The following is a 461,373-nucleotide window of genomic DNA, read 5'->3' on the forward strand; positions in this document are numbered from 1 at the left end:
GAGGAAGGCGCGCATTCCTTGGAGCTGATGAGGCATAATAGGCCTCAACAGAATTACTCCTCAAAACTCCAAAGTCACTCCGGTGTAAAGCGCACGGCCATCACCCGGGGAATGTAGGGATGCCTGGGCACCGTCCGGGTCATACCAAACGTATTCATAATAGCGGTTGGTGAGGTTTTTCAACTGTAGATCGACGCTCACTGACTCGGTCACTTTGTAGGTCGCGCCGAGGTTCATCAGAGCGTATCCGCCATAAGTCCCTTTGGTGTTTTCTCGCTCCAGGTAGTAGTTAGTCTGGCCATTCATCCAGGCCGTCAGCAGTAGCGCAGGTGTCGCTTCATAGCTGATCCCGGCGTTGTAAAGGTGATGGGGGATATGGTCGATTTCCTGACCTTTGCTGTTGGGCAAAGTGGCGCTTGGCTGGAGTATTTTCGAATACTGCCAAGAGTAGGCCATCCATATTTCCGTGCGTTTGTTTGGGTGTAGGTTCATCTGCAAGTCATAACCCCACCGTCGCGTTTCACCGACGTTGTCCGACTCGCCGCTCGGGTCGTTGAGGCGGCGACTGACTTCACCCGAGGCTTCTTGCTGCCAGTATGCGACGCGACCATCAATCCAGTCCGCCGGGGTGAACTTGATGCCTGTTTCCCAGCCTTCATTGATTGAAGGTGCCAGATCGGTATCTCTTGGCGGGATTTTGTAGGCTGCCGCGCCGGTGCCAACTTGGAAGGTACGGCCCCAGTTGGCATAGAAACTGGCTACGTCCCAGGGCGAATAGACCACGCTAAGCTTAGGTTGTTTGATCAGGCCATAATCGTTGATATCGTAATCCAGGCCGGTCATTTCGTTGGTGAAATCCCCCTGGATTTTATCGACCCGATACGCCGGTACGATCTTCAGCGACTCGAAAGGTTTGATCTCAGCCTGGACGTAGGCGCCGTAGGTGTCGAAGTCGAACTGCTGATCTCGGGTAGTTGCCAGACGAGCACGGTCTTTGGTGCGATAGCGCTCACTCTTGTTTTGCTGCTGCTGTACGTCTGCACCACCTTCCAAGGCGAAGTCATACAGCCAGCTGACCTCCGGTCGCCATGTCAGAGATGTGAGAGCGCCATATTGAGTTTCATAGGCATCACGCTCCTGTTGGGAGCTAGTGCGCCAATATTGCGTCCAGCGTCGATCATCGAAGGTGTTGACGTAGGTCTTCGCCGACCATGCGAGGTTCTCAGCCAAGTCTGTATCGAAATGCAGGCTGACCTGATTCATACGCCGAGTGCCCTTGTCGGTGGCGTTGAAACTGTTGGTCATGGTCGGATGATGGCGGGCATCATCTTCGGTCAAATAGCCAGGCTCCTGAGCCTCTGCTTCGTAGTGACGGGCGATCAAACCGATTCGGTAGCTGTCGTCATCCGGTGTATAAAACCACTTACCCGACATAGAAAACCGGTCTGCTTGGGAATGATCCCTGTAGCCATCGGATTTTTGATAGGCAAAGAAGTAGTTCTGAGTCCAGTTGCTGCTTTCGATGCCCTTGGCGAGCTGGGTTTCCTGAGTGTTGAAACTGCCGTAACGAATCCGCGCCTTGGCGTAGTCACCACCGGTGCGGGTCAGCATGTTGACGTTACCCGCGATGTTGTTCAAACCATAACGCGCATCACTGGTGCCTCGGACAACCTCGATGCTGTCCAGCTCCATGGGGAAAATCATGTCCATGAACGGCATATTGCCGTCGTTGCTGTTGCTCGGAATGCCATCGATCAAAAGCTTTACGGCATTCACTTCGCCTTCACCGTTAAAGCCACGGAAGGAAATTTTCCCTGAGGTCGTGCCTTGGTTGAACTCGGTGAGCATGACACCCGGTGCGCGAGTGAACAGTTCCCAGCTGTAATTTACTGGCATTTTTTCGAGGATGTCTCCTCCGAGAATATCCACCGAGCTGAGAACGTTTCTGGTACTCAAAGGGCCGCTTGCCGAGCCCTGAATGCTGACCGCACCCAGGGTCAGGGTGGAATTTTCGATTCTGCTGGCTTCAGCTAATGCCACTGGCAGTGGGCTCAATGCGAGCACCCCTATTGAAAGCAGGGGCCAGAGGGGGCGGAATACAGACAATGCCTTTGCATGGCACAAAGTGGTTGAAGCAGGCATAGCACGCACTTCCTGATGATCAAGAAACTTTAAGGGCGTTCAGCGTCCATCGCAGGCCGCTGAAATGATTTAAAGAGAGCAGCACCGTACGAGGTCAGCGGTGTTGTGATCAGGCGAAAGGGGATGCCCGTGGACTTAGGCTTGGCCAACGAATTCTCGGATGTAGCGTGGGCAACTCAGGATTTTCGAGGACGGTATTGGAGGGGTACGGCGGTAGGTAGTGCCGGTAGTAGTTGGACGGTAACGCTGCAAGTCCCGCATGACCACAACAGCAGTCGCCGTGCTGCATGACAGGTTTCGATTGCGGCAGCTGCAGGGCATCAATTACTTTGCCGAGGTCTGCAGGAAGGGCGCTCAAGTTCCCACCTGAACAAAAACCACCCCAAAGCATCAGGCGCACGTCTGGCGCCTGCATCGCACGACTCATCGGCATAGCGAACAGATTGAGCAGAACAGCCAGACAGGCAATCCAGGGACGGATACGTTTCAACGGGCTCATAAATGAAATCGCCGCGAAGGGGCAGCTATTTAGCCCGCTTTAAAGAGTGAAGTAAATTTTTCCTGGGTGCGCTATTTCGCCACAGGTCATATTGGATCGTAGGGAAGATGTCTGCGTCCAAACAAGACGCCTGCACCAGCTGGTAAGCTCGCTCATCAACTTGTTGGATGATGGCTATGTCTCTACGCGCACTTCGAACACTGCTTGCTATTGCCCAACACGGTTCTTTCGTCAGAGCAGCGGACGCCGTTCATCTCACCCAGTCAGCGGTCAGCCTTCATGTTCGGTCGTTGGAGGAGGATTTCAACGCGCTCCTGTTTGACCGTTCACGACGGTTGCCGGTACTGACGGATGCGGGCCATATCGCCGTGGAGCGCGCGAGAGAAATTCTAGCTTTGTACGACGGCATCTCCTCTGAGCTTGGCGGCGACAGCGAGTTACGGGGCAGGCTTAGAATCGGCGCCATCCAAACAGCACTGGCAAGCGTTTTGCCCCTCGCACTGTCTGCATTGCGCGCCCAGCATCCGCACCTGCGCATCACTGTTGCGTCGGGCATGTCTGCTGAGTTGGCCACGCGCGTAGAAGCGGGCGAACTAGATGTTGCGATCACCACAGAGCCGGTGAAACCACACCCTTATGGCCTGGTGAGCACGGTGCTTTACGAGGAAGGTTTCTGGATCATCGCGCCTGTGTCACTCGCGCATGAGGACTTGCAGCTTCTTCTCAAAAATCAGCCGTTTATTCGCTTTGATCGTCGTGCCTGGGCGGGTCGAACCATTGAGCGGGAGCTTCGCACTATGCGGATGCGGGTGCAGACCAGCATGGAGCTTGATAGTCAAGATGCGATTATCCAGATGGTTTCAAGCGGACTTGGAGTATCCATCATTCCTCTCGCCCAGCAACAAGTCGAAAGCCTGACCACACTCGCCTTTGAGCCGTTCGGCACGCCTCAAAAAACCAGGCGCGTTGTATTACTGGAGCGCGAAGACCGTCCGCTTAGGCGATTGGCTTCAGCCCTGGCGAACGCCGTGAAAGCTTATTCTCCGCACACCGACCCATGAGTGATACTTGTTGTTTGCTGAATTTTAAATCGTTTTTATTTTAGAGTCCGACTTCTTATCGTGGTGCCCATCCAGACGCATTCTTGAGGGCTACATGAGCACTCCACCTACCGCAGACAATATCCTGCAGTCTCCTATCCTGATCATGGCAAAGCGAGCGGCGTTGATGCGAGCGCAGGGCAGGGATGTCATCGACCTGACATTGGGCGAGCCAGACTTCAGCGCGCCGCCACACGTTCTTGAAGCTGCGCACGCTGCGCTCAGCGGTCGCCTGACCTACTCACCGTCTAACGGTATTGAACCACTTCGTCGCGCGATCCGAATGCGCATGAAAGAAATTCGAAAACTCGATTACGCCGATGATCAAGTGGCCGTCGGCTGTGGCGCCAAACAAATCATCTACAACGCTTTTCAAGCGACCCTCAAAAGTGGCGACGAGGTGATCGTGCCCGCGCCCTATTGGGCGAGTTATCCCGCCATGATCAAGATGTGCGGCGCGCGACCGCTGATTGTTTCGACTACAAGAGAACAAGGTTTTCGCCTCACTGCAGAGCATTTGGAGGCAGCGCTTAGCCTGGCAACGTCGCCCAAGTGGATCGTCTTGAATGCGCCGGGCAACCCGTCAGGAGCGCTTTACTCACGTGAGCAACTGTTGGCTATCGCCGAAGTGCTGCGTCGATACCCACGGGTGATGGTGCTATCAGATGACATTTATTCAGAAATTCGTTACACGGATGATCCCTACCAAACGTTGGCGACGGTGGCGCCTGATTTGAGAGACCGTATCCTGATCGTGGATGGCGTATCTAAAGTTTACGCAATGACCGGCTGGCGAGTGGGGTGGGGGTGTGGGCCAACGCCATTGATCACGACGATCAGCTCGGTTCAATCACAGAACTGTACTCAGACCAGCACCCTGAGCCAGTTGGCGGCGGTTTCCGCATTGACTGGGCCTCAAGCGTTGGTGGGCGAGCGAAATGCAATTTATCGACAGCGACGTGATGCCGCGCTCCAAATCTTGCGGGCCTGCGAAGCTATTGATGTCGCATGTCCAGAAGGCGCGTTTTACCTTATTCCTAGGATCAAAACGATCAACGATGATCAGGCCTTCGCGCTCGAGCTACTTGAGGCGGGCATAGCAACTGTTCCAGGTAGCGCTTTTGGGATGCCAGGACATCTCAGGCTTTCCTTTGCTACCGATGAGTCCATCCTGACTGCGGGCTGTGAACGTTTGGTGCAAAAAATCAAGGCGGGCGCATGACCCTTTCTTTGTTGATTGCCTTGTTACCCATCGCTTTTTTGATCGCGCTGGGCGCATGCCTCAAGCATCGTCAATTTCTAGCGGATACCTTCTGGGCGCAGGCAGAGCGCTTGGCATATTACGTATTGCTTCCTTCTCTTTTCTTCCACGGACTGGCGACCGCCAAGCTTGATGGAGTGCCCATTCAGAGCATGGTCTCGGTGCTTATATTGTCGACTGTCGTCGTGTCGCTAATGCTATTGGGAGCAAGAGTGCTGATCACTCGGGACAATGCGGCATTCACGTCAGTTTTTCAGGGTGGCATACGCTTCAACAATTACGTTGGCGTTTCTGCAGCGGCGGGTTTGTTTGGTGTGCAAGGCGTAGCGCTGGCAGCCGTCGCGAACGCTGCGATAGTGCCTACAGTTAACATCCTGTGCGTACTTGTTTTCGCAAGGTTCGGATCTAGCGGCAGAATGACATTTAGCAAAGTGCTCAAGCAGTTGGCACTGAACCCGCTTGTACTCGCTTGCTTCGCCGGCGGGTTGATCCAGGTCTTTGGCTGGGGGCTACCAGTTGGTATCGAGCCGATGCTCAAAGCCTTGGGTCAAGCGTCACTGCCGCTCGGTTTAATCTGCGTGGGTGCCGCGCTTGAGTTCGGGAGCATTAAGCAATGGCTACGCCCGGTCGGCTATTCGTCTCTGGTGAAGTTCTTAGTCATGCCGCTCGTCACGCTTGGAGCTTGCCATCTGTTCAGGCTTGAAGGGAAAGCTGCCATTGCAGCACTCCTGTTCCAGGCGCTGCCGACCGCTTCATCCTCCTACATCATGGCTCGTCAGTTGGGCGGAGATGCGCCACTAATGGCTGGGATCATCGCTTGCCAAACCCTTCTCGCAGGCGTCGCTCTTCCCATTGTCATAGTGGTAATGACCCAATGGATTGCCTTTTAGGCATTTACGAAAAGCGTTCAACGATGCCGTCCTGATGCGGGATGTTTCGCGCACCACTTTTGAGCCGTATCCGTTTTTTTCTTCTATTACGCCGGGATTGTGGCAGTAGTACGAATTCAGATTCTATCTCGAGATTGGAGTCATCCGGGTCGCCGAGGAGGCTTCAGGATCATGTCCGCGTTAGGTCGATGCTGATCCGCCTCCTACATCCGACCGCCTACACCATCTCCCGAACCAGCCACATGGCGCATATCGAGATTAAAGAGGTTGACTGTCCTCCTTAGGTCTAGAGAAAAAAACACCGAGACCCCTATTTACAGGCAATTTTAGCGTCGTCTAAATTCCCAGAAAGGAATCGATCAGATCAAAGGACGATTGATTGGCTATGCCTGTCTGTACAAGTATGTATTTGCGCGCTAGAGTCGACCATGTGTCTCGACACGTTTGTCCGTAACCTGGAGGCTGTGTGTTCAGCGTAACGCCACACGCGCTCCATAACTGTACTCGTGCGCCCAAGCGCTTCTGTTGGTTATTAGGAATAAAAACAATGAAAAAATCTATTTTGACCTTATCAGTATTGGCTCTGTGCGCGGCGGCTGGTACTGCCGTGGCCAAGGAGTACAAAGAGTTGCGCTTTGGAGTCGACCCATCCTATGCACCCTTCGAATCCAAGGCAGCCGACGGCAGCCTTGTGGGCTTTGATATTGATCTGGGTAACGCGATTTGCGCTGAACTGAAGGTCAAGTGCAAATGGGTAGAAAGTGATTTCGACGGGATGATTCCCGGCCTCAGGGCCAATAAATTCGACGGCGTGATTTCTGCCATGACCGTGACTTCTTCGCGGGAAAAAGTCATTGATTTCTCCAACGAATTGTTCTCGGTGCCAACATCCTTTGTCTTTAAGAAAGGCTCGGCCTTGAGCGAAGACATCACGACGCTGGCTGGCAAAACCGTTGGCTATGAACAAGGCACCACCGAGGAGGCCTACGCCAAGGCCGTGCTGAACAAGGCCGGGGTAAAAACCCAGGCCTACGCCAACCAGGATCAGGTTTATGCTGACCTGGTCACGGGTCGCCTCGATGCCTCGATTCAGAACATGCTGCAAGCTGAAATGGGTTTCCTGAAGTCCCCGCAAGGCGCTGACTTTGAAGTGAGCAAGCCAGTCCATCACGAACTGCTGCCAGCAAAAACGGCGATCGGTCTGCTCAAAGGCAATACCGAGCTTAAAGCCTTAGTGAACAAAGGCATACAGGCGCTCCACGACGACGGCACCTACGTGGCCATCCAAAAGAAACACTTCGGTGATCAGAATATTTACAGCGGCAAATAACGACGCTGCGCCCATTCACGGATGGGCGTTTTCCTGATTGACGAAGGACTTCCCCATGTTAGAAAACCTATTGCAGATGCTGGGGCTGTCGGGCTTCAGCCTCAAGGGCTTTGGCCCACTGTTGCTGCAAGGCACCTGGATGACGGTCAAGTTATCCTTCCTTTGCTTGCTGCTAAGCGTGGTTTTGGGCCTGATAGGTGCCAGTGCCAAGCTTTCAACGTCGGCGCTGTTTCGCGTCCCTGCACAGGCCTACACCACGCTGATTCGTGGAGTGCCGGATCTGGTTCTGATGCTGCTGATCTTCTACAGCTTACAGACCTGGCTCACCCAGCTGACCTCAGCCTTAGGGTGGGATTACATCGAGATCAATCCATTCAGTGCCGGCGTGATCACCCTGGGCTTTATCTATGGTGCGTATTTCACTGAGACTTTCCGAGGCGCCATCCTTGCCGTGCCGCGTGGCCAGATGGAAGCGGCCACTGCTTACGGCCTTACCCGCGCGCAGCGTTTCCGCTTCGTACTGTTCCCGCAGATGATGCGTTTTGCCTTACCGGGTATCGGCAATAACTGGATGGTCATCCTCAAAGCCACCGCGTTGGTCTCGATTATTGGGCTGGCTGACCTGGTGAAAGTGGCTCAGGACGCCGGCAAGACCACCTATCAGCTGTTCTTTTTCCTGGTGCTGGCGGCCTTGATCTATCTGGTCATCACCACTGCATCGAACTACGTCTTGCGCCGGCTGGAAATCCTCTATGCCGCAGGCACCCGGGAGGCCGTGCGATGATCGAACTTCTGCAGGAATACTGGAAGCCTTTCCTCTACAGCGATGGCTATCACATCACCGGGTTGGCGATGACCCTGTGGCTGCTAAGTGCTTCGCTTTTCCTGGGCTTTTTGATGGCACTCCCGCTGTCGATTGCCAGGGTCTCAAGCAACGTATGGGTGCGCTGGCCGGTACAGTTCTACACCTATCTGTTTCGCGGTACGCCACTGTATATACAGCTACTGATCTGCTACACCGGTATCTACAGCCTTGCAGCGGTGCGCGCGCAACCCATGCTCGACGCATTCTTCCGCGATGCAATCAACTGCACCATTCTTGCCTTCGCTTTGAGCACTTGCGCCTACACCACGGAAATTTTCGCCGGAGCGATCCGTAACATGAATCACGGCGAGGTCGAAGCGGCCAAGGCATTCGGACTGCGCGGCTGGAAGTTGTATGCCTACATCATCATGCCATCTGCGCTGCGCCGATCGCTGCCGAACTACAGCAACGAAGTCATACTGATGCTGCACTCGACCACAGTCGCGTTCACTGCGACTGTGCCGGACATTCTCAAGGTCGCCCGGGATGCCAATTCGGCAACGTTCCTGACATTCCAGTCGTTCGGTATCGCCGCCGCGATTTACCTCGCAGTCACTTTCTCTCTGGTTGGCCTGTTCCGTCTGGCTGAACGCCGCTGGCTGTCTTTCCTCGGCCCGGCTCATTAATTCAGGGTGTTTGAACATGTACAAATTGACCGTTGAAAACCTGCATAAAAGCTATGGCAGCCACGAAGTACTTAAAGGCGTTTCCCTAAACGCCAAGACCGGCGATGTGATTAGCCTTATTGGCGCCAGTGGGTCGGGCAAGAGCACCTTCTTACGTTGTATCAACTTTTTGGAAACGCCCAACGATGGCGCCATGGGCTTGGATAACCAGCCGATTCGCATGATGCATGATCGCCACGGCATGCATGTGGCCGACGCTTCTGAACTGCAGCGGCTGCGCACACGGCTTGCGATGGTGTTCCAGCACTTCAACCTCTGGAGCCATATGACCGTGCTCGACAACATCACGATGGCTCCACGCCGCGTCCTGGGTATCAGCAAGAAAGATGCTGAGGAGCGTGCTCGGCGGTATCTGGACAAGGTAGGTTTGCCGTCTCGCGTTGCCGACCAGTATCCAGCTTTTCTCTCTGGCGGGCAGCAGCAGCGGGTCGCTATTGCTCGGGCTTTGGCCATGGAGCCCGAGATCATGTTGTTCGACGAGCCGACTTCGGCGCTTGATCCAGAATTGGTGGGCGAGGTGCTCAAGGTGATCCAGGGTCTGGCCGAAGAAGGTCGAACCATGATCATGGTGACTCATGAGATGAGCTTCGCGCGTAAGGTGTCGAGTCAGGTGTTGTTCCTCCACCAAGGACTCGTGGAAGAGCAGGGCTTACCTGAGGATGTCTTGGGAAACCCCAAGAGCGAGCGCCTGCAGCAGTTCCTTAGCGGCAACCTCAAGTAACCGCGATGCCTTCGAGCGACTCTTCGATCGCTCATTAGCTCCATAGTACTTCGCCCTTCGTGAGTGACCATGTTCAAGTGAAATTCGCTTGATTGTGGTTGTATATACATGATTATATTTATGCGTGACCTGTATGATTAAATCAATAAATAGGCTGAGAAAGTCATTTCGAGAGGATTACCGGTGAGCAAGCCATCCCATTTCCGTAATGTCGAAATCCGCGCCGCGCGTGGTAACACGCTGACCGCCAAAAGCTGGCTGACCGAAGCGCCACTGCGCATGTTAATGAACAACCTCGACCCGGAAGTGGCCGAGAACCCAAAAGAACTGGTGGTGTATGGTGGCATTGGCCGTGCGGCGCGCAATTGGGAATGCTACGACCAGATCGTCGAGAGCCTCACCAACCTGAACGACGACGAAACCCTGCTGGTGCAATCGGGCAAACCGGTCGGCGTGTTCAAGACCCATAGCAATGCGCCCCGTGTGCTGATCGCCAACTCCAACCTGGTGCCGCACTGGGCCACCTGGGAACACTTTAACGAATTGGATGCTAAGGGCCTGGCCATGTACGGCCAGATGACCGCCGGCAGTTGGATATACATCGGCAGCCAGGGCATCGTCCAGGGCACCTACGAAACCTTCGTCGAAGCTAGCCGCCAGCATTACAACAGCGATTTGACCGGTCGCTGGGTGCTCACCGCCGGTCTCGGCGGCATGGGCGGGGCCCAGCCGCTGGCGGCAACCCTGGCCGGCGCTTGCTCGCTGAACATCGAATGCCAGCAGGTCAGCATAGATTTCCGCCTGAGCAGCCGCTATGTCGACGAGCAAGCTACCGACCTCGACGACGCCCTGGCACGCATTGGCAAGTACACCAAGGAAGGCAAGGCCATCTCCATCGCCTTGCTGGGTAACGCCGCCGAAATCCTGCCGGAGCTGGTCAAGCGCGGCGTACGCCCGGACATGGTCACCGACCAGACCAGCGCCCACGACCCGCTAAACGGTTACCTCCCTGCCGGCTGGACTTGGGAAGAGTATCGCGCTCGTGCCAAGACCGAGCCTGCCGCTGTAGTGAAAGCCGCCAAGCAATCGATGGCCGTACACGTCAAAGCGATGCTTGAATTCCAGAAAATGGGCATTCCAACTTTCGACTACGGCAACAACATCCGTCAGATGGCTCAGGAAGAAGGCGTGGAAAACGCATTCGACTTCCCGGGCTTCGTACCGGCCTACATCCGTCCGCTGTTCTGCCGTGGCATCGGCCCGTTCCGCTGGGCTGCGCTGTCGGGTAACGCTGAAGACATCTACAAAACTGATGCCAAGGTCAAAGAGCTGATCCCGGACGATGCGCACCTGCATAACTGGCTGGACATGGCGCGCGAGCGCATCAGCTTCCAGGGCTTGCCGGCCCGAATCTGCTGGGTAGGGCTGGGTCTGCGCGCCAAGCTGGGCCTGGCATTCAACGAAATGGTGCGTAGCGGGGAATTGTCGGCGCCGATCGTCATCGGTCGCGACCATTTGGACTCCGGCTCCGTGGCCAGCCCAAATCGCGAAACCGAATCAATGCAGGACGGTTCCGACGCCGTGTCCGACTGGCCACTGCTCAACGCACTGCTGAACACCGCGAGCGGCGCGACCTGGGTTTCCCTGCACCACGGCGGCGGCGTCGGCATGGGCTTCTCTCAGCACTCGGGCATGGTGATTGTCTGCGACGGTACCGACGAAGCGGCTGAGCGCATTGCACGCGTGCTGCACAACGACCCGGCGACCGGCGTGATGCGTCACGCCGATGCGGGTTACCAGATCGCAATAGATTGTGCCAAAGAACAAGGCTTAAACCTGCCAATGATCACCTCTGTTAAAGGAGCAAAAGCATGAACACACTCAACATCATCCCTGGCCAACTGAGCCTTGCCCAACTGCGCGACGTCTACCAGCATCCGGTCAACATCTCCCTCGATGACAGTGCTTCGGCCCAGATTGAAGCCAGCGTTGCTTGCGTGGAACAAATTCTCGCCGAGAACCGCACCGCCTATGGGATCAATACCGGTTTCGGCCTACTGGCCTCGACCCGCATCGCTACTGAAGACCTGGAGAACCTCCAGCGCTCACTGGTTCTGTCTCACGCTGCCGGTGTTGGCGAACCGATCAGTGACGCGCTGGTCAGGCTGGTCATGGTGCTCAAGGTCAATAGCTTGAGCCGTGGTTTCTCCGGAATTCGCCGCACCGTCATCGAAGCACTGATCGCTTTGATCAACGCCGAGGTTTATCCGCACATTCCGTTGAAAGGTTCGGTCGGTGCATCCGGCGACCTCGCACCCTTGGCCCACATGTCGCTGGCGCTGTTGGGTGAAGGCAAGGCTCGTTACAAGGGCGAATGGCTGGAAGCAACCGAGGCGCTGAAAATCGCCGGCCTGACGCCACTGACACTGGCTGCCAAGGAAGGGCTGGCGTTGCTCAACGGCACGCAGGTATCCACCGCTTATGCACTGCGTGGTTTGTTCGAGGGCGAAGATCTGTTCGCTGGCGCACTGGCGATCGGTGCTCTGACTGTTGAAGCGGTTTTGGGCTCGCGCTCGCCGTTCGACGCACGCATCCACGCCGCGCGTGGCCAGAAAGGCCAGATCGACAGTGCTACCGCCTACCGAGACTTGCTCGGGGAGCGCAGTGAAGTCTCCGACTCCCACCAGAACTGCGGCAAGGTTCAGGATCCGTACTCCCTGCGTTGCCAGCCGCAAGTCATGGGCGCGTGCCTGACCCAGTTCCGTCAAGCTGCGGAGGTATTGGTCGTCGAAGCTAATGCCGTCTCCGATAACCCATTGGTCTTCGCTGTCGAAGGCGATGTGATCTCCGGTGGCAACTTCCACGCCGAGCCTGTGGCCATGGCTGCTGACAACATGGCATTGGCGATAGCGGAAATCGGCTCGCTAAGCGAGCGGCGTATTTCCCTGATGATGGACAAGCACATGTCGCAATTGCCGCCATTCCTGGTGGCCAACGGCGGTGTGAACTCCGGCTTCATGATTTCCCAAGTTACCGCAGCGGCGCTGGCCAGTGAGAACAAGGCACTGGCGCATCCACATTCGGTGGATAGCCTGCCAACTTCCGCGAATCAGGAAGACCACGTGTCGATGGCTCCTGCAGCGGGCAAGCGTTTATGGGAAATGGCTGAAAACACTCGCGGCGTCCTCGCTGTTGAGTGGCTCGCTGCGTGTCAGGGCCTTGACTTGCGCGAAGGCTTGAAGACCTCGACGAAGCTGGAGCTTGCCCGCACCAGCCTGCGCAGCAAAGTGGCTTACTACGACAAAGATCGCTTCTTTGCGCCGGATATCAACGCAGCAAGCGAGTTGTTGGCTTCCCGGTGCTTGAACGAACTGGTGTTGCCAAAGTTGCTGCCTAGCCTGTAATCGGGGGGAAGGGGCGTTTGGCTCCTGTGTGAGCAAGCTGAATTGCCCGAGTCATCCCGCACGAGCGCTACAGTGTTTATGCAGTTTTTTTGCTCTACAGCTATCGGCGACAGGCAGTTGTCGTAGCTGTGGAGCTTTTTTACTTTTGTAGTACAGGAAACTCACTGGTGAAATTCTGCGTCAAGAGGTTGTCCGGAAAGTAGAAGCAGCAATGACATTTCGATCCCGGTTTATGATGGATCAGTTCATCAGATGCCTTCAGGCATCAACTGTCTCTATGCGCCCCGTTTACGGGCAGGCGACTGCCGAGTCGATAGCGTGAGGAGGGGTGAACCAAGCGCACGTAAGTCACAATTTTGCTTTGGCTCCAAGTGCGACGGATAAGCGCTAAGCAAGGTTCGTTGGCGTCGATCTGCATATGTCTGCTTTCGTCAATGCTTGGGTGACAGGCTTCGACGATATGCTCCATTTCATCAGGTTTGACGACGCGCAACAGGTATTTGGCAGGTTGCAAGTGTTCCCCAAAGTCTTGTTGCAGGAACTCTGGCACCAGCTCTGGATTGACGTAACGATCCTCCAGTTGTACGGGCACGCCTTCTTCGCTGTGAACACAGACCAGATGAAAAACTGAAGAGCCGGTGGTCAGACCCAAAGCGGACGCCACCGGCATCGAGGCCGATTCACGCCCCAGGTGCAGGACACGGCAGGTGTAGCTGTGGCCTCGGGCCAGGATCTCGTCGGCAATGTTGGTGATGCGCAGCAAGTTTGATTGCGGCTTGCTTTCGGCTACGAACGTGCCGACACCTGAAATCCTGACCAGATGACCCTCTTCGGTTAGTTCGCGCAAAGCCCGATTGACGGTCATGCGCGAAATGCCCAGTTCTTGCACCAGCTGGTTTTCTGAAGAAATCAGGTCACCAGGTTTCCAAACGCCCGCCCGAAGTTGGTCTTGCACATAATCCTTTGCACGCCGGTAGAGCGCTTGTGGTGCATTTTTGGTCATTAGTCAGTCCGTGTCTCGAGTGTGGCAAAGACGCTTGCCAGTGCTGTGAGGAAAAGGTCGTTATCCTCACAGCTTCCGACAGAGACGCGCAAGTACTCAGTGTAACCAACTTCGCGCCACGGTTTGATGATCACCCCTTCGCGCAGTAGCGCTTGATTGATGACTTCGGCCGGAAAAGGCGTGCTGAAAAACAAGAAGTTGGCAAGGGAGGGCGCGGTTGTAATGCCTTGCTCGTGCAGTGTCGCCTCCATTCGCCGACGTTCGCTAGCGACATGGGACAGGCAGGCGTTCAGATGCTCATCGTCAGCCAGTGCGGCAATCGCTGCGGCCTGGGCTACGTGGTTGACGTTGAAGGGAGTACGCAGACGGTTAATAAGATCGGCCAACATCGGATCGCTCACCACCCCGTAGCCTATGCGCAAACCCGCCAGGGAATAAGCCTTGGAGAACGTCCTCAGTAGGATGAACGGTCTGCCGCTGCCTTGAATCAGAGCAAGACAGTCCGGGTATTCGGCTTCCCATTGTGCATATTCGTAGTAGGCCTCGTCGAACACCAACAAACATTGCGGTGGCAATGCGTCGAGCAGTTGTTGCAGCTCGTCGGCGCTAAGGGCGCAGCCAACCGGGTTGGATGGGCAGGAAAACATCAACACATGCGTGTGGGGCGTGAGTGCTGCGACCATCGCCGGCACATCGAATGTGCCTTGCTGGGTCATTGGCACACCAATCACCTTGGCGCCGGCTGCCAGTGGATAGATGAAGTGCAGACCGAACGAAGGCACTACGGTCACGACTTCGTCGTCGTGATCCAGAAACACTCGACTGATGACGCTCAGCAAATCCTCCGAGCCGTTGCCGAACACCAACTGGTTTTCCGGCACACCCAGCTTTTCAGAAAGCGCAGTACGCAATGCTTGGCAGCCGGCATCGGGATACAGCGCAATTTCGCTGCAAGCTCGAGCCGTTGCGGCGCTAACGGCGGGTGCTGTGCCCATTGGGTTTTCGTTGCTCCCAAGTTTGGCTACGCGTGTAAGGCCGAATCGTTTGCGCACGGCATCCGAAGCCAGGCCAGCATTATAGCTGGCCAATTCGCGAACTTCTGCGCGGGCAAGCAGGTTCAAGTCATTGGCATTCATACAGGGCTAACCTCAATTAGTGTTTTGCGGGAAAGCATTTCGATTCAGTCGGTTCTGCAGGAGCTGCTGCAGACGCTACTACTCGGCGTCATGTCTGAACTCGGCTGGCTGATAGCTGGATGGATCTGAGCAGTACCATTGGATTCATGATGTGACGTCCTTAGCGAACAGCGTAACGTGGCGAATGATCTGTATGATCCTGTATATACCAGAAAGGCAAGATGCAGGCCAAAACCTTCGTGCGGTAATAGAGCCGCGGTTAAGGCCTGTTTTCAGAGAAGTGGATCAGATGCTTGTTCATGCAGGATTTTCAATGTGTAACCTATGGTTCCGCGGGGGGTGTTACCCTCACTTCGTGGCGTATTTAAACGAAACATTGATTGCCGTACGCATTTAATGAGCTAACCATAAATGGACAGCTACTGACTTTGCCTTAGGCATCTGGCGTGTTTTTTTGCGAGCGGCATTGAAAATGCTTGGCCCTGTATATACACGTCGAGCTTTTTAAGCTAAAACCTAGTTCAGCCCTTGCTGTCACGACTGACCAGTGAGTCAACATGATTTCGGAATGCTGTTCGCTCTGTAAGCATGGCCAGCGCCCGTAAGGGGGCAGATGCTCAAGCGCATTTACGACTTGTTGCCTAGCCGTGAGCACAGATGGACTGCAAGCGATGATTCACAATCGGTGCTCGCTGATGAGCGAATCTTTGAATACCCAAGAGAGAGAACTGCCATGACCGTAAAAAATCTGCCCTTTTCCAAAGTCCGCCACAGCCAAGGCCTGGTTTTTTTGTCTGGCGAATTGCCGTTTAGTGAGGACGGCAGCTTTCCTGAAGGTATCGAAGCGCAAACGCGTTTGACCCTGACGCGTATTGCCCAGACGCTGGAAGCCGAATCGCTGTCGCTGGACGATGTTGTCAGCGTCACCGTATACCTGACCGACCGGAGTGATTTCGCCGAATTCAATCGCGCTTATGCATCATTCTTCACGACCAACCTGCCAGTGCGCGCGACCGTCTGCGCCGGCCTTGTGGTCGATGCATTGATAGAGATCAGTGTCATCGCGCAACAGCGTGCTTGATTCGGAGGCGGCGTGAGCGAAAAACAAGTGGTGGTATTGGGAGCCGGTATTGTCGGCGTCTGCACGGCGTTGCATTTGCAGCGCCGTGGCTGCGCAGTGACGCTGGTAGACAAAGGGTTGCCAGGGCGCGAAACATCGTTCGGTAACGCAGGTATTATTCAGCGCGAGGCCATTGAGCCTTACGCGTTTCCAAGGGATCTTGCCAGTTTGATAAACGTGGCAACCAAGCGTGACATCGGCGTTAATTACCATATACGCGCGATGCCTGAATACGTGCCTGCCTTGGTCAGGTATTGGGCCAACTCCGCGCCGAAGCATTACCAGGCCATTGCGGATGCCTTTCGCACGTTGATTGAGCATTCGATTAGTGAGCACTCGGAGCTGATTGAGCAAAGCGGTTCGAAGAACCTTATCGCGCGCAAAGGCTGGATTCAGGCGTTCCGTAGCCCACAGCAATTCGATGAGGCGGTGGAGCGTGCGGTACGCGTGAGTGCACACGGCGTATTGTCCGAGCATTTGGACGGTGTCGCGCTAAGACTGGCGGAACCCGCCCTGAGCGAGGCATTGGTGGGGGGCATTCATTGGCTGCAACCCTGGACTTGTATTGAGCCTGGAGAGCTAGTGCAGCGTTATGCCGATCTGTTCGTGAGTGAAGGTGGGCAAATTTTGCGCGGCGATGCGCGATCGTTGCGTCAGTTGGGAGCCGGCTGGAGCGTCGATACCGATTCCGGATCGGTCGGCGCATCCGAGGTGGTAGTGGCGCTGGGGCCTTGGGCTCATGAGCTGCTGTTTGAGTTGGGCTACCGCATACCGTTGTTCGTCAAACGGGGTTACCACGCTCACTTTGCCGATGGAGCAATGTTGACCCGCCCGGTGCTGGATACCGAACAAGGCTACATGCTGGCGCCGATGAAACGCGGTATCCGCCTATCGACAGGGGCAGAGTTCGCCAGTCTAAGTGCACCTCCGACACCGGTGCAGTTAGGCAAGGCCGAGAGTGCTGCACGGCAACTATTGGCGTTAGGCCCCCAAGTTGAGCGCATGCCATGGAAGGGCGCCCGACCCTGTACGGTAGACATGAAACCGGTAATCGGCGCAGCGCCCTTGCATAAAGGGCTCTGGTTCAACTTCGGCCATGCCCATCAGGGGTTTACGCTGGGCCCGGTCAGCGGTCGACTGCTCGCAGAATTGATGATGGGCGAGACGCCTATAGTCGATCCAGCACCCTTTGCTCCAGGCCGTTTTTGAGCTGAGCTGAGCTGCAGTACATGAACCTTCCGCCCGTCTCCGTTGGAGTAGCGGGCGAGAACCTGGCCTGTCATGAAAATTAACACTGATATTTATCTACGGACGCTGCCCCTGCAGATTTCGCGTCAGTCGTCGTGGGCGCTGTTTTGATTCCAATGGGTGTATCCGTTCCATCGGCCCGCCCTAAATAATTATAAGTACCCGTTGGAGAGGTCATGAATATCAAACAGAAGCTGACATGGGTATTTGCTGCCATCGCCTGTCTTCCAGTGGTTATGGTCGCGGTGCTCGTCGTATTGAACTTGCGGAGCGCGGCGCAAGCCAATTTCCTGGATAGCAGCGGTCGTGAAATTCGCCAGATTGATAACGGCATGAAGCAGTTCTTTGAAAGCATCCGCCAAAACGTCGAATACCTTGCCAAGGATCCTCGGATCGCCAGCGTCAAGGGATTGAAAAACTATACCGCTGCCAATGCTGAGCAAACGCCTGTCAGCGAAGCCGATCAGCGGCTCCAGATTATTTTCGATCGATTTGCCGAGACCCACCCGACCACCGCGTCCATTTCACTGGGGCTCAACGACGGCGGATTTGCCGGCTGGCCCGACGATCCCAAAATGGCCAGCTACGACCCCCGGGTGCGTCCCTGGTACAAAACCGCCATGGCCGCCGCATCAGGCTTAACCGTGCGCACGGGCGCCTACTACTGGGCGCCGGATGACATGGTGCTGGTCAGCACGGTTCGCGCTTTCGCCGACGCAAGCGGCAACCCGGTAGGCGTCGTCGGTGTAGACGTCTCGCTAAAGCAACTAACGGAACTGGTTAAAACCATCAAGCTGGGCGACAGCGGATACCTGATGATGGTCGAAGCCAACGGCAACGTTTTAGTCGATCCCGCCAATCCCCAAAACAGCTTCAAACCCTTGGCCGATTTGGGCCCTGGCTACTCCGATCTGGCAAAGACTGGCGATGGCGTCACCAGGATCGAAATCGATGGCGTGCCCTATATGGTCAATGTGGTGAGTTCCGAAAGCCTAGGCTGGCGCTTCATCGGTCTAATTAAGCGTGACGAAGTCATGGCTCAGGCCACCAGTCTCACATGGCTTATTGCGATGATTGCCGCCGTGTTGGCGATTGTATTCGCCATCGTAGGCGCGAGCTTCGCCGGCGTAATCGTTAGACCAATTCGCAGCGTTGCCAATGGCTTGCAGGAAATTGCCGAAGGGGAAGGCGACCTGACACGCGAACTCGAAGTGCGGGGCAAGGACGAAACCGCCACTTTGGCTGGTTGGTTCAACCAGTTCCTTGGGATGATCGCGCAACTGATGAGGCGCATCCGCAGCGCTTCCTCCGATTTGCAAGAGGTCGCTGCGGATACAAGTCAAGTGGCCAGCAACATGAACAACGCAGCAGTGCGGCAGCGCGAAGCAGTTGAATTAGTAAGCACGGCTTTCAACGAGATGGTCGCTACCTCTAACGAAGTGGCTCGCTCATGTAGTCGCGCGGCTTCCAGCGCGGACGTTGGTTATCGAGAGGTGCACGACGGGCAACGGCACATTGGTGAGGCCACGGGCAGCGTTCTTAAATTGAGTGAAGACCTGCAGCAGTCGGCATGTACCATGCAGATGCTCGAGCAGGACAGTAAGAACATCAACACGATCCTCGATACTATTCGTTCGATCGCTGAGCAGACCAATCTGTTGGCACTCAATGCCGCCATCGAAGCGGCGCGCGCCGGCGACCAGGGGCGTGGATTCGCGGTCGTGGCTGACGAAGTTCGCGCCTTAGCGCGTCGTACTGCCGACTCAACTGGCGAGATCGACAGCCTGCTCGGCAACTTCGCGCGGCGAACCGAGGAGGTCACCCAGCAGATGCAACGCAGCTTGGAGGCGTCGCAGATCAGCGTGGAGTGTATCCAGCAGGCGAGTGACAGTTTCGAAAAGATCCGCGACTCAGTGGACTCAATTCGCGACCAAAATGCTCAAATATCTACGGCTGCAGAGGAACAGCATCAGGTGGCCGAGGATATCAACCAACACATTGCGCAAATTCACGCCGATGCCCTCCTAGTTGAAGAGTTTGCGCACTCATCCCATTCCGGGTCGGGGCGTCTGACAGAAATTTCCGGCGAGATGGAGAAACTCGTGGGGCGCTTCAGGCTATAACAATTGTAATATGAGACAAGTACAGACGGTAAATATGGTGGAGTGAGTCTTCAGAGTCTAAGACTCGCAAAAACAACTTCCTTGGGAGCGCCTGCGTAGAAACGTCAGGACAATTGGTTAAAGTCATAAAAGAAACCAGCCGGCTCTGATCGTTTTATCAAATATACACTGGCACGCATGAACCAGGTACACACAGGAGGGGAGGGTGTGAAGGTATTTTTGGACTGCGAATTCACTCAGCTTAATCGCGACACCAAGTTGATTTCGCTGGCACTCGTTTCCGAAGCCGGCCACGAATACTACGTCGAGCTCACAGACACATATCTAGTGGGAGACTGCAGCGACTTCGTGATTCAAAACGTCTTGCCGCAGTTGGATTCAAACCGTCATGGCAGGTCACTCGCTTCCGCCCAAGCTGCTATGAAGTCTTACCTCGACAGTTTTGAGGAAGAACTCGAGATTTGCTCGGATGCGCCAGATTGGGACTGGAGGTTTTTCTGCCAACTGGCCGGTTCGGCTGATGAATGGCCAAGCAATGTGGCCAACGAGCCCACGAATCTGATTCATCTGTTTCGCCACCTAGAAGGCAATGACCTCGGTGAGGTCGACCTCCCGGAGCTACCGCACCATGCATTACTCGACGCCAGGCTTCTTGCTGACCTATATCAGCAACTGAGAGCTAACCCGGCATGAGCTGTGAATGCCCCGATCCGTTGCTATGACTCGGCGCGCTTGCTCGTCGGTACCGTTACCCTTCCTCAAAGCAGTGCTTGTGCCCGCTGGTGTGATTTGAAGAAGTGGGGTATGTATCTCTGATCTCACAATGGCAGGAGGCCGACATGAGGTTGCAGAGTGATATCGATGCGCTAGCGGCGATCGAGGAAGACGCAAAGGCGATGCTAAAACGGATAGGGCTGCCCGACGAGGCACACAAGCTTGAGGTGGTGATTGTTCTTCGACAGATCGTCGACCTGGCCACTTACATGGAGTCGGCTGATCGATTCATTGAGACGCCGATCAATGCGTGATGAGGTATCGCGGCAGACCACAGATGGTTAGCAACGATTCGTTTACGGCTGTTCCGTCTGTAGGTTCGTATGTGGGAAGGCATCCTCGGGCACAAGGCCCGGCAAATCAGAGGGCCACCATTTCCTTTAAGATCGACGCTTCATTTCACATGTCTATCCGTCGGAAGTAGGTAACCAGCTATGTAGTCGCGACGGATTAGCTACGATCATTTGCTCTTCAATCGCTGGAAAGTGATCCCTATGGAAGGCTCAGCTAACGCTCAGAACTCAGCGGGTGATATGTCGGATGAAGTGGTGACGAGAGAATCGCTTTTCGATCTGGCTTGGTCGACTCCAATGACCAAAATTAGCTCGCGATTCGGAGTGTCCTCCAGCTATCTCACTAAGGTTTACATCAGCCTGAATATTCCTAGGCCGCCTGTAGGCTATTGGCCGCAAGTCGCGGTAGGAAAGGCTAAGGCTCGCCCAGTCTTGCCTGGTGCTCAACCTGGTGAACCCACGGTGTGGAACCGAAATGAAGCACCGGTTCAGGTTCAGCGATCGTCAGCGATAAAGCGAAAGAGGGTGAGCCGTACGCCGCCGCTCAATTCTGACGCGCAACTTCGAAGGCACCCACTTTTACTGAGCATTGAAGATCACTTCAAAAAAGTTCGGGAAAGCGAGAACGGCTACGATAGGCCTACCAAACGTGCAATGGCGGATTTGATAGCGAGCCGCAGTGGGCTCGCTCATGCGGTCGACTTCGCAAACCAGTTGTTCCTAGCGTTTATGAAAAAAGGTCTCACCGTTACCTTTACCGATCCTGCCGAGCGCATTAGCCGCGAACCAGTTGATCATAGGGACATCCCCTCATCGAGATATGTCTATCCCTCGCTTTGGCAGCCTCAACGTCCAACTGTGGTTCATGTTGGAAGCGTCGTTTTTGGTTTGTCCATTTACGAAATCAGCGAATACGTTGAAGTCAAAAGCCTAGACAAAAGGTTAGTCCGGCTGGGTTCACGTCCAGAGAGAAAACGCGTTCCCCCGTATCGAAACGAATGGGTAATGCGTGCCGACATGCCCAGCGGTCGACTGTGCCTTCAGGTTTACTCTCCTTACTACCGGGCGGAGTGGGTTCAGCGCTGGAAGGAAGACAAGCCTGGCGATCTGATCAATAAAATCCCAAGCATCGTGAAGCTTCTGATCGCTGAGGCTCAAGGGCTTGCCGAGAAAGTGAAGCTCGAACGGGAGAAAGCCGAGCTCGAATGGCAAAAGCAACAGCTGCAATTAGCTGAATGGAAAAGAAAGGAGGAGGAAAAGCGGCACCTCAAGGCCATTCAGGACAGCCGTGAGCAACTCGAATCCGTAATCCAGAGGTGGGCAAAGGTGAACAGTGTTCGCGCATTCTTCGCCGATATCGAAAAATCAGCGCAGTGCCTCGATGGTGTGGCGAGAGAGGCTGTCATTGAGCGGCTGGCAAACGCGAAGGAACTAATCGGCGACCTTGATGCGTTAAAGCACTTCGCTGACTGGAAACCACCACTGCTCCAGGGCGGCGAGTAGAACGTCCAGCTTTCACAGTAGGTGAGTGCGCGTGTAGTTAAAATGTGAGCGCGTAAGAATGCAATTGGGCTCAGATCGTGACGCTTGGATTTGCTAGCAGCACTTTTCCTCCCTAATCCATTCGGTTCCCAAGGCTTCTAGCGGGGACGTTTAGCTTTGGCGCCTAGCCAGCTGTTGACATCCCAGCGCATCCAGCATGTCCGTGTGACTGATTATGCGCACGAGCCTTTGGCAAGCGGAGCGCGCAGGCGTGCGGGTTGGGCGTCCGTGCGCTCCGCGTGCCAAAGGCTCGGTTTACGAAAGCCCCTCCCGAAGTGGTACGGCCTAATGCTGGTGGTGGGTACAAAGGCCAACACCATACTGCGAGGGTTTTTTGATGGGAATGACAGACGAGACGGCACCGTCTACTGCGACGTTCAGATGCCCTTAGCGTAGGGCCGCGAACTGCTACATTTGGTGAGCACATTAGGAGAGTCAAAAGCGCATCCGAATATAGAGCGGGTTTTCAATCGCATGCAGCACGAGCTCAGCAGTTCGATTGATATCGTCGAAAATCCAGCGACCATAGACCCTTGGGGCCGATGCACCACTTAGCACTGGCACCGTTCTCCATCCAGACTAGCGGCTACCCTCCCTGAAGGTTTGCGTACGCAGCCACGCTTCGACTTTTTGCCATCGTCCAACTTTGGGAAGCTGTGACGTTGCTGTATCTAGAATCTCAAGCAGTCGCTGTCTTCCGGCTAGTGAGTGAAACCAATCATCAAGCACGACGCTGCAATGAATGGACTCGCTAAGCGCGCATCTCACGACCATATCCACAGCAGCCCTGTAGTGATCCGCCATGTACAGACGCCGCTCTTCAACAGACCAGCCGCGCTCCGCTAGCTCATTGGTCACGTCAATGATGCCAAGTTCACCAAAGTAGGCGGTGGTATCTGGATAGTGGATGCCTGCCAAAGCCACTTTCGCTATACCCGAATCCCGGTCGAAGTAGGACAGGAAATGCCACCCACCTGTAGTGCTTCCAGCGTGCGGGTAGTTGATCCCAGCCTTGCCACTGACCTAGTGCGTGCGGGAAACGCGTTTGAGATCAAAATCAAAAAGCGGCTGGGTCATGGGAGCTTTTTAAGCCGGGCTAAACCCTGCTTGATGTGCCCGGCGTTCTCACCAATGGCCCACAAAGCACCTCGGACGTTATCCCCGATTTCAGCACTCCCCTGAGCTTCGACATGGAGCGTTAACTCCATCAACGCCGCTTCTAGGGCGAGCTGATTCTGATACATCCTTTCCAGCACGTCGGACAACGAGTATTCGCCTGCCATTTTCCTTCCTCTCTCCTTGGATTCTTCTGAGAATATCTGCTCTGGAACAACCTAGGGTATCAAGCGCATCTGGCGTAGTTTGTCGAATACGTCGAAGAATGCCTGATCGCTCGCCTGGTAAGCAGTGAAGCCCATGGCACGGCTTTTCGACATATCAGTGACAACTTCGATTGGCCGACCGAGATCTGCATCAGTGTGCCATGGGGATATCAATCGACCGATATCCGGTTCTTTCAAACCGTGTTCCGCAACCATGTTCGTCCATACGGCTTGATCGTCAGCCATCTGCTTCTCTAGACGGGCGGGGGACGCAGGATAATCGGCAGCAGGCAAGTCGAAGTAGTCGGCAATGCGGCTCCACATCCATTTCCAACGAAATACATCGCCATTGGTGACGTTGAATGCCTGGTTAGCTGCAGCCGGCGTGGTGGCCGCCCACAGTTGTTGTCTCGCCAACTGCCGGGCATCCGTCATATCGGTAAGGCTGTCCCACTGCACTCTTGATCCTGGAAACACAAAAGGGCGATTGGTTTGTTTGCAAATGGACGCATAGACGGCGAGGGTGGTTGCCATGTTCATCGCGTTACCTACAGCAACCCCGGTGACGGTATGCGGGCGATGAACGCTCCAAGTGAAGCCGTCCTTTTCAGCAGCGGCGAAGAGCTCATCCTCTTGGGCATAATAGAAATTCTCGACATCCAGGCGACCCTGCTCTTCGCGGAACGGTGTTTGCGGAAGGCTGCCTTTTCCGTACGCTTCGAACGGGCCGAGGTAGTGTTTCAGGCCAGTGACCAACGCTACATGCACAACGCTCTTGGCTGGGCGAATGGCGGCGAGCACGTTACGTACCATGGCGGCATTAACGCTAATGTTCTCGGCCTCCGTTGCTTGCCGTGACCATGTGGTAATGAACACGTGAGTGGGTTTCAAATCCGCCAGCGCCTGTTCCAGCGACGCGGGATCCTGAAGGTCTGCCGCGACAGGTATCACGCCTTGCACTTGCGACGGGTGCCTCGACAGTGCGGCGACCTGCCACTCGTTGTCTATTAGTAACTGTGTGATGGCGCTGCCAACGATACCGCTGGCGCCCACGACCAAAGCTGTCTGGGTCATACGTTTCTCCTGGATTTAGGTTTGGGAGTTCCTATAAGCAACGGAGGTTCAACCTAAACCAGATCCGCATGGATTTCTTACCCCTTGTGCAAATGTCGATTACGTGTTGAAGAATAGAGCTGGGAATTTACCGAAAGAAACTGGTCATGGAGCATGGTTATGGCGGAGATTCAGCAACCATCGGTGAGCACTTTGAGCGGGGAGGAAGTGGTGGAGCCAACCTTCATCACTCTCAAGCGCCCTTCGGGGAGCGGCTTCTGTGTCGATCTATACCTTCAGATTTTTGATCGGGTCGGCCCCGATACATGGCTCTCTCTGCCCGAAGATCAATGGCATCGACTGGCGACGATTGAGGCAGGATGGATCACCATGTATCCCATCTACACCAATCCGCACACGCAGCGCTATCGAGACCCTAAGCACGGCAATGTGCGATGCATCTTGTATGAGACGAAAACGAGCCGCACGTTACCTGACACTCCTGATGACGCAATGCTTTTCATCGACTTGAGCCTTCCTCGCAAACTCTTCAACTCATGCTATGAAGGGCTGGGTCTCGTTAAGCAACTCACCCCGTTATGGCGAGGCTTACGGCTTGCCCCTCATGTACAAGCTATAGCCATCTCGTCTGAAATTGACGCCCCTGAAATAGACGGCACGGTTTTCTTAAGAGAAGCACTCGTTGATGAATGCCGCAGAGCCTGCATGAGGATCACTCGCGCGCGGCGAAAAAGTGAGAATTCAGCACAGCTACATTGGGTAATGAGCAAGGTGTTTCCGACGCTCCTTCCCAACGTAGTCTTCCAAGGCAATCTACCTGTCTTGGCGAGTTGTGCGATGGGTACCAAGACCAGCAACGTGGTGGCCCAGGCTGCGGCCCGAGAACGTCGTCACCAACTCAAGGAGGTCAAGACGGGCATCGAAATGCTGGCGAAGGAAGCGCCTCGCGAGTTGTTCGAACTGCGCGCAGAGATTGAAAGAGTGACTATGGCGGCGATGATCGATAAATTTGAGAATATGCTCGATCAGCAACTGACCGAGGGGCACTGGCAACAGTTCTTCGAAGCCAACGCCTTTGTCTTGGCCATGGTGTTCGCTCGTCCCATTGCACTCCTGCATGCTCAGTTCCATGCCCGGGGGTCAATGATGGATGGAGCGGGCGCTCACATTGGTGACCTCCTTTTTGCGTATGGCCGAGAACTGGCCATCGTCGAAATTAAGAAGCCTTCGACACCGCTGATGCAGTCTAGACCTTATCGCAATCAGGATGTCTACGGCCCAAACCTGCAACTCAGTGGCGCGATCACTCAGGTGTTGCATCAGCAAAGCCTGCTACGCACGAACTGGCTATACCATGCGCAGCATCAGTCGATGCGAGACCGACATCCAGATACAGCCAGATGTATTGTCATTGCCGGCATCACCCCAGCCGAAGAACGCCAGCGACGCAGCTTTGAGCTGTTTCGAAATGCATGCAAAGATGTGGAGGTGATCACCTTCGATGAGCTTCTTGGCAAACTGCATTTGCTTGCAAAGCATTTGGCACCTGCGGATCCTGTCCCTACCTCCGACGTCTTTTGAGTCCGATATGGTTGCCAAATTCCGTGGGCTGCGGCCAGTCACTTGTCTCGGGAGGCGAGCTTTACAGTGAGATCACGCAGGAAGGCTCGAACCTCGGTGGAATGCAGGTGGCTGTAGGCAGTCTCGCAGTTCACGTCGCTGTGCTCAATTTCGATATAACTCTCAGATTCAGTGGGCATAGCGAATATCGCGGTTTTGTCTGCTTTATTTCCTAGAGTCGCTTCGTCACGAATCCTTTTCTGAAATGCTTCAAGTAGATCTTTTCTTTCTTGACTTGCGCCTCCTGCAGGGCTGAGCGCACGAAACAGTGCAGAGACGTAACTCAAATAGATCTCCGAGTGTCCGTTTACGAAAATTGAATCCGGCCTTTCGCCCCACCGAGTATTCTCGAATGCATGACCCACGAACTCACCGTAAGAGTGGAGTTGCCCGTTTTTGGAATAGACATGGGCATAACTGTCGCCCAGGGCATGAATCAAAAATCCGGTCTGCCAATCAGGTTGGCTGGAGACGAATGATTGGTGTACGAGTGCCTCAAGCATTTTCCGTCGATCTGCCACAGCCTGAGCGTTACCTCCATGCAATGAGTGCAGGCTGTTGACGATGTCGTGCCTATACCCGGTGTACAGAGGCAATCCCCAGACACCAACGGCTGGTGCTGAATAACGGAGAGCGAGGTCATCCGGAGCCTGGCTGTAGCAAGACAAGTTACCAATCCTTTCCTTACGCAAACCTAGCATTTGTGCAATGTACCCTGATGTCGCGATATGCCCGTCTTTCTCATATAGGGGAATAAGCTTTTGCGAGAGTCGCGCACTTAGAAAGGTCTGGTGCTCCGAATGACCGGGGCTCGGCACCTGTTTGGCCAATGCGACGCCTGTGAAATCGTGCTGGGAAACACAGCCCGCAAGCCCGAGAAGAAGGGCGTTCACATAAAGAAAGTGCCAGATAGGTAGATTGGAATCCATGCTTGAGTCCCTTTTTGACTGAGGAACGAGACCATCAGAAAAGCATGCACAATGACATTCGTGTGTCAGGTCTACTCAGCTCTCGGCGCTTGCGATCCACCTGCTTGCTGAAGGTTAACGCCCGGGATCACATACAGACGGACTAAATCACTGCGTCTGTCCGATAGGTCGTTAATCCTATTTTTGATGCGGACAGTCTCCGCTGCATCAGGCACGATCGCTTTGTCACTGAGCCTGTTCTTTTCATGGGTGATAGCTTCGTCGACAACTTTCAGTAACCCAGCAAGATCCACAGTTGATTCTGATGACCTTGTATTGGCCCGGGCCAGAATACTTGAGACTGCGATTGGGATCGAACATAGCTCGTGATATGAAATGGCGTCCGCAAGCGCAGCGGTTGCACCATAGTCCTCCACAGGCTGTTTTTGCATCTGGATGATCTGGGCAAGTTCGGCCTTGCGCATTGAGATGATCTCTTTTGCTACGGTCGGAACGAGCTCACCACCATACATTTCATTGTTAATCGATCCGCGCATTTCGTTAGTTACCGCAGAGGTGCCTGCCAAATTTTGAGCCGCACGGCCACCCACGATAGCCGCCGCCGCTGCGGTCGCCGTTGTGATGGTGCTATACCAGACATTAGTAGTGGCTCGGCGCCCGTAAATCGACGAAATGAAATCCCCGCAGTAGATATCAGATTGGGCCAGCAGCCTGAATTGAGCGGCATTTCTCTTCTGCTTGTTAATACCGCCATCCTCAAGTGACTTGATGATCGCGTCGGTCGATTCCAATTTGATTCCGGAAACCTCAAGAATTGGATCTGCCCTATTCGGCGGAGTTAAGTGGATAGGTCTGTCGGAGCAAGCCGTTCCCATAAGCAAAGCTGACAAGGATAGTCCTAATTTCCAGATAGAAGTTCTTGTCTCACGCTTGCTTTCCATCCTTCCTGCATGCCCCTTCATACCTTTCTCCAAGCGACTAGAGATCCATGAAATTGGGGTATAGCAGCAAATGGCCATAAAGCTAGCCTAGTGCCAGGTTTGCCTAGGCCCGGTTTCGATCGTGGATAGCCTGTAGGGCGCGCGCTCATGCTCGTTCATAGCAAGCAGAGCGTTGCTGGGAGGGCTGCGAGATGAGGTGGGGCGACTATTTGCATGATGATGAAGCTTTCGGCAGAGCAAGTTCCGAAGTGGATAGGGAGACTACGGGTCAGCACAGCTTCGTTTAGCACTCGCGCGAAGCAGTTCCGTGCCGCCTAGCATGGCAAGTAGAAGTGAGGCATGTCATACCGGAAGAGGCCGACCTGAGGTTGCAGACCGAAAATGATGCGCGGGCGGCGATCAAAGAGGGCGCAAGGGCAATGCTAAAACGGGTAGGGCTGCCCGACGACGAACAGCAACTTGAGGTCGTCGTTTTCCTTCGACAGATCATCGATCTGGCAACCTACAATGGAGTCGGCTGATCGATTCATCGAGGCGCCAATTATCGCTTGAGTGGCTCTGTTTGAATCAGGAATGGTTTGTCTCGTGTGCGTGACTATGCAGATGAGATGAAAGCGCGTTGCTCAGATCGAGCAGTGCCTCGCGCAGTCGCCGATCTTCACGAGCATCGCCCGAATCCGGTTCGAATGTTTGCGCATGTCGAAGCAAAGCCTCGGCGTCGTTTGTGTTGAGATCAAAGGTGATCATGTCGATCCTCGACGAAGGGGAGCACTAACAGGCGAACCCATGACTGAGCCTATCGAGTTCTGCTTTCACGACTTCATATCCCCCTCGACTGTGAGCCAGTTGCAACCGCGAGCAATCACCGGTTTCAACTGTCGGCTGGCTCAGCCAATGATCGGCTTTTTCTTTGTTGCCAAAAATTTGTTCGGCTTGGCGTTGGATCTGCTCGACGTTGTTCACTTTTACTCCAGGCACTCTATTGCGACTGGTTCATCTCATTTGGCGGTAGAGGCGGAAGCAGGGGTCTTGGCGCAATATTCACGGAACGCCTTGATGCCGCGCGTGATGATCAATATTGGCTTAACCATGTAGCGATAGCTGACGAACAAATTCAGCGCGATCCAGGCTAGCTGGTAGGACGAACCGTGAAAGCTTCGGTGGTTGGCGCTGTTTGTCCAGAAACCGTAGGCAACAAAAATAGTAAATATGGCGACCGTTAACGGAAAGATGCCGAGCCTCCCTAGGGAGACGCCAATGAAGGGAATATTAACCACCGAGCGAACAGGGTCTCCTGCCACTTGCATTGCCCAGATTCTGTAGACCTTGTCCTTACCCAGTTGTGCTGTCACCCGGACACGATCCCCTGCCTTGACGTGAGCGTCCAGCACATCTGGGATTTCGATCGGTTCGAGTTTTTTGCCGTCAATTTTCCAAAAATGGTAGCTCACCATGTCGCCGCCGAAGCCGCGCGATTTCTCGTCGAGCCGGCCGTCTACGATCTGCATTTCCTTCATCTTGAGTCCCTGTCCTTGCGTCGCTGAGTGATGGCAAAAGGATATTTCTTCCAAATACTAAGGAATACTTAGTATGCGGTCAAAGCAAATCTAAGAATCTCTTAGCCTTTCGGCGATGAGAAAATGGGTACGTTCGGCAAGCGTTTGAAAGAGGCGCGCAAGCTAAGGGGCTTTTCACAAGAGCGCTTGGGGATTGAGGCTGGCATCGATCCGGCCACGGCCTCTGCGCGGATGTCTCAATACGAAAAGGGCGTTCACCAGCCTGCTGAAAGCATCGTGAAGCAGATCGCTGCAGTCATGAATCTGCCGGTGCCGTATTTTTACTGCGAGGACGATGAGACGGCGCATTTGCTGCAGTGTTTTCATTGCTTGAAAAAAGGTGAGCGAAGGCAGGTGGTCGATTTGGTTGAAAGTCTTGCTCTGCGGAACTGATGTTCACGATCAGAAATTATTTGATGAGTAGCTTCTCGGCACTGTGTTGCGGCCATAAGTTTCTTGGATATCGATCACTCTCATAGGCCATATGCGCGACTTGAGTTACGCTAAATCGTAATCAGCCAGGTTTCTTTCGCATTAACCGCAACCAGAATCCCCGTACGCCTAGGCACCATTGAAAAACCGATGGACTTGGGGAGTCGTGTGCTCTTGTCCGCTACATTCCGACTCCAGCAACTTTAGCGATTCTGAAGTTGAAGTGATGCAGGATGCGATCGCTGAGATTTGATCCCATTGTTAGCGATGAAAACGCTGAATCAGGGCTGACAAAGGATTGTTTTCCTGAAGCGTGAATCCTCCGCATGGGCTGCTCCTGCTCTGAGTGAAAAAAAACATATCAACGTAGCCGGGCCAACTACGCTTTAGCGTGAATTGAATTCGCAAGACAGGGATTGTCATCACGTGAAGCGACTACTTCTTTTGAGCGGCCCGATGGCCAGTGGCAAGACGTCAGTTTCTGTCTCGCTACAAGAACACCATGGGTTTGTTCCGATCAGTAGTGGCTCCTTTCTGCGGGCTCAGTTGGCTTCCCGGAATGAGCTACTTGATCGTCATAGCCTGCAAGAACTCGGTGACTCTCTCGACAGGGCAACTGACTTTTCTTGGCTCATAGAGTCTGTCGCAAGTCCGGCCATCGAAGCCCGGCCAGATGTTGATAACTGGCTCCTGGATGCAGTCCGAAAACCACGGCAAGTGGAGTTGTTGAAGCTCCGTTTCGGGGATGTGGTGAGGCACGTGCACATCGTCGCGCCAGAGTCTGTTCTGGCGCAGAGATACGCTGCGCGGGGCACAAGTCTTCTCGAAGAGTATCGGGTGAGCGTACTGCACCCTAACGAGCAGAGTGCTCGTTCGCTTGCAGGTTTTGCGGACAAAGTTCTAGACACTCAACAGCACACCTCATCGGAAATTGCGGATCAGATAATGGGCATCTGGGAGAAGTAGCGCATGGAAACTCGGCAGATTGTAGTGATCAGTGGCAAGACCTGTAGCGGCAAGAGTGGATTAGCCAGTTTGTTGGAAAAGCAGTTTGGCTTCGCCGTGGTTTGTGATCGTCGAGCCATTGAAGATGCCGAGTGGCGCCTTCGAATGGATCAGCCGGACATTCTTGATCGGCGACGTGATTTGGATACGGCAGCGCACGAGCAGTGGATGCTTCTGGAAACTCAGGCGATGTGCGCGAGTGAGAACGATGACAGACCATTAGTCGTCGATCACTTGGATACGCTGGCACAGGTGCTGCAGTTTCGACAGGCTTTCGGTGCCAACTTGGTACATGTGCACCTCTACGCTAGCGATCCAACGCTTCAGGGACGTTACGCGAAGCGCGTTGAAGGACTCACCAGCCCTCCTGTCTATGAGGATGTGAATCAACTCATGGATCCGGATGAGATCGAAGCGCTCAAGCAGGATGCAGACGTTCGCATCTACACCGAACGCTCAGATTCCGAGGACACATTGGTGCGGGTCGCCGCTCGCTTGCACCTCTTCACACCGCCTGAAATTCGATGTGTGGATGTTCTTATTGGCGGGCAGTACGGAAGCGAGGGCAAAGGCAATATTGTTGCTTACCTGGCTCGCGAGTACGATGTCATGGTTCGCGTGGGTGGCCCCAACGCTGGACACACCGTGGCGAGTGCCGTCGGTACGTTTACCTATCATCATCTTCCCTCAGGGTCGCGTGAAGTGACTGCACGGCTACTCCTTGGCCCTGGCATGACTATCAGGTTGCCGGGCCTTTTGAAGGAGATTGAAGCTTGCGGTATCGGGGCAGACCGGTTGTTCATCGATCCTCAAGCAACCATTATTGAAGATGAAGACATCGAGACGGAGAAGGAGGGGCATCTGGTGTCGACCATCGCTTCTACTGGAAGCGGAAGTGGGGCAGCGGCTGCGCGGCGTATTCTGAATAGAGGTAAAGCGATAAGGCTCGCGCGGGATGTTGATGAGCTTCGCCCTTACGTGGGGATTCCTGGAAAATATCACGGATGCACATCAGACAGACTGGAGGAGGCCTACCGCAACGGTAACTCCATTCTGCTGGAAGGAACCCAGGGGAGCGGGCTGAGTATTTTCCACGGTGACTATCCCCATGTGACGTCCAGGGACACGAATGTTGCAGGATGCCTCGCTGAAGCGGGGATATCACCCAGCAGGATCCGCAAGATCCTTATGGTGATTCGACCTATGCCTATCCGCGTTGGCGATCCGGATGGGGATCAGGGACACACTTCCGGGATGCTCAAGCATCCGACGACTTTCGATGAGATTGCAAAGTTTGCAGATCTCGAAGCGGACGCTTTGAACGCTGCCGAGAAAACCTCCACCACGCACCGTGACCGTAAAGTTGGCTGGTTTGAATGGGATCAGTTTCGCAAAGCCTGCGCGCTGAATGCCCCGACCGACATCGTCCTGACTTTTGCAGATTACCTCCAGTCGACGAATCGTAATGCTCGCCGGTTCGAACAGCTTGATTCTGACACGATCAAATTCGTGGAGGAACTTGAGCGGGTGTCTCAAGCGCCTGTCTCGCTGATTAACACTCGCTTTACCAGAGACCCGGATCCCAGCGATTTACGTTCGCTGATCGATCGGCGCAACTGGACGGCGCGCTCTGGCAGGAGATAACAGATGGATCTGAACAAGCTGATCGAGCTTTATCCCCGGGTTTACCATATGGCTGAGAGCGGAGCTTGGGACAGTATTCGTACCCATGGGCTTATGAGCGCAACGGCAGTCCTTGATCATCTCGCCATCGAAGGGGGCGACCGCGCCCGGTTCGAGAGCGAGCACCGCAATCAGAAAATGGATGTGAGGGCAGGGCACCCTTCCAACATTGTGCTTCGTGATCAGAAGCCCATGCCTGAGAGCAGATTGATACAGGCCCTCACGGACGGCACAACACCACGCCAGTGGTATGAGTTGATCAACCACAAAGTCTTCTTTTGGGCTGAGGAACAAAGGCTGCATCGTCTGCTCGGCGCTCGCGATTACCGCAGGCTCGAACACGATGTTCTGACGCTGGATTCGGCGACTTTCATTCCGGCGTATGCCGAAGCCATATGGTTGTGTCATATGAACTCGGGCAATACCTGGCCTATGCCGCATCGTCGCGGTACAGAGATCTTCCGTAGAATTCCAGATTATCCTGTGAAGCGTTCAGGCAAACCGATCAAGACGGTGGTCGAACTGGTTGTTGATTACTCCGTCCCCAACATTGCTGAATATGTGGTGGACGTTCGGCGAATGCGGGGTAGTGAGGTATTAGAGGTCATTGGTTAGCGCAGATACAACGGGGGACTCATGCCGCGACACCGTTTAGCCTCTCGCATATTGTTGATTAGCCCGGCTCATCGATTGCTGCTTTTCAAGATCGATTACAAGACCGGCGCTTTGGCAGAGATGAGCTACTGGGCGACACCTGGCGGACAACTCAGACGCGATGAGTCTTTTGAGGAGGCGGCAGTGCGCGAGCTCCGGGAAGAGACCGGTGTTGGTGTCCAATCCGTTGGCCCATGCATCGCACGCAGAGAGTTCTTATGGCAAATGCCCGATGGGGAGTCTGTGCTCGCGGTCGAGAACTACTACGTGGTGCATGCCGGCGCCGAGAAGTGCTCCTCTGCCGCATGGAGTGATCAGGAGCGCAGGGTCGTGTGTGAGGTGAGGTGGTGGTCGCAAACCGAACTGTCGAGGTGTGACGAGGATATTTACCCGCCGGATCTGACAAGTCTGTTCGCCGAGGCATTGCTCACCGGCGGCGGGTGAACCCAGCGAATCACCTCGGTCAGTCGATTTGCCTCAGGTTACCGGCCTGCGCTCGTAAAGCGTTGCAGCAGATCGCGGCATCCTCAACCTACCGCTAGCCTACTTTTATTGTGAGGATGACGAGACGGCTCATCTGCTCCAGTGTTTTCACTGCCTGAAAAAAGATGATCGAAAACAGGTGGTCGATTTGGCTGAGAGTCTTGCTTTCAATCACTGATGTCTGGATCGGATAGAAGTTTTGTAGTCACTTTACCCCCACGCTGGTGGGGCAAGCAGATCACCCTGCTTTCGGTCTGCCATTGTAGGAAATAACGCTGCCGCCGGCCTGATCTATGATCTGCACCTAACCGCTGACTGGAGTAACCCTGTTGAGTCGCAAAAAGGCGGTGTCACTGGGAGCGTGAGGGGCTTCAATCGGTGGTTGATAACGCAAGAAAGCATGCCGAAGCAGGTTGTCCAGACTTTACGGAGAGTGATCCTGCTACCTTCGACGCGGACTTTGTTATCAATAAAAAGCGAGAGGGACTGAGTGTCGCGCAGGCGCTTGAGGCACTGGTCGCATTCAAGCGCAGTCCCAGGTCATAAGCTCACTCGCTACTAGCTGTAGGCGCAGGTTGCCATGACATCCATTCTGAAGCCCAACGTGAACATTTACGAGCAACACACCATTCAATAACGCCCATGCGCGCAATGTGTCCAGCAACTGAGTCAAGTTATCTGTCGGCAGAATAGCTCCTTTGAACTTGGTCGAAATTTGACAGGGTAACGGAAGCGTTTTAGAGGTGGGATCCAATATTTTCTGGTTTTTCTGGAGCGCTGTGCTGACTGTCGATAGAATGATGGCTGTTTGATCTCAAAAAGACAGCTCCCTGGCTAACCATACAGCCATTTTTCGCGTACGCAGCAATCCCATGTACGCGCACCTTAAAATGCGTTAGCAAAAGGTAATCTCGTTCAAAATGGTTGATAAAAACGAAGTGCAACACAGCATCAAGGAAATTTTTCTGGTTATGCAGGGTGGCGGCGCCAAAGGTGTTGCCCATGCAGGTGGGCTCATCGCAATCGAAGAAGAGATGCTGAGTATTAAGGGGATCGCTGGCACATCTGCAGGCTCCATTGCAGCAGCGCTAGTGGCAGCAGGGTACACAGGAAAGGAACTCGCAGATCCGAAGGCTCAGAAGCACCTGTTTCTGCGTCCGCCCTTTGGAACAGAGGAGGGGAGTTTGCCCTACAGCAAGCCTACCCAGCTTTTCACTCCACTAGGATGGTTCGTCCTCAGAATTCTCAAAACTATTCCTGGTGTGCCCAATCGGATTTTATCTCCGTTTTCGAACAGGTGGGCGTTGTACTGCTGGTGGATTTTAATATTCGTGGTGTCTGCTGGTGCATTAGGTTGGATGACGCTTTACGAACCAAAAGCCCTACGAGCTCTTCCGGCAATCATCTGGCAAAGTCTAAAGTTCGCCGCACCTTGGCTTTTGCTCGGGCTGGTTTTTCTTTTCGTGTGGGGGTTATGGGGCATCACGTCGGTTAGAAATGTCCGCAAGATAATCGATCGGGTGATTGCAAAAAAGCTGTCGGATCGGCTTAAGCTCGCCGGAATCAATAAAGACTGCAACATTACCTTTGCAGACATGGATCTAGTTGGATGTCCGCCACTCAAAATCATTGCCACCAACACCGCTACGGAGAGTTTGGAGCTATTTTGTGCTGAGCGCACGCCTGATGTGGCGGTTGCGGATGCCGTGGCAGCGTCTATATGTCTTCCGATCATCTTCAAGCCCAAGAGACTAATTTTTACTCGTAGAACACCGTTTGCTGACTTGAAGATGAAGGGCAAATTTCTTGATGGTGGGCTTGTTTCGAATCTTCCCGCGTGGGCGCTGGATGAGGAACGGTTGCTGCATCCTGGTGTTCCGACGATCGCTTTGAGTCTGTCGCCGCCTGCGCCGGTCAATAACAAATTCTGGTTCGCAGCGCTTACGGGCACTGTGGTCAATGGTTCGAGCGAGGTACATACTCGCACGCCAAACAAAATTCTTACCGTTGCGCTGGAAACCAATGCGACCTTGCTGGATTTCGACATGCCGGCGACTTCAGTTTACGCAGAGGTGGCTGCAGCTCAAGCGAGGGTCACGAAAGAGCTTTCCGTAGCTCTTCGTGGCCCGGTGGTGTTGCAGCAGGCTGTCAGTGAGCTGCATAAAGAGCTCCAAGCTATTCTCGACGCTTTCAGAAATCATTTGTACTACCCCAATCCTGGGAAAGATCGAATCCGCATTGGTATTAGTGTTCAGCGGGGGAACTCGATGAAGACGCTTTCTACGGCATTCACGGCTGGCTATCGTAAGGCTGATCCTGATGGGGAGCTAACTGTGTTACTAAAGGATAGTCATGCAGGAGCGGCGTGGGCAGATGGCGCGGTTATCGTGGATGACTTTGGCAGCGGCACGGCTCCACGCTTCCCTGTCTAACCGCGAGCATGGTCTGCAAAAACCTGGTTGCTTTGTTTACCAGTGACTGGCGCGACGAAACCTGAGCAGAAGGCGCGCCCCATTGTCATCACGATAGATAGCAATGTTGCGTTCAATCGCGCTTCTCCTAATTTCAATCAGCACTATCGTGAATTTTGTACTTTCATTACGGCATTGGTAGAGGGCTATACTGAAAGCATGGATCTGGCGCAATACGCCCAGGGGGCAAACACATGGCTTTGAAAATAAGTTTTTCGGACGGGGTTATCAAAGAGGTCTCCGATGCGGAACTCGCTCGCATCGGTGAACAACTCAAAGGAGTTGTGTCAGAGAATTTTGGTAAAAGTCGGGTTCGAGACATGATCAGTGATGGGCTTGAGCTCCGTCGCTTAGGCGATGTGCTTGAATCGGATATTGGGGGGGATGAACGTAGAAGGCTTGAGGTAACGTTCTACTCCTTAGCCGATAAGATCCGGCGAGAAAGCCAAGAACTCGCTGACAGACAAGAACGCGAGAGTCGGCCTCAGTGGGTCATCAATGGCTCATACAAGGGGGCTGAGGTTATGAAGCCAGAGCAGCACAGAACTGCTGATGGCTCTGTTTGTTGGGTCATTGATAGCCCTAAATCGACTCGATTCCAAGGCGCGACCGCTTATAGAGACGAGTCGGGTAGGCTATTGGGCGGTGGCCATGTGAAGGTCAAGCAGGGACGTTTGAAGCCCGACCCTGATTCATTGGCCATGGATCGTTAACTCCAGATCGAGCACAGCGTCCAGTTAGACTCCAACATCTTCTGAATAAGGGCCTTAGGTTATACCTGAGGCTCTTTTTTTCTGATGGAGCATCAGGTCGTGACCAGTTGCTCGAAAATATTCAAGGCCAGGAAATCATCACATCCATCACGGATGCAATTGGGCAGGATTTTTTCATTCCATCCTTCGGCATCGATTACATCTATCGACGTGCCTCGGCGGAGGCTGCTGGGCACGTGCAGGGCCGCCTAGGATTGCTGGTGATCATTTCAATAAACTCCAGTATCTCCCTCACTACTGGTGAGGTGCTGCGCCCCGGCATTCTCTGTTTCAATTCGATTCGAAGACCGTCGTGGTTTTTGAGGTTAAACGAGCTAGTGAGACTGAGCGACAGACCTTTACCGAGCTTGTAGGTTGCACTCTTTCAACCTCCCAGCCTGTCATTTCGTCTGGTGTCAATCACCGCGCCACCTACGCACAAGCGTCTGCCGAAGACTGCTACCGTTCGACCAAGTCACCCTCAAGATTGCCAGAGCAAGATAGATGGTCTACCCATATACCGGTGGAAACCACGGTTCCTATGGTTTTTATTGGGCGATATTTTGCTTGGACGCATACCGTCATGGGGCTAACTACCGAGACGTCTGCCGTCAGTAAACACCTTCTGCCAGATCGAGCAGCTTGCTCAATGGGGCGGTTTTTACACTCTGCATGACATCGAAGCTGTCCATGACCCCGCCACCCAGCAATTCGAGCAGGTGCTCAAACAGCTTGTAGTGGTGGTGCTTCTGATCAAGGTTTTGCCAATCGCTAAGGGCGTCTTGGGGAAGTACAGCACTTGCAGATACAGATTGGGGGATGAAGAAGGGGCAGAACATGTCTGAGGTTACGTCAAAGCCATCAGCGCGCGCCGTACTGGCGAAATCCATGCTCATGAAGGATGGGCGGTGCAGAAGCTGCACCGGGGCATGGAATACATTGCTGTCGATGAAAGCCTTGAGAGACCAGTTATCCATGCTGCTGCTGAACTCGCCAGGTACTACGTAGATCGCGGGCCGGAACTGTCCCAGAAAACCTGTAGGATTCACCTGAAGCCGGTCTTCAGATTTTTCCGGGGTAAAGAATGAATCACGAGCGACGCCGTTGCTCACGTCCACGATTACTATTTCGCCAGCAACTGGCTTGTAGGCCAAAATCTCATCCAGACTGAGTTCAGGGCAATTAATGCGGAGTGCTTCCAGTCGATTTTTGGTCGTTCTACCGGCTCGAACAGATAGAGGGTAATCCGCATAGATGTAAGTGCTTTTCAAGCGTAGGGATTTCGCGATGACGGCGAGGTTCCTTGACACTGTGGTCTTGCCTACTCCGCCTTTCAAATTGCTCACCGCAATGACTAGCCCTTCGCTGGGGAGCCGCACCCTGACATCATCCTGAGTCATCAGCTTTGAGCGCACCAGCTCGGCGAGCCATCCCATCAAGAAAGGGTCAACCGGCCTCGTTCCACTGAGCCAACGACTGATCGTTTCGGGGGCCGTTCGTTTGCCGTCTTCCCGAAGCCCGCTGACCTTCTCGGCTAACGCAACGCCGCTGAGATCGAGATATTTCATGGCTCGCTTGAGCAACACCGCATTCATCATGAATGATCCTTGGTCATTTTTATGATTTAAAAGAATGACCATAGGTCAACATTTCAAATGCTGCCAGTCGATGATGGCTCCGTGCGGAATTAAGAGGATGCCGGCGAGGGGGGGGGAGTGTGATTGCGGATTTTATGGCGGATTTGGGGGAAGCTTGGAGTCCATCAATGAATACCATCAGAGAGCACCACGTCGGCAAATTCGGTTAGGCTCCTGTAGCTGTTCAGCTTTACCGGCGATGCTGTGGGTGTTAACCCTCTCCGGGATTTCACGGATCAGAGATTCATCGGCGTATGAATGCCCTGTGAGGATGTGGCCGTTGCGGAAAGCCCATCAGGGCTTAGAAGGCGGGAAGCGGACTGGTGGCCTCTTGCGCAGGTTGGACAGGGTGACATCCACTTTCAGCGACGTGGTACGCGTGGACTTTACTTGGACTTTGCCTCCAATGATGGGCTTATGAAGTGTAATCAGGGTAAGCGTGCCGGTTTCCTGTTCGACCTCGACGAAGACGTCCCAACCATGCTTATCAGCACTGCTTTTATTGGCGGTCACTCCATCGACGGAGCAGAAGCCCATAAAAAATCTGATCACCCGCTCCTATATCACCGATAAAATCCTCTGGCTTTCCGTCTTTACCAATCTGCTTTCCTCATCTGAATCGCTGGCTGAGGGCTTCCTGCTATCCCAATCGCGTAATCCCATCGGAGCTATACAGTTCCTTTCGCTCTTGATCCTGTTTTCTGCGTAGTTGCGGATGAAAGACATAGTCCGATGGCAAGGGTTTAAGAATCGTGAAGGTCAGAAGGGGGACAGAAATGAGGGCTAAACACAGGTAAAATGGCTCTTGATATCCCTTGGTGAGCCACAGGATCAGCGTCTCAGTGCCAGACACATAGCCTGTCAAAATATTCGTTGTGGTCAACAGCAGCAATCCGATGATGAGAGTCGAAGCTTGTCGTTGATCGTTCAGTCTGCGGATCCAGAGGGCCTTCTTTTCACGATAGATCGCCATCAAGAAGTCATCGCTTGTGCGTAATGCTTCCGTGTGCAAATAGCCGATTGATACTTGGCTGGGCCCGGCGTCGGGTTCGCTAAAAGCGCTCAAAAGGAAATCAGGCGAAAATTCGAATATAAATTTCCTCAGAAGCTCATAAAACAGTGGGATGACGAACGACACGGTGAGGCCGAATCCTGCCACTGCCAAGAGGAGGGCGCCTATCGATTCCCATATTTGTGTGCTGCCCGTCGTAACCGACAGCAAATTCTTGTGAAGAATCCAAGCTAGCACCGCATCGGCATACAGGGCGATGTAGATCAACTGGATACCCCATTTGAACTCCCAGGCCTTTTCTATCAAGCCAATGGAGAAAGCTTGACCGGCATCGACCTTGCTTTTGCCTTGAGCTTCTTCTGTCATTCCAATCTCCTTTAGATATATACATGTTGATGGGTGGTTCATCAGGAACCCGCTGTGAGCGACGTGCTCGCTGGCGTTGGCGTCGTTTAGGGGCGAAGTGTAATCACTCCAAGCAATGGGGATTTCTCTGAAAGTAGGTGGTTGGGCGCTTCAATCGACCCATTTTATTATGCGGACAGAGGCGCGCAGGAAGAACGGTGTGAGCGCCAAAATCCCCACATGTTCTTCTTCGCTGCTGCGACGTTGATCTCTACAGCGTCTACGATCGCTGCAGTTGGATGGCAGCTGTCGGCCTCTAGCTGCGACAGAGTCCGCTTTAAAATTTTTCAGGCCATCGCAAACCTCTCTTAACTTGAGCCCAAAGCATTTTCACGAAGTCGTTTAGCGGCGCTACCGAGCGATAGCTTAGCGCATCGTAATTTGCTGCTCGAAAGCACATCATCTTGCCAGTGTTTGTAAAAATGAATGGCTGCCAGCATGCGACTCACTTCTAAGTTGCTATAACGTTAGCCCTTACTGCCATCGTGATCAGAGTTAATCGGTGCTCTTACAATCCACCAGCTCCTAGTCGGTGTCGAGCCGACACGAGTAGGATTTTCTCACTGACATTGAGAAATCGTGCACTCCACAATGGCCGCCCCGCAGATTTCAGTTTTGAACTCAACCGGAACTCTCCTTCGGAAAAATAGCCGGATGATGGGTCGTACCCGATAAATGTCCGGAATTATCTACGCATTCCTTCTCACCCAATTCTTCGTTAGGCTCGTTTGCGCTGCTTGACCTTAAGGCGAATGCCTAGATGGTTTTTGTCAATAGGAGGGCGCTTCATCTGTTCGCATGGCCATTGCAAGTATAGGCTTGGTAGAAATCTAGAGGGGCAAAGCAATGAGTGATGTGATTAAGCCAGAAGAATTAAAGGCACTGAGATTGTCGAGAGGTTTATCGATCAAAGATGCAGCAGATTCAGTGGGACGAGACTATCGAACTTGGCAGGGATATGAGGCGTCGAGTGATTCAGAATCTAGGATAAAAATAAAACCTGAAGTCCTTGGTAAGTTTTTCCGGGCTCACAAAATATTTTGGCCCTGCGCGAAAGTTATCAGTGTTACGGCATATAAGGGAGGTGTGGGGAAAACGCCGATTACGGTTGTTGTGGCTGCAGCATTTGCATCAAAGGGCTTTAAGGTAGCTGTCGTCACCAATGATCCAGTATTCCGTAGCTCCAGCGAGAGCGAAAAGGCACACATGAAGGCTTCTGGTAAAGTCGCAGGTTCAGTCGACTTCTACGATGAGGCTGATATCGTCATGTATCAAGGTGAAACGCAATCAATCAGAGCGGTGGTGGAAAAAAATCAGCAAGACCAATATCGCTCGGTTTTCAGCGATGATATTGAAAGGCTGGCTCGCAAGGAAGTTTCTGATATCGAGTTTGATAATCTGAAGAAAAACTATGATCTTGTTTTTCTGGATATTAATCATAGTCTTCCTCAGACTCTGATAAATTCCGACATAATCGCTTTGTTAGTCGATGCTGCCTGTCCTTTTTCTTGCGCGAGCTCAAAAAGATACTGCAACAAAATTAGAGAGTTGAATAACGGGTCGTTAGGGGGCGTGCATGTCTTGCTGACAAATTTCACCCCTATACCTAAGCTGTGCGGTCTAACCGATAAAGAAACTCCAGAGCTAGAAGAGATGTTGGGATTGCTGGTGTGGCGTTCAGAGTTTGCCGTGAAAAACTATAAAAGACTGAAGGGGTTGGAAGTACCATTTTTGCGTTCAAAATTCTCTTCTGAACATGAATACCATATCGATCAGTATGACGAAGGCCGATCTTTCGATGATTCGTTTGGTTATTTTGATACCGTTTTGGATATTGCTCCTGACTCACTCGCTGCGATCGAAGTTCATGATGTCGCTGAAGAGCTTGAGGGGCTTTTATGGTTGCAAGGCTGAATGTTTTTTTGCGCCAAACAGAAGTGAAAGTAGCAAGCCAGGTTTAAGTTTCCAAGGTGCGGTGCTGAATCACATCGACCCTGTGATGATTTGAATGTTCTGTCTTGAAGGGAAATGCAAATTTAGTTGCCTGCTGCGCGAGTGACCTAATCAAAAAATTAAGTCTTCAATCCCGCCTGCTCGGTTAGGACATTTTAGTCAGGTGAATCCCAATGCTGGCATTTCTTGTAAAAAGCTCAAATCCTTCAATGTGATCTGGAAGCCTGACGGTTTGCCGCTTGGCCCCCCCAACAGGATATGCGCAGGAAGATCATGAAGGCATGACTTGATTAGTAGTAAAAAATCGCTCATCTTGTGTCCGTCGAGCGATTTACCCCTATATATGGGGCTTGGCACCGTTCCCCATTAGGGTAGGTAAAATTCAGCGAGTGATCACGCAACGTCGCCAAACATACTGTTACCACTCGCTCTCGAAGCCAAACGGTTGAACAACCTGACTTCAGTGCGCGCATTACATCGAACTGCGTGCTGTCGCGTCAAATTAATGTGACACGCGGTTCGATGCGCGTATTTGGTCAGGCCATTAATCTCAAATATAAAGGTATGACCATGAGCATCAACGCTAAACAAACAAGCTCGTCTATTGCTTCCCTGGCCTCCGCCGTTCTGCGCGAGCCTACAGCTTCCGAGGCGGCTCTTGAGCTAGCTGGTTCGGCGCTCTCTCAAGCATCTCCTGATAAACAAACTGGTGAGCGTATGCAGGAACTCGCTGGTCAGATCCTGAGTGAGGAGGGTCACAGTGAAACCGTCTTGAGCTTGGCAGGTTCTGTTCTTTCTCAATCGTAATCCTGCGTGGTTTTAATCGCCCCGTCTTGTGCGGGGCGTTTTGTTTTCATTTTCTTCAATCGACCACGGGTGAAAGAGCGACTTAGATCTCTGACCCTAAAGCACCAAAGCGCGGCTGAGACCTCTGATCCCAAAACAGCAAGGCCCGGATGCAGAGTTCCGAGGAAAACCAAGAGACAAGAGGCAACACCTTTTCACAAGAGCACCATCCGGCAGAATTCGAATCCAAGTTTTTAGGATTTGCCAAAACCCTCTTCATCATCAATTTCGCCGCAGACTTTGGCTTCAGGGCGCCTGACAGGTTATCTCCGCTCTCAAGGGCGTTGCCGTCAACATCAGTACCTCCTTCTATTCGCCTACATGTTCAGTGCTCGCACGCCTGCGATTTCGAAGGGGTAATTTCTTCACGAAGTCGCGAAACATCATGTTGAACGAATCGAAACCAGGCCAATAATTTTTATTTTCCTCGTCGTCATAGTCATAACCGAGTGCAAGTGCTTGGTCTTGATAGCCCAATAGCGGCCAAATAAGGTTGAAACGCTCCCGCCAAGTTTCAGCTCGCACAAGAGCACAGGCAGTCTTCCAGTCCAATGACGCCAGATTTATCAACGCATCGGAAACGTTGCTTTCATGGATAATTTCGTCCCACTCATCTACGAGCGCTCGCATTTTGTCGAACACACATAATATCCATCCGATCGTTTGGAATTTACACTCGCGCACTGACTGCGGAACCTCACCTAAGTCATTAAAAACCACAAAAGCCATTTTGATATTTTCTGAATGTTCAACGTGAATGGAATAAGACTCCATTGCACAACTCCTTTTTTATTGTTGTATGAACAAACTAACAGGGTAGATTTTTACTTTGCAAGATACTTTCGCTTGACAATCATCAAATGTTATATATAAAAGTAAATACTTGAATCCTGCGCGTTAGCGATAGGCTGCTTGAATGACACAGATTGACTTAACCCTGATAAACCTGTTTTTTAGTTGAGTGATAAGAATGCCCTATGACCTGGAAAACCGTTTGGTAATAGGCGTGGCTTCCAGCGCCGTTTTCGACTTGGTGGCATCGGATGCCGTGTTTCAGAGTCAAGGAGAGGAGGAGTACCGCAAATTTCAGCAAGAAAACCTTCACATCCCCCTTCCAAAAGGGATAGCTTTTCCCTTCATTAAGCGTTTGCTGTCGGTGAATGACTTGAGCGTTGATCCAGAGGATCCGCTAGTAGAGGTCATTCTTCTTTCGCGAAATGATCCTGACACCGGGCTGCGCGTACTGAAGACAATCGAGCACTACGGGCTTGGGATGACTAGGGCGATTTTCATGCAAGGAAAATCCCCTTACGAGTACATACCGGCACTGAATATCGCTCTGTTTTTGTCTGGTGACAAAAAAGACGTGGAGGCTGCTATTAAGGCGGGTTATCCCGCAGGGCAGGTGCTCGACTCAAAGTTCGAAGACGACGACGCTGACAAAACCCTGCGTATCGCATTCGACTTTGACGGCGTACTAGCCGGCGATGAATCCGAAACGATCATGCAGGCCTCTGGCCTGTCAGTGTTTCATGCCCATGAAGTGAAGAACGTCATGGAGCCGCATAACCCTGGGCCGTTGAAGGAGTTCATGGTGCGGATTTCCAAGATCCAATCGGTCGAGGAGAGGCATAAAAAGCAAAACCCGAAGTACGAAAACCGTATTCGCGTTTCGATCGTCACGGCGCGAAATGCGCCGTCTCATGAGCGTGCGATGAATACCCTCAAGAGTTGGGGCGTCATGGCCAACGACGCTTTCTTTCTGGGTGGCATCGAGAAAGGCAAAATTCTGGCCGTGTTGAAACCGCACATTTTCTTCGATGACCAATCCGGGCATCTTAAATCGACCAGCGCGGTTGCTCCGTCTGTACACGTTCCTTTCGGCATTACCAACAATGTTACAACAGAGGATGTGATCGCGACTGAGGCTGATCAGGCAGTGGTGTAAGGCAACGACCTGAGGTTTATTGCGACTCCTCTGACGGGGGCTGCCCGCAGCGTCTGTGATTGCGACTCGGATTTACCGATGAGGTAGGGAGACTTCTGAATGTTCTGGTTGGGGCCGTTTGAGTACAAATCCAAAAAAGAGCTGCTGGATCGACTCAAAGACTACCTGCATAGCGCACCAACAGGCGTAATCACCAACAAGCTCGCAGTCAAAAAAATGCACCTACTCATAGCAATGCATTCTGAGGCGAGCAGAAAAATTGGTGTCGGCATTGACCACTTCAAGATCGTGAGAAGTGTTTTGGGAGCGGGTAGGGGGATCAAACTCGTTCGCACCGATGGCAGTGAAGAAGGCTTCTCCTATAAACGCTGCATTACCGGTGTCGTCCAATCGCCACATGGCAAGGTGTGTGAGGCATTGAGGTTTGTTGTGCGCTCTCAATTGATCGCGTTTCGTGACGCGCTCGGAATTCCGGTGATGTGCTCGGTGAAAGGGGCGATCATCACAGATCGAAAGAATTTACACATCGATCACAAGGAACCGTTCTGGATTCTGCTGGAGCGATTTTGTCACGATCGCCAGGTCGATCTGACCACTCTTGAAACGTACGCAAATGGAGAGAATTTGGCGTTGGTCAATCAGAAGGTGTCTTCAGAGTTTGAGGAGTACCATCGTCTGCATGCTGCGCTTCAGCCATTTTTGAAGGCAGCCAATGTAGGAGGGCGGAGTGGGGGCAATATGGGAGCAAGGGTGTAGCTGATACAGAAGCCAAGTTTAGATCTACACTCAAGAGCGACAAACTCCCAAATTATCTGTCAGCTCACGGCAAGCGAAGTAGATCCTTGGAGAAAAACATATGAAACTTTATTCAATGGTAATTGATCACTCACCTATCGACATCGTGCCTGCTGACCAGAACTCTGGATCCCAGCCATACTTGACGGTCATAACTGATCAATTAAGCGGGACTATTGTTTACGTAAGTATTACTTCACCCAAGACTCCGGCAGAGGGAAACGATAGCGATCCCGACCTATAGTATTTGCTACACCCGCGACAAGGACGGGGATCTCCAGCGCCCGCGCGCCACTGTACTCAGGCTTTTCAGCGCTCCTGGGTTAGATGAGCAGATAACTCTAAAGCCGGGTTACCTGGCCCCTGCCAAGCTGACATGGAACTGCCCAGGGTAGGTGTGTCGCGCGGGGCATGATTTGGTAGTCTCGATCTTCTCTAGAGATATCACGTGAAGCAACCGCGCGGCCGAAACTGGTGGCCAGCTGCTGCGCGTCAGATATCACGCCGCTCAAGCGATAGAACGACACCCTCGATCAATTACTCGACCATCGAAGTGTTCGCGCCTTCACTGACCAGCCGCTGCCTGAAGGCACGATCGAGACGCTCGTCGCATCCGCGCAGTCGGCTTCTACCTCCTCGAATCTGCAAGTTTTGGGTGTCGTGGGCTGTTCAGGCTGGCGAGCGCAAGAATCGGTTATCGGCCCTTGCAGGTAATCAGGCCTGCATTCGCCACGCGCCGCTGTTCGTCGTGTGGCTTGCTGACCTCTCCACGGTTTCAAGAATTGCCTTCCTTACCTGGAAAGCCTGTTGATGGAGACGATTGCCGCAGCCCTGGCCGCCCAGAATGCCGTGGTAGCACTTGAATCGCTCGGCCTCGGTAGTGTGTACATCGGTGTAATCCGCAGCGACATCGAGGGCATGCCAAAGAGCTGGAATTGCTCCCCAGGCCTATCCAGTTTTCGGGCTATGCGCTTGGTAACCGACCGAATAAACGGCCGGCAAAGGTGAAGTCGAGATTGCCACAGAGCGCTGTTCTTCATCACGAAACCTACTCGGCCGCCGGCGAGGAGGGCGCGCTCGCTGAATGCGATGAGCGCCTGAGTGCGTTCTATCAGCGTGATGGCAGGGGTCGAGGAGGGGACTTATCCGGTCATCCACTACCGATGGACGTCTTGCACGACTCTTTTAGCTATCCTGCAGACCTAGTCCATCAGACCAGAAAAAATATTAAGCTTGACCGATTCAATCACCAATAACGAATTATAAACGTTATAGCACCAGTCCATGATTCGGCCTGCCCGAATACCACTTTCTTTATCGCCGCCAGAGATTCGGAACGGAGTCCAATCCGGATTTGGCAGTACGCCCGGATCTCCGACGCCCAGCCTTGTCTGCGGATAGTTACCAGTCCAGCTCGAAGGCGGTGCGAGACAAAACTCGTAAAACTCCCGAGCATCAAGCGGGGTCAACGAGTAGAAGCTTTTGTGTTTGACACACACTGACCACAGTAGCAGTTTCTCAAGCGCTATCAGTTTTAACCGATCCGCACTACATGATCGGTATGCCCGAAGTATCTCTAAAGATTCCAGTGCTATCTTGCAGCAATTAGCTGGAAAACACCTTGATACATACGCTTGCCCCTGAGTCGTTGAAAAAAGGAGCACTTCTCTTTGTTGCATACCAAATAATGGAGGCGGGCGCTCCTGAGTATGATAACCCGTGTCCAGATCCGCAGAATCTTGGTGATGGACGGCCCTACGTGATTTCGAAACCTGCTTACGCTCCCAACTCAATCGGTACTGGCGCGAGCTTTCGCTTCCGGAGGGAGCGGGGGCAGGTGCAGGTGCAGGTGTATCAAGCTGACTGATACGAAAACCCACTGCTCGATCAAGTAGTTCGCTAGGAGAGCGTCCCACTCCCGGCATTTTGGGCAGTCTCCACATTAGTTTGTCGAGTAAGGCTTCCGTGAGTATTGGATCGCCATCGTCCAAGGAAGGTATGGAGCTCAAGCCCAGACCATTCCTGTATCTGATTATCGAGTCTATGAGGGCCTGGGGTATCGCGATGTTGTAGTCTCGCATATCACCTCGCATGGTGAAGTGCGGATCGCTAGAACCCATCGATGAAAAGCACGCCATTGAAAAGTGACTGCGCTCTGAGCGCCACTCTTTAAAGCTGAGGCGAAGGTGATAGCAGACCGAAAACACGAACAAACTACGCTCAGAAACCTTGCTGGCTGGCGTCAGGTTTGCGAGGTATTGAAGGTACTGTTGGGCTTGGGAGTCATCCTGGCCACTGAACGGCGCTCGCGGTGCTTTATAAAACTCGGAGCTCGATAGCCTGGGCTGTACACCCAAGTCCGAGCTTAAATACTTGAAGAATCGGTTAGTCACGTATCCACGTGCCGGATCTGCTATCGACTGTAAGAATGGCTTCCAGTCCTCGTTATGGCGTTCGGTACCTTTATCGATGACAAACCTTTCATTCCGGCCGCCAATCCAAGCCACCGGTGGCCGCGCGCAGAAGGCGCTGAATGCCCTTAGATCCGGTGCGGAAAATTCGCTCAGTGGCTTCCTTGCGATGCAAATCGCCCAGAGGACGAATTTTTCTAGGAAAACCACGATGCGAGATTTACTGCGTATAGAGGAAGGAAGGCTATCGGCATAGCGGCAAAAATGCTCGTAGGTTTCGACTGCGCCTGTTTCGGCTGGGAACAAGGCCAGGTAGCCCAAGATCAGGGTCGCTTGGGATGTGGAGCGCTCATCGGCTTCGGCACGATGTGCGGTTTCACCACGGTTTGTGAGGATTGATCTCGGGAACACCTTTACGTCCTTGAAGGGGGGCCGTTTGGAACGATGCACCGGCACCAATGTAGCTAAGTCAGCAGATTTGGCAATCCGGGAGGACGAACACATCGCGAGGCGCAATATTTTTCCGTTTTGGCTCCGACAGAGACGCCCAGACGCAGAAAATGCGCTTTTAAGAAAAGTAGGAATTTTAGTGGGTTAGGTGTGACAGAGATTGGAGTCGGAATATTTTTCCGTTTTAGTTTCGACATTTCAGAACGGGAAAAAACGAGGGATTTCGTCGGCCGAGCCTCTAAACGTTCCGTTTTGATACCGACAGTGGCCAGCCCGCATCTCTGGTATCAGATGAGCTGTCGGGAGCAACACGTTGAAGAGGGAGCGTTTCCGGTGATGCGACAGAACTCCGCTTTTGTTTCAACGTTTACAACTTGAGTGAGAGTCGCGTCTGCAAAGCGGGGTTTTGGTTTTAGGCAATTGCCGCTCTGCAAGGGCGCATAGCGTAATACATGATTTAACATAATATACATTACACGTAACAAGATGTTGCGAGATCAGCCCGGTTGCACAGTGGATTTCAGCCTACAGAATCGACCTGAATCCGATCCACTGCTTTTCCTTGAATTCGACGGCGCTCAACCCTCATCACGCGTCAGCTTTTCAATCAGCGTTCGATGCTGTGGAAATTGTTGCGTGAGTTTCTGCCGATCACCCATTTCCATATCGGCAAAATCAAATCCTGGCGAAACGGCTTCGCTGATCAGCCCAAATCCGTTTTCGCCTTCGAGCAACCGCGAAGCTTTCCATAGTCCACCCGGTACGCGTAATTGCAAAAGCTGTCCTGCCAGAATGTCGGCGCCCATCACCAATGTCTGCAACGAGCCGTCAGCATGAATCAGGCTGTACTCAATGGCGTCGCCCAGGTGGAAATAATGCAGGATGTCGGATCGATTGAAATGAAACTGGCCCACCGGTGATTGCTGATCCAGCAGATAGTAAATCGAGGTCATCAGATACCGTGGACCGCTGGGGGTTTCGAGTGGGACGCGATGATCGGCCTGATAGGTTCTACGGAAATAGCCACCTTCGAGGTGAGGCTGCAGATCCAACGTTTTAATAATGTCTTCAGCTTTGGCTTCACACATGATCATGGGCTCTTCTCCGTCAAATATGCCGCCAATTTACGTTAACTCGACTAAACGACCATTTAGTGTAGTTAAACGTGAACCGTAAGGTCTGCGTCGAACTCATCCCTTTTCATCACTTTCCTCCATTTAAAAAGCCAGCCCGCCCAGCGCGCAAATCTCTTTCGAACTGGCCTGTTACGGCGCAGGCCGGGGGCTTAGCTCGATTGGCGCGGTTTCAATCAAGCGCTTCGATACAATCATCGACTGGGTTGTGGCAGCGTACTTTTTGAAGTGCGGCGATTCGATATGGCTTCGGTATGCCGAATCGCTGGCGTAGATTTCGAAGAAATGAAACCAGTTCGGGCGGTCGACTTCGGCGACGGCGTAGATTGATATGACGCCCGGCTCTGTTCGAGTCGACTCTGTGATCTCTTCCTTGACTGCGGCTTGATAGGCCGCAACCTGTGCAGGATCGATTTCGAGTTGCGCGATGCGCACCACCAAGCCATTTTCCTCGGCGGCCAGCGCTTGTCCTGCCAGTAATCCAGCCAATGCCACCACTCCTAATAAACTGGCGAGAAAGTAGACAAAGTCTGCGACGTTGGCGCGGCTTACATTCATGAGGCCTCACAACTTGAAACCGGGATGGAAGCCGGACGAGCGACCACGTCAGATGATTCTACGGATCACGTAAGCGTATTTTGATGAGTTTCCCTCATTAAACTGTCGCATCCGACTCATCAGTTAAATTCCATGATCGGGAACGAAGGCCGGAAATCTTCTTCGTATCGCTATTTGCCACCGAGACTCCCTCCCCCATCGACGCTGATCACCTGGCCGGTAACGAAGGATGCTCCCTCGCTCAGCAGGAAGGTAATCAGCGAGGCCACTTCTGATGGCGTGCCCAGTCTTTGCATCGGAATGGTGGAGAGTATCTGACGCTCACCCTCACTTCCCACGGGACGGTTTTTTCGGAAAAGCTCGGTGTCTATGGGGCCCGGTGCGACTGCATTGACCGTAATGCCAATGGGCGCCAACTCAAGTGCCCACGTACGCGTGACCCCCACCAATGCACTTTTTGCGGCAGCGTAAGCGGTTCTGTCCCGGGCTCCAAAAATGGCACGGCTGCAGACATTCACGATGCGTCCCGCAGACGATCGCTTCAGAGACGGCAGGCAAGCCTGGGTGATTTGTACCGAGGCTCTGACATTCAGGTCAAAAACGTTTTGGAGTGTTTCGAGTTCAAGCGTTTCCAGGCTTTGCGCAGACGCAACACCTGCGTTATTGACGACGGCATCAATAGAGGTCCGTTCCAGGAGTTTCTCAAGCATTTTCCTCGTTTGCTGAGCATCGATTAAATCACAGAGCAACAGCTTCCCGGGAAAATCATCAACCGGATGCCTGGCGATGCCGACCACATTCCAGCCTGCCTGATTCAACTGAGTACTGAGTGCAAAACCGATCCCTTTGGTTGCTCCAGTGACCAGTGCAGTTCGGCTGTTGTTCATGGTTACCCCTCTCATCAACGATCACCTGCGACGCCAGAAGCAGACGTTCCAGATAACTCACTCCAAGAAATATGCCCGCCCTTCAGTATCGGTGAATTTCAATCCGTATCCCCTCATTCGTATCTGGAGCACGAAAGTAGCTCGTTATCAAATCGAACTCAGCGTCGCTTGCTGTAAACTCATGCTCGGCGCGGCCATTGCGCCGATGTAGCCTGCCCCGACAGGTCTCATCATCCACTTCGATGTAGTGGAAACAGTGGGGAATTTCGGCAGCGTCAGCCAGACCGCGTAACCACAGCCGATCCTCTGGCGTGTTGGCCGGGAAATCCAGAACCACAGTCACGCCAGCCTTCAGCACATCGATGACAAGCGGGCCCACCAGTGCCCGAATCTGACGCGCAAGCCTCACGTAATCGGCCACTGATTGGATCTGATCAGGGTAAAGCCTTGAGAGCCAATGATCCTCACTCATCAAAATAGCCGACCGTTCAAACGCCAAGGACTTGGCCAACGTCGATTTACCGGATGCAATCTTGCCTGACATCAAATGAAGCATTGGTTTGGTCATGGGGGACTCCTCCTTGTCGAGTTCTGATGATGTTCATTGAAAAGCATCGAAGCAACCGCATACCCTCCACTGTCAGCTTTAGACTGGGCCCGGTTTTTCCAGCCAGAACTTCAGCCTTTCTTGCTTTTCTCTTCATCGTATTCTTCTTGGACCGCACGTAATAAGGATCCGAAATAGCCTCACTCGGTCGAAGGGACGGAAGCTTTGCTGCCCAAGCGTATGAGCTCATTGGAGAAACACAGGCCGACTATGATCAGCACCGCTCCCGCGTAGAGGCTTTCGCGCGGTACTTCATTGAGCGCCACAAACGCCAGCAGCGCGGCAAACAGTGGCTCGGTCAATTCCAGCGCTTGTACTTGGGATGGCTTGAGATACTCGATGGCCTTGGTTGTGCAGAAGAAGCCCAGGATTGTCGGCAGCGTGGCCAACGCCAGCAACGCGGCGATCGCCATCGGCGACAACTCGCCTATTACAAAACCATCGGCGGCAGCCGGCATCAGCAAGTACAGGCTGCCAAAGAACAGCAATTGGCGGGTGAAGTGCAGTCCTCCCGACACCCCCATACGCTTCATAGCCACCGAAAAGGCTCCATAGCCGGAACCGGCCACGGCGGCGAGCGCAGCACCTTGCAGTGTAAAGCCCTGCTGCAGGTCGCCGCCGAAGATTACCGAGATTCCGGCGATAGCCAGTGTGGCGCCAACAGTAGCGTTCGCGGTGATCGCGTCCTTGAGGAAAATGCGCCCCAGAATGATCGAGGAAATTGACGCGCTGGCCATCAGCACCACCACAACACCTGCCGCAGCGTAGTGTCGATAGGCGGACGTTTCGAAATGGAACAGCACAAAGATGCCAAGAAACGCGCAGATAGCCGCCTGCGTCCATTTGGTCGATGTCGCCGGGCGCTTGAGGAAAAACAACAGAATCGAGAGAAGCACGCAACCCAGTACGGTCTTGATGACAGCAACACTGGTAGAGGTGAAACCATTACTCATGAGTATTTTGCTGAGTACCCCGATCGTTGCGTTCAGTGCCGCAGCGGAGAGTGCAAATATGACGCCTTTCCTGAAAGTCGATTGCATGGATGACGATCCCTGTCGCTGAATGGTCGTTCGATAGAAAGCCGCCCTGTATCGACGGCGCAAAGTTTGAGGACACGAACAGCCGACTAATACCGATAGAGTGCTATTCGCCGTCATGTCGCCAACGGTCAGAGGGCCTGGCCTTTGGCGATGCAATACGAGTTGACGAACATGGCAGTGTGCTGCAGAGACTGACGTATATCCGGTTTGGCTATTCCATGTCTGTTGGCAAATTGCTCAACCGCCGCCGTATTAAAACGAGTGGTCTGGATAAAATCCAGGGCTTCGGGTTTTGAATTCAAGAACCTCGCTACGGGAGGAATACTCAGTAGCAGCTTCAGTAATCGAATTGAAATGTGATGCTTGGGAGACTTTAATCCCAACGGTTGTGCAGCCTGTGCCAGGAGCTCTCGCAGGTTTGGCGTCTGGTCATCAAGCGCCAGCAGTTCCTGACCCACCATGGCAGGATCAAACGCACAAACTGCCACCAGTTCAGCCAGGTAATCGACGGTGACCAGTGGCAGCCAGTGCCTGGCGGTGCCGGGCACCGCAGTCAACTTGCCCTGCACAAGGTTGCGTATCAGCTCCACCAGCGGCTGACCGTCAAGGATATGCCCCGTGCGGCTGTGGCCACAGACCGTCGCAGGGTGGACAACTGTAATCTGCCCGCCCTTGGCTGACATGACCTCCAGGGTCGCAAAATGCGCCTCCAGCTTGCTTCCCTCGTAACCACCGACACGCCGGTAGACGGCAGGCCAATTCGTCCGTTCCGGATAGCGAGGGTCAATTCCGATGCGTTGTAGATGTTCATGATTTTTCAGCATGTAGCCGCCGATCATCACTAAACGGCTTTTTTGCTCAGCCGCCAACAGCGCCACGCGCTTCGCCCCTTCTACGTTCACCGCACGAGAGTGCTCCACTGAAAGCCCCCATGCGAAGTGCGCGCCCAAGTGGAACATGACGCTGGCGCGCCTCAGCACTTCTCGGTCAGCGGCGCTCAGCCCGAGGTTGTCTTGTTCCAGATCGCCAGCGACGGCGAATACCCGGGTTGCGCACCCGCCCAAATGATCGACTTGCTCGCGCAAGGCCGCCAGTCGCTCCGGGCGACGCATCAACACCCGAACGGTGTGACCTTTTGCACTCAGGTTCGCCACTAAATGTTGACCGACGAAACCCGTCCCGCCTGTGACAAAGCACTCCACGCTCATTTCCCTGTTCCTTGTTGAAGGTGAGAAATCAAGCGTAAAGTATCGACCCCACTCTACAGTCAAGCGGTGTTTCCATGAAAATCGGCGAACTCGAAGCGCGCAGCGGCGCCAGCCGTCATACGTTGCGCTACTACGAGCAAATAGGCCTGATCTCCCCCCTACGGCAAACCAACAACTATCGCGTTTACAACGAGCAAACTCTGCAGGATCTGGACTTTATCCAGCGCGCGCAAAGCATGGGATTTTCTCTGGGGGAAATAGGCGAGATTCTGGATGCTCAGCGGAACAAGCTGATCGATTGTGCTGAAGGCGCGAAGCTGATTGAAAAGAAGATGGCCGACATCAAACAGAAAATCGCCAACCTCCAAAGCGTTTATCGGTATCTGGATGAAGAGCGCGCCACTCTGGAAGCCAGTGCCGCCAGGCAACTTGAGCTTCAGCAACAGAGCAACGCTTCCAATCATTAAACCAGCCCGTTTTCCAGGCGCATCATGGTGATCATTCCTGGCCGGTTTCTTTCAGTCACGATGGGCGGAATTCAGGCGTTCGGCTAGACGTGTACACCCCTGCACAGCAGATATCAGCAGTCCGGCAACTCGCACCGCGCAGCAGCTTTCAACGCCAATTCCACGCTGCGGTCTGCCGCGACTCACTCCTCACTCGGGTCGTAACTGTTCACATTGGGTACTTGCAGATGCAGGCGCCCAAGCAAGTCAATCAACGTATCAACCTCAGCCGGCGTCAATCCGCTGAGCAGACGCGCTTCTCGCTCAAGTGCGACTTTGAGCACGCGGTCATGCAGTTCTTTACCGCTGGCCGTCAATCGCACGGTGTAACGCCGCGCATCCTTGGGATCCAGCTGACTGGTGATCCGCCCCGCTGCTTCCAGTGTCTGCAATGAACGACTGACAGCGCTCTTGTCGAGACCGATCGCCTGGCAGATTCGATTGGCGGTGATGTCGGATTCAACCGCCAGCATCGACAGCATCCGCCATTCAACCACGCCGATTCCGAAGTGTTTGCGGTAGCACTGGGAAGCCCCGGTTGCGAGTTTGTTCGCCAGGAAAGTCACCAGACCAGGTACATAACGCGACAGGTTCAGTTGTGTATCGGTAGCCATCGAGAAAACACCGTAGATCGAAGATCTTGCAATTTGGTTGACACCGCAACTAAATTATCTGAGGATTCACTCAGCCTGGCATTGCGGACGATGCGCCGCATGATACGCCGTAGCACAACCTCAAAAAAATAATTAACAGGTCTTGCTTATGAACGCTCCTCACCCGTGCCCTTTCTTGGCGCCCATGATTCCCCAACCTTTCTACGTCTTCTTGCCCGGCTGATTCGTCACCCGCTCGCCCCCTTTTTTGCCGTTCGTTTTTCAGCAGCCACTTCAATGTGGAGGGAGAAGTCATGCTTCAAGTCAACGTCACCCGCAAGGTCGTCGAGGCCGAGGGCATCTGCAGTTTCGAGCTGTGCGCAGCGGACGATCAGCCGTTGCCACCGTTCAATGCCGGTGCCCATATCGACATCCACATTGCCGGCGGCCTCACCCGGCAATACTCGCTGTGCAATGACTCAAAAGAACGTCATCGCTACGTAATCAGTGTGCTGAAGGATCCCGCCTCACGCGGCGGTTCCACTGCGATGCACGACACCATCAGCCAAGGCCAGACACTCAGCATCAGCGAACCACGCAACCTCTTTCCACTCGCGGACTCAGCCAACCGTCACCTGCTGTTTGGCGGTGGTATTGGCATTACGCCGATGCTGGCAATGGCGCATGAGCTTCATCATCAAGGCGCGGATTTCGAGCTGCATTACAGCTTCCGATCCAACGAACGCGCCGCGTTTATCCAGTACCTGCGACAAGCGCCGTTCGCCAGCCACGTGCACTTGCATGACGACAGCGGATCGCCCGAACAGAAACTCGATGCAACCGCCCTCCTCGCCGCGCCAGATACCACGACTCACCTTTACGTGTGCGGCCCCGCCGGTTTCATGAATTTTATCCTCGACACCGCGCAGGCCGCTGGCTGGTCGGAAGATCGCGTGCACAGAGAGTTCTTCGCCGCCGCACCTGTCGATGCAAGCGCTGATTCGCCTTTCGAAGTTCAGTTGGCGAGCACAGGACAGATTTTTTACATCCCCGCCGATCGCACCGTTTTCGAAGTGCTCGATGAGGCTGGGATTGCCATCGAATCATCGTGCGAGCAAGGGGTCTGCGGCACTTGTGTCACGGGCCTGCTCGAAGGCATTGGCGATCACCGTGACCAGTTCATGACCGCCGCCGAACACGCTGCCAACGACCGTTTCACGCCGTGCTGCTCACGTGCCAAATCGCCCCGCCTGGTATTGGATCTTTGACCTGAACCGAGCATCGACCGCTCGCCGGAGAACATCATGACTACCGCTGCCCAACCCCTCGCCCATGAAATTGCCCCGGCCACTGCGCCGAGCTTCCCCCTCGATCAATGGTACGTCGCAGCCTTGAGCCGCGAGCTGAAAGACCAGCCCCTTGGCCGTACGTTGCTGAACAAACCGGTGGTGCTTTTTCGCACGGCAGATAACCAGGTTGCCGCGCTGGAAGACCGCTGCTGCCATCGCGCACTGCCCCTGTCCGGCGGCACGGTGGAGGAACGCGGTTTGCGCTGCGGCTATCACGGTCTGCTATTTAATGAAGGCGGCAAATGCATCGAAATTCCGGGCCAGGACAAGATCCCGAGCAAAGCCAAAGTGCCTGCCTACCCGGTCCGGGAGCAGGATCAGATCATCTGGATCTGGTTTGGCAGCGCCGAGCATCCAGAGCCGACATTCGCGCCACCGGTCTATGACGTGCACAGCAGCGGCAAATACCTGTTCGACGGTGATGTCTATCACTACGACGCACCCTATCAACTCATCCACGACAACCTCATGGACCTCAGCCACTTGGGCTACGTCCATTTGCACACCATTGGCGGCAACGCCAGCATTCACATGAACGCGCAGATGAGCGTGGACGGGGATGACTCGATGGTTCGCGTGGTTCGCCACATGCCCGATTCCGTTCCGCCGCCGACCTACACCGCGGCCTACCCGTTCAAAGGCAACATCGACCGCTGGCAGGAGATCGAATTTCACTTCAATCACCTGCGCATCTGGACCGGCGCGATAGACGCGGGCACAGACGACCTGAACAACCCGGATCGAGGCGGTTTTCATATGCGAGGTTTTCACGGTGTGACGCCGGAAACAGACACCACAAGCCACTATTTCTGGACCATGGCCACCAACCCTGAACATGATCCCGAGGCCGTCACAGCCAAAGTTCTGCATCAGACGCGTTTGACGTTCGACGAAGACAAAGTGGTGATCGAAGCGCAGTACCAGAACATGTGCCGGTTCGGTACACGTCCGATGATTGATATTCATGTCGACGTCGGAGCCAATCGTGCCCGCAGAATCATCGAGCGACTGCGCAATCCGACGGGTTGATGGCCGCAAAACAGTGGCGGCGAGAAACGCCGTCCACTGTGTTCAAAGCCTCTGCCGTGCTAGCGCGGCGGAAACGCTACGCCGACCCGCTCGGCATGCTTGAGCCACGCGGCCTTGAGCCGTTCGACCGTCTGCGGCTGAGCAGCCGCGAGGTCATGGGTTTCACCACGATCCTGAGCGACATCGAACAACTGCCATTGCGGCGGCTGCGCATGGTCGCCGAACCCCGCTTGCGGGCGCATGCCCAACAATTTGAGGTTGCCCTCGCGATAATAAGCATTGCCGAACAACTCTCCGGCAAGATTCTCAGCGTCGTGAGGGCTGCCCTTGCCTTCGAGCATTGGCAGGATGGATCGGCCGGTGATCGGGTGTTTATCCGCTTCCTTCGGTAAGGAAATGCCCGCCAACTCAAGGAATGTCGGCGCCAGATCATCCACCCGCGCTACGCCTCTTTCTACGCCCTGACGACGCAGTGTCTTGGGCAGTTGAATGATCGCCGGTACACTGATTCCGCCTTCGGCCGTGGTGCCCTTGAACAAATGAAAAGGCGCGGCACTGACTTCCGCCCAGCGCAAACCATAGTCGATCTGCGAGCCCGGCTGGCCCAGATTGGCCAAGCTGTTATCGGTGTTCGCGCCGGGTGGATAGAACTGCGCGTGGTTTTCCGCCGCCGCGCCGTTGTCGGACATGAACACGATCACCGTGTTGTCGTACTGGCCGCTTTGGCGCAGGTAGTCGATAACCCGGCCAATGTTGTGATCGAGGTTGTCGACCATTGCCGCGTAGATCTCCATTTTCCGCGCTTCGACTTTCTGCTGCTCAGCCGTAAGTTGCTGCCAACCGGGCAGCCGTGGGTTAACGGGCAACGGTTGCGCCGGCTGAAAGTCCTTGTCCAGCAAGCCGAGTTTTTTCAGCCGCTCAATGCGCGACGAACGCACGGTGTCGTAGCCTTGATCGAAGCGGCCGCGGTATTTGTCCAGGTATTCCTTGGGCGCTTGCAACGGCCAGTGCGGTGACGTGTAGGCGGCATAGGCAAAAAACGGTTTGCCTTGGCGTTGGCTGTTTTGCAGGTAGCCAATCAGCTTGTCGGTGTAAAAGTCGGTGGAGTAGAACGTGTCGGGCACCTCTACCGGCTGACCGTTTTCACGGTAACGCACTTGCTCCAACGGCGTCGGTGCAACGCTGGCGAGTTTGAAGTGCGTCGCCCCGCCTTCCAGCAAGGTGAACGACTGCTGGAAACCGCGCCGGTCAGGGCCTTGATCGGTTTCCAGACCCAAGTGCCATTTGCCGACCATCAGCGTGTTGTAGCCGCCCGCTTTGAGCAACTCGGCAACCGAGTAGGCGCGCCCGTTCAGGTACCCCTCATACCCCGGTTTACCCTGTTGAAACGGTTGCAAGGCTTCGGCCATGGTGCCCAGTCCGACCAAGTGATTGTCCGTACCGGACAGCAACATCGATCGAGTGATGGAACAGGTCGGCGCCGCGTACATGCTGGTGAATTGCACGCCCTGTTGCGCCAGTTCATCCAGCCTGGGGGTGTGAATCTCGCCGCCATAGCTGCCCAGATCCGAGTACCCGAGATCGTCCGCCACAATCAGCAGAATATTCGGTTGGCTGGCCGCCATGGCCACGCCGCCGCCCATTGTCAGGGCGCAAAAAAGTGCCGTCAGCGGTAATCGCAATAGAGCCATCGGTTTTCTCTTATTGTCGTTAAAGGAATGCCTCAAACAGCCCGATCACTCTTCGAAAATAGCCACCGCACGCACAAAACCTGCAGACGCATGGCGGATCTTGTAAGGAAAACACGACACCGTGAAGCCGCTCGCTGGCAGGGATTCGAGGTTGGCCAGTTTTTCCATTTGCCCGTAGCCGATATCGCGCCCGGCCTTGTGCCCTTCCCAGATGATCGAGGCATCGCCGCTGGCGGCAAAACGTTCACGGGTGTATTTGAACGGCGCGTCCCAGCTCCAGGCGTCAGTGCCGACCACGCGCACGCCGCGTTCCAGCAGATACATCGTCGCTTCGCGTCCCATGCCAATGCCGGCATCGAGGTAACCTGGCTGGCCAAACAACGCCCCGGCGCGTGTGTTGACCAGCACGATATCCAGCGGTTGCAGCACGTGCTCGATACGCGCCAGTTCCGCTTCGACCTCTTCTGCCGTGACCACGTGACCGTCGGGCAAATGGCGAAAATCCAGTTTGACCCCCGGCTGCAAGCACCAGTCCAGCGGCAGCTCATCAATGCCAAACGCCGGCTCGCCGCCATCGGTGGTCGAGGCGTAATGCCAAGGCGCGTCCATGTGGGTGCCGCTGTGGGTGGTGATCTGCAAGCGCTCGGCGGCCCACGACTCATTGCCGGGCATCTGCTCAAGCTGCAACCCCGGGAACATCGCCGCCATCTCCGGCCAGCCTTGCTGGTGATCCATGTAATCGATTTTCGGCAACAGCGGTGGCGGGTCTGTGTACGGGTTGTTATCGAGGGTCACCGAAAGGTCGACCAGACGACGTTTACGCTGGATGGGCTGTGACATGAGGCGTATCTCCGTTCAACGGCAGAGGCCGATAAGGGGCTGGATTGAGGGCGTTGCGAATAAGCGTGGCGACGCTGCCGTCATGGCTGAAGCCAGCAGCGCGGGCCTGCGGGGTTTTCAAGGGCGGCATGCGCCCGAACAAGGTTTCGAGGTCACGGTCCGCGGCGAAACTGATCAGCCCACGGCGTTGCTCGCCGTAAGTTGCCGCCAGTGCATCGATGACCTGGGCGATGGACAAATGCAGCACCGGCAGTTGCCAGACCCGCTGTTGCGCGGCGGCGTCATCCAGTTCGGCGGCGTGGATCAGGTTGTTTACGCAACAGCGCGCCGACATCCACCACGCTGTTGCTTGCGGTGATACCGGGCAGCAATACTCAGCGCCCTCGGCGAAGGCACGCATCAAGTCGCTCATGAAGGCCGAGCGCAAGCCGTTGGGTTCGCGTGGGCGCGCGACAATCCCCGGCAGGCGCACCGCGCGGCCATCGACTTCACCGCGTCGCCCCAGATCGATCAGCGCACGCTCGACCATCATCTTGTGTGTGCCGTACGACAGTTGCGGGTGCAGTTCAGCCTGCTCGTTCATCTTCGCCGGCAGATCAGCGCCATACACCGCAACGCTGCTGGCATACACCAGCACCGGAGGTCGCGCCTTGTTGCGCAGTTGATCAAGCAGTTCGAGGCTGGCCAGCAGGTTGACCTGATAACCCAATTCGTAATGCGCCTCCGCTGCTCCGCCGGGAATGCTGACCAGGTGAAACACCACATCAATGCCATCGGCCAGGACACGACGCATCAACGCTGCATCCGTCACGCTGCCGCTGTGCCGGCGCAGACGCGGATCGTCCGGCAGGCCTTGGACATCGGTGTCCAGCACCAGCAGCGAACGAATGACTTGCCCGCGCAGACTGCCGCGCGCGAGCAGACAACGCAGCAGTTCGCGGCCGACAAAGCCATTGGCTCCGGTAATCAGTACACGCATGGGCGTTCCTTAGCCGTGGGCCTTGACGACGCGTTGATCGATCGCACCGAACAGTGACCGGCCATCGCTGCCGGTGACGTCCATGCGCACGCGATCACCAAAACGCATGAAGCCTGTCACCGGCGCGCCCTGCTCAATCATCTCAATGGCCCGACGTTCGGCGATGCACGCCGAGCCGACGTTGCGCTCGGCGTTCGACACCGTGCCGGAACCGATCAGGGTGCCGGCGCGCAAGCGCCGGGTTAAGGCCGCGTGGGCGATCAGTTGGCCAAAATGAAAGTTCATCTGCGCGCCGTGCGGCTGGCCAAACCACTCGCCGTTCCACTGCACTTGCAGGGGCAAATTGACGCGGCCGTCTCGCCAGGCTTCGCCGAGTTCATCCGGGGTAATCGCCAGTGGGGCAAAACTGGAGGACGGTTTGGCTTGCAGAAAACCGAACCCGGTGCGCATTTCCCGCGGTGCCAGCGCACGCAGGCTGACATCGTTGATCTGCAGGATCAGTTTGATGTGCTGCAACGCGTTTTCCGCCGAACAGCCCATCGGCACATCATCGACCAGCACGACAAATTCGCCTTCGAAATCGATGCCTTGGCTTTCGCTCGGCAGTTCGATGTCATCGTGTGCGCCGATGAAGTCATCACCGGCGCCCTGGTACATCAACGGCGTGCGGTCAGCGCCTTCGATCGGGTCGAGGTTGAACGCTTTCTGCATCAGTGCGCCGTGACTGAGAAACGCCGAGCCATCGCACCATTGGTAAGCACGCGGCAACGGTGCCATCGCCTGCGCGGGGTCGAAGGCAAAGGCCTCGCGGCAATCGTGGTTTTCAAGCTCACGCGCCAGGGCCTGCAAACGCGGCTCGGCATCAGCCCAGTTTTCGATGGCTTGCTGCAAGGTCGGCGCCACCGAACGAGCATCCAGCGCCCGGGCCATGTCGCGCGAAACCACCACTAATTGGCCGTCACGGGTACCGTTTTTCAGGGTTGCGAGCTTCATGCTTTTTCTCCCGTGCAGTCTTGCAGTTCAGCGGCGAAACGCCCGTCCAGCAGGATAAACACCATGCGCGCCATGGCCTCGGTACGGTTGCTCCACGCGTGATTGGTGCCGCGCTGAACCACCACGTCGCCGCGTTTGAGGTGGATCTCTTCATCGTCGAGCACCAGCCAGACTTCGCCTTCGGTGACGATGCCGTAATCGAGGGTTTCGGTGCGGTGCATCAGTTTGTGCCGCGAGTTCGCCTGACCGGTACCGGCATGCGCCTGACCAATTTCGGCAAATGCGGCCGCAGCAGCGGCATCACTGACCTGGTTCTGCACGCTGTCCGGCGGAATATCGACGACGCGAATCACACTGCCCAGCGGGCCGGGGCTCAGCTGTAAAGGTTTGCTGGTTGGATCATCGGCATTGTCGAGCAGTGCCGGACTGCCGCTGCTGTTCCATATCTCATGAAACACCGTGCCAGGCACCGCTTGCAGTGCGAAGACGTTGGCCGTTGCTCCAAGACTGGCGACGACCGCACGGCCCTGGGCATCATGCCCGGTGACCACGCGTTTGAAAGGGGGAAGCACTTGCATGGAAGATCCTCGTTCAATGGCCGTTGCCGATGGAGTCGTGACCGCCGACATGGCTGCGGATCAACAGACCACCGAGCCTCGGCACGGACAGACAAAACAGCGCCACGACCAGTTGCAGCCAACCGATCATGGTCAACGCTTGCGGCAACGCCGTGGAAACCCCGGAGGTGATGGCGAGCACCACCAGCGGACTGATGAACTCGCCAGCGAAAATCGCGGCGGTGAAACACCCCGCCGCTCGCCCACGCTGAGCAAAACCGACCTGCGCCATGATCCAGGTGATCAACGTCGGCAACATCAGGCCGATGCCCAGACCGTTGATCAAGACCGCGACCACCACTTGCGCGTGGCTGCCGGCAGCGGCCATCAACAGGCCGCCGATGCCGGCCAGGCCATAGGCAATCAGCAACAGATGCTGGCTGCGCAGACCGCTCAACAAACGGAAACTCAAGGCGCCGACGAGCACACCGAGTTGATTGGCGCCCATGGTCATGCCGATCTGCTGCGGCGCATCCACGTGCAACAAGTTGAGCAAGTAGCCGGCCTGCACCGGCACGATGAACAGGCTCAGCCCCGCGAGCAGCGACAACGCATACAGGGGTGTCAGTGCGCGCCACGGAAACAGGCGCTGGACTGGCACCGGCAGCGTTGCTGCCGGTTGCACGCGGGGTTGCGGTTCCCAGAGTTTCCACGCCATCAGCGGCAGGAAAATCAGCCCGACCGCGTACAGCGCAAACGGCGTGCGCCAGTCTTCCTGACCGAGAAAACCACCCAGCGCGATAAACACCGCAGCGGACAGCGACGTCGCGACCATTTGCAGTGCAAACAGGCGTTCACGGCGTGCGCCGCTGTAGTAGTCGCCCATCAGCGTCGTGCAGCAGGTCATGATCCCCGCCTCTGCCAGACCGATCCCGGCGCGGCTGGCGACAATGGCCGGCAGCGAATCCAGCCACAGCGGCAACACACCGCAGAGCGTGTACAGGGCCATGCTCGCCAACAACAGCGGTTTGCGCCCGAGCCGGTCGGCGATGACCCCGGCAAACGGCGCCAGTACTGCAATCATCAATGCCGGTAAGGTCAGCACGATCGGCACCAGCACGGTGCTGCCCGCGACCTCGGCAAAATGGGCCTGCATGCGCGGCAATACCGGTGCGAGCAATACCGCGCCGAGCACGGGCAGACAGCTGCCGAGCAGCAACAGCAACGACTGCGTCAAACCGGCGCGACGGCCGCTGTTTTCAATTGAAGACTCAACGGCCATGACAGGTCTCCCGATGACGCGCTTGATGAATATCTACCGCCACGGCTCGCGAAGGCTGGCTCAGATTGATCGCCTCCGCCGGCGTTTCTGCGTCGGTGTTCGTCCGCCGTGCAGGCAACAGGAAGTACGCCAGCGCTGGCAACAGCAGCAGCGCGCCGACCATGTTCCAGACGAACATGAACGCCAGCAGCACGCCCATGTCAGCCTGGAATTTGATCGGCGAGAAGATCCACGTGGCCACGCCAATGGCGAGCGTGATGCCGGTGAGCATCACCACTTTGCCCGTGGACACCAGTGCGCGGTAATAGGCTTCTGAAAGGCTTGCGCCCTGGCGCAGATGGCCGAGCAAGATGCTCATCACGTACAACGCGTAGTCGACGCCAATGCCGACACCCAACGCGATGACCGGCAACGTCGCGACCTTCACGCCGATGTTCAGCCAGACCATCAATGCTTCGCAGAGGATCGAGGTGACCATCAGCGGAATTACCGCGCACAGCGTGGCGCGCCACGAGCGGAAGGTGATCAGGCACAGGACGATCACCGCGCCGTAGACCCAGAACAGCATCTCGCGGTTGGCCTGCTTGACCACGATATTGGTCGCCGCTTCGATGCCGGCATTGCCCGCTGCCAGCAGGAACTGCACGTCCTGGTCGTTATTGGCGGCGGCGAATTGCTCGACGTGCTCGACCAGCCGCGTCAGCGTTTCAGCCTTGTGGTCGGTGAGGTAGGCGTACAGCGTGAGCAGGCTGCAATCTTCGTTGTACAAGCCGCGTGGCGCACTGGCGGTGATCATGTTGAGCATCGCCTGATTGTTCTGCAACTCGTACCACTTGGCGCTGCCTTCGCTGAGGCCAACCAGCATGCGCCGGTTGAGCAAGGCCAGCGAGTTGGTCGAATCCACCCCCGGCAGCGCACGCAGTTGCCAGTCCAGCGCATCGACCTTGGCAAGGATGTCGTAACGCGCACATTGTCCGGCCGGGGTCTTGACCATCACCGCGAACAAATCACTGCTGGCGCCGTAATGCCGGGTCAGAAACGCATCGTCCTGGTTGTAGCGTGAGTCGGCCCGCAGCTCCGGTGCACCGGCATCCAGATCACCGATCTTCAATTGCAGGCTGACCACAAAGCCCAATGCCGCCAACGCCAGGCTGATGGCAATGCACAGGCTGGCCCAGCGACGGCGGGTAAACAGATCGAGAAAACGCCAGAAGCCATGACGCCGCGCGCCGGCCTGATCGTTCTGCTCGCTCTTCAGGCTCAATTGCGCCGCACGTGGCGTTACGCCGACGTAGGACAGCAACACCGGCAGCAGAATCAGGTTGGTGAAAATCAGCACCGCCACACCGATACTGGCGATCACGGCCAGATCCTGAATCACCTGGATCTTGATCAGCATCAGCACGGCGAAACCCACTGCATCGCAGAGCAATGCCGTGAGCCCGGCCAGAAACAGCCGTCGAAAGGTGAAGCGCGCCGCCACCACCCGGTGCATGCCGCGACCGATGTCCTGCATGATGCCGTTCATCTTCTGCGCACCGTGGCTCATGCCGATGGCGAACACCAAAAACGGGACCAGCACCGAATACGGATCCAGCTGATAGTCGAGCAACGGCAACAGACCCAGCTGCCAGACCACCGCCACCAGCGAACAGAACACCACCAGCACCGTGCTACGCAGGCAGCGTGTGTACCAGAACAGCACGGCGGTGGTGATCAGGATTGCGACGGCGAAGAACAACAGGATCTGCTTGAGCCCGGCAATCAGGTCGCCGACCTTTTTCGCGAAACCGGTGATGTGAATGTCGATCCTGTCGTTCTGGTACTCGCTGCGCAACGCCTCCAGTTGCTCCGACAGCACCGAGTAATTCAGCGCCTGGCCGTCGGCAGTCGTCGCCAGTAAAGGCACGTAAATGATGCTCGAGGTTTGATCGAACGCGACCAGTTGGCCGAGCTCGTTGGAGCGCTGCACGTTGCGGCGCAAGGCCTCGAGACTGGCCGGGGTGCCCGCGTAATCGTCCGGAATCACCGGACCGCCATCCAGTCCGTCTTCCGTCACTGCGACCCAACGCGTTGCCGGGGTCCACAGCGACTTCATGTAGGCACGGTCGACGCCGGGCAGCAGGTAAAGCTTGTCGCTCAAGGCCTGCAAGGTTTTCAGATACTCAGCGTCGTAGATATCGCCCTGGCGATTGGCGACAACGATGCGCAAGGAGTTGCCCAGACCGCTGAGCTGCTTTTGATGTTGCAGATAATTGGCGATGTAGGGTTGTTGCGTGGGAATCATCTTTTCGAAACTGGCGTTCAGCTCGACACGCGTGGCCTGATAGCCCAAGAAAAGCGTGGTCACCAGGCACACCAGCAACACCCACAACCGGTGATTGAACAAAGTGCGTTCCACGACCGAGCCGGAGCGCGGGTCGAAACTCGCCAGGCTGGCCGTGGCGTTGTCGAATGGTTTCATAACCTCACTCCGAAGCTGTAGCAGTGGGCGACGCCAGGCGCGTCACCCCGGTGAAACCGGCCAGCACCAGGCTGCCATCGGCGGCCTGCACGACACTGGAAATCGGTTTGCCCAGCGGTTTGCCGAAAGGCTGCAGGGTGGGTGCGTCGCCCGTGGTGCGAAACATTGCGCCCGCCTGATTGACCAACAACAGCTGGCCGTCAGCGCTGCGAATCGCTTCACTGAAGGACACGGGCATCGGTACGGGCGCGGGCACGAAGCTGTTGCCGTCGTCGGTGGAAATGAACGCGTTGCCTTTCAGGCCTGCCGCCAGCAGCGTGCCGTCATCGCGTACTTGCAGGGCGAAAAAGCTGCCGCTGTACGGGCTGTCGAGCGCGACGAAGGATCGTCCGCCGTCCTCGGAACGCGCCACATAGCCTTGCTCGCCGGCGATGAACCAACGCTCGTCGTGTTGCGCGACGGCATACAGGTGCGCGCCCATCGGATTGTCGATATGGCCCATCAGCGACTGCCAGCTCACGCCGCCGTCCTCGGTGGTAAACGCGAGGCCGTAGGCGCCGACGATCAGGCCGTGACGCGCATCGGTGAACTTGAGGCTCAGAAACGGTTTGTCCGCGCCTTCGCTGACCATCCGTTCGGCAGTTTGCACACGTGCCGCCGCTGCGTCGGGGTCAGTCGCTGTCGGCAATTGCTCGCGTGCGCCCTGCAATTCCAGTTGCGCAGCGCGATCGCCGTCCAGTTGCAACGCCCAGTTTTCACCGCCGTCGTGGGAGACCAGCACCGCACCGGCATGGCCGACCGCCCAGCCCGTGTTCGCATCGACAAACTGCACCGCCGTAAGGCTGACGGAGACCGGCACCTGCGCCTGCCGCCAATTGATACCGTTGTCATCGGAGAGCAAGACGATGCCGCGTTCGCCGACCGCCACCAACCGCGCACCTGCCCGCGCCAGATCAAGCAAGACGGCTTGCCGGGCCTGCGGCGCGCGCATTGCCGGGGTGTGCAATACATCACCGACAACAGCAGCCTGAGCCTGGCTTACGGGTAATACGCAAGGCAGCGCCAGCAGCGCTAACAACCGCCCGAGCACCTGACAGATTCTGTTCATACCGACCTCGAAACCACCTGTGAAACCGGATCGCCACAGCGTGTCGCGATCCGGCCCGATTCAACGAACCCCGGCACCCGCCATCGCCGCCGGCGAGAATTCAGACGCCTTGTAGCGATCGACCACGCCGTATTGCTCAGGCAGACCGGTGTAGACGTTCTGGATAAACCAGGCGCCGGAGGTCAGGTCGTAGAAACCCGAAGATAGCTGCGCTTGCGCTGGCAGATCCGGCAGCACGGCCGGTAGCGACCACAAGGTTTTGGCGAGTTGGCCGTTGGCGTCCCAGCGATCGCCGAGCATCGCTTGCCAAGTGTCTTCGTCGAGGTAGTAGCGGCCCTTCGGCAACTGGTGACGCTTGCCCGGCGCGAGTTCGGCGTCTACCACCCACACGCGATGCAATTCCCAGCGCACGTAATCAGGATTCATGTGATGGGCCAGAAACAGGTCTTCCGGTTTGCCGGCGGTCAGGACTTTGTTGGTGTTGTAAGGGATATACATTTCCTGCTTGCCGACCAGTTTCCAGTCGAAGCGATCGATGCGCCCCTGGAACACGCTCAACTCATCGAACGACATCACCCCGGCGGTGGCCGGCGTCGGTGTGTCGCAGCAGGCATTCGGCAATTTGCGCACGCGGCGCTGGCCGGTCAGATAGACGTGAGCCTGGGACTTGTCGCCGTTGATATTGGTGCGCCCCATGATTTGCTCACCGGCACGCAATGGCGGGCCGACATTAAGCAGGCGGAACAGCCAGTAATCACCGGCGAAACTTTCCGGCGTGCCGTCCTGGTAGTAATACGGCATGTCCTGGATCGCCTGGCCGTCGGTGGTCATCACCTGTTTGCCGTCTGCAGTCATCAGGTAATGGCGAAAGTGCATGGCCAGTGACGTGCCGCGCCAGTTGAGGATGTGGTTCCACATGGCTTCGGCGCCGTTATGCGGAATCGGGAATGGAATCCCACCAAACGCACCTTCGGGCACAGGTCCGGCGCTGCTGTCGACCAGCTTGGCGCGGGTCGCGTTTTTTAGGGTGTTGTCGTACACCCATTGCGGCGCAGCGGCCGAGCGACGGGTCGGATAGACATCGATGCGATAGGTCTCGGGAAAACGCTTGAACATCTCCTTGGTGCCATCGCTGAGCTTGGCGGCGTATTGCGCCAGGTTCTTCGAGGTGATGCTGAACAGCGGCTTGTCGGCCGCAAACGGATCGCTACGTTTGCCGCCCGGTTTGTACGCCGGGTCAACCTTGGTGTAACCGCCCTGCCAGGCCGGAATGCTGCCGTCGGCATTGCCAGCGCGCTCGGCACCCATTGGCGTGAGACTGCTCGACAGCTTGGCGGCTTCTTCTGCGGTGGCCGCAGTTGCAACCTGGCTCAGGACGGTCAGCGTTCCGAGCAAGGCAAAGCACAGGGCCGTAAGGCGCGGGACACGATTGTGGTGGTGAGAAGTCATGCGCAAGTCCTCTTAAAACGTGGTCTTGACGGAGAAGGCGAGGTAATCCCGATCCTTCAGCGATTGCTTGTAATTGAACTGGCTGAGGCCGTTGAGGTTGGTGTCCTCGGCGCCGTAGTAATGCGTGTAGGTCAGGCCGGCCGTGACGCGATCGAGGTAAGTGGCGGTGATGCCGATGTTGATGTCGCCACCGTTGTCCGGGCCGAACGAACTGACCACCGCTGATTTGCCCAGCGGGAAATAACTGACGCCAACCGGAATGCTGATATCGATGCCGGAGAAGAACTGTCGGTACGTCGGCGTGTAGACGACTTTGAAACCGAGGCCATCATCGGTGGCGTTCGGGTCCAGCGCGGCGCGATTTTTGGTGACGCTAAGCAGGCGGTTCCACGCCACTTCACCAACCAGTCCGGACTCGCGGGCGATGAAGTTGGGGCCAAACGATGCCAACACGTTCAAGTTGACGTGAGCGGTGCGCCCGACCGCGTAGAGCGCGTCATCATCGTTGTCGGCAATGACGCCGGGCAGCACGGTCTGACCGTTCGAGACCAGCGGCATGTTCCAGCGCATCGACGCTTCACCGGCGAAGCTGTATTCGTCCACGGTGGTGGAAAAACTCGCGCCCAGCGCGCGAATATCTTCGGGGTAAACCCAGTAGTACTCGCCGATCTGGCCGGTGCTGAAGTTCGGCGCCGCCGTCGACGGTTTCAGATACAGCTTCGGCGTCTTGTCGTGGTACTGAATGGCGTAGAGGCCGTACTCGACGGTCTCAGCGCTGTATTTCAGTTGCAGACCGCCCTGCCCCGAACTGCGCGCTTCCTTGTCATTACCGTGGAAAAACGCGGCGGGACTGGCCGGGTTGCCGCCGAGGAATGCCGGAAACGGTGCCCCGACGATCAAACGCTCATTGCCTTCGCCAATGGTGTCGCTGGTGGAGAAATAGCTGCCGGCGGCGGGCAGTCGGGTTTCTTCCCACTCGAGTTGGTAGTAAGCGCCGAGCGATACGTCGTCAGTCAGTTGGAAGGTGCCAGACAGTTGATTGACCGGACGGGTGATTTCCTTGAACTGCGTATTAGGCACCGACTGCGCCTTGACCACGTCAACCGGGGCCATGCCACCGGCAATGCCGTTGGCGCCGAAGAACAGGCTCTCGCCCCAGATCAGGCCATGACGGCCGGCGCGCACCGACGTTGCGCGGTCGGCCAGTTCACCGTTCCAGTAGACGAACGCGTCGAGAATTTCGCCGTCACCACCGTGCAAATGACGGGTGTCATCGGTGAACTCGTCGTAGCCCACGGAACGTGCGTTGGCGCGGGACGGATCGTTATTGTCGTTGTTGCCCTGGTACTCGCTGTCGTACCACGCTGCACCGCTCAAACGTGCGCCGAAGTCCTTAAATGACAGATCCAGCTCCGAGAGGATGTCGGTGCGATTGGAGATCAGGCCCTTTTTAAAGGCACGATCACCATCGTCCTGATTGAGCGCTACCTGACCCTCGGTCAATTTGCTGCTCGGATTCTGCGTGCGCCAGGCAGCGCTGTACTTGATCGTGTTGTCCCAGCGCAACTTGAAATCCGGGTTGCCGGTATCAATGTCGAAAGCGAAGGCGGTCTGGCTGCACAGCACCAGCAGCGCAGCAACGCTCAAACCAAAGGGTGCAGACGAGCAGACCGGGCGACGCGCGAGCGCCGCAGTCGTAGAACTAACCATCGCGTTAACCTCTTGTTTTTATAGTGGTAACTGCTGTGGATGCGTCGCAGGTGGGGCTTAGATTGGCTCGGCAGTGCGCGCGAGCATTTGCTTGACCAGGCCAATGCGATCGAAGGCGCGGTCGTGTTGCATTTCCTTGTCGCCGGCCAGCACCGAGCTTTCGCTGATGTATTTGCAACGCTCGAAACGCCGCGCCATGAAACGCTGCAGCTGCTGTTCGACGCTGGTGGCGGCGGACTGCTCGCGAGTGAGTTCTTCGCTGAGCACAATCGCGTCTTCGATGGCCATGCCGGCGCCTTGACCGAGGTGCGGCGTGGTGGCGTGGGCCGCATCGCCAATCAGCAGGACGCGGCCGCGATGCCACGGTTCATCGACAAACACCACTTCCATCGGCTTGTAGACGACCTGACTGTTGTCAGTGATTTGCTCGCGCAGTTCGCCGATCAGACCGGTAAAACCTTGCAGGCGCTGGCGCATCTGCGCAGCCAGATCGGCAGGATCCATCCACGGATTGGACGGCTCGTGGGACGTCAGAAACAGGTACATCAAGTCGCCGGCCAGCGGCACCAGCCCGGCGTTGCCGTCAGCGCTTTGATAGTTGGCCAGATGATCGATCTGTGCCGCGCGGGGAAAGTTGTAGCGCCACACCGACTGACCAGTGAAACGCGGGGTGTAGGCATCGCCGAAGACCAGGCTGCGCACTTTCGAAAACAGTCCGTCGGCACCGACCACCAGGTCGTAGTGGCCGCGATTGCCGTCGGTAAACAACACGTCGACCTCTGTGCCGTTGTCGTCCAGCGCTTCCACACTCAGGCCCAAACGCACGTTGGCACCGAGTTGCAGCGCGGTTTCGCTGAGGACTTTGTGCAAAGCCAAACGGGAAATCCCGACGTTGGCGGGGTACTGCGGACCGGCCAGTCGCTGACCCGGAATGCGCGCCAGTTGTTGCCCGCCCGGGCCGTAGATGGCGACGTCTTCGAAGGCATAAGCGGCATCGAGATAACCGTCGAGAACGCCCAGCTTGGCCATTTCACGGACGACGTTGCTCTGTTGAATAATCCCGACGCCATAGACTGTCCATTCGGACTTGAGCTCGATCAGGTCGACCTCGATACCTTTACGCCGCAAGGCGATGGCCGCACACAAGCCGCCGATACCACCGCCCACGATCAGAACGTTGTTCACTGCACTCATGGTGTTCTCTCTTTTTATTCTTGTGATCGATGCTGCGTCGGGCACGGCATCGTTGGATGAAGCTTCCCGGCAAAGCAGGGATTTGACTAATCGCGAGTAAGGATGCGATGTATCGCCGTACGCGATACCTCGATTTATCCCGGCTGCGGCAACTCTTCAGGCATTCGCACCAGCAGCCAGCCATCCTTCTCGCAGAACGGCAGCGCCTCCAGCGTCTGGCCCAGGCACGGGCCGTAGATGCACTCGCCGGTCGCCGGCAGAAATTGCGCGCCATGGGCGTAGCAGACGATCAGTTGGCCATCGGCGGACAGGAAGCGGTCCTTGCGATACTCCAGGCGCACGTCCAGATGCGGACAACGGTTGCGATAGACCCGCACCTGATTGTCGTGACGCAGGGCAAACACGCTGTCGCGTCCCTGCGCCAACGGATCGAATCCGCGCGCCCGGCCCTCCTCCAGTTCGTCCAGCCGACACAATGGCTGCGCAATAGCGCTCATGATCAGCGCCGGCCTCAACCGAGTTTTGGCGGTGGTCCGCCCGGGGCCCATTTTTCTTTGGCGCTGAACAGGAACAGCTGCGAGTTATCCGCCGACAACGGCGCGCGACGGGCCTCCCAGGCGTCATCGTGTTTGTCCATGTCGGCGTCGTATTCGATGTGGCAGCCCAGCGGACTGTTGAAGTACCAGAACCAGTTGGAGCCAAACAGGTGACGGCCCGGCCCCCAGAAACTGGTCCAGCCCTTTTGCTCGAATCGCGTCCCGGCCAGCAGCACTTCGGTGCCACTGCCCATGTGGAAGGTGAAGTGTTCGCAGCCTTTCATGTGCGGCGGGGTCTGGATCATGAACAGGCAATGGTGATCGTCAGAGCCGGCCGGGCGCATGAACGGCCCGGCGCCAATGAAAGTGTCGGTGGTGCGAAAACCCAAACGCTCGGCGTAAAAAGCTTCAGCTTTCGCTGCATCGGGTACGAAATACACCACGTGGGACAAAGTGCGCGGAGCAGCGCCCATATCGAGGGTAATGCCCGGCTGGTTAAGCGGCCGCTGTGGCGCATGGCCGGCGGCGTTGGTCAGGTCATCCGGTGCGCTGTAAGGCTTGCGTACAGTGACCTGAAAAGCGATGGCGAAACCCATGTCGTCAACGCTGTGCAGCACGCCGTGTTGATCGCGACGGACACTACGATCACGGGCCAGCTCATCTTCGATGGCATCCAGATCGCTGATCGCAGCGACCCCGTAGACCGTCTCGCGAATCGACGGCGCCGGGCCGATCGCCGCTGGCAAATCAGGATCGTCGGCTCGACGGATAATCACGGCAGTGCCGTCCAGTGCTTCGAAACGCCCGCCGTTGCTGCCAACGCCGACCGGCGCAAGGCCGTAGTCGCGCAGGCAATCAGTGCAGGCTTGAATGTCATCGACGCCAAAAATCAGGGCATCAAGGCCAATGATGTTCATGGCTTACCACTCCATTGAAATTATGATCCGGTGACTGTCGCCATGGACGCCTTGCAGCGCGCCAGGCCTGACTGGAAACCGGTGGTGGTGTCGGCAGCAGGGCCGACTGCGGCGAAGATTGGCGCAAGGGCTGACAGCTGACTAATCGCGAGTCGGGATGCGACCTATCGGCAAACGCGATACCTGCGACGAAGGTTGACGTGTCGATGGATTCGTTCGAATGTATTGCGAAAATAAATACAAAAACGGACCTGCCCATGCGTTTCAACCATCTGGATCTGAACCTGCTGGTCGCGCTCGATGTGTTGCTCGAAGAGCAGAACATCACCCGCGCTGCCGAACGCCTGCACATGACCCAATCCGCCACCAGCGGTGTGCTCGCGCGTTTGCGCACCTACTTTGAGGATGAGTTGCTGGTGCAGGTGGGACGCAAGATGCAGCCCACGCCCTATGCCACGGAACTGGCCAAACCGGTGCGTGAAGTCCTGCTGACGATCCAGTCATCAATCACCGCCAAACCGGTGTTCGACCCGGCCACCAGCAAGCGTCATTTTCGCTTGGTGACCTCGGACTATCTGATCAGCGTGCTGTTCGCCCAAGTGATCCAGAACATTCATCAGCAAGCGCCCAACATCACTTTCGAAATGCTTGGGCCCAGCGACAATTCCGGCGAGTTGCTGGTGCGTGGCGAGGTCGATCTGATGATTGTTCCCGAGCGCTACATCATCGAAGGCCACCCTTCACGCCTGCTGTTCGAGGAAGAACACGTGTGCGTGGTGTGGCAAGGCAATACGCAAGTCGGCGACACCCTGACCCTTGAGCAGTACATGGAGATGGGCCATGTCTCGGTGGGCTTCGGCCGTACCCGGCACATGAGCATCGAAGAATGGTTCATGAATCAATACGGCTTCAATCGGCGCATTGAAGTGATCACCAGCGACTTCAATACCCTGCCGCAACTGATTGTCGGCACGCAGCGCATCGCCACGATGCACCAACGTCTGGCGAACCTCTACGCGCACTATCTGCCGCTGCGCATCCTGCCGCCGCCGGTGAAGATTCCGGTCATGCGCGAGTACATGTTGTGGCACCGCAGCGTTGACGGTGACCCGATGCACCGCTGGCTGCGCGAACGCATCAGCGAATCCATCCAGCATCTGCAACACGTGCCCATCGTATCTCGCGATACCTCGTATCCGCCGTCACGATTGGCCAATTAGTCGGGTGATCCTTAACGTGCCTTGGGAATGCCAAGGCAACCATAAGGACAACAATAATCATGTTTCGCTATTTCCCGACCAACTACGTTTGGAATCTCTCTGTCGACCTGGCCATCGAAATGGGCGCCCGCATGGGCGAAATCGAAGAGATGTGCGCCCCGCTGCAAGAGGCAGCCAAGCAGCCGGACGCGGCCGGCACCCGCGCCTTTCGCGAGACCTGGGCGAAAATGGCTGACAAGCTTTGCGGTCTGGCTGAGGAAGACGAAGGCAATGGCCGGATGCTCTCGGCTGGCGAAAAATACAACCGCGCCGCCACTTATTATTTGACCTGCGAGCGTCTGCAAGCTCATGGTGCGCCAGGCCGTACCGAGCTGTATCAGCGTTTTCTGCAGACCTTCAAGCGCGGCATCGAATTGTCGCGGGAAAACTGTGAACGGGTGGAAATCCCTTACGAGGGCAAACATCTTTCCGGCTTGCTCGTGCGTGCCGAAGGCGTCGAGGGGCCGGCGCCGATTCTGGTGCAGGTCAATGGTCTGGACTCGACCAAAGAAATGAAATACCGCGTGGGCTTGCCCGCCTGGCTGGCGAAACGCGGCATCTCTTCGCTGATCATCGACCAGCCCGGCACCGGCGAAGCGCTGCGCCTGCATGGCCTGACCGCACGATTCGACAGTGAACACTGGGCCAGTCCTGTGGTGGATTGGCTGGAAACCCGAAGCGACATCGATGCCAAACGTATCGGGCTCGAAGGTGTCTCCCTTGGAGGGTATTACTGCCCGCGCGCGGTTGCATTCGAACCACGCTTCGCCTGCGGCGTAGTCTGGGGCGCCAACCATGACTGGCGTGATGTGCAAAAGCGTCGACTGGAAAAGGAAGGCAGCTTCCCGGTGCCGCACTACTGGGCGCATGTCTGCTGGGTGTGGGGCGCGAAGGACGTCGAAGAGTTCATGACCATCGCCGAAGACGTCCACCTCGATGGCGTGCTCGACCGGATCAAGGTGCCCTTCCTCGTCACCCACGGTGAGCAGGATTCGCAGATTCCGTTGAAGTGGGCGCATCGCACCTACGAACAACTGGTCAACAGTCCAAAATGTGAATTGAAAATCTTCACCGAACGTGAAGGTGGTGTGCAGCATTCGAGCTTCGACAACAGCATCAATGCCGGGCAATACATTGCCGACTGGGTTGCCGAAACCCTCGGCGGTCGCACCGCTTGATCCACTGAAAAACACGCCATAAAAAACGCCGGACAATCTTTCGATTGTCCGGCGTTTTGCATTAACGGATTCAAGCGCTGGCGCAGCTATTGATGCCGTCAATGCGCAGCCATCGATGCAATCTGCTGGTCGTCCCCTCGCCTGCTCTCTAGCCTCTCTTTGCATAACAATCACATAGCGAAGACGCCATGACTGCCCTGCACCTGAAATGCCAGACCCTGTTTGACGGCACCGGACTGCAAACCCGCCAACAACAGACATTGATCGTCGAAAACGGCCTGCTCAGTTACGTTGGGCCCACCGCGTTGGCACCCGCTCCCCAGCCAGGCGATACACAGGTGGATGCGGGGGATAATTTCGTGATACCGGGGCTGGTGGACGTGCACACGCATCTGGCCTTCGGCAACGCTCAAAGCGAAGAAGACATTGATCTATGGACCAGTGACGAATTTCGCGCATTGCGCGGGATGTTCTTCGCGCAACACGTACTGGCCGCCGGCGTCACCAGCATGGTCTGCCCCGGCGACAGCGGCCAGCTCAGCATCGCCGTGCGCAATGCCGTCACCGCTGGTTTATTTGAAGGGCCGAGGATCGCGGCCAGCAGCCGCGTCATCACCAACCGCCAGAGTCTCAATGACTGGTTCCCGAGTCGGGTCGGCGCCCCGGAATACTTCACCGCCCAACTGGTCACCAGCCGTAGCGACGCCCTCGCGGAGATCCGCAAGCAGGCCAAGGATGGCGTCGACCTGATCAAGATCGCCATGGACGGTACGCACCGCCGCCCCAACGGCGAAATCATTGCGGCCTTCACCGCTGACGAAACCTTCGAAATGGTTGAGGAAGCGCATCGTCTGGGCTGCAAGGTCGCCACCCATGCCTATGGACGCGAAGCCGTGATGTACGCGGCGCGCGCAGGCGTTGATCTGGTTTTCCATGCCTTTTACATGGACGACGCGTGCATCGAAGCGCTGCTTGAGGCCGGCAGCATCCTTGCCCCGACCATGACGTTCCCGCAAAACACCGTGGATTTCTGTCAGCCCCATGACCCTGCCATCAGCACTGGTTATGCCGGTTATTGTGCTCGCACATTGGAGGTCGGTTCGGCGGTACTCAAACGCGCCAAAGCGGCCGGCGTACCGTTCGCCTGCGGGAGTGACAGCGGTTTTGCGGTGACGCCTTACGGAGAGTGGCATGCTCGTGAGCTGGAGTTGCTGGTGACTCGGCTTGGATTCACACCGGCCGAAGCGTTATACGCCGCAACCGCTGTCGGTGCGCGCTGCATGCCGCGCGGTGAAACCCTCGGCACGCTGCAAGTGGGCAAACAGGCCGACTTCCTCGTGCTTGATGGCTCACCACTGGATGACATCCGCATCCTCCAGGATCGTTCGCGCCTGAAGGCCGTTTACAAGGCCGGACAACCGGTGCGCATGGATCGCAGCCCCTACAACCCCAAGCAAGTGTCCGATTTCAACTCGCTGAAATGGACCGATCTTTACACCCGCGACCGCGTGGCCCAACTGGGCAAGTGGGCCGTATGAGGACAGATGCCATGCAACGACTGGATCTGCTGACTGCGACGAACATGGCCAGCGATGCCATTCGCATTGCTCGGGAAACCGGGATCAAACCTCTGGGCGTCGCCGTACTGGATGCCGCCGCCCATCCCTTGGCGGTTTTGCGCGACGAAGACGCCACTTTCCTGCGCCCGCAAATCGCCACCGGCAAGGCACGCGGTTGCCTGGGCATGGGTTTTGGCGGACGCGAACTGGCGCGGCGCGCGCAGGCCATGCCGGCGTTTTTCGACGCGATCAAAAGTTTGACCGGCGGCGAGGTGATTCCCGTGGCGGGAGGTGTATTGATCCGTAATGCCGAGGGCGTGGTGCTCGGGGCCATCGGCATCAGTGGCGATACCTCGGACAACGACGAGCGCTGCGCATTGCTGGCCATCGCCAAGGCCGGATTGGTCGCCGACAGCGGCGATCAGACAGAGGGTTGATCGAGCAACGCGGCCTGTTCCAGCAGCAGGCCGCGAAACCATTGCATGGCCGGGTCATGTTCTTGATAGGGATGCCATTGCAAAACTTGAACGGCCTCGGGAAAAGCCAGCGGTGCCGGGTGAATGCGCAACGGATAACGCTGGGCGAAGCGTTGCGCCTGCCGTTGAAACACCGTGGCAATGCGTGCGGTACCGACAATGAATTGCGGCATCAGCACAAAGCTTTCAACGGTCACCGCCACTCGCCGCTCAATGCCGAGTTCATGCAGGTGCATGGCATCCATCGCCAGGTTGTGCCCATCGGAAAACTCGCGCACCACATGCGCCGCGGCGCAATAGTCGGCCATGCTCAGTTGCTCGCTAAACTCTGGCTGCTGGGCGCAGACGATACAACAGAGCTGGTCCGTCATGAGCGGCACATGGGGATAGGCCGGATTCAGCCGTCGTTGCGGCACGACCACACAATCGCTGCGCCGATAATCCAGCGCTTCGCTGACGACATCACCGTCGCGTGGCACCGGCATGTCGCGCAGGCTCAAGCGAATATTCGGAGCGATACGCGCCAATACACGGCTGACAGCCGGAAGCAGCACGTCGGCGACGTAATCGGAGGCTACGAGGGTGATGTGCCGTTCGCAGTTCGCCGGGTCAAAACTTAGTGGCGCGTCGACGACTTCCCGTGTCAGTGCCAACGCTGCACGTACCTTTGGCAGCAACTCCAGGCCCAGCGCCGTGGGTTCCAGGCGGCGCCCGACTTGCACCAGTAACGGGTCGTTGAAATGTTCACGCAAGCGGCCCAATGCCGAGCTGGCAGCTGACTGCCCCAGGCACAAACGCTCGGCCGCTCTGCTGACGCTGCATTCGCTCAGTAAGGCGTCCAGCGCAACCAAGAGATTAAGGTCGAGGCGTCGATATCGCATGTGGGTTCCGCTGAAGGTGATGGTGACGTTTTTGCTCCCGGTTTGCGGGCAGGATCAAAAACGAATCATGACCTTAGCGAGCTGTGTACCCATGCGCCAATCGCATGCGTCGTTGGGAGGTATCGCAAACGAAGATACCAAGCGCCAATGCGCGTAATTAGTTACTCATGGGAAGCCACTAATAGAAAGGTCAACGCGCACCATCGAGGATCCAGCAGGTAAGCAAAAGCCCTGCGATCACTTTTGATCAAGAGTAACTTACAGGTTGTTCGAAAATTGATGCTCGTGGATGACGGTAATCGGCCAATAGCTGACCATCAGCATACTCCCCTCAAAGAACTCCTGATCTATAGTCACTGAAGAGTCCATGGGCGCGGTAAAATTCAACTCGCAGGGAGCGTATGAATGACTCGTTTGCAAACACTCAAGTTGATTCAGATAGCCATTGCCCTTCCAGCCTATACCGTACCTTCAAGCACTACATTCGTCTTCACTCTTTGGTTCACCATCACCTCGACGATCAACCTGTTCACCTCACAATCCTTTTCAGGTTGGGGGGTGATCATGTTGTGGCTTCTGCTGTCGCTGTTCTCGCAATGGGCATGTTGGAGCATTTTTTCCGACTCGCTGGAGGACAGCCCCTCTTTGCAACACCTGCCACTACTTGTACTTGGGGTGTTGTTAACACTGATTTTAGGTTTGAGTGCCTGGGTCCTTTTTCACATAGGCCTAATCTGGCTTATGTGCGGTACACAAGGCATTGCAGCCGGTGTGCTTTTGACGATCAGTTGTGTGAGAAAAAGACGTCAAACTGGCGACATGCTCAGTGAATGAGTTCATCAGGGTGTCGGCCCTTTGCTGAGAGTGGAGGCGTAAAGCAGATGTTCTCTATCAGCCCATGCAACCGTTCGGGTGCGGCAGCGCCCGGTCAAAACACGCCACTCCCGAGCGGCTGCTTCTGGCCTTTAGCTGTCGCTCCTGACCGTCAGCTTCCGGCCAGGAGCGGTCATAGGGCGTCTCCAAAAAACGGGGCGAGCCCCCCGCCTCACCGCGCGCACAAAATTGGCCAGCCGAAGTGCAAGCGCCACATCGTTTCTAGCCGCTCCGCAAGAGACAAATACTGAATGCTCTCCTTGTGTTCAATTTCTGACCATAAGACATATGAGTAACGCCACTTGGTGAGATCGTTCAACGACGTGTCGCAGATTGCCAGTGAACCCGTTCCATTCCCGCCTCGGAACTCTTGAAGAATTCGCTCTCTAAGCCCGCCATGCCCCTTGAGACCGATACCGCCTATGCCGTTATAGACGACCCGGAAGTCACCCACCCTGCGATCGCAGATCATTCCTAAGTTCTCACGATGTGCAGCAAGAATATTGATAGCCACTGAGCCCCTCTTCTGGCTTGGAGAGGCTGACCGGATCTCCGCATCCGAATAGCTGGTATAAAGCCAGTACAAACCATTCGATTTCGAAGGTGGCCCACCCCCCAGCTGGAGTCGATTGGAGGCCTTCGTGACGCAGCTGAGGCGGCGCTCCTGCAGGAGGTTCAGTGCTTCCAGTGTAAGGTGAAACATATCTCTTCTGTGTCCTAGCGTCGATATTGAGACCGATTTTGGCCGATCTCAGCCTTCGCGAACAGCTACTTCCAATTCAGCACATTGAAAATATCTGGGCGCGCTACCAATGCCTTCTTATAGGCATGAGAGCCGACTGCTTACTGATCAGATTCATCTCGATACCAGCTTCGCGCATCCTGAACCTGATACTTTGGCTGAGCGCGACGTGATGCCGGTCAAATTCAGCAGCAGTGAGAGGAAGATAAACGACGATGAGTGAAAACGTGGCAAAGCGGCGCATGCAAACGTAATTGTGCTTTGTGCAGCCACGAGAATACTATCGGCATACCAATTGGCTACTACTTAAGGAAAGCGCAATGTCAAAGGAAACACTATTCAAGGTTGGGGATCTGGTGAAGATTAAATCTGGTGGCCCAGTAATGACAGTCCGAGGCAACTATGGTAGCGACATTAAAAATTTCGAGTGCCAGTGGTTCGCGGGCAAGAAACTTGAAATGGGCCGTTTCCCCGGCGACTCGCTGGTGCCGGTCGAGGACGAGCCAAAGTGACTACTGATGCCAAGTCGGTTTCCGACTGGATGTTGGCGCAGATCGAAAAGGACGGGTGCCTTTACCAGGACGACGTTGTGGACCACATCGTCAGTGCCAAGAGCGAGGTACTGCTGCGCGAAAATACCGAAGGCAACCTCGTGCTGGGCACCACTGTGCTGAACGCCTTTAAGAAACTGACACCTGACTCTGTCGTATGGGTCGGACCAGACAAGTATTGGCGGTGGCGGGTTACTGAGGATGAGCCAGGGCGCAACGCACGCGGCTGAGTCCATAAATGGGCACCGATCATGGCGCCCATTGTCCACTTCACCAAGTTTCTTTCGTTTCATGCCGCAGCTATCATCGCTGACCATGTGTCGCGGATTGAAGCTTAGAGGTTGTGATGGCGGAACTGTGGAAACCAGTGGGCGGTGTGTTCTGGCGCGTGCCACCGCCTGTAGTAGTGCCAGATGAAGGATGGCCGCTCTCAACGACCATCATTGCGGGGATGGTATCGGCGCTTGTGGCTACCGTTGTGCTGAATTACTTCTCGCAAAAAGTCAGACCGCAGGGCTGGGGACTGCGCAAGCACCTGGGTGCGATCGGCGTTGCGATGACTTTGGCATATCTGGCTTTCATCCTGCCGATAATAGGCGGGCGAGCAGACACGCTACTGACTATGCCCCTCAACGAAGTAGGTGACTTCCTTGCGGGTGCGATTGGCACTGTAAGTTTGTTCTGGCTGGTCCTCGGTTTCATGCAGCAGGGTGAGGGGTTGAGACTGAGTACGGAGGCACTGAAGATTCAGGCAACCGAATTACAGCAGAGCACCGCGGCGCTGAAGCTTCAGGCTCAGGAGTTGAAAAATTCAGTAGATCAGCAAAAAATCATGGCGACAGTGGCCACGAAGCAAATCGAGGCACAACTTCGGGCTTTGGAGTTGGCAATGGAAGAGCGCGATAAGTCATATTTGGCAGAGTTCTCGTTCACCTCAGATCCTCTTCCAACGGAAACCGAGGAAGAGGTGATGGTTCATCGATGTACTCTCATTAATCATGGCAAGGACGCCTACCTCGTCAGAGTTGAATACGATCCAGCGTTGATGGGCACAACAGAGCAGACTTTTGGAACCATAAAGTCAAACACATCCAAGAGCTACACCCTAAGATTTCCGATATCGGGAAGCGGTGTGTCAGGACAGTTCAGGGTTGTCTATGAAGATAGCCAAGGAACTATTCGATCCCAAAGCTTTGGATACTCTTGCCGTGAACCAGAATATAGAGTTTTCGCGGAAAAGCTCAGGACTCCACATCTCTATCCTGCGTGCTCGATAACCGCAGAATGCGTCGAACCATGAAGGCCGGGAATTCTCGTTCAAATAAAAAATGTGGCCGGATTTATTTTCCAGCGAATTATTGGGATCGACCAATGAAATGGTGAATAACTTTGCTGCCACGCTGGAGTCCGCACATCGCAAAACTGCGATTGGGATTGCCCAGTTGGTAATGTGGAATGAGCTGGCTCTGAATTAAGCGTTGAATCATGTTGAGGTTAAGAGCTAACCCCTGCCCTCTGTTGCGACCGGATAGTACGCACCGACAGAGGAAATGAGCGTTGGCTGTAGCTGCTTTGGTAAATGGCAGCTATTGGCCAAGAAGAGACAGTGGACATTACCTACGCCAAGGCGCTAGCGTCAGCCCCTTCAATGTGAGGGCTACAGCATGAACGCTATTGCCGACTACTCAAATGAACACCATCGCCGCTGCGTCTTGGAACTCTGGGAAACCGTTTTCGGATACGAAACCGCGCACAACACTCCCAGCCTCGCCATCGACAAAAAACTTGCCACAGCGGATGGCCTTTTCTTTGTTGCCCTGTCAGGAAATGAGGTCGTTGGCACCGTTCTCGCCGGATACGACGGCCATCGTGGATTGTTGTATTCGGTGGCGGTGCACCCGCCGCACCGCAGAAAAGGCATAGGGATGAACCTGGTCCGTTATGCAGAGGGAGCTTTGACGGCGCGAAAGTGCATGTAAATCAATCTGCAAATCGTCAACTCAAATGAAAGTGTCAAAGCCTTTTATGAATCTCTGGGCTATTCGACCAAACCTCGCATCAGCATGGGGAAGAAGATTGAGTCGAATATAGTGGTGCCTGAAGAGAAGCCCTTTTTCAGTATGGGGTAATAAAAGAAGACTGATTAATTTCAGGAAAATAAATCAGTCCCCTTTTTGATAAAACCTATGACGGTCAATAATCCCACCATGCATTGTAGTGGCTACCTGTCACGGGATTCGAAGCAGATTTTTTAAGATTGCACTTTTTGCATAGCAGTTGATAGTTTGACGGATCATTTGTCCCATATCTGGCAAGAGGAACTATATGGTCATAATGCAACGTTCTATCAGTTGCGTGGAGTCCACTCAAATCAACCCTGCACAAGACACAGCGCCCTCCATCTCGAAAAAAAACACCCTTTTTAAGCCAGCTAGGAACTTGAGGGTATCGGGCGATACTATTCGAATCCGTCTTAATTGTTTTTATAAAAACCGAAAAATTATCCTCAACGAATTCCGCAAGCGATTCACTGAAGCGTATCAGGAACCCCCTATTAGCAAACATAATATGAAAAACCTCATCAGCTATTTTTTCCCAATAAGAATTAAATGCTTCCTCGTTTAGGAGAAACCACTCGTAGAAGCGCTCACATCCTGGAAAGTCTACACCATTGCATTTTTCCAAGAATGTCGAATAATCTATAAATTTTACACCATAAACTTCAAAGCAACGTTCCACCCCCTCAATTTCTTCAAATTCATAGCAATCAGAATTCTTTCTGTACTCACGCCGCAACCACGTCGATATCATTGCATAAATATATCTATTTAGAATACCAAGCCTTGTAGGTCGATACAAAGATATAGCTATAGAAGGTTCATCCAATAACCACACCTCTAAAAATGTTTGGGAGTTATCGACACACTGCTCCACCATTGCGGCATAGTCGTACACATTAAAAAGCATGAACTCTTTGGAATTCTCAATCATGGGGCAGACATCTCTCCTGAATGCGGAAGTAAGATTTTTAATCTATAACTATTGATGTTTTTGACGGCCATTCAGCTATAGTTTGGCCGACTTCTACTAGGTCTGACGGCAACTCGAAAAAAAGGGGACTGATTTATTTCTGGAACGCTGACATATAAAATAAATCAGTCCCCTTTTCTAAAGATTGAATGACCGCGTCTTGCCGAATTATGTTGTTGGCGAACGGCGGCTTTGGGCCGATTGCAGCCCTTCACGACAGACTGCATTCGGCCAAAAGGGGACACTAGAGAATATAGAGCCGTCCCCTTTCTGGTTACTAGGAGTCAAGCGTTTTATGGGCGGGGCCGGGTTTTGTGGAAGCCCCAGGCGCCGAGCCAGCCGAGACAGATCTGATGCACCCGCTCGACTTCTCTTAGCCTCTCTATCTACCGGATCAAGAGACCTGTCAGCAGGTGAAGGTGCTCCTCATCATCCCACGACACTGCAATCACACCTGAGCGCGAGAGCTCAATCTGAACAGGCCTTGAGTCGTACGTGTAGACGATTTTGATCTTGTCGATCGGGGCCGCGCGGCCACCCGTGATCTCCAACAACTTCGTCATCGCGTTCCCCGTCGAGGCAATATCGACCCGGTAGCTGCTTTCGATGTCGAACGTCACCGCTCCAGAAACGATCCGCTTGGCCATGACTCTCGTGAAGCGCTTGTCAGCCTTGAGCTGCTGATAAACCGAAGAGATGTCCGGCTTCACAATCTCCAGCGCGAAGTTCGTCCCGGTTGCCGCTCGCATGAGCTCCACGAACGGCTTCAAATCCTTCGGTGGCGAACCCATGCAGATCGAATACCGATCCGGCCCAAGTTTTTCGAAAACCATGTCGAAGCTGATGAACGTCGAGTAACTCGATTCGACGGTTTCGCCCAGAGGGTTCGTGAACGACTGGGTGATATCCCGCTGCTCGTGGTACCGAAAGGTTGCCTTGTCATCCAGGATCTCGATAGCCTCGACACCAACGCGAGTCTGGTCGTTAAACTGCTGTTGTCGAAGTCCATGCACAAGGGTCTGAAAGTCAATGCGAGCGGTCAGAACCCAGAGTTTCAGCCGCTTTGACTTCATGTCGTCAGACTCCTTTCGATGTCATTCAGAGTCTTCTGCGCCGCCTCCTCCAAGCGGATCTTGAGCTTCTGCTCGAACACCGGCTCGGCACGTACCAGGTTTTTGGCGTATTTCCCGTTGTTGTAGTTGTAGACACCTTTGACGATGTAGGAGAAATCGCAGTACTTAGCCTGGTTACCAAACTGAGCCTCAAACAGGACTAGCTCAGACCCAACGAGCTTCTCACGAGCTTTCCATCGAATTTTCCACATATAGAACCCGTGGCCTTCAAGCTCAAGCAACTGCTTCGACTCCAAGACACCCTTACCCTTCAGGGACGCCTTGTCGATGCGGATGACCTTGTGAATCCTGGCTTCTGGCTGCGGCCTGGTCAGTTCGGCTTCAGGGTTGCCATCTTCCCCCTCCTCACCCTCATCTTCTGACTCAACCTCAATCGAATCCTCGATCACCAACGCATCGTCACTGAGATCCAGGTCATCATCTTCTTGGTCTTTAGGGTTGAACGTGGAGACGTCGACCACATCGACCACCTCCATGTCCTTGAGATTGCGGATCAAGCTGCGAAGGAAATTCGTCCTGATGCCCGCATCAGGAATCGCCTCCAAGGAAATGGTTCGGGTCGCCACGTCCTGATCAGTGACTATCTCGATCTGGGAATACAATTGATCTGTGATGTCCTTGAACTTGTCGTTCATGGGGCCAGTGATCTTCCAGCCACTGCCCTGCTTCTCAAGGATCACCTCCGCCGTCTTCTCAACCACCTGGCGGAACTCTGCCTGACTCAAATCGAGCTTTTGGTATTTGACGGTGAGCTTGAGCTGATCACCATGGACGGCCACCTCAGCCTGCTCGTGCTGGTCATCCACCAGCCACTCCTTGACGGAGGTGAGAGCGTCGGTCAGTTGGTCTTTAGTGACAGCTGTCGTGACGACCACATTGGTGGTTTTCTCACGACTGTCACGCCCACCCACCAGAAGGGACAGGTTCCGATAGTCGTAGTAGTCATGGAACAGGGCACTGAATCGATTGGCTAGGAATTTTTTGTCCGATTCATTGGAAATCACGATCCCTCTGGAGAGGAAGACCTTCCTGAGCTCAGCGCTCGTCAGGCTTCGCTGCGTGAGCGCATCGTAGATCGCTTTGTCGGATGCAAAGTACAAACTACCCATTCTCATGTCAGTCTCGCTCCCATCCGATTACTTCGGGCTTATAGTTCGGAATCGCGTGATTTACCACTTCTAGTTCGATCGCCTGCAGTTTCCGCTTGCGGTTTTCGTCTTCGCCCCACTCGGTCACATAGCTGTTAATGGCAGCATTGAAGTTGCTGATGATGCTGCTGTGATGGTGGCGATTGGCAACCCTGATTCGGATCTTCAAGTCCTTGTTGGCGTTAAGGATCTGGAACCTGGAAAGCGCGTCAAAGAGGTACCTGAACTCGATCTCAGTGCTGCCATCGCGACGATAATAGATCAGATAGCCTTCGCTATAAGTCTCAGTCACGTCTTGGGCCTTCTCGCAGTACGACTTCACCTCTTTGTGGTGAATGATCATATATGGCGAGGCGATGAGTTCTGCGGTGGCCGCACGATCCCAGTATTCACCACTGGCCTTGTGCAAGACGAGGTCAGGGTAATAGAAGGTGTAATTGTCTCTCGGGAATTTCCCTTCCGCCCTCAGGGTGTTTACATCGAGCTGCAAGGTCTTCAGGTAATTGATCAATGAAGGTTCGACGATATGAACCTGTTGAGAATCTTTGATGTGCAGATTCTCACCTTTGTAATTCTTGAAGTGATCGTAGAAATTCTTGTCGTAATCGTCATCGTGGTTATAGACGAACAGCATCCCACGGATTTCATACTTCTCACGCTTAGCCAAATGATAGCGAGTCCGCCATTCCGGCGAAGCACGAGCACAGTCGATGGTCTTGCCCAAAGACTTCAAGGCCTTCTTGATCGAGTCCAGAGTGATGGAGCCAACCGCATAACTCTTCAAATCGGTATGAAGGTAGATGGCTTTGTTCAGGTAAGGATCTGCGTACTTGAACACCACGTCAGCCGGGTGTGTGTGCTCGGACTTCTTCAACGGGGCGTGAGTTTCCCTCTTCACACAGACGAAGTTGAGGTTGGGTGGCCCCTCTTTCTTCCACCTGAAAAAGCTGAAGATGTCGTTGGAAACGAGCTCCGCGAGTCTCGCAATGTTATCGGTTTCGCCGCCTGACATGGTCGTTCCTGTCACGAAATGAATGCGCAGGAACGGTACCGGCTAGGGGACATTGGCCCGTGCCGTGGAGGTGCGTCCTGCCTTGAATATGGCCTCATGCCAGTACAAAGTACCGTAAAAAATTGTGTCCGGCCACCAGTGGATGGGAGATTACCCGCGCGTCACGTGTTGAGATAGAGAGGATCCCCGGAAGGGGCATCCAACCCAAGTAGAACGCAAATCTTTGAACCCAGTGAATCAGGGTTGGGGATTAGGGATTCCATTCGCTCAGGAGGCCATTAACGCCCATTTTACTTCGACAAAATGGACACGCTATGCGTGCCAGCAGGACGGCTGTCCGCTTCTGGCCGATTGCTGCCGGTCACCAACGCTGCAATCGCCCCATAGCTGCCGGTGAGGAACGGTAGATTCTGGCCACAACCGGACACTTGCCCCCCCCCGAAACTTTGTTGAGTCCGTCTGATCGTCTACGAAAGAAGCGCTCGCAACGGAGCTGGAATGGGTACAACTTCCTTACTTTCCGGTGAGACACAAACGTGTGTGACATTCGCGGTAAATGCCAGCACGCCTTCGCCTATAAACCCCTCAACCAAAAAAGTAAAAGAGTGCTTCCCCAACCTGGCCACGCTAACTTTAATAGTCATTTCGTCATCCCACGTCAGCGGAGCCAGCAACTCGATCGACATCGCACGCACCGGCGGCAATATATTAAAACTCATCACCGCTCTAAGCCCCGGACCCCCTACCCATCTGTCGAGTGCTACACCAATGGCCTCTACAGCAAAATATGAGAATCGCGGGGTGTAAACCACCCCTGCCGGATCACAATCTCCGAACAAAATAGTTCTGCTTACAAAAACCGCATCAGGCATTAACTCCCCCCTACTCGCCAGCGTCAGGCCGATATCGACGAGTTCTTCTCGCTCGGCCATCAAGGGCTTCTGCCTTTGATGGCGGCGATTGTCCCCACATCGGCGACTCAAAGATCTTCGCTTGGAACCTAAGCACTCAGCTGCTTGAACCAGTCAAGACTCTCAACGGTAGTTCCAGAAGGACGGTACTCACACCCAATCCATCCCGCGTACCCGCGCTGCTCCAGCGCCGCGAACAACGCAGCAAAGTCGATACTCCCCGTTCCCGGCTCGTGACGACCCGGGCAATCGGCGATTTGCACATGGACGGTTCTGTCATAAAACCGCGCCAGCACATCGGCTGCGTCTCCGGTCAAAAGCTGGGCATGGTAAAGATCAAGAATCAGCCCGACACTCGGGAAGGTCTCCAGTACCTGTTGCGCCTTGCTGAAGTCAGACATGTAATAGCCCGGCATCGCCTCCGCGCTGATCACTTCGATCAGCGGCCGCAGCCCCTGGTCTTCCAAGTACTTGACCGCATATTCCAGGTTGCCCGCGTAGGTTCGCTCAGCGTCATTCTGCGTGGTAACGCCCGACATGATGTGGACATCCGCACACGCCAAGGTCTTTGCGTAGCGGGCGGCCTGGAGCAACCCGTCACGAAACTCCTCGCCCCTGCCCTGTAACGCGGCGATGCCTTTGGTCACGCCAGCCGGGGCGGCGAACTGAATCAACGGCAAACTGTATTGGGCTAGATGGTCGGCAAGCAGACTGGCGTCGAATTCATACGGCGACGGGAATTCAACTGCCCGGAAACCGGCGGCTGCGGCGGCTTCGATGCGTTGCAGAAAAGGCAATTCATTGAATTGAAAACCGAGATGAGCATTGAACTTGAGCATTGGTAATTATCCATCCTGGGAAGAAACGACATCATCAGCCTGGAGCATCCTTCGCCGCTCCAGCACTGCACTATCGCAAGTACGTTCAACGATTAAAACCAGGTTTCCATCTGTATGCCGTATTGCCACACCCCTCCCGCCTGGAAGTCGGACATGCCAAAGGCGTCTGTAGTACTGAACCTGTCCAGATCCGAAGACCAGTTCATGTAGCTGGCGAACACTCGCAACTCTGGACGCGTGAGTAGATCACCAACGTCAAGTTTGAATGTCGGGGCGACAGTGAACTTCCAGAAGTTACCATCGACCGCATTTCGTTGTAGATAGCCTTTGGGGTCGAGGTTCATGGTTTGCCAGCTCATTTCGTAGGCCATTTCGAAGTTGCTGTTGATTTTGTTGGCCAGTCGCACGTTCAGGGTCAGCCAGCGGTAGTCGTCACCTTTTACGTATCGATCCTTGCTCTGTTCGGCCAGCAAACTAGGCCCGATGCGCCAGTCAGAGGTCAGCGGGGTCTCACCGTAAAGCGCCAGACGCAGCGCGCGGGCGTCGTCGATCAACTCACCATCCGAGCCAACGTTCTTGACCTCTGCCCCCAGACCTTGCCCATAGAGCAGCGCCGTTTTGAAGAAGCCTTCCCTGCCGAAAAAGGTTTTCTGGTGATTGGCCAGCATGCTGTGCAAACCCGAATCCGCAGGCGTCAAACCGGCTTTGTTGGTGCGGGTGCCGACATCGTTTTTCTTTGCGCCGATGGCGTTGTACATCCACTGCCACTGGCCATCCGCAAAGAACTGGTTGGAGGTCAGGATGTAGCTTTCCACATCGGCATTGATACCGCCTTGACTGAAATCCCCGTAGCTACGCCCAATCAACGAGTAATTCGAGCGCCAATGCTGGTTCATCTGCACATCGTAAATTCCACCGCCGGTGCCGGCCAGGTAAACGACGTCGGAGTCCAGCCAGTGGATATCGAAATTATCTCTATCGAAGCGCTTGCCCGCCCACAGCGTAGCGTTCTCGAAGACTGAATTGCCTTTGAACGCAGCGACATGGTCGAGCGTTGTGAATACCTGGCGTACGTTGAGTTTGCTTTCGTCGGCCGTCCAGTCATTGGAGCTTTCCACACCGTCGGCGATAGAGACCGTGAACTTGGAACGGGTGCCGTTTTGCGCATAGAGCTCTTTCGACAGGTCGATGCGCATGTAGGTGTCGTCTTCGTTACCGAGTCGCCCGACTGCACCACCCACCGAGCCGGCCGGCGTTGTGTAAGGGCCGCCACGCCCGCCACCCAGCCCCTCGTCGACCAACAATCCGGAGCGCGCATAGCCGTTGAAGCTGAATCCATCGGTGAGGTTCCCGGTACTGCCCTCCTTGTCCAGGCTTTGCTGACGGGCTTCGAGTTTTGCCAGTCGGGTGTCCAGAGCCGGTGCGGAAATGGCTGTTGCGTTAGATGCGACGGGTTGCAAGGGCGGCGTCGCGCGTTTGACCTGCTGCAATTCCCGGGCAAGTGCCTGGGTCTGCTGCTCGGCCGTGGCCGCACGCTTTTCCGCTGCGCTGGCACGCGCTTCAAGTGCGGCCATGCGCTCTTCCAGCGTCGCGGCCTGAGAGGTCGCCGCAGAGGTGCCGAGCACACCTGCCAATAGCCAGCCTGTTGCTTTGTGCATATGAAATCCCTGTTTTGTTTTTATTGTTGGTTGACGCAAACGGCCGTTTTTTGCGTGCGTTGCGAGTTGCCGCAATCGACGAAAAAAAGGATGCCTCCTCGCAAATACGCTGCTACATTTGGCGATGTTAACGTTAACTTTTCTAAAAACAAAAATAAAGGACGCTCGATGAAACACCTGAAATCGCTCCTGCCAGTCGCATTGATCACCCTGTCTGCCGCACTTCCATCCGTGTCGAACGCAACCGATCTGACGATCTCCTGCGGTGCGGTGGGTGCGGAGTTGCAACTGTGCAAAGAGGCCGTCGAGACATGGTCGAAACAGACTGGCAACAACGTCGAGGTGGTCTCCACGCCTAACTCGGCAACCGAGAGGTTGTCGTTCTACCAGCAGATCCTCAGTGCGCAGTCCACCGACATCGACATCATTCAAATCGATATGGTGTGGCCGGGGATGCTGGCCAAACACCTGATGGATCTGCGTGAAGTGCTTCCCGCCAACGCGACCCAAGGCTACTTCCCGGCACAGGTCGATAACGCCACGGTCAACGGACGGCTGGTGACGATGCCGTGGTTCACCGACTCGGGGCTGCTGTATTACCGCAAAGACTTGCTTGAGAAATACAACAAGCCGGTTCCCCATACGTGGGAGGAAATGACCGCTACCGCCAGGGACGTGCAACAGGCTGAGCGCAGCGCTGGCAACGCAAATCTGTGGGGTTATATCTTTCAGGGACGTGCCTACGAGGGGCTGACGTGTAATGCGCTGGAGTGGATCAGCAGCCAGCCGCAAGGCGGACTGATCAATCAACGCGGCGACATCGTGGTCAACAGTCAGGCCTCGAGAGCGGCGTTGACCCTGGCGAAAAGCTGGGTCGGCGACATCTCCCCGCGTGGCGTGCTCAATTACACCGAGGAAGAAGGACGTGGCGTATTCCAGTCGGGCAATGCGCTGTTCATGCGTAACTGGCCTTATGTCTGGGCTCTGGTGCAAAGCCAGGACAGCGCCGTAAAAGACCAGGTCGGCGTCGCTCCCCTGCCCCGCGGCGGCGAAACCGGCGAGCATGCCTCCACCCTCGGTGGCTGGGGCCTGGCGGTCTCGCGTTATAGCGCCCATCCCAAACTTGCCGCCGAACTGGTGAGCTACCTGAGCAGTGCCCAAGAGCAAAAACGTCGAGCGCTGAAAGGCGCCTACAACCCGGTAATCGAGTCGCTGTATCAAGATCCCGAGTTGCTCGCGGCCATGCCTTATTACGCTCAGCTGCACAGCATTCTCAACGCTGGGGTCATGCGCCCCGCCGCCATCACCGCCGATCGCTATCCACGGGTCTCCAATGCCTTCTTCGATCGGGTGCATGGCGTGCTGGCGGGCGAGTTGCCCGTCGATCAGGCACTCGCCGAACTGGAAAGCGAACTCACGCGCATCAAACGCCGGAACTGGTAAGCCACAAGGAAGGAAATCACCATGTCTGTCTCTACGACCCATGCCCCCTTTGACGAGCTGCTGCTCACGAGGGAAACGCCTGTACAACGTCGCCGGGTGCGCGCTGCCTGGCTGTTTCTGACGCCAATGCTGGTCTGCCTGGCCCTGGTGGCTGCGTGGCCGCTGCTGCGCACATTCTGGTTCAGCCTGACCGACGCCAGCCTGGCGGACACCGGTGGCGCAACCTTCATTGGCCTGAGCAATTATCTGGTGTTCAGCGGTTCCGGCTGGTCGGGCATCCTCGTCGATCCACAGTGGTGGAATACGGTGCGCAACACGTTGTATTTCACGGTGGTCTCGGTGGGACTGGAAGTCGTCCTGGGGCTGTTGGTGGCGTTGCTGCTGAACATCAAGTTCACCGGCCGTTCGCTGGTGCGTGCGTTGATTCTGATTCCGTGGGCGATTCCGACGATTGTCTCGGCGAAGATCTGGTCATGGATGCTCAACGACCAGTTCGGCATCATCAATCACCTGATGCTCAGCCTCGGCCTGATTGACGCCCCGTTGGCGTGGACGGCAGATGCGGACCTGTCGATGTGGGCGGTGATCATCGTTGACGTCTGGAAGACCGTGCCCTTTGTCACGCTGCTGATGCTGGCGGCCTTGCAGATGTTGCCGAGCGATTGCTACGAAGCGGCCAGGGTCGATGGCATTCACCCGCTGAACGTGTTCTGGCGTGTCACGCTGCCACTGTTGATGCCTGCACTGCTGGTGGCGGCGATCTTCCGCATCCTCGATTCCCTGCGGGTCTTCGACGTCATCTATGTGCTGACCTCGAACTCGTCGAGCACCATGAGCATGTCGGTGTATGCCCGCCAGCACCTGGTGGAGTTCCAGGACGTCGGTTACGGCAGCGCCGCTTCGACGCTGTTGTTTCTGGTGGTCGCGGTGATCGCCATGCTTTATCTCTACCTCGGACGCCGTCAACTGGAGGTCCGCGCATGAGCCCGCGCCTGCTGAAAAAAGCGCTGTTGCGCCTCGGCTTCTGGAGCCTGATCGGGGTGTTGCTGCTGTATGCGGTTTTCCCGTTCTACTACGCCATCGTGACCTCGCTGAAGCCCTCCAGCGCGTTGTTCGAGGTGAGCTACTGGATCGAACATCCCGACTTTTCCAATTACGCGGCGATCCTTCACCAGGCTTCATTCCTGCGAGCGATCGGTAATTCGCTGGTGGTTGCGCTGTGCGTGGTGACGCTGGCGCTGTTCCTCAGCCTGACCGCTGCCTATGCCTTGGGCCGGGTGAAATTCCGTGGGCGTGGCACGGTGTTGATGATGGTGCTTGGCGTGTCGATGTTTCCTCAGGTCGCGGTGCTGTCGGGACTGTTCGAAGTGATCCGCGCCCTGGGTCTGTACAACACGTCGTGGGCGTTGATCCTCAGCTACACGATTTTCACCCTGCCCTTCACCGTCTGGGTGCTGACCACCTTCATGGGGCAACTCCCCCATGAGCTGGAGGAAGCGGCAATCATGGATGGTGCGTCACCCTGGGTGACGCTGACCCGCGTGCTGTTGCCGCTGCTCTGGCCAGCCCTCGTCACCACTGGTTTGCTGGCCTTCATCGCCGCGTGGAACGAGTTTCTGTTTGCCCTGACGTTCACCCTCACCGACAGCCAACGCACGGTGCCGGTTGCCATCGCCTTGATTTCCGGCGGCAGCCCTCATGAGTTGCCTTGGGGCTTGTTGATGGCTGCCTCGGTGCTGGTCACCGTCCCACTGGTGATTCTGGTGCTGATCTTCCAGCGCCGAATCGTTTCCGGTCTCACTGCCGGCGCGTTAAAGGGTTGATGCCCAACAAAGACAAGGAACAGCATCGTGATCAAATTGAAACTGGACAACGTGAACAAACAATTGGGCGGCGCGCGGATTCTTCGCGACATCAACCTGGAGATCGCTGCGGGTGAATTCGTGGTGTTCGTCGGCCCTTCTGGCTGCGGAAAGTCGACGCTGCTGCGCCTGATCGCCGGGCTCGACTCGATCTGCGCCGGTGATCTGCTGATCGACGGGCGCCGGGTCAACGACCTGGAACCGCGCGAGCGTGGCGTCGGCATGGTGTTTCAGTCCTATGCGCTGTACCCGCACATGAGCGTCTACGAGAACATCAGTTTCGGTCTCAAACTGGCCAGGACGGAAAAGAGCAGCCTGCGCGAGCGGGTGCTGAAAACCGCGCAAATCCTGCAATTGGACAAACTGCTGCAACGCAAACCAAAAGAACTGTCGGGCGGGCAGCGTCAACGTGTGGCCATGGGCAGGGCCATGGCGCGGGAGCCGGACATTCTGTTGTTCGATGAGCCGCTGTCCAACCTGGATGCCTCCTTGCGGGTGCAGATGCGCAACGAAATCGCCCGGCTGCATGCCCGACTGCGCTCAACCATGATCTACGTCACCCACGATCAGGTCGAAGCGATGACCCTGGCCGACAAAATTGTCGTGCTCAATGGCGGCCATATCGAGCAGGTCGGCTCACCGCGCGAACTCTATGAGCGCCCGGCCAGCCGCTTTGTCGCCGCTTTTCTCGGTTCGCCGAAAATGAATTTCCTGCCGGCACGCCTGCATGCGCCGGGCGAAACCAGCCTGGTCGATACTCCGGTTTTGGGGTTGACCACCCTGCCCTTCGACAGCTCGAACCTGGCGGCAGACGCGTCGCTGAGCCTGGGCGTTCGCCCGGAACACCTGTCGCTCAAAGCGGCGCCGGGAGCGGCTGGCGTCGTCGTGACCGGGGTCGAATACCTCGGCAGCGAAACCTATGTGCACCTCGATACCGGGCAGGACGAGCCACTGATCTGTCGTTGTGAAGTCAACGCCGGATGGCAAGCAGGCGATCGGGTCGAATTGCAACTGGACATCGACAAGATCCACCTGTTCGACACCGACGGCACGGCATTGAAGCGCCACCCGCACGCCATTGAATCCGCGCAGGATGACCTCTCTTTGCGCTCAGTCCGAGCACACGCCCTATGACCTTTTTGAATACCCAGAGCGATCCAATGCCTTCGACCCTTGACCTTGCGCAGCGCGCACTGGCTGACAGCCAGTCTCGCGTCATCGAGGATTATCGACCCGGTTACCATATTGCCCCGCCGGCAGGCTGGATGAACGACCCGAACGGGGTCGTGTACTTCCGTGGCGAATATCACGTGTTCTATCAGCATCACCCCTTCGACGCGAAATGGGGCCCGATGTATTGGGGCCACGCCAAGAGTGCCGATCTGGTGCACTGGCAGCACCTGCCCATTGCACTGGCACCCGGCGATGACTGCGACCGCGACGGCTGTTTTTCCGGTAGCGCCGTGGTCTGTGGCGATACCCTGGCGCTGATCTACACCGGGCACACCTGGCTGGGGGAAGTGGGTGACGAGCGCTTGATCAAACAGGGCCAGTGCCTGGCCACCAGCAACGACGGCATCCGCTTCATCAAGCATGGCGCTGTCATCGACAGCGCGCCGCAAGACACCATCATGCACTTCCGTGACCCCAAGGTCTGGCAGGCGGATGGCTATTGGTACCTGATTGCAGGCGCACGTCTGGGCGACAGACCGCTACTGCCGCTGTACCGCTCCACGGATCTGCACGTCTGGGAATTCCTCGATTATGTGTCCGCCGGCAGCGAGGGTGATGGTTATATGTGGGAATGCCCGGACCTGTTTCGACTGAATGGACGCGATGTGCTGCTGTACTCACCACAAGGCATGCAAGCCGAGGGTTATGACCGGCTCAACAAGTACCAGACCGGTTATCGAGTGGGCCAGCTCGACAACCAGTGGCACTTCACCGGCGGGCCTTTTATCGAGCTGGATAACGGCCACGATTTCTATGCGGCGCAGACGCTGTTGGCCGCCGATGGTCGGCGCCTCGTCTGGGCGTGGCTGGACATGTGGGAAAGCCCGATGCCGAGCCAGGCCCATCACTGGTGCGGCATGCTCGGATTGCCACGCGAACTTGAACTGTGCGCCGAGCGCCTTTGCGTGTATCCGGCACGGGAGCTCAGCGCGCTACGAATGACGCAATTGCCGGGGGCGCCGTGGTGGGAAGCGTCGGGAACCCGCCGGGTGCCGGAGGTAAACGGCGACATGCTGGAAATCCATGTGCATCTCGATTTGCTTGGCTGCACTGACGGCCACCTGGGAGTCGCCCTCCGTTGCAGCGACGATGGCCGTGAAGAAACCCTGCTCTATTACGATGCGTCACTGCAGCGTCTGGTGCTTGACCGCAGCCGCTCGGGTGCGCAAGTCACCGGCCAGCGCAGCGTCTCGATAGACCCGACACAAGAGCGACTGGAACTGCGCGTGTTTCTTGATCGCTCGTCCATTGAGGTGTTCGACGAAAACGGCCGCTTCAGCCTCAGCAGTCGCCTCTATCCGCGCTCCGACAGTCTGGGTGTGAAGCTGATGGCCAGCGGGAGTGGCGGGCGCGTCTCGATTGCCAAGGCATGGATTCTCGGTTCTGCATGGTCATGAGCGGCGTCATTCGGGTCGCGAGAAGCCCGGGCCCTGTGTCATGATTCTGCGTCAACCTGACCGGCCGCACTTCGCATGACTTCAGTGAAAGACGTTGCACAACTGGCCGGCGTGTCCCTGATGACGGTGTCTCGAGCGCTCAATTCTCCGGAAAAACTGAGCCCCGAAACCCTCCTACGGGTGCGTCGTGCCATTGATGAACTGCAATTCGTACCCAGCCTGTCAGCGCGCAAGATGCGCGGTGACAACCTCCAGTCGCGCACCATCGGTGTGTTCGCGCTGGACACTGCGACCACGCCCTTCGCGGTCGAGTTGCTGCTGTCCATTGAGCAGACCGCGCAACAGGCCGGCTGGAATGTCTTTATCCTCAACCTGCTAAGCAACCCGCCCACCGACCAGAACATCGACCTGATGCTGTCGCACCGTCCGGACGGTCTGATCTTCAGCGCCATGGGGTTTCGCCAGGTCAGCATTCCCGAGCGCTTGAAGAGCAAGCCTCTGGTGCTCGCCAATTGTCTGGCAGATGACAGCCGCCTCGTCAGCTATGTACCCGACGACGAAATGGGCCAGTATCGCGCCGTACACCACGCGTTGAGCCTCGGCTACAAGCGTCCTCTGTGTATCAATCTGCCGAAACAGAGTCTGGCATGGGGGCTGCGACAGAAAGGCCTGCAGCGTGCCTGTAAGGCATTCGGCCTGGCGCCTGACACGCTCCTGCAATACGACCTTTCCGATCATGATGCCTACAGTGAAACAGCCGCTATCCTCGACCGGCATGTCATTGATGGTCGTCCCCGATTCGATATTCTGATCTGTGGCAACGACCGCATTGCCTTTTGTGCCTATCAGTTGTTATTGGGGCGTGGCCTGAAAATTCCCGACGATGTCGCCGTCCTCGGCTACGACAACATGATCGGCATTGCCGAGTTGTTCATCCCGCCACTGACCACCGTGCAACTGCCGTACTACGAGATTGGGCGCCAGGCTGCACGGCATCTGATCGAGACGCTGGAGCTATCGGGAACTCAGCGCGTTGACTGTCCATTGGTGGTCAGGACATCACTCTGAGAGTGAGTCAGCTCGCTGGTAGCACTCCCGATGGCTTTGGATTTGCCGAGTGAAATCAGAAGTCCACTGTCGCTGAAAGTAGATAGGTTCTCGGTGTCGACAACGTCAACCCCGGCTCACTGTCATCCGAAGCGCCTGCCGAACTCCAGTAGCGTTTATCCAGCACGTTCTCGACATTGGCGCGCAGGGTGATGGTTTTCTCATCGACCTTGAAGGCGTACCGCGTGCCTATGTCGAAGCGCTCCCAAGAGTCGATTTCCTTGTCGTTCGACTGATCCAGATACTGCGAACTCGAATAGATGCCCCGCGTCGTCAGCGTCAGCCCCTGCACCGTCGGCACGTCCCACTCTGCGCCCAGGTTGACGTTGTATTTCGGCGTCGCCGGTGCGCGATTGCCGTCGAAGGTGCCATTGGTGGTCTTGGTCAATTCGCTGTCGATGTACATCACGCCGCCGAGCAAGCGGAAGCCTTTGAGCGGTTCGCCGAACACGCTCAGCTCCACGCCATTGTTCTCGCGCTTGCCATTGGGCCCGAAGACTCGCGTGGTGGCGTTGGTTTCGTACGCCGGTTGCTTGATGCGAAACACCGCAGCGGTCAACGCGTAGGCGCCGGCGTCGTATTTGGCCCCCACTTCAACCTGACGGCTGATAAACGGCGGGAAGATTTCGTCTTCGTTTATGGACGTCGACGGCGCGATTTTGCCTTGGCTCAAGCCTTCCATGTAGTTGGCGTACAACGACAGCTTGTCAGTTGCCTTGAACAGAATCCCACCCGAGGGCGAAACCTTTTCCTCGTCGTAAGCGGTGTCGCCTTTGACGTCATCGCTCCAGTCGTCGACTTTCACCCGTTGCCAGCGAGCGCCGAGGGTCAGCAGCAATCGATCGTCGAAAAAGCCCAGGGTGTCGGACAACGCTACGCCGCTGAAGCGGTTTTCCGTGTAGACCTTGGCGTCATTACGTGTCGGCGTACCGGGTTTGGCGGTTTCCACCGGGTCATACAGGTTGCTGCGCCCTGCCGCGTAACGCGCGCCGCCGTTCTCGAAATCCATGTAGAAGTAGCTGGCCGCGAGGTTGACCTCATGGCTCACTGGCCCGGTGTGGAACCAGTTACGTACACCGGCCGTGGCCGTGCGCACGTTTTCGTCGCGGGTGAAGTCGCGCGGCAGTACGCTGAAATCACCGGCATCGTTGGTGACAGAAACGGCGTGGCGCAAGAAGTCATGATTACTTTTGCGCGCGCCGACGCCGCCGTACAGCATCACCGAATCATTGACGTCGAACTCAGCGTTGAGCGTGCCGAAGGTGTCCTCGGTTTTCGCCTGAGTCCACGGTTGCGCGTAGTTGCGATGCACCTTATTGGCGCTCGGAACCTTGACATTGGCCGCGACCTGCACGCGCTCCTGCGGCGCGTCGGTGTCGCGTTCGGTGTGGCCGATATCGGTCGAAAGTCGCAAGCGCTCACCGCGAAAATCCAGGCCGAGCACGGCCATGTCACGGTCGACGCTCTGGTGATCCCATTCCGTGTCACCGGATTGCTTCACGCCGTTGAAACGCAGGCCGAACTGATTGTCCTCACCGAACCGCCGGCCGACATCCACCGCGCCGCCGACCTGATTGTTCGACGCATAATTGGCCGTCAGCGAGGTGATCGGTTTGTCGGTGGCACGCTTGGGCACCACGTTGATCCCCCCGCCCACACTGCCCCGCGGCGAAATGCCGTTGATGAGCTGGCTCGGGCCTTTGATGATATCCACACGATCGGCCATTTCCATATCAATGGTGTACGTCGGCAGCACGCCATAGAGCCCGTTGTACGCCACGTCGCTGTTGAACAGGCTGAAACCACGGATGGTGAACTGCTCGTAGCGACCACCGGCCGGGTTGGTCGCGCGAACCGACGGGTCGCTGGAAATCAGATCGCCCAAGGTGCGCGCCTGCTGATTCTTCACCGCCTCGCTGGTGTACGTGGTCATGCTGAACGGGGTTTCCATGAAGTCTTTCGACCCCAGCAAACCCTGCGAACCGCGCCGCGCAACCTGGCCGCCGGCAAACACATCGGCGTCACTAGAACCGGTGGCACCAAGAATCGACGTCGGCGCCAGTTGCAGGCTGCTGCCCTCGGCGGCTGGAATCAGTGTGTAGGCCTGCTCGCCCAGCGGTTGCAGTTGCAGGCCGGAACCCAGCAACAAGCGAGCGAACCCCTCCTCCACAGCGAATTCGCCGGACAAACCATTACTGTTGCGGCCACCCACCAGCGCCGGATCGACCGACAGATTGACCCCGGCCAATCCGGCAAACCGCGTCAACGCTGCACTCAGGCTGCCGGCCGGCACCTGATAACTGCGCCGGGCGTCTTCGGCCCAGCTCGACTGGATCAACACAGGGCTGGCACTCAGGCTCAGCAGGAGGCTCAACTGCAACAACGGACGCAAACGACTTGGGAATACTGCGGGCATTGGAAGAAGCTCTCGATTTTGTTCACTTACCTGCAATGACCGGTGAGGCGAAAAAAAGGGACAGGCTTCAGACGATATTTTTTCGCGGCGCCAGCGTTACCCAGAAACGCGTGCGCGAATGGACCTCCAATGGCAGGCTCGCCGCCAGCAGCGCCAGCACTTTATCGGTGTCGTCGAGACGGAAACTGCCGGTGACACGCAGACTTTCAAGTGCTGGCTCCCAGCGCAGAAGCCCCGAGCGATAACGGCTCAACTCGCGCAGGAAATCCCCCAACGGCTGGTTTTGCGCCATCAACACACCGTCACGCCAACCCGGCAGTTGGGCGTCGAACAGCGCGATCGGTCCGGCGCCGGAGGCCTGCAAATTGACCTGTTGCCCGGCGTTCAACTGCAGCGCCGGCCCGTGCAACGGCTGCAATTGCACCGAGCCGCTGACCACCGACACGTTGCAGTCACGCTCGTTGAGGCGCACGCAGACTTCGCTGCGGCTGACAATGATCCGACCGTACGGCGCGTTGACCGTCAATGCCGTGCTACCCGGAACGTTGAGCGCCATTTCGCCACGCACCAACGTCAACTGACGGCTGGCCAGATCGACGTTTACCGCACTGGCAGTGTTCAGTAGCAAGGTGCTGCCGTCGGCCAGCCGTGTTCGCGTGTGCTCGCCGGTGGAAGTCTGCAAATCCGCGCGCCAGACGTCGAGTGGCAACTGGCGACTGATCAACCACGCCGCAGGCACCAAAGCCGCCAGACCCAGCGCCCTTTTCAGAGCTACACGCCGCGCCAGATCCGGGCGATCGAGTGTGGCCATGGCCAATTCTGTCGGCAGACTGGAAAAGCGCTGGCGCAGTAATTGAATCTTCTGCCAAGCGTTTTCATGGCGGCTATCGCTGTCGCGCCAGGTCTTCAGTCGCACGTGATCGGCTTCACTGGCTTCGCCGGATTCGAGCAATGCCAACCACTGTGCGGCGGCACGCGCCACTTCACGCGCTTCGGTGTTGGGTGCGACGCGCATCATAGATCCAGCATCAAACAATGCTCGTAAGCCATTGCCATGTAACGTTTTATACTGCGCTGCGAAACCTGCAAACGTTCGGCGATTTCACGGTAACCGAGGCCTTCGAGCTGACTCAGGAGAAAGGCCCGACGCACCGCTCGCGGCAAACCATCGAGCAGCTCATCCAACGCTTGCAGGGTTTCCAACAGCAGCCAACGTTGCTCCGGCGACGGCACGCATTCTTCGGGCAATTGCGCCAGGGCTTCGAGATAGGCCTTTTCCAGACTGCGGCGGGTGTAGAAATTGCTCAGCAGGCGTTTGCCCACGGTCAGCAGATAAGCGCGCGGCTCACGCATGTCGGCAATCGGCTGAGCGCTGCACAGCACGCGCAGGAAGGTGTCCTGGCTCAGATCCGCCGCATCCCAGGCATTGCCCATGCGCCGCCGCAGCCAGGTTTCCAGCCAGCCGCGATGATCCCGGTACAACTCGTGCAGGCTCTGCTCCGATGGCGCCGTTGCTTCAGTCATCTCAAGAGGCCCTGCGCGAAGTAAGAATTCAAATGAGACTGATTCTATTTAACTCGCTCGTTCAAGCCAAATCCTTTTCTGAATAAACGTTACCAGCAGCGCCAAAGCTGAGGATCCAAAGGGTAAATTCAAGAAAAAACATATGACCAAAGAGTAATGGCATTGCGCCATTTCGCGCGATAGACTCGTTGATTGTGAAATAGGTTTGATATTTCACAAGCCAGTAGGAGCCATCCCAGAACGATGGCTTTTTACCACAGAGAAAACTCAAAACCCAAATTTCAAGGATCGATATGCTTTCCCTCAAACATCCTGAGCTTAATCAAATTCTTTCCAGCCTTCCTGTGGGACTGCTTACAGCGAGAACTGATGAGAACAAACTGATACTGATTTTGAAGCTATCCAAGGAAATGATACTCGCTGCGAAAATAACAAGAGGCTTCAGGATTTCTTTCGTACCATATAGCGTTAACGAAAAAAACCACCATGCATTGCTCGTACTGTTCCCGGACAATTTTGAAGAGCCTCTGTCGTTAGTGCATTCGTTCTATGAGAACCTCAAATCAAGAGAGCTATTGGAACTGTTTAGCCAAGATACATTCCAATCGTATTTTTTTGATGAGCACAATAGAGAGTTACTTGCCTGCAATTCTTTTTTGCCCAACCTGGAGCAATTTCGAAATCTTGCTACGGAATTGAATCCTGGTCAAGAATCAGATCACCCAACCAGCATGACATTTGAGGAAGTGAACGAATGGTACAGTGATGCGCCTGACAATAATGCATCCAATACATTCGAAGTCACTTTCAGTTCGGATGTATACCCTGCGATTACTCACTTCATCGATAGTACTCAAGCTTTTTCTCCAATGCCAGGCGATTTGAGCTTCGTGCATTACTCGCTAGAGCGTACAGAGCCTGGAGATCAGCAAGAACTCGATATCCTCTTACTTTTGAAAAAAATAATACCTGATGCGGATTTTTATTTGAATCCTGTCCGTACCGACACTAAGAAAGAGTTCGTGGATGTTTTGGCTGCCAATGACTCGCATGTACTTTTTGTACAAGCTAAAGATAGCCCAAACACAGAGAGTTTGCTGAGAACATCCATCCCCAGAAAAGCAAGCAAGACATTGGCGCATTTAAAAAAAGCAGTTGAACAAATGAAAGGTGCCTTCAATCATCACAAGAAAAATCCCGTGCTTAAGTTTTCAGGCGAGCAGAAGGAGTGCGTAGTCGATGTCGGCGAGCGCGAAGTACTAGGGCTTATAGTAGTGAAGGAACTATTTGCAGAAGACGCAGAAAAATACTGGAAAGCAATAGAGTCGATATTCGCTATAACTGGCATGCGCTGCTTGATTGTAGACTATACCGAACTTCATCTTTATTCCAATGAGACGAACGCGGATAGCTTTTTTCCAACGCTGGAATTCTTACACACCAACATGATGGAAAAGAAGCAATTCATTCGAGCTAGATTCAACTAAAAGTTTTAGTTTGAACATATTGTGCACAGCTCTTGTCTCGCGGGCCAAAACGCAAGCTTTGGCCCGTCAATGGGTAACCCTCATCTTATGAGTTAAGTATGTTGGATACTTACCTTCCTACTCGTTTCAAGGTCTCGCTCGGCAACTCCTTGAACAACGCCCGGTAACTGCTGGAAAACCTTCCCAAATGCCAGAACGACCACTGCATCGCCACCTCGGCCACAGTGGTTTCCGTGGGCCGGCGCTTAAGCAATTCACGGTGTGCGCTGTTCAACCGGCGCAGGCGCAGCCAGTGACTCGGGGTCATCCCGGTGTAAGCCTTGAACGCCTGCTGCAATTGCCGCAACGGCACCCCGGCCACTTGCGAAAGCTCCAGCAGATTGACCGTGTCTTCCGGCGAATCGGCCGCCCACTCTCCAACCCGTTTCATGATCATCCGTTCTTCGCTACGTTTCTGTAACCCGCCGCGATCAAGGCTGGCATGAGCGTTGTCGAGAATGAACAAACAGTCTTCGAGCAGTTGCTTTGTCAGCGCATCTTTATCAAGCAGATCAACAGCTTGCGACACCTTCGTGAGAGTCGAGCTTAACCAGCGACTGAACAAAGCGTTCTGCCCGCAATTGAGTTGGGTCATGAACAAGCCTTCGAGTTTCGCCACATTCAGACCGTGCTGACGGACAAACTCCGGACCGAACACCACGGCGATTTCCTGGTAGTTCTCCGGGGTGATCCAGATATTGCGGCTCTCTTCATTGAGCAAATAAAGCGCGTTGTCGCTGCGATCAAAACAGAACGCCAGAGCACCCGATGGCGCGCTGAAATTCTGCTCGACGCGGGTGTTCATCTGCTCTTCATAGACCTCGACACCCTGCAGATCCAGATAGCGGATCTGCCCGGTGAAGTGCCCCGGCGACATCTGTTGGTAATGCTGGACCCAGCCCGGTGTGGCGCGGACTTGTTCGGCGACATCGGCGGTGTTGAACGCTTGGACTTGTAGCGGATTGCACGTCGTCATGGGGTGACCTTGCGCACTCTTTTGGTGCGCTTTGGTGCTGCTTAAAGTGGATAGATGGAACTGCAAGGCTCGCCCAAGATAGTCGTCAACGCGCCACAGGGGAAGGGGCGGAAGATGAAACCCGCCCTCCCCGGCGTCTATAAAACCAATAACGAGGTCTTTATGAATGCCCCTTTCGATCAGCTGTTCACGTGGCTGAAAGATCACAAGATTACCGAAGTCGAATGTGTGGTCAGCGACCTGACCGGCATTGCCCGCGGCAAGATCGCACCGACCAACAAGTTCCTGCATGAGCGAGGCATGCGCCTGCCGGAAAGTGTGCTGCTGCAAACGGTAACCGGGGATTTTGTCGACGACGACATCTACTACGACCTGCTCGATCCTGCCGATATCGACATGGTCTGCAAGCCCGTGGCTGACGCGGTCTACGTGATTCCATGGGCGATCGAGCCGACCGCCATCGTCATCCACGACACCTTTGACAAGTTCGGCAACCCGATCGAACTGTCGCCGCGCAATGTGCTGAAGAAAGTCTTGCAGCTCTACACCGACAAAGGCTGGAAGCCGATTGTGGCGCCGGAAATGGAGTTCTACCTGACCCAGCGCTGCGAAGACCCGGACTTGCCGCTGAAAGCACCGCTAGGCCGCTCGGGCCGTGCTGAAAGCGGCCGGCAGTCGTTCTCCATCGATGCTGCCAACGAATTCGATCCGTTGTTTGAAGACGTCTACGACTGGTGCGAACTGCAAGGTCTGGACCTCGACACGCTGATCCACGAAGACGGCCCGGCGCAGATGGAAATCAACTTCCGCCACGGCGACGCCCTCGATCTGGCTGACCAGATCACTGTGTTCAAGCGCACCATGCGTGAGGCCGCACTCAAGCACAACGTCGCCGCAACCTTCATGGCCAAGCCGATCGGCGATGAGCCGGGCAGCGCCATGCACATTCACCAGAGCGTGGTCGAAATCGCCACCGGCAAGCCGATCTTCGCCAATGAAGACGGGCAGATGAGCGAGCTGTTCCTGCATTACATCGGCGGTTTGCAGAAGTACATCCCGAAAGTGCTGCCGATGTTCGCGCCGAACGTCAACTCGTTCCGCCGCTTCCTGCCGGACACCTCGGCGCCGGTCAACGTCGAATGGGGCGAAGAAAACCGCACCGTCGGCCTGCGTGTACCGACGTCCAGCCCGGAAGCCATGCGCGTGGAAAACCGCCTGCCGGGCGCCGATGCCAACCCGTACCTGGCGATTGCCGCGAGTCTGCTCTGCGGTTACATCGGCATGGTCGAAGCCATCGCGCCGAGCGCTGCGGTACAAGGCCGCGCTTACGAGCGCCGCAACCTGCGCCTGCCGATCACCATCGAGGAAGCGCTGACGCAGATGGAAGAATGCGAAACCGTCGCGCAATACCTCGGCGACAAGTTCGTCCGTGGCTATGTCGCGGTGAAGCGTGCCGAGCATGAAAACTTCAAGCGCGTGATCAGCTCGTGGGAGCGTGAGTTCCTGATGCTCAGCGTTTAACCCAAATCTGCACAAATCCCTGTGGGAGCGAGCCTGCTCCGGGCGGCGTTCCGACGAAGGCGTCAGCACAGTCACCATTGATGTTGCCTGACCCACCGCTTTCGCGAGCAGGCTCGCTCCCACAAGGGATTAGCGAACCACCTGAGAAATCCAATAAATTTAAGAGGTGTCGAAATGCGTCTGTTGAAAACCATGGTTCCCGCCGCTCTGGCCCTGATGTGCAGCATCGGAGCCCAAGCCCAGCCACAAGTCAGCGTCTACAACTGGACCGACTACATCGGCGAAACCACCCTCGCCGACTTCCAGAGCCAAAGCGGGATCAAGGTGATCTACGACGTTTTCGATTCCAACGAAACCCTCGAAGGCAAACTGCTCGCCGGTCGCACCGGGTATGACGTGGTGGTGCCGTCCAACCACTTCCTCGCCCGTCAGGTGAAGGCCGGCGCGTTCCTCAAACTTGATCGCTCGCAATTGCCGAACTTCAAGAACCTCGACCCGAAACTGCTCGAACTGCTGGAGAAAAACGACCCGGGCAACGAGCACTCGGTGCCGTACCTGTGGGGCACTAACGGCATCGGCTACAACGTCGACAAGGTCAAGCAAGTGCTGGGCGTCAACCACATCGATTCCTGGGCCGTGCTGTTCGAGCCTGAGAACCTGAAAAAACTCAGCCAGTGCGGCGTGTCGATGATGGACTCCGCTGACGAGGTGTTCCCTGCCGTGCTCAACTACATGGGCATGGACCCGCGCAGCGAAAATCCGGAAGACTTCAAAAAGGCCGAAGCCAAACTGCTGAGTATTCGCCCGTACATCACCTATTTCCATTCCTCGAAATACGTGTCCGACCTGGCCAACGGTGATATTTGCGTAGCCTTCGGTTATTCCGGCGACGTGTTCCAGGCCGCCAACCGCGCCAAGGAAGCCAAGAACGGCGTGAACATCGCTTACGCCATTCCGAAAGAAGGCGCCAACCTCTGGTTCGACCTGCTGGCGATCCCGGCCGACGCCAGCAACACCAAAGAAGCCCATGCCTTCATTAATTACCTGCTCGATCCGCAAGTAATCGCCAAGGTCAGCGCGTCGGTCGGTTACGCCAACCCGAACCCGGCGGCCAAGCAATACATGGATCAGGAGCTGGTCAACAATCCAGAGGTTTACCCACCTCAAGCAGTCCTCGACAAACTCTATATTTCTACCACCCCGCCCCAAGCGATCATGCGTCTGATGACCCGTTCCTGGAGCAAAGTGAAGTCGAACAAATGAATCAGTACACCCAGGAGCACGCCCGCTCCTATTACGCCGCTTCGGCGCGGGCGACCACACCTTATCCAGTACTGGACGGTGACCTGACGGCCGATGTCTGCGTGATCGGCGCCGGGTTCACCGGCGTCAACACCGCCATCGAACTGGCTCAGCGCGGATTGTCGGTGGTGTTGATCGAAGCCCGGCGCATCGGCTGGGGCGCCAGCGGGCGCAACGGCGGTCAGTTGATTCGCGGGATCGGTCATGAGGTTGAAGGCTTCGCCAAGTATGTCGGCCAGGAAGGCGTGCGCTATTTGCAGCGCGCCGGCATCGATTCGGTAGAGCTGGTGCGGCAGCGCATCGGCGACAACGGCATCGAGTGTGACCTGCGCTGGGGCTTCTGCGATCTGGCCAACACCCCTGCGCAGTTCGACGCCTTCAAGGACGAATTGGTCGACCTCGCTGAACTCGGCTATGCCCACGAAACCCGCCTGATCGGCCCGGAGCAGATCCGCCAGCAAGTGGTCAACTCCGACATTTATGCCGGTGGGCTGGTGGACATGGGTTCCGGCCACCTGCACCCGCTGGATCTGGTGCAAGGCGAAGCGCGGCTGGCAGCGTCACTTGGCGTGCGGATTTTCGAGCAGAGCGAAGTGCTGGAAATCATCCACGGCCCGACCGTACAGGTGCGTTGCGCAAACGGTACGGTGCGGGCTGGCAGTCTGGTGCTCGGCTGCAATGCGCATCTGGACGAACTCGAACAGCAACTCAGTGGCAAAGTGCTGCCGGCCGGCAGCTACATCATCGCCACCGAACCGTTGTCTGAGGCGCGCGCCGCGCAACTGATCCCGCACAATCTGGCGGTGTGCGACCAGAAAGTCGGCCTCGATTACTACCGGCTCTCGGCGGACCGGCGCTTGTTGTTCGGCGGTGCCTGCCACTATTCCGGCCGCGATCCGGCGGACATCGCCGCTTATATGAGACCGAAGATGCTCAAAGTCTTCCCGCAACTGGCGGACGTGCGCATCGATTACCAGTGGGGCGGCAAGATCGGCATCACCGCCAACCGCTTTCCGCAGGTCGGCCGGCTCAAGCAGCACCCGAACGTGTTCTACGCGCAGGGCTATTCCGGTCACGGCCTGAACGTCACGCACTGGTGCGCGAAACTGCTCGGCGAGGCAATTCATGCCGGTCACAGTCAGGGCATGGACGTGTTCAGCGGCGTGCCGCACATGACCTTCCCCGGCGGCCCGGCCCTGCGCTCGCCACTGCTGGCACTGGGCATGTTCTGGTATCGCCTGCGGGAAATGCTCGGTTGACAGCACAAGCAGCGCTGTCGCGATCTGATCGTTCCCGGCTTTGATCGTTCCCACGCTCTGCGTGGGAATGCCTCAAGGGACGCTCTGCGTCCAGTGACGCGGAGCGTCACGGGCTGCATTCCCACGCAGAGCGCGGGAACGATCATCAAGCACAGGTGAGCTATACACATTTGCTCTATCGCCAAGCACTTCTATATTGATGAGGTGCTTTTGCGTTCCTGACGCTCAGTGCCCAATCAATCGAGGAGGACATGGATGAAGTCGTCAGCCACCGACGAGCCGCGAGCACCAGGCCAAGCCCCAGTCAAAACCCGCCGTTTCGGCATTTCGCTCGTCTGGATTGTGCCGATCGTGGCGGTGCTCGTGGGCATCTCGCTGGTGGTGCACAACGTGATGCAGGAAGGGCCGACGATCATCGTCAACTTCAAGACCGGCAGCGGCCTGACGGCGAACAAGACCGAGGTCAAATACCGCAACGTGGTCATCGGTCAGGTGACGGACGTCGAATTGAGTGGCGACCAGAAAAGCGTCGACGCCACCATCAAACTGTCCAAACAGGCGGAAACCTTCACGCGCGAAGATTCACAGTTCTGGGTGGTGCGCCCGCGCATTGGCGCCGGCGGCGTTTCGGGCATCGACACCCTGCTTTCCGGTGACTACATCGGCGCCGACGTCGGCCAGTCCGATAGCCGCGCAAAGAACTTCAAGGGTCTGGAAAATCCGCCGCCGATCACCTATGGCGAACCCGGTAAACGCTTCATGCTGCATGCGCCGGATCTCGGTTCACTGGACATCGGTTCACCGGTTTATTACCGCAAGATTCCGGTCGGCCAGGTCGTCACTTACGCCCTTAACCCGGAAGGCAAAGGGGTCGATATCGAGGTGTTCATTCACGCGCCGAACGACGCGTTCGTCACCGAAAACACCCGCTTCTGGAATGCCAGCGGCATCGACATCAATGTCGGTGCCAATGGCTTTGCCGTGAAGACCGAATCGCTGTCAACCATGCTGGTGGGCGGCATTGCGTTCCGTGCTCCGGATTACAGTCCGAACGATGTGGCCGCCGCCGACGACAAGGATTTCGAACTGTTCGCCGACCAGCAGAGCGCCCTCGCCCCGCCGAACGGCAAGGCGCAATACATGGTGCTGCGTTTCGAGCAGTCACTGCGCGGACTCAAGGTCGATGCGCCGGTCGAGTTCCTCGGTATGGAGATCGGCCGGGTCGTGGGCATCAACCTGGATTTCGATGCGAAAAAACGCACCTTCCCGCTGAACGTCGGCATCGTCATTTACCCGCAGCGTCTCGGTCAGGCCTACAAAAAGATGCTCACCGAATTCAAGCACGACCCCAACGACGAAGCGGCCGGCATCCGCCTGCTGGGCACCTTCGTCGATAATGGCCTGCGTGCTCAGGCGCGCAGTGGCAACCTGCTGACCGGCCAGTTGTACGTCGCATTGGACTTCTTCCCGAAAGCGGAGAAAGTCGCGTTCGACCCGAGCGCTCGCCCGGTCGTTCTACCGACCGTTCCGGGCAGCCTCGAACAGCTGCAGGAGAAACTCGAAGCCGTGGTCGACAAACTCAACAAGCTGCCGGTCGATCGCATCGCCAACAACCTCGACAGCAATCTGATCGAGCTGCGCAAAGGCCTGACCCAGTTCAACGCCAAGACCCTGCCGGGCGTGCAGAGCACCCTCGCCGACGTCAGCAAGACCTTGCAGTCCGCCAGTTCAACGCTCGCCGAAGACTCGCCGCAGCGCGAGAAACTCACGGAAACCCTCGACGAACTCGGACGCATGTCGCGTTCGCTGCGTGAGCTGTCGGATTACCTCGGCCGGCATCCGGAATCGCTGATCCGTGGTCGCCCCGATAACGCCGCGCCTATCGATCTGAAAGGTCCGCCACGCAACTGAGCACAGGAGCTGAACCATGGCTGTACCGCTGAAAATCACCGTGCTCGCTGCGCTTCTGCTGCTGGGCGCCTGTCGCAGCGACCCGATCAGCTTTCACACCCTGACGCCGGTGCAGATCGCCAACACCCGCACCGGCGCGCAGATTCCGATTGAAGCGCTGAGCGTGCCGCCGCAGGTCGACCGTGCGCAAATCGTTATCCGCCAGGGCAACAGCGGCCTGGCGATTCTGGAAACCGATTGGTGGGGGGCGACACTGGCGGATGAGTTGCGCGGTGCGTTGGCCGATCAATTGAGCAATACCAGTGGGCAAGGCAATGTTTCGGTGCGCATCGAAGTGCAACGCTTCGACTCGATCCCCGGTCAGTACGGCCTGATCGACGCCAAATGGCGCTTGCGTCCCGTCGGCGCCACTGACAATGGCTCGCTGACCTGCCGTTCGACCCTGCAAACACCGTCCGGCCCGACCATCGATGATCTGGTGGGCGCCCAGCAGCACAACGTCAAACGGCTGGCCGAGCAGATCAGTCGGGCGGCAACCGGCAACGCGCGCACCTGCCCTTCCCCGTCCTGACAGGCCTACAGATCGAAGCGATCCACCGCACGCCGCCGCTCGTTGTCATCACGCACATCGTAGTTGGCGGTGGTCTGGATGTTGCTGTGGTGCGCGAGCTTCTGCGCGATCGACAGATCATGCTCCTCGATGACCCGCGTAATAAACGAGCGGCGGAAGTCGTGAGGCATGATCTTCACCCCGACCTGGGTGCCACGCTGACGGGCGATGTAATAGATCGCGTGTTTGGTGATGCGCTCGCGGGTGATGTGGCTGCCGCGACGGATACGATTGAACAGAAAGGCATCGTCGCTCTCGCCTTCCTTGAGTTGCGAGCGGCGCAACTCCAGCCACGCATCGAGTTTGGCGAATGCCCAGGCCGGCGCGTACTTGATCAGTTGTTTGTTGCCCTTACCGGTGACGGTCAGGCTGCGCTCAGTGAAGTCGACCTGATTCAAATCCAGGTCCACCGACTCCGATTTACGCATGCCGGTGCCGTACAACAGCGCAATCACTGCCGCGTCGCGCAGGCCTTGTGGGCGTGGATCGGCGGCGCAAACTTCCATCAGTTCGTGAATCAAGGTGGGCTTCAAGTTGCGGCCCTGCGATAAACGCGTGCCGGCAATGCCTTTGACCGAACGCATCTTCAGCAGATGATCCTGACTGATCAGACTCATGCGCCAGGCTTCATTCATCACCCCGCGCACTGCATTCACATACAGCGACGAGGTATTCGGCGCATAACCGTCGGCGCGCAACGCGGCGACCAGCGCCACGACGTCTTCCGGTTGCAGCCCGTGCCAGGGGATTTCTTCGATATCCACGTCTTCGAAACCCAGGCGGTCCGCAGCATCCTGCAAGACATAGCGCATGGTCAGTTGGCTGGAAGGCGCCAGTCGCGCCAGATAAAGCGTCAGCGGATTAGTGTTGGACGGGGTGGATTCAGTACTCGACAAGTCAATCAAACGAAACGGCCTTGAATAGAAAACAGTTCAACAAAACAACTTAAAAGTGCAAACAAACTTATATAAAGAGCGACTCTTCCGTAAGAGTTTTCGACTAAAACAGCCGATGAACGGAAGAAGTCTGAACGGCGGCTGTATGGCTTACAGATAGACGAATCGCCGACCGTTTTTTCATGTTCCTTTGACAAAAACGCGCATAACCTTAGTTACAACAGGTTGCCCCGAAAGGCCTGCAACCCTGCCGGCCGCGGACTGGAAAGTCAATCAGGTATTCCCCGACCGGTAACTCAACCCTTTGAAATTCCGTGTTTTTCAGACAATCGGCTGAAGGATGGCTGTCGCCCCGAGGTTCTTATGAGTCAAGCGTTTCTGCCGTTTTCCCGGCCGAGTATCGGCGAAGAAGAAATAGCCGCCGTCGAACAAGTATTACGTTCGGGCTGGATTACTACCGGCCCTAAAAACCAGGCACTGGAAGAACAGTTCGCACACTATGTCGGTTGCAAACACGCCGTGGCACTTTCCTCGGCCACCGGTGGCATGCACATCACCTTGTTGGCTTTGGGCATCGGCCCGGGCGACGAAGTCATCACCCCGTCGCAGACCTGGGTCTCGACCGCCAACATGATCTCGCTGCTCGGCGCCACACCGGTATTCGTCGACGTTGACCGCGACACCCTGATGACCGACGCCGCGCGCATCGAAGCGGCAATCACCCCACGCACCAAAGCAATCATCCCGGTGCATTACGCCGGCGCCGCGTTTGATCTCGATCCGCTGTACGCGTTGGCCGACAAACACGGCATCGCCGTCATCGAAGACGCCGCCCACGCCGCTGGCACCCGTTACAAGCGCCGCCACGTCGGCTCGCAGGGCACGGCGATTTTCTCCTTCCATGCGATCAAGAACATGACCTGTGCCGAAGGCGCGATGTTCGTCACCGACGACGAAGCGCTGGCCAGCCGCGTGCGCATGCTCAAGTTCCATGGTCTGGGCGTTGACGCCTACGATCGCCTGACGGGTGGCCGCAAGCCGCAGGCCCAGGTGATGGAACCGGGATTCAAATACAACCTCGCCGACATCAACGCCGCGATTGCGTTGGTGCAGCTTGAGCGTCTGGACGCGATCAACGCCCGTCGCTCTGAATTGGCCGCCGCCTACCGGCAAAAACTCGAAGGCCTGCCGGTGCAACCGCTGGCCCTGCCCGCCTACGCACAAACCCACGCCTGGCACCTGTTCATCCTGCGCATCGACAGCGAGCGCTGCGGCATGGACCGCGAAGCCTTTATGAAAGGTTTGCAGGACCAAGGCATCGGCACCGGTATCCATTTCATCGCCACCCACCTGCACACCTGGTATCGCCAGCGTGACCCCGACCTCTACCTGCCCGACACCGAATGGAACTCGGCGCGGCTGTGTTCGATTCCGCTGTTCCCCGACATGAGCGATCAGGACCTTGATCGCGTGGTCGGCGCCATCGCCACCCTTATGGACAAACGCCCGTGAAAACCTATCCGATCCGCTGTGTGTCGATCGTCATCCCGGTCTACAACGAACAGGACAGCCTGCCGGAACTGCTGCGCCGTACCGAAGCTGCCTGCCGGATGCTGCGTCACGACTATGAAATCGTCCTCGTTGACGACGGCAGCCGTGACGAGTCTGCCAACCTTCTGGAAGAGGCCGCGAGCCGTGAAGACAGCCCGTTCGTAGCGGTCATCCTCAACCGCAACTACGGCCAGCACGCGGCAATCATGGCCGGTTTCGAACAATGCAAAGGCGATGTGGTGATCACCCTCGACGCCGACCTGCAGAACCCGCCGGAAGAAATCCCCCGGCTGGTCGCAGAAGCGGAAAAGGGTTACGACGTCGTCGGCACGGTGCGCGGCAACCGCCAGGATTCGGCGCTGCGCCGCTATCCGTCGAAGCTGATCAACCTCGCTGTGCAGCGCTCCACCGGCGTCGCCATGAGCGATTACGGCTGCATGCTCCGCGCTTACCGCCGAACGATCATCGACGCGATGCTCGCTTGCCGTGAACGCAGCACCTTCATTCCGATTCTGGCCAACAGCTTCGCCCGTCACACCACCGAGATTGTCGTCGCCCACGCCGAGCGTGAACACGGCGATTCGAAGTACAGCCCGATGCGTTTGATCAACCTGATGTTCGACCTGATCACCTGCATGACCACCACGCCTTTGCGCCTGCTGAGCATCGTCGGTTTCGCCATGGCCGGCCTCGGCGTGCTGTTTGCCGCCGCACTGATCGTGTTGCGCCTGGTGTTCGGTGCCGGCTGGGCCGGTGACGGCATGTTCGTGCTGTTCGCGGTGTTGTTCGTGTTCACCGGTGGCCAGTTCATCGGCATGGGCCTGCTCGGCGAATACCTGGGGCGCATGTACAGCGACGTGCGCGCCCGCCCGCGTTTCTTCGTGGAAAAAGTCTTGCGCGGCCAACCCGCCATGCCGCCGCGCGCCATCACCGTCGACGGTCTCTCTTCCTCCAATGATCAGGTTCTCTCATGAGCGCAAAAACGGTTGTCTTCGCTTATCACGATATCGGCTGCGCCGGCATTCAAGCCCTGCTGGACAGCGGCTATGACATCGCGGCGGTGTTCACTCACGCCGATGACCCGAAAGAGAACGCCTTCTACGCCTCGGTCGCGCAATTGTGCGCACGCAAAGGCATTCCGGTGCACGCCCCGGAAGACGTCAACCACCCCCTGTGGATCGAGCGGATTGCCAAACTCGATCCGGACTACGTGTTCTCCTTCTACTACCGCCACCTGCTGAGCGAATCGTTGCTGGCCACCGCAAAAAAAGGCGCGTTCAACCTGCACGGTTCTCTGTTGCCGAGCTACCGTGGCCGCGCCCCGGCCAACTGGGTGCTGGTCAACGGCGAAAGCGAAACCGGCGTCACCCTGCACCGCATGGTCAAACGTGCCGATGCCGGCGCCATCGTTGCTCAGCAACGCGTGGCCATCGAACGCAGCGACACCGCGCTGAGCCTGCACGGCAAATTGCGCGTGGCAGCCGTTGACCTGCTGCGCGACACCTTGCCAGCCATGCTGCAAGGCAAGATCAGCGAAACCGCGCAGGACGAATCGAAAGCCACTGTATTCGGTCGTCGCACCCCCGCGGACGGCAAACTGCTCTGGGCGAAACCTGCCGAGCAACTGTTCAATCTGGTGCGCGCCGTGACCCAGCCGTATCCGGGCGCTTTCTGCGCGGTCGGCGAGCACAAACTCATCGTCTGGAGCGCCGAAGTCGTTAAAGGCAACGACGGTCAGGCGCCGGGCCGGGTGATCAGCGTCGATCCGCTGCGCATTGCTTGCGGTGAAGATTCGCTGGTGATCCTCTCCGGTCAACGCAACGACAACGGTCTGTTCCTCAGCGGCCCGCAACTGGCCAGTGAACTCGGTCTGGTCGACGGCTCGCTGCTGCGCGGCGCTGAGTCCGGCCGTACGCCACGTCGCACTCGCGTGCTGATCCTCGGCGTCAACGGTTTTATCGGCAATCACTTGTCCGAGCGCCTGCTACGTGACGAGCGCTACGAAGTCTATGGCCTGGACATCGGTTCCGACGCCATCGACCGTCTGCGCAGCCACCCGCACTTCCACTACGTCGAAGGCGACATCAGCATTCACTCCGAGTGGATCGAGTACCACATCAAGAAGTGCGACGTGGTCCTGCCGCTGGTGGCCATCGCCACGCCGATCGAATACACCCGCAACCCGCTGCGCGTGTTCGAACTCGACTTCGAAGAAAACCTCAAACTGGTGCGTTACTGCGTCAAGTACAACAAGCGCGTGATCTTCCCGTCTACCTCGGAAGTCTATGGCATGTGCCAGGACAAGCACTTCGACGAAGACACTTCGAACCTGGTGGTCGGCCCGATCAACAAGCAGCGCTGGATCTACTCGGTGTCCAAACAACTGCTGGACCGGGTGATCTGGGCCTATGGCGCCAAGGGTCTGAATTTCACCCTGTTCCGTCCGTTCAACTGGATGGGTCCGCGCCTTGATCGTCTGGACTCGGCGCGCATCGGCAGCTCCCGCGCCATCACCCAGTTGATTCTTAATCTGGTCGAAGGCACGCCGATTCGCCTGTTCGACGGCGGCGAGCAAAAACGCTGCTTCACCGACATCGCCGACGGCGTCGAAGCCTTGGCGCGGATCATCGATAACGACAACGACGTCTGCAACGGCCAGATCATCAACATCGGCAACCCGGACAACGAAGCGAGCATCCGTCAATTGGGTGAAGAGCTGCTGCGTCAGTTCGAAGCGCATCCGCTGCGCGACAACTTCCCGCCGTTCGCCGGTTTCCGCGACGTGGAAAGCAAGGCGTTCTACGGCGCCGGTTATCAGGACGTCGAACACCGCAAACCCAGCATCGCCAACGCCAAGCGCCTGCTCGACTGGACGCCGACCGTGGAGATGCGCGAGACCATTGGCAACACGCTCGACTTCTTCTTGCGTGAAGCCATGCTCGAACAAGCGGACAAGCGCTAATGCAGGCAGGCCTTCGTATCGACGTCGATACCTATCGCGGCACCCGTGAAGGGGTGCCGCGTTTGCTGGAAATACTCGACGAGGCGCAGATCAAAGCGACGTTTTTCTTCAGTGTCGGCCCCGACAACATGGGCCGGCATCTATGGCGCCTGATCCGCCCGCAGTTCCTCTGGAAAATGCTCCGCTCCAACGCCGCCGGCCTGTATGGCTGGGACATTCTGCTGGCCGGCACCGCGTGGCCGGGCAAACCGATTGGTCGCGAACTCGGGCACCTGATGCGTCAGGCCCGTGATGCCGGTCATGAAGTGGGTTTGCATGCATGGGACCACCACGGCTGGCAGGCCAATGCCGGGCGCTGGAGCAACGCGCAACTGATCGAGCAGATCCGTCAGGGCGTCGACACCTTGAGCGACATTCTCGGCGAAAAAGTCGAGTGTTCCGCCGCCGCCGGTTGGCGTGCCGACGAGCGTGTGATCGAGGCCAAGCAAGCCTTCGGCTTTCGCTACAACAGCGATTGCCGAGGTACGCGGCTGTTTCGCCCGCTGCTGGCCGACGGTACGCCGGGCACGCCGCAGATTCCGGTGGACCTGCCGACCTTCGACGAAATCGTTGGCCCGATCGTCGCGGCGCGGGATTTCAACGGTTTCATCCTTGACCACTTCCGCCCGCAACAGCTCAACGTCTACACCATTCACGCCGAAGTAGAAGGGATTCTCATGGCCGAGGACTTTCGCCAACTGCTCGCCGACGCGCGTCAGCGCAACATTCATTTCAAAGCGCTGGGCGACTTGTTGCCCGAGTTCTTCAACACCTTGCCCGTGGGTCGGGTGCAACGCGGTGCCCTCGACGGCCGTGAAGGCTGGCTGGGAGTGCAAGGCGCATGATCAAACGCTGGACGCTGCCACTGCTGTTGCTGGGCATTTGTCTGCTGGCCTATCTGCTGCCGCTGGGCACGCACGGTTTGTGGATTCCTGATGAGACCCGTTACGCGCAGATCAGCCAGGACATGCTGCTGAGCGGAAACTGGGTGTCGCCGCACTTTATGAGTCTGCGTTACTTCGAGAAGCCGATTGCCGGTTACTGGATGATCGCGCTGGGTCAGCAACTGTTCGGGCAGAACCTGTTCGGTGTGCGGTTTGTGTCGGCGCTGAGCACCGGCCTGAGCGTGCTGCTGTGCTATCTGCTCGCCCGACGTTTATGGAACGAGCCGCGCAAAAGCTTCGTCTGCGCCCTGCTCTATATGAGTTTCACCATCGTCGCCGGTCAGGCCGGCTACGCCAACCTCGATCCGCAGTTCACTTTTTGGGTCAACCTGAGTCTGCTGGCGCTGTGGTTCGCCTTCGACAGCCACACCAGCGGCAAGCGCATGGCCGCCTGGGTCGTGTTGGGCCTGGCTTGCGGCATGGGCTTCATGACCAAGGGATTTCTCGCCTGGCTGCTGCCGGTTTTGATCGCCCTGCCGTGGCTGCTCTGGCAAAAACGCTGGCGTGAACTGCTGATGTTTGGCCCCGTGGCGATTGCCGTGGCGATCATCATCAGCCTGCCGTGGGTGCTGTCGGTGCATGCGCAGGAGCCGGACTACTGGCGGTTCTTCTTCTGGCACGAGCACATTCGCCGCTTTGCCGGGGATGACGCGCAACACGATGCGCCGTGGTGGTTCTATCTGCCATTGCTGGTGGCGTTCAGTTTGCCGTGGGCGGGATTGTTGCCGACGGCGTTCAAGCAAGCCTGGCAAAGCCGCACTCAGCCGAAAGTCGTGTTCCTGCTGCTGTGGCTGCTGATGCCGCTGCTGTTCTTCAGCCTGAGCAACGGCAAATTGCCGACTTACATCCTGCCTTGCCTGCTGCCGATGGCGTTGCTGCTGAGCAATGCGCTGGCCGACCGCTTGCGTCTTGAGCAAGGTCGGGCGCTGAGCATCAATGGCTTGCTGAATCTGTTGCTGGGCGTCGTCACGCTGATCGCGCTGGTGTATCTGCAACTGACCAAACCGGTGTACGACCACGAACTGCACAGTCTGGTGCTGGTGTTTATCGCGCTGATCGGCTGGATTATCGCCAACCTGCTACAAGCCTTGCTGCCGCTGCAATGCTGGGCGGCTCCGGCGCTGGGCAGCCTGTTGCTGATCGCGGTGTTGCCGGCGGCGCTGCCGAAGTCGGTGGTCGCCAACAAGATGCCGGATCAGTTCATCAAGCATCACGTCACCGAACTGGCGCAAACCACCCACCTGCTGAGTAACGACCTCGGTGCCGCGTCCGCACTGGCCTGGCGCCTGAAAACCCCGCAAGTCGCGTTGTACAACACGATAGGCGAATTGAAATATGGCCTTGCCTATCCTGACGGCATTCAACAGCGGGTCGATCCCGATCACGTGCAACAGTGGATGCGCGAGGCACGCCGCAGCGGTGCGGTCGGCGTGGTGATGCGCGTCAAGGGGCAGGACGAACTGGACGAAATCGACAGATTGCCAAAGGACGGCGTCCGTTATGAGCAGGGCAACCTGGTGATCATGATCCTGCCCAAGGAGGCGTCATGAGCCTGTTGCTGCTGTTGGCTGCGTGCCTGCTGACCTGTCTGGGCCAAGTGGCGCAGAAATACGCCGTCGAGAGCTGGCGTGGCGTCGAGTCGGGCTGGGCCGACAAACTGCGCTCGCCGTGGTTATGGCTGGCCCTGCTCGCCCTCGGCTCGGGTCTGTTGGTCTGGCTGCTGGTGTTGCAGCGTCTGGAAGTCGGCATCGCCTACCCGATGCTCAGCCTCAATTTCGTCCTGATCACCCTGATCGCGCGCTTCGTCTTCGGTGAACCCATCGACCGCCAGCATTGGCTTGGCGTGGCGTTGGTGATCGGCGGCGTGGTGTTGCTGGGGCAACAGTCATGAACCAACGTCGTGGCATCACCTTCGCACTGGGCAGCGTGTTCCTCGTCAGCGCTGCGCAACTGGGCATGCGCTGGAGCATGACCCGCCTGCCCGTGCCGGACCAATGGCTGCACATTGACAGCCTCGACTTGCGTGCGCTGGCCGTGGTCATCGCGGCGATTTTTGCCTACGCACTGTCGATGCTCTGCTGGCTCGCCGCCCTGCGCGATCTGCCGCTGGGCCGAGCTTATTCGCTGCTGAGCATCAGCTATGCGCTGGTGTATCTGCTGGCGGCCAGTCTGCCGCTGTTCAACGAATCCTTCAGTTTCACCAAATCACTGGGCGTGGCGCTGGTCATGCTCGGGGTCATCACCATCAACACGCGTCCGGCTCGTGCGCCCGAATTCAGGAGTGCTCCATGAAAATCACAGTATTTGGCAGCGGTTACGTCGGTCTGGTGCAAGCGGCGGTGTTGGCCGAAGTCGGCCATGATGTCGTGTGCATGGACGTCGACCAGAAGAAGGTCGACCTGTTGCGCCAGGGCCATGTCAGCATTTTCGAACCGGGGCTGGCCAGTCTGGTGCGTGAAGGGCTGGACTCCAAACGCTTGCAGTTCACCACCGACGAAAAACTCGCCGTGCAGCACGCTCGGGTGGCGTTTATTGCGGTGGGTACGCCGTCGCGTGAGGACGGTTCGGCGGATCTGCGTTACGTGCTTTCGGTCGGCGACGCGATTGCCCGGCATCGTGAGCAGCCGTTGATCATCGTGGAGAAGTCCACGGTGCCGGTGGGCACGGGCGACACCCTGCGCACGCACATCGAAAAAGCCCTGATCAAGGTCGGCCGCCTGCTGCAATTCGATATCGTCTCCAACCCGGAATTCCTCAAGGAAGGCTCGGCGGTTGCCGACTGCCGCCGCCCGGATCGCATCGTCATCGGCTGTGAAGGCGATGAAGTGCGCGACGTGATGCGTGATCTGTACTCGCCGTTCAACCGCAACCACGACCGCATCATGTTCATGGACCTGCGCAGCGCCGAGCTGACCAAGTACGCCGCCAACTGCATGCTGGCGACCAAGATCAGCTTCATCAACCAGATCGCCGAGTTGGCCGAGCACTTGGGCGCCGATATTGAATCGGTGCGTCAGGGCATCGGTGCCGACACGCGCATCGGTTACCACTTTATCTACCCGGGCTGCGGTTATGGCGGCTCGTGCTTTCCGAAAGACATGCGCGCGCTCATCCACAGCGCCGAAGAGGCGCATTGCTCCAGCGACTTGCTGCAAGCGGTCGAGGCGATCAACCAGCGGCAGAAACACAAGTTGTTCGAGCGCATCAACGCGTTCTACCGCGGTGATCTGCGAGGTAAAACCTTCGCCTTGTGGGGCTTGGCGTTCAAACCGAATACCGACGACATGCGTGACGCGCCGAGCCGCGTGCTGCTGGAAGAATTGTGGGCCGCCGGTGCCAGCGTGCGCGCCTTCGACCCGGAAGCCATGCAGGAAACCCAGAACCTCTACCCGGACGAATCGAAGCTGATGCTGATGGGCACGCCGGAATCGGTGCTGCCCGGCGCCGATGCGTTGATCATCTGCACCGAATGGCAGCAGTTCAAGGCTCCGGATTTCGACCTGATCAAGCAGCGCCTCAACACCCCGGTGATCTTCGACGGCCGTAACCTGTACGACGCCGAGCGTCTGGCGCGCAACGGTTTCCATTACTTCCCGATGGGTCGTGGCGAATCGCGCAAATTGCCGATCCCGCTGCAACAGTGGCCGAACGCGTCCGACGTCGCTTGATGAGGCAGTCGCTCTGTACGCCGCCCCCCTTGTAGGAGCTGCCGAAGGCTGCGATCTTTTGATCTTGTTTCTTGAAATCCAGATCAAAAGATCGCAACCGGCGGCAGCTCCTACATGAATATGATCATTCGCCCTGCAAGGCCCGCTGACGCGTTGGCCCTCCCTGCCATCGAACGCTCGGCTGCCGAGCTGTTCCGTGGCGATCCATCCTTGGCCTGGCTGGCGGATGCCGAGGTGGCGGATGTTGCGCAACATGTGCGGGCTATCGAGGAGGCGAATGTGTGGGTCGCCGAAAGTACCGAACTGGCAGGGTTTCTCCGCGCAGTCGAAATCGACCAGCACCTGCACATTGAGGAGTTGTCCGTCAGTCAGGCCTTTCAGGGGCAAGGCATCGGTCGACGGCTGGTTTCGGCGGCGATTGAACAAGCGCGCGCGTTGAGGTTGAACGCAGTGACATTGACCACGTTTCGCGACCTGCCGTGGAATGCGCCGTTCTATCAGCGCATGGGGTTTATCGAGTTGACGTCCGCACCTACCGCTGGCTATTTGCACGACGCCGTACAGGCCGAAATCGCACTGGGTTTTCCCGCGAACCGCCGCTGCGCCATGCACCTGCCCCTGATTTGAACGCAACGAAAATCCCCTGTGGGAGCGAGCCTGCTCGCGAAGGCGCAGTGTCAGTCAACATTGATGTATCTGACACAACGCATTCGCGAGCAGGCTCGCTCCCACAGGGGATGGTGTTATGGCAGCTTGACCGGTGGTGATTGCCCGGTAAGGATGACGTACGCCCGCCAGGCATTCTCAAATAAGGACATCGACCCTTCGTGGCCACCTACTCGCGCCTCATCCGCCGGTTGATGATCAGCTCGCTGACCGTCGTTATCAGCCGCGCGCTGATCAGCCCGCTACTGACGCTGTTCCTCAGCAACAAGCTCAGCCTCAACCCGCAAGACGTCGGTCTGCTGCTGGGCATTGCGGTGTTCAGCGCCACGCTGTTGTCGTTGTACGGGGGTTACATCATCGATCGGCTCGACAAACGCCAGTTGCTGATCCTGACCATGCTCTCCAGCGGTATCGGTCTGATCCTGCTGACCTTCGCGCAGAATCTGTATCTGGTCACCCTGGTGCTGATCATCAGCGAAACGGCATCGGCGCTGTTCCTCATCTGCTCCAAAGCCATCCTCAGTGAAAACCTGCCAGTCGGCCAACGGGTCAAGGCGTTTTCCCTCAACTACACATTGACCAACATCGGTTACGCCGTCGGCCCGATGATCGGCGTGGTGATTGCCGGGGTGCAGCCCTCTGCGCCCTTTATCGTGGCCGGTGCGATTGCGATCGGCAGCATCTTTCTGCTGCTCGGCGCCGGCCGGGAAGCCAGCCCGATTGCTCCAGTCGCCGCACCGCCGAGTTTTCTGAAAACCCTGATTATCCTGAAAAACGACCGCACGATGATCCTGTTTACCCTGGGCTGCCTGCTCAGCACGCTGGTGCACGGGCGTTTCACCCTGTACCTGTCGCAATACCTGCTGGTCACCCACACCCAGCAACAGACGCTGGACACCATGGCCGCCCTGCTCGCCTGCAACGCAATCACGGTGATCCTGTTGCAGTACCAGATCGGCCGCTTGCTCAGCCGTGAACACCTGCGTCACTGGATAGCCGGCGGCACCGCGTTTTTCATCGTCGGGCTGATCGGCTTTAGTCTCGCCGACAGCCTGATCGGTTGGTGCGTGGCGATGTTCATCTTCACCTTGGGCGAGATGATTATTTACCCGGCGGACTTTCTGTTCGTCGACACATTAGCCCCGGAAGACCTGCGCGGCAGCTATTACGGCGCGCAGAATCTGGCGGCGCTGGGTGGTGCGGCCAGCCCAGTCATGTGCGGATTTCTGCTGATGCACACACCGGCGCCGAGCATGTTCTATGCCTTGAGCGCACTGGCGGCGGTGGGCGGCTATTTGTGTTTCGTCAGTGGCCGTCGCGTCGCTTCAATTCAAAATTAATGCACTAAATGTGCATTAATATGAATTTGTCAGCATCGATTTTGATCGGCACACTGTGCGTGTTCCTCCCCCAATGTTGGAACGCTTCGAGGGCTTTCCGGATATGCCGGACAAGTCCTTTTTTTTGCCTCGAATTTGCTGCAAGGATCGGATTCACATGCTCGCTCGCTGGTTGCCCGCCGCCATCAATACCCGCCCCACCGAATGGAGCCGTGCCGCGATCGGCATGGCATTGGGCACATTGTTCAGTGTGTGGCTGTGCGCGCAGGTGTTTGGCCATGAAGTCGCCTATCACCTGATCGGGCCGCTGGGGGCGTCGGCGGTGTTGCTGTTCGCCGTGTCATCCGGTGCCCTCGCCCAGCCCTGGTCGATTCTCGGCGGCTACTTGTGTGCCGGCGTCGTTGCGTTGCTGGTGGCCCACGTGCTCGGCCGAACTCTGGGCAGCGCCTGTCTGGCGGCGGGCATGGCGCTGATTCTGATGTGCTGGCTGCGTTGCCTGCATCCGCCCGCTGGCGCGTTGGCGCTGACACTGGTTCTGGCCGATCCCGCAACCATCGCCATGGACTGGAAAGCCATGGAACCGGTGATGCTAGGCGCAGCGTGCATGCTGCTCAGTGCCTTGGCCTACAACAACCTGACCCGCATCCGTTACCCGAAACGTCCGGCAGAATCGGCGCCGGTGCTGACACCGGTCGACAGTCAGGCCATCACCGCCGAAGACCTGAAACTCGCTTTGGCCGACATGGAAGCCTTCATCGACATAACCCCTGAAGACCTCGAACAACTGATCCACGCCAGCGAACTGCACGCCAAACGTCGCAGCATTACCCAAACCTTCCGCTGACTCCGTGTAAGAGCTGCCGAAGGCTGCGATCTTTTGATTTTGTTATTTAAGGTCAAGATCAAAAGATCGCAGCCTGCGGCAGCTCCTACATGAGCCCGCGTACATTTTCGACCAAGGTAAAAACGCAAACTCCCCCTGCGAATATCCCGGTTGTACACGGCAAATTTGCACTGTTACGATCCAGTAACGCTCGCGCGCGAGCTTTTCGAATAAAGACAATAAAAGCAGGGAGTTACTGATGACAGCTCAGGCTTCATCCCCGCGGACTCAGTCCATGGACGCCACGCAGAACGAAGTGCTGGCCGAGGTTCGCAACCATATCGGTCACCTGACCCTCAACCGCCCCGCCGGTCTCAACGCCATAACCCTCGACATGGTGCGCTTGCTGCAACAGCAACTCGATGCCTGGGCGACTGACGCCAATGTGCATGCAGTGGTTCTGCGCGGTGCCGGTGAAAAAGCCTTCTGCGCCGGTGGCGACATTCGTTCCCTGTACGACAGTTTCAAGAGCGGCGATACGCTGCATGAAGATTTCTTCGTCGAGGAATATGCCCTCGACCTGACGATTCATCACTACCGCAAACCGGTGCTGGCGCTGATGGACGGATTTGTCCTCGGCGGCGGCATGGGCCTGGTGCAAGGCGCCGATCTGCGCGTGGTCACCGAGAAGAGCCGACTGGCGATGCCGGAAGTGGCCATCGGTTATTTCCCCGATGTCGGTGGCAGCTATTTCCTGCCGCGCATTCCCGGTGAGCTGGGGATTTACCTGGGCGTCAGCGGCGTGCAGATCCGTGCCGCCGATGCGCTGTATTGCGGCCTCGCCGATTGGTATCTGGACAGCAGCAAACTGGCGCTGCTCGACGAAAAACTCGATCAGATGGAATGGCAGGACACGCCGCTCAAGGCGCTGCAGAATCTATTGGCCAAACACGCCGTGCAGACCTTGCCTGACGCTCCGCTAGAAACCTTGCGCCCGGCCATTGACCACTTTTTCGCGCTGCCGGATGTGCCGAGCATGGTCGAGCAACTGCGCGCGGTGACCGTCGCCGACAGCCACGAATGGGCGACCACCACGGCAGACTTGCTGGAAACCCGTTCGCCGCTGGCGATGGCAGTGACCCTGGAAATGCTCCGTCGCGGCCGTCACTTGAGCCTGGAACACTGCTTCGCTCTCGAACTGCATCTGGATCGCCAGTGGTTCGCGCGCGGCGACCTGATCGAAGGCGTACGCGCCCTGCTGATCGATAAAGACAAGACACCGCGCTGGAACCCGCCGACCCTCGCTGCGCTGAACGCTACGCATGTCGCGAGTTTCTTCCACGGTTTTGATGAGAGCGGGAGCTGAGCCATGCACGATCTCGAACTGACTGAAGAACAAGTGATGATCCGCGACATGGCCCGGGACTTTGCCCGCGGCGAAATCGCACCCCATGCGCAGGCCTGGGAAAAGGCTGGCTGGATTGACGACGCACTCGTCGCCAAGATGGGTGAGCTCGGTTTGCTCGGCATGGTCGTCCCCGAGGAATGGGGCGGCACCTACGTCGATTACGTCGCTTATGCGTTGGCGGTGGAAGAGATTTCCGCCGGTGACGGCGCGACTGGCGCGTTCATGAGCATCCACAACTCGGTCGGCTGCGGCCCGGTGCTCAACTACGGCAGCGAAGCACAGAAACAGACCTGGCTGGCGGATCTGGCCAGCGGGAAAACCATCGGCTGCTTCTGCCTGACCGAACCGCAGGCCGGCTCCGAAGCGCATAACCTGCGCACCCGCGCCGAACTGCGTGACGGCCAGTGGCTGATCAACGGCGCCAAGCAATTTGTCAGCAACGGCAAACGGGCGAAGCTGGCGATCGTGTTTGCGGTGACTGATCCGGATCTGGGCAAGAAAGGCATTTCGGCGTTTCTGGTACCGACCGATACCGCCGGTTTTATCGTTGATCGTACTGAGCACAAAATGGGTATCCGCGCCTCCGATACCTGCGCGGTGACGCTGAGTAATTGCAGCATTCCTGAGGCCAATCTGCTCGGTGAGCGTGGTAAAGGTCTGGCGATTGCCCTGTCCAACCTTGAAGGCGGACGCATCGGCATTGCCGCGCAAGCACTGGGTATCGCCCGTGCGGCGTTTGAAGCGGCGCTGGTGTATTCGCGTGATCGTATCCAGTTCGGCAAGCCGATCAACGAACACCAGAGCATCGCCAACATGCTGGCTGACATGCACATGCAGATCAATGCGGCGCGGCTGATGATCCTGCATGCGGCGCGACTGCGGACGGCGGGCAAACCTTGCTTGTCCGAGGCTTCGCAGGCCAAGTTGTTTGCGTCGGAAATGGCCGAGAAAGTATGTTCCTCGGCGATTCAGATTCATGGCGGGTATGGTTATCTGGAGGATTATCCGGTCGAGAAGTACTACCGCGATGCGCGGATTACCCAGATCTATGAAGGCTCGAGCGAGATTCAGCGGATGGTGATTGCGCGGGAGCTGAAGAACTATCAGTTGTAATGGTGTTGGCCCCTTTCCCTCACCCCAGCCCTCTCCCCGAGGGAGAGGGGGCCGACCGAGGTGTCTGGCGTCATACATCGACCTGAAAGATTGAGTCGATTATGGATTCAATAAAGCACCTTCAGGTCGACGTACCTCCCAAGCATCCCCCAATCAGTCCCCTCTCCCTCTGGGAGAGGGTTAGGGTGAGGGGCTTTTGATTTTGATGTATATCAAACCTTAAAAGCTTCGCGAGCAGGCTCGCTCCCACAGAGATCTCCAGCGAACACAGATTGTGTGAACGCCGAGAACCTCATGTGGGAGCGAGCCTGCTCGCGAAGGCGTCAGCTCAGGCACCACATTTATTTGCCTTGGAATGCAGCCTCACGCTTGGCAATAAACGCCGCCATCCCCTCCTTCTGATCCTGCGTGGCAAACGCCGCATGGAACACCCGGCGCTCGAAGCGCACGCCTTCAGTCAGGTTCACTTCAAAGGCACGATTCACACTTTCTTTGACCATCATCGCAATCGGCAGCGACTTGCTGGCGATCACCGCCGCTACCCTCAGCGCTTCGTCGAGCAACTCATCACTCGGCACAATGCGCGCAACGATGCCGCAACGCTCGGCCTCAACCGCATCGATCAAGCGCCCGCTCAGGCACATCTCCATGGCTTTCGCTTTGCCGACGGCGCGCGTCAGGCGCTGGGTGCCACCCATACCCGGCAACACCCCGAGGTTGATTTCCGGTTGGCCAAACTTCGCGTTATCACCGGCCAGAATAAAGTCGCACATCAACGCCAGCTCACAACCACCGCCGAGGGCAAAACCGTTGACCGCCGCAATAATCGGCTTACGCCGGTTGGCCACGCGGTCACTGTCGCTGAACAGATCGTCCATGTAGATCTGCGGGTAGGTCAGTTCGGCCATTTCCTTGATGTCGGCACCGGCGGCAAAGGCCTTTTTCGAGCCCGTGAGGACAATGCAACCGATGTTCGCATCCGCTTCCAGCGCATCAAGGGCCTGGTTCACTTCGCTGACCAGTTGCGCATTCAGCGCATTCAGCGCCTGCGGGCGGTTGAGGGTGATCAGGCCAACGCGGCCGTGGGTTTCGAGCAGAATGGTTTCGTACGTCATGAATAAAAATTCCTTCTTAAAGATTGCGCGAAATGACCATGCGCTGAATATCGCTGGTGCCTTCGTAGATCTGGCAGACGCGTACGTCGCGGTAGATACGTTCCAGCGGGAAGTCGTTGAGGTAACCGTAACCGCCGAGGGTTTGCAACGCCATCGAACAGACCTTTTCGGCCATCTCCGAGGCGAACAGTTTGGCCATCGACGCCTCGACCAGTGCCGGTTGCCCGCTGTCGCGCAGGGCGGCGGCGTAATGCACCATTTGCCGGGCGACGGCGATTTGCGTGGCCATGTCGGCCAGGCGGAATGCTACCGCCTGATGCTCGATGATCGGCTTGCCGAAGGTGTCGCGCTCACGGGCATAATCGCGCGCCGCTTCAAATGCGGCGCGGGCCATGCCTACCGATTGCGACGCAATGCCGACGCGGCCACCTTCAAGATTGGCCAGAGCAATCTTGTAGCCCTCGCCCTCTTCACCCAAACGGTTGGCCACCGGCACTTTCACATCTTCAAAGAGAATCTGGCAGGTGTCGGACGCGTGTTGACCGAGCTTGTCTTCGACGCGGGCGACTTTGTAGCCCGGTGAATCGGTCGGCACGATAAACGCAGTGATACCGCGTTTGCCGGCACTCGGATCGGTCACCGCAAACACAATCACGATCCCGGCGTTTTGCCCTGAAGTGATGAACTGTTTACAGCCATTCAGCACGTAGTGATCACCTTCCAGCCGTGCCCGGGTTTTCAGGCTGCTGGCATCGGAACCGGCTTGCGGTTCGGTCAGCGCAAATGCGCCGAGCATGGCGCCGCTGGCCAAGGGTTTGAGGAAGCGTTCGCGCTGATCGTCGTTGCCGAACTTGAGGATCGGCACGCAGCCGACCGAGTTGTGCACGCTCATGATCGTCGAGCAGGCGCCGTCGCCGGCGGCGATTTCTTCCAGGGCCATGGCGTACGCCAGATAACCGGTGTCGCAGCCGCCCCACTGCTCCGGCACGAGCATGCCGAAGAAGCCCAGCCCGGCCATCTCGCCGATGGCTTCCTTGGGAAAACGGTGCTCGCGATCCCACTCGGCGGCGAACGGCTTGAGGCGTTCCTCGGCGAACTGCCGGGCCATGTCGCGGATCTGGGTTTGGTCTTCGTTGGGAATCATGGGGAATCCTTAAATCCGGGTTACCACACAGAACCCCTGTGGGAGCGAGCCTGCTCGCGAATGCGGTGTGCCAGCAAAGCAAGTATTGACTGATAAACCGTCTTCGCGAGCAGGCTCGCTCCCACAGGTATTGGCGTTTGCTTCAATACACGCATTCCACAGCCATGGCTGTGGCTTCGCCGCCGCCGATGCAGATCGCCGCGATACCGCGCTTCTGCTTTCTCTGGCGCAAAGCCGACAGCAACGTCACCAGAATCCGCGCACCCGACGCGCCGATCGGATGACCCAGTGCGCAGGCACCGCCATGCACATTCAACTTGTCATGGGGGATTTCCAGATGCGTCATCGCCGCCATGCCAACCACGGCAAACGCCTCGTTGACCTCGAACAGATCGACATCACCCAGCGACCAACCGGTTTTCTTGATCAGCTTCTTGATCGCACCAATCGGCGCCACCGGGAACAGGCCCGGGGTATCAGCAAACGCGGCATGACCATGGATCACCGCCAACGGCTTCAGTCCGAGTTTCTGCGCTTGCGACTGACGCATCAGCACCAGTGCCGCCGCGCCGTCCGAGATCGAACTGGAGTTCGCCGCCGTCACCGTGCCGCCCTCACGGAACGCCGGTTTCAGCGAGGCCACTTTGTCGAGTTTGGCTTTCGGCGGCTGCTCGTCATGGCTGATCAGCACCTGTTCTTTGCCGACGGTCACGGTCAGCGGGACGATTTCGTCCTTGAAGCTGCCGTCCTTGATCGCCTGCTGCGCGCGGGTGGTCGAGGCGATGGCAAAAGCGTCCTGCGCCTCACGGCTGAAGCCATTGGTTTCGGCGCAATCCTCGGCGAAGGTGCCCATCAGGCGCCCTTTGTCGTAAGCGTCTTCAAGGCCATCGAGGAACATCGAGTCGAGCACACGGCCATGGCCCATGCGGTAACCGGCGCGGGCACGATCCAGCAGGTATGGCGAGTTGGACATGCTTTCCATGCCACCGGCGATCACCACATCGGCACTGCCAGCCACCAGCATGTCGTGAGCCAGAATCGTGGTTTCCATGCCCGAACCGCACATCTTGTTGATCGTGGTGCAACGGGTCGATTTATCCAGTCCGGCGCCCAATGCCGCTTGGCGTGCAGGTGCCTGGCCGAGGCCCGCAGGCAGTACGCAACCGAACAACACTTCATCGACTGCATCGCTGGCGACACCGGCGCGCTCCACTGCGGCCTTGATCGCCGCAGCACCGAGTTGCGGCGCGGTGAGGCTCTTCAGTTCACCCTGAAAACCGCCCATTGGCGTGCGCACGGCGCTGACGATAACAATCGGATCGTTGGAAATAGTCATGACAAATCCTCCTTACTTGGCAGCCATACGCAAGGCGCCGTCGAGACGGATCACCTCGCCGTTGAGCATGCTGTTTTCGATGATATGCCGAACCAGCGCGGCGTACTCGGCAGGCTTGCCCAGACGTGGCGGGAACGGTACGCCGGCGGCCAGTGAATCGCGGACTTCCGGGGTCATGCCGGCCATCATCGGCGTTTCGAAAATGCCTGGGGCGATGGTCATTACGCGAATGCCGAAGCGCGCCAGTTCGCGGGCAGCCGGCAGGGTCAGGCTGGCGATCGCGCCTTTCGAAGCAGAGTACGCCGCTTGGCCGATCTGGCCGTCGAACGCCGCGACAGATGCAGTGTTGATGATCACGCCGCGTTCGCCATCAGCGTTTGCCTCGGATTCGGCAATCGCCGCAGCGGCCAGACGCAGCATGTTGAAGCTGCCGATCAGGTTGACACTGATCACTTGCGCGAAGCTGCTCAGCGCATGTGGGCCGTTCTTGCCGAGGATCTTCTCGCCACGGACGATACCGGCGCAGTTGACCAGACCGTTGAGGCTGCCGAAGGCTTTGACGGTCGCCTGCACGGCGGCTTCTGCAGCGGCTTCGTTGCTGATGTCGGCGACCACACTTTGTGCGCCCAGACGCTGAGCCTGAGCGGCGACGGCTTCGGCGTTCATGTCCACCAGCATCACTTTGGCGCCGGCACTGACCAACAATTCAGCGGTGGCTGCACCGAGGCCCGATGCGCCGCCGGTGACGATAAAAACCTTGTTCTCGATCTGCATGACTGTATTTCCTGATTCAAGCTGAAACGTTATGCGCCGCAGCCTCTTGAGCCTTGGCGATTTCCTGGTTGCGCAAGATAAAGCGCTGCAATTTGCCACTCGGGGTCTTGGGCAATTCGCTGACAAATTCAATTTCACGTGGGTACGAATGCGCCGCCAGACGCTTGCGCACGTGTTGGCGCAGTTCTTCGGCCAGCTCCGGCGCGGCGCGGTATTGCGCACTCAATACGACAAAAGCTTTGACCAGCTCGGTGCGTTCCGGATCGGGTTTGCCGACCACCGCTGCTTCGACCACCGCCGGGTGTTCGATCAGCGCGCTTTCCACGTCGAACGGGCCGACGCGGTAGCCGGAGGTGGTGATCACGTCATCGCTGCGACCGACGAAGCTGATGCTGCCGTCCGGGTTCCATTCCACGGTGTCGCCGCTCAGGTAGTAATCGCCGACGAAGGCTTTGGTCGGCGCGCCTTCATAACCGCCGAACCAGCACATCGGCGATTGCGGCCGGTCGATGGCGAGAATGCCCGGCTGTCCGACGCCGAGTTCGTTGTACTGCTCATCCAGCACGACGATGCGATGGCCCGGCGAGGCAAAACCGGCGGCGCCGACGTGCACCGCGTGATCGAGGCCGTGGTGGTTGCACAGGACCATGCCCAGTTCGGTCTGACCGTAATGGTCATGAATGACCACATCGAGGTGGTCGGCGAACCAACGAATCACTTCCGGGTTCAGCGGCTCACCGGCGCTGCTGACGATGCGCAATTTGCCTTTGATCGACTTGGCGAACTCATCGCCGCCGGCAATCAACAAACGATAAGCCGTTGGCGATCCGGTGAGATTGGTGATGCCGTACTTGTTGATCACCCGGCAGGTGCTTTCGAGGGTGAACGGGCCATCGTAGAAGGTGATCGGATGGCCCATCGACAACGGGCCGGTGACGCCGAAATAGATGCCGTAGGCCCAGCCCGGATCGGCGACGTTCCAGAATGAATCTTCCGGGCGCAGATCGACGGCATCGCGGGTGTAACTCTGGAAGGCGACGATGGCTTTGAGTGGCACCGACAGCGCTTTCGACGGGCCGGTGGTGCCTGAGGTGAACATCAGCAAAAACGGGTCTTCACCCGTCAGCAATACCGGTTCGCAGACGCTGGAATGGTTGGCCAGTTCAGCCCAGAAACTGAAGTCGCCACGGACGATGCCCTGGCCTTTCGCGCCGCCGACGGTAACGAGGGTCGGGCAATCGGCGACTTCAGCGAGTTTCGGCCGGTTGACCGCGTCGGTGACCACGACTTTGGCGCCGGAGCTGTTCAGGCGATGTTCGAGGGCTTTCGGGCCGAACGCGGTGAACAGCGGCTGATACACCGCGCCAATGCGCCAGGTGGCCAACACGGTGATGAGCAATTCGACGTTGCGCGGCAGCAGACCGGCGACCTTGTCACCCTTCTGTACGCCTTGGGCGAGAAGAAAATTGGCGAAACGCGCGGCTTTGTCTTGCAGATCGCTGAAGGTGTACGTCGCACTGGCGCCGTCGCGGCCCTCCCAGAACAGCGCGATGCGCCCCGGCAAGGCATGGCGGTCGCAGCATTCGACGCAGGCGTTGAGCGCCTCAAGCGTACCGCTGAGCGCGGCATCCACGGTGTGCTGATAGTTGAACTGTGCGGTGGCAGACAAGTAATCGCGCATTGCCAGAATCCCTCTGTTTTTTATTAGGCTGGGAAGCGTAAACAACAGAGGGATAGTCGCGCTGTGCGGGGGTTGGGGCAATGGTCAAAGCTATCAATGTGGCTGACTGGTTTGGCCAAGGTTTAAGTCTTGTGTTGCATGGACTGGCGCTATCGCGAGCAGGCTCACTCCTACAGGGGAACGCATTTCAAATGTAGGAGTGAGCCTGCTCGCGATGGCGCCAGATCAGACAACCTCATTCAAAATCAGCGTACGGTAATGCCCAGGATTCGACCCCGACCACTTGCGAAACGCCTTGTAGAACGAACTCGCATCGGCAAACCCCAATCGACTGGCGATCTCGACAAAACTGATCGAAGGTTCCGCCAGCCAGATAATCGCCAGTTCCTTGCGCACACTGTCCTTGAGGCCTTGATAGGTCTGCCCTTCCTCCGCCAGGCGCCGGCGCAACGTCGAAGCGGACATACACAGTTGCTGGGCCAACGCTTCGGTTTCCGGCCACTGCTCGGCCGGCAGTTGCCGCAAATCCTGCTTGATCCGACTGGCAAGACTCTCCGGATCGCGGTACTTCACCAGAATGTTGGCCGGGGCGTGGGCGAGAAAGCGTTTCAATTCCTCGGCGGTGCGCTTGATCGGCAGATCGAGGCAATCCGCCGAGAAAATCATCCGCGTACGCGGCCGCTCGAAACGCAGGTTTTCCGAGAACATCACCCGGTAATCATCGGTGAAGTCCGGCGCCGCGCAGCGCAGTTCGATGGCCAGAATCGGAATCCGCCGCCCGGCCAGCCAGCAGGCCACACCGTGGACGATCATCCAGTAGGTGAAATAAGTGAAGGCGCGGCGCGGTTCGGGGTCATCCTCCAGCAGGACGATTTCCGCGAGACTTTGCTGGTGCACCAGTTGCGCCGGCATGCGTTCAAGCATCAATGACAGAAAGCTCAGGCCCGTGCTCAAGCCCGCTGCCAGCGTCGGTTGCGCCATCGCGCTGCGACAGAGGAATTCAAGGCTGCCGGACTTGAGCTTGCGCGGGTCCATGCCGAAGAACTCGTCATCGCAACGGCGGGCCAGCAAGCGCCAGAGCTTTGCGTACTGCGAGGCCGGCACCCGGCTGTGTTCGGTTGGCAGCAACGCCGGATCAATCCCCACCTTGTTCAAGACCTCTTCGGTGGCTGCGCCCGGGGCACAACTTTGCAGCAGCGCTTCACGCACCAGTTGAACGGCGATGGTGTCTTTTTCCGACATGGAGCGCGGTTAACCCTGTTGTTTTGGGTGGTGGGCATATTACCGCAGGTGGCGAATTCAACACGAACCCCCTGTAGGAGTGAGCCTGCTCGCGATAGCGGTGGGTCTGAAAAATCAGCGCTGACTGACACGACGCCATCGCGAGCAGGCGAAGGCCTACAGGGATCAATGCGAGGCAAAAATTGAGGTCGTTCAGCAACTGTTCAGGTTTATGTCAATCAATGTCATGTGAGAATGACTTTCATTATGTTACAACTTGTAACCTCTTCGAATGACTTGTTGGATGCCGAATGCTCGTTCCCTTTCTGATCATGCTGCGCGAAGGCATTGAAGCCGCGCTGATCGTTGGCATTATCGCCAGCTACCTGCAACAGACCGGCCGTGGCCAATGGATGCCCGCCGTGTGGGTCGGCGTGTTTCTCGCCGCAGCCCTCGCCCTGCTGGTCGGCGGTGGACTGGAGTTGGTCAGCGCTGAATTCCCGCAAAAGCAGCAGGAGCTGTTTGAGGGCATTGTCGGCCTGGTGGCCGTGGGCATTCTCAGCTCCATGGTGTTCTGGATGCGCAAGGTCGCGCGCTCGATCAAGCATTCGCTGCAAGCCTCACTGGATCAGGCGCTGACTTCTTCGAAGCATCAAGTGATCGCCTTGATCGCCATGGTCTTTTTCGCCGTCGCCCGGGAAGGCCTGGAAACGGTGTTCTTCCTGCTCGCGGTGTTCCAGCAGAGCGAAGGCCCGGGCGCGCCGATCGGTGCCCTGCTCGGGTTGATTCTGGCGATCATCGTCGGTTTCCTGATCTACAGCGGCAGCATGCGCCTCAACCTTTCGGCGTTCTTCAAGTGGACCGGCCTGTTCATTCTGGTGGTCGCCGCCGGGATTCTTGCCAACTCGGTGCAGGCGCTGCATGAAGCCGGGCTGTGGAATCACCTGCAAACCGTGCTGTTCGACTTCAGCGCTACGCTGCCGATGGACGGCCCGCTGGGCTCGGTGCTGGCCGGCATGTTCGGTTATCAGGATGCGCCGACCGTCAGCACCCTCGGGGCGTATCTGATCTATCTGCTGATGGCACTGGTGATGTTCTTTTACCCGGCTCCCGCGCCGAAGCCTTCCGCACAATCGTCTTCCGTTTCCAGCCAATAAGGGCATTCATGTCAAAGCCTAACTCTCCTCAGGCCTCCCCTCCCCGCGCCTTGCGCTGGGCGGTGGCCGGCTCGGTGGTGGTGATGATCGCCGCCGGCGGCCTGTTTTATTACGCCTCGAAAATGGCCGCGGCCAAGCGTCAGCACAATCACGATGAAGTGGTGGTGAATATTCACCCGGGCAAATGCGAGCCGAATGCACTGACGGTGCCGGCAGGGCACGCCAGTTTCCGCATCGTCAATCGCTCCGACCGTGCGGTGGAATGGGAAATTCTCGACGGCGTACTCGTCGTCGAGGAGCGTGAAAACATTGCGCCGGGCCTGAGTCAGGTGATCAACGCCAATCTGCAACCCGGCGATTACGCGATCACCTGCGGCCTGCTGAGCAACCCCCGCGGCACCTTGCACGTGACGCCAACCGCTGCCTCCGACGCTGCCGCCAAAGCCAAACCATCAATGGTCGCTTTCATCGGGCCGTTGTCGGAGTTCCGTGTGTACCTGGCCAGCCAGAGCAGCGTGCTGATCAAAGCCGTGACGGCGCTCAATCAAGCCATTGAAAGCGGCGATTTGGCTCAGGCTCAGGCGCTGTATCTGCCCGCGCGTGCGGCTTATCAACATCTGGCCCCGGCCGCGCAGCGTCTGGCTGAACTGGACAACAGCATCAACGCCCGCGCCGATTACTTCGAAAAACGCGAGCAGGATCCAGCGTTCGTCGGTTTCCACCGTCTCGAATTCGGCCTGTTCCAACTGCGCAAACTCGACGATCTGACGCCGGTTGCGCAGCGCCTGCTCAGCGACGTCACCGCGCTCAAACAGCAATTGCTCGCGCAGTCACTGCCACCGGAGCAACTGGTCAACATCATCGTGCGCAACCTCAACACCCTCGCCGACGTGCGCGCCGCCAGTGGTGAAGAGGAACGCTACAGCCACAGCGACCTCAACGGTTTCGCCGCCAATGCGCAAACCGCGCGCAAAGTCGTCGACCTGCTGCGGCCGATGCTGAGCAAATCTGCCGCCGACCTGCTGCCGAAAATCGACCAGGCACTGGCGGACTTCGACAGCGAACTCGACAGCTACAAGATCAAGGACGGCTACGCCAGCTACGACTCCATCAGCGGCGCACAACGCAAGCAGATCGCCGACAAGGCTCAGGCTCTGGCCGACGCACTGGATGGCATCGATCCCGCCCTCGGCCTTTCCGGCCTGTAAGCAGAAGACCCATTCCCGATGAAAGATTCAGAAAACCTCAACCTGCAACGTCGCCGTGTCCTGATGGGCATGGGCGCCGCCGGTGTCGCCCTCGCTGGTTCCGCCCTGAGCTGCCCGGCCATGGCCGCCGCGCCGGCGCAAGTCACCGAAGCGCCGAGCAGCGACAAGACCGAAGACCGCCACGATTTTCACGGCATGCACCAGACCGGCATCGTCACCCCGCGTCCGGCCTCGGGCATGCTGGTTTCATTCGATGTGTTGGCCAGTGATCGCGAAGACCTCGAGCGGCTGTTCCGTACGCTCAACGAGCGCATCGCGTTTCTGATGACGGGTGGCCCCGTCGCGCAGATCGATCCGAAACTGCCACCGCCAGATTCCGGCATCCTCGGCCCGAACGTAACCCCGGACAACCTGACCATCACCGTTTCCGTCGGCGAGTCGCTGTTCGACGAGCGCTTCGGTCTGGCCGAGGCCAAACCCAAACGGCTGATCCGTATGGTCGGTTTCCCCAACGATGCGCTGGACGCCGACTGCTGCCATGGCGACCTGAGCCTGCAGTTCTGCTCGAACACCGCCGACACCAACATTCACGCCCTGCGCGACATCGTCAAAAACCTGCCCGATCTGCTGCTGGTGCGCTGGAAACAGGAAGGCAGCGTGCCGCCGCAAGCCCCGGCGAAACCGGGCGTGCCGGCACAATCGGCGCGCAATTTCCTCGGTTTCCGCGACGGCTCGGCCAACCCGGATTCCAACGATGGCAAAGCCATGGATCGCCTGGTCTGGGTGCAACCGGGCAGCGATGAACCGGCCTGGGCCGCCCACGGCAGCTATCAGGCTGTGCGGATCATCCGCAACTTCGTCGAGCGCTGGGATCGCACGCCGTTGCAGGAGCAGGAAAGCATCATCGGCCGGGTCAAAACCACCGGTGCACCGATGGGGGCGCAGCATGAAAGCGAAGTTCCGGATTACAGCAAAGACCCGGCCGGCAAGCTGACCAAACTCGACGCGCACATTCGTCTGGCCAACCCACGCACCACCGAGAGCCAAGCCAATTTGATCCTGCGCCGGCCATTCAACTACTCCAACGGCGTCAACAAGAACGGCCAGCTCGACATGGGCCTGCTGTTCATCTGCTACCAGGCCGATCTGGAAAAAGGCTTCATCACCGTGCAGACCCGCCTCAACGGCGAACCGCTCGAGGAATACCTCAAGCCGGTCGGCGGCGGTTACTTCTTCACCTTGCCGGGTGTCACGGGCGACAAGGACTTCATCGGCCGCTCGCTGCTCAACGCCACACAACCGAAAACCGCTGCATAAAACAATCTCAACACTGGAGCCGCCCCCATGAAAAAGACGCCACTCGCGCTATTGCTGACCCTAGGTTTGCTCAACACCCCGCTGTCGGCGTTTGCCGCGACAGCACCGCTGGATCTGGTCGGGCCGGTTTCGGACTACAAGATTTACGTCACCGAAAAACTCGATGAACTGGGCAGCCACACCCAGCAATTCACCGATGCCGTGAAAAAAGGCGACCTGGCCACCGCGCAAAAACTCTATGCACCGACCCGCGTCTACTACGAGTCGATCGAGCCGATTGCCGAGCTGTTCAGTGACCTTGATGCGTCCATCGACTCCCGTGTCGACGACCACGAGAAAGGCGTGAAAGCAGAAGATTTCACCGGTTTCCACCGCATCGAATACACGCTGTTCTCGGAGAAAAGCACTCAGGGCCTGAACGCGCTGGCGGACAAGCTCAACAGCGACGTCAAAGACCTGCAAACCCGCGTCGCCGGCCTGACCTTCCCGCCTGAGAAAGTCGTCGGCGGTGCTGCTGCGCTGCTAGAAGAAGTCGCCGCGACCAAGATTTCCGGCGAAGAAGATCGCTACAGCCACACCGACCTGTATGACTTCCAGGGCAACATCGACGGTGCGAAGAAAATCGTCGACCTGTTCCGTCCGCAAATTGAAAAACAGGACATGGCGTTTGTCGCGAAGGTCGACAAGAACTTTGCCACGGTCGACAAGATTCTGGCCAAGTACAAGACCAAGGACGGCGGTTTCGAGACGTATGACAAGGTGAAGGATAACGACCGTAAAGCGCTGGTTGGGCCGGTGAATACACTGGCGGAAGACCTGTCCACGTTGCGTGGCAAACTCGGTCTCAACTGAGTTCTTGTAGCGTATGTTGAGACCCTATCGCGAGCAGGCTCACTCCTACATTTGGAATGCGTTCCCCTGTAGGAGTGAGCCTGCTCGCGATAGCGGTTGTATGACCGCTACAAATTTAAAGGTTTACAGAATCCGGTAGAGCAACCGCTCAATCCGCACCCGACTCACGCGCTTGAGAAACTTCGCCACCCCGGCCGGGTATTCCGGCAACGTCTCCAGACTCTGAAAGCTGTCGATCCGCGTGGTATGGCGGAAAATCTCTTCCAGCTCCTTCGCTCGCGGCTCCAGCCATTCGCCTTTCGGGTCATCAATCAGCAGCGCGTTTTCCAGGTCCAGGCGGAACGCCCGTGGATTGAGGTTGTTGCCGGTCAGCAACGTATAGCGCTGATCGATCCACATGCCCTTGAGGTGATAGGTGTTATCGCCATCACGCCACAGGTGCAGGTTCAACTGACCGCTGTCGATGTTGCGCTGATGGCGCTTGGCGAAGCGGCGCAGGCTGATCTCGTACAGATAGGGCAACGCCGCAATCACCTTGAACGGCTCGCTCGGCGGAATGTAGAAGTCGTTGGCGGTCTTGTCGCCAACCACGATGTCGATCTTCACGCCACGGGCCAACGCACGGTTGATCTCACGGATCACGCCCAGCGGCAGGTTGAAGTACGGCGTGCAGATGGTCAGTTGTTTTTGCGCACTGGCGATCAACTCAAGAATCGCCCGGTTCAACGGGTTGTTCTTGCCGACGCCGAGCAATGGCGTAACGCACAGGCCATCTCGGGCGGTGCTGCCAGTGGCTGTGTCGTACGTGGCGTACTTGAGACGGCTGCGCAGGTCGCCGATGTCGTTGCGCAGGCTGCGCGTGGTCGGCAGGTTTGGCAGATCGAGGCGATGCACCGCTTTCGATTCGATCAGACCGTGCTTGACCAAGTGATGCATCGAGTCCGCCAGTTCATGGCTGTGCAGGACGTGATAACGGTCGAAGCGGTACTTGTCGAACTTGTGCAGGTAGACGTTGTTCAGGCTCGCGCCGCTGTAGACCACACAGTCGTCGATCACGAAGCCCTTCAGATGCAGCACGCCAAACAACTCGCGGGTCTGCACCGGCACGCCGTACACCGGCACTTCGCTCTGGTGCGTGCGGGTCATTTCCTGATACCACGCCGAGTTACCCGGCTGTTTACCGGCACCGATCAGCCCGCGCTGGGCGCGCAACCAATCGACCACCACGGCAATTTCCAGCTCGGGACGCTTGAGCTTGGCGGCGTGGAGTGCATCGAGAATTTCCTGACCGGCTTCGTCTTGCTGCAGATACAGCGCAACGATGTAGATGCGCTGGGTCGCGGCCGCGATTTTCTCGAGCAGGCAACGGCGGAACTCGGCGGCGCCGGACAGAATGGTCACGGCCTCGGCGGTCAGCGGAAAGCTGCGCAATTTGGGCAGCAAGGAACGTTTGAAAAGCAACGGCATAGGGCTCGCAATGGGTCGAATCCGAAGAACCCGAGAGCTTACACCATCGCATCCTTGGGGTCTTGTCAGTGTCTGTAATGCCCCCTTCGCGAGCAAGCTCGCTCCCACATTTGAAATGCATTCCCCTGTGGGAGCGAGCTTGCTCGCGAAGGCGATTTCACCAGCAATAAAAATACCCGCTTGACCAAGGAGAACAATCGTTCTACTGTTCGCCACATGAAAGAAATCACTAGCAACGACACACGCGACATTATTCTGGATGTCACCGAAAAGCTGATCTACAAAAGTGGCATCGCTGCCACCAGCATGGATCTTCTGGTGAAAACCGCCGGCGTCTCCAGAAAAAGTATTTACCGTTACTTTGCCGACAAGGACGCCTTGACCGTTGCCGCCCTGCAACGCCGCGACGTGCGCTGGATGCACTGGTACCGAAGCGCTGTCGATCAAGCCGAAACCCCGGCCGATCGCCTGCTCAACCTGTTTACCGTGCTCAAGAGCTGGTTCGCCTCGGAAGGCTTTCGCGGCTGCGCCTTCATCAACACCAGCGGCGAGACCGGCGATCCACAGGACCCGGTGCGGCTGGTCGCCAAAGAACACAAACAGAAGCTGCTCGACTATGTGTGCGAGCTGTGTACCGAACATGGCGCCGAGGATCCGCAACTGCTGGCCAGACAGCTGCTGATTCTGATTGACGGTGCCATTACCGTAGCGCTTGTGATGGGTGATCACAGTGCCGCCGATAATGCGCAATGCATGGCGCGAAAGTTATTGGACCTGTAACGCCTTAATAAGCCGGACAAGTTGTTTTAACCGTTAACTATTTCGGGAGACTGATATGTCTACTGCAGCCCAGGTACGTCCGCCATTGCCGCCCTTCAACCGTGAATCGGCGATCGAAAAAGTTCGTCTGGCCGAGGATGGCTGGAACTCTCGCGACCCGGAACGGGTTTCGCTGGCTTACACCCTTGATACCAAGTGGCGCAATCGCGCCGAATTCGCCAACAGCCGTGAAGAGGCCAAAGCGTTTTTGACCCGTAAATGGGCGAAGGAACTGGATTACCGTTTGATCAAGGAGCTGTGGGCTTACTCGGATACCCGCATCGCTGTGCGTTACGCCTATGAATGGCACGACGATTCGGGCAACTGGTTCCGCTCCTATGGCAATGAAAACTGGGAATTCGATGAACAGGGCCTGATGTTCCAGCGCTACGCGTGCATCAACGACATGCCGATCAAGGAAAGCGAACGCAAGTTCCACTGGCCACTGGGCCGGCGCCCGGATGATCATCCAAGCCTGTCTGACCTCGGTCTCTGATTTCACAGTGAGTTCAATTGTGGGAGCGAGCCTGCTCGCGAAGGCGTCGTATCAGTCAATGTAGTTGTTGCTGACACACGGCTTTCGCGAGCAGGCTCGCTCCCACATTGGCTCCTCGGTGTTCAGGCGACGGCGGCGGTCTTCTCGGCCTCCAGTTCACGCACCAGCGGTAATACGCGCCGCCCGAAATATTCGACCTCTTCCTGAAAGTGCAGAAACCCCGCCAGCACCAGATCCACCCCCACCGCCTTCAGCGCCACAATCCGCTCGGCAATCTGCAACGGCGTGCCGATCAAGTTGGTTTTGAAGCCATCGTTGTACTGCACCAGATCCTCAAACGTCGATTTCGCCCAGTTGCCCTCACCCTCCGGCGATGCCCGGCCCGCTTGTTTCGCCGCGTCGCCAAAGGCGTTCACGGCTTCCGGGTCAGCCTGATCGATGATCTGCGCCAGCACGGCCCGCGCCTCTTCTTCGGTATCACGGGCGATGACAAACGCGTTGACGCCAACTTTCACCGAATGATTATTCGCCGCTGCTTTGGCACGAATATCGTCGACCTGCGCCCTGATCCCTTCAACGCTGTTGCCATTGGTGAAATACCAGTCCGAAACCCGCGCCGCCATGTCCCGTGCCGCACGCGAACTGCCACCCTGAAAGATCTCCGGACGGCCCAAGGGTTTCGGTTTCAGGCTGTAATTGTCGAAGCGGTAGAAGTCGCCGCGAAAGGTGAAGTTGTCCTCGCTCCACACGCCGCGCAATGAACGGATGAACTCTTCGGAACGACGATAACGCTCGTCGTGCTCCAGCCAATGCTCGCCGATGGCTTGAAACTCGCCTTTGAACCAGCCGCTGACGATGTTCACCGCGATGCGGCCGTTGGTGAGTTGATCGATCGTCGCCAGTTGCTTGGCCGCCAGCGCCGGTTGCCACGGGCCGGGCAGGATCGCTGCGATCACCTTGAGTTTGCTGGTGGCCGCGAGTAACGCGTGGCTGAACGCAACTGACTCATGCTGAAACTCGGCACCGTAACCGGCGGTGAAGCGAATCTGCGTCAGCGCATATTCGAACCCGGCGGCCTCGGCGAGCTGCGCCAGTTTGCGGTTGTAGTCGATGCCCCAATCGGTGCGCTGTTCGATCTTGCTGACCACCAGCCCACCGCTGACGTTCGGCACCCAGTAGGCAAATTTCACGGCTTGCTGACTCATTGGCGTGTCCTCGGGACGTTTGCGGAGATGAGGGTGGTAGAGCAGCAAGCGTGCCAGGGTTGAAATGCCTGGTTTTATTGGTGTTCGGCGTTGGATAGATGTTTTGTAGAGGGGAGATTTGTTGGCTGGATGTTGAGTGGGCAACAGTAGATTTTGCAGTGGCTGGAAAGCCGCCTTCGCGAGCAGGCTCGCTCCCACAGGGTGGAATGCATTCCAAATGTGGGAGCGAGCCTGCTCGCGAAGGCGTCAGACGGGTCGCCGCAACAGTTGGATACAGGTAACATGACCGCCCTCCCCGCAGCCAAATCTGCGCCCTGCCGAATAAGCCGATTCCATGCCTTTCGAACTCAGCGTTGACCTCACCACCCTGGCCATTCTGGCCCTCGTCGCTTTCATTGCCGGTTTCATCGATGCCATCGCTGGCGGTGGCGGTCTGTTGACCACACCGGCCCTGCTGACGGCTGGCCTACCGCCGCACCTGGTGCTGGGCACCAACAAGTTGAGTTCGACTTTCGGTTCGGCCACCGCCAGTTTCACCTTCTACCGCCGCAAGCTGTTCCACCCTCGGCAATGGGTGCACGCCATCGTCGGCACACTGGTCGGCGCACTGACTGGCGCCATCGTCGCCCATTACCTGCCGGCCGAATGGCTGAACAAGATGCTTCCGGTAATCGTCTTCGCCTGCGGCCTGTATCTATTGTTCGGCGGCACGCCAAAAGCACCGCTGGACAGCGATGCGCCGATCAAAAAGAAATGGCAGTCGACCCAGGGCTTCAGCCTCGGCTTCTACGACGGCGTGGCGGGTCCGGGCACCGGCGCGTTCTGGACAGTCAGCAGTCTGCTGCTTTACCCGATCGACCTGGTCAAGGCCAGCGGCGTAGCGCGCAGCATGAACTTCGTCAGCAACATTGCGGCGCTGTCGGTGTTCGTGTTTTCCGGGCAGGTGGACTGGATCATCGGCCTGAGCATGGGCCTGTCGGTGATGGTCGGCGCGTTCTTTGGCGCGCGCACCGCAATCAGCGGTGGCGCCAAATTCATTCGCCCGGTGTTCATCACCGTGGTGCTGGGTTTGACCGTGCGGCTAGCCTGGCAGCACTGGTTCAGCGTGGCCTAAGCGCCGCGCCACATAGACGTCGATCAGGTAACGGGCAATCGACTTGGACGCCGGCAACGGCGGCAGGTCGTGCACGTTGAACCACTGGGCGTCTTCGATCTCGTCTTCCTGACAGACAATCTCGCCGCCGGCATATTCGGCATGGAAGCCGAGCATCATCGAATGCGGGAACGGCCAGCACTGGCTGCCCATGTACTGAATGTTCTGCACCTCGATCTGCACTTCCTCGCGCACTTCCCGAATCAGGCAATCCTCGGCCGACTCGCCCGGCTCGGCAAACCCGGCCAGCGTGCTGTACACCCCGGTAACGAAGCGCGGTGAGCGCGCCAGCAGAATCTCGTCGCCACGGGTGATCAGCACGATCATGCTCGGCGAAATACGCGGATAACTGCGCAAGTCGCACGGCTGGCAATACATTGCTCGCTCGCGCGGCACCTGGGTCATCGCCTGGCCGCAATTGCCGCAGAAGCGATGCTCCCGCGCCCAGGTGCCGATCTGCGCGGCATACCCAAGCACTTTGTAGATCGTGTGATCGCCGTCGAGCATGAACGCCCGCAGGCCTTTCCAGTTACAACCCGACACTTCGCTGGCACTGCGCAATTCCAGCAAGTACACCGGCTCGCCATCGAGATGGCCGATGCCGTGCTCGGCGAGGATCGACAAGTCCTGACGCTTGAGCCATTCACGTGGGAACAGCGCGCCGTTGTCGTCGAACAAAAAGCCTTCCGGGCTGCGCGCCACGGCCCAGCCGCCGGGTTGATCGGTGTCCAGTACTGCAGTGGTCCAGCGAGATGTCATGGTTTCTCAGTCCAGAAATTCGGGTTTCTGTTTGCTCATATGGGCGGCCATGGCCACGCGCAAGTCGGTGGATTGCAACATGGCGGCGTTCCAGGTGGCAACGTATTCGAGGCCGTCGTCGATGCGATGGTCGCGCATGTAGCTGATCATTTCCTTGGTGCCGGTGACCGCAATCGGTGACTTCGAAGCGATCTCGCGAGCGATGTCCAGCACGCCCTCGAGCAGCGTGTCTTTGTCGCTGTAGACGCGGTTGACCAGGCCAATTCTGCGCGCCTCGTCAGCGCCGAAAGTGCGACCGGTGTAAGCCAGCTCACGCAGCATGCCGTCACCGATGATCCGTGGCAACCGTTGCAAAGTGCCAACATCGGCGGCCATGCCGATATCGATTTCCTTGATCGAGAATTGCGCGTCTTCGGCGGCGTAGCGCATGTCGCAGGCAGCGATCAGATCGATGGCGCCACCCAGGCAGTAACCCTGAATGGCGGCGAGCACCGGTTTGCGGCAGTTATCGACGGCGTTGAACGAGGCTTGCAGGGTCAGAATCTTGCGACGCAGCAGGCGCGCATTGCGGCCGACATCCTTGCCCAGTTCATTGGCGACGCCGGCGAGCATCATCAGGTCGATGCCGGAGGAAAAGTGTTTGCCGTTGCCACTGAGCACTACCACGCGCACTTCGTCGGTGTCGTCGATCCACTGGAAGATCTCGACGATCTCGCTCCAGAACGCGGCGTTCATCGCGTTGATCTTTTCCGGGCGATTGATCTGCACATGGGCGATGTTGTCGGCCAGTTCGACGCTGAAGGCGGAGTATTGAGTCATGGCAGTGATCCTTTACCGGGCTGAAAATGAGGCCCGAACTATAACAAGGCATCACGGTGGCGGTTCGGCCAAATGCGGGACTGTCCTGAATTTTACTTTGCCTGTGCCGGCCTCTTCGCGAGCAGGCTCGCTCCCACAGGGGAATGCATTTCAAAATGTGGGAGCGAGCCTGCTCGCGAAGGCGCCGGATCAGACAACCTGATTCATCGAGCCAATCGCCGCAGCCCAAACAACATCCCCCCCGCCCCCAGCAACATCGCCGCCAGAAACAGCGGATAGGAAACCCACCACGGCGTCCCCGCCGTCATCATGCTGAACTCCGACATGCCGCCAATACTGGCAATCAGGTTCAACGGCAGAAACACCACGTTGATCAACGTCAGCTTGCGCAGCAGGTTGTTCATGCTGTTGTTCATCAGATTGCCACGCGCATCGATCAGTCCGGAAAACACCGTGGAGTAGATCTCTGCCTGCTTGTAGCACTGGTTGTTTTCGATGATCAGGTCGTCGATCAGGCCGATCGCCTCACTGCCGAAATGCTGCTTCTCGGCATGATTGCGCAGGCGCGTGAGGACCGCGCCGTTGCTGTGTAGCGCGTTGATGTAATAGATCAGGCTTTCGCTGAGGTTGAACATCTGCACCAGATGCTGGTTCTGCATCGAGGCGTTGAATTTCTGCTGCAACTCGCGGGCGACCAGTTTGATCACCTTCAAGTGCCCGAGGTAGTGATGGATGTTGTTGAACAGCAGATCGAGCAAGACATCCAGCGGCGTATTCAGCGGCTGGCGAGTGCCGAGGCCGTGCAGCGGTGTGTCGTCGGTGGCGATCACCAGCAATTGCCCCGGCGCGAACAGCAATCCGCAGGACGACACCTCAAATGCCAGCGTGCCGCCACCGGAATAGTTTTCCGGACGCTTCCAGATCAGGAACAGATGGTCGGGATGGAACTCGATGCGCGAGACCTCGTCCGGGTCCAGCGCTGACGCCAGTGCATGCTCATCGACCTTGAAATGACTGTGCAGCAAATCGCGCTCGGCAGCATCAGGGTTGCTGAACAGCATGACCTCGGCGTCCAGCCGCTCTACCCGCTGCAAAGCGCCGTGGCTCAGTGCAAAGCTGTTGATCATCGGCGCCTCACCAGGCCTGACCGCGACGTTTGAGTTCCAGACGGCGCACGAACTCTTCCAGCACCAGTGAATACAGATCGTCGTGCAAATAAGCGTCTTCGATGCCGGCGTCGAGGTTGGGGTTGTCGTTGACTTCGATCACCACGACTTTGTCGCCCGCCTGTTTCAAATCGACACCGTAAAGGCCGTCGCCGATCAGGTTGGCAGTCTTCACCGCCAGTTCCACCACCGCACGCGGCGCCTCGTGGATTGCCATCGTTCGGCATTCGCCGTTGACGTCCTGGCCTTTGGCCTTGTGGTTGTAGATTTGCCAGTGGCCCTTGGACATGAAGTATTGGCAGGCGAAGATCGGTTTGCGGTTGAGTACACCGATGCGCCAGTCGTATTCGGTGTAGAAAAACTCCTGGGCCAGCAGCAACACCGAGTGTTCGAACAGTTCGGCGGTGGCTTCGAGCAAAGCCTGCTGGCTTTCGACCTTGATCACGCCACGGGAAAAGCAACCGTCGGGAATTTTCAGCACCAGCGGAAAACCAAGGCGCTCGCCCACGCGCTCGAAGTCTTCGGGTCGCTCCTTGTAGAGGATCTCGGTGGCGGGCATGCCCAGTTGATGGCTGTTGAGCAGATCGGTCAGATAGACCTTGTTGGTGCAGCGCAAGATCGATGTCGGGTCATCCATCACCACCAATCCTTCGCTCTCGGCTTTCTTGGCAAAGCGATAGGTGTGATTGTCGACGCTGGTGGTCTCACGGATCAGCAAGCCGTCGTACTCGGCCAGACGTGCGTAATCCTTGCGTTCAATCAGCTCAACATCGATGCCCATGGTTTTGCCGACCCGGACGAAATTCGCCAGTGCCTTGGCGTTGGACGGCGGCAGGGCTTCTTGCGGATCGTGCAGAATCGCCAGGTCGTAGCGCGCCACTTGCGGAGAACGCGGTACTCGCCAGACTTTACGGCTGAAACCGTCCAGCGCATTGGCGAACTGATCTTCCTGATCATCGCGCAACTTGTGCAAAGCGCCAGACTTTATCCCTTCGATGTGCCAGCCGTTAGTTCGACGAAACTCAACTAACAGAATCGGACAGGGAAATACTTCAAACAACTGCCGGGCCAGATCCTGTAAGGGCTCGATATGGGTTCGGCCAAAATACAGGGTCAGGGTAAAACCTTCGGTATCACTGTAGAGGTGATGACTGAGGGCTTTTTCCAGGGTTTTATCGAGATCATCCAGAGCCAGACCGTACAGTGATTTTTTCGTCAGTTCGCTGATGGTGCGCACCGACGGAATCACCTTGTGCCCTCGTGCTTCGGCCAGCAACGAGCAGTAGTAGCCATGGCCCAGGTACTTGTAGCTGCGGCACAGATTGATCACCTGCACGCGTTTTCCCGACTCGCTGTCACAGCTGTGTTCGAGGTATTCCTGGGCGGTCACGATGTCTTCGCTGGGGAAGTATGAAGCCCAGTCTTCCTTGCGCTCGACAATAATTACAACCTGGCTGGATGCTTTGATCGCCGAGTTTAAATAAGTTGCCGCCGGCAAACTTTGCTCGGATACTTCGCGCCAATGACCCTGTACCGCTGACATAGAGATTGATCCGTTGGAGAACAAGACCTTTTCTATTAAGCACGAAGTTTTTCGAAAGTCTCGTTTCGTTACGCAACTTTTACGGTGGTCATATGAAGGCTGTTTTTCGTTTGGCGGTAGTTGAAGACTTGCCGGCGCTGCTGGCACTGGAAATGCAATGTTTCACCACGGACCGGCTCACCAGCCGCAGCTTTCAGTGGATGATCACCCGCGCTCACGGGCGGTTACTGGTGGCCGAGTCCAACGGTCAATTGCTGGGTTACGCGCTGGTGTTGTTCCATCGCGGCACTTCACTCGCGCGGCTGTATTCCATCGCACTCGCCGTCGAGGCGCGCGGCACCGGCCTGAGCAAACAATTGCTGCAACGCATTGAGGCGCTGGCGCTCGAACACGACTGCGCGTATCTGCGCCTGGAGGTTCGCTTAGACAATCCCGCCGCGATTGCGCTGTATGAACGCAATGGCTACCGGCGCTTTGCACTGATTCACGATTACTACGAAGACCACGCGGATGCGCTGCGCCTGGAAAAACGCATTCTTCAGCACCGCGACTCGCGCAGCATCAAGGTGCCCTACTACCGGCAAACCACTGATTTCACCTGCGGCCCGGCATGTCTGCTGATGGCCATGGGCGCACTGCAATCTGAACGCTTGCTGGAGCGGCGCGAAGAATTGCAGATCTGGCGTGAGGCGACCACGGTGTTCATGACCTCCGGCCATGGCGGTTGCAGCCCGCAGGGATTGGCGTTGGCGGCGTGGCGTCGAGGCTACAAGGTGGGTTTGCAACTAAGCCTGGCCGGGCCATTGTTTCTCGACGGTGTGCGGGATGCGCATAAAAAAGACGTCATGCGCCTGGTACACGAAGAGTTCACCGCGCAATTGCAGGAGACCGATGTTGAGTGTTTGATCGGTGCGTCTCTGGATCTGCCGCGACTGCTGGCTGCCGGCGGGCAGCCGCTGGTGCTGATCAGCAGCTATCGGCTGACCCGTTCCAAATCGCCGCACTGGGTGGTCGTGACCGATTGCGACGAAGATTTCGTTTACCTGCACGACCCGGATGTCGATCACAGCCAGCATCGACAGCCCATGGATTGCCAGCATGTACCGGTGAGCCATGGCGAGTTCGAGAAAATGTGCCGGTTTGGCCGGGGCAAATTGCGTGCTGCGGTGGTGCTGTATTCCCGCGAAACGTGAGAACCCACCTGTAGGAGCTGCCGCAGGCTGCGATCCTTTGATTTTGAAAAACAAGATCAAAAGATCGCAGCCTCGTTGCACTCGACAGCTCCTACAGGAGGATCGTCTTTAAAGCGCGGGCTTCAGGCCGATCTTGTACAGCGAACCCTTCTCCTCATCGGTCAGCACATACAAATAGCCATCAGGACCTTGCCGCACATCGCGAATCCGCTGATTCAGTTCACCGAGCAAGCGCTCTTCGTGCACAACCTTGTCGCCATCGAACTGCAAACGAATCAATTCCTGAGTCACCAAGGCTCCGATAAACGCATTGTGCTGCCACGGTTTGAAGCGATCGGCATCGTAGAACGCCATACCGGTGACGCCCGGCGACTTCTCCCAGACATGGTGCGGCGCGACCGTGCCTTCGGCGGTTTTACCCTGGGCTTCCGGGATCGGCTGCATCGAGTAATTGATGCCGTGGGTCGCCAGTGGCCAGCCGTAGTTCTTGCCGCGTTCGATGATGTTCACCTCATCGCCACCGCGCGGGCCGTGTTCGTTCTCCCACAACGTACCCGTCCAAGGATTGAGCGCTGCACCCTGCGGGTTGCGCAGGCCGTAGGCCCAGATCTCGGGACGGACGCCAGACTGACCAACAAAGGGGTTGTCATCCGGCACCTTGCCGTCCGGGTAGATGCGCACGACCTTGCCTTGCAACTTGTCGAGATCCTGCGCCGTTGGCCGGTCGTTGTTCTCACCCAGGGTGATGAACAGATAGCCGTCGCGGTCAAACACCAGCCGCGAACCGAAATGATTGCCGACCGAAAGTTTCGGTTCCTGACGGAAGATCACTTTGAAATCCTTCAGCGTCTTCAAGTCATCCGAAAGCCGACCGCGCCCGACGGCGGTGCCGGCCTTGTCACCGGCACCACCGCCTTCGGCATACGACAGATAGACCAGGCGATCCTCTTTGAAATCCGGCGACAGCACGACATCCAGCAACCCGCCCTGCCCTTTGGCCCAGACCTGTGGCACGCCGGAGATCGGCGCCGACAGTTTGCCGTCAGCGCCCACCACACGCAGATTGCCGGGACGCTCAGTGACCAGCATGCCTTGGCGATCCGGTAGAAACGCCAGTGCCCACGGATGCTCGAGCCCCGCGGAAATGGTCGTGACTTCGAGGGTGCCCTGTTCGCTTTGCAGCTCTTTAGGGGCGGCGGCGAATATCGGAGCGCTGATCAGCGCTCCGGCACACAGTGTGGCTAGAAGAGTTTTACGCAACATGCACGATTCCTTTTGTTCGTTTGCAATGGCCGGCAGAACCTCAGTCCTGCCGCTCAACGGTTGCTGTCTCCGCTGCGCGAAGGTGGATTGGGAATGAACGTGGGTGGTGTGCCCGGCACCGAGCGGATCGGCTGGCCGTTGCCAATGCCTCGGTTCTCGACCGTAGGCTGACGTGGCGTCGGTACAGTGTTCGGCCCCCGAATGGGCGGAGCGCTGGGCTGGGTGCCCTGCATGCTGTTGGGGTTGGCCCGGCGGATCGGGCTGTTGTAGGGGTTGTTGCTGTTGCCGGTAGGGCTTTGCGCCAACAGGACGTCGGCATGAACCAGACCGCCACTGAGGGTCAGGACGACGATGCCAAGCAGAATTCGGTTCATGACGCTGCCTCTCGATGGGGCCGGGGATAGAGCCTTCGAGTCCACGCTACGCCGAGGGTTCGGATTTGTTAACCCACAAGCCTTAAACAACATGTAACACGACTTGACCGAGTCCCCGAAACCCCGTGCATTCCGGGGAAACTTTCAGTCACAGCCACAGGTCATCCGATCATCACTCGGAGAACTCACCATGGCTCGGGCAATCTGGAAAGGCGCAATCAGTTTCGGACTGGTGCACATCCCTGTCGCACTGGTCTCGGCGACGTCGTCGCAGGGCGTCGATTTCGATTGGCTAGACAGCCGCAGCATGGATCCCGTCGGTTATAAACGGGTCAACAAGGTCACCGGCAAGGAAGTCACCAAGGAGCACATCGTCAAAGGCGTGGCCTATGAAAAAGGCCGCTATGTGGTGCTCAGCGAAGAAGAAATCCGCTCGGCGCACCCGGTTTCAACGCAGACCATCGACATCTTTTCCTTTGTCGACGCCGAGCAGATTCCCTTGCAAAACATCGACACGCCTTACTACCTGGCGCCGGACAAGCGTGGCGGCAAGGTCTACGCGTTGCTGCGCGAAACCCTGAGTAAAACCAACAAGGTCGCCCTCGCCCGCGTGGTCCTGCATACGCGCCAATACCTGGCGGCGTTGATGCCGCTGGATTCTGCCTTGGTGCTGGTGAAGTTACGCTGGCCGCAAGAGGTGCGCAGCCTCGATGAACTGGAACTGGGCAGCGAAGTGACCAAACCGCAGTTGGCCAAGGGTGAGCTGGACATGGCCAAACGGCTGGTGCAGGACATGAGCGCGGACTGGAAGCCCGAGGATTACAAGGATGAGTTCGAAGACAAGATCATGGCCCTGGTCGAGAAAAAGGCCCATGAAGGCAAGATCGAGGATGTCGAAACGGTGGGTGGCGAGGAAGAACGCAAAACTGCTGATGTGATCGACTTGACCGAGCTGCTCAAACGCAGTCTGGGCGGGAAAGCGCCGGCGAAGCCAAAAGCGAAGGCCGCCACCAAGGCTGCGCCAGCCAAGAGGACAAAGAAGGCCTCTGGTGAATGACAATCCAAGGATCGTCAGGCAACTGACAGGTTGTATTTGAGAGAGTCATCGCTAGCAGGCTAGCTCCCACAGGGTTCTGAGTCGAATGCAAAAATTGCTATCACTCAAGACTAAAGTGGGAGCGAGCCTGCTCGCGAAGGGGCCAGCCAAACCAATGCAAAAATTCAGATCAGAATGAAGATCGCCAGCAAACCACCGAAGATCGCCCACTTTTCCATGTAGTAACGCTTGCGATTGCGTTTTTTCAGCTCTTTACCACGCAGGCGAATCTTGTAGATCCGGGTAAACAAACGGTTGATCCCGCCAGTACGGTCGCCAGCATCGTTCGGTGCACCTGCCGCCGACATAACGGTATGGCTGAACCAGGCGTTGAACGCTGAGGCCCAGCGGTACTTCATCGGCCGCTCGATGTCGCAGAACAGGATGATGCGGTTCTTGTCAGTGGTGTTTTCGGCGTAATGAATAAACGTCTCGTCGAACATCACCGCTTCGCCGTCACGCCAGTGGTAGCTCTCACCATCGACGTTGATATAGCAGCCAGCGTCGTTCGGTGTGTCCAGGCCCAGGTGATAACGATAGGAGCCCGCATAGGGATCACGATGACGCACCAGCTTCGAACCCGGTGGCAGCTCGGCAAACATCGCGGCCTTGATCGAACCGATGTTCTGCACCAGCTCGGTGGTGCGCGGGCACAGCTTCATGGCCGACGGATGGCTCTCGCCGTACCACTTCAGGTAGAAACGCTTCCAGCCACTCTTGAAGAAGGAGTTGAAGCCAACATCGTCGTACTGGTTAGAGCGCTTGATCTCGCCGGCACGCAGCAGGTTCTGCCCTTCCTCGCGGATTTCCTCCCAGTGCGCCTGTAGCGGGCTCAAGTCGGGAAAATCAGCCGGGTCGAGGTAAGGCTTGTTCGGCTTTTTCGAGAACAGATACAAGAAGCAGTTGATCGGCGCGAGGAACGTCGAATGGTCGCTGAGCTGTCGGCCGAGTTTGTGGCGCACACGGCCACGAAGATGAACGTATGCAATTGAAATGACATAAATAGCAGCAATGATGAGTTTCACGGAAATCGTCACACGTCAGAAGTGAACAAACTGCGCGCCGGCGGCCTGAAGCCCCGCGTCTTAAGCAGTGGTCTGAATACACATGGCACGTCCTTGGCCCGCGCCGTTACCGGACGCTCGGTGAAAGGTGGCATTTTAGCCACAGTTTGTAACCGATAGTGAACCTTCATCTGTGAAAAACTGTCCCGCGATCATGCCAATCGGCGATCGTGGCGTCTTCGCCCTATCGTTTAAAGAGCCAGACCAGTACAATCGCCGCCAAACTTTACGCGCCCCCTTGGTTGATGTCGGGATTCTCCCGCTTCAGCGCACTTTGACTCGGGCCGAGCGCTCCAGCCGCACCTCGCTTTTTAAGAATGCTTCGCAGGAATAACTCTTGATTTCTACAGCTAACATCACGATGCAGTTCGGCGCCAAGCCGCTCTTCGAAAACGTTTCGGTCAAATTCGGCGCGGGCAATCGCTACGGCCTGATCGGCGCCAACGGTTGCGGCAAGTCGACCTTCATGAAAATCCTCGGCGGTGACCTCGACCCGTCCGGTGGTCAGGTCATGCTCGAGCCGAACGTGCGTTTGGGTAAATTGCGCCAGGACCAGTTCGCCTACGAAGAATTCACCGTGATCGACACCGTGATCATGGGTCACGAGGAGCTGTGGAAGGTCAAGGCCGAGCGCGATCGCATCTACTCGCTGCCGGAAATGAGCGAAGAAGACGGCATGGCCGTGGCCGAGCTGGAAACCGAATTCGCCGAAATGGACGGCTACACCGCCGAATCCCGCGCCGGTGAACTGTTGCTGGGCCTGGGTATCGGCATCGAGCAGCACTTCGGCCCGATGAGCGAAGTTTCGCCGGGCTGGAAACTGCGCGTGTTGCTGGCGCAGGCACTGTTCTCCGATCCGGAAGTGCTGTTGCTCGACGAACCGACCAACCACCTGGACATCAACACCATTCGCTGGCTGGAAAACGTGCTGACCCAGCGTAACAGCCTGATGATCATCATCTCTCACGACCGTCACTTCCTGAACAGCGTGTGCACGCACATGGCTGACCTGGATTACGGCGAGCTGCGTCTGTTCCCGGGCAACTACGACGAGTACATGACCGTGGCGACCCAGTCGCGCGAGCAACTGCTGTCGGACAACGCCAAGAAGAAAGCGCAGATTTCCGAGCTGCAATCGTTCGTCAGCCGCTTCTCGGCCAACGCCTCGAAAGCCAAGCAGGCCACTTCCCGCGCCAAGGCGATCGACAAGATCCAGCTGGCCGAGGTCAAGCCTTCGAGCCGCGTGAGCCCGTTCATCCGCTTCGATCAGAACAAGAAGCTGCACCGCCAGGCGGTCATCGTCGAGAAAATGGCCAAAGGCTTCGACGGCAAACCACTGTTCAAAGACTTCAGCTTCCAGGTTGAAGCCGGCGAGCGCGTGGCGATCATCGGCCCGAACGGTATCGGTAAAACCACCCTGCTGCGCACCCTGGTCAATGAACTGACCCCGGACGCCGGCGCCATCAAGTGGACCGACGCCGCGGAACTGGGCTACTACGCTCAGGACCACGCGCACGACTTCGAAGACGACGTTACCCTGTTCGACTGGATGGGTCAGTGGACTCAGGGCGAGCAGATGATTCGCGGTACCTTGGGCCGCATGCTGTTCTCCAACGACGAGATCCTCAAGTCGGTCAAAGTGATTTCCGGTGGTGAGCAAGGTCGCATGCTGTTCGGCAAGCTGATCCTGCAAAAGCCGAACGTGCTGATCATGGACGAACCGACCAACCACCTGGACATGGAATCGATCGAGGCGCTGAACCTGGCGCTGGAAAACTACCCGGGCACGCTGATCTTCGTCAGCCACGACCGTGAGTTCGTATCGTCCCTGGCCACGCGCATCATCGAGCTGAGCCCGGATGGCGTGACTGACTTCAGCGGCACTTACGATGACTACCTGCGTAGTCAGGGTGTTGTGTTCTAAACAGCAGCTTCTAGTGTTGAGCTGCTAGCTTCAAGCTAAAGCCCTGTCCATGTGACGGGGCTTTTTGCATTTCAGGGTGAGGGATTTGCTGGTGCGGCTACCTTCGCGAGCAGGCTCGCTCCCACAAGGGGAATGCATTCCAAGGGTGGGAGCGAGCCTGCTCGCGAAGGGGCCATCAGCAGCTACATCAATCCTCAGGGAAAATAGTTAGCCTGCTTTCTTTTGTATGACGCTCAAGCCATGATGCGAACTCTCCCACCGCCGCCCGCGAACGAGTCCTCATGTCTGCGCAGCAACTGCCACCGCAAAGCTCCATGGCGATCACCCTGCAGATCGTCTCCATCGTTTTCTACACTTTTATTGCGTTCCTCTGCATCGGTTTGCCGATCGCAGTTTTGCCCGGTTATGTGCACGAACAATTGGGTTTCAGCGCGGTCATCGCCGGGCTGGTGATTGGCTCGCAATATCTGGCCACCCTGCTCAGCCGGCCGATGGCCGGGCGCATGTCGGATACGCTCGGCACCAAACGGGCGATCATTTATGGCTTGTGGGGGATTGTCCTCAGCGGCTTGCTGACGCTGGTCTCTACGCTGCTACAAGACTTTGCGCTGACCAGCCTGATCATCTTGATTATCGGGCGTTTGCTGCTCGGCATCGCGCAAGGGCTGATTGGCGTTGGCACGATCAGTTGGTGCATGGGCCAGGTCGGCGTCGAACACACCGCAAAATCCATTGGCTGGAACGGCATCGCTTCCTATGGCGCGATTGCCATTGGTGCGCCGCTGGGTGTGGTAATGGTCGCCGATTACGGTTTCACCAGCCTCGGCATCGCGCTAGCGGTCCTTGCGGCCGGCGCACTGCTGCTGATCCGCAATAAACCGTCGGTGCCGGTGATCCGTGGCGAACGGCTGCCATTCTGGGCGGTGTTCGGACGGATTGCCCCGTATGGCGCCAGCCTGACCCTCGCCTCGATCGGCTACGGCACGCTGACCACGTTTATCACCCTTTATTACCTTAATCGCGGCTGGAGCGGCGCGGCGTATTGCCTGACAGTGTTCGGCGTATGTTTCATTCTGTCGCGGCTGCTGTTTATTTCGGCGATCAGCCGTTTCGGCGGCTTCAAATCGGCGATCGCCTGCATGACCATCGAAACCGTCGGGCTGCTGATGTTGTGGCTGGCACCGTCCACCGCTTTCGCTTTGATCGGCGCGGGACTGGCGGGGTTTGGCCTGTCGCTGGTGTACCCGGCGCTGGGCGTTGAGGCGATCAAGCAGGTGCCCAGTTCCAGTCGCGGTTCGGGCTTGGGCGCTTACGCGGTGTTCTTCGATCTGGCGCTGGCGATTGCCGGGCCGCTGATGGGCGCGGTGGCGTTGAATCTGGGGTATTCGTGGATATTCTTCAGTGCGGCGCTGTTGTCGGTGATCGGGCTGGGCCTGACCCTGCTGCTCCAGCGCCGGGCGATTTCCTGAATCATCGACGCAAAACCAATGTGGGAGCGAGCTTGCTCGCGAAGGCGGCGAGTCAGTCAGCACATGTATTGACTGACACTACGCCTTCGCGAGCAAGCTCGCTCCCACAGTTGCTGCGGTGCTGCGGGGATCGGGTTATTGATCCGCGGTTTGCATGCCGGCCCGGGTGGGTTTGCCCAGCGTGTGCGAGAAGAAGCGCCCGGCTTCGGAGATGAGGTTGCGGTGGATATCCTCGCGATCCACCCCATCAGCATCGGTACACAACGTCGGCATCGCGCGAATCTGCTCTTCATTGCACGGCGCCATAAAGACGAAGTGCCCTGCCCCTGCCAGTAATTTGAAGTCCGGCGCTGTCGGCAGTTTGCGCGCCAGCGCGGCAGCGTTCTTGTCGAAAGCCACCAGTTTGTCACCGTCGCCGCTGTAGAGCAGCACCGGCACATGCACATCAGCCAGGGTGTGTCGGCCGAACTTCAGGCTCAGCGGCGCCATCAGCAGCAACGCATGCACGCGCGGATCGGCCACCGGTTGCAGGTCATCGCGATCGACGATCAATTCACCCTGCGTATTGCAGGCGTCACGATCATCCGGACGTTCCTGGCAATAACGACGCAGGCGATCGAGGTCCGGTTGCGCCCCGGACAGAATCAACGCCGTCTCGCCGCCCGCCGAATAACCGATCACGCCCACCTGTTCGGCATTGACGTACGGCGCGAGCATGCGGTCGCCGAGGGTTGCAGTGATCGCTTCGGAAATCTGGATCGGCCGCCCGTACAGATTGCTCAGGGTACCGAGTCGGCTGTGGTCTTTGGAGTTGTCACCGGGGTGAATCACCGCCACCACGACAAAGCCTTTGCGTGCCAGCGAGGTGGCAAGGTCGTGCAGCGCCAGGGGCGTGCCGGTGTTGCCGTGGGAGAGCATCAACATCGGAAAGCGGCCGATGGCGACTTTGGTGTCTTCGCCGGCCTCGACTGAGTAGCCCTCGAGCAGGCTCATGTGTTCGCGATCGCTGGAGGGATAAAACGCGATGGCGCGCATCGGTTGCAGATCCAAAGGATCGAGGAAGGTCATCTCGTGATAGCCGACGCTCCACACAGGGTGTCGCCCAGGCGCAGCATGCACTGTGTTAAGGCTGCCAAGCAGGCAAATCAGTAACGTTGCACAAAGACGCATCATGGGATGCCCCACCCTGTTGTTACTCAATCGAAAGATCCGTTGCGTGGCGGGCCAGAACCACCGGGGATTCGGTGTTTCGGTACGACATTGCACTCAGATGCTGATTGTCTGACTGCATAACCCGGGCCAGATTATGTAACAGTCAGAAACAAAAAACTCCGTATTCGCCCCTTGCGGAACCAGAATACAGAGTTTTTCGGGTGTTACCTGAACATCAGCTGTTCTTTACGCAAGCCTTACGCCGCGGCGAACAATTGCTCGCTGATTTTTGCTTGCGCAGCGGTCATCGCGTTGTTGCGCACTTCTTCGCCATACGCCAGACCTTCGGCGCGGACGATTTCGATGTCGGTGATGCCGAGGAAGCCCAGAACCAGCTTCAGGTATTCTTCGTGAGCGATGCCGCTGGCCTGACCGGCATGGATACCGCCGGAGGTCGAAACGATCACCACTTTCTTGCCACCGCACAGGCCTTCAGGGCCGGCTTCGGTATAACGGAAGGTCTGACCGGCAACCGCAACGCGATCGATCCACGCCTTGAGTTGAGTCGGTACGGTGAAGTTGTACATCGGCGCTGCAATCACTACGGCGTCGGCAGCAATGAATTCGGCCAGGGTCGAAGCGCTCAGTTCGGCTTCGTGCTGTTGTGCGGCGTTGCGCAGTTCAGCGGTGGTACCGGCGGCGACCAGTGTGGTCGACGAGAAGTGGCTGATGGCGTCGGTGGCCAGGTCGCGGTAGGTCACGACAGCGCTTGGCTCGGCGGTTTGCCAGGCTTTGACGACTTCGCTGCTCAACTGACGGGAAGCCGAGTTGTCGCCCAGAATGCTCGAATCGATATGCAGCAGTTTCATGTGGAATCTCCTGGAATGAATCGCCGGTGGCGACGGAATGGAGACAATCCTACGCAAGAAACCAATGGATGATTAGCCGCCTGAAATGCGATAGTTTGTCCCATTTATAGAACAGTGGATTTCCCTATGCAAGACCTCAACGATCTTTACTATTTCGCCAAAGTCGTCGAGGCCGGCGGGTTCGCGGCGGCCGGGCGCTTGCTGGGCATTCCCAAGTCACGACTGTCACGGCGCATAGCCGAACTGGAAGAACGCCTCGGCGCGCGTTTGCTGCAACGCACCACCCGACAACTCAACCTCACGGCGGTGGGTGAACGCTATCTGCGTCACTGTCAGGCGATGTTGCTGGAAGCAGAAATGGCCGATGAGGCCGTGGCGAGCATGTCCAGCGAGCCGCGCGGCCGTTTGCGGGTCTCCTGCCCCACCGGTCTGGCCCGGGAAATGTTGCCGTGGGTCATCAGCGAATTTTTAGGCAAATTTCCGCAGGTGCAACTGGAAGTGGTATTGCTCAATCGCCGGGTCGATCTGGTCGGCGAAGGTTTTGATGTCGCGCTGCGTGTGCGCGAGCACGGTGACGAAGATCCGTTGTTGGTGACCCGGCGTTTGCGCCAGGCGCAAATGGTCGTGGTGGCCAGTCCGGCATTTATCGATGGGCAAACGATCAACCATCCGCAAGACCTCAAAAGCCTGCCCGTGCTCGGCGCGCTGGAGGCGGATCGCATGGTGCATGTGCGCTTGCTCGATCAGCAAGGCCACAGCTTTGAACTGAACATGGAAGCGCGCCTGGGCATCGATGACTTTATTGTGCGCAAAGCCTGCGTGCTGGCGGGTCAGGGTTTTACTTTGCTGCCGATGATGTACTGCGAAGAGGAACTGAGAAACGGCACCCTGGTGCAATTGCTGCCAGAGTGGTCGCTGCCCGGCGGCTGGCTGCAAGCGGTGTATCCGCATCGGCGCGGGGTGATGCCGGCGGTGCGCGCGTGGATCGATCATCTGGTCGAGTCGTTCAATGCCTGTGGGGAGCGGTTGTTATGAGCAAGGGAAAGATGAGCGAAGCCGATGTCGCGGCGTTCTGCCTGGCATTGCCGGGCGCTCGGGAAGATTACAAATGGGGTGGCGTGCGGGTGTTTTCGATTGCCGGCAACAAGATGTTTGCCTTGCAGGGACTGCGCGGTGATTCGCTGGCATTCAAGGTCGACAAGGATCTGTTTCTCGGCCATTGCGACCGCCCGGGGATTCACCCTGCGCCGTATCTGGCGCGGGCGCAGTGGATCATCATGCACCCGCCCTACCCGCTGGGTGCTGAGGAGTTACGCGGGTTGTTGCAGCGCTCGCACCAGTTGGTGGTGAGCAAGTTGCCGAAAAAGACCCAGGTGGGATTATTGCTCTAACCCCAATCCCCCCTGTGGGAGCGAGCCTGCTCGCGAAAGCGGACTTTCATTCAACGATGATGTTGTCTGACACGGCCTCTTCGCGAGCAGGCTCGCTCCCACATTGGTTTTTTGCAGTTCTTTAGAACAGCGTCAGCAGATTCGAGCCAAGAAACAACTGGTCGATCCAGAACACTTGGTGCAGCACGACAATCACCCAGAACAGAATCTGAAACGACACCTTGCGCGTCTTGTGCCGGAACACTTGCTGGGCGATCAACGCGCCCGGCCAGCCGCCCGCCAGCTCTACGGCATGCAGGATGTTCTCCGGGGTGCGCCAGACATCGGCGCGCGCCTTGCGCTTATCGGCCCAATACATGAAGAACGCCAGCACACTGACGATCCCGTAAGCGGCCAGCGGCACCAGCGAAATCCCGCGCAGCCACATCGACAACGAGCCGAACAGCGGCAGCGCGCAGACGATCAGCAGAACCAGCAGTTTCAATTTCAGGTGCTGAATGTTGCCGCCCGAAGGTCGCCCTTCGGGCCGGCGTGCGCGGGAATCACTCATGGTTTGGCCGCCGCCCAGTCGATCCAGCCAAACTGCCACGTCGCCAGAATCACCAGACCAAACACGATCCGATACCAGGCGAACGCCGCGTAGCTGTGGCTGGCGATGAACTTGAGCAAGCCGCGCACGGCGATCATGGCGAAGATGAACGCCGTGACAAAACCGATGGCGAACACCGGGAAGTCTGCCGGTACAAACAGATCGCGGTACTTGTAGCCCGAGTAAACCGCCGCACCGACCATGGTCGGCATGGCGAGGAAGAACGAAAACTCGGTGGCGGTCTTGCGCGACAGGCCGAACAGCAACCCGCCAATGATCGTCGAGCCAGAGCGCGAGGTGCCAGGAATCATCGCCAGACACTGGGCGAAGCCGACTTTCAAGGCATCTTTCCAGGTGATCTCGTCGACCGTTTCGGCGTGCACTTCATGCTGACGTTTTTCCGCCCACAACATGATGATGCCGCCCACCACCAGTGCTGTCGCAACGGTAATCGGGTTGAACAGGTATTCGTGGATCAGGTCGGCAAAGATCACGCCCAGCACCACCGCGGGCAGAAACGCGATCAGCAGGTTGGCGGTAAAACGCCGTGCGCTAGGCTGCGTCGGCAAACCGATGACCACATCGAAGATCTTGCGTCGAAACTCCCAGACCACCGCGAGAATCGCGCCGAGCTGGATGATGATATTGAACGCCATGGCTCGTTCGCCGCCGAATTCGAGCAAGTCGGCAACAATGATCTGGTGTCCGGTACTGGAAATGGGCAAAAACTCCGTCAGCCCTTCTACAACTCCTAGTATCAGTGCCTGCAAGGCCGTCCAAAGATCCATCAATCCCCCAAAGAGCGATGCGCGCCGGCATGCCCCGATAGTATTTTTTTACGTTCACTGCGATCAGCGTAGCTGGTTGTGGCTGTACCGATTCCGCGCGCACAGGATCCACACGAAACGGTCAAAATTCCGTGAAATATCAATTTGGATTCAGGTTTTCACGCGCGGGGCCGAAATCCTAACAGACAAGCCTTAATAGCGCTGCCGCGTTATACGACTTGGGTCGCGTATGCCCGCTCACGAAATCGTGGTTGGATGCTGGCGGTCGTTTATTACAAGAAAAAGAATCCGGAGTGACAGCGTTATGAACAGCTTGCGCAGTGTGTCGATCAGCCGACGCTTGTGGCTCATCTTGATTGTGGCGGTGGTCATGTTGCTGACCTTGGGCGTGTTGATGCTCAAGCAGATCCACGACGACCTGTATCACGCCAAGGCTCAGAAAACCCAGCACGTGGTACAGACGGCCAGCGGCCTGCTGACCTATTACCACGACCTCGAAACCGCCGGCACTTTGAGCAAAGACGCGGCGCAGAAGCAGGCGCTGACGGCGATTCGCGGCCTGCGCTACGACCAGAGCGATTATTTCTGGATCAACGACCTCACGCCCGTGATGGTCATGCACCCGACCAATCCGAAACTCGAAGGCCAGAACCTCTCGGCGATCCGCGATCCGGACGGCTTTGCGGTGTTCAACGAAATGGTTGCCATCGCCAAGGCCAAAGGTGCCGGCATGGTCGACTACCGTTGGCCGAAACCCGGCGCCAGTGAGCCGGTGGCCAAGACTTCCTACGTCAAACTGTTCGAACCTTGGGGCTGGGTGCTTGGCTCCGGGGTTTATGTCGATGATGTGCAGGCGGAATTCCAGGGCCAAATGATCAAGGCTTCGGTCATCGGCTTGGCGATTGCGCTGATCATGGCGCTGCTGGTGATCCTGATCGCACGCAGCATTGTGCGTCCGCTGCAAGAAACCGTGAACGCCATGGCCAACATTGCCAGTGGTGAAAGCGACCTGACCCGCAGTCTCGATACCCATGGCAAGGATGAAGTCACCGAGCTTGCGCATCACTTCAACGCCTTCACCGCCAAACTGCGACGGGTGATCGGCGATTTGCAGGTGTCGGCCAGCGCCTTGGGTCAATCGTCCAGTGAACTGGGCAACGACGCCTCGCAGGCCCAGCAACGCAGCCAGCAGCAATCGCAGCAGATGGAACTGGTGGCCACGGCGATCAACGAAGTGACCTATGGCGTGCAAGATGTGGCGAAGAACGCCGAGCATGCCGCCGCCGAAATGCGTGACGCCGAAGCGCAGGCGCAACAGGGCCAGATCAACATCGACGGCAGCTTGCAGCAGATCGACAAGCTGTCCGGCACCATCGATCAAGCGGTTGAAGTGATTCGCACCCTGGCGGCCGAAAGCACCCAGATCGGTAGCGTGCTGGAAGTGATCCGCTCGATTGCCGAACAGACCAACCTGCTCGCACTCAACGCCGCGATTGAAGCCGCCCGTGCCGGTGAACAAGGTCGGGGGTTTGCCGTAGTCGCGGATGAAGTGCGCTTGTTGGCGCAGCGCACGCAGAAGTCGACAGCGGAAATCCAGTCGATGATCGAGCGCCTGCAGAACCATTCCGAGGCGGCCGTGAAGGTGATCGGTGACAGCAGCAAGGCGTCGCAATTGACCATTGAACAAGCCGGGCTGGCCGGTGCCAGTCTGAATGCCATCGGCCAGGCGCTGCGCAATCTCAATGGCCTGAATGCGTCGATTGCCAGCGCTACGTTGCAGCAGGCGCATGTGGTCGAGGACATCAATCAGAACGTGACGCAGGCTGCTGGCCTCTCGCACAGCACGGCGATCGCGGCCGAGCAGTCGAGTGCCGCCAGCCTGCGCCTCGGCCAGTTGAGCGAACAACTCAACGCCCTCCTGCGCCAGTTCCGCGTCTGACCCGTGTAACTCTGGTGAGCCCACCCCTCACCCCAGCCCTCTCCCCGAGGAGAGGGGGCCGACCGAGGTGTCTCAAGCTATACGTCGACCTGAAAAATCGAGTCGATTATGGATTCAACGCAGAAAGACCAGGTCGGCGTATCTCGAACATCCAACTTGGTCAGTCCCCTCTCCCTCCGGGAGAGGGTTAGGGTGAGGGGTTTGGCCCAATGCAGTACAATCCGCCCCCTCCTCAATTTCCCCCAAGGAACCCCCATGTCCGGGCTTGAACTGTTTGCCGCCGCCCTTGGCGTGATCGCCGTGTGGCTGACGGTCAAACAGAATCCGTGGTGCTGGCCGATCGGGCTGATCATGGTGCTGCTCTACAGCTGGATCTTCTTCGAAGTGAAGCTGTACTCGGACATGTTGCTGCAAGTGATTTACGCCGCATTGCAAGTCTATGGCTGGTGGCAATGGACTCGCGCCGGGACGATGCATGACGGCCGCGAGGTCACCCGCCTCGATCAACGCTCTATCCTGATCGGCCTCGGTGCTGGCGCGGTCGGCAGCCTGCTGCTCGGCGCGGCCATGGCCCACTGGACCGACGCCGCGCAACCGTGGCTCGATGCCGCGCTCACCGGTTTCAGCCTGGTTGCGCAACTGTGGATGGCGCAGAAACGCCTGCAATGCTGGGCGTTGTGGTTTGTGCTCGATGTGATCTTTGTCGGCTTGTTCATCTATAAAGGGCTGTACCTGACCGCTGCGCTGTACGGTCTGTTCACTCTGCTGGCCATTCAAGGCTTTCGCGAATGGCGCGCTGACCCGGCGTTGCGCACATGAAGGTCGTGGTGCTGACCGGGCCTGAATCCACCGGCAAGAGCTGGCTGGCGGCGGGCCTGCAACAACGCTTTGGCGGTGTGCGCGTGGATGAATACGTGCGCCGCTTTATCGAACTCAATCCCCGTGACACCTGCCTGGCCGACATCCCTGCCATCGCTCGGGGCCAGTTGCAACGGGAAGATGAAGCGCGGGCGCAACAGCCGTCGTTGCTGATTCTCGACACTCACTTATTGAGCAACATGCTGTGGAGCCAGACGCTGTTCGGTGACTGCCCGGACTGGTTGGCATCCGAGTTGCTGACCCGGCATTACGACCTGCACCTTCTCTTGTCCCCGGAACAGGTCGACTGGACCGATGACGGTCAGCGCTGCCAACCGGATCTGGACGAGCGTCTGGCGTTTTACCAGTCCACGCAAAACTGGCTGGAAACCCACCATCAGCGCTTTCTGATCATTCAGGGCAATTGGGCCGAACGCCAACGACAGGCTTTTGCCGCCGTCGAGCAACTGCTGGCGGAGTGACCCGGCCAACGGGTCAGTTTCCCCAATGATCCCCCCTGTTTTGGGGGCAAAGTGTCCGATCCTGAAACACTCCGTGAGGTGCAAAGTGCCCGTCTCAGCACTGTTCACTGTTTTGTCATCGCCGTTGTTTCACGGTTGAAACACATCGTCGCAAACCCTCGTTCCAGAGCTTTGTTCAGCCAATAGACAGGTCGGCGCGCGCACGCGTGTATCAATCCTGAAACAGTGTGTGTATCAGCTGCGCGGCTGATTTTTGCAAGCATCTGAAACCAAACGACATTTAAAAAGCGGCACAGCTTTCGCTCTCTCCTTCACAACGCTGACTCGGGCCAGCCCACTGAAGAAGGAATTGCAGCCGTGGGGAATATCCAAAAAGGTTTGACCTGCCTTCTGCTGATCGGATCAGCAGCCAGCACATTGCTCAGTTTCAATGTCCACGCAGAAGGCAATGGCGTCATCGTCCTCAACCGCGATGTCCAGCCGATCCCGATTGGTCGCAATGGCGGCAAAGACCCCTACCCGACCACCGTCAATGCCAATCCGTCCGCACGCATCAACTCCACCATGAACAGCACCGAATTGAGCGACGGCGACTTCGCCGGTGTCGCCAGCGGCAGCGCGTTCCGCACCGTCAACAATGTCCAGGCCGGCAGCAATCTGCCAGGCCTCAATACCGTCACCAATCCCAATGGCATGCCCGGCATGAGCGCAGGACACGGCGGCGGTTCCGGTGGCGCGATTTCCGGCACGATCAACCGCGCCATGAGTTCCGGCCTTGCGCCATTGACCCGCATGGCCGGAGGCCAATGAGATGAATCGTTCACTCCTTCTGCTTGCCCTGCTCGGTTGCACCACTGCCATGGCTGCTGAACCTGGTTCAGTGAACAAGGCCAACATTCAAGATTCCGGGGTTCAGTACCGCGGCAATTTCAACGTCAACCAGGCGGCTGGCGATCAAATGCAACAGGCCAACGTCAAGGCTGTGGCGATCGGCACCGAATCCCACGCCACTACCAGCGTCATGCAGAAAATCGATACACCTGCCTCGCGCTCGATGGACGCCAGCGCAACCATCGGCGGCACCTCTTTCAGCAATGGCAACGGGATCCTGGGCGTGAACCAGGGTGCCGGGGCCAACAACCAGATGGCCAATGTGACGCGCGTCAGCATCAGTGCTGCCCCGCAGAGCGTTGACGACAGTGCCCTTTCGCAACAGAACGTGGCGCTTTTACCGAGCTCAGGAGCAACTGGTACCTCACCCGGCAGTCGCCAGGTCACGACAAGTGATCAGGCCTTCACCGGCAGCCGCGGGGTAATCCAGGTGAACCAGAGTGCCGGGGTGGGGAACCGAATGGCTAACACCCTGAGCATCCGGGTCGCTGACTGACCCAAACAACAAAAGCAGTGCAATTAGAAAGTACCAACACTTAACCAACTAATAAGCACGATGGAGAAACACCATGAAACCTACAATGGCTCTCAAACCACTGGTTTTCGCACTTGCAGCAGTGATGGCAATCGCAGCACAGGCAGGCGGTCGTGATGACGATCATGGTAATGGTCACGGTAATGGTCACGGTAACGGCCATGGTAATAACCAGCCTAAAGGCCCAACCCTGGAACAACTGCTGCAAATCACCGCAGGCGCTGGTGCCGCTGTGCTTGACGTGCAAGACAGCGACGGCAACGTGGTGAAAAACCAGGGCACTCTGAACAACGCTAATGCCAGTGATTCGCTCAACGGTTCCAACGGCAACATGGGCGCCAACGTTGCAGCCGGCGACGGCAACCAGCAGGACAACGCTGCTGCGCTGGCCACAGCTGACGAAAGCTTCATCTTCGGTAACGCTGTTGCTGCTTCGAGTGCAACTCAAGTCAACAACAACAACTATGTGAAAAACTCGTCCACCTTCAACAACGCTACGCTCAACAACGCAGGCAACAATGGTTCCGGCAACATCGGCATCAACGTCACTGCCGGCAACTTCAACCAGCAGAAAAACAACCTGGCGATCGCCGTATCCGGTGGCCGCGTAGCTCAGGCTGCTGCTTCTGCCAACCAGTCTTCCACTGGCCTGGTTGTAGAAAACAAAGGCGTGCAGGCCTACAAAACCGACACCCTCACCGGCACTTATGCCGCTGCTGGCGTGTTCAAAGCCAAAGGCACTGCAACCATCGAAGATGATGACCACCACGGCGGTTATGGCAATCGTGGCGGCGGCCACGGCGGCAACGATGACCAGAAAGCCAAGTTCGAAGCCGTGGGTACCTTTGGCCTCGCTGGCGTAACCACTCAGCAAGTGATGACCAAAGACGGCTGGAAAGCCCCTGTGGTCAACAATGCCAACATGACCAACTCGATGAACAACTTCTCCGGCAACGGCGGAGCCAACGTCTCGGCGGGTGTGGGCAACCAACAAAGCAACTCGCTGTCCATCGCTGCTGGCTGCAGAGCCTGCCTGTAATCGCGATCGAACGAAAGCCCCGGAAACGGGGCTTTTCCTCAGTCCGCAAAGGCGTATCGATCATGCGTAAGACTGCCCTCCTCGCTCTGCTTTTCGTCTGTGGCCTGACTCAGGCCGGTCAGATGCCCGTGGCTGCCCTGCCGGGTGGCACGCTCGTCTACAAAAACGTGCAGAGCATCCGTGAGCGCAAGTTTGCCGACATCGTCGAACAGAAAACCGATTTCAGCTGCGGCGCTGCTGCACTGGCAACGGTATTACGCCAGGCCTATTGGCTCGACGTCGATGAGGAGCACATCATCAAAGGCATGCTGGTCAACGCTGACCAGGACCTTGTTCGTACTCAAGGTTTTTCCATGCTCGACATGAAACGCTACATAGAAAGCATCGGCATGCGCGCCAGGGGTTACAAGATTCCACCGGAAAAGCTCGAAGCGGTAACGATCCCGGTGGTGGTACTGATGGAAATTCGCGGCTACAAGCATTTCGTCGTGTTGCAGCGTTCGGACAAGGACTGGGTTTACATCGGAGACCCGGTGCTCGGCCATAAACGCTACAAACATGATGACTTTGTCAAAGGTTGGAACGGCATTGTCTTCGCCATCGTCGGTCCCGGATATGACAAGGCCAACGCCTTGCGCAGCCCTCCGGTGCCCTTGACGGCCAAGAACAAGCTGGATGGTTTCAACCCGGTCAAAGATGCTGAATTGATGGATTTCGGGTTCATTCAGAGCGACTTCTTTTAATCGCCGATTATAGAAAATGGGACTGGATGTCCCGGGAGCAGCAGATGAAAACCTCATACTGGCTGGCCGCCGCCTGCCTGGCAGCGAGTGCGTCAGGCTATGCCAATGCAGGATTCAAACCCATAGAAATCAAGGACCAGGAGCTCGCCGAGCTGCGTGGTCGTTATGTCATGCCGGGGCGGATTATCAGCTTCGGCATTGTCATGAGCAGTACCTGGCGCAACGCCAGCGGAGACCTGATCGGAGCGTCTGCCTCGATGCAGGTGCAACAGGCCACAATCAAACCAGAATTCTACGTTTCGACCATCAAGGAGATGGGCAACGGCAGTACGCCGGAACTGGGCACAGGATCGATTATCGGCGGTGCCGGTCTTAACTCATCGTCGGGCGTGACGCAGAGCGTACGCGCGGCGGGTGATGGCAACACGGCGAACAACAACGTCGCCATCAACGTCAAGGAAGCCAATCAGGCGCCAGCACTCGCACCCGCACAGGGCCAAGCCCTGCTGGCCGGCCAGACCATTTCCGGCAGTAATGCCGCCGGCAATGTCGCGGTGTCGGCAACCGGTACGGGTGGCGTGCAAATGGCGATTCAAGCCAGTGGCAATCAAGGTTCGGCGCTGCAACAGGTCGCCTCCAGCGGCTTACTGCAGAACACCCGCCTGCTCGGCAGTGCCAACGTGGTCAATAACCTGACTCAACTTAATGTCGTACTCAATAATAACGGCAGAAGCGCCGGCGCACTGGATTGCAACCTGACTCAACTCGGGGCCCTACGCAGTATTGGATATTGAACTACGCTGAGTCTCGATCATTGGGCTTAAAGGGACGGCTTATTCATGTATCGATCAGTATCACTGCGTGCCGCAGTGTGTTTGAGCACTCTTCTTCCTGCGGCGATGCTGCAAGCAGCACCGGATGCAGATGTACAGGCCCTGAAACAGGAACTTCTGGAGCTGAAACAACGATACGAAGTACAACAAAAGGCCCTGGCGGTTCTCGAACAACGAGTCCGCCAGGTTGAAGAACAACCCGCCGCCCCACAACCAAAACGGCTGGCAAAATCGCCGTCGGACATGAAAGGCAACCGCGTCGCCACCGGCACCGGTGCGGCAGCAGCATCAGGAGGCGCCGCCGGGGGCAGTGGCGCTTCTTACGGGCAATCACTGGCGGACGACTCACAACCGGCGCAGAGCGTTTCCAACCTGTACGACGAAGCCAGCGGCTTCTTCGGCGGCGGCAAGTTCAGTGTCGAAACCGGCATCACCTACTCGCGCTATGACACCCGTCAGCTGATTCTCAACGGGTTCCTCGCACTCGATTCGATCTTTCTTGGCAACATCAACCTTGACCGGATCAAGGCTGACACCTGGACCCTCGACCTTACCGGCCGCTACAACTTCGACAACCGCTGGCAGTTCGACCTGAACGTGCCCGTGGTCTATCGCGAATCGACTTATCAGTCGGGCGGCGGCAATGAGGGCGCGGCCGGTGTCACTACAGAAGAAACCGTCACCAAGGATCCCACCATTGGCGACGTCAACTTCGGCATCGCTTACAAGTTTCTCGACGAGTCGGTCAATACACCGGACGCGGTGGTCACACTGCGGGTCAAGGCGCCAACCGGCAAGGATCCGTTCGGGATCAAACTGCGCCAGACCGATGCCAACTCCAATCTGTTTGTGCCTGACACCCTGCCCACCGGCAACGGCGTCTGGTCGATCACGCCGGGCATCTCGCTGGTCAAGACGTTCGACCCGGCGGTGCTGTTCGGCAGCTTGTCCTACACCCACAACCTGGAGGAGTCGTTTGACGACATCAGCTCGACGGTCAACCAGAAAAACCCGGGCAAGGTAAAGATCGGCGACAGCTTCCAGATCGGCGCCGGTATTGCGTTTGCACTGAACGAGAAGATGAGTATGTCGTTCTCGGTGTCTGACCTGGTGCAGCGCAAGAGCAAGCTGAAACAGGATGGCGGGGATTGGGAATCGGTGGTGTCCAGCGACGCCAACGCCGGTTACTTCAACGTCGGCATGACCATTGCGGCCACCGATAACCTGACCATTGTGCCCAACCTGTCCATCGGCATGACGGATGATGCCCCGGACTTTTCCTTCAGCCTGAAATTCCCGTATTACTTCTAGGCAAAAGCCAAAGATCGCAGCCTGCGGCAGCTCCTACATCGGATTTGTGTAATCCCTGTAGGAGCTGCCGAAGGCTGCGATCTTTGGCTCTTCAGCCAGCTAGCGGATCTGATGTTTGTGCAGCAAACGGTAGAACGTCGGCCGCGACACCCCCAGGACTTTGGCCGCCACACTGAGATTATCGCTGTGCCGGTTCAACACATCGCACAGTGCCTGGCGCTCGGCGCGGGTCTTGTAGTCTTCCAGCGTGCCCATGGGTGTCGCGATCGAGTGCTGGCTGATCAGCCCCAGGTCTCGGGCCTCGATCTGCCGCCCTTCGGCCAACACCAGCCCGCGCCGCACACGGTTGGCCAGCTCACGGACGTTGCCCGGCCAGTCATGTTTGCCCATGGCAATCAGCGCGTCTTCGCTGAAGCTGCGCGGGCGTCGACCGGTTTCGTGGCTGTAGAAATGGGAAAAATGGTTGGCCAGCATTGAGAGGTCGCCGTGGCGTTCGCGCAAAGGCGCAGTGACCACTTGCAGCACGTTGAGCCGGTAATACAAATCTTCGCGAAATCGCTTCTTCTCAATGGCCGCTTCCAGGTCGACGTGAGTCGCCGCCAGAACCCGCACATCCACCGGAATCGGCTGGCTGCCGCCGACACGTTCAATGTGCCGTTCCTGCAGGAAACGCAGCAGATTGGCTTGTAGCTCCAGCGGCAGATCGCCGATTTCATCGAGAAACAGCGTGCCGCCATTGGCCGCTTCGATGCGCCCGATCTTGCGTTGATGCGCGCCGGTGAAGGCGCCTTTCTCGTGGCCGAACAGCTCGGATTGAATCAAATGCTCAGGAATCGCCCCACAATTGATTGCCACAAACGGCTTGCTGTGACGCTGGGACTGGCGGTGCAGCGTGCGCGCGACCAGTTCTTTGCCGGTACCGCTTTCGCCGCGGATCAACACAGGCGATTCGGTGGGTGCCAGTTTGCTGAGTAGTTTGCGCAGTTCACGGATCGGTTTGCTGTCGCCGAGCAGTTCATGTTCGGGCTGATCGACGTGGATCGTGCCTTGCCCGCGCAAACGCGCCATGCCGAACGCGCGCCCGAGCGTCACCTGCACGCGCGAGACGTCGAACGGCAAGGTATGAAAATCGAAAAACCATTCACAAACGAAGTCACCGACGTTCTGTAAGCGCAGCACTTCCTGATTGAGCACGGCGATCCATTCGGTGCCACTGCGGCTGATCAGTTCTTTGACGGCTTCTGGACGTTCGAGGTGAAACGGCTGCAAACGCAACAAGCCGACGTCACAACTTCGATCGGCAGCGTTTTCCAGGGTACAGCTATCAACATCCCAACCTACGGCGCGTAATCCGGGCAATAAGCGGTGGCAGTCGTCGCACGGATCGACCACCAGTAAACGTCGTAACGCAGGCGCTTCGCTCATGACTGTTCCTTGGCGCCAAATTATTAGAAATGATTGTAAAAACAGTCATTTGGCAGACCCGACTGTAACATTAGCAAGATTTTGACAGGGCCTTGTATCGATTGCTTATAGGTGTACAAGCAAACACGTTATAAGAAGCAAAGTTGTTAGTGAGCTATCGACTATTCCCCGGGTTCAACCTTTCAGCCAGCTTTCAAAAGTTGCCGGAATAATGCGCACATGAAAGAAAGTTGAAATTTCTTTGCTGGCGAGTGTGACCTGCTCCCCGGTTGCGTGCATCAGTACAAGTACCAGCCGAACGGTAAGCCCAACCGACGGCACATCACTTGATTGGGCACCATAGAGAGAACAACCCATGACCGCCCCGCTCCGTATCAACGAAGCTCTTTTGATTGCCAACCACGCGTTCAAACCTTTCCAGTGCGTGGCCTGGGCGCCACAAGACGGCAATGGCGAACTGAGCCTTACCGTCATTGACCGAACCAATTCGCACATCCGTCGCAAACAGATCCCAAGCAGCGCCTACTCCGATCCAGCGCAACTCGAGCAACTGCTGCAGCAGGCTCGCGCTGAACTCAGCGAAGAAGGTTACAGCCTGCAATCGTGGTCGATGCCGCACTAACAGCCGGGCGATGCGGATGACTTTCAGGTCATCCGCCCTCTTCGCTTAGTTGTAATCTTTTAAACACCCGATACTTTTGTACAACTCTTTGCAAGGTGCTCAGGCTTAACTGCTTGGCCGGCTTGCTATTGGTTCAAAAAGACACTGTTCTGGCACAGTGCGACCCTCCACCTGTTAGTTCTTACAGTTGTACTTCTCCCGGTTCAGGGATTGAATGTTCCGCTCATGCAGTTACCCACCCGGTTTCCGGTAAAGGTCAACTCGCAAGGAGATGCGTGCATGTCCACTCTGAACACTTTTGCGCTGCCGGCGTTATCGACGTCTGCCGGTCAACTCGATAAAACATTTGCCAGCACCGGCATCGCCCAAGTGTATTTCGCTGACAGCCTGTCCAGCCTGACCGAGGATATCGCCCTCGATGCGCAGGGGCGGATCCTCGTCGCGGCGAAAGTCGGCGTTGCTGCCGGCAATCGATTCGGACTGGCACGAATGCTCGCCGATGGCTCGGCCGATCTGGCCTTTGGCGATAAAGGCAGCGTGATCGATACCTTTGCCCCAGGCTTCGAAGCCACGGCCGGTAAAGTCCAGGCACTGCCCGACGGGCGCATCCTGCTCGCCGGCCTGCATTATGAAAACGCTCATCGCACCCTGCCCGCACTGGCCCTGTTCGACGCTCAGGGCAAACCGGATTTGCGCTTTGGCGACAATGGTCGTCAGGTGGTGCGCTTGCCCGGCGATCTGTCCATGGGCAGCCGTGATGCCTGGCTGCCGCCGGGCGTACCGGGCGCCGAAGCCTGCGATTTCGTCGTCCAGGAAGACGGCCATATTCTGTTGATCGCCAATCACCACTTCGAACTCGCCGACCATGCCGGCATGCTGATTCGCCTCAAGCCCGACGGCAGCCTCGATGAAACCTTCAATGGCCGCGGTTTTGTGATGATTCGCCACTTGCTGCTCAACACCTGGCTGAGCAGTCTGCTGGTGCAAAAGGATGGGCGGATTGTGGTGGCAGGCTCCATCGACTTCCCGCAGGAGGGTTTATTGGCGCGCTACCTGCCCAATGGTCGCCTCGACGAACGCTTCGCCGTGGATGGTTTCATGGCGTTCAAGGCGCACGGCAAAAGCGCTCTGGTCAGTCAGGTCCTTGAGTCCGCCGACGCGCTGCACTGTTTCGGCAGCAGCCGCGATCCGATTCGTTGTATGGCGTACAGCCTGCACACCAATGGCCGCCCGAACCTGCACAACCATGCCGGCCAACCCCAACTGCTGGAAATCGGCCCCAGCGGCTGCCAATGGAGCGCCGCGCAACGTATGGCGGACGGCCGCATCATCGCGGTCGGTGCAACCATTGGTGGAATCGAAGCGGACTTTATCGTCGCCCGCTACTCGAGTGATGGCGGCCTGGATCACAGCTTTGCCGACGGTAAAGGCTGGCTGCGCACGCGCTTGGGCCGCAGCCTGGACACAGCCAATTCGCTGGCCGTGCAAGCGGATGACGCCATTCTCGTGGGCGGTTATTCACTGGATGGCAATTACCGGGCGATGGTGGCGCGGTATCTGAATCAATAGGCAGGCGGGACTGACCGTTCGTCGAAAACAGGTCTGTACCTGTAATTTCTGACAGTAGACGTCAACCTTGATCGGGCATCAGATAGCAGGGCGCAGAAAGCGGCGCGCCCATTCAGAAAAAGGAATTTTGATATGAACGATCTAGTGACACCGTCCAAACATCGGACATCGGTTGAGCTTTTCGGTGGAAGCGCTGAGCTTGCAGCTCCCCGGCTCATTTCAATCACCAATGGTGACAACCAGGTTATTCCACCTGACGGTACAACCACGAACGGTGATCTGTCTTTCGTCGGTTCGGCGGAGCCGAATCAATTAGCCGAGATACTGGACCATGGTATTCCTGCACACCCTCCCGTGAATGTTGACGCAACTGGTCATTTCAGCGCCCTGCTGCTCAATCAGCAACGAGGCCATCACGTATACAGTGTGAAAACAGCTGATGGTCAAGAGTCAGCGACGTGGACTGTCAATGTAGATGTGAGCGAAACGCTCTCAATCGACTCGGTATACGAACCTGACGGCAGGCCCGTCGGAAGAGGTGAAACCACTTTCCATAATGTGCTGCATTTTATTGGCACGGCCACGCCAGGCAAAGTAGTGGAGCTGGTGAATAACGGCACGGTGCTAAAACTCTTGAATGTCGCTGACAACGGGCATTGGAGCGCCATTCTCGAGAACCTCATGACAGGCACCCAGAATTTCATCGCGCGGGAGACAAATGGGCAGCAATCATCCCCTTGGCAGGTCCATATAAAAGAACTGGCACCGATCAGCATTCAATTCGTCTTGGGCAATGAACACTTTCAATTGATCGGGAATGGCGATTCCACGACTGATAGAAAGGTGACATTGGTTGGTACAGCAAATCCCGGTGAAACCGGGTGGATTGTCGACTATGAGCGTGATCTCGTGCCTTTTGCGGCAAATGATTGCGGTGTCTATTTCGCAACGGTCGAAGGTCTGGAAGACCGCCACCACACCTTCAGGCTCCGATCCGATCGCGGTCGGGTCTCAACGCCTTGGGTAATCCAGGTGGTTTCGTCGAAATTGCCAAAAAATTAGGTTCCTTACATAAGCAAAACAAATCCGCCGAGTCATGACTCGGCGGATTTTTTTCGTTCCGGCAGCGTTAGAGTAAAGGCATTCACCGTTCGTCCGGAATGCGCCTGTACCTGTAATTTCTGACAGTAGACACCAATCTTGATCGGGCATCAGATAGCAGGGCGCGCATGAATCATGCGCCGTCATCTGATAAGGGAGTTTTGAAATGAGCGAGCAAGAGGCACTGCAAAAACAAAATCCATCTGCCAAGACTTCAGACTATAACGCGAGAACCCTTCCCCGAATTCTTACAGTTACCGATCAGTACGGTGACCCCGTCCAGAACCCCGGGTTCACTAAAAGCAATCAACTTTATTTCGAGGGGAAGGCCCCGCGTAGTGAACTTGTGGAACTACTGGATAAGGGTATTCCCGTCTATCATCCCGTTTACGTTACAGAACATGGTGACTTCAATTTTTATCTGACCGATCAACGATCGGGTGATCATGAATACAGTGTAAAAGACAGTAATGGTTACGAGTCAGCGCCATGGGTGATCACTCTGGATATAACTGACGCGGTATCTATCGACTGGATAACAGGTCCTGACGGTCAGATGATCGAGGACAACGGTAGCACTCTGTTTAGCGAGCTGGATTTTGTTGGCCAAGGCGAAGCGGGTCAGAAGATCGAGCTGCTGGACAACGGCGTGGTCGTACAAACGTTTGCTGTAAATGAAATGAAACGCTGGTTTGGCAATGTAAAGGAACTGTCGACAGGTAGCCACGAATTCATGGCTCGAGGGCAAAAGGGTCAGGAATCAGCTGTCTGGCGCGTCCTGATCAAAAAACCGGCACCGCTCAGTATTCGCTTTGTACTGGGCCAGGAAAATTATCAGCTAATAGAAAATAACGGTGCAACGACGGATCAGGTACTGACCATAGTTGGCACGGCGAACCCCAATGAAAAGGGCTGGGTCGTCACAAGTGCGAACGCTGCCGAACCCTTCGCAGCAAATGAAAGCGGTGTCTACTTCACAACTTTTCGGAACTTGGCAGCAGGGCGTCATAGCTTCAGTCTAAGATCCGATTTGGGGCGTGTCTCAGCGCCATGGGTGGTCATAGTGATTTACTCGAAATTGCCGTAACTCATTTCCCGCACGATCAAACAACGCCCCGCCGAGACATGCGTCGCAGGGGCGTTGTGTGTTCAGTGCCAGAAAGCCTGGCTACTACAAATTTGCGTCAAACCCAGTTACACCTTGAACTTGCATCGCACATCCGGCAACTTGCGCGCTTCAATAAAACAAGGAGCAACCGATGTCCGGTTCAATGGCCCAGGCGTTCGCGCACAATTTTCTCGGGCAATCGCCACGTTGGTACAAGGCGACCATCGTCGGTTTTCTGATCCTCAATGCGCTGGTGCTGTTCACGGTTGGCCCGGTCGCGGCCGGCTGGTTGCTGGTGATCGAATTCATCTTCACTCTGGCCATGGCGCTCAAGTGCTATCCGCTGATGCCCGGTGGCTTGCTGTTGATCGAAGCGTTGCTGCTGAAGATGACCACGCCGCAGGCGCTGTACGATGAACTGGTGCACAACTTTCCGGTGATCCTGCTGCTGATGTTCATGGTGGCCGGCATCTACTTCATGAAGGATCTGCTGCTGTTTCTGTTCTCGCGCCTGCTGCTGGGCGTACGTTCAAAAGCGGCGCTGGCGTTGATGTTCTGTTTTCTCTCGGCATTTCTCTCGGCGTTTCTTGATGCCCTGACGGTGACAGCGGTGATCATCAGCGCGGCGGTCGGCTTTTATTCTGTCTATCACCGCGTCGCGTCCGGTAATGATCCGCGCCAGGACAGTGAATTCGCTGACGACCAGAACCTGCCGACACTGCATCACGAAGATCTGGAGCAGTTCCGCGCATTCTTGCGCAGCCTGTTGATGCACGGTGCGGTCGGTACGGCGCTGGGCGGTGTCTGCACATTGGTGGGCGAGCCGCAGAACCTGTTGATCGGCCACGAAATGGGTTGGCACTTCGGCGAGTTCTTCACCAAGGTTGCGCCGGTTTCGCTGCCGGTGCTGGCGGCGGGTCTGGTCACCTGCGTGTTGCTGGAAAAGCTGCGTTGGTTCGGTTACGGCACACTGCTGCCGGACAATGTTCGCGCCGTGCTGGCCAACTATGCCGCCGAAGACAACGCCGAACGCACGGCGCGCCAACGCGCGGCACTGCTGGTGCAAGGCGCTGCGGCCCTGATCCTGATCGGTTGCCTGGCCTTGCACATCGCTGAAGTCGGTTTGATCGGCTTGATGGTGATTGTGCTGATCACCGCGTTTACCGGTATCACTGACGAGCATCGTCTGGGCAGCGCGTTCAAGGACGCCATGCCGTTCACCGCGTTGCTGGTGGTGTTTTTTGCGGTGGTCGCGGTGATTCACGATCAACAGCTGTTTGCACCGCTGATCCAGTGGGTGCTGGCCCTGCCGGTCGAACAACAACCGGGCATGCTGTTTATTGCCAACGGTTTGCTGTCGGCAATCAGTGACAACGTGTTTGTCGCGACGATTTACATCACCGAAGTGAAGCAGGCGTTCCTCGCCGGGCACATGAGTCGTGAGCATTTCGAGACGTTGGCGATCGCGATCAACACCGGCACCAACCTGCCAAGTGTGGCGACGCCGAATGGTCAGGCTGCGTTTCTGTTCCTGCTGACCTCGGCGATTGCGCCGCTGGTGCGCCTGTCGTACGGGCGGATGGTGTGGATGGCGTTGCCGTACACCTTCGTGATGGGGCTGCTGGGTTGGTATGCGGTGAGCTACTGGCTCTGACAAACACTGAATAAACCTGTGGGAGCGAGCCTGCTCGCGAAGAGGGAGTGTCAGACAACAGATTCGTTGCATGACACACCGCTTTCGCGAGCAGGCTCGCTCCCACATTTGGTTTTGCGTGCTTTCAGCGAGGCAGGATGTATTTCTCGATCGCTTGGGCTACCGCTCTGACAAACACTGAATAAACCTGTGGGAGCGAGCCTGCTCGCGAAGAGGGAGTATCCGACAACAGATTCGTTGAATGACACACCGCATTCGCGAGCAGGCTCGCTCCCACATTTGGTTATGCGTGCTTTCAGCGAGGCAGGATGTATTTCTCGATCGCTTGGGCTACCGCTCTGACAAACACTGAATAAACCTGTGGGAGCGAGCCTGCTCGCGAAGAGGGAGTGTCAGACAACAGATTCGTTGAATGACACACCGCTTTCGCGAGCAGGCTCGCTCCCACATTTGGTTTTGCGTGCTTTCAGCGAGGCAGGATGTATTTCTCGATCGCTTGGGCTACCGCTCTGACAAGCACTGAATAAACCTGTGGGAGCGAGCCTGCTCGCGAAGAGGGAGTGTCAGACAACAGATTCGTTGAATGACACACCGCATTCGCGAGCAGGCTCGCTCCCACATTTGGTTATGCGTGCTTTCAGCGAGGCAGGATGTATTTCTCGATCGCTTGGGCTACCGCTCTGACAAACACTGAATAAACCTGTGGGAGCGAGCCTGCTCGCGAAGAGGGAGTGTCAGACAACAGATTCGTTGAATGACACACCGCATTCGCGAGCAGGCTCGCTCCCACATTTGGTTATGCGTGCTTTCAGCGAGGCAGGATGTATTTCTCGATCGCTTGGGCTACCGCTCTGACAAACACTGAATAAACCTGTGGGAGCGAGCCTGCTCGCGAAGAGGGAGTGTCAGACAACAGATTCGTTGCATGACACACCGCTTTCGCGAGCAGGCTCGCTCCCACATTTGGTTATGCTTGCTTTCAGCGAGGCAGGATGTATTTCTCGATCGCTTGGGCTACCGCTCTGACAAACACTGAATAAACCTGTGGGAGCGAGCCTGCTCGCGAAGAGGGAGTGTCAGACAACAGATTCGTTGCATGACACACCGCATTCGCGAGCAGGCTCGCTCCCACATTTGGTTTTGCGTGCTTTCAGCGAGGCAGGATGTATTCGATCGCTTGGGCTACTGGCTCTGACAAGCACTGAATAAACCTGTGGGAGCGAGCCTGCTCGCGAAGAGGGAGTATCCGACAACAGATTCGTTGAATGACACACCGCATTCGCGAGCAGGCTCGCTCCCACATTTGGTTTTGCGTGCTTTCAGCGAGGCAGGATGTATTTCTCGATCGCTTGGGCTACCGCTCTGACAAACACTGAATAAACCTGTGGGAGCGAGCCTGCTCGCGAAGAGGGAGTGTCAGACAACAGATTCGTTGAATGACACACCGCATTCGCGAGCAGGCTCGCTCCCACATTGGTTTTTGGGTGGAGTCAGTGAGGGAGGATGTATTGCTCGATCGCCTGGGCCACGCCGTCTTCGGTGTTCGGCGCGGTGACCACGTCGGCTTGGCGCTTCACCGCCTCCTCCGCCTGCCCCATGGCAATCGACAGGCCTGCGCAATGAAACATCGCTGGGTCGTTGCCGCCATCACCAATCGCAGCGGTCTGCTCCAGCGGTATGCCCAAGTGCTCGGCCAAAGTCGCCAGAGCGGTGCCCTTGTTGGCCTCTAGCGCCGTCACGTCGAGATAAACCGGTTGCGAACGCGACACCTGCGCCATGCCGTTGACCTTCGGCAACAGTTGCGCTTCCAGTTCGATCAACAGTTCCGTGTTGTTGCTGGTCGCGACAATCTTGTCGATGCGCTGCAGATACGGCTCGAAACTCTCCACCACGACGGGTGGATAACCGAGGCCGTGCTGTTCGCGCGGCACCATCGGCCCGTGCGGATCCTTGAGCAGCCAATCGCCGCCGCTGAACACCCAGATTTCAACGTCCGGTTGATCAGCGAACAGCGCCAGCGCAATCAGTGCAGTGGTAGCCGGCAGGTAATGCGCGACCAGCAAACTGCCATCCGGGTTGACGATAGTGCCGCCATTGAACGCCGCCGTCGGCAAATCAACACCCAGGGCTTCGATTTGTTGCAGCATGGCTTTCGGTGGCCGGCCGGTGGCGAGGCTGAACAACACGCCCGCCTCCCGCAGCGAACGCACCGCGTCGATGGTGCGTTGGCTCAGCGTGTGATCCGGCAGCAACAGTGTGCCGTCCATGTCGCTGAGCAGAAAACGGATGGGTTGTTTCGGCACATCACTCATCCGAGGCCATGCCAGACGCGGCCATCGCGAGTCAGCAGATCTTCGGCAGCTTGCGGGCCGTCCTCACCCGCGGCATAGGCCTGCACGCTCGCGTCCTGTTGCCAGGCATCAAGGAACGGCTGCACAGCGCGCCAGCCGTTCTCGATGTTGTCGGCACGCTGGAACAGCGTCTGATCGCCAGTCAGGCAGTCGTAGATCAAGGTTTCGTACCCCGTCGACGGCTGCATCTCGAAAAAGTCTTTGTAAGCAAAACCCAGCTCGATGTTGGCCATGTTCAACGCTGGCCCCGGCCGTTTGGCCAGCAGGTCGAACCACATGCCTTCGTTCGGCTGGATCTGGATACGCAGGTAAGTCGGCTGCAATTCGTCGACTTCGGTGTCACGGAACTGCGCGTAAGGCGCGGGTTTGAAGCAAATGACGATCTCGGTATCGCGCACACTCATGCGCTTGCCGGTGCGCAGGTAGAACGGCACGCCGACCCAACGCCAGTTGTCGATCATCACCTTCAGCGCCACGTAGGTTTCCGTGGTGCTGTCAGAGGATACGTTGGGCTCCTGGCGGTAGCCGTTCAACGCTTTGCCATCGACTTCGCCGGCGCTGTACTGGCCGCGAACCGAGTTGGCGCGGGCTTCTTCGGTCGTCCATGGACGAATCGCCCCGACCACCTTGGCCTTCTCGCCGCGTACCGCGTCAGCGCCGAACGCCGCGGGCGGTTCCATGGCAACCATGGCGAGCAACTGGAACAGGTGATTGGGCACCATGTCGCGCAATGCACCGGTGTGTTCGTAAAAACTGCCACGGGTTTCGACACCGACGGTTTCCGCGGCGGTGATCTGTACGTGGTCGATGTAATGGTTGTTCCAGAACGCTTCGAACAGGCTGTTGGAGAACCGGCTGACCAGAATGTTCTGCACGGTTTCCTTGCCCAGATAATGGTCGATCCGATAGATCTGCTTCTCGGACATCACCTTGAGCAAACAGGCGTTCAACGCTTCGGCGGTTTGCAGATCGGAGCCGAACGGCTTCTCGATCACCACCCTTCTGAACGCTTCAGGGGTTTCTTCCAACAAACCGGCGCTACCGAGTCGGCGCACCACTTCGCTGAAGAAACGCGGCGCGGTGGCCAGGTAGAACACCGCATTGCCGGTGCCGCTGTCGGCGATTTTCGCCGCCAGGGCTGAATAGGTGCTGTCGTCCAGAAAGTCGCCCTGAACGTAGCTGATACCTTTGGCGAGCTTGGCCCACAAGGCCGGATCAAGCATCTGATCGCCCTTGCCGACTTTCGCGGCCACTTCGGTACGGATGAAGTCTTCGAGCTTTTGCGCGAAGGCCTCATCGGTAATGGCGTTGTGGTCAACGCCGACGATCCGCAGATTTTCGTCAAGCAAGCCGTCGCGACTGAGGTTGTACAGCGCCGGCATCAGCAAGCGCTTGACCAGGTCGCCGTGGGCACCGAACAAAAACAGCGTGGTCGGTGGTGCGGGTTCTGCCTTGGATTTTCTGCGGATCGTATGGGTCATTTCTTCGGTGTCTCCACGTGGCCGCCGAAGCCGAAGCGCTGGGCCGAAAGAATCTTGTCGCCAAAGGTGCCCTGGCCGCGCGAGCGGTAGCGCGAGAACAGCGAGTTCGACAGCACCGGTACCGGCACCGCTTGTTCCATGGCCGCTTCGATGGTCCATTGACCTTCGCCGCTGTCAGCGACGGAACCGGAGAAACCGTCGAGCTTCGGATCGCTGGCCAGCGCATCGGCGGTCAGGTCCAGCAGCCACGAAGACACCACGCTGCCACGACGCCACACTTCAGCAATGTCGGCCACGTTCAGGTCGAAACGCTGATCTTCCGGCAGGCGCTCGCTGGATTTGGTCTTGAGGATGTCGAAGCCTTCGGCAAACGCGGCCATCATGCCGTACTCGATGCCGTTGTGAATCATCTTCACGAAGTGCCCGGCACCGGCAGGACCGGCGTGGATGTAACCGTGCTCGGCACGATGATCTTCAGACTTGCGATCCTTGGTGCGCGGAATGTCACCCATGCCCGGCGCCAGAGCAGCGAACAACGGGTCGAGGCGCTGCACGGTTTCAGCGTCGCCGCCGATCATCATGCAATAGCCGCGCTCCAGGCCCCAAACGCCGCCCGAGGTGCCGACGTCGATGTAGTGGAGGCCTTTTTCGGCCAAAGTCCTGGCCCGGCGAATGTCATCCTTATAGTTGGTGTTGCCGCCGTCGATGATGGTGTCGCCGGCTTCGAGCAAAGTGCTCAGGGTGTTGATGGTGTCTTCGGTGGGTGCGCCGGCCGGCAACATGACCCATACCGCACGCGGTTTGGCCAGGCCGGCAACCAGTGCCGGCAAGTCGGCGACGCCGGTGGAGCCCTCGGCGACCAGGTTATCGATGAAAGCGGTATTGCGGTCGTAAACAACGGTGGTGTGACCGTTGAGCATCAGACGTCGCGCAATATTGCCGCCCATGCGGCCCAGTCCAATAATCCCGAGTTGCATGTGCTGATGCTCCTTACTACAAATAAATGTGTGTCATTGGTTATAGCCCAACGCGACTGATGGAGGTTAGTCCAGAGCGTTGCGATGAAGTTTCCGGGCATTGTGCCCGATCCAGACTGATAACGCCCCGAATCCTGCTGAAGACACACCGACCATGAAAAATAAAAAAGTTCCATTCACAGGCAAAAGAAATCAAAATCGGCGCCGATAGTAGATCTGTACCGCAAGCCGGGACGACCTACAGTTGATGCACGCCATTTGCGAGGTGAGCAATGGGCACAGTACACACAGCAATGCCGCCACAAACCCTGTACGTGACGATTCGTCGCGATGAATTGCGTCAGTTGAAAAACGAACGCGACCAGTTGAAGCAGGAGCTGGCGCAACTGCGCCTGTTGACCCAGGGTGCGCAACCGCAACCTTTGCCGGTCGTTCAGCGTCATCCCCACGCCTGATCCCCCGCCTGATTCGGGAACGGCAGCGGCTGTTCCCGACGCGCTACCCTCTGGCTGCATGCCCCACGGCAAAAGCGCCGCTTAACAAAACTTTCACATTCTCTTCGTAATACTCCGCCCCATTCTGGCCGTACCTGCGCGTACGGCCTCCGTTCGTCGGCTTCATGGATGTTCCGGCGGTGGTTGTAACGAGTGAGCTGGAGCGCCGAATGGCATTGTTCAAACGCAGCAAAACGACTGCGACAGGTTTCGATTGGGCCGGTTTTCTCTGGCTGTTTGTATTCTTCTGGTACTTCTCGGGTATCACCCAACTGCTGATCCAGCTGACCGGCACTTCCGGCTTCACCGGGTTCCGTCAGGCGTTCGTCATGAGCGCGATCTGGCTGGCGCCGATGCTGCTGTTCCCCAAACGCACCAAACTGCTCGCCGCCATCATCGGCGTGGTGCTGTGGGCGTGCTCGATGGCCAGCCTGGGCTACTTCTTCATCTATGAGCAGGAATTCTCCCAGAGCGTCATCTTCATCATGTTCGAGTCGAACGTGTCCGAAGCCGGCGAGTACATGACCCAATACTTTGCCTGGTGGATGGTCCCTGCGTTCCTCGCACACACTGCCTTCGCTTACTTCCTGTGGACGCGTCTGCGCCCGGTGTACATGCCCCGTGGCCGTGCATTCGTCGCAGCAATGGCCATTCTGATTGCAGTGATCGGTTATCCGCTGGTCAAGCAAACCCTGCGCATGGGCACCTTCGCCCAAGGCTTCGAGAAATTCGAAACCCGCATTGAGCCGGCGGTGCCATGGCAGATGGTCGTGGCCTATCACCGTTACCAGGAAACCCTCGCCGACATGCAGGGCATGCTGCACAACGTCAGCAAGATTCCGCCGCTGAAAAATCTCAAGGATGCCTCGGCCGATCAGCCGAAGACCCTGGTGCTGGTCATCGGTGAGTCGACCAACCGCCAGCGCATGAGCCTCTACGGTTATCAGCGCAACACCACGCCGGAACTCGACAAGCTCAAGGATCAACTGGCGGTGTTCGACAACGTCGTCACCCCTCGCCCCTACACCATTGAGGCGTTGCAGCAGGTTCTGACCTTTGCCGACGAAGAAAATCCGGATCTGTACCTGTCGACGCCGTCGCTGGTCAGCATGATGAAACAGGCAGGCTACAAAACCTTCTGGATCACCAACCAGCAGACCATGACCAAGCGCAACACCATGCTCACGACCTTCTCCGAGCAGGCCGACGAACAGGTGTACCTGAACAACAACCGCAACCAGAACGCCGCGCAGTACGATGGTGACGTGATCGAGCCGTTCAACAAGGCGTTGACTGACGCGGCACCGCGCAAGCTGATCGTTGTGCATTTGCTCGGCACACACATGAGCTACCAGTACCGCTATCCGCCGACGTTCGACAAATTCCAGGACCGCAACGGCGTGCCACCGGGCGTGCGTGATGATCAGGTGCCAACCTACAACAGCTACGACAACGCCGTGCTGTACAACGACTTCGTGGTGTCGAGCCTGATCAAGGATTACGCCAAATCCGATCCGAACGGCTTCCTGCTGTACCTCTCGGATCACGGTGAAGACGTGTTCGACTCGGTGGGCCACAAGACCCTGGGCCGCAACGAAAACAAACCGACCGCGCCGATGTACACCATTCCGTTCATGGCCTGGGCTTCGCCGAAGTGGAAAGCCAACCACGACTGGAACTTCGCCGGCGACCTCGATCGTCCGTACAGCAGCTCGCACTTGATCCACACCTGGGCTGATCTTGCCGGCTTGAGTTTCGATGAGCTCGACCGCAGCAAAAGCCTGGTCAGTGACAGCTTCAAGGTACGGCCACTGCTGATCGGCGACCCGTATCAGACCGATCAGCGTGCACTGATCGACTTCAGTTTGATGAAGCCGAAGAAACCGACCGCAACCGTCGCTGACGCCGTGGAGCAATAACGTTGCGTTGGATGTGCAGGCATGAGAGCAACTGAATAGCGCTCTGCCTGATCGTTGAAAAGCTCTGTATCGAAAGATGCAGAGCTTTTTTTATGCCTTCGGAAATCCGGATCGTTCGATGAACGATCCATTGTGCAAACGCCTACCGCACGTCGGATTTCAGCCCTTACCTGTCAGATCTGACAGGTGCGTAATTCCACCAATCCGCTTTCAATCACTCCGTCACCTCACCGAACGGAGCACGCCCCCATGTCCAACCCAACACCGGATGCCCTGAAGTCCCTCTACTTCCCCGCCCTGAACCCGCTCGACCCAGCGGAAGACTACGATGGCGGCATCCCCATTCGTGGCGTGGAAAACGGGTTGCAAGGCACAGTGCCTGCCTGGCTCTCCATGAACATCGGCGACCGGGTCGATGTTTTCTGGAACAACGCTACGCAGGCAGTGTGGAGCAAGACCATTCAATACGAGTCCGAACTCAATCGGGATGTGACCTTCACCCTGGCCAAGGATTTTGTGCTCGACGGTAATGCCACCAACGTTTACTACAAGATCACCGGCAAGAACCATCCCGGCGAAGAATCCAGGCCCCGTTTGAAACTGCTGATCAAACTCACCCGCCCCGGCGAATACGACGACATCCCCGGTGATGACGGCCACTCCGACCTCAATTTTTCCCTCGACCGCTACGAAATCGACCAGGATTTTCCGCAAAACGGCGTGGTGACGATGCGCATCGTCCCCTACCGCAACCTGACCCGCTACGACCGCATCCACGCCCGCTGGGGCAGCCAGCAAGTGTTGCATCTGGTCAGCCCGGAACAAGCGGCGGATCCGCTGAAAAACCCCATCGACATCACTTTCGATTACACGCTGATCAAGGCCGCCGGCGATGGCTCAGCGGTGGCCGTGGCGTTTCAGGTGGTCGACCGCTGCGGCAACTACCCCGACGAGCGCGCGCCGTGGTCAGCCCTACAGTCGGTGCTGGTGGACATGAACGGCGACCGACTGGATTCACCACTGGTGCTGATCCAAGGCAAGCCGACCGATCGGGTCGACCTCGACACACTGGGTGACGATGACGTCATCGTTCGCGTGTACACGCCGACTAAAGACTTTGCCGTGAACGATGAAGTCCTCCTGACCTGGACCGGCACCCCCGCCCAAGGCCCGCAAATCATCGTCGGCCCGTTATCGATGCCGGTGGAGTTCGTGCCCTTTCAGCTCGACTTCATCATCCCCAACGAAGCCGTACGTGCCATCGCCAAGGGCAGTGCGTCGGTGGGTTTTGTTCGGCGCCGCGATGGTGAGACCGACCGCCCCTCGAAAAACGCCAGCGTCAGCGTCGTCGGCGACATCAGCCGATTGCTCGCACCTGGCGTCGCCGAGGCACCTGGCGGGACGTTGCCAGTCGATACGCCGTGGGCGACGGTGAGTATTCCGTGGTATGTCGGTCGCAACGGCAGTGATCTGCTGAACCTGATCTGGGAAGCAAAGGCGCCCGGCGGCGACCCTGTTTACTACGAGGACCCGCGCCAAGTCGGCAACGTAGCGGATGGCGAACCCGTCTTGCGCGCCGTTGCCCAGAGCGATATCCAGCGTTTCGATGGCCTGAGCGTCAAGGTCTACTACGTCGTCACCAACAGAGACAACCTGCTGCTGAGCGTGCGCGAATCGCTGCCGTTCATGATGCAGGTGGGCGTGCCAATGCCGACCTTTGATCGCCCGGAAGTCGAAGAAGCAGACGCCAATGACGTGCTGGATCCGGACAAGGTGTCGCCGACCGGCGCAACGCTGGTCGCGCCCTTCCTCGGCACCCAGGACAAGGACCGCGTGACCTACCGCTGGCGCGGCTCGGCCAGCGGCGGCAGCACCAGCGATTATCTGGACATGATTCCGGCCACGGTGGGTAAACCGGTGAAGTTCACGGTGGGCAAGGCATTCGTGACTGCCAATCGTAACGGCACGGTGGTGGCGGATTACAGTATTCATCGGGGGGGAGAAACGCTGGGGCATTCGCGGGAGTTGACGTTGGGAGTTGGCCAGGCAACTGCTCCAACTATCGATGCGGTGATAGGCTCTCCCAGCAATGTTGAAATCCCTCAAGGCGGGGAAACGGAGGAAACGGCCGTAACCCTGAGCGGCATCGCTGCCAAAGGCCAGAAAGTCGAAATCTTTGACGGCGCAGTCTCCAAAGGTCCGGCACCTGCAGATCCCACAACCGGTGTCTGGACGCTGCTCGTCAGTGCCCTGGCTGTGGCTGCACACAGCTTTACCGCCAAGGCGTTGTATGGCAGTGAGATGTCATCCAATCCTCCGAGAACCTTAAGGGTAGTTGAGCCTTATATAGAAGAAAACTTCGACAACGTAGTAGATCAAAGAATTGTCGATTTAAATGCAACAATGGAAACTCCACTAATGACTATTAAAAATTTACTTGATGGTGCCGGCCCTCAGTATTATGCAGCAATTTGCAACACTGATGATTTTTACCCAGAAAAAATAAGTGGAAAAGTGCTGTTTATCAGTCACTTTTACACCGACTTCTACGGCAAATCATACATAATAAACCTTAAAAATCAATACAAAAAAATATCATTCTGGATAAAATCAGACAGAAGCATACGTGGACATATCATCCTTAAAAACGGCACAACCAACGTAGGACAACTAACAGTTAGCGGCTCTGAACTTACTCCAAATCTCTGCGAAATAGCGTCATCCGATTTTTTCAATGCAATAGAGCTAAATATGACCGGAGGCTTTTCATTTAAATACCAGATCGATCACATTCGACTATATAAATAACTACAATTACAGTTAAACGGAATTAAACGGGGGCAGACCACGTTATCTGCATTTCTGATCGAAGATCGCAGTCTTCAGTAACTCCTAAGCGATTCATTGTAGGAACTGCTGCAGGCTGGGACTAAACGGGGCCAGACTACGTTTTTCCAGCATTTCGAATTAAAAGATCACCAGCCTTCGGCAGTTCCTACAGATATGTGAGTAGGAGCTGCCGAAGGCTGCGATCTTTTGATTTGTAAGAACTGGCGGAAGGCAGCCGGAGTCGAACCTGCCCAGGAGCGGATGCCCTCCCCAACCAAGTTTGAAGCCCGGCCGCGCCACCGGGCGCGATTGCCTTCCTTGAACTCATTGTGCGTCGGCGTGGGCCAGCGCGTTGTCGGAGCGGATCTAGCGGGATTCACCGATACGCCTTGTCACGCCGATGCGATCAAAATACTCCAGATACTTTTTGCCTTTTAAACTCCTGCGTTTAAGAGACACCTCAAGACACGTCTTCAAGGCTACATATCCTTGCGCCATTGCCTACAGCTACGCCAGAATCCGCCGGTTTGTGCGCCTTGGGGTTGGGCCTTATCGTGGATCGGTCGCTGACGAATCAGCGATCGGGTTTAGCGATCCGATACCTTACAGACGCTCAATCCCCAGTCTCAATTGCAGCTTTGTCTGTCTGCACTTGGCGTCATGGTGGCTGTGCGTGGGAGACCTTCGGGTCTACCCGGGGTTTCTGTGACCCGGATCGCTAACCTGCGTACAGCCGCCACCCCGTAAAACCCGCCGGATGTACGCCGTCACCGCGGACTTCAAAAACGAGGAATTGCTGGCCGATGCCTGCGAAACCCTCGCCTCCGCCAGAACCATCGCCAATGACTTTCAGCGACGGACGCTTTCAGGGATCGCGCAACTGATCATGCTGGGCGAACTGGCGGTGAATCGGGTGATGGGTAATCTGGATTTACCCCAATAGCGCCCCCCCACCGATGATCGTTCCCGCGCTCCCGCGTGGGAATGCCTCAACGGACGCTCCGCGTTCGGCTCTGGAAGGGACGCAGAGCGCACCGGGCTGCATTCCTTTGCTGCGCGTGGGAACAATCAATCTCCAAGGCTTTTTCAGCATCGACTCGCCCTCACCCAAAATCACCATCCGTCGGATTCAAGCCCGCACCTGTCAGATCTGACAGGTGCGCAAACTAACTTTTAGCCGTTCAATCACTCCGTCACTTTCCGCCACGGAGTCCCCCTCCCATGTCCGCCAAAGACCAGCCTGACAACGCCCCACTGATCCTCAATGAACTCAAGATCCCTGGCCGTACCGGGCCAGTGTCCGAAACGCCCAAGGTCTGGGGCATCAACCGCGCCGCGGCGCTGGACAATTTTCCGCGTCAGGGTCTGTTGTGCCAGGCCGGGCCTTGGGCGCCGATGAATCGCCTCGACAAACTGGTGATCTACAAGGACAAGACCCAGGAGATATTGCCAAAAACCGTTGATGAGAACGAAGTCGGCACCGAGCTGCAAATGTTCGTGGAGGCGCGGCATATCACCGAGGGCACATACACCTTGTCCTACAGCGTTACCCGGCAGGGCGGGACGGCCGAACATTCGCTAGAGATGCAGGTGCTGGTCAAGCTCACCCGCCCAGGTGGCGAGGATCATAGCGAAGAGCCGGGGCATCCGGATCTGGTCATGACCATCCCTGAGGAGATTCTCAAGGGGGGTATCGACGAGGATAACGTCGCCGCTGGCGTACTGATCACCATCGGCAACGCCGATGGCGAGCCACCCTATCCATTCGCCGCGGCCGGCGATGTGATCCGGGTTAGCTGGGGCGGCGTATTTGTACTCAGCGCCCCGCTGACCCAAGCGCAGGCTGATGGCACGGACTCAATCACCGTGAAGATCGAGGAAGGCAAAATCCGCAAGGCCGGCGACTCCGACGACTCGGGTCTGGCTGTGGTTTTCGAGGTTTACGATCTGGTCGACAATCGATCGTCGGACTGGAGTGTCGAACAACGGGTGTTGGTGGCAGTGGACACAACGCGCTTGGTCGCGCCATTGCTCAAGGAAGCGCTGAACAATGTGCTGGACGTCGACAAACTGGGCGACGCCGACGGCACAGCGCAGGTCTGGGTGTTAGGCTCCTCGTTCAAGGTCGGCGACATCCCCATCCTGACAATCAAGGGAACACCACAAGAAGGCCCGCCGGTTGATATTGAAGTGCTGGGTGAAGCCTTGGTCAGCGTGCCGACCACCCATGAAACCAAAATCGCCAATAGCCTCCTGCGCCAATTGGCAAAAAGCCAGATCGCCCTGTCCTATCGCCTGAAAAAGGCCGATGGCTCTGCTGATCTACGTGCCAAAACCCAGTTCATCCGCGCCATCGGCGAAGTCCAGCGGCTGGCCGCGCCGATCATGCTGGACGAGGACTCCGGGGCGCTGGACCCGACGCTGGCCCAGATACGCCTGGAGATTCCATTCGACAAATCCTTTGCCGAAGGACAGGTTCTCCAGCCAATCATGCTGGGCACCACCCCCGGTCTGAAGCCGTACCTGCCTGTTCTGCCGGCGCGCCTCATCACACGCAACGACATCATCGCGGAGGCACCGCTGGCGTACAGCATCGACGGCAAACACCTGGCCCCGGTCAACGGTGGCACGGCGGAGTTCTACTACCAGCAACTGATCGCGGATGCGGTACTCGCCACGCTGGACAAGTACGCAGCCACCCGCGCCATTCGCGAGTCGATCCACACCGACATACTGCAAGTCGGCGAACCGCGCCTGGAACTGCCTGAACCGGTGGTGGCTGGCGTGGTCGACGGGGTTCTGCCTGCCGACACCGCCGGCACAACCCTGACGGTGCCGTACACCGAAACGGTCAAAGGCGATGAAGTCTTCATGTTCTGGATCGGCTCGATCACCGGCGAATACCCCGATTCGATCAAGCTGAACGAATTCACCGCCGGTAAGCAAGTGCCGTTCACCATCCCGGCCGAGGAGATCAAGGGCAATGAAGGCGGGACGGTGATCGCTAGGTACGAAATCAAGCGTGCGGATGGGCGGACGAGTTATGCCGAGCCGTTGGAGTTCAGTGTCGGGGTGGCGCTGGAAAATCCTTTACCGTTGCCACAAATGCCGGAAGCCACAGGCAATGGTGCCAGCGTGACCCTGGCGCCACTCGACGCCCAAGCGGGCGCCCGCGTGATCGTGGCCTACACCGGCATGAACGAAACACATAACATCAAACTGAGCATGCTCGGGACACCCGGCGTCGGCTCACCGGAAATCCCCGCCAAACCGGGCGTCGCCAGCGGCAGCGTCGAGTTCCTGATTCCCGCCACAGCCATCGCAGCCAACATCGGCAATGAAACCAAAACCTTCACACTCAGCTACGAAGTCACCGCAGGCCAGACAACTCCATCTTTGCCTTTGACCGTCAGCGTCACGCCGCTGCCTGCGACAGAGCTGGACAAAATCAGCATTGAACAAGCCGAGGGCACGGTGCTGGATCTGGCGAAGGTGACGTTGGGCGCAACGATTCTCGCTGGCGTCTGGGCGTTTATAGCCGCCAATCATCGGGTAGGACTGAACTTCAAAGGTACGAAGAGTAACGGCGATGCCTTCCATCACGTGGTATGGCCGTGGCCGTCTTCCTACGTTAATCAAAACTGGTTCAACAGCGGTCAATACACACATACGCTGGCGTACAACGCCATCAAGGACCTGGCGGATGGCAGTCGGCTGGAGTTGTATTTCAAAGCGGCGTTGACGTTGAGTCGTGAGGAAGCCGAGGCGATTGATGCGCCGGTGAAGACGTACAAAATCAAGGCCTTGCCGACACCGCTCAAACCTTCCATCAAGGAAGCCGCCGGCAGCAACAGCCTGGATCCGATCGCCGCCAAGAACAGTTTGACCGTGGTGGTACCGCACTACGCCGGCATGGACGGAACCGACCAGATCAGCGTGACTTGGACCGGTGCAGACGGCACTCCGGCCGGCGGCTCGCACACCTCGACAGCTGTGCCGGTGGGCACAGTGGGCATCAAGGAGATTCCCATTCCCAACTCGGTGGTGGCCTTCAACTTGGGCAAGGCGGTGGTAGTGTTCTACACCGTAATTCGTAACGGTGCGTCGACGAAGTCGGGGGAGTTTGTTCTCAACGTGCAGGCGATCCCGGAGGAAGATGCCGAACTGCCGACCCCGACCATCGATCGAGCTCCCGACGAGGAGCTGGATCTCACCGATCTTGCCGACGATGCTCGCACGCGCATCGCCAAGTGGCCGCTGATTGCCGTCGGCCAGAAAGTCTGGCTGCGCTACAGCGGAATCGATGAGGACGACAATCCGTATGAGCGACTGTTTTATGACGGCGTCACTGTGGAGTTTGGCGACCTGAATGGTTTGTTGCCACTGGCCCCTGTTGAGGAACTGCGCACACTGAAGGGCGGCTCCGAGTTAAGGATTGAATTCAAAATCAGCTACGACAGTAGTACCAACGAAAATCAAGCAGTGACCGCCCCCATCAGGAGATACACCATCATGGCCACGCCGAAACTTTGCATCGACACCACTCCCCTTATTTTGGATGGTACTAATGTAGTCTTGACTGATCCGCAAAATCGCTGGTCGCGAACCGCCGATTCTATTGGGACGATAGAGCGTAGAGCCGCGTGCGGAGGAACTCCTCCCTACACATACGAATCAGAAGACCCAACCATTGCTTCAGTCGATGATAGAGGTGTTGTCCGTAGCACCGGGAATGGCGAAACAATAATCTCTGTTAAAGATTCCATGAATGTGGTCATAAGTTTCGAGGTGAGGACATCCAATGTTTATGAGCTAGCAATAACTGCGCAGACCTTTCCAACGTCTATGGCCGCCACGGCTGGCATAAGCGCCGTGGGGGGAACTATGATCGACTATAAAAACGCTGCGGAAATAATAAAAATCATTACAGCGTTGAGTCATGCGTACTACCCCCTCCAGCTCCCCTACGCTTCAAATATTATAGAGCGTTTCTACACTGGCAACCTCATCAACGACGGTTATCCCAAACAGTTCTGGGAAGTGACTGTTGGGTCCTTCTTATCAACGCGTCCAGAGCAATGGGGACCGGGCTTTGTGTACCAAGGGTACTGGATGCATGTAAATGGGAGCAGTGGCGGTGGAACCTGGCCTGCCTTGCGGGCAATTTACCTCATGTGAATCTAACGGTCTTAGGACGAGCAAATAAAAATGGTTCTATCATATTAAGGCAGCGGAATTAGCAGGAAAAGCGAGACTAAACGGGGCGACTAAACGGGACTAAACGGGACTAAACGGGACGGGACTAAACGGGGCCAGACTACGTTTTTCCAGCATTCCGGATTAAAAGATCGCAGCCTTCGGCAGCTCCTACAAATACTCGTGTAGGCGCTACCGAATGCTGCGATCTTTTGTTTTTTGAGAGCTGGCGGAAGGCAGCCGGAGTCGAACCTGACCGGGAACGGATGCCCTGCCCGACCGGGTTTGAAGCCCGGCCGCGCCACCGGGCGCGATTGCCTTCCTTTAAATCATTGTGCGTCGACGTGGGTCAGCGCGTTTTCTTAGCGGATCTGACGCGATTCACCGATGCGCCTCGTCAGACCAACACGATCAAAATATTCCAGAGACTGAATACAGCGTCTACGTCCCAGGCTGGTGGAACATCAATTGATGACACCTCACCATTTTGTCGACGTGGGCTCTGCGATATTCAGCATCATTGGGCGCTCATCAATGGTCATCGCGAGTAGCCTTTCTCCTACAAGAAAGCCCGGCAAATTCCGGAAGATTGCAGCGGTTGACTGACCTGCTCTCACTCCCTATCCTCGCGCCTGTCACGACTCATTCGTGATCGGGTTTGACGGCTCGGACTTCCTTACTACGCGCATAGCCTTTCTCTGCTCGTGCACTTTTGTGCCCGCTCATTGCCTATGGTGACTGTGTGTGGGGCATCTTCGGATGCGCCGGGTTTGTGAGGACCGGTCCGTCAACCTGCGCACAGTTGCCACCCATTCGTTTGACGGCGATCAAGTGGCAGCTCTCTTTAACTCTGAAAGAGATACCTCACTTATGAAGCAAGCAAACACAGCCTCGACTCCCTGCGACCACGTCGCTCACCACCCTTTCCGCGTCCGTCCCGACCTCTCGCTCCTCGATGCCCTCGAACACGCGGCCGTCTACCTCAACTGCGCCGAAGCCCTCGCTCACCAAGCCCCTAGCGTCGCTCGCCCGGATCACAGCAGCTCACTGCGCTGGGCCAGCCAGCAAATGCTCGCCAACGCCCGCGCACTGGTCCTGGCTTCCATCGCCGGTCAGCATGCCGCTCAGACCAGAGGTGACGTATGAAAGCGCACCTTTCGATGACCCACAACGAGGACAGCATTCCGGTGTTACTGGTCTCCACCGAAGCACCACTGGATGTCTTGCACGCTAGCGCGGCCAGTCGCTTTTTGGCGGTGACGCAGATGATGGAAAGTCTGGCCAGTCTGGATATCTCGTCCGCCAAAGGCGCCGATGTGCAGCAACTGGCCCATGCAGCGGCGATGTTGTTGCGTGATGGCTGTGACGTGATGGATGTGCTGGGCCGGCAGATTCGTTTGCGGGTCTGATATCGGCAAGATCAAAAGATCGCAGCCTTCGGCAGCTCCTACAGGGATCGGTGCAGGCGCTGCCGAATGCTGCGATCTTTTACGTTTGAACCGTGGTCGAGCCAACCGCTGAAACACTTTCAAATAACAATATTTCTCGTTTGATACTAAATCCCCGCCCCACGCCTCGTCTTTGAACAAACGGATTTTTTCCCTCGAAGACAAGGAGTCGGCTGCGATGTTCGCGCCCATTACCCGTTCCATGACCCTCACCCTCGGCCTGTGCAGCGCTGCCTTCAGCGCCGGTCTGCTGGCTGAAACCGAAACCGAAAAGCCGCTGAAACCCAGCAACACAGCGCTGGAGCTGGCCGAGACCAACGTCAGTGCGCAAGGCTTGGGCACGACCACCGAAAACACCGAGTCCTACACCACCGGCGCGATGAGCACCGCTACTCGCCTGAACCTGTCGATCAAGGAAACTCCGCAATCTGTCTCGGTGATCACACGTCAGCAGATGGATGATTTCAAACTCGGTACATTGTCCGAGGCCATGCGCCAGACCACGGGCATTGTGGTGCAGCATCTGGATTCCGATCGGGTCAGCTATTCGTCGCGCGGTTATGCGATCAACAACTTCCAGATCGACGGGATGCTCAACACCTTCGATCGCATGAAGTCCGATTCCGACACGATTATTTACGACCGCATCGAGGTGGTGCGCGGCGCCACCGGGTTGACCACAGGTGCGGGTGATCCGTCGGCGACCATCAACATGGTGCGCAAACGCCCGACCGCGCAATGGCAAGCGCTGGCCGGGGTCAGTGGTGGCAGTTACGACAATTACTACAGCTACGTCGATGTCGGCGGGCCGTTGGCTTTCGACGGTCGTCTTCGCGGACACACCGTGCTGGCCTATCGCGACAACCAGTCGATCAAAGACAAGTACGCGCTGCAACGGGAAGTCGGATATGGCGTGCTCGAGGCGGATCTGACCGATTCCACCGTGCTGGCGGTCGGTTACGACTATCAGAACAAGCATGTGCAAGGTTCGTCCTGGGGCACCGTGCCCTACTGGAATGCCGATGGCAGCAAGGCCGGTCTGGGACGTTCGACCAACATGGCGACGTCGTGGAGTTCCTGGCCGCTGCAGGACAAAACCGCGTTCGCTACTCTCGATCAGCAACTGGCCGGCGGCTGGCGCCTGAAAGCGGCGTACACCCACCGCGACAGCAATACCGACGGCAAGGTCTATTACGCTGGCACCGGATATCCCGAGCCCGACCGCAGCGGCATGAGCGCCTACACCTCGCACATGATCGGCACGCAGAAAATGCAGGCGTATGACTTCAATGTCTCCGGCCCCTACTCGCTGCTGGGCCGCGAGCACGAAATGATGTTCGGCTACGGCGAGGCCGAGCGCCGCTCGAACTCTCCGTACACCATCGCCAGCCCACGCCCCAGAGGTTACGGGACTATTCGGGACTGGAAATACATGGGCGATATCGCCAAATTCAGTGACACCGTCACCGATCTCACCGGCGCCAAGGACGATACCCGGCAGAAAGCCGGATACATCGCCACGCGCCTGAGCCTGACCGATGAACTGCACGCGGTGCTGGGCAGTCGCTACGGCAGCTGGCAAGCCTCCAGCACCACCAACAGCTACAACGCCAATCGACAGCTGACCAAAGTCGATTACACCAGCCAGAAACAGAATGACGTCTGGACGCCTTACGCCGGGCTGCTATATGACCTGACCCCGGAATACACGGTGTACGTGAGTTACACCGACATCTTCAAACCCCAGGGCAATCGCGACAAGAATCGCAAGTACATCGACCCGGTGGTGGGTAAAAACTATGAGCTGGGCCTCAAGGGCAGTTTGCTCGAGGAACGCCTGAATCTGTCCACGGCGCTGTTCTGGAGCAAGCAGGATAATGTTGCTGAAGTGGACAATTCGGTGCCGGCGGATCCGGTTACCCGCGAACAGTTCTACAAGTCCGGTGGCAAGGGCAACAAGGTCAACGGCTTTGAAGCTGAAGTGTCCGGGGAAATTCTTCGTGGCTGGAACATGACTGCCGGATACACCTACACACACTCGGTCGACGGCGAAAGCGAGCGCACCAACACCAATCAGCCCATGAACCTGTTGCGTGTGTCCACCGCGTATCGTCTGCCGGGCGAATGGCAGGCGCTGACCGTGGGCGGCGCGGTGAACTGGCAAAGCGATATGTATGGCACCGCGCCCCGACCGGTTGGCCTCGACACCGAAGAGACACGCATCAACCAGAGCGGCTACACCGTGGTCAACCTGATGTCGCGGTATGAGTTCGACAGGCACCTGTCAGCATCGCTGAACGTCAACAATCTGTTCGACAAGAAATATTACGACAACGTCGGCTTCTACGACGGCGTGTATTGGGGAGATCCGCGCACGCTAACGGTGAGTCTCGACTGGAAGCTCTGACCCGCCCCCCTCTGACGCGGTGCGCCTGGGTCGATGGGTGCCGCGTCTGTCAGATATCGCTCTGCAACCTGCTGCAAAACCTACACTGAACGAGCGTTAACCCCGTGTTAATTCACACGGGAGAGACTCCTCTCGAGTTCTGATTCATGGATGAAACGGCTCCCACTTGTTCAGTAGGAGGCACCATGAAAATCGCTACCGTAATCCTTGCCGGGCTGTTTGCCCTGGGTTCTGCCAGCGTCTTCGCCGAAGGCGGCGCTGAGCGCATGCGGTATTACTACGACAACTTCCCGGTTCACCACGCCCAGAGCGCGCAGCAGAGCGACGCCAACGCGAAAGAAATTCGCGTTCCTGCCGACCAGACCGCGCAAGTGACCGAGTCCTATCGCGACTGAGATTGACCGAGCAACCGATGGACCTCCCGTGGCTCCGCTCTGGCCTGGGAGAAGACAGTTGGGCGCCCTGATTGGGGCGCCTTTTTTTTGTGTTCATTCTGTTGATTAATCAGGAATGGGTGTCCGGCTTTCGACTTGTGGTGAATTCGCCCCTCACCCCAGCCCTCTCCCGAGGGAGAGGGAGAGGGAGAGGGAGAGGGAGCTGTGTTGTGGTGTTTTCAGGATCGCCGTTTGCCTGTAGGCAGGTTTGGCGTTTGATTTGTGGGCTTTTCAAACCTGAGTGCGGCTCGATGTTTCAGGTCGGCGTACCTCGACCCATCACCTCGGTCAGTCCCCTCTCCCTCCGGGAGAGGGTTAGGGTGAGGGGCTTTCAGGCTTGCAAATTCTTGATCCAGAACAGCATGCGCCCGTAATTCGGGTCGAACATGCCTGGCGCGAAGCCGAATTTGCCGTAAGCATTCTGCGCGACGGCGTTGCCTTCCAGCACTTCGAGGGTAATCTTGCAGCAGCCACGCTGGCGGGCAATTTCCTCGACTTTTTGCAGCATTTTCTGGCTCAGTCCGAGGCCACGAAACTGGCCCACCACCGCCACGTCGTGAACGTTGACCAGCGGTTTGCAGGCAAACGTGGAAAACCCTTCAAAGCAGTTCACCAGCCCCGCCGGCTCGCCACCGACAAAGGCCAGCACGCTGAACGCATGCGGTCGCCGGGCCAGTTCTTCAGGCAGACGACGCAGCAGATCAGAGTCAAGCGAATGACCGCCGCCCATAGGGTCTTCAGCATAATGATTGAGCACAATACCGATGGCCTCGGCGTGCGTTGGATTGCTGTAGCTGGCTTGAAGTACAAGAATCTCTGTGGAATCCATTTCCATCCCCGAACACACAAAAGCCCCATCACGCAAAGTGCGCACTGAAAGGCTGTCTGACCTTAGCGCGGGGATGATCCGGCGGGCAACCCGCAAGATCGCAGCCTTCGGCAGCTCCTGCAGGTAATCAGATGCAGGAGCTGCCGAAGGTTGCGATCCTTTGCTTGGTCAGTGCCCCCAGATCAGTTCCTCGGTCCAGCCGAGTTCGGCGAAATCTTCGGCACGCAGAGCACTTTCGCCGACACAGAAGAACTCATCCAGTTGCGGCGGTTTCACCGACGTGTCGCTGAGCATCGCGTGCACCTGGCCGCGGTGATGAAGCTGATGCTCGAACAGGTGCGAAAGCATGCGCAAACGGCTGTCGTGCTGCGGCGTGTCGCGGGCGATGGTGACGATTCGGCCCAGATCGGCATCGCACAGTTGCTCGCAATAGGCGATCAGGCGCCGATCAACGTGGGCCTGCTCTTCGCGCAGTGGTGGGCCGTCGGTAAATGGCTCATCCGCATTGAAAAACACATAGCAGTCGGGATGCGGCTCGTCCCCACGCAACTCGCGTTCCAGTGCATCGACGTAGAACCAGTCGCAGGTGAGGATGTGATTGAGGGTCAGACGAATGCTCGGAAAAAAACTCACCCGAGGCGCGGCCAGATCTGCCGCTTCGAGCTGGCTCCAGGCCTTGGCCAGACGATGATTGGCCCAGGCATTCTGGTAAGCCATCGTCAGCAGATGATGGGAAAGCGGTTGGCTCATGTCGGCACCCTCTTCACTCAAGCTTCGGCAAAGCGCTGCAGCTGCATCTCCTGCAAGCGACTGAGGGTGCGGCGGAACGGGAATTCCAGATAACCCTCGGTGTACAGCGCAGCCATTGGCACTTGCGCCTCGATGTACAGCGGCACCTTGCGGTCATAGCACTCGTCGACCAGCGCAATGAAACGTCGCACGCCGTCGTCGTGGACCGACAGTTGCGGCAACTCACGGTCACCCGCCACCACCCGCTGCGCGCCGTCTTCGGTGCCACGCGCGATGCGCCCTTCGCGTTTCTGTGCGCTGAGATTGGGTACTTCGCTCAACAGAATAGCCGTGTAACGGTCGCACAGTGCGATGAAATCCATGGCGGCGAACGGTTGCTCGCAGAGATCCGCATAGCGACACCACAACACCGCTTCACTGGCCTGCACCACGTTCAACTGGCGATGCCCGACCGACACCGGTTCGCGGCTGGCCGGTTGCCCGGCGGTCAAAGCCTGAAACACTTCGTCCAGCGCACTGAGCGAGGACGTGGCCACAAAGTAACGTTGCAGACCTGCGCCCGGATGCAGTCGATGATCCTCGGCACCATTCACCGCGACCACCTGCATATGCGCCTTGATCGCGGCAATCGCCGGGACAAAACGGTCGCGGTTGAAGCCGTCGGCGTACAGATCATCCGGCGGCAGATTGGACGTGCACACGATGACCACGCCTTCGTCGAACATCACCTGAAACAGCCGACCAAGAATGATCGCGTCACCGATGTCGTTGACGAACAGCTCATCGAAGCACAGCACCCGCACCTCCGCCGCCAGCTCTTTGGCCAGCACGCGCAACGGATCGGCAATCCCGGTCAACTGGAACGAGCGCTGATGCACCCAGCCCATGAAGTGATGAAAGTGTTGGCGTCGCGCCGGCACCCGCAGGCTCTGATAGAACTGATCCATCAGCCAGGTCTTGCCACGCCCGACCGGCCCCCACAGATAAACGCCGGTGACCGAACGGGCACCGGCGTGCAGGGCTTCGTGGCATTTTTGCAGCGCCCAGACCGCGTGTTCCTGGGCTTCATCCTGGATGAAGCCTTTGTGTTGAACGGCGTGTTGCCAGGCGCTGAGGGGGGAGTCGAAAGTCATGCGCGGCAGTATGCCACGATGCTTACAGGGAAATATCCAGGCGGGCGATTTTCCCCTGCTCGTTCAAGCGGAACGTATAACGCAGCTGGGCCGGGCTGCCGGGAAATGTCCCGGAAATCAGTCCGTGCACCAGCACTTTGCCGGTGCGTTGCTGGACCTCCAGCACTTCGACCCGAGGCTGATAGCGTTGCCCGGTGTCTTGCATCCATTGTGCAATGGCGTGCGGGCCGACCTGATGCTGGCCCTCGTCGAACACGTTGGCATCCTCGGCAAAAAAACTGGCGACCCGCGAGGTGTCACGTGCGTTGGCCGCATCGATATACGCAGCGATGGCCGGGGCCAGTGTAGAGGCGGGATGAGACATGATTGCAGCTCCTTTTGTGTGGTTCTGCCGTCATCGTAAAGCAGCGTTGCGTCAGTTTTTGTCAGGAGTGAATCGCCCGCTTTCATCCAGTTGCATCTGCTCGCGCCAGGTGCGCAACCAGTCGCTGCGGCGCCCCGGATAACCATCACCCTGACGCCTGGCGGCGCTGATCCGGTCAGTGCGAAATGTACGGTAGGCGCCGCGCAATTCGCACCACGCAACGATGATCCGCACCTCATTGAGAAAGCCCAGCGCCAATGGCCAGATCAGCCGCTGACTGGGCACCTGTTGCGCGTCGGCGTAATCGATGTGCAGTTTGGCCTGGTCGCGGATGGCGTGGCGAAACACATTCAACGGCACGGCGTTTTGCGGAAAACCATAGCCCGGCGGCCCCGGCATCACCGTGGGATTACGCAGCGCTTCCTGGGCCTGCGGATCGAGCACGGCGGCAATTTTCGCCAGCGCATCCGCCGCCGCTTTGCCGAGGACTTCGTCACCGCGCTGATCGACGTAGCGCAAACCGAGGACGATGGCTTCGGTCTCTTCGGCGTTGAGCATCAGCGGCGGCAGAAACAGGCCGCTGCGCAGCACATAACCGATCCCCGCCTCGCCACGGATCGGCGCGCCGAGGGCAGTCAGTTCAGCGATATCGCGATAGAGCGTACGCTCGGACACTTCCAGCTCGGCGGCGAGGATTGCCGCCGTGACCGGGCGTTTCTTGCCGCGCAGCACTTGCAGCAAAGTCAAAAGACGAGTGGTACGCGACACGATGGCCAGGCTCAACAGGGAAAAGTGCTCGCAGCTTAGCAGAGGCTGGTGTCAGAAAATGGCAGGAGCGTAGCGAGGCTGATGAGCTGGTTTTACCGTTGAGCGGCAAGCGTCTTGACAGTGAATATTATCGACATCATATTGACCAAATATTTCGAGCGTAATTTTTACAACTGATGAATTTCCACCGAGGGCGTTGCCATGCATTACAAGGTTTTTGGTCGCAAAACCGGTCTGCGTGTTTCTGAACTGGCGCTGGGCGCCGGCAATTTCGGCACCGGTTGGGGCCACGGCGCCGAACGTGACGAAGCCAAGCGCATCTTTGATGGCTTCCTCGATGCCGGCGGCAATTTCATTGATACCGCCAATGGTTATCAGGGCGGACAGTCGGAATCGATGCTCAGTGAATTCATTGCCCCGGAGCGCGATCGCCTGGTGATCGCCACCAAATACAGCATGGGCACGACCCCGGCCGACGGCATTTCCCACACCGGCAACAGCCGGAAAAACATGGTTCGCGCGGTAGAAGAAAGCCTTAAACGCTTGAACACCGATCACATTGATCTGTTCTGGGCGCACGTGACCGATGGCGTGACGCCGATGGAAGAAATTCTCCGCGGTTTTGATGATCTGGTGCGCGCGGGCAAAATCCACTATGCCGGTTTGTCGAACTTCCCGGCGTGGCGCGTTTCCCGCGCTGACGTGTTGGCGGAGCTGCGCGGCTTTGCGCCGATAGTCGCGATACAGGTCGAATACAGCCTCGCTGAACGCAGCGCCGAGCGCGAGTTACTGCCAATGGCCGAAGCACTTGGACTGGCGGCAACCCTGTGGTCACCCTTGGCGGGTGGGTTCCTCACGGGCAAATATCGCGGCGGCGATGACAATAACCGTGCGAGCAAACTCGGCATGCTGGTGCATGCGGAAAAAAGCGCCCGCGAAACCGCCCTGCTCGATACGTTGCTGGCGGTGGCCGCAGAAATCGGCGCCAGCCCGACGCACGTCGCCATCGCCTGGTTGCGCGAAAAAGCCCGCCGTTCGACGACTGCACTGATCCCGATCCTCGGCTCGCGCACCCGCGAACAACTGGACGCCACCCTTGGCGCACTCGACGTGCAACTGAGCGAACAGCACTTGGCGCGCCTTGATGAAATCAGCGTCGTGCCGGCGGGTGTACCGCACGAGACGATTACCAGTGCCGCGCCTCGCTTTACCGGTCCGCAAACGTTGGACCTGCCGATCATCCCGGTAGCCTGACCCGCCTCGCGTCGCCACGGGATAATCGTTCCCACGCTCCCGCGTGGGAATGCCTCAACGGACGCTCCGCGTTCGGCCCTAGAGGGGACGCGGAGCGTCCCAGGCTGCATTCCCACGCAGAGCGTGGGAACGATCATTGGCGGCCGGTTTAGCGATCGACCTTGTGGCGGGCGGCGTAGAGGCAGAGCATTTCCATCGCCAGTGTCGCGGCGGCCAATGAGGTGACATCGGCGTGGTCGTAGGCCGGGGCGACTTCCACCAGGTCCATCCCGACCAGATTGATCCCACGCAAACCACCGAGAATTTCCAGCGCTTGTACGGTGCTCAAACCGCCGCAGACAGGCGTTCCGGTTCCGGGTGCAAACGCCGGATCCAGGCAATCGATGTCGAACGTCAGATACACCGGGTTATCGCCCACCCGCGCGCGAATCGCTTCGACAATCGCCTCACAGCCCCGCCGATGGACCTGCCGCGCATCCAGCACCTGGAAACCCATGTGATCGTCATTGGTGGTGCGCAAACCGATCTGCACCGAGCGCGCCGGATCAACCAACCCTTCGCGAGCGGCGTGCCAGAACATCGTGCCATGGTCGACCCGCTTGCCCTCCTCGTCCGGCCAGGTGTCGCTGTGCGCATCGAAGTGGATCAGCGACAGCGTGCCGTGCTTGCGTGCATGCGCTTTCAGCAACGGGTAGCTGATGAAGTGATCACCGCCAAACGTCAGCATCGCGCTGCCGGCGTTGAGAATCTGCTCGGCGTGGGCTTCGATGCTTTCCGGGATGCTGTGGGGTGAGCCGTAATCGAAGTCGCAGTCGCCGTAATCGATGACAGCCAAATGATCAAACGGATCGAACGTCCATGGCCAGTGACGTTCCCAGGCGATCCCGGTGGAAGCCGCACGAATCCCCCGTGGCCCGAAACGAGCGCCGGGGCGGTTGCTGGTAGCGGTGTCGAACGGCACGCCGCTGACCGCGACATCGACGCCGCGCAAGTCACGGCTGTAGCGCCGGCGCATGAAACTGGTGATGCCGGCGTAGGTGCTTTCGGCGGCGGTGCCGTAGAGGCTGTCGCGGGTCATCGCCTGATCGTTTTGCATGGGCACATCCATCGTGGTGCTCCTGTTGTTATTGATGGCTACGGAAAGTGGTCCACAGACGCGTGCGCTGGCGCATGTCCTTGAGGCTCATGCTGCGATCGGCGTAGAGCCGCGCACGCACGTCGCTCGGCGGATAGATGTCGGGATCGTTGCGCACCGCCTCGTCCACCAATGGCGTGGCGGCCCGGTTGGCGGTGGCAAAGAACAAGGTATTGGTCAGTTCGGCCACCGAGTCGGGGCGCAGCATGAACTCGATGAACGCCCGTGCGGCCTCGGGGTGCGGCGCGTCTTGGGGGATGGCCAGATTGTCCTGCCATACCAGCGTGCCTTCCTTGGGAATGCGGTACGCCACTTCGAACGCTTTATTGGCTTTGCGCGCCTGATCTGCGGCCATGCTCGCGTCGCCGTTGTAGGTCAGCGCGAGGCACACGTTGCCGCTGGCCAGATCATTGATCTGCCGGCCGGTGGCAACGTAGAGCACCGACGGCTGGAGTTGCTGCAACAACGCTTCGGCGGCAGCCAGATCGTTCTTGTCGGTGCTGTAGGGATCCTTGCCCAAGTAATGCAGGGCCAGACCAATGACCTCCTGCGGCGAATCGAGAATGGCGATGCCGCAGTCCTTGAGCTTGCTGGCGTTCTGCGGTTTGAACAGCAGGTCGAGGCTGTTCAGCGGCACATCAGGCAGACGCTGCTTCACCGCCTCGACATTCATGCCCAGCCCCAACGTGCCCCAGGTATACGGCACGCCATAGCGATTGCCGGGGTCGACGGCGGCCATTTTCTCCAGCAAATCCGGATCAAGATTGGCGTAGCCCTTAAGCCCCTCGTGAGGGATTTCCTTCAACGCGCCGGCCGCCAGCCCCCGCGCCAGCACGCTGGACGACGGCACCACCACGTCATACCCGCTGCCGCCAGTGAGCAACCTGGTTTCCAGCACCTCGGAGGTATCGAACGTGTCATAACGCACATGAATGCCGGTTTTCTGCTCGAACCGTTGCAGGGTTGACGGCGGCACGTAGTCGGCCCAGCTATAGAGATTGAGGGTCTTGTCCTCGGCCTGAGCCTGAACAGCCACGGACAACAGCAGCACGGGGAAACACAGCTTGAACACGGGAGCCATGACGAACACCTGACCGGAGGAAGTGGTTGCAGGATGCGCCGTCGGATACATTAGAAAAATAGCCGAATAATCATCCTGACTTTACGCCGGAGTAATGTGATGTTGGGTCAACTGCACGACGTCGATTTGCAACTGTTGCGCCTGTTTGTGCGAGTGGTGGAGTGTGGCGGCTTCAGCGCTGCCCAGGGTGATCTGGGCCTGAGCCAGTCGAGCATCAGCCAGCAAATGGCCAAACTGGAAACCCGCCTCGGCTACCGTTTGTGCAGCCGTGGCAAGGCTGGCTTCAGCGTTACGCCCAAGGGCGAGCAGTTGCTGATCGCGGTGCGCACGTTGTTTGAATCGATCGAAACCTTCCGCCATCAATCCAACGGCGTCGCCGGACGCTTGATCGGCGAAGTGCGCCTGGGGATTTCCGAGTCGGTCGATCAATCGGTGCTGCAAAGGGTAGCTGCGGCGATCCGACGTTTTCGCGAGCGCGATGAGTCGGTGCGTATCGAGCTGATCAGTGCCATGCCCGGCGAAATGGAACGGCTGCTGCTGCAACAGCGGCTGGATCTGGCCATCGGTTATTTCTCGCAAGTGCAAAGTGCCTTCGACTATCAGCAGTTGTTCAGCGAAACCCAGCATTTGTACTGCGCCGCCGGCCATCCATTGTTTAACGACGAGACGCCCAGCGACGCCGCGTTGCAGGCCTGCGACCGGGTCGATCACCCCTATCGTTTTTTCCGCAGTGACGAGCCGTTTCAGGGCAAGCTCTGCTCGGCGCGATCGGAGCAGGTCGAAGGCACGCTGACGTTTATCCTGTCCGGCAAACACGTCGGCTATCTGCCCGATCACTATGCGCGGAGCTGGCAGGAAAAGGGGTTGCTGCGGCCCGTGCGTGAAGGCGAATTGAGTTTTGATGTGGCGTTTCATCTGGCCCGGCATCGGGCGCAGGTGCCGGGGGATGCGCAAAAGGCTTTTGAAGAGGATTTACTGGCCGCATTCAATCTCGCGTAGGAGCTGCCACAGGCCGCGATCTTTTGATCTTCAAAGATCGCAGCCTCGTTTCACTCGACAGCTCCTACACGGGCGTTTGCCGATAGCGACCAATAAAACCTGACCTTTCAGGCAGTTATTGCTCGTTGCCCTCGCCGCCCTCTTCCGGCATCCTGCGCCTCCATTTTCTGACCCGGCCCCGCCTTGCGGCGCGCAAAACACCATGACCGCCTCTGAAAAAGCCCCGCGCAACAACGACCTGATCTACGGCCTCAACGACCGCCCGCACCTGACTGCCACCGTGTTTGCCGCACTGCAACACGTGCTGGCCAGCTTCGTCGGTATCATCACCCCGACCCTGATCATGGGCGGCGCCCTCGGTCTGCAAAGTGAAATTCCTTACCTGATCAGCATGGCGCTGTTCGTCTCCGGCCTCGGTACTTTCGCCCAGGCCAAGCGCTTCGGCCCGGTCGGTTCGGGATTGTTGTGCCTGCAAGGCACCAGTTTTTCCTTTATCAGCGTGATTCTCAGCGCCGGTTTCATGGTCAAGGCGCGCGGTGGCGGCACCGATGAAATCCTCTCGACGATCTTCGGCGTGTGCTTTTTCGCCGCCTTCATCGAAGTGGTGCTGAGCCAGTTCATCGGCAAACTGCGCATGCTGATCACCCCGGTGGTCACCGGCACCATCATCACGTTGATGGGCCTGTCGCTGATCAAAGTGGCGATGACCGACATTGCCGGTGGTTTCGGCGCGCCGGACTTGGGCGCTGCCAGCCACATCTTCCTGGCAGCGCTGGTGATCGGCACCATTGTCGTGCTCAACCGCGTCGACGTGCCGTTTCTGCGCCTGGGCGCAATCGTTATCGGCCTGACTTTGGGCTATGTGGTCGCGTGGCTGATGGGCACCGTGGATTTCGCCTCGATGCCCGAAGTGCCACTGGTCAGCGTGCCGGTGCCGTTCAAGTACGGTTTCAACTTCGACTGGGTGGCGTTCGTGCCGGTGGCGGTGATTTTCCTCGTGTCGCCGCTGGAGGCTGCGGGTGACTTGACGGCCAACTCGATGATCTCCCGGCAACCGGTCAAAGGCCCGCTGTACATCCGCCGAATCAAGTCCGGCCTGCTCGCCGACGGCCTCAACTCGGCGATGGCGGCGGTGTTCAACAGCATGCCGATGGTGACCTTCGCGCAGAACAACGGCGTGATTCAGCTGACCGGCGTGGCCAGCCGTTACGTGGCCTTCTTCATTGCCGGTTTGCTGGTGCTGCTGGGGCTGTTCCCGATGATCGGCGCGGTGCTGCAGTTGATGCCGAAACCGGTACTCGGCGGCGCTGAACTGGTGATGTTCGGCACCGTCGCGGTGGCCGGGATCAAGATCCTCGCCGAGGCCGGCCTGCATCGGCGCAACATGCTGATCGTGGCGATTTCGCTGGGCATGGGCCTGGGCATCGCCGCTGTGCCGGAAGTATTGCGCGAGTTGCCGCAAGCGCTGCGCAACATCTTCGAATCGCCAATCACCGTCGGTGCGTTGTGCGCTATCGTGCTGAACATCTTCCTGCCGGAAGAATTCATCGAACTGGAAGAAGACGATTTCGACCCGGAAGCTTCTATTCTTCAGGTCATGGAAAACCCGGACATGCCGGCCAAAGGTGAACCTGCCCCGGCGGCGACTGTCGCACAGTTGAACCGCTAACGTCTGGCCTTTGCTAGAAAGGGCTGAGGCGGTGACGGTTCAGCCCTTTTTTGTTGAGAGACCGTTTATGCGCCGTTTCCAAGCCGTCATTCTGTCACTGCTTCTGCTGTCCCTCAGCGCCTGTGCGCTGTTCCCCAACCGAGACCCGGTGAACATCAACGTGGTCGGCCTGGAGCCGTTGCCAAGTCAGGATCTGGAAGTGCGTTTCGCCATCAAGATTCGCGTGCAAAACCCTAATGAAACGGCCATCGACTACAACGGCATCGCTTTGGATCTTGAGGTCAACGGCCATTCACTGGCCTCGGGTGTCAGCGATCAGAGCGGTTCAATCCCACGCTTTTCCGAAACTATCGTCAGCGTGCCGGTCAGCATCTCGGCATTCTCGGTGCTGCGCCAGACGCTGGGCCTGAGTCAGACGCAAACCCTCGATAACCTGCCCTATGTGCTGCGCGGCAAGCTTGCCGGCGGTCTGTTTGGCACCATGCGTTTTGTCGACAGCGGCAAGCTCAGCCTGCCCAAGGCCAGTGCCACAACCTGGTAAAAATGCGCTAGCCTGCCTCGTTCCTTAAAGACACTTATGGAGGCTGCAGGTTTATGGAAGACATACCGACGCTGTACACCGAACGACTGATCCTGCGCCCATTGCAACTGGCCGATGCCGAAGCCGTGCAGCGCGAATTTCCGCATTGGGACGTGGTGCGTTATCTGAACGCAGCCGTGCCATGGCCGTATCCGGAGGACGGTGCCCTCGCCTATCTGCGCGACGTTGCCTTGCCGGCGGTTGCGGCGGGCAAGGAATGGCCGTGGACGATTCGCCTGAAATCGGCACCGGAATTGTTGATCGGCAAAATCAGCCTGATGGATCAAGCGGACAACCACCGCGGCTTCTGGCTGGCACCGGCGTGGCAAGGTCAGGGTTTGATGACGGAAGCCTGCGCGGTGGTGACCGATTACTGGTTCAACGTTCTGCAACGCCCAGTGATGCGCGTGCCGAAAGCGGCGCCGAACATTGGCTCGCGCAAGCTCTCGGAGCGCGCGGGGATGCGCTTGATCCGAACCGATGAAGGCGATTTCGTCGGTGGGCGTTTTCCTAGGGAGCTGTGGGAAATCACCCGGGAAGAATGGCAGCAGCGCCACTGACTTCCAGACACCTACCGATCCATTGTAGGAGTGAGCCTGCTCGCGATAGCGGTCTGCCAGACACCATAATCGTTAACTGACAGATTGCTATCGCGAGCAGGCTCACTCCTACAGGTTTTGTGTCAGCCCGTGGGTTATGTGTTGAATCGCACCCCGGGCTTGGCCCGTTCATCCACAGACAGCTCAAACACATCCGGCCGCGCATAGTGGCCGACCACATCGTAGTCATACCGCGCGCGCACCAGTTCATCGGTGTCGATTTCAGCGGTCAGCAACCCCGCCTCGCCGCGCAACGGCCCCGCCAGCACATCGCCCATCGGCCCGACAATCACGCTGCCGCCAGCAATCAGCGGACGTTCCGCCGGCCAATTGGCAATTTCAACGCCCAACGCCTGAGGCGAAGCTTGCACCTGACACGCACTGACCACAAAGCAGCGGCCTTCATGGGCGATGTGGCGCATGCTGACTTGCCACATCTCGCGCTCATCGACGGTTGGTGCGCACCAGACTTCGATGCCTTTGGCGTACATCGCGGTGCGCAGCAGCGGCATCATGTTTTCCCAGCACACCACCGCGCCAAGCTTGCCGACCTGCGTGTCGAACACCGGCAACGTCGAGCCATCACCCTTGCCCCAAATCAGCCGCTCGGTGCCGGTGGGCATCAGCTTGCGGTGTTTGCCGACGAGCCCTGCCTGCGGATCGAAATACAGCGCCGTGCAATACAACGTGCTGCCAGCACGTTCAATCACACCGATTACCAGGTTCGCCCCGGTTCGTGCCGACAGTGCCGCCAGCGCTTCCGTTTCGGCGCCCGGCACATCGATCGCGTTGGCGAAGTATCGGGCATAGGCTTCGCGCCCTTCTGGCAGGCGATAACCCAGTTGCGTGCCGAACCCTTCACCTTTCGGATAGCCGCCCAGCAGCGCTTCCGGCATCACCACCAGCCCCGCGCCGGATTCGATGATCGCGCCTTCCCAACTCAGAATCTGTTCCAGGGTGGCGTTTTTGCCCTCGGGCAAGGCGCCGATTTGCAGCGCAGCAACAATTGATTTGGCCATCGCGATAACTCCGTCAGGTTCAGTGGTTGCCGATTCTGCGGCGCCACGCGATCATGAATAAAGCCCCGTTCACTGCTGAATGATATGAGCCAAATGAATATCGCCACGATCGACCTCAATCTGCTGAAAGTCTTTGAAGCCCTGCATGAAGAATCCAGCGCCAGCCGGGCAGCGCTGCGTCTGGGCGTCACACAATCGGCGGTCAGTGCGGCGCTGCGCCGGTTGCGCGAGGTCTACGGCGATCAATTGTTCGTGCGCACCGGGCGCGGACTGGCACCGACGCTCAAAGCCAATCAACTGAAACCGGTGGTCAGCGAAGCGCTGAACAAGTGCCGGCAAAGTCTGGCGATGGTCGACCCGGCGACCAATCAATACGACGGCCGCTCGGTCACCGTAGGGCTGTCCGATGACTTCGAGATTGCCTACGGTCGGCGCCTGATCGAGGAGATTGCTCGCAGCGCACCAAAACTTCGACTGATCTTTCGTCAGACCCACAGCCAGATTGTCGCCAGCGCCCTGATGGAGCGCAGCATCGACCTGGCGATCACCGCCGGTGGTTTTGCCGAACGTTTGCTCAGTCGTCAGGTGTTGGGCGAAGGTGGCTATGCGTGCCTGGTCGATCCGGCGAGCCTGGCGCCCGGCCAGCAGCAGATCGATCTTGAGGAGTTCGTCACCCGCGAGCACATTCTGGTGTCGTCCGGCGGTTTTATCGGGATTACCGATGAAGGTCTGGCGGCGCTGGGCCTGAGCCGACGGGTGTGCGCCTCGACCACGCATTTCGCCGCGCTGCCGTATCTGCTCAAGGGCAGTCGGGCGGTGGCGACGATTCCGGCGCATGCCGCCGAGAGCATCGCAGCACTCAGCGGCCTGGCGCTGCTGCCCTGCCCGCTGAAATTGCCGCGTTATCCGATCGAACTGGGCTGGCGCACCAGCGCGCAGATCGATCCGGTGGTGGTCAAGGTTCGCGAGGTGATTGCCGCGACCTTCACCTGAGGCATTACTTGTTGGCGGCCATCAGTCGATTGACTTCACTGCGCACCATGTTGGCGAACTCCGGCGGCGACATGCCGTCCAGTTCGGCGCGGACCCACTCGGCCCACTTGCCCTTGCGCTTGCCACGCTCGCCGAACAAACGCGCGGCTTCGCCTTTGGCCTTGCCGAGGTTGTTTTGCCAGAGTTCGAACAGACGGGACTTCTCGTCCTCCAGCGCGGCGCGCTCTGCGAGTGATTTGTCGGCCAGATTGAAACTCATCGGGAATTATCCTGCTGCATAAAATGGCGACATCTTACACGCTCGACGGAAATCTCCCGCGCAGGTTTTTCTTTCTGGCCTAAATTCAGTGCAACTTTTTGCTCAGCGCCACACTCCATTGATCACTGTCCATTCAACTGCAAGGAGTCACCCAATGGCCCGCAAATCCGCCGTGCAAGCCGCCGAAGATCAAATCAAGGATCAGGCCTTCAGCGAACTTCAGGCTCTGATCGAAGAGTCGGACAAACTGCTCAAGAGCAGCGCCTCACTGGTCGGCGAAGAAGCGGAAACGCTGCGCGGACAAATCGCCTTGAAACTGCAGCAGGCACTGGACTCGGTATCGAGCGTACGTGACCGCACCAAACCGGCAGTCGATGCCACCGAAAGCTACATCGGCGGTCATCCATGGCAGACCGTGGCGATCTCCGCCGGTTTCGGTCTGGTGGTCGGCTTGTTGCTCGGCCGTCGCTGAGTCAAACGCATACTAAAAAGGCGAACCCACTGGGTTCGCCTTTTTATGCCTGCATGTTTTTGCCGGTTTTGAACCAGATCTGGGCATTCAAAACCCGAGTTCAGCTCGATCTCTCACGTCGGCGCACATCTCCCATTCACCCCGGTCAGTCCCCTCTCCCTCCGGGAGAGGGCTAGGGTGAGGGGCCTTTGCTCTTTGCTCACACCCCCGCCAACTCGCGCAACTGCGCCAATGTCTGCGCCTCCAGCACAATGCCCTCAGCCAACGATTTACTGCGTTGCCAATGCCGACGATCCCCCGGCAAACGCTTGAGCCCGACGCTGTGCATCTGCCGCACCAGTTCACCACTGCGTTCGGCAAAACCCTGCCCGGCGGCCTTGCTCGGGTCGATGACGATCAACAACTGTCCGGTCCACGGCGTTTTCGCCCCGGGATGATTGGACCAATCGAACTCGAAGGAAAAATTGCCTCCCGTCAATGCTGCAGCCAGCAGCTCGACCATCATCGACAGCGCCGAACCTTTATGGCCACCGAACGGCAACAGCGCCCCGCCCTCAAGAATCGCTTTGGGATCCTGAGTCGGCTGACCGAGGCTGTCCACGCCCATCCCGGCCGGCAGCCGTTCGCCTTTGCGCGCAGCAATCTGCACGTCGCCATGGGCAATCGCGCTGGTGGCCAGATCGAAGACGATCGGTGCGGCGCCGGCCCGTGGCGCGGCGAAGGCAATCGGGTTGGTGCCGAACAGCGGCCGGTCGGCGCCGTGGGGCACCACGCAGGTCATGCTGTTGACCACGCTGAGCGCCACCAGACCTTCGTCAGCGAAAGGCTCGACATCCGGCCACAGTGCGGCGAAGTGATGAGAGTTGCGAATCGCCAGCACGGCGATCCCGGCGTGCCGCGCCTTTTCCACCAGCAGCGGCCGAGCGGCGGCCAATGCCGGCTGAGCGAAACCGTTACCGGCATCGACACGGACAAATCCCGAGGCAACATCTTCGACTTGCGGCACGGCGTGCCCGTTGACCCAGCCGCTGGCCAGGGTCGAGACATAACCGGGAATGCGGAAAACCCCGTGGCTGTGGGCACCATCGCGCTCGGCGCCGGCGCAATTGGCGGCCAGCACTTGCGCGACTTCAGCGGAGGTGCCGTGGCGCAGAAAAATCGTTTCAAGCAGTTGCGTCAGCGCTTCGAGAGACAACGAGGACGAGACAGCAGAGGACACATGATCGTGTGGCGCAGACATCTGAAGCTCCAGAATGATTATTGGAGGGAACAACAGCGTATGGACGACTAGCTCACCGATTAACCATGGCTCAGCTGCCGGCTGTCAACCTTTCGATTGCTCAGCCATGACTGGCATCGCTGTCCTGGCACATTTCGACTCGGTGCGTGCGGTAACTATTTACCGCCAGTGCGCCCAGTCACGTCTCTATTCTTGCGCTCCCCGGCCCCAACGCCTCCGCTCCGAGTCTCGATGATGTCTACGCCCCTTGCTCCACTCCTGTTTCCGGATGTTCTCAAAGCTCCCGGCCAGCACGCTGACCTGGCTACCGCGCAGGGTCTCAACAGCAAAGATTTCAGCTGGCTTGCGCATGTGGAACTCGCGACTCACACGTTGCGCAGTGAACAAACCCCGCCGATGTTGGCCGAGCGCATTCTGCTTAACGCCGACACGCAATTGGCGGTGCCGCTGGCCGGGAGTTTTACTCTCGGCACCGGGCCGGATGATGGCGGTGTGTTCCTCTACACCCCCTATGACGGCCTGAAGAAATACAGCGATCAGCAAGCGCTGCTCGAAGCGTTGCAGACGCGCCTCGACAACGCTGACGAACAGGATGATCTATTGGCGTTCCTCAGCGTCTCGCAGCGCAAGGAACTGGTGGAAAAACGCGGAATCAGTCTGACCCTTGAAACGATCGAAGGAGACGTGTTCGAGGATCAAAAAGCGGCGATCAACACGTCACAGGATTTGTCCACGCGCGACCTGCTGGATGAGCTCAAACGTCTGCCTTCGCTCACCACCCTGCTGGAAAAGATTCTCGACGAACTGCTCGAACCTCACTTCGCGGGTCTGCAACAGTCACGCACCCGCGTCAGTTTTTTCGCCGACACCGCGCCCCTCTCCGGGGATGTACGGCAGTGGGTCGATTCGCTGTCGCTGAGTGAGGCACTGCTGCTGCACTTCCGCCGCCAGGGCTGGCCGCATGGTCAGACAGCCGAATTTTCCAATCCGGCTCGCTCCGGCACAGATGCTGACCAGGCAATATGGGCGGATGCAATCAAGTCCGCCTCGGGAAAGCTGACCATGCTGTTGTTTCGACAGCTCGAGGTTTACTGGAATGCCGCCGCTTTTGAAGGTTCCCCCAGACGCACATTCTTCAGCCGGACGTTGCTCGATCAAGCACGTGCAGACTTACTGCTCAAGCGCGAAACCGACATCCTCGAGGCGAAGGAATTCGAAGCCCTTCACAGCTTGATACGTGAGCCGGACAGCGCCGTGCGGCGTCCGACCTTCGAAACGGTATGCCTGGGCGAAGAAACCACCTATGTCGAGTTGGCTGGATCGCTGATGATCAACCATGACAAGGCTTATCTCTACACCCCCACCCAAGGCGTGCAAGTACTCACCGACTACGCCGACCTGCGCCAAACGCTGATCGCCAAACTCAATGCCGCCGGACATGAAGACGAGCTGTACGGGCTCATGAACCTGGAGGAGCGCAATCGCTACCTGGGCTTCGCCAATGCTCAGGTGTCCGGCGAAAACATAGCCGGCGATATCATGGCAACACTGATGGAGGCGATTATCACCAAGCAACGCCAGAGCGTTGAATTCGCCTTGCAGCTGTTTCGCCAAAGCGAACGCCGTACTGACATTCATGCATTTTTCGATAAGGCGCTGGATATCCGTTCGATGATTCACGAGCGCCTGGTCAGGCTAGACGTCAATGAGCGCTGGAGCACCCGCCCGCTGTTCTCCAGCGCACCGCCCTCGTCATTGGTCCAGGCCGACAAAGCTGCGCAACTGGCGACAACGTTAGAACGAACACTGGAAAATCTCACCGACAACTTCAAGGGCCAGCCGACCGCGAGCAGCGCTGAACAACGGGTCTTTCTCGAAGGCATTCGATGGAAACTGGCGCAGGCTTTTGAGGATGGAGTGCGCGGTGAAGCGCACATGAGAAATCTCGGCGACTCCTGGCCTGCAGCGGAACGAAAAATCGTCGATACCGTATTCGACGCAAAACACGCAACACGCATGGACCGCCAGTCACTCAACGGTTTCCGGCCGGATGCGTGGGCGCTCAACCTCACTTGCGAGGGCCGAAGTGGCGTGCTGTCACTCGCTCACTGTGTGTTGCTGACCGAGCGCGGAGGCATGGACGTAGCGCACTCCGGGCGCGCCATCTTGTGGACGCCCGCCATCGGCCTGGAATCGTTCGACAACATAGCGATTGCGCAAAAACAATTGCAACAGCGCCTGAACGACAACAACCAGAGCCAGACGCTGCTGGAAAACCTGCCGAAGACGCAACATCGGCTGGATCAGCAATACACGCTTGGCACCTTTCAATTGATTGAGGGCAACGTGTTGAACGACCGTATGCAATCGGCCATTGACCACTATCTGGACCATTGCGAGGCGTTACGCGTTTGCATAAAGGATGAGGACTCACTCGCCGGTTTTCTCGACAAACTGAAAAACAAGGTCATCGAGACCAATCTGCGCCGGGCCGTTGAGCTTGCCAGGACTGTTGCCCGTCATCTGGATTTCCCCGATTGGCTGCGCATGGCCCCGGTCGCGGAACAGCGTACCCAGCTCGCACTGCTGGATGAGTTGCGCCGCTGCTTTATCGATGGCAAGGATTTTCTCGAGGGTGTGCCCGCGTTGGACAGCCACGTCGAGCAGACTTTGAAAACGCTGCTCGACAGCAGATTTCCGAACAACGGCCTCAAGCCACAAGACATCCGCATCACGCCGAATCTGACGCTGGCCGGTCCTGCCTGCAACCTGCTCGAATTTGCTCTGCACCACTACAACATTGTGCAGGGCACCGGGTTCAAGGTTGCCTCGAATACCACCGCAGGGTTGCCGGCAAAACTCAATCAGTCCGCCGTCCGCCAACTGCTGCAATCCCTCGATATCAGCACCACCTACACGCAGGAAGTGAGCGAGGCGCTGTCAGCTGACAGTGAGTCTGCGCGCACCAGCAAAGAGCGGTTTTTACGTCAGTTGCCCTGGCAGTTGATGCAGCATGCGCACGCGATGAAGTTGCAGCAACAGTTGTCAGAAACCGGCTACGACTTCATTTGTCAGGTCCTGGACATGCCGGACGGAGTGGCGCGTGCAACGGTAGAGGGCGCTCACGCCATTGCCAGTCCACTGTCATTGATCAAGACCACGGGGGCTGACCTGGTCGATACCCTCGGGCTTTATCTCATCGGGCCCGGCGCGGGGCAGACAGGGCCACAGGTGCTGTATGCCCCCTACTCCAAATACGTTTTTCGTGAGTTCGAGAATGAAGCGCAGTTGATCGATGCATTGAATACACCGGGACATTTCCAGGACCTGATCATCCGGCGCCTGCCCGCCGGCGAGCAGTCCGCGTTCAAAAACCTGCTGAAAACGACGATTGGCAAAACCAGTGAAATCAAACTGCAAAGTACGCCCATCTCCGGCAATGTGCTGGAGCGGCTGCACAAGGATACGCTCAGCCTTTTGCCGCAATTACTCGGTTGCCAATCGCAGATCAATGCGCAAGCGGACTGGGAAGCGGCAAAGTTTCTATTCAGTCACGGTGTCCGTCTGGTTCCGCACGTTTTGCCGGGGAAACTCGCTTCCCTGTTTTTTCTTTGGAAAAGCTACGAGGATTTCAAAGAGTCTGCCGAGGAGCTTCAGCAACATCATTGGGCAAATGCCTTGAAAAGCTTTATCTCGGGGGCGATTTCCCTGTTCAGTCTGGGTCGTTTTTCCTGGGAAACAGCGGCGGAAAGTGAAACGGCCGAATTTGCTGTCCGGGCGCAGGCTAGCGACGCAAACGCGGCAGCCACGGCCCCGCCGCTCTGGTCGAAAGTCCCACCAGCTACGCCCTCCCGCGTTAATCTGCAGCCCTTTGAAACCACCACAGCGCTGGAAAACTTCAAGCTTGAAACCAATAAACTTGTCTATGGCAGTTCGTCGAGCACGCAAAAGTTTGCGGCGATCGCTGGCAAGGTCTACCCGGTGGTCAAGGATGAAAAGGTCTGGTATTTGAGCAAGAAAGACGGCGGACAAGGACCAACCCTTGAACAGAAAAACTCAAGGCTGGTACTGGCACCCGCGGGTCAGCCGGTTCATCGCTGTCGATCCAAACGCAACCGTGTGCAAGCTGACGTTGAACGCAGCCGTTCGATACTCATGTATATCCAGGCTCAAGGGATGGCACAAATCAATCGGCGCTATCCGGCCAGAGCCTTCGTGATCCAGCAAGCTGTCGCTCGGGCAAGAGAATACGCGCTGAATTGTCTGCATAACTTCGTCATACATCGCGACAATCTGGGCGGCACTCGCGTTGAAGCCGTACTCAGAAATTTTTTCGACGTGTTACAAGTCACGCCCACGCTGCTCAGAAAAGTAGAACAGGTGATAATCCCCATCTGCCGCGAGCTGACGGACCCAGCAGATGATCTGCTCTATACGGAGCGCTTTTTCGCTGGTTTGAATGCGCGTTATGGCGACGATACGGTTGCATTTGTCTTCAAACAAGACCGGCGAAAGATAGTCCACCTGACCGAGCTTTTCTTTAATCCGCGCCTGGATCCCTACACCGCTTTCCTGCCTCCCAGATTCAATGTTGACTCCCATGCTCGCGCGGTCACGCTGATCCACGAGCTTTCTCATTTGGTTTGCGATGCCGAAGACTTCGACTTCGTGGAGGCGATGAGTCCATACCCTGACCTTATAAACACGACAACCGCTGAAGGAGCGGCTCTCCAAGCGGGTCTGGAGCGTGAGCGCAAATCCTTGTCCCGCTCTGCTGCGCCTACGCGCTTGTTTGCGGAGAAGAGCAAGAATGGGGTGTGGGTAGACATGGACCAGGTACCAGCACGGGCCGAAGATTACAAAAAAATTCTCAAACTGACCAAAACCAGAAACCTTGCAGATGCACGTAAAGCCTTCCGCGATCCAGTCTCTGCCGACGCACGCATCGAGGTGAAAATGGCCAACGCTGACTCGATCGCACTGTTCATCAGCGAACTGGGCAGGGTGCTGGACCCTCCTCCGGCCCCGATACCTTTACCGGCGCCAGGCTCAAGCCAGACAGGATCCTCGCCAGCATTGCCGTAACAACCGCAACAGACATACGCCGGCTTGCAGCCGGCGTATGTTTTACAACGCGTAACCAGGGTGGTTAATCCTTCTGATCCCGCAATACATTGCCTGAAGCGCCGTCGATGCGGAACTCGTAGACAACACCGTCAGCCTTGCGCCCTTCGCCTTTCCAATAGCCATTGTTGTCGGCTTCGATCTCATAGACCTCGACATAACCGGCCTTGGTCTTGACGATCTCGATGGCTTTTTCGATGGTGATCCAGCCTGCGCCCGGCCGATCGGCCAGCGCTGCGCCTGCGCTCAGCAAGCCGGCAGTGGCAATTAGCGCTGCTATTGTCTTTTTGATCATTTTTTCACTCCATTTATGGATAGTAGTCGTTTGCATCCTGTTTTTTTGGGTGCCGGAGCGAAAAATAAGTTCCACTTTGATGGGCAATTGCCATGACGAATGTTCTCGGTAACTTCCCGACAAGGTTAGAATGTGCGAAATCAGGACGAGTCAATGACCCAAGACACTCTCTCGGAAGCCGAATACGATGCGATCACCGATGCCGCCGCGCATTGGTGCATGCGTGTGCACGCCGCCGACTGCACCGATGAAGATCGTCGCGCATTCAAGCAATGGCACGACGCCCATCCGCTGCACGCGTTCGAATATGAAGCCATGCTGGAAATCTGGGACGTGGCCGAACATTTGCCACGCCCCGCATCGGCCACCGCCCTCCCGGCGCACGGGCCAGTGCAGCAGCCTTCGCGCTCGTGGCGCCAGTTTGCTGTAGCAGCAGGCGTGTGTGCGCTTGCTCTGCCATTGGCAGCCTACACCGGCTGGAACCTGGGCTGGCTGCCCGACAGTTATGAGCATTTTACCGCCACCGATAATGTCCGGCAGGTGACGTTGGGCGATGGCAGCCAACTCGAACTGAACCTCAACACCGATCTGACCTTCAGCAACTACAAGGACGAACGCCGCGTTACCCTGAAAAAAGGCGAGGCGTTCTTTACGGTCAGCCACGACATGTCCCACCCGTTTGTCGTCCGTGCAGGCGAAGGCAAAATTCGCGTCACGGGCACGCGTTTCAATGTCTGGATGTATCAGGATCAAGTGCGCGTGAACCTGATCGAAGGCTCCGTGCTGGTCACCAGCGATCGCTCATTGCCGGGCGATGGCCTGCGCCTCGGCCCATCGATGCAGGCGCGCTACAAAAACGGCGACTACATACCGCAGATCAGCCAGACCTACTCCGGTGACACGTCACTGGCCTGGCGCAACGGCAAACTGGTGCTGGACAACCTGGCGCTGAGCGAGGCCCTGCCACTGATCAATCGCTATCTGAACAATCCTTTGGAACTGGCTGACAACAGTACCGGTTCGATTCGTGTCGGTGGCATCTACAACATCAAAGAGCTGAACAACCTGGCCAACAGCCTGCCCAAGGTACTGCCGGTCTACCTGAGCCGTAACAAGGAAGGTAACCCGGTGATCAACTCGATACCGCAACAACCGCCAAAAAGCTGAAGGCCGCACCCTTTGCAGGATGCGGCCTTCAGGCTTGATGCCATTAATGCTCGGGCTTACTGAGCGGCGACTTTCCCCGCCTTGTCCAACGCCTCGCGAACAGTCTGCACCTGGTATTGCGGGTCAGCCTGAATCTGCTGCTCGGTAAACGGCAGCACACTCCACTGTTTCTTCGAGAACGCCTCGGTCTGATCCCGCGAATACTTCGACGCCGGATCGCTCGACAGCGAGAACGCCAGCAGCCCTTGGGCGTGCGGGCCCTTCTCATCGAAGGTCACGACTTGCAGGTAGCTGGTACCGCTGACCACTTCAAGTTTGCCGTCTTCACGCGGCACGCTCTGAATGGCGTTGTAAATTCCCAGCGTACCCGGGCCGCCGTGAATCGGCGTCTGTTTCCCGCCACTGCTGACCACCTGGATGTCACCCCAGCGGGTTTGCGGCTTCAAACCCATTTTCTGGCTCAACTCGACCGACGCCAACATGGCTTCACGCAGCGCCTTGGCCACCGCCGGCTGCTCGACCGCCAGTCCACGTGGCGTGTGTTGCGCATCTTCAGGATCGAACGCCACGCGCCAGACGTCCGGAGAAGCCTGCAGCGCCTGCATGATGGTCTGGAAATGCACCAGGCCCAGGCCTGAATCGAGATTGGCGCGGCCATCCCATGCCTTGAGGCTGACGCAAACCGGCTTAAGCGCCAGCGCGTCGGTGCCAAGGTCTGAGGCACAGAACTTCAGCAGATCCGGGATCACCTGAGTCGCCAGGTACACCTGATCGTCCATCACCATTTGTTGCAGATCCTTCACCGCCAGCGGACCTTTCTTGCTCAGCGTGCCCAAACGATCCAGCGCAAACCGCGAGCGCAAGCCCAGCGGCTGGCCGTCCTGACTGATCAGTGGCGAGAAACCGGTGAGCGGTTGCGCCGGGTTGGCCAGCCACGCCGAATCGTTGGAGTGCTGGACGAAGTCCTTGCGCAGCAGTTGCGGTAATTGGCTGGAGGCATAAATGCCCTTCTGCGCAGCTTGTGGGTCAATGTCCCACGCGCAGGCACTGTTGGAGCCGTCCAGCACGATCATTTTTGTGCCGATACGCGGATCACTGCACTTGGCCAGTTTCTCGGCGTTGACGTTCGGCACTACTGACAAGTTCATATACAGCGTCTGGCCTTTGTCATCGACGGCCAGGGTGTTGACCCACGGAATACCCTGAATCTTGTGCACCGAATCCTGCAGCTCCTGAAGCGTGGACGCCTGATTCATCGCGTACCACTGATTCAGCACCCGATCATTGTCGAGGTTGGCATCGCGCAGGCTGTAGGCGAACTGATTGTCCCAGTCGAGCTTGCCCGGCCATTGCACAATCGGCCCGAACTGCGAGCTGTAGATATCCCGCGAAACCGGCACCACTTGCCCGTCAGCCTGTTTCACCTGCACGGTGACGGTCTGTTTGTTCAACGGCAGAGATTTGCCATCGAGCAGATAGCGTGTGGAATCCTTCGGATCGAGTTGCAGCCGATACAACGTGAAGTGTTTCGACGAATCGACCGTGTGCGTCCAGGCCAGATGCTGATTGAAGCCGATATTGATCATCGGCAAGCCTGGCAACGCTGCCCCCATGACATCGAGTTTGCCCGGAATGGTCAGGTGCATCTGATAGAAGCGCATACCGCCAACCCAAGGAAAATGCGGGTTGGCCAGCAACATCCCGCGCCCGTTGAACGAGCGCTCACTGCCCACCGCGACAGCGTTACTGCCTCGATCAAGTGCAAAGCGCTGCTGACGCGCATCGGCCAACTGATAAGCCTGCACGTCGTGTTCGATCCCGGCTGTCGCTTGCGGCGGCGTGGCGCCGGCCAAAGCCTCGGCAAACTGCCCAACGCCGCCCTCGACCAACAGACGGCGGGTCAGCTTCACCAGATCTTCCGGTGCGATCTCACGCACCCACTCACCCTGACACTGTTGCGGCAAACCTTGCTGGCGACGCTCGGCCAGATAACGGTTGTAACCGGCGGTATAGCCTTCGACCAGATCACGCACCTGCGCAGGTTGCGCCTGCCAGAATGCCTTGACCGCTTCAGGCGTATTGAGCCAGGTAAAGAACACATCGCTGACCCGGTTTTCGCGCTGCTCGACGGTGAACTGATCCGGGCCGAAGTAACGGGAACGCTGGCCATTGACCGTCACAATCTCGTTGGCCAACAGGCACAGATTGTCCTGCGCATAGGCATAACCGATACCGAACCCAAGCCCACGCTCGTCCTGCGCACGAATATGCGGCACGCCAAAAGCAGTACGGCGAATATCGGCGCTGATATCCGTGGCCGGGCTGAACGCATGAGCCGAACAACTCAGCCCAAAAACCACGCCGGCCAAGGTCAGTCCGGTTAACTGTCTGGAAATAATCACGCTCGCTCCTGATCGACATGCCAAAGAGCGCATCCGGCGCTAACACGGACCCGCCCTGGAAACACCCACGCGTCCACGCGCAATGAGCCTGTCGAAGAAACGAAGTCAAAGAAAAAAATTTAGACCCTCCAAACGATCCCCCAAACGCAAAATCAAAAGCCCCTCACCCTAGCCCTCTCCCAAAGGGAGAGGGAACTGATCGAGGTGATTGCCAGAGCTACGCCGACCTGAAATACCGAGTTGAACTCAATGAACCAGATCAAAAGCCCCTCACCCTAGCCCTCTCCCGGAGGGAGAGGGCACTGATCGAGGTGACTGCCAGAGCTACGCCGACCTGAAATACCCAGTTGAACTCAATGAACCAGATCAAAAGCCCCTCACCCTAGCCCTCTCCCAGAGGGAGAGGGCACTGATCGAGGTGACTGCCAGAGCTACGCCGACCTGAAATACCAAGTTGAACTCAATGAACCAGATCAAAAGCCCCTCACCCTAGCCCTCTCCCGGAGGGAGAGGGAACTGATCGAGGTGATTGCCAGAGCTACGCCGACCTGAAATACCGAGTTGAACTCAATGAACCAGATCAAAAGCCCCTCACCCTAGCCCTCTCCCGGAGGGAGAGGGCACTGATCGAGGTGACTGCCAGAGCTACGCCGACCTGAAATACCCAGTTGAACTCAATGAACCAGATCAAAAGCCCCTCACCCTAGCCCTCTCCCGGAGGGAGAGGGAACTGATCGAGGTGATTGCCAGAACTACGCCGACCTGAAATACCGAGTTGAACTCAATGAACCAGATCAAAAGCCCCTCACCCTAGCCCTCTCCCGGAGGGAGAGGGAACTGATCGAGGTGACTGCCAGAGCTACGCCGACCTGAAATACCAAGTTGAACTCAATGAACCAGATCAAAAGCCCCTCACCCTAGCCCTCTCCCGGAGGGAGAGAGAACTGATCGAGGTGATTGCCAGAGCTACGCCGACCTGAAATACCAAGTTGAACTCAATGAACCAGATCAAAAGCCCCTCACCCGCTCCTAACCACTCAACAGGATGAGCGTTAGCTCGGCTGCAGCTTTTGATCTGCCGGCCCCTTCGGCAGGCTGAGTGGAGGGATTTATCCGGGGGTGGGAGCACAGCGACCGTTCGACGAAGTCGAACACATCGAGAGGAGGTGCAGCGAAGCAAACCGTAGGCGATGCCCCCGGATAGATCCCGGAATGAAGGAACCCGAGCCACGGCGAGGGCCGAACGCCGGGGCCCAGCCTTTTGGTTACTTTTTGGCGTCTGAAAAAGTGACCCGCTGTAAGAGCGGAACCGCCAGCCGCAACCCCCGAAGCAACGGATATACACCCAACCCCCCAGAGCATGGTCGGCCCAAAGGCCGCCAAGCCCAACGCAACTTCAAGCCACAATCACAAGAAAAAGACAAACCCCCGACAAATTTTCTACATCTTTTCTTTCATGATTTGTCGTGCTGATACGTCTTGTCTTAGAGAGCGCAAAAAAACCATCCCGATCAGGCTCTGAAAAGGAGTAATCGCATGTACAACTCGCAACTACCAACGGACGGTAGCCAGGCACCCAAAGGAGTTTCCATGAGCCCCCACGCGAGCGATTTCGGGCAACGCGTCGAGCGTCACGGCAACGAACGCATCCGGCTGCTGCTGAAAAGTTTCGGCCTGCGCACCAGCCTGATTCGTCTGAAAGTCATCGACGCCCTGCTGGTTGCCGCACAAAGCGAGCGACGTCTGGGCGTGCGCGGTGTCCACAGCCAATTGCTGGATCTGGATATTCCGCTGTCCTTTCTCAGTGTGCGCGAAGTGCTCAAACGGCTGTGCGCCGAAGGTGTGATCACCTTCAATGATGACAAGAGCTACAGCCTGCATCCACAGGCTGCGGCCGTCCTCAACAACGATTGAAGCGTGCGGCAAACGCCGTCAAGGCTTGACCTTGCGGCGCATCACGCCGTTGATCACCACCACGATCACCGCTACACCGATGGCGACGAACTGGAATGTCTTCTCCGAAATCATTCCGGCGTTTTGCAGCCAGGACAGGCCAAGCATGATCGCCAGCACCGAAACGGCAATCAGAATCGAATAAATCAAGCGTTGCTTGTGGGTCATTGCGGCTTCCTGAAACGTTGAAATGTATCTGCTTTGTATCCGCTTGCATGCCATGCACTTACCGTTCTACGGGGATGCATCGTGGCAATCGGGGTCTCATGTTACAGCCGATGAAGAGTTTTGGCTTCATGACGGCGTAACCATGAGGAACTTTCAAAATGCTGCGTCGAATCACCTGGCTGATTCCCGTTCTTGCCCTGCTGACCCTGAGTGGCTGCATCATCTTCCCCCACGGTGGCTGGCATGACGATCACCACCGTTACTACCAGGGTGGCCCCGGCTACTACCAACATCGATAGAACAGGATTGTTCGCCCTGCCCGCTTGCCGATAAGCAGATGGCGGCAGGAAATCAACAAGTCCGATCAACTTCAAACAAAGCCCGCCCCGTTGCGGGCTTTTCTGTTTTTGCCGCCGGGTCTGCCACGCTGTCGTAACTAGCGCTTAGCGGCAACTCGGAACCCACAAAACAAGTTGCAAGCATTTGAAATCTAATGTCGCAGCAAAAAAATAGGTCATGCAAGCCCCTGCAACTAGTCTCTGGCAACTTTCCTTTCACTCACTAACAGGGACGTTTATGCAGAGAACACTGATACAAATCGGGCCGCGACAAGTGCTCGGATTTTGTTTTGCGCTAAGCGCTTTTGAACTTCTGACGTATATGGCCAGCGACTTGATCATGCCGGCCATGCTGAGCGTGACAACTGATCTTCAGGCCGATGTGCGGCATGTTCCCAACGCCTTCAACCTTTATCTGATTGGCGGTATCTGCCTGCAATGGCTGATCGGGCCATTGTCCGATCAATGGGGGCGACGGCGGGTATTGCTGAGCGGTTGCGCATTGTTCGCAATGGCCTGCGCCGCTGCGTTTTTCACGAAGAGTATTGAAGCCTTCAATCTACTGAGACTGCTGCAAGGCATGGGCTTGGGTTTTGTGGTCGCGGTCAGTTACCCGGCCCTTCAAGAGGTCTTCTGCGAGGCCGATGCGGTGCGCTTGATGGCGCTGCTCGGCAACATCGCCCTGCTGTCACCGTTGGTGGGGCCGCTGCTGGGCATTCTGTTGTTGCAATGGTTGTCCTGGCGCGAACTGTTCCTGGGCCTGGGCCTTGTAGCGTCGCTGGTCTGGCTGGGACTGTTCGTCTACATGCCGGAAACGGTCGGGGTTACGCGCCGCGATGGACAGCTGCAACCCGCGGTGCGTTTTTCCTGGCGCCAGACCTGCCAGCGCTACCGCGTCTTGTTCGGCAATGGCCGATTCCTCGCTGCCAGCCTCGCGCTCGGGCTGATGAGCTTGCCATTGATTGCCTGGATCGGCCTGTCACCGTTGCTGCTGATGCAGTTGCTCGGGCTGTCGCCGGTTGAATATGGCTTGTGGCAGATTCCGGTTTTTTCTGCAGTGATCGCCGGCAACCTGATCCTCGACCGCTTGCTCGCGACTCACTCTTTGCCCCAGCTGATCCGCTTGGCGCTCTGGCCTTTTTGTCTGGGGCTGCTGGCGCTGATCGGCAGCGCGCTGTCTGGCGCTGGCCTGGGCCCGGTGGTCGCCAGCCTGGCGCTGTACGCCGTCGGCCTGGGCATGAGCAATGCCGCACTCTATCGGCTGGCGTTATTTACCAGCGATGACAGCAAAGGCCTGGTCTCGGCGCTGGTCGGCATGATTTCGATTGCCGTGATGGGTGTCGGCGGTTTGCTGATTGCTGCCCTCGGCGGTGGCGCACGCCTCGAACTCTTCGCGCTCTTCGCCGCGTTCAGCGGCCTGTTGAGCCTGCCGTTGGTGCAGGGATTATTAAAAGGCTTACACGCCGATTCCACCGCCGCTCAATAAAGGAATATTGAAATGAATCAGTTTCCCGCCAGCGATGCGCTCTGCGCGTTGCCAAACCCCTATTGCCCGGACTCGGTGCCTGCGGGCCTGTTCGATCGGGCCATGACCGAGATCAGTCAATACCATTGCCAGCACACTCCCGGTTACGCCCATTGGCTGAATGCCAACGGTCTCGGCGTGGAAGAGCTCGACGCCCTGCAAGACTGGTCAAAACTGCCACCGATTCTGGCCAATTTTTTCAAACAGCAACTGTTGCTCAGCCCGACCGGGGAGAACGCCCTGGAACTGACATCGTCCGGCACCAGTGGGCAGAAAAGTCGCATGCGTTATGACCCGCGCAGTCTGTCCGGCGCGCAATTCATGGTCGAACGAATCTTTAGCCATTACGGCTGGAACTCCGCCGATACGCCGTGCAACTACCTGCTGCTGAGCTATGAGCCGCAGGGCGCCATCACGCTGGGGACGTCATACACCGACCAGTTCCTCTGCCGGTTTGCCCCGGTCAATCGCGTCGCCTACGCCTTGCGCTGCACCGGTGACAGCCACCAGTTCGATCTGTTCGGGGTCATCGCGGCCCTGCAATCGTTCGCCGAAGAAGGCTTGCCGGTGCGCATTTTCGGCTTCCCGGCATTCCTTTGGCAGACCTTGCAGCATATGCAGGCTAACGGCGTGCCTGAGTTGAAACTGCCGGACGATTCGCTGGTGTTTTTTGGCGGCGGCTGGAAAACCCGCACCAGCGAGGAAATCCCCAAACTTCAACTGTACGGGCGCATCTCCCGGCAACTCGGCATCCCGACAGCGCGCTGTCGAGACGGTTACGGTGCGGTCGAGCACGCGGTGCCTTACATCGAATGTGCCCACCATCATTTTCACGTTCCGGTTTACGCCAAAGCGTACGTGCGCAATCCGCTGGATTTCTCCGTGCAGCCCTACGGCCAGCAAGGCTTGCTGGGATTCGTCTCACCCTACATTTCATCCAGCCCGGCGCACGCGGTAGTGATGAGCGATCTGGCAACGCTGCACCCCGGCGCAAGTTGTGGCTGTGGCCTTGCCTGTGACTGGTTCGAACTGCATGGCCGCGCGGGCACCACTGCCGGCAGAAGCTGCGCGATGGCCGCAGCGCAATTACTGGGGAGTCACTGACATGTACCTGATCAACGGAGAACTGCACGCGGACGTCGACCTCGACAATGCACTGGCACTGCTGCATCAGACCTTGCCGCAACACCTGAACACGCCGCTGGACAGCGCCACCGTACTGACCGCAACCGCCAACTTTGCCCAACATCTGCGCAGCGCCGAGTTGCCGCTGGATGACGCGCAACGCCAGGCGCTGATCGACTTCTGCCAGCCTCGCACTCTGCAAACCAAGCTTGAAAGAGAATTGGGCGATCAAGCCGCAACCCTGCGGCGTCTCGATTATCGGCAATCGCACTTCGAACGCTGGAGTCCGCTGGGTCTGGTGGTCCATGTCACACCGGCAAACGCGCCACTGCTGGCGTGCTGCGCGATGATCGAAAGCCTCTTGGCCGGCAACATCAATTGGCTGCGTCCCAGCCGCAGCGACCATGGTTTGACGGCGCGTGTGCTGCACGCGTTAGTGCAGTGCGACCCCAGCGATCAGCTGCGCTATCACGTCGCCGTGCTGCCGGTGGCAACAGAGCAGATCGGTCGCTTGTGCAAAATGGCCAACGGCGTATCGGCGTGGGGTGGCGAAGCGGCGCTGCAAGCGATCCGCCAACAGCTGCCACCCGGTTGTCGCTGGATTGACTGGGGGCACCGCATCAGTTTTGCCTATCTGACGCCGGACGCAGCCTCGCCGCAGGCACTGGAGGCGATCGTCGATGAGGTATGTCGACTGGATCAACAGGCCTGCTCCAGCCCGCAGTGGCTATTGGTCGACAGCGATGATCCCATCGTTCTTGAGGACATCGGCTGCGCATTGGCCAAAGCGTTCGAGCGGCGTGCCGAGCACTGGCCGGCGCTGGTCCCGACCGTGCAGGAAGCCAGCGAAATCAGCAGCCACGGCATGATGACGCGTTTGAGCAGGAGTTTTTCCGGAGTCACGGCGCAGGTCTGGAGTGCGCCGGGCTGGCGCGTTGTCTGGAGCCACAATGAGATGCTCGCGCCCTCGCCGCTGTTTCGCACGCTGCTGCTCAAACCGCTGCCACGCGAGCGCCTGTCGCAAACCCTGCTGCCTTGGCGCAACGTGTTGCAGAGCTGTGCGTTGGTGTGCAGCGAGGCACAGATCGCAGAACTGTCGCGGACACTGATTGCGGCGGGCGTCAGCCGAATTGCACCGATCGAGGCGATCCATGACGGCTATGACGGCGAACCCCACGACGGCGTTTACGCGCTGCAACGCCTGAGCCGCCGTGTGTCGGTGAGCGTCGCGGCGACGCAACTGCCCAGCCACATGACCCTTGATCCAACACCTTGTGCGCTGCCCCCGACGAACGTGCCGATCACCGACAAAGAAGCGTTTATCGCACGACCGACGACAGCGGCGGCGCAGCTGTTTTTCCGCTCCGGCGGCAGCAGCGGCACACCGGCGTTGTCGGGATTCAGTTACCACGATTTTCAACGGCAAATGCAGGCGACAGCCGATGGGTTGTTCGCGGCGGGGCTCGATCCGGCCCGCGACAAGGTGATAAACCTGTTTTTCAGTGGCGGTTTGTATGGCGGCTTTTTCAGTTTTGCCAAAGTCCTCGAACTGCTGGGCGCCACCCACCTGCCCATGGGCGCCCCCGCCGATGATGACTACAGCGATATTGCACAAGTAATCATCGAGCAGCGTGTGACTGTATTGATCGGCATGCCCAGCACCCTGCATCGCTTGTTCCTCAACGAACAGCAGCGTCTGAGCCGTTATGGCGCGATTGAAAAAGTGTTTCTCGGTGGTGAACACATCAGTGATCAGTGTCGTGAGCTATTGCAACGCTGCGGCGTCTCCAGCATTCGCTCGGCGGTGTACGGCAGTGTCGATGCGGGGCCATTCGGGCATGCCTGCGTCGCCACCGGCGATGGTGTGTTTCATCTGATGGACACCATCCAGCATCTGGAAATCGTTGCCCTGGAGGAGGACGTTGCGGTCGCCGACAATGAAATTGGCCGCTTGCTGTTCACCTCGAAAGCACGCGAGGGCCAACGGGTGCAACGTTATGAAGTCGGCGATACCGGTCGATGGCTGTCCGGCGCCTGCGCATGCGGACTGAATTCGCCGCGCTTCGAACTGCTGCAACGGCACGGCCGACTGTTGCGCATCGGCACCGATTTCATTTGCCTGAATGAACTCGCCGGGCACCTGCAAGCACCGTTTCAGTTGCACCTCGACCACGCCCCTGATGGTCTGGAGCGCTTGCTGATTCGCAGCTCCGGCGAGCCTGCCGACATCCTCGGCCGACTGCTGAACTACTCGACGCTGGCCGTTCTGCAGCGCACCGGACTGCTCACGGTTGAAGCGCAAACCTGCGAGCCGCAGCAGTTCTGCAGAAACCGACACAGCGGAAAAATCCCGTCAGTCATCGACGCGCGCCGTTAAGAGCACTATCGCCTACGGCGGCCATCATCCAGGACAACATCATGAACACAACACTTGAGTTAAACGCGCTGGTCGCTTTTGCCCGTGAACATTCAAAGTATTACGCCAGACATTTGCATCACGTTACAGCGCAGGTCAGCACACTGGATGAACTTCCGGTCATCGATCCGCAACACTACTGGGCAACCAGCCAGAACTTCGACCAATGGTCCGTACTGACATCAACGGTTGAGCGCGCACTGGTGTTCAAGACCGGAGGAACATCCAGCGCCGGTAAACTTTCGGCATTTACCCGCGAAGAATGGCAGACACTTGTAAAAGACTTTGGCAGCCATCTCGGCAATCAATTGAATCCCGGAGACCGGGTGGCAAATCTGTTCTTTGTTGGCGATCTGTATGCCAGTTTCATTTTTATCCATGACGCACTGGCGCAGGAAACGGCGGGTGTCACCGAGTACCCGTTTACCGGTGATGTCGACCCTTTTGTGCTGGCAGATTCCATCCATCAGCACCGGATCAACGTGCTGGCCGGTGTGCCCGCGCAATTGCTGGCGTTCGCCGGCGTGCTGGAGCGCCAGGCGCAAACGCTGGTTGAAGTCGAGACCATACTTTATGGCGGAGAAAGCCTGTTCGCCGGTCAATTGCAGTTATTGCAGCGGGTGTTTCCCAACGCGCGGATCGCCTCCATCGGCTACGCCAGTGTCGACGCTGGTTTCATCGGCGCCACAAGCCGCGATTGCGCCTTGGGTGAACACCGGATGCTGGCCAGCCACAGCCTGCTGGAAATCGTCGACGAACACACCGGAGAAGTGATCGAAGAATGCGACCGCAGCGGGCGACTGCTGATCACCAACCTCACCCGTCGGCTGATGCCATTGATTCGCTACCCCGTGGGCGACCTCGCCTGTTGGCGAGAGCCGGCCACGGCGGCCATGCGCAAGTTTGCCTTGCTGGGCCGCAGCGCAAGCAGTCAGCGCGTGCGGGTAAGCAGCCTGACCCTGCTGGTCGAGGACATCACCAGAATCGTCCAGCGCAGCACCGCCAGCGACGACTGGCAACTGGTCATCAGCCAATCGGCAAACGTCGATATCCTGCGTCTGAAGTGGGTGCCCGACGGACACAACGCCGAAAGCACTGACGCCGGAAAAACGCTGCACCGTGAGTTGATCGCGCATTACCCGCTGATTACGCAACTGTGCGTTGAGGGCCAACTTGAACTGCAGGTTGTCCATTGCACAACCGATGAACTCGCTCGACATCCGCGCTCCGGCAAGCGGCAACGAATCGTCGACCTGCGCATCTACGACACCCAACGCCCGGAGCAACGCCCATGGACGACTTGACGCTGCGCAGCTATCGAAGCACCGACGCCGGAGCTGTCAGCCGCCTGTTCCGGGAAATCTATGGTGATCACTACGTGCAGCCCCACGTGTATTTGCCGTTGATGATCAACCAGAACCATGGCGATGGGAGCTGGCATTCACTGGTGGCGCAGTCCGGCAAAAAAATCCTCGGTCACGCCACGTTATGCAGAAACCCCGGATCGTCCACGGCGGAACTGGCATTGAGCGTGGTCCATCCGTCGACCCGCGGGCAGAACATCGCCACGCAGTTGGGCTCTCGGCTATTGATCCATGCCCAGGCGCTGGGATGCCATGGCGTGACGATCAAACAGGTGACGCAGCATCCCTACACACAGCGCATGGCTGACAGGCTCGGTTTCTGCAGCAGCGGCTTGCTGCTCGACTATTGCCCCTCGCCGTTTGGCGAACCGCTGCCGGAGTCCATCGTCATCGGCTACACGCCGATTGATGGCTACCGACGACCGCTCCCGGCACTGCCATGGCCGCAAAGCTGTGCCAAGTTCATGGAGCATTTGTGCGGGGTATACGGGACACAGGACAAAGAGCCGCCCTGGGTGGGGCCGCAGATCCATGTCGAGCCCTGTACCGGGCGCTATGACGTCATGCTGAAAAAACTCGACAGCAGTCTGCTCAAGCAGCTTCAACGACTGCCTGCCCACTGGTTGCTCTCGATTCGGCTAAGACTTGCAAACGGATTTGCCTGTGCCGTGGAGAGCCTGACGGCGATGGGTTTCACCTTCACCGGGATTGCCCCGAATGACCGCTGCGCGGGTTGGCTGGCGTTGTTTCATCGGGGCTATCGCCCGCGCTCGCTGGAGTTACATTGCCCGCACATGCAGCGTTTGCATGATCAGGCGCAATCGCAAATCGCAGCGCACGCCAAGGAGGCGTCGCCGCCGTCTTGAGCAAGGGCCGGCCCATCGGTATCGCCCGTTCAAACCATGAACGGGCGACAACTGATCAGCTTACGCCTTGGCCTTGACGCCCTGATCGACCGGTTTAGGCGCGTTGCCATCACCATAGTTCTTCAGGTTCTGCAGGACGTAGATCGCTTTCTTGAACTCGGGAATCAGGTTTTTGCCGTAGGCATTGCCATTGAGACCATTGTTCTGGATCGCGTCGAGTTGGGTGGCGAAATATTCCAGTGCGTTGAATTTCGCGTCGATGTCTTTGGTCACGCCAAAACGGTCGAACTTGTCCCCGGCGGCTTTCAACGTGAACGAGGTGACCTCGGAGATCAACCCGCGGCTACGCAGCATCTCGCTCAGATTACCCAATTGTTTTACCGAAACATTCGCCGGATCGAAGCCCTTGATCGCTTTGCGCATACCCTGCTTGTCCATTTCGGCAGTGTTCAGCGCGTTGGGATCGTTGCCGACCATGTTGAGCATCTGCTGCACTTTGACGCTCTGGCTGACTTGTTTCTTTGCGCCGGTGTCGCGTACCAGAAGTCCTGCCTTGGCCTGCCAGCCGCCAACGTTACCGATCGTCATGAGAAGACTCCCTGTGAAAAACCATAAAAATTCCGTGGGCAATGCCATCAATGGCCGCGAGTATCAGCGGGCGAACTGATGGCACCAACCTCTTTCTGCACATTTTTACAATTCTTGTACATTCTCGATACAAAAGCAAAACAGCCCGTAAACCTTGACCCAGAGCTGTCATGCCAATGCAACGAAAATGACTTTTTCTCGCGATCAGGCACGTTAGCCACAGCACCTGTATCGGGTCTGATACCGACCAGTCATCGGCACCGGTGTTTTTTAGGACGCCAGTACCTAAAGGTTCCCGGCACATCGACGATACGCTGTGGATACCCGCACTGTTTTACCCCTGCCCCCTAATAAGAAACGCTGCTCAAGGACCGGTCTCCATGCCCGCATTCCGTACTATTTCGGCTCGCTACACGCTGTTTCTGGTTCTGTTCATCCTGCTGCTGTCGGTGTTGACCGTGGTCGGCATCAGCCAATTGGTTGCCCCCAAACTGCGTCAGACCGAAGAACAGGTGGTCCTCAACCGCATCGCCGAAGTGGCCGAGCAGATTCAGGGCGAGTTGAACAAAGTGCAGGCGCAACAGCGCAGCATCACCCAGACGATTCCGTTGCTCGATAGCGCCGCCATCGACACGGTGTTGCCAGGCCTGGTCGATCAGTACGGCGAGTTGAAGGTGTTCGGCGGCGGGATCTGGCCGCTGCCGGGGCAGCGTGAGGCTGGGCGCAACAAATTCAGCACGTTCTGGCACCGCGATGCCTCGGGCAAACTGGCGGTGAATACATTCTGGAACAGCGACGCTGCCCCCAACTATTACGACCAGAGCTGGTACAAGGGCGGTATGGCCACACCTCGCGGCCAATGTGCCTGGGCGGCCGCATACAAAGATGACGCCAGTGCCGAGCCACGCACCAACTGCGCCATGGCCATCCAGAAAAACGGCAGTGCCTGGGGCGTGTCGACCATCGACGTCACCCTCGGCTTTTTCAACGATCTGGTGGCGCGCAAGGAAAAAGACCTCAACGCCGAAATGCTCATCGTTGAAGCCGACGGCAAGATCATCAGTAACAGTTCACGCATCAGTGGCCCGATCGTGCTGAAGAACATCAGCGAACTGGCCGCCACTTCAACCTTTGCCAGCCAGGTCAAAGCCGGCCTGCAAAACCGCGATCAGGCTCAGCGCGTCGAGTTCGACAACAACGGTGATGCCAGCACCTTCTTCATGCGCCCGATTGAAGGCACGCCGTGGTTCCTCGCCACCGCCCTGCCGACAAAAATGCTCACGGCCCAGCGTGATGACGTCCTCAGCACCCTGAGCCTGTTGCAGATTCCGCTGGTGATCCTGCTGGTGCTGTTGCAGGTCTACGCGATTCGCCAGTTGGTGCAGCGCATGAAAGCGTTGAAGGCCAACATCGACTTGCTGTCCAGTGGCGATGCCGACCTGACCCGACGCATTACCATTCGTGCCGAAGATGAACTCGGCGCCATCGGCCATTCGGTCAATACCTTCATCGCCTATCTGCAAAACATGATCGGCGAAGTCACCCAGGCCACCGGGGCCATGGCGTCGAGCCTCGACAACCTGCAACGCACCTCGGCGCACACCAGCCAGATTCTGCTGCGTCACGCCTCGGAAACCGATCAGACCGTTACCGCCATCACCGAGATGAGTTCGACGGCAGAAAGCGTGGCGCAGAATGCCGCCGAAACCGCCGCGTTCACCCAGTGCGCCAATGAAAACGCCGACCGCTCGCGCGTGGTCGTAGGCGAAGCGACCAACAGTGTCGTGGCGCTGATTGACGAAGTGGCCAGCGCTACACATAAAGTCGAAAACATGCAGCAGGACGCCCAGCGCATCACCGAGATCCTCGGGGTCATCGGTGCGATTGCCGGCCAGACCAACCTGCTGGCGCTCAACGCCGCCATCGAAGCGGCACGTGCCGGTGAACAGGGCCGGGGCTTTGCCGTGGTTGCCGATGAAGTTCGTGCCCTCGCCGCCCGCACGCAGGCCAGCACCTCGGAGATCAACGAGATGTTGACGCGCCTGACTCAAGGCGTGAGCTCATCGGTCAGCGCCATGGAAAACACTCAAGCCAGTTGCCAGTCCGCCGCCGATGCCACCGCACGGGTCAACTCGGGTCTGGATGAAATGGCCGGCTCGGTCAGCCACATCAACAGCCTCAGCACCCAGATCGCCACCGCCGCCGAGCAGCAAAGCGCCGTCACCGAAGAGATCAACCGCAGCATGGTGCAGATCCGCCACATGGTCGATGAACTGGTGCAGAGCGGCAAAGCCAGCGAGCTCAACACCCACCAGTTGCTCGAGGCCAATAGCCGGGTGAGCGCGATCATGGGGCGTTTCAAAGTCCGCTGATTCATGCAGGAATTTCTGCCAACCCGATAACCCCTGTGGGAGCGAGCCTGTTCGCGAAAGCGTCCTTTCAGTCACTGCATCCAGTGCCTGACACACTGCCTTCGCGAGCAGGCTCGCTCCCACAGGGTTCGACGGCGTTCACACCATCGCCAGATGTGGCCACCTGACAACTTTGTCATCTCGCGCTCAGCAACCTGTCAGCCTTGATCTACGATCATCCTGCCAGCCTGCCTTGCAACAACTGGAAACATTGCGTTGATGCCTGGCGGAAAAAACCGTTCAAAATGCGTTCTTTTTGACCGTCACCCGAGCCGAGGATCCGCTATGCGAACCCACCTGCGTCTGGTCGCCCTGAGCGCCCTGTTCATTTCCTCCCTGGCCCAGGCCGCTGATCTGATCCCGATCGAAGTGCACCGCGATGCCAACTGCGGCTGCTGCAAAAAATGGATCAGCCACCTCGAAGCCAACGGTTTCAAAGTCGACGATCACGTTGAAAGCGACATGAGCAGCTTCAAGCAACAACATGGCGTTCCGCCGCGTCTGGCCTCGTGCCACACCGCAATCATCAACGGCAAATTCGTCGAGGGCCATGTGCCGGCAGAACAAGTGCTGGCCCTGAGCAAGCGTGACGACCTGCTCGGCGTCGCCGCACCGGGCATGCCGATGGGTTCGCCGGGCATGGAAATGGACGGCATGAGCGATGCTTATCAGGTCATCGGCCTGAAGAAGGATGGCGCTGATGTAGTGGTGGCGGACTACCCGGCCCATTGATCGGCGCGGCTTACTTCGGGCTGTTCCTTGCCGCGTTCGGTGCAGCGACCTTGTTGCCGTTGCAGTCCGAGGCATTGCTGGTCGGGCTGATCGCCAGTGATCGCTACTGGCTGTGGGGATTGCTGGCCGTCGCGACGCTGGGCAACGTACTCGGCTCGCTGGTCAACTGGTGGCTGGGCCGTGGCATCGAGCGTTTTCAGGATCGGCGCTGGTTTCCGGTCAGCCCCGCGCACATGACCAAGGCGCGCAAACACTATGAGCGCTACGGGCATTGGTCGTTGCTGCTCAGTTGGCTGCCAATCATCGGCGATCCACTGACGCTGATTGCCGGTGTCATGCGCGAGCCGCTCGGGCGGTTTCTGTTGATCGTCACCCTGGCCAAAGGTGCACGCTATGGCGTGCTGGCCATGCTGACCCTGGGCTGGCTCGGTTGAACGATCAGGCGCAGGGATTGCCTGTGTTTAACGTCGCCATAATCCAGCCGTTCCAGCATCGGCCGATTTCAAACGGAGTTTGACCTTATGTCTGTCACGTTTTCCCGTTGGCTCCCCTCCCTGTTCCTCTGCGCCGCCCTGCCCTTGTCTGCGCAGGCTGCCGCGCCAGCCGAAGCAACGCCTGAAGGCCCGGCCTACGGTCCCGAACTGCAAGGCTTCGAATACCCTTACACGCTTAAACACTTTGCGTTTCAGTCTCAGGGCAAATCCCTGCAAATGGGTTACATGGACGTCGCCGCTCATGGCAAGGCCAATGGCCGCACCGTGGTGCTGATGCACGGCAAGAATTTTTGCGCAGCCACCTGGGACAGTTCGATCAAGGCCTTGAGCGAGTCCGGTTACCGGGTGATCGCGCCGGATCAGATCGGCTTCTGCACCTCGAGCAAACCCGACAATTATCAATACAGCTTCCAGCAACTGGCGACCAACACCCAACAATTGCTCAAAGCGCTGGGCATTCAGAAAGCCACGCTGCTCGGTCATTCCACCGGTGGCATGCTCGCCACCCGCTATGCCTTGTTGTTCCCGGAACAGGTCGAGCAACTGGCGCTGGTCAACCCGATCGGCCTGGAAGACTGGAAAGCCCTCGGCGTGCCCTATCGCACCGTGGATCAGTGGTATCAGCGCGAACTGAAAGTCAGTGCCCAAGGCATTCGCGACTATGAACGCACCACCTATTACGACGGCCGCTGGAAACCGGAATTCGACCGTTGGGTAGACATGCTCGCCGGCCTGAGCAAAGGCCCGGGCAAGACGCAAGTGGCGTGGAACTCGGCGCTGATCTACGACATGATTTTCACCCAGCCGGTGTACTACGAATTCAAGGACCTGAAGATGCCGACCCTGCTGCTGATCGGCACCTCCGACACCACCGCCATCGGCAAGGACCTCGCGCCGCCTGAGGTGAAAGCGAAAATCGGTCACTATGAGGTGCTCGGCAAACAAGTGGCCAAGCTGATCCCGCAGTCGACGCTGGTGGAATTTCCCGGCATGGGTCACGCGCCACAAATGGAAGAGCCGGCGCAGTTCCACAAGGCCCTGCTCGACTGGCTGAATACATCCAATCCCGTTCGTTGATGAGGTAAGGCTGATGGCGGTGCAGATTGCAGTAATCGATGACTGGCAGGACGTGGCCCGCGACGTGGTCGACTGGTCAGTCCTCGATAGCCTCGGTGAAGTGACGTTCGAACATGATTACCCGGCCGACAACGCCACATTGGCCGAGCGCCTGGGCCGCTACCAGGTGATTTGCGTGATGCGCGAACGCACGCGTTTCGATGAAGACCTGCTCAAGCGCTTGCCCAATCTCAAGTTGCTGGTCACCGGCGGCATGCGCAACGCGGCGCTGGACATGCAAGCAGCGGCAAAACTGGGCATCAAGGTCTGCGGCACCGACAGCTACAAGCATGCCGCGCCGGAGTTGACCTGGGCGCTGATCATGGCAGCGACGCGTAATCTGGTGAATGAGGCCAACTCCCTGCGCGCAGGCCATTGGCAACAGGGTCTGGGCGGCGACCTGCATGGCAAGACCCTCGGGATTCTCGGCCTGGGCAGCATTGGCCAGCGCGTCGCCCAGTTCGGTCAGGTGTTTGGAATGCGAGTGATTGCCTGGAGCGAAAACCTCACGGCAGAACGGGCTGAACAGGTGGGCGTGACGTACGTGAACAAGCAGGCACTGTTCGAGCAGGCTGACGTACTGTCGGTGCATCTGGTGCTCAGCGAGCGCAGTCGCGGGCTGGTCGATTCGCAGGCGCTGGGCTGGATGAAACCGACGGCCCTGCTGGTCAACACCGCGCGCGGGCCGATTGTCGATGAAGCCGCGCTGATCAAGGCCTTGCAGAAACAGCAGATCGCCGGGGCCGCACTGGACGTATTCGAGCAGGAACCGCTGCCGGCCATGCACCCGTTTCGCACACTCGACAATGTGTTGGCGACGCCGCATGTCGGGTATGTCAGTCGGCAGAACTATGAGCAGTTCTTTTCGCAGATGATCGAGGATGTTCAGGCTTGGGCGGCTGGGGATCCGGTTCGCCTGTTGAACTGACCCTTCTCTGCAAATAGAGGGTGAAGTCACTATTGCTATCGCGAGCAGGCTCACTCCTACAGGGGAACGCATTTCAACTGTAGGAGTGAGCCTGCTCGCGATAGCGTCATAACAGTCACCCCATCAGCAAACTGCCCGCACCACAACAGTGCAACCGCCCTCCTCGCTAGCACAAAATCGTGACCACCCAGTCACCGTTTTGGCCCTCCCTCGCAGAAAAACCTGCACTTCGTCGGTGCGTTTGCCCCACCAAAGTACGGTTTGCACCGACCGCCAACCGATTGTCGAACAATTTACCCATTTGCTCTGGCCCGCTCTAGGATCTGGCCTAGACTGGTTTTTTCGGGGTACGACCTGTCGGTCACATTGCGGAAAAAAACTCGAAACTTTTGCGCAAAGCGGCGGGTCATCTGAAAGGCAGGGCCAAAGCGACTGGTGCAATCCTTGCAACGGCCCGTTCACCCATTCTGCTTGCGCGTGTTGGGTAGCGTTTGCTCACCGATGCGTGGCGCGTTTGCGCCCGGCCACAGGATTTGGCCATGGACATCGCTTGTTCAAGACAAGAATCAGATCAACGATACGGGAGATTCATATGATCAGTGCGGCATTGGATATTCAGGGAGAGCGTGCTCAGCAGGCGGTTGGTGAATCGAGCACCGTCAGTGTTCCCGGCAGCCGACAGATCAACGTCCCCGGCACCAAAACGCTGACTCCGGTAGCGAGCCAGAACCCCAACAAGAAAAAAGTGTTGTTCGTGACGTCGGAAATCGCCGACCTGGTGAAAACCGGTGGTCTGGGCGACGTCTCCGCTGCCCTGCCCCGCGCGATGGCCCATCTGCACGATGTTCGCGTGCTGATCCCCGGTTATCCGCAAGTGATGCACAGCGAGAATCCGATCCACATCATCGGCGAACTCGGCGGCCACGCCGCATTGCCACCGTGCAAGATCGGGCGCATGGACATGCCGGACGGTCTGGTCATCTACGTGTTGATCTGCCCTGAACTCTACGAGCGCGAAGGCTCGCCCTACGGCGCCAACAACGGTCGCGACTGGCCGGACAATCACATTCGTTTCGCCCGCCTCGGCCTGGCCGCTGCCGACATCGCCGCCAACCTCGCACAAATTCACTGGTGCCCGGATCTGGTGCACGCCCATGACTGGCCGGCCGGTCTCGCCCCGGCTTATATGCACTGGCGCGGGCAGCGCACGCCGACCCTGTTCACCATTCACAACCTCGCCTACCAAGGCGTGACCAGCCTCGGTTCCTGCCCTGAACTGGGGATTCCCAACCATGCCCTGCAGCAGGAAGGCATGGAGTTCTACGGCAAGATGTCGTTCCTCAAGGCCGGCATGGCCTATTCGAGTCACATCACCACGGTCAGCGCAACTTATGCGCAGGAAATCACCACCCCGGATTTCGGCTGCGGCCTCGACGGGTTTCTCGCCGCCAAGACCCAGCAAGGCTTGCTCAGCGGTATCCCCAACGGCATCGACGAGAGCTGGGACGCCGCCACCGATCCGCACCTGTTCGCACCGTTCGCCATGGGTGACTGGGAAGGCAAAGCGGTCAACGCCGCGCATGTGCGTGAGCTGTTTGAATTGAATGACTCAGCAGGCCCGTTGTTCGCCGTGGTGTCGCGACTGGTTTATCAAAAAGGTCTGGACCTGACGATAGCGGTATCCGAGTACATCGTTAAAAACGGCGGCCAGATCGCCATCATCGGTCGTGGCGAACCGGAAGAGGAACAAGCCATGCGTGAACTGGCGCTGCGCTTTCCCGGGCAAATTGGCGTGCGCATTGGCTTCAATGAAACCGACGCCCGCCGCATGTTCGCCGGCAGCGATTTCCTGCTGATGCCCTCGCGTTACGAGCCTTGCGGTTTGAGCCAGATGTACGCCCAGCGTTTCGGCTCGCTGCCGGTAGCGCGCAACACTGGCGGGCTGGCCGACACCATTGAAAACGGCGTCACCGGTTTCCTCTTCGATGAATCCACCGCCGAAAGCTATCAGGAAGCCCTCAGTCGCGCGTTCAAGGTCTTCGCTTTTCCCGAACTGCTCAATGCCATGCGTTGCCGGGCGATGGCTGCACCGTTCAACTGGTGCAAAGCGGTTGAACCGTACGCCGAACTCTACGAACAACTGGTGGCCAAGGCGCTGGGTAAAGCTCACCACAAATAACCAGGGAGGTTCACCACGATGCCGTTACGGTCTACTGAAACCTGGCCCCACGGCGCGATCATGCTGGACGCCGAACACACACAGTTCGCGCTGTGGGCACCGGATGCTTTTTACGTCAGTGTCGAACTTGAAAACGGCCAGTCCCTGCCAATGCTGCCTCAGGCAGACGGCTGGTTTGTGATCAAGACCCGCTGTCCGGCGGGCACGCGTTACCGCTACAACATCGACGGCGAACTGGAGGTGCCCGACCCGGCTTCCAGAGCGCAGGATGGCGACCTCGAGCACCACAGCGTGGTGGTCGATCCGCTGGCTTATCAATGGCGACACACTGCCTGGCACGGTCGGCCGTGGAGCGAAGCGGTGATCTACGAGCTGCACGTCGGTGCGCTCGGGGGGTTCGCTGAAGTCGAACAACATCTGGCGCGCCTCGCGGGTCTGGGCATCACCGCCATCGAGCTGATGCCGCTGGCGCAGTTCCCCGGCGACCGCAATTGGGGCTACGACGGTGTTTTGCCCTACGCCCCGCAAGCCTCCTACGGCACGCCGGAACAACTCAAGCACCTGATCGACAGCGCCCACGGTCATGGCTTGGCCGTCATTCTTGATGTGGTCTACAACCACTTCGGCCCTGACGGCAATTACCTGCATCGTTACGCCAAAGGCTTTTTCCGCGAGGACAAACACACGCCGTGGGGCGCGGCGATCGATTTCCGTCGCGACGAAGTGCGCGAATTTTTCATCGAAAACGCGTTGATGTGGTTGCTCGAGTATCGCTTCGACGGACTGCGCCTCGACGCCGTGCATGCCATCGAAGACCCGGACTTCCTCACGGTAATGGCCCAGCGCATCCGCGCGCAGATCGACCCGAGCCGGCATGTCTGGCTGACCGTGGAAAACGAACTCAACCAGTCGAGCCTGCTCGAATACGACTACGACGCGCAGTGGAACGACGACGGCCATAACGCCCTGCACGTCCTGCTCACCGGCGAAACCGACGCCTATTACGCCGACTACGCCGCGCAACCCACCGAACAATTGGTGCGCTGCCTGAGTCAGGGTTTTGTGTTCCAGGGCCACATCACCCGCCATGGCGAACCACGCGGCGAGCCCAGCGAACACCTGCCGTCGACCGCGTTCGTGCTGTTTCTGCAAAACCACGATCAGATCGGCAACCGCGCGTTCGGCGAGCGCCTGCATCATCTGGCCGATCCGCGCGCCGTGCAGGCAGCGACGGTGCTATTGCTGCTGTCACCGATGATTCCGCTGATGTTCATGGGCGATGAATTCGCCGCCGAGCAGCCGTTCCTGTTTTTCACCAGTCACCACGGCGAACTGGCGGAGTTGGTACGCGAAGGCCGGCGCAACGAATTTGCCGCGTTCAGTGCCTTCACGGATCCGCACAAGCGTGAACGGATTCCCGACCCGAATGCCGAAAAAACCTTCCACACCTCGCAGCCAAGGTTGATTGGCCATGGCAGTGCAAAACAGCAGGAAAGCCTCGCGCTGTACCAGAAGCTTCTGCAATTTCGCCATCAATACATCATTCCCCATCTGTCCGGCACGCAAGCGCTCGGCGCCCATATGCTCGGTTATGGCGCGGTCAGTGCACGCTGGCGCCTGGGCAATGGCAGTGAGCTGCGAATTGACCTGAACCTCAGCGACACGCCAGTGGTCAACCCTCCACAGACCGAGGCCGTGTGGTTGTTTCAGCAGCCACCCACCGTCGATCTATCGGAATCGGGCGTACTGCCCGCGTATTGCGCGCTTGTCAGCCTCACGGCCGCAACCCCTTTGCAACCTCTGGATGGAGAGCGCCTATGAGCGATGCGCAACTGGAAATTCTCGCAAGCCGCGCCGGCCTTGCCGTCGACTGGATCGACGCCAACGGCCGCCCGCAAAAAGTCGCTCCGGCGGTGCTGCGCAATGTGCTTATCGGCCTCGGTCACCCTGCCAGCACGGCGCAGGAAATCGACGCCAGCCTGCTGGAACTGCAAGCCGTACAACAAGACCGCCATCTGCCGCCGCTGCTGACCAGCGATGTCGGGGTCGGCCTTGATCTGGGGCGTTACTTTGCGCCTGAAACCCCGTGTGAAATTCACCTTGAAGACGGTTCACGCCTGAACCTCAAACTGGACAGCGAAGCGGTGTTGCCGGGGCTGATCCCGGTCGGCTATCAACAAGTACACATCAGCGATCAGTATTTCACCCTGGCCGTGGCCCCGGAGCGCTGCTTCAGCGTCGGCGATGCGGTGGGTAATCCGATTCCCCGCGTCTGGGGCCTGAGTGCGCAACTGTATGCCTTGCGCCGCGCAGGTGACGGCGGCTTCGGCGACACTCAAGCACTGGAAGACCTGGTCCGTGTGGCCGGTGAGCGCGGCGCCGATGCCGTGGCGATCAGCCCGTTGCACGCGATGTTCAGCGCCGACACTGGACGCTACAGCCCTTATTCGCCCTCCAGTCGGCTGTTCCTCAATTCTCTGTATGCCGCACCGGGCGCGATTCTCGGTGAACGCGCCTTGCGTGATGCGATCGACGCGGCAGGTCTGACTGAACAGTTCGCGCAACTCGAAGACCTGAAACTGATCGACTGGCCGAGCGCCGCCGACGCCAAGCAAAAACTCCTGCAAGCCTTGTACGAAGGCTTCATCGCTGGTGACCACCCGCTGCACCCGGACTTCGCCAGTTTCCGCCATGCCGGCGGTGAAGCACTGGAAAACCACTGCCGTTTCGAAGCAATTCAGGAAATGCGCGCCGCCCGTGGCGAAAACCTCGACTGGCGGCAATGGCCGGAACACTGGCACGACCCGCGCGGTGCCGCGCTGGAAGCGTTTGCCGAGGAATACGCCGAGCGCATCGGCTACTTCGCTTTTTGCCAATGGCTGATCCACCGTTGTCTGGAACGCGCGCAAACCGCCGCACGCAGCGCCGGCATGGGCATCGGCCTGATCGCCGATCTGGCGGTGGGCGCCGACGGTGCTGGCAGTCAAGCCTGGAGCTTTCAGGATGAATTGCTCGCCTCGCTGACCGTCGGTGCGCCGCCGGACATTCTCAATCGCTCCGGGCAAGGCTGGGGGATTTCCGCGTTCTCGCCGGAAGGCCTGATCCGCAATGGTTTCCGTGCGTTCATTGACATGCTGCGGGCAAACTTCGCCCATGCTGGCGGCTTGCGTATTGACCATGTCATGGGCCTGCAACGGCTGTGGGTGATTCCCAACGGCTCGATACCTGCCGATGGCGCGTATCTGTATTACCCGGTCGATGACTTGCTGCGGTTGCTGTCCCTTGAGTCGCATCGCCACCAGGCTATCGTCCTCGGCGAAGACCTCGGCACCGTGCCTGATGGCCTGCGCGAGAAACTCATCGCCCGCTCCATGCTCGGCATGCGCGTGCTGCTGTTCGAGCAGGACAACACCCATTTCAAACCGATTCTCGACTGGCCGGACAACGCGCTGGCAACGACCAGTACCCATGATCTGCCAACGCTCAACGGCTGGTGGCATGGCCGCGATATCGACTGGAATGCTCGATTGGGTTTTGTCGACGCCAACGGTGAAATCGAATGGCGGCATCATCGTCAGCGCGAGCGCGAAGGTTTGCGCAGCGCCTTGAGCCAGGACCCGCAAAACTTTCGCGAGGAATCCCACGAGGCCGATCAAGTGGTCGATGCCGCTGTGCGCTTCCTCGGCCACACCCGCGCGCCATTGGTGCTGTTGCCGCTGGAAGATGCGCTGGGCATCAATGAACAGGCGAATCTGCCGGGCACCATCGACACCCATCCAAACTGGTCGCGGCGCTTGCCCGGCACCAGTGAGGCGCTGCTCGACGGCGCCGATGCGGCGCGACGTCTGGAGTTGCTGGCCTGTGCGCGTCTCCAGGCTGCCGAGCGTGACCAATGAATCAAACGCTTATCCAGCCCCTGCGGGCGACCCTGCGGCTGCAATTTCATAAAGGTTTCAGCCTCGAACAAGCGGTGCCGTTGGTGCCGTACTTTGCCCGGCTCGGCATCAGCCACATTTATGCCTCGCCGCTACTCGCGGCGCGGGCCGGTTCCATGCACGGCTATGACGTGGTCGATCCGACCCAAGTCAACCCGGAGCTTGGCGGCGAGCCGGCGCTTCGGCGTTTGGTCAGCACCCTGCGCGAACACAACATGGGGCTGATCCTCGATATCGTCTCCAACCACATGGCCGTCGGTGGCAGCGACAACCCGTGGTGGCTCGATCTGCTGGAGTGGGGGCGGCTGAGCCCTTACGGTGAGTTCTTCGATATTCAGTGGCACTCGCCCGACCCGTTGATGGAAGGCCAATTGTTGCTGCCGTTTCTTGGCAGCGATTACGGCGTCGCGCTGCAGGACGGCACTCTGAAACTGCTGTTCAACCCACACACTGGCAGCTTTTACGTCGAGCACTACGACCATCACTTCCCGATCTGCCCGAATGACTACGGTGAGTTGCTCAAATCCGCAGACGTGCTGAAACCGCTGGCCGATCGCTTCAGCACCCTCAGTTATCAGACCGATGCCCACTCGCTGGCGATGCCGCTGAAAGAAGAGTTGCGGCAACTGGCGACGGATCCGTCAATCGCTGCAGCCATTGACAACAACCTGAAGCATTACGACTCAACCAGCGAAGAAGGCTTCCACAAACTGCATCAGTTGCTGGAGCGTCAGAGCTATCGCCTGGCCAGTTGGCGCACCGCAGCGGATGACATCAACTGGCGGCGCTTTTTCGACATCAACGAACTCGGTGGATTGCGCGTTGAACGTCCGGCAGTGTTCGAGGCCACCCACGGCAAGATCTTTCAGTTGATCGCTGAAGGGCTGGTCGACGGCTTGCGCATCGACCACATCGACGGCCTCGCCGACCCGCGTGGCTATTGCCGCAAACTGCGCCGGCGTGTCGATCTGCTGGCACCCGGCAGGCACTTGCCGATCTACGTCGAGAAGATCCTCGGCGCCGGCGAAACCCTGCACCGCGACTGGGCGGTGGACGGCACCACCGGTTATGAATTCATGAATCAGCTGTCGCTGCTGCAGCACGATCCCGATGGCGAACACGTACTCGGTGACCTCTGGCAACGCCGCACCGAACGCCCGGCTGCTTTCATCGAAGAAGCACAACTGGCGCGCCAGCAGATCCTCAACGGTTCGTTGGCCAGCGATTGCGAAAGCGTCGCCCAAGCGCTGCTGCAAGTCGCCCGCGATGACCTGATGACTCGCGACCTGACACTCGGCGCGATCCGCCGGGTGTTGCAGGCGTTGATCGTGCATTTCCCGGTATACCGCACCTACATCAGCGCGATGGGTCGCTCCGAACAGGACGAAAGATTTTTCCAGCAGGCCATGGACGGTGCGCGGCAAACCCTCAGCGAAGCCGATTGGCCGGTACTCGACTGTGTCGCTGCGTGGCTCGGTGGCACGCCATGGCGGCACAAACCGCGCGGGCGTTCACGCAAAATCCTCAAACACGCCTGCGTACGCTTTCAGCAACTGACTTCACCGGCGGCGGCCAAAGCCGTGGAAGACACCGCGCTGTATCGCTCGGCGGTGCTGCTGTCGCGCAATGATGTCGGCTACAACACCGAGCAGTTCAGTGCCCCGGTCAGCGACTTTCACGCGGTCAATCAGCAACGGCTGAATGAGTTTCCCGACAACTTGCTGGCCACCGCCACCCACGATCACAAACGCGGTGAAGACACCCGCGCGCGTCTGGCCGTGCTCAGCGAGCGCAGTCATTGGTATGCGGAGCAGATCGAATTGTGGCGCGCCCTCGCCCGTCCTGTTCGGGTTGACGATCAGATGCCTTCGACCGGCGATGAGCTGATCCTCTATCAAGCGTTGCTCGGCAGTTGGCCGTTGCAATTGCGCGATGACGATCAGGCAGGAGCAGCCGACTACGCCAAACGTATCTGGCAATGGCAGCAGAAAGCCCTGCGTGAGGCCAAGCTGCAAAGCAGTTGGAGCGCACCGAACGAAGCCTATGAAAACGCCGCGCAGGCGTTCACCGAAAAACTCCTCACCGGAGAGGAAGGCGAACTGCTGCGCGCCGCGCTGAGCAAGACCGTCAACAGCATCGCCGCTGCCGGGGCGCTTAATGGTTTGGCGCAAACCTTGCTGCGCATGACCGTGCCGGGGGTGCCGGATCTGTATCAGGGCAACGAGTTCTGGGACTTCAGTCTGGTCGATCCGGACAACCGCCGGCCGGTGGATTACGCCGCTCGTGAACACGCCTTGCAGGAGCCATTACCACCTGTGGAGTTGCTGGCGAACTGGCGTGACGGACGCATCAAGCAAGGCTTGATCGCCCAAGTGCTGAACCTGCGTGTCGAGCATGCCGAGTTGTTCCGCCGGGGCAGCTACCAGCCCCTGGAAGTGCTCGGCAGTCAGGCGCACAACGTGCTCGCGTTTGCCCGTGAGCACGAGGGCAAGCAGGCCATCGTGATCGTGCCGATCCGTTGCGCAAACTTGCTGGAAAACGGTGCTGTACCTCAGGTCGATGCGCTGCGCTGGGGCGATACGCGGGTGGTTTTACCGTTCGCCGCCTCTGAGACAAACCTGAAGGGACTTTTTTCAAGCACAGCAGTCACAAAAAACAGGGAGCTGAATATCAGCGACGCGCTGGGGGATGTCCCGGTCAATCTCTTTATCCAACACTTAACGTAAGCACGAGTTCAGTTCAGGAGCATTGCGATGAGTACCGACGATAAACGCATTCGCGAATTCGCCTATCAAATCTGGGAATCGGAAGGTCAGCCCGACGGTCAGGAAGCACGCCATTGGGAGATGGCGCGCAAACTGGCTGAAGCAGAAGCGCTGGCGCCGAAGAAGCCACCGAAAGCCGCTGGCAGCAAAACCGCGGGCAAGACTGCCGAGGTCAAAGCGCCGGCCGCCAAACCGAAACCGGCGGCCAAGGCCAAACCGGCCAGCGCCGCCAAAGTGATTCCCCCGGGCGAAAAAGCCGCTGAGAAAAAGCCCCGAGCGCCGCGAAAGCCTTCGGCGATCTGACGCTAACCGGATTATTGAACTGAATGAATGTGTGGCGGGTTCGCTCGCCACCGAGGGCGCGTTCGTCCTCAAGAAACCCACCAATCCCCTGTAGGAGTGAGCCTGCTCGCGATAGCTATCTGACATTCAACATTGATGTCGCCTGATAGACCGCTATCGCGAGCAGGCTCACTCCTACAGGGGGATGTGTAAGCCCAGAAATTACCCGTTTTGCAGGAGCAATCATGACCCGTCCAAAAAAAGCCGAGCCCACCGCGCACGCCGAGCCGTCGAGAATCCGTGAAGGCCTGCCCTTCCCGCTCGGTGCGACCTGGGATGGGTTGGGGGTCAACTTCGCGCTGTTTTCCGCCAACGCCACCAAAGTCGAACTGTGCATCTTCGACGACGCCGGCGAAGTCGAACTGGAGCGCATCGAACTGCCGGAATACACCGACGAGATCTACCACGGCTACCTGCCCGATGCGCATCCGGGGCTGATCTACGGCTACCGTGTCTACGGCCCTTACGACCCGGCCAACGGTCACCGCTTCAACCACAACAAATTGCTTATCGATCCCTACGCCAAGCAACTGGTTGGCGAACTGAAATGGTCGGAAGCGCTGTTCGGCTACACCATCGGCCATCCCGACGCCGACCTCAGTTTCGATGAACGCGACAGCGCACCGTTTGTGCCCAAGTGCAAGGTCATCGACCCGGCGCACACCTGGGGCAATGACCACCGCGTCAGCGTGCCGTGGGACAAGACCATCATTTATGAAACCCACGTGCGCGGCATCAGCATGCGCCACCCTTCTGTACCGGAGAACGTGCGCGGCACCTTCGCCGGGTTGATGGTCGACGATGTGCTTGAACACATCCGCAAGCTCGGCGTGTCGACGGTCGAGCTGCTGCCGATCCACGCCTTCGTCAACGACCAGCATCTGCTGCACAAAGGCATGACCAATTACTGGGGCTACAACAGCATCGCCTTCTTCGCCCCGGACCCGCGTTATCTGGCCAGCGGCAAGATCGCCGAGTTCAAGGAGATGGTCGCGCACCTGCACGAAGCCAACCTCGAAGTGATCCTCGACGTGGTCTACAACCACACCGCCGAGGGCAACGAACAAGGCCCGACCCTGTCGATGCGCGGCATCGACAACGCCTCCTACTACCGCTTGATGCCCGACGACAAGCGCTTCTACATCAACGATTCCGGCACCGGCAACACGCTGGACCTGAGCCACCCGTGCGTGCTGCAAATGGTCACCGACTCGTTGCGTTACTGGGCCAGTGAGATGCATGTCGACGGTTTCCGTTTCGACTTGGCAACCATTCTCGGCCGCTATCACGATGGCTTCGATGAACGTCACAGCTTCCTCGTCGCCTGCCGCCAGGACCCGGTGCTGCGTCAGGTGAAAATGATCGCCGAGCCGTGGGACTGCGGCCCCGGCGGCTATCAGGTGGGTAACTTCCCACCGGGCTGGGTCGAGTGGAACGACAAGTTCCGCGACACCGTGCGCGCCTTCTGGAAAGGCGACGACGGTCAGGTCGCCGATTTCGCCAGCCGCATGACCGCCTCCGGTGAGATGTTCAATCAGCGTGGGCGGCGGCCGTATTCGTCGGTGAACTTCATCACCGCCCACGACGGTTTTACCCTCAACGATCTGGTCTCGTACAACGACAAGCACAACGAAGCCAACGACGAGAACAATCAGGACGGCAGCAACAACAACCTGTCGTGGAACCACGGCGTCGAAGGCCCGACCGACGATCCGGAAATCAACGCCCTGCGTCATCGGCAGATGCGCAACTTCTTCGCCACCCTGCTGCTCGCCCAAGGCACACCGATGATCGTCGCCGGCGACGAGTTTGCCCGCACTCAGGACGGCAACAACAACGCCTATTGCCAGGACAGCGAGATCGGTTGGGTCAATTGGGACCTCAGCGAGGACGGCAAGGCGCTGCTGAAATTCGTCAAGCGCCTGATCAAGTTGCGCCTGACCTATCCGATCCTCCGTCGCGGGCGTTTTCTGGTCGGCGAGTACAACGAGGACATCGGCGTCAAGGACGTCACCTGGCTGGCGCCGGACGCTACCGAGATGACCACCGAACACTGGCACGACGCGCACAACCGTTGCCTGGGCATGCTGCTCGATGGTCGCGCCCAGGAAACCGGGATTCGCCGCAAAGGCGCGGATGCGACGCTGTTGCTGGTGGTCAACGCGCACCACGACATCGTCAACTTCACCCTGCCGGAAGTACCCGACGGTGGATTCTGGACATGCATGGTCGACACCAATCAGCCGTCGATTCGCGGTCAGGAACGTTTCGAGTTCGGTCACCAATACTCGGTCACCGGGCGCTCGCTGCTGCTGTTCGAACTGCAACGTGATGAAGAAGATTGATATGGATCTGCACAGTTATCTGACCCGACGTCCAGCGGATTATCCGCACACCGCAGCCCTCGGCAATTGCCTGCGGGCGCTGGTCGAGGCCGGGCTGGATCGCCTGCCGCTACCGGGCAGTGGCCACACGCTGGAGCGTTTTCAGTGTTTGGCGGAGGTCGGCGGACATGATCTGGGCTTGTGCAAACTGTTCGAAGGCCACACCGACGCACTGGCGATCATCGAGCAATTGGGCGGTACGCCGACACCGGGCAGCACTTGGGGCATGTGGGCAGCGGAACCGCCGCAAGCGCGGGTCAAGGTCAGTCCGGCCGGGCACATGGTCGCGCTGCACGGACGCAAGGCGTGGTGCTCCGGCGCCGCCGTGCTCAGCCATGCCTTGCTCACCGCGTGGGATGCCGATGATCAGCAACAACTGGTGGCCGTCGCCCTCGACCAACCGGGCGTGACCATCACCGAGCAAGGCTGGCAAGCCGTGGGCATGGGCGCCACCGGCAGCGTTGAAGTGCTGTTCGACGGCGCCGAAGCACAGGCCATCGGCAACCCCGGCGACTATCTGCAACGTGCGGGTTTCTGGCAGGGCGGGATCGGCATTGCTGCATGCTGGTACGGCGCCGCGCGGCAAATCGCCGAAGCGTTGCGCAACCATTGTGGGCAACGCCCGGAACCGCACGCCCTCGCACATCTCGGCGCGGTTGACAGCGCCTTGCAGGCGGCCGCCGATGTGCTGCGTTTCAGCGCCCTGCACATCGATGCACACCCCGAGGACAACGCCGAATTGCTCGCCCGTCGGGCCCGTGCGGTGGTCGAGCAGTCAACCGAACAGGTAATGCGTGAGGTCGGCCGCGCCCTCGGCGCCGGGCCGTTTTGCAAGGATCGCCACTTTGCCCGGCTCAGCGCCGACCTGCCGGTGTTCTTGCGTCAGAGTCATGCCGAACGTGATCTGGCGGCGCTCGGTCAAATGGTTGCCGGGCAATCCGCGGAGGCATGGGCGCTATGAAAACCAATCCGATTGTCGGTCAGGGCACGAGCTTGCATCAATGGCAGGCTTCGCGGCATCTGGCGGAGCTGGACAGCATCGACATCCTCAGTCTGGTGCCACCGGGCGCACGGGCAGTCATTGTCGCGCCGCACCCGGACGACGAAGTGCTCGGCTGTGGTGGCTTGCTGCAATTGCTCGCGGCTGCTGGCCGGCCTTTGCAATTGATTTCGGTGACCGACGGCAGCGCCAGTCACCCTGGTTCCAGTCGCTGGCCGGTGGAGCGACTGAGCGTGGTGCGCCCACAGGAATCTGCCGAAGCGCTGCGCCGACTCGGTCTGCCGATGCATCGCGTGAAGTGGCTGCGCGGCGGCTTCACCGACACTCAGGTCGCGGCGCAGGAAGCCGAACTGGTCGATTTCATCGAGCGTCACCTGCGTCCCGACGACGTGCTGTTCACCACGTGGAGCGAGGACGGCCATTGCGACCACGAAGCCGTCGGCCGCGCCAGTGCCGAAGCCGCGCGCCGGGTCGGTGCGAGCTGCCATGAATTGCCGGTGTGGACGTGGCACTGGGCAACCCCGGAAGACGCCTTCGTACCGTGGCAACGGGCGCGCAAGATTCTCCTGACGCCAGCGCAAGTCGCACGCAAGCGCCACGCGGTGTACGCCTTCGCCAGTCAACTGGAAGGCGATCCTGACGCAGGACTTGGCCCGGTGCTCGCGCCGTATGTGCTCGATCGCCTCTTACAGCCCTTCGAAGTGGTGTTTCTATGAGTGTCGAGGATCGCTATTTCGACGGCCTGTTTGCCGGAAACGACGACCCGTGGGCGTTCCGCGAACGCTGGTACGAGCAGCGCAAACGCGCGATCACCCTCGCCGCCCTGCCGCGTCCGCACTATCGGGCGATCTTCGAACCGGGCTGCGCCAACGGCGAGTTGAGCGCCGAACTCGCCGCCCGTTGCGATCGCTTGCTGTGCTGCGACACTGCCAGTGCCGCAGTGACCCTGGCGCGCACGCGTTTGAGTCTGTTCGAACACGCCGAAGTGCGGCAAAACCGTCTTCCCGGCGACTGGCCGGAGGAAAAATTCGACCTGATTGTATTTAGCGAGATCGGCTACTACCTCGACGGCGAAGATCTGACAGAAGTGATCCGTCGGGCCAGTGATTGTCTGACTGCCGGCGGCCAGTTCCTCGCTTGTCACTGGCGTCCGCCCATCGACGGCTGCCCGCTGAATGCCCGGCAGGTTCACGACCTGATCCACGAAAAACTGCATCTGCCACGGCTGGTTTTGCATCAGGAAGCGGACTTCATTCTTGAGGTGTGGAGCCGTGAACCGCGCTCGGTGGCGGCACTGGAGGGTTTGCGATGATCGGCATTCTGATCCCGGCACACAACGAAGAAGACCTGCTCGACGAATGCCTCAGCGCGGCCATGCGCGCCAGCCGGCATGGCTTGCTGGCCGGCGAGCGCGTCGAAGTGCTGGTGGTGCTCGACAGTTGCACCGATCGCTCGGCGCAGATTGTCAGCGGCTATCCGGTGCTGAGCCTGCACATCGACGCGCGCAATGTCGGTCAGGCCCGCGCGGCTGGCGCACAGCTGTTGCTGGAGCGCGGCGCGCGCTGGATCTCCTGCTCGGACGCCGACAGCCGCGTCGCCGATGACTGGCTGGTGGCACAACTGGGGTTGGGTGCAGACGCAGTCTGCGGTACCGTCACCGTCGAGCACTGGCACGAGTCATTCGATGCCGCGGCGCAAATCCGCTACCACCGGCATTACCGGGCCTGCGATGGCCATCGGCATATCCACGGTGCCAATCTGGGCATCAGCGCCGATGCCTATCGCTGGGCCGGAGGCTTTAAACCGCTGGCGTGCGACGAAGATGTGCAGTTGGTGCGGGAACTGGAACTCGACGGCGCCAACATCGCCTGGAGCCATCGCCCGCAAGTGCTGACCAGCGCGCGCTTCGACAGCCGTGCGCGCGGAGGCTTCGGTGACTATCTGCGAAATCTGGCACAGATGGAGCAAAAAAAAGCGGATCAGATTGATCTGTGACGCGACGAACTTCTCTTCATGAGCAATACTCTGCTGCGCGGCAATCCAGGGTTCGGAGCGTCGCAGGGCAATCAACCAGCCTTCACGGGTCGGTAGCGTCGGGCAATCACTGTCACGCGCACGACTGAGGGCGAGTCAACACAAGGACGTCATATCATGAAACCGTTAACCCTCAGCGACAGCAGTTCGTCGGCGCAAATCTGGAACAGCGCCGCGCAACTGGACAACATCCCCGTCATCAATACCCGCAGTCTGGTGCCCGACGGTGCCCGCGCCGTGGTCATCGCGCCGCATCCGGGTGATGAAGTGGTCACCTGCGGCGGTCTGCTGCAATTGCTCTCCAGCCTCGGTCATCCGTTGCAATTGCTCTCGATCACCGACGGCAGCGCCAGCCATCCGGGTTCGCGGCAATGGTCGGAAAAGCGCCTTAGCGTATTCCGCCCACAGGAAAGCGTCGAAGCCCTGCGCCGCCTCGGCCTGCCGATGCACAGCCTGAAATGGGTGCGCGGTGGCTTCACTGACAACGCCCTGTGCGAACAACAGGCGCAAGTAACCGAATTCATCAGCCGCTACCTGCGCCCCGGCGACGTGGTGTTCAGCACCTGGCGCGGCGATGGCAACGACGACCATGAAGCCGTGGGCCGGGCCAGTGCGCAAGCGGCTGAACAGGCCGGCGCGACCTTTCATGATGTACCGGTGTGGGCCTGGCACTGGCCTGAACGCGACCAGCAACTGATCCCTTGGGAACGCGCGCGCAAACTGCGCCTCGACACCTGGACCGTCGCGCGCAAAAGCCACGCCACCCACGCCTACGCCAGCCAGCTCAACGGTGAACCGGCGATCGGCATTGCGCCGATGCTGCCGCCGGTGATTCTCGAAAGAATGCGCCTGCCCTACGAAATCGTGTTTGTCTGAATCTCTACGACACTGCCGAGCTCTTTGTAGGAGTGAGCCTGCTCGCGATAGCGGTGTGTCATTGACGCAAATGTTGATTGATCCACCGCTATCGCGAGCAGGCTCACTCCTACAAGGTTTTGTGGATTGATCAGAAGGAACTGCCGCACCTCCCCATCAGTCGCATGAGTAAGCGGCCCGCAATCCAGAGGAGTGAACGTGTCCAGCGATCCCAAGCGTCATGTTGTCGACGCGCCCGTCATCCATCGTCTCAGGGTGCTGACGGTCAACACCCACAAGGGCTTCACCGCGCTCAACCGGCGCTTCATCCTGCCGGAACTGCGTGAAGCGGTGCGCAGCACTTCGGCCGATCTGGTGTTTCTGCAGGAAGTGGTGGGTGAACACGAGCGGCATTCGAGTCGTTACAACGAATGGCCGCAAACCTCGCAATACGAGTTTCTCGCCGACAGCATGTGGAGCGATTTCGCCTATGGGCGCAACGCCGTCTACCCCGACGGCCACCACGGCAATGCACTGCTGTCGAAATACCCGATCCGTGAGTACCGCAACCTCGATGTGTCGATCACCGGCCCTGAACGCCGTGGCCTGCTGCACTGCGTGCTCGATGTGCCGGGGCACGCCGAGGTCCACGCGATCTGTGTGCACCTGAGTCTGCTGGAAAGCCATCGGCAATTGCAGCTGCAACTGCTTTGTCAGTTGCTCGAATCCCTGCCTGATGATGCGCCGGTGATCATCGCCGGCGATTTCAATGACTGGCAGCTGCAGGGCAATGTCGCCCTCGCCCGTCGCGACTATCTGCACGAAGCCTTCGAGCGTCACCACGGGCGCCCGGCCAAGACTTACCCGGCGCGTTTTCCATTACTGCGACTGGACCGGATCTACCTGCGCAATGCCAGCAGTCATGACCCACAGATCCTCGGTAACAAGCCGTGGACGCATCTGTCCGATCATCTGCCGCTGGCCGTCGAAGTGCACCTGTAGCCGCAATAGTGACAGCAATGCAGGACGCAATGAGGCAGCTCGTTCGTTGGTTGAAAGTTACCGACAGACCATCTGTCGGTAACTGAATGCCTCTGTGTCGGGGCTTAGGCTGCGTTTTTCCATACAAACAACCACTTAGTTATGTGCAGAAAAACAAACGCTTGCAAAGCCCGTTTTGCCACTACCGCTCATCGTTCAATTTCTTGACGGGCACGCGCGACTCTTCTTATCTCTACCTTACTACCCCCGGAATCACTACCCGGGACGAGCCTTCGGACACTCGCGAAATCGAGCGGTCAGAGTTCGCCCCGCTCCATTCGGTCGCCCCTCGTTCGGGGTAGGAGAGACGCCACACAGAGAGAATGCATGCGCCTGCAAGGTAGACCTCCATGAAAACTTCAATAAGCCCACGCGAGATCAAAATCACTTTCTGCACAGTGTCGAGTTCAATCTTGCTGTGCTCATCCATGGAGGCGCAGGCCGGTTCTGCGGCGGATGAAACGACCCCGTGGTATCGCGCGGACGTGCCGGTCATGACCTTGCCCGCCACCGTCATTACGCCCGGCCCGCAACGCTTCAGTCCACGCTCCGATCTGCAAGGCACGCGCCTGATCACCGAAGACCTCGCTCCGTCAGCCTGGGATGAGTTGTACGGCAGAAGCGCCCGGCAGGCACAGACCGACGTGCTGTCGTCAGGTTACGCGACACCCGGCAGCGGCGACTTCAAAGGGCCAGCCGTGCTGACTCTGCAAAGTGCTAGCCATACCCAGAAAATCGGCCTGATCGGCGGCGTCAATCAGATTCAGGCCAACGGCAACGGCCTGCTTACCAGCCGCGCCCTGGCAGACCCGAACAGTGACACCCTCAATCTGCAAGGCCAAAGCCTTGGCGCCTATTACAGCCTGATCGGCGCCCAGGGCTGGCACGTGGATTTATCCGCCAGTGGCGGCCGGGTCAGCGGCTTCAGTCGCAACGGCCAAGGCGCGCGCCAAGCCACCGAAGGCAGTGCCATGACCTTCTCGGTCGAAGGCGGCTTCCCGATTGGCTTGAGTGAAAACTGGGTGGTGGAACCGCAGGCGCAATTGATCAATCAACGCATCACCCTCGACACGCCCTACGCCGGTTCGGGCAATGCCTCTTCCTCCGATCTGACAGCGTGGAGCGGCCGCGTCGGCGCACGCTTGAAAGGCAGTTACGATTTGAATGGTCTGCCAGTCGAACCCTATGTGCGCACCAACCTCTGGCACACCGTTTACACCGGCAATACCGTGACCCTGGATCAGGTCGACAAGATCAGCAGCAGCCGCAAGTCCTCGACCGTCGAACTGGGATTAGGCCTGGTGGCGCGGGTGACACCGGCGGTGAGTCTGTATGTCAGTGCCGATTACAGCAGTGATGTCGATGACAATGATTTGAACGGGATCATTGGCAGCCTTGGGGTGCGGATGCGTTGGTGAGCGCTGAGCCGGATTTTGAAGGTGTCTGAACTGGCGCCTTCGCGAGCAGGCTCGCTCCCACATTTGGAATGTATTTACCCTGTGGGAGCGAGCCTGCTCGCGAAGGCAGCGTCGCGGTCTCGGATCAACCCTCCGGTTTGAGGATCAACACCGCCAACGGCGGCAGATTCAGTTCCAGCGACAACGACTGGCCATGGCTCGGCACTTCCTCGGTAAACGCCCCGCCGCCATTGCCGTAATTGGAACCGGCATAGGTGTCGGCATCGCTGTTGAGCAATTCAGTCCAGCGCCCGGCAAACGGCACACCGACGCGGTACGCCTGACGCGGCACCGGTGTGAAGTTGGCCACCACCAGCACCGGCGTGCCCTCCTTGCTCCAGCGCAGCCAGGCATAAACGCTGTTGATCGCATCGTCGCCGATCAGCCACTGGAAACCCTGCGGCGCGTCGTCCTGATCGTGCAGCGCCGGCTCCTCGCGATAGAGCCGATTGAGATCGCCAACCAGTTTCTGCACGCCTTTGTGCTCGGAGTACTGCAGCAGATACCAGTCCAGCTGCTGATCGTGATTCCACTCGCGCCACTGGCCAAACTCGCAGCCCATGAACAACAGTTTCTTGCCCGGATGGGTCCACATGAAACTCAGATAGGCGCGCAGGTTGGCGAATTTCTGCCAGCGATCACCAGGCATCTTGTCGATCAGCGAATGCTTGCCGTGCACCACTTCGTCGTGGGAAATCGGCAGGATGAACCGCTCGGACCAAGCGTAGACCAGGCCAAAACTCAACTCGTTGTGATGATGCGCGCGGTACACCGGGTCCTGCTGGATGTAATGCAGCGAATCGTGCATCCAGCCCATGTTCCATTTATAGGCAAACCCCAAGCCGCCCTGCTGCGTACTTTGGCTGACACCCGGCCACGCGGTGGACTCTTCGGCGATCACCAGCGCACCCGGCGCTTCCAGTTCAACCACATCGTTCAAGTGCCGCAGAAAGTCGATGGCTTCGAGATTTTCCCGGCCGCCATGACGATTGGGCACCCATTCGCCGGCCTTGCGCGAATAGTCGCGATAAAGCATCGACGCCACCGCATCGACGCGCAGACCGTCGACATGGAAATGCTTCAACCAGTGCAGTCCGGAGGCCAGCATGTAGCCGTGCACCTCGGTGCGCCCGAGGTTGTAGATCAGCGTGTCCCAGTCCTGATGAAAACCCTCTAGCGGGTTACCGTATTCATACAGCGCGGTGCCATCGAATTGCGCCAGACCGTGGGTATCGGTCGGGAAATGCGCCGGTACCCAATCGAGAATCACGCCAATCTCGGCCCGGTGGCAGGCGTCGACAAATTCAGCGAACTGCGCCGGCGAACCGTACCTCGCACTCGGGGCGAATTGCGACAGCAACTGATAACCCCATGAACCACCGAACGGGTGCTCCATGATCGGCATCAGTTCGATGTGGGTGAAACCCAGTTCCTTGACGTACGGGATCAACCTTTCAGCAAGTTCCGGCCAGGTGTACTGACGCGCCACTTCACCGAGATCATCCAGCTCGCATTGCCAAGAACCTGCGTGCAGTTCGTAGATCGACAGCGGCGCCGAATGCTTGTGACGGTCGCGTCGGCTGCTCATCCAGTCCTGATCTTGCCAGTCGATTTGCAGCGGCTCAGCGACTTTCGACGCGGTATCCGGCGGCAGGCTGGTAGCCAGCGCCATCGGGTCGGCCTTGAGCGGCAGAATCCCGTGAGCGCCGAGAATCTCGTATTTGTACAACTCCCCCGCTTGCAGGCGCGGGATGAACAACTCCCAGACCCCCGACGGGTGACGCAGGCGCATTGGATGGCGACGCCCGTCCCAGACGTTGAAATCACCGACCACTGACACGCGTCGGGCATTCGGCGCCCACACGGCGAAACGCACGCCGTCGACACCATCCACGGTTTTCAGCTGGGCGCCGAGGCACGCACTGAGGTCGCGGTGATTGCCCTCGGCGAACAGATACAAATCCATTTCACCGAGCAGTTGACCGAAGCTATACGGGTCTTCGGCGACTTGCTCGCCGCCGGCCCAGCGCGTGCGCAACTGATACGGCCGCGCCTGATCGAAATGACCGACAAACAGCCCCGGCGTTTCGGTCTGCTCCAGTGGACCGCGTTCTTCGCCGCTGTCCTTGTCCAGCACCACGACACTCAACGCACCCGGTAGATAGGCGCGAATGAACTGCCCGCCAGCGCCATCGCCGTGCGGGCCAAGAATGGAAAAAGGATCGTGATGTTCAGCGCGGACCAAGGCGTCGATATCTTTCGCCGAGGGCAGCAGTGCTTCTTTGACCTGACCCTGTTCCTTGTTCGAGAAACTCATGACTACTCTCCACCAAGATCGGAAAAGGGTTTAAGCCCCGTCAATAACCCGTACAAACCGTGCAACGGCACGGGCAGCCACGTGGGGCGATTTTCGGCTTCATAGGCCACTTCATAGGCCGCCTTCTCCAGGCCAAACAACGCCAAAGCGGCGTCGGCACCTTCAGGATCTTGCCAGGCATGATCAAGACTAGCTGCCGCACGGCGATATGCCTGAACAAATGCCTCACGGGCCTCACGCAGATAACGCTCGGCGACCAGACGCCGCGCGGTTTCAGACTCAGCGCTGTGGTCGACGTTGTGCACGTTGATGGTCATCGCTGCCGCGTAATCGAACGAGCGCAGCACGCCGCTGACATCTTTGTACGGACTGTGTTTGCCACGGCGCTCGCTCAATGGCCGCGCCGGCTCACCCTCGAAGTCGATCAGATAGGCATCGCCCTTGATCACCAGCACCTGGCCCAAATGCAGATCGCCATGGACGCGAATGCGCAAACCGCCGACGGCTTTTTTCGCCAGATCCTGCACGTGGGCGAGAATGGTTTTCTTCTCGTCGACCAGCCTCTTCACCAGTTTCTGATCCGCTGCGCTGAGTTCGCCCTGATGCTGCTTGAGCAGTTTCAAGGCGTGCTCGACCTGGGCCACGACATCCTTGCCCGTCGCCTGCATGTCCTTGGCCGTCGACACCTGCGGCGCGAAGTCGGCATTGTCGGTAGGCGCGGCGAGCACCTTGTGCATCTCACCCAGACGCTGACCGAGCATGCCGGCAAAATCCCTCAGCTCACCGAGGGCGTTGTAATGCTGTTCCTGCTCGGACATGGCGTCGGCCAGCTCATCACGCAGCGCCCGTTCGAGGTTGTTCTGCGTCCATTCCCACGCATCGCCCTGATTGCTCAAGTAACCCTGAGCGATCATCAGCAGATTGTCTTCGCCCTTGCCATCGCGACGGATCACCGAGCCGAGCAGCGGAGAGATATTGGCAAATCCGGCCTCGGTCAGGTAAGCGCTCATCTCCAGTTCCGGGTGTACGCCAGAAGCGACTTTACGTATCAGCTTGAGCACCAGACTGTTGCCAATGACCACCGAACTGTTCGATTGCTCAGCGGACAGATAACGCACTTCCGACTCGGCACCCAGGCCGAGTTTTTCCAGATGCGGCGTCGGCGCAAAGCGGATTTCGCCCTCAGCCGACTCCAGCACCGTGTTGTTCTGCATGCCTTGCAGCACTGCGCGAACAAACGCTTCGAGGCTGAACGCGTCAGTGATCAGACCGACTTGTCGTACACGGCGTACACGGGACAAAGCCAATTGCTGCGGCAACGCCGGGCCAACCTGATCCTCGGCAATAAAGCCGAACGGCAGTTGATAGCGACTGGTCTGTCCGCCACTGGTGACTTCGATTTCGCTCAGCAGCACCGGATGCTGCGCATCGCCGAAACGCACGCCGTAGGCCAGATGCACTTTGTCGATGGCCGCATCCTTGCCCGCGAACCAGCGCCGGTTCTGCAGCCAGCTCGGCAGAATGCTTTGCTCCAGCGTCGTCCGTGACGGCGCTTCGAGCAGTTCTTCCATGCGTTTTTTCAGCACCAGCGTGGTGAAGTCCGGCAGGCTCTGCGCCGGTTCCACGTGCCAGCTCGGCATCTGGTTTTCCGCCGCCAGGGCGAACCAATAGAAACCGTACGGCGCCAGGGTCAGGAGGAAATTCAACTGGCCAATCGGCGGGAACGCATTACCGCCAAGCATCTCCACCGGCACCATGCCGACATAGGCCGACAGGTCCAGTTCCACCGCTTGCGCACTGCGCGAGACGTTGGCCACGCACAGGATGATTTCGTGTTTGCCGTCGACATCGGTGAATTCGCGGGTGTAAGCCAGCACGCGACGGTTGTTCGGCGAGAGCATTTTCAAGGTGCCACGGCCAAAAGCCTTGGACTGTTTGCGCACCGCCAGCAGACGGCGCGTCCAGTTCAACAGCGAATGCGGATCGCCGGACTGGGTTTCGACGTTGACCGACAGATAGCCGTACTGCGGATCCATGATCGGCGGCAGCACCAGACTCGCCGGATCGGCGCGGGAGAAGCCGCCGTTGCGGTCGATCGACCATTGCATCGGCGTACGCACGCCATCGCGGTCGCCAAGGTAAATGTTGTCGCCCATGCCGATTTCATCGCCGTAATACAACGTCGGCGTGCCGGGCATCGACAGCAGCAGACTGTTGAGCAACTCGATGCGGCGGCGGTCGCGCTCCATCAACGGCGCCAGACGCCGACGAATGCCGAGATTGATCCGCGCACGACGGTCAGCGGCGTAGTAATTCCACAGATAGTCACGTTCCTTGTCAGTGACCATTTCCAGGGTCAGCTCATCGTGGTTGCGCAGAAAGATCGCCCACTGGCAGTTGGCAGGGATTTCCGGGGTCTGGCGCAGAATATCGGTGATCGGGAAGCGATCTTCCTGGGCCAGCGCCATGTACATGCGCGGCATCAGCGGGAAGTGGAACGCCATGTGGCATTCATCACCGTTGAGGCCAGCGGCATCGGTGTCACCGAAGTACAGCTGGGTGTCTTCCGGCCATTGGTTGGCCTCGGCGAGCAGCATGCGGTCGGGGTAATTGGCGTCGATTTCCGCGCGAATCTGCTTGAGAACGTCGTGGGTCTCGGGCAGGTTTTCGTTGTTGGTGCCGTCGCGTTCGATCAGGTACGGGATGGCATCGAGGCGCAGACCGTCGATGCCCATGTCCAGCCAGTAGCGCATCACCGACAGTACGGCCTTCATCACTTGCGGGTTGTCGAAATTCAGGTCCGGCTGGTGCGAATAGAAACGGTGCCAGAAGTACTGGCCGGCGACCGGGTCCCAGGTCCAGTTGGATTTTTCCGTGTCGAGGAAAATGATCCGCGTGCCGTCGTATTTCTGATCGTCATCCGACCAGACATAGAAGTCCCGCGCCGCCGAGCCGGGCTTGGCCTTGCGCGCACGCTGGAACCACGGGTGCTGGTCGGAGGTGTGGTTGATGACCAGCTCGGTAATCACCCGCAAGCCGCGTTTGTGCGCTTCGGCGATAAAGCGCTTGGCGTCGGCCATGGTCCCGTAATCGCTGTGTACGCCTCGGTATTCGGCGATGTCGTAGCCGTCATCGCGGCGTGGTGAGGGGTAGAACGGCAATAGCCAGATGGTATTGACGCCGAGGTCGGCGATGTAATCGAGTTTGGCGATCAGGCCGGGAAAGTCGCCGATCCCGTCATTGTTGGAGTCGAAAAACGATTTGACGTGAACTTGATAGATCACCGCGTCCTTGTACCAGAGCGGGTCTTTGATGAAGGTGGCTGCCTTGGGTTTCTTCGCCATGTGAAACTCCTGCTGAATGCTTTAAAAGCGCCCCACGATGATCGTTCCCCCGCTCTGCGTGGGAATGCCGCCATGGACGCTCTGCGTCCGTTTCTGGGACGCGGAGCGTCCCGGGATGCATTCCCACGCAGAGCGTGGGAACGATCATTACGTAGCGGTGATTCGCCAGATGCCGAACGGCTGATACGCCGGGTCCAGGCGCATGAACTGGTATTTGCCGTGCCAGTCCCAACGATGTCCGTTCATCAAGTCTTCGCCATGGGTCGTCGCGTCATCGGGCAGGCCCATTTCCCACAGCGGCAATTCGAAATTCGCCTCCTGCACGTTATGCGGATCGAGGCTGACCGCGACCAGGATGAAATTGCTGCCGTCAAAACTGCGCTTGCCGAAATACAGAATATTGTCGTTCCAGGCGTTGTAGACCTTCAGGCCCAGGTGCGTGTGCAACGCCGGGTTCTGCCGACGAATGCGGTTGAGCTGGGCGATCTCGGCAATGATGTTGCCGGGCGCTGTGAAGTCGCGGACGCGGATCTCGTACTTCTCCGAATCGAGGTACTCCTCCTTGCCCGGCACAGGTGCCGACTCGCACAGTTCAAAACCGGAATACATGCCCCACAGCCCCGAGCCCATGGTCGCCAGCGCCGCGCGAATCAAGAAGCCGGGGCGACCTGACTCGTGGAGAAACGCCGGGTTGATGTCCGGGGTGTTCACAAAGAAATTCGGCCGGTAGCACTCGCGCCATGGCGATTCATTCAGTTCAGTGAAATACGTCGCCAGCTCAGCCTTGCTGTTGCGCCAGGTGAAATAGGTGTAGCTCTGCGTGTACCCGACCTTGCCCAGCCGCGCCATCATTGCCGGCGTGGTGAAGGCCTCGGCGAGGAAGATCACTTCCGGGTACAGCGCCCGCACATCAGCGATCAGCCATTGCCAGAACGGCAGCGGTTTGGTGTGCGGATTGTCGACGCGGAAGATTTTCACGCCCTCCTCGACCCAGCCGATGACGATGTCGCGCAACTCGACCCACAGGCTCGGAATCGCCTCAGGCGCATAGAAGTCGACGTTGACGATGTCCTGATATTTCTTCGGCGGGTTCTCCGCGTATTTGATCGTGCCGTCGGGGCGCCAGTTGAACCAGCCCGGATGCTGTTTGAGCCACGGGTGATCCTGGGAACACTGAATGGCGAAGTCGAGGGCGATTTCCAGGCCATGATCGGCAGCAGCGGCGACCAGTCGGCGGAAGTCTTCGCGGGTGCCGAGCTGCGAGTGAATGGCCTCGTGCCCGCCCTCCTCGCTGCCAATCGCATAAGGGCTGCCCGGATCATCGGGGCCGGCGGTCAGGGAATTATTGCGGCCCTTGCGATGGGCGCGACCGATCGGGTGGATCGGGGTGAAGTACAGCACGTCGAAGCCCATGTCCTGAATCATCGGCAGACGCGAGTGCACGTCGTTAAAGGTGCCGTGGCGGTGCGGATCGTCGGTGATCGAGCGGGGAAACAGCTCGTACCAACTGGCGAACTCGGCCAGCTCACGCTCGACGTCCATGGGGAATTCGGCGCTGACGCTCAAGTAAGCCCGGTGATCGGCCTCGGCCATCAGTTGCGCACTGCGCGAGTGCAGAAACAGCGCAACTTGCTCGGTTTCGAGCAGCCCGGAGAGTTCATGGTGCAACGCTGCGAGCTGTTCGCTCAGTTGGCCTTCGCTGCGTTCAGCGGCCTGTTGCACCATGCTGCGGCCTTCTTGCAGCTCGAGCGAAACGGGCACGGCAGCGTTGTGCTTCTTCTCCAGTTCATACTGGAAACTGGCGAATTGATCGATCCACGCTTCGATGCAATACAGGTAGCGCCCCTGATGTTCAGGGCGGAACTGGCCTTGCCAGCCGTTATTGCCCTGATCGGTCATCACTTCGCTTTGCCAGGTCTCCTCGCCTTCCTCACGCCAGCGGATGCGCACCGCGAGTTTGTCGTGGCCGTCGGCAAACACTTTGCTGGTGACCACCACTTCGCGGCCGGCAATCGACTTCACGGCGAACTGCCCGCCATCAAGCGTCGGCATGGTGTTTTCGATGACAATGCGCGGCAGCAGCAGTGCCTGCGACAGCGGCATGTGCGGGTTGTAGCTCAGTTCCGAAGGTTTTTCAGCAGTCATTGAGCATCTCTCCTTAACGCCCCAAGGACGCTCTTGTGCCGGATCAGTGTTCACAACGAAGCACCTGCCCCGAAATGAACTCACTTAGGTTCCGAGCGACCGGCGCCGGGAAAAGTTCAGATGAAATTGCCGTGTCAGAAAAGCGGATCGAATTGCGCGCAGGGTGGTCAATCCACTTAAGCACTTCTCACGCCATGTGCCACACGGAGGTCATCAGATGAACATCCCGATCCCGGCGGAAACGCCCGATCCGAACATCGACAAACCCACTTTGCCCGAGACTGAGCCGCAACCGATTCCCGAGCAGGAACCACCTGGCACCACGCCACCGCCGAAAGAAGAACCACCAACGACGATGCCACCAGTCATCGTCTGACTGATCATTCCCACGCTCCGCGTGGGAACGCAGCCCGGGACGCTCCGCGTCCCAAAGCGGACGCGGAGCGTCCATTGAGGCATTCCCACGCAGAGCGTGGGAACGATCAACGTGGCAACGATCAGTCAGTGATCATCAGTCTTCTCCTCTTCTTTTTCGAAGAGTTTTACGATGCGCGGCATCACGCTGAAAATCCCCAGCGCCAGTAAGGTACTGAGCAGCGCCGTGGCTTCCCGGCCAAGGCCGGCCGCGACACCAATGGCCGCCGTCATCCACAGCCCGGCAGCCGTGGTCAGACCTTTGACATGGCCCTCATCGCCTTCCTTGTTTTTCAGGATAGTCCCGGCACCGAGAAAACCGATCCCGGCAATCACCCCTTGCACCACGCGACTCATCGCATCGGACTCGGCCCCGGACGTCTGCGGCACCAGTACAAACAACGCCGCCCCCAGCGCCACCAACATATGCGTGCGCACCCCTGCAGCCTTGCCCTTGTGCTCACGCTCGAACCCGAGAATGCCGCCCAGAATCGCCGCCATCAGCAGGCGCACGGTAATGCGCGTCAATTGCGAAGCATCGCCAACGTCGGCGAACTCCGCCTGCAGGGTTTCCCACACTTCATGCCACCACGCGTTCATCGTGCAGTCCTTGTTATTGGGTCTATAGAGGATGGACAGCGGCGACCATTAATCAGTTGCGCAGAACGATCGGCGCAGCGTGCGCCCTAACCTTGCAGACCTCCCTGAAAAAAAGGACTGCTCCTATGCCTCTTCGAGTCGATGAATCCAACCCCGAGCAAAAAGTGTGTTTTTTCACCGTCGAACACGGCGAGGAAATTCGCATTTGCGACACCCTGGAAGTCAGGACGGACAGCGAAAAATCCATGTCATTCGTGGAAATAGAAGGCCGCCGCGTTTACATCACCGAGGCAGAAGCCGACGAATTGACCGTCGCAGGCGCCAAGGACGGCCGCAAGCATTTGAAGGCCGACGAGAGTGGTTCGGTGATTTGACTGACCTTGATCAACACCCCGCGCAAACGCCTGCGATAGGCGTTTGCGCCCGTGTCTGCGGGCTGCTTCAAGTTGTCGCAGGCGTTGCGCAGAAACGCATCTGATCCGCTTTTTATTGAAATAGCTGAGTCTGTTATGCAAACAGATCGGCGCTCATAGTGCTCTGGCCTGATGGAGGCTGATGAGCGAATAACCATGAGCGAACAAATCCCCGTCCGAACCGTAGAAGCATCTCCAACTATCAAAAGTGTGCCCGCACGCCCAATGAAGGCGACGGCCAGGTCCAGCGACAACCAGATCCACACCCGCAGCTTCACCGGCCTGTTCCGCACCCTGCGCATGAGCGGCGCGGGTTTTCTGTTCGTGTTGTTTTTCGGCACCGTGTGGCTGAACTGGGGCGGGCGTCAGGCAGTGCTCTGGGATCTTTCCGAAAGTAAATTCCACATCTTCGGCGCGACGTTCTGGCCACAGGATTTCATCCTGCTGTCCGCGCTGCTGATCATCGCCGCGTTCGGCCTGTTCGCCATCACCGTGTTTGCCGGCCGGGTCTGGTGCGGCTACACCTGTCCGCAGAGTTCGTGGACGTGGATCTTCATGTGGTGCGAGAAAATCACCGAAGGCGAACGCAACCAACGGATCAAACTGCAAGCCGCGCCGTGGAACCTGAACAAACTGGCGCGCCGTGCGGCCAAGCACACCCTGTGGCTGGCGATCAGCGTGCTGACCGGCCTGACCTTCGTCGGTTATTTCACCCCGATCCGGCCATTGGCCGAAGAACTGCTGACCCTGCAAATTGGCGGCGTCAGTCTGTTCTGGGTGCTGTTCTTCACTGCTGCCACCTACATCAACGCCGGTTGGTTACGTGAGGCGGTGTGCATGCACATGTGCCCGTATGCGCGGTTCCAGAGCGTGATGTTCGACAAGGACACCCTGGCGATTTCCTATGACGTGGCCCGTGGCGAAAACCGTGGCCCGCGTAAACGCGACGTGAAACCGCTGGAAGCAGGCCTGGGCGATTGCATCGACTGTCAGTTGTGCGTGCAGGTCTGCCCGACCGGCATCGACATCCGCGACGGCTTGCAGATGGAGTGCATCGGCTGTGCCGCGTGCATCGACGCCTGCGACTCGATCATGGACAAAATGAACTACCCGCGCGGTTTGATCCGCTACAGTTCCGAGCGCGAATTGCAGGGTGGCAAAACCCATCTGCTGCGCCCCCGACTGATTGGCTACAGCGTGGTGCTGGTGGCGATGATCGGCGCATTGGCACTGGCGCTGGTGGAGCGGCCGATGGTCTCGCTGGACGTGACCAAGGATCGCGGCTTGTTCCGTGAAAACGGTCAAGGCCAGATCGAAAACATCTATAGCCTCAAAGTCATCAACAAGACCCAGCAACGCCAGGACTACAACCTGACGCTGGTGGATGGCGATGGCTTCCAGCTGCAAGGCAAGACCGAGATGAGCCTGGCCCCGGGAGAGATTGTCGATGTGCCGGTGTCGGTGGCGATGACCACGGAACGCCCGGCCAGCAGCTCGCAGACCTTGAGTTTCAAGATTGCCGACAGCGATGAGCCTGAGGTTTATAGCGTGGCGAAGAGCAGGTTTGTGGCGCCGATGAATCGCTGATCCCTTAGAATCCGCTCCCTCACCCCAGCCCTCTCCCAGGGGTAGAGGGGGCCGACCGAGGTGTCTGTCGCTATACATCGACCTGACAGACCGAGTCGATTATGGATTCAGCAAAGTACTTTCCGACCGAGTCGATTATGGATTCAGCAAAGCACTTTCAGGCCGAATCGATTGTGGATTCAGCAAAGCACTTTCAGGTCGGTGTATTTAGCAAGCATCCCCCAATCAGTCCCCTCTCCCTCTGGGAGAGGGCTAGGGTGAGGGGCAGTTCCCCTGACACACCTCATCATCAACCAGCACCAAGGCTCCTCGATGAAACGCTACGAAAAATTCGCCGACGACATCGCTGAACTGATCCGCTCCGGCGTGCTTGGCCCCGGCCAGCGCGTGCCTTCGGTGCGCTACGCCAGCCAGACCTACGGTGTCAGCCCGTCCACGGTGTTCCAGGCCTACTACCTGCTCGAACGCCGCGGCCTGATCCGCGCGCGGCCGCGCTCCGGTTACTTCGTCAACACCCACGCGCCGAGCCCGTTTTCCGAGCCGGTGATCAGTAGCCACGTCAACGACTCCACCGAAGTCGACGTCAGCGAACTGGTGTTCTCGGTCCTCGATTCGATCAAAGATCCGAGCACGATCCCCTTCGGCTCGGCATTCCCCAGCCCGACGCTGTTCCCGCTGCAACGCCTGTCGCGCTCGCTGGCCAGCGCTGCCCGCGAGATGGATCCGCGCATGGTCGTCACCGACATGTCGCCGGGCAATCCGCAACTGCGCCGGCAAATCGCTCTGCGCTACATGGTCGGCGGCCTGATGCTGCCGATGGAAGAACTGCTGATCACCAACGGCGCCCTCGAAGCGCTGAACCTGTGCTTGCAAGCCGTGACCGAACCCGGCGATCTGGTGGCAATCGAGGCCCCGGCGTTCTACGCCAGCCTGCAAGTACTGGAACGGCTGAAACTCAAAGCCGTGGAAATCCCCGTGCACCCGCGCGATGGCATCGACCTCGGCGTGCTAGCGCAAACCCTGGAACGCCATCCGATCAAGGCCTGCTGGTGCATGACCAGTTTCCAGAACCCGATGGGCGCCACCATGCCCGAGGCGAAGAAACAGGAATTGGTCGAACTGCTGCGCCGCCACCAAGTGCCGCTGATCGAAGACGATGTCTACGCCGAACTCTATTACGGCCAACAGGCACCGAAACCGGCCAAGGCCTTCGACACCGAAGGCCTGGTGATGCATTGCGGCTCGTTCGCCAAAAGCCTGGCCCCCGGTTACCGCATCGGCTGGGTCGCCGCCGGGCGTTATGCGCAGAAAATCGAACGGCTGAAACTGATGACCTCGCTGTGTGCCTCGATGCCCGCGCAGGCAGCGATTGCCGACTATCTGCAACACGGCGGCTACGACCGTCACTTACGCAAATTGCGTTACGCCCTCGAAGAACAGCAAAGCGCGATGCTCGCCGCGATTGCCCGTTATTTCCCGGCGCAGACGCGGGTCAGCCAACCCGCAGGTGGTTATTTCCTGTGGCTGGAATTGCCACCGCAGATGGATTCATTGAAGCTGTTTCAGATGGCACTGGCGCAAGGCATCAGCATTGCCCCGGGGCCGATTTTCTCGCCGACGCAGCGGTTCAGGAACTGTATTCGTCTGAACTATGGCAGCCCTTGGACTGAGGATTCGGAGAAGGCCATGGAGACGTTGGGGCGGATTGTGCGGTCGTTCTGACAGTCCTGTGTTGCTTGGGCTATTGCCTTCGCGAGCAGGCTCGCTCCCACCTTGGATTTGTGCCGGACACAGAACCAATGTGGGAGCGAGCCTGCTCGCGAAGAGGGCCGACCTGGCAACGAAATGTTCAGGGCTTAACGCCCGCCCCCCAAATCAACAAACGTCCCGGTCGCATACGACGCCTTATCCGACAACAACCAGACAATCGCCTCCGCCACCTCATCCGGCCGGCCGCCACGGGCCATTGGAATCGCCGACTCCAGCTTGCTGACCCGATCCGGATCGCCGCTCAAAGCATGGAAATCGGTATAGATGTAACCCGGACGCACCGCGTTGACGCGAATCCCCTCACCCGCCACTTCCTTGGACAAACCGATGGTGAAGGTATCGAGCGCACCTTTGGACGCGGCGTAATCGACGTATTCGTTCGGCGAGCCGAGACGCGAAGCCACCGACGACACGTTGACGATACTGCCACCCTGCCCGCCGTGCTTGGGCGACATGCGCAGGATCGCGTGCTTGGCGCAGAGGATCGGCGCCAGGACATTGGTTTTCATGATTTTGAGGATACGGAATTCGGACATTTCGTCGACTCGCGACTTTTGTCCGACGGTGCCAGCGTTGTTCACCAAAGCGGTGACGCGGCCCAGTTCGCTGTCGACCCGCTGGAACAGCGCGATCACTTCGTCTTCGATGCTGACATCGGCGCGCACCGCGATGGCCTGTGCACCCAAGGCACGGACTTGCTCCAGCACGCTTTGCGCAGCCTGTTCATCCGACTGATAGTTGATGCAGATCCGATAGCCTTGCCCGGCAGCCAACAGCGCCGTCGCGGCGCCAATTCCGCGTCCGCCACCGGTGATCACAATGACTTTATCCATGCTGGCCTTTCCCCCAAATGCACACGTAACAGTCGGGGGGAAGAATAACCGCCATTGGCGGGTTTTGCATGGAGTCTGTGGTGTATGGGCAGACGCCTTCGCGAGCAGGCTCGCTCCCACACTGGATTTGTGCTCCGCGCCGCCCCCCTATGGGAGCGAGCCTGCTCGCGAAGAACGATAACGCGGTCGATCAGACCACCGCTAACTGCTCACCCCGCGCAATATCCTGCATGAATTTTTCCGCCGGCATCGGATGCCCCAGCAGATACCCCTGCAACGAATCACAACCCAACTGCGTCAGAAATTCCTGCTGCACACCGGTTTCCACGCCTTCCGCGACAATGCGCAAACCGAGCGCCTGCCCCAACGCAACAATCGCCGAGACAATCGCCGCATCGTCGCTGTCATGCTCAAGATCGCGCACAAACCCACGGTCGATCTTCAGCTCATTGGCCGGCAAACGCTTGAGATACATCAGACTGGAATAACCCGTGCCGAAGTCATCGATCGACAGATCGACGCCCATGTCCGACAACTCCTGCAACACCGTCATGCTCGCATCGGCATCGCTCATCGCCGTGGTTTCGGTGATTTCCAGGGTCAGGCTGTTGGCCGGCAAGTGGTGGGTGGCCAGCGCCTTGGCCACGCTGCGTACCAGCCCTGTGTGGCAAAACTGCAACGCCGACAGATTCACCGCGATGCGCCAATCGGTGTAACCGAGCACGTACCACTCGCGCATCTGCCGGCAGGCTTCGTTGAGCACCCATTCACCGATCGGAATGATCAGACCGGTTTTCTCGGCCAGTTCGATGAACTTGTCCGGCATCAGCATGCCGTGGGTCGGGTGCTGCCAACGCAACAGCGCTTCGGCGCCGACCGGACGGCCATTGGCGGCATCGAACTTGGGTTGGTAGTGCAAGCTGAACTGGCTGTGCTCAAGTGCCGCACGCAGGTCCTGCAACAACTGCAACTGCTTGCGTGCGTTGTTGTTCATCGATGCATCGAAAAAGCTGTAGCCGTTTTTGCCGCCGCCCTTGGCGTGGTACATCGCTGCGTCGGCGTTCATCAGCAGTTCCTGCGCGTTCTGGCCATTGCCCGGATACAGGGCGATGCCAACGCTGGCGGAGATCTGCAAGTCATGCTCGGCGACACGGAACGATTGCGCAATCAGACCGACCTGACGTGCCGCCAGCCCGAGCGCGTCATTGGGTTCGGTCAGGCGCACCAGCAACACGAATTCATCGCCACCGATGCGCGCCAGCGTGTCCGGGCCGCGCAAGTCTTCACGCAGACGCAACCCCACTTCACGCAGCAACTGATCGCCCATGTGATGACCAAACGCATCGTTAACCGGTTTGAAGCCGTCCAGATCGATGAACATCAAGGCAAAACAGCCGCCCTGCTCATGGACCTTTTTCATTGCCTGATTAATGCGGTCGTCCAGCAGCATGCGGTTCGGCAGCCCGGTCAGGGTGTCGTGCAGGGCCAGCTGGGTGAGTTCGCGGTTGGCCACGGTCAACGAGTGCGCGAGATCGGCGGTGCGCGCTTCGAGGCGCGCGTCGAGAATCGAGGTCAGCAAGGCAATCGACAGCACCGCCAACGTGGTAATCAACACCAGGCTGTCGAGGCCATTGCCTTTCAAGCCATTGACGGTGGCGCCACAGAAACTGCCATCAGGGAATTGCGCAGCAGCCATGCCGGTGTAATGCATGCCGACAATCGCGATGCCCATGATGATCGCCGCGCCGCCGCGAATCAGACGCACATAGGGAGAATGCTGACGCAAGCGGAAGGCGATCCACAGCGCCGCCGCCGACGCACCGACGGCAATCAGCAACGAGGCGCCAAACAGCGCCGGATCGTAGTCGATCCCCGGCGTCATGCGCATCGCCGCCATGCCGGTGTAATGCATGGCGCTGATCCCGCTGCCCATGATCAACGCACCCAATGCCAGTTGCAGCATTGGCAGTTTCGGCTGGCTGACCAGCCACAGCGCGAACCCGCAGGACAACACGGCGATCAGCAGCGACAGCACGGTCAGACTGATGTCATAGCCGAGATCAATCGGCAGTTTGAAGGCGAGCATGCCAATGAAATGCATCGACCAGACGCCGATGCCCATGGCGAACGCTCCCCCCGCCGTCCAGAAATGCACGGCACGGCCCTTGGCCGTGGCGATGCGACCGGTGAGGTCGAGCGCGGTGTACGAAGCGAGAATCGCCACACACAACGAAATGAAAACCAGGGTGGAGGAATAACTACCGATGAGCATGGGGATTCTCGTGACCACCCAACGCGGATTGCGTCCGTTCCCGGTCGGGCAAATGCGGCGATTGTACTGATTGCACAGAAGAACGCACTGACAAAGTAATCAAATGGCCATCAAGCCGATGAAACGCTTGTTCGATCGTCCGACAAGGCTCTGGCCCGGCGCTCACGCCTTTACACGATCGTTCCCACGCTCTGCGTGGGAATGCCTCAGCGGACGCTCTGCGTTCGGCTCTGGATGGGACGCGGAGCGTCCCGGGCTGCATTCCCACGCAGAGCGTGGGAACGATCAGTGAAGCCAGCCTTCAGCGGGTGTTATCGCTGACCTCCAGTTGCCCATCCCAACCGCCGCCCAGCGCGGCAATCAATTGCACGCTGGCAATCAAGCGGCTTTGCAGAATGTTCAGCACGCTGCGCTCGTTACTCAACGCCGTGGCTTGCACCACCACCACATCGATGTAGGCAATCAGCCCGGCCTTGTACTGGTTTTCCGTCAGGCGCAGGGAGTCGCGGGCAGCATCGAGGGCTTCCTGGCGCACCGCCGCTTCATCCTCGTAAACCTTGAGCTGCACCAGATAGTTTTCCACCTCGCGGAAACCGTCGAGCACGGTCTGGCGGTACTTGGCCACGGTCTGGTCATACACCGCTTCGGTACGATCGACTTCCGCCGAACGAATGCCGCCGTCGAACAGCGGCAGCGCCAGTTTCGGCCCGACCGACCAGAAACGGTTCGGCAGGCTGATCAGATTCTGCGAGGTACTGCTGCTGTAACCGCCGCTCAGGCTCAGGCTCAGATCCGGGTAATACGCTGCTTTGGCCACACCGATGTTGGCGTTGGCGGCGATCACCGAACGCTCCGCCGAAGCAATGTCCGGGCGCCGCTCCAGCAACTGTGATGGCAGGCTCAACGGCACCTGCGGCAACTTCGGAATGGTCTGCACTTCGGCAATGTTGAAATCCGCCGGCGCTTGCCCCGTGAGCACCGCAATCGCATTTTCGAATTGCGCGCGTTGCCAGATCAGGTCAACCAGATCGGCCTGGGTGCTTTTCAGTTGCGTCTGCGCCTGGGCCACCGCATCCCGCCCGGAAACGCCCGCGCGGTATTGGTTCTGGGTCATTTTCAGCGAGCGTTCGTAAGCGGCAACCGTGGCTTCGAGCAGACGTTTTTGCTGATCGATCACCCGCAATTGCAGGTAGTTCTGCACCAGCTCCGACTGCTGACTCAGACGCATCGCCGCCAGATCGGCAAAACTGGCTTGGGCGCTGGCCTCGTCAGCCTCAAGCCCACGGCGCAACTTGCCCCACACATCGGCTTCCCAACTGACGCCCAGTTCAGCGTTGTAGGTATCACGGATGCCGCTGGAGGAACTGCTCAGACTCGAACTGCTGCTGCCGGTGCCTTGGCTGGAGCGGGTTTTACCCAGGCTCAGATCGACACTCGGGTAAAACGCCCCGCGCGCGCTGCGCACCAAAGCCTGCGCTTGCCGGTACTGGGCTTCCGACTGTGCGACGGTCTGGTTGGCATTGTTCAGGCGTTCGATCAAGCCGTTGAGCTGCTGATCGCCGTACAACTCCCACCACGCACCCCGGGCCAGCGAGTCGCTCGGGTTGGCCTGGGTCCAGCCCTCGGCTTCCTTGTACTGGGCAATTTCAGCGGTCTGCGGACGCTGGTAGTCCGGGCCGACAGCGCAGGCACTGAGCATCGCCACGCACAGCGACAGGCTCAGCAAACGCGAGCCTCGAGCAGTGGCCAGATTGAAAAGCGAACGGTCAGTCATAGCGGAGTTTCCAGAGCGGCGTCAGTGCGCACGCCACGCCATTTGTTGAAACGATGGCGCAGCTTGTCGAGATAGAGGTAAACCACAGGCGTGGTGTAAAGCGTCAGTACCTGGCTGAAAATCAGTCCACCGATGATCGTCAAACCGAGCGGCTGGCGCATTTCCGCGCCTTCGGCCCGGCTGAGCAGCAACGGCAAGGCACCGAGAATTGCTGCCAGCGTGGTCATCAGAATCGGCCGCAGGCGTTGCAGACAGGCACTGCGAATCGACTCCAGCGGCGACAGGCCTTGATGACGCTCCAGTTGCAACGCGAGGTCGATCATCAGAATGGCGTTTTTCTTCACCACGCCAATCAGCAGGAACAACCCGAGCAACGAGATCAGGCTGAACTCGCCGCCCAGCGCATAGATCGACAACAACGCGCCAACACCGGCCGACGGCAGGGTCGACAGAATCGTCAGCGGATGAATGTAGCTTTCATACAGCACGCCCAACACCAGATACACCGCCAGCAACGCGCCGAGAATCATGAACGGCTGGCTCTTCTGCGTCGCGGCAAAAGCGTCGGCGGTGCCGGCCATTTTCGCGATGACGTCTTCCGGCAGGCCGAGCTTGGCAATCGCCCGCTCGATGGCAGCACTGCCCTGCTCCACCGTCACGCCTTCGGCCATGTCGAAGGAAATGTCTTCGGAGGCAAACTGGCCTTCGTGGCTGACGCGGTCGTCCTCCAGGCTGTTTTCGTAATGAGCGAAGGTCGACAGCGGCACCCGCGCACCGTCAGCGGTGATCACCTGCACCTGCTTGAGCGTCACCGGGTCCTGGGCGTATTTCGGATTGACCTCCATCACCACCTGATACTGGTTGAGGCTGTCGTAGATCGTCGAAATCTGCCGCTGGCTGTAGGCGTTGTTCAACACCGAGGTAACCATGTCCATGTCGACACCGAGGCGTTTGGCCTGATCGCGGTCGACAATCAGCGTCACTTGCTGGGCGCCTGCTCCCTCTCGGGCGTCAATGGCCGTCAACTCCGGCAAGGCCCGTAACGCGGTAACCACTTTCGGGTACCACTTGCGCAACTCGCTCAAATCACCGCTTTGCAAAATGTAGCTGTACTGCGACGTGGTCTGTTCGCGGCCGCCGCCAAATTGCAGATCCTGATCCGCCATCAGCATCAATTGTGCACCAGGGACCTTGGGCATTTCCTTGCGCAGGCGTTCGATGACCTTTTGCGCATTGAGCTGGCGTTCCTTGATCGGCTTCAGACGTACCAGCATGAAGGCGTTGTTGGTGCCGTTGCTGCCACCGATGAACCCGGCGACGCTTTCCACTGCTTCGTCCTTGAGCACGGCACGGCGGAAGATTTCCATTTTCGGCTGCATCACACTGAACGACAGGCCGTCGTCACCGCGCACGAAACCGATCAACTGGCCGGTGTCCTGCTGCGGCATGAAGGTTTTCGGCACCACCACGTACAGCGCGACGTTCACGCCAACGGTGATCAGCAGACTGAGCAAGGTCAGACGACGATGGCGCAACACCCAGTCGAGGCTGCTGGCGTATTTGCCAACCATCCAGTCGTTGGTGCGGCGGCTCCAGCGTTGCAGACGGTTCTCCTGCCCCGGCGTGTGCGGCTTGAGCCAACGGGCGCAGAGCATCGGCGTCAGCGTCAGGGAAACCACCAGCGAGACGACAATGGCTGCCGCCAGGGTGATGGAAAACTCACGAAACAGGCTCTCGACGATGCCACCCATGAACAGAATCGACAGGAACACCGCCACCAGCGAGACGTTCATCGACAGCAAGGTGAAACCGACTTCCTTGGCCCCGAGATACGCGGCCTGCATCGGTTTGACGCCTTCGTCGATGTGCCGGGAAATGTTCTCCAACACCACGATGGCGTCGTCCACCACCAGACCGGTGGCGAGAATCAGCGCCATCAGCGACAGGTTGTTCAGCGAAAATCCGTAGAGGTACATCACCGCAAAGGTGCCGACCAGCGACACCGGCACGGCCAGTGTCGGAATCAGCGAGGCGCGGAAGTTCCCAAGGAACAGGAACACCACCAGAATCACCAGTGCCACGGCAATCAGCAGCGTCATCTCTGCTTCGTGCAGTGTCGCCTTGATCACCGGTGAGCGGTCCATGGCCAGATTCAGCTTCACGCTGGCCGGCAACACGGCTTGCAGGGCCGGCAACTGCGCTTTGATCTCGTTGACCGTCTCGATGATGTTGGCGCCGGCCTGACGGTTGATCACCAACAGCACCGCCGCGTCATCGTTGAAGAAACCGCTGTTGTAGCGGTCCTCGACACCGTCGCTGACCTTGGCCACGTCCTTGAGACGCAGCGCGGCGCCGTCGGCGTAGTGGATGATCAGTGACTCGTAGTCCTTGGCTTTTTCCAGCTGGTCATTGGCCTGGATCTGCCACAAGCGCTGACCGTCCTCGACCGAACCTTTTGGCCGGCGCACGTTGGCATCGGCGATAGTCTTGCGCACATCGTCGAGCGCCACGCCGTACTGGTTCAGCGCTTGCGGTTCGAGTTCGATACGCACCGCCGGCAGTGAACTGCCGCCGATCTGCACTTCGCCAACGCCCTGCACTTGCGAAAGGCTCTGCGAAAGAATGGTCGAGGCCAAATCGTAGAGCTGGCCTTTTTCCAGCACATCGGAGGTCAGCGACAGCACCATGATCGGCGCTTGCGACGGGTTGACCTTTTTGTAGGTCGGCATGCTGCGCATACCGCTCGGCAGCAGATTGCGCGACGCGTTGATCGCGGCCTGCACTTCCCGCGCGGCGCCGTTGATGTCGCGGTCGAGGTCAAACTGCAGAATGACCCGGGTCGAACCCTGACTGGAACGGCTGCTCATGGTGTTGACGCCGGCAATCGCGCCGAACGAGCGCTCCAGCGGCGTGGCCACGGTGGACGCCATGACCTCCGGGCTGGCACCGGGCAGGCTCGCCTGCACGACGATCACCGGGAAATCCATTTGCGGCAGCGGCGCCACCGGCAGCAGGCCGAAGCTGACACCGCCGAGCAGCATGATCGCCAGGCTCAGCAGCATCGTCGCTACCGGGCGCTTGATGAAAGGACCGGAGAGGTTCATCGAACGCGATCTCCGCCTTCACCGCAGATCCCTGTGGGAGCGAGCCTGCTCGCGAATGCAATCTTGTATTCAACAATGATGTTGCCTGATAGGCCGCTTTCGCGAGCAGGCTCGCTCCCACAAGGGATGTGTGATGCTCGCGAAGTCATACCGACACCTCTTCAGTGTCAGCATTGGTCTTGCCAAAGCGTCGCCCGAGGCGGTCGAAGTACAGGTAGATCACTGGCGTGGTGAACAGCGTCAGCACCTGGCTCACCAGCAGACCGCCGACCATCACCAGACCCAGCGGCTGGCGCAATTCAGCACCTGAGCCCGTGGCGAGCATCAACGGCACCGCACCAAACAGCGCCGCCAGCGTGGTCATGAGGATTGGCCGGAAGCGCAACAGCGCCGCCTGATAAATCGCCTGCTCCGGCGCCATGCCTTGGGTGCGTTCAGCATCGAGGGCGAAGTCGATCATCATGATCGCGTTCTTTTTCACGATACCGATCAGCAGGATGATGCCGATGATCGCGATCATGCCCAGGTCATTGCCACTGAGCAGCAGCGCCAGCAACGCGCCGACCGCCGCCGACGGCAAGGTCGAGAGAATGGTGATCGGGTGAATGTAGCTCTCGTACAGCACGCCCAGCACGATGTACATGGTCACCACCGCCGCCAGAATCAGCAGCAAGGTGCTCGACAACGAGGCCTGGAAGGCTTCGGCCGCACCCTGGAACTGGGTCTGCACGCCAACCGGCATGCCGATGTCTTTCTGCACCTGCTCGATAACGTCGACCGCATGCCCCAGCGCTACACCGGGCGCCAGGTTGAATGACATCATCACCGCCGGGAACTGGCCGATATGGGTGATCGCCAGTTGCGCCTGACGTTCTTCCACATGGGCCAGGCTCGACAGGCGTACCTGCGCGCCATCGGTGGTCTTGACGTGAATCTGGTCCAGCGCCTGCGGGCCGATCTTCTCCCCGGCCTGAGCTTGCAGTACCACGCGGTACTGGCTGGCCTGGGTGTAAATCGTCGAAATCTGGCGCTGGCCAAAAGCGTCGTACAGCGCATCAGTGATGTTCGCCACCGAGACGCCAAGGCGTGACGCCGCATCGCGGTCGATCACCAGATACACCTGCAAACCCTTGTCCTGCAAATCACTGGCAACGTCGGTCAGTTCCGGACGCTGGGCCAACGCTTCGACCAGACGGCCGCTCCACTGGCTGAGCAGTTCGGAGTCCGGCGAGGACATGCTGAACTGATATTGCGTGCGGCTGACGCGGTCCTCGATGGTCAGGTCCTGCACCGGCTGCATGAACAGACGGATACCGACCAGTTTGTCCAGTTGCGGTTGCAGGCGCGCAATCACTTCAGTGGCGCTCAGATCGCGATCGCCGTGGGGCTTGAGGTTGATCAGCAAGCGCCCGCTGTTGAGCGTGGCGTTATCGCCGTCGACGCCGATGTAGGACGACAGGCTCTGCACCGCCGGATCTTCGAGAATGATTTTCGCCAGTTCCTGTTGACGCTCGCCCATCGCCGCGAAGGAAATCGACTGCGGCGCTTCGGAAATGCCCTGAATCACCCCGGTGTCCTGTACCGGGAAGAAGCCCTTTGGCACGACCATATAGAGGAACACGGTCAACGCCAGTGTGCCGATAGCCACCAGCAGGGTCAGCGGCTGATGCTTGAGCACCCAGCGCAGCATCCGACCATACTCGGCGATCATCCAGTCGATGACAGCACCGCTGGCACGGTAGAAACGGCCCTGCTCATGTGCTTCCGGCTCACGCTTGAGCAAACGCGCGCACATCATCGGCGTCAGGGTCAGCGAAACCACCAGGGAAATCAGGATTGCCACGGCCAGGGTGATGGCGAACTCGCGGAACAAGCGCCCGACTACGTCCGCCATGAACAACAGCGGAATCAGTACCGCGATCAGCGACAGGGTCAAGGAGATCAGGGTGAAGCCGATCTGCTTGGCGCCCTTGAGCGCGGCTTGCATCGGGCTGTCGCCCTCTTCGATGAAGCGCGCGATGTTCTCGAGCATGACGATGGCGTCGTCGACCACGAAACCGGTGGCAATGGTCAGGGCCATCAGGGTCAGGTTATTCACCGAGAACCCGGCCAGGTACATTACGCCAAAGGTGCCGATCAGCGACAGCGGCACGGCCACCGACGGAATGATCGTGGCACTGGCGCGACGCAGGAACAGGAATGTCACCATCACCACCAGGGCGATGGCGATGAGCAGTTCGTGTTGCACGTCGGTGACCGAGGCGCGGATGGTCTGCGTACGGTCGGTCAGCACAGTGACATCAAGGCCGGCCGGCAGGTTGTCGGTGATGCTCGGCAGCAGTGCCTTGATGCGGTCGACCACTTCGATCACGTTGGCACCCGGCTGACGCTGGATGTTCAGCAATACCGCCTGATTCTGGTTGGCCCATGCAGCGAGGCGTTCGTTCTCGGCGCCGTCGACGATTTCCGCCACGTCCTTGAGCCGTAACGGCGCGCCGTTCTTGTAGGCGAGAATCAGATTGGCGTAGTCCTCGGGCGAGGTCAGTTGATCGTTGGCGTCGAGCATCGACACTCGGGTCGGGCCGTCGAAGTTGCCTTTCGGCTGATTGACGTTGGAAGCGCCGATCAAGGTACGCACGTCCGACAGGTTCAGGCTATTGGCGGCCAACGCTTCCGGGTTGACCTTGATACGCACGGCCTGACGCTGACCGCCGGCAATGCTGACCATGCCGACGCCGCTGATCTGGGCGATTTTCTGCGCCATGCGCGTATCGACCAGGTCATTGAGTTTGGGCAGCAGCATGGTTTTCGAGGTGATCGCCAGGGTCAGCACCGGGGTGTCCGCCGGGTTGACCTTGTTGTACACCGGCGGCGCTGGCAAATCGGTCGGCAGCAGATTGGTCGCGGCGTTGATCGCGGCTTGCACCTGCTGTTCGGCGACGTCCATGTTGATGTCGAGGCTGAAACGCAGGGTCAGCACCGACGCACCGCCGGAACTGGTCGAGGCCATTTGCGTCAGGCCCGGCATCTGCCCGAACTGGCGCTCGAGTGGCGCGGTCACGGCACTGGTCATCACGTCCGGGCTGGCGCCGGGATACAAGGTCATGACGCGGATGGTCGGGTAATCGACCTGTGGCAACGCCGATACCGGCAGCAAGCGATAAGCGATCAGGCCGGCCAGAACAATGGCCAGCATGCTCAGGGTGGTAGCTACCGGTCGGAGGATGAACAGCCGCGAAATGTTCATGCGCCCTTCTTGGCCTTGTCAGTGACCGCAGCGTCTGGCGTCTGGGCGGCGGACTTGCCTTGCAGGTGTTCGGTCGGGGTGGTTGGCACTTTATTGCTGTCGTTGACCACTTCCACTTCACTGCCTTCTTTCAGGCGGTCAGTGCCTTCCAGTACCACGCGGTCGCCAGCGGCCAGACCTTCAGTGACCACGGTGTTTTCGCCATCACTGGCGCCAATCTTCAGTTGGCGAATAGTGACTTTCTTGTCGCCATCCAGCGCATAGACGAAGGTGCCGTTGGTGCCGAACTGAATCGCTGCCGACGGTGCCAGCACCACGCCTTTCAGCGTGTCAGCGAGCAAGTGCACGTTGACGAACTGGTTGGGGAACAGCGCCTGATCGCGGTTTTCATAGCGGGCCTTGAACTTCAGGGTACCGGTGGCGACGTCGATCTGGTTGTCGAGACTTTGCAGTACGCCGGTGGCTTGCAGTTTGGTGTCGCCGCGATCCCAGGCTTCGGCCGGCAGCTTGGCGCCACTGCGATAACGTGCGAGAACGGTTTCCAGGCTGTTTTCCGGCAAGGTGAAAGCGACGCTGATCGGTTGCGTCTGGGTGATCACTGCAAGGAAGGTGGTGTCGTTAGCGGTGACGAGGTTACCGACGTCAACCTGACGCAGACCGACACGGCCGGCAATCGGCGCGCGGATCTTGGTGAATTCGAGATTGAGCTTGGCGTCGTTGACCGCGGCCTGATTGGTCTTGACCGTGCCCAGATACTGGCCGACCAGTGCTTCGGCGGTGTCCAGCGTCTGTTTGGCGATGCTGTCCTCTTTGTACAGACCGCGATAACGCTCGACGTCGACCTGCGCGTTTTTCAGTTGCGCCTGATTCTGCAGCAACGTGCCTTCAGCCTGCAGCAAGGCGTTCTGGTATGGACGTGGATCGATCTCTGCCAGCAGGTCGCCAGCCTTGACCATCTGCCCTTCTTCGAAATTGATTTTCACCAGTTCGCCGCCCACCCGGCTGCGCACATTGATGGTGTTGAGCGCCGTCACCGTACCCAGCGCTTTGTAGTACAGCGGAAAGTCGCCGGTGACCGCCGGCGCCACGCGCACCGGAATCGGCCCGGCGCCGCCACCGAAGCCCGGCCGCATCATTCCCGAACGCCCGGTGTGCCCGGCTGCAGCCTTGTCAGCGCCCTCCTTGTGGGCTGAACCGGCGGGCCAGAATTTCCAGCACAGAACGGCGATCACCAACAAGACAAGCAGGCTGATCAGCCAGCGACGGGAATTACGGGGGGACGATTGCATGGAGTGATTAACCATTGGGCGCGTGGGCTTCTATTACGGGAGGCTGAACGATAAGCACTGATGGGGAATTAGCAAAGCAGCTTTACCGGCAATTTACCTTGAACTTACGTTTCAAGGTGTGAGGCAAAACACTGATACACAAATGAAAACGGCCTGGACAGGGCCAGGCCGTTAACAATTGTAAAGCGTTGTGGCAAAGCTTACTTGAGGACGGCCAGAGCAGCGTCGTAATTAGGCTCTTCCGCGATTTCGTTGACCAGTTCGCTGTGCAGCACGTTGTCGTTTTCGTCCAGAACCACCACGGCACGGGCGGTCAGGCCTTTCAGCGGGCCGTCAGCAATGGCCACACCGTAGTTCTCGATGAACTCGGCGCCTCGCAGGGTCGACAGGTTCTGTACGTTTTCCAGGCCTTCAGCGCCGCAGAAGCGAGCCTGAGCGAACGGCAGGTCAGCGGAGATGCACAGCACCACGGTGTTTGCCACTTCGTTGGCCTGAGCGTTGAACTTGCGTACCGAAGTCGCGCAGGTCGGGGTGTCGACGCTTGGGAAGATGTTCAGCACTTTGCGCTTGCCGGCGAAGTCTTTCAGGGTCACGTCGGACAGATTGCCGGCAACCAGAGAAAAGGCTGGCGCCTTGGAACCGACTTGTGGCAACTGGCCGTTGACTTGAACCGGATTGCCTTTAAGGGTGACTTGAGCCATGACTTGAGTCCTTCTGATGTTTTGATTGGAAAGCATGCAAGAGGCCGAAGTTAACCACGAAATGTTTCAAGCACCTATGCCCTTTGATGAAATTGTTGGGTGCCTGCGCGAAAAATTGTATACAAAACTACCGCTATTCCCACTGTGGGCGAGCCTGCTCGCGAAGGCGCTGGATCAGTCAGCATAAATGTCGAATGTGACGACCTCTTCGCGAGCAGGCTCGCTCCCACATTGGATTCTGCGGTGTTACTGGTCTTTTATTTAGGATCCCTGTCGATTCACTGCTGGCCCGTTCGACTAAACAACGAATCCCCACAATCCACGGAGCAACCGCCATGCGATTCATGATCCTTGTCAAAGCCAGCGCCGATTCGGAAGCCGGCGTCATGCCCAGCGAAGAACTGATCACCGCGATGGGCAACTTCAACGAAGAGCTGGTCAAAGCCGGCATTCTCATCGACGCCGACGGCCTGCACCCGAGCAGCAAAGGTGCGCGTGTGCATTTCTCCGGTGACAAACGCACGGTCATCGACGGGCCGTTCATCGAGACCAAAGAACTGGTGGCGGGTTACTGGATCTGGGAAGTGAAATCGAAAGAAGAAGCCATCGAATGGGTCAAGCGCTGCCCTAACCCGATGCCGGGCGAGTCCGATATTGAAATCCGCCAGATATTCTCCGCTGAAGACTTCGGCGCCGAATTCACCCCCGAAGCACGTGCGCAAGAAGAACGCGTTCGCGAACAAGCCAAGAAAAACAGCTGAACCGGACATCCCATGTAGGAGCTGCCGAAGGCTGCGATCTTTTGATCTTGTTTTTCCAGATCAAACATCAAAAGATCGCAGCCTTCGGCAGCGCCTACAAAAGCAGTGATATTCAGATCGCCTGGATATTTGAAGCTGCCAGTCCTTTGGCCCACTGCGTAATCCCGAACGCAACCCTCTGGCCTTCTTTTAGCGTTTTAACTTCACTGGAACTAATCGCAGAAACGTGCGCATACAGATCCTCGCCCCCTCCATCTGGTGTAATAAAGCCGAACCCCTTTCCATCGTCGAACCACTTCACTGTTCCCGTAACCGTATTCATATTCGTCTCCTTTCATTTTTTTCGCGCATGCCAGATTTCTGCGCGTCACCCAGCAATCAAACGCCTTCCCTCTCACCACGACAACTGTCAAACCTGACAGGGTGTAAATATCACCAGTACTCACGTCAACTTCCAACCCGAACGCTTTAGTACACGCTCTTCTTGATGGTTTGATCGTTCCCACGCTCTGCGTGGGAATGCCTCAAGGGACGCTCCGCGTTCCAGCTTGCGAATGTGACGCAGAGCGTCAAGGGCTGCATTCCCACGCAGAGCGTGGGAACGATCATTCAAGAGAGATCAATTCTTGAGTTCGACGTGATCCAGGGCATGATTCACCGCGAGTTCACCAGCATTACGATTTGTCTTGATCGTTCCCACGCTCTGCGTGGGAATGCCTCAAGGGACGCTCCGCGTTCCAGCTTGCGGATTAGACGCAAAGCGTCAGGCACTGCATTCCCACGCAGAGCGTGGGAACGATCATTCAAGAGAGATCAATTCTTGAGTTCGACGTGATCCAGGGCATGATTCACCGCGAGTTCACCAGCATTACGATTTGTCTTGATCGTTCCCACGCTCTGCGTGGGAATGCCTCAAGGGACGCTCCGCGTTCCAGCTTGCGGATTAGACGCAAAGCGTCAGGCACTGCATTCCCGTGCAGAGCGTGGGAACGATCATTCAACAGAGATCAGTTCTTGAGTTCTACGTGATCCAGGGCTTGGTTCACCGCTAACTCCCCCAACATGACGACCTGTGCGATCCCCAGTGCAGTCTTGCGGTGCGAGGTTTCCAGCGATGCGGCGAAGTTGATCAGCATTTCGCTGGCCGAGCCGAGGGTTTCGCTGGCGTTGGCGAGCAGGGATTCGGTGTTGTACCTGGGATTGGCGAGGTACATGGGTTCCGGCTCGTTGGCGCTGGACATGATGTGGGCGGAGGGGTTGAGGTAGAAATCGAGGGCGCGGTCGGCGGCTTCGTGGAGTTTTTTGCTGTCGACTGAGGCGTAGGGGGATGTGGTGTCGGCGTCTGATTCTGGGGGATTGGGTGTTGGTTTTTTCATGGTGTAACTCCACTGGAAAGTTGGAGCTGCCCCATTCGGTTTCCGGACGAAGAGGTGGCAGCTGTACGCAGGTTGGAAACCCGGGCAGCGGCGACCCGGTCGACCCGAAGGTCTCCCGCGCACAGCCGCCATAACGGAGTGCACACATTCGAAGTGCGCAAGGATACGTTATGAAAGGCGTGTACGCGCCACTAATACCCGTCGGGGTTTCCAGTCCCGGTCGCTGATTTGGCAGCGACGAACACAGGCTAGAGACCCGACGTCCGACGGACAACCTGAAAACCTTGTGGGAACGTTCCGCAAATTCCAAACAACGCTTAAACATCCCGAATTGAAATACGCACAGGTAGGAGCTGCCGAAGGCTCGGACCGCGATCGGACGATCTTTTGATTTTGCATTTAAAAAACAAGATTAAAAGATCGCAGCCTCGTGTCACTCGACTGCTCCTGTCGCCAGTGCGCCGTCCCCTTGCAGAGTCAGTTGGCGGGTGATGCGCAGTGATGGTGGCAACCCCTATTTCCGCTGGTTCGTCGGCAAATAAACGACGGCTGAGGACTTTTCGACGCGAAACAGGTAGGGTGCGCAAAATCAAAGTGCCATCACTGGACCGCGTCGCAGGTTTTCAATGGAGTTGTACACGCAATGAGTTGCTGGACCGTCCTTGGCCTTACGGCCGACGCCGATACGCGCAGTATCAAACGCCAATACGCTGCCCTGCTCAAACAGACCCGTCCGGACGAAGACGCCGAGGGCTTCCAGCGCCTGCGTGACGCCTATGAGCAAGCCCTGAATTACAAGGAATGGGCGCAGGCCAACGAAGACACAGAGAGCGAAAACGACAGCTGGGATTTGACCGGCCTGACCGTGGTCGAAGTCGATGCCTTGCAACAGGCAACTCGCTCGCTGCAAGGCACCAGCCTTGCGCAGTTGCAACAACGCCATGCCCTCGCCGTTGAGCAGGGTTGCGCGCATATCCTCGAAGAGACCCTGCTGCAGCATTGCATCGAAAACCCGCAAACATCGGCGCCGATGGTCGATTGGGCGGTGCAGACCTATCACTGGTTCAGTGCCTGGCAGCGCCTGGAACTGGATGAGGAATCCATCGAACATTTGCTCGATCAGCAGCGCGAACGCATTACTCGACCGCTGCGTGATGCCCTCGATCGTGAGGAGAGTGCGGCCTTTTTGCAGGCCTACGCACAGTGCGGCCAATGTCTGTGGCTCGACGCTGAAGTACACCGGCTGTGGTTCAACCTGTTCCTGAGTCGATTGCTACTGGACAGCGAACACTGGTCCTGCGCTGTTTTCGAGCAGGTTTGTGCGGGCCAGGGCTGGCATTCCGGCCCGGCCAACCGTTGCCCGCAAGATGAATGGAAGCGTCTGGTCGCGCGCCATGAGGCACCGATTTTTATCGCGCAACAGCGTCAACTCGCGCAAGAGCCGCCCGCCACTGCCGAACATCGCGCCGCGCGCCTGTTGCTCGGGAGCGGCCCGTTCAGCCAGCGTCGCGCGCTGGCCCGGCGCCTGCGTGAGAAAGATTGGGAGCATTGCCGACATTTGAGTTCGGCGCTGTATGCCAATCATCCGAAGGTCTGTGCAGAGTTGCCCGGTGGCACCGCGTTTTTCTGGCGTGACTGGGAGCTGAGCCGTGGCGAATGGCCGACCTACCTTGGCGTGGTGCTGGCCTGTCTGATCGGCGCGTTTACTCATTTCATCCCGCTGGGGCTGCGCGTCACCGGGCTGTTCAATATCGTCATGACCTCAACGATCGTGTTTGGGGTGATCGCTGCGGGCATCAACTGGCTGACTCACGAATTGGCGCACACCCATTGGCTGCTGGATGACCGCCTCAGCGCACGGTTGTGGCCGGGGGACGCCAAGGACGCTGCACCGTTCGGCATACTGCGTGATCTGATTCCCTGCGCATTGATGGTGGCTGGGCTCAGCTGGTTTTTCGGCCCCATCGCTGGCGGCGTCTATGCCGCCACACTGGCCTGCGTGGGTTTGATCCGTCGCCGTCAGGTCAAGCCACACACGTCCTGGGAAAAGACCAACCTGCCGGCGAAAGTCGGCCTGACGCTACTTGGGGTTGTCGCCCTGGTGCTGGTGCTGGGCGTGTTCAAAGTGGCCGCCAGTCAAGGCACGGTCAATCGCAATCAGGGGCTACAACCCTGGGCCGAGCGTTTGTGTAGCCGGTTGCCGGCGAGTTCTTTCGATTGCGGCGCTCCCGCCACCCGTGAGCAGTGGTATCCCGCGGAGGCACGGCCATGACGTCGAGATTCATGTTTGTCAGCGGCGTAGTGGTCGTTCTGGTGGTGATGGGGCTGTCGAGCGCGACCCGGCCGTTCCTGAAGCTCGATCTGTGGCTTGATCAGCGCGAATCCCCTGTGACCGCCCAGGCCAATGCGTTGAGTCCGATCATCGCCTGCGTCAACCGCGTCGATGTGCACTGGCGCAACGCCTACGACAAATTCGAACGTCCGCGGCCAACAAGTGATGCATTCGGGCATTATCTTGCTGAGGCACGGGATTTCGACAACACGGATGCGTACACCGTGCAGGACATCCAAAAGGATCTCTGCCTCAGTCATATCAACGAAAAACTCGAACTCTTGGCCTATCAGCCAGTGCTTTCACAAAAAGTCCGTGACTACGCGCAAGCACTGCAGGGAGCAGCGGTGATCTTTACGCCGGAGCGACTCGACAGAAGTGCGAATTTTTATGCCACGCCGCTCGCCCGGTTGTCCCAGGGCTCGGGGCAAATCCAGGCCGCCAGCAATGCCTACATCAATGCATCGACAGCCTTGCGAGAGGAACTGCTGCCACTGGACGTGGCTCAGCGCCCCGAGCAGCTCAAGCTGCTGGAAGCGCGGGTAGGCAAGGAGATTCATTGGTCTCTGCTGGCGTACATGATTCAGGCCCGGGAGACACTGGACCTGCTCGAAGACGGGATGAAACACCGCACGCTGACCCCGCAAGCCGTGGCCGACACCACCGCCGATCTGCAACAGGCGTGGGATCGCCACGAACCGCTCATGGGCCTTCGTTTGGGTGGTTTGCGAAACAAGGACGATGACGCGCGTGACTTGTGGGATTACATCCGCGCGCCCTCGCAAACGTATCTCGACGCGTTGAGAACCCTGCACGAGGACTGGCAAAACCACGCCGAACCGCAACGCTTAAGCGACGACTACTACGCCGTCACTCGCGGTTACGACGTCCTGCTCAGTCACTACAACCGCCGGGCGCGCGCCGACTTCTGAGGGTGTGCACAGGCCGGAGAATCCTCGCGGACCTCCGGCCTCGTGCGTTTACTTGGCAGCCTTGAGCTTCAGATACGACTGACGCAGGTCTGAGGCCCAGCCATCGATCACAGGTTTGACGTCATTGGCCGTCATCGCCTGCGAATCATTTTCCAGTGGCTTGCCGGTGCCTTTGCGCACCACTTGCGCGACGACCTTGTTATTCGCGCCATCGAGGAACACCGCTTCGGTGGCCAACGTAGTTTCCTGATCGCGAATACCGCTGGCCGTGCTGACCGCTGCTGCCACCAGGGCAATCGGAATCACCTCATACGCGTGCAGGCCTTCGGTCTTGCTGCTCACGGCGGTGATCGCCGCACGCACCACAATCACGCCAGGGCCTGGGCCGGTGGCCAACGGCAGGTCTTTGCCGATCTCACGCTTGAGTGCCTGATCGTAGTAGGAAGTGATGCCATTGAGGGTCTGCTGGGAGATCTTCGCGGTCGGTTGCGGTTTCGGATAGAGCTGAGTCGGCTCGATGTACACACTGGTGAATTTTTTGATATCGACCTTCGGATCGATCCAGCGCATGACCTCGGCACCGGACGGGGATTTGGCCTCCTTGAGCTGGCTGTAGTCCTTGAGGAAGCCGGAGTACTCTTTCGGGTCGACGGTTTTGCTGGAACAACCTACCACTGCGAGGGTGGCAAAACACAGTGTGCCCATCATCACTGCTAGCTTCATGCTGTAACTCCTGTCAGAAGGCCGAAAACTTTGCCCGGGGGAACTACAGGTATAGCTAAAACCTCAGTAATTGCGATTGCAAAGCACAATATTCACGCAACGCTGCGCAGCGGATCACAACCGTCATTTGACAGACGCCGGTCATCCGGCAAAGCTGCACCGGGCTTGAACGCACGCCAGACGGCAAATGCACCTGGACTACGGAAGTCGCAATGCCCAAGCATAAAAATAAAACAGCACAACCTGACCCTGATTCGCCTCGATCTGCAATTTCCAAATACGTGTTCCCGATCACCATCGGTGTGCTGCTCGCCGCCGTCGCGGGCATCGGCTGGTTTCTGTTCAGCCCTGCGCCCGCCCCCGTAAAACCTGCGCCAATAAGCGTGCCGGCCCCCGTAAAGCCGCAGCCCGTTGTGGCGAACAAACCGGCGACGATGGTCGATGAACAACAATGCCAGGGCTGCCACAGCGAACAGGTCAAGGACTGGCAAGGTTCACATCACCAGTTGGCGATGCAGCCGGCGAACGCTGAAACGATGCTCGGCGATTTCAATAACGTCACATTCAAAGCCGAAAGCGAGACCACACGATTCTCGCGCAAGGGCGATGAATTCTGGGTCAATACCCCTGGCATCAATGGCAAGAACGCCGACTTCAAAGTCGCCTACACCTTCGGCATCGCGCCGTTGCAGCAATACCTGATCGAGGTCGGCGAAGGTCGTTTGCAGGCGCTCGGCGTGGCGTGGGATACCGAGAAACATCGCTGGTTTCATCTCTATCCCGGCCAAGGCGTCAACTTCAAGAATCCGCTGCACTGGAGCAAGCCAAGCCAGAACGCCAACTTCATGTGCGTCGAGTGCCACACCACCGGTTTCAAGCGCAATTTCGATGCGGCCAGCAACACCTTCAACAGTCAGTGGAACAGCCTCGGCGTTGGTTGCCAGGCCTGCCATGGTCCAGCATCGAACCATCTGGAATGGACGCAGAAAAAAACCGATCTGATCCATCAGGGTTTTGACGTCGACCTCAAGGACAAGAACGCCACCGTCGAGATCGAAACCTGCGCCCGCTGCCACGCGCGCCGTGCGCCTTTGGGCGATGGCTACACCGTCGGCAAGCGCTTGATGGACGACTACCTGCCGAGCACCCTCACCCGCGAACTGTATGCGCTGGACGGCAAGATCAAGGATGAGGTCTTCGAACACGGCTCGTTCCTGCAAAGCAAAATGTTCGACAAGGGCGTGCGTTGCAGCAATTGCCACAACCCGCACAGCAGCGAACTGAAGGCACCGGGCAACGCGGTGTGCCTGCAATGCCACAACAATGCCGGCAAAACGTCAGTCGAAGGCGTTGATGGCAAAGGCCTGCAGGCGAAGAACTACGACTCCATCGAACACACCCGGCACACCCCGGGCCAGCCTGGTTCGCAATGCGTGGATTGTCACATGCCGGGCAAGTTCTACATGGGCAACGACTTCCGGCATGACCACAGTTTCAGCATCCCCAACCCGGAGCGAGCGCAGAAGCTCGGCACGCCGGACGCCTGCCTGACCTGTCACCAAAGCAAGGCTGGCGACAAGGTCACCGCGCAGTTCAAGTTGTGGAGCGCGTCCACCTCAGCGCAGGCACCGCGCTATGACGAAAGCCTGTGGCTGATCCGCAACGGTCAGCCGGGCGCCGCTGATGCGCTGGCCGAGCAGTTGCAACGCAGCAATTTGCCGGCGATTCAACGCGCGACGCTGCTCGCCGAGCTGCCGCTGTACCCGAGCGAACAGGCGTTGAAACTGGCCACGCAGGATCTGAAAAACCCGGCGCCGCAAGTACGCGAAAGTGCCGTGCGGGCGATCAGTGCATTCCTGCCGCCAGAGGAGCGTGCGCCGTTATTGTCGCCGTTGCTGGGCGATCCGGTGAAAGCCGTGCGCATCGTTGCTGCGCGGGATCTGTTGAGTGTTGCGCGCAATGGCGGTCTTGGCGCAGCGCAAGCCAACTGGAATGCGGCGATTGCCGAATATGAAGCGGTGCAGAAGAGCCTGCTGGAGCGTGCCGAGGCCAATCTGAATCTGGCGATGTTGTATCAGGCCAGTGGCCGTGGTTCGGAAGTTGAAGGCTTGTTACGTTCGGCACTCAAACGCGACCCGGATTTCTACCCGGCACTGGTGACGCTGGTGCAGTGGCTGGAGGCCAATGGTCGTGGCCAAGAGGCGCAGACACTGCTGGATGACAGCCTCAAGCAGCATCCGGACGCGGCGTTGTTGCAGCACACTCGAGGCTTGTCGCTAATCCGCGCTGGCAAGGCTGGCGACGCCATGTCACCACTTAAGAAAGCCGCGCAACTGGAGCCGCAGAACGCTCAATACGGTTATGTGCTGGCGGTGGCGTTGCATGAAAGCGGCAAGGTCGATGAGGCGTGTGCGGTACTCGAAGGTTTGCTCAAGGCTCAACCGGCGAACCGCAATGCGCGGTTGTCGCTGATTCAGTGGTATCTCGACAGCGAGCAGGAGCCGAAGGCGCAGGTGCTGTTGCAGGGGTGGAAGAAGATGAATATGGGGGATCCGGCGCTTAAGTGATTGGCTGGAGATTGGCTTCCCTCACCCTAGCCCTCTCCCAGAGGGAGAGGGGACCGATTGGGGGAGATTCAAGAGATACGCCGACGTGAACGATTGGCGTTGAATCCATAATCGACTCGGTCTTTCACGTCGGTGTCACTCGCCAGACAACTCGGTCAGTCCCCTCTCCCACTGGGAGGGAACTGATTGGGGAATACCCAAGAAATACACCGACGTGAACGATTGGCTTTGAATCCATAATCGACTCGGTTTTTCACGTCGGTGTCACTCGCCAGACAACTCGGTCAGTCCCCTCTCCCTCCGGGAGAGGGTTAGGGTGAGGGGCTTTTCAAGGTTCAACCGATTTACCAGGAAGAAGTCTCACCACTACGCAACGCCATCTCGCGCCGGCTGTTGATGTGCATCGCCTTGATCAGCGACACCGTGCCCACCAGCAAAATCGCCGCACCCAACAGAAAGTCGATGTTGTACAGCTGAAAATCCTGCACAGGCCCGATCAGCAGCACCCGCACGATCGCAGCGCCCAACAGCGTGGCGAGGAAGTCGATCCCCGGCTCATTACGGTAAAACACCAGCAGCAACGGCAGACACAACACCAGCAGCAGCAACAAAACCACAACCTTGAACGAACCTTTGCGCTCGACGCTAAACGCACATTCGTGCGGGCCGTAAGCCTTGTAGTCGTCATCGCGGATCATCGAGTTGTTCTCGTTGATGTAGTCGACGCGGTTGTACTTCTGGATCGGTGTGAAGGTGTTGGACATCTCCATCAACGTGGTGATGTTCTTGAAGCGCAGGTCTACGCGCTCGCTGCCCTTGAGGTAATAGAGCACCGGTTTATAGCCGTAGCGATAGGTGTCGAAAGGGAATTCGGTGACCTGACCCTGCACGCCGATCGGGCGTGGTTCGAGTTCGGCGTAGGCGCTTTTGTTGGTGGCCGACAGGTTACGGCTCAGCGGCTGAACCTTGACCTGCTCAAGGAAGATCGGTGTGACACCGTAGGACCATTGCAAGGGTTCCAGACGCAGGCGCAGTTCATTGCGACCCAGGTCGTAACGGTTGAAGGTGCGCTCCGAAACCACCAGGGAGCCGCTTAGCATGAACTCGCCGCGCAGGTTATTGGTGACGCGCAAGGTCAGTTGGTCCTTGCCCAGCAACGCCGCTTCCGTGGACGGTGGCGTGCCGCACCACGCGGTGCTTTCGCCGACACCGCCGAGCTGGCCGCTGCGGTTTTCCTTGAATACGTAAAAGTAACTGGCCCACAGCGTCACCATCAACAGCAACGCTGTGAGGCCGAGGATTTTTTTGCCCGGACTCACTGATCAGACTCCCTTCTTCGGTTCCATCGTCCAGCCGAAAACCCGCTGGCGACGGCGACTCTACCAAAAGGCCACCATCGACCCAAGGGAAAATGCCTGATTCGTCAGGTTTCTAGGGGTTTCCCCGGTGTACATCGAAGATCAAAAGATCGCAGCCTGCGGCAGCTCCTACACGCGATCCACTGTGGAGCTGCCGCAGGCTGCGATCTTTTTTAACCGTCAACGCCGACGGAAAAGCGGACGCGGCTCGATCACCGAACGCCCATACAACACGCTCATGCCGGCCAACCCCTTCAGCGCATCCTCGGCTGATTTGTCCTCGCGCACCGCAAAACTGTCGAACCCGCACTGGCGCATGTGGCTGAGCTGATCTCGCAACACGTCGCCAATCGCACGCAACTCCCCTGCCCAGCCGAAACGACTGCGCAGCAGATACGCCTGGCTGTAAGCGCGGCCGTCGCGAAAACTCGGGAAGTCCAGCGCGATCAGCGGCAACGATCGCAACCACGGCACCAGGCTTTCAACCTCATCGTCCGGGCCCAGCCACACGGCGTGGGTCGACGGCGATTCCAGCCAATGCCCCAGCGGCAGCATCAACAAACCATCAGGCCTTGGCGTCGATGGCTCACGCACCAACGTCCACGGATCGTCCGTCACAATCCGCGCCACACCCTGCTCCAGCCGCAACAAATTATTCATGCCGTGGCCTCCAGCGTTTTCGGATAGACCCGTTCCTTGAACGGCTCCAGGCCGATCCGCGCCACGGTGTCGACGAACAACTCCTCATGCTCGCGATAGCGCACGAAGGTGCCAATAATGCGCTCGATCACCTGCGGCACTTCGGCAGCGCTGAACGAAGGGCCGATGACTTTGCCCAGCGCGCTGTGCTTGCCTTGGGCGCCGCCGAGGGTGATCTGATACCACTCGCTGCCGTTCTTATCGACTCCAAGGATGCCGATATTGCCGATGTGGTGATGGCCGCAAGCGTTCATACAGCCAGAAATGTTCAGGCTGATATCACCCAGATCGTGCAGGTAATCGAGATTATCGAAACGCGCCTGAATCGCCTGGGCGATCGGAATCGATTTGGCGTTGGCCAGTGCACAGAAATCGCCGCCGGGGCAGGCAATGATGTCGGTGAGCAGGCCGACGTTGGCGCTGCCCAGATCGTGTTTGCACGCCAGTTGCCACAACGCAAAGAGGTCGGTTTTCGCCACGTCGGGCAGGACGATGTTCTGCTCATGGGCGATACGAATCTCGCCAAAACCGAAACGTTGCGACCAGTCGGCCACCGCCAGCATCTGCACACCGGTGACATCTCCCGGCGGCGACGCCATGCCCGGTTTGGTCGACAACACCACACTGGTGTAACCCGGCACTTTGTGCGGCTGCACGTTGCGCGCGACCCAACGTGCAAACGCCGGGCTTTCAGCCAGGCGTGTGCCGAAGTCCAGATCGGTGTCGGCCAGGATGTGATAAACCGGCGGCACGAAGGCACTGGCGACCCGTTGGTACTCGGCCTCGGTCAACTGCGCCGGGCCGTCCTTGAGGTGCTGCCATTCCTCTTCGACTTCCTTGGCAAACGCCTCGATGCCCAGCGCCTTGACCAGAATCTTGATCCGCGCCTTGTACTTGTTGTCGCGCCTGCCGTGGCGGTTGTACACCCGCAAAACGGCCTCAACGTAGGACAACAAATGCTGCCACGGCAAACCTTCGCGAATCTGCAAACCAAGAATCGGCGTGCGTCCCAGACCACCGCCGACGATCACTCGCAGCAACATCTGCCCGTCGCGACCGGGGTAAAGATACAGGCCGATGTCGTGCATCATGATCGCCGCTCGATCCTGTTTGGCCGAGCAGATGGCGATCTTGAATTTGCGCGGCAGAAACAGGAATTCCGGATTGATCGTCGACCACTGCCGCAGAATCTCGGCCAGTGGACGCGGGTCGATCAACTCGTCCGCCGCGACCCCGGCGAACGCCTCGGTGGTGATGTTGCGCACACAGTTGCCGGAGGTCTGGATCGCATGCATGTTGACCTGCGCCAGACGTTCGAGAATATCCGGCACGTCGCTCAGTTCGATCCAGTTGAACTGCATGTTCTGCCGCGTGGTGAAGTGGCCGTAACCGCGATCGTAATCACTGGCGATGCTCGCCAGCGTGCGCATCTGTTCGGCACTCAAGGTGCCGTAGGGAATCGCCACGCGCAGCATGTAGGCGTGCTTTTGCATGTACAAGCCGTTTTGCAGGCGCAGCGGCAAAAACTCCTCTTCGCTCAGTTCCCCGGCCATGAAGCGCTCGACCTGATCTCGAAACTGCGCAACGCGCTCGAACACCAGCGCCCGGTCGTAATCATCGTATTGATACATGCCGCCACCTCATCAGTTATTCCTGTGGGAGCGAGCCTGCTCGCGAATGCGGTGTGTCAGGCAACTGCATTGTTGGCTGACACACCGCATTCGCGAGCAGGCTCGCTCCCACAGTTTTCTTCAGAGCACTATGACGAAGCAGCGCAGCACGTTACAGATTCACCTGAGGCGATAAAAACCATATCAGGGCGCGGCAGAACGCCGCAGTCAGCCCTTCAATCTGATCCGCATAAATGAAAGATTCCTGAGCCTGTTTTGTTTCTGGCGGGGTTTCTACAGTGCAGGTCATGCCAGACCGGGTGGCCTGGCAAGACTTTGCAACCGTGGATGAACTGACCATGAGCACAGCAACAATCGGACAGGCTTATAACTACAAGGTCGTCCGCCAATTCGTCATTGCCACAATTTTCTGGGGTGTGGTGGGCATGGCAATGGGCGTGTTTATCGCCTCGCAACTGGTCTGGCCAGAGATGAATCTGGACCTGCCGTGGACCACCTTCGGCCGCTTGCGCCCGCTGCACACCAGCCTGGTGATTTTTGGTTTCGCTGGCAGCGCGCAATTTGCCGCCAGTTATTACGCGGTGCAGCGGACCTGCCAGGTGCGGCTGTATTCGGACAAACTCGCCGCGTTCACCTTCTGGGGCTGGCAATCGGTGATTGTGATCATGCTGATCACCCTGCCGCTGGGCTACACCACCACCAAGGAATACGCCGAGATCGAATTCTCCGGCGCGGTGTGGATGGCCGTCGTGTGGGTGGCCTACGCGGTGGTGTTTTTCACCACCGTGGTGCAACGCAAGACCAAACACATCTACGTCGGCAACTGGTTTTTCGGTGCGTTCATTCTGGTGATCGCCATGCTCCATGTGGTCAACCACCTGTCAATTCCGGTGGACTGGTTCAAGTCCTATCCGGTGTATTCCGGCGCCACCGACGCCATGGTGCAGTGGTGGTACGGGCACAACGCGGTGGGCTTCTTCCTGACCACCGGGTTTCTCGGGATGATGTATTACTTCGTGCCGAAACAGGTCAATCGCCCGGTGTATTCGTATCGCTTGTCGATCGTGCATTTCTGGGCGCTGATCACCCTGTACATCTGGGCCGGCCCGCACCATTTGCACTACACCGCGCTGCCGGACTGGGCGCAGTCGCTGGGCATGGCCATGTCGCTGATCCTGCTCGCGCCGAGCTGGGGCGGGATGATCAACGGCATGATGACCTTGTCCGGCGCCTGGCATAAGTTGCGCACCGATCCGATCCTGCGCTTCCTCGTGCTGTCGCTGGCGTTCTACGGCATGTCGACGTTCGAAGGGCCGATGATGGCGATCAAAACCGTCAACGCCCTCTCCCACTACACCGACTGGACCATCGGCCACGTGCACGCCGGCGCCTTGGGCTGGGTGGCAATGATCACCTTCGGCGCGACCTATCACATGGTGCCCAAAGTGTTTGGCCGCGAGCAGATGTACAGCACGCCGCTGATCAACCTGCACTTCTGGCTGGCCACGATTGGCACGGTGTTGTACATCGCCTCAATGTGGGTCAACGGCATCACCCAAGGCCTGATGTGGCGGGCGATCAACGAGGACGGCACGCTGACCTATTCGTTTGTCGAGGCGCTGCAGGCCAGTCATCCGGGATTCATCGTGCGCTTTGCCGGCGGGGTGTTCTTCCTCACGGGGATGTTGCTGATGGCTTACAACGTGTGGCGCACGGTGCGGGTCGCCGACGTCGCACTGGCCCACCGTGAAGCGCAGATCGCCTGAGACAGGGAGCCGCTCGTGATGGAGATTTTCTTTGATGTGTTGGGCGTGGTGTTCCTGTGGCTGGCGGTGGAGTACTGCTTGCGACGGGAGACGGCGGACAGCCTGGATGAAGCGAGCATGGTGCCGTTTGCCGATGACCCGGAGGTGGCGCGGCGGGTGGAGCTGGCTACCGGGAAAACCGTGAAAGCGGTGGCGCCGGAGGTGGCGAAGCCGGGGTGGGTCAATCTGGAGATGTGAGGTGTGTCAGGTGGGTTGCCCTCACCCTAGCCCTCTCCCGGAGGGAGAGGGAACTGACCGAGTCGTTTGTTCGGGTTACGCCGACCTGAAATATCAAGTTGAACTCAGGTTCTGAACAGCACTCGGTCTGCCCCCTTCCCCCCCCCTCGCCCCAGAGGGAGCGGGAACTGACCGAGCTGATTATTCGGGTTACACCGACCTGAAATATCCAAGGTGAATGCAATCTCAAAACCAATGAAGATCGGCTCCCTTTCCCCTCGTCCCCTTGGGGGAGAGGGCTGGGGTGAGGGGGTAAGCTCTTGATCTTAACTACGATCCCGAGGAATCAGGCTCTGCAACTGCTGCGCCAGAAAGTTCGCATCAAACACAAACGTATCCGGATCCTTCAAACCATTGGTCTTGCGCCACTGCCACTCACCATTCGCCAATCCCACCAGCGAAATGCTGCCATAACGCGCCGCCGTCAGCCCCATCACCGCAAGCGAGATCTGTCCCGCGCTGCCCATCACATCCGGCACAAACTCCACCGGTTTACCGGCAATCACAATGCTCAGCTTCTCTGTCTTGAAGGTCGAGGTCTCCACCGGTGTGCTCGGCCCGAACGCGACATACGCCTCACGACTCACCTCCAGCAGATTCGGCGCCTGCACCGGTTCCAGCCATTGCTGAATATCACCGAACAACGCGGTAATCCGTGTAGCCCAAGCCGCCGATTGCGTCTCGAACAGTTGCTTCTTGTGCGCTTCGCTCTCGGCGTAATGACGAAGCATCTCGCCCAGTTGTTGTATGTCGTCCATAGCGGTGTTCCTCGGAAAGGACCTGCAAAGGTCGATAGTGGCAGATACCAGCCCCGGCGTACGTTTAACCTGCACCCGCCCCGACAAAGCACCATGACACTTGCGTGAAAGATCAGCGGTACAGTCACTTGCTGCTGGTATCGAAGCATGAACAACAGGAAACTCCCGTCAGACCTGAACACTCGACACTGTCATTTGCCTGAGGACATCCAATGCGCACCATCGGCCTGATCGGCGGCATGAGCTGGGAATCCAGCGCCGAATACTATCGACTCATCAATCAGCAAGTCCGTGATCGTCTCGGCCCGTTGCGCTCGGCGCAATTGCTGATGCACAGCGTCGATTTCGGCCCCGTCGAACAGGCCCAGCACGCCGGGCGCTGGGACGATGCGGCGGCGATTCTGGTCGATGCTGCGCGCAGGCTAGAAGCCGGCGGCGCCGAATGCGTGGTGCTGTGTACCAACACCATGCACAAGGTTGCCGAGCAGATTCAGGCGGCGATCAGCATTCCGTTTTTGCACATTGCCGAACCAGCCGCACAGGCGGCTCTGAACATAGATGCACGCACGGTCGGATTGCTCGGCACCGCATTCACGATGGAACAGGACTTTCTCAAGCAACGCCTGGTCGCCAAGGGTTTGACCGTGTTGGTGCCGGACGAAACAGAGCGCAAGGATGTGCACCGGATCATCTACGACGAACTCTGCGTCGGCGTGATCAGTGAACAGTCACGGCAAATCTATCAGCGGGTGATCGAATCCCTCACCGCGCGCGGCGCTCAGGCAATTATCCTCGGTTGCACGGAAATCGGCCTGTTGATCAAACCCGAACACAGCGCCCTGCCCCTGCTCGACACCACCGAACTGCATGCGCAGTCGGCGGTGGCGTTCGCATTGGGCGACTGAGTCAGGTTTTCGGGCGACTGCGCAGGCGGGCCATACTCAGGGTGTCGACCCACTGCCCGTCGCGCACCGCGTAATCGCGAAACAGGCCTTCGTCCTCGAAACCGAATTTGCGGTAGAGGCCGATGGCTGCCTCATTGTCGGCGTAAACCGAGAGTTCGACGCGGTGCAGATTCATCCAGTTGTCGGCGACGTCCAGCGCCGCCGCCAACAGCATCGAACCCACGCCTTTGCCTTGCCACGCCACGGCGACTGCCATACCGACGCTGCCGGCATGACTGCGACGAATCCGCGAATAGTTTTCCAGCCCCAGGTGGCCGATGACCTGGCCCTGATGCAACGCGACCAGCTTCAACACCCGTTCATTTTCCACCAGCAGCCGTTGGCGCCAGACGTCGACGGACTGAAACGGCATCTGCAACACCTGCCGGGTGACAGCCCGCTCGTTGTAGAGCGCAGTGACAGCCTCGAGGTGCGACTCGCTGAAGCGTTCGATGTGAATGGCGGCGTTGTGATCGGGCATGGCGGATCCTTCCTGGATCGATGTGTGGCCGACCACTCTAAACCGCCGATTGTCTGTCTGGCGAGAGTAACTACTGTAGGAGCGAGCCTGCTCGCGAAAGCGATCTGTCATTCACCGTTTGCGTTATTTGACACAAACCTGCAACTCAGCCACTCCTCTACCGCCCGTCGGATTTGAGCTCGCACCTGTCAGATCTGACAGGTGCGCAATCGGCCGTTTAGCCGTTCAATCACTCCGTCCCTACCCAGCACGGAGCAACGGCCATGACTCTCGACACCGAACAGCCTTCCCATCCGCAAGCCCTGAAAGGGTTGTACTTCCCGGCGATGGTTGCCCTCAGTCCCGCGGAACATTACGACGGCGGGATCCCCATTCGTGCGGTGGAGGGTGATCTGCAAGGCATCGTTCGCGCCTGGCTGACGATGAACCTCGGTGACAAGGTCGAAGTGTTCTGGAACAGCCCAAGCGCGGGGGTCTGGAGCAAAACCCTCGAGCGCGAGGACGAACTGAATCGCGATGTGCCTTTCACAATTGCCAAGGCTCACGTGATCGACGGCGACGCCAGCGTTTTCTACCGGGTCACGCGCAAGAATCAGACTCCGGAAGACTTGAACCCACCGCAGTTGTTGCTGGTCAAGCTCACCCGCCCTGGCGAATACGACGACATTCCCGGAGATGACGGTCATTCTGATCTCAAGTTTTCGCTCGACTACGACGAAGTCGGCGAAGACCTGCCTGACAAAGGCGTGACGATGCGCATCTCGCCTTATCGCAACTGCACGCGCTATGACACGATCATCGCTCGCTGGGGCAGCCAGACCGTGACGCTGTCCGTCAGCCCGGAGCAAGCCGACAATCCGGCCACTCATCCGATCGATATCGTTTTCAGTCGCGCGCTGATCGAGAAGGCTGGCGATGGGTCGGGGGTCGCCGTGGCGTATCAAGTGGTCGATCGCTGCGGAAATTACCCGGATGAGCGCGCGCCGTGGTCTGCGATTCGATCGGTACTGGTGGATCTGGGTGGGACTCGGTTGGACGAACCGAGCGTTTTAGTCAAAGGGTTTCCGACCAACAAAGTGGTGCTTGATGAACTCGGCAATGAGGACGTCATCGCTCGCGTATACACCGACAAAACCAATTATCAGGTGGGCGACGAAGTGGTGCTGACGTGGGTCGGTACCCCCGCGCAAGGCCAGCAGATCATCGTCGGGCCGCTGACCCGCCCGGTCGAGTTCGTGCCCTTCCAGATCGACTTCAACATTCCCAACACAGCCGTTCGTGCGATCGCCAAGGGCGGCGCCTCCGTGGGTTTCGTGCGCAAGCGTAATGACACCGCCGACGTTGCCTCGAAAAACGCCAGCGTCAGCGTTGAGGGTGATATCAGCCAACTGGCCGCCCCGACCGTTGACGAAGCACCCGGTGGCACCCTTCCACCGGAAACCGTGTGGGCGACGGTGAATATCCCTTGGTACGCCGGCCGAAACGCCAGTGATCAGCTAAACCTGATCTGGTTTGCGCAAGGCGCAGGCGGTGCCCCGGTTTATTACGAAGACCCGCGCCCGGTCGGCAATCTGCCCGACAACCAGCCCGTGGTGCGCAGCGTGAGCAACGCCGAGATCCAGCGCTTCAATGGCCTTGCCGTCGACGTGTACTACGAAGTGACCAACAGCGAAACGCAACTGCTGAGCGTGCGCAAATCTCTGACCTTCAAAATGCAGGTCGGCGTCGCACTGCCCACCTTCGATCGCCCGGAAGTCGAAGGCGCAGAAGAGGACGACTCGCTTGATCCGGACAAAGTGCCACCGAGCGGCGCAACGCTTGTCATGCCGTACCTTGGCACCCAAGACAAGGACCGCGTTGCCTATCGCTGGCGCGGCTCGGCCAGCGGTGGCAGCACCAACGACCATGTCGACCTGATCCCTGCGACAGCGGGTAAACCGGTGAAGTTGACCGTACCGAAACAGTATGTGAGTGCCAACCTCAATGGAACGGTGGTGGCGGATTACAGCATTCAGCGGGCGGGAGAAACGTTGGGTTATTCTCATGAATTAACCTTGCGGATTGGTCAGTCCATTGCTCCAACCATTGACTCAATAAAAGGTTCAATTAGTGGCGTGGAAATCCCTCACGGCACTAGCACGGACGAAACCGCTGTAACCCTAAGCGGTATGGCCGAAAAAAATCAGAAAGTAGAAATCTTCGACGGCGCGGTCTCCAAAGGACAGGCTACGGCCCATGCCACAACCGGTGTCTGGACGCTGCTGGTCAGCGGCCTGACGGTGGCGGCGCACAGTTTTACGGCAAAGGCGCTGTACGGCTCCGGCGCATCGTCCGCGGCCAGGACACTGACCGTGACTGCGGCGTCTGCACCAACGCTGACGTCAGTCAAAGGCTCACCCAGCGGCGTGGAAATTCCACAGGCCGGGACAACTGTTGAAACAGCTGTGACCCTCAGCGGGGTGGCTGCCAACGGACAGAATGTTGAGATTTTCGACGGCACAGTTTCCAAAGGACAGGCTACGGCCCATGCCACAACCGGTGTCTGGACACTGCTGGTCAGTGGCCTGGCGGTCGCGGCGCACAGTTTCACGGCCAAGGCGCTGTACGGCTCCGGCGCATCGTCCGCGGCCAGGACACTGACCGTGACTGCGGCGTCTGCACCAACGCTGACGTCAGTCAAAGGCTCACCCAGCGGCGTGGAAATTCCGCAGGCCGGGACAACTGTTGAAACAGCTGTGACCCTCAGCGGGGTGGCCGCCAACGGGCAGAATGTTGAGATTTTCGACGGCGCGGTCTCCAAAGGACAGGCTACGGCCCATGCCACAACCGGTGTCTGGACACTGCTGGTCAGTGGCCTGGCGGTCGCGGCGCACAGTTTCACGGCCAAGGCGCTGTACGGCTCCGGCGCATCGTCCGCGGCCAGGACACTGACCGTGACTGCGGCGTCTGCACCAACGCTGACGTCAGTCAAAGGCTCACCCAGCGGCGTGGAAATTCCACAGGCCGGGACAACTGTTGAAACAGCTGTGACCCTCAGCGGGGTGGCCGCCAACGGGCAGAATGTTGAGATTTTCGACGGCGCGGTCTCCAAAGGACAGGCTACGGCCCATGCCACAACCGGTGTCTGGACACTGCTGGTCAGTGGCCTGGCGGTCGCGGCGCACAGTTTCACGGCCAAGGCGCTGTACGGCTCCGGCGCATCGTCCGCGGCAAGAACTTTGTTAATCACGGCAGTAGTCGTGCCAGTACTGAGTAACGTGCAGGACGCCGCGAATACGGAATTGCAAGAAGGCGCAATAACCGTCAGTACTACATTGAAACTCAAGGGCACCGCAAGCCTGGGCCAGCAGGTCGAAATTCGTGACGGCACCGGGTCCGGTTCGGCATCACGGGGCACCGCAACTGCAAACGGAACGACTGGTGTTTGGGAGCTTACGATCACCGTACCACTCGGCGCGCGGCGGTTGTACGCCCAGGCACTCTATCCAAGCAATCCACTATATTCGAATGTGCGCAACTTGACCGTAACCGCCGCCACCGCACCAACGCTGACGTCAGTCAAAGGCTCGCCCAGCGGCGTGGAAATTCCGCAGGCCGGAACAACTGTTGAAACAGCCGTGACCCTCAGCGGGGTGGCTGCCAATGGACAGAAAGTAGAAATCTTCGACGGCGCGGTCTCCAAAGGCCAGGCTACGGCCCATGCCACAACCGGGGTCTGGACGCTGCTCGTCAGTGCCCTGACTGTGGCAGCACACAGCTTTACCGCCAAGGCGTTGTATGGCTCCGGTGCAGTATCAGCTGCCAGAGCGCTGACTGTCGTGCAAAACATCGTACCCGAACTCCGCTTGATCACTGACTCAGCTCTAGTCGAGATCCCCAACAATGGGCAAACCACCCATACAACGATCATTTTAAGCGGCATTGCCACCCCTGGCACCGTGATCGACTTGGTCAACTATGGCGCAGCTGTGCCCAACACCAACATTCAAGTCAATGCGCAAGGTACGTGGACATTTCAATTCACTGGACTCAGTGTCGGGACCACTTATAACTTGCGCGCCAGGCGCCAAGGCGGATCGGTTTCGAATGCCCGGAACGTAATAGTCGTAGCCGCCACCGCTCCGACTTTGACATCGGTCAAAGGCTCACCCAGCGGCGTGGAAATTCCGCAAGGCGGAACAACTGTTGAAACAGCCGTGACCCTCAGCGGGGTGGCCGCCAACGGACAGAAAGTAGAAATCTTCGACGGTGCGATCTCCAAAGGCCAGGCTACGGCCCATGCCACTACTGGTGTCTGGACACTGCTCGTCAGTGCCCTGACTGTGGCAGCACACAGCTTTACTGCCAAGGCGCTATATGGCTCCGGTGCTGTGTCGGCCGCCAGAACACTGACGGTCACAGCCGCCACCGCTCCGACTTTGACATCGGTCAAAGGCTCCCCCAGCGGTGTCGAAATCCCCCAAGGCGGGGTCACCGTGGAAACGGCGGTAACCCTGAGCGGCGTCGCGGCCAAAAGTCAGAAGGTCGAAGTCTTTGACGGCGCTGTCTCCAAAGGTCAGGCAACTGCAGATGCCACAACCGGTGTCTGGACACTGCTGGTGAGTGGCCTGGCGGTTGCGGCGCACAGTTTCACGGCTAAAGCGCTCTACGGCTCCGGCGTAACATCCGCGGCCAGAACCTTTACCGTGGCGCCCGATCTTGTAGTGGACGTTTCACCGATCAAATTATCATGGCAAACACTGTCGATCGAAGGCACGGGGCTACCTTGGAGACCGACCGGGGCTGTACCTCCTCAATCCAAGACGTCAAGAAAAGCCACAGGCGGCACTCCCCCTATCACCTATGTTTCATCCAGGCCTGAAATCGTAACAGTCAATGGTACCGGCGAAATAAGAGGACTAATCACAGGCGACGCGACGATTACGATTCGCGATTCAGTTGGACAAACCAAGGTGATCGATATCACAGTCGAACATCAAAAGCGCAGGCTCCTGTGGAACAAGGCACAAATGACGCATGCGCAGGCCTTCGCCTGGGCAACAACCAACCCTGGGTATGCCCCTTTTGGACGGTCGCTGGACCAAACAGGTGACTATACGGGATATCAACCGTTCAATTACTACCCGGGGCTCCCGCCTAACCCTGCGGGATGCGCCGGTGGTTCGGGAAATCAACAGCTATTTAATTTTCTTAGCGATGGGGCCTCGGGGAGTACGTGCACTTCCATGTCAACTTTGAGTACTTGCATGATAACCATCCCAGACTGACCGCTATGGCTAAACGGGGCAAAGTCCCGTTTTCGCTTTTCCAAAACTGAACATCCTAGACTTCGGCTGAAATCTTTTCGGAAAAAAGGGGGCCAGAAAATGGGACGGGTTTATTTACCTTTCTTTTAAAGCAAACTTTTTCAACCAACCGAAATACAATTTCCTTCGCCTCCTGCGAACAAGCAGCTGCGCATGCGGCGGAAATGTTGTTGCGTGGTGGGTGTGATGTGAGGAATGTGTTGGGGCGGCGGATCAGGTTGCGGGCTTGAGGCTGGAGCGGCGATAACAGGGTGCGCATGTTCAGTGAGGTTTTCGGTGGCTGTTCGGCAGCTAGTGCGAGCAGGCTCACTCCGACATTTGGATTGGGTGCATACAGCGGGAGTATGGTTTTCCGGGTGGGCCTCATCGCTGGCAAGCCAGCTCCCACAGTTTTCTAAGGTGTTCACATTGTCCAGATTCTCCACAGATCCGTGTAGAAGTGAGCTTGCTCACTCCCACTTTGGGTAGTGTTCAGACACCGATTTCCAGCCAGCTTTACCCTTGTGAGAGCTGGCCTGCCAGCGTTGGCGTCATATCAGTTGATATCATTGCCGGATGTCAGACCGCCTTCGCGAGCAAGCTCGCTCCCACAGAGGAATGCATCAGGGCTGGAACCATTCGTGGCGTTCGTTGAAGGTGTGGTGGATGAGATCGATGAGGGTCTGCACTTCGGCGATATTCCGTGACTCGGCGTTCACCGCCAGCCATGCCTGCAATTGCATGGGTTCCTCGAACAGCCCCGGTAGCGCGATCAGTCCCCGATCAAACCGGCTCATATACGCCGGCAGCAAACCTATGCACGCGCTGCAGCGAATCATCTCCAGCATCAATTCATACGACTGCATCTGCACCACCCCGGCCAGGCGCTGTTCAACCAGTTCATTCCACGGACGAAAGCTGTCGATCTGCCGATCGTGCTGCCATTGCACGAGCATGAAGTCGGCGAGGTCGTCGGGGGTGTCCGGGCGGGCAGTGACGCGGGAGTAGCGTTTGGCGATGTGTGGCAGGTAGTCGAGGCGCGCCAGCGCTTGCGGTTCGCTGGTGGCGAAGGTCGGTCCGGGGTGTGGGGTTTCGCCGTGGGCGAGCCAGAGGACGATGTCGGCGCTGACCGCGCGCAGGGACAGTTCGCTGTCCAGCGCGATGATTTCCAGGCGTACGCTGGCGTTGCGGCGCAGCAGTGCGATGAGGTCGCGGCCGAGGATGTCGTGGAGGATCGATTCGGCGACGGCGAGGCGAATCAATGGTTGTTCGATCACCGGGAGTTTGCGTTCGTTGGCCAGCGCCACGAGTTTGGCCTGCAGTTGCTGGCCTTCGCGGGTCAGGCTCAGGGCGCTGCCTTGAAAGCTGAACAGCGTGTGTTGCAGTTCATGCTCAAGCTGCGCGAGTTGTTTGCGCAGCAAGGTCGAGCGCACGTTAAGGCTGCGTGCGGCTTGCATGAAGCAGCCGCAGCGGGCGCTGACCAGGAAGTATTGGGCGACGTCGGCGTCGATGGTCGCGGCGTGTGCGAGCCACGGTTCGCTGTTGTCGTGTGGCCAGTGGTAATCGGGGTTGCCCTGTCGTCCTGCGGGTTCGGTGAATGACATCGATGACTCCCTGTCGATCTTTGTATTTGTCTTACGCAGCTCCCTGTAGGAGTGAGCCTGCTCGCGATAGCGTCCGGTCAGTTGACATTGACTAACCTGACCCACCGCTATCGCGAGCAGGCTCACTCCTACAGGGGGGTTGTGGTGTAGGTGAAATCAGTGTTTTTCCTCGAGGACTTTGTTGAGTTCAGCGCCGTCGATGCTCAGTGTTGCGGTGTTGAGCATGCCGTCCAGATAGGCTTGGGCGATTTGCTCCTGGCGTTGCGCACGCAAGGCCTGGGTCAGTTGATCGCGCAGTTCATCGAGGGTTGCGGTACGGGCGGGTTGTTGCTCGGTGAGCTTGATCACATGGAACCCGGCGGCGCTTTGGACGGGATCGGAAACCGCGCCGACCTTGAGCCGCGCCACGGCGCTTCGCACTTCCGGCACCAATTGCTGCAACGGTTGCAGACCGCTATCGCCGCCGCGTTCAGCGGTGACGCGATCCTGCGAATATTGAGTCGCCAGCGCGGCAAATTCCGCAGGCGTCGCCTGGGCTTTTTTGCTCAGGTCAAGCGCCTGCTTGCGCACCGATTCAAGATTCTGCGGATCATTGACGCCGAGGAAAATCTGACTGACCCGATACAACGCCGGGGTCTGCCAGCTTGCCTTGCCCGCGTCATAAGCCTGCTGCAATTCAGCCGCACTCGGATAATCCGCCGGCACCTGGCTGACCGAACGCAAGTAATCACGGAACACAATCTGCTCAGTCGCCGCACGGGTCTGCCGTGCCACGTCCGGGCGCTGCGCCCAACCTTGGGCATCGGCCTGCTCCAGCACCGCTTTCTCGGCCAGACGCGTGCGAATCCAGCGTTCCAGCGCTTCCCGATTACCACGCAATTGTTCGCGGGTCTCTGGCGGGACTGTCGCCAGCAACGCCTGAAGTTCCGCAGGGGTTACTTGCTGATTGCCCAAGCGCGCCACCGCCGGCCCCGTTGCAACCGTCGTCAGCGGTGACGATTGCTGGGCGGCGACCGGGTCCCTGCCCGGCCGCACCACCAGCGCCACGGCCACCACCAACAGCGCCACTGCCGCAGCGCTGATCACCATGGCAGGCTTTTTCACAGCGCGACTTCCTCTTGCTCGGCAACGGCGACTTTGGCGGTCTGCGCGCCGCCGTTCTGGGTGAAGTCACGCAGATAAACGATGAACTCCTGCAACAGGCGATCCCACAATTCGAGGTTGCCGCGCAGGTGATCGTTGCTCACACCTGCCGCCACCACCACATCCATTTCCATCACCAGAAACTCGCCCTGCAACGACAACCGGGCAAAACGACGGCTGGCGTTCCACTGCTCGGCCACACCCTGTGGCAACTCACCCTGCACCCGCAGCGCACAGCTGAAAGTGAAATCGACGTAACTGCCCTGCTCCACCGCCGGATTACCGAAACGCACGGCGTAACCAATGCCCTGACTGGCGCTGAGCAACTGAACAATACCGTTCTGCTCGGTTTCGTTGACGCGATAACCCGCAGCTTGCAGGACTTCGGTCAGGGATTTTGGCGATACGTGGCTGATCAATTGAGTCATTGTTTCTTCCTTGTTCATCAGTGTGCGAGCGCGGCTTGCGGCGCGTCGAATTGAGTCTTGTAAAGGTCATCGCCGAACCCCTGGGCCAGTTCATCGAACTTGACCCGGGCGCTGCCCGCGAAGGGCTGGCGGATCTTCATCACCTCGGCCACGTCGATGTTTTCGTAGGCAGTGAGGATCTGCTTGGCAACGCCGTACATCTGCTGATTCTTGACTGAACATTGCTGCACTTGTGTGTCACGTTCAGCCAATTGCGCTTGAAGCTTAGACCGTTCTGCCTCTTTGGCACGGGCCATGACCAGCAACTCGTCATAGGCCTTTTTGAACTTGCCGGTCTGCTCGGCGCTGGCCGCCACTTGTGCCTGCGCCTGGCTGTGCAGGCTCTGTTGCTGCCCGGCGAGCTGCTCGGCAAGGCCTTTGGCCTTGGCCAGCTCAGCGCTCAATTGCTTGATTTGCGCCTGCGCAGCCTTGGCTTCGTTTTGCGCCGCCAATTGCGCGGCGCTGGCCTGGGCCTGCTGACTTTGCAGGGCCTGCAACTGTTGCGTGGTGCTGCGCAATTGCGTGCGCAGGCGTTCTTCCATGCCTTCGGCGTTCGCACCGGTAGCGCACAACAAGCCGAGGCTCAGCCACAACAAACGCGTTTTCATAACCCTCTCCCGGCGCCTTAGAAGCGCGTGTTGATCTCAAGCTGCAAGACGTCGATGTCGAACGGCGCGCCGTACACCGCTTCGGTGCTCATCCAGCGACCGGTGGCATAAACGTTCTTCGCCAGACCGTAGTTGCCGCCGATGAAATAACCCTTGGCGTTGGTGCCGCCGAGGTGGAACGAGGAGTCGTTGAAGCCGTCCGGCAAGGCATCGGGCTGGATGTACTTGTAGCCAGCGAACATGTTCCAGTCGCCCTGCTTTTTCAGGTCCAGCGCGCTGCCGAGGGTGAACTGCACCATCCACGCGTTGGCGCCGCTTTCGATGTCGCCGTTGCTGTCGAGATTGTTGACGATCTGCCCGGCCGAACGCTTGCGCATGTCGCCTTCGTCGTAGGCGAGGTTGTGGATGTAGTTGCCCTGGCTGCGCAGTTTGAAGTCTTCTGGCAGGTCGGCGTCCCACACTACGTTCAAGTCCAGCAGATTGAATTCGGAAGCGAGGCCAACGAATTGCGGTTGCGGCGTGGTGGTCGGGTTAAGCGGGTTCGGCGTGATGTCGCGCAGCAGGAACACGCTGTTGCCCTTCTGCATGAATGCCGCACGGCTGCCGTCGCTGTCGCAGCCCGGTGCGCCGGCCCACGGTTCGCAAGGGCTGGAGCGCTGGCCTTGAATGTCGTCGAAGCGGTAGTAAGCCAGTGCGCCTTTCAAGCGGTTGTTGCTGTTGATCGCCCACTTGGCGCCAATTTGCGCGCCGTACAGCCACTTGTTATCGCTTTCTTCCTTGTCGAAGCCGTTGCTGCTGGCAGTGTCGTTGGTGTAGTCCACCGGGAACGCGCCGACGGTGCCGAACACGCCCCAATCGCGGTTGAGCTTGTGGTCGAAAATCGCCGCGACGCCGTCGAAATTCAAATCGTTGGAATAGAGCATGTCGGTGGACATGAACGGGTTGGCGAAGCGCCCGCCGGTCAGGGTCAATTCATCCGTAGGCTTCCAGTTCAGGTAGCCCTGATCGAGCCAGATATCCTTCTTGGCGAAGCCGCCGCCGAGGTTTTGCGTGGTCGACACCGGGTTGTTGTCCGAGCCGGTGCCGATACGAATACCGGCAGTCCATTGCGGCGAGATCTCGGCTTTCATGCCCAGCCGTGCGCGGATGCGGAACTGGTTGGTGCGGTCTTCGCGGGTGTTGAGCAACGGCGGCAGATTGGTGCTGCTGTTGGGGTTTACGTCGTACGGGCCGTTGTTGTTAAGCTTGGCGAAGTCGACGATCTCGTTGCTGTTGCTGTCCGAGTAGTAGCGCGATTCATTGCGCAAGCGAATGTCGCCGTCGAAACTGATGCGCGCCGCCCATTCCGGGAAGCTGTTGGGCGCGGCCCAGTTTTCCTGTTTGGCAGTGGCCATGACTTCGGCTTTGACCTGGTCGCGGATCTGGTCGCGCACCGCTGCCGGCACGTATTGCACACGGACATCGCCCGGCGCCGCCACTGGCCCGGCCGCCACGGCGGTGGATGCCGCAGCTTGTTTGGCCTGCGCCGCTTCGTTCTGCGCCTGGGCGATCAGTGCGTCAGCCTTGTCCTGCTTCAGAATGCCCTGCTCGACCAGCAAGCGGATCAGATTGATCGTGGCGTTCTCCGAGGGCGCAGGCGCTGCCACGGCCTGACCGACCAGGGTCGCAATGACCATGCCGACCGCCAGGGACAATCGATTCACGTTGGAAATCATCTGCACACAACTCCTTTTGGCAAAGCGTAAATAAGTGAATTAACCCGGACGCCGCCCTTGCAGGGACAGGCGCACAGGCAACGTGATGGAGGCCGGTGGCCGTTCACTCAGCGCCGGGGCACCGCGCAGCGCCGCCAGCACCTGAGTATCGATTTCGGGATTGCCGCTGGACTTGATCAGCTCGACCCGGGTGATCTCGCCAACGCTGCTCAGCCAGACATCGGCCTGCAGCGAAAACGCAAGGTTGCGCAGTTCGGGGTTTTCACGCAGCAAGCGCTGGAAGGTGAACGCCAGAAACTGGCTGTACGTCCCCGTGCCCAAACGTCCGCCGCCAGCTCCGGCCATGCCGCCACCCTTGCCCGCGCCGATGTTGAAGGCGTCGCTGCCGCTTTGAGCATCGCCGTCCATTTGCATCGGGTTGGCCAGATCGTCCGCCGGCGATGGCGGCGCTTCTTCCTCGGGCTTGACCTCTTCTGGCTCGGGCGTTGGCTCCGGCTCGACGACTTTCTCTTCCACCGGGGTTTCCGGCTCCGGTGGTTTTTCCGGCGGCGGAGGTGGCGGTGGTGGCAACGGAATGATCGTCGGCACCTTCGGCGCTTCGCGGCGGATACCGCTCATGTCATTGGCCCACTGCCACAAAAACCACGCAGCGAGCGCGCCGATCAGCAATCCGGCGCCCCACTTCGCATAACGCAGCGCTGGCTTTTTCACCGGCAGCGGCTCGATCGGGAGTTGTGCGGTCATGACTCAGCCCTGACTCGGTTTGCCGGTCACAAGACCGACCTGGGACAGTTCGAGCCGGCGCAACAGATCCAGAACTTCGATGACTTTCTGGTATTGCACCGTCGCGTCGCCGCGCACGATCACCGGGAAATCCGGGCTCTGCGCTTTCTCGATGCGCAGGCGTTCTTCCAGTTCAGCCAGGGTCACCGGGTAGGCGTCGAGAAACACCTGACCGCCGTCGTTGACCGAAATCGCCTTGGTCTTGGCCTCGGACAGCGACACCGAGACGCTGGCCTTGGGCAGGTTGATCTGGATCCCCGAGACCTGCGCGGTGGCGGTGAGGATGAACATCACCAGCACCACCATCAGCACGTCGACCAGTGGGGTGATGTTGATGCTGTCCACTGCTGCATCTTCATCATCGTCGTGGGAGGCATTTACGGACGCCATGTCAGTGCTCCTCAGGCCGGTAGAGAGTGGTTGGCGTGATGGCCGCGATGCGACGACTCACTGAACTGACTCTCGCCGTGCATCTCCGCCAGACGGGTGATGAACTCGTCGACGAACACGCGCATGTCGGCGCTGACTTCCTTGTTGCGCGTGATCAGGCGGTTGTAGCCAAACAGCGCCGGGATCGCGACGAACAGGCCCATCGCCGTGGCCAACAACGCGGCGGCCATACCGGGAGCAATGGCGTTGATGTTGACGTCGCCAGCCATCGCCGTGCCGAGGAACACCACCATGATCCCCAGCACGGTGCCGAGCAGACCGATGTACGGGCCGCCGGCGATCGCGTTGGACAGGGTCGAGAGTTTCGAACTCAGTTGCTGGTTTTCCCGGGTACGCACGCCGTCCATGGAGCAGCGGATCGCTTCGATGGTGGCGGCGGATACCGAGGAGGTATCGGCGCCCTGCTCGCGGCGGGTACGGATTTCTTTGACCGCCACCAAGTACAGGCGCCACAGCGACGAATGCTGCAATCGCTGGGCGAGTTGCGCATCGTCGGCGAACATTTCCAGACGCGTGCCGACCTTGGCGAACTGCACGCGGAAGTCTTCGTTGGCGGCAGACACGCGACTGAGGCTGCGGTTCTTGCGCAGCATGATGATCCACGACTGGAACATCATCAGCACCAGCACGGCGATGATCACCCAGGCGTCGATTGGCACCGCGTTGAGCAGGAAGCCGAGGCTGCCGAAACCGAACCCGGATTGCTCTTCATCGACGCCGTAAGCGACCAGTTTCGACTCGGCGCCTTGTGAAGTCGCGTCGGCCAGCAACAGCGGCGCGGGACGGGCGACTTTCGACAGACGCAGTTCGTCGATGGCGCCCACGAATGGCTGGAATGGGCCTTCATGCAGATCGGCACCGATGGCCATGACCGAGTTGAAGGCCGGCATCGCCTGAGCGAGGGTCGCGCCTTCGCGGCCATTGATGTACAGGGTGACTTTGGAACCCTCAGCGGTCAGCGCAACGTGCTGCCATTGGCCGGGATTCAGTGCTTGCGTGGCAACAGCACGTTGACCATCGATCTCTACAAACGGTACGCCTTGATTCGCACCGATCAGCAGACTGTTCGCGCCTTCACGACGAGCGAGAATCAGTTGTTCGCCATTGGCCTGATCCAGACGCAACCAGGCACTGAAAGTGAACGCACTGCCAGCGTTGTGTTGCAACGAAGGACTGGCCGGCAGCAGCAACGGCTGGCCGCTGAACTGCAAGGCTCGCCCTACTACGCCGTCAATCGCCGCGCCGGTCGCGCTTTGCGCGGTGTTGCCGTAGGCGGTGGTGTCTTTGGCCGGGGTGCCGGTGGCGCCATCGAAGTGATACAACGCGGTGTAATTCGGGTCGAAGGTCAGTTGGCCGTTGCCGGTTGCCGGCGCCTTCTGATTGCCGTAATACATCCAGATGTCCTGGCGTTGACCACCCTCGACATTCGGCACATCGACCCAGATCAGCGCCATGCCCATCAACGCGTCGAAGCTTTCGATCTGGTGGTTGAGCACGGTCTTGTCGTCGGCGGCGACGAAGCGCAGGTCCGAGCCGTCCTCTTTCACGCCGTCAAAGGTGAAGTTGCCGGTGTGCAGGCGCACCAGCAGCGCGGTGCGGCCGAGGGCCTGATTGATCGCCGCGCCTTGTGGCGTGGTGTCGACGGCGATCTGTTTGCGGTAATGCCAGTCGTCCTGCCACCAGGCCTGAGCCGTGGCCGGGAGCACGAAGCCCAGGCAGATCAACAACGAAAGAAAGAGGCGCTGCATGAACGTGCTCCTTGTCAGAAAGTGGCTTGAAGGTTGAAGTGCAGGCGCGATTCCTGTTTCGAGGTGTTCGGCCCTTCGAGTAGCGGGTAGCCCCAGTCGAGGCTGCCGGACAGCCATTTGCTCAGGCTGGCGCGGGTGCCGAGACCGACGCTGGCCAAGGCGTAATTGGCGTCCTGATCCGGCAGTTCGTCGCGCAGATAAAGCTGCGCGCCTTCGGCGAAGGCGTAGAAACGCCAGTCCTGCATCCACGTGCCGGCGTACTTGGCCAGCGATGGCGTGCGCACTTCCTGACTGAGCAGCAAGCCGTCATCGCCGGTGCGTTCGGCAGCCAGATAACCCCGCACCGAAGTGGCGCCGCCGGCGGAGAATTGTTCGTTGGAAACCAGCGGCCCGGACGCGAGTTGGAACGCGGCTTTGCTTGCGCTCTGCCAGTCGCTGTCGAAGGTCCAGGTGTAATTGGTATCGCCCTTGAGTACGGCGAAACTCGGTTTGGCGCGGTAGCGTTTGTAGTCGAAATCTTCGTCGGAGCTGCCGTAGCCGAAGATGCTGCGAGTGGCGGCAACCAGGCTCAGGCCGAGACCGAGCTGGCTCTTCTCGGTGTAGCGATAGCCGTTGTAGGCGAAGGTAAACGGCGCGTATTGCAACGGGACTTTGTCGCTCTCGCCGGACAGGGTCAGGCGTTCGTCGAAGTCCTTGAAGTCGATGCCGGCCGACAGCGAGTTCGACCAGTTGCCGCTCGATGGCAACGTGTAAATCGCCGACACGCCATAGGAATGGCCCTTGCCGAGCACGTTGCTGCCGCCGATGGTGGCGACGTTGCTGTCGGACTGGTAACCGGAGAACTGCACGCTCCAGCGATCGGTCAGCGGCGCGGTGTAGGAACCCGACCAGACCTTGGCGTTGTCGGTTTCCTGCGGCGCGGTGAAGTACGTCAGCGAGATGCTGTGGCCGAGCTGCCAGAGATTGTTGTAGCCGAGGCTGGTGACGGTGCGCAGCTTTTCCGTGTCGGCGCTGTAGTCGTTGTTGAGGCCGACGCTGGCGGTCCATGGGTTCTGGTCTTCGACCTGCAAATCGACGTCCATGGTGCCGGGGCGCTGACCCTCGCGCACCAGCGGCATCACTTGCCGGCCCGGCGTCTTGTTGAGCTGCGCCAGTTCGCCCTGAACCTTGGCGAAGTCCGGTACCTCGCCTTCTTTCAGCGCCGGGACGTCGTCGCGGATGTCCAGCGGCGAATAGTGTTTGGCGCCGACCACACGCACCCGGCCGACCTTGGTTTCGCTGACTTGCAAGTAGACGATGCCGTCGGCCACGGCTTGCTCCGGAAGCTCGACGAACACTGATTGATAGCCGCGCTCCTGATAGGCCTTCTGCAAGGCGTCCCGCGCGCCTTCGATATCGGTGAGGGCTTTTTGCGGGCCGAGGAACGGGTACACCGCTTCTTCAATCGCCCGCGCATCGAGCACTGTGTTGCCGCGCACGAAGTATTCGTTGACGTCGACCAGACGCTGGGCCGCTGCGTTGTTGGCGGCCTCTTCGGCCAATGCCGGCTGCGCGCCCGCCGTCACCAGCAGCCAGCCCCACAGCGCCAGCCGTGACTTGAAAATCGGTTCCACACTACCCCCTGAATTCGCGATGACCTGTTGGCGTTTCGAACGCCGCGTGTATGGCGTCAATTGCTGGCTGTCGAGGCGCAGGCGTGCTTGCCCAGCCACGTGTGCAAAAGCGCGAAGTTCAGCGAGAACTCGGGCATTTGCAGCAACGCGCCGCAGAACACTTCGCCAATGATTTTTTGAATGAGCAGCACCGCCCGTGGCTCGTTGAGCAGCGTGGCGATGTCGCGACTGAGGGCGTTGAAGCTCCAGACTTTCTGGTTCAGGCCAAGACCGACGAACCAGCGGAACAACAGGTTGTAATTGAGCTGTTCATACAGTTGCTGTTCGCTGGGCACCGAATACAGCAGTTGCAGGAGCAGGATGTGCATCACCGTTTGCGCGGGGATCAGCATGCCGGGCTCGGCATTGAGGTCATGCAGGAGGTCGCGGTGGGCGTCGAGCAAATCGTCGATCTGCGGGCGCAGCAACACCAGCGAATGGCCCGGCGGAATGTAGCTGGAAACCTCTTTCAAGGCGCCCTGCCAGTCATCCTGCGAGACGATCCAGACCCACGGCGCGCCGTAGCGATACACCGAAACCGGCTTCTTGCGCGCGGCTTCGACGATCTTCGACAGGCGTTGATCGAGTTCCTGCATGCCCACTTTCGAGTAGCGTTCCATAGTCCCCATTGCCTCACTCCCGGCGTCCCGCCTCGGCTTGTGAAAAGCGCCCTGTTGGGCCCCTCAAGCGCTTACATAGGCATGACCGGACTGGCGATGTGCTACCGAACTTTTGTCATAAAAGCTTCATTACAGAATCGCTCGGGATCTAACAGACAACACAAAAACCTGTGGGAGCGAGCTTGCTCGCGAAAGCGGTGTGCCAGTCAATTAGAAGGTGACTGACGGGACGCCTTCGCGAGCAAGCTCGCTCCCACAGGGGGGATTGGTGGTGTTGCGGGTCAGGTGTAGACGGGCCAGGTGTCGACGATCTTGCCGTTGCGCACGGCGAGCAGATCGCCGAATTGCAGAAGTACGGCTTCGGTCTGGGTCGGGCGCAGGAAAACCTGATCTTCCACCGTCAGCCCCACGGCGTTGGAGCCATTGACCATCTCTTGATTGGAGCTGCGTCCATAGACGCTGTTGCTCTGTAAACCCTGGGGCGATTCGAACTCGGCCATCCAGTTGCCGCCGTAGATGAAGAAGGTCTGACGCTGATTCTGGTCCCACCACGAAAACAGCTTCGACTTGTCATCCAGCGCCGGAATATTCACAGCCCCCGTGCTTTTCAACACGGGCGTGGCGATGTAGGTCGCGGGGACATGTTCGGTGAGCGATGGCAAATCGTAGTGCGTCGGCTTGAGCATCGCCGTGCCCACCGAAACTTCAGTGCTGAGTTTCTCGTTTTCGTGAATGCGATAACTCGGGCTGCCAGCGGTGTTCAGGCACAAACCGTCATGCCACAACACGGGAAATTGCTGCCGGGTGAAATCGACACAGCGCTGATAAATCACCATGACCTTGGCGAACAGCTCCTCGGGCGAGCCGAGAACTCCCGGCACGCCCATGCCCACGAATGGGTCGTAACCCATGAACCCGGCGAATTCCAGATGCTGGGGGTTGGCGCTGATCAGCGTAAGCATCTGCCCCAGCACCTGCTCATCACTGACCCCGCCACGATGCAGGCCGACATCCAGCTCGATGTTGATGCGCATCCGTGTGCCCAAACCCTGCGCCAACGCAAGGTATTGCTGCAAACGTTCAGGACTGTCGAGCAGCCATTGCAGTTGTTTCGCAGGATCGAACGGGCCTTTGTGGGATTGATAAAACAGCTCTGCCGAACGCACCAGCAACGGCTTGCCGAGCAGAATGTCGGACTGCGGAAAAACCTGCGCATCGTGATTGAGAAACGGCTGATGAAACGACATCAGCTTCTGCGTTCCGGCACGTTGTGCGATGTAGCTCAACAGCCCCGGTGACGGCAGCGACTTCTCCACCAGACGCAATTGTTTGCCGCCGCGCTTGACCGATTGCATCACCACATCAATGTTGTGATCGAGACGATCGAGATCGATCAGCAGCACCGGGCGCATCGGGCCGTTTTCCTTTAACTCTTTGTTCAGTGCGCGGAAATATTCGCTGTACGGCGCACCGCGATCGCCCGGCCGCAGCCACGCGCCAACGCCGACCAACAAAGCACCGACACCCAACGTACCAAGGAGAAAAGTGCGTCGATTGACCGCCATCAGCTCACCCCCAGAATCGACGCCACATGCGCATTGAGAAAGCGTCCGCTCGGATCCAGCGCCTGGCGCACGTCGACAAACTCGCGCCAGCGCGGATACAGCGGTTGCAGGTTCTTCGCGTTGAGCGTATGCAATTTGCCCCAGTGTGGCCGGCCGTTGTACTTCCAGAAAATCGGCTCGACCGCCGCAAAAAAGTTGTGATGGTCCATCTGATAATGCTGGTGCACCGAGATCGAACAGCTGTCGCGGCCCTCGAACATGCTCAACGCAATGTTATCCGCCTTGACGTAGCGGTACTCGATGGGAAACCAGGTGCGCAGGTCCTTGTCCTGAATCAGCTTGAGGATTTCGCGCAGGCAGGCCGGGCCGTGTTCGGCGGGTACCGAATATTCCATCTCGTTGAAACGCACGGTGCGCACGTTGGCGTAGATGTCGAACGAGTCGCCGACGCGGTCATCGAAACTGGCCAGATGGCGCAAGCTGTTGAGCAGCGTGCGGCGCAGATCGGGTAAGTCGCTGCCGTACTTGTCGATCTTTTCGATCAGGGTGACGAACTCGTTACCGCCCTCTTCTTCCGGGCTGATGGGCGGCGTGGCCGGGTCGTCGGTTTCATTGAGGGCGATGGACAAGGCGTAATCGGAATGGGTGACGACGAGCATTTCCCAGTGCTGGTTTTCACGGGTGTTGTTGTCGAGGTCTTCGAGCAGTTCTTCGGTTTTGGCGATCCATTGGCGCTCGCGCAGGCGATAGGCCGGACGGTTTTGCAGACGGATTTTTGTTGCCACACCGAGGGCACCGAGGGACACGCGCGCGGCATTGAAGACTTCAGAATGACGCTGACTGTCGCAGTCGAGCACCTCGCCATTGGCGGTCACCAATTGCATGCCGCAGACATGTGCCGAGTAGGACTGGAAGTTTTTGCCGGTGCCGTGGGTCGACGTGGCAATGGCTCCGGCGAGGGTCTGGTAATCGATGTCGGCCATGTTCTGCAAAGCCTGGCCGATGTCCTTAAGCGGCTGCCCCATGCGTGACATCGGTGTGCCGGCGGCGAATTCGGCTTGCAGGGTTTTCGCATCGTGATCGAGCAAACCATTGAAATAACTCAGCGACAACAGTGTGCCGTCGGTGGGCACCAAGGCGCTGAACGAGTGCGCCGAGCCGACCGGGCGGATCTTGCCTTGCGCCTGCTGGATAGCGGCCACCAGCTCATCAAGATTCTTCGGCGCCAGTCGCGCCGCCGGCAGGCAACTCTGCCCGCCCGACCAGTTGCGCCACGGAATCAGCCGTGGCGCGCGCAGCAATTGGCCCAATGCCGGGTGACTCACCAGCGCACTGAACGCACCGACGATGCTTGCCCGTTGCAACAACTGACGCCGTGTCAGATACATGGTCATACCGGGCACCTTATTCTGGGAGGGTCTGGTCGGCCATGAAGCCGATCAATTGCAGGAATTGTTCTTCCGAGCACTCGACGCACTGGCCCATCGGCGGCATGCCGTTGTAGCCATTGATGGCGTGGTCGAGCAGCGTGTCAGCGCCCTGTTGGATGCGCGGTTCCCAGGCTTTGCGGTCGCCGGTCAGTGGTGCGTTGGCGGCCGGGTTGGCGTGGCAGAGCTGGCAGCTGTTGGTGTAGATCTGCGCCAGTGCCGGGTCGTTGGGCATGGCGTTATGGATGGTGACCGGGGGTTTGGGATCTTCGCCGCAGCCAGGCAGCGCCATGACCAACGCCAGCATTAGAGTGAGTCGGATTGCCCGCATAACGGCCTCGCTTATTGTTGTGTTCACACCTTAAGGCAGCGGCTGCTACGGGTTGAGGGCATTGCGGGACAGCGAGGGGGGCAAACGGGGCCAGCCCTCTCCCCCGATGATCGTTCCCACGCTCTGCGTGGGAATGCAGCCCCGGACGCTCTGCGTCCGCTTGGAACGCGGAGCGTCCCTTGAGGCATTCCTTTGCTGCGCGTGGGAACGATCAGGCCAGCGGTTTCGTGCTCTCCTTGAAGCTCTGTTTTGCGCCTTTGCGTGACATTCGGGTGACATTTGCGGGTTTAAATTCCGGCGCATTCAGGCGTATAACCTGTGAAGGCTTTTTGATCTGCATACGGACATCAACACGGGGTAGCGACATGACCACAACAAACATCCTTGGCAACCTGTTCCCTTCTGTCAGCGACATCCCGGAAAAATACCGCCTCGACGCTCAGGTCGAGCAACGCGAATATCTGGTCGACGGCCAGTTGCGCCGCTGGGACGGCCCGCTTGCCACCGTGCGCAGCCCGGTCTATCTGAAAGGTGACAACGGCGACGAACAAGTGATTCTCGGCAGCACGCCGCTGCTCGATGCCGACACCGCCCTCACCGCCCTCGACGCCGCCGTACGTGCCTACGACCGTGGCCAGGGCCTGTGGCCGACCATGCGCGTGGCCGAACGCATTCAGCACGTCGAAGCCTTCCTTGGCCGCATGCGCCAACAGCGCGATGCCGTGGTGAAGCTGTTGATGTGGGAGATCGGCAAGAACCTCAAGGACTCGGAAAAAGAGTTCGACCGCACCTGTGACTACATCGTCGACACCATCAATGCGCTCAAGGAACTCGACCGCCGTTCCAGCCGCTTCGAGCTGGAACAGGACACCCTCGGGCAGATCCGTCGCGTGCCGCTCGGTGTAGCGCTGTGCATGGGCCCTTACAACTATCCGCTGAACGAAACCTTCACCACGCTGATCCCGGCGCTGATCATGGGCAACACCGTGGTGTTCAAACCGGCCAAGCTCGGTGTGCTGCTGATTCGCCCACTGCTCGAAGCGTTCCGCGACAGCTTCCCGACCGGTGTGATCAACGTGATCTACGGCAGCGGCCGCGAAACCGTCAGCGCCCTGATGGCCAGCGGCAAGATCGATATTTTCGCCTTTATCGGCACCAACAAAGCCGCCAGCGACCTGAAGAAATTGCATCCCAAACCACACCGCTTGCGTGCTGCGTTGGGTCTGGATGCAAAAAATCCGGGCATCGTTCTGCCGGAAGTCGATCTTGACAACGCCGTCAGCGAAGCGGTCACCGGTTCACTGTCGTTCAACGGCCAGCGCTGCACCGCGCTGAAAATCCTCTTCGTCCATGAAGACGTGGTCGACAGCTTCATCGAGAAATTCAACGCCAAACTGGCCACGCTGAAACCGGGCATGCCGTGGGACAGCGGTGTGTCGCTGACGCCGCTGCCGGAATCAGGCAAGGTCGATTACCTGCATGGTCTGGTGGCGGATGCGCGCAGCAAAGGCGCCGAAGTGGTCAACCCCAATGGCGGCGAATCACGAGAGTCGTTCTTCTACCCGGCGGTGCTGTACCCGGTGAACCCGCAAATGCGCGTCTATCAGGAAGAGCAATTCGGCCCGGTGGTGCCGATCGTGCCGTACCGCCATCTCGATACCGTGATCGACTATGTGCTGGAGTCGGATTTTGGCCAGCAACTGAGCATCTTCGGCACCAACCCGGTGGCGGTCGGCCGTCTGGTCGACACCTTTGCCAACCAGGTCGGGCGGATCAACCTCAACGCGCAATGCCAACGCGGTCCGGACACCTATCCGTTCAATGGCCGCAAGAATTCGGCCGAAGGCACGCTGTCGGTACACGATGCGTTGCGGGTGTTCTCGATCCGTACGCTGGTGGCGACCAAGTTCCAGGACAGCAACAAGGACCTGATCAGCGAGATCATTCGCGGGCGAGATTCGAGCTTCCTGACCACCGATTACATCTTCTGATCACTGTCACCCGCATCATGAATAAGCAAGAAGGCGACCGCATGCGGTTCTGATCAAAAGTCGCCAAGCGCCCGGCAAATCAGTGTCTACACTGATGCCAGCACTGTGCTGGATGCCGGGAGCTTGACCATGCTGGATTACTTTGCGCTAGGGGTTTTGGTGTTTGCCGGGCTCGTACTGTTTTACGGGATCATCGTGTTGCACGACATTCCCTATGAGATTGCCGTTCATCGTAAACACCCGCATCAGGATGCGATCCATGCCACTGGCTGGGTCAGTCTGTTCACGCTGCATGCGCTCTGGCCTTTCCTGTGGATCTGGGCGATGGCCTATCGAGAAGATCGCGGCTGGGGCTTCGGTGACGGTAAATCCGTGCAAAACCATGTCGTTCGCCTGGAGCAACAGGTGGTCGAACTGCAAGGACGCCTCGAACGACTCGAAGCGCTGAATGCCACCGCTCCCCACAACCGGGAGGGCTGAACACCATGGATCTGCTCCTTATCCTGACTTACGCCGCGATCTGCGTCGCAGTATTCAAGATCTTCCGTATCCCGTTGAACAAATGGACGGTGCCCACCGCCGTACTGGGCGGCATCCTGATGATCGGCGCCTTGATTTTTACCATGAACTACAACCATCCCTACTCTGAGGTGGCGCGCACTTACTTCGTTTCTGTGCCGGTGATTCCCATCGTCAGCGGCCAGGTGATCGACGTGCCGGTGAAGGGTAACGAGCCGCTGGAAAAAGGCGACGTGCTGTTTCGCATCGACCCCACACCGTTTCAAAACCGGGTGAAATCGCTCAAGGCGCAATTGATCGCCGCCAAGGGTGATCGCTACCGGATCACCGAATTGATCCGGCGCAACTTCGGCACCCAGCGTGAACTGGATGCGGCCATCGCCCGCACCGATGATCTGCAGGCGCAGCTGGACAACGCCCAGTTTGAGCTAGACAACACCACCGTTCGCGCGCCGAGCAAAGGCTTCGTCACCCATGTTTCGCTACGGCCGGGAATGATGGCGAGCAAGTTGCCGTTGCGCCCGTCGATGGTGTTCATTCCCGAGGAAGGCCAATATTTTGCCGCGTGGATGCGCCAGAACAGCCTGCTGCGCCTGACCGTCGGCGACGAGGCGGAAGTCGCGTTCGACGGCATTCCCGGCAAGGTGTTCGCCGGCCGGGTGAAAAACGTCATCGGTGTGATTGCCGAAGGCCAGGTGCAGCCTTCCGGCACACTGATCGGCTATACCGGTTCGCCGCCGGCCGGGCGTGTGCCGGTGATCATCGAAATCACCGATCCGGCCTTCGCCCAGTACAGCAAGCTGATGCCGGGCGGTGCTTACGGGCAGGCCGCGTTGTACAGTCAGCACTTCCATCACATTGGCACGATGCGCAAAATCCTCCTGCGTATGGCAGCATGGATGAATTACATTTTCCCTTTCCATTGACCTGAAGCCCAATCACGAGAGGCCCGCACTGAGTACTTACAGCACCCATCGACTTCCGCCCTTGCTGCGCCGTGTCCTGCGTCCGTTGCTTGATCCCTATCGACGTTACCGGCACGCGCGGCTGATCCATGCGGTGCGCGTGGCCCTCGGCTTGCTGGCAACGATCCTGCTGACCACCGGCATCAATCTGCCCCACGGCGAATGGGCCTCGGTGACCATGCTGGTGGTGATCGGCGGTTTGCAGCATCACGGCAACATCGGCAAAAAAGCCGCCGAACGCGCCACCGGCACCTTGATCGGTGCCGGCGTCGGTTTGCTGCTGGTGGCGCAGCAGGCGTGGCTTGGCATGCCGTGGCTGACGTATTTTGCGATGGCGGTGGTCTGCGGTTTCTTCTCTTATCACGCGATTGGCAAGGGTGGTTACACTGCCCTGCTCTCGGCGATTACCGTGTTCATTGTCGCCGGACATGGTGACAACCCGATCACCGACGGCTTGTGGCGCGGCGTCGATATTCTCATCGGGATTGCCCTCGCTCTGGCCTTCTCTTTTGCCCTGCCGCTCTACGCGGTGTATTCGTGGCGCTACAACCTCGCCGATGCCCTGCGTGATTGCGCTACGGTGTATGGGCGGATCATCGGCGGCCAACCGGTCAGCGCCGATGAGCATCTGAAATTAATGGGCCGTCTCGGCGCGGTGATGGTGCAGTTGCGTTCACTGATGCCGTCAGTGTCCAAGGAAGTGAAGATTTCCATGACCGAACTCGATGCCATCCAGCGCAATCTGCGCATGTGCATCAGCACGCTGGAGATCCTCGGCAACACGCGACCGGATGCCAACGATCCAGAAGCCATGGCCCATCTGCAATCAGCGCTGAAGGCCGAGCACCGGCAGATTCGCGTGCAATTGATCGGCATGGCCCGAGCGTTGAAAACCGGCGCTTCGCAACGCCTGGACAAGCCGCTGGAGTTGTCGGAAGCCAACCTCGATGCGCCGGTTTACAGCACGCTGGATGGCTACCGACTGCTAACCCGGCAACTGGCGGCGAACATCGGTGAGATGCGCCAGCGCCTGGCGAAAACCGCGCCGCACTGGAACATCTGAGGGTTACTGCGCAGCCAGCCGCCGGTTCTTCAGGCCCCAGCCCTGTTGCATGCCGGCGGCGGCCAGCAGGATTGCCGCCACGCCGAGCCATTGCAGGGTTTCCAGGCGATGACCGAACGCGAACCAGTCGACGAAGATCGCCGCAATCGGGTAGATGAACGACAGTGCGCCGGTCAACGCCGTCGGCAACTTCTGGATCGCGCCGTACAGCAGCACATACATCAGGCCGGTGTGAACGATGCCCAGCGTCACCAGACTGGCCCAGGCACTCGGTGCTTGCGGCAATGCGCTGAAATGCGCGAACGGCGCCAGCAGCAAAATCCCGGTGCACACCTGAATCAGCGCTATCAGATGCGGTGGCGTGCCGGTCAGGCGTTTGATGATCAGCGCGGCAATCGCATAGAGAAACGCCGCGCCCAGCGCCAACGCAATGCCCATCAGATAGTCGTTGCCGCTTTCACTTTGGGCGCCGTGAGCGCTGACGATCGCCAGCATGCCCATGAACGAGATTGCCAGCCAGAACAGTTTTTGCAGGGTGATTTTTTCGCCCAGAAACAGCGCCGCCAAACCCACCAGCATGAACGGCTGCACGTTGTACACTGCCGTACCGATGGCAATTGAGGCCTTTGAGTAAGAGGCAAACAACAGCACCCAGTTACCGACAATCGCCATCCCGCTCAGCACCGCGAGCAGGAAGGTGGTACGGGTCAGAATGCCCGGGCGCAGGAAGCCGAAAGCGGCACAGATCAGCAGCAAGGTGCCGGCACCGAACACGCAACGCCAGAACACCACGTCCAGCACCGGCTGCCCGGAGACCAGCACGAACCAGCCAATTGTCCCGGAAATCAGCATGGCAGCGGTCATTTCGAATGAGCCGCGACGGATTGTATTGTCCATCTTCAATCTCCTGTCTTTGTGACAAAAGTATGCCAAGCGAACCGGGAGGCGCTCCAGAGCAAAAAGCAGGCTAAACTCGAAATCTGCCTCTTTTATCGTGGGTAATTTTCACTAATTGCCTAATGCTGGAGTGTTTTTCATGACTGACGATATTGACCAGATCCTCATCGGCGCATTGATGGAGGATTCGCGGCGCTCGCTCAAGGCCTTGGCGCAAATCAGCGGATTGTCGTCGCCGAGCGTGGCTGAACGCTTGCGCCGGTTGGAAGAACGCGGTGTGCTCAAGGGCTATACCGTCGAGATCGACCCGAAGTGCTTTGGTTACCAGTTGCAAGCGATCGTGCGGGTGCGGCCATTGCCGGGGCAGTTACAGGAGGTGGAGCGGCAGATCCTGTCGATTCCCGAATTCACCGAGTGCGACAAGGTGACGGGCGAGGACTGCTTTATCGCTCGCCTGCATGTGCGCTCGATGGAACAGCTGGACACCCTGCTCGACCGGCTCAATACCCTTGCGGAAACCAACACGGCAATCGTCAAGAAAACCCCGGTCAAGCGCCGCTTGCCACCGATGGCGTAAGTGCTTTTCCTGCACGTTTGGCTTAGATTAGGGTTTTTCCGGCGAAGGATTGGCGGTATGAAAGTTAAGGCAATGATGCTGATGGCGTTAATGCTTAGTGGATGCGGGACCGTGCAGACGGTCATGCGTAATGACCAGGTCGCCGTGGACGATTTAAGATCGAACAAATCCTATTGCGGGGCGGTACCACGGATCTACAGCGGCGTGATGTATGACTTCTGCAGTCTGCATGCACCGATAGACGAAGGTAACAAGTACAACGCAGCCCTGCCCGGCTGGGCGATTGATGCCGTGGCTTCCGGGGTGCTCGACACCTTGTTGCTGCCCTACACCATCTACAAGCAGCAGGCGGACGGCAGCATCATTATCAATTGATCGACGGATTGTCCGCGCCCACCTCTTTTCTCACAGGCAACAAAAAACCCGCCTAAGCGGGTTTTTTGTTTACGTCATTACAACGATCAGTCGTCGCGGCTCATGATGCCGAAGATCTGCAACAAGCTGATGAACAGGTTGTAGATCGATACATACAGGCTGATGGTCGCCATGATGTAGTTACGCTCGCCGCCGTGGATGATGGCGCTGGTCTGGAACAGGATGCACACGGACGAGAACAGCACGAAACCTGCGCTGATCGCCAGTTGCAGGCCGCTGACCTGGAAGAAGAAGCTTGCCAGCGTTGCACCCAGCAACACGAAGAAACCAGCGGTGATGAAACCACCGAGGAAGCTCATGTCCTTGCGGGTGATCAGCACGTAGGCCGACAGACCACCGAACACCAGCGCGGTCATCGCGAACGCCGAGCTGACCACTTCAGCGCCGCCCTGCATGCCCAGGTAACGGTTGAGGATCGGGCCGAGCAGGAAACCCATGAAACCGGTCAGCGCAAAAGCGGACACCAGGCCCCACGCGGAATCACGGAGTTTGTTGGTGAGGAAGAACAGCCCGTAGAAGCCGATCAGCACCACGAAAATGTTCGGGTAGCCAACACGCATCTGCTGGGCAACAAAAGCCATGACGCCGCTGAATGCGAGGGTCAGAGCCAGTAGGCCGTAAGTGTTGCGCAGGACGCGGCTAACCTCTAGCTGCTCAGCCTGCACGCTGTTATTAACTGCGTAATCCTGTTCGCGCATGGCGACACTCCTGTTGGTTTGAAACGTTCAGTCGCAAAGATCATAACAGACGCTCTGTAACAAGCCATGCAGAGAGTTTGACAGTGTGTTTCATTCAGGTATTATGGCGCCCGCAACGCAACGGAGGTGTGGCCGAGTGGTTTAAGGCAACGGTCTTGAAAACCGTCGACTGTAACAGGTCCATGAGTTCGAATCCCATCGCCTCCGCCATATTTGGTACCGACAAAGCCCTGATTATTCAGGGCTTTGTCGTTTCTGGCGTTCTGAAAAATTTCTGTCGTGCCAGATGCGTTCCCGCCTGTGAGTTGTAAAGGACTCCCACTGCGCCGTCCCACAAATCAGGCTGTTTTCCGAGGCTATAGGTCGGTGATTACACGTCACGAATGCCTACCGCGGCGCCTCGACCTATAACGTCGTTCAGATCGGCAACGGGAATCTGCTGGGCACTATCAGCCGGTCAATCTTCAACTTCGAAAGTGATGAGGTGAAGGTGTGCAACGGCCCATCAGCCCTCAATTCCTTTGGAGACGCTGTGCCCCTATAGGTTCAAAAACAGCTCACTGGCTCTGCATTGCGAACTCGTACGCTTTGAAAATCTTCTCTGCGGCGCCGTATCACAATTCAAGAGCCAGAGAATGAACATACGTTCATCGAAAACAAGGCTCGATGCGTCTAGGCTGCGGGTTCCGACATAGTGACTACAGGAGTAACCCACCATGTTCTCGCACGAAAGCGTCCCGCTAATCATCATCTTTGTCATCATGCTCATAGGCGTGCTTACGGCTTTTTTGCACCCGGTGCATGCGCTCTTTAGCTGGCTTCGGAGGCGCAGAGAAAGATCGACCGTCAAGATCGCAAAAGACATGAATTCGCGCTGAATCCTTCCATTAAGGGCCCGGATGCGTCTGGGCTTTTCCCGCCTGAGAAGAAGAAAAAAACACAGCACAACAGACCGTTATTGCTTTAAGCATTCTGCTCTTCCTTGGCGTCATTCTTGAAAGTGTCCTGAAACACGGCAAATATCGGCCAGCCGCCGGCAAACAGCTCGTCAAAATTGCAGTCACTCAACCGACGTTTTTTTCTTGTACTCGACCAACACGATCGTCATTACCTGCGCGGGAGCAAGGAGCAAGACCTGATCCTCGCCAGCGTATTCAACCCGCCCAAGCGCGGGGATGAGCGGCATAATCTCAATGACAGCCTAGGATCGGCATACTGAAGCGCAGCTGGCCGCGCGGCCTGACCGTCAATAACAAGGAGTTCACTTTGCGCAAGGATTACCTGGCATTTTTCACCTCGCTGTTCCTCTCGCGACTAGCGGATCAGATTCTATTGTTCATCGTGCCGTTGGTGGTGTTCCAGACTACCAACAGTGCTTCCTGGGCGGGTTTGGCGTTTTTCGTCGAATCGCTGCCGCGCTTTCTCGCGTTTCCGGTGTGCGGAGCCTTGTGTGACAAGTTTTCACCCATCAGGATTCTGCATATCAGCCAGGTCTACCGTGCGCTGCTTTGTCTGCTGGCAGTAGGCATGTTTGCCCTCTTCGGTGGTATCGCCTGGGTCGTCGTGCTGTCAGCGCTATGCGGCGTGCTGACCACCCAGGGCATCATGGCCCGCGAGGTGCTGATGCCGCATATTTTCCAGCACTACAGCTACACCAAGACCTTGTCCTATTCACAGATCGCCGATCAGACCGGGCTGGTGCTCGGGCCGCTGGTGGCTGCATTGCTGTTGGAAGTCTGGGCGTGGCATTGGGTGGTGCTGTGGGTCGCCGGGCTCTTCCTGCTGGCGGACCTGAGCATGCTGGTCTGGCAACGCCTCAGCCGCATCACGCTGGAAGTGTTCGAGCAGCATCAGGACATCTGGCTGCAACCGCTGCGTATCGCTTTTGGTCACATCCGCGAGCTGGCGGAACTGAAGAAAATCATCCTGCTGGCGGTTGGGGTCAACCTGATCGTCGGCGTCACTCTCGCTACTTCGGCAGCGATGGTGATCGGCGAGTTCAGTGCCGGCAAGGATGCCTATGCCGGGCTACAGGCAGCGGGCGCGGTGACCACCATCATCATTCTGTTCTTCCTCGCACGGGTTGAACTGCCGCAACGGATACTCGGCGGGCTCGCTTATTCAATGATTGCCGCAGGTGCGCTGGTCAGCGCCCTGAGTCCGAATCTGGCCGGCTATGTGCTGGGGTTCCTGCTGATCGTGGGCTTCGACAAGATGTTCAACATCTATATGCGCAGCATCCGTCAGCGGGTGATTCCGGCCAAGGACTTCGGCAAGACCGTGGGCGTGATTACCTTGCTCAACAACCTGTCGCAACCCTTGGCCGGTTTGCTGGTGGCTTTGTTGGCGTCGGGTCTGGGCACCCAAGGAGTGATCCTGATTCTGGCCGTGCTGACTATGCTGTTGGGCGCCGCAGCGGTATGGTGGTTTGCCGTCAGCAGAGGAACCCTGAATGCCGAAGAATCCACCGGCCCCTGAAAACAAAGCTAGCGCCGCCGACATCGAGCGCTCGATTCAAGCCCTGAACAAAATGGCCGAGCGCTTGTGGGGCGAAGGCCGGGAAGCCGAGGCGAAAGCGCTGCTCGATGCCCTCGATGCGTTGAACCGGGCGCTCGACCGCATCCGGATTGGCGAAAGCCGTCGAGCGGCGACGCTCCATTGAGGCGCGTGCCTACGGTTTGAGTATCAGCAACGGCTCCCCCTTCTTGACAATATAAGTCGCCAATTCCGAACCCTTGTCCGCACCCACGTTTTTGGCGACATGCGCCACACCTTCCGGAATGAACAACGAATCCCCCGCTTTCAGCGTCACCGGCGCCCTGCCCTCCAGTTGATATTCGAAAGTACCGCTGATCACATACGCGACCTCAACACCGGGATGCGCGTGTCTTGGCGAGGTCACGCCCGGTTCGAAATCGACGCGTGCCTGAATCACTTCTCGCTCGGCGGCCCCGAGATCCTGGCGAACCAGGTCCGTGCGGCTCAAGCCTTGTTGCCAACTCTTGGCCGGTGCGTCAGCCGCATGGGTGATGCCGATCATTGAAGCGAGTATCGCGGCGCTGGCCAGTAACAGTGGACGATGCATGGTGTTGCCCTCTCGAACGTAGTGGTGTGGTGGCCTCTACTTTGAGCGGGTCATGTAGGGAGGATGTGTCGTAAACCCCGGGTTTATTGTTCACGTGTGTATCCACGGCAGATTGATACACGCTTATACAAAGGTTTCTCTGGCTAGCGGCTGCGCCAACAGCCATGCCCTGAAGGCGACGATTTTCTTCACCTGTGCCGTTTCACGGGGCGTCACCAGATAAAAACCCAATTGATCTTTCAAGCGCAGATCGAAGGGTACGACCAGACGCCCGGCCCGCAGATCGTCTTCGACATAGGTCGAACGGCCGATGCATACGCCTTGCCCGTCAACCGCCGCCTGCACCGCCATCATCGCCAGATCGAAGGTCAACCGTGGTCCCTCGGCCAACTGCAGCGGTTGGCCCGCAGCGCTTAGCCAGGTGCTCCAGTCAGTGGCTGTCACGCCGCTGACTTGCAGCATTGTGTGCCTGGCCAGATCTGCGGGCGTGCTCAGCGTCTTCGCCAATGCGGGGCTGCACACCGGAAAGATTTCATCGGACATCAAAAAGTCGGCCCGCAAGCCCTTCCAGTCACCACGCCCGTAACGAATCGCCGCATCGATAGTGCCCTTGCGAAAATCGACCAGCTCAGTGGACGCACTGATCCGCACATCGATATCGGCAAACGCCTGCTGAAAGGATGGCAGTCGCGGTAGCAACCACTTCGATGCCACGGACACCAGGGTGCTGATGGTCAGTACGCTTTCGTGGCGTCCTTCAAGCAATTGCTCAGTCGAATAGCGCAGCTCCTGAAACGCCGCACGAATACCCGGCAAATAGGCCTGCCCTTCTTCGCTAAGCGCCAACCCCTCGGCGAGTCGCAGAAACAAATGAACACCCAGCTCCGCTTCGAGTCGACGAATCTGGTGGCTGACTGCCGTTTGCGTGACGTTGAGTTCTTCGGCAGCCTTGGTAAAGCTCATGTGCCGGGCAGCGGCTTCAAAGGCTCGCAATCCGTTGAGTGAGGGCAGTGAGACAGTCATGGAGTTGATGGCGCTCATGAGATTTTGTCATACGCTAGCACCGTAAATGACCTTTGCGAAAGCTGCGCGGGTAAACGATTGTGGCGCCTCTCACATTGCCAGGAAGTGCCATGAAACTGTATTTCGCGCCGATGACTTGCTCGCTTTCCCCGCATATTGTGCTGCGGGAACTGGGTTTGCCCTTCGAACTGGTTCGCGTCAACAACCACAGCAAACGCACCGCCGACGGGCGTGACTTTCAAGAGATAAACCCGAAGGGCTATGTCGCCGCGCTGTTACTGGATAACGGTGAGGTACTGACGGAAGGCCCGGCGATCCTGCAGTTTCTGGTCGATCAGGTGCCCGGCAACACACTGGCGCCCGCGCTGGGCACCTGGGAGCGCACGCGTCTGCAGGAGCATCTGAACTTCATCAGCTCGGAGATTCATGGTGGTAGTGCACCGCTGTTCAATGCCGACATCGCGCAATCGGTGAAAGCGATCTTCCGGGACAGGCTGTTCAAGCGCCTGGACTACCTGAACCGGCAACTGGCGAATCAGGACTACCTCACCGGCACATTCGGCATCGCCGATGCCTATCTGTTTACCGTACTGACGTGGTTGCCAGTCTTCCACATCGACATCGCAGCCTGGCCCGCCCTTGCCGCCTATAGTCGTCGCATCGCCGCCCGCCCCTGCGTAATTGCAGCGACGGCGGCGGAAGCAGCGACGCTGCCGGTCTGAACATCATCAGGGCATCGAGCGGGCCATCTCGTCCCTGAAGCTGTAAACTGCCGCGATCTTCACTCTGTCAAACAAGGGATCAGCATGGCCAACCAAGACATCATTTTCACTCCGGACCCGGACGCAGACTCGATCTCTTCGGACGTCACCACGTTCAACGGCATCATGGTCTCCACGCAGATCCCGACCCGCGCCGACGGCAGCCTGGAACTGGGCGATATCACCCTGCAAAGCGAATGCACCCTGCAAGCACTGAAGGTAGCGCTGGAACGTGCCGGCAGCTCGATGGATCGGGTGATGCACTTGACCATTTACCTGACCGACATGGCTGATCGCGCGGCATTCAACGAGGTATACAAGCGCTACTTTGCCAAGCCTTGGCCGGTGCGTGCGGCGGTGGGTGTGGCGTCGCTGGCGGTTGAAGGGATGCGCGTAGAAGTGACTGCGATGGCCGCCAAGGCCTGACTTCTCACCGCCAAACCCTGTGGGGGCGAGCCTGCTCGCGAAGGCTTCAGTTCAGGCACCATTGATGCTGAATGTGATGGCCTCTTCGCGAGCAGGCTCGCTCCCACCGGGGGTTGTGCAGTGTCAGCTGCCATCGGGCAGCACGGGCGTGCCGGGCGCGCGTTTCACGGGTAGAATGCGCGCCTAACCGTGACAGCCTGACTAAAAAAACTATGTCCTTGCCCAAGCATCACCTGGAATTGCTCAGCCCTGCCCGCGATGTCGCCATCGCCCGTGAGGCGATCCTGCACGGCGCCGACGCCGTGTACATCGGCGGCCCGAGCTTCGGCGCGCGCCACAACGCCTGTAACGAAGTCGGCGAAATCGCCGAACTGGTGGAATTCGCCCGCAAGTATCACGCGCGCATCTTCACCACCATCAACACCATCCTGCACGACAACGAACTGGAGCCGGCGCGCAAGCTGATCCATCAGCTGTACGACGCCGGGGTCGACGCGCTGATCGTTCAGGATCTGGGCGTGATGGAGCTGGACATTCCGCCGATCGAGCTGCACGCCTCGACGCAGACCGACATTCGTACGCTGGAGCGGGCGAAGTTCCTCGATCAGGCCGGTTTCTCGCAACTGGTATTGGCCCGTGAGCTGAACCTGCAGGAAATCCGCGCCATCGCCGACGAAACCGACGCTGCCATCGAATTCTTCATTCATGGCGCGTTGTGCGTGGCGTTCTCCGGCCAGTGCAATATTTCACACGCGCAGACCGGGCGCAGCGCCAACCGTGGCGATTGCTCGCAGGCCTGCCGTTTGCCGTACACCCTCAAAGATGAAAAGGGTGGCGTGATCGCCTACGAAAAACACCTGCTGTCGATGAAAGACAACAACCAGAGCGCCAACATCCGCGCCCTGGTTGAAGCCGGTGTGCGTTCGTTCAAGATCGAAGGTCGCTACAAGGACATGGGCTATGTGAAGAACATCACTGCCTATTACCGCCAGCGCCTCGACGACGTGCTCGAAGACCGCCCGGATCTGGCTCGCGCCTCCAGCGGCCGCACTGCGCACTTCTTCCTGCCGGACCCGGAAAAGACTTTCCACCGGGGCAGCACCGACTACTTCGTCACCGATCGCAAGATCGACATCGGCGCCTTCGATTCGCCGACCTTCACCGGTCTGCCAGTCGGCACCGTCGAGAAAGTCGGCAAACGCGATATGCAAGTTGTCACCCAGGAGCCGCTGTCCAACGGCGACGGCTTGAACGTACTGGTGAAGCGCGAAGTGGTCGGTTTCCGCGCCAACATCGCTGAAGCCAAAGGCGAGTTCGAAGAAGACGGCGAGAAGCGCTACCGCTACCGCGTCGAGCCGAACGAAATGCCCGAAGGCCTGTACAAGCTGCGCCCGAATCATCCATTGAATCGCAACCTCGATCACAACTGGCAACAGGCGCTGCAGAAAACCTCTTCGGAGCGTCGCGTGGCCCTGAGCTGGGTCGCACGCCTGCGTGAAGAGCAGCTGGAAGTGACCGCCACCAGTGAAGAAGGCATCAGCGCCAGCGTCACCCTCGCCGGTCCGTTCGGTGTGGCCAACAAGCCTGAGCAAGCGCTGGAACAATTGCGCGATCTGCTCGGCCAGCTCGGCACCACGCAGTACCACGCCACCGACATCAAACTGGATGCGCCACAGGCGTTCTTCATCCCCAACTCGCAGCTCAAATCCCTGCGCCGTGAAGTGATCGAGAACCTGACCGCCGCCCGTGTCGCCGCTCACCCGCGTGGCGGCCGTAAAGCCGAAACCAGCCCGCCGCCGGTGTACCCGGATTCGCACCTGACCTTCCTCGCCAACGTCTACAACCAGAAGGCTCGCGACTTCTACCACCGTCACGGCGTGAAGCTGATCGACGCGGCGTACGAAGCGCACGAAGAGCCAGGCGAAGTGCCGGTGATGATCACCAAGCACTGCCTGCGTTTCTCCTTCAACCTGTGCCCGAAACAGGCGAAAGGCGTGACCGGCGTGCGCACCAAAGTTGCGCCGATGCAGTTGATCCACGGCGATGAAGTGCTGACGCTGAAGTTCGATTGCAAGCCGTGCGAAATGCACATCATCGGCAAGATGAAAGGCCACATCCTCAACCTGCCGCAACCGGGCAGCGTGGTCGGCCATATCAGTCCTGAAGACCTGATGAAAACCATTCCGCGCGCACCGCACTGAGTGGACGGCGTGCGCGGTGCTTCGGCGCCGCGCACACCTTCTTTACCAAGCCTGGCCAAATCGCAGGCATAAAAAAACGCCAACTTCTTGCGAAGTTGGCGTTTTTTCGAATATGGCAGGGGCGGCTGGATTCGAACCAACGCATGGCAGGATCAAAACCTGCTGCCTTACCGCTTGGCGACGCCCCTACTGCTCTTTCCAGCTACTCCGTTAGGTTCGCTGTGAGAACGGGGCGCAATTTACCAAGGTTTTTCCGCTTTGTGAAGCGCGGAATGAAATATTTTTTGTTTTAAAACAGCGACTTATTATTTTGGCCTGAATCAGGTCCAGGCTGAGTCGGTTTATCGCTGTGTATCACACTGTGTACGACCCCCACCGCGACACATCGACTTTCGATAAAGCCGTTCTTCGACACAGGCCAGATACGTCTCCGCGCTCAAATGCACTCAAGGTTTCAGGTGTTCATTCAGAACCCTTGGCCAAAGGCTCGTAAAGGAGACGTCACCATGAAGATGGCACTGCACACCCGCAAAACCGCGTTCGGTTTGTCGATTCTGGCTTTGTCGTTGTTCGCTTTTGGCAGCGCTCAGGCGCAAACCGCTGAACCCGCCGCCGCCAGCTATTCCGCGCCCTCGCCCTTCGGCCCGCTCAAACATGTGAAGGCCGGCGTGCTCGACGTCGCCTACGCCGAAACCGGCCCGGCGAATGGCCCGGTGGTGATCCTGCTGCACGGCTGGCCCTACGACATTCACAGCTACGACGAAGTTGCGCCATTGCTCGCCGCCAAGGGTTATCGGGTGTTGATGCCGTATGCGCGGGGTTATGGCGATACGCAGTTCCTCTCCAAAGACACCCTGCGCAACGGTCAACCGGCGGCGCTGGCCAGTGATGTGATCGACTTCATGGACGCGCTGAAGATCAAGCAAGCGGTGCTCGGCGGTTATGACTGGGGTGCGCGTTCGGCGGACATCGTTTCGGCGCTGTGGCCGGAACGGGTGAAGGCGCTGGTGTCGGTGAGCGGTTATTTGATCGGCAATCAGGCTGCCGGGCAAAACCCGCTGCCGCCCAAGGCTGAGTTGCAGTGGTGGTATCAGTTCTACTTCGCCACCGACCGTGGCCGTGCCGGCTATGAGAAGAACACCCACGACTTCGCCAAGCTGATCTGGCAAACCGCTTCGCCGCAGTGGAAATTCGACGACGCCACGTTCGACCGCAGCGCCAAAGCGCTGCAGAACCCGGATCACGTCGACATCACCGTGTTCAACTATCGCTGGCGTCTGGGCTTGGTCCAAGGCGAAGAGAAGTACGCAGCGCTGGAACAGAAACTCGCCACCGCGCCGTCGATCAGCGTGCCGACCATTACCCTTGAAGGCGACGCCAACGGTGCGCCGCACCCGGCGCCGGAGGATTATGCCAAGCGCTTTACCGGCAAGTATCAGTTCCGTTTGATCAATGGCGGGATTGGCCACAACTTGCCGCAGGAAGATCCGCAGGCGTTTGCCAAGGCTGTGATTGATGCGGATCACCTGTAGAAACTAAAAAGCAGTCAGCCGCAATGGCTGACTGCTTGATTATTTGAGGGTGGGATTAAGGGATGGTCACGTTTTGCAGATGCTTTGCCTGAACGGGCGTCATCGCGAGCAGGCTCACTCCTACAGGGGGAACGCATTTCAAATGTAGGAGTGAGCCTGCTCGCGATGACGCCCGACCAGACACCGGCGCGATCACTCGGTTGGCACAACCAGATCCAACGCTTTGTTCACCGCCAATTCCCCCAACATGACCACTTGCGCAATGCCCAGCAGCGTATGGCGGTTTGCGCCCTCCAGCATTCCGGCAAAATTACCGAGCATGACCGAGGCGGACGCCAGGGAGCCGCAAGCATTCGTCAGCAACGACTCGATGTCTGCTTGCGGGTTGGCCATGAACAGAGCGTTGGGCGTATAGGGTTCGGCCATGATCGCGGCGGGCAACAGGTAATGGTCAAGCGCACGCTCAGCCGCTTCGTGGAGCTTTCTTGAATTGGGCGATGCGTACGGGGACACCAAGTCAGTGACCGGTGGTTCGGGTGGTTGGGACATCAGCTGAAACTCCAGACAAGAACCGCTACAGGTTCTTTGATAGAAGGCGTGAAGCGCCGCGATCGCGGACGCTTCCGTGCAAATGAGGGGGCACGCCCCCTCACCCATCTGCATCGCGACTAGTGCGGTAAGCGCTGGTTATCCAGGACTCGGCCGACCACCAGTTCACTAAGCATGATCACCTGTTGCAGGATCAGCATCTTTTTGCGCTGTGAAGGGTCAATCGAATCGGCGAGTTCGCGGGCCATGTCAGTGGCGGAGGACAAGGTTTCAGTGGCTTCGACGAGCAGGGTTTCGTTATCCACTGTGGGGTCGATGAGGTAGATCTTGCCGGTCTTGCGGGTGGGGATTGAGGTCTTCAGCGCAGAGGGATTGAGGTAGAAGTTGATCGCGCGGTCGGCGGCCTCTTTTATGTTTTGAGGTTCGAGTGCGGCGTCGTAGGGGATCGGATCGGTTTCTGGCGGGTTTGGCGTAATTTTGAACATAGATGACACTCGCTTAGCAAAAAATAAGGAGCCATCACTCACGCTACCAAACGAGGTGGTGACCATTGCGCAGGTTGGTAGACCGGTCTAAGCGAGTAAACCCCGGCGCTCCCGAAGGAGCCCCACGCATGGCCACCATAAAAAACCGAGCCCCGAAAAGAGACTGCATATAGCGGCGCATTACGCTTAGAAAACGGGCTACCAAACCCGATCACTGTTTTGCAGTGACAGGGAAACGATACAGCCCGCCTCAAGGCGCGTAAGCCGGCGGATTCTGGCGTACGCGTAGGCAACGGCGCAAGGTGTTGTAGCCGTTATGGCGTAACAGTGCGTGTAAGTTAAACGTGTGTGGGTGATGGTGTTTAAGAGCCCCTCACCCTAGCCCTCTCCCAGAGGGAGAGGGGACTGACCGAGGTGTTTGGGGGAGGTACGCCGACGTGGGATATTGAGGTGAATTCAGGTGGGTGACGGCTGGTGTTATTTGACCAGCCGTTTTTCTTTGGAGGGTCTGTAGCCGAAATACGAGCTGTAGCATTTGCTGAAATGGCTTGGGGAAACGAAGCCGCACGCTACGAGCACTTCCACTTGTGACAGCTCCGTGTGTTGCAGCAAACGCCGCGCTTCGGTGATGCGCAGTTCCAGGTAATAGCGCTGCGGCGTGGTGCCCAGTTGCTCCTTGAACAAGCGCTCCAACTGGCGACGGGATCGGCCGGCATACACCGCCAGTTGCTCCAGCTCCAGCGGTTCCTCCAGATTGGCATCCATCAGTTTCACCACTTCACGCAGCGGCGCACTGACGCAGAGGTTTTCATCCGGTTTGATTCGCCGGTAGCGCGATTCCTCGAACGCCAGAATGTCTTCGATGCCCTCGACCAAGGCTTTGCCGTGCAAGCTTTTTATCCAGTCGAGTGCCATGTGAAACGCCCCGGACGGACTCGAAGCCGTCAGCCGGTCGCGATCGATCACGTAAGGCTCACTGCTGACGTGGGTGGCTTTGGCGATCTCGGTCAGCGCCGGGCGGTGTTCCGGGTGGATCGCGCAGCGATAGCCGTCGAGCAGCCCGGCCCGGCCGAGAAACCACGAACCGTTCCACAACCCGGCCAGACCGATGCCCCGCTCCGCCGCAGCCTTGAGCAAATGAATGAATTCATCACTTGCGCGCAGTTCGGTGCGATACCCGCCACACACTACCAGCAGATCCAGTTGCTGAAGCGCGGCCAAATCCAGACGTGCATCGGGCCGGATCACCAGCCCAAGATCACTGATGACTTCGCCGTCGCCCAAACCAAACGTGCGCGAAGAAAACAATCCTGGGCGCAGCAGATTAGTAGTGACAACGGTGTCCAGCGCCTGGGTAAAAGCCGGCAGTGAAAAGTGTTCGAGCAGCAGAAAACCGGTGCGGGTCAGGCGCGTGTCATCCGCGCCTTGCTCATTCAGATAGCGGAGGTTTTTCCCCTTCATGCCTCCGCTGAATTGGCGTCGTTCGATCAAGTTCGGGTCCATCGGTCATGTTGTTGTGCGCCGATAGTTGGCTCGAATGGCGTCAGAGTCAATCACCTGTCGTTGACCGCACCCCCAGCCGATCGATCAACGGGTCATGCTGCGCCATCACCTCGACAATCCAGTCGATGAACACTCGCAGTTTCAGGCTGACATGGCGGTTCGGTGGATACGCGATGTAGAGCGGCATCGACTCGAGTTTCCAGTCCTCGAACAGCGGCACCAGTTCGCCGCGCGCCTCGTGTTCGGCAGACATGTATTTGGGCAGCCACAGCACGCCCAGGCCCGCCAGACCTGCCGCGAGGTAGGCATTACCATCATCGACCGCGAGCACGTGACGGCCTTTGATTTGCAGGTTTTCACTGGCGTTGTGCAAGGCATACGGCACCGGTTTGCCGGTGCGTGCCCAGAGGAAACCGACCACCCGATGATGGCTGCCTTCCAGCTCCCGTGGATGCGCAGGGGTGCCCGCCCGCGCCAGGTATTGCGGCGCGGCAAACACGCCCAACTGCAGGTCGGCGACCTTGCGCGCCATCAGCGACAAGTCCATAAGCTCGCCACCGCGCACCACGCAATCAACATTCTCATCAATGATGTCGACGATGCGGTCGCTGACGCCCATGTCGATCTGGATATCCGGATAACGCGCGTTAAACTCAGGCAGGGCCGGCACCAGAATCAACCGCGCCAGCGGGCTCGGCACGTCCACGCGCAGCCGGCCCTTGGGCATCGCCGCAGCGCCGGGCAGGCTGGTTTCGGCGTCGTCCATATCCGCCAGTAACTTGATCACCCGCTCGTAATAAACCGCTCCATCGGCGGTGACGTTGACCTTGCGTGTGGTGCGGTTGAGCAGCTTGACCCGCAGCCGTGCCTCCAACTGCTGAACCAGTTGCGTCACGGTGGTTTTGCTCATGTGCAGGGTTTCGGCGGCTTTGGTGAAACTTCCGGCCTCGACCACCCGGGCGAACGCCTGCATTGCGTCAAATCGGTCCACGATTGAGCCTCTGATTGTTTGGGATTCACAAACAGTGAACGCCAAGCTTGCGCGTTTATCGCCCGTCTGCAAATACCTACAGTGGCTCCATCAACTCACTGATGGAGACACACCATGACCCAGCGCGATGTTGTTTTCCCCCCCGCACGCCGCACCCTCTATGAGCGGCATCGATACTCGCCAGCCATTCGCTCCAACGGTTTTCTGTTTGTCTCGGGACAGGTCGGTAGTACCGAAGACGGCACGCCCGAGCCGGACCTGAAAAACCAGGTGCGTCAGGCTTTCACTAACCTTAATGCAATCCTTGAGGAGGCCGGTGCCAGCTTCGATAACGTGGTTGATGTCACCGTGTTTATCGTTGACCCCCAGTCGAAATTCGAGACGATCTGGGATGTGGTGCTGACCGAGTTCTGGGGCGAGGCGCCGCATCCGACGGTAACGGCTGTTGGTGTGACGTGGCTGTATGGGTTTGATTTCGAGATCAAGGTGATTGCCAGACTGCCCGAATCCTGACAGGCATCAAACCTTTAGGAGCAGCGTGCCGCAGCTCCTGAAGGAACTGGGCGTAAAACCTCGTATAGCTCCAATGCTGGCCTTTGACGCCTCGAATGCGTATAACCTCGCCGTTTCGTCTACCCTGACTTTGCGCCCCGCGTTGATCCCGCAGCGGCGGCCTATCGCCTTTTGACGCTCACGAAACGGAGAATTCCATGCTCAAACGAACACTGGCACTGACCGCCGGCCTGGCCCTGTCCTTTTCTACCTTGATGGTGCAAGCCGCTGACGTTTTGCGCGTCAGCGCGATTCCCGATGAAGCCCCGACCGAGTTGCTGCGCAAGTTCGAGCCGCTGGGTGCTTATCTGGAACAGCAACTGGGCATGAAGGTGCAATTCGTGCCGGTGGCCGATTACCCGGCAGTGGTTGAAGCCTTGGCGACCGATCGCCTCGACATGGCCTGGCTCGGCGGTTTTACCTTTGTGCAGGCGCGTTTGAAGACTGATGCAACGACGCCAGTCATTCCGCTGGTTCAGCGCGAACAGGACGCGCAGTTCACCAGCAAATTCATCACCGCTGACCCGAATGTGAAAAGCCTGGCGGATCTGAAAGGCAAGACCTTCGCCTTCGGTTCGGTATCGTCGACCTCCGGCAGCCTGATGCCGCGTTACTTCATGCTGAAAAACGACAACATCAAGCCTGAGGCGTATTTCAGCCGTGTCGCCTACTCAGGCGCGCACGATGCCACCGTGGCCTGGGTGCAGGCCGGCAAGGTCGACGCCGGTGTACTGAACGCCAGCGTCTGGCAGAAACTGGTCGACGCCGGCAAGGTCGACACCAACAAGGTCAAAGTCTTCGCCACCACGCCGACCTACTTCGATTACAACTGGACCGTGCGCGGCACCCTCGATCCGGCACTGGCGGCGAAGATCAAGAAAGCCTTCCTCGATCTGGACCCGGCCAACCCTGAGCAAAAGAAGATTCTTGATCTGCAAGCCGCCAGCCGTTTTATCGACACCAAGCCTGAGAACTACAAGGGCATCGAGGAAGCCGCCCGCGCTGCCGAACTGCTGAAATGACCCTGAGCCTCAACCAGGGCAGCCTGCGCCACGCCAATGGAGTCGACGCCCTGCGCGGTGTCGACTTGCAGATTGGCGTTGGTGAACAGGTCGCCATCATTGGCCCGTCCGGGGCCGGCAAATCGAGTTTGCTCAACCTGCTGGCCACCGCGTTGCGGCCCAGCAGCGGTGAAATTGAAGTGTTGGGTGAACGCGCCTGGCACTTGTCCGCCCGCCAGCGCCAACGCCTGCGTGCGCGAATCGGTCTGGTGCATCAGGCACCGCCGTTGCCGCCACGTCAGCGCGTGATCACCGCGGTGCTGGCCGGTAAGCTTGGCCAATGGAGTCTGGGCAAAAGTCTTCTGAACCTGTTGCATCCACTGGATGTGGCGGGTGCGCGCGCGGCGTTGGCGCGGCTGGATCTGGGTGACAAGTTGTTCGCGCATTGTCAGCAACTGTCTGGCGGCCAGTTGCAACGCGTCGGGATTGCCCGGGTGTTGTATCAGGCGCCGGAGATTCTGCTGGCTGATGAACCGGTGTCAGCGATGGACCCGGTGATGGCCGGGCACACGCTGTCGATCCTTTCGCGCCACGCTCGCGAACACAACGTCACGCTGGTGGCGAGCCTGCATGCGGTGGATCTGGCGCTGTCGCATTTCCCGCGGATCATTGGTCTGCGCGACGGGCAGATTCTGTTCGACAGCCCGTCCGGGCAAGTCAGCCACGAGATGCTCGATGCGCTGTACGCCAACGAAAAACTGCAATCGCCGACCGCTGCGGTAGCGCCTCTGACTGTGCAGATTCCCCGATGCTGAAAGCCGATTCACGCGATCCGGCGGCGTGGCCGCGATTGATGCTGACGTTGCTGGCGATAGCCTTGCTGTGGCCGGGCGTTCAGCTCAGCGAGCTCAATCTGGGTGTGTTGCTGCCCGACAGCCAGAATGAAATGGGCCGTTTTGTCGCGCAATTCTGGCCACCTGCACACGACCAAGCGTTTCTCCAATTACTGCTCAAAGCCACCCTGCAAACCCTGGCCATCGCCACCGCCGGCATGGCCTTGGCGCTGTTGCTGGCGATACCAGCGGGCCTGATTGCCAGTCGCGCGCTGTCGCTGTCGGCCGCCTCGCGCGGTGGTGTGCCGAGCCGACTGGGGCGTCTGCTGCGCTGGCCGGTTCGCGGTTTGCTGATCTTTTTGCGCAGCGTGCCGGAAATTGTCTGGGCGCTGTTGTTTGTGCGCGCCGTTGGCCTCGGTCCTGCGGCCGGTGTGCTGGCCATCGCGATTACCTACAGCGGCATGCTCGGCAAGGTCTACGCGGAGATTTTCGAATCCACTGATCAGCGTCCGGCACACGCGTTGTTGCAGGCCGGCAGCGGCCGGTTGGCGGCGTTTGCCTACGGCACGTTGCCCAATGTCGCCGGGGAACTGCTCTCCTACACGGTTTATCGCTGGGAATGCGCGATCCGCGCCTCGGTGGTGATGGGGTTTGTCGGCGCCGGCGGTTTGGGTCAGCAGATCGACCTGTCGATCCGCATGTTCGCCGGCGGTGAAGTCGCCAGTATTCTGCTGTGCTTCCTGATTCTGGTGTTGGCCGCCGATCAACTCAGCCGCTTGCTGCGCTGGAGGTTGACATGAATCGTTTGCTCAACCTGCTGCTGATCGCCGGTATTGCGCTGGCGGTGATCGCTTCCTTCGTTTATCTGGGGCTGGATCTTGGCGAACTCGGCAGCGCCACCAGCCTCAAGCAGATGGGCGCGTATGTGCAGCGTTTTCTCAGCCCGGATCTGAGCGCCGATTACCTCAAGGCAATCTTCCACGGTTCGCTGGAAACGTTGGCCATGTCGGCCCTCGGCACCCTGCTCGCCGCGGTGTTCGGCATCGCCCTGGCGCTGCCCGCCGCCGGGCGTTTCGGCTGGCCGCTGCAAAGTGCCTCGCGCTTGCTGCTCAACGCCTTGCGGGCGATTCCGGAACTGGTCTGGGCGGCGCTGATGGTGCTTGCCGCTGGCCTCGGCCCGAACGCCGGCACCCTCGCCCTCGCCCTGCACACCACCGGCGTGCTTGGTCGGTTGTTTGCCGAAGCTCTGGAAAATACGCCGCCGCAACCGGCCGAAGCCATTCGTTTGCAGGGCGGCAATCCGCTCCTTGCCTTCTGTTACGGCACGCTGCCGAACCTTGCGCCGCAACTGCTCGCCTACATTCTGTATCGCTGGGAAAACAACATCCGCATGGCCAGCGTGCTGGGTTTTGTCGGCGCCGGCGGGCTTGGGCAGATGCTCTATGTGAGTCTCAGCCTGTTTCAGGAAGCGCAGGCGAGTACGGTGATTCTGGCAATGCTGGTGCTGGTGTTTGTGGTCGACTGGCTGAGTGCGTGGAGTCGTCAGCGCTGGGTCAAGGCCTGATGCACGGGCCGGCGGGTGGATATCTGGCAAAAGCTGATTATGCTTCAGGAAACCTTGCAGCGATGCGAGGCGGTCAGACTGTGCAAGTTTCACGCGAGAGCAGTTGCGGCATACGCCACAAGGCCAGAGTGCGATAAACGGTAACGGGGGACTCCGGCCTACGACAATAAGCACGACGGAGAACACCCATGCCCACAATCGACACAGCATCCACCGGCAGTCCACCGCGCAGCGGCGGCATCACCAAGGAGGAGCGCAAGGTCATCTTCGCTTCGTCCTTGGGCACGGTTTTCGAGTGGTACGACTTTTACCTCTACGGCTCACTGGCGGCGATCATTGCCAAGCATTTCTTCGCCGGCGTCAACGAAACCACCGCGTTCATCTTTGCTCTGCTCGCCTTTGCCGCCGGCTTCGCGGTGCGGCCGTTCGGGGCGATCGTGTTCGGCCGGCTCGGCGACATGATCGGACGCAAACACACATTCCTCATCACCATCGTCATCATGGGCATCTCGACAGCCATTGTCGGTATATTGCCTGGCTACGCGACCATAGGTGTCGCCGCACCCGTCATCCTGATCACCCTGCGTCTATTGCAAGGCCTGGCGCTCGGTGGCGAGTATGGCGGGGCTGCGACCTACGTGGCCGAACACGCGCCGCGCAACAAACGCGGGTTCTTCACCTCGTGGATTCAAACCACTGCGACGCTTGGCCTGTTCCTTTCGTTGCTGGTGATCCTCGCCTGCCGCACCGCACTGGGCACCGAAGCCTTCGAAGCGTGGGGCTGGCGGATTCCGTTTCTGCTGTCGATCCTGCTGCTGATCGTCTCGGTGTACATTCGCCTGCAACTGAGCGAATCACCGGTGTTCCAGAAGATGAAGGCCGAAGGCAAGGCGTCGAAAGCGCCACTGACCGAGTCCTTCGCGCGCTGGGACAACCTCAAAGTGGTGATCATGTCGCTGCTTGGCGGCACGGCCGGGCAAGCGGTGGTCTGGTACACCGGGCAGTTCTATGCGCTTTTTTTCCTGCTGCAAACGCTGAAGATCGACCCGCAAACCGCCAACCTGCTGATCGCCGGTTCGCTGCTGATCGGCACGCCGTTTTTCGTGATATTCGGCAGCCTCTCCGACCGTATCGGGCGCAAGCCAATCATCATGGCCGGGTGCATGCTGGCCGCGTTGACCTACTTCCCGATCTTTCATGCGCTGACCCAGTACGGCAACCCCGACGTGTTCATCGCCCAGGAGAAGAACCCGGTCAAAGTGATCGCCAATCCCGACCAGTGCTCGTTCCAGTTCGACCCGGTGGGCAAGGCCAAATTCACCAGCTCCTGCGACCTGGCCAAGACCTTGCTGGCAAAACGGGCGATTCCCTATGAGAACGTGATTGCGGAGCCGGGCACCGTCGCGCAAGTGCGCATCGGTGACAAAGTCGTCGAGAGCTTCGAAGGCAGCGCCCTGCCCGCCGCCGACTTCAAGGCTCGCAACGATGCGTTCACCGCGACCCTCGGCACTGCGCTCAAGGAGGCCGGTTATCCGGAGAAAGCCGACCCGGCGAAAACCAACTACCCGATGGTCCTGCTCCTGCTCACCGTGCTGGTGATCTACGTGACCATGGTTTACGGCCCGATCGCGGCGTGGCTGGTCGAGCTGTTCCCGACCCGTATCCGCTACACCTCGATGTCACTGCCGTATCACATCGGCAACGGCTGGTTCGGTGGCTTCCTGCCGACGGTGGCTTTCGCCATGGTTGCCGCGACCGGGGATATCTACTACGGCTTGTGGTACCCGATCGTGATTGCAGTGATGACGGCGGTGCTGGGCACGTTCTTCCTGCCGGAAACCAAGGATCGCGACATTCTCAAGGACTGAAAACCGTCAGCGCGCCCTCTCCATCGCGGGAGGGCGCCATTCGGCACAACCCGGCAAAAATATCGAACGCCTGCCGCACTGCCTGCCTCCAATGTTTACACCACTGGAGGTCACCAATATGAACAGCGACGATAAAACCCCGAACGCCCCGCCCACCGATACGTCCGGCAAACCGGTGAATGTGGTCGAGCGCGATCTTGAAGACCGGGACGATGACACCGAAGCCGTGGATGAAGTCATCACGCCTTCGTCCACAAGGGTGAAGGAACAGGACGCCGAGACGCTGCAGCGCAAGATCGATGAGATCGAACGCAAAGTGGCCGACGGTAATTAGTGGTATTGAAGGCGATCGCAACAGTCTGTTCGATCTCCCCCCTCACCCCAGCCCTCTCCCCGCGGGGAGAGGGGGAAAGGGAGCCGATTTGTGTGCTTTTCAAATCTTGCATTCAGCTCGGTCTTTCAAGTCGGCGTAACTTGCACAAACACCTCGGTCAGTCCCCTCTCCCTCTGGGAGAGGGTTAGGGTGAGGGCTACTTCGCCAAGTTGAGTTTCACGGCCGCGCGAATCTGCGCAAGCGTCAAGGCGTTGCTCAGTGCTGCGCCGCTGGCGGTGTTGTCGAAAATACACCAGGTCGCCGCACCTGCAGCAGCCGCTGACTGCAAGGCTTGTGCGAGGTTTTGCAAGTAAAGTGAATCATAGGCGCTGTGGTAGATGCGCGGTGAACCGTGCAGGCGCCAATATCGGGTTCCTGCCCAGCCACTGGGCGCTGCATTACTGCTGATGCGCGAGGGATCGACGGCCGCTTGGGCGATCTGACAAGTCTTCAACATTGACTCAGCGCTGACCCACGATGCATGCCGTGGCTCAAGCACCACAGGGCCGGAAAACCGCTGACGCAACGTCGTGAAAAAGGCGTAGGCGCTGGCTTCTTCGAACACCAGCGATGGCGGCAATTGCACCAATAAGCAGCCCAGGCGCTCGCCCAACCCGCCGCACTCAGCCAGAAACTTGTCCAGCGTCGCCTCGCAGCCTGCCAGGCGTAATTCATGGGTAATGTGTTTGGGCATTTTCACCGAAAAGCGAAAGGCCTCCGGTACGCCATCGGCCCAGCGCTCATAGGTTTGCCGACGGTGCGGGCGGTAGAACGAACTGTTGATTTCCACGCCGTTGAGGCGCCCGGCGTAGCGCTGCAAGTGCGAGCCTTCCACCGGAAATGCCGGCCAATGCTCACGCCCCAGACTCCAGCCTGCACAGCCAATGAAAATCAAAAACACACCTCCTCACCTGTATGCGCTGATCGTTCCCACGCGCAGCAAATGCAGCCCGTGACGCTCCGCGTCACTGGACGCAGAGCGTCCCTAGAGGCATTCCCACGCAGAGCGTGGGAACGATCAAGCCTGCTCGCTAACCGGTTATTTTTTCCCGGGCAATACCGAGCCGAGCACCTGCTTGGCGGTTTGCATGATCACCCCGGCCTCATCCGGATCGCCCTTGAGCAAGGTCGTGGCGAATTTCTTCGCCTGTTCAAGCTTGATGTGCGGCGGCAAGGGCGGCACGTTCGGGTCAGTCTTGAACTCGATCACCACCGGCACCTCCGAGGCCAGTGCCTTTTCCCAGGCAGCGGCGACGTCTTCTTCGCGATCGACAAAAATACCCTTCAGGCCAATGGAAATGGCAAACAAGTGATACGGCACGTCAGGAATGCTTTGCGAGGCTTCGAACTTTGGATCGCCCTCCATCACCCGCTGCTCCCACGTCACCTGATTGAGGTCCTCGTTGTTGAACACCGCGCAGATCCATTTCGGGCTCGCCCATTGCCGCCAATACTTGGCGACGGTAATCAGCTCGGCCATGTTGTTCATCTGCATCGCACCGTCGCCCACCAGTGCGATCACTGCACGCTCGGGGTAGGCGAATTTGGCGGCAATCGCGTAAGGCACCGCAGCGCCCATGGACGCAAGTCCGCCGGACAATGAGCACTGCATGCCACGGCGGATTTTCAGGTCACGGGCAAACCAATTGGCGCACGAGCCCGAATCGCTGGTGACGATTGCCTCATCGGGCAGGCGCGGCGACAGCTCATACACCACCCTTTGCGGGTTGACCGGATCGGCTTTGGCCATCGCGCGTTTTTCCAGAGTTTTCTCCCAGCTCCCGCGCCAGCCTTCGACCTTCTTGCGCCACTTGTTTGAGGTTTTCTGTTCGAGTAGCGGCAACAACGCCGCTAGGGTTTCCGCCGAGTCGCCGACCAGATTGACTTCCATCGGATAGCGCAGGCTGAGCATGTCGGGCTGCAAATCGATCTGCACGCCACGGGCCTGACCCTCCTTGGGCAAAAACTCCGCGTAGGGAAAGCCCGAACCGATCATCAGCAAGGTGTCGCATTCGTTCATCAGCTTGTAGCTCGGTTCAGTGCCGAGCAGGCCGATGCTGCCGGTAACCCAAGGCAAATCGTCCGGCAGCGCGGCTTTGCCCAACAGCGCTTTGGCGACGCCGGCGCCGAGTTTTTTCGCCACCGCGATGACTTCATCAGTCGCTTGCAATGCCCCGGCGCCAACCAGAATCGCGACCTTTTCGCCCGCGTTCAAAACGTCGGCGGCACGCTGCAGATCGGCGTCATAAGGCAACACTTTGGGTTTCGTATAACCCACACCGGAATGCGCAGTGCCATGGGCGCGTGCCGGGGCTTCGTATTTCAGATCCTGCAAATCGTTGGGCAGAATCAGCGCGGTCACCCGACGCTCGCCCACGGCCGTGCGCACTGCACGGTCGAGCAGATGCCGAACCTGCGAAGGCGCTGACGCTTGTTGCACGAATGCTCCGGCGACATCCTTGAACATCGACACCAGATCAAGCTCTTGCTGATAGTGACTACCGAGCGCCGTGCGCGCCTGCTGGCCGACGATGGCCAGCACCGGCATGTGATCCATGCGCGCATCGTAGAGGCCGGTGATCAGGTGCGAAGCGCCGGGGCCGGAAGTGGCGATGCACACCCCCAACTCACCGGTGAACTTGGCATGCGCCGAGGCCATGAACGCGGCCATTTCTTCATGGCGTGCCTGGATGAATTCGATTTTTCCCTTGGCCCGGCTGAGCGCGCCGAACACGCCGTTGATGCCGTCACCCGGATAGCCAAAAATCCGCGTGACGCCCCATTGGCTGAGCCGCTCAACCAGAAAATCTCCTACGGTCATGGTCATCTTGATCCTCGTCTTTCTCCGCTGCATGAAGCTGTCCCGGCAGAACATCCGCCGGGAGATGTAAGGGTCTGGACAGTCGGCTTGTCGGCGAAGTTTCGATTGATTTCCCTGAACCGATCCTTGTTTGCGCACCAAACCGCCAGAGCGGCACAATGCGCGCTTCGATAATCGCAAGGACAAAAGACATGGATTTCCCCGCAGCATGGCGCAGCCAATTTGCCGGTGCGGCCATTGAACAGCAGACCATTGGCGAGTCGCGCGCTGATGTATGGCGGATTACACCTGCCGGGGCGGCGCCGCAGTTCGTCAAAACCGAACAAGTGATGACTTGGGGCGAGTTGCCCGGTGAAGTGCAACGCTTACGCTGGATGGCGACTCAGGATTTACCGGCGCCGCGTGTGCTCGACACCACCACCGAAGCGCAACACAACTGGCTGTTGATGACCGCCGTGCCAGGTCGGGATCTTGCCAGCAGCGAGCACCTTTCGCCGGAGCAGATCGTCGCGCTCGCGGCGCAGGCATTGCGCACATTGCACGCGGTGGCGATCGACAGTTGCCCGTTCGATCACAGTCTGGAGCAGAAGATCACACGGGCCCGCGAACACCTGCTCGCCGGATTGATCGACGAAGAAGACTTCGACGATTCGCGCATTGGCCAATCCGCCGAAGCCGTGTTCCAGCAGATGCTCGCCGCACGCCCCGAGCACGAAGATCTGGTGGTGACTCATGGCGATGCATGCCTGCCCAACCTGCTCGCCGCCAATGGCCGCTTCAGTGGGTTTGTCGACTGCGGGCGACTCGGCGTCGCTGACCGTTATCAGGATTTGGCGCTGGCCGCCCACAGCATCACGGACAACCTCGGCGCGCAGTGGCTGCCGCTGTTTTTCGAGGTCTATGGTGTGGAACCGGATCAGCAGCGGATCGCCTTTTATCAGTTGCTCGACGAGTTTTTCTGAGGCACCCCACAAAACCTCTCGGTCTGCGGTGAGGCCATTCGCGAGCAGGCTCGCTCCCACAGGGAATCGCGGTCTAAATGTGGGAGCGAGCCTGCTCGCGAAGACGTCAGAACAGTCACTGCTGAGACGGGGCCTTTCAACAATGCGGATGCACCGTCCACGCCACCAGTTTGATCACGATCGGCCGCACGACCAGGATGCACAGAAACGCCACGGGCATCGCCAGCTTGTAGGCGTGCAAGGCATTACTCAGGTAGTCGTTATCAATGCCCGAGTTGGCGGCAGTGATCACCAGCGACATCAGAAAGGCCATGATCGTCGCCATGTACAACGCAAACACATACGGCGTGGCACGCGGCGCCAGCTTGCGCCGACCGATGATCAAGGCTTCGGCGTTGGTTCTTTGATTCATATGGCTTTTCCATCCATTGACAGGGAGACCGCACGTTAGCAAAGCCGACCCAGCGCAACTAGACGCTCAACCGCAGGTACTTTATAAAGCAGATCTTACGAATCCACCCTCGGCAGGACATGGATGAATCTGTTAGCGGCGATTGCCAGTTTTATCAAAGTGGTCGAAGCCGGCTCGATTGTCGGCGCCGCCAAAATTCTCGGCGTCAGCGCAGCGGCGGTCAGTCAGACGATCAATCGACTGGAAGCGCACCTCGGCGTACGCCTGTTGCAACGCACCACGCGCAGCATGGCGCTGACCGAAAACGGCGCGGTGTACTACGAGAAAGTCCGGCGCATCGCCGCCGATCTGGAGGTCGCGCAAAGCTCGATCAGCCACGATGAAACCGAGTTGCAAGGCCGGCTGAGCATTGCCTCCACCTCAGCGTTCGGCCGCCATGTGCTGGCATCCCTGATCGCCAGTTTTGGCGCACTGCACCCGCGCCTGCTGATCGAACTCTCGACCACCAATGGCAAGATCAACCACATCCAGGACGGCATCGATCTGAGCCTGCGGATCAAGCCGCAACTGGAGGACGGCATCGTCGCGCGCAAGATCGTTTCACTGCCCTTTATCATGTGCGCCGCACCGGCCTATCTTCAGCGCGCTGGGTGGCCGAAATCGCCGGATGATTTGCAAAACCATGCCTGCCTGGCCTTTCGTTATCCCTTGGACGGGCGTTTTCTGCGCTGGAGTTTTGTTCGCGACGGCCAGCGTTTCGACGCCCCTATCAATGCCACCGCCATCAGTGATGACATCGATGCCCTGGCGCAAATGGCTGTGCACGGTGCCGGGGTCACGCGACTGGCGGAGTTTGTTGCGGCGCCTTATCTGGCGAGCGGGCAATTGGTGCCGCTGTTTGAACACAGCGTCGTCCAGCCCATGGACATCTACGCCTGCGTACAGGAACGCGCGGCGATGACGCCCAAGGTCAAAGCCTTTCTGGACTATCTGACGGCGCATCTGGCCACGCGCTGGCCAATGGAAAATGTTTAAGACGCAGGGCTCAAAGAGGCTCGCTGAAGCGCGCGAAATCAGTCAAAGTCCACCTCGCCCATTCGGCCCATCACGGAAGATAACAACAATGAAAAAGTCTCTCGGCGCGCTGCTATTGATCTGCTTGAGCAGCTACGCATTCGCTGACACCCGACCCGTCGGTTTCCAATACGCCACGCTGGCGGATCCGCGCAATGAGCGCCCAGTGGAAATGGTCGTCTGGTACCCGAGTGCGACCACCGATGCGACGCCGCAATTGTTCGGCGACAACCCGGTCTTCGTTGGCGCCCCTGCGGTGCTCGACGCCCCGGCCGCCAAGGGCGAGCATCCCTTGATAGTGATTTCCCACGGCAATGGCGGAAGCTGGATCAACCAGACCTGGCTGGCGAGTGCGCTGGCGCATCAGGGTTACATCGTCGCGGCAGTCAACCATCCCGGCACCACCAGCCGCGATCGCAGCCCACAAGCCGCCGCGCAGTTGTGGCAGCGCCCCGTCGACCTCAGCCGCGCCATCGACGCGGTGACGGCGCAACCGGAAAAATTCGGCGCGGTGGCCAAGGATCGCATTGCCATCGTCGGCCATTCTCTCGGCGGCTGGACCGTGCTCGAAGCCGGCGGCGCACGCTTCGACCCTGAGCGTTTTGCCGAAGACTGCAAAGTCCATCCGCAACTGGCCAGTTGCACGGCGTACCTACAGATGAACACTGCAAGCACTGCGCAATCGAAAGCCCGACTGGCCGCCGATTGGCGCGACAAGCGCGTCACTGCCGTGGTTTCACTGGACCTGGGTCTGTCGCGCGGGATGACCGATGCAAGCCTGGCAAACTACCCCGTGCCGATCCTGGTGATCGCTGCCGGCGTACCATCGAAAGAGCTGCCTGCTCAACTGGAATCCGTCGACCTCGCCAAACGCCTGCCAAAAACCTCGTCGCGTTTCGTCGAGATCAGCGACGCCAGTCACTTCAGTTTCATGGCAATCTGCAAACCTGGCGCCGTGGCCATGCTCGACGAGGATGTACCGGGCGACAGCATCATCTGCACCGATGGCGAGGGCGGCCGCCCACGCGCAGAGATCCAGCAACAGGTGATTTCCCTGATTACCGGGTTTCTGGCGCCTTCACCTGACCGCTTGAAACCAGCCATCACTTACCAGGATCCCCGATAACAATGCTCACGCCCTCCCCTCAGACCTTCCGGGGCAGCTGCCTGTGCGGAGCAGTGAAATACCAGATCCGTTCACGGCCCAAAGCGCTTTCGCACTGCCATTGCAGCCAATGCCGCAAAAGCCACGGCGCAGCGTTTGCCAGTTATGGCAGCGTACTGCGTCAGAACCTGGAACTGCTGGAGGGCGCCGAACAGCTCAAGGCCTATCAGTCTTCGCAATCGGTACAGCGCCAGTTTTGCCTGAACTGCGGCTCGTCGCTGTTCTGGGCAAACAATCAGGGTGAGTGCCGCGACTGGATTTCGGTAGCCCTGGGCACGCTGGACACGACGTTCACCACGGAAAAACAGCAGCACGTCGAAGTGACGTCGAAGGCGCCGTGGTTTGAAATCAAGGATCAATGGCCGCAGCGCTGAGCCTGAAAGATTCTTCATCAGACGTTGCTTCACCCTTTGGAAACCCGAGATCAGATGAAACTCTCAAAAAAAGCGGCTTTCCTTGCGCTGGTAATGGCCGCGATACCTGTCATTGCGTTGCAGATATTTCTGTATGACGCCGAAATAACCATGGCTCAGGCATCCATGGGCAGCGTGCCTGTTCAATTGATCGCAGAAATACTGATCACCATCGCCACTCATCTGTTTGTCGTCCTGATGGCGCCAATGCTCTTGATCGCTTACAGGAAGTACCTCGCCGGCTATGCGGTGCTTGGCCTGTCCCTCGCTGCTTACGCCCAGATGACCACAGGGCTGGGTGTGATCGGGCCGATGATCGCGGTCATCGCCGTCTCGATCCTGGGGTTTTATGGCTTCAGAAAAGCCAGCGAATGGGTACGTTATATGCGCGCGAAATGAATGACGCGACCGCTCAATCGCACAGCAGACCACCGTCGTGCTGACGCGAGCAAGCGCTCATCGCTTCGCTCAGCCATGTCCTGAAGGCTGTGCTATTGGCGCAGTTCTCAAACGGCCGTGGTGATTTGGCCAGTCTCAGTGCCGTGGGCAATTGCAAGCACAGAAATCCATCGCGCTCTGGAACAGCAAGCGGGTTCTGTGGTGTCCTGTCCATTCTCAGCAGGTATTTTTCCACTCGCCAACGATGAGGCCCCTTACATGAGCAAAGCGCCGTACGTTCCGCCCCAGGTCTGGAAAAACGAAGCCCCGTCCGGTGGCCAGTTCGCCAGTATCAATCGGCCGATTGCCGGGTCGACCCATGACAAGACCCTGCCGGTGGGCAAGCACCCGTTACAGCTGTATTCACTGGCCACGCCCAACGGCGTCAAAGTGACGATTCTGCTGGAAGAGCTGCTGGCGCTGGGGCACAGCGCTGCCGAGTACGATGCGTGGCTGATCCGCATTGGCGAGGGCGATCAGTTTTCCAGCGGGTTTGTCGAGATCAACCCGAACTCGAAAATCCCGGCGCTGCTGGATCGCAGCGTCGAGCCACCGATCCGTGTGTTCGAATCGGGTTCGATCCTGCTGTATCTGGCGGAAAAGTTCGGTGCTTTTCTGCCGAAAGACCCGGCCGGCCGTAGCGAAACGTTGAACTGGCTGTTCTGGCAGATGGGCGCAGCGCCTTATCTGGGTGGCGGCTTCGGGCATTTCTATGCGTATGCGCCGGAGAAGATGGAGTACCCGATCAACCGCTTCACCATGGAAGCCAAGCGGCAGCTGGATGTGCTTGATCGACGTCTGGCCGAAAGCACTTACCTGGCGGGTGACCGTTACACCATCGCCGACATCGCGGTCTGGCCGTGGTACGGGCAACTGGTGCGCAACAATGTCTATTCCGCCGCCGAGTTTCTCGCGGCCCACGAATACACCCATGTACAGCGCTGGGCAGAGGAGATCGCCCAACGGCCGGCCGTCATTCGCGGGCAACGCGTCAATCGCACGTGGGGCGATGAGGCGACTCAAGTGCCCGAGCGGCACCAGGCCGAAGATCTGAACTGAGCCCTTTTCACCTCACGCTCATCCGCTGAGCGTCCCCCATCAGCAGCGCCGGCGCAGTTTTTTTTGCGCCGGGCCGCTGCGCCTTTATTCACCCCTCGCACGCCCCCGAAAACTCCACTTCCCTGCCAATCCCTCGCGGTAGAGCCTCCGGTCAATTGTGAAAAATTCATTAACTAACTGAGCCGTACGGCTTTCTTCACCCGGAATGATCTGACACACTAATGCGAATAATTCCTACAAGCACTCGCACTTAATTCGTTTTCGTATCATTTGGGGAAGCAGATTGATGTCGTTTCACACCCTACACCGCCGCGCAAACCTCTCACCCAACCTGTTGGCGCTCGCCATTTGCATGGCCAGCGTCGCACCTGCACTGGCCGATGAAACAACGCCCGCCACGCCTGAAAAAGCCGCGGCGACCGGCACGCTGGAGCTAGACGCGACCGAAATCGGCGCCACCCAGATGAGCAGCACCACCGAGGACACCCAGTCCTACACCACTGGCCCGATGCGCACGGCGACCAAACTTTCGCTGACCATGCGCGAAACGCCTCAGGCGGTGACGGTGATTACCCGTCAACGGATGGACGACCAGAACATGACCAGCATCAACGACGTGGTGAAAGGCACGCCGGGGTTGTTCCTCAGCCAGGCCAGTGGCCCGGGCCGGCAGACCTACAGTTCGCGCGGCTTCGACATCGACACCATCATGTACGACGGCCTGCCGAGTTCGTACTCGCCGTTCTCGATGGCGGTGCAACCGAACCTGGCGATGTTCGACCGCGTCGAAATCGTCCGTGGTGCGACCGGCCTGGTCACCGGTGCCGGCAACCCTTCGGCGGCGATCAACCTGGTGCGCAAACGCCCGACGGCCGATCAACGCGTGACCCTCACCGGTGCCGCCGGCAGTTGGGATGACTACCGTGGCGAGATCGACGCTTCCAGCCCGTTGAACGAAAGCGGCACCTTGCGTGGTCGCGTGGTCAGCTCCTATCAGGGCGCCGACAGTTTCCGCGACAAAGAAGAGAACGACCATGGCCTGTTCTACGCCATCGGTGAAGCCGACCTGAGCGACAGCACCACCGCGACCCTCGGTTTCTCGCGGCAGAATGAACAAACCAACTATTTCTGGGGCGGCCTGCCGATCGGCACCAATGGCCATCACCTCGATCTGCCCCGCTCTACCTACCCGGGCACCGATTGGGAAAACCGCAAGCTGCAAATCGACACCGTGTTCGGTGAAGTGGAACATCGTTTCGACAACGACTGGAAACTGCACGTTGCCGGCTCGACCTCAACCCTCGACGGCGAGTTCTCCGGGACTTACCTGTCGCGTTACGCCGGCCCGCTGGAAACCACGGCCTATCAATCCCATCACACTGACAAGCAGCGCTCGCTCGATGTGTTCGCCAGTGGCCCGTTCGAAGCGTTCGGCCGCAGCCACGAACTGGTCGTCGGCGCCAGCAACCGGGTGTATGACGCGACCACCAAGGAATACGACCCGTACACCACCGCCTGGCCGATTGGCGCACCCAAACCTGACTTCGTGCGGGACGGCAAAACCCGCAACGTCACCACCCAGGATGCCGTGTACCTGACCACCCGCCTGAGCCTGGCCGATCCACTGACGCTGATCCTCGGCGGCCGTCTCGACTGGTATGACTACGATGACCGCTCCGGCGATGGCGACAACAAGGTCACCCGCAACCTCACCCGCTATGCCGGCCTGATCTACAAACTTGACGACCACCACTCGGTGTACGCCAGCTACACCGATATCTTCACCCCGCAGACCCAGAAGGATCTCGGCGGCAAAGTGCTCGACCCGATCGTCGGTGAAAACTACGAAGTCGGCATCAAGGGCGAGTACTTCAACGGCGCCCTCAACGCCAGTCTGGCAGTGTTCCAGATGGACCAGACCGGCCGTTCCACTCTGGCCGACAACCAGTTCGGCTGCCCGGTCATGACCTGCTACAACTCATCGGGCAAGGTGCGCAGCCAAGGCGTCGATATGGAATTGCAAGGCGCCCTGACCGACAACTGGCAGGTCGGCGCCGGCTACACCTACACCCGCGCGCACTACATCAAGGACGAAAACCCGGCCAACAACAATCAGCGTTTCGAAACCGACACGCCAGAGCATCTGTTCAAAGTGTCCACCGTGTACCGCTTTCAGGGTCCGCTGCAACACCTGCGCGTGGGTGGCAACGTTTACTGGCAGAGCCGCATGTACAACGATGTCGCCCTCGCCAATAACGGTAGCTACCGCCTGGAACAGGGTGGCTATGCGGTCACCGACCTGATGGCCGGGTACGAAGTCAACAAACACCTGGATCTGCAGGTCAATGCGAACAATATCTTTGACCGCGTCTATTACTCCGCGATTGGCTCCAATGTCACGTGGGGCTCCAACGATAACTATGGCAACCCACGCAGCTACATGCTGACTGCCAAGTACAAGTTCTGAGTTACAGACGATCAATTGCGCAACCGATACCAAGGGCGCCCGGAAATCCGCGGCGCCCTTGTTTTTTCCGCCCGCCGCATTAGTCATGAACGGCAATACCAGATAGTCTCTGAGCGAACTCATCACAAAGCATCGCCCCATGACCAACCCGGACTTTGCACCCGACATCGAAGCCATCCGCAGTATTGACTCGGTGCCGGTCATCCTGAGCATGGTCAAACACCTCACGGGCATGCGGTTCGCTGCGGTCGCGCGGGTCACCGAAAGCAACTGGGTGGCATGCGCCGTCGATGACTCGATTGATTTCGGGCTCAAACCCGGTGGCGAACTGGTGCTCGAATCGACCATCTGCCATGAGATTCGCCAGCATCAGCAGCCGGTGATCTTCGGTCATGCCAGCACGCACCCGATCTTCTCCTTGCACCACACGCCGAAAACCTATGGGCTGGAAAGCTACATTTCCATTCCCATCGTCAAAGCCAACGGCGACTTCTTCGGCACGCTGTGCGCCATCGACTCGGTCCCGGCCAATATCGATGAACCGGCCATTACCAAAACACTGACCCTGTTCGCTCAATTGATCGCCATGAACCTGGACACGCAACGCCATCTGGAAGCGACCCAAATCGAGCTGAACAACGCCAATGAACTCGGGCGCCTGCGCGAGCAGTTCATCGCCGTACTCGGCCATGACCTGCGCACACCACTGAGCGCGGTGCGTATGAGCGCCGACCTGCTGCAAAGCAAAACCGAAGACAAACGCTCACTCAACCTGATTGCGGCGATTCGCAACAGCTCGGTGCGCATGGGCGTGTTGATCGAAAACATCCTCGACTTTGCCCGAGGACGACTGGGCGGCGGAATTCCGGTGCAGCGCAAGCTGGTGGATGACTTGCAGCACACCCTGCAATTGACCCTTGCCGAGGTTCAGGCGTCCCATCCGCAGGCGAATTTCATCCATGAACTGGATGTGCCGGCAGGCGTCTATTGCGATGCGCTGCGGATCAGCCAGTTGCTTTCCAATCTGCTGGGCAATGCGGTTACCCACGGCTCGAACAGCACACCGATCGTCCTCAAAGCCTGTGCAGAAAACGACGAGATCGTGATTTCCCTGACCAATCAGGGCACACCGATTTCTGAGCAACTGATGCCCCTGCTGTTCGAACCCTTCTCCCGCGCCGAAGCCGGGCAACGTTGCGAGGGCTTGGGACTGGGGCTTTACATCGCCTCGCAGATAGCGATGGCACACAACGGCACTTTGAGCGTGACCTCAAGCGCCGAGTCGGGAACCTGCTTCGTGGCGAGATTCCCGGCCCGGTTCAAATGGGTTTAAGCGGTCTGCCGACGCATCGTCAGAATCGCCGCGCCAAAACCGATAAACGTAGACCCGACCACCCGGCTGACCCAACGGGACAACGCCGGACGAGTCAACACGCCCTTGGCCCGCGAGGCCAGCGCGGCGTAGACGCTCAGTGACGATACCGACAACGCCATGAAGATCGAGGTCAGGATCAGAAATTGCGGCAACAGTGCGGCGCCCTGATCGATGAACTGCGGGAACAACGCGGTAAAAAACATCGTCGCCTTGGGATTGGTCACCGCCGTCAGAAACGCCGACTTGTACAGCTTGCCGCGAGTCGGCCGCCCCTTGCTCGCCTCCCCCTCGATAGCCTCCGGGAGCATCGGGCCCTTCTTGAACAGCTGCTTGACGCCGAGGTAGAACAGATACCCGGCACCGATGATCTTCACTGCGTTAAACAGGATTTCCGAGCTGGCCAACAACGCCCCCAACCCCAACATCGCCGCCGCCGACAGACAGAACAGACCGCTGGCATTACCCAGCGACGACCAGATCGTGCTGCGCTGCCCATGCGCGAGACTGTTATTGATCGCCATCAGCGTCGCCGGCCCCGGGCTGGCGATGGCAATTGCGGCGACCAGAGTGAAGGTCAATATCGAGTGAGAATCCATTTTCGCTGCTCGCAAGATTGAAGTTGCCGCATCTTACAACAACCGGCTGCATAGCCCAGATCAAAAGCCCCTCACCCTAGCCCTCTCCCCGAGGGAGAGGGGACTGACCGAGGTGATTTTTAGAAATACACCGACGTGGAATATCGAGCTGGATTCAAGCTCAGTAACAGATCAGACCAAAAGCCCCTCACCCTAGCCCTCTCCCAAAGGGAGAGGGGACTGAGCGAGGTGATTTGCGAGAAATACACCGACATGGAATATCGAGCTGGATTCAAGCTCAGTAACAGATCAGACCAAAAGCCCCTCACCCTAGCCCTCTCCCAAAGGGAGAGGGGACTGACCGAGGTGATTCGCGAGAAATACACCGACATGAAATACCCAGTTGAACTCAAGACCGAACCAGATCAAAAGCCGAACCCCCTGCTCCTCACCACTCAACAGGATGAGCGTTAGCTCGGCTGCCGCTCTTGATCTTGATCCCCGGGCGACGTCGGCAGGCTGAGTGGAGGGATTGATCCGGGCGTGGGAGCGCAGCGACCGTTTGGCGCAGCCAAACACAGCGAGAGGAGGTGCAGCGAAGCAAACCGTAGGCGCTGCGCCCGGATCGATCCCGGAGCGAAGGAACCCCGAGCCCCAGCGAGCGGGCCGCACGCAGGAGCAAGCGTTTTTTGCTTACTTTTTTTGGCGTTTGAAAAAAAGTGAGTCGCCGTAAGGGCGAAACCGTAATAAGCCATCACCGCAGCAACGGATATTCACAAAGAACACCCCGAGCACGGTCGGCCCAAAGGCCGCCAAGCCCAAACAAAAAAAAGCCCCGCAGCCACATAAGGGCGCGGGGCAAAAAATTGGTTGGTTGCGGCCAACCAAAGGAGCTCAGTCAAATACGTACAAAAGCGAAAATCAGATGCAATCCTGCGCAGCCCGCTCAAAACTCGAAGGCAAAAGATTCGAAGCCAACAAATGCCGCTCGTAGATAAACACCTTGCCGCCACTACCCGCCTTGTAAGCCTCCAGCACGTTGTCAGCCGAAATCTTGCTCGGCACCACAATCCGGTAACTACGCTGAGTCTGCGAAACCGTCGGGTTCAACGCACTGCCCTGCAACTTCGGCACCACGCAATCAGCGTATTGCGCAGGCGTCTTGCTGGTCTGCAGAGTAAGGCTCGGATTGTTCGGCGCCGAAGCGCAACCAGCGAGCAGCAAAGAGGCAACGGCCAGAGCAGGCACAAAGAAAAGACGCATCGGTGTCATCCTGAAAATAAAGGTTCGGTTCAACCGGCAACGGTTCAGCCTCACGGAGCCGCCGTCGCCATTCATGTTTTAAGTGTTCAGCTCGACGCCACCAGCGCCTTGAGCGACACATCGAATTGCCTCAAAGCGTTGAGTTGCAGGTCACGCTGTTTGTCGATCTGCGCGGCAATGGCCGGTGCCGCCTGGTGATGCACCCAGACCGATGGCAGCTGTTTCTCGACGGCGCCTTCAGCCTTGCCGATGTATTGCAGGTCGGCGTCGTAGAAACGTGCGGTGAAGCGCGCTTCGACCAGACTGTTTTGCTGCGTCAGCAAGCGATTGAAGGTGTCGAGCTTCACCACCACGTCGGGATGCGCCTGTACCAATGCGTCGAGGTTGTCGTAAACGGTCACCGACAAGAACTGTTGTTGCAGCGAACTCACCAGCCAGTCGATGGCCAGTTCCGGATCGGAGCTGCTGACGAAGGCTTCACGAATCCGCGAGTCGAGCGCATCTTTCGCGCCGTTGACCGCCATGTCGTGGTAACGCTCAAGGTATTGCAGGTTGTCCAGGGTGTTCTCGCTGAGCAACACGCCGACGGTTTGCGAATGCTGCAATGTCGCGCTGCTGCCGGTGAGGGTCTGGAAGTGACACGACCCGGCGTCGGCTGCGAACGTCGGTGCAGTGAAGAGTGCTCCGCCCGTCAGCAGGGCGACCATAGCCAGTCGGGTCAATGTGTTCATCGCGCAAATTCCTTGAGCTGCGTGTTCGATGGAGGCGATTTTCCGCCGATTGCCGACAAAGCAGAACTTGCGTTTCTTGATGGTCACTATTACTTCTAGCAATAGTTGCGCGACGTGCAGACTGATACACACTCAATACAAGTAGAAAAAGACCCATGAGGAACCTTCCTTGAGAACGTTTGACCTGATCCGAGACGCCGTTCTGCCCGACTTCCGCGAGCGCGTGGCCGAGTACCTGGTCCAGTACGAAAGCATATTGCTGGACAAAAACCTCACCGACCCGCAGCTCATCACAGACACCGCCAATCAGTTACGCGGTTACCTGCGCGGGCTGAACACCACCCGCGTGCTGGGTATGGCTTATTGGGAAGAACTGGATCGTCGAGTCGTCGACACCTGGCTCGCGCCGGAGCAATGACCGGTCCGCGCAGTGGTTGGGGCGGCGGCGAGCAACCGCGACCTCCCCGTTGCCAGTGGTCTGCGCGGCAACGCGACCTCTGCGAAAAAACCGCCCGAACGCTTACAATCGCCGGTCTCACTGCCAATCAGACAGGCGCATCAAGAAATGCCGCTCGACCCACCTACGATGTTGACCATTTCCATCGCCCTCGCAGCCGCCGCCGCGCTGTATCTGGCGATCGAATGGCGCAGCATTCGTGAGCCTTCGCTGCTGTTCTGGAGCGCCGGTTTCGCCACCATCACCGTCGGTTCCACCCTGGCCCTGCTGCGCAGCAGCGGCTTTCTGCTGATCGGCATCTGGTTCGCCAACGGCTTGCTGGTAACCGCGCATTTCCTGTTCCTGCTCGGCGTGGCGCGCTTCACCCAGATACGCCTGTCGTCGGCCTGGTACCTGATCTTCGTCACCTGGCTGGTCATGCTGTTGTTGCCGGACGGGCCGCTGTGGTCGAAGGTGATGCTGGCGGCCAATTCGTTGCTGGTGGCGCTGTCGACCCTCAAGTCCAGCTCGCTGCTGCGCCCCCACGGCAAATCGTTGAGCGTCGGCGCGGTGCAGTTGCGCTATGTACTGCTCGGTCACGGGATTTTCTACGTGGCCAAAGCCCTGACCGTGGTGATCCCCGGCACGCTGATCGATCTGGCGGCGTTTCGTGGCGAGATCATCCAGATTTCTCTGGTCGAGGGCGCGATGGCAATCATGTTGATCGCCTTGTCGATGACCGGCACCGAACGTTACCGCCGGGAAAAACAGATCGCCCGGCTTGCCGAGCGCGATCCACTGACCGCTTTGTACAACCGCCGCGCCCTCGAGAAACGTGCGCCGCGCCTGCTCGAACAGGTATCGCCCGAGCATCCCGGCGCCCTGCTGCTGATCGACATCGACAACTTCAAACTGGTCAACGACCAGTACGGTCACACCGCCGGCGACCGTTTGCTGATTGCCCTGAGCGAGATGATCCGCTCGGTGCTGCCGCGTAATGCGCTGACGGCGCGCCTGGGCGGCGACGAGTTTGTCATTCTGCTCAACGGCGCATCGAGTGAGCGCGTCATGGAGTTGGGTAACGCTTTACGCGAGCAGTTTCTCAGCACCACTTCGCAGACATTCCCCACCACTGCCGCCGTCACCCTGAGCATCGGCGCCAGCCTGTTCGACAACCCGCCGGCCAACCTCACCGCGCTGATCGAACAAGGCGACGCCGCCCTCTACGAATCGAAACGCGGCGGGCGCAATCGCTTGCGTCTGACCGGGCTCACCACTCCAGGATAATAAAAACCATGTCCAGCCTCGATACGCCTCTGCAAGACCTCGCCGCCCCCGAAGGCGTTTGCTACGGCTGCGGCGGCCGCAACCCGCACGGCCTGCACGTCAAAAGCCATTGGCACGAAGACGGCGAGCACGTGATTGCCGAACACCTACCGGAGGCCAAGTACTGCGGCTGGCCGGATCTGGTCTACGGCGGCCTGATCGCCATGCTGGTCGACTGCCACTCCAACTGGACAGCGATGGCTTACCACTACCGCGCGGAGAACCGCGAGCCTGGCAGCCTGCCGCGCATTGATTGCGTCACCGGCAACCTCGGCATCAAGTTCATCAAGCCGACACCGATGGGTGTGCCGCTGGTTTTACGGGCGAAAGTCGAAGGTGAAGTCGGGCGCAAGACGCGGGTGATTTGTGAAGTGTTTGCCGGGGACGTCCTCACCGCCGTGGGTGATTCGGTGTTTGTGCGAGTGGATACCGGGCAATTGGCGAATGCGGCGCATGGGCGGAAAAGCCAAAGCCCCTCACCCTAGCCCTCTCCCAGAGGGAGAGGGGACTGACCGAGGTGTTTGGTTGAAATACGCCGACCTGAGATATCGAGCCGAACTCGGGTTTTGCAAAATCCTCACCTCAGCCCTCTCCTTGGGGAAAGGAGACTGACCGAGGCGTCTGGTTGAAATACGCCGACCTGAGATATCGAGTCGAACCAGGATTTTGAAAAGCCCACAAATTAGCTCCCTCTCCTAGGGGAGAGGGCTGGGGTGAGGGGTGAATTCACCACCGAACCCAATGTGAAACCGGCTTAAACCTGTTTCACATTCGCCCGCGCCGTATGCAGCTTTTTATAGCTCTCGATCAAACGCAAATGCCGATCCAGCCCTTCCAGCTTCATGCTGGTCGGCGTCAAACCGTAGAAACGCACGCTGCCGTTAACCGAACCAATCGCCGCATCCATACGCTCATCGCCAAACATACGACGGAAGTTAGCCTCGTAGTCTTCCAGTTCCAGATCCTCGTCCAGCTCCATCTCCAGCACGACGTTGACCGCTTGATAGAACAAGCCGCGCTCGACGGTGTTGTCGTTGTATTGCAGGAACGCTTCGACCAGATCCTTGGCTTGCTCGTACTTCTGCAGCGCGAGGCAGATCAGCAAGCGCAATTCCAGAATCGTCAGCTTGCCCCACGGCGTGTTGTCGTCGAACTCGACGCCGATCAGTGTGGTGATCTCGGTGTAATCGTCCTGTTCGCTGTTTTCCAGGCCTTGGGCGAGGTTGCGCAGGCCGACTTTGCTCAGGTTGTGCAGGTTGAGGATGTCGGCACGGAACTGCAGGGCCTTGTTGGTGTTGTCCCAGACCAGGTCTTCGACCGGGTAGATTTCCGAGTAGTCCGGCACGAGGATGCGGCAGGCCTTGGCACCGATGTGCTCGTAGACCGCCATGTAGACCTCTTTGCCCATGTCTTCGAGGATGCCGAACAGCGTCGCGGCTTCTTCGGCGTTGGAGTTTTCGCCTTGGCCGGAGAAGTCCCACTCGACGAATTCGAAGTCCGGTTTGGCACTGAAGAAGCGCCACGACACCACGCCGCTGGAGTCGATGAAGTGCTCGACAAAGTTGTTCGGCTCGGTGACCGCCTGACCAGAAAACGTCGGTTGCGGCAAGTCGTTCAAACCTTCAAAGCTGCGCCCCTGCAGCAATTCGGTGAGGCTGCGTTCCAGCGCCACTTCCAGGCTCGGATGCGCGCCGAACGAGGCGAACACGCCGCCCGTACGCGGGTTCATCAAGGTCACGCACATCACCGGGAATTCACCGCCCAACGACGCGTCCTTGACCAGCACCGGGAAGCCCTGCTCTTCCAGGCCTTTGATGCCGGCAAGGATGCTCGGGTATTTCTCCAGTACTTCTTGCGGCACGTCCGGCAGGGCCATTTCGCCTTCGAGGATTTCACGTTTGACCGCGCGCTCGAAGATCTCCGACAGGCACTGCACCTGCGCTTCGGCGAGGGTGTTGCCGGCGCTCATGCCGTTGCTGAGGTAAAGGTTTTCGATCAGGTTGGACGGGAAGTACACCACTTCATTATCCGACTGGCGCACAAACGGCAGCGAGCAGATGCCGCGCTGGGTGTTGCCGGAGTTGGTGTCGAACAGGTTCGAGCCGCGCAGTTCGCCGTCACGGTTGTAAATCTTCAGCGTGTAGTCGTCGAGGATCTCGTTCGGCAACTCGTCTTTCGGGCCCGGTTTGAACCATTGTTCGTCCGGGTAGTGGACGAATTCGGCGTTGGCGATTTCTTCGCCCCAGAACTGGTCGTTGTAGAAGAAGTTGCAGTTCAGGCGCTCGATGAATTCGCCCAGTGCCGAGGCCAGTGCGCCTTCTTTGGTCGCGCCCTTGCCGTTGGTGAAGCACATCGGCGAATGCGCATCGCGAATGTGTAGCGACCAGACGTTAGGCACGATGTTGCGCCACGAGGCGATTTCAATCTTCATGCCCAGATCGGCGAGAATGCCCGACATGTTGGCGATGGTCTGCTCCAGCGGCAGGTCCTTGCCAGCGATGAAAGTGCCTGCGTCCGAACCGGCAACCGGCATCAACAAGGCCTGGGCATCGGCGTCGAGGTTTTCGACTTCTTCGATGATGAATTCCGGGCCGGTCTGCACAACCTTCTTTACCGTGCAGCGATCAATGGAACGCAGGATGCCCAAACGATCTTTCTCGGAGATGTCCGCCGGCAACTCCACCTGGATCTTGAAGATCTGGTTGTAGCGGTTTTCCGGGTCGACGATGTTGTTCTGCGACAGGCGAATGTTCTCAGTCGGAATGTTGCGGGTGTCGCAGTACAACTTCACAAAGTAAGCCGCACACAACGCCGACGATGCCAGAAAATAGTCGAACGGTCCCGGTGCCGAGCCATCGCCCTTGTAGCGGATGGGCTGATCGGCGATCACCGTGAAGTCGTCGAACTTGGCTTCAAGTCGAAGGTTGTCGAGAAAGTTGACCTTGATTTCCATGCGGGATTACCAGAATACGGCTAAACGAATGGCGGCCATTATCCGGTTTTTGCGCGGGAAGTCTTGCCCTTTCGGGATTGGCCGCTGATCGGCGTCCTGCACTTGGGAAGACAAATCACGCGGGGTTCACTACGCTTTCAGAGCAGTCGCCGAGAACAATCTGAACATTGCGCCCACGCCGTGGTTCTAGATTCAGAAGACAGCGGATCAAGGACGAGCACATGGACCTTTCCAGCTATGCAGCCCCGCTTCCACCGCGCCAGAGCGCCGTCACTCGCCGCCTGGCCTTCGCGGTCGGAGCGCTGTTCGTCAGTGGCGTGATTGCGGCGGCGGTCGCTTTGCTGGGTATCGCCGAGCGCCTGGACAGCGAAGAGCTCACCAAAACCCGCTTTTACTCGGCTCGCGCGCTGGAAAACCGCATCACTGCCTCGAAAAACTACATCACCAGCTACGCCTACTGGACCACCGCCTACGAGCATTTGAGCGGTCAGGTCGACACTGATTGGGCCTACACCGAGCAGAACCTCGGCAAAACCCTGTTCACCAGTGACGGCTATGACGGCGTGTTCGTCCTCAACCGCGAAGGCACCCTTTACACGGTGGTGCGCGGGCAAATGGTCGATGCCGAGCTGTCCGCGTTCGTTCAGGTCAGCGCCACGGAGTTACTCGATCAAGTGTTGGGCCAAGGTGATCTGACCAAACCGGTCAGCCGCTATTCACTGTTCGAAGGCTGGCCGGCGCTGGTGTCGGCGGCGGCGATCATTCCCAACGATGAGCGGCCCCTTGGCGACCCACAGACCTCATCGGTGCTGGTGTTCGTCGACAAACTCACGCCGACCAAATTGCGCCTGATCGGCAGCGGTTACGGCTTGAATAACCTGACCCTGGCACTGGACGATACGCTCGACCCGAAACGCCCTCGCGTGCCGCTGGACAGCACCGGTTACAGCCTGATCGCTGATCTGGAACGGCCCGGACAACATTTACTGTGGTCATTGCTGCCGCCACTCGGCGCGACGATTGTGGTGCTGATGCTGCTGACCGCGTACTTCTTCCGTCACGCCTTGCGCTCATCGCAGTACGTCGACCAGAGTTTTGCCGTCATGCAAACCTCCAATCAAGCACTGGAAAACGCCAACCGGGAGCTGGAAGCCAGTGAAGAACGCTTTCGCGCCGTGGCCGAAGCCGCGTCCGACTGGATTTGGGAAGTTGACCGCAACCTGGCGCTGACTTACCTGTCGGCGCGCTTCAGCGAAGTGACCGGTTACCCGCAAACCCTGTGGCTGGGGCAAGACATCGGCCAACTGCTGTTTTGCGATACCACGCCACTCGAGCTCTGGTTAAAGAAACTGACCGAGGAAAACAGCACCAGCGACTTGCGTTGCACCTACCGTGACCACTCCGGCCAGCAACGCCACTGTCGGTTGTCCGCCCGGCCGATCTTCGACAAACACACGGTGATCGGCTATCGCGGTACCGCCAGCGACATCACCGACGAAGTCGCTGCTCATGCGCAGATCCAGCATCTGTCGATGCACGACGCCCTCACCGGCCTGCCCAATCGCAACAAACTCGCGCGTTATCTCGATGAAGCGCTGCTGCTCAAGGAGCACGCGCCGCCGCTGTCGCTGCTGATGATCGACCTCGACAACTTCAAACCGATCAACGATTCGCTCGGCCATCCGGCCGGTGATGCCGTGCTGCAGGAAGTCGCCACGCGCCTGCGTGAATGCACCCGCGAACACGACATCGTCGCGCGTCTGGGCGGCGACGAGTTCATCGTGGTGCTCAACGGCATGGACAGTCCGCACGAAATCGACAAGTTCTGCACCCGCCTGATCGGCAGCCTGCATCAACCGGTGGTGTTCGAACATCATCCGCTGCACATCGGCGCCAGCATCGGCATCTCGCTTAGTCGCCGCCACGGCTACGTACCCAGCGACCTGATCCGTTACGCCGACATTGCCCTGTATCAGGCCAAGTCCGAGGGCAAGAACACCTGGTGCTATTTCGAAGCGCACATGAGCGACCAGATCCAGACCCGCCGGCAGATGGAAGACGACCTGCGCCATGCGCTCAAACACAACGAATTCATCCTGCACTATCAACCACGCTACAAGATCGATGGCAAGCACATCGTTTCGGTCGAAGCGCTGGTGCGCTGGCAACACCCGACCAAAGGCCTGCTCGGCCCGGACCTGTTCATACCGCTGGCGGAGCAGACCGATCTGATCGTGCCGCTCGGGCGCTGGGTGTTGCGTGAAGCCTGCGAAACCGCGCTGGGCTGGCCGGAAGACATTCTGCTGTCGGTGAATCTGTCGCCCGCGCAGTTTGCCGTCAGCGATGTGGTCGAGGATATTCGGGAGGTTCTGGTGCAAACCCGTTTCCCGGCCAGTCGCCTGGAACTGGAAATCACCGAGAACGTGATGCTCAACGACACCGACGGCGCGTTGACCACCATGAATGCCCTGAAAGAACTCGGCGTGCGCCTGAACATGGACGACTTCGGCACCGGTTACTCGTCGCTCGGTTACCTGCGCGCTTATCCTTTTGACGGGATCAAGATCGACAAACGCTTCATCGCCTCGATCAGCAGCGGCACCAATGATCGCGCGGTGGTGCAGGCGATCATCGGCCTGGGCAAAGCCATGGGCCTGACTGTCACCGCCGAAGGGGTCGAGACTGAAGAGCAACTGGATATTCTCGGGGTCGATCAGTGCAATGAGGTGCAGGGTTATTTCATGAGTCGGCCGATCGACAAAGTCGCGTTTGCGCGGCTGTTGCAGGACTCCAGAGGTGTACAGCTGAAATCAAAAAAGGGTCGGGTAACCTGAGCGTTTCAGCTGTGTGTTCGACCCGATTCGCCGGTAAACACATTGCCCGCATCACGCACCAACTGCCGCCACTCGGCGCTGGTGATCAGACCTTGCTCTTCCATTTCATCGGCGGCCTTGAGCAGCTCGTCGTACTGCTCTTCCGGGTCCAGACGCATCTGCGATTGCGTCGCCAGTTTTCGCCATGCCGCCAGTTTTTCTTGTTTGCGCTGATTGAACATCGGGGAATGATCTCGTGAAGGACTTCCTTGATAGAAAGAAACGGGATCAAAGGGGTTCAGCGCAGTCGACGGATGGACTGTTTGCCTCTGAAGGGTTTGTGCTGATCAGCAATGATGGATACACCACCGAATACTGTAGGAGTGAGCCTGCTCGCGATAGCGGTGTGTCAGGCAACACACCCGCCACAGACAATCCGCTATCGCGAGCAGGCTCACTCCTACAGGGATTTGTGCTGGCCAGCTCCCCTGCGTCTGACGCAATTCGTCAGAACTTTTGCGCTACACGTGTGTAGGGATAATCCGGATCGCGGTACTTGCCCGGCTTCTGCCGCTTGGGCAGCTCGACCTTCTCACGCTTCACATCCTCATACGGAATGCGGCTGAGCACATCGGTGATGATGTTCAGCCGTGCGCGGCGTTTGTCGTTGGAGTCGGCCACCAGCCACGGCGCATGTTCAGTGTCGGAGTATTTGAACATTTCGTCCCGCGCCCGTGAGTAGTCGTACCAGCGGCTGTAGGACTTGAGGTCCATCGGTGTCAGTTTCCAGGTCTTGCGGCCGTCGTTGATACGCGCCTCAAGCCGGCGGGTCTGCTCTTCAGGGCTTACTTCCAGCCAGTACTTGAGCAGGATCACTCCCGATTGGACGATGGCGTGTTCGACCCAGGGAATCGATTTGAGGAATTTGTCCGCCTGCTCGTCCGTGCAGAAGCCCATCACCCGCTCGACACCGGCGCGGTTGTACCAGCTGCGATCGAAGATCACCACCTCGCCTGCCGCCGGTAGATAAGGCAGATAACGTTGCACGTGCATCTGGCTTTTCTCGCGATCGGTCGGCGCCGGCAGCGCCACCACGCGAAAGACACGCGGGCTGACGCGCTCGGTCAATGCCTTGATGGTCCCGCCCTTGCCAGCGCCGTCGCGGCCTTCGAAAACGATGCAGACCTTGACGCCCTTGGCAATCACCCATTCCTGCAACTTGACCAGTTCGACGTGCAGTTTGCGCAAATGCTCGAGGTAATCCTTGTTTTTCAATTTCGGACTTTCAGGCGCCGTGGCGGCCTTCTTTTTGCCTTTTGCCATGACCTTGGCCTCTCTCCAATAAATGCAGAAACAGAGTGCTGATTGACGGGATACACCAGACACGTGAGGTTAGTTCATGACGTGCCGTTTGCCATGGCCGGGCAAAAAGCCAAATTGCCATGTGTTTCGTTCGTTCTTTGTTACGTCGCACTGTTCATTGCCCGTTCTTGCCTGCCTGGAGTTTTTCGATGCCGTCGTCCAAATCCCTGCCCACCGCCCTGCTTGGCCTGGCGCTCGCCTGCCCGGCGATGGCCGAGACTCAAGGTCTGGAATTGGGGCAAGTACTGATTTCGGCCGAGGATCGCAACGGCAGTGATGTCTCTGTTGAGGAAGCCAAGGCCCGCCTCGATCAGGTGCCCGGCGGCACCAGCGTGGTCGACATGCGCCAGCCATTGCAGGGCCGCGTGGCGAGCAATCAGGATGTGCTGGCGTATCAGCCGGGGGTTTATGCGCAGTCGGCGGGCAACGAAGGCGTGAAAATCTCGGTCCGTGGCTCGGGCATCAACCGCGCACCGGGAGCTCACGCGTCGGGGCTGTACACGATGCTCGACGGTCTGCCGTTGACCGGCCCGGGCGGCACGCCTTACGAATTGCTTGAACCGCTGTGGGTCGATCACGTTGAAGTGCTGCGCGGCGCCAACGGCTTTGATCGCGGTTCGCTGGCCTTGGGCGGCGCCATCGATTACGTCAGCCACACCGGCTACAACGCGCCGAAACTGCAAGTGCGCTACGCGACTGGAAGCCACGGCTATCAGCAGCGTCAGGTCAGCTCCGGACAAGTGCTCGGCGATTTCGATTACTACGTGTCGCTCACCGATTCCAACGCCGACGGCTATCAGGATCACACCGCCAGCGAGAGCAAAGGCCTGATCGCCAACTTCGGTTATCGCTTCAACCCGAACCTGGAAACCCGCTTCTATATCCGCTACCGCGAAACCGACAACGACCTCGCCGGCCGCGTGACCAAGCACTCCATCGAACACTCGCCTCGCGCGGCCAATCCGTCCTACGTGGCGCGCGACGATAGCCGCAAACAGCCGGGCAGCACCTTCATCGGCAACAAGACCACCTATTACATCGACGACGATTCGAGCATCCAGACCGGCCTCGTTTATCACGACTACCCGATGGACCTGCGCGAAGGTCCGAACCGTTTGAAGGTCGCCTACACCGACGTCAGTGGCACCTTCGACTACAAACGCCGCGACACGATTTTCGGCATGGAAAGCCGCAGCAACGTCGGCCTGCGCGTGACCAAACACCTGCCCAACGACGGCGCCAGCGAATTCGTGCGCATTCCCACCGCGCCCAACACCGCCAGCTACGTACCCGGCACGCGCATGCGCAACTTCACCTATCAGGGTTCCGACACCGTTCTGCATTTCGGCAACGACCTGGAAATTGCCGACGACCTCTGGCTGACTACGGGTCTCGCCGCCATCTACACCCGCCGCGAAAGCGACGTGACCTACCCGCAAAGCGGCGGCAAAACCAGCATGAACGACTGGGATTACGCGCCGCGCCTCGGCCTGCGCTACCAGATCACCCCGGATCTGCAAGTGTTCGGCAACCTCAGCCGCTCGGTTGAAGCGCCGCACCCGTGGTCGCTGATCTACAGCTCCAACGTGCGTTTCCCGGCCGGCAGCGGCGCCGCGACCGGCACGCAGAAAGACCCGATCAAACTGCAGAACCAGACCGCGACCACGCTGGAACTCGGCGGCCGTGGCGACAGCGCTGTCGGCGAATGGAGTCTGGCGTGGTATTACGCGCAGGTGCGGCATGAATTGCTGTCGGTGCTGCCGGATGCCAATGCGGTGACACCGTATGAACTGAACGCCAGCCCGACCGTGCACCAAGGCATCGAAGCCAGCCTCAACAGCAAACTCTGGTCGGCTGCTGATGGCCGCCAATTGAGCTTGCGTCAGGCGTATACCTTCAGCGACTTCCACTATCGAGATGATGATCGTTTTGGTGACAACCGCCTGCCCGGTCTGCCAATGCATTACTACCAGGGTGAGTTGCGTTACGAATGGCCGCAGGGTTTCTTCGCGGCGATGAATACGCAACTGGTGTCCAAAGTTGCGGTGGATTACGCCAACAGTTACTACGCCGATCCTTACGCACTGTTCGGCGCGACGCTGGGTTACAACGCGCCGAAGGGTGACTGGCAGGGTTGGGTGGATATGCGTAATTTGACCAACAAACACTACGCGGCAACGGTCACGCCGGGGTATGACGACAAGGGACTGGATGCGGCGCGGTCTACTCCGGGTGAAGGAATGGGGGTTTATGTCGGAGTTTCGTGGAGCTTGCTCTGACACCTCCCCTGTGGGAGCCAGCCTGCTGGCGATGGCGGCGAATCTGTCGCGAAGAAGCTAACTGACCTACCGTCATCGCTTGCAGGCAAGCTCCCACAGTGATTTGCGCTGTACCCGAATTTTGTGATCTATACACAAACCTGTGGCAACAGGTTTGCCCGCGAAGGCGTCAGCCGAACACGCGTCGATGTAAATGTTCTATGCCCTGTTTCAGAACGAGTCACGGATGAACACCATGGATTCCCAACCAGAAAACCTGCTGGAAAAAAGCCTCAAACGGGCCGCCGACGAACCGGCACATCGTCCGGAGTTTTTCAACACTCTGTTGAATTCGAACGTTTACATTCTCGGCACCGCCGGAGAGGCAGACGGCCACGTCAATCTCGAAGCCGGCAGCAACATCAGCATCGCCCATTGGCAAAAACCGGATGGCACCCCGGTCATCCCGTTTTTCTCGTCCCTGCAAACACTGCAACAGTCCATCGACAGCGAGCAGACCTACCTCGAAATACCCGCCCGGTCGTTGTTCGAAATCACACTGGGCGCCCTGCTCTGTCTGAATCCGAAGTCGCCGTACGGCAAAGAGTTTTTCCCGCAAGAGGTGCACAATTTGCTCGCCGATGCCGTTGGCCAGACCGCCACGCAACGCACGGTCGAGAAAGAAACCAACGTGCTGCTCGGCCAGCCTGCCGAATACCCGTCACAAATGGTCCACTCGCTCACGCAACTGCTCGCCAAACATTCCAATGTGAAGCGCGGGTTTCTGGCGTTGATGCATGACACCTCGGTGGACGAAAAACCGCACTTGATCGTGGGCATTGAGGCGGACGGCGATATTGAGCGGGTTATGCGTGAGGCGGGCAATGTTGCCGGGGATACCGCGCCGCAGGGCGAGCCGGTTGATTTGTGCCGTGTGTCCCAAGGCGAAGCCGGCCTGAGTGATTACTTTCTCAGGGAAACCACGCCCTTCTATGAGCGCAAGTGGGGCAATAAACTGCGTTCTTTTCTGGGGTTTGGTAAAGCGTGATTGAACATGCACCGGGACCCTGGGTTCTCGACGAGACCGCCGAGGTCACGGCCGGACTTGCTGATTTGATCGCGGCGATTGCCAAAACCGAGCGATCGCAAATCCTATGAGTCCGGGTTGGAAACACGGGTTCACGCTTGAAAACTGAGTGATCGTAAAATGTGGACCGGGTTGACCGGTCCGCCACAAGGACCGTGAAAAATGAAAGTATTGCTCATCGCTTCGCTTGCAATTTTGTCGATAACTCAAACATCTTTGTCCTTCGCCGATAACGCCAATGGCAAAAATCTTTTTTTACAGCGATGTGCGGTGTGCCATGGAGCAGATATCAAGGCAACAGGCCCCTTGGCGAATAAAAGCCAACCGCCGACGCCTGACCTGACAACAGCCATCTTCAAGAAGCGACTGCATGATTATCCAGGCGTCATCGTCTCCTCGATCATTCTTCGCCCCAATGGCGACCTGATTCCAAGAACCCTGCGGGACAACGGCATAAAAATCGCGCCGCACGCCTGGAGCGTTCAGGACTTTCGCGACTTGAATCAATACATGAGTCGTGTGATTTCAGAGAGTCGGTGATTTGATAAAACGACGACGTTTGAACCGGAACACAACCCTCTCCAATGCCCACCGAGTCAGGAAATGAATGAACTTCACCGATGACATGGCGGCCGCTTTTCCTGCGGGCAATCCGCTGCCCGCACGCCTTCGCCAAGCACTTGAGTTGTTGGAAGCACATGGTTGCGTGCGCATTCACCGAGATGGCACGCGCTACATGACGCTGCATCCGGACCCTGCACACAGAGATGTAGCGACAACCGCTTTTTACCTGCCAGTACCTGCCGACACCGCCCGCTGGACTAACAGCGATGATCCTGACGTAAACCAGCGCCTGACCCTATTCCTCAGAACCGGTGGGGACGGCTCGTGGGCCGGGCTGTGGCTGGACGACAGCGGGCAACAGCGATTCGTCCATCTGGGATCAGGGTCCGGGTCAACGATGCTTTGCGTCCTGACCGACACGATTGAAGACTTGTTGAGGCTGTTGGCTATCGGTTACGACGAGCTCTGCTGGCCGGAGCAGTTTCAACTGACCCCGGATCAAGTACGCGAAGAAGAATACGCCGAAGACGATTACCCTCCTCCGCCTCTTCTGTTGCGAAGCCACGTCGAGCGAACGCTCGGGCTGAGCGTACCCGCGCGCGCAGCGGAACTGGTCCGCGGTACAGAGTGCATGGATGTGAGCGAGTCGAACGACCCCTTCTGGAACTGGCTCAAGCAGGTCAGTCGGCATTAATGCCGACACTGCTCGATCACTTCCACACTACCCCTAAACACTGTTTGGAATGAGAGACAGGGACACTTGTGGCGCTTTCTGCACTTACAGATCATTCAAGGAGAAATGCTCATGAGCATGAAAAAAATCATGCTGGCTGTATTGGCCGCTGCGGCACTGGCAGGTTGTGGGGGTAACCAGGACAAGGCGCAGGCGTTCGTCGAGTCCAGTGGCATGACCAAGCAATACGCCAGCATGGTCGAGACCGCGTCCAGCGGTTATGCGTCCCGCTACCCGATGCTCGAACACGAGCAAATTCGCAACGTTGTGCGAGAGAACATCAATCCTGACGACCTGAAGAGCATGGTCGTGGAAATCTATGCCAATCACTTCAACAACGAAGAGCTTGACCTGCTGACTCGCGCCAACCAGCATCCCGAGCAGGCGATGACGATCATCCTGAGTTCGAAAAAGGGCCGCGATCTGGCCGAAAAATTCATGGCCGTCCAGAGCACCCTCGCTAAAGATATGCGAGATGCAATGGCCGACAGCGATGAGGCGATCATCGATGCGCTGGATGATTTGAAGGATGAAGCGCAGGGCTAAAACGGCGCCATGGGCACTCGCCTCTTCGCGGGCTTGCCCGCGAAGTCGGAAACTCATTCAGCCTCGCAACCACTGAAGTGGCGCTGAATGAGCAGCGTGCCCCCTCACCCGCGCTTTGGCAGCTTCCAGTTCGGGCGAATGAAATGGCAGGTGTAGCCATTCGGAATACGTTCAAGGTAATCCTGATGCTCCGGCTCTGCTTCCCAGAACGGCCCCGCCGGTTCGATTTCGGTCACCACGCGGCCCGGCCACAGCTTTGAGGCGTCGACATCGGCAGCCGTGTCTTCAGCGACATCGCGCTGTTCTTCGCTGAGGTAGTAAATAGCCGAACGGTAGCTGCGACCGAGGTCGTTGCCCTGACGGTTGGGCGTGCTTGGGTCGTGAATCTGAAAGAAAAACTCGAGGATCTGTCGATAGCTGATCACCGCCGGATCGAAGGTGATTTCGATGGCCTCGGCGTGGTCGCCATGGTTGCGATAAGTAGCGTTCGGCACATCGCCGCCGGTGTAACCGACGCGAGTCTGCAACACGCCGGGATAGCGCCGCAGCAGATCCTGCATGCCCCAGAAGCAGCCGCCGGCGAGGATGGCGGTTTCGGTTTGAGTGGTCATGGGTTGTGGCTCCTCTCGGAAGTAGTACGCGAGTGTACTTTTACAGATCAGCGATGAGTACCATAAGCACAGATTTCAGACCAAGGAAACGCTATGCCGCTGCTCACATGGGACCCTTTTGACCTTATTGCTGCACTAGGCGTGATTCCCGATCAGGATGAGTATGAGACCTACCATCAGTACTTGATCGAACAGGGTTCCATCAGCCTGAAGCTGACGATCTGGCAATACGATTCAGATGTAGAGATTCAGGTTTGGGAAAAATCGTTACCCAACCCCATTATCAAATACACAATGCAGGGCTGCCCCGGTATCCGTGTCATTGACGATCAACGCGGGAAATTTGTTGAATTCGCCGCGTCGAACACCTTCTCCGGGCGATATGACGGTTACTCCGTGATTCCCTTTGGCCTGAGGTTGTGGGTGGATCCACAGATTTTTCTGGAGCCGTTCAGCTATCCCTCTGCTTAGCGACGGATGCATTCCAGTGCGACGTGAAAACATGGAACCTTCCGTCTGTATCGAGGCTAGCGATAATCCCGAAAATCGTCCGGGCATCAGTGCCCGGCAACCGCAGCCGCTCCAGCTACACGCGGCCCCGATCTGAACCCATGCACCCGCGCGCCGAAGGCAATGGCAAACCCTACGCTCACCAGCACCACCATGGCCCAGGGAAATGAGGCGACGCCCCAGCGGTCGAGCAACACCCCGCCGACCACCCCGCTGCCAGCAATCGCGCTGTTCCAAGCCACCACATTCAACGACAGCGCGACATCGGCGCCGTCACCGGCAGCATCCGCCAGTGCCGTCTGCAACAAAGTCGCCGCGCCGCCAAAACTCAATCCCCACACCAACACGCCGAGGTAAATCACCTGCGGTACACGCCCCCAAAAGCCAAACACCACGCAAACCAATGCAAACGTCGCCAGACTCACCAGCACTGTCTTGCGCAACAGCGGCTCAACCAGTTTCGCGGTCAGCCAGATCCCCGCCAACGCTGCGAGACCAAACACCAACAACACCAGATCTACACGATCCGCCAGCCCCGCCGGCGCCACAAACGGTGCGATGTAGGTGTAGAGAATGTTGTGCGCCAGCATCCAGCTGATCACCACCGCCAGCACCGGCCGCACACCCGGCGTGGTCAACACGCGGCGCAACGACAGACGCTGATGCGCAGGCTGCGGCGGATAATCCGGCACCTTCACCAACACCCAAACGATCAGTATCAACGTCAGGGCCGACATCAGGCCAAACGTCGTGCGCCATCCGACGAGGCCACCGAGCCATGTGCCGAGCGGCACGCCTAGTGACAGGGCAATCGGCGTACCGACCATGGCCAGTGCCAACGCTTTGCCCTGCTGATCAGGCTCAACCATGCGCCGCGCATAACCGGCCAACAAACTCCACGCCAACCCTGCCGCCACCCCCGCAAAGAAACGCGCCACCAGCGTCACACCATAGTGCGACGACAGCGCCGTGATCGAGTTGAACAGCAGAAAACCGACAATGGTCAGCAGCAACACATTGCGTCGACGCCAGCCACGAGTGGCAATGGTCATCGGAATCACCGCCAGCACCGAGCCCAGCGCATACGCGGTGACCATCTGCCCGGCCATCGAAGGTGAAATCGCCAAGCCTTCGCTGATCAGCGGCAACAGCCCGGCGGGCAGGGTTTCGGTGACGATGCAGATAAAACCGGTCATGGCCAGCGCCAGCAGCGCGCCGATGGGCAGGCGTTTCGGCGCCGCCGATAGAGTCAATGAAGGTGTCACGGGAAACTCCTTGAGTTTGGAAATTCAGACTTGCGTACCGATCGATATAAAATACTGGCGGCAGCCGAGGCACGTTGTCAACGACTTATGTATCGACTAGTATCCAAATCACTTTCCGAGGAGTTTCAGCTATGGCCAGAACCGGCCGCCCCCGCGCATTCGATCGCGACGACGCCGTCGACCAGGCCATGCAATTGTTCTGGCAACACGGCTACGACTCGACATCCCTTTCACTGTTGAAGGCTGAACTGGGCGGCGGCATTTCCGCACCGAGTTTCTACGCCGCGTTCGGCTCCAAAGAAGCCCTGTTCGACGAATGCGTGCAGCGTTACCTGGCGACCTTCGCCCAAGTCACCGAATGCCTGTGGGACCAAACCCTGCCGCCACGCCAAGCCATCGAAACCGCCCTGCGCCAATCGGCACGCATGCAATGCGACGACGGCCACCCGAAAGGCTGCATGGTCACCCTCGGCGTCATGAGCGCGCCGAGCCCGGAAAACGCCCACGTCGCTCAAGCCCTCACCCACTCCCGCGCCCGAACCCGCGCGGGGATTGTGGCGTGCGTCGAGCGTGGTGTGAGTGAAGGGCTGTTAGCGGACGACACGAACGCAGCCGCGATGGCGACGGTGTTCGATAGTTTCCTGCAGGGGATTTCCATCCTTGCTCGGGATGACACGCCGATCGAGAGCATTGATGCGGCGATTACGCAGGTGATGCGGACTTGGGATGTAGCGGCGGTGAGCGAGGCATCGGTGGAATTGCAGTGATTGCGGGCTCGCGTAGCTAAAAACCAGTCGGCTACGCGACCACTTCAACATAACTCGACTCCCCGCCCCCCTCGGCCCCCGACAACCACCCCCACACAAACCGCAACGTCGTCCGCCCCGCCTCATCAACCCCCACCACGCCCCGCGACCAACCCGCGCGAATCTCGCCATCCGTGGTGATGCACTGATAAAGCAGCTCGATACTATCCGGCCCGGTCACCCGCCCAACCTGGTTGCCCATGCGAATATGCCCACCCGCATAAGTCCCCCAAACCGCCGCGCCTTCGACGAAGTAGTGAAACACCGTGCGCGCATCGGACAAGCCCTGAGCGTTATTCGCCACGGAAAACCGGCGGTTGTGCAAACGCTCGGTGACTTGCGAAAAAGCAGATTCCATAAACCACACATCCTTAGTCGAGAAGATCCATTCCAGCCTGCGGGCATCCTAATCCATTACCTCCGCGCAGCAAGGCGCTACAGGCGTTTTCTGCCAACCCAACCGCACCGCCACGTTTGACGGTCTTACCCGCCCCACCTAGTCTGCCCAAAACACCCTGACAGCCAAAACCGAGTTCACGAGAGGCAAGATGAGCAACTTCCCGATCGTCGCCACCGTCCTCTCGATGATCCTCGGACTCTCCGTCACCCGCCTGCTGCTCGGTGCATTAACGGTGTTCCGCATCCGCCGCGTCGCCAAGCCAGATTGGGTAGCGCTGGTCTGGGCGGTGATGCTGTTTACCATGCAGCTGCAATTCTGGTGGGCCGTCAACGCACTGTCGGCGGTGAAACAGACCTTCTCGTTTCTCGAATTTCTACTGTTGGTGATGCTGACACTGTCGCTGTTCGTCACGGCGGCGTTGCTGCTGCCGAGCCGTAGTGAGGATGAGCAGCACGGGTTGCGCGTGTATTTCGAACAGGATGGGCGCTATGCATTGCTGTCGCTGTCCACATATCTGTGCTTGGGGCTGATCGTCAATGTCACGTTGTTTGAGGCTTCGCCGGTGGCGCTTTGGGGTTTGCTGGATGTGATCATGATTGCGTTGCCGATTGGCGCGTTTGTGGCTCGGTCGCGTACAGCGTATGCGGGGGTTACGCTGATTTATGTGCCGATCAATATCATCGACACGCTGATTTCGCTGGCGAATTAAGTCCCCCCTGTAGCGAGAGGACTTGCCTCCGATGGATCGCGAAACGGCCCCCGCTCATCCACTCTCCGAAGACATCGCAAAAACAACTCAAACTGCCCTGTTGAAGCAATTCCTGGACTTTGTTTAAAGACACCCCAAGTTACGTCATCCCAACCTACAACGCCTTGCGCCGTTGCCTACGACTACGCCAGAATCCGCCGGCTTGTGCGCCTTGGATGCGGGTTCTATTGTGGGTCGGTCACTGAATAGCAGTGATCGGGTTTGGTAGCCCGTGTATACAAGGTGCGCAATTTCACTATTGGCGAAGGTCTTCGCCTCGGCTTTATGGTGGTCATGCGCAGGGCGCTTTCGAGCGCGCCGGTTTTCCTTGTGTCCCGGTCTACCAACCTGTGCATGGCCGCCACCCATCGTTTGGTAGCGAGTGGGTGATGGCTCCTTTTAAGCGACACAAGGGAGTTACATCATGTTCAAGATCACACCGAATCCGCCAGAAACCGATCCGATTGCGGGCGACGAATCCCCAGACGCAAAGAAATTCAACGAAGCCGTCGACCGTGCCCTCTCCCACTACCTCGGGCCTGCCCCGGAAATCATGCTCACCCCGTACCAAACCAACACAATGTTTATCGCCAACCCGAACACCAAGACTGAGGAATTGCTGGTGAATGCCAGTGAATCACTCGGCTCGGCCTCGGTGATGCTGGGCGATGTGATCGGTCTGGTTCACGGACCGGCACGCAAGACACTGCAAGGCATTGCGCAGGTGGTAATGCTTGGGGAGTTGGCGGTGAATCGGGCGTTGGATAAGGTGGTGCCGGTGGAATAAACGGCGCTCTAACCATGGCGGCGGCTAGCTGCCGCCATGGCGAAATGAACCTGAAAAAACAGGAGCAAAACGGCAGGTTTCGGCCAATAGCTGCCTGTCAAAATGGGCAGCTATTGGGCGGTTGGGACATTGAAATTTGGCAGCGAAAGTCGGACGATAGTTCTTAACTACCTTTCCACCAGATCCAGAAAAGACCAGAGTCTCATCTGGAATGCCTATAGCGCCATCGCCGTCCCAGTCTTCTATAACCACCCTGCTAACCTCTATTATTAGCACGTCCCTTCCTAGCAGCCTTATTGGCTTTTTTTCTTTTCTCCTGTTTTATTTTATCAGCAGGCTTAACTTTTCCAGCCTTCGCATTTGACAGCCCTGACTTCAAAAACTTTGAAACCTGGTTGGAGCTTAGGTCTTTCCGGCGGTAATCTGTAACCTTCGCACATGCTTTAGCTGATAAACATTCAATTTTAGGTGCAAGCTCGTAGTTGTGTCGGGCCAACTCCAGCTGCGGAGGGAGCTTAAGGTAGGCAATAAACTCGTCTGGTGTAGGCTTGCGTCCTTTCCAAAGCCTATGCAGTGCAGTGCGCGCTTGCGGACCTTTTCCATCTAGCTGCCCTTTGGTTACCTTAATAGACGATGAGCTAAAGAACCTTGACAGTATCGAATCGTCCACTACGTAAACGCCATCAAGATAGCCATATGCAAATGGCATAGCATTTACCAAGCAAAAAATCGGTTCTTTTCCAACCGCCTCAGGGAAATCTTTTGTTAAAATATCTGGATAGTCAATTAGCCCCTGCTTTAATCGCTCCACCTGCGCCAGATGAGCATCCAGTTCGTGATTGAAACGGTAGGTTGCGATAGGATTCCCCAAAGGTAAGCCTCTATTTTTACACTCAAGGAAGAAGACGTAATTCCCCCATGTGAAAGCCACGTCGTAATCAAATTCGTGCTCACCCTTAGACCCTCGCCATACTTTCAAATTTCGAGCTTTAAAACCATAGCGACGCAGCATTGAGATCGTAGCGGCCTCAAAGAGCTTTCCTTTATCTTCAAATGTAGTTCCGTAGTTAGCTAAATTTGACATCAGAATTTTTGTTAGATCCGCCCCGACCAAAGAAGACCCGAAAAGAATATAACATCCATCCCTGGTCTTCACTAAAGGCTGATCATACAAATCACGACTCGAACGATAAAATGTCGCACGACTAATAAATGCATCAGCTGCCAGACTTGACAGCCCGCACCGCATTAGCTCCGCATGTATGCGATCAAAGCTGACCCGAGGAAAGTATGTGTGCTGCTCCTTTTCTAAGACATCAACATAGCACTTAAGTACTGCGTAGCCTCGAAGAAGCTCAGTAACAGTCAATTCACCCGAAACCAGTTTAAATGTATTCAGCTTTGTGAGATGGGCGTACATCAAAGATGCATGCATCTCATAAACCGATATATACTTCTTGGGCGGTAAGGCAACAAACTCACCAGCAGGCCCCACCTTACTTAAGGCATTTGTTTCTCTAATTAATTTTTGAAAATTTTGCGTTAAAATCTCATCTAGCCGCTCATTGGCCAGGATATCTAAAGTCTCTGCCCTTTTTTCCGGTACAAAATCAAATGCTACACAAACGTCGTCGGGTATTTGAGGGCCACCTTCTTCTAAGACCTTGGCCTTCCAAGACGAGATCCCGTCAGGAGCTAGCGTCAGCGTCCCATTAAGAAACCTAACCCGCTCATCAAGATTTTTCCATAAGCGCCACAAATTAGCATTACGGAGGTTTGCAACTATTGCGTCTACAGATTCAGTGGCAACCTCCACCAAATCAGGGAGCACTATCCGGTTGTCTTCGTCAAACCACCCCTGACGGTATGCCTCCAACATAACTATGTCGCCCGCCGCAGCTGTAAGCCCATTTGCAACCGCGTCAGGATCGTATTTTTCCTGATTTTTTCCAGTCAGGTTCCTGCCATGCCCCATGACAACATTACTGGATCTGTTATTGCGATCTAAATCATCAAGCATCAGGCGAACAGATTTATCTAAAGCAACGAATGCAGCAGAAACTCGCTGCTCTGGAGTAAGAGCAGCCGTAGCCAGAGTAGGCACAACCGAGTGAATTTCGATATACCCTTGGTCAATTATTAAAAATTCAGTGCGCATTTCTGATATTGCATCTGCCGCCTCTGAAACTCCGACAGCCGAGTAATAATCGCTCATCTGCTCCAGGAAGCGATCTCGCTTAATACCGTTATCACCGGGCCTACGGCGTACAAATGAATCTGAGTGCCAAACCAACTGCAAGATACTCAAGCAACTTTCGGTATCGGCTGGCAAATTATCCAGCTGTTGCTTACATTTTTTCCAGTCCAGTTTTCTGAGCGAATCCCTAATCCCTTCAAACTTATCTGCCATGATTTTCCTTAACACTCAAATTCATAATAAACTGAAAAAACCAGACTCTATCACATCACCCAAGCCATCGCCTCAGGAGCAACTTGCCAAGACTAAGATTTTATCCGATCACATTTCAGAACCACGCTTTTTGACACATCATTAGATAGTATCCACGCAGGCTCCCACTCAACCATTCCCTGCAACAAGATACCCATGCCACAAGCGAAAGTAACTCACCTCCATTGAAATTTTGAATGGCTGACTCGCATCACTGATGCCCGCGATGATGCTCTCGTCGCATCCGCTCACGGCATTCGCTAGTCAACAAGGCCATAACGAACTGACCGTCTAAATGACCTCGGGTACAGACGCAATTGGCCGACCTCGACTGTCCGCGCTATGTCCATACGATAACTCTGGCCCTACCGACCTCTACTGATGAATGAATCGCTCCCGGGTTCGCAGACGCGCTCAATCCTCAAAATCATGCCTTAGTAAACGTCCGCTGCTGGCCGGAGCTGCCGCTATCAAACGTCGGCTTCTGGCCGAAAGCGGCCGCAGGCTGGCTCCGATGATGGATTGGACTGATTCTCCACCAAGCGCCAGAAGATAAATACCCATAGCGGCCACGAAAAACTTCCGTACCAATTTCGTACCAGCAGTATTTGCACACCATTGAATTCCGCTTCCTCCCTCATCACCCGTAGCAAATTTTAAGCAGCCGTTTTCGGCTCCAATCATGAGCACTGTCGCTGCTGTCCAGTGCCCTGTTGCATTTGGAACAGCTTTCGTCAATCCATCCGTTCCGTGAAACGTTTAAGCTGCTACGCTTTCCTTTTTCACAGTAGCATCGCTATGCTGGACACAGACTTGCTCCCTTCCCTACTGTACAAAATCAATGAAAACCAGCTCGCCTTGGAAGCTGCCATTTTGGAACTTTCAAATTGGCTTGAGCAGCGTGGCTATACCGAGGTGGCCGACAATGTCCGCGAGGCTTTGGCGGCAACCCACCGCAATGAGGAATTCATCAAGTTGACGCTTGCGGTGTTGATGACGCCAGAGTAAACCGCGACGGTACGAACCATCTTATAAATCACAGCTACTTAACCAAGAGGCGTGTAACCATGGACGATATAATCCACCAAGTTTTTGCACTTGGCCGAATTCAACCACAGGGAGTTCAGTTCTTAGGCACGTGCTTCACAGTAGCTACGGATGGTAGACTTGCAACTGCAAACCATGTACTTGGCAATAACGCTCAAAATCTCGTAATCGCACTTCCGAAAATCAATAGCTTTAATGACTATCAGGATACTACAAACAACCGATTTGAAGTGTTACCTGTAGATATTGTAGAAGTTGACCCCACTCGTGACATTGCAATACTAAAGATAAGGGATGCATCCACAAAAATCACACCAATCGGCTCTCTAGATGAAATCAAAACAGGAGAAAACCTTGAAATATATGGCTTCCCACACTGCCCAGATGGAAGGAACGTTTTAACCTTCCAAGTGACAACACTCGGCGCAAAAATACTATTAGAATCTAGCAGCATAAAATCAAAACATGCGGTTCTTAACGTTCAGGCGCGGCCAGGCCAATCGGGCTCAATGGTTCTATCGAGAGAAACTGGACGCATAAGCGGCATTCTGATTGGCGCATACGCCCCAGGTGGTGGTGCCATTCTAATTGGAAACGTTAATCCATCCGCCATACATCAGACAACACACGTCATTTCAGCCCATTACATAAGAGATATGCTATGAGCGAGCTAGTAGAGATTTCGTTTAGCCTTGATGAAACTCTTGCAACTCTCAAACCATACCAGAAAAACACAATAGAACTGTTGATAGAGAAGTATGGAGAAGAAGGTGCAGCACAACAATGGCTTGCCGCCAGTGGCGCCAGTGGCACTGAGAAGTTTGGTGGCGAACAGTTAGACTCTCGCCCCTTCTGGAATAGCCTCTCGTATGAATTCCAGCTATTCATCTGTGGAGATGAGAAATACAAAAGCGACCGAGATAAGCTAATGGAATACGGAAAGCCAACAGCCGCGCTTGCAGTAACTTTCATTAGCGGTCTTATTGCTGGCACATTAGGAATTGCTGCTGCAGCAATAACCCCAGTCATTTCGATTCTGTTAGCGATTGTTTCAAAGATGACTGCCAACGCTTGGTGCGCAACTAGAGTGGGCAAGGAGGTCTGAATCTCCCAGGCTGGATCTCACCCCGACTGTGTTGGAGTACTAGCGCAAAAAAGCCCTACAACCCCGCAAATAAAGGGCTGTAGGGCTTTTTTGACATATCGAGATTATTGTTAATTTTGCATTAAATGGCATTGGTTGGCGTCCGATTTACCCCATTTTTGCCCTATAGAATTTTAGGCAGCATCAATTCATCAAGCTCCCACTCGCTCGCCGATCAAAGCCTGCCGACCATCGAACACTACGCAGTGGTTGCGCTCAATCGCTCCAATAAATCACTAACCTTTCTCTCGGCGACGCCCTGATTGCGTGTCAGCTTCTCAATGCTCGGCTCGATAAGCCGAATATACTCGCGGCATTTCTTTTCATTGAACGCATCCACATTCATCTGAACATCTTCAGCCAGGGCCACTGCATCACGAATACATAGGTCCAAATGGTCGCGTTGACTGTTCAGGAATTCGAGCATTAATGCTGCCTCTGCCGAGCCAGCAAGGAAGCAAAGACCGACTCGTTGAATCAATGAGTTATTCTCGTGATTGAGCTTGTACCACGCGGATCGCGCAACTTCTGCTTTGAGCAGCACGTTTTGACGTAGAGCAAAAAGGTCATGGGCTTTCGTCCTATTCAACGCACGCACGGCAACCCACAAGCTCAGCAAGGCCACAAGCACGGCCACCAAATCAACCTGAGAAGCGCCTTCAAAACCCATCATGTTCACCTACCAATGGAATGTTCATAGGATAACGCGAGCGATCGCGAGCGCAGCATTTCCGTTGGAGGGGGCGAATGCGGCAGTCTGGAATGCGCTTGCTAGCCGAGGCATGGATAGGGATTCGAACCCCTTCTGGATCCTCAAGAGGCCGCTGTAGTCCACCAAAAACAGTGCTTTCGTTCTTCCCCGCAGGCGTCCAGCGGACCCAAGCGGCCTCCCATATGCCCTAATTTTGCTAAACGGGTACGACGGCTTTCGGCCAGAAGCGGACCTTTGATCTGTCAGAAACATTGCTGTCCTTCGGCCAACTGGAAAGGCGACGGTGATTTCATTTGGCTTTTGCAAGCTTCGGTAGAGCGCTCTTTTGCCGACTCGGCGGATTTACTTCCGCTTACCAGCATATTTGATATCGGAAAAGCTCATCTGACTCATGCACAAGGCTAGTTGGCGTGGGCGAATGAAAGGGACTTCTGTAGAGGTCATGCGACCAGTGCTGACTTGACCGGAGAACATTAAAGTTTCTGCCTCTTACTCCGATAATATGGAGCGATACCTCATCGCAAACACACGTTTTTATTCAGGATCATAGTGATAATGAAAAATCAGAAGCTGACGAGTAATACTGTTTCAGGGGGGTCGCAGTCAGTTGGTAGAGGTGAGAACCTTCGCGACCTTATGAAGCGCATTGCATTAGTTGGCGCTACCCTTTGCTTTTTACTTTTTATCATCCCGAGTCATTGGCGGTTTGTATATTTTTCTACAAGTATGTTTTTTCTAGCGGTTGGGGTCGGGGTTAGGGTGATGCAAATTTTCCACCCAGGAAAATATGAATTTATCGAATTCTGGGGAGGGGTAGTAACCTGGTACGAAAATCTTGAGCGTCGCCATCAACTTTACCTTAATGTCATCCTATGCATCCCTGTTCTTGGTTATTTTTACTTGCTGGACGCGAATAATTTATTCGCACCGGTCGCTATGTTGTTTTTTATTTATTGCCTAGGCGTTGCTGCGTATGATGTTTATCGCATCTACGCAATCCTTTATGAAACCTCGGTGGGCAAGGGGCTTATTGCCATCGCATTTGCTATTGGCTCTAATCTCGCATTCAGCATCGCGGGAAACATTATCGGCGGGATGACTCATGTACCACCTATAACTTTTCCGCATACTTTGTCTTTTTTGGCAATCTTTGCGATCCCATTTCTTTTTATTGCTGCGGGAGCAATTTTTATCCCAGTCTCTATTGTAATGGCTCCCCTTCTCATTTATGCATCGAGCTTCGCGAAAAAAGCACCACGACTTACAAAGTGGTTTTTAGGGGTTGAGCTTAATGATAAAGGAAGTCGCTACATTGTTGCGACGGTGATTTTTCAGATAGTTTTTTATTCGGCCGTTGGAGCGTTCACACCAGCAACATTCCTCCTTCTGCTAAATCGATACAACCAACAAATAGAATTGGCAATTGGAAATTCGATATACGAATTCGACATGTATCCCGGCACCGAATGCAAGACGGCTTTTAGCTATCGCCAAGCATCGCTAGGCGACGAGAACTATGTTCTGGCAAGCAAACAATCAACGGGAATAACGTTTGAACCGCCCAAAAAATGCGCTCTCTGACAGGCCCTTGCTAGCGTGGTATTTCAGAATGAATGCGAAAAAGAAGCCCCTGGCGGTGACGTGGGGGCCTCACGCACAAACGTCCTGACCGGGTTAGCTCAATGCTAGCCTTGCTGTCCGTACAATCCTCTTCGGCATCGCGGTGATGCATCACTGCGGCGTCTTTTCATAGTACCTTGAGGAAGCTTCAATCGCGTTTCCCCGGTCGCACAGAATCTTCAAAACGGTGTGCTTCTCATCATGAACAACATTGTGTGAAGGGCTGCTTTGGGGCGAAAGAGTCTTCGGAACTGACCGCTTTTGGCCGGCAGCGGTCGCTTGCAAATGTCCTCTTCTGGCCGAAAGCTGATCCAGCACCAGTTGCTCACCACCCAGTCCAAAAAACGGCTGCTTCCCTGATTACGCAGCCTCCTCACCCCTTCTTCTTAAACAATTTATTCAAGTAATACCTCAAACTCCACCGATCCTTCGGCCTCGGTTTGTAATGGGTTTTGTTTCTTTGCGAAGGATCAACCCCCACCCCACTCGCCGTGTAGTAATAAAGCGCAATCGACCGCCGAGTGATGTGCTCCGGCGTAGTCAACGGCTCCGGATGCCCATGATTGCTGTCCTTATCCGTATTGAAAATCACACACCGGTTATAAATCGGCAGCACCTTCTTCAGGCACTTCTTCATCCCCACATCCCAAAGCTCCAGGTTGCCGCCGTACGCCTCCTGCCAGTCCTCGGTCAGGTAAATGATCACGTTCAGCCGTCGCTCAACGTTGAGCTTTTTGTTCAGCCGAAAATCCGAGTGCACGCCGAGGAAGCCGCCGGTTTTGGTTTCGTGCAGGCCGCCGCCGGCGAAATAAGGGTCAGGAATCAGCCCTTGAATGCCGGTAAGTTTTTCGAGGAATTCCAGCATCGGTGCGGAGTTGAAGGTGTTGAATACGTTCTTCAGGTACGGGCTGCAGGCGTTGGGGCTGATCTGGCGTTTGAGTTGGCCTTTGTAGCCGCGCTCATAGGTCTGTTCGTTGTTGGTCGGTTCGACCGGGAAGTGTTCGCGGATGCTGGCGATGACGTCTGCTTGCAGGAAGTTATCGATGACGATGTGCGGGAATGGCGTGGCTTGGGTGTATTCGTGGGTCAGCGATTCGCCGAAAGCGCTGGCGGCGGTTTGGTCGAAGTCGAGTTCGGGGGTCAGGGTCAGGGTGATGGGGAGTGTTTGCGTGTTGGCTTGCATTGCCGCTCCAATTAACTTGAATGCTTTCAGGTCTCGGTAAACAAGGCTGGGCGCTGGGCGCGGTGCCTTTGTTTTTTGCTGAGTACGAATGCGAGCAGGTTGCCATGTTGGCCTTTGCCTGCCGAGTGTCCTTTTTCCTAAACGTGGTGCGGCGCTGTAACGACATGTTTCTGACTGTCACAAACGCGTCATATTGCCTCTGTTAATCTCCTCGGCGCCCTGCCCTACACCCCAGTCCTAGAGCCCCCAACCGAAGGTGCCGCCAAGGTGTTTCCGACTCCCGTTCGCCAGCCAATCATCCTGCGCTCCGACAATCTCCGTTCCGATGACTTCGGCGCGCTGTTCTCCCGATTCTTCGGCAACCGATATTCCGACTCCCCGCCGCTGCCGTCGAACATCATTATCGGCGGCGTTTACGGGCGGCACGATGGCGTCAGTTTCCGGCGCATGCATTACCACGGCGATTTCAGTGTTTCGTTTCCCGATCCGCAGGATGAGATCACGTTTGTGATCCCCACGGCGGGCAAGATTGTTTTCAATCACGCGACCGAGTCCATCGGTGTGACGCATGTGGGTCTGGCGGTTGATAAGGCCGATATTCGTTCGATGCGCTTTGTTGATGATCATGCGCATCACGGCATGTCGATCAATCGCCATCAACTCACCGAGCGGTTGTCGGCGCTGTTGGATAAACCGATTCTGCAGAAGATTGTTTTTGAGCCGAGCGTGGATCTGAATTCGGCGGCGTTTCGGGGGATCAAGGCGTTGATTGATCTGGCCACGGGGACGGAGTTTGATTTGTTGATCAACAGCGGGACGTTGATGCCGTCGCGGTTGCGCGAGATGTTGATTGATGCGGTGCTGGAGGCTTGGCCGCATAACTTTTCCGAGGCGTTGCGGCGGCCGACGGCGATGGTTGCGCCTCGGCATGTGAAGTTGGCGGTGGAGTTTATTCAGGCGCATCCGGAGCAGTTGGTGAGTGGTGTGGATCTGGCGCGGTTGAGCCATGTGAGTCAGCGCGCATTGCAGGAGGGCTTTCGGCGGTTTGTCGGGATGTCGATTGTGGCGTATCAGCGGCAGGTGCGGCTGGAGCGGGCTTATGAGGTTTTGAAACGGCGGGGTTCGGGCTCGGTGACTGAGGTGGCGTTGCGATTTGGGTTTAGTAATGTGGGGCGGTTTTGTCGGTATTTTCAGGGGGCTTACGGAGTGAGTCCGGCGGAGTTTCGGGCTCGGGGGTGATTGGGTAACAGGTTTGCAAGGTAACTTGTGGTGAAAAGATTTAGCTAAACGTCGCACCGCTCCGATGGGTCGCTAAGCGTGGGGATGGCACACGCCGGCGCGGTTGATCGAGGAGTGGGCGCGGGGGCGTTTGACCGAGTTGGCCAGTTGATTTTGCGGTAACTGCTTTCCCCTCACCCTAGCCCTCTCCCCAAGGAGAGGGAACCGAGCCGGGGATATTGAAGATCTACACCGACCTGAGAGTCTTGCTTTGAATCCATAATCGCCTCGATCTTTCAGGTCGATGCATGACGCAAGACGCCTCGGTCAGCCCCCTCTCCCACAACTTCATATACAAGCGCAAGGGACACTCGCAGGTTTTGTGGTGGGGCCGCCCCTCATCGGAACGCCGCCGCCCATCCCTCTCCCGAGGGAGAGGGAGCCGATTGGCGGGCTTTTCAAAATTTGAGCTCGACTCGGTATGCCACGTCGGTGTAACTCTTCCAATCCACGCCGTCAGTCCCCTCTCCCTTCGGGAGAGGGTTAGGGTGAGGGGCTTTTGATTGGCTGCTTTGGATGGAATCAAATTTGTGGGAGCGAGCTTGCTCGCGAAGGCGCTGGGTCAGTCGATGTTGGTGTTGACTGGACTGGCGCTTTCGCGAGCAGGCTCGCTCCCACATTGGGTTTTGGGGTGTTTGTTGGATTGAGGGTCATCCTTGATCCCGTGTGTCTTTTAGAAGGCGTAGCTGGCCTTGAGACCGCCGTTGAAGCCGTGGCTGTCGCCGCCGCCATTGGCGCCGATTTCTGAGCCAAGACTCAGGGCGCCGAGGCTGGCCATCACATTCACACCGCCGCTGAATTGGTCGCGATTATCAAACGCGGCGCGTTGTTCGATGTCGAGGCCGAGCAGGTGGCTTTGGCTGTCGACCTGGTTGTCGCCCAGTGTGCGTTCGTAACCGACTTGTACGCCGGGCACCAGTTGCCATGCGCCCATCGCCACCGGGGCGAAACCTACGTTGAGGTTGGCGACGGCACTGCGGCGGGTGGCGCTGTTGTCGTCGACATCGAGTGCCAGTTCGCTGCCCTTCTCTTTGAAGCCGTTGAGGTCTAGGTGGCTGATGCGCAAACCCAGGCTTGGTTCGAAGGTCATGCCGTTGACCGGTGCGCGGTAACCGAGGGCCAACGTGGCGCCGGTGAGGTTGCCGTGGCTGTTGCCTTTCGCGGTGCCGAGGCCGCCGCCGAGGTCGCGTTTGCTGTCGTAGTCGATGTAGCCGGCGCTGGCGTTGGCGTCGAGGAACAGGCCTTGTTCGAGGCTGGTGAAACCGTAGCGGGCGCCGATGTTGAGGAAGGTGAAGTCGGTATCGGCTTCACCACCCGCGCCTCCGACGCTGCCTTTGCTGTAGCCGAAACCGCCGCGTGCGCTGAGTTGTTCGCTGAAGCGCTGGGTGATGCCGACCATCAATCCTTGGCTGTGTTCGTTGCTGCTGTCGGCGTGGGCCGAGCCGTCGGTGCCGAGGTAGCCGGCGAGCGCGGTGGTCCAGAGGCGGTATTGGCCGACCTTGAGGTCAGTGCCGCTGGCGAACGGCGCGGCGGCTTGTTCGATCATTGCGTTTTGGCGCAGCAGGTAGCTGGCGGCGTCGGCGTGTACCTGGCCGCCGACCTGCGATTCGACACCGCCGAGGGTGCCGGCGTCGATCGCCGATTGCAGGTAATAGTTGTAGGCGCTGTAGGTGCCGGACAGGCTGGTGTTCTGCAATTGGCGAAGCAATTCGGCGCCAGCAGCAGCGTTGCCAATCAGCCCGGCCTGACCCGGAAGGCTGTTGTATTCGACGAGTTTGCCGCGCAGGACGTAAATGGTTTCTTGCGACAGGCCGAGGCCTTGTTTGAGGTAATTGTCCATGCTGCCGTATTCGGCGGTGACTTCGTCGAGGCCGGCCTGAAGGTAGCTGGCCTGCACACCGAGCAGCGGCTCGTAGATGGCAGCCATGCTCGGCGGCAGCGCTTTGAGCGTGGCAGCGACGCGGGCGGCGGTGTAGTCGTTGGTCGCGAGGTAGTTGGCCATGATGGTCGCATCGTCGACACCGGCGATGCTCTGCAACACAGCGGCGGTCCAGCCGGTGCGGTCCTTGCCGGCGGTGCAGTGGAACAGTTGGGCGCCGTCGGTGCTGGCCAGTTCGTTGAACAGTTGGTTGAACTGGCCGCGCATGCCAGCGTCGCTGACGAAGGCGCGGTTGGTCTGCTCCATCATGGCGATGGCGTCGGCGGCGCTTTTGAAGGAGATGTTGGTGATGTTCGCGCCGGAGGTGGTGCTGCCAATGATGTCGATGTTCTGGTAGGTCGCGCCGCTCAGCATTGTGTCGGGGGTCGCGGCGATTTCGCTGGGAGTGCGCAAGTCGAAAACGGCTTTGATGCCGAGACCGTTGAGAATCGCCAGGTCGGAGGCCGTAGGAGTTACCGCGTTGGCGCGGTAGAACACGCCAGCGCGCATGGTGCCGTCGTGGGCGGTGGAATACGCGGTGGTGGTGCCGGCGACATCACGGAAATTGTCCATGCCTTGCAGGCGCGGCGTGTCGAGTAGTACGGGTTCGGCAGCATGGGCGGCGGCGATGGACAGGCTCAGTACGGACAGCGAACACAGAAGACGTTGAAACACAGTGCAGCCTCATTGTTTAAGCGTTGGGCTGGTCACTATGGGTAGGCAAGTGATACTGAATATGACAGTTTCGGTTTGAATGGAAATGGCTGCGCGATCGGGCCGCGGGGTGCGTGATTGGTCCATCCATTGGAGGGCTGGGCCTCGTGAAGTCATCCAAATGGATAATGAGATTCGAGCAGTAACCGACGTTGCCGGAGACATTGGTTTTCACACAAAACCTGTGGGAGCGAGCCTGCTCGCGAATGCGGTGGGTCCGCTGTGGTGATGTTGGCTGGGAGGCCCTCTTCGCGAGCAGGCTCGCTCCCACAGGAGATGGCTGTGTGACTGTCAGCTTGGTTGATCTACAGCAATAGTTGCCCCACACAGCGGCGTTATTCTGCAGTGGCTGAAAACAGCCGTGCTGTGCGCACGTCACAGGCCTTGTGGCCAAGGTGGCGCCATGAACAAAAAACGCATTGTCTGGGGGAGCGTGCTCCTGGGCCTTCCGTGTGTCTTGCTTCCGCTCCTTTTGATGGGTTACGTCGCCTGGATGTTGAATCTGGCCGCGGCTCAACAACGCCTGGAAACCCTCGCTTCCGTCGCCTCCAGTCGCGCCCACGGGACTTTCACCGAAGCGGCCGGCGCGCTGAAATCCATCGCTGGCTCGCGTCTCGCACCGTGCACGCCGGAAAGCATCGACGAGATGCGTCTGCTGACCATCAACACCCTCTCGGTGAAGTCGATCGGTTACGTCGAAGAAGAGATTTACGCCTGCGGTTCCTGGGGACCGGTCGGGCAGCACGCGACGCCATGGCGCGAGGACTTCACCACATCGGACGGCGTGCGCGTGTCGCTCGGCGTGCAGTCGCGCATCGTTGCGGCGAAACCGATGATGGCGCTGCAATATGCGGCGTTCAACGTGCTGGTCGATCCCGAGCAGTTTCTGCATGTGATGCTTGATGAGGATTTGCACTTGGCGGTCGGCACCGCGTCCGGGCAATTGATCAGCACCTCGCGCCCGGGTGCGGAACACTTCCTGGCTCGCGTGCATTCCGGCCCGCATTCGGGCCTTGCCGACGGCTATCTCTACACCCTCGTGCACAGCGGCGACTGGGTCGCCATAGCCGCGCTGTCGCGCCATGAGCTGATGCAAGGCTTGATCCGCCGGGAATTACTGCTGTTGCCCATCGGTGGTTTGCTCGCGGGGGTGCTGGTGTTGCTGATCGTGCGCCGCACCCGGCAACGTCTGTCACCGCTGGCGGAACTGCAACTGGCGGTGCGCAATCGCGAGTTCGTTGTTCACTATCAACCGATCATCCGCCTCAGCGACGGTGCCTGCGTCGGCGCAGAGGCTCTGGTGCGCTGGCAGCATCCGGATGGCTCGCGGGTATGCCCCGATGCATTTATTCCGCTGGCCGAGCACAGCGGTTTGATTCTGCCGATCACCGATCAGGTCATCGACAATGTGATGCGTGACCTCGGCCCATTGCTGGTCAAGGAACGCAGCCTGCACGTGGCAATCAACCTGGCGGCGAAAGACGTCAGCAGCGGCCGCTTTCTGCCGAAGCTGGAGGCCGCGCTGAACCGGGCCAATGTGCAGCAGCATCAGATTTGGCTGGAGGCGACAGAGCGCGGTTTTGTAGAGATCGACGCCGCGCGGGCCACGGTCAACCATGCCCGCGAGCTGGGTTATCTAGCGGCTATCGATGATTTCGGCACCGGTTTTTCCAGTCTTCAGCATTTGCAGCAATTGCCGCTGGATGTGCTGAAGATCGACAAGTCGTTCGTCGATAATATCGATCAGGATGCCGCGACCGGCACAGTGACCGGCCACATCATCGAAATGGCCAAGAGCCTGCGCCTGCAAATAGTCGCCGAAGGCATCGAGACCGAAGCCCAGCGCGATTACCTGCGCGATCACGGTGTGCAGTTTGGTCAGGGCTGGCTGTTTGGCAAAGCGATGCCGGCGGAGGAGTTTTTGCGTTTCTATAGAGAGTGCGCGCACGTAGAGCACGGTGCGCTGGAAGCAGCGATACCGGTCTAAGCGCGAAGAACCTTGCGCATGAGCCAACGTCTGCTTCGCGCTTCAGTTGGTTTTGCCGACAACCGTTATTTGCGTAATCCCTACCCGCTCTGCATGTTCAAGAATCTGCTCGGGCGTTGAATCCGCTGTGGGCATGATCAGGCCGTTTTCCGCGTCGCCCAAGTGCAGTTCCAGCAGATGCATCGCGGCCTCGTGCTCAGCCAACTGCTGTTCCTTGAGTTCAAGCAGAAAAGTCCGCGGCTCGTCGTTGAATCGATATTCGATGTGATAGGTGTACATGATGTCATCCGCGTCAGTAGGAAAAGGCAACTGATCATCCTGACGCAGTGGTCAGTTTTTAGTTCAAATTGAATAGCCCCTCCGGCCATTCTGAAATTCATGGCAAACTTTTCGCGCGCCGGGGCGTCCTTTTCTTAAACCCCTTACCGGCTGATTTCAGCCAAGGACTGGCGATGACCTTCTTCATTTTTCTTCTGGCCTGCGCAGCAGCGGCAACCACCGGCGTGATGTTCAAACCGGGGCCGTGGTACGAAGGGCTGAACAAACCCGGTTTTACCCCGCCCAATTGGGCGTTCCCCGTGGCCTGGACGATTATCTATCTGCTGCTGGCCTGGGCCGGTTACCGCTTGAGCCTGATCCCCGGCAGCCAGACCGTGCTGGCCCTATGGGCGGCGCAGATTGCGTTGAACACGCTGTGGACGCCGGTGTTCTTCGGTGCGCATCAGGTGCTGGCAGCGATGGTGATTCTCACCGTGTTGTGGCTGGTGGTCGCGGCGATGGTGTTGCTGGCGATACAACTGGACCTGATCACTGGCTTGATCCTGTTTCCGTATCTGGCGTGGCTGTGTGTGGCCGCCGCGTTGAATTTCTCCATCCTGATCAAGAACCGCTGATGACCAATGCCAATTGGGGTGCTGAAACACCGTGGCCGCAAGGCGAGCGTGAATTGGCGCAGGTGCGCGCCTTCAACCGGAAGCTTGCTTGGCTGCCGCGTTTCAAGGTCCGTAATCGCCTGACGCCGCGTTTGATTCAGGCGCTGTTGCGCGTCAGTCAGGTCGGCGGCGCGGGGAAGTTGCGCACGCATGGCCTGACGGCTGAGCAGAAGCTGATCGGTGACGTGCCAGTGCGGATCATCCGGCCCAAAGGCAAGACAAAAGGCGTGGTGCTGGACTTTCACGGTGGTGGCTGGGTGATCGGCAATGCGCAGATGGATGACAATTTCAACATCGCCATCGTCAACACCTGCCAAGTGACGGTGGTCTCGGTCGATTATCGATTAGCGGTCTCGACGCCGCTTGAAGGTCTGCTGGAGGACTGCCTCAACGCTACTCGCGGAGTATTGAGTGATGCCGAATTTGCCGGTCTGCCCGTCGTAGTGGTCGGTGAATCCGCGGGCGGTCATCTGGCCGCGGCGACGTTGCTGGCGCTGAAGCAGTGGCCGGAGTTGCTGCAACGCATCAGCGGCGCGCTGCTGTATTACGGCGTCTACGACCTGACCGGAACCCCAAGCGTACGCAGCGCGCCTGCCGATACACTGGTGCTGGACGGCCCCGGCATGGTCGAGGCACTGCGCTTGCTCACCCCGGAACTGACTGACGAACAGCGCCGCCAGCCACCGTTATCACCTATGTACGGCGATTTCAGCGGTTTCCCGCCCGCCCTGCTGTTTGCCGGTGAACTCGATCCGCTGCGCGACGACACCCTCGACATCGCCAAACGCTGGGCGCAATCGGCGCCGGTGGAAATGTACCTGCTGCCCTCCTCGCCCCACGGCTTTATCCACTTCCCCACGGCCATCGCTCAGGGCGTTCTGGCCTACAGTCGGCAATGGATTTCGGCGCGTGTCGAGGCCGTTGGTTCGCCACAAACGCCAGCAGCTGCAGCGTCTCGTTGAGTTCACCGACTTAGCTCAAGCGTCAGGGTTAAAGTAAGATCTGTCCGCAGCTCCTTGGCCGAGGAGACAGGCTCATGAATACGAAGGGACAACGTGAACCTACGAAATGAAATCGAGAGGGCTTTTCAAGGCAAAGCCTTCGCCAGACCGCTTTACTATTCCTACCCCGGAGGACTGCGCTTCGAGCTCTCCGAAACGGGCGGGATCATCGAGCAGTTCCTGACTGCCCTACGAAAATCGACAACGATCTGCAGCGATATCTTTGCTGATGCAGAAACGTTTGTGGTGTGTCTGCGCACTCACTCAGGCAGCCATGGATTTATGCATCGGGCCGCGATTCGCGCATTTCGATCTGCCGGCATTGATATTCCTCCTGAGCGCTCAATCTGGAGCGAGGAGATAGATGTCGAAGAATGGTATTGCGAAGAAGAGCCTGAGTACTGGATCAACATCGCGTTCGAAGCACCGATCACAAGCCTTCAAGCATTTCTCTGGTGTGCATTGGCTAAAGATTTTGGCGCTATTGAGCCCAATCCCCACTGTGATGTGTATCTGTTCAATCTGCCGAAACAGGTCATGGTCTTCCCCTACGACGACAGAGGCATGGATGTCGTCGGCCTTAATGCACCACTGCTTTCGCAACTCTACGAGCGGCACAATCAATACCTGCTGGACTATGACCGCTCGGCCATGGACGTCACGTTCGCAGGGGTGCGTTAGGCGCTATTTATGGCGCTCACATCAGCGAGAACTCAAAAAGGGTGTTTCTGGGCGTGAGCAATACTGGATGCGCGACATGGAAATAGATCGTCTGCTGAAGAAGCGGCAACTCAATGTGCAGGAACAGAATGCGGTGACTGCCCATCGCCTGACGGAAACCGCTCGATTCTGGCGTGATGCCTGTATTCCCGAGGCCTTGGCACGTTTCGGCGAGCGCCAAGGTATTGATTGGTCAGGAACGGTCGTAATCGATCTTGAAGTCGACTTCCCTGGAATGCCACGCCTGTATGGCTTGATCCTCGATCAAGCGGAACGGTTCATAGCGTTTCAAATTGACACCGACAGTGATCATCAACACGTTGAGTTCGTAAGCCAATGGGAGGATGTCTCGGCGCATCAGAACTATACGGCTTCCGAGCGCGGCACTGGCCAAGGGTTTGCTGTGATTGCTTTGCAGGTCAGGCGTGAAGTGCTTGCACAAGGATAGGTGTCGGTTTTCAGGCATAGGTTTCCTCTCTCTGGAAGGCCGACAACCGCCGCGCTCAGGCGATGTAGAAAAAGTACAGCGCCAAACCCAGCAACTGCATGATCAGCAGGATCGCAAGCACGTGATTGCAACCCTTCCAGACATTGCTCACCGGTTTGTTTCTGGCGACTCGGTAGCGAAGATAACTGTCGAGTGAAAGCGACGCCGTGGGGATCAACACGAACAAAAACGTCAAAAAGAAATTAAACATTTCCTTTGCCCGTCGACTCCCAACATGAAACCGGATTTGTTCGCTGCATCGTGCACTGCTCAAGTCGTCTGAGCAGACAGCTTAGCTGATCGGCATGTACCCGGGATCCTTGGGGTTCTGCACCGCAGTGCTTCCGGGCAATAACACTTAGTGGGGACACGCCGGTGACGTGCGATCCCTCAAAGCCGCCATTAAGTGGCAAAATCCCCCGACCCTGATCATTTCGGAGACCACAATGCTTCGCGTGTTTGAACAACGGCTCGACCCATTTCCTCCCGACGAAGCACCACCTCCGCCCGTCGGCCTGATGCGGTTCCTGTGGGCCTGCACGCGCGGCGCTCGCGGTTATATCCTCGCATTGGCGCTGCTCAGTGCCGGCGTGTCGATCTACGAAGCCTGGCTGTTTTCCTTTCTCGGCCAAGTCGTCGATCTGCTTTCGACGTGGCAGGCCGGCGGCGGTGTCAACGCGCAAGAAAGTCGCGTGCTGTGGGGCATCGGTATCGTGCTGTTCATCAGCATTGGCCTGGTGGCGTTGCGCACCATGGTTCAGCACCAGATATTGGCGATCAATCTGCCGCTGCGGCTGCGCTGGGATTTCCATCGGCTGATGCTGCGGCAAAGCCTTTCGTTCTTCTCCGACGAGTTCTCCGGACGGGTCACGACCAAGGTCATGCAGACCGCCCTGGCCGTGCGCGAAGTCCTGTTCACCCTGATCGAAATCGCACCCGGCATCGGCGTTTACTTCATTGCGATCATCGCCCTGGCCGGCGGTTTTGCCTTGAAACTCATGCTGCCGTTCATTGCCTGGCTCGCGCTGTTCGGGCTGGCCATGTTGTATTTCGTGCCGCGCCTGGGGAAGGTTGGCCAGGAACAGGCCGATGCGCGATCGTCGATGACCGGGCGCATTGCCGACGCCTACACCAACATCACCACGGTGAAATTGTTCTCGCACTCCAAGCGAGAGGCGCATTTCGCCCGTGCGGCCATGGAGGATTTCAAGCTCACCGGTTTTCGCCAGATGCGTCTGGTCAGCCAGTTTGAAATCGTCAATCAGGCGTTGGTGGTCGGGTTGATTCTGGGCGCCGGCGGCTACGCGCTGTGGCTGTGGCACCTGGGCCAGGTCGGCACCGGTGCGGTGGCGGCGATCACCGCCATGGCGCTGCGCATCAATGGCATGTCGCACTGGATCATGTGGCAGATGACGTCGCTGTTCGAAAACATCGGCACCGTGCAGGACGGCATGGCCACCCTCACCCGTGGCCCCAAGGTGCAAGATGCGCCGAACGCCAGCGTGCTGGTGCCGGCGGGCGGCGCGGTGACATTCGACAAGGTCAATTTCAACTACAACGGCGAACGCCAGGTCCTCGACAACCTGAGCCTGAACATCCGTGCCGGCGAAAAAATCGGTCTGGTCGGCCGCTCCGGTGCAGGCAAATCGACGCTGATCAATCTGCTGCTGCGCTTCTATGACGTCGACAGCGGCAAGATTTGCATCGACGGCCAAAACATCGCGCACGTGACGCAAGACAGTCTGCGCAGCGCGATCGGCATGGTCACGCAAGACACGTCCCTGCTCCACCGCTCGATACGCGACAACATCGCCTACGGCCGCCCGGACGCCACCGACGAAGACATCCGCCGCGCCGCCGCCAATGCGCAGGCCGACGGCTTCATCAGCCAACTAAGCGACAAGCAAGGCCACAGCGGCTACGACACCCTGGTCGGCGAGCGCGGCATCAAGCTCTCCGGCGGCCAGCGCCAACGCATTGCCATCGCTCGCGTGATGCTGAAAAACGCGCCGATCCTGTTGCTCGACGAAGCCACCAGCGCGCTGGACTCTGAAGTCGAAGTGGCCATTCAGGAAAGCCTCGATGAAATGATGCAGGGCAAAACCGTGATCGCCATTGCCCATCGGCTGTCGACGATTGCGGCGATGGATCGACTGATTGTGATGGATGAGGGGCGCATTATCGAACAGGGAACACACACTGAATTGCTGCACAGAAACGGCATTTATGCGCGGCTCTGGCAGCATCAGAGCGGTGGGTTTCTGGGTGAGGAACAGGGTGTGGCGGCGGCGATGGATCAGGCTTGAGGGTATGGGGTGGGGAGCAGTTGTTTATAAGCGACTGCTTTCGGCCAAAAGCGGACATTCGTACCGCTAGTCAAAATACACTGTCGCGACGATCGCATTCAAATTTGGTGCAAGTGTTCATCGGTAAAAAGGGAGGATTGATGAGTCTTGATCTGTGCTTGGAAGCTGATAGTACGCTCACAATTTTGACATTGAGCAATGCCCTTAAGAATGCTGGTGCTCGAAAAGTCGAGATAACAGAAGATGGGCTATACGCTGAATTTAGCTCAGGACTTAAATTAAGTACCGATGACGCTTTCGGTGACCCCTCGATTTATGCTGAGAATACAATGGGTATCGACTTTCCTGTCGCTGTGCGTTGTACCATCAGAATTAAAGGGCCCGAACCAGAGGGAGAGTCCGCTATGGAAGATTTGGAAAAAGTCGCCCAATCAATATCTCAGTCGTGTTCAGCCTTCTTTCTAGTTAGCTTTCAGTTCGAACAAACCATGTACTGGCGGGATGCGACAGGGCTACATCGTCCTTGAGGTCGGTGCCTGCGCGTCGTGCTACAGATATTTTTGAATGGTGTATTTCAGACAAAAGTGCCTTTAATTGATGGGCCGCAATTGGCCGATTGCTGTCTTTGGGAAGGTCCGCAGTCGACCCATAGCTGTCATTAAATTGAGGTAACGAAGCGGGTTTCGAGGCCTACACTTACTGGCGGTAGCGCATTAATCAATACGACGGCATCGTCGCCCTGGTTAAGGTAGATCAACGAGTCACCGGTCTCGAACGTAACTCTGAATCCGGCCAGCCAAGGCTCTTGTCCGTTGAAAGAGTCAAGAATTCCCTCAACTGCGCAAATTTTTGTGTTCTCAAGGTGGGTTGCTGACAGATCCGCAAGCAGGTTTTCCCTCTTCCAGGAGCAGGTCACGTTTGGCTCTATCTCGAAGGGAGCCGGCGTATCAGAAGGAAACAAGTCCGCACCTACTCTCTCGCCATCACTCAAGAGATACATGGATAGAACTTCTCCTTCGACAAAACGCCACTCTAGAGAACCTATGTCTCCCAGATCTTTCTCGTCGTTGAAATAGTACTGGTCGTGCAGCAGCACGCTAAGCCGTTTTCCCAAAAGCGAACGTGCGTTTTGCAGGTCTAGGACAGCTCTTGTAGGGGATGGGGAGTGTCGGCTAGACATCGGCATCTCATATAGGTGGGAAGAGAGGCAGATACTACACAAACGCCATTACGTCCGCTTCTGGCCGTTAGCTGCCGCTCATGACCGTCAACTTCCGGCCAGAAGCGGACTGTAGACAGGTCGCCGCTGAGATCTCTACGCTGATCGATCTGCTGACAGCACACCACTAAAAAGGAGCAGTCATGTTGGTAATTCCCATTGATCGAGATAGCGTTCATGCGGGGGATGATCTGCAAAGCCATGCAATGTCGATCACACTCGATCCATCAGCAACACTGCGCACCTTAATCAAAGTGATACAAGATATGGACTACCTGCCTTGTATCAGTGGAATTTATCCCGAATGAGCTGCAAGGCGCGATCAAAGTCGAACAGTTCTACCTGCGCCGCGGCGAGTGCCAGCCGTTCTGCCAACGCTCGATCGAGTGGCATATTGCGCAGTGCCACCAGCACGTCCGAAGCCGCCGTATCACCTTCTTCCAAAAGAACAATAAGCCTGTTCAGTTGCTCGCTGATTGCCGAGTCGTCCAGCGGGTAGCCATCCATGGAGGCCGGTGTGTTTGCCTTAAGGTCGGCCAGAGCCGCCAGGGTCGGGAGCAAGCAATGCTCGACCTGCATCGCTAGCGCTTGCACTACCGTAGCCGGCTCGCCGTTCTGGCAGGCCTGTTCTAACAACGTGCAAGCCTGCGCCACGGCCTTGGCGCCGATGTTGCCGGCGGTGCCGCGCAAACTGTGCGCCAGCCGCCCGGCGGCACCAGGATCCGGATCGATTCGTGCGGCCTGGAATTGCTCGGTAAAGTCTGTCTGAGTATCGCGAAACTTGCAGAGCAGACGTAAGTAGAGTTCCCGCCGCCCCATGCAAGTGGCGAGACCCGCCGCCAGATCAATGCCCTCAAGACGATCTGGCAAGCCATCGGCGAAGCCTGCGTTCAGCGGTGCTTGAGCGGCTCTTGGTTTAATCCACTTTGCCATTGTCGCGAACATCGTTTCGACATTCAGTGGCTTGGAGATATGGTCGTTCATGCCGCATTCGAGCGCTCGCTCTCGGTCACCGTCCATAACGTTGGCGGTCATGGCGATCACTGGCAGATTGCTGAAGCGCGGTTGCTGGCGAATTTGCCGGGTGGCCGTGTAGCCATCCATCACTGGCATCTGGCAATCCATCAGCACGCCATCGAAGTCGTCATCCTCGCCGAGGATATCCAAGGCCTCTTGGCCGTGCGTGGCGAGTCGCAAGCGTATTCCGACACTTTCCAGCAGCTCGCTGGCCAATTCCTGATTCAGTTCGTTATCTTCGACCAGAAGCAGCCGCGCGCCATTGAGACTGGCTACGGTACTGGCATTCTGTTGGAAGCGTTCGCCGGCCCGAGTGTCGCTGTGCGTGTCTCTGCCCAGCACGACACCGATGGCTTCGAGTAACGAGGACGGCGTGACGGGTTTGGTCAGTATCACCGGCAACTGGAGACCCTGACGTTCGGCTTCTTCGCGAGCTTCCTCACGGCCAAAAGCGGTCACCATGATGACCGATGGTGTGCGCATCAGACTGGCGGAATGCATTCTGCTTACGGCTTCCATGCCATCCATGCCGGGCATCCGCCAGTCCATCAAGACCAGATCGTAAGGCAGGACCTTGTGCTCGGCGTCGGCCAACATGCGCAGCGCCAGACTACCGCTCTGCGCGACATCCACTTCCAGGCCAAAGCTGCGCGCCATGCCCGAGAGAATTTCACGTGCACTGGTGTTGTCATCCACGACCAGTACCCGCATACCAAGCAGTTCGCCGGCCTTGAACATACGGCGCGGCTGCACGTTTTGCTGCACGCCGAGTTGCACCTGGAAATGGAATGTAGAGCCGATCCCCGGTTCACTTTCGACCCAGATTCGGCCGGCCATCAGCTCCACCAGTTTCTTCGAGATAGACAGCCCCAACCCGGTGCCACCGTATTTGCGGGTGATCGAACTGTCCGCCTGGCTGAATGACTGAAACAGGCGTGAACACTGCTCGACGGTCATGCCAATGCCTGTGTCGCGCACCCAGAAATGCAGTTGCACACTGTCCGTGTGCGCCCCCACTTCTTCCACTCCGACCACGATTTCGCCGTGCTCGGTGAATTTGGCTGCGTTGTTGCCCAGGTTGATCAGCACTTGCCCCAACCGCAGAGGATCACCCAGCAGTGCCGTGGGCAAGTCGGGCGGGATCTGGAACAACAACTCCAGGCCTTTGTCCTCGGTCTTCAGGCCAATCATCGAGGTGAAACTGTCGAATACGTCCTCCAGGCGGAAAGGCACGTGTTCGAGGCTCATCCTGCCGGCCTCGATCTTGGAGAAGTCGAGGATGTCGTTGATGATTCCCAGCAGGTTCTCCGCTGATCGGTGGACCTTTTCAATGTAGTTGCGCTGGCGTTTATCCAGTTCTGTACGCAGCGCCAAGTGGCTCATGCCGATGATGGCGTTCATCGGTGTTCGGATCTCATGGCTCATGTTGGCGAGGAACTCGCTCTTGGCCAGCGTGGCCTCTTCGGCCGCAGCCCTTGCCTCTGCCAGCGCGGTGACGTCGATGTTGATGCCGGTTGCGCGCAATGGCTTGCCGTCAGGCGTGCGTGAGAAGCGATTCAGCGAGCGGAACGTGCGCACCTGCCCATCGTTTTTACGCACGATCCGGAAGTCGAACTCGACGCGATCATCGCCACTCTGAACGGCGTTCTCGAACGTGCTGCTGACTCGCGCCACATCCTCGGGATGCACCAGCGCTTTCCAGTGCGCCAACGAGCCACCGAAGCCGCCAGCCTCAAGTCCGAACAGCGTTTCAAGCTGAGGAGTCCAATAGTTGGTGCCGCTGACCAGATCGACGTCGAACAACCCGATGTCACCGGCCTCTTGTGCCAGGTTCAGGCGATCGCTGGCAGTTCGCAGCCTGGCTTCCATCGCCCGGCGCTCACTGACATCGCGCACCGAGGCGCACACACAGACGCCACGACCCTCGAGGCGGGGCAAATGGGAAAGGCCGATTTCCACGGAGAACAGGCTGCCGTCTTTGCGTACTCCGCTCAAATCGTCCAGATCGCCGCCCATCTGCCGGGTTCCGCCGCTGGCAATGAAGCCGTCGCGTAACCTGACATGCCGCTCGCGGGCAGCCTGCGGTACCAGACGCTCGATACTGGCGCCAATCAGCTCGCCGGGGGCGTAACCAAACAAGGTGTCCATTTGCGGGTTGGTCATCAGGATGCGGCCGTCGGCTCCCAGCACCAGCATGCCGTCCGGTGCTGCCTCGATGATGCCGCGGTACCAGGCCTCGGTGGCGCGCAGTTCGGCCTGCTGGGCCTCCAGCTCTCTGGCCTGGTGTTCCAGCAGCAAGGTTTGCGCGCCCATTTCGTCAGCCTGGCGCCGTGTTTCCTGCAGCAGCGCCTGGGCTGCCTCGCTGCGTTCCATAATGGCCATCGCACCGGCCAGCCTCGGCAGGACTTCTTGCAAGAGCAACGCCTCTTTCTCCTCCAGCGAGTGAAAGCCAGCCATTTCCACAACCCCGAGCAGGCGCTCGCCACGCAGCACCGGCTGCACCATCAGATGGCTGGCGGCTGCTGCGCCCAACTGCGCGCGCACATGCCAGAACGATTCGGGCAGATCCTCAAGCTGACGGGGTTGGCGATCCAGTGCGCACTGGCCAAGCAACCCCTCACCGAGTTCAAGCTCGGCGGGCAACGGGTGCTCACTGTCCACCGCATAACCGCCGACTAATTGCAGGCGCGACGCGCCCTCGTAGAGCACGTAAAGCGCCCCCTGGCACATGCCCAAACGGGGCCCGATGCGGCTGAAAAAAGCCTGGGCCAACTGCTGTGGCGTCTCAGCCTGTTGCAGATCCACTTGCAGGAGCGAGGCATGGCCTTTCACCCAACGCTGGCGTTCAAGTTGACAAGCCTCCACTTGCAGCGTGGCAATGGCCCGCGCCAGGTCGCCGGTTTCGTTGTGCAGGTCGGTATGCGGGATCTGGCCGTCCAGCTTGCCCGACGCCAATTCATCAACCGCCACGCGGACACGGTTGAGCGGCACACGAATGGAATAACTGACCAGCCAGGTCAACAGCAAAGCCAACGTTGAACCGCCCAACAGCAAGACATAGGTGATCATGCTGCTGCGCTGGGCGTACTCTGCGAGGTTCTTCGCCGTATCGTGGATGTCGGCTTCCTTGTTTTTCTCGATCTGGTTGAGCAGCCCGTCGCCGCCCTGTTCCAACGCAAGAAAATCCTTACTGTTGAGCAACATCAAGGCCTGACCCAAGGAACCCTTGCCGGCGAACTCCAACGCTTCATCGCCATCTTTTTGCAGACGCTGTAATACCCGTTCGAATTCCAGCAGGCTGCTGATGCTGCTTTGTCTGCGCAGAGTTGGACGAACCTGCTCCAGCGCTTCATGGAGTCGCGCCTGGGCGACATCCATCTGGGCTCTGGCGCTGATACGGATGTCTGCGTTGTTGGTAGCGATTGCACGTTGCATGGCGAGCAACAGATGCGGCAACTGTACCCGAACCTCCTGCACATGCTGGATACCCACCAGATCCTGTTGGTACAACTGCTGCATTTCGTTTCTGAGCGAATACTGGGTGCGCAAGCTTTGCACGCCGAGTATCAGGATCAATGTCATCAACGCCGCGAAGCCGATGATCAATTTGCTGCGCAGGGACAGGCGCTCGAGCATCTCGAACAGTCTGTTCATAAACGGCCTCTTTCAGCTGGATGTGCAGAGTGATGCGCGGGGCTCAGGGACGATCAGCAATTTGTTCAAGCAGGGCTAACTGCCTGGCCATGTCCTGGTCGCTGTCGGCAAATCGCTCGGCAATTGCGCGGAACTGCTCGGCATTGGCGAGAAATGCGTCACAGATGTCCGGATCAAAATGCGAGCCCCGGCCTTCGCGGATGATTTTCACCGCCTGCTCGTGGGGCATGCCGGGCTTGTACACGCGGCGACTGATCAGCGCATCGTAGACATCCGCCACGGCCATCAATCGGGCGCTGATCGGGATGTCATCGGTGGCCACACCTTGTGGATAGCCACTGCCATCCCATTTTTCCTGGTGGCCGTAGGCAATTTCCTTGGCCAGATGAAGGAAGTCGACGTTTATTCCCAACTGATCCTCGGCGTGCTGGATGGCGTCGCGCCCCAATGTGGTGTGGGTTTTCATGATCTCGAACTCTTCGGCGGTCAGCCGCCCCGGTTTCAGCAGGATGCGATCAGGAATGCCAATCTTGCCGATATCGTGCAGCGGTGCCGATTTGAAGAGCAGTTTGATCGTGTCCTCGTCGAGGAAGTCCCGGAAGCGCGGGTGATTGCGCAACAGTTCAGCCAGGCGTTTGATGTAGTGCTGGGTGCGGCGAATGTGGTTGCCGGTTTCGTTATCACGGGTTTCGGCCAGCGAAGCCATGGCGTGGATCGTGACATCCTGGATGGCGATCACCTCGCGGGTACGCCGTTGCACTTCCTGCTCCAGAAAATCGTTCTGATTGCGCAGGAAATCGGCAACGGCCTTGAGCTTGATCTGAGTCTCGACCCTGGCCATGAGCACCGGCGGGATGATCGGCTTGGTGATGTAATCCGCAGCGCCCAGGCTCAAGCCGCGAATCTCGTCCGCCGTAGCGGTCATCGAGGTCAGGAAAATGATCGGGATATGGCGAATGCGAGCGTCAAGCTTGAGCTGCTCGGCAACGTCATAACCGGACAGGCCAGGCATCATGATGTCCAGCAGGATCAGGTCGGGAAGCGGGTCTGCCTGTAGCAGGCGCAGGGCCTTTTCGCCGCTGTTGGCGGCTTTGACCCGATATTTGTCCTTGAGCAACTCGGCGATCAGCATCAGGTTATCGGGTGTATCGTCGACCACCAGAACGGTAGCTGATGGGTAAACGTCCTGCATGCTATCCATGTATGTTGGCTCCCGTGTGCGCAATTCAAGAGCAGGCGCACTTACGCCAATCTCTTGCTGGCAAGCGTAGCTAGAAAAGCTGCAATCGCTAGGTGAAGATCGGCAGGTTGGTACGAAGAAACACTAAATCGAATGTCTGCGCTTGGCCGAAAGCAGTCGTTAGCAAGCCACTACCGGCTACAAGCCGTCATTCAACGGGGCAACACTCACTCGATCAGCAGCATGATGTGGTCTGCGGACCAACGCCTTGATGGCCATGCCTTTTCAACCCATTGGCACAGCAAACACCGCACTGGCCCGCGCCACCGTTCTCTCCCCGACATGCAGGCTGACAGCGGCAAACGCCAGTTGGCGTCCTTTTTTCGAGTACTCGAGGCGCACTTCCAGCCACTCGTTCATTTTTACGGCACCGAGATAATCCAGGGTCATGCTCGCGGTGATCAATGGCTGCGGAGGGTCGCTGGAAAAGGCCATGGCGTAACCCATACCGACATCGGCCAACGTCGCCAGTACACCGCCATGCAAGGTACCCCGGCCATTGGCATGGCGTGAGTCGGTCAGCAATCCCAGTTCCAGTTGCAGGCCGCTGCCCCTCGCGTAGATCGGGCCAAGCAGATCAAGCAACGGGCTGCTGCGGGTAAATGGGGTGAATCCTTCGGGAATTGCGGTGGCGTCCATGGTCCCTCCGTGTGCCGGCGACTCACCGGCGTCATTGACCTGAATACTTCGATTCAGTTGGAGGGTTTATGGGCAATCGCGTAACGGGGCAAGAACTATACGGATGCGGAATTTGCAGTGATAAAGCGTGCACCCTGCCCCTCCGACCTTAGCGAAGGGATTCTCAGGTTCGACGCCAACGCCTAACCCGCCGACGTGACCCTTGCCGCCGGCGCAGGATGACGTGACGTCACCAGGCCGATAAAGGAAATCGCCAGCGCCAGGCCAATGGTGGTGGTGACTTCGGTGCGGTGCTCCGGGGTAATCATCATCACCGCCAGCGCGGCGCAGATGAACACGATCACCAGCCAGGTCAGCCACGGAAACAGCCACATGCGAAAGGTCAGCTCGACGTTGCGCTGCTGCAATATCCGGCGCATGCGCAACTGCGACACCGCAATGGCCAGGTACACCAGCAAGGCAATCGCGCCGGAGATGGCCAGCAGGAATTGAAACAGCCCGGCGGGCATGAAGTAGCTCCACACGGTGATCAACGCGCCGAGCACGGTACTGGCAATCACTGCTGCGCGGGGCACGCCTGCCGAGGAGGTCGCCTTCAGCATTTTCGGCGCATCGCCGCGCCGGCCCAGCGAGAACAGCATGCGCGAGGCAATGTAGATCGAGGAGTTCATGCAACTGGCCACGGCGATCAGGACGACGACGTCGACCATGAACTTGGCGTGAGGGATATTCATGATTTCCAGGGCGCGCTGATAAGACCCGACCGAGGCTAGCAACGGATCATTCCAGGGCACCACGGAGATCACCACGAAGATCGACAGCAGGTAAAACACGCCGATGCGCCAGATCACCGAGCGCGTGGCCTTGGCAATGTTTCGCGACGGATCGTTCGATTCAGCGGCGGCGATGGTCACCGCTTCAGTGCCGATGAAACTGAACATGATGGTGATGAAAGCGCCGACCACCGCTGACAAACCGTTAGGCGCAAATCCGCCGTGCTCGGCCATCAACCCGGTCAAGCCGCTGACTTCGCGATCGGGCACCCAGCCCATCAACACGGCAAAACCGACACCGATGAAACCGATGATCGCCACGACCTTGGCCATGGCGAACCAGAACTCGAATTCACCGTACTTGGACACGCTGAACAGGTTGGTCACCACCAGCGCAATGATCGAGCCCAAGGCGAACAGCCAGGCATCGACCTGCGGAAACCACTGGTTCAATACATGCCCGGCGGCGAGCGCTTCGATAGGAATGACCAGAACCCAGAACCACCAGTAGAGCCAGCCAATGGTGAAGCCGGCCCAGCGTCCGATAGCCTGGTCGGCATAAGTGGAAAACGAACCGGTGTCCGGATTGGCGACCGCCATTTCGCCGAGCATGCGCATGACCAGCACGACGAGCAGACCCGAGAACAGATAAGCCAGCAGAACCGCCGGCCCCGCCGCTGCAATGGCGTGCCCTGAACCTACGAACAATCCGGCGCCGATAATTCCGGCGATGGACAGCATAGTGACGTGACGAGGCTTGAAGCCCTGCGCCAATTGGCTACTCGAATCCATGGAGTTCGGGCTGATCATTGGTTTTTTTATTCTCTGCTGATCGACATTCAAGCAAGTTGACTGGGCAAACGAGCACGATCGTTGCCTGCTGAACCTCCCGAAAGAAGCCCGTCCAACCGCCGCAGTACTTATCAACCCCATGATCTGGATGGGGTTATTTTGATGTGAAGACGCATCACCTTACCCGGCCTGCCGGACCACTCAATAGCCTGATTGCGCCATGGTTGTGTCTGATATCGACATGCAAAGACCGAACGGTCGGGAACAACACCAACCAGTCAGCGAGAAGTCGCAGAATAGTTTGCGGGTTCGTTGCGCCTTGTTCCAACAATCAGCCAAACGCAATACGCAAATGTTTGATCACTTCTTCAATGGAAGGGCCTTGCGCCTTCGGTGGTATCGGGTTTTCACCAAACTCCCGCCAGACGAATAACGTCAGCTCTGCACCGTCAGTCGCTGATGCAGCGCCTTCAGCGTGGGCAAACGTTTCGAGGAGTCGATATCGCGTGTCCTGCCAGAACAGCGCTTCGACCCAGTGATAAACCGGAATGAAATGGAAGTGGATCGGTAAACCCGGCTGATGCCCGTAGCGACCGATGTAGAGGTGTTTTGGCGTGAGTTGTCGCTCAATGATTTGCTGGGTTTTGGCAAGCAAACCGCCCAACTCGCTCAAGGCATCGGATGACAACTCGGCCAGCGATGTGGTTTCGACCTTTGTTCCCAGCATCAGATAGCCGGGAAGCGTGTTCGCCAGATGGTGATTGATGATCCAGTGTTCGGTTTCATGAATGATGAAATTCGGGGCAATTTCCATGTGCCGGAGGTCCTGAAGCAAATGAGGTGCCAGCGTAACAAAGGCTGCTTTACGATGCCTGCTGCGTAGTTTGTCGCGTGTTCGAGGAAACGCCCGTAACGAATGGGACTTGTGGTTAGATATCCAGTCTCCGCTTGAGGCCGAGTGGAAAAATTTCAAGAGGCAGAACGTATTTGGAAATCAGATTCTGCTCACTTACAGCATGTATTTCAGGAACGCCAATAGCGCATTGCAAGAGTAGAAACCATTCAGACATATGACATGTCTGTCGCGGAATCCAAAGGACCGTAACAATGAACAATCATTTTCGCCCTACCCCTCCCAACGAAGATTATCCAGTTACCAGGCTTCCCACTCGTGCATACGCCCGCTTCGATCACCTCGAGGTCATCTCGGGTACCAACTCTGTCCTGCTGGCATTCGACTTGGTCGATGGAGAATGGCTGGACCAGGAAGGACAAAAAAACCCGTTACTCAATGTCGAGCAACCCAACGAGGTTGCAAAGGCGTGGAGTAACTGGAAACAACTTCCTTTGCACCAAGCCCCCAATCCTTTCGAAGCCATGCCAATGTATCGGTTGGAATTCGAACTGTCTGACGGACGTGGATTTTTTGGATTACCACCACTCCCCTCGACAAATGATCTACGCGCCCTACGCAACGCAGCGGGAGATATTGAGAGGCTGTGGTTTGAGCTGGAAATTTACAATCAGCGCGGACAGGGACTCGAAGTGGCACAGCTTTATCCCGGACTCTTCGCTAACCCCGTCCAAGTATATATAAAGGGAAAAATGCCAAAAGCGCGAAAGAATAAATCCCTGTCCACCGTTTTTTCCCTGAACCGTCTGCCGACCATCTCCACGGGCCAGTTGGAAATTGAGCTTTCCAGCGCCACTGCCGACCTTTTAGCGGTGTATGACGTGGGGCAAGGCAATGCAAATGCGCTGATGTCGACTGAACAGTTCCCTGCTGGGTTACCGACACACTATTACGACCTTGGCGCTGGCGTTTACAGAAACAAGCACACAACGCCTCACCCGCTAGCGTTTTGTTTCACCCAATCGCCGTCGATCATACTTTCCCATTGGGACGCCGATCATTGGGCTGGAGCCTACGCGCTTAACATCAACAACAATTATCCCGCGCTCAAGCGCAAGTGGATTGCACCACTTCAAGAGGTCGGTCCTCTGCACATCGCGTTTGCCCACGACGTCATCAATAACGGTGGAGAATTTCTCATCTACTCCCCGCTTCCCGGGCAGATCGGTAACGCCAAGCTATCGAAACAACGGCGTATCAGATTTATGTGCGGTCAAGGCAGAGACCGCAATGGCACCGGGATCGTCATGGCAGTGGAAGAGCCTGACAATATCCCTGCAAGAAGCTGGCTGCTTACTGGTGATTGCGACTATCTGCACTTCGTTAAACAACTGAGCCCGTTACCACCCGTGGGTATGGTTGCACCGCATCATGGCGCCGATCTGGACAGCAAGAGCCCCATCCCTAAACCACCAAGCAACGTGAATTACAAGCGGCTGGCATACTCGTTCGGCCCGGGAAACAAACACGGCAAAGCGGCAGTCCGGCATCCGACATCGCAAGGTGTGACACTTCACAACCATGCGGACTGGGATCACTATTACTGGAATTTGATAACTCCCGGCGACCGTATTCCCAGAGGCGATATTTTGGCGACTTGTGAGCATACAATCGTAACTGCGCGCGGCGGTGCATTGATCGGGTGGGATTCTCCCCCCGGAGCTCTAAGCGCGCCATGCCACGGCTTCGCAATCCAATGTTCCGCACCGCTCATCCAGAGCTAGCGGAGCCACCGTCCTTTCCCTGGATGACCTGTAGAACGGAAGGCGAGTATGCATACGCATTGACAGTAAGACTGACAGTCTCGCCTTCGGAGCTGCTCCTCCAGGAATTTATTCCGTTGAAGTCCTGCTGTGCACCAGCATGACGATAATCGAACCCCAACTATTTCTCTGCTGTTGATCTGTCATAAACATCAGATCTTGAGACAGATGGGATTTTCAGATCTACATCTCTCCCTCCCCCATCGGCAACGCCAACACAACCCGCGCCCCACAAGGCGCATTCACCTCCGCCCACAAGCGTCCGCCATGCGCCTCAATGATCGACCGGCAGATCGACAGCCCCATCCCCAGCCCGGTGGATTTGGTGGTGTAGAACGCAGTGAAGACCTCCTCCACCCGATTGCAGGCGAATCCCGGCCCGGAGTCGCTGACGGTAATCCGCACGTTTCCACCGGCACGATCGCTGGTGATAGACAGCCGACGCTCGCCCTCCTCCATCACCGCCATGGCCTCCAAACCATTGACGATCAGGTTGAGCAGAACCTGTTGCAACTCAACCCGGTCGGCCAATACCGCCGGCAAGTCGCTGGCCAGTTGCACGGACACCACGACCCCATATCGAGTCGCCTCACTGCGCGTAAACCCGACCATCTCATCCACCACCGCATTGAGATCCAGCGCTTGCCGTTGCGGTGGTGTCTTGCGGATCAGCGCGCGGATGCGACCGAGCACGTCGGCTGCGCGGTTGCCATCGTTGATGATGCGCTTGAGCCCCAGTTCGACTTCATCGGTGTTCGGCGGTTGTGCGCCGAGCCAGCGCAACGCGGCGTTGGCATTGGTCACGGTGGCGGCGATCGGCTGGTTGACTTCGTGAGCGATGGACGCCGCCAGTTGGCCCATGGTCGCCACGCGGTTGGCGTGGGCCAATTCCGCTTGCACCTCGCGATACCGGCGTTCGCCTTCGCGCACTTGTTCTTCCGCCTGTTTGCGTTCGCTTAAATCAAGCACGAATGCCACGCCCTGTTGCTGACTGGCTTCGAACGCGGCCAGACCGACAATCACTGGCAGCCGACTGCCGTCCTTGCGGATGTATTCCTTCTCGAACGGCTGGGCGCGCCCGGTGCGGATCGCCGTCGCCAGCGCCGCTTCGCTTTCGGCGCGTCGTGCCGGCGGGGTCATGTCGCGCCAATGCACGTTTCCCGAGAGCAGATCATCGCGTTGGTAACCGACCATGCGCAGGAAAGCGTCATTGGCCTCGATGATTTCTCCTTCGACACTCCAGACAATGATGCCGATGATGTTGGCGTCGACCAGCCGGCGAATCTTTGCTTCACGCTCGGCGACGTCGCGATACAGCCGCGCGTTGTCCAGCGAGATTGCCGCTTGTGAAGCGACCAGCCGCAAAACGGCAATGCGCGCCGGGCTGAACACGCCGGCCGACAGATTGTTTTCCAGGTACAGCGCCCCAGCGACCCGACCTTGATTCATCAATGGCAGGCACAGGATCGAGCGGACGCCGTGCTGTTGCATGTACGGATCAGCGGCGAATGCCGGATCGGCGACGGCATCGTCCAGACATAGGTTTTCGCCGGTGCGCAGGGTCTGGTAGAGCACCGATTCGGCCAGCGCGGTTGCGTTGATCGGCTCATTGCAGAGTAATGTGCTGCTGTCGCCAATGCGGGTTCGCGCGGCGATATACGGCGTCTCGCCTTCGGTGAGAATCAGCACACCCTGCTCGGCGCCGGCCTGTTCGATGGCGGTGCGCATGACCGTTTCAATCAAGCGGTCGAGAACAATTTCGCCAGACACGGCCTGGGACACCTTGAGCACTGTGGCCAGATCCAGATGCTCAACGGCGGTGATGATGGTCGCTGTCGCGCTCGGCTGCGCGTCTTCCTGGCGCAGAAAACGGTGCCGCCGCTCCAGTTGCCGCACCTTGCCATCGGCCCCCCAACGCAGGTAACCGTAGCGCGCGTCTTGCAGGTAGACGCGGGCGATTTTCGCCAGACCGCGAGCACCGTAGAAACGCGACGCCAGTTCGTTGGCCAAAGCCTCAATGTGAACGAAGCCGCTATCCACCGCCAATTGAATCGCCTGCTCGTACAGCAACTCTGCTTCGATCGGTTGCCCCGCAACCCGAGCGATTTCGGCACCGACCAGCGCTACATGACTGGCGAAGGTTTCGGCACACTGTTGTGCCCAGATTTGCAGTTGATCGTGGTGCTCTGCCAAGCGTTGCAGTGGATCGGTATCGGCGTCGCCATGAACAGCCAATGTCAGCGCTGCGTAGAAGTGGTATTCGGCCTCCTCGAAAAACGAAGAAATTACCCACATCAATTCCCGGGCCTGGGCCGCGCATTCAGCCGCTGCCGCGTAATCCCCGGCCAGATAGCGCGCCTGCAACTTGCGCACCCAATATTTGCCACGGGCCAACGCCAGATCAGGCGCAGCGAGGTTCGTCTCGAAGCGCGTTTCATCAAATTGTTCATCGTTGAAACTGCCAAATTCCACAGTCTGCCCGCGCAGCATGCGGATCAATGCTCGTTGGCAACTCATGAAGCTCACCACCAACCCGAAGCGGATTTTCTGCGCGTAGGCCAGCCCCGCCTCGGCCTGAACCTGCACCTCCGCCAGCGGCTCGCCAATAAACAGCAGGTCAGAAATCAGGCTGTTGCCGGCATAGGCCGCGTAGGGCAAATCGCCGATGCGGTTCGCGGCGCTAAGTGCACGGCGCAGCAATTCGCGGCACTCGCGCACTGGGCGCATCCAGCGCACCACGAAGATCGAGAAGCACAGATAAGTGCTCGCCTCGTAGCGTGTCAGGCCGCGGCGGTCGACCAGATCACACCCCAAACGGCCAAAGTGGTAGCCAGCGGCATAGTCGCCGAAGCGCCGCCCGGCGACACGGGCAACGTTGGCGTAGAGCACGCAAGAGGCGTCGCAATTACCCTGTTGCAGGCTCAGGCTGACGGCTTTGCAAATGGTAAGGCAGGCAAGGTTCGCATCTGACTGCAACGCCGGAGCGAACAGTTTGCTCAACGCATCCAGCGTCACCAGTGAGGCCGGATCTTCCATCAACGGCAAGTCGATCAGTTGTTCGATGCTGCGTTCGCCCAGTTGCACCCAGATCTGCTGGTATTCCCGGCGCACTTGCTGATCGTCCGGATGTGCCGTCCAGTCGATGCCAACCTGGCGCAGATAGGCCAGGCAGACGGCAACCGCGCGGTCGCTGCGATCGAGCAAAAGGTAGACATCCATGTGCAGACACGTCACCGCGGCGCGCTCCACTGTGTTTGCCGCGCGCTCGGCCAGAACCTGCAATCGGGAGTCGGCCAGCGCAAATTGTCCGGTAAGAAATTCGCACTCGGCGCGGTTCAGCTCCAGGGCAAACGCCAACTCATGGCGGCTGTCATAGCCTTGTTCGCCAAGCACCGTCGCGCCCGCGCCCAAATAGGTCAGCGCGGAGGTGTAAGCGGTCGAAGCCTTGGCACGCTGACCGGCGAGCAGGTTGAATTCGGCCAACTGCTCACGCTCGGACCGGGCGCTGATCAGGCTGGCGCCGCGATTGAGCTGGCCGACGATTTCAAAGATTGCCTCTTCGCGGCCCTCGCCCGGCGTTTGCAGCGCCAACAGCCGGCCGATGCGCAAATGCGTCTGCGCGCGCTCGGCTTCGGCAATCAGCGAGTAAGCCGCCTCGTGCACACGGTCGTGTGCAAACGCACAGGCGCCGTCCAGCCGTTCAACCAGATCCTGGCGCACCGCCGGCCACAACGCCGCGTGCACGCGAGCCGTGGACAGATCGAGGACAGTGGCCAGCGTATCGATCCGCGCGACGTTCCCCAGGCACGCCAGTTGTTGCAGGGCCTGGCGGGTTTCCAACGGCAAACGCGCCAGCTTGCCGACCATCAGATCGACAACGTTGTCGGTGTAACCTTTGCCGTTGATCAACTCCAGATCCCAGCGCCAACGGTTGAACTGATGGTCGTAAATCAGCAGTTCTTCCTCGGCGAGAGCCTGGAGAAACTGGATAACGAAAAACGGATTGCCGCCGGTCTTGTCCAGTACCAGCCGCGCCAGAGTGACGATGCTCGCGGGTGGGCAACGCAGGGCTTCGGCAATCAGTTGTTCGATGTGCACACCGGCGAGCGGGTTCAGGCGAATCTCGTCGATGTGCGCGCCGGCATTGCGAATGGCTTTGAGTTTGCCGCTGAGCGGATGGTCGGCATCAACCTCATTATTGCGGTAGGCGCCAACCAGCAGCAGATAGCCAACCTCCGCGCGGGTCAGCAGATCTTCGAGCAGATCCAGTGTCGCCGCATCCAGCCATTGCAGGTCATCGAGGAACAGCGCTAACGGGTGTTCAGGTCGGGCGAAGACGCTGATAAAACGCTGTAGCACCCGCATGAACCGCTGCTGAGCTTGTTGCGGTTCAAGTTCCGGCACCGGTGGCGGCTCGCCGATAATCAGTTTCAATTCGGGGATCAGTTCGGTCATCAGACGCGCGTTCGGTGACAGTGCCTGCAACAGCGCCGCGCGCCATTCAACGAGCACTTCGCGGCGCTTGCCCAGCAGCGTACGCACCAGCCCCTGAAAGGCCTGAACCAGCGTCGCATAGGGAATATCGCGCTTGTACTGGTCGAACTTGCCGCAGGCAAACAAGCCGCGCGAGGGCACCAGCACTTTATGCAACTCGTTGACCACAGAGGACTTGCCGATGCCGGAATAACCGGAGACCAGCACCATTTTCGGCGATTGGGTTTGTACCATGTGGGCGAACGCATCAATCAGCGTTTGCACTTCGCGCTCGCGACCGTAGAGCTTTTCCGGGATCAGCAGGCGATCGATGGCGCCCTGCTTGTTCAGCGTGAATGTCTCGATGTGCCGGTCGCGGCGCCAGTCGTCCAGGCAACGGCGCAGGTCATGCTCGACACCGGCAGCGGTTTGATAGCGCTCTTCAGCGGTCTTGGCGAGCAACTTCATGACCACCCGCGAGAGCATCACCGGCACGGTGGCCACCCGTTGACAGGCCGGCATCGGCAACCGCGCGATATGGCAATGCACCCACTCCATCGGGTCATTGGCGCTGAACGGCAGCGAACCGGTGAGCATTTGATAAAGGGTCACGCCAAAGGCATACAGATCACTGCGCGAATCGATCGAGCGATTCATCCGCCCGGTTTGTTCAGGCGCCATGTAGGCCAGGGTGCCGGCGATGGTTTCCGGTGGCTCCGGCGCCTGCCGTTCACGGGGCAGACGTGAGGCGAGACCGAAGCCGGTCAGCCGTGCCTGGCCGTCGCTGCAATTGACCAGAATGTGTTGCGGCTTGAGGTCTTTGTGCACCAGACCGCACTGGTGCAGACGGCCCAGCGCCACGGCGATATTGATTGCCAGCAGCAGGGCGGTCTCGGTGTCCAGCGGAGCGGTCAGCAAGCGCGACAGCGGCTCACCGCCGGGGTCGTCGAACACCAGGCATGTCGTTGCGCCTGCGCGTTCAAGGACTTGCGGTTGCAGCGCCCATTCAGCGTTGAGATCGTCCTTGAGGCTGTATTCATGCGCCAGGCGATCAAGGGTCGCAGGCAGCGGCTGAGCGAGGGCCGGGCGCATCACCAGAACACTGTGACGGCCCTCCCTCTGGTCGCGTTCGCGAGCAAACACCCGTTCGCCGTCGTCCCACAACATCTGCTTTTTGCTGGCCATATGTGTCGACACCGTCAATGGGTTGCTGCTCAACCGTTGCGGCGCGCGGGCTCGATGCCCAGGGCTTCGGCTATACGCACCAGATCCGCCACTGAGCGGGCTGACAGTTTTTTCATCACCTGGCCGCGATGGACTTTCACCGTCACTTCGCTGAGGTTGAGTTGCGCGGCGATCTGCTTGTTCATCAGCCCTGCGATGACAAACCCCAGCACCTCACGCTCACGCACGGTCAGCGTCTCGTAAGCCAGACGCATAACCGCGCCAGACTGCTCGGCAAGCAACCGCGCACTGTCCCGGGCCAGCGCGCTGGCCACGGCGTCGAGCATGTCCTGATCGCGAAACGGCTTGGCGAGAAAGTCCACTGCACCCGCCTTCATCGCCTTGACGGTCATGGCGATATCGCCATGACCGGTCATGAATACGATGGGAATGCGCACGCCGGTCTTTTCCATCTGCTCCTGAAAGGTCAGGCCGCTTTCACCCCGCAGGCGCACATCGAGCACCAGACAACCGGGGACATCGCGTTTGGCCGATGCGAGAAAATCCTGGGAGGTTTCGAAGGTCTGCACCTGCAGGCCGATCGAACGCAGCAAACCGTCGAGAGCCTGACGCATGGAGGCGTCGTCGTCGACCACATAAACCACCGGTTCCCTCAGCACGGGCGGGCTTGCGCTGGGGCTGGAATGCGACCACAGAGTCATCGTGAGTCCTCGGCGAGATCGCAACGCGTGCGATGTGCAGGTGAATTAATCTAGTCCATGATGGCAAACGCAGCCAGATGCCAGCCAAACGGTCGCGCAGCAGGCTAGCAGTCGGCGCACGTTGCCGACAGGCCAGAAAACCCTGAATATCGGCCATGCCGCAACCGTCCCACTTCAGCCGATTGAACAGGCAGATTTCGATGCCCAGCGTTTCCCCGCAGCCCGGCACTTCAACCGCGCAATCACGCGACGTGGTTTTCATCGCCTACCCGCGAATGAGCCTGCTCGACCTCAGCGGTGCACAAACGGTGTTCTGGGCCGCGAGCAAAGCAATGTCCGAACGCAGTCAAGCGGGCTATCAACTGCACACCGCCAGCCTTGAAGGCGGGTTGGTGCACACCGTCGAAGGTTTGGCCGTCGACACCCGCGCGCTACGCGATCTGAACATGGCCGCACTGGATACCCTCGTCGTCCCCGGTGCCCCGGACATCTGCCAGACCCTAGACGAGCATGGCCAACTGACCGACTGGCTGCGTCGCGAGGCGCCGAGCGCGCAACGCGTGGTCTCGGTGTGCAGTGGCGCGTTCCTGCTGGCCAAGGCTGGCCTGCTCGACGGCTGTCGCGCCGCAACGCACTGGGCCATGTGCGAGACGTTGCGCGAACGCTTCCCGACGATCGAAGTGGATGCCGATGCGATTTTCATCCAGCAAGGGGCGGTGTGGACATCGGCGGGGGTCACGGCCGGTATCGATCTGGCGCTGGCGCTGGTCGAGGCGGATGCCGGCCGCGAAGTGGCCTTGCAGGTAGCCCGCGAGCTGGTGGTGTACCTCAAACGCCCCGGTGGTCAGGCGCAATACAGCACGTTGCTGCAAGCGCAGGTGCAGGACAGCCCGTTGTTCGAGCCGCTGCACCTGTGGCTGATGGACAACCTCGGCGATCCCAGACTGAGTGTGGAGCGTCTCGCCGAGCAGGCCAGAATGAGCCTGCGCAATTTCACCCGGGTCTACAAACAGAACACCGGCCGCACGCCATCCAAAGCCATCGAACTGTTCCGCCTCGAAGCGGCCAAGCGTCTGCTGGAAAACTCGGCGCACAACATCGACAAGGTCGCGCGCCTCTGCGGTTTCGGTGATGAAGAGCGTCTGCGCGCCTGCTTCCAGCGTCACCTGTCGATTTCTCCGCGTGATTACCGTAGTCGCTTCACTCGTGAAGGCTGATCGCCGGAAGCGCTGACTATCAAAGGGTCTCGACGCGCTATACCTAGGTATAGTTTTGCGCCAGCGCGGACGGCGTATGGTGCAAGAACGACAGGAGTCGTCACGCTTGCCCATCCGGTCAGGGAGCCCTATGCACAACACGGTTGTCATTGCAGTGGTTGACGACGACGAGGCCATTCGCAGTGCGCTGGAAAGCTTGTTGCGCGCCAGCGGTTATCGGGTACGGACCTTTCCCGACGCCCGCACCTTCCTTGAATCAACAGGGCCTGAGCAGGCGCACTGCCTGATTTCCGATATCCAGATGCCCGGCATGAGCGGCCTGCAACTCAATGAGGCGTTGCAGGCGCAAGGCTGGCGCATCCCGGTGATTTTCGTCACTGCTCATCCCGATGACGTGAACACCCGAGTCCCCGGAGTGGTGGCTTGCCTGCCCAAGCCCTTCCAGGCCGATGACTTGCTCAGCCATATCAAACAAGCCCTGAATAGAACCCCTCCCGTGTAGGAGCTGCCGAAGGCTGCGATCTTTTGATGTTGCCTTTTAAAAGCAAGATCAACAGATCGCAGCCTTCGGCAGCTCCAGCAGTTCGATACCTTCGTATACCTCCCTTCGACCCATGCGTAATCCACGCACACCGATGGACAACTGCGCCCGCGCCTCCCACGCCATAGCATTGCTTTCGACAGCGGGCGATTAAGCGCCATGCAGTACGGCAAGCAGTTTGCGGCGGCCAGTGATCGTCACGCCAAGGTCGAAACGACCCGGTTTTATCCATCCATCAGCGTCAGGGAGCACATTATGAAACAGCAATTATTGGTGATCGGTGCAGGGTTCGGTGGGCTATGGAGCACGTTGAGCGCCGCGCGTTTGCTGGATATGCATGACCGCAACGATGTGGAAATCACACTGCTCGCCCCGCAAGCCGAACTGCGCATCCGTCCGCGTTTCTACGAACCCGATGTGCACAGCATGTACGCGCCGCTGGATGCACTGTTCGCTGCCGTCGGTGTGCGTTTCGTCAAAGGCACCGCCGAGAGCATCGACGGCCAGGCACGTCGCGTTGGTTATCGTGATGAAAGCGGTCGTCCGGGTGAGCTTTCTTACGATCGACTGGTGCTGGCCAGCGGCAGCCAACTGGCCCGTCCGCCGGTGCCGGGGCTGAAAGAGCATGCGTTCGACGTCGACCAGATCGAATCGTCGGCGCGCCTGGAACGCCACCTCCATTCGCTGGCCAGTCAACCGGTCAGCAAGGCCCGCAATACCGTGGTCATCGCCGGGGGTGGTTTCACCGGTATCGAAACCGCGACCGAAATGCCGAGCCGTCTGCGCGCCATTCTCGGTGACGATCAAGACGTCCGGGTGATCATCGTCGACCGCAGCAAAGACATCGCCGCGACCATGGGCGACGGCATCCGCCCATCCATCATCGAAGCATCAAAAGCACTGGGCATCGAATGGATCGTCGACGCCAGCGTTGCCGCCGTGGATGCCAACGGCGTCACCCTCGCCGACGGCCGTCACATCGAGAGCAACACGGTGATCTGGACCGTGGGTTTCCGCGCCAGCCCGCTGACTGAACAGCTCAATGCCGAGCGCGATGGCCAGGGTCGTCTGCACGTCGACGGCAACCTCAAAGTGCAAGGCCTTGAACACGTGTTCGCCGCCGGTGATGTCGCCCGCGCCGCCACCGACGACGTCGGTAATTTTTCGGTGATGTCCTGCCAGCACGCGATCAGCCTCGGCCGTCACGCCGGCAACAACGCCGTCGCCGATCTGCTCGGCTTGGCACCGACCACCTACCGTCAGCCGAAATACGTGACCTGCCTCGACCTGGGCGCCTGGGGCGCGGTGTACACCGAGGGCTGGGATCGCCAGCTGAAACTGGTGAAAGACGAAGCCAAGGAACTGAAGACGCAAATCAACAGCGTATGGATCTACCCGCCGGTCGCCGAGCGTAGCGCCGCTCTAGCCGCTGCCGACCCTGCGATTCCGGTGGCCTGATCTGCCCCGAGCGCCCAAGAACCGATGTCTTGCCTGATAAAAAGGAGAACACCATGACCATGCATCTGGATTCCTTCACCGCCAACAGCGCCACCCTGCAAACCCCGACCGAAGAGCTGGTGCCGTCGCGCTACGCGCTGCGCCTCGGTGACATCGACGTGATGGTAATCAGCGACGGCGTTCTGCCGCTGCCGACCCAGACCATGTCGACCAACGCCGATCCCGCCGACCGCGCTGAGTGGTTCAAAGAGATGTATCTGGGCCCCGACGCGTTCGACTGGGCACTCAATGTGCTGGTGGTACGCAGCGGCGAACAGGTGATCCTTGTCGACGCCGGACTTGGCGGCCAGTTCCCCGGCTTCCCCCGCGCCGGGCAGTTTCCCAAACGCCTCGCGGCGGCCGGCATCGACCTCGCAGACGTCACCGATATCGTCATCACCCACATGCACATGGACCACATCGGCGGACTGCTCGTCGACACGGTGAAAAACCGCTTGCGCGACGACGTGCGCATCCACGTCACCGCCACCGAAGTCGACTTCTGGACCTCGCCGGACTTCACCAGCACCGACATGCCCGCGCCGGTGCCGGACGTGCTGCGCTCGACCGCCAATGCGTTCATCCAGCAGTACCAAAGCAAGCTGCGCATCTTCGAAGACGCGTTCGAAGTCGCCCCCGGCGTAGTCGCCAAAATCACCGGTGGCCACACCCCGGGCCACTGCGTGGTCTACGTGACCTCCGGCGCCGAACGCCTGACTTTCGCCGGCGACGCCCTGTTCCCGGTGGCCTTCGACCACCCGGACTGGCACAACGGCTTCGAGCACGACCCAAATGAAGCCGTGCGCGTGCGCGTGCGCCTGCTGCAGGAAGCCGCCGCCAGTGGCGAACTGTTTGTCGCCACACACCTGCCCTTCCCGTCGGTCGGCCGCGTTGCCGTCAATGGCGAGGCGTTCCGCTGGATTCCGGCGATCTGGGATTACTGATTGAGCTAGCGCCACACCGCTTCGCCCGGCCTTGGTCGGGCGAAGTTGTTTTCGCCTGTTACAGATCCGTTCCGGGACAACCGCTACCTTTCCTCTTTTACATGGAACGACGCTCGATCCTTGTTCTCTACCGCTGAACCTACAGCGGAGGGATTGACCATGATTGCCCCTGAAACCGGTATGAAACCGGGTGAGCGTTATCGCATTGAAAGCGTCGAGCGCGCGCCGCAATTTCCTGGGTTTTTCCTCGACGGCAAGTATTACCTGGGCCCCGAGTTGCAGACGGCCGTTGGCTGGCTCGAAGGGCAGCATTTCCTGTATGACCAACTTGATCCCAATGGCGACCCGGTTTATCCGGACAGAATCGTCGGCACGATCACCGCGCGGACACTGGAACTGTCAGATGGCCTGCGTATGAGCATCGATGAAATACCGTTTCAGGCAGAAGCCGTTGCGCCATTCCAGACGCCTGACAAAGCGACCATTGAAACCCGACCACTGGCGATATCTCAGCGACGTACAGCCACTGGCTTTCGACAGCCGATGCAGCCTTCGGCGCTCCTGGTTGCAGGTGCAGCATTGCTGGTCGGGCTGTGCCTGTTGGCGATCAATCGTTCTGGCCGTCGAGTCAAATAGGCTTTGCACGACCTGGGCGGTGAGCGCTTTTCGTCACGGCCCACGATCAAAGGCTGATCACAGCGTTTGCCTCGCGCATGAAGATTTCCACGGTCTTCGGGCCGATGCCGTCGAATTCCGCCAGTCGCTTCTCAAACGCCGGGCGATCAGCGCTGACCTCGACCATATGGCTGACCGTGCCCGCGTACTCGTCGTTAAGCTTGCGTGCCAAGGCGTGCAGCCGCACGGCGGTGGTCTCGTCGTAACGCACGTAATGCGCCTCCCCGAGCATCGCGACCAGCTCACGATGGCTGCACGCAGCCAGTTTGCGCGGTGTATCGCGCCCGTGTTTATCGGCAATCACCCGATAGGCTTCGGCGGCTATTTCGGCCTGTATCCGCTTGCCCATCAGGAAACTGGCAAGCAGCCATTTGAACAGTGCAGCGTCATCGTTGTGCTTGAGCTGAATGTTCAAATCCCTGGCGCTGATCGTCTTGTTCACCGGGTACCTCCGGGGTTGAAATCGAGGGGATTTTTCGTGTTCTGTCTGCTTGGCAAAGGCTTGATCTTTAGGCCGCCGCCGGTTCCAACCGTTCAAAGCAAAACAATTGTCAGCAGCCTGAAACAAACCCCGAAAATCCTTTGAATTTTTTCCGTCGGCAAAACTCATTTGCGTATGAGCGTAAGGAGGAACGCATGAGCAACGTCGACATCTTCGTCATCGAATACAAACTTCACGGCCAGCCAAAGTCATTCGTCATCCGCGCAAAAACCATGCGCAACGCCGACGCATGGCATTGGGCGAGTTGCGACGCCGGCATCGCGCCGATTCCCAAACCCGGCAAGCCACCGTTGAAAGTCATCTCCAAACCCCAGGCCGAACGGTTTGGCATCACCGAGGTGAAATGGCGCGAAACGGCGACGGTGGACTGGATGGAGGCTTAGTCATGCTCAAACAAATAGGCAACACGCTGATCCGCCGTGACCACCGCGCGAGTTGCCATTGCGGCGCCGTCATTCTAGAAATCCACCTGCCCGAAGGCCTGCCCACGCCCCACCGCTGCGACTGCTCGTTCTGCAAACGCCGAGGCGCAATTGTTGCCGCAGTGCCGGCGGCTGACCTGAAAGTGATCCGCGGTAAGTCTGCGTTGCTGAAGTACAGCTTTGGCCAGCAAGTGGCAGAGCATTTTTTCTGCGGGAATTGCGGCATTTACACCCATCACCGACGTAGTACCAATCCGCAGGAGTTTGGTTTCAATGTTGGCTGCCTTGAAGGGGTTAATCCTTACGATCTGGGTGAGGTGCCGGTGGCGAATGGCGGGGCTTGGCAGTCGCCGTGAGATTCCTGTGGTTAATGTGACTGGGTTAAGCTCATTTGATTGAGGGGTGAGTTTCATCTCCTCCGAACAGAGCGAATGGCCTGGCCCGTTAGCCAGACTTCAGGAAGTTTATGACCTCAAAATTGGCAATCTCGAATCTTTTAGGGCCATGGCACGGGGATGCCCATACCGGGCTGATGCAACGCTGCCAGGAGTCATGGGATACACCGCTAGTGCATTTGAGCGATCTTATGGTCGCTACTTTCTTGAATCAGGATATCGCTCCCGAACAGCTGTTGATCGAGGCAAAGGAGCGCATCGAAGTGCGCGAAAGAGATGGCTCCGAGTACTTCGACGGCCAGCTTTTCGAAGCGATAGAAAATGTGAGGTCTCGGGGGCTGGATTTTTCTGGAGTTTGATATGGGGTTCTCCTCCACGCTATGGGCTTGGTACGGCCAGAATGAGTACAAGCAGGTTCTTGCCGCGTGCGAAGTAATCGAAGCGCTTGGTTTTCTGGCCCAACCCTCGGACATACAGCAGACAACTATCCCGGATTGCCCCGCCTGTGAAGTCTGGTCCGAGATGATTCTTCCGATAGAAAAGCTACTTTCAATCTGCGGCAGAGGGCTACCGGAAGACGTGAAGAGTCGACTGGAAGACATTTGGCAACGATGCAATAGCCTTACCGAGGCCGCATTTCATTGCCATGATCGCCTGATCTTTGAGCATGAAGAATGGATGCCCATCAGGACGCGAGCCACAGAGCTGATGGCTTTAATGGAGTCGTCGGAAATCCACCCATTCCTGGGTGACCTGCAATTGGACTGTAAAAAGTTGCTCTCGGAACAATTCGCTGAGTAGTTAACGCTTACCAGATCGGTTTTACGCTTCAACAGTTGAGTGAATGCGCATCACCGCCGACCTGAATGAGCGGCAAGTCGGCGGTGCTGCGCATGACGGTTACTGCACTCGTAGTTCCAGCAGCTCACCGCCCTCTTTGCTCAAACGCTCCAGATACGCACCGGCATCGAGCAACTGATAAGGGAAGTACAGACCTGCCGGAGTGGGTGGTTTGCCATCCAGCCCAAGCAGTCGTTCCAATAACATGGCCACGCTGAGCCCTGTCAACGCTGCGGCACCTGCCGGGTGAACGACGGCATGCCGTGTGTGCAACGCCCGACCCTTGCGATCCTCGCCGACCATTTCGATGAGGATCTCGGTCGACATCGGCCGACCCGCGCGTCGCGAAGAACTCACCCCGCTGGCCAGATTGAACTGCACATTTGGCGCGTCGGTGGCGGCAGCCAGCCCGGTCACATCGATGGACGAGAAGCCAGAGGCTTGCATCGACGTGCCGTCCACCGCCCGGAAGCTGACGTTCTGCTCCTCACCTTCACGCCAGACGTAATTGCCATCGCACCGCGTCAGGGCGGCGGGCAGCATTTTGCTCAAGTGTTCAAAATCTTTGGCCACGGTCGGCCCGCCGCCGTCCTGCTCGTCAACCAACGCATCGATACGAATATCGCGCACCCGGGCAAAGGCCTCGGCAAGGTGCAACGTCGCCACGGTCGTCGCGCCCACCATCCATTCGTAACCCAGCACGATGGGGGACGCGTCAGGGCGATGGATGTAACTGGCGATTTGCGGCGCAATCTCGAAAATGCCGGACGAAATGCTCAGATGCGGCACCTTGCGCTGCTGCGCAAAACGCAACCCGGCCAGGGAATGATCCATGTAGAAAACCGCCACGGCGCTGATCGGGCGATTGCCCAATCCCAGGTCATCTGCCGCAGGATCAATGACCACCCCCTGCGCCCCGCCCATTTCCTCGGCGGCTTGTTGAGCTTTGGCCAGGTCGCGGCCGCCGATCAGTAACGGTACGTCAGGATGCGCGGCGCGCAACGCTTCGGCAGAACGGTGGCCGATGGCGCCGGAGCCACCCAGAAACAAAATCGGATGAACTGACATGGGTATCCTTCCTCGTCTTTTTGGGATGCAACTTAGTGTTGGTGCGTGCCCGGGCGTGAGGGTTCCAGGCCATTGCCTGAGCTGGAGGGCGGGCCGACGAATGTCATTTTGAACGGCGTGTTGATGAGGCGTGTTTAGGAGTTTTTTGTGGTTGTTTAAAAGACACGTCGCGTTACCGGCTCAAGGCTACAACTTCTTGCGCCGTTGCCTACGACTACGCCAGAATCCGCCGGCTTGTGCGCCTCAAGGGCCACCGGTAACTTGGTTCGCGTCACTGATTCCCAGTGATCGGGTTTAGTAGCCCGTGGTAAATGAAAGTGCACAAGCGTCCGTCAAAAGGTATTTACGTACCTGCACTTGATGGCGGCTGTGCGTAGGGCGCCCTCGGGCGCGCCGGCTTTCTTCTTTTCCCCGGTCTACTAACCTGCGTACAGCTGCCACCCCTTGTTTAGTAGCTCGGTGCGGCGGTCACACCACAGGAAAAAGAAGAACATGTTCAAGATCACGCCGAACCCGCCGGAGACAGATCCGGCCTCCCCGTACGAATCTCCCGATTCCAGGAAATTCCACGAAGCCGCCGAACGCGCCCTTGATTACTACCTCACACCAACCCAACGCATCATGGGCAGCGACCAGAAACACGCCCCCATGTTTCTAGCCAACGCCGACTACGACAGCGAGTCCCTGCTCGTCAACGCCAGCGAGTCCCTAAGCTCAGCCACCGAAATGCTCTGCAACTTCGCCGCCCTCTTGGACCCAGGCCACCGCAAAACTGCGCTGGGGATTGCGCAAGTGGTGATGCTGGGGGAATTGGCGGTGAATCAAGCACTGGATAAAGTTGTGCCGGTGGATTGAGGGGACATCCCTTTGTGGCGGCGGTCTGGCTGCTGTCACAAAGGGATCAAGATTGCATTGGGCGTCTGCTTTCGGCCAAAAGCGGACATTTAGAGCAGGTATGATAGATCCGTCGTTTTTCTTCCCTATTTGGCAATTTGCGGACACGCCTTTACATTCTCAGAGCTGGAAAACGAAAGTTTAAAAATCAACTAGCTGCCTTTTAAAGTAGGTGCCGATGGTTACTCCCCTTGATGTTGAGGGCTTTGATGTTGGATGGATCGCTACTGACGCCATCGGGCACATTGCGTTGTTCACTACGGCTGGTCGGGGTCCGATTCCTGACTCCGCACTTCCCTCCACCGAGGACTGCGAAGAATGGGTCCTTTCATTGTCGGAGGTGTCCGATGTAAATTCAGTCACTTCCATGTCTGGCGCAAACGCTTTCGTCGCCTTTGCCAAGCGTGGACTCTTTGCCTATGACTGGTCGGACGTCCATCGCGCTGCAAGCCAAGCCTTGAACGGGTATGAGCTACAATACCGTCCATTAAGTCCACTAACACTTGACGATTTGCCTACCCCTTTACGGCCGTTGGCTGAGCTTACCCGGCTATCTGGCGTAACGTTCGGAGTATCTATCATAGTGATGGCTGATCGGGTTTCTTAGCCATTATTGGGCGATCAGTGCTGTTTTTGGCTGACTGCTGTCGACCACTGAGGGCAACTCAGAGTCGTTATCAGACGAATCGAACGTCCGCTTCTGGCCGAAAGCAGACATTCACGACGATCCGCTTCAATCTGAAAACAGTCGAAAGCATTCATCAAATGTCACGATTGTGGATACCTTTGCCAAGATCCACATGACCAAGCGCAATGAGAAACACCCAATGCAGCACGAAACACAGCTAAAAACCCTGCTCACTCAGGATCCTGTAAGGATGAAAATCCTGCGCATGGCTCGCGAGCTGAACTTGCCGGATTGCTGGATTGGCGCCGGCTTCGTGCGCAGCCTGGTGTGGGATCACCTGCATCAGCGCCAGCCATCAGCGTTGCCCGCAGACATCGATGTCATCTGGTTCGACCCGGCACGTGCCAGTGCGCAAACCGATTCGGCGCTGGAAAGCACACTCTCGAGCCTCTGCAGTGAAGTGAACTGGTCTGTAAAGAATCAGGCTCGAATGCACTTGCGCAACGCCGATGCTCCCTATCGCTCCGCTGCCGATGCGATGACCTGTTGGCCCGAAACGGCAACTGCCGTTGCTGTCAGACTTGATCGTCAAGACGAGATAGAGGTTTCGGCGCCGTTGGGGCTGGATGATCTGTTCTCGCTGGTGGTACGGCCAACAGAACGATTCAGAATCGAAAAACATGCCATGTTTCTGGATCGCATTCGAGCCAAGGCGTGGCGTGAGACTTGGCCCGACTTGATGTTTGTCACCGAACGGTGAGTTCTCACCTCAGCCGGTTCCTGCCAAGTACGGCCATTCGCAGACAGCAACTTCTAAGGCTATGATCGCAACATTCCAGCCTCTCCCGAACCCAACCCCATGCCCACCTCAAAAACCCGCCCAATCCCCGCCCCGCTCCTCAACCCCGGCGAATCCGTGGTCTTGTTCGACGGCGTGTGCAAACTCTGCAACGGCTGGGCACGCTTCCTTATCCGCCACGACCACCAACGCCGCGTGCGTCTGGCCGCCGTGCAATCGCCCGAAGGTCAGGAGCTTCTGGCGTGGGCCGGTCTGCCCATAGATCAATTCGACACCATGGCCGTTATCCGTGACCGCCACTACTGGGAACGTTCCGACGCATTTCTCGAAGTCATCCGCCAATTGCCCGCCCGCTGGCAGCCATTGCGCCTGCTACGCGTACTCCCTCGCGGCCTGCGCGATTGGGCCTACGACCGTATCGCGCTGAATCGCTATCGTCTGTTCGGCAAATACGACACCTGCCTGCTGCCCACTCCAGACCACGAACAGCGCTTTCTGAAAGCAGCGGCGTCTACATCAGAAAACTGAACAACTGCACAGGTGTCATCTTCGTCACCATCATCAGCACGATGACGAACATCCCGGAAAAACCGAGCACGCCCATCCAGAACCATTTGCGGTAAACCGCCTGATAATGCTCATCAAGCCCCGCCCCCGCTTCGCTCGCACTCGTCGCCATCACATACAGTCGCTTCTGCAACAGCAACACCGGCAGCCACAGCGAGCCGACGCAGAGGAAAATGATCAACGACGTCAGCACCCACTCGGTGCTCATGGTCAAGCCTGAAAGCCGCATCAGCAGATAACCGCTGATGATCTGCACAAATCCCGCCGGTGTGGTGATCCAGGTGTCGAAGCGCACGACCATCCGTGCGACGTGAGCAATCACTTGCGGGTTGGCCGTGCGACTGGCGGCGATCAGGTAGAGGTAGGAGCCCATGCCGAAGCCGAACAGGAAAATCGCCGCGATGATGTGCAGGTACTTCAGGCACAGATAGAGCATGTCAGCGCTGCCCGTCCGAGAAGTTCACGGCCAGGCTCAGGTTGGTTGGGTCGTTGATCGCGGCCATGTACTCGGCGACGCTGATTTCGCCCACGCAAGGTCGGGCGCCGGCGGTCGGCACGTAGCCTTGGGCCATTTTCGTCGCCAGTGCTACGGCGGCGCAGCTGGGGATTTCCGGGCCCTTGTCATTCAGGGCGGTGAGTTGCGCGGTCATGGACAGCGGTTTGCCGTCAACGCCAAGGCCCTGCACGTCGATGTACATCGCGCTTTTGCCATCGCCGAAACGCTCGAAGCGCGTGCCCAGGCGATGCAATCTTGCGGCCCACAAAGCATGGTCGCGCACCAGTCCGATTTTGAGTGCCTGAGCCAGCAGACCATTGGCGATACCGCCGAGCTTGAGCCCGGCGCCCGCCTTGAACTTCAGGGTGTGCGCGCCATAACGACCGGCGAAAATATCCATGTCCGGCACATCGACGTTGGCCAGCAGCCGCGTGCCCATCTGCGGCATTTTGCGCAAGGTCAGGTCCAGCCAGCCGGACACTTCGTGCACCTTGCCGTTTTTCAGTTGCTTGATCGGTTTGCCGGCATAGGCGAGTACGCCTTCGATGGTCGACAGACCCGGCATTTTCGCCGAGGAGGAAATGCCGTGTTCGATCGAGTCAATTCGCGAAAAACGCTGGCGCTGTTCATCGATGATCGCGGATGACAGTGTCGGCACCGAGCTGCAACCACTGAGGATCGCCACGCCGGCCTGCTTCGCTCTCGCGTCGAGAATGTGGATGCCGTTGACGAAGGTGCGGCAGTCCGCCAGATCGCAGTAGTTCACGCCAGCGTCGATGCAACTCTGCGCAACGGCATAGGATTGCCCCTGAAACGGCCCGCCGGTATGCACGACCAACTGAATGTTCAGCGCACGCAATGCGGCTTCGAACTCTTCGCCCATGGCGTCGCCGCACCAGCCTTCGCAGACGTTGCCCGATTGGCTGTTCAGCTCATCGAGTTTGCGCTGCAATTTGCGCGGGTCACGACCCGACAGCACCAGCCCGATGTCCGGCATCAGCGCCAGATGGCGGCACACGATGCTGCCGAAATTTCCGTAACCACCGACCACCATCACCCTGAACGGCATGCAATTCTTCCCTAAATCAATCCATCAACAGGCGTGCAGGATATAGGGCTGAACGTCAGCAAGCCATCCACTGTAGGCCTTCGCCTGCTCGCGATAGCGGTGTGTCAGGTGTTGATCTGCTATCTGACACACCGTTATCGCGAGCAGGCTCACTCCTACAAAGGTTTGCGGTGTAGCCGAAAGGACTAGAAATTGATCTTGAACCCCAACATCGCGTCATACCCATGGCTGTCGCCATCAAAGCCCTGCCGATAGCCAGCCGAAGCGGTAAACGTGGTGCGCCGGTTGGCCTGGTAATCCACCCCCACATTGACCTCGCCCCACGTGCCCTGAATGTCGGATTCGAACGGGATGTACCCCGATTCAGAGGAAAACTCGGTTTTCGGTTGCCCCTTGAATTCATGCCAGATACTCGGACGGATCCAGCCATTGGTGCGCCGTGCGCTCTTGTCGACGCCCTCGGTGTCCCAGTCCTTGGCGATACGTACGCCGGCGCGGCCGATCAAAGAATCCACGTCCTTGAAGCGAATTTTCGCGCCGACGTCATCACTGCTGTCCAGATCGACGTAGCTGTAGATCGCCTGCAATTGCGGCTCGATGTACCAGTCTTTGTCGACTTCGAACGGGTAGCCGTTTTCCAGCGACGCGGTGTAGCCCCAGCCACGGGTTTTCAGTTTGGCCAGGTCGTTGGGTTTGGCTTCGATGTCGAAGCGGTTGACCTGCAACACGCCGTCCAGATACCAGCCGGAGGGGCCGAAGTGTGTCCAGTAGGCGCCGACGCCGTAAGCGCGTTGGCGTTGTTGCCGCGACTGTTCAATGAAGAGCCGGCTGTGGTGGTAATGGTGGTGCCCGTCTGAGTGCTGATCGAGGCATCGACACCGGCTGCAGGCAAACAGGTTTGCGAGACGTTGTAGGCACCCGCCGCCAAAGGCCCGCACGCGGCCTGAACGTCTGCGAGCATCAGGGTGTTGGCCATGGCGACCAGTAAAGCGTTACGAATGAAATGCGGGGCGTGCCCGCCGTGAGGATGGCCGCTGGCACCTTGCATGAGAACCTCCCTGTTCAGCGTGCCAGGCGTATCCCTCACGCCTGTCGACGCCGCGCGATATTGCGTTGTGATGACCGCTATAGACCTTAGTAGTTATTTCGAAAGTTGGTAATTCGCGGGTCGAGGACCTGGATTGACGAGTTGACGAACGGTCATTCGAATGTTCAGATGCCGCCCAGTTTCAGGTGTCCCATGCCGCCGTGCATGGGGTGAAACGGGAAACCGGTACGTTCTTTTCGAACAAGTCCGGTGCTGCCCCCGCAACGGTATGCGCGTGATGCTTTCGATAGACCACTGTGGCCACTCGGCCATGGGAAGGTGAAAGCCTCGATACGCGCGAGCCCGGAGACCGGCCTGGAATTTCGTTTGGCAAAATCCTGCGGTGGGCGGGCATGGGCCGGTATTGGCTGTGCGCGATGCCTTCTCCTGCATGCTCTTCTGCGAAGATCCTTTTCGAGAAGACAATGATTCGACCTTTCAACACTTCTGCTCCAACCCTTCTGTTCGGCTGTTTGTTCAGTCCCCTGCTGCTGGCAGATGACACGCCGCTGGAACTCAATCAGCAAATCGTTTCCGCACCGTCGGTGGAGTCGACCACGGTCGCCGAGATGGCGAAGTTCGGCAGCAAGGTCGAAATCGTCAGCCGCGAACAGATAGAGCGCGCTGGCCCCAGTGCCGATGTCAGCCGCGTCATGCAGATGTTTATTCCCGGCCTGTATGTTGCGCCGAAAAACGGCCCGTTCGACTACGGCACCTATTCGCTGCTCGGCGGGCGCAACGACGACACGCTGATCCTGCTCGACGGCGTGCGCCTGAACAATCGCCTGTACGGCGGCCTCTATCTGGACACCCTGCCGGCCAATGCCATCGAGCGCATTGAAGTGCTCAAGGGTGGCCAAAGCCTGTTGTTCGGCACTCAAGCCGTGTCGGGCGTGATCAACATCGTCACCCGCAGCCCGCAATCGCGCAAAGCCTCCGGCGAGGTGAATCTGGGCGTCGACAGCTTCGGCGGCACCACCGAAGACGCTCGGGTCGAAAACATCTTCAGCAACGGTTTCGGCGATCTCGGTTTGCTCGCGTACGTCAGCCACAACGTCTCCGACGGTTACCAGCCCTATCGCAACCGCGACATGAAAAACGTCAGCGAGAAGAACCGCGCCTACGAAGTCACCATTTTCGGCGGCAAGGCGATTCAGTCGTTTGGCGAGGATGCACGGCTGGAACTGTTCTACCAATACGCCGACGCCAACCTCGACTTCGCCCGTCCGGTCGACAATCACAAGACCACCAACGACCGCGTGCAGCAGATCGCCACGGCGACTTTCGAGCAGACCATCAATGAGCGTCTGAGCTACTTCGTCAAAGGCCATATCAACGACTGGGACACGCGCTACACCCGGGTCAACAACATCGCCGGCGGCGGCACCAAAGTCATCAACCACAACGACTATTGGGGCTTCACCGATTGGGGCGTGCAGGCCGAAGGCAAAGCAGAATTGCCCGGTGGCCATGTGTTGGTGTTCGGCACCGACAACCAATGGTTCAAGGGCCAGGACGATGTGCTGATTATCGACAACGACAAGGCTGAAGCGCACGCGTTCTACACGCAACTGCGCCCGCAGATCGACGCCCTGCCCGACTGGCACCCGAGCATCGGCGTGCGTCACGAGGCCATGAGCGGCGGCGACAGTGCCACGGTCGGCATGCTCACTTCGCTGTATGACCTCAACGACAACTGGTCGGTGCGCGGTCAGTACGGCAGCGCCTACAAACTGCCGAACGCCGAGCAACTGTTCGTCAACGAGCCGGGCGACGAGATCGGCAACCGCAATCTCAAACCGGAAAAAAGCCGCAACGCCGAACTGGGTGTCGACTACAAAGGCTTTCTGCTCGACCGCGAATTCAGCGCCAGCGTAACCCTGTTCAAACGCAAGATCGACGACCTGATCACCCTCGATGACATTCAGTGGGTCAACGGTGAAGGCACGATCCAGATGCGCGGTTTCGAGGCCGACGCCAAACTGGCGCTCAACGATCAGTGGAGCCTGCAAGCGGACATGACCCGCAACCTCACCGAGTCGCGCACCGGTGTGACGATCAACGACATCCCGAGCTTCTTCGCCCGTTCACGCGTGGGTTATGAGTCGGAAAATCGCCTGTGGGGCGTTGGCGGTGCGATTCGCTACATTCGCGACATCAAAAGCTCAAAGCAGGTCGAGTACGGCAACTATTCGGTGGTCGACGCCGACGCTTATCGCTATTTCGACAACGCTCATCAACACCGCGTAAGCCTGCTGGTGGAAAACCTCTTCGACCGCGATTACGTCACCAGCCGTTCGAGCAACGTCGATAACCTCGGCCGGCCGTTCACCTCCGAAGTACGCTACACGTACCGCTTCTGATGAGTGACATCAAAACCGTCGACGGCGTCGACACGCACCCGGACTGGTCGCACGTGCCCGAGCACGCACGCCATGTGTTCCTCTGCACCGGCCCGCGTTGCACCCAACGCGGCGCCTTGCAGTTATGGAAAACCTTGCGCCGGCATTTACTCGCGCACGATCGCATCGAGAAGCCGGGCGGCGTCTTGCTGACGCGCACGCATTGTCAGTTTCCGTGCAATCTGGGGCCGATCGTGACCGTGTATCCGGAGCGCTGCTGGTATGGCGTGCGCAGCCATGAAGATGTGCAGCGGCTGGTCGAGGGGCATCTGGTGGACGGTGAAGTGGTTGCGAACTTGCTGATCAAGGCGCGGCCATGAACAGGTTGTGGATGTTATTGAGTGCCCTGCTCTGCGCGGCCCCCGCGTACGCCGACCATTACCGTAATTGCGGCGAAGACTGGCGCGCCGCTGCGCCCTCACGCATCGTCGCGCTCAATCAGCATGCGGCGGATCTCGTGCTGGCACTGGGTGCCGGGCCAGCGCTGGTCGGCGTGGCTTATCTGGATGACACCGGTGCCGGGCAGCGCCAAGCCGAGTATTTCGGTGTGCCGGTGATCGCGCGGCAATACCCGGCCAGCGAAGTGCTTTACGCTGCGAAGCCGGATCTGGTGATCGGCGGTTTTGCCACGGCGTTCGGCGACGGGGTGACCTCCCGCTCGGGACTGGCGCGCAATGGCGTGGGTTCGTATCTGCTGGAATCCGCCTGCAACGGGCACTCGCTGGATTATTTCGCGCATGTACGCAATGACTTGCTGACGCTGGGCAAGCTGCTGCACCAGCAGCAAAAAGCCCAAGCATTGATCGACTCCATGGAAAAGGACATTGCCGGCGCCCGAGCCTTGGCCGGCACGGGTAAACCGTTGTCCGTGTTCTATCTCGACAGCGAAGTCAAAGGCCTCGACAGCGAAGGCCGACGCGGATTTGTCACTCCGCTGCTGGCGGCTGCCGGGGCACGCAATGTGTTCGCCGACATCAACCTGTATCGAGTCACCGTCAACAGCGAAACCCTGCTGGCCAGCGACCCGGACGTGATCCTGCTGGCCGACGCCGAATGGTCGCCCGCCCGCCGCAAACGCTACCTGTTGACCCACGACCCGGTCCTCTCGCAACTGCGCGCGGTGCGCGAGAACCGCATCATCGAGATCCCTTTCACCCACCTGCTGCCAACCTACAACAGCGGCCGCGTCGCCTTGCAACTGGCCCGCCAGCTCAACGCGCTGGACAAAAAATAAATGAACCCGCCGCACCGCACGCCACCTAACGAACAGACCATCAGGAGGTAGCCAATGCAAATCGAAACCGTGTGGATCGTACTGGCGGCAGTTCTTCTGCTAATCGAACTCTGGGCCATCAATCGGGTGCGCAAGAGTCAGGGGAAATCGAGCAACAAAGGTGTATGGATTGTGCTGATCGTGTTTGTGCCGTTGTTCGGCTTGATTGCCTGGGCGTTGGCGGGGCCCAAGCATGTCAGTCGGCATTCGGCGTCGTAACCTGACTCTTGATCCATAGCGACTGAGCATCCGTCACGGACTGGCATGCCAAATGCCCGCGGGAAATATGGCCGCTTAACCCGTTGCAGGTTTACGAGCCCTGCTTTGGCCGGGCTCTTTTCTGTTTGCTCCCATCGTCACCCTGTTGCAGGATCAGCCGTCGACAACAGGGAATGTTGAAATGGATCAGAAAGCATGTGGGCGAATTGTGGTGGTGGGTGCAGGCATCGTCGGCGCTTCCCTTGCGTATCACCTGTCCGGTAAAGGTGCGCAGGTCACGTTGATCGAGGCTGACGAGATCGCGAGCGGCGTGACGGCAAGCTCTTTCGCCTGGATCACTGCCACGCACGCCGGCGCTGATCCGATTGCGCAGTTGCGCGGTATGGCCATAGAAGCATATCGACGACTCGAAACCGAGCTGCCGGATTTGCAGATTCGCTGGACCGGGGCTTTGTCGTACAACGAATCAGCAGAGTATCCGGCGTCGGCGACATTGTTATCGTCTGCCGAGGTGCTTGCCCGCGAACCCAATCTGAAAAATCCCCCACCGTGCGCGTTATTTCGCGCTGACGAAGGTGCGCTCGACGCCGTGCAGACCACCCACGCCTTGATTGCCAGCGCCCGGGCGCTGGGGGCGCAATTGCTCACGCAAACCCGAGTGACCGCTTTCAAAACCTGCAACGCAGATGTCACTGGCGTTGAAACCACAGCGGGCACGTTTGAGGCCGACCTTGTTGTGCTTGCCGCGGGGACTGGCACCCGGCAGTTAACACAGATGCTCAACGTTTCCCTGCCCATCGACGCCTCGCCGGCCATTTTCATCCGCTACAAGACCCAACCGGGCCTCGTCAAAGGCATCATTTCCAGCCCCGAAATGGAAATTCGGCAAAGCGCCGACGGCACGTTGCTGGCCGCTGAAGATTATCTGGGAGAAACGCCGGGTAACTCGCCGACGGACATCGCACGGCAAACCGCCGAAGCCATACGCAAAGAACTTCACGGGGTGGTTTTGATTGAGCCGCAAACCGTCGCCGTCGGAATCCGGCCCATGCCCACTGATGGCATCCCCGTGGTCGGTTACCTGCCCGGCGTCGGCGGAGTTTACGTTTGTGCGATGCATCCCGGTGTAACGCTGGCGGCAATCGTCGGGCGCCTCGCCAGTGAAGAAATCCTTGATCGCCAGTCATCTGCAGCCCTTGTGCCGTGCCGTCCTCAGCGCTTTTTCAAGAACTCGGGCGATGCTTGATTTAGACTCGCCGACGTCTTGCAGCAAGGAATGCGCACCGGCAACGCATGGTCATTTTGCGCAACTCGGACAGCGAAAAATCGCAGTGAAAAGGAGAACAACATTGCCGGCCCCCAAGCACACCGCGTTCGCCTATCAAGCGGTCTATCACTACATCGTCGGCCTGATCGAGGCGGCCAGTGGCACGACTGAGCAGAAACTGCCATCCCTGCGACAACTGGCCCTGCGCCTCGGCGTTTCGGTGTCGACGACCAAATACGCCTATGCACTGCTCGAAGACGAGGGCCGGATTCACGCCAAAGCCAGGTTCGGCTATTTCACCCGGCCGATGCCGGCGGCGCCTGTGGCGGCCAGTTCCAGCAATCTTCTCGACAGCGTCTTCGCCAGTGCCCGTCAGCCCGCCATGCTGGCGTTGAGCAGCGATGCCCCGGCGATGTTGCTGTCGCTGCAGGGGCCGTTGTTGCTGATGGAGCGTGAACTGACCCGCCAATACCCGCACGCCCACACGCCGCTCTATCAGCCGCTCGGCGAGCCTGAATTGCGCGCAGCCCTGGCTGAACACTACACCCGTTCCGCGCACAGCCACTGGCACGCCGAGCAGGTGTATATCGGCGCGGACCTGCGCAGCGTATTGGAGTTGTCGCTCAGTGCCTTGAATCTCGGTGGCACTGTGGCGCTGGTGGAGTCGCCCTGCTCGTGGGCGATTCTGCGCCAGTTGCAGGCGGCCAATATCCGCGTCATCGAAATGCCCCTCGGCGATGATGGCCGCTTCAACCTGCCCGCGCTGAACGAACTGCTCACACGCGAACCGGTGCGCCTGGCGGTGCTCTCCTCCACGGTGAATATTCCCCAAGGCCAGTTGATGCCAGCACAGGATAAACAGCAGATCTGTCACTGGCTGGCCGAGCGCGATGTCTGGCTGTTCGAAAACGATGCTTGGGGCGAGTTGTGTTTCTCCGATTCACCCGCGCGCTATCGCGATTTTGCCGACCCGGACAAGCTGCTGGTGTTCTCGACGTTCGACAAGATCATTGGCGGCGAAGCCCCGTATGGTTATGTGCTGTGCCGCCAGCATGCACCGCAATTTCATCGATTGTTTATGCAGCGTGGGTTTCGCCTCTCGCCCATTCGGCAGAAAGCGATTGCCAGACTCTACAGCTCCAGGCGCATCGACCAGCACCTGACCACCCTGCGAGCACTGTTGCGCAAGCGCATGCAACAGCTACAGACCTTGCTGGAAGAACACGGTAACGGTCAGTGGCAGGTCGTCGCCCCACAGGGCGGTGCGAGCTTCTGGCTCAAGGCTGTGCGTCCAATCGACATGCAACGGGTGTTCGAGCGTTTGCTGACCGAGCGAATCGTCATCGCCCCCGGCGAGATCTTCAGCCAGCAAGGCGCCTGGAAGCAGTACCTGCGCCTGAGTTACACCCTCGATTGGGACAAGGACATCGGCCATGCGGTGCAACGACTGGCGCAGGCTATCGGCGCAGAACATCACGCGTAATTAGAGTCCATAACAATGCCGCGCTTCCGGAAACCGGCCATGGCGCACATCGTCGGCAAACTGCGCGCAGGCCTCACTGATCACCGCGCCAACATCGGCGTAGCGTTTGACGAAACGCGGCAGATGCTCACCGCCCAGGCCGAGCACATCTTCGGTGACCAACACCTGCCCGTCGCAAGCCGGTGAGGCGCCGATGCCGATGGTGGGCATTTTCGACTCCAAGGTAATCTGCCGCGCCACGCCCTCCGCCACACCTTCGAGCAACAGGCTGAAGGTGCCTGCCTCGAGATTGGCCCGGGCATCCTCGGCAATCACTGCGCCGGTCTCAGCGGTCAGGCCCTGGGCCTTGAAGCCGCCCATGACATTGACGAACTGCGGCATTAACCCGACATGGGCCATGACCGGAATACCACGTGCCACCAGAAACTCGACGGTTGGTGCCAAGGCCTTGTTGGCCTCCAGCTTCACCGCGTCGCAACCGGTCCGCGCCAATACCTGAGCGCAATTACGAAAGGCCTGCTCGTGGGATTCCTGATAACTGCCAAAGGGCATGTCGGCCACCACACAAGCCAGACGCGTGCTATCGACCACCGCCCGCGTGTGGCCGATGATTTCTTCAAGCTGCATGCTCAGTGTCGAGGCGCGGCCATAACCGACCATGGCCGTAGAGTCGCCGACCAGAATGAAGTCGACGATCGGGTCGATCAATTTGGCGATACTGCTGGAGTACGCCGTCAGCGAGACGATTTTCTGTTGGCCTTTCATGGCGACCAGTTGCGGCACGGTCAGGCGTTTGGTGCGGGTATGCAGGCTCATGGGCGGCTCCTTGAGGCAGCCGTCCGTAAACGATAAATGTCGCCGAAATCAACGCGAAAATCTTTCATACAGTGCTCAATTCCAAAGGTTTCGAGCGCTCGATTATTCGCCTGACGTAAAAAAATTCAATGTACAGATTTGCCTTAAAAAGCGACCCACGTGCACCCTGCTTCGGACGTTCTCGGTGAAATGCCGATAGCAGCCTGGATGTTTTATTCAGCCGTTTACCGCAGGATACGAAGCTTACGAAGGATTCAACCGATCGATTTTGATCACGGCTTACAACTCGAAACGGAAGTCACCTCATGCTCGAACGCAACAGACTGGTCCCGGAATTGATGGTGACCAACCTGCAAAACAGCCTGCGGTTCTGGGTGTCTTGCCTGGGATTCAGCATCGCTTATCAGCGGCCCGAAGACGGTTTCGCCTACCTGAATCTGAATGGCGCACAGGTCATGCTCGAGCAAGTTGATCCAGATGCCGGCCAATGGTTGACGGCACCGCTGAGCAAGCCCTTCGGACGCGGCATCAACCTGCAGATCGATGTTGCCGAAGTCGCTTCGATCATCCGTCATCTCGGGCAGGCCGGTTTTTCGCTTTACCGTGATTGCCAAGACACTTGGTATCGCGCTGACAACATTGAAGTCGGCCAGCGCGAATTCATCGTTCAGGATCCCGACGGGTATCTGGTCAGACTGGTAGAGCGCTTGGGTGAACGAGCAATTTGAGCTTTACCCTGACGCAACGCTACGATTGCCGAACAACACAGGAGCGCCATTCATGGAAGAAGTCATTACCTACCGAACTGCCACCGCCGAAGATGCGCGGGCGATGTGCGAACTGGGCCAATTGCTCAATTCGGTTCACCACGCCGCCCGCCCCGATATCTACGCCGCCGCCACCGAAGATTTCACCCGAGATTTGCCGCACTGGGCCGGGGTATTTGAAAAGGCAGGCCAGATCGTCTTTATCGCCAGCGCCGGTGAACGGCCCGTGGCGTTCATTACGGCCACCCTCTCCGCCAGTTCCGGGCCGTTGATGCAGCCGCAGAACGTGGTGCGCATTGGTTCGGTGTGTGTCGCCGAACCGTTCTGGGGTAAAGGTATCGGTCGTACGCTGATTCAACGCGTCAAGGACTGGTCCATCGCGCACGATGCGCAGGATTTGCGCCTGACGGTATGGCCATTCAACGAGCGCGCGGTGCGCATGTATGCCGAGTTCGGGTTCGAGACCCGCGCCTTTGAGATGGGTGTGCGTTTGTCAGCAGCGGACAAGTCCGATCATCAATAACCTCTGCGAAATATCCGCATGACCCCTATCGAATGCTGCCATCCTGCCGACAACATTCTGATGGACACCGAGAGGTTTTCACGACGCCAGTCCACCTCCCTGTAAGTGCCACTTCCTATTACGATTCAAGAGGCTGCACCCATGAGCAACGCCTGGAACGAAGGTTATTTCACCGACGAAGGCTACACCTACAGCTATAGCCGGGAAATCAATCCGGTTTTCCAGCGTTACTGCCTGTTGTTGCGCGGCTTTGCCGGGCTGGACAATCCCGACGGTTACCACTGCGAACTCGGTTTCGGTCAGGGTGTGTCAATCAATATTCACGCCACAGCCAGCCCTGCCGGTTTCGTCGGTACGGACTTCCACCCCGGTCAGGCGGCTCACGCGATTGAGCTGGCGGAACTCAGCAACAACGGCGCAAGACTCTATGACGACAGCTTCGAGCAACTGCTGGCGCGCCATGATTTGCCGCAATTCGACAGCATCAGCCTGCATGGCATCTGGACCTGGGTCAGCCGCGACAACCAGAAACTGATCGTCGAATTCGCCCGCCGCCACCTCAAACCGGGTGGTCATCTGTACGTCAGTTACAACGCATTCCCGGGCTGGTCGCCTTCAGCGCCGTTGCGCCAGTTGTTCAGCCTGCACGACCGCTTTGCCAGTCACTCGACGCGGGCGGATCAGCGCATCGATGCCGCGTTGCAGTTTTCCGAAGCGCTGCTGGCGGCCAACCCCAAGTACGCCATCGCCGCGCCGAGTCTGGGCGCCCGGCTGCAGACCATCAAAGGTCAGGACCGCCAATACGTCGCTCACGAATATTTCAATCGCGACTGGAACTGCATGTATTTCGCCGACATGGTGGATGCGCTGGCCCCGGCCAAGCTCGATTACGTCACGACGGCGGTGCCGCTGGATTCGGTCGACGTACTCAACCTGAGCGCCGAAGGCCTGGCCTTTCTCGACGGTATCGAGCACCCGATAATGCGCGAGCAGGCGCGTGACTACTTCGTCAACCAGGCTTTCCGTCGCGACCTGTACGTGCGCGGTGCCAACCGACTCAGCGCGACCGAGCGCCGGTCGCGCATGCTCAATACGCGATTTGTGCTGATGCAACCGACAGAAAACGTAGCGTCCAGCGTCACTGGCCCCGCTGGCGAAGCGTCACTGCAAGCGGAAATTTACGGCCCGGTCCTCGATGCACTCGCCGGCCAGACCTACGAAGCCAAAACGATGCAGCAGTTGCTCGATGCGGTGTCACCAATGGCCTACGACGATCTGGAACAGGCCATCGCCATCCTGGTCAGTATGGGCGCGGTAGCCCCTTGCCAGAGCGAAGCCGCCGAGGCGCTGGTGTACGAACGCTGCGCCGCGTTCAACCTGCAACTGTGCAAACGCGCGCTGTTCAATGCCGACATTCAGGTGCTGAGCAGCCCGGTTACCGGTGGCGGCGTCACCGTCAGTCGTTTCCAGCAACTGTTCCTGATTGCGATCCGTCAGGGCAAGCAGCACCCGGCGGAGTGGGCGCAACTGGCGTGGAGCGTCATCGCCGAACAAAACGAAGTGTTGGTCAAGGACGGCAAAACGCTGACCACCGCCGAAGCCAACATCGCCGCACTGACCGAACAGGCTCAGGCTTTTGCCGAGCAATCGCTGATCGTGCTGAGTGCTTTGAAAATCGTTTGATCAAGGTGGGTGGCGCGCAGTGGTGCAGGCAGGAAATCTGCTGCCACTCGCGCCATCGGCACAGGCCACTGCCGGCAGTCAAAAGCCCATGGCAAACGGCAGCATTTGCCAAGGGGCGCCTTAATCAAACGCCCCGTTGAGCACCTCATAAATCAGCCCGGTTGCCAGCGCGACGAGGATCAGATCCGTGCCCACCTGCTTCCATTCATAACCATCGTAATGCGGCAGACGACCGACCAGACGTCCATCGAGCTTTTTCGCGATCCCGGGCGGCAGCGGTTTGCCGCGCGCAAGGTTCTTTTGAATGCCCGGTGGCAGCGAAGGGCCCGGGCTCCAGTAGTCGCGGTAGCCGCCAACAATCCCGAGCACATTGCCGCGATCGATGCTTGGGCCATGACTCCAGTCACCACCGGAGTTGTTGCCCTTGTTGCCGCCATTGCCTTTCTGGTTACCGTGCCCCTGCACGTTCTGCGAATTGCCCTTGCCATTGCCATTGCCATTGCCCTGACCCTTCCCATTACCGGGATCAGCCAATGCCATCGCCGAACTGAAAACCAGCGCAAGGGACGAAATCATTGCAATCAACGTACGTGACTTCAACATGCGGCGCGCTTTCATGGTGAGTTGCTCCTGTGTCAACTTGACGTTACACATCAGCTTAGTTTATTCCGGCTGACCGATCGTCGATTACAGCCCAGCCCATCGACACCGCCCAACAGGAGCTATTTCAAGGATTTAAAGTTCAGCCACATTGACGTACTGGTCAAAGACCTTGAACAAGCTTGTGCTTGCGGACATGGAGCGTCTGGTGGCCGGACGTGAGCGCATCTACCTCGACCGCTTCTGGAACGAGTTCGCCGGCACCCCGGCCAAAGTCGAAAGGCACCCGTCAGCACTACGCCAAGCTCTACGCCCGGCCCGGCGCCATGCACGCGGTTTTCGCGCAATTTCGCAGCATTCGTCAGGACGCCATCGACAACGCTCCCGTCCTGCAGAAACACTTGAGCATGCCGGTGCTGGCCGTGGGCGGTGAAAAGTCCTTCGGCAACAATGAAGCGATAGTCATGCGCAATGCCGCGGACAACGTCACCGAAGTGGTGATCCCGGCGGCGGGACATTGGTTGATGGAAGAAGCCCCGGCGCCGACCATCAAGGCGGTGCGCGACTTCATCGCAATGTAAGGAATGGCATTGCCTTGGACGGAGGCTTACGTCAGGATTCGCCCCTTTTTGAGGGCAAAGTGCAGCCTATCTCGTGGCTCGTCCATTGATGCGTACGTTTACGCCCTTCGCTAACCGATATTCAAACTTGCAGACCGGGTAGAAAACATGAATCGTCAAAAGAAACTCAAGCAGTTGTTCAAGGAAAAGGCCAAAAAGGCCAGCGCCAAACTCGCGCCGAAAAAGCCCAAGTACATCAGCAAGGCGGACCGGGCGAAACTGGAAGCTGAAACCGCAGAGCCAGTCGAAACCAGCGAAAGCTGAAATCCCTCTCGCCTGGCGAAAATCCTCTGCATTCTCCAACGGTCTGTCCAAGGCACAATGGGTCGCATCAACTACTGAACGTTAATGCCGCACACGAAGGCGAAGAAACATTGCGTGCAGGTGCCCTGATCCCAAGGCGATTGCCAGTAACACCAGCAAAATCAAAAACCAATCGCCCGGACTTGGGAATTGGCCGAAGATCGCCATCGAGCTGAAGATCCCGAACACAGGGATCAACAGCGACAACGGTGCCACGCGCGACATCGGGTATTCGCGCAACAGCAGGTTCCATCCCCAATAACTGAAGTGCGTCGCGGCATAGACCTGAAACGCCAGCGAAAACACCGTCATCGCATTGAGCTGCGACGGCAATGCCGTGAACGGTGCCGAGCCATGCAACAGCCACGTCAGCAGCATGAGCGGGATGGGTGGAAACAGGCTCGCCCACACCACAAACGCGAAAATCTCACGCACCTTCGAGACCTTGATCACGACGTTGCCAATGCTCCACGCCAGGGCGCTGCCAATGACCAGTGCCAAACCCGCCACCGATGCGTCGCCGGGGCGACTCAATACGATGCCCATCAGGCCCGCGGCGGCCAACAAAGTGCCAAGCCATTGCAACCGGCCCAGACGTTCGCCGAAAAAAACCACGCCCCAACCCAAGGTAAAAAACGCACTGAACTGGATCAGCAGCGATGCCGTTCCGGGGGGCACGCCCCAAGCAATACCAAGGTTGATCAACGCCCACATCGCCACACCGAAAATCAATCCGTAAGCAGCCAGCCAGTGGAACGCTACGCGTGGACGCTCGACGAAAAACACCCAGGGCAATGCAGCCAACGTGAAACGCAACGCCGTCAGCAACAGCGGCTCGATAGCGGCCAGTCCGAGTTTGGTCACGGGGAAGTTCAATCCCCAGACAGCCGTCACCACAACGGCGAGTACAAGATGCTTCTTTTGCATGGTCAATCTTTCCCGGCGCCGAGCGGAAGTACTCGGGCGCGGAGAAATATGCCGGCAATCGGCCTGGCCTGCTTTCAGTCACAGGCCAACTTTCATTAGAATCGGGCCATGCGAGAAATGCCCCGTCATCCTTACCAGAACACCCCCCGCGATGCCGTCGTGACCGCCATTGATTACGCGGACGGCACGCTGTTCCCGCTGCACGATCATCAGCGTGGCCAATTCGCCTACGCCGCCAGCGGCGTCATCACCGTGTTTACCGATGATGGTAACTGGGTCGTACCGCCGCAGCGCGGCATCTGGGTTCCCGCGCGATTGCGCCACTCCATGCAAATGCGCGGCCCCGTCACGCTGCACAACACCTACATCCGTAAACAAGCGGCGCAGCGCCTCGGACTGCCGGGGCAATGCCAGGTGCTGGAGGTGTCGCCGTTGTTGCGCCACCTGCTGCTAAAAGCTATCGATGTCCCCGCGCGCTATTCCACTCAAGGGCATGACGGCCATTTGATGGGCTTGCTGCTGCACGAAATCGCCAGCATGCCCGTGCTTTCGCTCAATGCGCCGTTGCCGGCCGAGCCAAGACTGGCGGCCGTGTGCCGCGCGTTTCTGCAGCAGCCTTCGCTGGAGGTCGGTATCGACGACATGGCGCAACGTGCGGGCATGAGCCGACGCACCTTTACCCGACACTTTCGGCTGCACACCGGGATCAGCTATATCGAATGGCGGCAGCAAGCCTGTCTGCTGGCGGCGATTGTCATGCTGGGCAACGGTCAGTCGGTCACACAGGTCGCCATGGACTTGGGCTACAGCAGCTCCAGTGCGTTTGCGACGGTGTTCAAGCAAGTGTTGGGGGAAGTGCCGAGTCGCTACTTTTAGAGGCGTCCGTTTTACACGTCAGCCACGCGCCCCAGAACAGACTGCTGAAAAACCGCGTCGCTTCGCCAAATCCGGCCTCATGCAACAGCGCCTGAACCGCCACCTCGGAATGCGGCGGATCGGCGCCTTGCAGAATCTTGCCCAGCTTGGCCTTCACCTCCTCCGCACTGGCACCCTGCTGGCGCCAGCGATGCCCCCACGCCTGCAGCAATAACGGTTGGCTGGCATAGGCGTAATGATTGCCCGCGACAATCAGCGGCGCGCCCGGCTTGAGACGTGCCTGAATCGTTTGCAGGATCTGGCGCTTGGGATCGTCACCGTTCAGATGATGGAGCACGCCGATCAAAGTCGCCGCGTCGAATTGCCCATCGGCCGGCAAGTCCTCGACATGCCCGAGATGAACCTGCGTCCGATGCAGCAAGTCGTTGGCCTCCAAATGCTGCACGGCGGCTTCAAGCATCGGCGCGGAAGGATCGACCGCGATGAAACGCCACTGCGGTTCCAGCGCCGCCATCGCAATGATTTCCTGCGCCGTACCGCCCGCGCCGACCACCAGTATGTTGGCCGGGCGCGAACCGAGACTGGCGGCCAACATGCAGGCCGCCAGATCGTGGCAGGCGTCGTAGCCGGCCAGGGCGATGCGGCTTTGCCGGGCGTATTCGCTGGCGCGCAAGGTGTCGAATTTTTCTGCTGATGTTGGGTTCACGACGAGACTCCTTTCTGTTTCAGAAGAAACTACGCCGAGACATCAGATAAGAAAAATTCATTAATTTTATGCCCTGCATTCCTTACGGGAATGCGGGGTGTAAACGGTGTGATGTCAATGCTGAGCGATCAATGCCTGCAGCCCATTGTGACCCTCAACGATCAGGCTTTGGATCAGTGCCTGATAGTGCTCAGCGGTATTCAGCTCTTGAGGATCGAAACTTGCCGACCAACTGATGAGCGTTTTGTTCTGTCCCGTCAAAGCGACCAACTTCACGCTGGCCACGTAGTTATCCAGCGGTAAAGGTGCCTCTTCAAAGCGGTAGGACAGCGATAATGCTGAGTCATCAAGCGCCAACAAGCGTTCTCTGACAACCGCGCCATCGGTCAGCGTGAGGGTGCGAATACAACCCACCCTCTGCGCTGCACCGCCTTCGATCTGGCTGCTCACGATCGAAGGATGCCAGTTCTGAATCTGGCCAAACTGCTTCAACACGTTCCAGATCTTTTGTGCATCGCCGTCCACGACAGCGTCAAACTCAACCATCGGCATGACATAAATCCTCTTATGTTGATCCCCGGCAGCGAACTGCCGGGAGCGGTCGGTATTCAGACCTCGAACTGGTGATACACCTTGGCAATGACCTTCCAGACACCGTCGATTTTGATCAGGGTCAGGTAGTCGTTGTAGTCGGCACCAATTGCATCCGTTTCCATGTCCACACGTACCACCGCAGTGGTCGGGGTGATCGCCAGCACGTCGAGTCGCGTGCTGATTTCGGGGGCTGCGCCGTTCTTCTCGACAAAGTCGAACAGGTTCTTGATCGGGCCGCCGAGCAGTTCGCCGTTGGTGAAACCGTACATCACTGCCTCTTTATGGAAGGCTTGAGCGACGCCTTGCGCGCTGCCAATGCGCAGGCCTTCGACGTATTGATTGGCGGTCGCGATCACAGCGTTGTATTCAGCCGTCGGTACGGCTTTGATGTTCTTGGACATGGTTGTTTCCTATCGTTGGGGGTGAGTGACAAAGGCTGCCGGGAGCCGGGGTTGGCACTCGGCAGCGGGAGTAACCGACGTTCACCAATCCTGGCGCGTCGGCGAAATGATCAGGTCGTTGACGGTGACGTTTTCCGGCTGGTTGAGCGCGTAGATCACGGCACGGGCGATATCGTCAGGCGCAATGGCGATGCGGTTGAGTTCCTGGGCGGCCTTGCGCCCTTCTGGATCACTGACCTTGTCCGCCCAGCCGGTATTGATAACGCCGGGGCTGACCGTGTTGACGCGGATGCCGTGCTGCACGCCCAACTCCTTGCGCATGGACTCGGTCATGGCCTGCACGAAGAATTTGGTGGCGCTGTAAACACCCGCCGCCGGCCCGACCTGATGGCCGGCCACCGAGTCCATGTTGAGGATCTGCCCGGACTTGTGCTCGAGCATCATTGGCAGCACGGCTGCTGTGGCATTGAGATAGCCCTTGATGTTGACGTCGATCATCTTGTCCCAATCCGCCACAGCCAGATCGACCCAGTTGGAGAACAGCATCAGCCCGGCGTTATTCACCAGAATGTCGACAGCGCCATAGGTGTCCTGCGCGAATCTGGCGAGCGCCCGGGTTTGATCCGGCCGGGTCACATCAGTGGTAAAAGCGGCCACGTCGTGACCGGCTTCACGCAACTCGGCGACGAAGGCTGCCAGACCCTGTTCATCCAGCGCGGCAGCAACGACGCGAACGCCGTGTGCTGCCAGCGCACGAGTGGTTGCCGCCCCGATACCGGACGATGCGCCGGTGACGATGGCGACTTTGTTGTGCAGATAGTTCATGTTCCGTTCCTCTTTACAGTGAATGCGATTGCGTCCGGGCAGTCATTCATGCGTTTGCGGTGGGCCAGTCGATGTAGCCTTTGGCGCCTCCGCCGTAGTAACTCTCACGCGGCGCAATGGTCAGTTCGAGACCGCGCCGCAGACGTTCCACCAGATCGGGGTTGGCAATAAACAGGCGACCAAACGCCACCGCGTCGATGCGGCCCTGCGCCCGACGCTCAAGCGCCATCGCCAGGTCATAGTTGTTGTTGCCAATGAACGCGCCTTCGAACTGCGCACTCAGTGCGTCCAGGTCCACGCCCGCGGGCACGGTTCGAGATGTGGCAGTGGCACCTTCGACGAAATGCAGGTAGGCCAGATTGAATCGATTGAGTTGCTGGATCAGGTACCCGTATGTCGCCATGACGTTGCTGTCGGGCGGCGTATTGCCGGCATCGGGCGTTACAGGTGAAAGGCGGATACCGACGCGGTCGCTGCCCCAGATCGAAACCACCGCTTCAGTCACTTCCAGCGTCAGCCGCGCACGGTTTTCGATGGAGCCGCCATACCGATCGGTGCGCTGATTGGTCGAATCGCGCAGAAACTGGTCGAGCAGATAACTGTTGGCAGAATGCACTTCCACACCGTCGAAACCGGCGCGCTTGGCGTTCTCGGCAGCCAGTTTGTACTGCTCGATGATTCCCGGAATTTCCGAGGTCTCAAGCGCACGCGGCATCGACACTTCGACAAAACCTTTCTCGGTGTACGTGCTGCCCTCAGCCTTGATCGCCGAAGGCGCGACCGGTGCCTGGCCATTGGGCTGCAACTCGACACTGGAGAAACGCCCGACATGCCACAACTGGCTGACGATTTTTCCACCCGCGGCGTGTACAGCATCGGTGACTTTCTTCCACCCGGCGACCTGCTCTTGCGACCAGATTCCCGGGGTCATCGCATAGCCGCGCCCCTGAGCGGAAATGTTCGTCGCTTCGGCGATGATCAAGCCTGCACTGGCGCGCTGGGCGTAGTACGTCGCGTGCATTTCATTCGGCACGCCGTCTTCGGCCATCCGGCTGCGGGTCACCGGTGCCATGACAATCCGGTTGGCTAACTGCAGCGCGCCCATGGCCATGGGCGAAAAAAGGTCGGTATCACCAGCGTTATCAATCATAAGCACTCCAAATCAATAGACCGGTCGTCTAGTAAAAAGACCCAAAAAAACGCCCCTGTGCCAGCGGGCGTGCACTCGTCAAAAGTGCGATTGCAAAAGCGAATGTCCGCGAAAAACTCACACTTCGGCTGCGGTACGAGCACGTGAGGGTTCAAGCGCAGCCCTTTCCCACTTGGCAATCACCAGCGGTGCGATGGCATTGCCCAATACATTCAGCGTGGTCGTGCCGCTGTCGATGATCCTGAAAATACCTGCGATCAACGCCACACCCTCTAAAGGAAGACCGGCTGAAGCCAACGTTGCGGAGAGGATGATGATGGCAAACCCGGGCACACCCGCCGCGCCTTTCGAGGTCAGCACCATCGTCACCACCAGCAGGATCTGCTGCGACAGGGACAGGTCGATGCCATAGAGTTGCGCCACGAAAATCGTCGCCACGCCGAGGAAAATCGAGGCACCGTCCAGATTGAAGGCATACCCGACCGGTACCACGAAACTGACAATCCGACGCGGTACACCGTAACTCTCCAACCGAGTCATCAACTGCGGCATGACGGCGGCCGATGCGGCACTCGAGAACGCCAGAATCAATTCACTGCGAAAGTAGCGGATCAATTTGAAAATGTTCTCGCCAATCAAGTAGCAAATGCCACCGAGTATCACCAAGGCGAAGACCACCAGAGCCAGGTAAACCACACCAATCAACTTGAGCAGCGGCAACAGCGAGGCAAACCCAAACGTCGCGACAGTCGCGCCGATCATGCCGAAGACACCTATCGGCGCGTAGGCCATGACCATTGAGACCACTTTGAACATCGCGTCGGAAATGCTCTGAACCAGCGCGATTGCAGGTGCACTTTTCTCTCTCGGCAGCGCATTCAGGGCGAGGCCGAACAGCACGGCGAAGAACAGCACCGAGAGCAATTTCGCTTCCGACATCGCCACCAGAACATTGTCCGGCACGATGTTCTGCAGGATCACCAGTGCGCCTTTTGATGGCTCCATGTTGATCGACGCCGTGCCGTGGGACAGGCCGGAAATATCGGTGCCGGTACCCGGCTCGAAGATATTTGCGAAACACAGGCCGACCACAATCGCCAGCGCGGTTATCGCAAAGAAATACCCCAGCGACTTGATGCCCATGCGGCCAAACGACTTGTTATCGCCACCGCCGGCAATGCCCAGAATCATGCAACAGAACACAATCGGTACCACCACCATCTTCATCATCTTGATAAAGATGTCGCCCAGAGGCTTCAGGATCTCCACACTCACCCACGTTTGATACTGCGGATGGGTATTGAAATACCAACCGACGAGCACGCCAAGCAACAGCCCGGCAACGATTTGCCACACCAGGGGAATACGTTTCATGTCTAGCCTTCTTGTTGGAATGAAAGGTCTGCGCTAAGGGCAGTTGCTAGAGTCATGAGCTTCCAGCTCACTTGAGACCGAATGGCACAACCGGGTTGTGCCATGACGTTTGTCACTTGGCGAAGAGCTGGCTCATATCCTTGAAAGCCTTGAATTCCAGAGCGTTGCCGCATGGATCAAAGAGAAACATGGTGGCTTGCTCGCCAACCTGCCCCTGAAAACGAATGTACGGTTCGATCACAAACTCGGTGCCAAAGGACTTCAGGCGTTCGGCCAAGGCTTCCCACTGTTGCCAGCCCAGAATGATGCCGAAGTGCGGAACCGGAACGTCGTGACCGTCGACCGGGTTGCTGTGAACACTTTCCTGGGACGCGGTTTTCGGGTGTTCGTGAATGACCAGTTGGTGGCCATAAAAATCGAAGTCGACCCACTGAGTACTGGAGCGCCCTTCTTCAAGACCAAAGACTTCACCGTAAAAGGTGCGCGCTGCAGCCAGATCGTAAACGGGGATAGCGAGGTGGAAAGGCGAGAGGCTCATCAGAACTCCGATCATATTGTTGTGGGTTGGCGAACATTCCTACCGTCATCGGCGCCTTGGGTTCAGCCGCTGCCGGGGTATGGGAAACATCCTAGGACGGAAAACCAAACATAAAAATCAATATATATTTCTTAGAAACACAATTAATATTTGTGAATGATCAAAGAACTGAAGACACTTATCGCCGTCGCTCGCGAAGGTACTTTCGCTGCAGCAGGCAACAAAATCGGCCTCACGCAGGCCGCCGTCAGCGCACAGATCCAGCGCCTGGAAGCAGAACTCGGCTTCGAGCTTTTCGACAGAAAGGGGCGCTCGGCACACCTCAACAAAATGGGCCAGCAGATCCTCCTGCAGGCGCAAGAACTGCTCAGGCTCTACGACAGCCTCGGTTCGACAACGGTGGGATTGCCGCCCAGCGTGCTGGTCAACATTGGCGCGATTGCTTCGGTGCAGCGCTCTTACTTGCCTGACGCGCTGGCAAAGTTTCACCAGCACTGCCCGCAATGCCGATCCCGGGTAGTGCCGGGCTTGTCGATGGAACTGGTCAACCTGGTGGATGTTGGCGAGATCGACATGGCCGTGATCATCCGCCCACCCTTTTCACTGCAAAGCGACCTGCGCTGGACAACGCTGGCACTGGAGCCTTACCGATTGATCGTGCCCCGTGACGTGCCGGGCGATGACTGGTCCCAGTTGCTGTGCAGCCAGCCGTTCATTAGATATGACCGATCTTCCTTTGGCGGCAGGCAGGTCGACCGCTTTTTGCGGCAGATGCATTTCACACTGCGTGAGGTCTGCGAACTGGATGAGCTGGAAGCAATTATCAAACTGGTCGAAAACGGTGTCGGCGTGGCGTTGGTGCCGCAAACGGCGCCCGACTTTGCATGGCCTGCCGGTGTGCGGGTGCTCGACCTCGGGCAGCACACTTTCCACCGTGATATCGGACTGGTGCACCGGTCGCGGCAGACTTTTACAGAACCTGTGCGGATGCTGGCTGAACTGATCAGTGCTCAGGTGAAGATGGGGTATGAGTGAGGCCTTCAAAAAACAATCATTAACCGCATCAATAACAACCATTGATTCAATGAAGTTCTCTTATCAGGCTCGCGGCGTAAGATCGGCTCCAGACCTAACCACTACCCCACGGAGCACACACTCATGAAACGCCAAGCCCTTTTCAGCATCGCTTTCTCACTGTTCGCCCTGAATGCTTTTGCCGCTGAACCTGCCACCCAGACCGATCCGCTGTTCAGCGACGCAGTAGCCGCCGCCACCCAGACCGACCCACTGTTCAGCGACGCAGTCGCCGAAGGCGGTTCAGACCGTCTGCTCGAACGCCGCGCCGTCTGAATGCAGCGCTTCAGCGCAGTCACCGAAGAAAGGCCCGACCTTACCCGTCGGGCTTTTTTCGTTTGGCAGCGCTGCGCACCTGCCCTGCTCTGCCGGAAAGTTTTCCTCCTCGATCGGCTCGATCACCTAACCTCATAGACTGTGTGATCCATTCGAGCCGCCTCACCCATGCGCAACACATTGAACTCGTTGTTTTTTGTCGTATTCATGCTGCTGGTTGGCGGCAGTCCGACGCTATTGGCTGCCGACTTGCCGGCGCCGGTAACCACCGCTGCCGCGCCGTTGCCGGTGATTTCGCAAAGCGATCTGCAGGCCTTGCAACTGCGCCTCGATGGCCTCAAACAACAGATTTCCGCCGCGAACAACTACAACCAGCTCGAAGGCCCGCAGGATCGCGTGCAGGCATTCATTCTGGATGTCGACCGGTTGTCGGCGGCGTTGTTGCCGCAGCAGGCGCAGTTGGCCGTGCAGTTAGGGGTGTTGGGAGCGGCGCCAGATGCCGAGGTGGCGGCGGAACAGGCGGATATCGTCGCGCAACGAGCGTCCCTGGCGGAACAGAAGAGCAAGGTCGACGGCACGCTGAAGAGTCTGGCGGCGCTGAAGCAGAGCGCAGCGGATCTGATTACGCAGATTGCCGGTATCCGCCGCACGTTGCTGGAAAGTGAGCTGACGCTGGGCACTGACAGCGTGCTGAGTCCAAGTTTCTGGTCGCCACTGGTGAATCCGACCGAGGATGATCGTCAGCGTCTGCGTTTTTTCGTCGCGCAGGTGCGCGACACATGGGCCACCGTGTGGGCCCCGGGCCAACGCGTCTACACCAGTGTGCTGATGGCGTTGGCGCTGATCATCTGGACGTTCGGGCGCAGGCTGGCTGAACGCGGTCTGACCTGGGTGTGCATTTACCGCATGCCCGAGGGACGTCTGCGCCGCAGTGCGCTGGCGTTCGCCTCAGCGCTGGCGACCATTGCCACCACCGGCATTGCCTTGCAGTTGCTGTTCTACGCCTGCACCCGCCACCAACCGTTACCCCCTGTGCTGGAAACGTTTTCCGAAGAGTTCGAGAAGGTTGTATATGCCTGCGTGCTGATCACCGGGCTAAGCCGCGCGTTGCTGTCGACCGAACATCCCTCGTGGCGCCTGCCGGCGATTGCCGATCAGGTGGCGCTGGCGCTCAGACCCTACCCGCGCATCTTGTCCTGCACGCTGCTGGTGCTGGTGACGCTGGTGCAGGTCAGCAATGCCACCGGCATGAGCAGCCAGATCGTGATCGCCGGGCGCGGGGTCATTTCGATCGTCGTGCTGGCGATCGTGACGGTCCTGCTGTTGCGCGTCGGCAAAGTGCGCAAGGCACTGGTCGCGGCCAATGATGCCTCGGCGGCCAACAGCACATTTGCCGGGGTGATTTACACCATCGCGAGCATCTCGATGTTTGTCTCGGCGATTGCCCTGCTCACCGGCTACGTATCACTGGCACGGTTCATCAGTTATGAGCTGGTGTGGGCGTACATTGTCTTGTCGGGTTTCTACCTGCTGATTCAATTGGTCAAGGACGTCTGTGAGCATGTGTTTTCACCCCGCCATGCGAGCGGCAAGGCGCTCAAACAGCTGCTCGGCATTGGTGATCGACGGCTTGATCAGATCGAGATTCTGCTGTCGGGTTTCAGTCGGGCAGCGCTGCTGTTGCTGGCGGTCATCGCCCTGTTTGTCGGCGGCATCGGCACCACGCTCGGGCAACTGGCGAGCAACATCATGGCGATCCTCGGCGGTGCCGGGCTGCGCAAGCTGAACATCGTCCCCGGCCACCTGCTCAATGCCGTGCTGGCGCTGATGATCGGTATCTGGCTGATCCGCGCCCTGCGCCGCTGGCTCGACAATGAGTTCCTGCCCAAGACCGACATGGACCCGGGCATGTGCGCCTCGCTGAGCACGCTGTTTTCCAACATCGGTTATGCCTTTGTGATTCTGTTGACGCTGTCGTCGCTGGGCGTGCAGTGGACCAATCTGGCGTGGATCGTCAGTGCGCTCTCGGTGGGCATCGGCTTTGGTTTGCAGGAGATCGTGAAGAACTTCGTTTCGGGTCTGATTCTGCTGACGGAACGGCCGGTGAAGGTCGGCGACTTGATCAGCATCAGTGGTGTGGAAGGCGACATCCGCCGCATCAACGTGCGCGCCACGGAAATCCAGCTCAGCGACCGCTCGATCGTCATCGTGCCCAACTCGCAACTGATCTCGCAGAACCTGCGCAACGTGACGTTGGGCGGCAGCGCGCAAGGCGTGGCGGGACTGGAACTCGTGTTCCCGCTGGACATTGATCCTGAAGAGGTCAAAGAGCTGTTGCTCACGACTTATCGGGAGAACGAAACCATCCTCGAAAAACCGGCGCCGTTCGTGCGCTTCAGCAAATTGTCGCCGGACGGGATTACCTTGTCGGTGACCGGTTATGTGGGCAGTCCGAGGATTGTCGGGGTGACCAAAAGTGATTTGCTGTTCGAGATTCTCAAGCGGCTGGGTGCGGCAGAGATTGCGTTGGCGAAACCACCGGCGGGTGCGTAATGAATCGGTGAGGCTCTGGCATGGAATATTTTCGCTGTCTGAAAAATCGCTTTCGCGAGCAGGCTCGCTCCCACATTTTTTGCGCGGTGAAGGGTTATTCCCGAAGCGCCTAAATGCCTGCTTTTTAGGTCTTTATTGGCGGTCAGAGCGCAACCTTATACTCGAGCGGTTCACCTAACGATCAATAAGGATGTTCCATGCCTCAACGTCTTTTCCTGGCGGCTTTATTCCTCGCCGTCGCCGGTTGCGCCAGCCCTCCTCCCGCCTCTGTTCACACCCACGATCCAGCCAGTTCCACTCTGCAAGGCGACGCCGCGCGTCCTGCGCAGGCGCAGTGGATTCGCACCGAGTTGTACTTCTCCGTTGGTTCGATCGATGGCAAGGACGGTGCAGTCAGCCCGGCGCGCTGGCGTGAGTTTCTTGATCAGGAGGTGACGTCGCGGTTTCCTGATGGATTCAGTGTGCTTGATGCATATGGGCAGTGGCGGGATAAGGGCGCGAAGGAGCCTGAGCGCTTGAGCACCAAGGTGATTGTGATTTTGCATGAGAACAGCCCGAAGAATGCGGGCAACATCGAAGCGATTCGCCTGGCTTACAAGCGTATTACCGGGGACTTGTCGGTGCTGCGGTTGTCGCAGCCGGCGGAGGTGTCCTTCTAGAATCAGAAGCCCCTCACCCTAGCCCTCTCCCCGAGGGAGAGGGAACCGATCCGGGGATATTGGAGACGTACGCCGACCTGTATTTGCTTCTCTGAATCCATAATCGACTCGTTCTTTCAGGTCGATGTATCACGCAAGACAACTCGGTCGGCCCCCTCTCCCTCCGGGAGAGGGCTGGGGTGAGGGTCTGCCTTCAAGCGACTCAATCCAGCCAAAAGCACAGCACCAACCAGCAACACCGCAATCCCCAAAAACGCGCCAACCCCCACCACCGTCACGCTGGAATACAGCATATACAGGCACAACCCGAAAAACAGCAGCGGCAACAGCGGATACAACGGCACCTTGACCGGCCTCGGCACCTCGGGAAAGCGCCGCCGCAGGATGATCAGCGCCACGCTGCTCAAACTCAAAAACAGCCAGTACACCGGGGTCAGGTACTCGACCATTGTGTTGAAACCGCTCTGGGTAAAACTGCCAAACAGCACCAGCAACAACGCCACCGCACCTTCCGCCAGCAGCGCTTTACGCGGTACGCCATGGCGGTCGTCCCATTCGCCGAAACCGCGCAGCTGCGGCACATCACGCGCGGCGGCGTAAGTAGTGCGAGCGCCGACCAGCAGCGTCGAGTTGATGGTCGCAATCGCCGCGATGCCGACCATCAGCAAAATCAGCATGACACCCGGTGCACCGAAAGCACGGTTCAACAACTCAACCGCCGGCGCATTGCTGGCCGCCAGTCCGGCGAATCCCAGGCCCTGAACGAACGCCCAATTGAGCGCCAGATAGATCGCCATCAACACGCTCAGCGCACCGAGCATGGCAATGAAAATCCCTCGCCGGCCATCACGCACTTCCGCCGATAACGTCGCCGCATCGCTCCAGCCGCCGAACGCCAGAAAGACGAAAATCATCGCCGCCGAGAACCCGGCCATGTCGGTGCTTTGCGCGACGGGCGCAAGACTCGGCGCAGGCGCTTCGATGCCTTGCCAAGCCAAAAAAACGCCGGCACTGGCAATGCTCAAAAAGCCCAGTGCCAACAGTCCCACCAACAAGGTCTGGGTGAGAAAGCCAATGTGCTTGCCGGTGAGATTAAGCAACACCAATGCCGCAATCACCGCCCCGGCAAACAACCCCGAGCCGTACTGACCCAGCGGCACCACCGCATTGACGTAATCGGCAAACATGAACGCCGACAAAGCAATCCACCCGGTGTGCATCACCGAAAACCGCGACCAGGCGAACAGGAATCCCATGCGCTCGCCATACGCCGTGCGCAGAAAGTGATAATCGCCGCCCGGGTGCGGAAACGCCGTGGCCATCTCGGCAAAACACAGTGCGCCAATCATCGACGCGACACCGCCCAGCACCCACACCAGGTAGAAATGCTCTGGCCCGACGTTGAGGGCCACGGTCGGCGCGGTTTTCAGGATGTCGGTGGTGATCACCATGCCCAGCGTGATCAGCAACGCCTGAAACACTGGCAGATGCCGCCCCGGTCCCGCGTCAGAAACCATAGGTGGCGCGGGCGTAGTAGTAGGCGCCGTTGGTGCCGATTGGCGAGAGCACGTCGTACGGCAGGTTGCCGCCGTAGTTGATCGCCGAACCGGAGCGTTCCGGGTAGTTGTCGGTGAGGTTGTTGCCGCCCACGGCAATGTTGAATTTCGGGGTGAATTTGTAAGCCACTTCGGCGTCCAGCTGCCACACGGCACCGTAGGTTTGCTCCGGTTGCGAATCGCCGAAATCGAAGACTCGGGTGGTCTCGCCCTGGCGCGTCAACCTCCCAAGCAGGCCCCAGTGTTCGCTGGCCCAGTTGGCGGAAAAGATGAAGCGATCCTTCGGCGCTGCGTCGGTCAGGGTGTTGGTTTCTTCGACGCCAACAAGTGCATCATTGCCGATGCCCAGCGCCGTCAGTTGCGACGGCGTGCCTTTGGTGCTGGTGACTTTGGTGTGGTTGTAGGTGTACGCGGTGGTCAGGCCCAGTTGCCCTTCGTAGAACGGCTGGTGGTAGTTGAGCACCAGTTCGGCGCCGTCGGTGCTGGTGTCGGCGGCGTTGGTGAAGAAGTTGACGTCGTGCACGCCAGCAACGCCGAAGTTGTCATTGATGTAGTTTTCCAGCGCATCGCTGCCAATGCGTTGCGACAGGGTGATGCGGTCTTTGACGTCGATGCGGAACACGTCCAGCGAGGCGTCGAAGCGTTCGTTCAACTGAAAGGTCAGGCCGAGGCTGAAGTTCTTCGAGGTTTCCGGATCAAGCTTCTCGGCGCCCAGTGCGCGGGCGATCGGGTCGTTGACCGAGAGCACGCGGATGTCAGTCAGCGTGCCGCCATCGCCGAAGTTGCTGGTGGTGTTCTGGAAGCCGCTTTGGGCCAGCGACGGTGCGCGGAAGTTGTTCGATACCGCACCGCGCAAGGCCCATTGCTCGGTGAGCTTGTAGCGACCGCTGAGTTTGCCGGTGAGTTTGCTGCCGGCATCGTCGTAATGCTCCCAGCGGGTGGCGGCGTCGACAAAGAAGCGATCAGTGAGATCGCCGGACAACTCGGCGTAAGTGCCGAACACGTTGCGATCCAGATCCGACTCTTCGCTCGGGCGCAGGCCGTTGGCGCCGTCGGCTCCGGAGCCGATGTAGGAGGCCTCGTCACCGGCATAGGTGAGGTAGTTTTCGTAGCGGTATTCACCGCCGACCGCCAGTACGAACGAGCGCTCGCCAAGACGCAGTTCGCGGCTGAAATCGAGGTTGGTGGTGGTCTGGCGCAGTTCGTAATCGCCGGTGTCGAACTTCGTGGGTGAGTCTTCACCGAGGCTGGCGTTGAGCGTCTGCCGGGTCGAGCCATCGAAGCGGTTGCGACCGTGGGTGATGCTGCTGTCGAAATCCCACTCGTCTCCGAGCAGGCCTTTGAAACCGGCGGTGGCGGAAATGTCCTTGTTGTCGCCGAGCGATTGCGGCAAGTAGCCGTTGGGGTAGAACTGCGGCTGTTCATACGGGTAGCGATAGAACTCGGCGCCGGTGGTGTGGCGCTGGTTATAAGTACCGAAGCTGTAAGCCTTGCCGCCGGCCAGCGGCAGTTCGCTGTTGAACCAGAGGTTGACGTCGCGCGCTACGCCGTCGCCCATCACATAGTTGCGCTGGCCGGGGGTGTCGGCAAAACCGTCGAAACCGGCGCGGTTGGTCGGGTTGCGATCTTTGTATTCGGTGCCGCCGCGGATAAACCCGCCCTCTTCGCCCAGGCGCGTGCCGATCTTCGCCGTGGTCACGCTGTTCTGGCCGTCGGTGGTGGTCTTGTCGATAGCGTCCTGATGGGTGTGATAGGCGCCATAACTGGTGGACACCTCGCCACCTTCCGGGGCGTCATCCAGGATGATGTTGATGACCCCGGCAATCGCGTCTGAGCCGTACTGCGCGCCGGCACCGTCACGCAGCACTTCGATACGTTTGATCGCGCTGAGCGGGATCGAGTTGAAGTCGACCGGCGCAGTACCGCGACCAATCTTCGACGAGTCGTTGACCACCGCTGAGGTGTGGCGGCGCTTGCCGTTGACCAGCACCAGCACCTGATCCGGGCTCATGCCACGCAGTTGCGCGGCGCGCACGTGGTCGGCGCCGCCGGAGTTGGATTGGCGCGGCAGGCTGAAGGATGGCAACAGCGTCTGCAACGCCGCGCCCAGTTCACCATCAGCGACGCCGGCGGATTTGAGGTCTTCGGCGGTGAGCACGTCGACCGGTACCGGCGAATCCAGCACGGTACGTGAAGTACCCCGGGTGCCGGTGACCAACACCGTGCCGAGTCGGGATTCGCTGTCGGCGCTGACGGAAGTTTCTTCGGCGTTAGCAGGAAGTTGCCAAATAGCGGACACGACAGCGGCCGCCAGTAATGAACGGGAACGGTAATGCATATAACAGCTCCTTGAATCGCAGTTAATACCCGGCCGTTACCGACAATAAAGTTCGGCAAGCAATGCGCGGCAATGTCTGCTGTAGTTTTGGATTTCTGGAAGGCAGTAAAGCTTTTTTACGGTGAGTTGCAGTTTCCCCAGCGTGAGACGTTTCCCCTTGAAAGCCGATGCTAGACGAGCTGCCGCAACTCGTAAAAGAACCAATAACGCTTAGGTTAGATCGCTCCAAAGGAGTGTTCTTAGTTCAGCAGAAGTGTTGCTGAGCCAACACTTCAACCAACTAAAAACAATTTTTAGACTGAAATACGGTTCCCTGTAGGAGTGAGCCTGCTCGCGATAGCGGTATATCAGTAAGAAAGTTGTCAACTGACACACCGCTATCGCGAGCAGGCTCACTCCTACAGTTTTGATCTGCATCAGACGCTACTTAATCGAACTCTTTTTCCAGCCAGGCATCCTCGGCAATATCCAGTTCATCACCACTGAATCGCTGTTCGGCAAACGGATCGGCGTGCAGATGAAAGCCGTTTTGCTCCCAGAAACCCGCTTGTTCCTGTTCGACGAATTCAAGCCCGCGCAGCCACTTCGCGCTCTTCCAGAAATACCGCCCTGCCACCACCAGCCGCAACGGCCAGCCATGTTGCGCGCTCAGCGGCTGGCCGGCGTAGTGGGTGGCCAACAAACTGTCGGGGTGTAACAGATCATCGAGTCGCAAGTTGGTCTGGTAATCGTGGTCGGCATGGGCCATGACGAACGCCGAGGTTGGCTGGATATCGAACGCCTGCAACAAATCCTGCAGATGCACCCCACTCCACTCGGTGTCGAACTTCGACCAGCGTGTCACGCAATGGATGTCGCAACGCAGTTGCCGTTGTGGCAGTGCCTGCAGATCGGCGTAACGTAATTCGATCGGTCGGGCGAGCGTGCCGAACAGGCGCAGCGACCAGTTGGCGAGGTCGTAGTCCGGGATTTCGCCTTCGTGCAGGATCGGAAATCGCTCCGTCAGCACTTGGCCTGGGGGCAGTCGTTTACCGAGCGCCGGATCGGCTTTCGGCGAACGGCTTTTGCGTAATCGCAAGGCTTTGTTGTGCATGTAAACTCCAGAACTCCCCTCAGTTTGCGCAACTACGCATTACCCCTGTGGGAGCGAGCCTGCTCGCGAAAGCGGTGGGTCAATCAACAGAGATATCAACTGATCAGACCTCTTCGCGAGCAGGCTCGCTCCCACATGGGCAATGTCGTGGCAAATGTTCTAGTTGGCCACGGGAATCCACGGCGCCCGCGCGACATTCGCGGTATCACCGAAGGCCGGGAGTTTCTGCGCCAGATCTCGAACGTTTTTCACGTCCAGATCCAGCAACTGCTGACGGGTAATCAGCGTCGGCGGCACCAGCACCTGATGCCCCGGATTTTCCCCGGCAATCAACATCGCCAGACTGCGCACACTGATTGCCCCGGCCACTTGCGGATTGACCGCTGCCGTCGCCGCCCAGGCGCTGTCCGGCTCTTTCATGATTTGAATATCGGCGGTGGAAATATCGGCGCTGTAGATCTTCACCTTGCTTGTCAGACCAGCCTCATCCACGGCGATTTTGGCGCCTTTGGCGAACTCATCGAACGGCGCAAAAATCACGCTGATGCCCGGATTGGCGCGAAGCACGGCGCTGGCCTGATCCGCCACCGAGTTGGCGATCGGCGGATTCAGCGTGCCAAAGCGTGCCTTCTCGACGATGCCCGGATTGGCTTTCTTGACCTGACTCCAGATCTCGTCGCGGCGCTCCATCGGCGTAAAACCGCTGATGTACACGTAGCCGGCATCGAACTTCGTGCCGTTGTCCTTGACGGCTTGATCGAGGGCCAGACGCGCCAGCGCATGGTGATCCTGCTCGACCTGAGTCACTTGCGGGGTGTTCAGATCGACGTCGAAAGCGACGACTTTGATGCCTTTGGCGATAGCGCGATCAATCGGTGCTTTCAGGGTTTCGGCCAAACCGAGCTGGACGATGATGCCGTCGACGCCCAGATCGATCGCCTGATCGATCATCTCGCCCTGACTCGCCGCCTGCTGCCGGGCATCGAATACGCGCAGGTTGGCACCCAGTGCTTCGGTCTGTTTTTCGACGCCGCGCAAATACGCCTCGGGGAAGTCCCCGGAGAACAAATACCCCACCAGCGCGATCTGCACCTGACCTTTGTCGAACGGTGCGGGTGCGCCGGGCAAGGCTTTGGCCTGCGCGCTCAGTGCCATCGCCGAAAGCAACGCACAGGCGAGGCAATGACGGGCGAACTGTGTGATTGAACCGTGCATACAACATCCTTGAATGAAGCGGCTCAACGCGCCCGATGCGCGAGGCCGAAGGTGAACATCAGGGCCAGCACCAGCACCAGTCCCTTGACGAAATCCTGTGCGTAATACGGCGCGTTGAGCATGGTCAGACCGTTGAGCAACGCCGCCACCAGCAGCGCGCCGACCAAGGTGCCAAAGGCGTTGGGCTTCTTCGCGCCGAGTACGGCAAACCCGATCAGCGCCGCGCCGAGGGCATCCAGCACCAGACCGTTACCGGAACTGACGTCACCACGGCCCAAGCGCGCCGCCAGCAACAATCCGCCCAGCGATGCGAGCAACGCCGAGAGCACGTACGCCAATAATTTGAAGCGCTGCACCGGTGCACCGGCCAGTCGTGCGGCTTGCTCGTTGCCGCCGATGGCATAGAACAAACGACCAATGCGCGTACGTTCGAGAAACAGCCACACAGCCACCGCTACCACCGCCGTGATCAATACCGGAATCGGCACCACCTCCCACAACCGCCCACGCCCCAGCGCCAGAAACGCAGCACTGAAGGTACCTTCGGTTTCCTCACCGCTGGGCAAAGTCATACCGACCGCAATCGAGCGTCCGCCCGTAGGAATCAGTTGCACGCCGATCACCAGAAACATGCTGCCCAGTGTCGCGAGAATGTCCGGCACCCGTAATTTAACGATCAGCCAGCCGTTGAGCAGGCCGACCAGCGCCCCGCCCACCAGACTGATCAATACCGCCGGCACCGCACCCCAGCCGAGCACGACCATCACGTAACTGGCGATCATCAGGCTCATCGCCGCCACAGCGCCAATCGACAGATCGAGGCCGCCGACAGCCATGGTCAGCGTCACGCCCAGCGCCAGCAGCGCAACAATCGACACCGATTGCAGGATGCTGAACAGATTGCCGACGCGCAGGAATGCCGGCTCGGCCACACTGAAAAACACCACGATCAGCGCCAGCAGCCATAACAGGCCATAGCGGATCAGCACATGCAGCAGACGTTCGGCGCGTGCCGGCTCGGTCGATAACAGTGAACTTGAATCAGGCACTCGCTCTGCTCCTTGGCGTGGCTTGAGGGGAAGGTTTGGTCACGTCGCTGCCGGCCAATGCAGCGACCAGATCAGCACGATTGAGGCCGGCGCGCGGGTACTCGGCGACCACCGCGTGATCGCGCACCAGCAGGATGCGGTCGGCAATTTCCAGGGCTTCATCGACATCGGCGCAAATCACCAGCGTCGCCCTGCCCTTGGCGCTGTCGCGCAGCAGTTGGCCTATGTCGCGGCGGGCACGCACGTCGACGCCTTGGAAAGGCTCATCAAGGATCAATACCCGCCCTTCGCCGAGCAGCCAGCGGCCGAGCACGACTTTCTGTTGATTGCCGCCCGACAGTGCGCTCATCGGCACATCGATACCGGCAGTCTTGATCCCCAGCGCCGCCACCTGTGCCTCGACCGCTGCCGCTTCGGCGCGGTTGCGGATGAAACCGCCGCGGGTAAAGCGTTCAAGAAACGGCAAAGTCAGGGTGCGACGCAAAGAAAAATCAGGTATCAGCGACTGACTGGCGCGATCTTCGGCCGCGAAGAAAACCCCGCTTTGAATGGCCTGGCGCGGTGAGTCCGCACGCCAGTCAGTGCCATCCAGTTGCACGCGGCCCGAGGTCGCTTTACGCAGGCCGAACAGCACCTCGGCGATTTCACTTTTACCGGCACCCAACAGCCCGGTCAGCACCACCACTTCATTCTCGTGCAGGCTCAGATCGAACGCGGCGGAGCGCGGCAGGATTTGCATGGCGCTGAGCTTCAACACCTCGCGCCCGGCCACGCTCGACTGGTAAACATGTTCGGCCAGCGCCTGCCCGAGCATGGCGCTCACCGCTTCCGGCAATTGCCGTGCCGCGAACTCGCCCGCGAACTGGCCATCGCGCAGAACGATGGCGCGATCCGCCACGCGTTGCAGGTCGGAGAGTCGATGGGAGATGTACAGAATCGCCACACCGCGAGTGCGCAAGGTGTCGATCAATCCAAACAGCCGCTGCGCCTCGGCATCGGAGAGCGCGGCGGTCGGCTCATCCAGAATCAACAGGCGCGGCTGCAAAGCCAAGGCTCGAGCGAGCACCACCAATTGCCGTTCGGCCTGACCGAGATGCTCGATCGGCTGCTCCAGCGGCAAGGTCAAACCCAGCCCGGCGGCGATGCTCGCAGCGCGTTCCAGCAGGCGTTGGCGATTGAGCCAGAAGTCCGCGTCTGGCTTGCACAGTTCATCGAGCAGGAGGTTTTCCGCGACGCTCAGACCCGGTGCGATGCCCTCGTTGATCTGTTGGTGCACCGCGACAATACCGAAGCGTCGCGCCGACAGCGGCGAACTGAAATGGCGTGGCGCGCCCTCCAGCCAGATCTCGCCAGCGTCGGCAGTCTGGCTGCCCGCGAGGATCTTCACCAGAGTCGACTTGCCCGCGCCATTGGCACCGAGCAGCGCCACCACTTCGGCGGGATAGATGTCCAGGCTGACCGCGTCCAGCGCCCGGCTCGCGCCAAATATCTTGCTCAACTCACGTACACGAATCAGCGGTTCGCGGACGACGGCGACCGGCACACTCATACAATTCCTTAGCGGCGATGCGCCAGCGAACGAACCAATCGATCACCCAGGCTTTGCACGCCTTGGACGAGGATCACCAACACCACCACCGTGGCAACCATCACTTCATTGTTGAAACGCTGATAGCCGTAACGGATCGCCAGATCACCGAGCCCGCCACCGCCGATCACGCCGGCCATCGAGGAAAAACCGATCAGCATCACCAGCGTCAACGTGATCCCGGCCAACAACGCCGGCAGCGCTTCGGGTAGCAACACCTTGAAGATCACATGACCGATGTCGCCGCCCATGGCGAGGATCGCTTCGATGCGCCCCTTGTCGACTTCGTCCAGAGCGTTTTCGACGATGCGCGCGAAGAACGGAAACGCGCCGATGGTGATCGGTACCACGGCAGCGGTGCTGCCCAGCGTCGTGCCGACCACCAGCCGCGTCAGCGGGATCAGGGCGATCAGCATCACCACGAATGGCAGTGAACGGCCGAGGTTGACCACGCCACCCAGAGCGGCATTCAAGCGTGGCATCGGCAGCAGTCCGTCGCGGCGACTGATGAACAGCAACACGCCCAGCGGCAGGCCGATCAGCAGCGTGAACAGCCCCGCGAGCAGGACCATGTACAGGGTTTCACCGGTGGCGTTGAACACCAGTTGCAGGATTTCATCCCAATTGACCGTGCGGTTCATGAGTGCGCCGCCCGTACGCCGTATTGCTTGAGAAAACTCAGGCCCGGCTCAGCATGCCCCAGGGGCAATCCGCAGGTCGGCCGCAGCGAAGCACCCAGTTGCGATTGCGGATCGGCCAGCAGACGTGGCACCGGCCCGGCTTCGACCAAGCGTCCATTGGCCATGAACGCGGCGTGGTCGCAGATCGACTTGACCACGTCCAGTTCGTGGGTGATCAACACGATGGTCACGCCCAGTTGCCGATTGATATCGCGCAGCAATTGCAGGATCGATTCGGTGGTTTCCGGGTCGAGCGCACTGGTGGCCTCGTCCGAGAGCAAATACGCCGGCTCAGCGGCCAAAGCGCGGGCAATGCCGACGCGCTGTTTCTGCCCGCCGGACAACTGCGAGGGAAAGGCCTGCGCCTTGTCACTCAAGCCAACCAGCTCCAGCAGTTCGCGGACCCGTACGTGGCGCCACGGCTTGCCGACATTGGCGATCTCCAGCGGCACCGCGATGTTGTCGAACACCGTGCGCGAATGCAGCAGGTTGAAGCCTTGGAAGATCATGCCGATGCGCTGACGCTGCTGGCGCAGTTCGCTGACCGGCAGCGTCGTCAGGTCGATGCCATCCAGCAGAATGCGCCCACTGTCCGGTCTTTCGAGCAGATTGAGGCAGCGCAGCAACGTCGACTTACCCGCGCCGCTGCGCCCGAGAATCCCGTAGACCGCACCGTCGGGAA

General features: G+C 58.3%; 404 protein-coding genes, 4 tRNA genes, 8 pseudogenes and 1 riboswitch (1 of these 417 cut by a window edge). Of the genes and pseudogenes, 233 read left to right on the forward strand and 183 right to left on the reverse strand.

The features are described 5' to 3' along the window. Positions 1–60 precede the first annotated feature (60 nt). On the reverse strand, positions 61–2,142 hold the full coding sequence (locus QOM10_RS14860) for a TonB-dependent receptor (protein ID WP_258638176.1): 2,082 nt from the start codon (positions 2,140–2,142) through the stop codon (positions 61–63). Between the two features lie 109 nt (positions 2,143–2,251). Then, positions 2,252–2,641, reverse strand: coding sequence for a DUF2946 domain-containing protein (locus QOM10_RS14865; protein WP_258638175.1), 390 nt, complete (start codon positions 2,639–2,641; stop codon positions 2,252–2,254). Between the two features lie 176 nt (positions 2,642–2,817). Here QOM10_RS14865 and QOM10_RS14870 point away from each other — a divergent pair, with 176 nt between their 5' ends. The 9 genes from QOM10_RS14870 to hutH all read left to right on the forward strand — a co-directional run bounded on the left by QOM10_RS14870 (position 2,818) and on the right by hutH (position 12,898). Continuing rightward, positions 2,818–3,702 carry a LysR family transcriptional regulator gene (locus QOM10_RS14870; protein ID WP_258638174.1) on the forward strand — a complete coding sequence of 295 codons (885 nt, stop codon included), beginning with the start codon at positions 2,818–2,820 and terminating at the stop codon, positions 3,700–3,702. 94 nt (positions 3,703–3,796) lie between these two features. After that, positions 3,797–4,963: a pyridoxal phosphate-dependent aminotransferase gene (locus tag QOM10_RS14875; protein ID WP_316916359.1), complete on the forward strand. Its 1,167-nt coding sequence runs from the start codon at positions 3,797–3,799 to the stop codon at positions 4,961–4,963. Continuing rightward, entirely contained in the window at positions 4,960–5,892 is a 933-nt protein-coding gene (locus QOM10_RS14880; protein WP_316916360.1) for an AEC family transporter, read from the forward strand. Before QOM10_RS14875 ends, QOM10_RS14880 begins: the two co-directional genes overlap by 4 nt. Positions 5,893–6,439: 547 nt before the next feature. Further along, complete coding sequence (locus tag QOM10_RS14885) at positions 6,440–7,222, forward strand: transporter substrate-binding domain-containing protein (RefSeq protein WP_068933322.1); 783 nt, start codon at positions 6,440–6,442, stop codon at positions 7,220–7,222. Positions 7,223–7,277: 55 nt separating this feature from the next. Beyond that, positions 7,278–8,006 (forward strand): ABC transporter permease, encoded by a 729-nt coding sequence (locus tag QOM10_RS14890; protein WP_068933320.1) that lies wholly within the window; start codon positions 7,278–7,280, stop codon positions 8,004–8,006. Beyond that, positions 8,003–8,713, forward strand: coding sequence for an ABC transporter permease (locus QOM10_RS14895; protein ID WP_068933319.1), 711 nt, complete (start codon positions 8,003–8,005; stop codon positions 8,711–8,713). Before QOM10_RS14890 ends, QOM10_RS14895 begins: the two co-directional genes overlap by 4 nt. 16 nt (positions 8,714–8,729) lie before the next feature. Next, positions 8,730–9,494 (forward strand): ABC transporter ATP-binding protein, encoded by a 765-nt coding sequence (locus tag QOM10_RS14900; RefSeq protein ID WP_029291000.1) that lies wholly within the window; start codon positions 8,730–8,732, stop codon positions 9,492–9,494. A 183-nt stretch (positions 9,495–9,677) separates the two neighbouring features. Further along, positions 9,678–11,369 (forward strand): urocanate hydratase, encoded by a 1,692-nt coding sequence (gene hutU, locus QOM10_RS14905; protein WP_068933318.1) that lies wholly within the window; start codon positions 9,678–9,680, stop codon positions 11,367–11,369. Then, the gene (gene hutH, locus QOM10_RS14910) at positions 11,366–12,898 is read left to right on the forward strand and encodes a histidine ammonia-lyase (protein ID WP_150707043.1); all 1,533 of its coding nucleotides are present in this window, start codon (positions 11,366–11,368) and stop codon (positions 12,896–12,898) included. The genes hutU and hutH overlap by 4 nt, the downstream gene beginning before the upstream one ends. Positions 12,899–13,163: 265 nt before the next feature. Here the strand turns inward: hutH and hutC are convergent, their stop codons facing one another. Together hutC and hisC are read right to left on the reverse strand one after the other, a co-directional pair. Next, positions 13,164–13,901 carry a histidine utilization repressor gene (hutC, locus tag QOM10_RS14915; RefSeq protein WP_150707044.1) on the reverse strand — a complete coding sequence of 246 codons (738 nt, stop codon included), beginning with the start codon at positions 13,899–13,901 and terminating at the stop codon, positions 13,164–13,166. After that, positions 13,901–15,037: a histidinol-phosphate transaminase gene (gene hisC, locus QOM10_RS14920; protein ID WP_191952831.1), complete on the reverse strand. Its 1,137-nt coding sequence runs from the start codon at positions 15,035–15,037 to the stop codon at positions 13,901–13,903. The genes hutC and hisC overlap by 1 nt, the downstream gene beginning before the upstream one ends. A 613-nt stretch (positions 15,038–15,650) precedes the next feature. Between hisC and QOM10_RS14925 the strand changes: the two genes are divergently transcribed. The 7 genes and pseudogenes from QOM10_RS14925 (at position 15,651) to QOM10_RS14950 (ending at position 22,098) form a co-directional block, all read left to right on the forward strand. Then, entirely contained in the window at positions 15,651–16,118 is a 468-nt protein-coding gene (locus tag QOM10_RS14925; protein WP_316916361.1) for a RidA family protein, read from the forward strand. Between the two features lie 12 nt (positions 16,119–16,130). Further along, positions 16,131–17,366 (forward strand): FAD-binding oxidoreductase, encoded by a 1,236-nt coding sequence (locus QOM10_RS14930; RefSeq protein WP_316916362.1) that lies wholly within the window; start codon positions 16,131–16,133, stop codon positions 17,364–17,366. A 275-nt stretch (positions 17,367–17,641) separates the two neighbouring features. Further along, positions 17,642–18,667, forward strand: a pseudogene (locus QOM10_RS31310) (cache domain-containing protein); the annotation flags it as partial. Positions 18,668–18,760: 93 nt separating this feature from the next. Then, positions 18,761–19,528, forward strand: coding sequence for a methyl-accepting chemotaxis protein (locus QOM10_RS31315; protein ID WP_410479226.1), 768 nt, complete (start codon positions 18,761–18,763; stop codon positions 19,526–19,528). A 207-nt stretch (positions 19,529–19,735) separates the two neighbouring features. Further along, on the forward strand, positions 19,736–20,221 hold the full coding sequence (locus tag QOM10_RS14940) for a 3'-5' exoribonuclease (RefSeq protein WP_258638162.1): 486 nt from the start codon (positions 19,736–19,738) through the stop codon (positions 20,219–20,221). Positions 20,222–20,367: 146 nt separating this feature from the next. Continuing rightward, complete coding sequence (locus QOM10_RS14945) at positions 20,368–20,556, forward strand: hypothetical protein (RefSeq protein ID WP_191952828.1); 189 nt, start codon at positions 20,368–20,370, stop codon at positions 20,554–20,556. Positions 20,557–20,796: 240 nt separating this feature from the next. After that, positions 20,797–22,098 carry a hypothetical protein gene (locus QOM10_RS14950; protein ID WP_316916364.1) on the forward strand — a complete coding sequence of 434 codons (1,302 nt, stop codon included), beginning with the start codon at positions 20,797–20,799 and terminating at the stop codon, positions 22,096–22,098. 618 nt (positions 22,099–22,716) lie between these two features. Here QOM10_RS14950 and QOM10_RS14955 read toward each other — a convergent pair. From QOM10_RS14955 to QOM10_RS14965, 3 genes and pseudogenes are all read right to left on the reverse strand, one after another. After that, positions 22,717–23,214, reverse strand: a pseudogene (locus QOM10_RS14955) (hypothetical protein). After that, positions 23,211–23,420 carry a hypothetical protein gene (locus tag QOM10_RS14960; RefSeq protein ID WP_316916365.1) on the reverse strand — a complete coding sequence of 70 codons (210 nt, stop codon included), beginning with the start codon at positions 23,418–23,420 and terminating at the stop codon, positions 23,211–23,213. The pseudogene QOM10_RS14955 and the gene QOM10_RS14960 overlap by 4 nt, the downstream one beginning before the upstream one ends. 51 nt (positions 23,421–23,471) lie before the next feature. Continuing rightward, positions 23,472–24,533 carry an SDR family oxidoreductase gene (locus QOM10_RS14965; protein WP_316916366.1) on the reverse strand — a complete coding sequence of 354 codons (1,062 nt, stop codon included), beginning with the start codon at positions 24,531–24,533 and terminating at the stop codon, positions 23,472–23,474. Positions 24,534–24,692: 159 nt separating this feature from the next. On the opposite strand from QOM10_RS14965, the gene QOM10_RS14970 reads away from it, so the two are divergent. Beyond that, positions 24,693–26,114 carry a Shedu immune nuclease family protein gene (locus tag QOM10_RS14970; protein ID WP_316916367.1) on the forward strand — a complete coding sequence of 474 codons (1,422 nt, stop codon included), beginning with the start codon at positions 24,693–24,695 and terminating at the stop codon, positions 26,112–26,114. Between the two features lie 38 nt (positions 26,115–26,152). Here the strand turns inward: QOM10_RS14970 and QOM10_RS14975 are convergent, their stop codons facing one another. The 5 genes from QOM10_RS14975 to QOM10_RS14995 form a co-directional block, all read right to left on the reverse strand. After that, complete coding sequence (locus QOM10_RS14975; protein ID WP_316916368.1) at positions 26,153–27,082, reverse strand: hypothetical protein; 930 nt, start codon at positions 27,080–27,082, stop codon at positions 26,153–26,155. Between the two features lie 71 nt (positions 27,083–27,153). After that, positions 27,154–28,044, reverse strand: a complete 891-nt coding sequence (locus QOM10_RS14980) for a hypothetical protein (protein WP_316916369.1) — start codon at positions 28,042–28,044, stop codon at positions 27,154–27,156. A gap of 546 nt (positions 28,045–28,590) precedes the next feature. Next, complete coding sequence (locus QOM10_RS14985; protein ID WP_316916370.1) at positions 28,591–28,770, reverse strand: hypothetical protein; 180 nt, start codon at positions 28,768–28,770, stop codon at positions 28,591–28,593. 24 nt (positions 28,771–28,794) lie between these two features. Then, on the reverse strand, positions 28,795–28,986 hold the full coding sequence (locus tag QOM10_RS14990; RefSeq protein ID WP_316916371.1) for an MbcA/ParS/Xre antitoxin family protein: 192 nt from the start codon (positions 28,984–28,986) through the stop codon (positions 28,795–28,797). Positions 28,987–29,021: 35 nt separating this feature from the next. Beyond that, positions 29,022–29,540: a hypothetical protein gene (locus tag QOM10_RS14995; RefSeq protein ID WP_316916372.1), complete on the reverse strand. Its 519-nt coding sequence runs from the start codon at positions 29,538–29,540 to the stop codon at positions 29,022–29,024. A gap of 123 nt (positions 29,541–29,663) precedes the next feature. Here QOM10_RS14995 and QOM10_RS15000 point away from each other — a divergent pair, with 123 nt between their 5' ends. From QOM10_RS15000 to QOM10_RS15030, 7 genes are all read left to right on the forward strand, one after another. Beyond that, positions 29,664–29,972 (forward strand): helix-turn-helix transcriptional regulator, encoded by a 309-nt coding sequence (locus QOM10_RS15000; protein WP_316916373.1) that lies wholly within the window; start codon positions 29,664–29,666, stop codon positions 29,970–29,972. Positions 29,973–30,437: 465 nt separating this feature from the next. Beyond that, positions 30,438–30,977, forward strand: coding sequence for an AAA family ATPase (locus QOM10_RS15005; protein ID WP_316916374.1), 540 nt, complete (start codon positions 30,438–30,440; stop codon positions 30,975–30,977). A gap of 3 nt (positions 30,978–30,980) precedes the next feature. Continuing rightward, the gene (locus tag QOM10_RS15010) at positions 30,981–32,660 is read left to right on the forward strand and encodes an adenylosuccinate synthetase (protein WP_316916375.1); all 1,680 of its coding nucleotides are present in this window, start codon (positions 30,981–30,983) and stop codon (positions 32,658–32,660) included. Between the two features lie 3 nt (positions 32,661–32,663). Beyond that, positions 32,664–33,314, forward strand: a complete 651-nt coding sequence (locus tag QOM10_RS15015; RefSeq protein WP_316916376.1) for a DUF7002 family protein — start codon at positions 32,664–32,666, stop codon at positions 33,312–33,314. A 21-nt stretch (positions 33,315–33,335) separates the two neighbouring features. After that, positions 33,336–33,797, forward strand: a complete 462-nt coding sequence (locus QOM10_RS15020; protein WP_316916377.1) for an NUDIX hydrolase — start codon at positions 33,336–33,338, stop codon at positions 33,795–33,797. Between the two features lie 959 nt (positions 33,798–34,756). Beyond that, positions 34,757–36,268: a patatin-like phospholipase family protein gene (locus QOM10_RS15025; protein WP_316916378.1), complete on the forward strand. Its 1,512-nt coding sequence runs from the start codon at positions 34,757–34,759 to the stop codon at positions 36,266–36,268. Between the two features lie 233 nt (positions 36,269–36,501). Then, positions 36,502–37,020, forward strand: coding sequence for a hypothetical protein (locus tag QOM10_RS15030; RefSeq protein WP_109784850.1), 519 nt, complete (start codon positions 36,502–36,504; stop codon positions 37,018–37,020). 650 nt (positions 37,021–37,670) lie between these two features. Here the strand turns inward: QOM10_RS15030 and QOM10_RS15035 are convergent. Continuing rightward, positions 37,671–38,657, reverse strand: a complete 987-nt coding sequence (locus tag QOM10_RS15035) for an AAA family ATPase (RefSeq protein ID WP_109784849.1) — start codon at positions 38,655–38,657, stop codon at positions 37,671–37,673. Positions 38,658–39,336: 679 nt separating this feature from the next. Next, the gene (locus QOM10_RS15040; RefSeq protein ID WP_109784847.1) at positions 39,337–40,074 is read right to left on the reverse strand and encodes a hypothetical protein; all 738 of its coding nucleotides are present in this window, start codon (positions 40,072–40,074) and stop codon (positions 39,337–39,339) included. Between the two features lie 885 nt (positions 40,075–40,959). On the opposite strand from QOM10_RS15040, the gene QOM10_RS15045 reads away from it, so the two are divergent. Together QOM10_RS15045 and QOM10_RS15050 are read left to right on the forward strand one after the other, a co-directional pair. Continuing rightward, entirely contained in the window at positions 40,960–42,027 is a 1,068-nt protein-coding gene (locus QOM10_RS15045; RefSeq protein WP_109784846.1) for an AAA family ATPase, read from the forward strand. Positions 42,028–42,552: 525 nt separating this feature from the next. Further along, positions 42,553–42,873 (forward strand): hypothetical protein, encoded by a 321-nt coding sequence (locus QOM10_RS15050; protein ID WP_256594721.1) that lies wholly within the window; start codon positions 42,553–42,555, stop codon positions 42,871–42,873. 348 nt (positions 42,874–43,221) lie between these two features. Here the strand turns inward: QOM10_RS15050 and QOM10_RS15055 are convergent, their stop codons facing one another. Next, a complete protein-coding gene (locus QOM10_RS15055) occupies positions 43,222–43,686 on the reverse strand; it encodes a hypothetical protein (RefSeq protein WP_109784845.1) in 465 nt (154 codons plus the stop codon). 196 nt (positions 43,687–43,882) lie between these two features. On the opposite strand from QOM10_RS15055, the gene QOM10_RS15060 reads away from it, so the two are divergent. The 3 genes from QOM10_RS15060 (at position 43,883) to QOM10_RS15070 (ending at position 46,369) form a co-directional block, all read left to right on the forward strand. Beyond that, complete coding sequence (locus QOM10_RS15060; RefSeq protein ID WP_109784844.1) at positions 43,883–44,860, forward strand: 5'-nucleotidase; 978 nt, start codon at positions 43,883–43,885, stop codon at positions 44,858–44,860. A gap of 99 nt (positions 44,861–44,959) precedes the next feature. Then, positions 44,960–45,616, forward strand: coding sequence for a DUF3223 domain-containing protein (locus QOM10_RS15065; protein WP_316916379.1), 657 nt, complete (start codon positions 44,960–44,962; stop codon positions 45,614–45,616). 633 nt (positions 45,617–46,249) lie between these two features. Next, entirely contained in the window at positions 46,250–46,369 is a 120-nt protein-coding gene (locus QOM10_RS15070) for a hypothetical protein (RefSeq protein WP_256594745.1), read from the forward strand. A gap of 488 nt (positions 46,370–46,857) precedes the next feature. Here the strand turns inward: QOM10_RS15070 and QOM10_RS15075 are convergent, their stop codons facing one another. From QOM10_RS15075 to QOM10_RS15105, 7 genes are all read right to left on the reverse strand, one after another. Further along, complete coding sequence (locus QOM10_RS15075) at positions 46,858–48,582, reverse strand: hypothetical protein (RefSeq protein ID WP_316916380.1); 1,725 nt, start codon at positions 48,580–48,582, stop codon at positions 46,858–46,860. Between the two features lie 512 nt (positions 48,583–49,094). Next, a complete protein-coding gene (locus QOM10_RS15080) occupies positions 49,095–49,610 on the reverse strand; it encodes a cupin domain-containing protein (protein WP_150751395.1) in 516 nt (171 codons plus the stop codon). 171 nt (positions 49,611–49,781) lie between these two features. Further along, entirely contained in the window at positions 49,782–50,207 is a 426-nt protein-coding gene (locus QOM10_RS15085; protein ID WP_316916381.1) for a putative quinol monooxygenase, read from the reverse strand. A gap of 170 nt (positions 50,208–50,377) precedes the next feature. Continuing rightward, positions 50,378–51,094, reverse strand: a complete 717-nt coding sequence (locus QOM10_RS15090) for an SDR family oxidoreductase (RefSeq protein WP_316916382.1) — start codon at positions 51,092–51,094, stop codon at positions 50,378–50,380. Positions 51,095–51,176: 82 nt separating this feature from the next. Beyond that, on the reverse strand, positions 51,177–51,662 hold the full coding sequence (locus QOM10_RS15095) for an AAA family ATPase (protein WP_127927671.1): 486 nt from the start codon (positions 51,660–51,662) through the stop codon (positions 51,177–51,179). Between the two features lie 179 nt (positions 51,663–51,841). Beyond that, complete coding sequence (locus QOM10_RS15100; protein ID WP_316916383.1) at positions 51,842–52,741, reverse strand: DMT family transporter; 900 nt, start codon at positions 52,739–52,741, stop codon at positions 51,842–51,844. Positions 52,742–52,869: 128 nt separating this feature from the next. Further along, a complete protein-coding gene (locus QOM10_RS15105) occupies positions 52,870–53,949 on the reverse strand; it encodes an SDR family oxidoreductase (protein ID WP_316916384.1) in 1,080 nt (359 codons plus the stop codon). A 74-nt stretch (positions 53,950–54,023) separates the two neighbouring features. On the opposite strand from QOM10_RS15105, the gene QOM10_RS15110 reads away from it, so the two are divergent. Beyond that, positions 54,024–54,416, forward strand: a complete 393-nt coding sequence (locus QOM10_RS15110; protein WP_137217009.1) for a MerR family transcriptional regulator — start codon at positions 54,024–54,026, stop codon at positions 54,414–54,416. 182 nt (positions 54,417–54,598) lie between these two features. Here QOM10_RS15110 and QOM10_RS15115 read toward each other — a convergent pair whose 3' ends face one another. Further along, positions 54,599–55,069, reverse strand: a complete 471-nt coding sequence (locus QOM10_RS15115) for a MarR family winged helix-turn-helix transcriptional regulator (RefSeq protein ID WP_316916385.1) — start codon at positions 55,067–55,069, stop codon at positions 54,599–54,601. Positions 55,070–55,362: 293 nt separating this feature from the next. Here QOM10_RS15115 and QOM10_RS15120 point away from each other — a divergent pair, with 293 nt between their 5' ends. Both QOM10_RS15120 and QOM10_RS15125 read left to right on the forward strand, forming a co-directional pair. Further along, complete coding sequence (locus tag QOM10_RS15120; protein ID WP_316916386.1) at positions 55,363–56,316, forward strand: PDR/VanB family oxidoreductase; 954 nt, start codon at positions 55,363–55,365, stop codon at positions 56,314–56,316. A 36-nt stretch (positions 56,317–56,352) separates the two neighbouring features. Then, positions 56,353–57,426 carry an aromatic ring-hydroxylating dioxygenase subunit alpha gene (locus QOM10_RS15125; RefSeq protein WP_316916387.1) on the forward strand — a complete coding sequence of 358 codons (1,074 nt, stop codon included), beginning with the start codon at positions 56,353–56,355 and terminating at the stop codon, positions 57,424–57,426. Positions 57,427–57,485: 59 nt separating this feature from the next. On the opposite strand, the gene QOM10_RS15130 is transcribed toward QOM10_RS15125, so the two are convergent. The 13 genes from QOM10_RS15130 to QOM10_RS15190 all read right to left on the reverse strand — a co-directional run bounded on the left by QOM10_RS15130 (position 57,486) and on the right by QOM10_RS15190 (position 73,146). Further along, entirely contained in the window at positions 57,486–59,117 is a 1,632-nt protein-coding gene (locus QOM10_RS15130) for an arylsulfatase (RefSeq protein WP_316916388.1), read from the reverse strand. A gap of 45 nt (positions 59,118–59,162) precedes the next feature. Next, positions 59,163–59,957 carry a cyclase family protein gene (locus QOM10_RS15135; protein WP_316916389.1) on the reverse strand — a complete coding sequence of 265 codons (795 nt, stop codon included), beginning with the start codon at positions 59,955–59,957 and terminating at the stop codon, positions 59,163–59,165. Next, on the reverse strand, positions 59,935–60,936 hold the full coding sequence (locus tag QOM10_RS15140) for an NAD-dependent epimerase/dehydratase family protein (RefSeq protein WP_316916390.1): 1,002 nt from the start codon (positions 60,934–60,936) through the stop codon (positions 59,935–59,937). Before QOM10_RS15140 ends, QOM10_RS15135 begins: the two co-directional genes overlap by 23 nt. Before the next feature lie 9 nt (positions 60,937–60,945). After that, positions 60,946–61,929 carry a fumarylacetoacetate hydrolase family protein gene (locus QOM10_RS15145; RefSeq protein ID WP_127927685.1) on the reverse strand — a complete coding sequence of 328 codons (984 nt, stop codon included), beginning with the start codon at positions 61,927–61,929 and terminating at the stop codon, positions 60,946–60,948. Beyond that, positions 61,926–62,507 (reverse strand): cupin domain-containing protein, encoded by a 582-nt coding sequence (locus QOM10_RS15150; protein ID WP_316916391.1) that lies wholly within the window; start codon positions 62,505–62,507, stop codon positions 61,926–61,928. Before QOM10_RS15150 ends, QOM10_RS15145 begins: the two co-directional genes overlap by 4 nt. A 13-nt stretch (positions 62,508–62,520) precedes the next feature. Beyond that, positions 62,521–63,768 (reverse strand): MFS transporter, encoded by a 1,248-nt coding sequence (locus tag QOM10_RS15155; protein WP_316916392.1) that lies wholly within the window; start codon positions 63,766–63,768, stop codon positions 62,521–62,523. Beyond that, positions 63,758–66,232: an efflux RND transporter permease subunit gene (locus QOM10_RS15160; protein ID WP_316916393.1), complete on the reverse strand. Its 2,475-nt coding sequence runs from the start codon at positions 66,230–66,232 to the stop codon at positions 63,758–63,760. Before QOM10_RS15160 ends, QOM10_RS15155 begins: the two co-directional genes overlap by 11 nt. A gap of 4 nt (positions 66,233–66,236) precedes the next feature. Beyond that, the gene (locus QOM10_RS15165) at positions 66,237–67,340 is read right to left on the reverse strand and encodes a WD40/YVTN/BNR-like repeat-containing protein (protein WP_160040119.1); all 1,104 of its coding nucleotides are present in this window, start codon (positions 67,338–67,340) and stop codon (positions 66,237–66,239) included. 60 nt (positions 67,341–67,400) lie between these two features. Further along, positions 67,401–68,789: a DUF1329 domain-containing protein gene (locus QOM10_RS15170; protein ID WP_316916394.1), complete on the reverse strand. Its 1,389-nt coding sequence runs from the start codon at positions 68,787–68,789 to the stop codon at positions 67,401–67,403. Between the two features lie 12 nt (positions 68,790–68,801). Next, positions 68,802–70,499 (reverse strand): DUF1302 domain-containing protein, encoded by a 1,698-nt coding sequence (locus QOM10_RS15175; RefSeq protein ID WP_316916395.1) that lies wholly within the window; start codon positions 70,497–70,499, stop codon positions 68,802–68,804. Between the two features lie 57 nt (positions 70,500–70,556). Beyond that, entirely contained in the window at positions 70,557–71,693 is a 1,137-nt protein-coding gene (locus tag QOM10_RS15180; RefSeq protein WP_316916396.1) for an FAD-dependent oxidoreductase, read from the reverse strand. Positions 71,694–71,827: 134 nt separating this feature from the next. Continuing rightward, on the reverse strand, positions 71,828–72,190 hold the full coding sequence (locus QOM10_RS15185; RefSeq protein ID WP_316916397.1) for a Rieske (2Fe-2S) protein: 363 nt from the start codon (positions 72,188–72,190) through the stop codon (positions 71,828–71,830). Between the two features lie 14 nt (positions 72,191–72,204). Then, entirely contained in the window at positions 72,205–73,146 is a 942-nt protein-coding gene (locus tag QOM10_RS15190) for a VOC family protein (protein WP_316916398.1), read from the reverse strand. A gap of 257 nt (positions 73,147–73,403) precedes the next feature. On the opposite strand from QOM10_RS15190, the gene QOM10_RS15195 reads away from it, so the two are divergent. From QOM10_RS15195 to QOM10_RS15210, 4 genes are all read left to right on the forward strand, one after another. After that, complete coding sequence (locus QOM10_RS15195) at positions 73,404–74,366, forward strand: LysR family transcriptional regulator (RefSeq protein ID WP_007910238.1); 963 nt, start codon at positions 73,404–73,406, stop codon at positions 74,364–74,366. 59 nt (positions 74,367–74,425) lie between these two features. Beyond that, positions 74,426–75,583, forward strand: a complete 1,158-nt coding sequence (locus QOM10_RS15200; protein WP_316916399.1) for an alpha/beta hydrolase family protein — start codon at positions 74,426–74,428, stop codon at positions 75,581–75,583. A gap of 188 nt (positions 75,584–75,771) precedes the next feature. Beyond that, positions 75,772–77,121 (forward strand): amidohydrolase family protein, encoded by a 1,350-nt coding sequence (locus tag QOM10_RS15205; protein WP_316916400.1) that lies wholly within the window; start codon positions 75,772–75,774, stop codon positions 77,119–77,121. Between the two features lie 11 nt (positions 77,122–77,132). Beyond that, positions 77,133–77,579, forward strand: coding sequence for a GlcG/HbpS family heme-binding protein (locus QOM10_RS15210; RefSeq protein WP_316916401.1), 447 nt, complete (start codon positions 77,133–77,135; stop codon positions 77,577–77,579). Here the strand turns inward: QOM10_RS15210 and QOM10_RS15215 are convergent. Continuing rightward, complete coding sequence (locus QOM10_RS15215) at positions 77,564–78,499, reverse strand: LysR family transcriptional regulator (protein WP_316916402.1); 936 nt, start codon at positions 78,497–78,499, stop codon at positions 77,564–77,566. The two genes, QOM10_RS15210 and QOM10_RS15215, sit on opposite strands and share 16 nt — an antisense overlap. Before the next feature lie 405 nt (positions 78,500–78,904). Between QOM10_RS15215 and QOM10_RS15220 the strand changes: the two genes are divergently transcribed. Next, on the forward strand, positions 78,905–79,333 hold the full coding sequence (locus tag QOM10_RS15220) for a hypothetical protein (RefSeq protein ID WP_127927711.1): 429 nt from the start codon (positions 78,905–78,907) through the stop codon (positions 79,331–79,333). A 211-nt stretch (positions 79,334–79,544) separates the two neighbouring features. Here QOM10_RS15220 and QOM10_RS15225 read toward each other — a convergent pair whose 3' ends face one another. Next, on the reverse strand, positions 79,545–79,886 hold the full coding sequence (locus tag QOM10_RS15225; protein WP_238553866.1) for a hypothetical protein: 342 nt from the start codon (positions 79,884–79,886) through the stop codon (positions 79,545–79,547). Between the two features lie 548 nt (positions 79,887–80,434). On the opposite strand from QOM10_RS15225, the gene QOM10_RS15230 reads away from it, so the two are divergent. From QOM10_RS15230 to QOM10_RS15245, 5 genes and pseudogenes are all read left to right on the forward strand, one after another. Beyond that, positions 80,435–80,626 (forward strand): YodC family protein, encoded by a 192-nt coding sequence (locus tag QOM10_RS15230; RefSeq protein WP_127927715.1) that lies wholly within the window; start codon positions 80,435–80,437, stop codon positions 80,624–80,626. Then, complete coding sequence (locus QOM10_RS15235; RefSeq protein ID WP_127927717.1) at positions 80,623–80,895, forward strand: DUF6953 family protein; 273 nt, start codon at positions 80,623–80,625, stop codon at positions 80,893–80,895. Before QOM10_RS15230 ends, QOM10_RS15235 begins: the two co-directional genes overlap by 4 nt. A 116-nt stretch (positions 80,896–81,011) precedes the next feature. Next, a complete protein-coding gene (locus QOM10_RS15240; RefSeq protein ID WP_127927719.1) occupies positions 81,012–81,965 on the forward strand; it encodes a hypothetical protein in 954 nt (317 codons plus the stop codon). Between the two features lie 46 nt (positions 81,966–82,011). Then, positions 82,012–82,140 (forward strand): annotated as a pseudogene (locus QOM10_RS31320) (DUF6124 family protein); the annotation flags it as partial. Positions 82,141–82,326: 186 nt separating this feature from the next. Next, a pseudogene (locus QOM10_RS15245) lies at positions 82,327–82,794 on the forward strand (GNAT family acetyltransferase); the annotation flags it as partial. A gap of 64 nt (positions 82,795–82,858) precedes the next feature. Here the strand turns inward: QOM10_RS15245 and QOM10_RS15250 are convergent. The 7 genes from QOM10_RS15250 to QOM10_RS15280 form a co-directional block, all read right to left on the reverse strand. Then, positions 82,859–83,656 (reverse strand): HNH endonuclease, encoded by a 798-nt coding sequence (locus tag QOM10_RS15250; RefSeq protein ID WP_316916403.1) that lies wholly within the window; start codon positions 83,654–83,656, stop codon positions 82,859–82,861. Positions 83,657–84,081: 425 nt separating this feature from the next. Beyond that, entirely contained in the window at positions 84,082–84,768 is a 687-nt protein-coding gene (locus QOM10_RS15255) for a hypothetical protein (protein ID WP_127927723.1), read from the reverse strand. Beyond that, complete coding sequence (locus tag QOM10_RS15260; protein ID WP_238704339.1) at positions 84,765–85,943, reverse strand: hypothetical protein; 1,179 nt, start codon at positions 85,941–85,943, stop codon at positions 84,765–84,767. Before QOM10_RS15260 ends, QOM10_RS15255 begins: the two co-directional genes overlap by 4 nt. A gap of 1 nt (position 85,944) precedes the next feature. Then, a complete protein-coding gene (locus QOM10_RS15265) occupies positions 85,945–86,988 on the reverse strand; it encodes a hypothetical protein (protein WP_127927725.1) in 1,044 nt (347 codons plus the stop codon). A 467-nt stretch (positions 86,989–87,455) separates the two neighbouring features. Next, positions 87,456–87,860 (reverse strand): thioesterase family protein, encoded by a 405-nt coding sequence (locus QOM10_RS15270; RefSeq protein ID WP_316918382.1) that lies wholly within the window; start codon positions 87,858–87,860, stop codon positions 87,456–87,458. Positions 87,861–87,988: 128 nt separating this feature from the next. After that, positions 87,989–88,738, reverse strand: coding sequence for a hydroxypyruvate isomerase family protein (locus tag QOM10_RS15275; protein WP_095112206.1), 750 nt, complete (start codon positions 88,736–88,738; stop codon positions 87,989–87,991). A gap of 92 nt (positions 88,739–88,830) precedes the next feature. Continuing rightward, positions 88,831–90,396, reverse strand: a complete 1,566-nt coding sequence (locus QOM10_RS15280; protein WP_160040137.1) for a carbohydrate porin — start codon at positions 90,394–90,396, stop codon at positions 88,831–88,833. Between the two features lie 168 nt (positions 90,397–90,564). On the opposite strand from QOM10_RS15280, the gene QOM10_RS15285 reads away from it, so the two are divergent. The 6 genes from QOM10_RS15285 (at position 90,565) to QOM10_RS15310 (ending at position 97,399) form a co-directional block, all read left to right on the forward strand. Then, positions 90,565–91,839, forward strand: coding sequence for an ABC transporter substrate-binding protein (locus tag QOM10_RS15285; protein ID WP_160040140.1), 1,275 nt, complete (start codon positions 90,565–90,567; stop codon positions 91,837–91,839). A 21-nt stretch (positions 91,840–91,860) separates the two neighbouring features. After that, a complete protein-coding gene (locus tag QOM10_RS15290; RefSeq protein WP_316916404.1) occupies positions 91,861–92,823 on the forward strand; it encodes a sugar ABC transporter permease in 963 nt (320 codons plus the stop codon). Continuing rightward, entirely contained in the window at positions 92,820–93,662 is an 843-nt protein-coding gene (locus QOM10_RS15295; RefSeq protein ID WP_316916405.1) for a carbohydrate ABC transporter permease, read from the forward strand. The genes QOM10_RS15290 and QOM10_RS15295 overlap by 4 nt, the downstream gene beginning before the upstream one ends. A gap of 27 nt (positions 93,663–93,689) precedes the next feature. Continuing rightward, a complete protein-coding gene (locus QOM10_RS15300; RefSeq protein WP_316916406.1) occupies positions 93,690–94,835 on the forward strand; it encodes a sn-glycerol-3-phosphate ABC transporter ATP-binding protein UgpC in 1,146 nt (381 codons plus the stop codon). A gap of 26 nt (positions 94,836–94,861) precedes the next feature. Further along, entirely contained in the window at positions 94,862–96,331 is a 1,470-nt protein-coding gene (locus tag QOM10_RS15305) for a glycoside hydrolase family 32 protein (protein WP_410479164.1), read from the forward strand. Between the two features lie 75 nt (positions 96,332–96,406). Next, entirely contained in the window at positions 96,407–97,399 is a 993-nt protein-coding gene (locus tag QOM10_RS15310) for a LacI family DNA-binding transcriptional regulator (protein ID WP_316916408.1), read from the forward strand. 55 nt (positions 97,400–97,454) lie between these two features. Here QOM10_RS15310 and QOM10_RS15315 read toward each other — a convergent pair whose 3' ends face one another. The 3 genes from QOM10_RS15315 to QOM10_RS15325 form a co-directional block, all read right to left on the reverse strand. Further along, entirely contained in the window at positions 97,455–99,854 is a 2,400-nt protein-coding gene (locus QOM10_RS15315; RefSeq protein ID WP_316916409.1) for a TonB-dependent siderophore receptor, read from the reverse strand. Positions 99,855–99,921: 67 nt separating this feature from the next. Continuing rightward, the gene (locus QOM10_RS15320; protein ID WP_150775972.1) at positions 99,922–100,869 is read right to left on the reverse strand and encodes a FecR domain-containing protein; all 948 of its coding nucleotides are present in this window, start codon (positions 100,867–100,869) and stop codon (positions 99,922–99,924) included. Beyond that, complete coding sequence (locus QOM10_RS15325) at positions 100,869–101,378, reverse strand: sigma-70 family RNA polymerase sigma factor (protein WP_150775971.1); 510 nt, start codon at positions 101,376–101,378, stop codon at positions 100,869–100,871. The genes QOM10_RS15320 and QOM10_RS15325 overlap by 1 nt, the downstream gene beginning before the upstream one ends. A gap of 293 nt (positions 101,379–101,671) precedes the next feature. Between QOM10_RS15325 and QOM10_RS15330 the strand changes: the two genes are divergently transcribed. Beyond that, positions 101,672–102,865, forward strand: a complete 1,194-nt coding sequence (locus tag QOM10_RS15330) for a hypothetical protein (protein WP_316916410.1) — start codon at positions 101,672–101,674, stop codon at positions 102,863–102,865. A 109-nt stretch (positions 102,866–102,974) separates the two neighbouring features. On the opposite strand, the gene QOM10_RS15335 is transcribed toward QOM10_RS15330, so the two are convergent. Next, positions 102,975–103,880, reverse strand: a complete 906-nt coding sequence (locus QOM10_RS15335) for a helix-turn-helix domain-containing protein (protein ID WP_150775969.1) — start codon at positions 103,878–103,880, stop codon at positions 102,975–102,977. Between the two features lie 162 nt (positions 103,881–104,042). On the opposite strand from QOM10_RS15335, the gene QOM10_RS15340 reads away from it, so the two are divergent. From QOM10_RS15340 to QOM10_RS15360, 5 genes are all read left to right on the forward strand, one after another. Beyond that, positions 104,043–105,401 (forward strand): glutamine synthetase family protein, encoded by a 1,359-nt coding sequence (locus QOM10_RS15340; RefSeq protein ID WP_127927754.1) that lies wholly within the window; start codon positions 104,043–104,045, stop codon positions 105,399–105,401. 174 nt (positions 105,402–105,575) lie between these two features. After that, positions 105,576–106,664: a polyamine ABC transporter substrate-binding protein gene (locus QOM10_RS15345; protein WP_316916412.1), complete on the forward strand. Its 1,089-nt coding sequence runs from the start codon at positions 105,576–105,578 to the stop codon at positions 106,662–106,664. Then, a complete protein-coding gene (locus tag QOM10_RS15350; protein WP_150751361.1) occupies positions 106,661–107,962 on the forward strand; it encodes an NAD(P)/FAD-dependent oxidoreductase in 1,302 nt (433 codons plus the stop codon). Before QOM10_RS15345 ends, QOM10_RS15350 begins: the two co-directional genes overlap by 4 nt. 255 nt (positions 107,963–108,217) lie before the next feature. Beyond that, positions 108,218–109,873: an intermembrane transport protein PqiB gene (locus QOM10_RS15355; RefSeq protein ID WP_127927760.1), complete on the forward strand. Its 1,656-nt coding sequence runs from the start codon at positions 108,218–108,220 to the stop codon at positions 109,871–109,873. 16 nt (positions 109,874–109,889) lie between these two features. Beyond that, the gene (locus QOM10_RS15360; RefSeq protein ID WP_316916413.1) at positions 109,890–110,444 is read left to right on the forward strand and encodes a PqiC family protein; all 555 of its coding nucleotides are present in this window, start codon (positions 109,890–109,892) and stop codon (positions 110,442–110,444) included. A gap of 5 nt (positions 110,445–110,449) precedes the next feature. Here the strand turns inward: QOM10_RS15360 and xerC are convergent, their stop codons facing one another. Beyond that, the gene (gene xerC, locus QOM10_RS15365) at positions 110,450–111,295 is read right to left on the reverse strand and encodes a tyrosine recombinase XerC (RefSeq protein ID WP_316918383.1); all 846 of its coding nucleotides are present in this window, start codon (positions 111,293–111,295) and stop codon (positions 110,450–110,452) included. Positions 111,296–111,742: 447 nt separating this feature from the next. Between xerC and arnB the strand changes: the two genes are divergently transcribed. The 13 genes and pseudogenes from arnB (at position 111,743) to QOM10_RS15430 (ending at position 125,893) form a co-directional block, all read left to right on the forward strand. After that, on the forward strand, positions 111,743–112,891 hold the full coding sequence (gene arnB / locus QOM10_RS15370) for a UDP-4-amino-4-deoxy-L-arabinose aminotransferase (RefSeq protein WP_316916414.1): 1,149 nt from the start codon (positions 111,743–111,745) through the stop codon (positions 112,889–112,891). After that, positions 112,888–113,904 (forward strand): undecaprenyl-phosphate 4-deoxy-4-formamido-L-arabinose transferase, encoded by a 1,017-nt coding sequence (gene arnC / locus QOM10_RS15375; protein ID WP_316916415.1) that lies wholly within the window; start codon positions 112,888–112,890, stop codon positions 113,902–113,904. The genes arnB and arnC overlap by 4 nt, the downstream gene beginning before the upstream one ends. After that, the gene (gene arnA / locus QOM10_RS15380; RefSeq protein ID WP_316916416.1) at positions 113,901–115,892 is read left to right on the forward strand and encodes a bifunctional UDP-4-amino-4-deoxy-L-arabinose formyltransferase/UDP-glucuronic acid oxidase ArnA; all 1,992 of its coding nucleotides are present in this window, start codon (positions 113,901–113,903) and stop codon (positions 115,890–115,892) included. The genes arnC and arnA overlap by 4 nt, the downstream gene beginning before the upstream one ends. Next, positions 115,892–116,776 (forward strand): 4-deoxy-4-formamido-L-arabinose-phosphoundecaprenol deformylase, encoded by an 885-nt coding sequence (arnD, locus tag QOM10_RS15385; RefSeq protein WP_316916418.1) that lies wholly within the window; start codon positions 115,892–115,894, stop codon positions 116,774–116,776. Before arnA ends, arnD begins: the two co-directional genes overlap by 1 nt. After that, the gene (gene arnT, locus QOM10_RS15390; RefSeq protein ID WP_316916419.1) at positions 116,773–118,425 is read left to right on the forward strand and encodes a lipid IV(A) 4-amino-4-deoxy-L-arabinosyltransferase; all 1,653 of its coding nucleotides are present in this window, start codon (positions 116,773–116,775) and stop codon (positions 118,423–118,425) included. Before arnD ends, arnT begins: the two co-directional genes overlap by 4 nt. Continuing rightward, complete coding sequence (arnE, locus tag QOM10_RS15395; protein ID WP_127927774.1) at positions 118,422–118,766, forward strand: 4-amino-4-deoxy-L-arabinose-phosphoundecaprenol flippase subunit ArnE; 345 nt, start codon at positions 118,422–118,424, stop codon at positions 118,764–118,766. The genes arnT and arnE overlap by 4 nt, the downstream gene beginning before the upstream one ends. Beyond that, positions 118,763–119,167: a 4-amino-4-deoxy-L-arabinose-phosphoundecaprenol flippase subunit ArnF gene (arnF, locus tag QOM10_RS15400; RefSeq protein WP_316916420.1), complete on the forward strand. Its 405-nt coding sequence runs from the start codon at positions 118,763–118,765 to the stop codon at positions 119,165–119,167. The genes arnE and arnF overlap by 4 nt, the downstream gene beginning before the upstream one ends. Beyond that, positions 119,164–120,578: pseudogene (locus QOM10_RS15405) on the forward strand (UDP-glucose dehydrogenase family protein). The gene arnF and the pseudogene QOM10_RS15405 overlap by 4 nt, the downstream one beginning before the upstream one ends. Positions 120,579–120,657: 79 nt before the next feature. Then, on the forward strand, positions 120,658–121,170 hold the full coding sequence (locus QOM10_RS15410) for a GNAT family N-acetyltransferase (protein WP_316916421.1): 513 nt from the start codon (positions 120,658–120,660) through the stop codon (positions 121,168–121,170). 200 nt (positions 121,171–121,370) lie between these two features. After that, complete coding sequence (locus QOM10_RS15415) at positions 121,371–122,549, forward strand: MFS transporter (RefSeq protein ID WP_316916422.1); 1,179 nt, start codon at positions 121,371–121,373, stop codon at positions 122,547–122,549. Positions 122,550–122,706: 157 nt separating this feature from the next. Beyond that, positions 122,707–123,393 (forward strand): HPP family protein, encoded by a 687-nt coding sequence (locus QOM10_RS15420; protein ID WP_316916423.1) that lies wholly within the window; start codon positions 122,707–122,709, stop codon positions 123,391–123,393. 238 nt (positions 123,394–123,631) lie between these two features. Continuing rightward, the gene (locus QOM10_RS15425; RefSeq protein ID WP_316916424.1) at positions 123,632–124,738 is read left to right on the forward strand and encodes an enoyl-CoA hydratase/isomerase family protein; all 1,107 of its coding nucleotides are present in this window, start codon (positions 123,632–123,634) and stop codon (positions 124,736–124,738) included. A 3-nt stretch (positions 124,739–124,741) separates the two neighbouring features. After that, complete coding sequence (locus QOM10_RS15430; protein ID WP_316916425.1) at positions 124,742–125,893, forward strand: acyl-CoA dehydrogenase family protein; 1,152 nt, start codon at positions 124,742–124,744, stop codon at positions 125,891–125,893. Positions 125,894–126,234: 341 nt separating this feature from the next. Here the strand turns inward: QOM10_RS15430 and QOM10_RS15435 are convergent, their stop codons facing one another. From QOM10_RS15435 to QOM10_RS15460, 6 genes are all read right to left on the reverse strand, one after another. Continuing rightward, positions 126,235–127,008 (reverse strand): enoyl-CoA hydratase, encoded by a 774-nt coding sequence (locus QOM10_RS15435; protein WP_316916426.1) that lies wholly within the window; start codon positions 127,006–127,008, stop codon positions 126,235–126,237. A gap of 16 nt (positions 127,009–127,024) precedes the next feature. Next, on the reverse strand, positions 127,025–128,152 hold the full coding sequence (locus QOM10_RS15440) for an acyl-CoA dehydrogenase (protein WP_316916427.1): 1,128 nt from the start codon (positions 128,150–128,152) through the stop codon (positions 127,025–127,027). A 142-nt stretch (positions 128,153–128,294) separates the two neighbouring features. Next, positions 128,295–129,488: an acetyl-CoA C-acyltransferase gene (locus tag QOM10_RS15445; protein ID WP_316916428.1), complete on the reverse strand. Its 1,194-nt coding sequence runs from the start codon at positions 129,486–129,488 to the stop codon at positions 128,295–128,297. A gap of 12 nt (positions 129,489–129,500) precedes the next feature. Continuing rightward, the gene (locus QOM10_RS15450) at positions 129,501–130,262 is read right to left on the reverse strand and encodes an SDR family NAD(P)-dependent oxidoreductase (RefSeq protein ID WP_316916429.1); all 762 of its coding nucleotides are present in this window, start codon (positions 130,260–130,262) and stop codon (positions 129,501–129,503) included. Between the two features lie 16 nt (positions 130,263–130,278). Then, positions 130,279–131,943 (reverse strand): AMP-binding protein, encoded by a 1,665-nt coding sequence (locus tag QOM10_RS15455; RefSeq protein WP_316916430.1) that lies wholly within the window; start codon positions 131,941–131,943, stop codon positions 130,279–130,281. A 225-nt stretch (positions 131,944–132,168) separates the two neighbouring features. Beyond that, positions 132,169–133,185, reverse strand: a complete 1,017-nt coding sequence (locus QOM10_RS15460) for an AraC family transcriptional regulator (protein ID WP_316916431.1) — start codon at positions 133,183–133,185, stop codon at positions 132,169–132,171. 290 nt (positions 133,186–133,475) lie between these two features. Between QOM10_RS15460 and efeU the strand changes: the two genes are divergently transcribed. Genes efeU through efeO (QOM10_RS15480) form a run of 4 tightly spaced genes read left to right on the forward strand, consistent with a single transcriptional unit; the run spans position 133,476 to position 137,698 of the window. Next, positions 133,476–134,321, forward strand: coding sequence for an iron uptake transporter permease EfeU (efeU, locus tag QOM10_RS15465; protein WP_316916432.1), 846 nt, complete (start codon positions 133,476–133,478; stop codon positions 134,319–134,321). 8 nt (positions 134,322–134,329) lie between these two features. Then, positions 134,330–135,529: an iron uptake system protein EfeO gene (gene efeO / locus QOM10_RS15470; RefSeq protein WP_316916433.1), complete on the forward strand. Its 1,200-nt coding sequence runs from the start codon at positions 134,330–134,332 to the stop codon at positions 135,527–135,529. An 18-nt stretch (positions 135,530–135,547) separates the two neighbouring features. After that, positions 135,548–136,846, forward strand: coding sequence for an iron uptake transporter deferrochelatase/peroxidase subunit (gene efeB, locus QOM10_RS15475; protein WP_316916434.1), 1,299 nt, complete (start codon positions 135,548–135,550; stop codon positions 136,844–136,846). A 27-nt stretch (positions 136,847–136,873) separates the two neighbouring features. Beyond that, positions 136,874–137,698: an iron uptake system protein EfeO gene (efeO, locus tag QOM10_RS15480; RefSeq protein ID WP_316916435.1), complete on the forward strand. Its 825-nt coding sequence runs from the start codon at positions 136,874–136,876 to the stop codon at positions 137,696–137,698. Between the two features lie 123 nt (positions 137,699–137,821). Here the strand turns inward: efeO (QOM10_RS15480) and pssA are convergent, their stop codons facing one another. Next, complete coding sequence (gene pssA, locus QOM10_RS15485) at positions 137,822–139,165, reverse strand: CDP-diacylglycerol--serine O-phosphatidyltransferase (RefSeq protein ID WP_316916436.1); 1,344 nt, start codon at positions 139,163–139,165, stop codon at positions 137,822–137,824. 216 nt (positions 139,166–139,381) lie between these two features. On the opposite strand from pssA, the gene QOM10_RS15490 reads away from it, so the two are divergent. Continuing rightward, positions 139,382–139,945: a TetR/AcrR family transcriptional regulator gene (locus QOM10_RS15490; protein WP_127927811.1), complete on the forward strand. Its 564-nt coding sequence runs from the start codon at positions 139,382–139,384 to the stop codon at positions 139,943–139,945. A gap of 55 nt (positions 139,946–140,000) precedes the next feature. Next, positions 140,001–140,480 carry a DUF1348 family protein gene (locus QOM10_RS15495; protein WP_150751338.1) on the forward strand — a complete coding sequence of 160 codons (480 nt, stop codon included), beginning with the start codon at positions 140,001–140,003 and terminating at the stop codon, positions 140,478–140,480. A gap of 122 nt (positions 140,481–140,602) precedes the next feature. Here QOM10_RS15495 and sfnG read toward each other — a convergent pair whose 3' ends face one another. Beyond that, entirely contained in the window at positions 140,603–141,685 is a 1,083-nt protein-coding gene (gene sfnG, locus QOM10_RS15500; RefSeq protein WP_150776606.1) for a dimethylsulfone monooxygenase SfnG, read from the reverse strand. Between the two features lie 334 nt (positions 141,686–142,019). Between sfnG and QOM10_RS15505 the strand changes: the two genes are divergently transcribed. Beyond that, positions 142,020–142,799, forward strand: coding sequence for a TSUP family transporter (locus tag QOM10_RS15505; protein ID WP_103302453.1), 780 nt, complete (start codon positions 142,020–142,022; stop codon positions 142,797–142,799). On the opposite strand, the gene nudC is transcribed toward QOM10_RS15505, so the two are convergent. The 4 genes from nudC to QOM10_RS15525 all read right to left on the reverse strand — a co-directional run bounded on the left by nudC (position 142,767) and on the right by QOM10_RS15525 (position 147,125). After that, entirely contained in the window at positions 142,767–143,597 is an 831-nt protein-coding gene (gene nudC, locus QOM10_RS15510) for an NAD(+) diphosphatase (protein WP_150776608.1), read from the reverse strand. The genes QOM10_RS15505 and nudC overlap by 33 nt on opposite strands. A gap of 6 nt (positions 143,598–143,603) precedes the next feature. Continuing rightward, entirely contained in the window at positions 143,604–144,416 is an 813-nt protein-coding gene (locus QOM10_RS15515; protein WP_316916437.1) for a crotonase/enoyl-CoA hydratase family protein, read from the reverse strand. Between the two features lie 203 nt (positions 144,417–144,619). Next, on the reverse strand, positions 144,620–145,543 hold the full coding sequence (locus tag QOM10_RS15520; RefSeq protein ID WP_127927822.1) for a magnesium transporter CorA family protein: 924 nt from the start codon (positions 145,541–145,543) through the stop codon (positions 144,620–144,622). Between the two features lie 7 nt (positions 145,544–145,550). Then, positions 145,551–147,125 (reverse strand): RimK family protein, encoded by a 1,575-nt coding sequence (locus tag QOM10_RS15525; protein ID WP_127927824.1) that lies wholly within the window; start codon positions 147,123–147,125, stop codon positions 145,551–145,553. Between the two features lie 92 nt (positions 147,126–147,217). On the opposite strand from QOM10_RS15525, the gene QOM10_RS15530 reads away from it, so the two are divergent. Continuing rightward, entirely contained in the window at positions 147,218–148,318 is a 1,101-nt protein-coding gene (locus QOM10_RS15530) for a peptidase C39 family protein (RefSeq protein WP_316916438.1), read from the forward strand. Between the two features lie 108 nt (positions 148,319–148,426). Here QOM10_RS15530 and QOM10_RS15535 read toward each other — a convergent pair whose 3' ends face one another. Both QOM10_RS15535 and QOM10_RS15540 read right to left on the reverse strand, forming a co-directional pair. Then, positions 148,427–149,581: a PQQ-dependent sugar dehydrogenase gene (locus tag QOM10_RS15535; RefSeq protein WP_316916439.1), complete on the reverse strand. Its 1,155-nt coding sequence runs from the start codon at positions 149,579–149,581 to the stop codon at positions 148,427–148,429. A gap of 53 nt (positions 149,582–149,634) precedes the next feature. Then, positions 149,635–149,955, reverse strand: coding sequence for a hypothetical protein (locus tag QOM10_RS15540; RefSeq protein ID WP_150649440.1), 321 nt, complete (start codon positions 149,953–149,955; stop codon positions 149,635–149,637). 190 nt (positions 149,956–150,145) lie between these two features. On the opposite strand from QOM10_RS15540, the gene QOM10_RS15545 reads away from it, so the two are divergent. Beyond that, positions 150,146–151,012, forward strand: coding sequence for a Ku protein (locus QOM10_RS15545; protein ID WP_127927832.1), 867 nt, complete (start codon positions 150,146–150,148; stop codon positions 151,010–151,012). A 164-nt stretch (positions 151,013–151,176) separates the two neighbouring features. Here QOM10_RS15545 and lpxO read toward each other — a convergent pair whose 3' ends face one another. Further along, positions 151,177–152,076 carry a lipid A hydroxylase LpxO gene (gene lpxO / locus QOM10_RS15550; RefSeq protein WP_316916440.1) on the reverse strand — a complete coding sequence of 300 codons (900 nt, stop codon included), beginning with the start codon at positions 152,074–152,076 and terminating at the stop codon, positions 151,177–151,179. Positions 152,077–152,452: 376 nt separating this feature from the next. On the opposite strand from lpxO, the gene QOM10_RS15555 reads away from it, so the two are divergent. Both QOM10_RS15555 and QOM10_RS15560 read left to right on the forward strand, forming a co-directional pair. Next, complete coding sequence (locus tag QOM10_RS15555) at positions 152,453–154,039, forward strand: ABC-F family ATPase (RefSeq protein ID WP_077572769.1); 1,587 nt, start codon at positions 152,453–152,455, stop codon at positions 154,037–154,039. A 281-nt stretch (positions 154,040–154,320) separates the two neighbouring features. Beyond that, positions 154,321–155,508 carry an MFS transporter gene (locus tag QOM10_RS15560; RefSeq protein WP_316916441.1) on the forward strand — a complete coding sequence of 396 codons (1,188 nt, stop codon included), beginning with the start codon at positions 154,321–154,323 and terminating at the stop codon, positions 155,506–155,508. Positions 155,509–155,643: 135 nt separating this feature from the next. Here the strand turns inward: QOM10_RS15560 and QOM10_RS15565 are convergent, their stop codons facing one another. Further along, the gene (locus QOM10_RS15565) at positions 155,644–156,681 is read right to left on the reverse strand and encodes a dienelactone hydrolase (RefSeq protein WP_316916442.1); all 1,038 of its coding nucleotides are present in this window, start codon (positions 156,679–156,681) and stop codon (positions 155,644–155,646) included. Between the two features lie 236 nt (positions 156,682–156,917). Continuing rightward, positions 156,918–157,529 (reverse strand): FMN-dependent NADH-azoreductase, encoded by a 612-nt coding sequence (locus QOM10_RS15570; protein WP_150751328.1) that lies wholly within the window; start codon positions 157,527–157,529, stop codon positions 156,918–156,920. Between the two features lie 126 nt (positions 157,530–157,655). Between QOM10_RS15570 and QOM10_RS15575 the strand changes: the two genes are divergently transcribed. Beyond that, positions 157,656–158,564, forward strand: coding sequence for a LysR substrate-binding domain-containing protein (locus QOM10_RS15575; protein ID WP_127927842.1), 909 nt, complete (start codon positions 157,656–157,658; stop codon positions 158,562–158,564). Continuing rightward, positions 158,561–158,920 (forward strand): MmcQ/YjbR family DNA-binding protein, encoded by a 360-nt coding sequence (locus QOM10_RS15580; RefSeq protein ID WP_127927844.1) that lies wholly within the window; start codon positions 158,561–158,563, stop codon positions 158,918–158,920. Before QOM10_RS15575 ends, QOM10_RS15580 begins: the two co-directional genes overlap by 4 nt. Positions 158,921–159,041: 121 nt before the next feature. Here QOM10_RS15580 and QOM10_RS15585 read toward each other — a convergent pair whose 3' ends face one another. Both QOM10_RS15585 and QOM10_RS15590 read right to left on the reverse strand, forming a co-directional pair. Continuing rightward, entirely contained in the window at positions 159,042–159,470 is a 429-nt protein-coding gene (locus tag QOM10_RS15585; RefSeq protein WP_316916443.1) for a DUF1294 domain-containing protein, read from the reverse strand. Then, on the reverse strand, positions 159,467–160,297 hold the full coding sequence (locus QOM10_RS15590) for an undecaprenyl-diphosphate phosphatase (RefSeq protein ID WP_127927848.1): 831 nt from the start codon (positions 160,295–160,297) through the stop codon (positions 159,467–159,469). The genes QOM10_RS15585 and QOM10_RS15590 overlap by 4 nt, the downstream gene beginning before the upstream one ends. 304 nt (positions 160,298–160,601) lie before the next feature. Here QOM10_RS15590 and QOM10_RS15595 point away from each other — a divergent pair, with 304 nt between their 5' ends. The 9 genes from QOM10_RS15595 to QOM10_RS15635 all read left to right on the forward strand — a co-directional run bounded on the left by QOM10_RS15595 (position 160,602) and on the right by QOM10_RS15635 (position 168,928). Beyond that, positions 160,602–162,236: a methyl-accepting chemotaxis protein gene (locus QOM10_RS15595; RefSeq protein WP_127927850.1), complete on the forward strand. Its 1,635-nt coding sequence runs from the start codon at positions 160,602–160,604 to the stop codon at positions 162,234–162,236. A 255-nt stretch (positions 162,237–162,491) separates the two neighbouring features. After that, positions 162,492–163,055 carry a nicotinamide riboside transporter PnuC gene (gene pnuC / locus QOM10_RS15600; protein ID WP_160040243.1) on the forward strand — a complete coding sequence of 188 codons (564 nt, stop codon included), beginning with the start codon at positions 162,492–162,494 and terminating at the stop codon, positions 163,053–163,055. Next, the gene (locus tag QOM10_RS15605; RefSeq protein WP_160040245.1) at positions 163,052–163,576 is read left to right on the forward strand and encodes an AAA family ATPase; all 525 of its coding nucleotides are present in this window, start codon (positions 163,052–163,054) and stop codon (positions 163,574–163,576) included. The genes pnuC and QOM10_RS15605 overlap by 4 nt, the downstream gene beginning before the upstream one ends. A gap of 357 nt (positions 163,577–163,933) precedes the next feature. Then, entirely contained in the window at positions 163,934–164,386 is a 453-nt protein-coding gene (locus QOM10_RS15610) for a hypothetical protein (RefSeq protein WP_127927856.1), read from the forward strand. A gap of 1 nt (position 164,387) precedes the next feature. Further along, positions 164,388–164,963, forward strand: coding sequence for an adhesin (locus QOM10_RS15615; protein WP_150751325.1), 576 nt, complete (start codon positions 164,388–164,390; stop codon positions 164,961–164,963). 73 nt (positions 164,964–165,036) lie between these two features. Continuing rightward, positions 165,037–166,041 (forward strand): heme utilization protein, encoded by a 1,005-nt coding sequence (locus QOM10_RS15620; protein ID WP_127927860.1) that lies wholly within the window; start codon positions 165,037–165,039, stop codon positions 166,039–166,041. 62 nt (positions 166,042–166,103) lie between these two features. Beyond that, positions 166,104–166,784, forward strand: a complete 681-nt coding sequence (locus tag QOM10_RS15625) for a C39 family peptidase (RefSeq protein ID WP_127927862.1) — start codon at positions 166,104–166,106, stop codon at positions 166,782–166,784. A gap of 44 nt (positions 166,785–166,828) precedes the next feature. After that, on the forward strand, positions 166,829–167,578 hold the full coding sequence (locus QOM10_RS15630) for a hypothetical protein (protein ID WP_127927865.1): 750 nt from the start codon (positions 166,829–166,831) through the stop codon (positions 167,576–167,578). A 45-nt stretch (positions 167,579–167,623) separates the two neighbouring features. Further along, positions 167,624–168,928, forward strand: coding sequence for a hypothetical protein (locus QOM10_RS15635; protein ID WP_316916444.1), 1,305 nt, complete (start codon positions 167,624–167,626; stop codon positions 168,926–168,928). Positions 168,929–169,027: 99 nt separating this feature from the next. On the opposite strand, the gene QOM10_RS15640 is transcribed toward QOM10_RS15635, so the two are convergent. Both QOM10_RS15640 and QOM10_RS15645 read right to left on the reverse strand, forming a co-directional pair. Then, on the reverse strand, positions 169,028–170,353 hold the full coding sequence (locus tag QOM10_RS15640) for a sigma-54 dependent transcriptional regulator (protein ID WP_127927869.1): 1,326 nt from the start codon (positions 170,351–170,353) through the stop codon (positions 169,028–169,030). Positions 170,354–170,527: 174 nt separating this feature from the next. Continuing rightward, positions 170,528–170,710 (reverse strand): hypothetical protein, encoded by a 183-nt coding sequence (locus QOM10_RS15645; RefSeq protein ID WP_150751323.1) that lies wholly within the window; start codon positions 170,708–170,710, stop codon positions 170,528–170,530. Between QOM10_RS15645 and QOM10_RS15650 the strand changes: the two genes are divergently transcribed. The 5 genes from QOM10_RS15650 (at position 170,709) to nhaB (ending at position 176,407) form a co-directional block, all read left to right on the forward strand. Then, a complete protein-coding gene (locus tag QOM10_RS15650; RefSeq protein WP_150751322.1) occupies positions 170,709–170,975 on the forward strand; it encodes a hypothetical protein in 267 nt (88 codons plus the stop codon). The genes QOM10_RS15645 and QOM10_RS15650 overlap by 2 nt on opposite strands. Positions 170,976–171,254: 279 nt before the next feature. Then, entirely contained in the window at positions 171,255–172,544 is a 1,290-nt protein-coding gene (locus QOM10_RS15655) for a hypothetical protein (protein WP_316916445.1), read from the forward strand. A gap of 132 nt (positions 172,545–172,676) precedes the next feature. Continuing rightward, positions 172,677–173,606, forward strand: coding sequence for a hypothetical protein (locus QOM10_RS15660; protein ID WP_316916446.1), 930 nt, complete (start codon positions 172,677–172,679; stop codon positions 173,604–173,606). A gap of 205 nt (positions 173,607–173,811) precedes the next feature. Next, positions 173,812–174,732 (forward strand): hypothetical protein, encoded by a 921-nt coding sequence (locus QOM10_RS15665; RefSeq protein WP_316916447.1) that lies wholly within the window; start codon positions 173,812–173,814, stop codon positions 174,730–174,732. 172 nt (positions 174,733–174,904) lie between these two features. After that, the gene (gene nhaB, locus QOM10_RS15670) at positions 174,905–176,407 is read left to right on the forward strand and encodes a sodium/proton antiporter NhaB (RefSeq protein WP_127927877.1); all 1,503 of its coding nucleotides are present in this window, start codon (positions 174,905–174,907) and stop codon (positions 176,405–176,407) included. A gap of 1,490 nt (positions 176,408–177,897) precedes the next feature. Here nhaB and QOM10_RS15690 read toward each other — a convergent pair. From QOM10_RS15690 to gnd, 3 genes are read right to left on the reverse strand one after another with little or no spacing between them, the layout of a single operon-like run. Then, the gene (locus tag QOM10_RS15690; protein WP_316916448.1) at positions 177,898–178,719 is read right to left on the reverse strand and encodes an HAD family hydrolase; all 822 of its coding nucleotides are present in this window, start codon (positions 178,717–178,719) and stop codon (positions 177,898–177,900) included. Continuing rightward, positions 178,716–180,239, reverse strand: coding sequence for a glucose-6-phosphate dehydrogenase (zwf, locus tag QOM10_RS15695; RefSeq protein ID WP_316916449.1), 1,524 nt, complete (start codon positions 180,237–180,239; stop codon positions 178,716–178,718). Before zwf ends, QOM10_RS15690 begins: the two co-directional genes overlap by 4 nt. Next, positions 180,236–181,216, reverse strand: coding sequence for a phosphogluconate dehydrogenase (NAD(+)-dependent, decarboxylating) (gene gnd / locus QOM10_RS15700; protein ID WP_034153922.1), 981 nt, complete (start codon positions 181,214–181,216; stop codon positions 180,236–180,238). Before gnd ends, zwf begins: the two co-directional genes overlap by 4 nt. 272 nt (positions 181,217–181,488) lie before the next feature. Between gnd and QOM10_RS15705 the strand changes: the two genes are divergently transcribed. The 3 genes from QOM10_RS15705 to QOM10_RS15715 all read left to right on the forward strand — a co-directional run bounded on the left by QOM10_RS15705 (position 181,489) and on the right by QOM10_RS15715 (position 186,437). Beyond that, positions 181,489–181,671 carry a DUF6026 family protein gene (locus QOM10_RS15705; RefSeq protein WP_127927883.1) on the forward strand — a complete coding sequence of 61 codons (183 nt, stop codon included), beginning with the start codon at positions 181,489–181,491 and terminating at the stop codon, positions 181,669–181,671. 209 nt (positions 181,672–181,880) lie between these two features. After that, entirely contained in the window at positions 181,881–183,629 is a 1,749-nt protein-coding gene (locus QOM10_RS15710; RefSeq protein WP_160040249.1) for a phosphoethanolamine transferase CptA, read from the forward strand. Between the two features lie 249 nt (positions 183,630–183,878). Beyond that, positions 183,879–186,437, forward strand: coding sequence for a hypothetical protein (locus QOM10_RS15715; RefSeq protein ID WP_316916450.1), 2,559 nt, complete (start codon positions 183,879–183,881; stop codon positions 186,435–186,437). Positions 186,438–186,680: 243 nt separating this feature from the next. Here the strand turns inward: QOM10_RS15715 and QOM10_RS15720 are convergent. Further along, positions 186,681–186,776 (reverse strand) — tRNA-Sec (locus QOM10_RS15720). 48 nt (positions 186,777–186,824) lie between these two features. After that, on the reverse strand, positions 186,825–186,956 hold the full coding sequence (locus tag QOM10_RS31325; RefSeq protein WP_127927887.1) for a SelB C-terminal domain-containing protein: 132 nt from the start codon (positions 186,954–186,956) through the stop codon (positions 186,825–186,827). Between the two features lie 211 nt (positions 186,957–187,167). Between QOM10_RS31325 and QOM10_RS15725 the strand changes: the two are divergent. Together QOM10_RS15725 and QOM10_RS15730 are read left to right on the forward strand one after the other, a co-directional pair. Then, positions 187,168–187,401 (forward strand): annotated as a pseudogene (locus tag QOM10_RS15725) (DUF6124 family protein); the annotation flags it as partial. A gap of 278 nt (positions 187,402–187,679) precedes the next feature. Further along, positions 187,680–191,636, forward strand: a complete 3,957-nt coding sequence (locus tag QOM10_RS15730; protein WP_316916451.1) for a hypothetical protein — start codon at positions 187,680–187,682, stop codon at positions 191,634–191,636. 245 nt (positions 191,637–191,881) lie between these two features. Here the strand turns inward: QOM10_RS15730 and QOM10_RS15735 are convergent. Then, a tRNA-Sec gene (locus QOM10_RS15735) sits at positions 191,882–191,977 on the reverse strand. A 39-nt stretch (positions 191,978–192,016) separates the two neighbouring features. After that, positions 192,017–192,106, reverse strand: a pseudogene (locus QOM10_RS15740) (SelB C-terminal domain-containing protein); the annotation flags it as partial. Positions 192,107–192,524: 418 nt separating this feature from the next. Between QOM10_RS15740 and QOM10_RS15745 the strand changes: the two are divergent. From QOM10_RS15745 to QOM10_RS15760, 4 genes are all read left to right on the forward strand, one after another. Then, positions 192,525–192,800 (forward strand): DUF3077 domain-containing protein, encoded by a 276-nt coding sequence (locus tag QOM10_RS15745; RefSeq protein ID WP_316916452.1) that lies wholly within the window; start codon positions 192,525–192,527, stop codon positions 192,798–192,800. Continuing rightward, entirely contained in the window at positions 192,797–193,063 is a 267-nt protein-coding gene (locus QOM10_RS15750) for a short-chain dehydrogenase (RefSeq protein WP_150775626.1), read from the forward strand. Before QOM10_RS15745 ends, QOM10_RS15750 begins: the two co-directional genes overlap by 4 nt. Before the next feature lie 217 nt (positions 193,064–193,280). Further along, the gene (locus QOM10_RS15755) at positions 193,281–195,509 is read left to right on the forward strand and encodes a TonB-dependent siderophore receptor (RefSeq protein WP_316916453.1); all 2,229 of its coding nucleotides are present in this window, start codon (positions 193,281–193,283) and stop codon (positions 195,507–195,509) included. 185 nt (positions 195,510–195,694) lie between these two features. Further along, a complete protein-coding gene (locus tag QOM10_RS15760) occupies positions 195,695–195,904 on the forward strand; it encodes a hypothetical protein (RefSeq protein WP_150649465.1) in 210 nt (69 codons plus the stop codon). Between the two features lie 370 nt (positions 195,905–196,274). On the opposite strand, the gene QOM10_RS15765 is transcribed toward QOM10_RS15760, so the two are convergent. The 5 genes from QOM10_RS15765 to QOM10_RS15785 all read right to left on the reverse strand — a co-directional run bounded on the left by QOM10_RS15765 (position 196,275) and on the right by QOM10_RS15785 (position 199,787). Continuing rightward, a complete protein-coding gene (locus QOM10_RS15765; RefSeq protein WP_150775628.1) occupies positions 196,275–196,772 on the reverse strand; it encodes a GNAT family N-acetyltransferase in 498 nt (165 codons plus the stop codon). A gap of 168 nt (positions 196,773–196,940) precedes the next feature. Continuing rightward, positions 196,941–197,522: a DinB family protein gene (locus QOM10_RS15770; RefSeq protein WP_316916454.1), complete on the reverse strand. Its 582-nt coding sequence runs from the start codon at positions 197,520–197,522 to the stop codon at positions 196,941–196,943. A gap of 17 nt (positions 197,523–197,539) precedes the next feature. Beyond that, positions 197,540–198,655 carry a cell division protein ZapE gene (gene zapE, locus QOM10_RS15775; RefSeq protein WP_316916455.1) on the reverse strand — a complete coding sequence of 372 codons (1,116 nt, stop codon included), beginning with the start codon at positions 198,653–198,655 and terminating at the stop codon, positions 197,540–197,542. 22 nt (positions 198,656–198,677) lie between these two features. After that, entirely contained in the window at positions 198,678–199,019 is a 342-nt protein-coding gene (locus QOM10_RS15780; protein WP_127927907.1) for a nuclear transport factor 2 family protein, read from the reverse strand. A gap of 51 nt (positions 199,020–199,070) precedes the next feature. Next, positions 199,071–199,787 carry a YafY family protein gene (locus QOM10_RS15785; protein ID WP_316916456.1) on the reverse strand — a complete coding sequence of 239 codons (717 nt, stop codon included), beginning with the start codon at positions 199,785–199,787 and terminating at the stop codon, positions 199,071–199,073. A 201-nt stretch (positions 199,788–199,988) separates the two neighbouring features. Here QOM10_RS15785 and QOM10_RS15790 point away from each other — a divergent pair, with 201 nt between their 5' ends. Then, positions 199,989–201,041 (forward strand): aldo/keto reductase, encoded by a 1,053-nt coding sequence (locus tag QOM10_RS15790; protein ID WP_316916457.1) that lies wholly within the window; start codon positions 199,989–199,991, stop codon positions 201,039–201,041. A 148-nt stretch (positions 201,042–201,189) separates the two neighbouring features. Here QOM10_RS15790 and speB read toward each other — a convergent pair whose 3' ends face one another. After that, positions 201,190–202,149 (reverse strand): agmatinase, encoded by a 960-nt coding sequence (gene speB, locus QOM10_RS15795; protein ID WP_316916458.1) that lies wholly within the window; start codon positions 202,147–202,149, stop codon positions 201,190–201,192. Between the two features lie 16 nt (positions 202,150–202,165). Beyond that, positions 202,166–203,257 carry a polyamine ABC transporter substrate-binding protein gene (locus QOM10_RS15800; RefSeq protein WP_316916459.1) on the reverse strand — a complete coding sequence of 364 codons (1,092 nt, stop codon included), beginning with the start codon at positions 203,255–203,257 and terminating at the stop codon, positions 202,166–202,168. A 99-nt stretch (positions 203,258–203,356) separates the two neighbouring features. Here QOM10_RS15800 and QOM10_RS15805 point away from each other — a divergent pair, with 99 nt between their 5' ends. The 4 genes from QOM10_RS15805 (at position 203,357) to QOM10_RS15820 (ending at position 207,065) form a co-directional block, all read left to right on the forward strand. Continuing rightward, positions 203,357–204,256 carry a LysR family transcriptional regulator gene (locus QOM10_RS15805; protein WP_316916460.1) on the forward strand — a complete coding sequence of 300 codons (900 nt, stop codon included), beginning with the start codon at positions 203,357–203,359 and terminating at the stop codon, positions 204,254–204,256. Between the two features lie 202 nt (positions 204,257–204,458). After that, a complete protein-coding gene (locus tag QOM10_RS15810; protein ID WP_316916461.1) occupies positions 204,459–205,925 on the forward strand; it encodes a nucleobase:cation symporter-2 family protein in 1,467 nt (488 codons plus the stop codon). Between the two features lie 67 nt (positions 205,926–205,992). Continuing rightward, positions 205,993–206,466: an LEA type 2 family protein gene (locus QOM10_RS15815; protein ID WP_316916462.1), complete on the forward strand. Its 474-nt coding sequence runs from the start codon at positions 205,993–205,995 to the stop codon at positions 206,464–206,466. Positions 206,467–206,519: 53 nt separating this feature from the next. Next, the gene (locus QOM10_RS15820; RefSeq protein ID WP_150775634.1) at positions 206,520–207,065 is read left to right on the forward strand and encodes a GNAT family N-acetyltransferase; all 546 of its coding nucleotides are present in this window, start codon (positions 206,520–206,522) and stop codon (positions 207,063–207,065) included. A gap of 134 nt (positions 207,066–207,199) precedes the next feature. Here the strand turns inward: QOM10_RS15820 and QOM10_RS15825 are convergent, their stop codons facing one another. Beyond that, on the reverse strand, positions 207,200–208,123 hold the full coding sequence (locus QOM10_RS15825; RefSeq protein ID WP_316916463.1) for a carbon-nitrogen hydrolase family protein: 924 nt from the start codon (positions 208,121–208,123) through the stop codon (positions 207,200–207,202). Positions 208,124–208,207: 84 nt separating this feature from the next. On the opposite strand from QOM10_RS15825, the gene QOM10_RS15830 reads away from it, so the two are divergent. Next, a complete protein-coding gene (locus QOM10_RS15830; protein ID WP_316916464.1) occupies positions 208,208–209,116 on the forward strand; it encodes a LysR family transcriptional regulator in 909 nt (302 codons plus the stop codon). A 4-nt stretch (positions 209,117–209,120) separates the two neighbouring features. On the opposite strand, the gene QOM10_RS15835 is transcribed toward QOM10_RS15830, so the two are convergent. Next, positions 209,121–209,375, reverse strand: a complete 255-nt coding sequence (locus tag QOM10_RS15835) for a hypothetical protein (protein WP_007917411.1) — start codon at positions 209,373–209,375, stop codon at positions 209,121–209,123. A 154-nt stretch (positions 209,376–209,529) separates the two neighbouring features. On the opposite strand from QOM10_RS15835, the gene QOM10_RS15840 reads away from it, so the two are divergent. After that, positions 209,530–209,847, forward strand: a complete 318-nt coding sequence (locus QOM10_RS15840) for a YqjD family protein (protein WP_016982860.1) — start codon at positions 209,530–209,532, stop codon at positions 209,845–209,847. A 199-nt stretch (positions 209,848–210,046) separates the two neighbouring features. Here the strand turns inward: QOM10_RS15840 and QOM10_RS15845 are convergent, their stop codons facing one another. Next, on the reverse strand, positions 210,047–211,087 hold the full coding sequence (locus QOM10_RS15845; RefSeq protein ID WP_316916465.1) for an Ldh family oxidoreductase: 1,041 nt from the start codon (positions 211,085–211,087) through the stop codon (positions 210,047–210,049). 234 nt (positions 211,088–211,321) lie between these two features. Between QOM10_RS15845 and QOM10_RS15850 the strand changes: the two genes are divergently transcribed. Further along, entirely contained in the window at positions 211,322–216,172 is a 4,851-nt protein-coding gene (locus QOM10_RS15850; protein WP_316916466.1) for a dermonecrotic toxin domain-containing protein, read from the forward strand. Between the two features lie 64 nt (positions 216,173–216,236). On the opposite strand, the gene QOM10_RS15855 is transcribed toward QOM10_RS15850, so the two are convergent. After that, positions 216,237–216,506, reverse strand: coding sequence for a PepSY domain-containing protein (locus tag QOM10_RS15855; protein WP_127927934.1), 270 nt, complete (start codon positions 216,504–216,506; stop codon positions 216,237–216,239). Positions 216,507–216,659: 153 nt separating this feature from the next. On the opposite strand from QOM10_RS15855, the gene QOM10_RS15860 reads away from it, so the two are divergent. Continuing rightward, positions 216,660–217,673: a FecR family protein gene (locus tag QOM10_RS15860; protein ID WP_127927936.1), complete on the forward strand. Its 1,014-nt coding sequence runs from the start codon at positions 216,660–216,662 to the stop codon at positions 217,671–217,673. 56 nt (positions 217,674–217,729) lie between these two features. Here the strand turns inward: QOM10_RS15860 and QOM10_RS15865 are convergent, their stop codons facing one another. Further along, positions 217,730–220,075, reverse strand: a complete 2,346-nt coding sequence (locus QOM10_RS15865) for an acylase (protein WP_316916467.1) — start codon at positions 220,073–220,075, stop codon at positions 217,730–217,732. 1,536 nt (positions 220,076–221,611) lie between these two features. Here QOM10_RS15865 and QOM10_RS15870 point away from each other — a divergent pair. After that, positions 221,612–221,989 carry a fe2+ zn2+ uptake regulation protein gene (locus QOM10_RS15870; RefSeq protein ID WP_127927942.1) on the forward strand — a complete coding sequence of 126 codons (378 nt, stop codon included), beginning with the start codon at positions 221,612–221,614 and terminating at the stop codon, positions 221,987–221,989. Positions 221,990–222,007: 18 nt separating this feature from the next. Here the strand turns inward: QOM10_RS15870 and QOM10_RS15875 are convergent, their stop codons facing one another. Next, on the reverse strand, positions 222,008–222,196 hold the full coding sequence (locus QOM10_RS15875) for a hypothetical protein (protein ID WP_038363103.1): 189 nt from the start codon (positions 222,194–222,196) through the stop codon (positions 222,008–222,010). Positions 222,197–222,354: 158 nt separating this feature from the next. On the opposite strand from QOM10_RS15875, the gene QOM10_RS15880 reads away from it, so the two are divergent. The 6 genes from QOM10_RS15880 (at position 222,355) to QOM10_RS15905 (ending at position 229,830) form a co-directional block, all read left to right on the forward strand. Further along, a complete protein-coding gene (locus QOM10_RS15880; RefSeq protein ID WP_007918111.1) occupies positions 222,355–222,495 on the forward strand; it encodes a hypothetical protein in 141 nt (46 codons plus the stop codon). A gap of 277 nt (positions 222,496–222,772) precedes the next feature. Beyond that, positions 222,773–224,020, forward strand: coding sequence for an MFS transporter (locus QOM10_RS15885; RefSeq protein WP_127927944.1), 1,248 nt, complete (start codon positions 222,773–222,775; stop codon positions 224,018–224,020). Positions 224,021–224,032: 12 nt separating this feature from the next. Continuing rightward, a complete protein-coding gene (locus tag QOM10_RS15890; protein WP_316916468.1) occupies positions 224,033–225,163 on the forward strand; it encodes an acyl-protein synthase in 1,131 nt (376 codons plus the stop codon). A 1-nt stretch (position 225,164) separates the two neighbouring features. Then, on the forward strand, positions 225,165–227,561 hold the full coding sequence (locus QOM10_RS15895; RefSeq protein WP_316916469.1) for an acyl-CoA reductase: 2,397 nt from the start codon (positions 225,165–225,167) through the stop codon (positions 227,559–227,561). A gap of 41 nt (positions 227,562–227,602) precedes the next feature. Then, positions 227,603–228,904 (forward strand): phenylacetate--CoA ligase family protein, encoded by a 1,302-nt coding sequence (locus QOM10_RS15900; protein ID WP_316916470.1) that lies wholly within the window; start codon positions 227,603–227,605, stop codon positions 228,902–228,904. After that, positions 228,892–229,830: a GNAT family N-acetyltransferase gene (locus tag QOM10_RS15905; protein WP_316916471.1), complete on the forward strand. Its 939-nt coding sequence runs from the start codon at positions 228,892–228,894 to the stop codon at positions 229,828–229,830. The genes QOM10_RS15900 and QOM10_RS15905 overlap by 13 nt, the downstream gene beginning before the upstream one ends. 60 nt (positions 229,831–229,890) lie before the next feature. On the opposite strand, the gene QOM10_RS15910 is transcribed toward QOM10_RS15905, so the two are convergent. Then, positions 229,891–230,418: a hypothetical protein gene (locus tag QOM10_RS15910; protein WP_127927954.1), complete on the reverse strand. Its 528-nt coding sequence runs from the start codon at positions 230,416–230,418 to the stop codon at positions 229,891–229,893. A gap of 380 nt (positions 230,419–230,798) precedes the next feature. Here QOM10_RS15910 and QOM10_RS15915 point away from each other — a divergent pair, with 380 nt between their 5' ends. From QOM10_RS15915 to QOM10_RS16000, 18 genes are all read left to right on the forward strand, one after another. Beyond that, positions 230,799–232,790 carry a methyl-accepting chemotaxis protein gene (locus QOM10_RS15915; RefSeq protein WP_316916472.1) on the forward strand — a complete coding sequence of 664 codons (1,992 nt, stop codon included), beginning with the start codon at positions 230,799–230,801 and terminating at the stop codon, positions 232,788–232,790. A 324-nt stretch (positions 232,791–233,114) separates the two neighbouring features. Continuing rightward, positions 233,115–233,561 (forward strand): DUF411 domain-containing protein, encoded by a 447-nt coding sequence (locus QOM10_RS15920; RefSeq protein WP_038368994.1) that lies wholly within the window; start codon positions 233,115–233,117, stop codon positions 233,559–233,561. Next, on the forward strand, positions 233,561–233,995 hold the full coding sequence (locus QOM10_RS15925) for a YqaA family protein (RefSeq protein ID WP_316918385.1): 435 nt from the start codon (positions 233,561–233,563) through the stop codon (positions 233,993–233,995). Before QOM10_RS15920 ends, QOM10_RS15925 begins: the two co-directional genes overlap by 1 nt. A gap of 87 nt (positions 233,996–234,082) precedes the next feature. Continuing rightward, a complete protein-coding gene (locus tag QOM10_RS15930; RefSeq protein ID WP_127927958.1) occupies positions 234,083–235,132 on the forward strand; it encodes an alpha/beta fold hydrolase in 1,050 nt (349 codons plus the stop codon). A gap of 13 nt (positions 235,133–235,145) precedes the next feature. Beyond that, a complete protein-coding gene (locus QOM10_RS15935; protein ID WP_316916473.1) occupies positions 235,146–236,099 on the forward strand; it encodes a D-2-hydroxyacid dehydrogenase family protein in 954 nt (317 codons plus the stop codon). A 592-nt stretch (positions 236,100–236,691) separates the two neighbouring features. Beyond that, on the forward strand, positions 236,692–238,278 hold the full coding sequence (glgA, locus tag QOM10_RS15940; protein WP_127927962.1) for a glycogen synthase GlgA: 1,587 nt from the start codon (positions 236,692–236,694) through the stop codon (positions 238,276–238,278). A gap of 18 nt (positions 238,279–238,296) precedes the next feature. Beyond that, positions 238,297–240,099 (forward strand): malto-oligosyltrehalose trehalohydrolase, encoded by a 1,803-nt coding sequence (treZ, locus tag QOM10_RS15945; protein WP_127927964.1) that lies wholly within the window; start codon positions 238,297–238,299, stop codon positions 240,097–240,099. Beyond that, complete coding sequence (malQ, locus tag QOM10_RS15950; RefSeq protein WP_150752280.1) at positions 240,096–242,174, forward strand: 4-alpha-glucanotransferase; 2,079 nt, start codon at positions 240,096–240,098, stop codon at positions 242,172–242,174. The genes treZ and malQ overlap by 4 nt, the downstream gene beginning before the upstream one ends. Further along, a complete protein-coding gene (locus tag QOM10_RS15955; RefSeq protein ID WP_316916474.1) occupies positions 242,171–244,939 on the forward strand; it encodes a malto-oligosyltrehalose synthase in 2,769 nt (922 codons plus the stop codon). The genes malQ and QOM10_RS15955 overlap by 4 nt, the downstream gene beginning before the upstream one ends. Before the next feature lie 27 nt (positions 244,940–244,966). Beyond that, positions 244,967–245,281, forward strand: a complete 315-nt coding sequence (locus QOM10_RS15960; protein WP_127927970.1) for a DUF2934 domain-containing protein — start codon at positions 244,967–244,969, stop codon at positions 245,279–245,281. Between the two features lie 224 nt (positions 245,282–245,505). Further along, complete coding sequence (glgX, locus tag QOM10_RS15965; protein WP_127927974.1) at positions 245,506–247,665, forward strand: glycogen debranching protein GlgX; 2,160 nt, start codon at positions 245,506–245,508, stop codon at positions 247,663–247,665. Position 247,666: 1 nt separating this feature from the next. Continuing rightward, a complete protein-coding gene (locus tag QOM10_RS15970; RefSeq protein ID WP_316916475.1) occupies positions 247,667–248,665 on the forward strand; it encodes an acyl-CoA dehydrogenase family protein in 999 nt (332 codons plus the stop codon). Beyond that, on the forward strand, positions 248,662–249,420 hold the full coding sequence (locus QOM10_RS15975; RefSeq protein WP_316916476.1) for a PIG-L family deacetylase: 759 nt from the start codon (positions 248,662–248,664) through the stop codon (positions 249,418–249,420). Before QOM10_RS15970 ends, QOM10_RS15975 begins: the two co-directional genes overlap by 4 nt. After that, positions 249,417–250,016, forward strand: a complete 600-nt coding sequence (locus QOM10_RS15980) for an SAM-dependent methyltransferase (RefSeq protein WP_316916477.1) — start codon at positions 249,417–249,419, stop codon at positions 250,014–250,016. Before QOM10_RS15975 ends, QOM10_RS15980 begins: the two co-directional genes overlap by 4 nt. Then, positions 250,013–250,699 (forward strand): glycosyltransferase, encoded by a 687-nt coding sequence (locus tag QOM10_RS15985; RefSeq protein ID WP_127927982.1) that lies wholly within the window; start codon positions 250,013–250,015, stop codon positions 250,697–250,699. The genes QOM10_RS15980 and QOM10_RS15985 overlap by 4 nt, the downstream gene beginning before the upstream one ends. A gap of 156 nt (positions 250,700–250,855) precedes the next feature. Beyond that, positions 250,856–251,614, forward strand: a complete 759-nt coding sequence (locus QOM10_RS15990) for a PIG-L deacetylase family protein (RefSeq protein ID WP_127927984.1) — start codon at positions 250,856–250,858, stop codon at positions 251,612–251,614. A 198-nt stretch (positions 251,615–251,812) separates the two neighbouring features. Continuing rightward, positions 251,813–252,595 (forward strand): endonuclease/exonuclease/phosphatase family protein, encoded by a 783-nt coding sequence (locus QOM10_RS15995; protein ID WP_123375378.1) that lies wholly within the window; start codon positions 251,813–251,815, stop codon positions 252,593–252,595. A gap of 389 nt (positions 252,596–252,984) precedes the next feature. Next, on the forward strand, positions 252,985–254,052 hold the full coding sequence (locus tag QOM10_RS16000; protein ID WP_316916478.1) for an autotransporter outer membrane beta-barrel domain-containing protein: 1,068 nt from the start codon (positions 252,985–252,987) through the stop codon (positions 254,050–254,052). A gap of 124 nt (positions 254,053–254,176) precedes the next feature. Here QOM10_RS16000 and glgB read toward each other — a convergent pair whose 3' ends face one another. From glgB to QOM10_RS16015, 3 genes are all read right to left on the reverse strand, one after another. Next, positions 254,177–256,408, reverse strand: coding sequence for a 1,4-alpha-glucan branching protein GlgB (gene glgB / locus QOM10_RS16005; RefSeq protein ID WP_316916479.1), 2,232 nt, complete (start codon positions 256,406–256,408; stop codon positions 254,177–254,179). Positions 256,409–256,410: 2 nt separating this feature from the next. Beyond that, the gene (gene treS, locus QOM10_RS16010) at positions 256,411–259,752 is read right to left on the reverse strand and encodes a maltose alpha-D-glucosyltransferase (RefSeq protein ID WP_160040324.1); all 3,342 of its coding nucleotides are present in this window, start codon (positions 259,750–259,752) and stop codon (positions 256,411–256,413) included. A gap of 147 nt (positions 259,753–259,899) precedes the next feature. Beyond that, the gene (locus tag QOM10_RS16015; protein ID WP_316916480.1) at positions 259,900–261,897 is read right to left on the reverse strand and encodes an alpha-1,4-glucan--maltose-1-phosphate maltosyltransferase; all 1,998 of its coding nucleotides are present in this window, start codon (positions 261,895–261,897) and stop codon (positions 259,900–259,902) included. A gap of 217 nt (positions 261,898–262,114) precedes the next feature. Here QOM10_RS16015 and QOM10_RS16020 point away from each other — a divergent pair, with 217 nt between their 5' ends. Then, on the forward strand, positions 262,115–262,273 hold the full coding sequence (locus tag QOM10_RS16020; protein ID WP_003224520.1) for a hypothetical protein: 159 nt from the start codon (positions 262,115–262,117) through the stop codon (positions 262,271–262,273). A gap of 125 nt (positions 262,274–262,398) precedes the next feature. On the opposite strand, the gene QOM10_RS16025 is transcribed toward QOM10_RS16020, so the two are convergent. Then, the gene (locus tag QOM10_RS16025; RefSeq protein WP_116032991.1) at positions 262,399–262,911 is read right to left on the reverse strand and encodes an MgtC/SapB family protein; all 513 of its coding nucleotides are present in this window, start codon (positions 262,909–262,911) and stop codon (positions 262,399–262,401) included. A gap of 125 nt (positions 262,912–263,036) precedes the next feature. Between QOM10_RS16025 and QOM10_RS16030 the strand changes: the two genes are divergently transcribed. The 3 genes from QOM10_RS16030 to mapR all read left to right on the forward strand — a co-directional run bounded on the left by QOM10_RS16030 (position 263,037) and on the right by mapR (position 266,633). Continuing rightward, positions 263,037–263,285, forward strand: a complete 249-nt coding sequence (locus QOM10_RS16030; protein WP_127927998.1) for a DUF3203 family protein — start codon at positions 263,037–263,039, stop codon at positions 263,283–263,285. 195 nt (positions 263,286–263,480) lie between these two features. Further along, positions 263,481–264,911 (forward strand): cytochrome c oxidase accessory protein CcoG, encoded by a 1,431-nt coding sequence (gene ccoG, locus QOM10_RS16035; protein ID WP_316916481.1) that lies wholly within the window; start codon positions 263,481–263,483, stop codon positions 264,909–264,911. Positions 264,912–265,223: 312 nt separating this feature from the next. Beyond that, positions 265,224–266,633, forward strand: a complete 1,410-nt coding sequence (mapR, locus tag QOM10_RS16040; RefSeq protein ID WP_034155962.1) for a GntR family transcriptional regulator MpaR — start codon at positions 265,224–265,226, stop codon at positions 266,631–266,633. Positions 266,634–266,767: 134 nt separating this feature from the next. Here mapR and QOM10_RS16045 read toward each other — a convergent pair whose 3' ends face one another. From QOM10_RS16045 to tpx, 7 genes are all read right to left on the reverse strand, one after another. After that, complete coding sequence (locus QOM10_RS16045; protein ID WP_127928002.1) at positions 266,768–267,514, reverse strand: SDR family oxidoreductase; 747 nt, start codon at positions 267,512–267,514, stop codon at positions 266,768–266,770. Positions 267,515–267,704: 190 nt separating this feature from the next. Then, positions 267,705–269,786 (reverse strand): putative bifunctional diguanylate cyclase/phosphodiesterase, encoded by a 2,082-nt coding sequence (locus QOM10_RS16050; protein WP_316916482.1) that lies wholly within the window; start codon positions 269,784–269,786, stop codon positions 267,705–267,707. Positions 269,787–270,087: 301 nt separating this feature from the next. Then, positions 270,088–271,560 (reverse strand): efflux transporter outer membrane subunit, encoded by a 1,473-nt coding sequence (locus QOM10_RS16055; protein WP_316916483.1) that lies wholly within the window; start codon positions 271,558–271,560, stop codon positions 270,088–270,090. Further along, positions 271,557–274,664 (reverse strand): efflux RND transporter permease subunit, encoded by a 3,108-nt coding sequence (locus QOM10_RS16060; protein WP_150752265.1) that lies wholly within the window; start codon positions 274,662–274,664, stop codon positions 271,557–271,559. Before QOM10_RS16060 ends, QOM10_RS16055 begins: the two co-directional genes overlap by 4 nt. A 145-nt stretch (positions 274,665–274,809) precedes the next feature. Next, a complete protein-coding gene (locus QOM10_RS16065; protein ID WP_150752264.1) occupies positions 274,810–277,911 on the reverse strand; it encodes an MdtB/MuxB family multidrug efflux RND transporter permease subunit in 3,102 nt (1,033 codons plus the stop codon). Continuing rightward, entirely contained in the window at positions 277,908–279,215 is a 1,308-nt protein-coding gene (locus QOM10_RS16070; protein WP_160040342.1) for an MdtA/MuxA family multidrug efflux RND transporter periplasmic adaptor subunit, read from the reverse strand. The genes QOM10_RS16065 and QOM10_RS16070 overlap by 4 nt, the downstream gene beginning before the upstream one ends. Before the next feature lie 185 nt (positions 279,216–279,400). Then, positions 279,401–279,901: a thiol peroxidase gene (gene tpx, locus QOM10_RS16075; RefSeq protein ID WP_316916484.1), complete on the reverse strand. Its 501-nt coding sequence runs from the start codon at positions 279,899–279,901 to the stop codon at positions 279,401–279,403. A 335-nt stretch (positions 279,902–280,236) separates the two neighbouring features. Between tpx and QOM10_RS16080 the strand changes: the two genes are divergently transcribed. Further along, positions 280,237–280,662 carry a YciI family protein gene (locus QOM10_RS16080; RefSeq protein ID WP_316916485.1) on the forward strand — a complete coding sequence of 142 codons (426 nt, stop codon included), beginning with the start codon at positions 280,237–280,239 and terminating at the stop codon, positions 280,660–280,662. 112 nt (positions 280,663–280,774) lie between these two features. Here QOM10_RS16080 and QOM10_RS16085 read toward each other — a convergent pair whose 3' ends face one another. After that, the gene (locus tag QOM10_RS16085; RefSeq protein WP_127928012.1) at positions 280,775–280,984 is read right to left on the reverse strand and encodes a cold-shock protein; all 210 of its coding nucleotides are present in this window, start codon (positions 280,982–280,984) and stop codon (positions 280,775–280,777) included. A 685-nt stretch (positions 280,985–281,669) separates the two neighbouring features. Beyond that, on the reverse strand, positions 281,670–282,038 hold the full coding sequence (locus QOM10_RS16090) for a DUF6124 family protein (RefSeq protein WP_127928014.1): 369 nt from the start codon (positions 282,036–282,038) through the stop codon (positions 281,670–281,672). 643 nt (positions 282,039–282,681) lie between these two features. Here QOM10_RS16090 and QOM10_RS16095 point away from each other — a divergent pair. Beyond that, the gene (locus QOM10_RS16095) at positions 282,682–284,310 is read left to right on the forward strand and encodes a J domain-containing protein (RefSeq protein WP_160040345.1); all 1,629 of its coding nucleotides are present in this window, start codon (positions 282,682–282,684) and stop codon (positions 284,308–284,310) included. Then, entirely contained in the window at positions 284,307–285,302 is a 996-nt protein-coding gene (locus tag QOM10_RS16100; RefSeq protein ID WP_150752260.1) for a DUF3829 domain-containing protein, read from the forward strand. The genes QOM10_RS16095 and QOM10_RS16100 overlap by 4 nt, the downstream gene beginning before the upstream one ends. A 48-nt stretch (positions 285,303–285,350) precedes the next feature. On the opposite strand, the gene QOM10_RS16105 is transcribed toward QOM10_RS16100, so the two are convergent. Continuing rightward, positions 285,351–286,025, reverse strand: a complete 675-nt coding sequence (locus QOM10_RS16105) for a DUF3313 domain-containing protein (RefSeq protein ID WP_316916486.1) — start codon at positions 286,023–286,025, stop codon at positions 285,351–285,353. 212 nt (positions 286,026–286,237) lie between these two features. Between QOM10_RS16105 and QOM10_RS16110 the strand changes: the two genes are divergently transcribed. Continuing rightward, positions 286,238–288,592: a tetratricopeptide repeat protein gene (locus tag QOM10_RS16110; protein WP_316916487.1), complete on the forward strand. Its 2,355-nt coding sequence runs from the start codon at positions 286,238–286,240 to the stop codon at positions 288,590–288,592. Positions 288,593–288,936: 344 nt separating this feature from the next. Here the strand turns inward: QOM10_RS16110 and QOM10_RS16115 are convergent, their stop codons facing one another. The 3 genes from QOM10_RS16115 to QOM10_RS16125 all read right to left on the reverse strand — a co-directional run bounded on the left by QOM10_RS16115 (position 288,937) and on the right by QOM10_RS16125 (position 292,280). Continuing rightward, entirely contained in the window at positions 288,937–289,911 is a 975-nt protein-coding gene (locus tag QOM10_RS16115; protein WP_127928048.1) for a hypothetical protein, read from the reverse strand. A gap of 219 nt (positions 289,912–290,130) precedes the next feature. Beyond that, a complete protein-coding gene (locus tag QOM10_RS16120; protein ID WP_150752257.1) occupies positions 290,131–290,610 on the reverse strand; it encodes a DUF934 domain-containing protein in 480 nt (159 codons plus the stop codon). Further along, positions 290,607–292,280, reverse strand: a complete 1,674-nt coding sequence (locus tag QOM10_RS16125; RefSeq protein ID WP_316916488.1) for a nitrite/sulfite reductase — start codon at positions 292,278–292,280, stop codon at positions 290,607–290,609. The genes QOM10_RS16120 and QOM10_RS16125 overlap by 4 nt, the downstream gene beginning before the upstream one ends. 338 nt (positions 292,281–292,618) lie before the next feature. On the opposite strand from QOM10_RS16125, the gene ccoN reads away from it, so the two are divergent. Next, the gene (gene ccoN, locus QOM10_RS16130; protein WP_316916489.1) at positions 292,619–294,046 is read left to right on the forward strand and encodes a cytochrome-c oxidase, cbb3-type subunit I; all 1,428 of its coding nucleotides are present in this window, start codon (positions 292,619–292,621) and stop codon (positions 294,044–294,046) included. Positions 294,047–294,064: 18 nt separating this feature from the next. Continuing rightward, positions 294,065–294,283, forward strand: coding sequence for a cbb3-type cytochrome c oxidase subunit 3 (locus QOM10_RS16135; protein WP_123375400.1), 219 nt, complete (start codon positions 294,065–294,067; stop codon positions 294,281–294,283). A 305-nt stretch (positions 294,284–294,588) separates the two neighbouring features. On the opposite strand, the gene QOM10_RS16140 is transcribed toward QOM10_RS16135, so the two are convergent. Continuing rightward, entirely contained in the window at positions 294,589–295,080 is a 492-nt protein-coding gene (locus QOM10_RS16140; RefSeq protein ID WP_316916490.1) for a hypothetical protein, read from the reverse strand. A 212-nt stretch (positions 295,081–295,292) separates the two neighbouring features. Here QOM10_RS16140 and QOM10_RS16145 point away from each other — a divergent pair, with 212 nt between their 5' ends. Next, the gene (locus QOM10_RS16145) at positions 295,293–295,985 is read left to right on the forward strand and encodes an aspartate/glutamate racemase family protein (protein WP_316916491.1); all 693 of its coding nucleotides are present in this window, start codon (positions 295,293–295,295) and stop codon (positions 295,983–295,985) included. A 1-nt stretch (position 295,986) separates the two neighbouring features. Here QOM10_RS16145 and QOM10_RS16150 read toward each other — a convergent pair whose 3' ends face one another. Continuing rightward, positions 295,987–296,505, reverse strand: a complete 519-nt coding sequence (locus QOM10_RS16150; RefSeq protein ID WP_316916492.1) for a GNAT family N-acetyltransferase — start codon at positions 296,503–296,505, stop codon at positions 295,987–295,989. Positions 296,506–296,768: 263 nt separating this feature from the next. On the opposite strand from QOM10_RS16150, the gene QOM10_RS16155 reads away from it, so the two are divergent. Continuing rightward, positions 296,769–301,772: a hypothetical protein gene (locus tag QOM10_RS16155; protein WP_316916493.1), complete on the forward strand. Its 5,004-nt coding sequence runs from the start codon at positions 296,769–296,771 to the stop codon at positions 301,770–301,772. Positions 301,773–302,413: 641 nt separating this feature from the next. On the opposite strand, the gene QOM10_RS16160 is transcribed toward QOM10_RS16155, so the two are convergent. From QOM10_RS16160 to QOM10_RS16220, 13 genes are all read right to left on the reverse strand, one after another. Further along, positions 302,414–303,394, reverse strand: a complete 981-nt coding sequence (locus tag QOM10_RS16160; protein WP_316916494.1) for a LysR family transcriptional regulator — start codon at positions 303,392–303,394, stop codon at positions 302,414–302,416. A 156-nt stretch (positions 303,395–303,550) separates the two neighbouring features. Next, entirely contained in the window at positions 303,551–304,498 is a 948-nt protein-coding gene (locus QOM10_RS16165) for a peptidylprolyl isomerase (RefSeq protein ID WP_316916495.1), read from the reverse strand. Next, positions 304,495–304,965 carry a YbjN domain-containing protein gene (locus QOM10_RS16170; RefSeq protein ID WP_160040376.1) on the reverse strand — a complete coding sequence of 157 codons (471 nt, stop codon included), beginning with the start codon at positions 304,963–304,965 and terminating at the stop codon, positions 304,495–304,497. Before QOM10_RS16170 ends, QOM10_RS16165 begins: the two co-directional genes overlap by 4 nt. Positions 304,966–304,982: 17 nt before the next feature. Continuing rightward, positions 304,983–305,612: a DNA repair protein gene (locus QOM10_RS16175; protein WP_316916496.1), complete on the reverse strand. Its 630-nt coding sequence runs from the start codon at positions 305,610–305,612 to the stop codon at positions 304,983–304,985. A gap of 17 nt (positions 305,613–305,629) precedes the next feature. Further along, positions 305,630–307,327 carry a putative porin gene (locus QOM10_RS16180; protein ID WP_095112037.1) on the reverse strand — a complete coding sequence of 566 codons (1,698 nt, stop codon included), beginning with the start codon at positions 307,325–307,327 and terminating at the stop codon, positions 305,630–305,632. Positions 307,328–307,366: 39 nt separating this feature from the next. After that, entirely contained in the window at positions 307,367–308,071 is a 705-nt protein-coding gene (locus QOM10_RS16185) for an energy transducer TonB (RefSeq protein ID WP_137216818.1), read from the reverse strand. 3 nt (positions 308,072–308,074) lie between these two features. Next, a complete protein-coding gene (locus QOM10_RS16190) occupies positions 308,075–308,500 on the reverse strand; it encodes a biopolymer transporter ExbD (protein ID WP_316916497.1) in 426 nt (141 codons plus the stop codon). Between the two features lie 11 nt (positions 308,501–308,511). Continuing rightward, positions 308,512–310,308 (reverse strand): DUF2341 domain-containing protein, encoded by a 1,797-nt coding sequence (locus QOM10_RS16195; RefSeq protein ID WP_316916498.1) that lies wholly within the window; start codon positions 310,306–310,308, stop codon positions 308,512–308,514. A gap of 14 nt (positions 310,309–310,322) precedes the next feature. After that, positions 310,323–311,921 carry a ShlB/FhaC/HecB family hemolysin secretion/activation protein gene (locus QOM10_RS16200; RefSeq protein WP_316916499.1) on the reverse strand — a complete coding sequence of 533 codons (1,599 nt, stop codon included), beginning with the start codon at positions 311,919–311,921 and terminating at the stop codon, positions 310,323–310,325. A gap of 56 nt (positions 311,922–311,977) precedes the next feature. After that, positions 311,978–312,589: a transposase gene (locus QOM10_RS31330; RefSeq protein ID WP_080750810.1), complete on the reverse strand. Its 612-nt coding sequence runs from the start codon at positions 312,587–312,589 to the stop codon at positions 311,978–311,980. Between the two features lie 272 nt (positions 312,590–312,861). Continuing rightward, positions 312,862–314,070 (reverse strand): DSD1 family PLP-dependent enzyme, encoded by a 1,209-nt coding sequence (locus tag QOM10_RS16210; RefSeq protein ID WP_316918386.1) that lies wholly within the window; start codon positions 314,068–314,070, stop codon positions 312,862–312,864. A 74-nt stretch (positions 314,071–314,144) separates the two neighbouring features. Further along, on the reverse strand, positions 314,145–315,473 hold the full coding sequence (locus QOM10_RS16215) for a D-arabinono-1,4-lactone oxidase (protein WP_316918387.1): 1,329 nt from the start codon (positions 315,471–315,473) through the stop codon (positions 314,145–314,147). A gap of 76 nt (positions 315,474–315,549) precedes the next feature. After that, the gene (locus tag QOM10_RS16220; protein ID WP_316916500.1) at positions 315,550–315,903 is read right to left on the reverse strand and encodes a c-type cytochrome; all 354 of its coding nucleotides are present in this window, start codon (positions 315,901–315,903) and stop codon (positions 315,550–315,552) included. 365 nt (positions 315,904–316,268) lie between these two features. Between QOM10_RS16220 and QOM10_RS16225 the strand changes: the two genes are divergently transcribed. From QOM10_RS16225 to QOM10_RS16240, 4 genes are all read left to right on the forward strand, one after another. Continuing rightward, the gene (locus tag QOM10_RS16225; protein WP_150751057.1) at positions 316,269–317,894 is read left to right on the forward strand and encodes an NADP-dependent glyceraldehyde-3-phosphate dehydrogenase; all 1,626 of its coding nucleotides are present in this window, start codon (positions 316,269–316,271) and stop codon (positions 317,892–317,894) included. A gap of 129 nt (positions 317,895–318,023) precedes the next feature. After that, positions 318,024–318,374 (forward strand): DUF3302 domain-containing protein, encoded by a 351-nt coding sequence (locus QOM10_RS16230; protein ID WP_038368661.1) that lies wholly within the window; start codon positions 318,024–318,026, stop codon positions 318,372–318,374. Between the two features lie 5 nt (positions 318,375–318,379). Continuing rightward, a complete protein-coding gene (locus QOM10_RS16235) occupies positions 318,380–319,339 on the forward strand; it encodes an HlyD family secretion protein (RefSeq protein WP_127928088.1) in 960 nt (319 codons plus the stop codon). Between the two features lie 61 nt (positions 319,340–319,400). Beyond that, positions 319,401–320,441: an FUSC family protein gene (locus QOM10_RS16240; protein ID WP_191629850.1), complete on the forward strand. Its 1,041-nt coding sequence runs from the start codon at positions 319,401–319,403 to the stop codon at positions 320,439–320,441. A gap of 3 nt (positions 320,442–320,444) precedes the next feature. Here the strand turns inward: QOM10_RS16240 and QOM10_RS16245 are convergent, their stop codons facing one another. After that, positions 320,445–321,338, reverse strand: coding sequence for a DMT family transporter (locus QOM10_RS16245; RefSeq protein WP_150751056.1), 894 nt, complete (start codon positions 321,336–321,338; stop codon positions 320,445–320,447). A 139-nt stretch (positions 321,339–321,477) separates the two neighbouring features. Between QOM10_RS16245 and QOM10_RS16250 the strand changes: the two genes are divergently transcribed. Together QOM10_RS16250 and QOM10_RS16255 are read left to right on the forward strand one after the other, a co-directional pair. Further along, entirely contained in the window at positions 321,478–321,915 is a 438-nt protein-coding gene (locus QOM10_RS16250) for an Lrp/AsnC family transcriptional regulator (RefSeq protein WP_064381847.1), read from the forward strand. 57 nt (positions 321,916–321,972) lie between these two features. Then, positions 321,973–322,290 (forward strand): YceK/YidQ family lipoprotein, encoded by a 318-nt coding sequence (locus tag QOM10_RS16255; RefSeq protein ID WP_122844144.1) that lies wholly within the window; start codon positions 321,973–321,975, stop codon positions 322,288–322,290. 86 nt (positions 322,291–322,376) lie between these two features. On the opposite strand, the gene QOM10_RS16260 is transcribed toward QOM10_RS16255, so the two are convergent. After that, positions 322,377–323,048 (reverse strand): Bax inhibitor-1/YccA family protein, encoded by a 672-nt coding sequence (locus QOM10_RS16260; RefSeq protein WP_007915443.1) that lies wholly within the window; start codon positions 323,046–323,048, stop codon positions 322,377–322,379. Between the two features lie 122 nt (positions 323,049–323,170). Here QOM10_RS16260 and QOM10_RS16265 point away from each other — a divergent pair. From QOM10_RS16265 to QOM10_RS16280, 4 genes are all read left to right on the forward strand, one after another. Further along, positions 323,171–323,258 (forward strand) — tRNA-Ser (locus QOM10_RS16265). Between the two features lie 844 nt (positions 323,259–324,102). Then, positions 324,103–324,267 carry an ectoine synthase gene (locus QOM10_RS16270; RefSeq protein ID WP_224790123.1) on the forward strand — a complete coding sequence of 55 codons (165 nt, stop codon included), beginning with the start codon at positions 324,103–324,105 and terminating at the stop codon, positions 324,265–324,267. Positions 324,268–324,314: 47 nt separating this feature from the next. After that, a complete protein-coding gene (locus QOM10_RS16275; RefSeq protein ID WP_316916501.1) occupies positions 324,315–325,526 on the forward strand; it encodes an MFS transporter in 1,212 nt (403 codons plus the stop codon). Next, entirely contained in the window at positions 325,501–325,710 is a 210-nt protein-coding gene (locus QOM10_RS16280; RefSeq protein ID WP_316916502.1) for a hypothetical protein, read from the forward strand. The genes QOM10_RS16275 and QOM10_RS16280 overlap by 26 nt, the downstream gene beginning before the upstream one ends. 9 nt (positions 325,711–325,719) lie before the next feature. Here the strand turns inward: QOM10_RS16280 and QOM10_RS16285 are convergent, their stop codons facing one another. Both QOM10_RS16285 and QOM10_RS16290 read right to left on the reverse strand, forming a co-directional pair. Then, positions 325,720–326,088: a cupin domain-containing protein gene (locus tag QOM10_RS16285; protein WP_410479227.1), complete on the reverse strand. Its 369-nt coding sequence runs from the start codon at positions 326,086–326,088 to the stop codon at positions 325,720–325,722. 168 nt (positions 326,089–326,256) lie between these two features. After that, entirely contained in the window at positions 326,257–327,156 is a 900-nt protein-coding gene (locus QOM10_RS16290) for a transcriptional regulator GcvA (protein WP_316918388.1), read from the reverse strand. Positions 327,157–327,266: 110 nt separating this feature from the next. Here QOM10_RS16290 and gstA point away from each other — a divergent pair, with 110 nt between their 5' ends. The 3 genes from gstA (at position 327,267) to QOM10_RS16305 (ending at position 330,544) form a co-directional block, all read left to right on the forward strand. Then, positions 327,267–327,878: a glutathione transferase GstA gene (gene gstA, locus QOM10_RS16295; protein ID WP_316916503.1), complete on the forward strand. Its 612-nt coding sequence runs from the start codon at positions 327,267–327,269 to the stop codon at positions 327,876–327,878. A gap of 84 nt (positions 327,879–327,962) precedes the next feature. After that, positions 327,963–328,343, forward strand: a complete 381-nt coding sequence (locus tag QOM10_RS16300) for a RidA family protein (RefSeq protein ID WP_150652891.1) — start codon at positions 327,963–327,965, stop codon at positions 328,341–328,343. 212 nt (positions 328,344–328,555) lie between these two features. Next, on the forward strand, positions 328,556–330,544 hold the full coding sequence (locus tag QOM10_RS16305) for a peptidase U32 family protein (protein WP_160040411.1): 1,989 nt from the start codon (positions 328,556–328,558) through the stop codon (positions 330,542–330,544). A 113-nt stretch (positions 330,545–330,657) separates the two neighbouring features. Here the strand turns inward: QOM10_RS16305 and QOM10_RS16310 are convergent. After that, positions 330,658–330,732, reverse strand: a tRNA-Gln gene (locus QOM10_RS16310). Between the two features lie 318 nt (positions 330,733–331,050). Here QOM10_RS16310 and QOM10_RS16315 point away from each other — a divergent pair. Continuing rightward, positions 331,051–332,076 (forward strand): alpha/beta hydrolase, encoded by a 1,026-nt coding sequence (locus QOM10_RS16315; protein ID WP_316916504.1) that lies wholly within the window; start codon positions 331,051–331,053, stop codon positions 332,074–332,076. A gap of 192 nt (positions 332,077–332,268) precedes the next feature. Here the strand turns inward: QOM10_RS16315 and QOM10_RS16320 are convergent, their stop codons facing one another. The 4 genes from QOM10_RS16320 to QOM10_RS16335 form a co-directional block, all read right to left on the reverse strand. Then, complete coding sequence (locus tag QOM10_RS16320; RefSeq protein ID WP_194935918.1) at positions 332,269–332,625, reverse strand: DUF6124 family protein; 357 nt, start codon at positions 332,623–332,625, stop codon at positions 332,269–332,271. Between the two features lie 119 nt (positions 332,626–332,744). Next, positions 332,745–333,110 carry a DUF6124 family protein gene (locus QOM10_RS16325; RefSeq protein ID WP_316916505.1) on the reverse strand — a complete coding sequence of 122 codons (366 nt, stop codon included), beginning with the start codon at positions 333,108–333,110 and terminating at the stop codon, positions 332,745–332,747. 477 nt (positions 333,111–333,587) lie between these two features. Beyond that, positions 333,588–334,613 carry a GlxA family transcriptional regulator gene (locus tag QOM10_RS16330; protein ID WP_150751049.1) on the reverse strand — a complete coding sequence of 342 codons (1,026 nt, stop codon included), beginning with the start codon at positions 334,611–334,613 and terminating at the stop codon, positions 333,588–333,590. Between the two features lie 46 nt (positions 334,614–334,659). After that, positions 334,660–335,604 (reverse strand): LysR family transcriptional regulator, encoded by a 945-nt coding sequence (locus QOM10_RS16335; RefSeq protein ID WP_316916506.1) that lies wholly within the window; start codon positions 335,602–335,604, stop codon positions 334,660–334,662. A gap of 114 nt (positions 335,605–335,718) precedes the next feature. Here QOM10_RS16335 and QOM10_RS16340 point away from each other — a divergent pair, with 114 nt between their 5' ends. From QOM10_RS16340 to QOM10_RS16370, 7 genes are all read left to right on the forward strand, one after another. Beyond that, entirely contained in the window at positions 335,719–336,117 is a 399-nt protein-coding gene (locus QOM10_RS16340) for a RidA family protein (RefSeq protein WP_316916507.1), read from the forward strand. A gap of 197 nt (positions 336,118–336,314) precedes the next feature. Then, positions 336,315–337,178 (forward strand): putative selenate ABC transporter substrate-binding protein, encoded by an 864-nt coding sequence (locus tag QOM10_RS16345; RefSeq protein ID WP_038368711.1) that lies wholly within the window; start codon positions 336,315–336,317, stop codon positions 337,176–337,178. After that, on the forward strand, positions 337,175–337,972 hold the full coding sequence (locus QOM10_RS16350; protein WP_316916508.1) for a phosphonate ABC transporter ATP-binding protein: 798 nt from the start codon (positions 337,175–337,177) through the stop codon (positions 337,970–337,972). Before QOM10_RS16345 ends, QOM10_RS16350 begins: the two co-directional genes overlap by 4 nt. Next, a complete protein-coding gene (locus QOM10_RS16355; RefSeq protein WP_316916509.1) occupies positions 337,966–338,790 on the forward strand; it encodes an ABC transporter permease in 825 nt (274 codons plus the stop codon). Before QOM10_RS16350 ends, QOM10_RS16355 begins: the two co-directional genes overlap by 7 nt. Next, positions 338,787–339,554 carry a phosphonate ABC transporter, permease protein PhnE gene (gene phnE, locus QOM10_RS16360; RefSeq protein ID WP_127928212.1) on the forward strand — a complete coding sequence of 256 codons (768 nt, stop codon included), beginning with the start codon at positions 338,787–338,789 and terminating at the stop codon, positions 339,552–339,554. The genes QOM10_RS16355 and phnE overlap by 4 nt, the downstream gene beginning before the upstream one ends. 188 nt (positions 339,555–339,742) lie before the next feature. Continuing rightward, the gene (locus QOM10_RS16365; protein ID WP_150751042.1) at positions 339,743–341,422 is read left to right on the forward strand and encodes an MFS transporter; all 1,680 of its coding nucleotides are present in this window, start codon (positions 339,743–339,745) and stop codon (positions 341,420–341,422) included. 118 nt (positions 341,423–341,540) lie between these two features. Continuing rightward, on the forward strand, positions 341,541–341,756 hold the full coding sequence (locus QOM10_RS16370) for a hypothetical protein (RefSeq protein WP_150774739.1): 216 nt from the start codon (positions 341,541–341,543) through the stop codon (positions 341,754–341,756). Positions 341,757–341,952: 196 nt separating this feature from the next. On the opposite strand, the gene QOM10_RS16375 is transcribed toward QOM10_RS16370, so the two are convergent. Both QOM10_RS16375 and QOM10_RS16380 read right to left on the reverse strand, forming a co-directional pair. After that, positions 341,953–342,690, reverse strand: coding sequence for a DUF72 domain-containing protein (locus QOM10_RS16375; protein ID WP_316918389.1), 738 nt, complete (start codon positions 342,688–342,690; stop codon positions 341,953–341,955). Between the two features lie 144 nt (positions 342,691–342,834). Continuing rightward, entirely contained in the window at positions 342,835–344,622 is a 1,788-nt protein-coding gene (locus QOM10_RS16380; RefSeq protein WP_316916510.1) for a thiamine pyrophosphate-requiring protein, read from the reverse strand. Between the two features lie 185 nt (positions 344,623–344,807). Here QOM10_RS16380 and QOM10_RS16385 point away from each other — a divergent pair, with 185 nt between their 5' ends. After that, a complete protein-coding gene (locus QOM10_RS16385) occupies positions 344,808–345,578 on the forward strand; it encodes an APH(3')-II family aminoglycoside O-phosphotransferase (RefSeq protein WP_316916511.1) in 771 nt (256 codons plus the stop codon). 136 nt (positions 345,579–345,714) lie between these two features. Here the strand turns inward: QOM10_RS16385 and QOM10_RS16390 are convergent, their stop codons facing one another. Then, entirely contained in the window at positions 345,715–345,990 is a 276-nt protein-coding gene (locus QOM10_RS16390; RefSeq protein WP_127928222.1) for a DUF2798 domain-containing protein, read from the reverse strand. A 123-nt stretch (positions 345,991–346,113) separates the two neighbouring features. On the opposite strand from QOM10_RS16390, the gene QOM10_RS16395 reads away from it, so the two are divergent. The 7 genes from QOM10_RS16395 (at position 346,114) to QOM10_RS16425 (ending at position 353,939) form a co-directional block, all read left to right on the forward strand. Continuing rightward, a complete protein-coding gene (locus tag QOM10_RS16395; protein WP_316916512.1) occupies positions 346,114–347,025 on the forward strand; it encodes a LysR family transcriptional regulator in 912 nt (303 codons plus the stop codon). Positions 347,026–347,113: 88 nt separating this feature from the next. Next, the gene (locus QOM10_RS16400) at positions 347,114–348,190 is read left to right on the forward strand and encodes an alpha/beta hydrolase family protein (RefSeq protein ID WP_316916513.1); all 1,077 of its coding nucleotides are present in this window, start codon (positions 347,114–347,116) and stop codon (positions 348,188–348,190) included. Between the two features lie 2 nt (positions 348,191–348,192). Further along, positions 348,193–348,603 carry a GFA family protein gene (locus tag QOM10_RS16405; RefSeq protein WP_127928228.1) on the forward strand — a complete coding sequence of 137 codons (411 nt, stop codon included), beginning with the start codon at positions 348,193–348,195 and terminating at the stop codon, positions 348,601–348,603. 54 nt (positions 348,604–348,657) lie between these two features. Beyond that, complete coding sequence (locus QOM10_RS16410; RefSeq protein WP_316916514.1) at positions 348,658–349,041, forward strand: hypothetical protein; 384 nt, start codon at positions 348,658–348,660, stop codon at positions 349,039–349,041. 258 nt (positions 349,042–349,299) lie between these two features. Further along, positions 349,300–350,139, forward strand: a complete 840-nt coding sequence (gene yghU, locus QOM10_RS16415) for a glutathione-dependent disulfide-bond oxidoreductase (RefSeq protein WP_316916515.1) — start codon at positions 349,300–349,302, stop codon at positions 350,137–350,139. A 286-nt stretch (positions 350,140–350,425) separates the two neighbouring features. Then, a complete protein-coding gene (locus QOM10_RS16420) occupies positions 350,426–352,606 on the forward strand; it encodes a TonB-dependent siderophore receptor (protein WP_316916516.1) in 2,181 nt (726 codons plus the stop codon). A gap of 139 nt (positions 352,607–352,745) precedes the next feature. After that, positions 352,746–353,939 carry a GAF domain-containing sensor histidine kinase gene (locus QOM10_RS16425; protein WP_316916517.1) on the forward strand — a complete coding sequence of 398 codons (1,194 nt, stop codon included), beginning with the start codon at positions 352,746–352,748 and terminating at the stop codon, positions 353,937–353,939. Here QOM10_RS16425 and QOM10_RS16430 read toward each other — a convergent pair. From QOM10_RS16430 to QOM10_RS16440, 3 genes are all read right to left on the reverse strand, one after another. After that, positions 353,936–354,577, reverse strand: coding sequence for a LysE family translocator (locus QOM10_RS16430; RefSeq protein ID WP_127928239.1), 642 nt, complete (start codon positions 354,575–354,577; stop codon positions 353,936–353,938). The two genes, QOM10_RS16425 and QOM10_RS16430, sit on opposite strands and share 4 nt — an antisense overlap. A 900-nt stretch (positions 354,578–355,477) precedes the next feature. Next, on the reverse strand, positions 355,478–355,819 hold the full coding sequence (locus QOM10_RS16435) for a hypothetical protein (RefSeq protein ID WP_316916518.1): 342 nt from the start codon (positions 355,817–355,819) through the stop codon (positions 355,478–355,480). A gap of 86 nt (positions 355,820–355,905) precedes the next feature. Then, on the reverse strand, positions 355,906–356,550 hold the full coding sequence (locus QOM10_RS16440; RefSeq protein WP_127928243.1) for an ATPase: 645 nt from the start codon (positions 356,548–356,550) through the stop codon (positions 355,906–355,908). A 169-nt stretch (positions 356,551–356,719) separates the two neighbouring features. Between QOM10_RS16440 and QOM10_RS16445 the strand changes: the two genes are divergently transcribed. The 3 genes from QOM10_RS16445 (at position 356,720) to QOM10_RS16455 (ending at position 358,797) form a co-directional block, all read left to right on the forward strand. Continuing rightward, positions 356,720–356,968, forward strand: a complete 249-nt coding sequence (locus QOM10_RS16445) for a hypothetical protein (protein WP_127928245.1) — start codon at positions 356,720–356,722, stop codon at positions 356,966–356,968. Between the two features lie 147 nt (positions 356,969–357,115). Further along, positions 357,116–358,273: a GGDEF domain-containing protein gene (locus QOM10_RS16450; RefSeq protein ID WP_316916519.1), complete on the forward strand. Its 1,158-nt coding sequence runs from the start codon at positions 357,116–357,118 to the stop codon at positions 358,271–358,273. A gap of 8 nt (positions 358,274–358,281) precedes the next feature. Beyond that, positions 358,282–358,797: a PaaI family thioesterase gene (locus QOM10_RS16455; RefSeq protein WP_127928249.1), complete on the forward strand. Its 516-nt coding sequence runs from the start codon at positions 358,282–358,284 to the stop codon at positions 358,795–358,797. Positions 358,798–359,066: 269 nt separating this feature from the next. On the opposite strand, the gene QOM10_RS16460 is transcribed toward QOM10_RS16455, so the two are convergent. Beyond that, positions 359,067–361,265: an OsmC domain/YcaO domain-containing protein gene (locus QOM10_RS16460; protein WP_316916520.1), complete on the reverse strand. Its 2,199-nt coding sequence runs from the start codon at positions 361,263–361,265 to the stop codon at positions 359,067–359,069. 221 nt (positions 361,266–361,486) lie between these two features. Here QOM10_RS16460 and QOM10_RS16465 point away from each other — a divergent pair, with 221 nt between their 5' ends. Further along, positions 361,487–364,099 carry an EAL domain-containing protein gene (locus QOM10_RS16465; RefSeq protein WP_316916521.1) on the forward strand — a complete coding sequence of 871 codons (2,613 nt, stop codon included), beginning with the start codon at positions 361,487–361,489 and terminating at the stop codon, positions 364,097–364,099. 5 nt (positions 364,100–364,104) lie between these two features. Here the strand turns inward: QOM10_RS16465 and QOM10_RS16470 are convergent, their stop codons facing one another. Next, positions 364,105–364,320 carry a hypothetical protein gene (locus QOM10_RS16470; RefSeq protein ID WP_316916522.1) on the reverse strand — a complete coding sequence of 72 codons (216 nt, stop codon included), beginning with the start codon at positions 364,318–364,320 and terminating at the stop codon, positions 364,105–364,107. 265 nt (positions 364,321–364,585) lie between these two features. After that, a complete protein-coding gene (ppk2, locus tag QOM10_RS16475; protein ID WP_316916523.1) occupies positions 364,586–365,401 on the reverse strand; it encodes a polyphosphate kinase 2 in 816 nt (271 codons plus the stop codon). Positions 365,402–365,589: 188 nt separating this feature from the next. On the opposite strand from ppk2, the gene QOM10_RS16480 reads away from it, so the two are divergent. From QOM10_RS16480 to QOM10_RS16500, 5 genes are all read left to right on the forward strand, one after another. Beyond that, positions 365,590–367,719: a TonB-dependent receptor family protein gene (locus QOM10_RS16480; protein ID WP_316916524.1), complete on the forward strand. Its 2,130-nt coding sequence runs from the start codon at positions 365,590–365,592 to the stop codon at positions 367,717–367,719. 235 nt (positions 367,720–367,954) lie between these two features. Continuing rightward, positions 367,955–368,746 (forward strand): enhanced serine sensitivity protein SseB, encoded by a 792-nt coding sequence (gene sseB, locus QOM10_RS16485; RefSeq protein ID WP_316916525.1) that lies wholly within the window; start codon positions 367,955–367,957, stop codon positions 368,744–368,746. 201 nt (positions 368,747–368,947) lie between these two features. Further along, the gene (locus QOM10_RS16490) at positions 368,948–369,325 is read left to right on the forward strand and encodes a c-type cytochrome (protein WP_127928262.1); all 378 of its coding nucleotides are present in this window, start codon (positions 368,948–368,950) and stop codon (positions 369,323–369,325) included. A gap of 67 nt (positions 369,326–369,392) precedes the next feature. Further along, positions 369,393–370,043 carry a hypothetical protein gene (locus tag QOM10_RS16495; RefSeq protein WP_316916526.1) on the forward strand — a complete coding sequence of 217 codons (651 nt, stop codon included), beginning with the start codon at positions 369,393–369,395 and terminating at the stop codon, positions 370,041–370,043. Positions 370,044–370,154: 111 nt separating this feature from the next. After that, a complete protein-coding gene (locus QOM10_RS16500) occupies positions 370,155–370,628 on the forward strand; it encodes a hypothetical protein (protein WP_316916527.1) in 474 nt (157 codons plus the stop codon). 104 nt (positions 370,629–370,732) lie between these two features. Here the strand turns inward: QOM10_RS16500 and msrA are convergent, their stop codons facing one another. After that, on the reverse strand, positions 370,733–371,239 hold the full coding sequence (gene msrA, locus QOM10_RS16505) for a peptide-methionine (S)-S-oxide reductase MsrA (RefSeq protein ID WP_095118586.1): 507 nt from the start codon (positions 371,237–371,239) through the stop codon (positions 370,733–370,735). Positions 371,240–371,332: 93 nt separating this feature from the next. Between msrA and QOM10_RS16510 the strand changes: the two genes are divergently transcribed. After that, on the forward strand, positions 371,333–371,710 hold the full coding sequence (locus QOM10_RS16510; RefSeq protein WP_127928270.1) for a hypothetical protein: 378 nt from the start codon (positions 371,333–371,335) through the stop codon (positions 371,708–371,710). 86 nt (positions 371,711–371,796) lie between these two features. On the opposite strand, the gene QOM10_RS16515 is transcribed toward QOM10_RS16510, so the two are convergent. After that, the gene (locus QOM10_RS16515) at positions 371,797–373,014 is read right to left on the reverse strand and encodes an MFS transporter (RefSeq protein WP_316916528.1); all 1,218 of its coding nucleotides are present in this window, start codon (positions 373,012–373,014) and stop codon (positions 371,797–371,799) included. A gap of 131 nt (positions 373,015–373,145) precedes the next feature. On the opposite strand from QOM10_RS16515, the gene QOM10_RS16520 reads away from it, so the two are divergent. Next, positions 373,146–373,781, forward strand: a complete 636-nt coding sequence (locus QOM10_RS16520) for a TetR/AcrR family transcriptional regulator (RefSeq protein WP_316916529.1) — start codon at positions 373,146–373,148, stop codon at positions 373,779–373,781. Positions 373,782–373,812: 31 nt separating this feature from the next. Here QOM10_RS16520 and QOM10_RS16525 read toward each other — a convergent pair whose 3' ends face one another. Next, entirely contained in the window at positions 373,813–374,178 is a 366-nt protein-coding gene (locus QOM10_RS16525) for a hypothetical protein (protein WP_150751018.1), read from the reverse strand. 190 nt (positions 374,179–374,368) lie between these two features. On the opposite strand from QOM10_RS16525, the gene QOM10_RS16530 reads away from it, so the two are divergent. Together QOM10_RS16530 and QOM10_RS16535 are read left to right on the forward strand one after the other, a co-directional pair. After that, entirely contained in the window at positions 374,369–374,929 is a 561-nt protein-coding gene (locus QOM10_RS16530) for a hypothetical protein (protein WP_316916530.1), read from the forward strand. A 463-nt stretch (positions 374,930–375,392) separates the two neighbouring features. Next, the gene (locus QOM10_RS16535; protein ID WP_316916531.1) at positions 375,393–375,755 is read left to right on the forward strand and encodes a DUF6124 family protein; all 363 of its coding nucleotides are present in this window, start codon (positions 375,393–375,395) and stop codon (positions 375,753–375,755) included. A 256-nt stretch (positions 375,756–376,011) separates the two neighbouring features. Here the strand turns inward: QOM10_RS16535 and QOM10_RS16540 are convergent, their stop codons facing one another. Beyond that, entirely contained in the window at positions 376,012–378,165 is a 2,154-nt protein-coding gene (locus QOM10_RS16540; protein WP_316916532.1) for a hypothetical protein, read from the reverse strand. Between the two features lie 453 nt (positions 378,166–378,618). Then, positions 378,619–378,942 (reverse strand): hypothetical protein, encoded by a 324-nt coding sequence (locus QOM10_RS16545; RefSeq protein ID WP_316916533.1) that lies wholly within the window; start codon positions 378,940–378,942, stop codon positions 378,619–378,621. Between the two features lie 60 nt (positions 378,943–379,002). Between QOM10_RS16545 and QOM10_RS16550 the strand changes: the two genes are divergently transcribed. Genes QOM10_RS16550 through QOM10_RS16560 form a run of 3 tightly spaced genes read left to right on the forward strand, consistent with a single transcriptional unit; the run spans position 379,003 to position 380,356 of the window. Beyond that, positions 379,003–379,212, forward strand: a complete 210-nt coding sequence (locus QOM10_RS16550) for a hypothetical protein (RefSeq protein WP_316916534.1) — start codon at positions 379,003–379,005, stop codon at positions 379,210–379,212. 59 nt (positions 379,213–379,271) lie between these two features. After that, on the forward strand, positions 379,272–379,916 hold the full coding sequence (locus QOM10_RS16555) for a serine protease (RefSeq protein WP_316916535.1): 645 nt from the start codon (positions 379,272–379,274) through the stop codon (positions 379,914–379,916). After that, positions 379,913–380,356 carry a hypothetical protein gene (locus QOM10_RS16560; protein WP_316916536.1) on the forward strand — a complete coding sequence of 148 codons (444 nt, stop codon included), beginning with the start codon at positions 379,913–379,915 and terminating at the stop codon, positions 380,354–380,356. Before QOM10_RS16555 ends, QOM10_RS16560 begins: the two co-directional genes overlap by 4 nt. Before the next feature lie 238 nt (positions 380,357–380,594). Here the strand turns inward: QOM10_RS16560 and QOM10_RS16565 are convergent, their stop codons facing one another. After that, a complete protein-coding gene (locus QOM10_RS16565; RefSeq protein WP_316916537.1) occupies positions 380,595–381,068 on the reverse strand; it encodes a hypothetical protein in 474 nt (157 codons plus the stop codon). A gap of 594 nt (positions 381,069–381,662) precedes the next feature. Between QOM10_RS16565 and QOM10_RS16570 the strand changes: the two genes are divergently transcribed. Further along, the gene (locus QOM10_RS16570; RefSeq protein ID WP_316916538.1) at positions 381,663–382,688 is read left to right on the forward strand and encodes a hypothetical protein; all 1,026 of its coding nucleotides are present in this window, start codon (positions 381,663–381,665) and stop codon (positions 382,686–382,688) included. Positions 382,689–383,100: 412 nt separating this feature from the next. Here QOM10_RS16570 and QOM10_RS16575 read toward each other — a convergent pair whose 3' ends face one another. Then, complete coding sequence (locus tag QOM10_RS16575; protein WP_316916539.1) at positions 383,101–383,910, reverse strand: 2OG-Fe(II) oxygenase; 810 nt, start codon at positions 383,908–383,910, stop codon at positions 383,101–383,103. Between the two features lie 267 nt (positions 383,911–384,177). Between QOM10_RS16575 and QOM10_RS16580 the strand changes: the two genes are divergently transcribed. Then, entirely contained in the window at positions 384,178–385,149 is a 972-nt protein-coding gene (locus QOM10_RS16580; protein ID WP_316916540.1) for an AraC family transcriptional regulator, read from the forward strand. Between the two features lie 712 nt (positions 385,150–385,861). On the opposite strand, the gene QOM10_RS16585 is transcribed toward QOM10_RS16580, so the two are convergent. Then, a complete protein-coding gene (locus QOM10_RS16585; RefSeq protein ID WP_316916541.1) occupies positions 385,862–387,781 on the reverse strand; it encodes a tyrosine-protein phosphatase in 1,920 nt (639 codons plus the stop codon). Between the two features lie 442 nt (positions 387,782–388,223). On the opposite strand from QOM10_RS16585, the gene QOM10_RS16590 reads away from it, so the two are divergent. Further along, positions 388,224–389,807, forward strand: coding sequence for an EAL domain-containing protein (locus tag QOM10_RS16590; RefSeq protein ID WP_316916542.1), 1,584 nt, complete (start codon positions 388,224–388,226; stop codon positions 389,805–389,807). Positions 389,808–389,849: 42 nt separating this feature from the next. Here the strand turns inward: QOM10_RS16590 and QOM10_RS16595 are convergent, their stop codons facing one another. Beyond that, positions 389,850–390,116 carry a hypothetical protein gene (locus QOM10_RS16595; protein ID WP_316916543.1) on the reverse strand — a complete coding sequence of 89 codons (267 nt, stop codon included), beginning with the start codon at positions 390,114–390,116 and terminating at the stop codon, positions 389,850–389,852. 143 nt (positions 390,117–390,259) lie between these two features. On the opposite strand from QOM10_RS16595, the gene tspO reads away from it, so the two are divergent. The 4 genes from tspO (at position 390,260) to QOM10_RS16615 (ending at position 392,908) form a co-directional block, all read left to right on the forward strand. After that, on the forward strand, positions 390,260–390,700 hold the full coding sequence (gene tspO / locus QOM10_RS16600) for a tryptophan-rich sensory protein TspO (protein ID WP_316916544.1): 441 nt from the start codon (positions 390,260–390,262) through the stop codon (positions 390,698–390,700). Beyond that, positions 390,700–391,701: an alpha/beta hydrolase gene (locus tag QOM10_RS16605; protein ID WP_316916545.1), complete on the forward strand. Its 1,002-nt coding sequence runs from the start codon at positions 390,700–390,702 to the stop codon at positions 391,699–391,701. Before tspO ends, QOM10_RS16605 begins: the two co-directional genes overlap by 1 nt. Positions 391,702–391,794: 93 nt before the next feature. Beyond that, positions 391,795–392,421: a DUF3885 domain-containing protein gene (locus QOM10_RS16610; RefSeq protein ID WP_316916546.1), complete on the forward strand. Its 627-nt coding sequence runs from the start codon at positions 391,795–391,797 to the stop codon at positions 392,419–392,421. A gap of 76 nt (positions 392,422–392,497) precedes the next feature. Further along, entirely contained in the window at positions 392,498–392,908 is a 411-nt protein-coding gene (locus QOM10_RS16615; RefSeq protein WP_150751008.1) for a hypothetical protein, read from the forward strand. 55 nt (positions 392,909–392,963) lie between these two features. On the opposite strand, the gene QOM10_RS16620 is transcribed toward QOM10_RS16615, so the two are convergent. Beyond that, complete coding sequence (locus QOM10_RS16620) at positions 392,964–393,158, reverse strand: hypothetical protein (protein WP_316916547.1); 195 nt, start codon at positions 393,156–393,158, stop codon at positions 392,964–392,966. A gap of 235 nt (positions 393,159–393,393) precedes the next feature. On the opposite strand from QOM10_RS16620, the gene QOM10_RS16625 reads away from it, so the two are divergent. Together QOM10_RS16625 and QOM10_RS16630 are read left to right on the forward strand one after the other, a co-directional pair. Continuing rightward, positions 393,394–395,253, forward strand: coding sequence for an ABC transporter ATP-binding protein (locus tag QOM10_RS16625; RefSeq protein ID WP_316916548.1), 1,860 nt, complete (start codon positions 393,394–393,396; stop codon positions 395,251–395,253). A 140-nt stretch (positions 395,254–395,393) separates the two neighbouring features. Further along, the gene (locus tag QOM10_RS16630) at positions 395,394–395,780 is read left to right on the forward strand and encodes a hypothetical protein (RefSeq protein ID WP_127928304.1); all 387 of its coding nucleotides are present in this window, start codon (positions 395,394–395,396) and stop codon (positions 395,778–395,780) included. 131 nt (positions 395,781–395,911) lie between these two features. Here QOM10_RS16630 and QOM10_RS16635 read toward each other — a convergent pair whose 3' ends face one another. Then, positions 395,912–396,349, reverse strand: a complete 438-nt coding sequence (locus QOM10_RS16635; protein ID WP_224790118.1) for a hypothetical protein — start codon at positions 396,347–396,349, stop codon at positions 395,912–395,914. Positions 396,350–396,615: 266 nt separating this feature from the next. On the opposite strand from QOM10_RS16635, the gene QOM10_RS16640 reads away from it, so the two are divergent. Further along, positions 396,616–396,780: a hypothetical protein gene (locus tag QOM10_RS16640; protein ID WP_316916549.1), complete on the forward strand. Its 165-nt coding sequence runs from the start codon at positions 396,616–396,618 to the stop codon at positions 396,778–396,780. On the opposite strand, the gene QOM10_RS16645 is transcribed toward QOM10_RS16640, so the two are convergent. The 5 genes from QOM10_RS16645 to QOM10_RS16665 all read right to left on the reverse strand — a co-directional run bounded on the left by QOM10_RS16645 (position 396,758) and on the right by QOM10_RS16665 (position 405,401). Next, positions 396,758–401,143 (reverse strand): response regulator, encoded by a 4,386-nt coding sequence (locus QOM10_RS16645; RefSeq protein WP_316916550.1) that lies wholly within the window; start codon positions 401,141–401,143, stop codon positions 396,758–396,760. The two genes, QOM10_RS16640 and QOM10_RS16645, sit on opposite strands and share 23 nt — an antisense overlap. A gap of 43 nt (positions 401,144–401,186) precedes the next feature. After that, positions 401,187–402,344: an HD-GYP domain-containing protein gene (locus tag QOM10_RS16650; RefSeq protein WP_150774777.1), complete on the reverse strand. Its 1,158-nt coding sequence runs from the start codon at positions 402,342–402,344 to the stop codon at positions 401,187–401,189. A 264-nt stretch (positions 402,345–402,608) separates the two neighbouring features. Next, positions 402,609–403,022 (reverse strand): PaaI family thioesterase, encoded by a 414-nt coding sequence (locus tag QOM10_RS16655; RefSeq protein WP_064118477.1) that lies wholly within the window; start codon positions 403,020–403,022, stop codon positions 402,609–402,611. A gap of 182 nt (positions 403,023–403,204) precedes the next feature. Continuing rightward, entirely contained in the window at positions 403,205–404,605 is a 1,401-nt protein-coding gene (gene gabP / locus QOM10_RS16660; RefSeq protein WP_316916551.1) for a GABA permease, read from the reverse strand. A 313-nt stretch (positions 404,606–404,918) separates the two neighbouring features. After that, positions 404,919–405,401 (reverse strand): HIT family protein, encoded by a 483-nt coding sequence (locus tag QOM10_RS16665; RefSeq protein WP_316916552.1) that lies wholly within the window; start codon positions 405,399–405,401, stop codon positions 404,919–404,921. Positions 405,402–405,694: 293 nt separating this feature from the next. Here QOM10_RS16665 and QOM10_RS16670 point away from each other — a divergent pair, with 293 nt between their 5' ends. Continuing rightward, positions 405,695–407,224 carry a hypothetical protein gene (locus tag QOM10_RS16670; RefSeq protein ID WP_127928318.1) on the forward strand — a complete coding sequence of 510 codons (1,530 nt, stop codon included), beginning with the start codon at positions 405,695–405,697 and terminating at the stop codon, positions 407,222–407,224. Positions 407,225–407,446: 222 nt separating this feature from the next. On the opposite strand, the gene QOM10_RS16675 is transcribed toward QOM10_RS16670, so the two are convergent. Together QOM10_RS16675 and QOM10_RS16680 are read right to left on the reverse strand one after the other, a co-directional pair. Next, positions 407,447–412,921, reverse strand: coding sequence for an AAA family ATPase (locus QOM10_RS16675; RefSeq protein WP_316916553.1), 5,475 nt, complete (start codon positions 412,919–412,921; stop codon positions 407,447–407,449). Between the two features lie 29 nt (positions 412,922–412,950). Next, positions 412,951–413,622: a response regulator transcription factor gene (locus tag QOM10_RS16680; RefSeq protein ID WP_122660604.1), complete on the reverse strand. Its 672-nt coding sequence runs from the start codon at positions 413,620–413,622 to the stop codon at positions 412,951–412,953. Between the two features lie 200 nt (positions 413,623–413,822). Between QOM10_RS16680 and QOM10_RS16685 the strand changes: the two genes are divergently transcribed. The 5 genes from QOM10_RS16685 to QOM10_RS16705 all read left to right on the forward strand — a co-directional run bounded on the left by QOM10_RS16685 (position 413,823) and on the right by QOM10_RS16705 (position 418,457). Next, on the forward strand, positions 413,823–414,839 hold the full coding sequence (locus QOM10_RS16685) for a GlxA family transcriptional regulator (protein ID WP_127928322.1): 1,017 nt from the start codon (positions 413,823–413,825) through the stop codon (positions 414,837–414,839). 130 nt (positions 414,840–414,969) lie between these two features. Further along, positions 414,970–415,341 (forward strand): response regulator transcription factor, encoded by a 372-nt coding sequence (locus tag QOM10_RS16690; RefSeq protein ID WP_150774782.1) that lies wholly within the window; start codon positions 414,970–414,972, stop codon positions 415,339–415,341. 294 nt (positions 415,342–415,635) lie between these two features. Beyond that, positions 415,636–416,838, forward strand: coding sequence for an NAD(P)/FAD-dependent oxidoreductase (locus QOM10_RS16695; protein ID WP_150750998.1), 1,203 nt, complete (start codon positions 415,636–415,638; stop codon positions 416,836–416,838). Between the two features lie 53 nt (positions 416,839–416,891). Continuing rightward, positions 416,892–417,821, forward strand: a complete 930-nt coding sequence (locus QOM10_RS16700; RefSeq protein ID WP_127928328.1) for an MBL fold metallo-hydrolase — start codon at positions 416,892–416,894, stop codon at positions 417,819–417,821. Positions 417,822–417,980: 159 nt separating this feature from the next. Beyond that, positions 417,981–418,457, forward strand: a complete 477-nt coding sequence (locus QOM10_RS16705) for a short chain dehydrogenase (protein WP_150750997.1) — start codon at positions 417,981–417,983, stop codon at positions 418,455–418,457. Between the two features lie 46 nt (positions 418,458–418,503). Here the strand turns inward: QOM10_RS16705 and QOM10_RS16710 are convergent, their stop codons facing one another. After that, the gene (locus QOM10_RS16710) at positions 418,504–418,938 is read right to left on the reverse strand and encodes a DNA methylase (protein ID WP_150774784.1); all 435 of its coding nucleotides are present in this window, start codon (positions 418,936–418,938) and stop codon (positions 418,504–418,506) included. 194 nt (positions 418,939–419,132) lie between these two features. Here QOM10_RS16710 and QOM10_RS16715 point away from each other — a divergent pair, with 194 nt between their 5' ends. The 4 genes from QOM10_RS16715 to QOM10_RS16730 all read left to right on the forward strand — a co-directional run bounded on the left by QOM10_RS16715 (position 419,133) and on the right by QOM10_RS16730 (position 420,616). After that, entirely contained in the window at positions 419,133–419,381 is a 249-nt protein-coding gene (locus QOM10_RS16715) for a DUF6555 family protein (protein WP_016984867.1), read from the forward strand. A 2-nt stretch (positions 419,382–419,383) separates the two neighbouring features. Further along, positions 419,384–419,776 (forward strand): GFA family protein, encoded by a 393-nt coding sequence (locus QOM10_RS16720; RefSeq protein WP_127928334.1) that lies wholly within the window; start codon positions 419,384–419,386, stop codon positions 419,774–419,776. A gap of 110 nt (positions 419,777–419,886) precedes the next feature. Next, positions 419,887–420,174, forward strand: coding sequence for a hypothetical protein (locus QOM10_RS16725; RefSeq protein ID WP_316916554.1), 288 nt, complete (start codon positions 419,887–419,889; stop codon positions 420,172–420,174). 1 nt (position 420,175) lies between these two features. After that, a complete protein-coding gene (locus QOM10_RS16730) occupies positions 420,176–420,616 on the forward strand; it encodes a hypothetical protein (RefSeq protein ID WP_150750993.1) in 441 nt (146 codons plus the stop codon). A 99-nt stretch (positions 420,617–420,715) separates the two neighbouring features. On the opposite strand, the gene QOM10_RS16735 is transcribed toward QOM10_RS16730, so the two are convergent. Next, a complete protein-coding gene (locus tag QOM10_RS16735; RefSeq protein WP_316916555.1) occupies positions 420,716–421,723 on the reverse strand; it encodes an NAD(P)-dependent oxidoreductase in 1,008 nt (335 codons plus the stop codon). Between the two features lie 492 nt (positions 421,724–422,215). Between QOM10_RS16735 and QOM10_RS16740 the strand changes: the two genes are divergently transcribed. The 3 genes from QOM10_RS16740 to QOM10_RS16750 all read left to right on the forward strand — a co-directional run bounded on the left by QOM10_RS16740 (position 422,216) and on the right by QOM10_RS16750 (position 424,572). Continuing rightward, complete coding sequence (locus QOM10_RS16740) at positions 422,216–422,578, forward strand: DUF6124 family protein (protein WP_316916556.1); 363 nt, start codon at positions 422,216–422,218, stop codon at positions 422,576–422,578. A gap of 866 nt (positions 422,579–423,444) precedes the next feature. Next, positions 423,445–424,005, forward strand: coding sequence for a nucleotidyltransferase family protein (locus tag QOM10_RS16745; RefSeq protein ID WP_174245127.1), 561 nt, complete (start codon positions 423,445–423,447; stop codon positions 424,003–424,005). Between the two features lie 99 nt (positions 424,006–424,104). Then, positions 424,105–424,572 (forward strand): thiol-disulfide oxidoreductase DCC family protein, encoded by a 468-nt coding sequence (locus QOM10_RS16750; RefSeq protein ID WP_150750991.1) that lies wholly within the window; start codon positions 424,105–424,107, stop codon positions 424,570–424,572. On the opposite strand, the gene QOM10_RS16755 is transcribed toward QOM10_RS16750, so the two are convergent. The 3 genes from QOM10_RS16755 to QOM10_RS16765 form a co-directional block, all read right to left on the reverse strand. Continuing rightward, positions 424,556–425,047 carry a DUF2269 family protein gene (locus tag QOM10_RS16755; RefSeq protein ID WP_127928349.1) on the reverse strand — a complete coding sequence of 164 codons (492 nt, stop codon included), beginning with the start codon at positions 425,045–425,047 and terminating at the stop codon, positions 424,556–424,558. The two genes, QOM10_RS16750 and QOM10_RS16755, sit on opposite strands and share 17 nt — an antisense overlap. 1 nt (position 425,048) lies before the next feature. Next, complete coding sequence (locus QOM10_RS16760; protein ID WP_316916557.1) at positions 425,049–426,176, reverse strand: saccharopine dehydrogenase family protein; 1,128 nt, start codon at positions 426,174–426,176, stop codon at positions 425,049–425,051. A 185-nt stretch (positions 426,177–426,361) separates the two neighbouring features. Further along, on the reverse strand, positions 426,362–427,114 hold the full coding sequence (locus QOM10_RS16765) for an autotransporter outer membrane beta-barrel domain-containing protein (RefSeq protein WP_316916558.1): 753 nt from the start codon (positions 427,112–427,114) through the stop codon (positions 426,362–426,364). Positions 427,115–427,390: 276 nt separating this feature from the next. Then, a riboswitch (cobalamin riboswitch) is annotated at positions 427,391–427,597 on the forward strand. A gap of 91 nt (positions 427,598–427,688) precedes the next feature. Here QOM10_RS16765 and QOM10_RS16770 point away from each other — a divergent pair. The 6 genes from QOM10_RS16770 to QOM10_RS16795 all read left to right on the forward strand — a co-directional run bounded on the left by QOM10_RS16770 (position 427,689) and on the right by QOM10_RS16795 (position 433,907). Then, a complete protein-coding gene (locus QOM10_RS16770) occupies positions 427,689–429,626 on the forward strand; it encodes a TonB-dependent receptor (RefSeq protein ID WP_316916559.1) in 1,938 nt (645 codons plus the stop codon). Next, entirely contained in the window at positions 429,626–429,985 is a 360-nt protein-coding gene (locus QOM10_RS16775) for a (2Fe-2S) ferredoxin domain-containing protein (RefSeq protein WP_316916560.1), read from the forward strand. Before QOM10_RS16770 ends, QOM10_RS16775 begins: the two co-directional genes overlap by 1 nt. Next, positions 429,982–430,899, forward strand: coding sequence for an ABC transporter substrate-binding protein (locus QOM10_RS16780; RefSeq protein ID WP_316916561.1), 918 nt, complete (start codon positions 429,982–429,984; stop codon positions 430,897–430,899). Before QOM10_RS16775 ends, QOM10_RS16780 begins: the two co-directional genes overlap by 4 nt. 54 nt (positions 430,900–430,953) lie before the next feature. Further along, positions 430,954–431,157, forward strand: coding sequence for a PLD nuclease N-terminal domain-containing protein (locus QOM10_RS16785; RefSeq protein WP_127928365.1), 204 nt, complete (start codon positions 430,954–430,956; stop codon positions 431,155–431,157). Positions 431,158–431,338: 181 nt separating this feature from the next. After that, complete coding sequence (locus QOM10_RS16790) at positions 431,339–432,403, forward strand: NAD(P)/FAD-dependent oxidoreductase (protein ID WP_127928367.1); 1,065 nt, start codon at positions 431,339–431,341, stop codon at positions 432,401–432,403. Positions 432,404–432,506: 103 nt separating this feature from the next. Beyond that, positions 432,507–433,907, forward strand: coding sequence for a PLP-dependent aminotransferase family protein (locus tag QOM10_RS16795; RefSeq protein ID WP_316916562.1), 1,401 nt, complete (start codon positions 432,507–432,509; stop codon positions 433,905–433,907). Here the strand turns inward: QOM10_RS16795 and panB are convergent, their stop codons facing one another. Further along, positions 433,908–434,723 (reverse strand): 3-methyl-2-oxobutanoate hydroxymethyltransferase, encoded by an 816-nt coding sequence (gene panB / locus QOM10_RS16800; RefSeq protein WP_316916563.1) that lies wholly within the window; start codon positions 434,721–434,723, stop codon positions 433,908–433,910. Between the two features lie 305 nt (positions 434,724–435,028). Between panB and QOM10_RS16805 the strand changes: the two genes are divergently transcribed. The 3 genes from QOM10_RS16805 (at position 435,029) to QOM10_RS16815 (ending at position 437,696) form a co-directional block, all read left to right on the forward strand. Beyond that, positions 435,029–435,451 (forward strand): bleomycin resistance protein, encoded by a 423-nt coding sequence (locus QOM10_RS16805; protein ID WP_127928371.1) that lies wholly within the window; start codon positions 435,029–435,031, stop codon positions 435,449–435,451. Between the two features lie 52 nt (positions 435,452–435,503). After that, positions 435,504–436,013, forward strand: a complete 510-nt coding sequence (locus QOM10_RS16810; RefSeq protein ID WP_316916564.1) for a GNAT family N-acetyltransferase — start codon at positions 435,504–435,506, stop codon at positions 436,011–436,013. 141 nt (positions 436,014–436,154) lie between these two features. Then, on the forward strand, positions 436,155–437,696 hold the full coding sequence (locus tag QOM10_RS16815) for a class I SAM-dependent methyltransferase (RefSeq protein ID WP_150774991.1): 1,542 nt from the start codon (positions 436,155–436,157) through the stop codon (positions 437,694–437,696). A gap of 120 nt (positions 437,697–437,816) precedes the next feature. Here QOM10_RS16815 and QOM10_RS16820 read toward each other — a convergent pair whose 3' ends face one another. Beyond that, entirely contained in the window at positions 437,817–438,299 is a 483-nt protein-coding gene (locus QOM10_RS16820) for an anti-virulence regulator CigR family protein (RefSeq protein ID WP_174245128.1), read from the reverse strand. Between the two features lie 190 nt (positions 438,300–438,489). On the opposite strand from QOM10_RS16820, the pseudogene QOM10_RS16825 reads away from it, so the two are divergent. Beyond that, positions 438,490–438,877: pseudogene (locus QOM10_RS16825) on the forward strand (alpha/beta fold hydrolase); the annotation flags it as partial. Positions 438,878–439,024: 147 nt separating this feature from the next. Next, positions 439,025–439,180, forward strand: coding sequence for a DUF2986 domain-containing protein (locus QOM10_RS16830; RefSeq protein ID WP_150750981.1), 156 nt, complete (start codon positions 439,025–439,027; stop codon positions 439,178–439,180). A gap of 81 nt (positions 439,181–439,261) precedes the next feature. On the opposite strand, the gene QOM10_RS16835 is transcribed toward QOM10_RS16830, so the two are convergent. Further along, entirely contained in the window at positions 439,262–440,146 is an 885-nt protein-coding gene (locus QOM10_RS16835; RefSeq protein ID WP_316916565.1) for an EamA family transporter, read from the reverse strand. A gap of 108 nt (positions 440,147–440,254) precedes the next feature. On the opposite strand from QOM10_RS16835, the gene QOM10_RS16840 reads away from it, so the two are divergent. Continuing rightward, positions 440,255–441,022 carry a helix-turn-helix transcriptional regulator gene (locus QOM10_RS16840; RefSeq protein WP_316916566.1) on the forward strand — a complete coding sequence of 256 codons (768 nt, stop codon included), beginning with the start codon at positions 440,255–440,257 and terminating at the stop codon, positions 441,020–441,022. Here QOM10_RS16840 and QOM10_RS16845 read toward each other — a convergent pair. From QOM10_RS16845 to QOM10_RS16875, 7 genes are all read right to left on the reverse strand, one after another. Further along, positions 440,982–441,728 carry a class I SAM-dependent methyltransferase gene (locus tag QOM10_RS16845; protein WP_316916568.1) on the reverse strand — a complete coding sequence of 249 codons (747 nt, stop codon included), beginning with the start codon at positions 441,726–441,728 and terminating at the stop codon, positions 440,982–440,984. The two genes, QOM10_RS16840 and QOM10_RS16845, sit on opposite strands and share 41 nt — an antisense overlap. Positions 441,729–441,842: 114 nt before the next feature. Then, positions 441,843–442,280: an SRPBCC family protein gene (locus QOM10_RS16850; protein ID WP_137219559.1), complete on the reverse strand. Its 438-nt coding sequence runs from the start codon at positions 442,278–442,280 to the stop codon at positions 441,843–441,845. A gap of 56 nt (positions 442,281–442,336) precedes the next feature. Continuing rightward, positions 442,337–442,723 (reverse strand): nuclear transport factor 2 family protein, encoded by a 387-nt coding sequence (locus tag QOM10_RS16855; protein WP_077572513.1) that lies wholly within the window; start codon positions 442,721–442,723, stop codon positions 442,337–442,339. An 81-nt stretch (positions 442,724–442,804) separates the two neighbouring features. Then, on the reverse strand, positions 442,805–443,548 hold the full coding sequence (locus QOM10_RS16860) for an SDR family oxidoreductase (protein ID WP_150750976.1): 744 nt from the start codon (positions 443,546–443,548) through the stop codon (positions 442,805–442,807). A 46-nt stretch (positions 443,549–443,594) separates the two neighbouring features. Beyond that, entirely contained in the window at positions 443,595–444,698 is a 1,104-nt protein-coding gene (locus tag QOM10_RS16865) for an alkene reductase (RefSeq protein WP_127928387.1), read from the reverse strand. A 117-nt stretch (positions 444,699–444,815) separates the two neighbouring features. After that, positions 444,816–446,072 (reverse strand): cation:dicarboxylate symporter family transporter, encoded by a 1,257-nt coding sequence (locus QOM10_RS16870; protein ID WP_127928389.1) that lies wholly within the window; start codon positions 446,070–446,072, stop codon positions 444,816–444,818. Between the two features lie 112 nt (positions 446,073–446,184). Continuing rightward, entirely contained in the window at positions 446,185–446,610 is a 426-nt protein-coding gene (locus QOM10_RS16875; protein ID WP_026000724.1) for a VOC family protein, read from the reverse strand. Between the two features lie 156 nt (positions 446,611–446,766). Here QOM10_RS16875 and QOM10_RS16880 point away from each other — a divergent pair, with 156 nt between their 5' ends. The 4 genes from QOM10_RS16880 (at position 446,767) to QOM10_RS16895 (ending at position 451,172) form a co-directional block, all read left to right on the forward strand. Further along, positions 446,767–447,645 carry a LysR family transcriptional regulator gene (locus QOM10_RS16880; RefSeq protein WP_127928391.1) on the forward strand — a complete coding sequence of 293 codons (879 nt, stop codon included), beginning with the start codon at positions 446,767–446,769 and terminating at the stop codon, positions 447,643–447,645. Between the two features lie 123 nt (positions 447,646–447,768). Continuing rightward, the gene (locus QOM10_RS16885) at positions 447,769–447,960 is read left to right on the forward strand and encodes a hypothetical protein (protein ID WP_150750974.1); all 192 of its coding nucleotides are present in this window, start codon (positions 447,769–447,771) and stop codon (positions 447,958–447,960) included. Positions 447,961–448,128: 168 nt separating this feature from the next. After that, positions 448,129–450,513: a DUF3772 domain-containing protein gene (locus tag QOM10_RS16890; protein ID WP_316916569.1), complete on the forward strand. Its 2,385-nt coding sequence runs from the start codon at positions 448,129–448,131 to the stop codon at positions 450,511–450,513. A 197-nt stretch (positions 450,514–450,710) separates the two neighbouring features. After that, positions 450,711–451,172 carry a DUF3574 domain-containing protein gene (locus QOM10_RS16895; RefSeq protein ID WP_316916570.1) on the forward strand — a complete coding sequence of 154 codons (462 nt, stop codon included), beginning with the start codon at positions 450,711–450,713 and terminating at the stop codon, positions 451,170–451,172. 116 nt (positions 451,173–451,288) lie between these two features. Here QOM10_RS16895 and QOM10_RS16900 read toward each other — a convergent pair whose 3' ends face one another. From QOM10_RS16900 to QOM10_RS16935, 8 genes are all read right to left on the reverse strand, one after another. Beyond that, positions 451,289–452,689, reverse strand: coding sequence for an APC family permease (locus QOM10_RS16900; protein ID WP_316916571.1), 1,401 nt, complete (start codon positions 452,687–452,689; stop codon positions 451,289–451,291). Continuing rightward, the gene (locus QOM10_RS16905; protein ID WP_316916572.1) at positions 452,679–455,066 is read right to left on the reverse strand and encodes a TonB-dependent receptor; all 2,388 of its coding nucleotides are present in this window, start codon (positions 455,064–455,066) and stop codon (positions 452,679–452,681) included. The genes QOM10_RS16900 and QOM10_RS16905 overlap by 11 nt, the downstream gene beginning before the upstream one ends. 427 nt (positions 455,067–455,493) lie before the next feature. Beyond that, positions 455,494–456,159: a sulfite oxidase-like oxidoreductase gene (locus QOM10_RS16910; RefSeq protein WP_316916573.1), complete on the reverse strand. Its 666-nt coding sequence runs from the start codon at positions 456,157–456,159 to the stop codon at positions 455,494–455,496. Positions 456,160–456,318: 159 nt separating this feature from the next. After that, a complete protein-coding gene (locus QOM10_RS16915) occupies positions 456,319–457,374 on the reverse strand; it encodes a substrate-binding domain-containing protein (RefSeq protein ID WP_316916574.1) in 1,056 nt (351 codons plus the stop codon). Positions 457,375–457,397: 23 nt separating this feature from the next. After that, the gene (locus QOM10_RS16920) at positions 457,398–458,423 is read right to left on the reverse strand and encodes an ABC transporter permease (protein ID WP_150775001.1); all 1,026 of its coding nucleotides are present in this window, start codon (positions 458,421–458,423) and stop codon (positions 457,398–457,400) included. After that, a complete protein-coding gene (locus QOM10_RS16925; RefSeq protein WP_316916575.1) occupies positions 458,416–459,972 on the reverse strand; it encodes a sugar ABC transporter ATP-binding protein in 1,557 nt (518 codons plus the stop codon). The genes QOM10_RS16920 and QOM10_RS16925 overlap by 8 nt, the downstream gene beginning before the upstream one ends. An 8-nt stretch (positions 459,973–459,980) precedes the next feature. After that, on the reverse strand, positions 459,981–460,652 hold the full coding sequence (locus QOM10_RS16930; RefSeq protein ID WP_316916576.1) for a methionine ABC transporter permease: 672 nt from the start codon (positions 460,650–460,652) through the stop codon (positions 459,981–459,983). Beyond that, positions 460,649–461,373 carry the 3' portion of a methionine ABC transporter ATP-binding protein gene (locus QOM10_RS16935; RefSeq protein WP_316916577.1) on the reverse strand. Its footprint extends 76 nt past the window's final position, so the window shows 725 of its 801 coding nt (coding positions 77–801); its start codon lies beyond the right edge, outside the window; the stop codon is at positions 460,649–460,651. The genes QOM10_RS16930 and QOM10_RS16935 overlap by 4 nt, the downstream gene beginning before the upstream one ends.

Origin of the sequence: Pseudomonas sp. P108 (assembly GCF_032613195.1) — a bacterium.
GTDB lineage: Bacteria > Pseudomonadota > Gammaproteobacteria > Pseudomonadales > Pseudomonadaceae > Aquipseudomonas.

Coding starts and splice junctions, on each gene's coding strand:
- QOM10_RS14860 (WP_258638176.1), bottom strand. CDS start 2,142: ATGCCTGCTTCAACCACTTTGTGCCATGCAAAGGCATTGTCTGTATTC.
- QOM10_RS14865 (WP_258638175.1), bottom strand. CDS start 2,641: ATGAGCCCGTTGAAACGTATCCGTCCCTGGATTGCCTGTCTGGCTGTT.
- QOM10_RS14870 (WP_258638174.1), top strand. CDS start 2,818: ATGTCTCTACGCGCACTTCGAACACTGCTTGCTATTGCCCAACACGGT.
- QOM10_RS14875 (WP_316916359.1), top strand. CDS start 3,797: ATGAGCACTCCACCTACCGCAGACAATATCCTGCAGTCTCCTATCCTG.
- QOM10_RS14880 (WP_316916360.1), top strand. CDS start 4,960: ATGACCCTTTCTTTGTTGATTGCCTTGTTACCCATCGCTTTTTTGATC.
- QOM10_RS14885 (WP_068933322.1), top strand. CDS start 6,440: ATGAAAAAATCTATTTTGACCTTATCAGTATTGGCTCTGTGCGCGGCG.
- QOM10_RS14890 (WP_068933320.1), top strand. CDS start 7,278: ATGTTAGAAAACCTATTGCAGATGCTGGGGCTGTCGGGCTTCAGCCTC.
- QOM10_RS14895 (WP_068933319.1), top strand. CDS start 8,003: ATGATCGAACTTCTGCAGGAATACTGGAAGCCTTTCCTCTACAGCGAT.
- QOM10_RS14900 (WP_029291000.1), top strand. CDS start 8,730: ATGTACAAATTGACCGTTGAAAACCTGCATAAAAGCTATGGCAGCCAC.
- hutH (WP_150707043.1), top strand. CDS start 11,366: ATGAACACACTCAACATCATCCCTGGCCAACTGAGCCTTGCCCAACTG.
- hutC (WP_150707044.1), bottom strand. CDS start 13,901: ATGACCAAAAATGCACCACAAGCGCTCTACCGGCGTGCAAAGGATTAT.
- hisC (WP_191952831.1), bottom strand. CDS start 15,037: ATGAATGCCAATGACTTGAACCTGCTTGCCCGCGCAGAAGTTCGCGAA.
- QOM10_RS14925 (WP_316916361.1), top strand. CDS start 15,651: ATGCTCAAGCGCATTTACGACTTGTTGCCTAGCCGTGAGCACAGATGG.
- QOM10_RS31315 (WP_410479226.1), top strand. CDS start 18,761: ATGAACAACGCAGCAGTGCGGCAGCGCGAAGCAGTTGAATTAGTAAGC.
- QOM10_RS14945 (WP_191952828.1), top strand. CDS start 20,368: ATGAGGTTGCAGAGTGATATCGATGCGCTAGCGGCGATCGAGGAAGAC.
- QOM10_RS14950 (WP_316916364.1), top strand. CDS start 20,797: ATGGAAGGCTCAGCTAACGCTCAGAACTCAGCGGGTGATATGTCGGAT.
- QOM10_RS14960 (WP_316916365.1), bottom strand. CDS start 23,420: ATGGCAGGCGAATACTCGTTGTCCGACGTGCTGGAAAGGATGTATCAG.
- QOM10_RS14965 (WP_316916366.1), bottom strand. CDS start 24,533: ATGACCCAGACAGCTTTGGTCGTGGGCGCCAGCGGTATCGTTGGCAGC.
- QOM10_RS14970 (WP_316916367.1), top strand. CDS start 24,693: ATGGCGGAGATTCAGCAACCATCGGTGAGCACTTTGAGCGGGGAGGAA.
- QOM10_RS14975 (WP_316916368.1), bottom strand. CDS start 27,082: ATGGATTCCAATCTACCTATCTGGCACTTTCTTTATGTGAACGCCCTT.
- QOM10_RS14980 (WP_316916369.1), bottom strand. CDS start 28,044: ATGAAGGGGCATGCAGGAAGGATGGAAAGCAAGCGTGAGACAAGAACT.
- QOM10_RS14985 (WP_316916370.1), bottom strand. CDS start 28,770: ATGATCACCTTTGATCTCAACACAAACGACGCCGAGGCTTTGCTTCGA.
- QOM10_RS14995 (WP_316916372.1), bottom strand. CDS start 29,540: ATGAAGGAAATGCAGATCGTAGACGGCCGGCTCGACGAGAAATCGCGC.
- QOM10_RS15000 (WP_316916373.1), top strand. CDS start 29,664: ATGGGTACGTTCGGCAAGCGTTTGAAAGAGGCGCGCAAGCTAAGGGGC.
- QOM10_RS15010 (WP_316916375.1), top strand. CDS start 30,981: ATGGAAACTCGGCAGATTGTAGTGATCAGTGGCAAGACCTGTAGCGGC.
- QOM10_RS15015 (WP_316916376.1), top strand. CDS start 32,664: ATGGATCTGAACAAGCTGATCGAGCTTTATCCCCGGGTTTACCATATG.
- QOM10_RS15020 (WP_316916377.1), top strand. CDS start 33,336: ATGCCGCGACACCGTTTAGCCTCTCGCATATTGTTGATTAGCCCGGCT.
- QOM10_RS15025 (WP_316916378.1), top strand. CDS start 34,757: ATGGTTGATAAAAACGAAGTGCAACACAGCATCAAGGAAATTTTTCTG.
- QOM10_RS15030 (WP_109784850.1), top strand. CDS start 36,502: ATGGCTTTGAAAATAAGTTTTTCGGACGGGGTTATCAAAGAGGTCTCC.
- QOM10_RS15035 (WP_109784849.1), bottom strand. CDS start 38,657: ATGATGAATGCGGTGTTGCTCAAGCGAGCCATGAAATATCTCGATCTC.
- QOM10_RS15040 (WP_109784847.1), bottom strand. CDS start 40,074: ATGACAGAAGAAGCTCAAGGCAAAAGCAAGGTCGATGCCGGTCAAGCT.
- QOM10_RS15045 (WP_109784846.1), top strand. CDS start 40,960: ATGAGTGATGTGATTAAGCCAGAAGAATTAAAGGCACTGAGATTGTCG.
- QOM10_RS15055 (WP_109784845.1), bottom strand. CDS start 43,686: ATGGAGTCTTATTCCATTCACGTTGAACATTCAGAAAATATCAAAATG.
- QOM10_RS15060 (WP_109784844.1), top strand. CDS start 43,883: ATGCCCTATGACCTGGAAAACCGTTTGGTAATAGGCGTGGCTTCCAGC.
- QOM10_RS15065 (WP_316916379.1), top strand. CDS start 44,960: ATGTTCTGGTTGGGGCCGTTTGAGTACAAATCCAAAAAAGAGCTGCTG.
- QOM10_RS15080 (WP_150751395.1), bottom strand. CDS start 49,610: ATGATCATGTGTGAAGCCAAAGCTGAAGACATTATTAAAACGTTGGAT.
- QOM10_RS15085 (WP_316916381.1), bottom strand. CDS start 50,207: ATGAATGTAAGCCGCGCCAACGTCGCAGACTTTGTCTACTTTCTCGCC.
- QOM10_RS15090 (WP_316916382.1), bottom strand. CDS start 51,094: ATGAACAACAGCCGAACTGCACTGGTCACTGGAGCAACCAAAGGGATC.
- QOM10_RS15095 (WP_127927671.1), bottom strand. CDS start 51,662: ATGACCAAACCAATGCTTCATTTGATGTCAGGCAAGATTGCATCCGGT.
- QOM10_RS15100 (WP_316916383.1), bottom strand. CDS start 52,741: ATGCAATCGACTTTCAGGAAAGGCGTCATATTTGCACTCTCCGCTGCG.
- QOM10_RS15105 (WP_316916384.1), bottom strand. CDS start 53,949: ATGAGCGTGGAGTGCTTTGTCACAGGCGGGACGGGTTTCGTCGGTCAA.
- QOM10_RS15110 (WP_137217009.1), top strand. CDS start 54,024: ATGAAAATCGGCGAACTCGAAGCGCGCAGCGGCGCCAGCCGTCATACG.
- QOM10_RS15115 (WP_316916385.1), bottom strand. CDS start 55,069: ATGGCTACCGATACACAACTGAACCTGTCGCGTTATGTACCTGGTCTG.
- QOM10_RS15120 (WP_316916386.1), top strand. CDS start 55,363: ATGCTTCAAGTCAACGTCACCCGCAAGGTCGTCGAGGCCGAGGGCATC.
- QOM10_RS15125 (WP_316916387.1), top strand. CDS start 56,353: ATGACTACCGCTGCCCAACCCCTCGCCCATGAAATTGCCCCGGCCACT.
- QOM10_RS15130 (WP_316916388.1), bottom strand. CDS start 59,117: ATGGCTCTATTGCGATTACCGCTGACGGCACTTTTTTGCGCCCTGACA.
- QOM10_RS15135 (WP_316916389.1), bottom strand. CDS start 59,957: ATGTCACAGCCCATCCAGCGTAAACGTCGTCTGGTCGACCTTTCGGTG.
- QOM10_RS15140 (WP_316916390.1), bottom strand. CDS start 60,936: ATGCGTGTACTGATTACCGGAGCCAATGGCTTTGTCGGCCGCGAACTG.
- QOM10_RS15145 (WP_127927685.1), bottom strand. CDS start 61,929: ATGAAGCTCGCAACCCTGAAAAACGGTACCCGTGACGGCCAATTAGTG.
- QOM10_RS15150 (WP_316916391.1), bottom strand. CDS start 62,507: ATGCAAGTGCTTCCCCCTTTCAAACGCGTGGTCACCGGGCATGATGCC.
- QOM10_RS15155 (WP_316916392.1), bottom strand. CDS start 63,768: ATGGCCGTTGAGTCTTCAATTGAAAACAGCGGCCGTCGCGCCGGTTTG.
- QOM10_RS15160 (WP_316916393.1), bottom strand. CDS start 66,232: ATGAAACCATTCGACAACGCCACGGCCAGCCTGGCGAGTTTCGACCCG.
- QOM10_RS15165 (WP_160040119.1), bottom strand. CDS start 67,340: ATGAACAGAATCTGTCAGGTGCTCGGGCGGTTGTTAGCGCTGCTGGCG.
- QOM10_RS15170 (WP_316916394.1), bottom strand. CDS start 68,789: ATGACTTCTCACCACCACAATCGTGTCCCGCGCCTTACGGCCCTGTGC.
- QOM10_RS15175 (WP_316916395.1), bottom strand. CDS start 70,499: ATGGTTAGTTCTACGACTGCGGCGCTCGCGCGTCGCCCGGTCTGCTCG.
- QOM10_RS15180 (WP_316916396.1), bottom strand. CDS start 71,693: ATGAGTGCAGTGAACAACGTTCTGATCGTGGGCGGTGGTATCGGCGGC.
- QOM10_RS15185 (WP_316916397.1), bottom strand. CDS start 72,190: ATGAGCGCTATTGCGCAGCCATTGTGTCGGCTGGACGAACTGGAGGAG.
- QOM10_RS15190 (WP_316916398.1), bottom strand. CDS start 73,146: ATGAACATCATTGGCCTTGATGCCCTGATTTTTGGCGTCGATGACATT.
- QOM10_RS15195 (WP_007910238.1), top strand. CDS start 73,404: ATGCGTTTCAACCATCTGGATCTGAACCTGCTGGTCGCGCTCGATGTG.
- QOM10_RS15200 (WP_316916399.1), top strand. CDS start 74,426: ATGTTTCGCTATTTCCCGACCAACTACGTTTGGAATCTCTCTGTCGAC.
- QOM10_RS15205 (WP_316916400.1), top strand. CDS start 75,772: ATGACTGCCCTGCACCTGAAATGCCAGACCCTGTTTGACGGCACCGGA.
- QOM10_RS15210 (WP_316916401.1), top strand. CDS start 77,133: ATGCAACGACTGGATCTGCTGACTGCGACGAACATGGCCAGCGATGCC.
- QOM10_RS15215 (WP_316916402.1), bottom strand. CDS start 78,499: ATGCGATATCGACGCCTCGACCTTAATCTCTTGGTTGCGCTGGACGCC.
- QOM10_RS15220 (WP_127927711.1), top strand. CDS start 78,905: ATGACTCGTTTGCAAACACTCAAGTTGATTCAGATAGCCATTGCCCTT.
- QOM10_RS15230 (WP_127927715.1), top strand. CDS start 80,435: ATGTCAAAGGAAACACTATTCAAGGTTGGGGATCTGGTGAAGATTAAA.
- QOM10_RS15240 (WP_127927719.1), top strand. CDS start 81,012: ATGGCGGAACTGTGGAAACCAGTGGGCGGTGTGTTCTGGCGCGTGCCA.
- QOM10_RS15250 (WP_316916403.1), bottom strand. CDS start 83,656: ATGATTGAGAATTCCAAAGAGTTCATGCTTTTTAATGTGTACGACTAT.
- QOM10_RS15255 (WP_127927723.1), bottom strand. CDS start 84,768: ATGAAGTCAAAGCGGCTGAAACTCTGGGTTCTGACCGCTCGCATTGAC.
- QOM10_RS15260 (WP_238704339.1), bottom strand. CDS start 85,943: ATGAGAATGGGTAGTTTGTACTTTGCATCCGACAAAGCGATCTACGAT.
- QOM10_RS15265 (WP_127927725.1), bottom strand. CDS start 86,988: ATGTCAGGCGGCGAAACCGATAACATTGCGAGACTCGCGGAGCTCGTT.
- QOM10_RS15270 (WP_316918382.1), bottom strand. CDS start 87,860: ATGCCTGATGCGGTTTTTGTAAGCAGAACTATTTTGTTCGGAGATTGT.
- QOM10_RS15275 (WP_095112206.1), bottom strand. CDS start 88,738: ATGCTCAAGTTCAATGCTCATCTCGGTTTTCAATTCAATGAATTGCCT.
- QOM10_RS15280 (WP_160040137.1), bottom strand. CDS start 90,396: ATGCACAAAGCAACAGGCTGGCTATTGGCAGGTGTGCTCGGCACCTCT.
- QOM10_RS15285 (WP_160040140.1), top strand. CDS start 90,565: ATGAAACACCTGAAATCGCTCCTGCCAGTCGCATTGATCACCCTGTCT.
- QOM10_RS15290 (WP_316916404.1), top strand. CDS start 91,861: ATGTCTGTCTCTACGACCCATGCCCCCTTTGACGAGCTGCTGCTCACG.
- QOM10_RS15295 (WP_316916405.1), top strand. CDS start 92,820: ATGAGCCCGCGCCTGCTGAAAAAAGCGCTGTTGCGCCTCGGCTTCTGG.
- QOM10_RS15305 (WP_410479164.1), top strand. CDS start 94,862: ATGCCTTCGACCCTTGACCTTGCGCAGCGCGCACTGGCTGACAGCCAG.
- QOM10_RS15310 (WP_316916408.1), top strand. CDS start 96,407: ATGACTTCAGTGAAAGACGTTGCACAACTGGCCGGCGTGTCCCTGATG.
- QOM10_RS15315 (WP_316916409.1), bottom strand. CDS start 99,854: ATGCCCGCAGTATTCCCAAGTCGTTTGCGTCCGTTGTTGCAGTTGAGC.
- QOM10_RS15320 (WP_150775972.1), bottom strand. CDS start 100,869: ATGCGCGTCGCACCCAACACCGAAGCGCGTGAAGTGGCGCGTGCCGCC.
- QOM10_RS15325 (WP_150775971.1), bottom strand. CDS start 101,378: ATGACTGAAGCAACGGCGCCATCGGAGCAGAGCCTGCACGAGTTGTAC.
- QOM10_RS15330 (WP_316916410.1), top strand. CDS start 101,672: ATGCTTTCCCTCAAACATCCTGAGCTTAATCAAATTCTTTCCAGCCTT.
- QOM10_RS15335 (WP_150775969.1), bottom strand. CDS start 103,880: ATGACGACGTGCAATCCGCTACAAGTCCAAGCGTTCAACACCGCCGAT.
- QOM10_RS15340 (WP_127927754.1), top strand. CDS start 104,043: ATGAATGCCCCTTTCGATCAGCTGTTCACGTGGCTGAAAGATCACAAG.
- QOM10_RS15345 (WP_316916412.1), top strand. CDS start 105,576: ATGCGTCTGTTGAAAACCATGGTTCCCGCCGCTCTGGCCCTGATGTGC.
- QOM10_RS15350 (WP_150751361.1), top strand. CDS start 106,661: ATGAATCAGTACACCCAGGAGCACGCCCGCTCCTATTACGCCGCTTCG.
- QOM10_RS15355 (WP_127927760.1), top strand. CDS start 108,218: ATGAAGTCGTCAGCCACCGACGAGCCGCGAGCACCAGGCCAAGCCCCA.
- QOM10_RS15360 (WP_316916413.1), top strand. CDS start 109,890: ATGGCTGTACCGCTGAAAATCACCGTGCTCGCTGCGCTTCTGCTGCTG.
- xerC (WP_316918383.1), bottom strand. CDS start 111,295: ATGCGCTATGTCTTGCAGGATGCTGCGGACCGCCTGGGTTTCGAAGAC.
- arnB (WP_316916414.1), top strand. CDS start 111,743: ATGAGTCAAGCGTTTCTGCCGTTTTCCCGGCCGAGTATCGGCGAAGAA.
- arnA (WP_316916416.1), top strand. CDS start 113,901: ATGAGCGCAAAAACGGTTGTCTTCGCTTATCACGATATCGGCTGCGCC.
- arnD (WP_316916418.1), top strand. CDS start 115,892: ATGCAGGCAGGCCTTCGTATCGACGTCGATACCTATCGCGGCACCCGT.
- arnT (WP_316916419.1), top strand. CDS start 116,773: ATGATCAAACGCTGGACGCTGCCACTGCTGTTGCTGGGCATTTGTCTG.
- arnE (WP_127927774.1), top strand. CDS start 118,422: ATGAGCCTGTTGCTGCTGTTGGCTGCGTGCCTGCTGACCTGTCTGGGC.
- arnF (WP_316916420.1), top strand. CDS start 118,763: ATGAACCAACGTCGTGGCATCACCTTCGCACTGGGCAGCGTGTTCCTC.
- QOM10_RS15410 (WP_316916421.1), top strand. CDS start 120,658: ATGAATATGATCATTCGCCCTGCAAGGCCCGCTGACGCGTTGGCCCTC.
- QOM10_RS15420 (WP_316916423.1), top strand. CDS start 122,707: ATGCTCGCTCGCTGGTTGCCCGCCGCCATCAATACCCGCCCCACCGAA.
- QOM10_RS15425 (WP_316916424.1), top strand. CDS start 123,632: ATGACAGCTCAGGCTTCATCCCCGCGGACTCAGTCCATGGACGCCACG.
- QOM10_RS15430 (WP_316916425.1), top strand. CDS start 124,742: ATGCACGATCTCGAACTGACTGAAGAACAAGTGATGATCCGCGACATG.
- QOM10_RS15435 (WP_316916426.1), bottom strand. CDS start 127,008: ATGACGTACGAAACCATTCTGCTCGAAACCCACGGCCGCGTTGGCCTG.
- QOM10_RS15440 (WP_316916427.1), bottom strand. CDS start 128,152: ATGATTCCCAACGAAGACCAAACCCAGATCCGCGACATGGCCCGGCAG.
- QOM10_RS15445 (WP_316916428.1), bottom strand. CDS start 129,488: ATGACTATTTCCAACGATCCGATTGTTATCGTCAGCGCCGTGCGCACG.
- QOM10_RS15450 (WP_316916429.1), bottom strand. CDS start 130,262: ATGCAGATCGAGAACAAGGTTTTTATCGTCACCGGCGGCGCATCGGGC.
- QOM10_RS15455 (WP_316916430.1), bottom strand. CDS start 131,943: ATGCGCGATTACTTGTCTGCCACCGCACAGTTCAACTATCAGCACACC.
- QOM10_RS15460 (WP_316916431.1), bottom strand. CDS start 133,185: ATGTCGGAAAAAGACACCATCGCCGTTCAACTGGTGCGTGAAGCGCTG.
- efeU (WP_316916432.1), top strand. CDS start 133,476: ATGCTCGTTCCCTTTCTGATCATGCTGCGCGAAGGCATTGAAGCCGCG.
- efeO (WP_316916433.1), top strand. CDS start 134,330: ATGTCAAAGCCTAACTCTCCTCAGGCCTCCCCTCCCCGCGCCTTGCGC.
- efeB (WP_316916434.1), top strand. CDS start 135,548: ATGAAAGATTCAGAAAACCTCAACCTGCAACGTCGCCGTGTCCTGATG.
- efeO (WP_316916435.1), top strand. CDS start 136,874: ATGAAAAAGACGCCACTCGCGCTATTGCTGACCCTAGGTTTGCTCAAC.
- pssA (WP_316916436.1), bottom strand. CDS start 139,165: ATGCCGTTGCTTTTCAAACGTTCCTTGCTGCCCAAATTGCGCAGCTTT.
- QOM10_RS15490 (WP_127927811.1), top strand. CDS start 139,382: ATGAAAGAAATCACTAGCAACGACACACGCGACATTATTCTGGATGTC.
- QOM10_RS15495 (WP_150751338.1), top strand. CDS start 140,001: ATGTCTACTGCAGCCCAGGTACGTCCGCCATTGCCGCCCTTCAACCGT.
- sfnG (WP_150776606.1), bottom strand. CDS start 141,685: ATGAGTCAGCAAGCCGTGAAATTTGCCTACTGGGTGCCGAACGTCAGC.
- QOM10_RS15505 (WP_103302453.1), top strand. CDS start 142,020: ATGCCTTTCGAACTCAGCGTTGACCTCACCACCCTGGCCATTCTGGCC.
- nudC (WP_150776608.1), bottom strand. CDS start 143,597: ATGACATCTCGCTGGACCACTGCAGTACTGGACACCGATCAACCCGGC.
- QOM10_RS15515 (WP_316916437.1), bottom strand. CDS start 144,416: ATGACTCAATACTCCGCCTTCAGCGTCGAACTGGCCGACAACATCGCC.
- QOM10_RS15520 (WP_127927822.1), bottom strand. CDS start 145,543: ATGATCAACAGCTTTGCACTGAGCCACGGCGCTTTGCAGCGGGTAGAG.
- QOM10_RS15525 (WP_127927824.1), bottom strand. CDS start 147,125: ATGTCAGCGGTACAGGGTCATTGGCGCGAAGTATCCGAGCAAAGTTTG.
- QOM10_RS15530 (WP_316916438.1), top strand. CDS start 147,218: ATGAAGGCTGTTTTTCGTTTGGCGGTAGTTGAAGACTTGCCGGCGCTG.
- QOM10_RS15535 (WP_316916439.1), bottom strand. CDS start 149,581: ATGTTGCGTAAAACTCTTCTAGCCACACTGTGTGCCGGAGCGCTGATC.
- QOM10_RS15540 (WP_150649440.1), bottom strand. CDS start 149,955: ATGAACCGAATTCTGCTTGGCATCGTCGTCCTGACCCTCAGTGGCGGT.
- QOM10_RS15545 (WP_127927832.1), top strand. CDS start 150,146: ATGGCTCGGGCAATCTGGAAAGGCGCAATCAGTTTCGGACTGGTGCAC.
- QOM10_RS15560 (WP_316916441.1), top strand. CDS start 154,321: ATGTCTGCGCAGCAACTGCCACCGCAAAGCTCCATGGCGATCACCCTG.
- QOM10_RS15565 (WP_316916442.1), bottom strand. CDS start 156,681: ATGATGCGTCTTTGTGCAACGTTACTGATTTGCCTGCTTGGCAGCCTT.
- QOM10_RS15570 (WP_150751328.1), bottom strand. CDS start 157,529: ATGAAACTGCTGCATATCGATTCGAGCATTCTGGGCGACAACTCGGCT.
- QOM10_RS15575 (WP_127927842.1), top strand. CDS start 157,656: ATGCAAGACCTCAACGATCTTTACTATTTCGCCAAAGTCGTCGAGGCC.
- QOM10_RS15580 (WP_127927844.1), top strand. CDS start 158,561: ATGAGCAAGGGAAAGATGAGCGAAGCCGATGTCGCGGCGTTCTGCCTG.
- QOM10_RS15585 (WP_316916443.1), bottom strand. CDS start 159,470: ATGAGTGATTCCCGCGCACGCCGGCCCGAAGGGCGACCTTCGGGCGGC.
- QOM10_RS15590 (WP_127927848.1), bottom strand. CDS start 160,297: ATGGATCTTTGGACGGCCTTGCAGGCACTGATACTAGGAGTTGTAGAA.
- QOM10_RS15595 (WP_127927850.1), top strand. CDS start 160,602: ATGAACAGCTTGCGCAGTGTGTCGATCAGCCGACGCTTGTGGCTCATC.
- pnuC (WP_160040243.1), top strand. CDS start 162,492: ATGTCCGGGCTTGAACTGTTTGCCGCCGCCCTTGGCGTGATCGCCGTG.
- QOM10_RS15605 (WP_160040245.1), top strand. CDS start 163,052: ATGAAGGTCGTGGTGCTGACCGGGCCTGAATCCACCGGCAAGAGCTGG.
- QOM10_RS15615 (WP_150751325.1), top strand. CDS start 164,388: ATGAATCGTTCACTCCTTCTGCTTGCCCTGCTCGGTTGCACCACTGCC.
- QOM10_RS15620 (WP_127927860.1), top strand. CDS start 165,037: ATGAAACCTACAATGGCTCTCAAACCACTGGTTTTCGCACTTGCAGCA.
- QOM10_RS15625 (WP_127927862.1), top strand. CDS start 166,104: ATGCGTAAGACTGCCCTCCTCGCTCTGCTTTTCGTCTGTGGCCTGACT.
- QOM10_RS15630 (WP_127927865.1), top strand. CDS start 166,829: ATGAAAACCTCATACTGGCTGGCCGCCGCCTGCCTGGCAGCGAGTGCG.
- QOM10_RS15635 (WP_316916444.1), top strand. CDS start 167,624: ATGTATCGATCAGTATCACTGCGTGCCGCAGTGTGTTTGAGCACTCTT.
- QOM10_RS15640 (WP_127927869.1), bottom strand. CDS start 170,353: ATGAGCGAAGCGCCTGCGTTACGACGTTTACTGGTGGTCGATCCGTGC.
- QOM10_RS15650 (WP_150751322.1), top strand. CDS start 170,709: ATGACCGCCCCGCTCCGTATCAACGAAGCTCTTTTGATTGCCAACCAC.
- QOM10_RS15645 (WP_150751323.1), bottom strand. CDS start 170,710: ATGGGTTGTTCTCTCTATGGTGCCCAATCAAGTGATGTGCCGTCGGTT.
- QOM10_RS15655 (WP_316916445.1), top strand. CDS start 171,255: ATGTCCACTCTGAACACTTTTGCGCTGCCGGCGTTATCGACGTCTGCC.
- QOM10_RS15660 (WP_316916446.1), top strand. CDS start 172,677: ATGAACGATCTAGTGACACCGTCCAAACATCGGACATCGGTTGAGCTT.
- QOM10_RS15665 (WP_316916447.1), top strand. CDS start 173,812: ATGAGCGAGCAAGAGGCACTGCAAAAACAAAATCCATCTGCCAAGACT.
- nhaB (WP_127927877.1), top strand. CDS start 174,905: ATGTCCGGTTCAATGGCCCAGGCGTTCGCGCACAATTTTCTCGGGCAA.
- QOM10_RS15690 (WP_316916448.1), bottom strand. CDS start 178,719: ATGAGTGATGTGCCGAAACAACCCATCCGTTTTCTGCTCAGCGACATG.
- zwf (WP_316916449.1), bottom strand. CDS start 180,239: ATGACCCATACGATCCGCAGAAAATCCAAGGCAGAACCCGCACCACCG.
- gnd (WP_034153922.1), bottom strand. CDS start 181,216: ATGCAACTCGGGATTATTGGACTGGGCCGCATGGGCGGCAATATTGCG.
- QOM10_RS15705 (WP_127927883.1), top strand. CDS start 181,489: ATGGGCACAGTACACACAGCAATGCCGCCACAAACCCTGTACGTGACG.
- QOM10_RS15710 (WP_160040249.1), top strand. CDS start 181,881: ATGGCATTGTTCAAACGCAGCAAAACGACTGCGACAGGTTTCGATTGG.
- QOM10_RS15715 (WP_316916450.1), top strand. CDS start 183,879: ATGTCCAACCCAACACCGGATGCCCTGAAGTCCCTCTACTTCCCCGCC.
- QOM10_RS31325 (WP_127927887.1), bottom strand. CDS start 186,956: ATGGCGCAAGGATATGTAGCCTTGAAGACGTGTCTTGAGGTGTCTCTT.
- QOM10_RS15730 (WP_316916451.1), top strand. CDS start 187,680: ATGTCCGCCAAAGACCAGCCTGACAACGCCCCACTGATCCTCAATGAA.
- QOM10_RS15745 (WP_316916452.1), top strand. CDS start 192,525: ATGAAGCAAGCAAACACAGCCTCGACTCCCTGCGACCACGTCGCTCAC.
- QOM10_RS15750 (WP_150775626.1), top strand. CDS start 192,797: ATGAAAGCGCACCTTTCGATGACCCACAACGAGGACAGCATTCCGGTG.
- QOM10_RS15755 (WP_316916453.1), top strand. CDS start 193,281: ATGTTCGCGCCCATTACCCGTTCCATGACCCTCACCCTCGGCCTGTGC.
- QOM10_RS15760 (WP_150649465.1), top strand. CDS start 195,695: ATGAAAATCGCTACCGTAATCCTTGCCGGGCTGTTTGCCCTGGGTTCT.
- QOM10_RS15765 (WP_150775628.1), bottom strand. CDS start 196,772: ATGGATTCCACAGAGATTCTTGTACTTCAAGCCAGCTACAGCAATCCA.
- QOM10_RS15770 (WP_316916454.1), bottom strand. CDS start 197,522: ATGAGCCAACCGCTTTCCCATCATCTGCTGACGATGGCTTACCAGAAT.
- zapE (WP_316916455.1), bottom strand. CDS start 198,655: ATGACTTTCGACTCCCCCCTCAGCGCCTGGCAACACGCCGTTCAACAC.
- QOM10_RS15780 (WP_127927907.1), bottom strand. CDS start 199,019: ATGTCTCATCCCGCCTCTACACTGGCCCCGGCCATCGCTGCGTATATC.
- QOM10_RS15790 (WP_316916457.1), top strand. CDS start 199,989: ATGCATTACAAGGTTTTTGGTCGCAAAACCGGTCTGCGTGTTTCTGAA.
- speB (WP_316916458.1), bottom strand. CDS start 202,149: ATGGATGTGCCCATGCAAAACGATCAGGCGATGACCCGCGACAGCCTC.
- QOM10_RS15800 (WP_316916459.1), bottom strand. CDS start 203,257: ATGGCTCCCGTGTTCAAGCTGTGTTTCCCCGTGCTGCTGTTGTCCGTG.
- QOM10_RS15805 (WP_316916460.1), top strand. CDS start 203,357: ATGTTGGGTCAACTGCACGACGTCGATTTGCAACTGTTGCGCCTGTTT.
- QOM10_RS15810 (WP_316916461.1), top strand. CDS start 204,459: ATGACCGCCTCTGAAAAAGCCCCGCGCAACAACGACCTGATCTACGGC.
- QOM10_RS15815 (WP_316916462.1), top strand. CDS start 205,993: ATGCGCCGTTTCCAAGCCGTCATTCTGTCACTGCTTCTGCTGTCCCTC.
- QOM10_RS15820 (WP_150775634.1), top strand. CDS start 206,520: ATGGAAGACATACCGACGCTGTACACCGAACGACTGATCCTGCGCCCA.
- QOM10_RS15825 (WP_316916463.1), bottom strand. CDS start 208,123: ATGGCCAAATCAATTGTTGCTGCGCTGCAAATCGGCGCCTTGCCCGAG.
- QOM10_RS15830 (WP_316916464.1), top strand. CDS start 208,208: ATGAGCCAAATGAATATCGCCACGATCGACCTCAATCTGCTGAAAGTC.
- QOM10_RS15835 (WP_007917411.1), bottom strand. CDS start 209,375: ATGAGTTTCAATCTGGCCGACAAATCACTCGCAGAGCGCGCCGCGCTG.
- QOM10_RS15840 (WP_016982860.1), top strand. CDS start 209,530: ATGGCCCGCAAATCCGCCGTGCAAGCCGCCGAAGATCAAATCAAGGAT.
- QOM10_RS15845 (WP_316916465.1), bottom strand. CDS start 211,087: ATGTCTGCGCCACACGATCATGTGTCCTCTGCTGTCTCGTCCTCGTTG.
- QOM10_RS15850 (WP_316916466.1), top strand. CDS start 211,322: ATGTCTACGCCCCTTGCTCCACTCCTGTTTCCGGATGTTCTCAAAGCT.
- QOM10_RS15855 (WP_127927934.1), bottom strand. CDS start 216,506: ATGATCAAAAAGACAATAGCAGCGCTAATTGCCACTGCCGGCTTGCTG.
- QOM10_RS15860 (WP_127927936.1), top strand. CDS start 216,660: ATGACCCAAGACACTCTCTCGGAAGCCGAATACGATGCGATCACCGAT.
- QOM10_RS15870 (WP_127927942.1), top strand. CDS start 221,612: ATGTACAACTCGCAACTACCAACGGACGGTAGCCAGGCACCCAAAGGA.
- QOM10_RS15875 (WP_038363103.1), bottom strand. CDS start 222,196: ATGACCCACAAGCAACGCTTGATTTATTCGATTCTGATTGCCGTTTCG.
- QOM10_RS15880 (WP_007918111.1), top strand. CDS start 222,355: ATGCTGCGTCGAATCACCTGGCTGATTCCCGTTCTTGCCCTGCTGACC.
- QOM10_RS15885 (WP_127927944.1), top strand. CDS start 222,773: ATGCAGAGAACACTGATACAAATCGGGCCGCGACAAGTGCTCGGATTT.
- QOM10_RS15890 (WP_316916468.1), top strand. CDS start 224,033: ATGAATCAGTTTCCCGCCAGCGATGCGCTCTGCGCGTTGCCAAACCCC.
- QOM10_RS15895 (WP_316916469.1), top strand. CDS start 225,165: ATGTACCTGATCAACGGAGAACTGCACGCGGACGTCGACCTCGACAAT.
- QOM10_RS15900 (WP_316916470.1), top strand. CDS start 227,603: ATGAACACAACACTTGAGTTAAACGCGCTGGTCGCTTTTGCCCGTGAA.
- QOM10_RS15905 (WP_316916471.1), top strand. CDS start 228,892: ATGGACGACTTGACGCTGCGCAGCTATCGAAGCACCGACGCCGGAGCT.
- QOM10_RS15910 (WP_127927954.1), bottom strand. CDS start 230,418: ATGACGATCGGTAACGTTGGCGGCTGGCAGGCCAAGGCAGGACTTCTG.
- QOM10_RS15915 (WP_316916472.1), top strand. CDS start 230,799: ATGCCCGCATTCCGTACTATTTCGGCTCGCTACACGCTGTTTCTGGTT.
- QOM10_RS15920 (WP_038368994.1), top strand. CDS start 233,115: ATGCGAACCCACCTGCGTCTGGTCGCCCTGAGCGCCCTGTTCATTTCC.
- QOM10_RS15930 (WP_127927958.1), top strand. CDS start 234,083: ATGTCTGTCACGTTTTCCCGTTGGCTCCCCTCCCTGTTCCTCTGCGCC.
- QOM10_RS15935 (WP_316916473.1), top strand. CDS start 235,146: ATGGCGGTGCAGATTGCAGTAATCGATGACTGGCAGGACGTGGCCCGC.
- glgA (WP_127927962.1), top strand. CDS start 236,692: ATGATCAGTGCGGCATTGGATATTCAGGGAGAGCGTGCTCAGCAGGCG.
- treZ (WP_127927964.1), top strand. CDS start 238,297: ATGCCGTTACGGTCTACTGAAACCTGGCCCCACGGCGCGATCATGCTG.
- malQ (WP_150752280.1), top strand. CDS start 240,096: ATGAGCGATGCGCAACTGGAAATTCTCGCAAGCCGCGCCGGCCTTGCC.
- QOM10_RS15955 (WP_316916474.1), top strand. CDS start 242,171: ATGAATCAAACGCTTATCCAGCCCCTGCGGGCGACCCTGCGGCTGCAA.
- QOM10_RS15960 (WP_127927970.1), top strand. CDS start 244,967: ATGAGTACCGACGATAAACGCATTCGCGAATTCGCCTATCAAATCTGG.
- glgX (WP_127927974.1), top strand. CDS start 245,506: ATGACCCGTCCAAAAAAAGCCGAGCCCACCGCGCACGCCGAGCCGTCG.
- QOM10_RS15970 (WP_316916475.1), top strand. CDS start 247,667: ATGGATCTGCACAGTTATCTGACCCGACGTCCAGCGGATTATCCGCAC.
- QOM10_RS15975 (WP_316916476.1), top strand. CDS start 248,662: ATGAAAACCAATCCGATTGTCGGTCAGGGCACGAGCTTGCATCAATGG.
- QOM10_RS15980 (WP_316916477.1), top strand. CDS start 249,417: ATGAGTGTCGAGGATCGCTATTTCGACGGCCTGTTTGCCGGAAACGAC.
- QOM10_RS15985 (WP_127927982.1), top strand. CDS start 250,013: ATGATCGGCATTCTGATCCCGGCACACAACGAAGAAGACCTGCTCGAC.
- QOM10_RS15990 (WP_127927984.1), top strand. CDS start 250,856: ATGAAACCGTTAACCCTCAGCGACAGCAGTTCGTCGGCGCAAATCTGG.
- QOM10_RS16000 (WP_316916478.1), top strand. CDS start 252,985: ATGAAAACTTCAATAAGCCCACGCGAGATCAAAATCACTTTCTGCACA.
- glgB (WP_316916479.1), bottom strand. CDS start 256,408: ATGAGTTTCTCGAACAAGGAACAGGGTCAGGTCAAAGAAGCACTGCTG.
- treS (WP_160040324.1), bottom strand. CDS start 259,752: ATGGCGAAGAAACCCAAGGCAGCCACCTTCATCAAAGACCCGCTCTGG.
- QOM10_RS16015 (WP_316916480.1), bottom strand. CDS start 261,897: ATGACTGCTGAAAAACCTTCGGAACTGAGCTACAACCCGCACATGCCG.
- QOM10_RS16020 (WP_003224520.1), top strand. CDS start 262,115: ATGAACATCCCGATCCCGGCGGAAACGCCCGATCCGAACATCGACAAA.
- QOM10_RS16025 (WP_116032991.1), bottom strand. CDS start 262,911: ATGAACGCGTGGTGGCATGAAGTGTGGGAAACCCTGCAGGCGGAGTTC.
- QOM10_RS16030 (WP_127927998.1), top strand. CDS start 263,037: ATGCCTCTTCGAGTCGATGAATCCAACCCCGAGCAAAAAGTGTGTTTT.
- ccoG (WP_316916481.1), top strand. CDS start 263,481: ATGAGCGAACAAATCCCCGTCCGAACCGTAGAAGCATCTCCAACTATC.
- mapR (WP_034155962.1), top strand. CDS start 265,224: ATGAAACGCTACGAAAAATTCGCCGACGACATCGCTGAACTGATCCGC.
- QOM10_RS16045 (WP_127928002.1), bottom strand. CDS start 267,514: ATGGATAAAGTCATTGTGATCACCGGTGGCGGACGCGGAATTGGCGCC.
- QOM10_RS16050 (WP_316916482.1), bottom strand. CDS start 269,786: ATGCTCATCGGTAGTTATTCCTCCACCCTGGTTTTCATTTCGTTGTGT.
- QOM10_RS16055 (WP_316916483.1), bottom strand. CDS start 271,560: ATGACTGACCGTTCGCTTTTCAATCTGGCCACTGCTCGAGGCTCGCGT.
- QOM10_RS16060 (WP_150752265.1), bottom strand. CDS start 274,664: ATGAACCTCTCCGGTCCTTTCATCAAGCGCCCGGTAGCGACGATGCTG.
- QOM10_RS16065 (WP_150752264.1), bottom strand. CDS start 277,911: ATGAACATTTCGCGGCTGTTCATCCTCCGACCGGTAGCTACCACCCTG.
- QOM10_RS16070 (WP_160040342.1), bottom strand. CDS start 279,215: ATGGTTAATCACTCCATGCAATCGTCCCCCCGTAATTCCCGTCGCTGG.
- tpx (WP_316916484.1), bottom strand. CDS start 279,901: ATGGCTCAAGTCACCCTTAAAGGCAATCCGGTTCAAGTCAACGGCCAG.
- QOM10_RS16080 (WP_316916485.1), top strand. CDS start 280,237: ATGCGATTCATGATCCTTGTCAAAGCCAGCGCCGATTCGGAAGCCGGC.
- QOM10_RS16085 (WP_127928012.1), bottom strand. CDS start 280,984: ATGAATACGGTTACGGGAACAGTGAAGTGGTTCGACGATGGAAAGGGG.
- QOM10_RS16090 (WP_127928014.1), bottom strand. CDS start 282,038: ATGAAAAAACCAACACCCAATCCCCCAGAATCAGACGCCGACACCACA.
- QOM10_RS16095 (WP_160040345.1), top strand. CDS start 282,682: ATGAGTTGCTGGACCGTCCTTGGCCTTACGGCCGACGCCGATACGCGC.
- QOM10_RS16100 (WP_150752260.1), top strand. CDS start 284,307: ATGACGTCGAGATTCATGTTTGTCAGCGGCGTAGTGGTCGTTCTGGTG.
- QOM10_RS16105 (WP_316916486.1), bottom strand. CDS start 286,025: ATGAAGCTAGCAGTGATGATGGGCACACTGTGTTTTGCCACCCTCGCA.
- QOM10_RS16110 (WP_316916487.1), top strand. CDS start 286,238: ATGCCCAAGCATAAAAATAAAACAGCACAACCTGACCCTGATTCGCCT.
- QOM10_RS16120 (WP_150752257.1), bottom strand. CDS start 290,610: ATGAATAATTTGTTGCGGCTGGAGCAGGGTGTGGCGCGGATTGTGACG.
- QOM10_RS16125 (WP_316916488.1), bottom strand. CDS start 292,280: ATGTATCAATACGATGATTACGACCGGGCGCTGGTGTTCGAGCGCGTT.
- ccoN (WP_316916489.1), top strand. CDS start 292,619: ATGAGCACAGCAACAATCGGACAGGCTTATAACTACAAGGTCGTCCGC.
- QOM10_RS16135 (WP_123375400.1), top strand. CDS start 294,065: ATGGAGATTTTCTTTGATGTGTTGGGCGTGGTGTTCCTGTGGCTGGCG.
- QOM10_RS16140 (WP_316916490.1), bottom strand. CDS start 295,080: ATGGACGACATACAACAACTGGGCGAGATGCTTCGTCATTACGCCGAG.
- QOM10_RS16145 (WP_316916491.1), top strand. CDS start 295,293: ATGCGCACCATCGGCCTGATCGGCGGCATGAGCTGGGAATCCAGCGCC.
- QOM10_RS16150 (WP_316916492.1), bottom strand. CDS start 296,505: ATGCCCGATCACAACGCCGCCATTCACATCGAACGCTTCAGCGAGTCG.
- QOM10_RS16155 (WP_316916493.1), top strand. CDS start 296,769: ATGACTCTCGACACCGAACAGCCTTCCCATCCGCAAGCCCTGAAAGGG.
- QOM10_RS16160 (WP_316916494.1), bottom strand. CDS start 303,394: ATGTCATTCACCGAACCCGCAGGACGACAGGGCAACCCCGATTACCAC.
- QOM10_RS16170 (WP_160040376.1), bottom strand. CDS start 304,965: ATGACTCAATTGATCAGCCACGTATCGCCAAAATCCCTGACCGAAGTC.
- QOM10_RS16175 (WP_316916496.1), bottom strand. CDS start 305,612: ATGAAAACGCGTTTGTTGTGGCTGAGCCTCGGCTTGTTGTGCGCTACC.
- QOM10_RS16180 (WP_095112037.1), bottom strand. CDS start 307,327: ATGATTTCCAACGTGAATCGATTGTCCCTGGCGGTCGGCATGGTCATT.
- QOM10_RS16185 (WP_137216818.1), bottom strand. CDS start 308,071: ATGACCGCACAACTCCCGATCGAGCCGCTGCCGGTGAAAAAGCCAGCG.
- QOM10_RS16190 (WP_316916497.1), bottom strand. CDS start 308,500: ATGGCGTCCGTAAATGCCTCCCACGACGATGATGAAGATGCAGCAGTG.
- QOM10_RS16195 (WP_316916498.1), bottom strand. CDS start 310,308: ATGCAGCGCCTCTTTCTTTCGTTGTTGATCTGCCTGGGCTTCGTGCTC.
- QOM10_RS31330 (WP_080750810.1), bottom strand. CDS start 312,589: ATGGGGACTATGGAACGCTACTCGAAAGTGGGCATGCAGGAACTCGAT.
- QOM10_RS16220 (WP_316916500.1), bottom strand. CDS start 315,903: ATGCGGGCAATCCGACTCACTCTAATGCTGGCGTTGGTCATGGCGCTG.
- QOM10_RS16225 (WP_150751057.1), top strand. CDS start 316,269: ATGACCACAACAAACATCCTTGGCAACCTGTTCCCTTCTGTCAGCGAC.
- QOM10_RS16230 (WP_038368661.1), top strand. CDS start 318,024: ATGCTGGATTACTTTGCGCTAGGGGTTTTGGTGTTTGCCGGGCTCGTA.
- QOM10_RS16235 (WP_127928088.1), top strand. CDS start 318,380: ATGGATCTGCTCCTTATCCTGACTTACGCCGCGATCTGCGTCGCAGTA.
- QOM10_RS16245 (WP_150751056.1), bottom strand. CDS start 321,338: ATGGACAATACAATCCGTCGCGGCTCATTCGAAATGACCGCTGCCATG.
- QOM10_RS16250 (WP_064381847.1), top strand. CDS start 321,478: ATGACTGACGATATTGACCAGATCCTCATCGGCGCATTGATGGAGGAT.
- QOM10_RS16255 (WP_122844144.1), top strand. CDS start 321,973: ATGAAAGTTAAGGCAATGATGCTGATGGCGTTAATGCTTAGTGGATGC.
- QOM10_RS16260 (WP_007915443.1), bottom strand. CDS start 323,048: ATGCGCGAACAGGATTACGCAGTTAATAACAGCGTGCAGGCTGAGCAG.
- QOM10_RS16280 (WP_316916502.1), top strand. CDS start 325,501: ATGCCGAAGAATCCACCGGCCCCTGAAAACAAAGCTAGCGCCGCCGAC.
- QOM10_RS16285 (WP_410479227.1), bottom strand. CDS start 326,088: ATGATCGGCATCACCCATGCGGCTGACGCACCGGCCAAGAGTTGGCAA.
- QOM10_RS16290 (WP_316918388.1), bottom strand. CDS start 327,156: ATGACTGTCTCACTGCCCTCACTCAACGGATTGCGAGCCTTTGAAGCC.
- gstA (WP_316916503.1), top strand. CDS start 327,267: ATGAAACTGTATTTCGCGCCGATGACTTGCTCGCTTTCCCCGCATATT.
- QOM10_RS16300 (WP_150652891.1), top strand. CDS start 327,963: ATGGCCAACCAAGACATCATTTTCACTCCGGACCCGGACGCAGACTCG.
- QOM10_RS16305 (WP_160040411.1), top strand. CDS start 328,556: ATGTCCTTGCCCAAGCATCACCTGGAATTGCTCAGCCCTGCCCGCGAT.
- QOM10_RS16315 (WP_316916504.1), top strand. CDS start 331,051: ATGAAGATGGCACTGCACACCCGCAAAACCGCGTTCGGTTTGTCGATT.
- QOM10_RS16320 (WP_194935918.1), bottom strand. CDS start 332,625: ATGTCCCAACCACCCGAACCACCGGTCACTGACTTGGTGTCCCCGTAC.
- QOM10_RS16325 (WP_316916505.1), bottom strand. CDS start 333,110: ATGTTCAAAATTACGCCAAACCCGCCAGAAACCGATCCGATCCCCTAC.
- QOM10_RS16330 (WP_150751049.1), bottom strand. CDS start 334,613: ATGGACCCGAACTTGATCGAACGACGCCAATTCAGCGGAGGCATGAAG.
- QOM10_RS16340 (WP_316916507.1), top strand. CDS start 335,719: ATGACCCAGCGCGATGTTGTTTTCCCCCCCGCACGCCGCACCCTCTAT.
- QOM10_RS16345 (WP_038368711.1), top strand. CDS start 336,315: ATGCTCAAACGAACACTGGCACTGACCGCCGGCCTGGCCCTGTCCTTT.
- QOM10_RS16350 (WP_316916508.1), top strand. CDS start 337,175: ATGACCCTGAGCCTCAACCAGGGCAGCCTGCGCCACGCCAATGGAGTC.
- QOM10_RS16355 (WP_316916509.1), top strand. CDS start 337,966: ATGCTGAAAGCCGATTCACGCGATCCGGCGGCGTGGCCGCGATTGATG.
- phnE (WP_127928212.1), top strand. CDS start 338,787: ATGAATCGTTTGCTCAACCTGCTGCTGATCGCCGGTATTGCGCTGGCG.
- QOM10_RS16365 (WP_150751042.1), top strand. CDS start 339,743: ATGCCCACAATCGACACAGCATCCACCGGCAGTCCACCGCGCAGCGGC.
- QOM10_RS16370 (WP_150774739.1), top strand. CDS start 341,541: ATGAACAGCGACGATAAAACCCCGAACGCCCCGCCCACCGATACGTCC.
- QOM10_RS16380 (WP_316916510.1), bottom strand. CDS start 344,622: ATGACCATGACCGTAGGAGATTTTCTGGTTGAGCGGCTCAGCCAATGG.
- QOM10_RS16385 (WP_316916511.1), top strand. CDS start 344,808: ATGGATTTCCCCGCAGCATGGCGCAGCCAATTTGCCGGTGCGGCCATT.
- QOM10_RS16390 (WP_127928222.1), bottom strand. CDS start 345,990: ATGAATCAAAGAACCAACGCCGAAGCCTTGATCATCGGTCGGCGCAAG.
- QOM10_RS16395 (WP_316916512.1), top strand. CDS start 346,114: ATGAATCTGTTAGCGGCGATTGCCAGTTTTATCAAAGTGGTCGAAGCC.
- QOM10_RS16400 (WP_316916513.1), top strand. CDS start 347,114: ATGAAAAAGTCTCTCGGCGCGCTGCTATTGATCTGCTTGAGCAGCTAC.
- QOM10_RS16405 (WP_127928228.1), top strand. CDS start 348,193: ATGCTCACGCCCTCCCCTCAGACCTTCCGGGGCAGCTGCCTGTGCGGA.
- QOM10_RS16410 (WP_316916514.1), top strand. CDS start 348,658: ATGAAACTCTCAAAAAAAGCGGCTTTCCTTGCGCTGGTAATGGCCGCG.
- yghU (WP_316916515.1), top strand. CDS start 349,300: ATGAGCAAAGCGCCGTACGTTCCGCCCCAGGTCTGGAAAAACGAAGCC.
- QOM10_RS16420 (WP_316916516.1), top strand. CDS start 350,426: ATGTCGTTTCACACCCTACACCGCCGCGCAAACCTCTCACCCAACCTG.
- QOM10_RS16425 (WP_316916517.1), top strand. CDS start 352,746: ATGACCAACCCGGACTTTGCACCCGACATCGAAGCCATCCGCAGTATT.
- QOM10_RS16430 (WP_127928239.1), bottom strand. CDS start 354,577: ATGGATTCTCACTCGATATTGACCTTCACTCTGGTCGCCGCAATTGCC.
- QOM10_RS16435 (WP_316916518.1), bottom strand. CDS start 355,819: ATGCGTCTTTTCTTTGTGCCTGCTCTGGCCGTTGCCTCTTTGCTGCTC.
- QOM10_RS16440 (WP_127928243.1), bottom strand. CDS start 356,550: ATGAACACATTGACCCGACTGGCTATGGTCGCCCTGCTGACGGGCGGA.
- QOM10_RS16450 (WP_316916519.1), top strand. CDS start 357,116: ATGCCGCTCGACCCACCTACGATGTTGACCATTTCCATCGCCCTCGCA.
- QOM10_RS16455 (WP_127928249.1), top strand. CDS start 358,282: ATGTCCAGCCTCGATACGCCTCTGCAAGACCTCGCCGCCCCCGAAGGC.
- QOM10_RS16460 (WP_316916520.1), bottom strand. CDS start 361,265: ATGGAAATCAAGGTCAACTTTCTCGACAACCTTCGACTTGAAGCCAAG.
- QOM10_RS16465 (WP_316916521.1), top strand. CDS start 361,487: ATGGACCTTTCCAGCTATGCAGCCCCGCTTCCACCGCGCCAGAGCGCC.
- QOM10_RS16470 (WP_316916522.1), bottom strand. CDS start 364,320: ATGTTCAATCAGCGCAAACAAGAAAAACTGGCGGCATGGCGAAAACTG.
- ppk2 (WP_316916523.1), bottom strand. CDS start 365,401: ATGGCAAAAGGCAAAAAGAAGGCCGCCACGGCGCCTGAAAGTCCGAAA.
- QOM10_RS16480 (WP_316916524.1), top strand. CDS start 365,590: ATGCCGTCGTCCAAATCCCTGCCCACCGCCCTGCTTGGCCTGGCGCTC.
- sseB (WP_316916525.1), top strand. CDS start 367,955: ATGGATTCCCAACCAGAAAACCTGCTGGAAAAAAGCCTCAAACGGGCC.
- QOM10_RS16490 (WP_127928262.1), top strand. CDS start 368,948: ATGAAAGTATTGCTCATCGCTTCGCTTGCAATTTTGTCGATAACTCAA.
- QOM10_RS16495 (WP_316916526.1), top strand. CDS start 369,393: ATGAACTTCACCGATGACATGGCGGCCGCTTTTCCTGCGGGCAATCCG.
- QOM10_RS16500 (WP_316916527.1), top strand. CDS start 370,155: ATGAGCATGAAAAAAATCATGCTGGCTGTATTGGCCGCTGCGGCACTG.
- msrA (WP_095118586.1), bottom strand. CDS start 371,239: ATGACCACTCAAACCGAAACCGCCATCCTCGCCGGCGGCTGCTTCTGG.
- QOM10_RS16510 (WP_127928270.1), top strand. CDS start 371,333: ATGCCGCTGCTCACATGGGACCCTTTTGACCTTATTGCTGCACTAGGC.
- QOM10_RS16520 (WP_316916529.1), top strand. CDS start 373,146: ATGGCCAGAACCGGCCGCCCCCGCGCATTCGATCGCGACGACGCCGTC.
- QOM10_RS16525 (WP_150751018.1), bottom strand. CDS start 374,178: ATGGAATCTGCTTTTTCGCAAGTCACCGAGCGTTTGCACAACCGCCGG.
- QOM10_RS16530 (WP_316916530.1), top strand. CDS start 374,369: ATGAGCAACTTCCCGATCGTCGCCACCGTCCTCTCGATGATCCTCGGA.
- QOM10_RS16535 (WP_316916531.1), top strand. CDS start 375,393: ATGTTCAAGATCACACCGAATCCGCCAGAAACCGATCCGATTGCGGGC.
- QOM10_RS16540 (WP_316916532.1), bottom strand. CDS start 378,165: ATGGCAGATAAGTTTGAAGGGATTAGGGATTCGCTCAGAAAACTGGAC.
- QOM10_RS16550 (WP_316916534.1), top strand. CDS start 379,003: ATGCTGGACACAGACTTGCTCCCTTCCCTACTGTACAAAATCAATGAA.
- QOM10_RS16555 (WP_316916535.1), top strand. CDS start 379,272: ATGGACGATATAATCCACCAAGTTTTTGCACTTGGCCGAATTCAACCA.
- QOM10_RS16560 (WP_316916536.1), top strand. CDS start 379,913: ATGAGCGAGCTAGTAGAGATTTCGTTTAGCCTTGATGAAACTCTTGCA.
- QOM10_RS16565 (WP_316916537.1), bottom strand. CDS start 381,068: ATGATGGGTTTTGAAGGCGCTTCTCAGGTTGATTTGGTGGCCGTGCTT.
- QOM10_RS16570 (WP_316916538.1), top strand. CDS start 381,663: ATGAAAAATCAGAAGCTGACGAGTAATACTGTTTCAGGGGGGTCGCAG.
- QOM10_RS16575 (WP_316916539.1), bottom strand. CDS start 383,910: ATGCAAGCCAACACGCAAACACTCCCCATCACCCTGACCCTGACCCCC.
- QOM10_RS16590 (WP_316916542.1), top strand. CDS start 388,224: ATGAACAAAAAACGCATTGTCTGGGGGAGCGTGCTCCTGGGCCTTCCG.
- tspO (WP_316916544.1), top strand. CDS start 390,260: ATGACCTTCTTCATTTTTCTTCTGGCCTGCGCAGCAGCGGCAACCACC.
- QOM10_RS16605 (WP_316916545.1), top strand. CDS start 390,700: ATGACCAATGCCAATTGGGGTGCTGAAACACCGTGGCCGCAAGGCGAG.
- QOM10_RS16615 (WP_150751008.1), top strand. CDS start 392,498: ATGGAAATAGATCGTCTGCTGAAGAAGCGGCAACTCAATGTGCAGGAA.
- QOM10_RS16620 (WP_316916547.1), bottom strand. CDS start 393,158: ATGTTTAATTTCTTTTTGACGTTTTTGTTCGTGTTGATCCCCACGGCG.
- QOM10_RS16625 (WP_316916548.1), top strand. CDS start 393,394: ATGCTTCGCGTGTTTGAACAACGGCTCGACCCATTTCCTCCCGACGAA.
- QOM10_RS16630 (WP_127928304.1), top strand. CDS start 395,394: ATGAGTCTTGATCTGTGCTTGGAAGCTGATAGTACGCTCACAATTTTG.
- QOM10_RS16640 (WP_316916549.1), top strand. CDS start 396,616: ATGTTGGTAATTCCCATTGATCGAGATAGCGTTCATGCGGGGGATGAT.
- QOM10_RS16645 (WP_316916550.1), bottom strand. CDS start 401,143: ATGAACAGACTGTTCGAGATGCTCGAGCGCCTGTCCCTGCGCAGCAAA.
- QOM10_RS16650 (WP_150774777.1), bottom strand. CDS start 402,344: ATGGATAGCATGCAGGACGTTTACCCATCAGCTACCGTTCTGGTGGTC.
- QOM10_RS16655 (WP_064118477.1), bottom strand. CDS start 403,022: ATGGACGCCACCGCAATTCCCGAAGGATTCACCCCATTTACCCGCAGC.
- gabP (WP_316916551.1), bottom strand. CDS start 404,605: ATGATCAGCCCGAACTCCATGGATTCGAGTAGCCAATTGGCGCAGGGC.
- QOM10_RS16665 (WP_316916552.1), bottom strand. CDS start 405,401: ATGGAAATTGCCCCGAATTTCATCATTCATGAAACCGAACACTGGATC.
- QOM10_RS16670 (WP_127928318.1), top strand. CDS start 405,695: ATGAACAATCATTTTCGCCCTACCCCTCCCAACGAAGATTATCCAGTT.
- QOM10_RS16675 (WP_316916553.1), bottom strand. CDS start 412,921: ATGGCCAGCAAAAAGCAGATGTTGTGGGACGACGGCGAACGGGTGTTT.
- QOM10_RS16680 (WP_122660604.1), bottom strand. CDS start 413,622: ATGACTCTGTGGTCGCATTCCAGCCCCAGCGCAAGCCCGCCCGTGCTG.
- QOM10_RS16685 (WP_127928322.1), top strand. CDS start 413,823: ATGCCCAGCGTTTCCCCGCAGCCCGGCACTTCAACCGCGCAATCACGC.
- QOM10_RS16690 (WP_150774782.1), top strand. CDS start 414,970: ATGCACAACACGGTTGTCATTGCAGTGGTTGACGACGACGAGGCCATT.
- QOM10_RS16695 (WP_150750998.1), top strand. CDS start 415,636: ATGAAACAGCAATTATTGGTGATCGGTGCAGGGTTCGGTGGGCTATGG.
- QOM10_RS16700 (WP_127928328.1), top strand. CDS start 416,892: ATGACCATGCATCTGGATTCCTTCACCGCCAACAGCGCCACCCTGCAA.
- QOM10_RS16705 (WP_150750997.1), top strand. CDS start 417,981: ATGATTGCCCCTGAAACCGGTATGAAACCGGGTGAGCGTTATCGCATT.
- QOM10_RS16715 (WP_016984867.1), top strand. CDS start 419,133: ATGAGCAACGTCGACATCTTCGTCATCGAATACAAACTTCACGGCCAG.
- QOM10_RS16720 (WP_127928334.1), top strand. CDS start 419,384: ATGCTCAAACAAATAGGCAACACGCTGATCCGCCGTGACCACCGCGCG.
- QOM10_RS16725 (WP_316916554.1), top strand. CDS start 419,887: ATGACCTCAAAATTGGCAATCTCGAATCTTTTAGGGCCATGGCACGGG.
- QOM10_RS16730 (WP_150750993.1), top strand. CDS start 420,176: ATGGGGTTCTCCTCCACGCTATGGGCTTGGTACGGCCAGAATGAGTAC.
- QOM10_RS16735 (WP_316916555.1), bottom strand. CDS start 421,723: ATGTCAGTTCATCCGATTTTGTTTCTGGGTGGCTCCGGCGCCATCGGC.
- QOM10_RS16740 (WP_316916556.1), top strand. CDS start 422,216: ATGTTCAAGATCACGCCGAACCCGCCGGAGACAGATCCGGCCTCCCCG.
- QOM10_RS16745 (WP_174245127.1), top strand. CDS start 423,445: ATGCAGCACGAAACACAGCTAAAAACCCTGCTCACTCAGGATCCTGTA.
- QOM10_RS16750 (WP_150750991.1), top strand. CDS start 424,105: ATGCCCACCTCAAAAACCCGCCCAATCCCCGCCCCGCTCCTCAACCCC.
- QOM10_RS16755 (WP_127928349.1), bottom strand. CDS start 425,047: ATGCTCTATCTGTGCCTGAAGTACCTGCACATCATCGCGGCGATTTTC.
- QOM10_RS16760 (WP_316916557.1), bottom strand. CDS start 426,176: ATGCCGTTCAGGGTGATGGTGGTCGGTGGTTACGGAAATTTCGGCAGC.
- QOM10_RS16770 (WP_316916559.1), top strand. CDS start 427,689: ATGATTCGACCTTTCAACACTTCTGCTCCAACCCTTCTGTTCGGCTGT.
- QOM10_RS16775 (WP_316916560.1), top strand. CDS start 429,626: ATGAGTGACATCAAAACCGTCGACGGCGTCGACACGCACCCGGACTGG.
- QOM10_RS16780 (WP_316916561.1), top strand. CDS start 429,982: ATGAACAGGTTGTGGATGTTATTGAGTGCCCTGCTCTGCGCGGCCCCC.
- QOM10_RS16785 (WP_127928365.1), top strand. CDS start 430,954: ATGCAAATCGAAACCGTGTGGATCGTACTGGCGGCAGTTCTTCTGCTA.
- QOM10_RS16790 (WP_127928367.1), top strand. CDS start 431,339: ATGGATCAGAAAGCATGTGGGCGAATTGTGGTGGTGGGTGCAGGCATC.
- panB (WP_316916563.1), bottom strand. CDS start 434,723: ATGAGCCTGCATACCCGCACCAAACGCCTGACCGTGCCGCAACTGGTC.
- QOM10_RS16805 (WP_127928371.1), top strand. CDS start 435,029: ATGCTCGAACGCAACAGACTGGTCCCGGAATTGATGGTGACCAACCTG.
- QOM10_RS16810 (WP_316916564.1), top strand. CDS start 435,504: ATGGAAGAAGTCATTACCTACCGAACTGCCACCGCCGAAGATGCGCGG.
- QOM10_RS16815 (WP_150774991.1), top strand. CDS start 436,155: ATGAGCAACGCCTGGAACGAAGGTTATTTCACCGACGAAGGCTACACC.
- QOM10_RS16820 (WP_174245128.1), bottom strand. CDS start 438,299: ATGTTGAAGTCACGTACGTTGATTGCAATGATTTCGTCCCTTGCGCTG.
- QOM10_RS16830 (WP_150750981.1), top strand. CDS start 439,025: ATGAATCGTCAAAAGAAACTCAAGCAGTTGTTCAAGGAAAAGGCCAAA.
- QOM10_RS16835 (WP_316916565.1), bottom strand. CDS start 440,146: ATGCAAAAGAAGCATCTTGTACTCGCCGTTGTGGTGACGGCTGTCTGG.
- QOM10_RS16840 (WP_316916566.1), top strand. CDS start 440,255: ATGCGAGAAATGCCCCGTCATCCTTACCAGAACACCCCCCGCGATGCC.
- QOM10_RS16850 (WP_137219559.1), bottom strand. CDS start 442,280: ATGCCGATGGTTGAGTTTGACGCTGTCGTGGACGGCGATGCACAAAAG.
- QOM10_RS16855 (WP_077572513.1), bottom strand. CDS start 442,723: ATGTCCAAGAACATCAAAGCCGTACCGACGGCTGAATACAACGCTGTG.
- QOM10_RS16860 (WP_150750976.1), bottom strand. CDS start 443,548: ATGAACTATCTGCACAACAAAGTCGCCATCGTCACCGGCGCATCGTCC.
- QOM10_RS16865 (WP_127928387.1), bottom strand. CDS start 444,698: ATGATTGATAACGCTGGTGATACCGACCTTTTTTCGCCCATGGCCATG.
- QOM10_RS16870 (WP_127928389.1), bottom strand. CDS start 446,072: ATGAAACGTATTCCCCTGGTGTGGCAAATCGTTGCCGGGCTGTTGCTT.
- QOM10_RS16875 (WP_026000724.1), bottom strand. CDS start 446,610: ATGAGCCTCTCGCCTTTCCACCTCGCTATCCCCGTTTACGATCTGGCT.
- QOM10_RS16880 (WP_127928391.1), top strand. CDS start 446,767: ATGATCAAAGAACTGAAGACACTTATCGCCGTCGCTCGCGAAGGTACT.
- QOM10_RS16885 (WP_150750974.1), top strand. CDS start 447,769: ATGAAACGCCAAGCCCTTTTCAGCATCGCTTTCTCACTGTTCGCCCTG.
- QOM10_RS16890 (WP_316916569.1), top strand. CDS start 448,129: ATGCGCAACACATTGAACTCGTTGTTTTTTGTCGTATTCATGCTGCTG.
- QOM10_RS16895 (WP_316916570.1), top strand. CDS start 450,711: ATGCCTCAACGTCTTTTCCTGGCGGCTTTATTCCTCGCCGTCGCCGGT.
- QOM10_RS16900 (WP_316916571.1), bottom strand. CDS start 452,689: ATGGTTTCTGACGCGGGACCGGGGCGGCATCTGCCAGTGTTTCAGGCG.
- QOM10_RS16905 (WP_316916572.1), bottom strand. CDS start 455,066: ATGCATTACCGTTCCCGTTCATTACTGGCGGCCGCTGTCGTGTCCGCT.
- QOM10_RS16910 (WP_316916573.1), bottom strand. CDS start 456,159: ATGCACAACAAAGCCTTGCGATTACGCAAAAGCCGTTCGCCGAAAGCC.
- QOM10_RS16915 (WP_316916574.1), bottom strand. CDS start 457,374: ATGCACGGTTCAATCACACAGTTCGCCCGTCATTGCCTCGCCTGTGCG.
- QOM10_RS16925 (WP_316916575.1), bottom strand. CDS start 459,972: ATGAGTGTGCCGGTCGCCGTCGTCCGCGAACCGCTGATTCGTGTACGT.
- QOM10_RS16930 (WP_316916576.1), bottom strand. CDS start 460,652: ATGAACCGCACGGTCAATTGGGATGAAATCCTGCAACTGGTGTTCAAC.